Below are 452,212 nucleotides of genomic sequence, written 5' to 3' on the forward strand. Positions count from 1 at the left end.
CGTTGGGACATCGATGATCAGATGAGTGAGCGTTTCCCGGCTCGCGTCAGCGTATCGGCCATCAATTCGCCCGGCTCTCTGGCGGAGATCGCGCAGATCGTGGCTGCCAACGACGCGAATATTCACAATCTCTCCATGGTACGCACCGCACCGGATTTCACCGAGATGATTATCGATGTCGAGGTTTGGGACCTCAAGCATCTCAACCGTATCATTTCCCAATTGAAAGAAAGCGCGAGCGTCAGCGGCGCGAAACGCGTGAACGGATAGGACTAAGATGAACACCGAAGATGTGCTTGCCGTCTTCCGCGAAGCGGGAGCGATCCTTGAAGGCCACTTTATTCTTACGTCAGGCCTGCGCAGTCCTGTTTTCCTTCAGAAGGCGCGTGTTTTCATGCATGCCGACAAGACGGAAAAGCTATGCAAAGCGCTTGCAGAGAAAATCCAGGCGGCAGATCTTGGACCTATCGATTATGTGGTTGGTCCGGCAATTGGTGGCTTGATTCCCTCCTACGAAACTTCACGCCATCTGCGTGTTCCGTCCGTCTGGGTAGAGCGCGAGAACGGTGTGTTCCGCCTGCGTCGTTTCGATGTGCCGAAGGGCGCGCGAGTCGTTATCGTGGAAGATATCGTCACGACCGGACTTTCCATCCGCGAAACGATCGACTGCATGAAGGACCTCGGCATTGAAGTTGTGGCTGCGGCCTGCATCGTCGACCGCTCGGCGGGCAAGGCGGATGTTGGCACGAGGCTGATTGCTCTCGCCGAATATGAAGTTCCGGCCTATCCTGCGGATAAATTGCCGCCGGAGCTTGCTGCAATTCCGGCTGTGAAGCCCGGTAGCCGCAACATTTAAACAAGTACACCGACGGCTTTTGAAACGCTGCGGGGGACGATACACCCCTGCGGCGAAATTCCGCTTTGCGGGACGCGTTCTAGTTACCTATTTAAGGGGTAACTGCAAAAACGTTCTTCCAGCTTCCACAAACAGGGTTCCATCGTGAGTGTAGCGCCTATCAGATTCGACCCCAGATCGCCTTACCGTGCGCCATGTGGGGTATGCGTGGATTGCGATGTCCGACGAACGGCGGTTTGTGCGGCACTTGACGACGGCGATCTCGGTGCTCTCGAAGCAATCATGACGTCTAAGCGTCTCGATGCCAATGAGCAGTTGGTGGAAGAGGGGGAGCCGAAGCGCCGTGTCTTCAGCCTGAGCTCCGGCATGCTGCGAATCTACACGTCGCTTCCGGATGGACGTCGGCAGATTGCAGGTTTCCTGTTCCCTGGCGACTATCTCGGTCTGGCTGACGACGAGACGTACTCCCAGTCTGCTGAAGCGGTCGTACCGTCGGTTTTGTGCGCCTTCTCCACCAGAGAGATGGATGATCTGATGGAGCGTTTCCCGAAATTGAAGGAGCGTCTGCACCAGATGACGCGGGCAGCTCTTCGCACGGCGCGCGACAATCAGCTGGTTCTCGGGCGCCTTGCACCGGTGGAAAAGCTTGCGAGCTTTCTTCTGGTGCTGTCCGCGCGGGCTGAAAAGCGCGGCGAGAAGCCGAACCCGGTGCATCTCTCGATGAACCGTACCGATATTGCCGATTATCTCGGCCTGACCATTGAAACTGTCAGCCGGAGCTTCACAAAGCTGAAGACTCAGGGGCTGATCCAGTTGCTTGACGCCAATACGGTTGAGATCCTGTCCCGCCGGTCTTTGGCGGCCGTTGCCGGAATGGACCCGGAAAACCTCTGAATTCAAGCTGCCATCCCTAAAAGCCGGGTGTATTTCCGTTGATTCAAATCAATGCAGCACCCGGCAGAACAGCCTATTCCTGATCATAGAGATTGATGCGATCCGTTGCAGGATTGCACGTTCAAAATGGGGAAAACAGGTGCTGTTGTGGCTGGGAATTGCAATATCGGCTGTCATGCATGCGGGCTTCCTTGCCGCATCATGCCGTCTTGCCCCGCGGAATGTCGCCCCGGTTCTGGTGCGCGCATATCCGGCAGGGCCTCGCCGGAGCGCCCGACGCTTAAGGTGGACGCGCTATGCATGAAGAAGCGATAAGACGCTACGCCGCGTTGGCGGTTCCCAGATACACGTCCTTTCCGACAGCTGCTGATTTCATGCCTGTGGGGGTCGATACGACTCATCGTTGGTTGCGCCAGATCGGACCGGAAGAAAGCGTCTCCCTTTACATCCATGTGCCTTATTGCCGGCAGCTCTGCCATTATTGCGGTTGTCATGCCAAGATGGCGGTCCGCAACGACGTGGTCGAAAACTTCTGCACTTCTTTGCTCAGCGAAATCGAAACTGTCAGCAAGAGCCTGACAGCACGGCCCAGTGTCGTCCATCTTCATTGGGGCGGTGGTACGCCCTCAATTTTGAACCCGCGTCAGTTTACGAGCATTCTGGCCGCTCTGCGCGTTGCGTTCGATTTTGCGCCTGAGATGGAACACGCCATCGAGCTTGACCCGCGCACGGTTACCCCACAGCTGGTGCAAACGCTTGCGCTCATGGGAGTCAACCGCGCCAGCCTCGGCGTACAGGATGTCGATGCCGAGGTTCAGAAAGCCATCGGTCGCATTCAGCCGATAGAAACGGTTGCTAAGGCTGCAACTCTGCTGCGGGAAGTCGGCATTGATCGCCTCAACTTCGATCTTATCTACGGCCTGCCGTTGCAGACCGTCGAGACATTGCGTGAGACTTGTGAAAAGGTTGCGGTGCTCAAGCCTGACCGTGTTGCCTGCTATGGCTATGCGCATCTTCCGCAGCGGCGCGCCAATCAGCGCCTGATCGATGCAAGCCTTCTGCCCGATGCTGACGAGCGGTTCGCTCAGGCACGTGTGGTGGCGGACAGCTTCATCGGTTTCGGCTACGAGCCGGTGGGGATCGATCACTACGCGTTGCCGGATGACAATCTGGCCGTCGCTGCGCGCAATGGAAAGCTGCACCGGAATTTCCAGGGCTATACGGATGATCGCTGCCAGACATTGATCGGTCTCGGACCGTCATCGATTTCGCAATTCCCCGGTGGCTATGCCCAGAATATCTCGGACGTGAAGCAATATTCCAAGCGGGTTGAAGCGGGCGACCTTGCAACGGTTCGCGGTTATGCCATGCGCGAAAGTGACCGTATCCGTGCCGGAATCATCACAGCCCTGATGTGCAATTTCCGGGTCGATCTGAATACCACGGCGCCGGGCGTGGAGTTTTCCGACGAGCTGGCCTTGTTGCGGCCTCTGGTGGCTGATGGTCTGGTGGAAGTCCGCAGTGGTGTCATCAGCGCAACAAGCGACGGCAAGCCGCTGATCCGTCTGGTTGCGGCTGCTTTCGATGAATTTCGCAGGGAGACGATGCACGGCTTCAGTTTCGCCGTCTGAACTTGCGTTGGAACAAAGAGATAGAGCGGAAGATGCTCTATCAAGAGAATGCTGCTGCACCGGGCCGTCAAAAGGTCAGTAGCATGGGAGCACCGCCGTTGGGGGACGTGCGGTGCTCCACTATTTTGAGCACAGCCCGAGGAGCGTGAATTGCTTCTCGGGCTGTGCGTTTTCATATGGGTCAGGCCTTGCGGTTCTTTTCCAGCTTGGGCAGGAAAATCGTCAGCAAGCCGAGCAGCGGCAGATACGAGCAGATGGTGTAAACATACTCGATGCCCTTGTGATCGGCCACGATACCGAGGACGGCGGCTGCGATACCGGCCATGCCGAAAGCAAAGCCGAAGAACAGGCCCGACACCATGCCGACGCGTCCTGGCAGCAATTCCTGTGCGAACACCACGATTGCCGGGAAGGCCGAGGCGAGGATCAGGCCGATGATAACCGTCAGGATCGCCGTCATTTCCAGGTTCGCATAGGGCAGGGCCAGCGTGAACGGCAGGACGCCGAGGATCGATGCCCAGATCACCTTGCGCGCACCGATCTTGTCGCCGATCGGGCCACCTATGATCGTTCCCGCAGCTACCGCACCGAGGAACAGGAACAAGAGCAGCTGCGATGCCTGCACCGTCACGCCGAAATGGCTAATGGTGTAGAAGGTGTAGTAGCTCGTCAGGCTGGCCATGTAGATGTACTTGGTGAAGACCAGCATTGCCAGAACGCCAACGGACACCAGAACCTTGTTGCGTGGAAGCGGAAGGGTCTTGTCGGGCTTCGCCTTGCTGGCATTGGCAATCCGGTAGCGATTATACCAGTTGCTGACATACCAGAGCAGCATCATGCCGATCAGTGCGGCGACGGAGAACCACGACACGCTGATCTGGCCGAAAGGCAGAACGATGAACGCTGCCAGAAGCGGGCCAATCGACGAGCCGAAATTGCCGCCCACCTGAAACAGGGATTGCGCAAAGCCATGACGCCCGCCCGAGGCCAGACGCGCCACGCGAGCTGCTTCCGGATGGAAGACGGACGAGCCGAAACCAACAAAAGCCGCCCCCAGAAGCAAGATCGAATAGTGATGTGCCGTTGCCAGAAAGATCAGCCCGACAAGCGTACAGCCCATTCCGAAAGGCAGGGAATAAGGCATCGGCTTGCGGTCGGTATAGATACCCACGAGCGGCTGCAGGATCGATGCCGTCATCTGGAAAGTGAATGTCAGGAGGCCGATCTGCCAGAATGACAGGCTGTAGTTATCCTTCAGCATCGGATAGATGGCAGGAAGGAGCGACTGCATCATGTCGTTCAGGAAATGGCCCATGCTTGTGGCCAGAATAATAGCGAGGACAGTATTATCCGCGCCGCTGTTTGATGGCTGCTGTGCAGCACTCATGCTCATACTACTTCTCCGAAGATGAAAGCCGGTCTTCAGAGCCTGTTCCGAAAGTCGCCCTGTGTGGCTGCAAATGGCAATTTGTCTGCGTTCCGGTGCTCATGTAGCTTTCTCTGGTGCGTAGTCTTACCCGAAAAGTCTGCAACTTTTCGGGACCATGCTTAGAAGTACATTGCGCTCCGGTACTCGAAAATCACCATTTTCGCACACACATGACGCTTTTTGATCCAGGCTCTCAGGCATATTTCCTGCAGATACCATCCGAAAACAGGAAACAAGACCCTCAAGAAAATTACGGGGTGTTGATGAGGAACCAACGAAAATTCACGAATTTGACGTCTGAACCGGTACTTGTCCGATTCAAACGTCAAATTCATTCCGCCAGCGAATGTCGCGACCCATTCTCAGCAAGCCATTAATAGGACTATTGCCTCTCGCCCGCTTTCGTGATTTGGTCCAGTAGTTTCGAGAGTGGGCCAAACGCAGGGCAGAACTGCAATGAAACCAAAGTCTCCGCCGGGGCTTTTACTGCCGGGAAGCGAGGAGCTGCAGAAGTTCCACGAGCAGCGTATTGCCATGCTGGAGGGCATGAGCGGGCCAGTGATTGCCTTGCCGACACGCTATCCCGACGGCTATTTTGTGCCGCGCCACCGTCATAGCCGGGCACAACTTCTCTGCGCCTCACAAGGAGTGGTGCTGGTGACGACGGATGCTGGACGCTGGATGATTCCCAGTGATCACGCCATGTGGATACCGGCAGGTGTGGAGCATTCGGTTGAAATCCTCGGCGAAGTCTTCATGCGCTCGATTTACATCTGCGTCGATGCCGTCTCGGGTGTACCGGATTATCTCCACGTGGTCGGACTTACCGATCTCATGCGGTGCCTCATAACGGATGCAACGACGCAGGACAGCACGCCGGAGCCGGATAGTCGTGATGCTCTGGTGATCGAACTGATCCTGCGGGACCTTCACACATTGCCGCAACGCTCGCTGGGCCTGCCTTTTCCATCGGATCCGCGCTTGCAGAAACTGTGTCGTGAATTCGTGAAAAAGCCTTCTTCGCGCGCCACAATTGATGACTGGGCGGACAGGATGGCGATGAGCCGGCGCTCGTTCACCCGGCATTTCCAACGGGAGACTGGCGTAAGCCTTTCAGTCTGGCGCCAGCAGGCCTGTCTTTTTGCGGCAGTTCCCCGCCTAGCAGAAGGGGAGGCGGTGACGAGCGTGGCACTGGATCTGGGTTATGACAGCGTTTCCGCTTTCACGACGATGTTCCGCAGGATGCTCGGTGTTTCGCCGCGGTTTTATTTGCCTCGACTGGACACTGTTCCGTTTGAGCGCAGCGACAACGCCGCAGTTTTGGCCGAATAATAACAATTGTCTCCGCGATGGGAGAGCATTAATAGAAGCGCATGCTGTTTCAACGCCGTAATCCTCCGACCAGAAAAGAGCGCTTAAGGCTTCTGGTCTGGCCGCGCCGCTCCTTCTCCCGTTCCTTCCGGTACGGTGGCAAGCGGATTCTGCGCATCACTGCCTCGCCTCACGCTGTCGCAGCCGGTCTGGCCGTGGGCGTGTTTTCGGCGTTCACGCCTTTCTTTGGCTTCCATCTCATCATCGCAATCGTGCTGGCCTATTTCCTTGCCGGAAATATTGCCGCCGCGGCACTTGGCACGACGCTTGCCAATCCGCTGACCCTGCCATTCATCTGGGGCAGCACATTCGAGCTGGGCCGCTTCATCATGAATGGAAGCATCGACGATGCTCCGCCAGTTCATCTCGGGCGGGCGCTGGAAACCATGCATTTCGATGAAATCTGGACGCCGCTTTTAAAGCCGATGCTATTCGGCTCAACGATTCTGGGCGCAGCATTCGCTGTCGTGGTCTATTTCGTTACCCGGTTTGCCGTCTCGGCCTTCCGCCGTCGCCGTATCGAACGCCTTGCCGAAAAGCATCGCCTGCACCGCGAACAGGAGCTTCAGAAAGTATGATCGTCGGTATAGGCAGCGATCTCATCGATATTCGTCGTGTCGAAAGCGCGCTGGAACGACACGGCGATCGTTTTCGCAACAGGGTTTTTACCGAGGTCGAGCAGAAAAAATCGGACGGGCGCAAACAGCGTGCTGCATCTTATGCAAAGCGCTTTGCGGCGAAGGAAGCCTGTGCGAAGGCGCTTGGAACTGGCATAGCTCAGGGCGTTTTCTGGCGGGACATGGGCGTGGTCAATGCCCCTTCCGGAAAGCCCACCATGCATTTGACCGGTGGTGCCGCAAAGCAGCTGCAGAAACTCTTGCCCGCCGGAACACGCGCCGCCATACATCTGACAATTACCGATGATTTTCCTCTCGCGCAGGCGTTCGTTATCATCGAAGCCCTGCCTGAGTGTCTGAATCAAAATGCGTCAGGCCGTAGCGAAAATGGTGATTTTCGAGAACCGGAGCGCAGTGTACTTAAAAGTACATGAGCACCGGAAGCGCAGAAAAATGCCATTTGCAGCAAGGCATGGCGACTTTTGGATCAGGCACAGAGACGAAATAGTTGTGGTTGTGACAGGTAAACTCCTGCTCATAATCGTGCGATAAACCGGCGTTCTGCCGGTGGCCTGATTGCGTCATGCATTCATAGTCGTTATTAGAACGCGTTATCGGAAGCGGAGATACAATGAGCGTGTCCAGCAAGAGTGAGACAAAAAAATCCGGCGGCCTTGGCGAAACCATCAGCGTTATCGTGCAGGCGCTGCTGCTGGCACTGGTCATCCGCACCCTTCTTTTCCAGCCTTTCAGCATACCGTCGGGCTCCATGCGCCCCACGCTTCTCGAAGGCGATTATCTGTTCGTTTCAAAATATGCCTATGGTTATTCGCGCTATTCGCTGCCGTTCGGACTGGATTTGTTTTCAGGTCGCATCTGGAGTGCCGAACCGAAGCGCGGTGACGTGGTGGTGTTCAAACTGCCGAGCGATCCTTCCGTCGACTACATCAAGCGTGTAATCGGCCTGCCGGGTGATCGTGTGCAGATGCGCGGTGGTGTGCTTTATATCAATGATCAGGCGGTCAAGCGCGATCGCATCGGCACGATCAACAATCCCGATGTCACCGAACAGAACCGTCCCGTCGAAGTCTATCGTGAAACCTTGCCGGACGGCGTGACCTACGACACGCTTGATCTGTCGCCAAACTCCATCGGTGACGATACGCGTGTTTTCGAGGTTCCAGCCGGCCATTACTTCATGATGGGGGACAATCGTGACAACTCGCTCGATAGCCGTTTCGGCGTTGGCTATGTTCCGTTTGAGAATCTTGTCGGGCGCGCAAACATCATCTTCTTCTCGATCGCCGACAAGGCGAGCCCGCTGGAAATCTGGAAATGGCCGACTGATGTGCGCTTTGGCCGACTGTTCAGTTCAGTCAATGCCGCGCCGCATACAGCTGTAACCGGAAATTGAAATGGCTTCGGCAAATCAGGCAGCAGCAATCCTGGAGGAGCGCACCGGACACCGTTTTCTCAATTTGAAACGGCTGGATCGTGCGCTCACCCACTCAAGTGTGCAGGCGCCATCGCGCGCAAATTATGAACGTCTCGAATTTCTCGGTGACCGCGTTCTGGGACTGACCGTCGCGGAGATGCTGTTCGATGAGTTTCCGGACGCATCCGAAGGTGAACTGTCGGTTCGCCTCAATGCGCTGGTGAACGCAGAAACCTGTGCGGCGATTGCCGATGAGATCGGTCTCGCTAACCTCATCCATACCGGTTCCGATATCAAGTCGCTGAATGACAAGCGTCTTTTGAATGTCCGCGCCGATGTTGTCGAAGCACTGATCGCCACGATCTATCTCGATGGCGGACTGGAGGCCGTGCGGCCTTTCGTCAAGCGCTACTGGGAGAAGCGGTCTCTGCAAACGGGCGCTGCCCGCCGTGACGCCAAGACGGAATTGCAGGAATGGGCACACCAGCAGGGCAACGTCCATCCTTCATACGCCATCATAAGCCGCACCGGTCCGGACCATGATCCGCTGTTTGCGGTGGAGGTTACGGTCAAGGGCTTTGCTACGGAAACGGGTGAGGGGCGTTCCAAAAGAATAGCCGAACAGAATGCGGCGGAAGCGATGCTTTATCGCGAAGGCGTCTGGAAGCGTGACGATTCCGCTTGATGCAAGAGTTGGCGTTTTTTAAGTCGAGATCGGTTATAATCAGTCAATTACGATGTGTCGCTTTCGTCGGCGGTTTTGTCGTATCCGGAATGCCGTACGCAGGGGACGGCGGCGTTCTGCAAGGAAATATCGTCTGGAAGGATAAAAAATGAACAATCGGACGACGCCGGCTGACGGCGAAAACGAGGCAGGCCAGACCCGGTCCGGCTTCGTGGCGTTTCTCGGGGCGCCGAATGCGGGGAAATCCACGCTGGTCAACCAGCTTGTGGGAACGAAGGTTTCTATCGTCACGCACAAGGTGCAGACGACGCGCGCTCTTGTGCGCGGCATATTCATCGAAGATCAGGCGCAGATCGTCCTGGTGGACACACCTGGTATTTTCCGGCCGAAGCGCAGGCTCGACCGTGCCATGGTCACCACGGCCTGGGGCGGTGCGAAGGATGCCGACATCATTCTCGTTCTTCTCGATTCGCAAGGCGGTTTGAACGAGAACGCCGAAGCGCTGCTTTCGAGCATGAAGGATGTGCGCCGGAAGAAGGTTCTGGTGCTCAACAAGGTTGATCGTGTCGATCCGCCGGTTTTGTTGGAGCTTGCCCGCAAGGCCAACGAGCTGGTCGCGTTCGACCAGACCTTCATGATCTCGGCGCTGAACGGATCGGGCTGCAAGGATCTTGCGAAATATCTCGCAGAGAACGTGCCGAACGGTCCTTGGTATTATCCGGAAGATCAGATTTCCGACATGCCGATGCGGCAGCTTGCAGCCGAAATCACACGCGAAAAGCTCTATCTGCGCCTGCATGAAGAACTGCCTTACTCGTCGACGGTGGAAACCGAACGCTGGGAAGAGCGCAAGGATGGATCAGTCCGCATCGAGCAGGTGATCTATGTCGAGCGCGAAAGCCAGAAGAAGATCGTGCTTGGCCACAAGGGTGAGACGATCAAGGCAATCGGGCAATCCGCGCGCAAGGAAATCTCCGAGATACTGGAACAGACGGTTCATCTCTTCCTTTTCGTGAAAGTGCGTGAGAACTGGGGCAACGACCCGGAACGCTATCGTGAAATGGGTCTTGATTTTCCAACCTAAATTATAAGACTGGCGGCCATGGAATGGCGCGATGAAGGCATAATTCTCGGGACACGACGCCATGGCGAGACAAGCGCCATCGTGGAAGTGATGACCCGTGAGCATGGTCGCCATATGGGTATGGTGCGCGGCGGGCGTTCCCGCCGCATGCAGCCTTTGCTACAGCCGGGCAATCATGTGGACGTGACATGGTGGGCGCGGCTGGACGAGCATATGGGCAGTTTTACCATCGAACCGCTGGAATTTGCCGCCGCCCGCCTCATCGAAACGCCGGTGGCGTTATACGGTATCCAACTGGCGGCTTCCCATTTGCGTCTCCTGCCGGAACGCGATCCGCATCGCGGCCTCTATGAGACATTGCGGCTTATCATCGAACATTTTGACGATCCGCTGGCCTCCGGCGAACTGGTGCTGCGTTTCGAAGTGATGATGCTTGAAGAGCTGGGCTTCGGCCTTGATCTCAAGAAATGCGCGGCAACAGGCGTCAAGGAAGACCTGATCTATGTGTCGCCGAAATCCGGGCGCGCGGTCTGCCGTGATGCGGGTGCGCCATGGGCTGACAAACTTCTGCTGCTACCCGGCTTCGTCAACAACACGGCTGTTCGCGCGTCGTCCTATGATGACATCGATCATGCGTTCACGATGACAGGCTATTTTCTGATGCGGCATGTTTGGGAGCCGCGTGCTGTAACACCGCCTGATGCGCGGGGTGGGTTTTTGAATGCTCTCGGGCGGGCAATCAGCCCTTAGATGCATTTGATCCTGTTCTCACAGGCAGGCTGAAAACCTCACCTTCGAAGGCATCCGCTCCGCGTCCGATTGCGCGTATGGCCGCAGTCATTCGTCCGTTTCGCCCCAGAACTTCGTCTGCGAGCGATATGAGCCGGATATTCGGCGTCGCAGATGGTGACAGGCTGCGAACAAGCGCGGCAAGCTCGCTTTCATCCAGCGCCGGGTTTAAAGCCGAAGCGATGATATAAGCCGCGGCCGTAGAACGAGAAATGCCAGCATAACAATGGATGAGCAAAGGCGCATCCATGGACCAGCTCTTCGCGAAGTTCAGAAGTCCCCGCACATGGGTTTCATCGGGGGCGACCAACCCCTCGCGCAATTCGATAATATCGTTGAATGTCAGCGACAGACGGACGGCATCGTAGCCATCAGGCAGAGCCGCCGGGGCCTCGCTTCCAAGCGTCACGACATGGCTGGGCTGGTGCGATGCGAGTTGTGTTGCCAGTTGCGACAAGGGCGTCACGACGATCCGGCTCATCGGGGGTGTCGTGCCTTGTCCAATGCCGCAAATCGCGCCAGGAAATCCATCTGCACGTCTTGTGTGGGGCGCGGTGCGATATCCAGCCCTGCGGGGTCGAAGCCACGCGGGCGCCCGAAATATTTAACGGCCTCGGTCTCGGTGAAACCGGCAAGTCGCGTGGCTTCAAAGAAAGCGGCAACCTGATCCGCGCGCTTGATCAGCGTCCTGAGCTGCGCAGGCACAGTTACCGGCAGCGAGAAGCGCAGGTGAATTGCGTTTTCCAGCCGCGTTTCGATTATCTTGTAATTGCCACCCATCACCGCCTTGAAGGGCGAGATCATGTCACCGATCACATATTCCGGTGCGTCGTGCAGGAGTGACAATAGCTGCCATTCAACGCTGGCATCGGGCACCAGCCGGTTGAATATCTGATCCACGAGCAGCGAATGCTGTGCGACCGAAAAAGCATGTTCACCAACAGTCTGACCGTTCCAGCGCGCAACACGGGCAAGGCCGTGAGCAATATCTTCGATTTCAATATCGAGCGGCGAGGGGTCAAGCAGGTCGAGACGGCGTCCCGACAACATGCGTTGCCAGGCACGTGTCTTGCCGGAAGATCGGTCGGCGCTTGCCATCAGGCGTTACCCGCTTCAGCTTCCGGAAACCCGAACCGCACGTGAGGCGGCAAGGTGAGTGTTATGGGCGTTTCGCCAGCCAGAATCGGACTACCCGCATCTATCGCATCCTTGGCGCGATCGATGCGCACAAGCGCGATGCCGATAGTGTCAGCGGAGCTTCCTGTCGTGCCGATCTCGCGCCCATCAACGGTAATAGGCGTACCCATCGGAGGCAGATTTCCATCGGAGTGTGCCACCAGAACGCGCCGCCGAGCCGTACCGCGATGCTGCATGCGCGACACGACTTCCTGCCCGATGAAACAGCCTTTCGGGAAGGAAACGCCGCCGGTCTGGTCGAAATTGACGTCATGCGGGAATACGTCATTATAAGCGAAATCCGTTTCGCCTTCCGCTATGCCATACTCTGCGCGCAGCTTTGTCCATGCGCTTTCATCGGTCGTGCCATCGGCCGGACCGTAAATCCGGTGTACGTTCAGCTCGGTCGGAAAGCGGCTGTCCCGCTTGATTGAATCATTCTGTGAAGGATGTGATTCAGTTTGCCAGGAAACACTTACAAGCGATTCTGGTAGTTGCGTTATTTCGGCTTTCGCACGCAGCCTATAGAGGGTGATACGTTTGATGAAATCGGCGGCAATGCTTACCGGGAGATCGAAACGCAAGCCGCCATCAATGCGTGAAACGAGAAAATCGAACAGGATTTTCCCTTGCGGAGCGAGCAATGCTCCCGGTTTCAGGTTGTCCGGTCCAAGCTTGTCGAGGTCGGTGGTAATCACAGCCTGCAGAAATTTTTCCGCCTCTTCGCCAGTGATATGAACCAAAGCCCTGTTTGAAAGATTTACCACTTCAACTGCCGTCGTCATCGCTTCGTCCTTGCCTTTCGCGCCTTCGTTACGTAAGCCCCAATGGAAAGGCTCGCAAGTCCTATCAATCTGGCAGGAGACAACTATGGCCGAAACATTCGATACGATTTTGAAGGGTGCAACCATCGTCAATCACGACGGTATAGGCCAACGCGACGTCGGTATTCGCAATGGTCGCATCGCTGCCATAGGCTCTCTTTCCACACATACGGCAGGTGAGGTGATGGACTGCACCGGCCTGCATATTCTGCCCGGCGTGGTGGATAGCCAGGTCCATTTCCGCGAACCTGGCTTTGAACACAAGGAAGATCTCGAAACCGGTTCACTCGCAGCCGTGCTGGGTGGGGTGACCTCCGTGTTCGAGATGCCGAACACCAAGCCGCTCACCACTTCCGCCGAGACGCTGGAAGACAAGATTCGTCGTGGCCGCCATCGCATGCATTGCGATTTCGCTTTCTGGGTCGGTGGTACGCGCGACAATGCAAACGACGTTGCTGAACTGGAGCGCTTGCCGGGCGCTGCCGGGATCAAGGTTTTCATGGGATCGTCCACCGGCGATCTGCTTGTTGAAGACGATGATGGCGTTCGTTCGATCCTGAAGAATACGCGCCGTCGCGCGGCCTTCCACTCTGAAGACGAGTTCCGGTTGAAAGAACGCGAAGGCCTGCGCGTGCAGGGTGACCCGTCGAGCCATCCGGTCTGGCGCGATGAAGTTGCAGCACTTCAATGCACGGAACGGCTTGTGCGCATCGCACGCGATACCGGTGCCCGCATTCACGTACTGCATATCTCCACAGCCGAAGAAATCGACTTCCTGAAAGATCACAAGGATGTCGCGACGTGCGAAGCAACGCCGCATCATCTCACCTTGTCGGCAGACGATTACAAGACGCTCGGCAATCTCATCCAGATGAACCCGCCTGTCCGTGACAAGCGTCACCGCGATGGCGTATGGAAGGGCATCGATCAGGGTATTGTCGATGTGCTCGGTTCTGACCACGCTCCGCATACACTCGAAGAAAAGCAGAAGCCTTATCCGGCTTCCCCGTCCGGCATGACAGGCGTGCAGACACTGGTGCCGATCATGCTTGATCACATCAATGCGGGCAGGCTCACGCTGGAGCGCTTCGTCGATCTTTCCAGCCATGGCCCGAACCGTATTTTCGGTATGGCGCGCAAGGGTCGTATTGCAGTCGGCTACGATGCCGACCTGACCATCGTGGACATGAAGCGCCGCGAAACGATCACGCATGAGCAGGCCGGTTCTAAAGCCGGCTGGACACCCTATCATGGCAAGACTGTTACCGGATGGCCGATTGGCACTTTCGTGCGCGGCATAAAGGTGATGTGGGAAGCGGAGATCGTCAACGCCAACAAGGGCGAGCCGGTGGAATTCCTCGAGGCATTGCCGCATCGCTGAAGGTCGTCTCATGTTCGTTGTCAACCTGACCTACATCAAGCCTCTTGAGGAGATCGGGAGGCATCTCGAAGCGCATCGGGAATTTCTGGACCGGCAATATGCGGATGGCGTTTTCCTGGCTTCCGGGCCGAAAAACCCACGAGACGGCGGCGTGATCCTCGCAAGCGGTAAAGTCAGCAAGAACGAGCTGGACGCGATACTGAGGCTTGACCCTTTCAGGCAACACGGACTGGCAACTTATGACGTCGTCGAGTTTACGCCAGCAAAGTATGCGCCTCCTCTTGGTGATCTTCTTTGAGGTAAGGAGCTGGTAACCTATTGGCGTAATCTGTCCGCTCTTTGTCCGTCAGGTGGCTTTTGATCCAAGTTGCAAGGCGTATTCTCTCCCTATAGTCTTTTTACCAGGAGAACAAAAATGTCCGCTCAAGATACTGCTTTGCTGGTTATCGACGCTCAGGAGTCATTCCGCCACCGGCCTTACTACCGGGACGAAGAGGTTGGCGCCTATATTGAACGCCAGCAGGCGCTGATCGATGGCGCCAAGCGTGCCGGTATTCCGGTGGTGCAGATTTTCCATGTCGAGAATGAAGGCCCATTCTCGGAAGCATCGGGTCTGGTGAAGGCGATTTCGCCCCTGTCGATTGAACCCGACGCGGTTTTCCGCAAGCGTCGCCACAGCGCGCTGGTGGGAAGCGGGCTTGATGTGTGGCTGGTTGCCAATGGTATCCGCCGTGTGCTGGTTTCGGGTATCCGCACAGAGCAATGCTGCGAGACGACAACACGGCAGGCATCGGATTTTGGATATCACGTCGATTTCGTCAGTGAAGCGACATTGACCTTTCCCATGACTGACGCAAGCGGCCATGAGTGGAGCGCTGCGGACATCAAGGCTCGCACCGAGCTTGTTCTGGTCAATCGCTTTGCTCGTATCGTAACTGTGGAACAGGCGCTCGCCACGTCCGGAGAACGGAAGGCAGCATGAGTGACCAAGCGGACATTGTCCGGGTAGTTCCGGTTTATGTCGTAATCCCGCCGCGTGTGCTTCTGCTCGACGTGGCGGGACCGCTGGAGGTTTTGCGCAAGGCAAATCTTGAACAGCATAAGTTACGGTTCGACGTTTGTTATATCGGGCCAGCATCGACCGTGCTTAGTTCCATCGGTCTGCCAGTGGCGGGGGTGGAGCCTTTGCCAGAAGCCTTGCCAGATGACGCACTGGTCATTGTTTCGGGTGCTGCCGATATTCCGCTCGGAAACGCGGAGATCCACCGATCCGCTGATGCGGCACTGGAAAATGAAATCGTTCTATGGCTTCGCCGGGCAGTTCGCCCCGGTGTGCGGCTGGTGACGATCTGTTCCGGTGCGCTGCTCGCAGCGCGCGCGGGATTACTCGACGGCTATTCCTGCACCACGCACCATCTAACGCTTGGTGAACTCGAACGGCTGGCGCCTGCTGCACGCGTGCATGAGAACAGGCTGTTCGTTGAAGACGGCGAGCGGTTGACGAGCGCGGGCATCACCGCAGGCATCGATCTGATGCTGCACATCGTTGCAGGGCTGACCGATCACGCCACGGCGCTGGCGGTTGCGCGTTATCTGGTCGTTTATCTGCGGCGCAGTGGCAGTGATCCGCAACTATCGCCCTGGCTTGATGGGCGAAACCATATGAATCCGGTTGTGCATCGCGCACAGGATGCCATCGCGCACGATCCGGCGGCGGAATGGTCGGTGGAACGACTGGCGGATATTGGCGGTGCGAGTCCGCGCAACTTCTCGCGTCTGTTCAATGAATATGCCGGAATGACGGTGACCGACTATGTCAATCGTCTCAAGATCAGCCTTGCGCGCGAGATGCTTTTGAATTCCGAGCTCGATATCGAGAATGTAGCGGCGCAAGCGGGTTTTGCTTCCGCACGGCAGTTTCGCCGGGTCTGGCAACGCATCTACAACGAGCCGCCGAGCCGGGTACGTTTCGGGGTCTGACTATTCACCCGCAGTGAAAAAGCGCCAGCTACCGTCCGGCCCGATACCGATACTGTAGAAGATATAGCCGCCTGCTTTCTTCATATCCTCGAAATCACCGGCGGTGACGATTTCGAAAAGCTCCACGATCTGCGGCGGCGTCAGTCTGTCGAGGGGCATGGCGTAGAAATAGGGCCAGACATAAACCTCGTCGTCCTTGCCTGCATTCAGGTGCACATAGCCCGTATCCAGTAGATCGACGATGATTGCCAGAACTTCACGGCCTGCTTCGTCGCCCGACAGCGATTTGAGGAAATCGATAACGTCTTCCTCATGATCCTCAAGCGAGAGCTGGGTGGCCTTGTCCTCGACGCCGAGGAGCGGTCGCAATTGCTCAATGTCGCCGGAGCGGGCAGCTTCCAGCATGCGCTCACGCGTCAGCCTCACAGGCTCGGGCAGCTTGTCGAAATCGCGATGGATTTCTGGCATGGGCTTGGAGGATGCAGCCGGGGCAGGTGCGTTGTCCGGCGACATTCTTGGCACCGCGCGAGGAAGCGTGCCAGGCAGGGGAATAGGGGATGAGCTGTCGCTTTCATCCGTCACCGCACGGCCACCGGGGCGTTGCAGGAAGTCCGACTGGTCCGCCAGCGCGACGTCAAAAGAGCTTGCCGCAGCTGCGGGCAAGGCAATGCCACAGGCAAGGAATAACCCGGCCAATAAAGCTCGGGGCGAGGCGAAGTTCCTGATCGGAAATGACATTTGGCGCAAGAAGAGGGACGCCGGGAGGGAACTGCTACGCCGGTCTGGTCCCGCGACCGGCGTTCTATCGATGCTATTGAAGAATGCGCTGCGGCAGGAAGGTTCCCGCTACAATCTGTTCGCGCATTTTCTCAATCAGCTCCAGCGCACAATCGTCGCCCGCTTCACGGATCAGTTCAGTAAGCGCGGTCGTAAAGGCTGCTTCGGCAAGGATTTCCGGTTCGATACCTTCAGAGATACCGTCTGCCCAGGCCTCGTTGTGATATTCGATCGCGACGAGTTTCTTCTCGCGCGCAATCATTTCGTCCAGATCGGCCGGTGCATGTTCCATAGACTTCATCCTGGCTTTCGCCTTTCTGTTGCACTGTCGGTGTCTCACCGTTTCGCGGGAGCTCAACCATCTGGCAACGTGACTGCCTTCTTAAGACAGTGTTAACAGATTATCACGGATTTGAACGAACTAATCCTGTCAATCCGCACAAGAGTGAATGATTGGTTAATTTCCATAGCGCGAGATGATCTCGTTCGACAAGTCCTCGCCTTCTTTCATGTAGCGATCAATCGCCGCAAGCGCCGAAGGGGTGCAGCGGGTATAATTGTCGCTGAACACGCGATACCCGTGGTTGAAGCTCGAAATGAGCCGCACCCGTTCGGCTTCGGAAGGCTTTTCCGCCGTCACAATCGCATCCATCCGATCGCGCCATTCGCTGCCAGCTTCGCCACACAGATTGCGCAGATAGTGAAGCGAGCCGAGAATTTCGGCGAGCCGCAACATCTTCCCTTCATAGGGCGCGTCCTGAGCGGAAGCCGGACATGCCGCCCCGACCCATAAAGCGATCGAGAAGCAGATAGCCGGTCGAAAAAACGGAATGCTTTTCAATCGAAAACCTCTCACCTGAAAATGAGCTATTGCTATAAATCGGGGCCTCTTCAAGGCAGATCGCTAAACAGGATTAATATCCAAGCGCTCGTCTTCATTTTCCGCCACCGTGCGGGCGACATCGAGGGTACTGTCCGTCACCTTTGCGGACGCCATTTCTTCTATTGTCAGCCAGTGAATGGATGCGGCGTCGTCTCCGGCAATTTCCTGCCCCGAAACTTCGATGGCCCGGAACACAGACAGATAATAGCTCTTGTCATATGCCTTTCCCTCAAGCGCCAGATCTACAGTAATGACGTGAGATAGCGCCCTTGCATCAAGCGCCGTTTCTTCCTTGAGTTCGCGGATCGCGGCTTGTTCGGGTGTTTCGCCCGGTTCGATACTTCCTCCCGGAAAGGCAAGCCAGCCTTTCCACGGCTCCTTCCCGCGCTCGACCAGAAGGAAGCGCCCTTCGCGTCTGCAGATCAGCGAAACACCATGAATCTTCAGAGGTATCGGAACTACGGGAACTGTTTTCATCACGCTAGAGCTACACCGTTGGTAATGGAAAAGCACCCCTTGACCGGCGCAGAAAAACGCTAAACATGGCTACCATGTGTGGACGTTTTTCATTGACTGCAAGCCGGGAGGAGCTGGAAGCCTTCGCGGCCGCATTGATCGCAGAGGATTTTCCTCCACGATACAACATCGCGCCAACGCAACCCATATTGACTATTCTGGGCGGGGAAACGCTACCGCCGGGCAGCAACAGGCCGGATCGCGTCGGCTTGCTGGTGCGATGGGGCTTTGTCCCGTCATGGGTCAAAGACCCGAACGACTGGCCGCTCATGTTCAACATCCGCTCCGAGACGGCTGCAGAGAAGAATTCGTTCCGTGCGGCGCTGAACCATCGGCGAGCCCTGATCCCGGCATCGGGTTTCTATGAATGGCGCCGTGAGGGGAAGAACAAGGCTCAAGCCTACTGGGTGCGCCCGCGAAAGGGCGGAATTGTCGCTTTTGGCGGCTTGATCGAGACATGGAGCAGTGCGGACGGATCGCAGATCGATACCGGAGGCATATTGACGACGAGTGCCAACGGCCTGTTGCGGCCGATCCATGAACGGATGCCTGTTGTTGTGCAGCCGGAAGATTTTGCCCGCTGGCTGGACTGCAAACGTTTTCTGCCGCGCGAAGTAGCGGATATCATGCGTCCGGCTCAGGATGATTTCTTTGAAGCAATTCCGGTGTCGGACAAGGTCAACAAGGTGGCCAACACAACGCCCGATTTGCAGGAGCGTGTAGAGGAACAGGTTCCTTCGGAGCATGCAAAGCCAAAGCGAAAGAACAAGCCCGAATCCGATGACGGAAATGGCGGGCAGCTTTCGATGTTCTGACCGTGACCGCCAGTCTTGCTGAACTGGCGCTATTTGTTACGCATCCACCGACTCTGATTGCCGAGCCTGCGCGGCTCGGCGCTGAACGACATCAGCTTCTTCAGCCTGTCTTCTTGACGGCGAGAATGGAACGCCGGCGATTGTCGTTACGACCGTCGCTGCTGCGCCGCGTTGCGTTCAGCAATGCTGCAACAAGCACGGCAGGCCCGATTTCGCGGTATTTATCAACCAGTCGGTCTTGGCGGGGTTGCAGTTCACTCTTAGACATTGGTCCTTCCTTTCGATAATGCCTGCTCACCATTTTGTGATTGATTGAGACCGAATGAAGGCTGTTTGGAGCCGGTTTTGCGGTTTTCCGGTTAACGCGGGAAAGGGGGATATGCAGGTTGCAAAAATACAACATGCTTGGTGATCTCACTAAACTATCAGCCGCTTAGCGAAAGTTCTTGACGGAAGCACTCCTGCTGAGGATAAGTGCAGCCATGAAAACGCCGACCACGATCATTTGTATTTGTGCGATTATTATTGGCTAGCAGTTTGCTGGCCCGGCCGTTTTCGTCTCCCTTTCATAAAAATTGGATGATAACGCCCCGGCCAGTCGGCTGCGGTCAGTTGCGCACTGATTTCACAGGTCTATTTGGGGAATATTTACAATGGCTTATGCGCCACAACTGCGTCTGTACAACACGCTGACCCGCACGAAGGAGGAGTTTTCTCCTCTCGATGCTGACAATGTGCGCATGTATGTCTGCGGACCAACGGTTTATGACTTCGCGCATATAGGCAATGCCCGTCCGGTGATCGTTTTCGACGTGTTGTTTCGTCTGCTGCGTCATGTCTATGGCGCAGAACATGTCACCTATGCGCGCAACATTACCGACGTTGATGACAAGATTAACGCCCGTGCCGCGCGGGATTACCCTGATCTTGCCTTCAATGAAGCCATTCGTCGGGTGACGGAAAGCACCAATGCGCAGTTTCAGGCTGACGTGACGGCACTCGGCAATCTGCAGCCCAGTGTTCAGCCGCGTGCAACCGAGCATATGGACGAGATGCGCGCGATGATCGATCGTCTCGTGAAGCTTGGTGTGGCCTATGTGGCTGAGGACCATGTCCTCTTCTCGCCGTCCGCCATGAATGAACGGAAGGGGCCGCGCTATGGTGCGCTCGCCCGCCGTTCGCTGGATGAAATGCTGGCTGGCGCCCGCGTTGACGTCGCGTCTTACAAACGGGACGAAATGGATTTCGTCTTGTGGAAACCGTCGAAAGAGGGCGAGCCGGGCTGGTCGTCTCCTGCGGGGATTGCGGTGCTGGGCCGGCCGGGCTGGCACATCGAGTGCTCGGCCATGTCGATGGCCAAGCTGCTTGAGCCGTTTGGTGGCGGATTGAAGTGCGATGATCCGCTGAAGAACCAGTTCGACATTCATGGCGGCGGCATCGATCTCGTCTTCCCGCATCACGAGAACGAAATTGCGCAGTCATGCTGCGCATTCGGCACTGAGCGGATGGCAAACATCTGGATGCATAACGGCTTCTTGCAGGTCGAAGGGCAGAAGATGTCGAAATCGCTCGGCAATTTCATCACCATTCGCGATGTGCTGAACGAAGGCCTGCCGCAACTGGGCGTATGGGATGACGTGGATGCGCGTGATCGCTGGATCGGTCTGGCGGCACGCTTGTCGATGCTACAGACGCATTATCGTGAGCCGATCAACTGGACGGCGCAGCGTCTGGCAGAATCCGCCGACGAACTGCATCGCTGGTATGGCTTGCTGCGCGACAGGAAGTTCACTGTACCGGAAACGCTGACCGCAGTTGGTGAAGTCGTTGAGGCCTTGTCTGACGATTTGAACAGCTGGACGGCGATCACCGCATTGCGCAAGGCTTTCAAAGCACGCGATATCACCGGATTAGGCGAGGGCATGGCGCTGCTGGGCTTGTTGGATCCGCATTTCGTTATGGCTGAAGATATTCCTGTCTTTGCAAAGGCGGAAGTGGATCATCAAGCCATCGAAGCACGTATCGCGGAGCGTCTGCGCTTCATCAATGAGAAGAACTGGGCCGAGGCTGATCGCATTCGCGACGAACTGCTTCAGGAAGGTGTTCAGCTCAAGGATGGCAAGGACCCGGTAACGGGCGAACGCACAACCAGCTGGGATGTGGTAGGCTAACAAGCTTATGGAGCAGGGAGAATGACATGACGCTTGATAACAAACCGATCTATACCGGCGGATGCCAGTGCGGTGCGGTTCGCTTTCGCGTCGACGGCGCGATGGGCTCCGCATCGATCTGCCATTGCCGCATGTGCCAGAAAGCGTTCGGTAATTTCTATGCGCCGCTGGTTTCGGTGAGCGATGCGAAGCTGGAATGGACGCGCAACGAGCCGAAGCGCTTTCGTTCGTCCAATCATGTGCAGCGGGGCTTTTGTCCCGAATGCGGCACGCCGCTTACCTACGAAGCGCCCGACGGGATCGCGCTTGCCATAGGCGCTTTCGATACGCCGGAGGAAATCGAGCCGACGGTTCAGTGGGGCATCGAAAAGCAGCTGCCCTATGTGCCGGAACTTGCAAATCTTCCCGGCTACACAACGGAACGCGATCCGGAGAGCATCGAATTTGTACGAACGATGATTTCCTACCAGCATCCCGATTACGACACTGAAAGCTGGCCGCAACAGCAAGGTTGACCGGACCGCAGACCCACCGACAGGCAGGCACAATGGCACGCGAACGCATCTATATCTACGACACCACTTTGCGGGATGGGCAGCAGACACCCGGCATTGATTTTTCCGTGGAGGACAAGAAGTCGATCGTCGCGCTGCTGGAAGAGCTCGGCGTCGATTATGTGGAAGGCGGTTATCCGGGAGCCAATCCGACTGATACGGCTTTCTTCAAGCGTCGCCAGACCGCTCGCGCCAAGTTCGTGGCCTTTGGCATGACGAAGCGTGCAGGCGTTTCGGCATCCAATGATCCCGGCCTTTCCAGTCTGCTTCAGGCCTCTGCCGATGCCGTTTGTTTCGTTGCCAAGAGCTGGGACTACCATGTCCGCCTGGCGCTGGGCTGTACCAATGAGGAAAATCTGGAGTCGATCACGGCTTCCGTCACGGCTGCTCGCATGGCAGGACGGGAAGCGCTGGTCGATTGCGAGCATTTCTTCGACGGATACAAGGCCAATCCCGAATATGCGCTTGCCTGTGCCAAGGCCGCCTATTCAGCAGGTGCGCGCTGGGTTGTGCTTTGCGATACGAATGGCGGCACGCAGCCGTCGGAGATTGGCGAAATTGTTGCCGCCGTGGCGGCTGTAGTTCCAGGCGAGAGCCTTGGCATCCACGCCCATAACGACACCGAGCAGGCGGTCGCCGTCTCGCTTGCAGCTATCGATGCGGGTGTTCGCCATGTGCAGGGGACCCTCAACGGAATAGGCGAGCGTTGCGGCAATGCCAATCTCGTTTCGCTGATCCCTACACTGGCGCTGAAACCCTATTGGGCAGAGCGTTTCGAACTGGGGATCAAGCCTGCTGCGCTGAAGGGGATCACGCGGATCTCGCGCGCCTTCGATGATATCCTGAATCGTCCGCCGACGGAGCAGGCACCCTATACCGGCACTTCCGCATTTGCGACCAAGGCCGGAATTCATGCTTCCGCGCTTCTCAAGGAACCGCAGACCTATGAGCATGTGCCGCCGGAATCCGTCGGTAACAGCCGGCGTGTCATGGTGTCGGATCAGGGCGGAAAGTCCAATTTCATTGCTGAACTGGAACGTCGTGGTATCCGCGTTGCGAAGGACGATGTGCGTCTCGATACGTTGATTGCCGTGGTCAAGGAACGCGAAGCCGAAGGCTATGCCTATGAAGGCGCGGATGCGAGTTTCGAGCTGCTCGCGCGCAATATGCTGACGCCACAGCCGGAATTCTTCAAGGTCGAATCCTTCCGCTGCCTCGTCGAGCGTCGTTTCGATGCCAACGGCATGTTGAAGACCGTTTCCGAAGCCGTGGTCAAGGTTGAGGTCGATGGCGAGGTTCGCATGTCGGTCGCCGAAGGACATGGCCCGGTCAACGCGCTCGATATTGCATTGCGCAAGGACCTCGGGCGTTTTCAGGCCGAAATCGAGGATCTTGAACTGGTGGACTTCAAGGTGCGTATCCTCAATGGCGGTACGGCGGCTATCACGCGCGTTCTGATAGAATCCGGAGATGCGACCGGTGCCCGCTGGCGCACTGTCGGCGTGTCGGACAATATCATCGACGCGTCCTTTCAGGCACTGATGGATTCGGTCAACTACAAGCTGATGAAGAACCGCGCGATGGCCGGACTGGCTGCTGCTGAGTAAACCCATCTGTTCACGGCGATTGATGCTTCGATCAGTTTAATTGAATGGATTTTATGGGTTGTTGGGCGCATAGCAGGTGAAGTTCGATGCTTCGCCTGCCGCAATCGGTTTGCGACATCTTCAGTTTCGCCGAGGAGAGAGGCATGTCCGACCAGACCATCACCGATACGCGCCTTTCTGACGGGTCGCGCGGTTTTCTGATGGCTTTGGCAGCCTATGGGCTCTGGGGCGCTCTACCGTTCTATCTCAAGGCACTTGGCCACATCCCGGCAATGGAAGTCGTGTCGCATCGCGTGATCTGGTCGGTTCCGGTCGCGCTGTTGCTTTTGCTGGCTCTGGGGCAGTTCAAAGGCATTCTCAGCGCTGTGCGCCAGCCACGCATGCTGGCCATGGCGGCTCTGACAGCCGGGCTTATCACTATCAACTGGTCGATCTATGTGTGGGCTGTGGCTCATGATCAGGTGATGGGTGCAGCGCTCGGCTACTACATCAATCCACTGTTCAATGTCGTCCTCGGGGGTCTCTTCCTCGGCGAAAGGCTGACCAGGGTTCAATATGTTGCCGTGGGACTGGCTTTCGCTGCAGTGATACTGCTGACCGTCAATGCAGGCGGTTTGCCGTGGGTATCGCTGGCGCTGCCACTGACTTTCGGCCTCTATGGTTTCTTCCGCAAGTCACTGCCAATGCCGCCGCTGCAGGGCTTCACACTTGAAGTGCTCATCCTGTGCATTCCGGCGCTGGGCTATGTGCTGTGGCTGGCCGCAAACGGTCAGGACCATTTCTCGACCGGCCCAGCGTTTAACGTGACGATGCTGCTTCTGGCCGGGCCTTTCACTGCCATCCCGCTGATCCTTTATGCCGGTGGTGCCAAATTGCTGCGCTATACGACGCTTGGCCTCATGCAGTACATGACGCCGACGATGTTGTTTTTCTTTGCGATTTTCATCTTCCATGAGCCGTTCTCGACGGCTCAGCTCGGTGCATTCGCGCTGATCTGGGCCGGTCTTGCGCTCTATACATGGTCGATGCTGGTCGAACATCGCCGGGGGCGGGTGAAGGCCTGATCTTCACAATTCGCTGAATGTGATTCTCTTCTGGTGGATATCCCGCCAGAAGCCTTATTTTGGCCGCTGTCTTTGCCACTCTTCCGCCGATAATCCTTGGCGGAGAATTATTTAAGATGGTCTTCTGGTCAGCGCCAGCAAACGAAAGACTAGTTGCTGCGACGGCGGAGCCAGATTTTGCGTCCTTCGGAGCTGCCCTCAAGGGCGAGCCGCTTTCTTCCCGCAGTCTGAGACCATTCCGGCAGGTCCGGTTTTCCCTGCATACACATCTGCGGTTCTGTCTGGCACTAGCAGCCGCTACCGTCATTGCCGGGGGCGGATTTTTGTTTACGACAGGGCGGCTGGTGCGGCATGGGCGGCCCGCACAACCGGTTATGTTCAATACAATTACACTGAGAAGGAACCGCGCTGCACCGAAAGAAGCACGACTGGTGCCGGAAGGAAGTATTGCCCCCGGAAGTCGGGTATCAAGACGCATCGACATAGCTGAAGGCGTCGAGGACGGCGACGCGCGCCTTTACACCTACCAGCACGTGGTTCTTGACGTCAAAGGCTCGAAACGCGCCGTGATTGATGATGCGCTTCGCGGAGGAATTTCCTCGCTGAAATCTCGTTCGGAACCAGCCGAAGAAGCACTGGAGCGGGGTATTCCGGTCAATGTCAGTCTCGCCAGACCAGCCGTAGGAACAGAAGCCAGGGTTCATGAAATTATTGTCGCGCCGCAGTCACGCGAACGATTGGGCGCGTTGTTGCAGGCAGCGGGCATAGCAATCGAGGACAGCAAGCGGCTTGAGGAGGCTCTGGCTCGAACTGAACTGGTACCCGGTGACAGTCTGGAACTGCTGGTCGATAAATCGGGGCAAGACGCTGGCGCTGATGGCGAACAGCACATCGCGCTTGCGCGCTTCGAGCATGGCGATATCGATAAAGCTGTCTATGGACGTGCCGACGATGGCGTTTTTCGCGCTACCGGCAATGAACGCCTTTTTGCACGACTGTCGCGCGATGCGATGCTGACAGCCTACCACCCACAAAATGAGGTCAGCAGTAGCGGCTCCATTCCGTCCCGGCTGGCACAGGCGGGCGCACCGAAAGCAATCGTCGGTGAAGTCGAGAGGCTGGCTTCACAGAATGGTATTTCGCTGAATGGTGGTAAAAGGCCGGACTTGATCGACCTTCTTTTCCGCAAAAGTGCGGAGACGGAACCGGAACTGGTTTTTGTCGAGTTCACAACGGATGGGAAAAGCCGCCGCCTGTACCGTCACGAAGGCAATAACGGTGCCGACTATTTCAATGAAGATGGTTCGTCCATGACGAACTATCTCATGCAGAAGCCGCTGCCGAATGGCCGTCTCAATGATGGTTTCGGCTGGCGCATCCATCCCGTTCTGCATGTTCGCAAACACCATAATGGTGTCGATTACGATGCGCCGATCGGCTCGCCCATCGTTGCGGCGGGCGACGGTGTGGTGGAGTTGATCTCGTATCAGAAGGGATATGGCAAATACGTCCGCATACGCCATCAAGGCGGCTACAGTACGACCTACGCGCATCTTGCATCGACCAAGAAGGGCCTGAAGGTCGGTGATCGCGTGAAGCAGGGAGATGTGATCGCCTATGTCGGATCGACGGGCTACTCGACCGGCCCGCACCTCTATTACGAGCTCAAGGTCGGCGACCAATATGTCGATCCGTTGACGGCGCGTCTCAATGCAGGCGAAAAACTGACAGGCTCATCCCTGAATAGCTTCCGCGAAGAAATTGACCATGTGGGTCAGATCGTCAATGAAATGAAGCTGCCAGTCATGCCCGCCGCACCCGAAGTCACGAAGTCAACTTCGGGGAAGGGTGGGCGCCATCACTGATTACTTTATCGGGCGATAGGCGTTTGCCAGCGCGACGAACTCTTCGACGCTGAGCGTTTCTGCGCGACGCGTTCCGTCGATACCGGTTTTTTCGAGAAGCTCGGCTCCGCCCACCGGTTTCAGGCTCTGGCGTAACATCTTGCGACGCTGTCCAAAGGCGGCCTGCGTGATTTGTCCGAGCGCATTCGCATTGCAAGGCAGCGGGTCTTCACGCGGGATGATATGGACGACCGACGACATCACTTTCGGCGGTGGTGTAAATGCTTGCGGCGGCACATCGAAGCTGATCTTCGAAACAGTTCTCCACCCGGCAAGCACACCCAGACGTCCGTAATGATCACTGTCAGGCGTCGCGACGATACGCTCGGCGACCTCCCGCTGGAACATCAATGTCATCGACGAATAGAAAGGGGGCCATGGCTCGACCAGCAGCCAGTTGAGCAGAAGCTGCGTGCCAACATTGTAAGGCAGATTGGCAACGATGCGCGGCTTTGGCCCATCTGGAAATAATGCCGAAAAATCCTGCTCAAGAGCATCGCCTGAGATGATGCGCAGACGACCCGGATAATGGGCCTCAATTTCGGCAAGAGCATCAAGGCATCGTTCATCGCGCTCGATCGCCGTGACATAAGCGCCTTGGGCAAGAAGTGCGCGGGTCAGTCCGCCGGGACCTGGACCAACTTCGATGATGGGCTGGTCCTGCAGATTCCCTGCCTGGCGGGCGATCTTCGATGTCAGATTGAGGTCAAAAAGGAAGTTCTGGCCGAGCGATTTCTTCGGCATCAGATCGTGCCGTTCGATTACCTCGCGAAGCGGGGGAAGGCCATCAATACTCATGCCATTTGTACTCGTTAATGTGCGTTGGCTGCGTTTTCAGCCAGTTCCTGTGCAAGACGAATGGCCGCGACAAGGCTGTCCGGGCGGGCGATGCCTTTGCCCGCAATGTCGAAAGCCGTACCGTGATCCGGCGACGTGCGAATGAAGGGAAGCCCCAAGGTCACATTCACAGTCTCATCGAAAGCAAGTGCCTTGGCAGGGATAAGGGCCTGATCGTGATACATGCAGACCGCAGCATCATAGGTCGCGCGGGCTGGCGCGTGAAACATCGTATCGGCGGGCAAGGGACCACGAGCATCTATCCCTTCGCTGCGCAACGCCTCGACTGCTGGCAGGATGATAGCGTCATCCTCCCTACCCATGGCTCCGCCTTCACCGGCGTGCGGGTTAAGTCCGGATATGGCGAGACGCGGTGCGAGAATGCCGAACCGTTCTCGTAGTTCGGTGGCGGTGATCCGCGAAACTTCGATGATATCGGCAGTTCTTAAACGGACGGGCACTTCGGCAAGCGGAATGTGTATGGTGACCGGAACGGCGCGAAGCTGCGGCCCGGCCAGCATCATGACCGGCGTGACAGGTTTGCCCAGATATTTGCTGGCGAGTTCCGCTAGAAACTCCGTATGGCCCGGATGCTGGAACCCGGCTTCATAAAGCGGCTTCTTTGAAATCGGGCAGGTGACAACTGCCGAGGCCTCACCTTTCAATGTGAGTTCGACAGCGTGCTCGATGGCTTCGATGATGCCTGCGGCGTTTTCCGGCAAGGGCTTGCCGACACTATCCGTCAGCTTGTTGTCGAGAGGGAGAACCGGCAAAGCATCGGCAAATATACGGCTTGCGGCGGAAATGGTGGTGATGACCTCGATCTCGACGTCAAGTCCGAGATGCTTCGCGCGCGCAGTCAGTTGAACCGGATCTGCCAGCAAGGCGAAAGGCGGCAGCGCAAGCTCGTCGTGCCGGAGCCAGGCGACAAGCGCAACGTCGGGGCCAATGCCGGACGGATCACCAATGCTGATGGCGAGAGGAGGAACAGGTGATGCGGACATCGCGTCAATAGTCCAATGAATACGGATGAATCCGTCAGGTCGGTTTAGCGATTGACGATCGTCGCCTTTTCGCGCAGTTCCTTCAGATATTTCTCGCTGAGCTGTTCCGCCTTCTTTTCCTGGCCGGCAGCGGAATCCGCGCCTTCCATGGAGAAGACGAGCTGGGCGACGCGGTCATCTGACACTTGCCGGGTTGAGCAGACGGCCAGGAATTCAACGCCCTTTTCGGTTTCCTGCGGCGGGGTGGTGCCGCCAACCGATGTGGACTTGACCGCCTTGGACCATTCGCCAGGCAATTGCTGTTCGATAATGCGGCCAAGGTCGCGGACGGTTACGTCAAGAATGCCCTTGGCCTGCTGACGGGTTGCATCGCAATTCTGGAAGCGCGAGCGAAGTGCATTGGCTTCCTGCTTGCGCTTGGCGAGCAGGGCAGGAGAGCGCTTGGAAGCCGGCACTACGAAAATGACCTGCTGGAGACGATATTCGGTCGCCACAGGCTTCTTGCCGCCATCCTTCAACATGCGCTGAACGGCTTCCTGTTCGCTGACCATGCCGGTCGCACGGAAACGGGCGCTGACGAGACGACCCCAGCCCATCTGGACCATGATGTATTTCTTGAAATGATCCGGCGTAACGCCCGACTGATTCATCAACTGATTGAGCTGTGCCAGACTCATCTTGTTACGGCTGGCAAAACCGGCATAAGCCTCATCGACCTGCTGTTCGGAAATATTGATGCCGCGCGATTTCATCTCGACGCGCTTCAACATTTCATCAGTCAGCTCTTGCTTGGCAATCTGACTGAGATTGCCGCCCTTGCGCTGCAACTTCAAAAAGGCCATGCGGTGCTGAATATCGCTGTTGGTGATGGCGTTGCCGGAAACGATAACCTTGACCTCGGAACCTGCACCTGCAGCAAATGCTGGAACCGCAACCGTTCCAAGCGTCGTCAGGCAGACTGCGGCGCTCAGCATGGAGGCGAAGAGAGGTCTTGCAATCATCATCTTTCTTTCCCGATTCCTTCCGGTCGATGAACGACAATCCTTACCGGACGTATCCCTTTATGGTCATTATCGTCGGCAGCCAAACAATCAATCAATCATATCAGCGGCTGATCATAAGCTGCCTGTATAGATGACCCAGTGCGGCGAAACAATGACCCAAAAGCTATTTTGCAAAGGTTGTATCGTGTGAATACTACAGAAAGAAAGCCAAATCAGGCTTTGATGTGCAAATTTCTTTATCGAATGAAATGAAAAGACCGGAAGCATTTCTAGTGCTTCCGGTCTGTCAAGTTTAGAAAGTCTGATTGCCGCTACCGATGTCACCCAGGGTGCGCAGCGAAATATTGAAGCCTATGCTATGGGATGGCTTATCATCCACCCCATCACGAGTCGGGTTGCGCGTCTGTACATACGCCATCGAATAGGTGAAGCATTCGTCGTCATAGGCAAGTCCAGCCGAGGCTCGAACCAATGTCTCGGATACCATGTCGTAAGTTCCAGAGCCAAATACACGCCAATTCGTGTTGACACGTGCCGTGGCCGAACCTGTGACTTCCTGGCGGAGGTCGTTATATCCGTAAGCAGGTTGCGGAGCGATATAGGCGTACTGAGCGGAAACGGTTAGCTTCTGCCAGCTCTGCTGGGCTTCAAGTTCGCCACGCTGGACCGAGAAACTCTCCTTGTCGAAGCGTCCGCGAGCAGCCAGAGCAAGACCTGTCGAATTGGACGTGCCGATCATGGCCACATAATCGGAGCGCGCATCCTGCAGGCCGGAGTCTGCGCCGACATTCACGAAATCGCTGGTCCCGTAAGAGTTTACCCCACCCAACTGGAACGACTGGCCGCCGAGGGCATAAAGAGCCCAGTCGCTGTTATTGAAGTTGCCCGAATAGCGCAGACCGAGATTGGCGCGAGTACCGCCTTCGACACGGTCGTAACCGGAGAACTTGTCACGCGAGAACAGGTTCGTCGCGTCAAAGACAAAGCTCTGGGCGTCTTCATTTGGCAATTCGCCCGCATAGCGTTCATTGTTGCGAACATAAAGCTGCGCGATCGGCTCGATGATATGGGTCGAACTGGTGGTCGAGAACAGGATTGGCCAGCGCAGTTCAAGCCCAGCGGTCGCCATGGCGCGGAGCGCCTCCGAACGCACGAGTGCATCCGTATAGCCGGCATCTGCCAGATTGAAGTTCGTATTGGCGCCTATTGCATCACCGCGCAATGCCAGCAACGGCGTGATGACCAGACCGGCAGGCGTGATGAAAGTGCGCTTCCATTCTGCTTCAGTGGTCAGGCGCGCATTGGTTCCATCGAAGCCGGGAACGCGGGGGTATGGATTCGGTTTCTGAACCCAAACTCCGTTCTCCAAGACGTTAATAAACTTTCCAGTATAATTCGCATTCTGACGATAGAGAACCTGCAGATTGGCATTGAAATTGAGTTCGCCGCCGTAGACAGGGTCGGGCATCGTGTATGAATAGTCGAGACTTGGGAAAACCCAAGGCTGTTTCGAATGCATTTCGTTCGGGTCATTCGCCAGCAGTGATTCCTGCACATTGAAACGATAGAAATTCAGATCGAAATAATTACGGTTATTGATGCCGGTGAGGTATATCTTCGAAACCTGCGTTCCGCCGTTATATCCCTCGATATCATAGGTGCGGCTGAAATTCCGATCGGTCTGTGCCATCACATCCCAACCAAAACGCCAGCGCGAATTGAGATTGAAATCGCCTTTCGATGCGACCATGCCGCGGTTGTCTTCTTCGCGGTCAATGGTGTTCAGATCGAATTCTTCAGGCTTGTTCTGGTGAATGCCCGCAATACGAAGATTGTATGTGCCATTTTCCAGGCGATGACGCCATTCGGCTTCGGTCAGGAAGCCTTGCTTCGTGTAATAGGTCGATGAAAGGGTCACGTCGTAATTCGGCGCAAGTGCCCAGAAATACGAGTTCTTGATGCCGAAGCCGAGATCGTCCTTGTAGGAAAAACCCGGAAACAGGAAGCCGCTTTTGCGCTTCACCGTCGGGTCTGCCATCTCGAATGCCGGAAAATAGGCAAGCGGCATGCCGAAGAACTCGAAGCGGCCATGTTCGAAACGGACCGTCTTCGTCGTGCTGTTCCAGATGATCTTGCGCGCCTTGATCTGCCAGAGAACAGGCTTGTCCGGATTCTTCGCGCAGGGTTCGCAGGCCGTATAGACGCCATTGTTGAACGTCGTGATTTCGCCGTTGCTGCGTTCAGCGCTTTCGGCGGCGAAGCGGGTGTTATCCGTCGTCTCGACACGAAGGCCGTTCACGAAGCCGTCGCGGAAACTGTCGGTGACATCCATATGTTCGGAGTAGATCTTGTTGCCGTCGCGTTCGACGATTTCAACATTACCCGTCGCGGTCATACGCCGCGTCTGCTGGTTATAGGTTACCTTGTCGGCGACAAGATGGTTGCCGTCATACTCGATACGCACCTTGCCCTGAGCCGTGACGGTATTGATGTCGCGATCATAGACGAGCTCGTCTGCTTGCAGAAGCATGCGCGCATTCGGATCGCTCTCATAATTGGATGCGAGAGCGTCCTGTGCCGATGCAGGAGAGGGCAGGGCTGCGACAGAAATGAAAGGTAAAGCAAGGACGCACGCCAAGGCCGTCCCGCGCGCAAGACGCGAGAGCGAATGGGGCAATACCATGCGGGCGTTACTCAAACCCACTAACCATCCTCCTTATGCAACAGAAAGGAGACACCAAAGAATGTCGCGATAACAACCGGAACCCAGGCAGCCACGAACGGCGGAACGAATCCCGCATTCCCGAATGCCTTCACCAGCACCGAAACGACATAAAGCATGAAGCCTGCGATAACGCCACCCAGAATCATCGCTCCTGACTGACCAAATCGCACAAATTTCAACGACACTGTTGCAGCAATGAGAGTCATCGCCATCAGCAATGCCGGCAATGCCAGAAGTGACTGGTATTGCATGTCAAATGCGTTTGCCGAATAACCGAACGAACGCGCGACTTCGATCTTGTGACGCAACTGCGTGAAGGGGATCGTGTCGGGCGTCGCGAGCTTCTCTTCCACATATTCTGGGCGCAGCTGCGTCTCTATCTGGAAACTCGCCATTTTCTGGGGTTCTTCGCCGCGCGCGAATCGCGTCACGTCGGTAAGCTCCCAATGACCGTCCTTCAGCTGCGCAGTCCGCGCATCGTAACGGACCTTGATGTTCTTCTTTTCATCGAACTGAATGAATGTCGCGTCAGCAAGCGTAGCGCCCCGATCCAGAATGCTTTTTGCGCCGATGATGGTTTCGCCTTCATCCGTTTTCTGGCGAAGCCATGGATTGCGCAAGGCGGAAACGTCGGTAACCTTGCCGGTCTTCCACGTCGATGCAATCTCGTCGGCCTTGGCAAAGCCGTAGGCAGCAAACGGATTGAGGATGAAGATCGTGGCAAGGCCAAACAGGAAAGCGCCGAAACAGGCAGGAAGAAGGAACTGCCAGGCGGAAACGCCGACGGAGCGGGCGACAACGAGTTCGTATTTCCTGTTGAGCGAGATGAGCGTCGCCATTGCGGAAAACAAGGCAACGAACGGGATCATCTGCTGCATGATGAACGGAACGCGCATGGCGGAAAGGCCAAGCGCAGCCCATACCGAATAGTCCGGCAGGTTTGAAAGCTTGCTCGCATTCTCGGTGAAGTCGAGAAGCAGGGACAATGCAAAGATACCGAGCAGAAAATAGAGTGTGATCTGCACATAGCGGATGAAGAAATAGCGTCCAAGCGTCCAGCCGATCATGCCTGACCTCCGGCTTTATTGCGCGAACGTCCGGTGAGACGGGCATAGCGCTCCGAAACACGGTTTCTCAGATTGTCGAAATTGTCGAGAATACGGTCGTTCCATTTGTCCGGCAGGCCGATCCGTCGCCCGGTAGCGAGCGCAAAGCCCGTCACAAGAATGACGGCGGCAGGAACGAGATACATAACGACGATATAGCCTGCATCCTTGTCGGCCCGATCGGACGCGAAATAGCCTGCCCAATAGACGAGAAGGGCGGTGCTGATCGCCGAGAAGGACGCCGATACGCGGGCTTCGCGATGCGAGCGGGAATCGCCAGCAAAAGCCAGTGCGATCATTGCAAAGACAACCGGATAGAGCCATTGCGTCAGACGGCGATGCAATTCGGCCTTGTAGCGCAATGGACGGGTCTGAAGGATCGGATCGTTCGGGTCCGGATTCAACAGGTAGGAAAGCGGACGATCCTTCGCGTAGATAACGAAATCGTCGCCAGCCGAGGCGAACTGGCTGAGATCGAATGCGTAGGAATTGAACTTGATGATCGAAACGGTGCCATCCGACACATCACGCCGCTGCACTTCACCGTTCTGCATCAAAAGCATGTCGCCAGTCGGCGTCGACGCAATCGCGCCATCTGCGGCGTAATAGATGAGGTCGAGCGACGGATCGCGTGAATCGGCAATGAAAAGCCCGCCAATGCTGCCGTCGGCGCGTCGTTCCGCCACCTGAATATAGAGATTATCCGCCAGTTTCCGGAAGTTGCCTTCCTGAACGATGACATTCATCAGGTCGGCGCTGGCATTGGCAATCATCGCGCGCATGTTCATGCGCGCATAGGGATCGACATAATTGGCGACGAGAAACGAGACGACGGAAATGACGGCTGCAAGAATCAGGATTGGACGCATGACCGCGCTGCGCGGTGCGCCCGACGCATTGATGACGACAAGCTCGGAATCCTGGTTCATGGTCGAAAGCGTCTGAGTGATTGCAATAATCAGCGCAAACGGCATCACGAGGGGGATGGCTGACGGGATCAACAGCGAGCTGAACTGAATGATGGTCTGGAATGTCTGTCCGCTAGTGGTCAGAAAGTCGATGCGCTGGAGCACCTGCACAGTCCAGGTAATACCGACCGCCGCCCCGAGCACTGCTAGGAACATGATCGCCACCCGGCGCAAGATGTACAACTCAATCAATCGCATAGGTGGAGTCTACATCCCGGTTCCGTTGAAGAGTACGCACCTGAAAATGGCTGCGGCACTCGTGATAATCACTAAACTTAATGACGCTTGGCTAAGATTGGCCCAATAAACGCGGTTAACAGATTACTAAAAGCATCATGAAGATGCCAGCTCTGCTGTTTCCCTTAATGGGTGATGAGTGGGCTCAAGGCAACCGGTTTTTGCGGGAAGCCAGTTTTTTGGGGGAAGCATGTAAGACGGGTTTGCAATTGTGTCCTGCACGGTTTTCCTCGGGCTAAAACTGGACAATCTGGGATCTGCTCTTGCTGTTTCGCCATATTCGTCTCACATGAGTGGGGAAAAGTCGCGACACAATCGTGTCATTCTCAAATCGACACCAAGTTTGGAGTTGTCATGTCTAAACGTCCTTCGATCTCTTTCAGCGATTTTGCAGTACCGGAAAAAGGTGTGTCCATCGTCCTCGTCGCCAAGGGCGGCGGTTTTGCGGATGAAGCGGCTCAGGCCGTGGGTGGCGCGGAAAAGATCAAGCGTATTGCCGAAATTTCCGGATTTACCGGCGCATTGGGCAAGACGGCGGAAGCGATCGAGACAACTTCCAGCGGCATCGACAAGATCGTTCTGGTCGGCGTCGGCGAAACCGGCAAGCTTGGCAATGACGACTGGCTCAAGATTGGTGGCGCGGCGTTTTCACGAATCGGCAAAGCCGAGCGTGCGACCGTAACGCTTGCATTGCCTGAAACCACCATCGCAGGTGACGAAGCAGCAGATTTGGCGCTTGGCATGATTCTGCGCTCCTACAAGTTCGAACGCTACAAGACGCGCAAGAACAATGAGGAAAATGGCGATCCGAAACACGCTGCCAAGATCAGCATCTGCGTCGCTGATCCGCACACGGCGAAGCGGGCTTTTGAAGTTGCTGAGGCGGTTGCGGACGGCGTTATCCAGGCACGCAATCTCGTCAATGAGCCTGCGAACATTCTCGGCCCGGTCGAATTTGCACAGGAAGCTGAAAAGCTCGAAAAGCTTGGCGTGAAGATCGAGGTTCTCGGCGAGAAGGAAATGAAGAAGCTCGGCATGGGCGCGCTTCTCGGCGTGGCACAGGGTTCCGTTCGCCCGCCGCGACTGGTTGTCATGGAATGGCAGGGCGCGAAGAGCAAGGAAAAGCCGGTTGCCTTTGTCGGCAAGGGCGTGGTGTTCGATACGGGCGGTATTTCCATCAAGCCTGCCGCTGGCATGGAAGACATGAAGGGCGACATGGGTGGCGCGGCAGCCGTTACTGGCCTGATGCGCGCTCTGGCTGGACGCAAGGCAAAGGTCAATGCCATCGGCATTATCGGCCTTGTTGAAAACATGCCGGATGGCAATGCCCAGCGCCCGGGTGACATCGTTACATCCATGTCGGGACAGACGATTGAAGTCATCAACACCGATGCCGAAGGCCGTCTCGTTCTCGCCGATGCGCTGCACTACACGAATGACCGTTTCAAGCCGCGCTTCATCATCAATCTGGCCACCCTTACGGGCGCTGTCATGGTTGCTCTCGGCCAGTATCACGCCGGCCTCTTCTCCAATGACGACGAGCTTGCGGATCAGCTTTATGATGCAGGCCAGTTGACCGGCGAAAAGCTGTGGCGCCTACCGCTCGGCACCGAATACGACAAGATGATCGATTCGAAGTTTGCCGATATGAAGAACAGCGCTGGCCGTTACGGCGGATCGATCACGGCGGCACAGTTCCTGAAGCGCTTTGTCGGCGAAACCCCTTGGGCGCATCTCGACGTTGCCGGAACGGCTATGGGGTCGCCAGCAAACGAGTATAGCCAGACATGGGCTTCCGGCTATGGCGTCCGCCTGCTGGATCGCCTTGTCCGGGATCATTTCGAAAGCTAAAATCTTTTCCAAACAAAAGGATGGGTGGAGAAGCGGAATCAATTTCTTCACCCATTCCCGAAACGGATAGCGCATGGCGGAAATTCTCTTCTACCATCTGACGGAATCGACACTCGATGAGGCATTGCCCGGTCTGGTCGAGCGCTCGCTCGGGCGCGGCTGGCGCGTCACGATCCAGACTGTCAGCGAGGAAAGACGCGATGCGCTGGATGGTTTGCTCTGGACCTTCTCCGATACGTCCTTCGTGGCGCATGGCACCGATAAAGAGCCTCATCCCGAACACCAGCCGGTTCTGCTGACGACCGGTGAAGCCAATCCGAATGGAGCGACGGTGCGCTTTCTCGTTGAAGGCGCAGGACTGGAACGGGCGGATGCCTATGAACGTCTTGTCGTCATGTTCGACGGCCACGATCAGGATCAGCTCGATATTGCCCGAGGGCAGTGGAAAAATTTCAAGGCGGGGAGCCACGACTTGACCTACTGGCAGCAAACGCCTGATCGCCGTTGGGAGCGCAAAGCGTGACGCGATTGCTATTTATTTTGATGATCGTCGCCGGTTTCGGGCTCGCCATCGGTTATCCTTGGTATATGCGCCATTTCACCGGCAGCGAAATCGGGCGCTGGACCATGCTTGAAAACCGCCAAAGCGGCTTCAAAATACAGGAAGTCAGGCTGTCGGCGGACGATGGGCCGGTGCGTGTGTTCATTGATGCAACGCCTTTGCCGGGTTACGTACCTGCGGAAAGGCGATCGGCGGTGACCCTTGCGGTCAGCCGCGACGGCCAGCCGGTTCTCTCTCAGGGGCTCGATTTCGCCTCGACGAGCGGTTCCATCAATACGGACCGCCCGCAGGATGGCAGCGTTCTGCGCCAGAGTGCGGGGGATATCGATCCAGTCATTCCAGGGCTTTATGCGTTCCGTCTGGTGCAGGGAAACACGGATGGGCTTCAGCTTTCAAAAGCCGATCTCGTATTGCGTCGTGGAGCGGAAACGCCGGACGAGGTCTATACGACCATAGGTCTGATCCTCGGTGCATTCGGTCTTTATGCTTTGATGCGCACGCGTTTGCGTCCCCAGAGCTGACCAATGACGATGCTCTGCAAAATTTCCGACAGGTTGCTGCTGTTGCTGCTTTCGGCTCTTGCAGCGCTGGTTGCGCTGATACCGCTCGAAAAGCTTGGCGTCTTCGGCTCTTCTTTTGAAGGGCAGAGCGGTTACGCCGCCCTTTATTTCGGGTTTCCCGTTCTGACCGTCATTTTCGCGCTTCTCGCGGTGCGGTTCATGCCCCGTCCTCTGCCGGTTGCCATGCGTGTCATCGGCTGGATCGTGTTGGGGGTCGTGATCTTGCTTATGTTCACGTAGGACTCTGCTGAAAGACAGAAGGCCGATTTTTAATCGGCCATAGCTTCTTCATATTCGGTGGAAAGTTCCAGCCACTTGTCCTCTGCATCCGCAAGTGCAGAACGGGTATCGCTCATGTCCTTGTTGATCCGGACCGCCTTCTGGGGTTCCTTCTCGTAAAGCGCCGGGTCTTCCAGTTGCGACGAGAAGCCTTGAATCTGTTTCTGCAGTTTTTGAATCAAGGCTTCGGTTTCCTTGATCTTTTTCTGCAGCGGCGCCATGGCTTCGCGCTTCTGGGCGGCGAGCTTTCGCTGTTCAGCCTTGTTGACCTTGGCGTTATCGTCGCGGTCGGCAGCCGGTTCTCCCTTGGCATCAGCAAGAACGATCTGCCGGTATTCATCGAGATCGCCTTCAAACGCCTTCACACCGCCTTCGCGGACCAGCCAGAGTCGTTCCATCGTGGCTTCGATAAGATGGCGGTCGTGGGCAATCAGGATAACCGCGCCGTTGAAAGCGTTGAGCGCATGCACAAGCTCCTCGCGGCTGTCGATGTCGAGATGGTTGGTCGGTTCGTCGAGGATCAACAGGTTGGGACCATGAAAGGTCGCAAGTCCCATCAGGAGACGCGCTTTCTCGCCACCGGACAGGTCTTTGGCCGGCGTCAGCATCTTCTCGGTCGACAGGCCCATCTGCGCAACGCGCGCGCGCACCTTCGCTTCCGGTTCCATCGGCATCAGCTTGCGCACATGCTCGATGGCATTGTCTTCAGGAATCAGATCGTCCATCTGGTGCTGTGCGAAGAATGCGACTTTCAGGCTCGGCGAAAGCGTGAGCGTGCCTTTTTCCGGCGTCAGACGACCGGCAATCAGCTTTGCAAGCGTTGACTTACCGTTACCGTTCGAGCCGAGGAGGGCGATGCGGTCATCATTGTCGATGCGCAAGGTCACATTGCGAAGGACCGGCTTGCCGGGCACATAACCGACATCGGCATTATCAAGCGCGATGACAGGCGATGCCGTCTTTTTGTCAGCGTCTGGAAAACGAAACGGCTGCACATTGCTTTCAACATAAAGCTCGATTGGTTTGAGCTTTTCCAAAGCCTTCATGCGCGATTGTGCCTGACGGGCTTTGGTGGCCTTGGCACGGAACCGTTCCACGAAGGATTCCATGTGCTTGCGGTGGGCTTCCTGCTTGGCGTGGGCCTTCTGCTGCAATTCCAGCATTTCGTGACGCTGGCGCTCGAACTGATCGTAATTGCCGCGCCAGAAGCTGATCTTCTTCTGGTCGAGATGCATGATCGAACTGGTCGCCGAGTTCAGGAGATCACGGTCGTGGCTGATGATGATGACGGTGTGTGGATAGCGCTTTACATAGTCGACCAGCCACAGCACGCCTTCAAGGTCGAGATAGTTGGTCGGTTCGTCGAGCAGCAGCAGGTCCGGCTCGGCAAAAAGAACCGCTGCCAGAGCGACGCACATGCGCCAGCCGCCGGAAAACGCGGACGCAGGCTGGCGTTGTGCTTCGGCGTTGAAACCGAGACCGGACAGAATGGCGCCTGCGCGAGCTTCCGCCGAATGCGCATTGATATCGGCAAGGCGTGTATGAATTTCCGCAATGCGGTGCGGGTCGGTTGCCGTGTCGGCCTCTTCAAGAAGTGCTGTGCGCTCCTTGTCCGCCTTCATGACGATTTCAATCAGTGCGTCCTCGGTGCCGGGCGCTTCCTGCGCCACCTGACCGATACGAGTATTTTTCGGAAGCGAGATGCTACCTGTTTCCGGCGCAAGATCGCCCGTGATCACACGAAACAGCGTGGATTTGCCGGTGCCGTTGCGGCCGACGAAACCCGTCTTCGACCCCGCAGGCAGCGTTACGCTGGCGTGGTCGATCAAGAGGCGTCCGGCAATTCGTACGGAGATGTCGTCAAGGATAAGCATGGTGAAATCGCTTTTGCACGGCTTGAAGCGTTTCCGCAAGTATCAACATCAGTCAGGCGAAGCGGCGTCCGCCTTCGGTTCGCTGGAATTGTGAGAGGTCGAGCGACGGAGCGTCGGTACCGAGCCGCGTCAATGCCGCGTGGATCTGGCCGCGATGATGGGTCTGGTGATTGAACAGATGCGCCAGCGAAGGCGCAAGCCGCTGGCTCATCGTGCGCATGTCCGAAACGGTCGTATAGGTAAAACGTCCAGCAAGCTTGTCGGCGTTCAAGGAGTCGGTGTACCGGCAGATGCGTTCATCTTCGGCATGACGCAGATCGCGCAGCGTGATGAAATTGTCGGTGATGATGGCGTCGAGTTGCTTTGGATGGTCGCCTTCGCCGGTAAACCGCTTCATCCAGATGCGGTCGGTGACCAGAAGATGGTTGAGCGTGCGATGGATCGAACCGAAGAACAGCCCAAGATCGAGCCGGTATTCCTCGTCGCTCAGATCGGCGGCAGCGGCATAGAGCAGTTCGTTGGCCCAGCGATTGTACCACGCAAACATTTGAAAATGCTGTTCCATACAAGTTCCCCGCTACCCGATAGCCTGAATCAGAGTGGCATTATCTATGCCTTCAAATTTCCGTCGTCTCAAGCAGCTAGGCGGTATGCGATGTGTTCTAAATTGAACGGCCTCTTGGCAATTCGGCCTATCGACGGTATAGAGCCTCACTTTTCTAAAAATTCCAGCGAACAAGGTGTCATAATGGCAATCGAACGTACCTTCTCCATGATCAAGCCCGATGCGACCCGCCGCAACCTGACCGGCGCAATCACCGCCAAGCTCGAAGCAGCTGGCCTGCGCGTCGTCGCTTCGAAGCGCGTCTGGATGAGCCTGCGTGAAGCTGAAGGCTTCTATGCTGTTCACAAGGATCGTCCGTTCTTCGGCGAACTGACTGAATTCATGTCTTCCGGCCCAACGATCGTTCAGGTTCTGGAAGGCGAAAACGCCATCGCCAAGAACCGCGAAGTCATGGGTGCAACCAACCCGGCCAACGCTGACGAAGGCACCATCCGCAAGGAATTCGCTCTGTCGATCGGCGAAAATTCGGTTCACGGTTCCGACGCTCCGGAAACCGCTGCAGAAGAAATTGCTTACTGGTTCTCGGGCACCGAAATCGTCGGCTAATCCCAACGAGAATTCAAAGAAAAAGCCCGGCATTGCCGGGCTTTTTTTGTTGGGTGGGATGACGCGCAGAAGCAAATCTCAGAGGCTCTGTGCGAGCCTTGCCATCTCTTTCCCTTCGTCATCGAAGAGAACAAGCTTGCCCATGTCGATCTTGTAGGACTTGGTTTTGCCGAGCACATCGAGGAACTTGCGTTCCTGGTTCATGAGGGCAGGCGGGCACTGGACATAGGTCGATCCGATATCGGCAAAGGAAATGTTTTCCCCGGTCACGACCGCCTTGCTGAAATAACGGTTGCAGCCACCTGAGCCACTGACGGCACCGTCGCTCGAAACCGTCAGCGTCGTCTGGGCATTGTCGATCACGCCGCCGCCCTGAATGTCTTCCGCGAGCCAGTCCTTGCCCTCGATGCCGATGGCAACGCCTTCATCACCGCTCTTGCGAACCATCACAACCTTGATTTCTGCCGGTTCTCCGGGGTTCTCCGGATCGATGGTATAGCGCTCGTCATTGACGAACCATAGCGTATCGCCTGCCGAAATGCGCGCCTGCAGGGCATAGGTATGACCGGGCTGAATCTGGTCCGTATCAAAATTGATGGCAAACGGGATCGGCGATCCCTGAACGGATTCAATCCGCGTTTCGCCAATGACTTTGGAAGGAGCGTCGGCCAGCGAGACATCGGAAAGCTGAACCGTCAGGTTTGCCTCCGGTGGCAGCGCGATACGCTCACGATACATCACCTTGCCGCTGACGGTTTTTTCCGCGGCAATGCTGCTCGTCGGCATCGACGTGGTCAGGAATAAGGCAGCGCCACCAAGCGCGCCAATGCCGACCACGAGTGCCGCAGCAATTGAAAGGGTTTTTGCCAGTCCATTTCGCATCGTCAAAGCCCGAAACTTCCGTTCCCACACGCGTCATCTGTTGCAAGACAGATGGCGCTGATGCGGTTTCCAATCTGTCTTTCATTATCGCTTGTCAGCGTCTGATTCATCATGCCGACATTAGCGAAATCTTCATGTGAAAATTGTGGCAGCGCAAGAACACACCACCTAAATTAGTCATTATTCTAGGGGGTTAAATAGTTAATTCACGATTAAAATGAGAAATAGAGATCAACAGAATAGCTGGCAATCGAAAGATTACGACTGTTTCCAGCGTTCGCGGATCTTTTCGTCTTCCTCTTTGGACGACACCCAGCCACCAACCGAACCATCTGCGAGATGTTCCCGCTTCCAGAAGGGGGCGTCGGTTTTCATGTAGTCCATCAGGAATGAGGCGGCCTCGAAAGCCGCATGTCGATGCGACGACGCTGCTGCAACCAGAACGATGTTTTCGCCCGGTTTGATGAGTCCATAACGGTGAATGATCGTGAGGGCTGTTATCGGCCAGCGCTCGATGGCCTGTCGGGCGATGCGGGTGATTTCAGCTTCGGCCATGCCCGGATAATGCTCCAGTTCCAGAGCGGAAAGCGAGCCGCTTTCATCGCGACACAACCCGGTAAAGGTTACGATAGCGCCGATATCCGTGCGCCCATGCTCAAGCTTGCGCAGTTCCGCTGCCGTGTCGAAGTCTTCACTTCTTATGCCGACGAAAAGTGGGCATGTCATTAGGGCATTTCCAGTTTTGCTTGAATCATTGAAAATGGCCTATGTTTTTCTTTTACGCATTATCCTACGCAAAACCGCTCCGCACTTTTGCTGGAAATGCTCTTGCCCGCTCACTTCATCCTCCCGTCATGGGCGGAAAGAGCGCAACTTCATCGCCGTCATTCACGAGTTCAACGTGCTCGGCATGTTCCTGATTGATCGCGGCACGGATGACATGTTCGTGCTCGAAGGCGGCTTCATATTCATCACCGCGCGATTTCAGGTGGCTGATCAGGTCAGCCACTGTCGTTTTGGGTGAGGGAAGTTCGATTAACTCTTCACCCTTGCCGATTTTCTCGCGCACCCATGCAAAATAGACGAGTTTTACCGTCACTGGATCAATCCATTACGTGTTTGAGGCCCGCCTTGAAATAGTCCCAGCCCGTATAAAGCGTCAGAAGAGCCGATATCCAAAGCAGGACAATACCCATTTCGGTTACATAGGGCACGACTTTGTCACCAGCAGGGCCTGCGAGCAGAAAAGCGAGAGCAACCATTTGTGCTGTCGTCTTCCATTTGGCGAGACGGGAGACGGGAACGCTGACCTTCAGTTCGGCAAGATACTCACGCAACCCCGAAACAAGGATTTCGCGGCAAAGGATGATGATTGCGGCCCACAGCGTCCAGCCGGCGATCGTGCCATCAGCTGCCAGAAGCAGCAGGATGGCGGATACGAGCAGCTTGTCGGCAATCGGGTCCAACATGCGACCGATGGTCGATGTCTGCTTCCAGATGCGGGCGAGGTACCCGTCGAAAAAGTCTGTAATGCTGGCGACGATAAACAATCCCAGAGCTGTCCATCGGGCGAAATCGCTTGATTCCAGCCGCCCCTCGACAAAGAAGCACAATACCACAAGGGGAACGGCGATGATCCGGCCGTAAGTGAGGATATTGGGCAAGGAGAGGGTATGATTTTTCTGCATTGTTCCGCCACGTCGTTGTTAGCGCACATCAACAGGGATGACCGATAAAATCAACACCTGCGAATATGTTCTGCCGGGACCTAATGACGCTTGTGCATAAATCCCGGACAAAATTGCGTCATCTGTCACGAAAATGATCGTGAATCGTCTTGGCCATGGCTTCCGAGATACCTTCGATCTGCATCAGATCGGCAACCGCGGCTCTGGAAACCGCTTTTGCAGTCCCGAAATGGTGCAGCAGGGCACGCTTGCGCGATGGGCCGATTCCCGCAATTTCATCGAGCGGATTCTTGACCATTTCCTTCTTGCGACGGGCGCGGTGTGTGCCGATGGCAAACCGGTGCGCTTCGTCGCGCAGGCGCTGGATGAAATAAAGTACAGGATCGCGCGGCGGCAGCGTGAAGGCCTGTTTGCCTTCCACGAAGAAACGCTCGCGCCCCGCTTCACGGTCGACGCCCTTGGCAATACCGATTGCATTGACGAGATGGCTGATTCCAAGCTCCCCGAGAATTTGCCTGACCGCACCGACCTGGCCTTGACCGCCGTCGATCAAAATGACATCGGGCCATGCGGGAAATGTATCGGTTACTTCTGCGTCAGTGGGCTCTTCCGGCGTGCCATGCTCCTTGACCAGCCGTGAGAAGCGCCGCTCGATAACCTCGCGCATCATGCCGAAGTCGTCGCCCGGCGTGATGTCGGTCGAGCGGATATTAAACTTCCGGTACTGGTTTTTGACAAAGCCTTCCGGCCCGGCGACGATCATGCCTCCGACGGCATTCGTGCCCATGATATGCGAGTTATCGTAGACCTCGATGCGGCGCGGGGATTGGGACAGGCCGAAGGTCTCAGCCATGCCTTGCAACAGGCGCGCCTGTGACGATGTTTCTGCAAGCCGCCGTCCAAGCGCTTCTCGCGCATTGGTCAGGGCGTGATCGACAAGGTCTTTCTTCTCGCCGCGCTGTGGAACGTTGACCTGCACCTTATGGCCCGCGCGCGTCGAGAGCGCTTCGGCAATAAGCGATTGCTCCTCAACCGTTTCGGACAAGAGAACCAGCCGTGGACACGGCTTGTCGTCATAGAACTGGGACAGGAATGCCCCCAGAACCTCTGCCGGGCCGAGCGAACTGTCCGCTTTGGGGAAATAGGCGCGATTGCCCCAGTTCTGGCCGGTACGGAAGAAGAAAACCTGAATGCAGGTCATGCCGCCTTCCTGATGGATGGCGAAAACGTCAGCCTCTTCGACCGTCTGTGGATTGATACCCTGATGTGACTGGACGTGTGAAAGCGCAGCCAGGCGATCCCGGTAAACAGCTGCATGTTCGAAATCGAGATCAGCCGATGCGGCTTGCATTGCCGTTGCAAGGTGGTCTTTTACCGACTGGCTCTTGCCGGACAGAAACGCCTTGGCCTCGTTGACGAGTTCGGCATAGTCCTCATCGCTGATCTCGTGCGTGCAGGGGCCGGAACAACGCTTGATCTGAAAGAGAAGGCAGGGACGGGTGCGTGTCTCAAAAACCGAATCCGTGCATGTCCGCAACAGAAAGGCGCGCTGAAGCGCGTTGATCGTGCGACCGACAGCACCGGCAGAGGCGAATGGGCCGAAGTAGTCTCCCTTGCGGGACCGTGCACCGCGATGCTTGAAAATGCCGGGTGCCCGATGGTCGCCAGTCAGGAGAATATAGGGAAACGACTTGTCATCGCGCATCAGCACGTTGAAGCGCGGACGCAATCTCTTGATGAGATTTGCTTCCAGCAACAAGGCCTCGGTTTCTGTCCGGGTGACGACGAATTCCATCGTCACCGTTTCGCGGATCATCCGGGTGATGCGATTCGAATGGCCGATCCCGCGCGCATAATTGGAGACGCGCTTCTTGAGATTGCGTGCCTTGCCGACATAGAGCACGTCACCATCGCTGTTGAACATGCGATAGACGCCCGGATTGTTCGGCAGGCGCTTCACGAAAGCATTGATGATGTCCTGACCGCTCAGGCCTTCAATGTCCGGCAGGCCATCCGAAGAATCCCATTGAATGGAATCGGCAGCGGACGGCGAGGCAGGAGCGTCGACTATATCGTCCGTCTCGTCATCATCGTCGGTTTCCGCATCACCAATGATTATACCGGCCACATCCTGCTCGTCATCTGACGGCAGGTTTGCAACGGCATCCTCATTGTTCTTGCGGTTCCCGGTCATTCGGTGATTCCTGCAATATCCGGGGTTTCCCATGCCAGATGCTGTCCGCCATCAAGTGCGATCATCTGGCCGGTGACTGAGCGGCTTTCCCAGAAATAGCGAACAGTACGCCCAAATTCCGACAATTCCGGCGCACGCTGCAAAAGAAGTTTCTCGACCTGCCGTTCGAAATCGCCTGGCTTCTGCCGTTCGCTCGGCAATGTTGGACCAGGTGCGATTGCATTGACCCGAATCTGCGGAGCAAGCGCTTGTGCCATCGTTCGGGTGGCGTTCCAGAGGGCCGTCTTTGAAAGCGTATAGGAAAAGAAGTTCGGATTGAGCTTCCAGACGCGCTGGTCGATGACATTGACGACAAGCGCTTCTTCACCATCGGGCAGGGCTTTTGCCATTTCTTCAGCCAACAGGACAGGCGCCTTGAGGTGGATGGCAAAGTGCTTGTCCCACAGCGTCATGTCCAGTTGGCCGATACGGTCATCTTCAAAGAGCGATGCATTATTGACGAGGAGCTGGATCGGCCCGATCTGGCGCGACGCATCTTGCACAAGATTGCGAATATCAGATTCGGACGAAAGGTCCGCGCGCACGACACAGGCTTTGCCGCCTTGTTCATTTATGGACGCTGCAAGGGCGGCGCCTTCATCGATGGAGTGATTATAGTGTATGGCGACCGGGAAGCCATGGGCGGCGAGGTCTTCGACAATTGCCTTCCCAATGCGCCGTGCGCCGCCGGTGACCAGAACCGGGCATTTAGCAAGCAGGCGAGGCTCTTGATCGTTCAACACGGTAAACACTTTCTTATCGAGATTCTTCAATCGATTTCATGCCATTTCGGTCGGAAGATTGCAGCTAAAAACAGCGCCCGCAATGTTCACAACTGACAAATTTGTAGAGATTTCAGCGGCTTCGTGTCACTTCGCCGCGCGTTGCCGTCACTGCAATCGACGTTATCCCACTATATAGGTGGCTGAATTCGGCGTTGCGATAATGCAACATCGTATTTTTGCCATGTTCTCGTCAGGTTTTCTCCCCAGAAGCGGGCATTTCGTGCCGCAATTACCGCCGATATGTCGATCCTGTCAGCGCGGCATGGACGATTTGCTCCCAACATCGTCCGCCCGATAAGGGACCGCGCTAAAGGTAATTTGTGTAAGGAGAATGCTATGCGCACTCTTAAGTCTCTCGTAATCGCCTCGGCTGCGCTGCTGCCGTTCTCTGCGACTGCTTTCGCTGCTGATGCCATTCAGGAACAGCCTCCTGTTCCGGCTCCGGTCGAAATGGCTCCGCAGTACAGCTGGGCTGGTGGCTACACCGGTCTGTACCTCGGCTACGGCTGGAACAAGGTCAAGACCGACACCGTAGGCACCGTTAAGCCTGACGATATGAAGGCTGGCGCTTACGCTGGCTGGAACTTCCAGCAGGACCAGTTCGTATACGGTGTTGAAGGCGATGCCGGCTACTCCTGGGCCAAGAAGACCAAGGACGGTCTGGAAGTTAAGCAGGGCTTCGAAGGCTCGCTGCGTGCACGTCTCGGCTACGACCTGAACCCGGTTATGCCGTACATCACGGCTGGTGTTGCCGGTTCGCAGGTCAAGCTTGACAATGGCTTTGACGACGAAAGCAAGTTCCGCGTTGGTTGGACTGCTGGTGCCGGTCTGGAAGCTAAGCTCACGGACAACATCCTGGGCCGCGTTGAATACCGCTACACCCAGTTCGGTAACAAGACCTACGACCTCGGCAACGAATCGGTTCGTAACAAGCTCGACACCCACGACATCCGCGTCGGCGTTGGCTACAAGTTCTAATTATCTGATAATTGAACACGGAAAACCGGGCAGGCAACTGCCCGGTTTTTTGTTGCGCTGTTTAGCTCAGTTGTTCGCGGCATCTGTCAGCCAGTCGCGAAATGCGGCCATCGCTTGCGTTTCCGTCCGCGACTGTAGCCTTGTCAGCCAGTAGCTGCCCATCGTCACCGTCGTCTCGAACGGCTGGACAATGGTTTCCGACAGCAATTGCCGGGAGAACATCAGTGGCGGGGCGAGCGCAATGCCCGCTCCCTGCATGGCGGCTTCCATCATCGCGAGCGACGAATCGAACATGATGCTTCGCGGCAGGGGCATGTCGCCCGTGACGCCTGCTGCCTGAAACCACTGCGTCCATTCATCGGCACGATAGGAGCGCAGCAAAGTGTGTCGTGCGAGATCGGCCGGTGTTCGCAATTCGCGCGCCAGTTCCGGGATGCAAAGTGGCGACAGGGGCGCTTCCAGCAATCGGGTTGCGTCGATGCCGTGCCAGGCGCCGCTCCCGAAACGGATCGCGTAATCCAGTCCCTCCGCCGCAATATCCACCCGGTTGTTGTTGGTCGAAAGCCGCAGGTCGATGAACGGGTAGCGATTCTGAAAATCGCGCAAACGTGGCAGTAGCCAGCCGACGGCCAAGGTGCCGACAGCACCCACACGCAAGATTTCCCGATAATGCCCCGCTTCGAAACGCTCTAGCGTTCCGGCAATCCTGTCGAATGCGTCCTTTAATGTGGGAAGCAGCGTTTCTCCTTCGCTCGTCAGCATCAGCCCGCGGGGCAGGCGCTCGAACAATGTCACGTTCAGACGGGTTTCGAGGCTCTTGACCTGATGGCTGACAGCTGCCTGCGTGACGCAAAGTTCAATCGCGGCCTTCGTAAAGCTCAGATGGCGCGCCGATGCCTCGAAGGCGCGCAGCGAATTGAGCGGGAGATGCGGTCGAACCATGTTGCCCCAAATTTTTCTAATGCCAAATGCTAGATAACGTCGTTTGTCGCGCCAGCGCAAGCATCGTATATAAGCTGGGCCTGAAAGGCTTATATCCCGCAAAGCGGGCTTCAATATAATGGACCGCGCAATACCAGCTATGTCTTGAGAAAGATGCAGCGGAACGCATAATCATGAGGTTTATGTATCTGTCATGAGAAAATCTACGACACTTTTGATCGGTTTCCTCACCACTGCCGCTATTATCCCGAATAACGGCGCGCTGGCTGCGAGCAAGGCGAATGATGGCGACTTGCGCCGTATTGTCGATGAAACGGTGCGCCCGCTCATGGCCGAGCAGAAAATCCCCGGCATGGCCGTCGCTATAACCATCGACGGCAAGAGCCACTTCTTCGGTTATGGTGTGGCATCGAAGGAAAGCGGGCAAAAAGTCACCGAAGACACGATTTTCGAGATCGGCTCGGTCAGCAAGACCTTCACTGCAATGCTCGGCGGCTACGGGCTGGCGACAGGCGCGTTCACTCTGTCCGATCCCGCGACCAAATGGGCCCCCGAACTGGCAGACAGCAGCTTCGACAAGATCACCATGCTTGATCTTGGGACCTACACGCCGGGCGGATTGCCCCTCCAGTTTCCCGATGCTGTCACCGATGACAGTTCGATGCTGGCATATTTCAAGAAATGGAAGCCGGACTATCCGGCAGGCACGCAGCGTCGCTATTCGAATCCCAGCATCGGCCTGTTCGGCTATCTGGCGGCACGGAGCATGGACAAGCCGTTCGACGTTTTAATGGAACAAACGCTTCTGCCTGCATTCGGCCTGAAGAACACCTTCGTCAATGTGCCGGAAAGCCAGATGAAGAACTACGCCTACGGCTATTCCAAAGCCAACAAGCCGATCCGGGTATCGGGCGGGACGCTGGATGCACAAGCCTATGGCATCAAGACCACCGCGCTTGATCTTGCCCGCTTCGTCGAACTGAACATTGACAGCTCATCTCTGGAGCCTGATTTCCAGAAAGCCGTCGCCGCAACACACACGGGTTACTACCATGTCGATGCGAACAATCAGGGACTTGGCTGGGAGTTCTACAACTATCCGACTGCGCTCAAGACACTTCTTGCCGGCAATTCGTCGGACATGGCGCTGAAGTCGCACAAAATCGAGAAATTCGATACACCTCGCCAACCGTCAGCTGATGTGCTGATCAATAAGACAGGCTCAACCAACGGCTTTGGCGCTTATGCGGCCTTTATTCCTGCGAAGAAGATCGGAATTGTTCTGCTTGCCAACCGGAATTATCCGATCGATGAGCGCGTAAAGGCTGCCTATCGGATATTGCAGGCGCTCGACAACAAGCAATAGGCCGCAAAAAAGAACCCCGGAAAATCCGGGGTTTTTTCTTTCCAGACCGATCAGCCGCGCGGCAGCAGTTCAGTCAATTCCGGATGCACTTCCTGAAAGCGCTTCATCCAGCGCTTGAGCTTGGGACGGTTACGTTCCCATTTGCCCTCGAAGCGCAGCGCCAGATAGCCCAGCGTGGCGGCGACAGCGATATGACCGCCATGCAGCTTGCCCGCCAGACGTGGCGGTGCTTCGTTCAGAAGATCGAGCGCACGTTCAGCCTTGCGCCATTGCAGGTCGAGCCAGGGCTGATGAATCTTTTCTTCGGGACGCATACGGCGTTCATAGACATGTGCCAGAAGCACGTCGCAGAGACCGTCGGCGATGGCTTCATAGCGCTCTGCATCGGTGCGCTTTTCGGCATTACGCGGGAAGAGCTTGTTACCCGAAACCCGGTTCAGATATTGGATGATTGCACGGCTGTCGAAAACCGATTTGCCATCATCCGTCACCAGCGTCGGAATTTTTCCGAGCGGATTGGCATGGATGAGGTTCTCCGGTTCCGCCGAGGTGTTGACGACGACGCTTTCAAACGGAATGCCGGCATAGTGAGCGGCCATGCGCACCTTCGCGCTGTAGGGCGAAGCAGGCGAATAGAGTATCTGTGTCATCGTTCGTTCCTAAACCGGATATGTGAAGTTTATTGCGTGGCGGGCATCATGACGGAGCGGCTTCGGCAAGCATTGGCATCGACCTGACCGCAGGCGCGGTATTGCAGGTCTTTTGTCATGCAGATGCGAACTTCCTGAAGATAGTTCCGCTTGCAGCTTATCGAAATTCCGTCCGGCTTCATGCCGGGATTGGCTGCGATAAAGGCTTTTTCGACGAGAAGGGGATCAACACGCCGACCACTCGCCAGATTGCGCAGGCTGGGCGGAATGTTGACCTGATCGAAAGCGTTACGCAGCGTTGAGAAATATTCGTCCTGCGACAGGCCCGAACAACTGCCGTGTTTGCGCCATTGATAAGCGACAAGACCGGCAGAAGGCATGATATCCGACAGGCGGGAAATGATTGGACGAGGCACATAGCTGCCCCGACTGCGGGCATTGTCGAACTGGCAGTTCGCCGGATAGCCCCATTCGTTCTGTGGCCAGAGACCGTGCACCACGAAACCGAAAGGACGGTTGGTTCCACATTGCTGCTTGTTGGCGCGGGGGCCTTCGGAGGCACAATAGCTCGGCGACCAGGAGAGGGCGAGGACGTAGAAGTCGAACTCGCCCGCAACGTCATCAGCATGGCTTGGTGCGACTGCCAAAACACTCGCAACTGCCGCTGCGAGCAACGTAAACGCAGCTGCACCAAAATTCCGCAGCATATGCCCTCCACTCAATCGTTGGTCAAGGCTTCAGTGTCTGAATCAAAAAGCGACAGGCCGAGGCGAAAATGGTGATTTTCGAGTACCGGAGCGGAGCGTACTTAAAGGTACGTGAGCACCGGAACGCAGACAAATTGCCATTTGCAGACCGGCATGGCGACTTTTGGAGCAGACACTAGTGGATTGAATTTGACGTTTGATACCCGTCCGATATAAATCTCGTTTCAAACGTCAAATTCGAAAAATCCACTAGATTCATAAAGTTACTAGTGGTCTTTTGATTCCGACATTTGCTCAGTGCTCATATCCGAGGGATGCAAATGTCGGAATCAGACCACTAGCGAAGAACGCGGCAGCTCGCGTCGTAAACATACCAGCGGTCGAAACCATCGACGCAGAATTCGACGTTGCGGCCCATCGAGGCAAAGCCCTGACCTTCTTCGACCATATACCAGACCGAACGGTACTGACCGTCGGTCAGAACGGCGGTTGCCTTGCAATAGGTACGTTCGATCTGGGCCGGATTGGTCTTCGGCTCATAGCGTGTCAACTGGACATCGCTCATCGCCGAAATACCGACCTGCGGCAGGTTCGGGACATGACGTACCTGATAGCCAAAATCGGAAACCACCGAGCGCAAAACGCTCTGCTGGCTGCAAGCGCCTGCATCGGCAACGCCTGCTGGAGCAGGAGTGAGATAGTCTGCGGCACTGGCCGGCAGAGACACAAGCGTCAGGGGAAGGACAGACGCAGCAAACAGGGCTGCGCGTGAATACTGTCCGATACGTTCCAGGGTTCGTTGCATATCTCTGTCCTGTCCCAAATTGCGAGCTCGCACCCGCTCTAATCTGTGATAGCCGAAGCGTTGAGGCGCAGTTTCTGTCAGCAATTCGCGCGGGTCAAGTGCGATCCGTCTCGCTGCGCACCCACTTGATGCTGAAATTGCTCCCTTTTTCCTCCGCCAGAAGCTTGGTAAGGCAGGGAAGCAGGGTTTGCATCTCACTTTCGAGTGTATAGGGCGGATTAACGACAATCATGCCGGTGCCATCAAGGCGTGGTTCAGCGGACGGTGCACGAATCGCAAGCTCAATCTGCATGATCTTTGGAATGCCGGTTTCCCGCAGCTGCCGGGTGAACCGTTCTGTGTCCTTGCGATCTTTCACCGGATACCACAGTGCATAGATGCCGCCGCCGAAGCGCTTGTAGGCCTTGGCCAGACCGTCGACCAGACGATCGAATTCGCCATCCTTTTCAAAAGGCGGGTCGACCAGAACCATGCCGCGTTTTTCTTTGGGCGGAAGGTGGGCGCCCAGCGCAAGCCAGCCGTCGAGCTCCGTCACGCGGACCTGATAATCACCGTCAAAAAGTTTCGCCAGCTTGGTGGAGTCCTGCGGATGCAGTTCCAGTGCGGACAGGCGATCCTGCTTGCGCAGCAAATGCCGGACGACAAGCGGCGAACCCGGATAATGGCGAAGCTTTTCACCGTTGTTGACCGCACGGACAGCGGCGAGATAGGGCTCCAGAAGTTCAAGCGCGGGCTGCTCGATCTGCCCTTTCTTCACCGCGTCCATGATGCGGTCGATACCGCCCGTCCACTCGCCGGTTTTGCCTGCTTCGATACCCTTCAGGTCGTAGAGGCCAATGCCTGCATGGGTGTCGATGACGCGAAAGGCTTGATCCTTGCGTTTCAGATACTCGACAAGACGCGTCAGGATGACGTGCTTTACGACATCCGCAAAATTTCCGGCGTGATAGGCGTGACGATAATTCATGGTTGCGCTTGTTTCATGTCGGCCAGTTTTCGGCAAGAGGCAGTGATATCCAAAAAGACCCCGGTCTGCGTCGTTCCTGCAATATCTCTCCTGTCACAAATGTGACATACAACTTTCATCATCCGCTCTGTAGCTTTGAGTCGAGTCCCGAAATGTCTGGTGGCGTCCTTCTGATCGTCCTCTTTGGCGCGTTTCTCCACGCGAGCTGGAACGCAATTGTAAAGGGAAGCGGAGACAAGTTCTTCGGCGCAGCCAGTGTAACCGGTGCAGCCGGTTTGATTGCTCTTTTTATCCTGCCATTCTTGCCACTGCCGAACCCGGCAAGCTGGGGCTATATAGTTGCTTCAACCGTCACGCAGGTATTCTACATGTCGCTCGTGGCCGCGGCTTATAAATCGGGCGACATGAGCGAAGCCTATCCGATTATGCGCGGCACGCCGCCCTTGCTGGTGGCGCTGGTGAGTGCCCCCTTGGTCGGCGAGGTTATGGGCTGGCAAAGCTGGCTTGGGATCGTGCTGATCTGTTCCGGTGTTCTTGCGATGGCGCTGGATGCCCGCCGCAGAAATCGTGGCGCATCAAGTCGCACGGCGCTGCTTGCGCTCGCGAATGCGGGCTTCATCGCAAGCTATACGATCATTGATGGCCTCGGTGTTCGTGTCTCGGGCGCACCGATTTCCTATACGCTGTGGCTATTCCTGATGAACGCCATGCCGCTGGCAGGCTGGGCTCTTTATCGTGAACCGAACAGGTTTATCCAATATCTGCGCAATCACTGGCGACCGGCCATGATTGGCGGTGTCGGAACCCTCGGTTCTTACGGATTGGCACTTTGGGCGATGACCATGGCTCCGATTGCCGTCGTGGCGGCGCTTCGCGAAACGGCTATCCTCTTCGGCGTACTCATCTCGGCTGTGGTATTGAAGGAAAAGGTTGGCTTGCCGCGTTTCATCGCTGCCGGTCTTATTGTTCTTGGTGCGATTTCGCTCCGCCTGTCGTGAAAATTTATTTCGTCACAGTGACAATCTTCCGGCAGAAATTCGTTTCTGTGCGAAGTGGCTTGAGATAATAAAGTAACATGAACCAGCACGCTCCCATCTCGAACATCAAAACAGGTCATTCGGCTTGCCCGCACGACTGCCCGTCAACTTGCGCACTCGATGTCGAAATTCTCGATGAGCGCACGATTGGGCGCGTGCGCGGCGCAAAGGACAATAGCTACACGGCTGGCGTCATCTGCGCCAAGGTGGCGCGCTATGCCGAGCGGGTTCATCATCCTGACCGCCTCAAGCATCCGCTGGTTCGTGCCGGTGCGAAAGGCGCGGGGCAGTGGAAGGAAGCTTCATGGGAAGCAGCACTTGATCTCATTGCCGAGCGCTTCCTGAAAGCCGAGCATGAGTTTGGCAGCGAAAGCGTCTGGCCCTATTACTATGCTGGCACGATGGGGCTGGTGCAGCGCGACTCGATCAATCGTCTGCGTTTCGCCAAGCGCTATTCCAACCAGTTCGACAGTTTCTGTACCAATATGGCCTGGACTGGCTATTTTGCGGGAACAGGAAGCCTGACCGGTCCCGATCCGCGTGAAATGGCAAAGGCAGATGTGGTGGTGATCTGGGGCACCAATGCCGCCGCCACGCAGGTCAATGTGATGACCCACGCGGTTCGGGCGCGAAAGGAACGCGGCGCAAAGATCGTCGTCATCGATGTTTATGCCAATGCGACCGTCCGGCAGGCGGATATGGGCATTGTGCTGAAACCGGGTACGGATGGCGCCTTTGCCTGCGCGGTCATGCATGTGCTGTTCCGTGATGGCCTTGCAGACTGGGATTATCTGGAGCGCTACACCGATGATCCGAAAGGACTGGAAGCGCATCTTCAAACCCGGACACCGGAATGGGCGGCCGCCATCACCGGCCTGTCCGTCGAAGAGATCGAGGCATTTGCCCATCTCGTCGGCAAGACCAAGCGCACCTATTTCCGTCTCGGCTATGGTTTCACCCGCCAGCGCAACGGCGCGGTGAACATGCACGCAGCTTCTTCGATTGCCTGTGTGACAGGCGCTTTCCTTTATGAAGGCGGTGGTGCATTCCACTCGAACTCAGGCATCTTCAAGATGGACAAGCGCGAGATCGAAGGTCGCGCCATGCAGGATGTAGGTCTTCGTTTTCTCGATCAGTCGAAGATCGGTCGTATTCTCACCGGTGACAGTGAGGCTCTTTATGGCGGCCCACCCGTCATGGCGATGCTGATCCAGAACACCAACCCGATGAATGTGACGCCGGAACAGAGGCTGGTTCGCAAAGGTTTCGCGCGCGAGGATCTTTTCGTTGCAGTGCACGAACAGTTCATGACCGATACGGCGAAGATGGCCGATGTCGTCCTGCCTGCGACGACATTCCTTGAGCATGACGATATCTATCGCGGCGGTGGACAGCAGCATGTGGTTCTGGGACCGAAGCTGATCGAGCCTCTTGCCGATGCGCGCCCGAATATTTTCGTTATCAACGAATTGGCGAAACGTCTCGGCGTTGCGCATCTGCCGGGTTTTGATCTCGACGAGCGCACGCTGATCGACAACATGAATGCCAATAGCGACCTGCCGCAATTCGACGAATTGAAGGAAAAGCGCTTTGTCGATCTGCAGCCGCCCTTCGAAGAAGCGCATTATATCAATGGCTTCAAATGGCCGGATGGCAAGTTCCGCTTTCGTCCTGACTGGACCGGAAGCCCGTCGCCGAACAAGCCGCCGGAAGTCATGGGGCTGCAGGGACCCTTCCAGTCGATACCGGAATTTCCCGACCATTGGGAAGTGATCGAAACGGCGGATGCCGAGCATCCCTTCCGCATGACGACCTCACCGGCGCATAACTTCCTGAATTCGACCTTTGCCGAGACACCGACATCGCTCGCCAAGGAAATCCGGCCAGAATTGCTTATTCATCCTGATGACGCGGCTGAGCTTGGCATCGAGAATGGTGAGCGGATCGAGATCGGCAATCATCGTGGCGAGCTGGTGCTTCATGCCGTGCTGCGTGCCGGGCAAAAGCGTGGTGTCGCGGTGTCGGAGGGCATTTTCCCGAATTCGACATTCGAGCGCGGCGAGGGGATCAATATATTGATCGGCGCTGAACCTGCCGCACCCTATGGCGGGCTGGCGGTGCACGATACCAAGATCTGGATTCGAAAAATAAACTCATAAATATTTATCCAACAACGCCGGGGCGCATATATAAACTATATATGCGCCCCGGCGTTGTTGTTTATTCGCGCTGCTCGTTAGCCAGCGTAACGCAGTTTCAGCTTGGAAACACCCACAGCTGCATTCAGGCCACGCTGGCCCTGAAGCGAGATCGGCTGAAGCGAAATCGTCTTCCACGAACCGCCGGTCAGGATGTTGGTGCCGAAGCCGACGCCGATCGCGGCATTGGCAGATGCGCCGACATAACGGCCCTGAAGAGCGCCTTCGGGACGAACGGTCGGAGCCCACACAGCCCAGGCGACACGACCGCCATTGATGAAGCCGACATCGATACCGAGCTTGGTAATCGTCCCTGTATAACGCTCAGCCGGACCACGTCCACGGGCTGGGCTGAATACGCAGTCCACATCCTGCTGGCTGCCGATGATGACGCCGATGGCAGGGGAGATATCGCAGGACAGCGTGCCGACTTCCGAGCGCGGCTGGGTGCGACCCGAAGCGGGAGGAGCTACGTAGTCGGCAGCAATGGCTGGAGCCGTGACCGCAATGCCTGAAATGACGGCCATTGCCGAAAGGAAGGAAGTCGAAAAACGGAGAGACATGTCCTTGTCCTCTTCTAAAACACACATTGAAAGAGACGCTTACACGTCCCTTAACGAGATTTGCCGAAGCAAGTTCCGTTACGAAGGGGAATTAGAGCTTTTTGCGGGAAATTAAAGTTTTATTAACAAAAAACTTCGTCTGTGATTAATTTGCCGCGGTTGAACATGGAAAGAGCGCCATCAGGCGCTCAAAACCATCGTATCGGCCATATCCGGCTGGCCGTTTTGCTCATCGGCAAATTTGCGAAGAGCCAATGCATAAAGTTGATGCTCGGCTTTGAGAACGCGGGCTGCGAGCGCTTCGGCATCGTCGCCAACATGTACCGGCACCGCCGCCTGGGCCAGAATCGGACCTTCATCCATCTCTTCCGTGACCAGATGAACGGTACAGCCTGCGACTTTCATGCCCGCATCCAGCGCGCGTTGATGGGTATGCAGTCCAGGGAAAAGCGGGAGCAGGGAAGGATGAATGTTGAGGATGCGGCCTTCATAGGGAGCAATGAAGCGGCCCGACAAGAGGCGCATATAGCCAGCAAGGCAGATCATATCCGGTTTCAACGCGGCGAGCGCGTCCAGAATGGCATCTTCATGCTCATCCTTCGAGGCAAAGTCCTTGCGCTTGAAAACCTGTGTCGCAATACCGGCAGCCTTTGCTTTGGCAAGGCCACCAGCTTCTTCCTTGTCGGAAAAGACCGCCACCACTTCCGCCGGAAAATCGGCGGCTTGCGCAGCGCGGATCAGCGCCTCCATATTGGAGCCGCCGCCCGAAATGAAGATGACGACCCGCTTGCGGCTCATAGCGAAAGCGTGCCTTTGTAGACGACGCCGTCCTTTTCACGCTTCACCATCTGGCCGAGCGTGACAACCTTTTCGCCTTCAGCGGCAAGGGCAGCCACGACTTCCTCGACCTTTTCAGGCTTCACGACGGCAATCATGCCGATGCCGCAATTGAATGTGCGCAGCATTTCGTTCGGCTCGACGCCGCCCGTCTTGGCAAGCCAGGAGAAGACCGCCGGAACGGAAATCGACGTAAGATCGATTTCGGCAGCGAGACCGTCCGGCAGAACGCGCGGAATATTGTCGGGAAAACCGCCGCCAGTGATGTGGGCCAGCGCCTTGATACCGTCTGAAGCGCGGATCGCAGCGAGGAGGGGCTTCACATAAATACGTGTTGGGGTGAGCAGCGCTTCACCGAGTGTTGCGCCCGGCTGGAACGGGGCATCGGACTTCCAGCCGAGGCCGGAGAGTTCAACGATGCGGCGTACCAGTGAAAATCCGTTGGAATGAACACCGGACGAAGCAAGGCCGAGTATGACATCACCTTCGGCGATATCGCCACGCGGCAGCAGACGGTCGCGTTCAGCCGCACCAACAGCGAAACCGGCAAGATCATAATCGCCGTCGCGATACATGCCGGGCATTTCAGCGGTTTCACCGCCTATCAGTGCGCTACCGGCTTGTCGGCATCCTTCTGCGATACCCGCAACGATATCGACACCCTGATCCGGCGAAAGCTTGCCGGTCGCAAAATAGTCGAGGAAGAAAAGCGGTTCAGCACCCTGAACGACGAGATCGTTGACGCACATGGCAACAAGATCAATGCCCACCGTGTCGTGCTTGTCGGCATCGATGGCGATCTTCAGCTTGGTGCCGACACCATCATTGGCGGCAACGAGTACCGGATCCTTGAAGCCAGCAGCCTTGAGGTCGAACAGCCCGCCAAAACCGCCGATCTCGCCATCCGCACCGGGGCGGCGCGTGGAGCGCACGAGCGGCTTGATCTTCTCGACCATCAGGTTCCCGGCATCGATGTCGACACCAGCCTGCGCATAGGTCAGGCCGTTCTGGCCAACAGGCTTATCGGCGGGCTTATTTTCCATGGTCATGGCCTGCTCCTGAAATTGGGTGCTTATCCACGCAGCTGTTTAATGCATTTTCGGCAAAAGCGTGTAACGGTTTTGCTCAAGAAAAATGCGATAAACAGAGAATGTGCGCGCAATGGCACGAGACGGCGCTGCCTGCAAGGCCACAAGGCTCGAAAAGAGCGAAACAGTGCAGGATTCTGCCTGAAATCGTAAAGCACCGTCCATAACTCGATAGAAGGTTGTGTTTCGTCAGGCTTTTCGCACAGACATTGCAATCCTCAGTAACCGTTCTAACTTGTTCCCGTTCGCACTAAGATATCCGTAACGCCATTCTGCTATCAGGACTGGCTCTATCCAATTCGTTTCCTGGAAATAGATGCACATGGTCAAGAAACCGACACCCACGCGCACGAGCGCCAGCCGAACGATCCGTCAGTCGGAAGCGACAGTTCGGGATGGTGATATCCACGTCAATGTGGAAGTCGGCGCGCTGACCGGCTCTTCGGTGCGCCGTCAGGCGATGTTCTGGGTGGGGACCGTCGCGGTCTTCGTTCTGTTCCTGATCGTATTCAGTTCAGTGCTGTTGCCTTTTGTTGCGGGCATGGCGCTGGCCTATTTCCTCGACCCTGTCGCAGACAGGCTGGAACGTTTCGGCTTGTCCCGGCTTACGGCCACAATCGTCATCCTGCTCATCTTCCTGATGGCGCTGGTAGTCGGCCTGATGATTATTGTGCCGATCTTGGCAACCCAGCTAGCTGACTTCATTTCTAAAATTCCAGACTACATCACACAACTTCAGTCGCTTCTGGCAAACGAAGATTCGCAATGGCTGAAGAAATATATCGGTATTGACAGTTCGGTCATTCAGCAGAATCTGAGTTCTCTGCTCCAGCAGGGCGCCGGGTTCATGTCGACCTTGCTTCAATCCCTGTGGAATTCGGGGAAATCGCTGATCGATATTGCGGGGCTTTTCGTCGTCACTCCGGTGGTTGCATTCTACATGCTTCTGGATTGGGACCGCATGGTCAGCAGCATCGATTCATGGGTGCCGCGCCGTCAGCTTCATACCGTGCGCCGCATCGCCCGCGAGATGAATGCCGCCGTCGCCGGTTTCATTCGCGGGCAGGGAACGCTCTGTCTCATTCTGGGAACCTATTACGCCATCGGTCTCACGCTGACCGGACTTAATTTCGGCCTGTTGATCGGCTTTTTTGCCGGTCTCATCAGCTTTATTCCCTATATCGGTTCCTTTGTTGGTCTGGCGCTCGCCATCGGTGTGGCGCTGGTCCAGTTCTGGCCTGACTGGATCATGATCTGTGCCGTCGCGGGTGTGTTTTTCCTTGGTCAGTTTGTGGAAGGAAACATCCTCCAGCCGAAGCTCGTCGGCTCGTCCGTGGGGCTTCATCCGGTCTGGCTTATGTTCGCTCTTTTTGCCTTCGGCTCGCTGTTCGGCTTTACAGGAATGCTGGTGGCAGTGCCCGCAGCGGCTGCAGTCGGGGTGCTTGTGCGGTTCGCATTGAATAGCTATCTCCATTCACCGATGTATGATCCTGCCTACCATCAGCCAAACCCCGACGCCGGGCCGCTGATCGAGGCAGGCGAGAATGCAGGCAAAGAGAAATGAGATTGGGTCGTAACCGGACAAGGTTTGAAACGGGATTTGCAGGAGGCCGCGATGCGTGAGGCACCGCGCCAGATTCCGTTGAATCTTGAGCATCAGCCCGGTTATCATCGGGAAGACATGATCGTCACGGGTTCTAACCGTGCCGCTGTCGATCTTATCGATCGCTGGCCGAACTGGCTGTCGCCTGTCACGATCCTTGCCGGGCCGACGGGATCAGGCAAGACGCATCTGGCGGAAATCTGGCGCGCCGGAACAGGTGCACTTCTGGTAGACCCCACGAACATTACCGAGGAAGCTGTAAACGGCGCTGCCGAATATCCGGTGCTGATCGACGATATAGGTGCTGCGCCTTTCGATGAAACCGGACTTTTCCATCTCATCAACAGCGTTCGGCAGAATGCGGCTCAGGGGGTTGGGCCTTCCCTGCTCATGACCTCCCGTCTGTGGCCAGCCAACTGGAACGTAAAGCTTCCCGATCTTGCCTCGCGCCTCAAGGCTGCAACCGTCGTGGAAATTTCGGAACCGGACGATCTGCTGCTTTCCGGCGTTATTCACAAACTCTTCGCGGACCGGCAGGTAAGCGTCGAGCCGCATGTCGTCGCCTATCTGGTGAGCCGGATCGAGCGCTCGCTTCTGTCTGCGATCCAGATCGTCGACAAGCTTGACCGGGCGGCACTTGAGCAGAAAAGCCGCATCACGCGCACGCTTGCCGCTCAGGTTCTGGCGGGCAGCGAACAGCCGGAACGCTGAGGATGAAGATAGCGGTCACCGGAGCGGGTGGTTTTATCGGAAGCGCACTCACTCAAGTGCTAATCGGGGAAGGGCATGAAGTCCTGCCTCTGTCCCGGAATGAACTGTCTGATCCATATTTCTCAGGTGTTGAAACGGTTGTTCATTGTGCAGCACTTGCTCACCGCACTGGCGCAGAACGACCGGATGCCGATACATTCAATGCGGTCAATCATCGACTGGCCGTGGAACTCGCCACCAAGGCAAAAGCCGCCGGCGTAAAGCGCTTCGTGTTTGTATCCACGATCTATACGATTGTGGGAAACCCGTCGCCGCTGAGGCCGGACATGCCACTGAAGCCGCGTGATGATTACGGCCGTGCCAAGGCGAAGGCGGAAGCCGATCTGCGCGAAATCAACGGGATCGAGATCGTCATCGCGCGCCCGGTTCTCGTTTACGGTCCCGGAGCGCGGGCGAACCTGAAAGCCTTGATGAAGCTCTGCAACAGCGGATTGCCGTTGCCGTTCGGTCTGGCAGACAACAGGCGCAGTTTCGTGTCGCTTGAAAACGTCGCCCATGCGCTGACATTATTAAGCGTGGCGCCTGCCGAAAAGGTTGCCGGGCGGGTGTTTCATCTTGCTGAGCCGCAACCGCGCTCCACAAAAGAACTCGTGACGAAGCTGCGTGCTGCCTTGGGAAAGCCTTTGCGTCTTGTACCCGTTCCACCGGTCTTCATGCGGCTCCTGCTATCGGCAGCGGGCAAAAGCGGTCTCTACGACCAGCTTTATGGTGATCTGGTCGCAGACAGTTCATCACTGATTGAAGCAGGATTCGATTATCTGCCGGGCGATCGGCAGCTCGAAGCAATGGCGCGTGGTCTGGATTAGAGCATGTCTCCCAAAAGTGGGAACCGGTTTTTGGGATAAAGACAAGCGTAAAAACAAAGAGATAGAGCGGTTCCGTTTTAACCGGAGCAGCTCTAGTTTTTCTGGCCGACAGCTTTGGGCGGCTCCATGCGTGAATGCGCTGGATTTGGAGCCTGTTTTGGTGCGGCTGCCGTTGCAGTTTGCGTCTTCCTGGCAATCGAGCCGGTGATAAGGCTTGCACTGTCAGGCTTGTTGCGTCCACCGATAAGCTGATCTTCATGCACCCAGCCGATCATGTTCGTCTTCGGGACGATCACGCGATGCCAGCGTCCGGTCTTTCCATAGGAGCGCATCTCACGGCCTTTTTCCACGACGCCGATGGATGGCGACTTGTCCCACGCATTCTTATGGATGGTGAGTCGCGCCTTGGCATAAATCACCGAAGGCGAGCTTGCGGGAGTGTTGACGCCACGCGGCGGCATGGAGCGCAGTGCAGCGGCTGGTGGGGACACGACAACCTGATTTGTGGGGCGGGGCGGGGTGGCGGTCTGGATTGCTGCCTGCTGTACCGGCTTTTGCGGTGCGGGTGACATAACGGGCGCCGATGGACGCGGCACAGGGCCGACGGCAGCGCCATAATCCTTCGACCACGCCTTGTTCTCGGGGGCCTTGCTTTCGGGTGCTTTGCTGGTGACGGTCGCCTTTGGCTCGGCTCTCGCAGATGACTGTGTGTTCGGCTTGGAAGCGGGGCGCTGGAACAGGGCTGTGATCGCGGCTTGCGGGCTCTTGTGCTGCGAGGTTGCCCACAGGCTGAAAGCACCAAGGCCGAGGATTGCGGCAAGCGCGAGCATGGGAGTGGACGAGCCGGATGACTTGCCCGACGACCTGGCCGAGCGCTTTGTGGAGCGCTTGGGCGAGCGGGTGGTGCGTTTCCGTGCAGCCATCGTCTGTCTCCTCTTCGAATCGCGATGGGGAGACGCTACCAATTGTTCCTTCGCATTTGGTTACCGCAGCATCGGGCGCGAACGGCTGGAACGACGAAGCGGAAACAAAAAACGCCGCTTTCGCGGCGTTTCAAGGTGGATTGGTGAAGACTTACTGGTGCCCAGACGTCTTGTCATCGCAAGAGGTTTGGCCTGAAGCCTTCTTCTGCTGCCGTTGGTTGGCTTCGCTTGCTTCAACTGCGTTGCGCAACTCTGCCCATTCGCGTTCATGACGACGATAAAGCTCGTCGGAAACAGTCTGGATACCCATTTCGGTCCTCCGTTTTATCTGGTGCCCCAAATAACATGGCGAAGTCCGAAACGTTGCATCACAAAGCGTAAGCGTTTGAAATCTTAATCGGTTTATATGTTTATAACGTCTTGCTGATTTCAGTTTTCCTGAATGGAAACACCACCTTCTCCGATTTTCATCTCAATCCCGGCGGGTTTAGTCTCTTCACGATAGACATAAACCGCAAGACCCGCAGCCACGACAATCAGCGCGCCAATAATCAGATAAAGCCCGTTTCTATTCACATTCAGTCTCCAGCTGGTTGATGGTGAAGTGGGAACGTTCGCGCGCGTGATTTGGTTCCGCAGAACATGATGACCACAAAAATGCGTCATCCTTTTTTTATTGAATGGAAAAAACACAAACTGGCAAATTTGCCTCTTGCTTTATCTCTTTGGATTATCTAGTGAAGCCGCACCGCTTGAAAGCGACGGAGCGTAGCGCAGTCTGGTAGCGCACCTGATTTGGGATCAGGGGGTCGCAGGTTCGAATCCTGCCGCTCCGACCATCTTCCCCAAGATTTGAAATGGTCGATATATGAACGCCCCGGCACAGGCTGTGGCGTGCGTCTTTATCGCGTTGACATGCATTCCCGTGTAAACTATTGGCTTGGTGGATTTTCAGCTCCCCCAGCGGGGCAAGAGAGTAGTTCAGGGTTCTTCAAATGGTTGCACGTATTTACCGTCCAGCTAAGACGGCAATGCAGTCCGGTCAGGCTAAGACAGACCAATGGCTTCTGGAATATGAACCGGAAAGCCCGCGTATGGTCGAGCCTTTGATGGGCTACACTTCTTCAGGTGATATGAAGAGCCAGATTCGTCTGTTCTTCGCCACGCAGGAAGAAGCAGTCGATTATGCAAAGCGCAATGGCATCGCCTATCGCATTACGGAACCGAATGAGCCGAAGCGCCGCAAGGTTTCCTACTCGGACAATTTCCGCTTCGACCGGACGATGCCCTGGACGCATTGAGGTGCATTGATTGCCTGTTTAGCCTGACACTTGTTTCAGGCCGGGCAATGCGATAATTCGGCAGGGCTTTGCTGGCAAAGCCCTGTGCAAATTGAAATATCTTCGATCTTTTTCGAAAGGAGAGGTCCCGTAGCTCAGTTGGATAGAGCGTCAGCCTTCTAAGCTGAATGTCACAGGTTCGAATCCTGTCGGGATCACCACTCTTTCGTTCTTGTCGAATGACACGATATTTGGCCTTTTTTGGCCACTATGTTGCCCTTGGGTCAGCATCTCTGACCTTTCTCAACGATCATTCCCTCTGCGTCGGTCCGAAACTGCAACGCAAACTCAGCGTATAGATTTCGTCCACGGTCGACTTCCGATCCCGTTCCCTTCGCTCACCGGGTTGATCGAAGCATTACAAATCGAACATGTTACGATGGCAGAGCGTGTCGCAGGTTGTGGAAATTTTGCGACAGGAAAAGGATTCGGAATGGCCGCTTCTGGCCAGTTAAGGTTCGTTGATGGTTTGGCAAATTGATGGGTATGGTGGAGCAGGTCCTTTGCGGTTTGGAATGTCCCCGCCAAAGGTTGAGGGCATCATGGGAACGCATCCTGTGATCAAGCGCAGCCCCCCGAATGCGGCCCGCTACCTATTTGGACCCGATAGGCCTGTAGTCATCTTCGAGCAAAATTCATTGGTTGAAATCAGCTTTTCACCAGACGCCAGCGAGCCAGTAAAATACGGATCAGAAGATCTGTTTCTGTCCTCCGAGAAAGACGTACTTGAAATGCTATGGGCACACAGCGGCAGGGCCGATACATTTGAGGTGGCCGGCTTCATCGTCTTCCTCCCGCTAGGTATAACGCTCACTGGCTTTCACGATCACGATGCGGACCAAAAAGCGATCTCGTGCTTTGTCAGGGGTCGGTGGGATCGATTCGGAACGAGGATGAAACCAATAGAATTTTCGAGCTAATGACTTTGTCGGGCAATTCCTGAAACCTGCATCACGTTCGCAGCGGCCCGGATTCCGGGCCGCGACGTGTGCAAAAGTAAGTCCCGCAAGCCTGACTTTTGCACACGTCTTTTGCGACAGAATTTTCCCTGAAAAATTCGGTGCCGCCGATTTTGTCGCGAAACTTAGGATTTCCGCGACATGAACATGTTGTCGGGGCCGAAGGCCGGCCCCGATCATTGATGATCAGCTAAAATAGGTTTCTGCCATCACTTCTTGGATCACCTTCTAGGTGGTGAGGAGTGTAGAGATCGCTGCGAGCTTTTCTCCGCCACGGCCGCGCAAGACCCTCCGGGTTGGTTTTGATATCCGCGACAGCGATAGCGGGTAACCCGTTCATAGGGCACTGCGCTGCCCACTGACCATCCACCGAAGCAATGCCCGAAGGAGCAGCCGTGCTCTGGGGTGCGAGAGTTGAAAAGCTGACCCAAAAGGTATTGCTTGCAGCATGCCCCAATACCTCAGCAGCAAATGCCGGAGCACCAGAAGCGGTTTCTCCTGCTGTCGAGAACAGTACGCAATCGACATTAAGCTGCTCGTATTCGATGAATATTTCGGGATAGTGCGCTTCCATGCCGACCGCACAGCCGAAACGGAAACCGTCCACCTCAAAAGTCACGGGTGTCTTCCCCGGCGAGTACATAAACGAGATTTTCGTGTTGGATAGCAGGCGCTCATCGTAGCGCGTCACCAGTTCCCCACTGCTCTGCTCCCTTAAAACTGGACCGTTTATAATGAGAGTTTTCCGCGCTATTTTCCTGGCTGGGAGAAGGAGTGGAAGGCATGAAAGCATCGAAGTTTTCGGACGCTCAGAAGGTGTTTATTCTCAAGCAGGGAGATGACGGCGTTCCGGTAGCGGAAATCTGTCGCAAGAGCGGGATCAGCCAGGCAACTTATTTCAACTGGAAGAAAAAGTATGCAGGTCTGCTGCCTGATGAGATACGGCGGCTGCGCGCCTTGGAAGAGGAAAATACGCGGCTGAAGAGGATTGTTGCAGACCTCACGCTTGATCGGGAGATGTTGCAGGATGTGATCCGCCGAAAACTTTAAGGCCTGCGCGGAAACGTGATCTGGTGGCGGGAATGCTTGTTGATTGGGGAATATCGATCCGACGGGCCTGTGCAGCACTAAGCTTCGAAAGATCGACTATCAATTACAAGTCCCGCCGCACCGTGCAGGCCGCTGTTGAGAAGCGGATCAAAGAGATTTGTGAGACCCGTGTGCGATACGGTTACCGTCGCGTACACGTCCTGCTCGTCGCGAGGGCTGGACCATTAACATGAAGAAAACACGTCGAATATACAATGAGTTAGGACTTCAACTCAGGAATAAACATCCGAAACGTCGTGTCAAGGCCAAGCTGCGTGAGGATCGTCAACAAGCGATCGGGCCGAATGATGTTTGGGCGATGGACTTTGTGCATGATCAGTTGGCAACAGGAAAGAAACTCCGGATTCTGACTATTGTCGATACGCATTCACGCTACTCGCCGGCAACCGATCCGCGCTTCAGTTATCGTGGTGAGGATGTCGTTCAGACACTTGAGAAAGTGTGTCGTCGTGCTGGCTATCCGAAGACAATAAGGGTTGATAATGGAAGTGAGTTTATTTCGCGTGACCTCGAACTGTGGGCCTATGCCAACAAGGTCACGCTGGACTTCTCCCGACCCGGAAAGCCGACGGATAACGGGTTCATCGAAGCCTTCAACAGTAAGCTTCGCGCCGAGTGCCTGAACGCACACTGGTTCTTAACGCTTGAAGATGCGCGCGAAAAGTTGGAGAATTGGCGTCGACACTATAATGAGGATCGTCCTCACTCGGCAATCGGATATAACGTGCCGATTGCCTTGCATAATCCCGATGGCGTCATCAGCCCGCCATTGGCATAAGAGCCGGAAAATTCTAATTCCCGGCGGTCCAATCTTGGGGCTCAGTGCAAAACCCGGAAAATTCCAGCTCTCCGTGGCCCAAAATCGGGGTGCACCTCACCAAAACCGCTGGAGCGAACTCAAAACTGGATAAAACTTGGGGGCAAGGTCAGCGGAAACCCGCAAAAAATACAGCCTGCTATCGCCGCGTTCAATAGGCCAGCTTAACTAATACAGCAGGTTCTCGCTCAAGTTGTGGACTTATAATAAGGAACATATCAGCAAATGGTTCGTTTCGCTTTTCCAACCAGGAGGACGATCATGAAAACTTTGTCTGATATTTTCGAGCATACATTGCAGGACATTTATTACGCAGAGAATGCCATTACGAAGGCTCTCCCGAAAGTCGCCAAGGCGGCCAAAAGTGCCAAACTTAAGCAAGCCGCTGAGGAACATCTCGAAGAAACCAAGGGGCAGATCACGATCCTGAATGAGGTATTTAAGTCTCTCAAGCTAAAGCCTACTGCCGAGAAATGCGATGCTATCGAAGGGCTGATCAAGGAAGCCGACGGCTTGATTGAAGAGGCAAGCGGAACAGCTCTTGACGCAGGCTTGCTCGCAGCTTGCCAGGCAGTCGAGCATTATGAAATTTCCAGATACGGTTCGCTGCGCGAATGGGCAAAGGAGCTCGGACACACGGAAGCGCACACCTTACTGACCCAAATTTTGGATCAAGAGAAAGCTACAAATAACAAACTAACGAACTTGGCCATAAGCCAAATCAATAAGGCATAGTTTTCTGGCCGCACACGGGAGGGAGGCGGTACGTCCTCCCTCTCATTTTTGCGCACTTCTCGAAAACCCTAAAAGAAGTTCGCAAATGCACGCTGCTTTTGGTGCGTAAGAGTTCTTATATAGAAACTTACGCACAAAGCGCGCGGCGCAGTTCTCGTAATTTGAGAAGTGCGCACTTTTCCTGATTTTAGGATTTTCCAAAATACAACCTGATGTGAGGAAGGCAACAAGACGCCCCCGGTGAATGGTGTAACTGGAGGACCGCAAAGCGCCTTGCCCCATGGCAGGGTAACGTCTCGTTTTCTGCCTGTCCATTAACACCACATTTATTGAGACATTCCACACTCCTCTTGCCGCTACCAACGGCATACCGCAATCAACACGAGGAGCTCACATGGCACGCAGCCGCACACGCGCGCCTTTGTCTACGACGACAACCGTCACCAAAACCAAACCGTCCGCATCAACGGCGCCCGCGTCAAGATCAGCACCAAGTCTGGCAATGTGACGACAAAGCCAGCCCTGCCGCTCGAATGGGAATTACAGGCGGCACAGGTTTCCGCATTGCGCCGACTGCCACAGTACCAGCGCCAGTTCCTGTTGGCGGGAGACATGAACGCGAGCAAGAGAGGCCCGATGGCTCAGGCTCAGGCAATCGCAACGGGAATTACCAGCGGTGAACCTGACCTCCGCATCTATGGTGAATTCGGGCGTCTGCTGATGATCGAGACTAAGGTCGGGCAGGGAGGACTGTCACCAGCCCAGAAAGACCGCCACTCTGCCCTACAGCGGCTCGGCTATCCGGCGCAATTAATCGCGCACTGGTTACCAACATCAATCAACCGGTTCCTGCTAAGTATCTCATGCCAGGTATGGCTCTGCTTTGCATCGATACCGGCACCGAGTTGCGATTGCTGTCCTACGGCGATGCGGAAGCTATCCTTGCTGCTGCCGAAGACGCAGTTGCGCGGGCTGAAGCGGCGGTGGAAGGTCTCAACAGACAAAACATGCTCAAAGTTGATGACTACTTCTTGCCTGTTCTTATCTAGAAATTCGCCACGCATAACGCTCCCCATGTTCTCCAGCACAGCTTACTGATTTGGGCGTGGCAGGCAAGTCCTTGCAGTGGCAGGTTTAAGGCCCCAGTAAGGTTTCACTGAACTGGGGCCGAGCACCTTGGGAAATCACGCTGAAAGCAATAATAGGTGCCCAGTCGACGTTTATCTCGCATATTGTAAACAGTCTGTTTCGGGATGAACAAGAAAACCCCGGCACGTCTCCCAATACGCCGGGGCTACGCGCCTCCACGTGCGGCGAACACGATGGGCACGCTGATGAAGTATATCATAGACGCAGCGACTATAGCGTCCATCCATACACAGCGAGGGCTACACCTCCGACGGCACCAATAACCGACCATCCAATCATGCTGATACCCATGAAGCTGTGATACGTTTCGGAAGAGATCTTGTTGAAAGCTGCGGCCACAAAAAGGTTGGCAGCGGCACCGAGGATTAGACCGATACCGTTGGCGACGTAAGCGGCGGGATGAAGTGCTATGCTCTGCATGAAATATGGCCGCAGTAGGAAAGTTGCTCCAAGCATTCCTGCAATCAGCACAAAAACCGATACCATTCCGAAGCCGGACCATCTTACTAGCATTTGGTGAACTACCTTTGTCTTGGGGAGAGGTCAGGCGGTAATGGCCCTTGCTCGTTCGTCGGACAACCCTCCGACGACAAAATCCTCAAGAAAAACCCCGGAATGAGCCGGGGGTCTATGTTCATTGTTTTCGTCTGGTGTCCCAGAAAAGCATTGATATGACCCAGAGCAGCGCAACGAAGATTGTGCCCTCAATTAGAAAATACCAGTGCATGACACCACCTCACATCGGAATTCTACCGCCGCTCGAAGCTTTGTTCATCATCCATGGGATTGCCGCTTCCGGCTGTTCAAGCAGATTGCGCTTTCTCGCGAAGCCTTCGAATGCGTTACGCGCTACGTGAACCGGCTTAAGCCCATTCTGTGCATCGCAGCAGGTTTTCCACGTAACCTCAAATATGACGTCGCGTTGTTCGTCGGGCCAGTCATAAAGAAAATCAATAGCATCTTCGATGCTTGCAATCTCTTGGATTAAGTATTCGCCGTCCTTCACAAAAATTGGACTGTCAAACAAACGGTCGCTCATCGAAACCTCCATTTGATCGAACGAAGTGTGTTGGAATGACGGCTTCGATTTAGTGATCGCATCGACGGTTTCAAGAGCCTCTTATGTTAAATTTCAGGAAATCCCCATGAACAAAACAGCGTTCTTCGCGTATGCGAGGCGCGCGCCTTTTGGCGGGCGCTGAGCCAAGCGCAGGTCGACGGTACGTCGGCAATTCTGGCTATGGCCGAGCGCCGAGGCCTGCCAGACGAGCAGACGGCTTACGTGCTCGCGACGGCGTTCCATGAGACCGGCGGCAAGATGCAGCCGATCGAGAGAAACTTGAACTACACCAGTGCGGCTCGCATCCGGCAGGTCTGGCCGTCGCGGTTCTCCTCCGTGCAGAGCGCCCAACCTTATGTGCGCAATCCGCAGGCCTTGGCTAACAAGGTCTACGGCGGGCGCATAGGAAATACCGGCGCCAACGATGGCTGGCTATACCGCGGTCGCGGTTTGGCGATGATCACCGAGCGCGACAATTATGAAAAGTATGGCCTTGGCGTCGCGCCGGACAAAGCGCTTGAGGACGGCGTGGCTGTGCGCATCCTGTTCAACGGGATGATCAACGGCAAGTTCACGGGCAAGCGGCTGACTGATCACTTCGGTAGTGGCTGGGCTGCGCCGCAGGATGCCCGCGCAATCGTCAACGGCAGCGACAAGGCCAACAAAGCAAGGAAGATCGAAGATGAAACGAGCAAGCTTGGCGGCGGCGATGTTGACGCTGCTCTTTCTCGGTGGCTGCGCGACAGCCGGTAGCTACTGCGACGTGGCCCGGCCTGTCCGACCGAGCGTCGAGGACAGCCTGACTGATGGCACGAAACGTCAGATCCTCGCAGAGAACACAAAACTGGAAAAGCTTTGCGGAGTGAAACCGTGAAGGCGTGTCTTGCAAGGAGGTTCGCCCGCGCCCAATTGCTGATAAACTGCGTGACTTTTCAACTTTCAGGGAGTGGTTGAATGCCAAGCACGCTGGACAAGACGTTTGATGCGGTAATTCAGAAAAGCCAGAAAAAAGAGGTTGGACGTACATTGTCTGGCCCGATGCAGCGGCTTTCTTTGGAACAAGGGGCCTTGTCAAAGTGAAGGCAAGCGTCGACGGCGTGGACTTTGAAAGTTCCTTCATGGCGCTCGGAGACGGCACTCACAAACTTCCTATCAAAGCTGACCTTCTCAAGCGGATTGCAAAGTCTGCGGGAGACAGCGTCACGGTCACGCTGCGTGAACGTTTGCGCTAAGCGTTAAATTTATGAAACGGTAAATCATATGTCTAATCTTAGGAAGACGCCGAATGACCGGCGCTGAAATCATGGCCGCTGTCGGCTTTATCGTAATGATTATGGGCTTTCCGTTAGGTCTATGGAAGTACGTCGAAAGCCAAATCGCGAAAGCTGAGACGCGCAACGCGGCGAAAGCCGAAGCTGCGACCGCTCTTGCTAGCCTGACGCGGCAGGAGCTTTCCGATTACAAGCTGCGCGCAGCCGAGACGTTCGCCACGAAGGCAGGCATGCAGGAACAGGCGTCGCAGATCATGCGGGCCATTGAAAGCGTGGCGCATCGCATCGATGGACTCACCGAGCGGATTGACAATCTGATGCAGCCTAAGTCAGCTAGAAGTAGAATTTAATTCCTGAAAGGTTGGAACCAAAGATACTGCGCATGCATTATATGTTCGGAAATACCAAATATGAATGGAGAATATAATATGCGTCGTATTTTTCTAGCTGCTGTTGCAACTGCTGCAATCGTTTCTTTTGCAAATGCGCAGAACGCTACCGCAATGCAAGAAGAGGCATTTGTTACCGCAAAGCCGACCGACGTTATTACTAGTAGTATCCTGAATCTTGACGTTACGAATGCTAACGATGAGAGCATCGGCAAGATTCAGGATGTAGTGATGGGCGACGGTGACGTCGAAGGCTATATCGTATCGGTCGGCGGCTTCTTGGGCGTCGGCGAAAAGTATGTGGTCGTTGACCCTGATGCCATCGAGATTGTCTATTCTGAGAATGATAAGAAATGGTCGGCGAAAATGAACGCTACCAAGGAACAACTCGAAAAGGCCGCCGAGTTTAAGTACGAGGGCCGATGGGCTAAGTAACCAGTTTTTGAGAGAGCGGCTTTCGGGCCGCTCGTTTCATTTTTGGGCAGCTGGAGACGCGAGTAACTCACTACTGATTTTCAGGTTCAAGTGCTCTCCGGGTCATGTGAATGCAACGGCTTAATGAGATCAATCGCCCCGCTGCGCCGGAGTTCTTATTTATGCCAGCGAACAGAACCAAATAACGGGCGCCACGATCGGGATTGCAAGCGCGCACCACGCAACCCGCCACCCGACATTCTTTGTGCCTAGGAATGCCGTCATGACTATAGCCGCCGCTATCATCACGGTAATCGGCCAGTAGATTGACATATAGACGAGGGCGGCAACCCACCAAGGAAATGAAATCATGTGCGCTTGTAGCCGGTGGATAGTGCGGCGGCAATATCTCGTGGTGACGATGCTGGTCATATAAGAAAGGCGCCCCGAAGGGCGCCAATTTTTTATTTGTGCTTGGTTGGATCAACCAAGCGATAGCTTGAGCCAGGCTTAGGGGTTGGAGGTAAGGGCTTTCCTTGCACTCCAGTTATTTCTGGTCCAACACCGCCGCGCGGTCCAATAGTTGCATACTGGCCGGAGCGGGGAGTGATATTACCTGGCTTTAGAGGTGGCTTCGCCATTTGTTGTAGACTCTTTCGAGAGCATCTTGATTGAAAGTCCCTAGAGGCGTATCACTCGATTGCTAAGGCGAGAAAACGCCGAGTGCCGATTGGTGCTCCGTTTTTATCGACACAGGGGCAAGAAGTGAATCATTTCGCTTCTTGCCCTTTGTTTATCTCATTGCGCGCCGATCTCCGCAAATACTAAATCTAGTGTTAACATTCTTTGGGTGCGCCCGCTGGGGGCATATGTGGATAACGGGGAGGGATCACTTAACTGGTCCGAACCTGTGTTATGGCGCGCCGCCATCAAAAGCCGCCGCGATTTTTATTTGCCCATTAACACCACCTTTATCGAGACATTTCATTTTTCCTTTTGCGCCGCTCACCACGGCTACCAACCAAACACGAGGAGACTGTATGTCCCATGACAGACAGGGCGCGGGTGCGCGCCTTTCACACGAAGAACTCCTGCGGCGCGCCGAGGCCTACCGCGAGCACGGCACGCTGGTTAAGGCTGCCACTGCGCTCGGCATTAAAAAGTGGCATTCCACGAAAGCATCAAGCGGGCGGCGGAACTGGGGCTGTTGGGTCCGTCGCCGACGTTGCCGGGCAAGCCGCATCTATGGAAGACGCCCCTGGCTTTCCCCCTGCAGGCACCTCCGATGGCGGCAGCACGAGCTATTATGAGTTGCCAGCTGGCGCGACCGAGCTGAACGACCTAATCGAGCATAAAGGCATGTCCTTCGCACCCGGCAACATTTTCAAGGCCTGCTATCGGTTCGGGGAAAAAGATGCGGCCAACCGAATGTATGATCTGAATAAGATCTTATACTTCGTGTGGGGGCCTAAGGCTGTGGAAACGCGGAGGTAAACGTAGCCAGTCGTGCGCACCCTTTGAGCGCTTATCTACGAAAAGAACGCTTTCGCGATGAGCCACCGCATGACCGCCTAAGTATATTGGAAAGCTTTGTCCAATCTTCTGAGGGGGATGACATCTGTTTGTGCGCGTCTTCAATTTCGCGCGGCGTAGCAACAGCATGTTTCAATATGCTAAGATTGGTGGCGGGTACGGTAAGGCCGATATTCTCTTCATGGTTATTCATTTTAGAGCGTTTCCCTGCCTGATTGAATCAGCAGGCTTTGCAAATCAGTTACTTTCTGATTCAAGCTATCTGCCGATGGAGGTCGGCAGATATGTCGCGAGCCCTTTCCATTGATCTTCGAATACGTGTAGTTGCTGCCGTTGATGGCGGTGCATCGCATCGAGAGGCTGCTGAGCGTTTCGGTGTAAGCGCAGCCAGCGTTAGCCGTTGGCGTAACCTTCAACTCCAGCAGGGAAATGTTCGACCCGGTCCACTGGGCGGCGACCGCAATTCTCACAAGACAGAAGCTCATGCTGATCAGATCATGATCTGGCTCGCCGAACACAGGGACGGTACTCTCTTCGAACTTCGCAGTGATTTGGCCGCCCAAGGCATCATAATCAGCAAGTCGGCACTGCACCGCTTTCTTGTCCGGCACGAACAAACGCGTAAAAAAAGACTGGCCATGCTGTAGAGCAAAGCCGTCCAGACGTTCTGGAAAAGCGGCAATGCTGGTTCGAGGAGCAACTTGATCTCGATCCAGAGCGGCTCGTGTTCATCGATGAGACCTGGACAGCGACCAATATGGCCCGTAGTCATGGGCGGTGCCGCAAGGGTGAGCGGTTGCGAATGGGTTTTCCTCACGGCCATCGCAAAACGACCACGTTGGTTGCGGGGCTGCGCAATACGGGAATGGTCGCGCCACTTGTCATCGACGGCCCCATCAACGGTGATTGGTTCGAGGCGTATGTCGCTCAGGTGTTGGTTCCAACATTGAAACCAGGTGATATTGTCATCCTCGATAATCTGTCCAGCCACAAACGACCGGCAGCAAGAGAATTGATCGAGGCGGTCGGCGCGACAATGATGTTCCTTCCACCTTACAGTCCAGACTTCAACCCGATCGAAAAGGCCTTCTCCAAGCTGAAGGCGCTTTTACGAAAGGCTGCCGAGAGAACAGTCAATGGGCTTTGGGATCGCATCGGTCAGATGGTTGAACTCATCGAACCGCAAGAGGCTCAGAATTACTTCAACTCGTGCGGATATGATCCAACTTGAAAGGGAAACGCTCTAATCTCTCTTTCGTGTTGTTTCCCTTGCCGAGCAATTAAAATAAAAAAAGGCCAAGCAATGCTTGGCCCCAAAGCTAATTTCTTTCAACAGTGCCAGTACATCCGTGGTCACAAGAAAGAAAAAGCCTCATTTAGGCTGCTTGCAGATTACAAGCAGACATCTTGCCCGACTTGCGATCCTGTTCCAGATCATAAGTGAGCTTCTGGCCTTCGGTAAGCGAGTACATACCTGCGCGTTCAACCGCAGAGATATGAACAAACGCATCGCCGCCGCCATTCTCAGGCTGAATAAACCCAAAGCCTTTTGCTGTATTAAACCATTTAACTGTGCCGGTGTTCATTGGAACCCCTTTCATAGAAATATTGATAGCCGCGTTCGAAACAAACGCAGAGATGAAACGATTTTTTAAAGGGAGTTTTCGTCAACGCACGGCGCTAATCGTGCAGAAAGCTAATCTCAACAAGAAAATCTCGATGTCATGTTGTAGCAATTTTAATTATTTGTGTCAAATTTTTAATATGATTCGACTAATTTAACAGATAAAAATACTTAAATATCTTAATATTTCCGTTGTTTTTACAATGAAATAACGATTTCAAACTTATTGTTTGAGAGGCCCTGTTTGGGCGCCCTCAAAGGATAATTATTGAGCCGTGCCATAAGCAGAAGACACTTCCGTCTGTGAATCTGGGTCCGTTTGAATGTCGCCCATTACTCCAGCCATAAAACTCTTCAGAACTAACGCTGACTCATTATAATGGGGCCCTGGTAGGGGTTTCATCCTGGACGTGAGATAGCCAGCCTTAATAATCATCTGCTTCAGAATGCGATGGTTTGAGTGAAAATCGCCATTATGGATATTGGAAGACATGGCGTCCTCCTTTCAAATTGCGGGCAAGGGTAATTCAACCCACGTCAGCAGAGCCTGTATTAAATCAATTCACTGACACTTTAGGGTGGACTGTTTGTGATTTGATAGCAAGCGAACAATTAAGGTCACTTAGGGGCAAGATACTCACTATTCTGACGCAGCCCGAACGATCTTATGTTCGGAAATCCAGCTCCACATAAAAAATAACCCCGCGGCGTGATCGCGCGGGTTGAAGTCATGTCTCATCGGCACCCAAAATTTTATTCAGAACTTCGCGTTTGTAAAGTCCTAAGGATTGATTTGTGGGACATCAATATAAACGAAAGAAAGTGCTGACAGTTTTTTGACCGTACGATAAAAGGTCTCTCCAAAAAAGGGAGGGGAGAATGTACAGCAAAAGGACGGTCGAAGCGCCGCGTTTGTGGGTAGTTCGATGGATCGAACAATTGTCACTCACGAAGTTTCTGGCATTGGTTGTGGTTTGCAGCGCAAGTACTGGCGTAATTCTGAGCCGGTTAATTTGAAAGCGCTAAACGGATTGCACACGATAGGATCTTTAATAGTAAAGCCCCGACGCCTCTCCAAACGTCGGGGCTTCCTACCATTCCTGAGTGTTGTTATCGAGGCATGGTAATACAAAAACTAACGTGTTTGCGATCGCGGGCAAGGGCTTCATTTTAAAAGCCCCGACACGCTCTTCCCGGAGTCGTCGGGCCGCGCTCGGCAAATGAGGTGCATGTCCTTGCCGTCTGCTCTATCCGCTGAGCTTCGTACGGACCCAGCGAATAACTAGAAAAAGGCGCCTGCCCTAGGGACGAGCTAGGCAGGGCTGCGTCAGCGACGGTTCTAGTGGTGAATGAGCCGTACTGGCGCGGAGTGGTATCGATGCATTGCGTGAAACTACGTTGGCGAAATTTTGTTCCGTCATTTTAGCCCGTCTTTATTCGGCCCCCTCATTCTATCCTGGAATAGCCCCTTAATTGCCCGGACAGTTTCTGCCACTTAAATAAGTGATAGGACTACTGTTCACATTATGACTGGTAATAGCATTAAGATGGAAATTCTTTCCGGCCCTGAGCGGCGTCGACGCTGGAGTACAGCGGAGAAACTTGCGATTGTCCACGAAACCTACGAGGCGGACGCAACGGTCAGTCTGGTCGCCCGTCGTCATGGCATTGCGCCCAGCCAGCTGTTCGCGTGGTGCAAGCTTACGTCAGAGGTCGCGACGGCAGCCGAAGAGGAGGTTGTCCATTCCGGTGACCAAGCTCGGACTCCAGACAATGCCGCCGCTGACGCTGACCGCATTGCGGTTTGGCATAGCTGTTCCGCTTCTGCCGCTCTTCGTTCTGGGCAAACAAAGACTTCCACTCAAGGCTTTTCCCAGACTGGCAGGGTTGGGTGTTCTGGGCATCGGCATTGGTCAAGTTTCACAGACATTGGGTGTTGCCGGCACATCGGCATCAGCCGGAACGATTATTTCCGCTACCATTCCCCTGTTTGTCGTCGTTTTTGCAGCCCTTCGCCTGAAGCAGGCCGTTTCAGGCGTGCAGATGCTCGGACTGGTTACCGCCTTTGTGGGAATCGGTCTGGTCGCTCTGGAAAAGGGCGATCCGTCTGTGGTTGGAACGCAAAACAGTCTCGTCGGTGCAAGCTTCCTGCTGCTGTCGGCAGTCGCTATCGCCTTCTATTATGTGTGGAGCGTTCAGCTCACGGTTCAGTACGGGACAGCCACAGTTGTCGCATGGAGCACTTGGTTCGGCTTGCTGGCACTCTTGCCGTTTGCCGGATGGGAAATCTCGACCGTCGATTTTCAGCTCAATTATGTTGCAATCGTTTCAGCGATCTATCTTGGTTTCATTGTTAGCGTTGCTGGCTTTTTCCTCTGGCTTCATCTCCTGCGGACGGTTCCTGCCAGAACGGCTGCCAGTGTTCAGTATTTGCAGCCTGTGTTCGGGGTCATGGCTTCGTCGGTCATGTTTGGCGATACGATGGGGTGGTATTTCGCTGCGGGTGTCACACTTGTTTTGATCGGTCTGGCACTGACGATCTTCACGAAGCGACAAAGGCAATGAATATCGATATTGGGCCAATTTAAACTGCAAGAAGGCCAAAAGCACAGGCTCGATCTTGAGCATAGTGCAAAGGCCTGACAGAGGAGCGCCTTATTGCAACCGACATGGAGGCCATCTTGCACAAGCAAACCACGGCACAATTGGCCTTGGGGCTTCTGGATTGGAACCGAAAGCATCTGGTTCAAGGCGGAGCGCTTACAGAGGCAATCATAGCGGAGAAATTCGCGGACCAGTTCATAGTCAAGGCCAATGGACGCATCCATCCTGCCAATCATGCCAATTATTTGGCCTTTCTGAATGGTTTCCGCAGCACGATTCACACCATCGACTACGATGTGCAAGACGTTGTGGTGGAAGGAAATTCAGCCGTACTGGCAATGACTGCCACGGTCGTGCGTCTCGATGAGACGACGGATCAATTCGAAGCGATGCTGCTTTTGAAATTCGATGAAGCTGACCGTGTCACCCTCTGGCACGAAGTTTACCTGAAAACACAATAGGGCACGGTACGAGCCTTCCAACGAAGACAGAACGCCGCGAGCACTTCGCGGCGTTTTATGTCTGTTCGGTTGTCCGTTATTGTCCGTGTGGACCGTCGGGAACACGGTGCCTCATATAGACACGCGGCCGGTCATTCCCGTGCCAGCCTGGACGATCACGCCATCCACGGCGACCCCAATGCCTGTCGCGATAGTAGCGACGATCACGATACCAATAGTCATCCCGGTCATTGAGAGCAGAGCCTATGGCAACGCCAGCGATAAGCGGAATGCCGATGAGTGCAGCTGTTCGACCGAAATCATCGGAGTAACCACCTGATGTTCCCTCGCGAAATGCCAGATAGCGCGACGATGCCCAGCCATAAGTCGGGCCGTAGCTGACCTGACACCAGCCATAACCGGATGTGCAGCCACGCACAGTGACAGGCGCTCCGCTTGGGATGGAACCCAGTGTCGCATAGCGCGTGCCGGGGCCTGTTCGAATATTGAGGTTGGTGGTGGATATGGCGTTCGCGGCCTGCGCTGCGCCCGCCGCAAATACGCCCAAGGCAACAAGAGCGGCTTTGAGAGCAAGCTTCATCGGAGTTCTCCCTGAACTGTCTCTATTGTCTATAAAACGACATCGATGAGCGAAGGTTCCAATCAGGGCAGACAGGCCGTGCGTGCCGAATAACAAAAGCGCCGGAAAACCGGCGCTTTCGAGGATCTTTGCGGATTGCTGGAACTATCGTCTGCAGCGAGCCACATACATGCGGCCATGACGGTCGCGATATTGGCAATTGCCATTGCGCAGTTCACGCACCAGAAGGCCGCCCAATGCGCCCGCACCTGCGCCGATCAGTGCGCCACGTCCGCCGCCAGCAATGCCGCCAATGATGGCACCTGCGCCGGTGCCGATGGAAATATCCTTTTCGGTGGTCGTGCAGCCCGTTATTGCGAGCAAGGCCACCAAACCAAGCGCCACTTTCCGCATCCCTGTCTCCTCCTGAGAAATACCAGACTAAGCTTAAACGATTGATTTCATGATCGGTTGCGTTCGAACCTGCAGGCCCGGACGAAAAATATCGCAGATCGAAACCGCGTTAGTGGCGACGATGGCGAAGGATGACCGCAATCGCCAACCCAGCCAGTCCGAACGCGATAACGCCTTGCAGAATGAAAACCCAGTTCATCATGATGTAGTCCTTTGACACTTACCTCATTGAGAGGTGCGTACGAATTTGGGTTCTACCTAGCGCATTTTAGTCGGATGGGAAACGCAACATAATGGCTTTGAGCTGGAGTGCATCCCGAAAAGTGCGACGCGCCTACACAAGGAAATAAGTTCGCTGGACTGATCTCCGATCCTGTTTTGATTGGACATGGTGCGCTTTGATGAAAACTAATCGTATGAAATCATTAAATTTATTTAATGGGAGTATTCACTTGGCGTTCACGTTGGCGAGCGCATTTTCCTTACATCGAATAAACAAAGGAAGCCGATATGAAGCCGATCGTTATTGCTCTTACTGCCTTTTCCTTTCTTGCAGCTCCTGCTGCGATGGCCCAACCGTATCCGTCGCAACATGGCAAGCCGTCTCACAGCCAGATGCACAAGGGTGGTCCGAAATATGATGCGCGTAAATATGACAATCGCCGTCACCAGAGCTGGAAGAAGGGCAACCGCCTGCCGCCAAACTACCGCGGCCACGTCGTGAACAACTATTCTGGCTACAAGCTGCGCAAGCCGCCACGCGGCTATCACTGGGTCAAGGTCAACAACGATTATATGTTGATCAGCATCGCAACCGGAATCATTTCGTCCATCGTGGCGGGCCGGTAAATAATCTGCACAAGAAAGGCGGCTATTGGCCGCCTTTTCCATGTCTGCAATATCAGTTCTCGGGGCCAAAATATTTGGCTTTCAGCTTGGCGACCTCTTCACTCTCGTGAGCACTGATGATTGCTACGCTGGCGGGCTTGACGAGTTCGCTATGGCGCGGGAAGGCAAAGCCATATTTGTCCGGGCTGAATACATTCCCGACAAGATCGACAGGTTGGTCGGCGTGCTGGTGGGCGTAATATTCCAGAACCGGCCCGTCGCCGACGATTGCCGCAATTTCATCGCTGACCAGTGCGTTTACCGCTTCGGGCATGTGATCGAAAGGAACAGTCGCGATAGAGCGCGACTTCAGAAACCGTTCTGCGACACCGCCTGCACGAACGCCAACGGATTTCCCCTGCAGATCAGAAAGGCTGGAAATATTGTTGTCGATATGAGCGACGGTCATGACGCTAGTAATCGATGAAGTCATGTAGGCGATGATCGCTATGCCAAACACCATCCAGAATGTCTGCCAGATGCGTCCCACCCAACCGAACAGGTTTTTGCGTGAAGTTTTGCCAGACGTCGCAATGGAAACCACGTGATAGAAACTTTCTGCCAGTCCCTCGCGCCAGCGTTTCGGAAAGCCTTCATCAAAACGCCTGTCGAAGATCGTCAGCAATACCGTGGCCGCAACGAGAATGCCGAGGATCCAGGCATAAGTCGCCAGATGTCCCGCATCATCAAGGCGGCTGATGAGATCGTCCCAGCCACTTCCTGCCTGGGTATGCACCATGATGCGCAAGCCAGCATCGAACCATGGATGGGTGAAATCCACGATCTCGGCACGCTGTTCCGTGATTGTCAGATTGGTAACGGCGGCTTCGACTTTGCCTTCTGAAACCGCTTTCACCAGTTCGGTGTAATTCGGATACTCCACATATTGCGAAGCAAGGTTCATGCGTGTGGCAATGTCCTGCCAGATATCGATAGCCATGCCGGAGAACGCATTGCCCTGTTTGTTGACGAATGGCTCACTGACATAAACACCGACCTGCACGGGCTTGGGTGCCTGCTGCGCATACGATGCTGATGGAAATACCACCAAAAGTAGAATTAGAATATGTTTGTATAAATGGTGGTTTATGAAGCTATTCATTGGCATTAACGACAAAGCACGTCCCCAAAAATTCCAGTACTTGCTGTATTTTAGATAGTTTCGATATTTTAATTGTATTAATATTTACCTCAACAGTTATCATGATATTTCGAGAAATATGTTCGTTAGTTGTTGCTAATTTAATTTGTTCTCTGTTCCGACGGAATATGGAACCGAACGCCCTCCTATTCAGTTATTGCGGCTAACAAGCCGAAGGTCACAACACGGCTAAAGAGGGGTTTATGGAGATTATCGACAATCCGGATTCTGCGGTGCGTCCGATCACGTCGGCGCCGCCACGTCTGCCGACCCTGGCGGCAATGGCTGTCGCCGTTGCCATTCTCTATTTTGCAAAAGACGTTTTTCTGCCTCTTGCCATAGCGGTGCTGCTGACATTTGCGCTTGCGCCGATTGTCGCCTTTCTGCGCAGGGCCGGGCTTCCACGCCTGTTCGCGGTGATTACAAGTGTGGCCGGCGGCTTTCTGATCGTCGCAGTCTTCAGCGCGGTCGTTGCCTTTCAGGTTTCTGAGGTCGGGCAGAATATCTCAATCTATCAGTACAACATCATCGAGAAGATCAGGACACTCAAGGAAGCGAGCTCAGACAACAGTTTCTTTGACAGGCTCAACCGCTTTGCCGAGCGCATAGGCACGGAAATCAACAGGCCGGAACAGAAAACACAGGCGCTGCCTTCGGATCAGCCGGAGGAAAAGCCGCTGCTCGTCCAGATATTCGCGCCGCGCCATCCGGTTGAAACGCTCCGGAGCATAATCGAACCGCTCGTCGGTCCGCTGGCGACGACAGGTCTCGTCGTGGTTGTGGTGATTTTCATGCTGCTCGAACGGGAGGAGCTGCGGGATCGCTTCATAAGGCTGGTCGGCTATGGCGATCTTCATCGCACGACCGAAGCGTTGCAGGATGCGGGAAAGCGGGTTGGACAATATCTGCTGACGCAGCTTGTGGTGAATATTACCTATGGAGTGCCACTCGCTTTCGGGCTTTGGATTTTGGGTATTCCGAATGCAGCTCTATGGGGAATGCTGGCAATCGTTTTGCGGTTCGTTCCCTATATCGGCCCGGTTATCGCAGCGATCCTGCCGCTGTTCCTTGCCTTTGCAGTTGCACCCGGCTGGAGCCTGCTCCTTTGGACAATCGGGCTCTTCGTCATCATTGAGCTTCTTATAAACAATGTGATCGAGCCTTGGCTCTATGGCTCGCGCACCGGCCTTTCGCCGCTTGCAATCATCGTTTCGGCCATTTTCTGGACTTGGCTCTGGGGCCCGGTCGGGCTGGTCTTGTCGACGCCTCTGACGGTCTGTCTCGTGGTGCTGGGGCGTCATGTGCCGCAATTCGAGTTTCTGGAAATCCTGTTCGGCAACGAGCCTGTACTCGATCCGAAGGAACGTCTCTATCAACGCCTCCTGGCCGGAGACCCGGATGAGGCCACGGATAATGCCGAGGAAATGCTGGAACGGAAATATCTGGTCGAGTTTTACGGTTCGGTCGCGATCCCGGCGCTCCTGATGGCGGAGCGGGACCGTCTGCGCGGTGTTCTGACCGAGCCGCAATTGCAGATCGTTGACGAAAGCACGAAGACGCTGGTGGCCAATCTGGAGCAGATTGCGAGCGAGGAGGAGGGTGACGACGAAGAGATCGCGATTGAGAATCCCGATGGCGATGGCAGCGCATCCGATCTGGAACTTCCCTCCGGCGAAGGCCGGTCGCTGCTGACATTCGGGGGACGGAAGGGGCTCGACGACACGGCTGCGATCATGCTGGCGCAGGTGCTTGCCGTGCAGGGCGCGTCGGCAGAAGCCGTCGTGCATGATGCGCTCAAGCCCGCCAATCTCAGGGCGCTGGATCTTTCCGGCAGGGATACGCTGATAATCTGCTTTCTGGATCAGCAGGCGGCGCGTCACGCCCGCTTTGCCGTACGTCGTCTGCGACGTCTGCGGCCCTCTCTGCGCATTGGCGTGGTGCTGTGGCACGATCCGAGCGAAGCACGATCCGTTGACCGGGAGGCGTTGCGGGAAGAAATGCAGGCGGATTTGGTCGCCTGCACCATGATAGAGGCCGTCGTGGAAGGCCTCTCTGAAATCGAACCGAAGCCCTTGAAGGCGGCAAAGAAAACGATCCGCGCGCGGTCCCGCAAGATGGCCGCTGCAAAACCGGCTTAGATCGCCGCAAACCCCTTTTCGAGGTCTGCAATGAGGTCCGGCACGTCTTCCAGACCAATCTGCAGGCGGATCACCGGGCCCGGATAGTCGCCCTTGGCCACGGTGCGGTCATCGAGGCGGACATGAACTGCGAGGCTTTCATAGCCGCCCCAGGAATAACCGAGGCCGAAAATCTCAAGCGCATCGAGGAAAGCATGGGCTTCCTTCTGCCCGCCGCTGGCGAGCACGATGGAGAAAATACCGGCAGAACCGGAGAAGTCCCGCTTCCAGATTTCATGACCCGGATGGCTTTCCAGTGCCGGATGCAGAACCCGGTCGACGGCCGGGTGGCTTTCAAGCCAACGGGCGACGTCCAGTGCGCTCTTGCGGTGATGTTCCAGCCGCACGCCCATCGTGCGCATGCCGCGCAGGATCTGGTAGGTATCGTCAGCCGATGTGCACAGTCCAAGCGTTCCGTGCGTTTCCAGAAGCTGCGGCCAGCATTTTTCATTGGCCGAAATCGTGCCAAACAGAATATCGGAGTGGCCGGACGGATATTTGGTCGAGGCATGGATGGTAATGTCCACGCCGAAATCGAGCGCCTTGAAGTAAAGCGGGGTAGCCCAGGTATTGTCCATCATGACGATGGCGCCGCCCTTGTGCGCTTCTTCAGCGATGGCCGGAATATCCTGCATTTCAAACGTGTTCGACGCCGGTGATTCCGTGAACACGACCTTGGTGTTCGGGCGCATCAGCTTTGCAATGCCGGAACCGATCTCCGGATCGTAATATTCGACTTCCACGCCCATGCGCTTCAGGATCGTATCGGCAAAATGCCGGGTCGGATTGTAGATCGAATCGACAAACAGCACGTGATCGCCGGGCGACAGGAAGGCGAGAAGCGGAACGGTAACAGCGGCAAGACCGGACGGGACGCAGACCGTACCTGCCGAACCTTCCAGCGCATCAATGGCAGCGCAAAGCGCATCGCTGGTCGGCGTGCCACGCGTGCCATAAGTGTATTTCTGGCCACCGGTTGCCATCGTCTCTGCATCCGGGAAAAGCACGGTTGAGGCGCGGACAACGGGCGGATTGACGAAGCCATGATAATCGCGCGGCTGATAACCATCGTGAGCCAGCCGTGTGTTTATACCCAGCTTCTCTGTCTTGCCCTGCTGCTTAGTCACGAAAATGCCTCCAGACCATGTTGCATGCTATCCCACTGATTCTCGCCCACCGATTCTCGAACAAGAGGATTTTGCCGGGTCGCATCAAGGTCGGCTGCGGCAAAAAGATCTGCGATTCCGTTTGCGGCGGAAACTTTGAATACTTGGATAGGATGCGCGCGTTCCGGATGCAACCTCGCGTGCAATTTATTGCGTAAGAAGCTTTTGAAAGGGTATTTCTATTATGATGGCGTCAGGCACGGGAAGCATTTTTCTATATCCCTTTCGCGCGGCGCTGGAACTTCTTCGAGCTCTTTTGCGCCCGGCTTACAAGGGGGCGCCATCCTCATGGACGCTTGAAATGACCGCAATTGTGGTGCTTCTGCCGTTCATTATCCTCGTGCTGCATCTGTGGGATGCTGACATCGTTCGCGTCACGGCGCAGAGCACCAACTTTATCATGGAATTCCTGCGTGCGGTTACGGATGCGATTCGCACTATCGTCTGGCTGGCAATCGGCATTGTCGTCTGGCTCGTCACAGCGATACTGCTTTCGCCAAAACTGCGTGATAGTGCCAGACCATGGTTCGTGAAACTCCATAGCTGGGCAACGCTGGTGCTGACGTCGATTGTTGTGGGGAGCATCCCGACTGAAATCGGTAAACTCGCCATCGGTCGGGCGCGCCCGTTCCTGCTCGATGACGTGGGCGCAGCCTATTTCTCACCGTTCAAAGGCCAGTTTCTTTATGAAAGCTTCCCGTCAGGTCACTCTATGATGGCTGGCATCATGATGGTCTCGCTTTGGATATTCCTGCCGCGCTGGCGCGTCCTTACAGCCCCGGCATGTTTTCTCTTCGGGATCAGCAGGCTTGCCGCGGGCGCGCACTATCCGACCGACATCGTAGCCGGTCTGACGATCGGATTCGTGGCGACATGGTGGGTTGCCCGCTATATGGCGACGCGAAATATTATTTTTTCTTTGGATGGTGAAAGCGCGATGCCGCGCGTCTGATTTCTATCAGGAGTTGCTCTCGGCATTGCCCATCTAGGGTGGTAGTCAAATTTAACCAATTGTATTAATTGAGTTATAATGCCGTATTCCAACTGGTTGCGACATGATCTTCTCTGGAGAGGGTTTCTACCCAGAAATCGGGAAATCGTGTAAATTTTCAAATATTTCCCCCTCATCTTTTTTGGAGGCCAGCTCGCCGGGCTGCGTTATTGCCTTGACCAAAGGCAATTTTTCGCCTTCGATAAGACCCGTGAAGGCGGCAGGTTTGTCACTGCGCTCAAAAACAAGAATCGAAGACCGGAAAGCGGTCTCGGGCGAGGGGCAGCCTGCTGTATGGGCATGGGCTTGGGAGGTCACACGGCTTTTCCGACGGGTTTATGCAAAAATAAAGCAACAAGAGACGCTTGAGCCAAGGGTTCAGCGCTCTCCAGGGAACAAAAGGTTGCAGGCCAGATGAAAAAAACTCTTATGACGGGTGTATTGGGTGCGGCGGCGCTGTTTAGCGTAGCTTCGGGAGCATCCGCGGATACGCTTTCCGATGTGAAGGCGAAAGGTTTTCTGCAGTGCGGCGTTAATACGGGTCTTCTCGGCTTTGCTTCGCCCAACGACAAGGGCGAGTGGTCCGGCTTTGACGTAGACTATTGCCGCGCTGTGGCTTCTGCGATTTTCGGCGATCCAACCAAGGTGAAGTTCACGCCGCTGAACGCCAAGGAGCGTTTCACGGCCCTGCAGTCGGGTGAAGTGGACGTCCTGATCCGTAACACGACCTGGACGATCAGCCGCGACACTGCGCTTGGCCTTGATTTTGCTGGCATCAACTACTTTGACGGCCAGGGCTTCATGATCAATTCAAAGAAGCTGTCGGGCATCAATTCCGCATTGCAGCTTTCCGGCGCTTCCATCTGCGTTCAGGCCGGTACGACGACCGAGCTGAACATGGCCGACTATTTCCGCGCCAACAAGATGGAATATAACCCGGTTGTCTTCGAGAAGATCGAAGAAGCCAACGCCGCTTACGATTCCGGTCGTTGCGACGCCTATACGACCGATCAGTCCAGCCTCTACGGGGTTCGTCTGGCGCTTGCCAATCCGGATGATCACGTCATCTTGCCGGAAATCATCTCCAAGGAGCCATTCGGTCTGACCGTTCGTCAGGGCGATTCCAAGTGGGCGGATGTCGTTCGCTGGACCCATAATGCGCTGCTCAACGCCGAGGAATACGGCATTACGCAGGCCAATGTCGAAGAGATGAAGAAGTCCGACAATCCGGACATCAAGCGTCTTCTCGGTGTGGAAGCAGACACGAAGATCGGTACCGATCTCGGTCTCGACAATGACTGGGTGGTGAAGATCGTCAAGGGCGTCGGCAATTACGGTGAAATCTTCGAGCGCAATATCGGCGCCAGCAGCCCGCTCAAGATTGCACGTGGCATCAACGCCCAGTGGAACAAGGGCGGCCTGCAATACGGCGTCCCTGTGCGCTAACGGGCCCTTCTTTCCAGACTGATCATCGGCGGGTGCAGCAGCGCCCGCCGGATTTGTCGGCTCTGCAGTTTGTCCATTTGCTACTGGCCTCGCATCGTGAGGGCATCTGAACGCTGACAAGCTGCATTTTGGAATTCAACCGCGTCTTGCAGGCCCGCAAGCTCGAGATGAGCCTGAATTGGGGATGGCAAGACCGAACGGTTCGGCATTCGATGTCTCGATTTCAGGAATTGCTCCGCAGATGCGGTCAGCCTTTCCTGTTTGAGGTCGATGCAGCCAGCCGAGAGGCACAGGAAACATATGGCTTCCTATTCTGCAACTGAACGTCGCCAGGACAGCGGCGGAACTTCGCTCCTGTACGATCCGCGGATTCGCGGCATCTTCTATCAGGTCATTGTCTTTGGTGCGGTCATTGGCGCGATCTACTGGATTGTCGGCAACACGGTCACCAATCTGCAGCGCGCAAACATTGCATCCGGCTTCGCCTTCCTCAATGGGCGTGCCGGGTTTGATATCAGCCAGACGCTTATTCAGTACAACAGCGATTCGAACTATGGCCGGGCCTTTCTGGTTGGCCTCGTGAATACGCTTTACGTTGCCGCGCTGGGTGTCATTACGGCATCGATCATCGGGTTTCTGGTTGGTATCGGCCGTCTTTCGCGCAACTGGCTGATCCGCAAGATCTGCACGGTCTATGTGGAGATATTCCGCAATATTCCGCCGCTGCTCGTCATCTTCTTCTGGTATTTCGGCGTTCTGTCGGTCCTGCCGCAGGCCCGCGACAGCTTCGCGCTCCCGCTGGGCACGTACCTGAACAATCGCGGCTTCTTCATGCCATCTCCTATATGGGGTGAGGGGGCGTGGCTTCTGCCGGTGGCGCTTCTCATCGGCATCGTCGCTTCGGTCATCGTTGCACGTTGGGCAAAACGCCGCCAGATGGCAACCGGCCAGTCCTTTCACACGATACGCGTGTCCGCCGCCCTGATTATCGGCCTGCCGATACTGGCGCTGATCGCGACCGGATTTCCGGTTTCGTTCGACTTGCCGAAGCTCGGAACGTTCAATCTGACCGGCGGCGCACAGATCAAGCCGGAGTTTCTGGCTCTGTTTCTGGCGCTTTCCTTCTATACGGCGTCCTTTATCGCTGAAACGGTTCGCGCCGGCGTTCTGGGCGTCAACAAGGGGCAGACCGAAGCGGCTTATGCAGTCGGGCTCCGTCCCGGCCAGACGATGCGTCTCATCATCGTGCCGCAGGCGCTGCGCATCATCATTCCACCGCTCTCGAGCCAGTATCTCAATCTTATCAAGAACTCGTCCCTCGCCATTGCCATCGGCTATCCCGATCTTGTCGCCGTAGGTGGCACGATCCTCAACCAGACCGGTCAATCGGTCGAAGTCGTGGCGATCTGGATGGTGATCTACCTGGGCATCAGCCTGATTGTGTCCGGCCTGATGAACTGGTTCAATGCCAAGATGGCGCTGGTGGAGAGGTGACAATGGAAAACGCAGATCTCCAATATGTCCGCTCGCAGATGGTGGATGGCGAAGCGCCGCCACGCTCCGTGCAGGGCATTTCGCACTGGTTGCGCGTCAATCTGTTCGCAACGCCTGTCGATGCGGCGCTGACCATTCTCGGCCTGCTGGCCGTGGCGTGGTTCCTCCCGCCAATCATCGAGTGGCTGTTCTTCAAGGCCGTTTGGACGGGTGCGGATCGCACGGCCTGCCTGACTGTCGCGCAGGGCGGCACGCAACCGGAAGGCTGGTCGGGCGCCTGCTGGGCATTCGTGAACGCGAAATACGAGCAGTTCATCTATGGCCGTTATCCGATTTCGGAACGCTGGCGCGTCAATTTGACGGCGCTGATCTTCGTCGTCCTGCTGGTGCCGCTGCTGATTCCGAAGGCCCCGAAGAAGGCTCTCAATGCGATCCTGTTCTTCTTCGTGTTCCCGATTGTCGCCTTCTTCCTGCTGGTCGGCGGCTGGTTCGGCCTTCCTTATGTGGAAACGCCGCTCTGGGGTGGGCTTCTCGTCACGCTTGTGCTGTCCTTTGTCGGTATCGCCGTGTCGCTGCCGCTTGGTATCGTGCTGGCGCTCGGACGCCGTTCAAAGCTGCCGGTCATCAAGACCTTCTCGATCATCTTCATCGAAATGGTGCGCGGCGTTCCGCTGGTGACGGTGCTGTTCATGGCCAGCGTCATGCTGCCTTTGTTCCTGCCGCCGGGCGTGACTTTCGACAAGCTCCTGCGAGCGCTCATCGGCGTGGCGCTGTTCGCTTCGGCCTATATGGCGGAAGTGGTGCGCGGTGGTCTTCAGGCTATCCCGCGTGGGCAGTATGAAGGTGCGGATGCGCTGGGTCTCAGCTACTGGCAGAAAACGGGACTGATCGTTCTGCCGCAGGCGCTGAAGCTTGTCATTCCGGGTATAGTCAACACCTTCATCGGTCTGTTCAAGGATACGAGCCTAGTCTACATCATCGGCATGTTCGATCTGTTGGGCATCGTCCGTCAGAACTTTTCCGATGCCAATTGGGCTTCTCCACAGACGCCTGCCACCGGTCTCATCTTTGCGGGCTTCGTTTTCTGGATTTTCTGTTTCGCAATGTCGCGATACTCTATATTCATGGAACGACGGCTCGACACGGGTCATAAACGATAAGAATAAAGGGAATTATGGAAATGAGTGCACAAAACGCCCTCCCGCAATCCGAGCTGGGAATGGATGTTGACCGTTCGAAGATGCAGGTTTCCACAACCGATGTCGCCATCGAAATCACCAATATGCATAAGTGGTATGGTGAGTTTCACGTCCTGCGCGACATCAATCTGAAGGTCATGCGCGGGGAGCGCATCGTTGTTGCCGGACCGTCGGGCTCGGGCAAATCGACCATGATCCGCTGTATCAACCGTCTGGAAGAACACCAGAAGGGCAAGATCGTCGTCGACAATATCGAGCTGACCAACGATCTCAAGAAGATCGATGAAGTGCGCCGCGAAGTCGGCATGGTGTTCCAGCACTTCAATCTCTTCCCGCATCTGACCATTCTGGAAAACTGCACGCTCGCGCCGATCTGGGTGCGCAAGATGCCGAAGAAGCAGGCGGAAGAAATCGCCATGCACTATCTGGCCCGCGTGAAGATTCCGGAACAGGCCAACAAATATCCGGGCCAGCTTTCCGGTGGTCAGCAGCAGCGTGTGGCGATTGCTCGTGCACTGTGCATGAACCCGAAAGTCATGCTGTTCGACGAACCGACATCGGCTCTCGATCCGGAAATGGTGAAGGAAGTTCTGGACACGATGGTGAGCCTCGCTGCCGAAGGCATGACCATGATCTGCGTGACGCACGAAATGGGCTTTGCCCGTCAGGTTGCCAACCGCGTGATCTTCATGGATCAGGGCCAGATCGTCGAGCAGAACTCGCCGGACCAGTTCTTCGACAATCCGCAGCACGAACGCACCAAGCTGTTCCTGAGCCAGATTCTGCACTAATCAGATTAGTGACCTGAAATCGAAACACCCGCCGGTTCGCCGGCGGGTGTTTTTGTTTATTCGTCGTGCGGGCCTTCGCAGAACTGGATGCGATTGCCGAAGGGGTCGATGACCGCCATTACGCGGCCCCACGGCTCATTCTCAATTCCTGGTCGCATGAAGCGGTAACCGCGTGCGTTGACTTCTTTGTGCAGTTCCTCAACACCTTGCATGCGCACGAAAATATTGGCGCCCGGACTTCCGTCGCCGTGATGCTCGCTGAGATGCAGGACAAGCGCACCGCGGGAAACCTGCATATAAAGCGGCATTCCCTCGGCAAATCGATGCTCCCAATCCAGATTGAAGCCGAGAAAGCCGAGATAAAATTCACGGGCTTTCTCTATGTCGAAAATGCGAAAGATCGGACAGGTTTGCTCAAACTGGATTGCCATTCTGAAACGCCTTTGCGACTGATTATTCCGTGACACGGGAGAGGGAAGCAGTGACTGATTTTCAATGGGTGGAGAAACTCGCGCCTGAGCAATACAGCGAATTTCATGAGTTTTATAGTAAAGAATGGTGGACGAGCGAGCGGACGCTTGATGACGTCACTAACATGCTGGCCCATTGTGATTTGCTTCTGTTCTGCCTCGACGCAGAAAGCAGGATCGCAGGTTTCGCCCGCGTTCTCACGGACTTCACCTTCAAGGCGATGGTCTTCGATGTGATCGTGTCGGAGAAGCATCGTGGACGAGGGCTCGGACAAGCCCTTGTTGAACGCGTTCTCAACCATGAAAAGTTGAAGCGTGTGAAAAGTTTTGAACTCTACTGCCCGGAACAGCTTGTGCCCTTCTACGAGAAGCTTGGCTTCGTGAAGGGCACATCCTCGTTACTTTTCAACCAGCGTTAGAACACCGATCTGACTGAATCAGGTCGGTGTTCTAAGTATTTGTTTCGTCGCATTTGCCTCACGCAAAACCGCTGCGCACTTTTGCTGGAAATGCTCTAATCTTCGACAAACCGGCGCAGGCGCTGGAGTGCGTCGTCCCACTGGTTGGAAACGGTTGCGAGATAGGCGCGGGCGTCAATCAATGGCGCAGGATGCAGGCGAAACCTGCTCTCCCGTCCGACCTTTTCCCGTTCGACCAGATTTGCCTGTTCCAGCACGGACAGATGCTTGGTGACGGCCTGCCGGGTGATGCTGCCGTTTTGCGACAGCACCACAATCGAACGGCTTTCGCCATCACTCAGGGTTTCGATGAGCGCCAGCCGGGTCGGATCGGCGAGCGCTGCAAAAACCATGGACATGTCCATACCGGTCATCTCTGGCTTATCATACATTTTCGACGTGTCTTTTGATGTTGCCGACCTGTTCCTCCCAGCCGCCCTCGTTCATCCGCAACGCCAGCGGCCGGCGTTCGGCAGGCAACGCATCGAAACCACTTTCGACCACCGTCAGCCGCGTTCCGGTCTCGATCGGTTCCAGTTTGAATTCCACCAGCGTCGGCGGCTCCTTGGAATAGTCGATACTGCGGTCCACCGCATAGGGATGCCAGGTGAAGGCAAAGTAGCTTGGTGCCTTCATTTCCTTGATGAGTGATTCCCAAGGCTCGTGCTCGAAACCGGGATAGGTGATGTGGCCGGTCGAACGGGTGCCGACGATGAACGGCCCGTCGATCTTGACCTGAAACCAGCTCCCAAACTCTTCATGATCGGTGAGGGCGCGCCATACGCGGTCGATCCCTGCATGAATATCGACGGTTTTCGCGATGCGGTCAGTATTGCTTGCAATGGTCATGATATGCATCCTCCGTAATTGGCAACTTAATGGTTGCCAATATAGGGTGCTTGACGAAATATGCAACTAAAAAGTTGCATATTTTATTCGGGTGCGGTCGCCTTGTCGGGAAGCGGGAACAACGTCACGAATTTTTCTGCAAGGGTGCGGTCGCCTATCACCTTGAGAATATTGGCGCTTTCCAGCACTGAAAGGGGCTGTCCGCCATAGATGGCGGCAGCCAGCATACGCGGTGAACTTTCGAAATGGAGATCGTATTTCTGCGCTGTGCCGCGCTCTATCCGAATCCCTTCATCGTTCAGCTGTGCGGTAAAATCTTCTCCGTCCAGACGGAGACCGATCACGGCGCGCATACCGAGAGCCCTGTCATGATCCATCATGGTTCTGAGCGACAGCAGGAATGAAGCGGTCGAAATAGGCAGGTTGGGATCATGCTTTGGTGAACGCGCGGCCCAACGACCCAACGTCTGAAGGATGGGTTCGCTCTCATAGCCCCATTCAGTCAGTTCGTAGACCTGCACCGATGCGGGAGGTGGAAGTTTTGTCTTGCGAAGAATGCCTGCTTCTTCCAGCCCTTCAAGCCTCTGGGTGAGGACATTTGCACTCACACCCGGCAGATCAGCCCGCAGATCGCTGAAGCGTTTGGGACCGAACATCAATTCGCGCATAACCAGGAGCGACCAGCGTTCCCCAATCAAATCAAGGGCATGGGCAGCAGCGCAAGCATCGTCATAACTGCGTTTGGCGGCTGGTTTTTCCGGTTTGGTTATTTTTTCTAACTTCATGGTTGCTAATTATAACTTATATGCCATTATGTACAAGCGAACTTTGAGTTCTTCCGATGCCAATTGCGTGAATTGTTTTACGCCCGGAAGGCTCAAGCATCGATTGCATGTCGGGCCTCAGACTCATGGCTCGATCTTATCGCCGGGGGAGCCGGGCAGGCGATAGATAATCGTAAAATAAAATCAGGCCACTTGGCCTTCCAACGGAGGAAATCTTATGCCGAAAATGATATTCGTGAACCTGCCAGTGAAGAATGTTGCGCAGTCGACCAGCTTCTACGAAGCCATCGGGGCTACCAAGAATCCAATGTTCTCGGACGAAACGGCTTCCGGCATGGTCTTTTCGGATACGATCCACGTGATGATCCTTGACCACGAAAAGTTCAGCCAGTTTACGCCGAAAAAGATCGCAGATGCCAACACGGTCAGCGAAGTGCTGGTCTGTTTGTCCGCGGAAAACAAGGCTGAAGTCGATACCACCGTTGAGAAAGCGGTAAACGCTGGCGGTAAGGCGGATCCGGGTCCGAAACAGGACTATGGATTCATGTATGGACGCAGCTTTGAAGATCTTGACGGCCATATCTGGGAGATAATGTGGATGGATATGGAAGAAGCCAAGAAGGTTATGGGCTGAGGAGGAAACAATGTCAGGTCTGACAATCTGTCTCTGGTTCGACAAGCAGGCCGAAGAAGCGGCGAACCACTATGTCTCGATCTTCCGCGCTTGCGGAAGATCGGCTTCTGTCGATGGCTTCATTCGATTTGAGCATGCACACCAGCCCGAAGGCACGGATGTGGTTGTGGCGAACTTCACGCTCGACGGGCAGGCGATATCCGGCCTCAACGGCGGGCCGACCTTCAAGTTTTCCCCGGCAGTTTCGCTTTTCGTCCAATGCAAGGATCAGGTGGAACTGGATATGTTCTGGGAGAAACTGATGGAGGGCGGCGCGCCGATGGAATGCGGCTGGCTGACGGACAAGTATGGCTTCTCGTGGCAGGTCGTGCCGCAGATGTTGCTGGATGTCCTGCAGAACGGCACAGCCGAACAGCGCCAGCGCGTGGCCGATGCCGTGATGAAGATGGTCAAGCTCGACGTTGCGACGCTCGAAGCTGCGCGCGACGCAGCTTAATTCCGCACGGCCGCAATGGCATCATAGCCATAGAGCCAGTTCAGATCCTTCAGGAAACTATCCGGACTGCGCATGGCGAAGAGCGTGTTGCGGCCAAGCGCGAAAATGCCGGTGGCGTGATAGGCGAACCTGTTCAACTGGCCGCGCTTGGCAACCGCAGCGATCCGCTCCTTGCGGACGGTATCGAAGCGCTTCAGTCCTGCTTCATGTTCGCCACTGTCCAGCGTCTCGGCAAGGGCCGCTGCATCCTCGATCGCCATGGCGGCACCTTGCGCAGCAAAAGGTGTGACCGCATGCGAAGCGTCGCCGAGAAAAATCGTCCGGTCAGGCCCGACGAATTGAGCATCTGCCATTTCGAAAAGCGGCCAATAGGTCCACTCATCGGCAGCCGCCAGCACATCGCGAACGGGCGCGCCCCACTCCGCGTAGATGGAGCGCAAGCGCGCCGGATCGCCGGTTCTGGACCAGACTTCGCCGGGGTTTTCGCCCGTCGTGATGGCGACGAAATTGAAGAAACTGCCGCCCTTGACCGGATAGGCGATGAAATGCGCTTGCCTGCCGAGCCATGCTGAAACGGCGTTACTCGTTTTCATGGCGGATAAAAACGATGCGGGGAGGGCATCCGCCGCGAGCGTAGTGCGCCAGGCAATATGGCCGCTGAACCTTGCCTTGCTGAAACCTGCCTTCGAGCGCTCCGCCGACCAGACGCCATCGCAGGCGATCAGATATGCAGCGTCGACAGATTCTTCGGAATTGCCACGGCGGATAGTGGCTGCAACAGCGCCGTTTTCGACGCGATGATTTGTGATTTCAGCGCCGAGGCTGATGTCGATGCCGGGCTCTTCACGGCAGGCATCGAGCAAAGCGGATTGCAGATCGGCGCGATGGCAAACGACATAGGGATGGTGCCAGCGCTGAGAAGCCTTGTCGCCAAGCTTCATTTCCATCAGCGGACGCGCTTTGCGCCCATCCATGAGGTAGAGCGCTTCCGGCGTTACGGCTTGTGCAGAAAGACGGTCGGCAACGCCGAGCCGTTCCAGATGACGCATCGCATTGGGTGCAAGTTGCAGGCCAGCACCAACTTCCGAAAGGGTCTCGGCCTTTTCGACAAGGCGAACATTCCAGCCGCGCGCTGCCAGCTCCAATGCTGCCGACAGACCGGCAACTCCGGCCCCGGCAATCAATATGCGCCCTTTGCTCATGTCGATGAGATCATCCGGCATTCAGCCCCGTGAGGCTGCCCAGATCAGGCAGCTTTGTCGGCGGGTGCTTCGTAAACGCAGCCAGCCGGAACGGTTTCGTCGGCATGGAGCTTGGCGTTGTAGCGATAGAGGGTCGAGCAATACGGGCAAACGACTTCACTTTCATCACCCATGTCGAGAAACACGTGCGGATGATCGAAAGGTGGGTTTGCACCGACGCACATGAATTCCTTCACGCCGATTTCGATGGCCGCATGGCCGGCGTCGTTCTGAAAGTGAGGAATAATGTGATCGGACATAATATGCTCCGGTTCTGGTCGATGGGCGGTATGAGCATGATCCTGAACCGGGTCCCGGACAGGATCATGCATAGACATTGGCATGCGTGTACCGCGAAAGTCTTGTTTCCGGAAGCGTTTTCATCAATTCTGAGGACATTTCAAGCTAATTGCTATCAAACTGTCATATGACAGCCATAGGCTTAAGGCAGAGCCGGAATGTTCCGGTGGAAGTCGGGACAGGAAAAATGAGCGAAAACAGCGTTATGGCGAGCGAAACCCCCAACGCGATTGAAGGCGGGACACACGAAATGACAGCCGGACTAGCCCCCAACCCAACCGTCGTTCCCGATGCGGACGTAGCCCCTGACGTTCACAAAGCTTTGAACGGCGAATTGATGCAAAGTTCCGACCGCTTTGTGAATCGCGAGTTTTCCTGGCTGCAATTCAACCGGCGTGTTCTCGAAGAAGCCGCGAATATGCGGCAGCCTCTGCTTGAACGCCTGCGCTTCCTGTCTATCTCCGCCGCCAATCTCGATGAATTTTTCATGGTCCGCATTGCCGGTCTCGCCGCTCAGGTGCGCGCCGGTGTGGCGATGCGCAGCGCCGATGGACGCACGCCGCAGGAACAGCTCGACTTCGTTCTGGACGAAGTAGGGCGCTTGCAGGAAGAACAGCAGGAACGCCTGCGTATGCTGCGCGAGGAACTGGAACAGGACAGCATCGAGATTGTTCGCCCGTCGGCGCTTTCAAAGCCCGAAAAGGAATGGCTTGAAAACCACTTCCTCGAAACGATTTTCCCTGTCCTGACGCCACTCTCCATTGATCCGGCGCATCCGTTCCCGTTCATTCCGAACCTCGGCTTTTCCATCGCCCTGCAGCTTGCGCGCCGCGCCGATAATCATCCGATGACGGCCCTTCTGCGTATTCCGGTCGCGCTCAAGCGCTTCATTCAGCTGCCGACAGACCAGCAAAACACTTACCGCTTCATCACCATCGAGGACGCGGTGAGCCTGTTCATCGGGCGACTGTTCCCCGGTTACGAAGTGCGCGGCGCCGGTACGTTCCGCATCATCCGTGACAGCGATATCGAAGTGGAAGAAGAGGCGGAAGATCTCGTTCGTCTCTTCGAGACAGCACTGAAACGTCGCCGTCGCGGTCAGGTGATCCGCATCGAGTTTGACGGCGAAATGCCAGAAGCCCTGCGCGTCTTCGTGGCGACGGAACTTGGCGTTTCGGAAAACCGCATCAGCGTGCATGAAGGTCTTCTGGCGCTCAACATGATTTCGGAGATCGTTTCGATCCCGCGGGATGACCTCAAATTCGTATCCTACAATCCGCGTTTTCCGGAGCGTATTCGCGAGCATGGCGGCGATTGCTTTGCAGCGATTCGTGAAAAGGACATTGTGGTCCATCACCCCTATGAATCGTTCGACGTGGTGGTGCAGTTCCTCCGGCAGGCTGCAGCCGACCCGGATGTGCTGGCGATCAAGCAGACGCTCTATCGCACTTCCAATGACAGCCCGATCGTGCGCGCATTGGTAGATGCTGCAGAAGCGGGCAAGTCGGTAACGGCGCTGGTCGAGCTGAAGGCACGCTTCGATGAGGAAGCGAATATTCGTTGGGCACGCGATCTGGAGCGCGCGGGCGTTCAGGTTGTGTTCGGCTTCATCGAATTGAAAACCCACGCGAAAATGTCGCTCGTGGTACGCCGTGAAGATCAGAAGCTGCGCTCCTATGTGCATCTGGGCACGGGCAACTATCATCCGATCACGGCGCGTATCTATACCGACCTGTCGTTCTTTACGTCGGACGCGGATATTGCTCGCGACGTGGCACATATCTTTAATTTCATCACGGGCTATGCCCAGCCTGCCGAAGAGATGAAGATAGCGATTTCACCTTTCACGCTCCGCGCGCGAATCCTCAAGCACATCGAGGACGAGGTTGCGCATGTGAAGGCAGGGCGTCCGGCTGCGATCTGGATGAAGATGAACTCGCTGGTTGATCCACAGATTATTGACGCGCTCTACGTGGCGAGCCAGGCGGGCGTGCAGATTGATCTGGTCGTGCGTGGCATCTGCTGCCTGCGTCCGGGCGTTCCGGGGCTTTCCGACAATATTCGCGCCAAGTCGATTGTCGGACGTTTTCTCGAGCACAGCCGCATTTTCTGCTTCGGAAATGGCAATGACCTGCCTTCCGACAAGGCAATCGTCTATATCGGTTCCGCCGACATGATGCCGCGCAATCTTGATCGCCGCGTGGAGACGCTTGTTCCGATCACAAATGCAACAGTGCATCAGCAAATCCTGTCGCAAATCATGTTTGCCAACATAATTGATAACCAACAGAGCTATCAGCTACTTGCGGACGGCACCTCTCGCCGGATAGAAAAAGAAGCAGGAGAGGAAGCTTTCAACGCGCAGGAATATTTCATGACCAATCCTAGCCTGTCGGGTCGCGGAAAGTCGCTGAAGTCTTCGGCCCCCCGCCTTATCGCGCATCGCAAGCGCGCGCAGGCGGAAAGAAAAACGACTGCATGAGTCCAGCTGTAGCACAAGGCCGCCTCAAGGGACTCAAGCCCGTCGCGGTCATCGACATTGGCTCGAACTCGATCCGTGTCGTCATCTATGAAGGCATCGTCCGTTCGCCGACGGTGCTTTTCAATGAAAAGATACTTTGCGGCCTCGGAAAGGGCCTCGCGAAAACCGGCAAGCTCAACGAGAAATCCGTTGAAGCGGCCCTTCGTGCGCTGAAGCGTTTTCGCGCTCTGGCCGAACAGGCCGGCGCGGTTTCCATTCACGCGCTGGCGACTGCGGCTGCACGCGAAGCGAAAAACGGTCCGGATTTCATCGCACAGGCGGAAGCCATTCTCGGCCGGCACATCGAGGTGCTGTCCGGCAAGGAAGAAGCCTATTACTCGGCGCTCGGCATTATTTCCGGTTTCTTCCAGCCGAAGGGTGTCACGGGCGATCTCGGCGGCGGCAGCCTTGAGCTGATCGCGGTGGACGACCACGAGGTAGGCGAGGGGATCACCTTGCCGCTCGGTGGCCTGCGCTTGCAGGATATGTCCGATGGACGGCTGCCAGAGGCAACCAAGATTGCACGCACGGAACTCGCAAAGGCGACGCTTCTGCAAGCCCATCAGGGCCAGGTTTTCTATGCGGTCGGCGGCACCTGGCGTAACCTTGCCAAGCTGCATATGACGGCGAAGAACTATCCGCTGCACGTCATGCACGGCTACGAGATGAATCCGGTGGACGCGCAGAGCTTCCTCAAGCGCGTTGCCAAGGGCAATCTCGACACGATGCGCGGCATTGAAGCTGTTTCGAAAAATCGCCGTCAACTTTTGTCTTATGGCGCCACGGTGCTGCTCGAGACGATCCGTCTGATGAAGCCCTCCAAGATCGTTTTCTCGGCGCTCGGCGTGCGTGAAGGCTATCTTTATTCGCTTCTGCCGAAGAACGAGCAGCGGCTCGATCCGCTGCTGGCCTCGGCAGACGAACTGTCCATTCTGCGCTCGCGCTCTCCGCGTCATGCCCGCGAACTGGCAACCTGGACAACATTGTCCTTGCCGGTCCTCGGTTTCGACGAAACCGAGGACGAAGCGCGCTACAGACAGGCTGCCTGCCTCGTGGCCGACATAAGCTGGCGTGCGCATCCCGACTATCGCGGATCGCAGGCGCTGAACATCATCGCTCACGGCTCGTTCGGCGGTATCGACCACGCCGGACGTTCCTTCATGGCGCTTGCCAATTATTATCGCCATGAAGGGCTGATCGAAGACGAGATTGCGCCGGAGATCATGCAGCTCGCCACGCCGCGCCTGCGTGAACGGGCAAAGCTGCTTGGAGCCTTGCTGCGGGTGGTCTACCTTCTGTCGGCTTCGATGCCGGGCGTCATCCCGCGCCTTGTCTGGCGTGAGGAAGAAAACGGCATTGCACTTGTCGTACCGGGAGACCTGGCCGATCTGATTTCGGATCGTCCCGAAGGCCGCTTGCAGCAGCTCTCCAAGCTGACCGGAAAGAACATCTATTTCGCGGTTGGTGATGCAGCCATCGAGGGGACGCGGGAATGAGGCAGTAAGTGAGTAGGGCAGTAAGGCAATATGTTAATGCTCGCGTTAAACACACTGCCTTACTGCCCTATTGCCTTACTCCCCTAACTCAACTGCCCTGATCCGCCGGTTCTCGAACTTGATGACGATCTTGCCGTCGATAAGATCGAGGGCTTTCTGACCGAAAACCTCGCGACGCCAGCCATGCAGGGCAGGCACATTGGCCTTGTCGCCTTCCGAGGCGATCTTGTCGATGTCGTCGGAATTTGCCACGATCTTTGCCGCGACGCCGTGCTCTTCCGTCACAAGCTTGAGCAGAACCTTGAGGATATCTGCAGCGGCGGCGCTGCCTTCTGGCGAATGCGACGGCTTCGGCAATTTTGGTAAATCTTCCTTCGGGATTTCAAGCGCGGACTGGATCGCTGCGACAAGCCCTGCAGCCTGTGCCGAACGCTCCCAACCCTTCGGGATCGAGCGGAGACGGCCCAGTGCTTCCGCGTCACGCGGCTGCTGTTGTGCGATTTCAGCGATGGTGTCGTCCTTGATGATACGCCCACGCGGCACATTGCGCTCGCGCGCTTCGCGTTCGCGCCAGGCGGCTACAGCCTGCACAATCGCAAGTTCCAGCGGTTTGCGGACGCGTGCCTTGACCCGGCGCCACGCATCGTCAGGGTGCATGTCATAGGTTTCGCGGGAAGTCAGCACCGCCATTTCCTCGTTCACCCACTCGCTGCGACCTTCTTTCTCAAGTTCTTCCTTCAGATAGAGATAGATATCGCGCAGATAGGTAACGTCGGCCAGTGCATAGTCGAGTTGCTTGTCTGAAAGCGGGCGACGGCGCCAGTCGGTAAACCGGGACGACTTGTCGATCTGCTTGCCGGTGACCTTCTGCACAAGCTGGTCATAGGAAATGGCATCGCCAAACCCGCAAACCATTGCCGCTACCTGACTGTCGAAGACAGGCGACGGGATGAGATCGCCGAGGTGAAAGACGATTTCGATGTCCTGCCGTGCTGCGTGGAAAACCTTGACGATCGTCTCATCGGCCATCAGGCGGAAGAACGGCGCGAGGTCGAGCCCCGGCGCAAGCGCATCCACAAGCGCCGTATGGTCAGGCGAGGCCATCTGGATAAGGCACAATTCCGGCCAGAACGTCGTTTCACGGATGAACTCCGTGTCGACTGTAACGAAATCGGATTTGGCGAGGGCGGATACGGCCTCTTCGAGAGCCTGTGTTGTCGTAATCAGATGCATGTCTACCTTTTAGAGCATTTCCAGCAAAAGTGCGAAGCTGTTTTGCGTCGGATAATGCGACAAAACAAAGAGACAGAGCTTTGCCGCTTGTCGCGAAATAATCAGGAACTGGCGCTCCACTTAATACGCACATAGTGTTTTTTGTCGACACGTTACGTCAAGGTGGTTTAACACCAAAACCCGCAGGGAATGCAGACTTGACAAAACCCGGTCAAAATGCGCTTTTCCGCGAGAATTTAAAGCGTTTCCGTCAGCAAGGACTGACTTATTATTCCAAAGGCAGAAATCATGCACCGTTACCGCAGCCATACCTGCGCAGCCCTTCGCAAGACGGACGTTGGTTCGAACGTTCGCCTTTCCGGATGGGTTCACCGCGTCCGTGACCATGGCGGCATTCTCTTCATCGATCTTCGCGATCATTATGGCATTACCCAGATCGTGGCCGATCCCGATTCGCCCGCCTTCAAGGTTGCCGAAACCGTTCGCGGCGAATGGGTTATCCGTGTCGATGGTGAAGTGAAGGCCCGCGCAGGCGATGCGGTCAATACGAATCTGCCAACTGGCGAAGTCGAAATCTTCGCAACCGAAATCGAAGTGCTGGCGGCTGCCAAGGAACTGCCGCTACCAGTCTTCGGCGAGCCGGACTACCCGGAAGATATCCGCCTGAAGTACCGTTTCCTCGACCTTCGCCGTGAAACGCTGCACAAGAACATCATGAGCCGCACCAAGATCATTGCCGCGATGCGTCGCCGCATGACCGAAATCGGCTTCAATGAGTTCACCACGCCGATCCTGACGGCTTCCTCGCCGGAAGGCGCGCGAGACTTCCTCGTGCCGAGCCGTATTCATGAAGGCAAGTTCTACGCGCTGCCGCAGGCGCCGCAGCAGTACAAACAGCTTCTGATGGTTGCCGGTTTCGACCGCTACTTCCAGATCGCGCCGTGCTTCCGCGACGAAGACCCGCGGGCAGACCGTCTGCCGGGCGAGTTCTACCAGCTCGACCTCGAAATGAGCTTCGTGACCCAGGAAGAAGTATGGGAAACGATGGAACCAGTCATGCGCGGCATCTTCGAAGAGTTTGCCGAAGGCAAGCCGGTGACGCAGCAGTTCCGTCGCATTGCCTATGACGATGCGATCCGCACCTATGGTTCGGACAAGCCGGATTTGCGTAACCCGATTGAAATGCAGGCTGTGACCGAGCATTTCGCCGGTTCGGGCTTCAAAGTCTTCGCAAACATGATCGCCAACGATCCGAAGGTCGAAGTCTGGGCAATTCCGGCCAAGACAGGCGGTTCACGCGCATTCTGTGACCGCATGAATTCCTGGGCGCAGAGCGAAGGCCAGCCGGGTCTCGGCTATATCTTCTGGCGCAAGGAAGGCGACAAGCTTGAAGGCGCTGGTCCGATTGCCAAGAACATCGGTGAAGAGCGCACGGAAGCGATCCGCACGCAGATGGGCCTCGAAGACGGCGATGCCTGCTTCTTCGTTGCCGGTCTGCCGTCCAAGTTCTACAAGTTCGCTGGCGATGCCCGCACGCGCGCTGGTGAAGAACTGAACCTCGTCGATCGTGATCGTTTCGAACTGGCATGGATCATCGACTTCCCGTTCTACGAATGGGACGAAGACAACAAGAAGCTCGACTTCGCACACAATCCGTTCTCCATGCCGCAGGGCGGTATGGACGCTCTGGAAAACCAGGACCCGCTTGCGATCAAGGCTTACCAGTACGATCTCGTCTGTAACGGCTTCGAAATTGCCTCGGGTTCGATCCGTAACCAGCTGCCGGACGTCATGGTCAAGGCATTTGAAAAGGTTGGCTTGAGCCAGCAGGACGTGGAAGAGCGTTTCGGCGGTCTTTATCGTGCGTTCCAGTACGGTGCACCTCCGCATGGCGGCATGGCTGCCGGTATCGACCGCGTCATCATGCTTCTGGTCGGTGCAAAGAACCTGCGCGAAATCTCGCTGTTCCCGATGAACCAGCAGGCACTTGATCTTCTGATGAACGCGCCTTCGGATGTGTCGCCCGCGCAGCTGCGCGACCTGCATATCCGTCTGGCTCCGGTACAGAAGAGCTAAACGACCTCGATGAAAAGAAAAAACCCGGCCTTGAGCCGGGTTTTTGTTAGTTGAAGAAAAGCCCGGTGAGTCTTCTCACCGGCCTTTTTCATTTTAGTTGTTAGCGTCGACGCTGACTTTGAGAAGCTGGATGATCTTCGTCGGGTCCAGCGATGCGGTGGCAACGATGGAAGCGAAAGTCACCGGCTGGTCCGGCGATGCGCTGATGGTCAGTGACTTCGGATCGTCGAAGAACTTGTCGGATGCAGCCTTGAGCTGCTGGGCAAAATCCGGGTTCTTGAGCTGTGTCGCCATCAGCGGAACCATCATCTTCATCTGCTCGCCAAGCTGCTTGCCATCGGCGCCCTGCTGCTTGCCGTAATAGTCGAGAAGCTTCTGGGTCAGGGTTTCGTTGTCGAAGCGGATCGACAGGTTCTTCAGGTTCAGCTGTTCCGCCAGACCCAGAATTGCAAGTCCGGCAGCATCCTTGTCTGCGTCGGCCTTGCTCATGTTTTCCTGTGTCTTCTGGACGGCTTCGAGGAAGGCCAGATCATAGCCACCGAGGCTGCCGGTGATGTTGATCTTGCCAAGTTCCTCGGCCTGAAGTTCCAGCTGGTCCAGCGATGTGTCGCCCGAAGTCGGCGACCAGCTGCCCTTGGAGTTCAGCGAGCCGTTGAAGGTGTTCATGTCGAGCGGTGCAAGCGGGTTCTTGCCGCCCTTCTCAAAGGTCGCGTCGATATTGGCGATGGTCCAGACATAGCCGATCTTCTCGGCCTTGTTGGAGGTGTCGAGCGACAGGTCGAAACCCTTTACGGTGGCGCCATCCGTGCCGGGGGTGCCGAACTGGATTTCGTCAATCTTCAGCTTGTCATACATGACCATGCTGTCGAGCGGACCCTTGGCGGTTTCCGACGGAATATGCACGTTCTGCATGGCAAGGCCCTTGATCTCGGCCTTGTCGTTCTTGTCTTCCTCGCCAGCAAAGGCAAGATCGGACACGGTGACCTGTTCGATGCTGTAGCCGCCGTCCGGCGCATCCTGAACGTTCTGGAGCGTCACGTCGCCGAGGGCGGTTTCTTTTTCGCCCACCGTCGGCAGCTTGATCTTGGTGCCCTGGAGCACGATGTCGGAGCCGTTCGCCTGAACATTGGCGAAGCTCAGTTCGCCGCCCTGTTTCGCATAAAGTGCCTTGATACGCTCGGCGACTGCATTGGCGTCAGCTGCCATGGCCGCGCTGCCGAAAATCAGCGAAAGCGCTGTACCTGCAGCCAAAACACGTGCCGCTGGCTTGGTATTGACGAAAACCTGCATTCGAAGCTCCTGCCTAATCTCTAATATAGCGCGGCATTCATAGGCGGAAATCACTCGCAATAACAACATGATTTCCTCAGCCTGCGATTGCAGCGGGGGAAACTTGCCCCCAATAGCTCTATAGGACACAAATGGCGGCAGGATTGCGACTATTACACACTAATGTACTGGATTGGTTCTCCTGAACTCTTGCTGGCGAATCGCGCAGTTGGTACTGAGAGACATGGGAAAAAGTCTGATTCCGCCGGATGACGGCGAAGAACACATCGAACGGGTCGATCTCAAATCGGCTCTCGAGGAACGTTACCTCGCTTATGCGCTGTCGACGATCATGCATCGTGCGCTGCCGGACGTGCGCGACGGCTTGAAGCCGGTGCATCGTCGCATCATGCACGCCATGCGTCTGCTGCGTCTCAATCCCGATCAGGCCTATGCAAAATGCGCCCGTATCGTCGGCGACGTGATGGGTAAGTTCCATCCGCATGGCGATGCCTCGATCTACGATGCGCTGGTGCGTCTGGCGCAGGATTTCGCGGTGCGTTATCCACTCGTGGACGGTCAGGGCAACTTCGGCAATATCGACGGCGATAACGCGGCTGCCATGCGTTACACCGAAGCGCGTATGACGGAAGTGGCGACGTTGCTGCTGGAAGGCATCAACGAAAACGCCATCGATTTCCGCCCGACCTATAATGAAGAGGACGAAGAGCCGATCGTTCTGCCGGGCGCTTTCCCGAACCTGCTTGCAAACGGTTCGGCGGGCATTGCGGTCGGCATGGCGACCAATATTCCGCCGCATAACGTGGCGGAGCTTTGCTCGTCGGCGCTCTATATCATCAATCATCCTGACGCGCCGGTTGAGGAACTCGTTACCTCGCCGGAGCAATGGGAAGAACTGAAGCGCGAAGCCGAGACCGACCCGGCTGCTCTGTTGAAGTGCAAGGTGCGTGGCCCGGATTTCCCGACCGGCGGCATCCTTGTCGAAGAGCATGGCAATATCCTGGAAGCCTATCGCACGGGCCGCGGCGCATTTCGCGTCCGTGCGCGCTGGGAGAAGGAAGAGGGCAATCGCGGCACCTGGGTGATCGTCGTCACCGAAATTCCCTATCAGGTTCAGAAATCGCGCCTGATCGAAAAGATTGCCGAGCTGCTGCTGGCAAAGAAGCTGCCATTGCTCGACGACATTCGTGACGAGTCGGCGGAAGACATCCGTATCGTTCTGGAGCCGAAGAACAGGACGGTCGATCCTGAACTGCTGATGGAATCGCTTTTCAAGCTGACCGAGCTGGAAAGCCGCGTTTCGCTGAACATGAACGTGCTGTCACATGGCAAGGTGCCGAATGTTCTGTCGTTGGGCAGCGTTCTGCGCGAGTGGCTCGACCACCGCAAGGAAGTGCTTGTCCGGCGTTCGCAATTCCGTCTGGCGGAAATCGAAAGACGCCTGGAAATCCTTGGCGGCTTCCTGATCGCCTATCTTAATCTGGATGAAGTGATCCGCATCATCCGCGAGGAGGATGAGCCGAAGCAGGACCTGATGCGGACCTTCGAGCTGACCGACGTTCAGGCCGAGTCGATCCTCAATATGCGCCTGCGTTCGTTGCGCAAGCTCGAGGAATTCGAAATCCGCAAGGAGTTCGACGATCTCACCGTCGAGAAGACCGATCTCGAAGGGTTGCTCGCTTCGGGTACACGCCAGTGGAAGAAGATCAGCGCCGAAATCAAGTCGGTGCGCGAAAAGTTTGGTCCGAAGACCAAGCTCGGCGCGCGTCGCACGACCTTTGCCGATGCGCCGACCCATGATCTGGAAGATATTCATCAGGCGATGATCGAGCGTGAGCCGGTCACGATCGTGGTTTCGGAAAAGGGCTGGCTGCGCGCGATGAAGGGGCATCTGGCCGATTTCTCGACGCTCGCCTTCAAGGAAGGCGACAAGCTCAAGCTCGCTTTCCATGCCGAGACGACGGACAAGCTTCTGTTCTTCACGACGGGCGGCAAGTTCTTCACCATCGGCGCAAACACGCTGCCTGGCGGTCGCGGCCATGGCGAGCCGATCCGCATCCTTGTCGATATGGAAAACGATCAGGATATCTTGACGGCCTTCGTGCATGATCCATCCGCGAAACTGCTGCTCGTCAGCCATGAAGGTAACGGTTTCATCGTTCCGGAAAACGAAGCGGTCGCCAACACCCGCAAGGGTAAGCAGGTGATGAACGTCAAGGCGCCGGACGAGGCGAAGCTTTGCCAGCGCGTTTCCGGCGATCATATCGCTGTCGTTGGCGAGAACCGCAAGATGGTGGTCTTCCCGCTTTCCGACATTCCGGAAATGACACGCGGCAAGGGCGTGCGCCTGCAAAAATACAAGGATGGCGGTGTTTCCGACGTTCGCACCTTTGCACTTGCCGAGGGGCTTTCCTGGCAGGATTCGGCAGAGCGCACCTTCAATCGCAACAAGGAAGAGCTTGTCGAGTGGATCGGCGCACGCGCCTCTGCGGGCCGTCTGGTGCCGAAGGGGTTTCCGCGTTCAGGCAAGTTCTAAGTGTCTGATCTAAAAGTCGCCATGCCGGTCTAAAATGGCAATTTCTGTGCTTCCGGTGCTCACGTACCTTTATGTACGCTGCGCTCCGGTTCTCGAAATCACCATTTTCACCACGGCCTGCCGCTTTTTGATTCAGACACTGCGCAAACGGATCAATAAAAAAGCGGCTTTCGCCGCTTTTTATGTCTAACCCTCAAACCGTTGCCAGCCGCGGGGGCCCAGATGCTCCTGCGGGGTAAAGCGGATCTTGTATTGCATCTTGCGTGATCCCTCGACCCAATAGCCGAGATAGACATGCGGCAGACCGGCGGCGTGTGCGCGCTGGATATGATCGAGGATCATGTAGGTCCCAAGCGACCGGTCATGCATATGCGGTGAGAAGAACGAATAAACCATAGACAGGCCATCGGCCATTACATCGGTGAGTGCTACAGCGATCAGCTCACCGTCGCCCTTGGCGCTGATGAAGCTTTCCGGACCGCGCTTGCGATATTCGATGATCTGCGTGTTCACATGCGTATCCTCGATCATCATCGCATAGTCGAGGACGGTCATGTCCGACATGCCGCCTGAACGGTGACGCGCGTCGAGATAATCGCGAAAAAGTGCATATTGTTCGGTGCTGGGCTGTGCCTTGTGCACGCGCCCGATCAGGTCATTATTCTGCGTCCAGACGCGGCGCATGTTGCGCGTCATCTTGAACTTTCCGGCAAGGATGCGAACGGATATGCAGGCCCTGCACAGTTCGCAAGCCGGACGATAGGCAATGTTCTGGGAACGGCGGAAGCCGCCTTGGGTCAGAAGATCGTTGATCTCGTTCGCTTTGTCGCCGACCAGATGCGTAAAGACTTTTCGCTCCATCTGACCCTCAAGATAGGGACAAGGCGACGGAGCTGTCAGAAAGAACTGCGGAGACTGTTGCGGTTGATGGGTCATTCAATATCCACGAAATGGCTTAACTTATTCGCTTTGACGCGTTTTCCTACACAAAACCGCTTCGCACTTTTGCTGGAAATGCTCTGGCAAAACCATCACGATACTATCTCTAAAGATTGAGCCGACGGCACAAAACGTCAATAGGCATTTTGCGCAGCCGGCTCTGAATTTTCTTGATCTGAAGCATCGACCCGAAAATCCGAATAGACTTTGGGGTCGATGCGTTGATTCAACTCTATGCGTTTATCGATCTGAACGGATCACAGCCGTGCCGAGCAGAAGATCATGCACCGTGCGCTTGCGGTCGAGAACCAGCGAAGCGAGCAGGATCAGCGGTGTCAGCACCACGTTGAGACCCCAGAACAGAACCGTGTGCACGATTGCGAGCATCGGATCGACCGTGCCGCCTTCGAGCCGGACGAGCTTGATGTTCATCATCTGCATGCCTTTGGTGGCCTGCTGCGGTCCACCCAGAGTGCGTGCAATGTAAAACAACGCCACCATTGGAAACATGATGCCGTAGAGCATCCAGCCGAGGCTGAGCGTAATGATGCCGAGGATTGCAATGACGATTGCCGCCGGGATGCAAAGCAGAAAAACAATCAGGTAATCGATAAGAAAAGCCATGATGCGGCGCGTGCGCACGCCTTCAAAGAATGCGCGGCTTTCATAACGCGGGCCCATGACTTCGCCGTGCAGAATATGGTCGGACATTTTTCCTTCCAGTCGTTTCCAAGGAAGCGTCCGGGGGAGTGTGACAACCGGCGCTGTCCCGCTACCTCAGCGGAACAGTCATCAACATGGTAACCAAAACCGGCGGTTTCAAGGAAATTTGAAGATTTCCTGCCGAAAGGACTTGCCGTTTAACCCTGTTGCTTAAGCTTTTCAGCCACTTCGATTGCGAAGTAAGTAAGAATTCCGTCACAACCGGCGCGCTTGAACGCCATAAGGCTCTCCATCATCACCTTTTCTTCGTCGATCCAGCCATTGATCCCGGCGGCCTTGATCATCGCGTATTCGCCCGACACCTGATAGGCATAGGTGGGAAGGCGGAATTCGCTTTTCAGGCGATGGATGATGTCGAGATAGGGCAAGCCCGGCTTGACCATCAGCATATCTGCGCCTTCGGCAATATCCTGCTCGGCTTCGCGCACGGCTTCTTCCGGATTGGCCGGATCGAGATAATAGGTCTTCTTGTCGCCCTTCAGCAGCCCCTGCGTGCCGATGGCATCGCGATAAGGACCATAAAAGGCGGAAGCGAATTTGGTGGCATAAGACATGATCGGCAGATGGCAGAACCCATGTTCGTCCAGCGCCTGACGCACGGCGCCGACGCGACCGTCCATCATATCGGACGGGGCAATGATATCCGCACCGGCTTCAGCTTGCGAAAGCGCACCACGAACCACCATGGCGACCGATTCGTCGTTGACGATCTCGCCGTTCCGCAAAATGCCGTCATGGCCGTGCGTGGTGAAGGGATCGAGCGCCGCGTCGGTGATGATGCCGATTTCAGGCACTTCCTTCTTGATTGCGCGCACGGCGCGATTGATCAGATTGTCCGGGCTTGCGACGAAAGCGCCGTCCTCAGTCTTCACTTCCAGCTTTTCGCGCGGGAAGGGGGCAATGGCGGGAATGCCGAGCCTGGCGGCTTTTTCCGCCATGCGAACAGCCATATCGACCGAATAGCGTTCGACACCAGGCATTGCTTCCACAGGTTCTGCTACACCGGTTCCATAGGTCAGGAAGAACGGCAGGATGAGATCATCAACTGTCAGCCGGGTTTCCTGCACCAGCCTGCGCGACCAGTCGGCCTTGCGCATACGGCGCAGACGTCTGCTGCCGGTAACGTCATCGACATGCTGGCTGATATTGGTGGGCAGATATTTGGATTGGCGGTCGGTCATTTGAATAATCCCGAGAAGTGAAGCCTTAATTCCCAAATTTTGGAGGCTGATATCGGATGCGCACCGTTTATCATGGGAAAAGTGATGAAACCAAGAACATTGACCTGTGCAGGATTGACGCGGGGCGTCTCACTTTCTACCCATTTGATGGAACGGGAGACACGATATGCAGATTGACTTCGGCGGCGGCAGCGAAATCAGCTTTGAACGCAAGGGAAAAGCGGGGCTTGTGAAGCTTACGCGGACCGAGGCCCTCAATGCGCTCACGCATAAAATGATTCTGGCGCTGGATCGCGCATTGCAGGCCTGGGAAGACGATCCTGAAGTGGCCTGTGTGATTCTCGAAGGCGAAGGGCGCGCATTCTGCGCAGGCGGTGATGTGGTTGCCGCCTACAAGGCCGGTCAGGCCGGAACACCTGCTTACGAATTCTTCCGCGACGAATATCGGCTCAATGCGCGCATTGGCCGGTTTCCAAAACCTTATATCTCGCTGATCAACGGGATCGTCATGGGCGGTGGTGCGGGCATTTCCGTTCACGGTTCGCACCGCATCGTGACGGAAAACACCATGTTTGCCATGCCGGAAACCGGCATCGGCTTCTTCCCGGATGTGGGCGGCAGCGCTTTCCTGCCGCATCTGCACGACAATTTCGGATATTATCTTGCGCTGACCGGCAACCGAATCCGCTGGGGCGATTGCCTGCAGAGCGGGATTGCGACACATGCCGTCGCCGCAAGTGATCTGCAGGATGTGCGGGACGACATCATCGCAACCGCCGACATTGATGCGGCTCTGACGCGCAGCCAGTATCCCGATTTTGAAACCGCTGTTGAAACGCGCCAGATCATTGCGGAATGCTTTTCCGGCGCAACGCTTGCCGATTGCATGGCTTCGCTGGAAAAGGAAGCCGAAGCGGGTAGCAAGGCCGCAATGGACATCGTGAAGGTGATCGCCACGCGTTCACCAACCAGTGTCGCGGTTACTTTCCGCCAGATTGCCGATGGTCGTCCGCTCGATCTCGATGATTGCATGCGCATGGAATACCGCATTGCCAACCGGATGCTGGAAGCGCACGATTTCTATGAAGGCGTTCGCGCATTGCTCATAGACAAGGACGGTGCGCCGAACTGGAAACCCGCAACGCTCGACGAAGTGAAGCCCGAACAGGTCAATGTCTATTTTGCAAATCTGGGTGACAAGGAACTGACCTTGTGGTGAGGATCGGCTGATGCATATGAACGAGCTGCGCCAGCATACCCAGCCGAGCGGAACCGAATGGGCCTTCACATGGTTCGTTCGGATACTCGCCCTTGTGGCCCTGGCAAGTGGTGTTTTCTACTGGATCAGGCTGATCGGTATTCAACCGGGACTTCTATGGCGTTTCGATCTGATGCCGTGGCCCTGGCAGACTGCGGTTGTGGCTCTGGCCGTTCTGATGCCCGTTGCTGCGACAGGTCTGTGGATGCGCGCACCGTGGGGGCCTGTGCTCTGGTTCGTAGCAGCGCTCGGCGAAATCGCCATCTATTCCGTTTTTTCCCGGCATTTCGAATACAAGCCGCTGACAGTTGGGTTCAACGCGGCCTGCATCGTCATTTTTATCGCTTTTCGTATTCTGCTCTTCTTCGAAAAGAGACGGCAGGCCCGTGCGAGCCTGCCGATCTAGCTTCTAGAGCGCTTGCGTACCCTCATAGCGGGCAAAGGGCTTCGTCATCTGGCCTTTGAAAAGCAGAACATCATAGGTATCGGCTTTGCTGCCCGGCATTTCCATGCCCGGCGATCCCATCGGCATGCCGGGTGCAGTCAGCCCCGTTGCCTGCGGACGTTCTGCCAGCAGCCGCTTGACCGCACTGGCAGGAACATGCCCCTCGATGACATATCCATCGACGACTGCCGTGTGGCATGAGGCGAGATTGGCACCAACGCCATACTTTGCCTTTACGGTGTCCATCGTTTCCTCGACTTTAACCGTCACATTGAAGCCAGCAGCTTTCATATGTTCAGCCCAGCCCTCGCAGCAGCCGCAATAGGGATCTTTATACATGGTCATTTGCGGAGCCGCGGTAACCGGTTCAGCATGAGCGAGACTCACAAAGCCGGTAAAGCTTAACAGCCCGCCGACCACGAAATAATGTGCAAGACGAAGCGCCATGGTCCCTCCAATGGATTGTTGATGGCTCGTATTTAGCCACTATCCAGACACTTCTCAAATGACGAAAGTTTAATGTAGCAGGCCTTTCCAACGCCCGGAAAACCGGCATTCTTGCGCTGTAACAATGTATCCGGGCGCGGTCCCGCAAATGGCGCGGAGTAAGCAAACATTAAGCCTGAATGGTCAATCTGTCCGGTAAGTTACTGTTAAGGCTGACTTTTAAGTCGAATTTTATGCATCTCCCCTAAATTCCTCTCAAGACACGGTGAGAAACAATACACCGCATAAAACAGGACAGAGAGCTGCATCATGGTTTCATGGAATGCGGCTCCGACAGAGAGGCAAAAGAAATGATCAACGCACAGCGCAAGACGGACATATCCGCTCCGCTCACGACACCGGAAACCGCACTTCGTTCGCTTTATCTGGAAGCGCTCCAGCTGGTCGAGCGCCTGCATCGCCGCCTGCTCGATGTCGTCAAGGACGAGTTCGACCGCAATGGCCAGAGCGACATCAATGCGACGCAGGCGCTTCTGCTCTTCAACATCGGCAATTCGGAACTGACCGCCGGTGAACTGCGCTCGCGCGGTTACTATCTCGGCTCAAACGTTTCGTACAACCTGAAGAAGCTGGTCGAAATGGGCTTCATTCATCATCAGCGCTCGCGCGTTGACCGTCGTTCGGTGCGCGTCAGCTTGACGGACAAGGGCAATGCTATTGCCGATCAGGTGGCTTCGCTCTACGAACGCCATATCTCCTCGATCGAACAGGTTGGCGGTATTCAGGTCGAAGAATTCACGGCGATGAACAAGTCGCTGCAGCGTCTCGACCGCTTCTGGAATGACAGCATCGCTTACCGGCTCTAAAGAAAGCGGGTCGGTGTTAACTGACTGACTGCTTTGTTGCAGAACTGTCACAACAGGCTGCCATTGAGAAGAATAAGGCGCTGTGAAGCTCCCAATCGTAAGGCGCATGGCTTGAAATTCGGGCCATGCGACATGATTAAGCCATAAAAAACGACATAAGCGTTTTAGAGCGGCACGGGCAATATTGTGCCACCTTCAGTCAGGAATGGGCTCGAAATCGAATTTCGGATGAGCGAGCAGCTTTGCATCGCCTGCAGTCCGGATATCGTCTTGTTGACCTATTGCTGATATTCTCTGGGAAGATCCCGCGCGAGCGGTTAGCCTTTTGGGACTAAGCAAAATGACCAAGACCGACAGACCAGCCGATACTTTAAGAGTAGACCGCCGCAGTTTCCTGCGCGGCGCGGCAACCGCCGGCCTTTCCGTGGCAGCCTCCGCCATGGTTTCCTCGGCTTACGCTCAACAAGCTCTGACCGATGTTATCTCATCGTCGCGTCGCGGCAACTGGGCTGACCAGTTCGATGCCCGCGCGACGGGTGGCCAGCGGGTCGCAACCAACCAGCCGGTTTTGAGCCCGCAGACGGTTGGCAATCTCCAGACCGCTATCGCTCAATATACCGACATTGCCGGTCGCGGTGGCTGGCCGAGCGTTCCGGGTAATACAAAACTCCAGATCGGCGTCACGGATCCGTCCGTTCAGGCACTGCGCAAGCGCCTCATGATTTCTGGCGATCTGCCACAGGAAGCCGGGCTTTCCAGTTCTTTCGACACCTATGTCGATGCTGCCGTGAAGCGCTTCCAGTCCCGTCATGGTCTGCCGGCCGACGGCGTCATGGGACAGTTCACCTATGCGGCCATGAATGTGGACGCGAATACGCGCCTCGGCCAGCTCCAGACCAATCTGCAGCGTCTCTCGCCTCTCGCCAATCAGGGCCTGCAGGAACAGCGTTTCGTGATGGTCAACATCCCGGCTGCGCGTATCGAGGCCGTTGAAGGCGGCAGCGTCATGCAGCGCCATACGGCAGTTGTCGGTAAGATCGACCGCCAGACGCCGATCCTCAATTCGAAGATTCACGAAGTCATTCTCAATCCTTACTGGACTGCGCCGAAGTCGATCATCCAGAAGGACATTATTCCGCTGATGCGGAAGGACCCGCAATATCTGGCGAAGAACAAGATCCGCCTTTACGACCAGTCCGGTCAGGAAGTGGCGCCGGAAAGCATCGACTGGAATACGGACGATGCGGTAAAGCTGATGTTCCGTCAGGATCCGGGCAAGATCAACGCCATGTCCTCGACCAAGATCAACTTCCACAACCAGTACGCCGTTTACATGCACGACACGCCGCAGAAGAGCTATTTCAACAAGCTCATGCGTTTCGACTCGTCGGGCTGCGTCCGCGTCCAGAACGTGCGCGACCTCGATGTGTGGCTGCTGAAGAACACCGCAGGCTGGGATCGTCAGAACATCGAAAGCACGATCAAGTCGGGCACGAACACGCCGATCCAGCTCGCCGATCCGGTTCCGCTGCATTTTGTTTACATTACTGCATGGTCTACCGGCGACGGCGTGGTGCAGTTCCGCGACGACATCTACAAGATGGATGGCGCAACCGAACTCGCTCTTGGCACCGACACCTGATTCTCATCTTGAGTTTGATTTTCCAAAGCCGTCCGGACCCGTTCCGGGCGGCTTTTTAGTTGCAAGGCATTTATCAAATCGGTTTGCCGCATTTTGGAATAAGCTTTTCGCTTTGCGACCATTGGCCTTGTGCATTCAAGTGTGATAATGCGCCTCATCCATATAGCTTTTACCGGCTAACCCGGAGGGTGTGAAACATGTCTCAAGCCAACGCCGCCGCCAAGAACGCGTCGTCCGACGTTTTCTTCAATGCAAGCCTCGAGGACATCGATTCCGAGATTTTCGGAGCAATCCGCAACGAACTCGGTCGTCAGCGCCATGAAATCGAGCTGATTGCCTCGGAAAACATCGTTTCGCGCGCTGTTCTCGAAGCGCAGGGTTCCATCCTCACCAACAAATATGCCGAAGGCTATCCGGGCAAGCGCTATTATGGCGGCTGCCAGTATGTCGACGTCGTGGAAGAACTGGCCATTGAACGCGCCAAGAAGCTCTTTGGCTGCGAATTTGCCAACGTTCAGCCGAACTCGGGCAGCCAGATGAACCAGGCCGTGTTCCTTGCGCTTCTTCAGCCGGGCGACACGTTCATGGGCCTCGACCTCAATTCGGGTGGTCACCTGACCCACGGCTCGCCGGTCAACATGTCCGGCAAGTGGTTCAATGTCGTGTCCTATGGCGTTCGCAAGGATGACCATCTGCTCGATATGGATGAAGTTGCCCGCCTTGCACGCGAGAACAAGCCGAAGCTCATCCTCGCAGGCGGTACTGCTTACTCGCGCGTCTGGGACTGGAAGCGTTTCCGCGAGATCGCCGATGAAGTCGGTGCCTATCTCATGGTCGATATGGCGCATATTGCCGGTCTTGTTGCCGGTGGCGTCCATCCTTCGCCGGTTCCGCATGCGCATGTCTGCACCACGACGACGCACAAGTCGCTTCGCGGTCCACGCGGTGGCATGATCCTCACCAACGACGCCGACATCGCCAAGAAGATCAATTCGGCTGTGTTCCCGGGTCTTCAGGGCGGTCCGCTGATGCACGTCATCGCCGGTAAGGCTGTTGCTTTTGCCGAAGCGCTGAAGCCGGAGTTCAAGCTTTATGCCAAGAACGTCGTCGACAATGCGCGCGCGCTCGCCGAAGAACTGAAGTCCAATGGCCTCGACATCGTCTCGGGTGGCACCGATAACCATCTGATGCTGGTCGATCTGCGTCCGAAGAACGCAACCGGCAAGCGTGCAGAGGCTGCTCTTGGCCGCGCCAACATCACCTGCAACAAGAACGGCATTCCGTTCGACCCTGAAAAGCCGTTCGTCACCTCCGGCGTCCGTCTCGGCACGCCTGCAGGTACGACCCGCGGTTTCGGCGTTACGGAATTCAAGGAGATCGGTTCGCTGATCGCCGAAGTGCTGGATGGTCTGAAGGTTGCCAATTCCGATGAAGGCAATGCCGCTGTCGAACAGGCCGTGAAGGAAAAGGTCATGGCCTTGACCGACCGTTTCCCGATGTATGGCTATCAGGGTTAAGCCTGATTCCATGATTGAGATGAAGCCCCGTTCAACTCTGTTGAGCGGGGCTTTTTCATTGTCGCATCTGGTAGGTAGCTTACCGCTTATGGGCTATGATCGCCGGGAATCGGGTGACGATGGCAAAGCTCTTGAGTTTTTGGCGGGGGTGTCCCCACATATGAGCTGTTCGTCGCCAGTGCTAAAGCTGCCGATATTGAAATTGCCGATATTGAAATCGAAAGTGTTCCATGCGTTGTCCCTATTGCCAGTCTGAAGATACGCAAGTGAAGGATTCTCGCCCGGCGGAAGACGGTGCGGTCATTCGCAGGCGTCGTGTCTGTTCGGTGTGTGGAGGCCGTTTCACGACCTTTGAGCGCGTACAGTTGCGTGACCTGATGGTCGTGAAGAAAAGCGGGCGCCGAGTTCCTTTTGATCGCGACAAGCTTACGCGGTCTATCGAAGTGGCGCTGCGCAAGCGCGACGTCGATAATGACCGGGTGGAACGCGCCATTTCCGGCATTGTCCGCCAGCTTGAAAGTTCGGGTGAGGCGGAGGTGACGTCCGACGAAATCGGGCGGCTGGCCATGGATGCGCTGAAAGGCATCGATGATATCGCCTATATCCGCTTTGCTTCGGTCTATCGCAATTTCAGCAAGGCCGTCGATTTCCACAATGTCATTGATGAACTGACAGTTGCTGAAACCGAGGACGATCTGGACGTTTAGGCATGAGTGGCAGCAAATTTCCGCCTTCGAATGCAACTGCGGATGACGTCCGCTTCATGGAAGCGACGATCCGTTATGCACGGCGTCACGAGGGGCTGACGGGAACCAATCCGTCCGTCGGCACGATCATCGTCAAGGATGGCGTCATCGTCGGACGTGGCGTGACTGCAATTGGCGGCAGGCCTCATGCCGAGCCGCAGGCGCTTGCAGACGCGGGAGAAGCGGCGCGTGGCGCGACGGCTTATGTGACGCTGGAACCCTGTGCGCATCACGGACGCACACCGCCTTGCGCGGAAGCGCTGGTGCGGGCGGGTGTGGCGCGTGTCGTGGTTGCCGCGACCGATCCGGACGAACGGGTCAGCGGAAGAGGCTTTGCCATTCTGCGCGAGGCAGGGATTGAGGTTGTGCCAGGCATTCTTGCCGAACAGGCTGCCGATGATCTTGCGGGCTATCTGAATCGATCTGCGAAGAAGCGCCCGGAAGTGATTCTGAAACTTGCACTTTCTGCCGATGGCATGATCGGCCGTCGGGGCGAGGGACAGCTTGCAATAACGGGGTCGGTTGCGCGCGCCCAGTCGCATATCCTGCGGGCCCAGACCGATATTATCCTGATTGGCATCGAAACCGCCCTGGCCGACGATCCGGTGTTGAACTGCCGCCTGCCGGGGCTGGAACAGCGTTCGCCTGTTCGGGTGGTGCTCGATAGCGGATTGCGTTTGCCGCTTTCCTCGAAACTTGTACAGACCGCTGATGCCCAGCCCTTATGGATCGCCTGTGGTGAAGAAGCGTTGCCGGAGCGGCGCTACGAGTTGCAGGCGGCCGGTTGCCGGATTCTCGCGACCGAAGCTTATGATTGCCGCATCGCTCTGCCCGAACTGATGGACGATCTCGCTGCGCAGGGCATTTCCTCGGTTCTCGTTGAAGGCGGAGCAGGTGTTGCGAAGAGCTTTCTGGACGAGGGGCTGGTGGACCGGCTTGCCATCTTCCGTTCGCCGGTTGAAATCGGCTCAGAATTTGGGGTTGCCGTGGACGGGCTTGAAACCCATATCGCAGACAAGTTCAAAATCTTAAGGCAGGCTCGCTATGGCGACGATGCCTATGCGGAATATGTAAGTGCCAGAATGTAAAAGCCTCAGGTCGCAGCAAAAATGGTGGTTTTCGAGAACCGGAGCGCAGTGTACTTAAGTACATGAGCGCCGGAAGCGCAGGAAACCGCTATTTGCGAGCCAAGACATGGCGAATTTTGGATCAGGCACGAAGGAGACTTGATGTTTACAGGCATTATTACCGATATCGGCAAGGTTGACCGGATCAAGCCGCTGAATGAAGGCGTTCTTCTGCGCATTGAAACTGCCTATGATCCCGAAACGATTGAGCTTGGTGCATCGATTGCCTGTTCAGGCGTCTGCCTCACAGTGGTGGCGCTGCCAGAAAAAGGCACGAATGCCCGCTGGTTCGAGGTCGAGGCATGGGAAGAAGCGCTGCGCCTGACCACAATCTCCAAATGGCAGAGCGGACGGAACATCAATCTGGAACGTTCTCTGAAACTTGGCGACGAAATGGGCGGCCACCTCGTTTCCGGCCATGTCGATGGGCAGGCTGAAATCGTCGAGCGCAAGGAAGAAGGCGATGCAGTGCGCTTCACCCTGCGTGCGCCGGAAGAACTGGCCCCGTTTATCGCCCAGAAGGGTTCGGTCGCTCTCGATGGAACCTCGCTGACGGTTAATGGCGTCAATGGCAACGAGTTCGATGTGCTTCTGATCCGCCACTCGCTTGAAGTCACGACCTGGGGCGAGCGGAAAGCAGGCGACAAGGTGAATATCGAGATCGACCAGCTGGCACGTTACGCAGCAAGGCTTGCGCAATATCAGAAATAGGCTTACAGCCTAAATTCCCAGGCTGTAAAAGCATATCCCGATTTTAAGCGTTGACCGCAATCGTTGCGGTCCGCAAAATTTGTCATGGAGTCTCTCATGTCCAAGCACGAGGCGCATGCGCCGCATTTGCTTATTGTTGAAGCGCGTTTCTACGATGATCTCGCCGACGCGCTTCTGGATGGCGCAAAGGCAGCCTTGGATGAGGCAGGGGCCACCTACGACGTGGTGACGGTGCCTGGCGCGCTGGAAGTTCCGGCGGTCATTTCTTTCGCACTCGATGGTGAAGACAATGGCGGCAAGGAATATGATGGCTTTGTTGCGCTTGGTACGGTTATCCGTGGCGAAACCTATCATTTTGATATCGTGTCCAATGAATCCTGCCGCGCACTCACCGATCTTTCGGTCGAGGAAAGCATCGCCATCGGCAACGGCATTCTGACGGTCGAAAACGAAGAGCAGGCATGGGTACGCGCCCGCCGTGAAGACAAGGACAAGGGCGGTTTTGCCGCCCGCGCTGCGCTGACCATGATCGACCTGCGCAAGAAGTTCGGAGTCTGATCATTATGAATTCTTCTACCGAAGGCCGCCCAACCCCCAATCTCCCACGCACGGCGAACAAGCGCGGTGTTGCCCGTCTTGCTGCAGTCCAGGCGCTTTATCAGATGGATGTTGCCGGAACAGGTGTTCTGGAAGTGGTGGCTGAGTACGAAGCTTTCCGTCTCGGCAAGGAAGTGGATGGCACGCAGTATCTTGATGCCGATCCGCAATGGTTCCGCGCAATCGTGGCTGGTGTCGTCGATGAACAGCTGAAGCTCGATCCGATGATCCATCAGGCGCTGACGGAAGACTGGCCGCTGTCGCGTCTCGATTCGACCCTGCGCGCCATTCTCCGTGCTGGCGCCTGGGAATTGCAGACACGCAAAGACGTGCCGACGGCTGTTATCGTGTCGGAATATGTTGATATCGCCAAGGCTTTCTACACAGAAGACGAGCCGAAGCTGGTCAATGCCGTACTTGATCGCCTGGCATTCGTCATTCGTGGCGAGAGCCGCGGTGTGAAACCGCGCTGATCCGGCTTCCCTGACAATAATCATGAAAGAAGGGCTGTGAGAAATCGCAGCCCTTCTTTCATTGTACGCTGGCAAAGAACGACTTGACGTTTGTTAAACCGTTTCGCATGTTGGGTACGCGGCATTGAGAATGCTGAAATGCAAGGAATCGCGCCAATTGATTGATTTCTCAGGCATGTCGCGCAAAAGTGCGTAGCAGTTTTGCGAGAACGACAGGCCTGAAATCAGAGACATAAAGCGCTGAGAGGGAATCTGAAAGATCGCGATCCGCTTTAGGCGTAAGTTCCAGACGTGAATATACCGAAGAAGCCCGGTATCTTGCATTGGCTTCAGGCACTTCCATGCCGCTCAATCGGGTCCGGGGAGGGGTTTTCGGGCCTAACCTGCGCATGTGCCTGCCGACAATCGCGGCTCGCGGTCTGACGGTAGCCAGCGCGAGCTCAATGGGAGTTGGCCTTTATGCAAATGGGAGTGGCAGTCTTAGTTCTCGTCATTGCCTGCGGCGTGGTTTCCGTTCTTTTCGCCATATGGGCGATCCGTTCGGTTCTTGCAGCCGATCAGGGGACGCAGCGCATGCAGGAAATTGCTGAAGCCATCCGCGAGGGTGCCTCAGCCTATCTCACAAGACAATATTCGACGATTGCCATTGTCGGCGTCGTGGTCTTTCTGGCAGCCTGGTATTTGTTGTCGATCAGTGCCGCAATCGGTTTCCTGATTGGCGCGGTTCTGTCGGGCGTTACCGGCTTTATCGGAATGCACGTTTCGGTTCGCGCCAATGTGCGCACCGCCCAGGCAGCTTCACTCAGCCTCGCCGGAGGGCTTGAGCTGGCCTTCAAGTCAGGGGCCATTACCGGCCTTCTGGTGGCAGGGCTCGCGCTGCTCGGCGTATCCGTTTACTATTTCATTCTCACTGTCTGGCTTGGTTATTCGCCGTCCGACCGCACGGTTATCGATGCGCTGGTGTCGCTCGGCTTCGGTGCTTCGCTGATCTCGATCTTCGCGCGTCTTGGCGGTGGTATCTTCACCAAGGGCGCTGACGTCGGCGGCGATCTTGTCGGCAAGGTCGAGGCCGGTATTCCAGAGGATGATCCGCGCAACCCAGCGACCATTGCGGATAATGTCGGCGACAATGTCGGCGATTGCGCAGGCATGGCTGCCGACCTTTTCGAAACCTACGCGGTGACAGTCGTCGCAACCATGGTTCTCGGCGCAATCTTCTTCAACGGATCGGACATTCTTTCGAGCGTCATGCTCTATCCGCTGATGATCTGCGGCGCCTGTGTCATCACGTCAATCGTGGGCACATTTTTCGTCAAGCTCGGCGTCAATGGCTCCATCATGGGTGCCCTCTATAAGGGGCTGATAGCGACGGGCCTGCTTTCCATCGTTGGTCTTGCTATTGCCAATACGCTGACCGTTGGCTGGGGCGAAATCGGTACTGTGGCTGGTAAAAGCATTACCGGCACCAATCTCTTCATTTGCGGACTGATCGGTCTGATCGTTACCGGTCTGATCGTTGTGATCACAGAATACTATACCGGCACCAACAAACGTCCGGTCAACTCCATCGCGCAGGCCTCGGTAACAGGGCACGGCACGAATGTCATTCAGGGGCTGGCGGTTTCGCTTGAATCCACGGCTCTGCCAGCAATCGTGATTGTCGGCGGTATTATTTCGACCTACCAGCTGGCTGGTCTGTTCGGTACGGCAATCGCCGTCACTGCCATGCTTGGTATTGCCGGGATGATCGTTGCGCTCGATGCCTTCGGTCCGGTCACGGATAATGCGGGTGGCATTGCGGAAATGGCCGGTCTCGACCCGGAAGTCCGCAAGGCCACCGATGCGCTCGATGCCGTTGGCAACACTACCAAGGCCGTCACGAAGGGCTATGCTATCGGTTCGGCAGGGCTTGGCGCACTGGTGCTGTTCGCGGCCTATTCCAACGATCTGGCCTACTTTGCCGCCAACGGACAGACCTATCCTTATTTCGCCGATATGGGGCCGGTTTCCTTCGATCTCTCCAACCCTTATGTGGTTGCGGGGCTGATCTTTGGCGGCCTGATCCCTTATCTGTTCGGTGGCATGGCGATGACCGCCGTGGGCCGGGCCGGAGGCGCGGTCGTGCAGGAAGTGCGCCGCCAGTTCCGTGAAAAGCCAGGCATCATGACCGGCAAGGAGCGCCCGGACTATGCCCGCGCGGTCGATCTTCTGACCAGGGCGGCCATTCGCGAGATGATCATCCCGTCGCTCCTGCCTGTGCTGGCGCCGATTGTGGTCTATTTCGGCGTGCTGCTTATCTCAGGCTCGAAGGCTGCAGCCTTTGCAGCGCTCGGCGCATCGCTTCTGGGCGTTATTGTCAACGGCCTCTTCGTCGCGATTTCCATGACGTCCGGAGGTGGCGCATGGGACAATGCCAAGAAGAGCTTCGAGGACGGGTTTACCGATGCCGACGGCGTGAAGCACCTGAAAGGGTCGGAAGCGCATAAAGCATCGGTGACCGGCGATACGGTTGGTGATCCCTACAAGGATACAGCCGGTCCGGCTGTCAATCCGGCGATCAAGATCACCAACATCGTGGCCCTTCTTCTGTTGGCTGTGTTGGCGCATCTGTCCTGACGGACATGCATTGTGAAAAAAGAAAACCCGCCGTAAAGGCGGGTTTTCTTTTTGTCAGGATATGACCGGATCAGTTGCTGGCACCGCCTGCGGCTCCCGGCAACGATGTCGGGGCCTTGGAAACGCCCTGAATGATCTGACCGAGGAAGGTCTGGTCCTTGCCGCCTGTCGGCGTGGTGCGCGACACGAAGTCGAACAGCTTACCGTCTTTCAGGCCGTAATTGGCGATATGCTCGACCTTGCCGTCCTTGTTGAAATAGATGGCGAGGATCTGCCGCTCGATGATCTTCGGCTTCATGAACTGCGCGGCGCGATAACGCTTCTGCGAAATGTAGTAGAACACTTCATTGTCGAAGGTCGCGGTGGTGGACGGCGTACCGAGCGCCAGAAGCACCTGCTCGCGGCTGGAGCCGACAGGAACCGAATCAAGCGCACCCTGATCGAGTACGTAACCCTCTGTCAGCGTTTCGGACGGATTGAGCGTGGATGCAGTGTTACATCCGGCAAGAGCTACTGCGACGAGAATTGCCGTGCCTGCGAGAAGGGCACGCTGCTTGCGTACGCCAGAGGATGCACTTGGAAAAATTCGCTGCAACAAAGACCTCTCCATACATTCTAAATCAGCGCGGCACTTTCGCCGTCGGGAGAACTTCGGTAAACCACCTTGCTTATTTATGCAACTGGAACGGTCGTACGGACATGATTCTCCAACTATTCCGCCGCAAATCGAAAGCAAACGAGGCAATTATGCTTCGCGTTTACGAGGTGATCGTGGCGGCGGCGCGGCAAAAACGGTTTTATGCACAATTTCAGGTGCCTGATACGCCGCTTGGCCGCTATGAAATGCTTTCGCTGCATATTTTCCTCGCCCTGCATCGGATGAGGGGAGAAAACAAGGCGCTTGCCGATCTGGCACAGGAAATCGCCGACGAGTTTTTCAAGGATGTCGATCATTCGCTGCGCGAACTCGGTATCGGTGACCAGGGTGTCCCGAAGCGCATGAAGAAGCTTGCACGCATGTTCTATGGTCGGGTCGCAGCTTATGGGGAGGCGTTGGATGCAAATGATGCAGACGCGCTGGCTGCCGCACTCACGCGAAATATCCGCCCGGACCTCGAATTCTGGCCGCATGCCCACCATTTAAGTGAATATGTTCTGGGATGCCGTGACCGGCTGCAAAAAATTGCGGACGATGCTTTGGCGGCAGGCGACATTTCCTATATGGATGCGGATCAAATGGACTTTGCGCCAAAAAACAATGCTGAAAAGGCCAATGAGAATGACTGACAAACCGGCGCTCACCTATCCTGTTCCGGTTCTTCACCTGCCGCAAAAGGGCGTGACGGTGAAAATAGGCACGGATGAGAAAGAGCGCGCAGCACTCGCGGCAGCCCATGGGCTAGAGGCTGTAAATGCCTTTGCTGCGGAATTTCTGATTACACCCTGGAAAAAGGACGGCATCCGGGTGCGGGGTCGTATCGATGCGGAAATCGTTCAGTCCTGCATCGTGACGCTGGAGCCGCTGACCAACAGCATTGCCGAAGACGTCGACACGATCTTCGTGCCGGAAAATTCGAGGCTTGCACGGATTGAGCTTGATGAAAGCGGCGAAATGCTGCTCGATGCCGAAGGCGCGGACATTCCGGAAGTTTTTGTCGGCGACAGGATCGATGTCGGCGCAATTGCCGAGGAATTCTTCGATCTCGCCATCGATCCTTATCCTCGCAAGCCGGGTTTGCCGGACGAGAGTGAGTCAAAGGTTTTCGGGGACGACGACGGTGAAGAGAAGCCCGTTTCGCCGTTTGCGAAGCTTTCAGAATGGCAAAAGAAGCCGTAATTCAGAGTGGTTTGACAGAATTTGGTTGTGCGGAAACGCAAAAACACTATTTTCGCCGAAAACCTGTCTGCTGCAAAAAGCAGAGCAGGGGCAGGGATCGCACAGGAACAATCAAGAGTGATCAAAATTTCGATTGACGCGATGGGCGGTGATTTTGGCCCTGAAGTGGTCATCCCCGGCGCAGCGAAGGCGCTTGAGCGCCATCCTGACATCCGTTTCATATTCTTCGGTCTCCCCGCACAGGTGGAGCCCGTGCTGGCACGTTATCCGAAGCTGAAAGCCGCATCCGAGTTCCGCGCGAGCCAGGTTGCCATCAGCATGGATGACAAGCCGAGCCAGGCGCTGCGGGCCGGTCGCGGTAAATCTTCCATGTGGCAGGCCATCGAGGCAGTGAAGACCGGCGACGCCCAGGCGTGTATTTCCGCCGGTAATACCGGTGCATTGATGGCCATGTCCAAATTTTGCCTGCGTATGATGTCGGACGTCGAGCGCCCGGCGATTGCTGGCATCTGGCCGACGCTGCGCGGTGAAAGCATCGTGCTTGACGTTGGAGCCACCATTGGCGCCGATGCGCGCCAGCTCGTCGATTACGCAGTTATGGGGGCTGGTATGGCGCGGGCCCTGTTCGAGGTGCGCAAACCGACCGTCGGGCTCCTGAATGTCGGCACGGAAGAGGTAAAGGGTCTCGACGAGATCAAGGAAGCAGGTCAGATTCTGCGCGACACACCGCTCGACGGACTTGCCTATTCCGGTTTTGTTGAAGGCAATGATATCGGCAAGGGCACGGTGGACGTGGTCGTGACCGAAGGCTTTACCGGCAATATCGCGCTCAAGGCTGCGGAAGGTACGGCCCGCCAGATGGGTGAACTGCTGCGTCAGGCCATGCGCCGGACGCTGCTTGCCAAAATCGGTTATGTTTTCGCCAAGGGTGCGTTTGATCGCCTGCGCGAAAAGATGGATCCGAACAAGGTCAATGGTGGCGTCTTCCTCGGTCTCAGTGGAATCGTCATCAAAAGCCATGGCAGCGCCAATGCAGAAGGCTTCTGCTCGGCAGTGGAAGTCGGCTATGACATGGTGAGAAATCGTCTTCTGGAAAAGATCGAGGCTGATCTGGCGCATTTCCACCACAGTCATCCGCATGTATCGAATGATGGTGGCGAGGCTGCAAAGGCATAATTCCGGCAAAGCCATCCGGAAGACGGAATTGGATAAGATTTGCGGTTGCCGATTATTTTTCGGCGCCGAAGCGGTGAAGTAACTTTTACCGAGTATGTGTAGGGCCAGAATTTTCGACTGCGCGCGTGAATGTTCGTCGCGCCGGTCGCATGTAAGGACAGGAAATAAGAGATGATAAGGTCTGTCGTGCGGGGTATCGGTTCGGCTTTGCCGAAGCGGGTCATGAAGAATACCGATTTCGAAGGTATTATCGAAACCTCCGACGAGTGGATCGTGCAGCGCACGGGTATCCGTGAGCGCCACATTGCAGGCGATGACGAAACCACGGTTTCGCTTGGCACGGCTGCGGCCCGCGCAGCAATCGAGAATGCCGGCTTGCAGCCGACTGATATCGATCTTGTTCTGCTGGCAACCTCGACGCCTAACCATACCTTTCCGGCAAGTGCCGTGGAAATTCAGCGCGAACTGGGAATCACCAAGGGTTTTGCCTTCGATATGCAGGCCGTGTGCAGCGGCTTCATCTATGCCATCACGACGGCTGATCTCTATATTCGCGGCGGCATGGCGAAGCGCGTTCTGGTCATCGGCGCGGAAACCTTCTCGCGTATCCTCGACTGGAATGACCGCACGACCTGCGTTCTGTTTGGCGATGGTGCCGGCGCATTGGTTCTCGAAGCTGCCGAAGGCAACGGGCTGACCTCGGATCGTGGCGTTCTCGCCGCCAATCTGCGCTCGGACGGCAACCACAAGGAAAAACTTTTTGTGGATGGCGGCCCGTCAACGACCCAGACTGTTGGTCACCTGCGCATGGAAGGCCGCGAAGTCTTCAAACATGCAGTCGGCATGATTACGGACGTTATCGAGGCATCTTTCGAGGAAACCGGCCTTACAGCCGAGGATATCGACTGGTTCGTCCCGCATCAGGCCAACAAGCGCATTATCGATGCTTCCGCCAAGAAGCTGAATATCGCTGAAGGCAAGGTTGTCATCACAGTGGATCGCCACGGCAACACGTCTGCGGCGTCGGTTCCACTGGCGCTCGCGACCGCCGTTGCGGACGGCCGCATCAAGAAGGGCGACCTCGTTCTTCTGGAGGCAATGGGTGGCGGATTCACGTGGGGCGCGGTTCTGTTGCGCTGGTAAGCGAAAAATTTGATCTGCCGTGAGGAAACTCGCGGCTTGACCGTTGCGCTTTTATTTGTGTAACGTCCTGTCACGTAAGGATATTATCTGTTCAAACGCTAACCAGGCAGGTTCGGTCATGGGAGGTAAGACGGTCACGCGAGCTGATCTGGCAGAGGCTGTTTACCGGAAGGTAGGCCTTTCCAGAACGGAGTCGGCGGCTCTTGTCGAGATGATTCTCGATGAAGTCTGTGACGCTATCGTCAACGGTGAAACCGTGAAGTTGTCGTCTTTCGCGACATTTCAGGTTCGCGACAAGAACGAGCGCATTGGCCGTAATCCGAAAACAGGCGAGGAGGTTCCAATTCTTCCCCGTCGTGTGATGACTTTCAAAGCTTCCAACGTTCTCAAGCAGCGTATTCTGCAGGAACATCAGAAGCGTGAAACCAAAAGCCAGAAGTAATTGCTAGTGGATTGAATTTGACGTTTGATACTCGTCCGATATAGATCACGTTTCAAACGTCAAACTCGAAAAATCTACTAGATTCATAAAGTTACCAGTGGTCTTTTTGATCTCGACATTTGCTCAGTGCTCATATCCGAGGGATGCAAATGTCGGAATCAGACCATTAGCATGCTGCCCATCGGGCAGCATTTTGTTTCGGCACCATCCTTGTAAAACTGACATCGCTTTTGCGCCCGACTTATGGCCGCGTGCAGGACGGCTGTTTTTTTTGTTGGTTGCAACCGTCATAATAGTCCTTTGCCACGAACTGGCCATGCTGCTTTCGGCTTCGCATGAAGGGATGCTTATAAAGCTCTGATATTATATAATGGATTCAGTGGAGCGAATCGCTTCGCTGATATTGAAATCTGGAAAGCGGCTGGCTTTTCAGAGAGAGTTCGTGTTGCACACCGTCCGGTTTTGAATGACGTTTGCGCCGTGTCTTTCCGCACGCTGGAGTTTGTTAACTCCCGTCTTCTAAATTCCGATGGTAACAAGCGCCTTTCGTGTTACAGACGCGTTCGCGTTGGCAGCGAGTTGAACTATCTGGATCGGCGAGGTTGCGCCGCAACGGCGAAACCTGAACCACTGGAAAGGGCAAGTGGATGGACAAGAGCCCTGATGCATTCAGGACGATCAGTGAAGTAGCGGATGATCTTGATCTTCCGCAGCATGTGCTGCGTTTCTGGGAAACGCGCTTTACCCAGATCAAGCCTATGAAGCGGGGCGGCGGTCGCCGATATTACCGGCCGCTCGATGTCGAATTGCTCAAGGGCATTCGCCATCTGCTCTATGATCAGGGCTATACGATCAAGGGTGTGCAGCGTCTTCTTCGCGAAAACAATGCACAGTTTATCATCGCGCTTGGCAATGGCGACGTTCAGGCGATTGAGGCGATTACGCGCCAGAAGCAGGCTGCCGCCGATAAGCGCGCTGCCGAAGAGGCGGCTGACAATGAAATGGCTCTGCCGAGCGGCATCAAGGCGCCGCAACCGGCGCGCAAGCTCTTTGGTCTCTTGAAGGGCGAGGAGGATGGCCCCATCGGAGCTGATGGAAAGCGGCCTTCAAAGGACAACCGCTCGCTTCTGCAGGAGGCGTTGTTCGATCTTCTCGAATGCAAGCGTCTTCTCGATCAGGTGCGCTGATCGATTTCGGACCGCATGAAAAAGGGAGGCTTTCGCCTCCCTTTGCTTTTGTACGCGGATTGAATCAGCTGGACGAGAGTTTCAATCCGATGATGCCGGCGAGGATCAGTGTCACGCTTGCAACGCGGAAGAAGGTTGCAGCTTCACCGAGAATGAATATGCCCACCAGAAACGCACCAACTGCCCCGATGCCGGTCCAGATTGCATAGGCTGTTCCAAGCGGCAGGCTGCGCATGGCGATGGAAAGCAGAATGAAACTGCCGATCATCGTCACGATGGTGATGGCGCTCGGTGTCAGAAGGGAAAAGCCTTCCGACTTTTTCATGAAATATGCCCAGATGACCTCAAGAATTCCGGCCAGTCCCAGATAAATCCATGCCATTCTAATGCTCCCTCACAAGGGTTCTGAACGGGCCGTCCCGTTCGTTGAAGAAGCGGGAAGGCCGTCCTTCCCGCGAAGTCACTGCGCACGGCGCTCTAATCAGTGTGATGGATGCAGTGCATCATTGAGATACATGCAGGTCAGCATAGTAAATACGTAAGCCTGAATAACTGCCATCAGCAATTCGAGTGCGGTCAGCGCGACGGTCATTGCAAGCGGCAGTACAGCGGTTGGCATGCCAAGCGTTCCGAGACTGCCCAGCCCGATAACAAACCCCGCAAAGACTTTCAGCGTAATGTGCCCTGCAAGCATGACGGCGAACAGACGAACCGAATGACTGACCGGACGCGAGATATAGGACATGATCTCGATCGGCACGATGATCGGCGCCAGCACAGCCGGTACGCCCGCAGGCATGAACAGTCGGAAGAACCTGAACCCGTGTCGAACGAGACCGTAGATCGTGACCGTCAGGAAGACCAGCATCGCAAGCGCGAACGTTACGATGATGTGGCTTGTCACGGTGAAGGCATAGGGGAACATGCCGATCAAATTGGCAAACAGGATGAACAGAAACAACGAGAAGACGAGGGGGAAGAAAGCCATACCCTTTTCCCCGGCGTTCTCGCGCAATGTCTTCGACACGAATTCGTAGAGGATCTCGGCTAAGGACTGCCAGCGCCCCGGCACAACGGTGCCCCTGCGGGACGACAGGAACATGAACGCAGCCGCGCCCAGCACCGTCAGCACCATGAAGAGTGCCGAATTGGTGAAAGCAACCGGCTGGCCGCCGATTTCGCCAAGTTCAACGATGGGCTTGATTGCGAATTGTTCGATCGGCCCTGCCATAGGACACCCTCCTATGGGGCCGTCCCCGATGCGAACACTGGCGCGGGTCGTCCCGCGCGGCCCTGTAAATAGTGATTCTTGAACGGAGAGGCAAGAGGGTGTCGCCCATATCGCGCCAACAGAAACTTGATCGCGTATCCCATGGATCAGGGAGCTTTTTCGGGTATCCTGTCGTTCTTATCCATAGATTATGCCGGGAGATCGATTGATGACCATCTCAAGACGTAATTTCATTGTTACAGCATCTGCTGCCGGGGCCGGATTGGCTTTATCGCCTTTGGAGCTCAACAAGGCGGCAGCCGAAACAGGCAGTCCTAAAGTGCTAACCCCTTCACAGGTAGAAAATCCGGGCTTCCATCGCTTTCAGTTTGGTGATTTCGAGATCACCACGCTTTCCGATGGGCGCCGAGCAGGCGAAGCGCCCGAAAAGACATATGCGGTCGATCAGGACCCGAAAGTGGTTGCCGCACTTCTTGAGGAAAATCTTCTGCCCGCCGACCGCTTCGTCAACAGCTTCACGCCAGTGCTCATCAATACAGGTAAGGAGCTTGTCCTGTTTGACACCGGCATGGGAGCAGGTGCTCGCGGAGCGGGATTGGGCAAACTGGCCAGTGCTCTTGAAGCTTCGGGCTACAAGACGGACGATGTGTCTCTGGTCGTATTGAGCCATTTCCACCCTGATCATATTGGTGGACTGATGGAAGACGGCAAGCCAGCCTTCGCCAATGCGCGCTACGTCACCGGACAGAAAGAATTCGACTTCTGGACCGATCCCGCGCGGCTCGACAGCCCCGCCAAGACCGTTGCTGAAATGGTGGCCAAAAACGTCAAGCCTCTCGCGGAGAAGATGACGTTCCTGGGCGATGATAGCGAAGTCATTTCCGGTATTCATTCGGTGGCAGCTTATGGCCACACGCCGGGTCATCTGGCTTTCAGGGTCGAAACGGGCGGCAAGTCGTTGATGTTGGTCTCGGATACGGCGAACCATTTCGTCATTACGTTGCAGCGGCCCGAATGGCACGTTTCCTTCGATATCGATAAGGATGCTGCCGTCCAGACCCGCAAGCGCATGTTTGACATGATCGCCACCGACAGGCTTCCTTTCATCGGTTATCATATGCCGTTTCCGGCACTGGCCTATCTCAAGCGGGAAGGCGAGGGCTATCGCTACGTTGCGGAAACCTATCAGCTGCGTGAGAAATAGATTGAGGCGGTTTAGTACTAACGCCCACCGGCAACGTCGATGAATGTTCCGGTTACATAGGCGGGGGCGTCGTTGAGCAGCCAGAAAATGGCTTCCGCGACTTCCTCTGCCTTGCCGGCGCGTCCAATAGGTGTACCGGCGCCCAACCTCGCCGCGCGATCCGGATTGCCGCCACTGGCATGGATGTCGGTATCGATCAGGCCTGGACGCACGGCATTGACGCGAATGCCTTTCGGCGCCAGCTCTTTCGACAGGCCAGTGGTCAGCGTATCAAGTGCGCCTTTCGCTCCGGCATAATCTACATATTCAAACGGCGATCCAAGTCGCGATGCCATCGATGACACGATGACGATGGCACTGTCAGGCTGCAAGCGCCGGGCTGCTTCGCGGGCGCTTAGATAGGTGCCGTAAACATTCACGTCGAACATCATTTTCAGACGATCAGCACTCATATCCGCAAGCGGCATGGTCTGAGCAACGATACCGGCATTCAGGACAACGCCTTTCAGCGGACCAAGATCGGCCTCCGCCTTGTCGAACATGGCGATCACGTCTTGTTCTCTGGATATGTCGCCTTGGATCGCAAGCGCCTTCGCACCAAGCTTCGCTGCTTCGGCCACCGTTTGCTGCGCAGCCTGTTCGTTCCCCGCATAGTTCAGAGCCACAGACCAGCCTTGCGCTGCGCTGCGCAGAACGGTAGCGCGACCAATGCCGCGACTGCCACCAGTGATCAGGGCGTTCTTCATACTCTCCTCCATGCAATTCATGGCAGAGCTAATCCGATTTGCACGTTGTGTGCAAAGGAAAGATCGTATGAAAATAAAGGTTTGGGGAAGAAAAATGGTCGGAGCGGCGGGATTCGAACTTTATACGGAGTCGAACTGTATAAAGTGATTAGAAAGCTAAGCTTTCCTTATATCTGCGCTACGTTCAATCACCCTCTTTTCAGCATCGTCACAAGAGAATTGGAAATTCTAGGCGGCATCGCCGCTTGGAATTTTGAATTCTCGCGTGGCGATCAAAGTTTGCGCTGACTCTTACTTGAAAAGTGCTTCCTCTCGTGAAATCCGAATTTGCACTACGAGTTCATCTAACGATCTGCAGCAGTTATTTGGGAATTGGTATTGCCGTGCAAGCACTCGACTTATTGCAACCCCATTTTGTTCTGAGAAGTATAGTTTATTGTTAGTTTGTTAGATTAACAATTTGTTTTTCTGATAGTTTAACATATTGAAATAATTGTATATTTTTAATTTTATACTTGATTTATTTCTTTTCGCATTCATGATCCTGTTACTTATTCCGGTATCGCTGCAACAGGTAATTGCAGTGAGAAATGACAATTGCAGCTTGTATGCAGATATTGAATCCACTCGAATTGCTAGAAGAAGAGAGGAGCAACACATGTCAGAACCAATCTCTATTCACGTTTGTGATGTCCGTGTAGTTAAAGCACGTCGGGATGGTCACGATGTTGCTGGCCCTTTACCTCAGCCACAGACGATTACTCCAACTGGGCTTCAGATGCTTTTCACAAACGATTGGCATCCCATCATGCCTGCCAACCTTTTTTCAATGCAGAGAATCTATAAGCCGATGAAGAGTGCTCGTTGGCAAAACACTCAAAAAGCAATCGCTCACGATTTGGCACAATGGTGGCGTTTTGTTTTAGTCAATAATCTGGAATGGGACGCCATTAGTGCTGAAGATGTTTCAGAGTACGGGTATTTGATGGCAGAATCAGTTTCGCCATTCACCCATCGACAATACAGCACAAGTACAGTTAGTCGCCGATTAGCTAGTATCCAAAATTTTTACTCTTGGGCGTGGCAAACAGGAATGCTGTCGGAGAATCCTCAAGAGGGATGTCAAGATAGTATATCGAGATTTCCGATTGGCCCGAAATCAGCGCTTTTGCCACATCTTGGTACCGCCAGTATTGTTCAACGAAAACGGAGAGGTCCACGAGGGCGGGATCCTGAAGATAATCCTAGACCGCTTAAGGTAAATGAACTTCGTGGTGTTCTGAATAGGTTGGGTCCCCGAATATTCGGTTCTGATGGTGCAGTATTGCCATGGAAAGTCGGGGATCCATCCAAGAGAAATCGTTTAATGGCTGAAATCGCCTATCACACAGGGATGCGGGTAGATGAAATCGCCAGCATCTCTACATCGGACGTTCTTAATCAAGCAAGAAAACTGAGTTCGACCGACAAGTGGCAGCAATTTGTTCTTACGGTTCGAACAAAGGGGCGAGCAACGCGAAAAGTGGTTGTTTCCTCAGTCGTGCTAAGAGCGTTGGTGACGTACCACGACACGGAACGGTATGAGGCAATTCTTTGTGCAAAAAAGCATAACCTGGACCATCTCGCTTTTAAAGAGCCGACACAACTATTCGTCAACGGGGTTTGTGCAAATTTTCGAGATGTTGGTAAACCGGTAAGTGCCGAGACGCCGTCGAGAGCATTTACCAAAGCTGTGTTGGCTGAAGGGTTAATTATTAGAAGCTCAGGCTTTAAGTTGGACCCTGAAAGCGGAGACAAACTACTCGACTCAGACGGCAGGCCTGTCACATTCTTAATAAACCTTGCCGCACACACCTTTCACGACCTTCGGCATACGTTCGCCGTTATGTTTTACAAATCAGAAGTTTTGCGGGGCAACAGTGAGCCTTGGGAGAAGCTGAGGCAACTCTTAGGTCACTCGATCGCAGAAACGACACGCAAAATATACTTAAAGTATATCGATACGGAAGAAGCAGCAATCTCTGATATTACCGCTCACTATGCCAGGATGGGCTTGTATGGCGTTCGGTGATAAAAGAAAGACAAACGGTGTACCAAGGCATCTCACGCAGCGTCCTTCAAAGGTGTTCTCAAATGTTCACGCCCTTCAAACGAATGAAGAATTTGGCGTTATTTCAAGGGCTGGGATGCTCAAGGTACGTTTTCATAATGGACCAAATGACACGGTTGGGGAAATAGATCTCAGTGATTGGGTCTCTTTCGGGGATATTGGTTTAGGTATCGCTGACTACTTGGCCGATTGGGGGCGTGGTCAAGCACATACCACTCGTATTTCGTTCAAGAAGAGCCTTACAAAGTTTAGAATTTTCCTTAGTTCGCTTGATCTCGAAAGTACCGGGTCTCGGTTGAGCGTAGCCGAATTCCCCAACAACGTTCTGCTAATGTTTGGAAACTGGCTGAATGGCAATCGGGAAATAGAACATGATCCTTCAAAACAACTAACGAAGTCGGTGAAAGCGAAGCATTACAATAAGATTAGAAATATTTTTTTGTACTGGGCCAGATCTGAACGTTATAAAGCGCTCTTGCCTAGCTCAGTTCTAACAAGCAAAAATCTTTGGCCAGGTGCACATCATCAGATTATCGCGACCAATATACTAGACCCAATATCCTGTTCAAAAATCCGTGCGGCCGCGATAAATGAAATCGTTGCCGATATAGCGCTTCGCGAGACAACGCTCAACGTACTTAATGACAATACTATATCGTTACCAGATATCCGTTCGCGGAGTGTCGTTCCGTTCAAAGAAATGGGTATCAAGCTAAACTTGTTGGTTAAGATTTTTGATGCAAGTTATACCAAAATAGATCCGAAGGTTTATCCTGGATTTAGTCGGTCTCTAAGGCAACCTTACGGTACAATCCGTGAAGTAATGGACCGTTTACATTTTTCAGTCCGCCACCTCGTTCCATATATCGTTCTGTTAGGTTTTGAAACACTTTTCAACGCGGAGGGATTACTTGGTTTAACTTGGGCGCAGATCGGTGAACATCCTATTTTTGGTGAGGACCGACTACAGATACGGGTGCCAAAGAACAGGTCGAAATTAGGCGGTAAAGTGATCGGGCCGAACCGCCAGGTGAGATCTTATAGCACCAAGTTGACAGCTTTGGAATCCGTCCCAAATCTTTTAAAGCTTCTGGAACGCTTCACACGATTGACCCGTAATCTGGTGGAGCCGCGAGATGTGGACAAAGTATTCATTTTCTATGCTCATGGAAACAATAAGAAAGATATAAATAAGCATCGAGCGTTCAGGATTACAAATAATTCGACGTCATCAGCTGATTCTCTATGGAGAAATGCATTACAATCATTCATTGACGATAATGAATTGCCACATTTTACTCTAAGAACTTTACGTGCGAGTGGCGGTGACTTTGTTCATAAGGTTACGGGCGATATGAAGTCGCAGCAACTGGCTTTGGGTCACGCAAACCTTGATGTTACAGCTAAACATTATCGAGGAACAGCAGCAAAGAAGCGGGATGAGGAAGCGCTCTCCAATGCGATGGCTTGGCGGGACCGCTATATCTTTACATACGGTAAGTCAGATTCGAGAAACGGCTTGCTAATGGAAGGAGGACAGAGTGCGGCAACGCCTGGGTTTGGATGTGTTGATCCTTTTAATTCCCCGGTTAGGCACCAGCAATCGGGAAAACTGTGTACGGCTTTCGGTGCCTGCGCCTCGTGTCCACTCGCATACATCGATAGTGAAAGTCCCCGGGCCTATGCACGTTTGATTCAATTCAAAAATCGTCTTGACGAAGCTCGTATCGCACTTGAACCGGTCCGCTATCTCGAGAATTGGGCACACCAGTTAAATTCTCTTCAGAAGTATTGGCTGCCGAAATTTACTGAGGCAGTAAGAAATGGAGATAATCCAGCATTACCTCCTTTCCCAGAATTGGAGTGAACGGATGAAAATCTCACACGCAATAGTTGATGAAAAGAATAAATCACCTTTGAAATTGCCTTTCTTTAAAGATTTATTTGTCTCAAAGAAAAGTCGTTGGGTAGAAACTATATGGTATTTTGATGCTACTACAGCCGGATGTAGAGACGTTGCTCTACACTGGAAGTTGCCTCTTGCAGAAAGGGGATTTCTGACGGATCAAGAGAACAGAGAGCTATTGGAGCAAGCGAAATGCTTATTCTGGTCAATAATAAAATATAATCAGAGAGGTAAAAATCCTAAAGTTGCCACATATCCCAATCTTTTTAGCGCAATAAATTATCTGATAAGGTGGATGGCAGAAAATGGTATAAGTAAATTCTCGGAGCTTAATCCGACCGTATGCGCTGATTATTTGGATGATATTTCTGATGTTGAACAAAGAAAATGCAGATCAGCCAAAAGCAGCTTAGCGGGTTATGTGGATATACTTTGTCGAGTATATGAACAGTCTGTTCTTTTTTCGAAAACCCCAGATTTAGTAATGCTGCATCACCCTTTTGGCGGGAGAACTGCTAATGAAGCGGTGATGAATATTTCTGGGCGCTATGGTGATCGAGGGTTCATACCGCCGGTGCCAGATCCTATTTTTCTAGGTAGTATGAATGTAACTTTACAATGGTTAGATATTCGATCCGTTGATGTTATTGAATTGCAAGAGATCCATCTGAGAAAAAGAGCGGATGTTGCACATTTAGCATCCAACTCCTACAGTTTTCATATAAACAAGGAGCTATCGAAGTATGAGTTCGATTGGCCTTATGCTCCTCACGAAAGCTGGTCACGAACTCTCTCGAAAAATACAGCTATAGATGAGCTTCGAGATTTATTTGGAAAAGTCAGAGATGCGGCGATAATAGCCATTCAGGGAATGCTCGGGCTCAGAATTAGTGAGATTTGCGGAATTCTCGCTGGCGATATGAAAGAAGGGGCCCTTTGGCCGAGTTGTGTCAACACATCTCCTTCTATAAGTGGGCTGACCGAACTCTTCCATTTGCGCGGACGGGTATTTAAGCAGCAAGATGAGTTTGTAGATGCTACTTGGCTCGCTGGTTCTCGGCCTATGGGGTCGAAATATATCCCACCAGCAGTTAGAGCCATCACAGTATTATGGAGACTTTTCCAACCTTGGCGAGACTTGGCTAATCGTAAGGAGCTGCTTGTTTCATTAAAAAACGGTCGGGGTTTCCCACGAAATGCAGATTCGATTGATCGGGTCTTAGAGCGTTTCCCTTTCAAGTTGGATCATATCCGCACGAGTTGAAGTAATTCTGAGCCTCTTGCGGTTCGATGAGTTCAACCATCTGACCGATGCGATCCCAAAGCCCATTGACTGTTCTCTCGGCAGCCTTTCGTAAAAGCGCCTTCAGCTTGGAGAAGGCCTTTTCGATCGGGTTGAAGTCTGGACTGTAAGGTGGAAGGAACATCATTGTCGCGCCGACCGCCTCGATCAATTCTCTTGCTGCCGGTCGTTTGTGGCTGGACAGATTATCGAGGATGACAATATCACCTGGTTTCAATGTTGGAACCAACACCTGAGCGACATACGCCTCGAACCAATCACCGTTGATGGGGCCGTCGATGACAAGTGGCGCGACCATTCCCGTATTGCGCAGCCCCGCAACCAACGTGGTCGTTTTGCGATGGCCGTGAGGAAAACCCATTCGCAACCGCTCACCCTTGCGGCACCGCCCATGACTACGGGCCATATTGGTCGCTGTCCAGGTCTCATCGATGAACACGAGCCGCTCTGGATCGAGATCAAGTTGCTCCTCGAACCAGCATTGCCGCTTTTCCAGAACGTCTGGACGGCTTTGCTCTACAGCATGGCCAGTCTTTTTTTACGCGTTTGTTCGTGCCGGACAAGAAAGCGGTGCAGTGCCGACTTGCTGATTATGATGCCTTGGGCGGCCAAATCACTGCGAAGTTCGAAGAGAGTACCGTCCCTGTGTTCGGCGAGCCAGATCATGATCTGATCAGCATGAGCTTCTGTCTTGTGAGAATTGCGGTCGCCGCCCAGTGGACCGGGTCGAACATTTCCCTGCTGGAGTTGAAGGTTACGCCAACGGCTAACGCTGGCTGCGCTTACACCGAAACGCTCAGCAGCCTCTCGATGCGATGCACCGCCATCAACGGCAGCAACTACACGTATTCGAAGATCAATGGAAAGGGCTCGCGACATATCTGCCGACCTCCATCGGCAGATAGCTTGAATCAGAAAGTAACTGATTTGCAAAGCCTGCTGATTCAATCAGGCAGGGAAACGCTCTAAGTGGACATCTGCGTGCTTCTCAGAACCGGTGGATCAAAGAGAATGTAGAAATTCCTCCCGAATTACGGTCGTGGCGGGTATCGACGCATCAATGGCGTAAGAGTTTCGCTAATTATATGGTTCGCACAGACGCTCGTTTGATCCACGGTGTGCGCGACCATTTTAAGCATATGTCGATTGCAATGACAGAGCGGGGTTATTTGGGTACAGATCCTGAGATGCTCGGGCTTATTGATGATGAAGCCACCCATGCAGCCTCAAAGTTCATAATTGATGTCGTGAACGGTCGTCCAGCGGCCGGAAACATGACTGAAAAAATCTATGAAAGGCGGGATGTAATTGAACAATTAATTGGTACTGATGGTACCGAAGACGAGCGTATCTCAAGACTAGCGCGTTTGCTGAAGGAGGATGACGTCCGTGTCTGGCCGTCACCATGGGGAAATTGCTTATTTCTTTGTGAACGCGCCCGTTGCCACTACGCGGCAAAAGGGAGCTTCGACCTCAGTGCACGACATCCTCATTACGGCGAGAGACGGCCAGGAGTGTGTTGTGAGTGTGCAAATTTCCTGGTTTTCTCCGATAATCTCGATTTCTGGCACGCGAGATATAAAAGAAATTTGGTCGTGTACGAAGCGAATAGAAATGCCGGTGAGTTCGCAGCCTCCGCAGTGGCTGCGAAAGCGGTCCTCACTTCGATGGTAATCCTTCAAAGGTTCGGCGTCGAAGCGAACGGGACTTTCGATGAAGTCGGAATGGGGATCCACAATGAGAATCACTAAGAAAGTAAAGGAACAAAAGTCTGATGCCGAGATTGCATTAATGCAGGCTCTTAATCGGATAAAAAGTGGTAACCCGAGAGATGACCGAAATGTTGCGCTTGCAAACCGGGGCTGTTTGCGCGTTACTATTACTACAGTTGCGCGCGAAGCAGGTAGAAGCAGAACATTAATCGGCTCCGCAAATTGCCGGTTTCCCGAAGTTCGGGAAGCAGTATTGGCGGCAATGAACAAGGGTCTTTTGGACGAGCGTCCACCATCAGCTGCAGAACTCGTCAAACTTCTTCGTGAGGATAAGGTAATCCTTGAGCGTCATGTTAGCGTTCTGGCTACACGCTTGCACGATGCATCGTTACACGTTTGGGAGCTGGAAAAGCGCTGCGAACGGCTGGAACATGAGCTCGCCCAAGCATGTGTGAAGTTGGGTAAAAGGAACTCGTTGTCCGAAGTGAAACTCTAGATAAACCGTTCACGTGATTTCGTTAGAGTTCCTAAATCATTCCCCTTCTTAATAATCAATGATCATTCGCGCCCAGTTGCGAGAATGATCATGAGGCCCTTTGCTCGGCGCTAATAAGATTTGCTATTTTCATTTATCTGTTGCTTGGGTTGCGAACAGGAAGGCTCTTTGCGCCTTACTAAGCCCGAATAAATGATGGAAGATGGCGTCCAGTTTGCGTGATCGAATCGGAGGGGGCATGACCGGTTATTGGAAAAAAAAGACGGGTATGGCCGAGTATTTGCGTTTATACACGCGCGAAGACAGGTGGCTCGCTTGGGAAGACCTACCTGCGGATCCCAACCAACCAAGTAGCAGGACAATCCCTGGAGCGAAAAACAGGGTTGGAGAGACGCTTCGCAATGCCTTCAATTCTACAAATGTCGTATTTCTCTTGGGGTCGGGCGCATCTTTCTCCGCTGTGAATTCTAGCGGCGCTGAGGGGCAAGCCCCTGGCATGGCGACACTGTGGAGAGCTGTCCGCGATAAAATTGACAAAGAAAAACTTAAAAACGGCCAAAGCTTCGACGACATCGCCGAAGAATTACTCGGCATGCCGCCGCCTAAACCGGATGACACAAGTGCAGGCAATATCGAAAAGCTGCTCAGTCTCTGCAAAATGAAGCTGGAGTTGCTAAGCGTTAGGGCCACTGACGAACAATTTCAGCAGCCGGATTCTGAAGTCTCGATACTTACAGATTTCATTTCGAAAGCCGAAACCGCTATTCTGAACGAGGTTGGTTTCGTGGATGAGAAAACATCCCTGCCCGCTCATTCGAATTTGCTGAGAAAGTTTTCAAAGCGAAGTGCTGAGAAACCGCGCGTAAAGCTGTTTACAACCAACTATGATCTTTGTCTGGAAGAAGCTGGAGCGCGGCTAGGCATTGTTTTTATTGACGGATTTTCACATAGTGCCGAACAACGTTTCAATAGAGATTATTTTCAAACAGATATCGTACGAAGGTCATCGTCTGGGACAAAGTCCGATTACATCGACAGCGTTTTTCATTTGTACAAAATGCATGGCTCCGTCGACTGGAGGCGACGATCAGGTGGTGCAGTTATTCGGCAAGCTAAAGGCGAAGGAAATGACCTAACTCCGGTTCTGATCTATCCGAGGTCTACAAAGTATCAAGAGGCTTTCGAAACTCCTTATCTGGATATGTTTGCCGCGTTTCAATCTGCATTAAGAGAGCCAGATACTACTATCTTCATCGCAGGTTTTGGCTTCGCAGACGATCATATAAGCTCACCGATCTGGTCAGCCGTAGAATCCAACCTTTCGCTGAAGTTAATACTCGTTGACCCTGGGTTTGTCGCAGAGCAGCAGTTGGATGACATTCAACCAGAACACGCTTTGAAAGCAGTAGGTTCGCAGCTGAATAAATATCAAGCGCGATTGATGCGCTTGGTCCAGCAGGGAGACACCAGACTAACTATACTGAACGGTCGCTTCGAAGATATGATAGACGCGATTCCTTCCGTATCCGGTGAAACCGACCGCCAGAGGCTTCTAATGCGCTTGGAAGAACTGGGTGGCGTGTAATGATTGCAACAAACGATTATGCGTTGATCGATCCCAATAAACGTGTCGGAACCGTAACCCGGGTGGGGGCCGCGTCTGTTGAACTGACGGTTCCGCTTGGTTTGGCCATTAGCGGACAACGGGGACTCGCCAAAGGAACTACAGGTGACTTCCTTTTTATTGATTGCGATGCAGCCATAGTGTTCGGTCGTTTGACTGAAGTCATCGTTCCGGAGCGACAACGCTCAGCGTTAGAGCGTCAACTGGACCAGGAAATCGTTACCGATCCTCAAGGCCGCGCCCAGTTGTTGGCCACAATTGATAAAACGACGAAAGAGGTGTCTCGCGGCATTAATACCCAGCCGAGGATCGGAGACAGCGCTTATTTGGCCGAGGGGCAAGCGCTCGCGTCAGCAATCCAATGTGCTCTTTCAGGGGAGACAAAAGAAGGGAAAGGAGCAGAACGCCTCATCGAGTTGGGACGCCTTTCTGGACTAAATGACGCCCATATTATGATCCCGCCGGAAAAACTGTTTGGCAGGCATTGCGGCATATTTGGAGCAACAGGTGGTGGGAAAAGCTGGACAGTATCGCGGCTAGTCAACGAAGTGGTGCGCCTCAAAGGCAAATGTATATTGTTCGACCCAACTGGTGAGTTTGAGGGGAAAATTACTGGTGCAAAAGAATACCGTTTCTCGAAGGGCGATGCAGAACACCCGCTTGTAAGATTTCCTTACAAACATCTTTCGGAAACTGATTTGTATGGTCTCTTGACGCCATCAACACAAATGCAAGGTCCAAATTTACGAAGCGCCATTAAGAATCTCAGACTAGCGGCGCTATTACAGCGTAATCCGCTAAGGTTTAGTGCAAAAAAGCAGGATAATGGCAACACAATATACTTAGAAGAGAACAATCATTTCATAGAAATAAGGGAAAGTGGAACGATCAGAAAAATTGGGCGAAGTCGGAACGTCATCAGCAAGGCCCTGATCAATTATTCTTCCGAGCTGGACTCGCAATTCTGCGATTTCGATATTCACCTACTTTCTGCCCAAGTGCGAGAGGAATGCGTCAAGCACAGTTCTCAGGACGCTAACGCTAATGGATTCTACGGCAAGGTAGATGATGCGGCACTAGGGTTCTGTAACTCGTTGAATGTCAGAATCGAAAATTATCTTTCATCATCAGAAATGAAGTGCATCTTCTCCAACGAAGGAGAAGATGTGTGCGAAATTATTAAGAATTTCATTCAAGATCCAAAACAGAACGCGCTTTTGTTATCGTTTGAACACGTTAGTTTCAAATATAATACTCGCGAGATATTGCTCAATACCATCGGTAGATATCTCCTCAATTTGGCGCGAGAAGAAGCGTTTAAAGAGTGCCCGCTTATTTGTTTCCTGGACGAGGCTCATCAATTTGTGGGCCGTTCAATAGGCGATGAGACTAATCGTGTGTCACTGGATGCATTCGGCTTGATTGCGAAAGAAGGCAGAAAATATGGTCTAACGGCTGCGATTGCCACGCAACGACCGAGAGATGTTCCGACCGACGTTTTAAGCCAGTTAGGAACACTTTTTGTACATCGCCTCACCAATGATCGCGACCGGGAGACAATTGAAAGAGCATGCGGCGATCTAGATCGTGATGCGGCCGCGTTCATTCCATCGCTGGCTCAAGGTGAGGCAATCATTGTCGGCCCCGATCTTCCTGCACCTTTACCAGTAATTATAACTCACCCAGAAAAGGCTCAGCAGCCACAATCGAAAGGACCAGATTATCAGAAGCATTGGGGGAGCTAAATGGCGAACGGCTGATAACCCGGACCCCAATTTTTCAGCCCCATTTTATGTATGGCGTCAATTTTATGATGGCCGCTTTAGGCGACGGAACTGGTCTTTACATCCATGGTGTGGCTGAACCGTGCGTCGCAAAAAGATCCTGTTGTCTTCGCTATCCGCGTTCTATCTTATTCTCGTAGTGACGGCCTCAGCGTTACAACTTTAACGCAATATATAGTGGACAAGGGTCCTGCAAGGTGCTGCTGCTATAGAATAGGCCGATAGACTCACAATTAATGCTATTCGCCACTGGCGTCGATCACGGGGGGATTCATGGCGCGGACGCTTTTACTGACAAAATTCAAAAATTTATCGCTTAACGATCCATTCTTCGACAGTCTGAAGGCGGGCTACGACGAATTCCCGGTTTGGTTTAACGCCAAGGCAGAAGAAGACGTTTATGTCGTTGTAGATGAGCATGATCATCTTAGCGGCATGATCTATCTGAAGTCGGAACACGGCGCTGTTACCGACGTTGATCCGCATCTTTCCGATGGTCACTGGCTGAAAGTGGGTACGCTGAAAATTGAGGGCAAGGGGACTAAGCTCGGCGAACGAGTCATCAAGAAAATATTCGACACGGCTTTAGATGTCGGGGCAACCGGAATTTATGTGACAGTGTTCGATGTACACGAAAGCCTGATAAACTTGTTTACTCGTTATGGCTTTGAACAGACTGGTACTAAAACAACAAAAAACGGCGTCGAACTGGTTTTGTCTCGTTCGTTAACAGACCACTCACCGGATACGTTGAAATCCTACCCATTCATTAGAATTTCGGATGCAAAGCTATGGCTTCTAGCAGTTTATCCAGAATTTCATTCACGTTTCTTGCCAGATTCTATTCTTAACAATGAACCCAAAGAGATCGTTCAGGACGTTTCCTATACAAACACCATTCACAAAATCTATGTCGCAAAGTTGCCGCTAACTCGTATGAAAAAGGGAGATGCGGTTATTATGTACAGGACATCGGACAACAAGGGACCAGCATTTTACCGTTCGGTCGCGACTTCAATTTGCGTTGTGGAGGAAACCCATCGACGAAAAGATTTTGCTTCCCTCGATGATTTCCTTGAGTACACCAAACCGCACAGCGTCTTTACTGAGGACGAGCTTAAAGACATGTACGTCTCATGGAGCAGGCTCTATACAGTGAAGATGACCTATAATGTTGCATTTAATAAGCGGATCACACGCGGAGACCTCATGGAGCAGGCCGATGTACCAGAGCAGCCGCGTTGGGATTTAAAGCCTTTGAGTGAGGCTCAATTCCAAAAGATCATCGAATTGGGGAAAGTCCATGAAGGTATTGTTATCGATTAATCCAGAGCACGTTGAAAACATCTTCAAGGGCGTGAAAACATTCGAATTTAGAAGAAAAGTCTTCGCACGAAAAGATGTTACAACGGTGGTCGTTTATTGCACAATGCCCGTCGGGAGAATTGTCGGAGAATTTGATATTGATACAATATTGGAGGACGCACCCGATGAAATCTGGGAGAAAACTCATTCAGGTTCTGGCATCACAAAAGATTTTTTCGATCAGTATTTTTCTGAACGAAAGATTGCTTACGCTTTAAAAATAGGGGAAGTTCGTGAATATGAGGAGTACATTGATCCAAAAGAAGTTTTGGATAATTTCACGCCCCCTCAATCTTATATGTACATGAAGGACGAGCGGAGAAAAGCCGGATTTCATGATCAACTAGCGTTCTGGTAATGCTCAATACGAAACTTATAATTGTATTCGGTGTGTCCGGTATCGGAAAAACTACGGCGTGTGCAAACTATGCCAGCCGAAATAGCAACGTTGCACATTTCATGGCGAGCGCCCTCCTAAGTCTCCATCGCGAGACTGCGGGTACCCGAACCATAGACAAGGCGATGCAGGATCAGCGGCTTCTCGTGGATTTGGTCTGCACCCTCCGGTTGGAGACTCAGGCGTCAATACTGCTTCTGGACGCTCATAATCTTATTGTCGTGGCAGGATGCGAGATTGTTATACCTGTGAATATAATCGCCGCCATGAAGCCAACTGGTCTGATTTTTTTTAGAGCTAATGGCACGATAGTTTCTAGTCGTCGTGTCTCGAGGGGGGACACTAAAGACGTTAGCTCTGGAGAAATCGAAAGATTACAAATGAATGCATTAAAAGCAGTCAAATCATACGCCAACCAAATTCCGTGCCCACTCGCAATAGTCGATGCCGATCAGGGCATTGATTTGTCGGACGCGATAAGACGCCTATCGTGAATGGGGTCTAGAATTTTGCTTTGTCTATTATTTGCGAAAATCGCGTTATTGTAGCCTATTTCTTGCCTGCCCGGAACGTACAGGCCGTTTTCCACGCCCGTCAGCTTAAACCCGTACCAATCAAATATTCTCTCAAAAACGGGCAATTTTTCTGCACTGACCGTCAATCCTGGTCGGTCGTCATCGAGCCATCTCAATAGACCGTCGAATACCTTCAGACCCAAGCCTCGTCCGGCATGATGAGGTGCTACGCGAACGGTACAAATCTTTCGCTCGAATCCATCGTTCTTCGCAATCCCAACCGCGACCAACTTTCCGTCGCGGTAAAAGGGGAGCAAAAACCTTGTTCCTGTCCGAAGTCCCGGAACCACCTTTTGGAGATACCAATTTTGAATGTCCGGATAGTCTTCTGACAAAATACCTATGAACTGCAGCGCCTCCTGTTCACCAGAAGAAAGGGGAAGGCTGCGTATGGTTTGGGTATCAAGTGGCAGCGGAATCGAGGAGGTTCTATTTTCATTGAAGACCATAATCGGGATGTTCCTCATTCTTTGTTTAGATAACCGACGTCAGAACCGCCCTCTACAGCAGCCGCAACTCCGCCTGAAAACCACGGTGTAACGCAAGAAGCTGCCAAGTTACCGAGCAAACCGAAGAAAAATGCAACGGCCAAATAAGTCAACAAAATCTTACGGCCGCTCCTGCGAGTGTGTAGTTTTACGAAAGATGAGAAATCTGCAACGCCGGTTCCGTCTTTGCTCTCCTTCTTCCAATGATAAACGACCATTCCGCCAGGAATCCCGCTGGGCACGTATTCGTTCCAGGGATCGTGTTCAAGAAGTCGGTTCTTATGCCATTGTATGCTGCTGGCTGACAGCTCGGAATGAACCGGGAAAGCTGTAAGAAATGCCACGAGATTGATATTGATCTTGCCTTGCTTCTCGTCAGCGCGAATCTTATTCTCAACCTGTGGCGGCAGTGTACGAAGCTCATTGAAACGAAAGTCAATATACTCGATTTCCTCGAACCCACTTTGAAATTTACGGTCGAGCGGCGTTATGACGTGGATGAAAGGGCTGGATTTCCCACTGGGCAGATAGATTCTCAGCCTGAAGTAAATACTTTCATCGGCCTTGATTTGATCGCTAACAGAATCGATAGCGGCCCTCTCGATTGAGAGGAGGGTTCCGTCAGAAAATTTTTCCAAGGAAAGGTGGGATGCGTCTAAATAGCCGCCCTGCTCGATAAATTTGTGAACCCGGCAAAACAGGTTGTCGCCATTTTTTAGCTCAATCCGCGCAGGAGCCGGTGTAACAACGCATTGGAGCTTTTCGTTGAAAATGCCTTGCGCAACTGACGTTTGGGCCAGCTGGACGCCCGCGTCTTGTATCGACTTTCTCTCGACATCAACTGGCAAGTAAATATTTATGCGCTCTATAGATGCGGGATTCTTGATTAGTAGACCAATCTCAAGGAAGTCTCTCGCGGGGCATTGAGGACGCCCTTTGAAATCCTTATCTCCAGCGATGCGCCAGAAATTAAAGTGCGTTTCCATATTGGTGCTCGCGACGTCTCCGTTGGCGAGACACCAAACCGCCATGCTGCCCGCTTTTTCCTGCTGCTTATTTTTACTTGTTTCCACCGCAATCCCCCGCGCGATTCGAATCTGTTGAGTGTATTTCTAACTCAAACGCTACCGTTCGGGCATGAAAATCGATCACTCTTAGACAAGTTGCACTCAGGCGGAATAAGATTCGGCCCTCCAAGGCGGCTGCATAATGAGCAAAATTGACGAGCATTGCTCTTCAGTTGGATTCCGGTTGTTGGCGATGCTCTGACTATAGTTGCAGCCTTAATGCGTGAACTCGGTTATTGACCTTTTCCATATATCCGGTATTATAGATATATGGAAAACGAAGACGCAATTGCAGCACTGGCTGCCCTCGCTCAGTCAACACGGCTCGACACATTCCGCCTGCTGGTGAAGCATGAACCTGACGGTATTCCGGCAGGGGAACTGGCACGCATTCTGGATGTTCCGCAGAACACAATGTCGGCGCACCTTGCGACGTTGTCGCGTGCAGGCCTCGTAAGGGGCGAACGTCAGAGCCGCTCGATCATCTATCGCGCTGATCTCGACCGATTTCGAGAACTGACCCTTTTCATGATCAAGGACTGCTGTGGCGGCAGTGCCAAGCTCTGCGCACCTCTTATAAAAAGCCTGACACCCTGTTGCGAACCAAAAACGGCCACCCAGTAACACAAGGCCGCTGAATTCGGCCTTACACAAACGGACTGATAAAATGACGGATCGGGTCTACAACGTGCTCTTCTTGTGCACGGGCAATTCCGCACGCTCAATTTTGGGCGAGGCAATTCTGAACAAAGACGGCGAAGGACGTTTTCACGCCTATTCGGCTGGTAGTCGGCCAAAAGGCGACGTTCATCCTCTCGCAATCAAGGAACTGGACGCTCTCGGCTATTCCATCGAGAACCTGAGCTCAAAAAGCTGGGACGTGTTTTCAGGTACCGACGCCCCTCAGATGGATTTCATTTTCACGGTCTGTGATAACGCTGCCGGAGAAGCCTGTCCTGTCTGGATTGGCCATCCGATGACAGCCCACTGGGGCATTGAGGATCCTGCCGCTGTCGAAGGTAATGAAGCAGAAAAACAGCGCGCCTTTGCACAGGCGGCCCGTTTTCTGAAGAACCGAATATCAGCATTCCTGAGCCTTCCCCACGCCATGATAGACCGCATGGCGCTTCAAAATCATCTGAAAGAAATCGGCACCATGGAAGGTAGCACACAGACAAATGTGGAGAATAACTGATGTCCACATTCGAACGTTATCTGACTATCTGGGTGGCTCTTTGCATTGTTGCAGGCGTAGCTCTTGGACATTTCTTTCCGACACTATTTCATGCAATCGGCTCTGCTGAAGTCGCCAAAGTCAACATTCCAGTCGCCATTCTCATCTGGCTCATGATCATTCCCATGTTGCTGAAGATCGATTTCAGCGCATTGAGACAGGTCACTGAGCACTGGCGTGGCATCGGCGTCACGCTCTTTATCAATTGGGCCGTCAAACCGTTCTCTATGGCACTTCTCGGTTGGCTATTTATCGGCTGGCTGTTTCGCCCTTATCTTCCTGCAGACCAGATCGATTCCTACATTGCTGGACTGATTATTCTGGCAGCCGCCCCTTGCACGGCAATGGTGTTCGTCTGGTCCAACCTGACCAAGGGCGAGCCGCATTTCACGCTGTCGCAGGTCGCACTGAACGATGCGATCATGGTTGTGGCATTTGCCCCTATCGTCGGACTACTGCTCGGACTGTCGGCAATTACTGTCCCGTGGAATACGCTCGTTCTGTCGGTTGTCCTCTATATCGTCATTCCGGTGATTATCGCGCAAATCCTGCGCAGAAGTATTCTCGCCAGCGGTGGAGAACGAGCTTTCGATGTAATGCTCAGAACACTACAGCCTCTGTCCCTGATTGCGCTTTTGGCGACACTTGTTCTGCTATTCGCATTTCAAGGAGAGCAGATCATCGCACAGCCCATGATCATTGCGATGCTGGCCGTCCCGATCCTCATCCAGGTCTATTTCAACTCTGGCCTCGCTTATCTGTTGAATCGCATTTCAGGCGAGCAACATTGCGTCGCCGGTCCCTCAGCTTTGATTGGTGCATCCAACTTCTTCGAGCTGGCAGTAGCAGCAGCAATCAGCCTTTTCGGCTTCTCATCTGGCGCGGCGCTCGCAACAGTGGTTGGCGTTCTTGTTGAAGTGCCCGTCATGCTCTCGGTCGTCTGGATCGTGAACCGCTCAAAGGGTTGGTACGAACGCGGTTCCAATCAAAAGCCAGTCACCGAAACAGGAAAACTCTGATGTCAGTTACGATCTATCACAATCCGAACTGTGGCACGTCACGCAACACATTGGCGTTGATCCGTGCCAGCGGCGAAGAGCCTGTCGTCATCGAATATGTGCAAAATCCGCCGTCGCGAGAACGACTGGTTGAATTGCTTCGAGCAATGCAGATGACGCCTCGCCAACTCCTTCGCGAGAAAGGCACACCATATGCCGAACTGGGATTGTCCGATCCCAAATGGACCGATGATGAACTGGTCGACTTCATGATGGCGCATCCTATCCTGATCAATCGCCCAATCGTGGAAACACCGCTTGGCATCAAACTGTGCCGTCCGTCAGAACTGGTTCTCGACATTCTGGAAAACCCGGTGTCGTCATTCACCAAAGAGGACGGAGAAGTCATCACCTATGAAAGAAAGTCCCGCTGACATGGACCTGCCGAACCTCGATCAGAATTCCTTCGCATTGCCAGACCTCGATGCTCTACGTGCCGACTTTCCAAAGCATAAGCCTCGTATCCTTTTGCTCTATGGCTCACTTCGTGATCGTTCCTATAGTCGGTTTCTGACCCTGGAAGCGCAGCGCCTTCTCGATGCGATGGGTGCTGAAACGCGTGTCTTTCATGCCAATGGTCTTCCTTTGCCAGACGATGGTTCGGCAGAGCATCCGAAGGTTCAGGAATTGCGTGAGGCAATGCTTTGGTCAGAAGGGCAAGTCTGGACCAGTCCAGAACGTCATGGAGCCATGAGCGCTGTCATGAAATCGCAGATCGACTGGATTCCTTTGCCAGGTGGAGCAATTCGTCCGACGCAGGGCCGAACTCTGGCCGTGATGCAGGTTTCAGGGGGATCGCAGAGCTTCAACGCTGTCAATCAGATGCGCATTCTGGGGCGCTGGATGCGAATGATCACCATTCCAAACCAGTCATCCGTCGCAAAGGCGTGGCAGGAATTCGACGACGCTGGACGGATGAAATCCTCATCCTTCTATGATCGCGTAGTGGACGTAATGGAAGAACTGATGAAGTTTACACTTCTGACGCGTGGCATCTCGGATCATCTCACAGACCGTTATAGCGAGCGTAAGGAAGAAGCGGCCAAACTCGAAAAGCGTGTTTCGTTGAAATCAATATGAATTCAGAAAAAGATTGAGCGTCTCGCAAGACATCCTGTTGCGCGAGCGCTCAATATGCCAGCCATTTTGAAACAAATGGGTCTGCTTCAGCGAAGTGACCCAGCTTCCGTTTCCTGCCCAGAAGTACAGCAGCCATCTGGTTCCTCCACAGTCGCCTTAATGATCTGATCGCCCGCGCAACAGTCCTCCATCAGAAATTTGATGAGATCGGCCATGGATTGATAATTGGCGACATAGATGAGCGAGCGTGACTCACGCCGTTGCGATATCAATCCCGCCCTTTCCAGTTCTTTCAAATGAAAACTGACATTTGACGGAGATACGCCCATGCGTTCCGCAATTGCTCCTGCGGCCAGTCCCTCTCGTCCAGCAACGACCAATGTCCTGATAATGCCAAGACGCGTTTCCTGTGAGAGTGCTGCAAATGATAAAAGAGCTTGACGGTCATCCATATTTCAACAATCCTTGAATTATTGAATCGAGGATACCGAACATGAACGTAATCGACAAGAGCGTATCGCCTGAAATCAGCCTCGACGATCTCCTCAATGGATTGCAAGAAGCACCAGAGGCACCTTTGGTGTTCTTCTATGAAGGACATCCAACGAAACCCGGCTATCATGTTACCGAAGTCAAGGCAGGTCAGTTCTCTGCTCTGGATTGTGGCGCTAATCCGGAAGCATGGTCAGAGATGTTTGTTCAGCTCTGGGACATAGACGAAGACGACCGAAGCCATATGCCAGCGGCGAAATTCGCAGCAATCATTCACAAAGTATCGAAGCACGTCCAGTTGGAACCCGGTGCCAGGCTCACATTTGAAGTCAGCGATGGAAAGCAGCCCATGGCACTTTATTACGCAACTGCACCGCTTCTGACCGACGGTACCTTTGAAGTGGCTTTAACGGCACGTCCTTCCAGCTGCAAACCCAGAGATCGGTGGCTGGCAGAGCAAATAAAAGGAGCCAGTTCCTGCTGTGGCCCAACTAACTCACAATGTTGCGCATGATGCGGGTTTAGTTCTTTGACGCCGTTAAACTGTAAAACTATGGCGATAAAATCATCATGAGCGTCCAACGGCTTCCTATCGCCGCCATTGTCGGTCTAGGACTGACCCAGAATATTGGCTACGGCACATTATATTATTCCTTCAGCATTCTTGCGCCCTCTATGGCGCAAGATTTCTCTGTTTCGAACGAATGGATATTCGGAGCGTTGTCGGTCGCTCTCCTGACGGGGGGCTTCCTAGCACCCTGGATGGGACGTCTCATTGATCGCCTCGGTGCAGGTCGCGTGATGACCGTTGGCTCAATAATAGCGGCCACTGCGTTGGTCGCCAGTGCCTTTTCACCCAATGCGGTCACATTCGCAGCAACCCTGACGCTTATCGAAGTGGCCGCGAACCTCGTGCAGTACGGCGCGGCCTTTGTTCTTCTGGTGCAACTTGCACCAACGGTTGCACAGCGCAGCATCACTTACCTGACTTTGATTGCAGGATTTGCCTCGACAATCTTTTGGCCGATCACCACCTCTCTTCAGCAATGGCTGACATGGCAGCAAATTTATCTGCTGTTCGCATGTCTTCATTTCGCTCTTTGTATGCCAGTTCACTTTTGGCTAGCGCGAAATCTCGCGTCGAAAGCTCGTACAAGTTCGGCGAATGGATCGCGCACGATAACTGAAGGGACGCTGCCAAGGCTTTTTCGTCGGCGAGGTCTGATGTACCTGCTAATCGGTCTTTCGTTTCAATCGTTGATCGCAGCAGCTATCCTCGTTCATATGATTCCGATGTTGAAAGGCCTTGGTCTTGCAGGATCGGCAGCCTTGATAGGGGCGATGTTTGGTCCATCCCAGGTGACCAGCCGTCTGATAAACATGATCGGCGGCAAGAACCTTGCTCCGATCAAACTCGCGATCATTTCTTCCTCACTAATGGCGCTTGCAGTCACCTGCCTGATGCTCGGCGCTCCATTCATAGCTGCGGCGTTAATATTTGCCTGTCTGTTCGGCTTTGGTAACGGCCTCTTCAGTATAGTGTCAGGGACGCTGCCTCTTTCGCTGTTCGGAAGCGAAGGATATGGCGCATTGCAAGGTAAAATAATGTCGGCACGGCTTATTGTATCAGCAATGGCTCCATTTGCGATGGCATTCGCAATGGGGCATTTGGGTGTAAAGGCGGCGCTCGCAATCGTTATTGTTTGTAGCGTATCCTCGCTCATTGCCTTCGGGTTATTGGTCCGACTGGAAAATGAGGCTGAAAAAGCCCGATTAGCCAAGGTGGCATCATAAGCCGTTTTGCAATTGATTGTCTTTGTAATGGTACATTGGCGGGGATAGGTAGCGTGACATTAAATCTGAATACTCCGGTACCCATGGTTAGCCCGAAAATCGATCACGATGTGATCATAATCGGTGGAGGTCAAACCGGGCTTGCGGCTGCGTACTATCTCCGCCGTGCTGAGGTAGAATTCACTATCCTGGATGACGGCAACGAACCAGGCGGGGCATGGGTGCATGGATGGGATTCTCTGCGCCTTTTTTCACCTGCCAGTTTCAGTTCGCTCCCTGGCTGGCTGATGCCTCCCAGTCGGGAATCAGATGGTTATCCTACGCGCGATGAAGTGATCAGCTACCTTCAGCGTTATGAGGAACGCTATAAGCTTCCTGTCGAACGCCCACACAAGGTAGAATCTGTCACCCGTGAAAATGATATTCTTCGGGTTACATTGGCGGATGGATCGAGCCGAACCTGCCATGCGGTTATCAGTGCCACTGGGACATGGTCGAAACCGTTTGTCCCCGACTACCCCGGCAAGGACCTGTTCTCAGGCGTTCAGATTCATTCTGCACATTATGAAACTGCCGATGATTTTGCTGGCCAGCGTGTGCTTGTTGTTGGCGGAGGCAATTCAGGGGCACAAATTCTCGCTGATTTAAGTACCGTCGCAGAAACAATTTGGGTGACACTGACGCCGCCAGTGTTTCTGCCTGACGAAATTGACGGCCGAGTGCTTTTTGAAAACGCCAGTGCACGCGTACGGGGAGATGTCGACGCCAATACAACAATTGGGGACATTATTATGGTCTCTCCGGTAAAAGCCGCGCGCGACCGAGGCGTATTGAACGCCGTACGCCCCTTTAAGCAATTTACAGAAGATGGTGTCGTTTGGGCTGACCAAACAGAGACCAAAATCGACGCGGTAATCTGGTGCACAGGATTTCGCCCTGCAACGGATCACCTGAAAGCCCTCGGCGTTGTTGAACCGAACGGACGGGTTCAAGTCATTGAACAACGATCCATCAAAGAGCCTCGGCTATGGCTTGCTGGTTATGGCAACTGGACGGGTGCGGCTTCTGCGACATTAATCGGTGCAGGTCGGACAGCTCGCGAATTTGTACCGCGATTGGTCGCAGATCTAATTGGTTCGTCGAAATAGTCCTTTATCGGTGTTCGTGTTTTGTTCTATACCTAGGGCATGACAAGCACGATTAAAACACTTGGACAGGCTTCACGGCATCGATTGTTCGTAATGGCCGAGTGCCGTACCTGCAAACGGAGTGCCCGGTTTCTGGCCAGCGATCTCGCATCGATCTTTGGCCACGGAAGCAACCCCTATACCCTCAAGTTTAAATGCACGACCTGCGACTCCTCCAATTGCAATTCGACATTGGAATGGCCAGATTTTGAACGTACTCACGAGCATTATGTTTGGCGGCCCATAAAAGTTAAGGGCGGCGATCTTTTATGAAAAAGCTAAAATAAATTAAAATTTATGTAGGCCAGTTTTTCGGCATTATTAAACCGAAGCCCTTGGATTTATCTCTATAAATAAAGGTTACACCTTTTCGTTCTAAGGCTGATTGGATTTTTCGCTGAGTTTCAATTTTTACGCCTGCATTTCTTTCAAAGCTTCCGATAGTCCGCACGCTTACCCCCGCTTCTGCGGCGAGCTCTTCTCGACTTAAATCGAGTGCGAGTCTTGCGGCTCGCAAAAGTGCAATCGGTATATCCATCCTTTTCTTTTAATTCAGGGAGTATGCAACTGCTACACCCCCTAATTTGCCTTAAATCGGTATTTATTTGCCATATTTAGGAATTTAATTGCCTATTTCTGGCAATTCTGACATAAGCCAGATTATTGCTCACACAGACACCGAATCAGTGAGTTAAAGATTTGATGATTAGGCGGATTGCCCCTTTTTGTCCGTCGATGACGTCATCGTTTAAACTGGTTTCACATCGAATTTGGCGCATGTAGCCCATGTGCCGGACAGGAGAACTTATGCCTGAAAACTCCCCAATCGGTCATGTTATTCTTATGAAAAATGAAGTTCCACGACGGCATCCAGGACGTGGATTGAATGCGGCATTGCAGCTAAGTGAACTTCACAATCGCATTAACAAGCAAGAACGCGATCATCAGAGTACGGAGCGTGTCGACGAATATTTTCGTTACGCAATCTGGAGCGAAGGAGAAAAAATCATTGGTTACCTTGAGAGTATAATTTCGGTAGCTGATGAAAGAACTTCCACGACAACGTCAGGAATTCCAATATCATCCAGTAGCATGAGAAAATTGGTGGGCGCTCTTTCGGAAGAAGCCGAGGGCATTATGCACTATCAGCCTACTCTGACGCCGACTTATTTATCAGGCGGCTTTGCATTCGATCTCATCGTTTACGATAAGCAACAAAAATGCTTGCGTTATATTCATATCGCCTACGGTATTGGCGCTGAACGAATTGCGCTAATTCAGTACGAAGAAGACAAGGCGAGGCTCGCAGGCTTTTTGCCTCGCTTGGCGGCACAGTACTTTGGCGTTGAGATAGAACGAACAGAGTTCGTCATTATAGATCCGTTACTCAGCGAGACAAAATATCTGGAAGGCGTTTGGGCGCTTCACGATTTAGACCAGCTAACCGGTAGATCGGGTACTGCACAACACGTGCTGGAAATACAGAGACAGCAAAGACACATGCTGAGCTTTTGGTTTAGTAACAGCCTTTCCGGCAGTGAGATGGAAAAGCATCGACAGCTCAATTCGATCTTTCATCGCTTGGCGCACGAAGAACTGACACGAGCGAAACAATTGCACTTCCACACACTCGTTCCAGATCAAACCCAGTAAGCGGGGCTCCTGAGCCATTCTCCGACTGTTGCATGTTCCACGCTGAACGGTTCAGCGTTTGCTCGCAACATTAATCAAACACGTTGAACAAGAAACGCCATTTCACGGGCGCGTTGTAGCGCGCCCGAATGGCCCCTCATTTCTTCATTCTTCAGGATCTTATTATTATTGCTGTCATAATCAAAAACGGAAAATACAATCGCGAACAACTGGAAATCGAAATCGATATGCTGAAGGCCTTGGTCACGGATCTTGAACGCATATTCAACGGTGAACATCCAGATGAGCGCCAACTTTCAAATTCTCCAGCCATAACATGCTGGAAGCTCAGCGCACGCCGCGCAACTTGCTTAGAGGGTGTATTATTCGAACATCCTCGGCTCGGACAAATCGTGCCTAATGGCATCACTTCAGAACTTTGGCTTCTCGATCTCGACAGAAACTACGCTCGCACATTCAGCCGCTTTTACCGACTGGGCCAAAAAGACATCGGTAATTGAGAAAAACGTACATCGTGCTGCACGTCGCCGACTGACATCGCAGTTTGAGTTTCGCTGCGTACAAGCTGAAAGACGTCAGCGCCTGCCAGAGGAAATCTGGCATGAGAACTGTCGGCAATTGCGGACAACAAAGGGATAAGGGAATGAAACTTTGGATCTGGTCTGACGTCCACCATGAACTGCAAGAAGTCGACTATCCGTCGCGTGAGAACGCGCCAGAATGCGATATGATCATCATTGCGGGCGATCTCAATGCAGCGCCTGACCTTCACATCACGCTGGAATTCTTGATCAGGCACTATGAGAAGCCCATCATCTATGTCCCCGGCAACCACGAATTCTATCAGAACAAATGGCTCATGAATGATCGAGAACGGTCTTTGGAGAGTGACAGGCAAACGATCAAGACAATCGAAGCCCTCTCTTTGGAGTGGCCGCAGCGGTTTTACTGCCTTGATCAGGACGAGGTGATTATCGACGACATCAGATTCGTTGGGGCTAGCTTATGGGTAGATTTTCAGATGAATCTCTCCCTAAAGTCTGATCTAGCGCGGCGAATGCAAGAAGCGCGAGCAATACTGAATGACTTCCGTGCGATCCGCATGAAAAACGGGAAGTCATTCACGCCCGAAAATATGCTCGATCTACACCTGTCAGATGCCGCTTACATTCGGCAAAAACTAACAGAACATTTTACTGGTCCCACGGTTGTTCTCACACATCACATGCCACACTCTGATTGCACACCACCAGTCTATGCACACTCAATCGGCAACTATTTGTTTGCGTGCGGATCAGATGCCTTCGATGACATCCTCCACTCTGAACTAGCACCCGCTCTATGGATCTGCGGGCACACGCATCATGCTTTCGACATTCAAATTGGACGAAGCCGAATTATCTGCAATCCATTTGGTTATAAGTGGGAACAAGGATTGAACGGATTTCGATGGGATCTAATAGTAGAAATAGCATAGACCATCAAAACGGAACTGCATCAGAGCCTGCGCAATGCCCAATTGTTGGTTGTAGCCCGTCCAATAACGCAATAAAGTGTTCAACAGAGAACAAGTCACTGTTTTTGGGCGACGAAGAATAAAAATTATCTCTTTTTATCAATAAGTTATCCGCGAGTGTACAGTCCAACCGGATTCCGGATATTCCGTTCAGTCGGACACGTGCAGATAGTCGTTCGACAGTCGAGCATTCTTTTTAGGGTAACGTAAAGATGAGCATCAACGAATTGGGTAAATAATTGATATCACTGAGCTTCTTTCCGTCGGGCAGGCGGGATTCGAACCCACGACCCCTTGACCCCCAGTCAAGTGCGCTACCGGGCTGCGCTACTGCCCGAAGGAAAAAAGCTCAGTGATGAACACTTTCGTTGACTCCGTATAACGAACCCACGACCCCTTGACCCCCAGTCAAGTGCGCTACCGGGCTGCGCTACGCTCCGAGCCGGGGAAAGCCGTAGATTATAACGACTTGGCACGCAAGGGATAATTTCTCGAAACTGGCAAATTGCACATAACATTCATGCATGGTTCTGAGCATCAGGATCGCGGTGCGAAAAGAATGATGCATGTGCCTGCGAAAGCCGTGCATGCGCCGACCACATCCCAGCGATCGGGGCGCGCTCCTTCGGCAAACCAGATCCACAAAATCGACGCGATGATATAGATGCCACCATAGGCTGCGTAAGCGCGACCGGCCACGTTGCTTTCAATCAGGGTGAGCAGATAGGCGAACAATGCGAGGCACACCATGCCGGGTGCCAGCCAAAGCGGCGACTTGTCGAGCTTCAGCCATGCCCAGAAGGCGAAGCATCCGGCAATTTCAAAGAGGGCTGCTGCGGCGTATATAGCGAATTGCAAGTTTCTGCTCTCCTGAGCGTTCTCCAAGTTTGAGCGAAAACTGATACTTGTATTCCAGCCCTGCACAACCCCAGATGATCCCGAATAGCAGATAAAAGTGGCGCCAGTGATCGGTGTCGATGACATTGCCGATCAGGACATGCCCGAGATAGGTTGCGTAGGCAACCAGAAGATACGGCTGCCAGGGGCGATTGCGAAACAGAAGCTTGAAACCGATCCCGAGTGTCAGGAATGTCAGCGTCAGAAAGGCGATGAAGCCGATCCAGCCATAGTCGAGGACGGCTTTGAGCCAGACATTGTGTGTATCCTCACCGAACATCGGCCCGAACTCGAGCGGCCCGATGCCAAGCGGATGCTGTGTTGCAAGGATCATTCCAAGCCAGTGCCGCGCAAAGCGCCCAAGCCTTGCACTGTCATAGCTCTGTTCGAGACGCGCGCGCTCACGGAAGAAATCGCCGACGCCGGGGATTTGCAGAATAATCAGGATCGCGAGAGTAATTGTTACAACTGCAAGCAGACCAATCACTATCAGGCGTAACCGAAAACGATTGCTGTTGCTTTGCAGGAAGAGCACGCCAAACAGAACGGCAAAGGAGAGGGGAACCATCGCCCAAGCCGCGCGCGAGAAGGATACCAGAACGCCGAGCGTCAGCAGGCAGCAGAAAGGCAGATAGACGGCCATATCGCGAAAGCCCCCGCGCATGATGCGGTAAAGCGTCCAGGTCAGCGGCAATATAAGGAAAGGTCCGTAGACATTGGGGTCCTGAAATGCGCCCTGCGCACGTCCGTAGCGCGTGAAGATTTCTGCGCCCGGAAAGAGGCTGAGATAACCGGCAATGCCAAGGACGGCAGAAAGCACGCCGACAAGAAGATAGGCGTTGAAGATGGTCTTCAGACGCCGGTGGTCACCTTCGATGACAGCGGCGAAGAATACCGATGTGAAAGCCAGAAACAGCGAGACGGCGATATAAAGCGGTGCTTTCTTGACGTCAGCCATCTGCATGACCGAAATCATGCCGCCGAAATTGAAGACAGCAAGCAGGGCGAGCAGCACAAGACTTGTGCGGGTCAGCCGCAATCCGAACAATAGTGCCAGCGCAATCAGGCCGACCATATAGAGTTCATAGGGCGCAGGCTCGCTCATCACGAAGCCGAGCAGAAAAACGCCGAAGCCGATTGCGATATTGGCGATGAGGCGGTTGAGCGCGCGTTTGCGCGCCAAATCTGCCGACAGCATCAGGGCTGGACGCGAACTGCCGTCAAACCGTTGCGCCATGCTGGTCAATAGGCGTTTTCCGTATTGAGAAGTCGCATCGGTGTCAGGAACAGGATTTTCAGATCGAGCCAGAGCGACCAGTTTTCGATATAGTAAAGGTCGAACTCTGTGCGCATGCGGATCTTGTTCTCATTGTCGATTTCGCCGCGCCAGCCATTGATCTGCGCCCAGCCGGTGACACCCGGCTTCACGCGGTGACGCGCGAAATAGCCATCGACCACCTCATTATAGAGCACATTGTGCGAATGGGCGGCGACTGCATGCGGGCGCGGGCCGACGAGCGACAGGGAACCGGCGAGAACATTGAAGAACTGCGGCAGCTCATCGATCGAGGTTTTGCGAATGAAGCGTCCGACGCGGGTGACGCGAGGATCGTTCTTGGTAACGGCCTGCTTGGCGGTGGGGTCGCACATCTCGGTGTACATGGACCGGAACTTCCAGACATTGATAACTTCATTATTGAAGCCATGCCGCTTCTGTTTGAAGATCACAGGGCCCTTGCTGTCCAGCTTAATGGCAATCGCCGTGCCGATCATGATCGGCGACAGAAGAACGATGCCAACAATGCTGAAGGCAACGTCGAAGATGCGCTTGGCAACAGAATCCCAATCGTTTATAGGCTTGTCGAAAATATCCAGCATCGGCACCGCGCCGACATAGGAATAGGAGCGCGGGCGGAAGCGCAGGTGGTTGTTGAGCGCTGACAGCCGGATATCGACCGGGAGAACCCATAGCTTCTTGAGTAGTGCCAGCACGCGGGCTTCGGCGCTGATCGGTAGCGATACGATCAGCATGTCGATGTGGGCGATACGGGCAAATTCGATCAGTTCGTTGATATTGCCGAGCTTGGGATAGCCAGCAACGATGGGGGGAGAGCGCTTGTCGTCGCGGTCATCGAAGATGCCGCAGATACGGATATCGTTGTCGGGCTGCTGTTCGAGCGAGCGGATAAGCGCTTCTGCATTGGGGCCGCCGCCGACGATGACAGCGCGGCGCTCCATTGTGCCATTGCGTGCCCAGCGCTTGATTTTCCAGGCGACGAAGATACGGGCAATTAAAAGCAGGACACAGGCGCTGAGCGCCCAATAAAGGAACCAGCCGCGCGAGAAATCGGACGATGCTTTGAGCAGAAAACCGGCAATGGCAAGGGTACCAAGCACGGCTGCCCAACTAATGAAAAGCCGCCGCAGATAGCGACCGGGACTACGCAATATATTGATCTGGTAACCGTCGTTGATTTCCATCAGCAGGACAAAAAGCGCGCCGCCCACAACCATGATAAGGGGATAGTAGAAAACCAGATGTGTGCGGATGCCGACATAAAGCAGAAAGCTCAGAATGCCGGAGCAAAAGACAAGCCCGAACTCCACCATGCGCATGACGCCGCTCAGCATCAGCGGCGAAAACGTATCGTGCTGATATTGTTCAGCCATCTGGCGCGCCAGTGGGCTAAGCTTCACCGGGCCTTTCGGCTTGGAATCTTGTCCGGTCTCCTGCTTGCTGCTGGCTTCTATGGCTTTGCGGCCAAAAGGAGAAAGCGCATCATTATCTCGCACAACATTGCCCCTGATCGTAAAAATGACAGCGTAGTAATTAGACCGAGAATCCTAAGCAGAATATAAATGTCGCGTGACAAGCTTTTGACTTAGGTAAACACTCAATTAAATACTCGGTTGAAAGCTGTTACTGTTAGTAACGGCTAAAATAGCATGATCTCCGTCCGTATTGATACAGCATTGGCTGCAGGAACCGATACGCGCCAGTTGTCGCAAGCCAAGCCAGTGCAAGGCTTGCCTTGTCTCATTATATTGCCTAGGACGGTGATATGAAACCGTTGGAAGATAAAGCTGCGGGCGGCATTTTGCCGTCAAACTGTTCGGCACATGTTGCCGCCAACTGACCAGCTTTGTTTCCGCTCCTGATCGGCACCAGATCAGACGATGTCATGGGGTTGCTGCGCGCCTGACCGCTCAGCGACCCAAAAAATCCTGATGACAGCAATTCACGCTGCGATCTTTCAAGGTCGCATTAACTGTTTGTTTTAAAGCGCTTTATCTAAACCGTTCTAGTGTTTTGGAGGGCGCTCTAGGGTTGATCATGACTATCTGGGCCGAACTGGCTAGAGCGGGCAATCATGCCGGCGATGAAATTTTGTTGCGAAAACGCGATCACATCTATGGAATTCGCTATAACGGCCTGGAATTGATGTCCAACGTCAATTTCCAGTCCGAGACCGTGCTGGCTGAAAGGTCGCTTCGCCTGCACGGACGGAAAGTGTCGCATATGCTTATTGGCGGACTTGGCATGGGCTTCACACTTCGGGCAGCACTCGATCTGCTTGGACCCGATGCCAGAGCCACGGTATGCGAGCTCGTCCCCGAGATCGTGGAGTGGAACCGGACCCATATCGGTCATCTGGCCAACCATCCATTGAACGATCCGCGTGTCGATGTTCGGGTCGCCGACGTGATGGATGTTCTTCGCGCAGAGCCTGGTCGATATGATGCCATATTGATGGACACGGATAATGGACCGGATTTTACCGTCCGCGATGCCAATGGCGCAATCTATGAAGATGACGGTCTGAGGCTGGTGAAAAGGGCACTGAAGCCTAATGGCATTGCTGCTTTCTGGTCGGCAACCATATCAGACCCATTCGAAGACAAGCTCGACATGCTACCCTGGGAATGGCAACGCGAGGATATTTCGCTCATCGGCGGGCGTGCCGACGCATTCCACTATATCTATTTTGCGGCGCGTGGCGGGTTTCGGTCACAGTTCGAGCGGTCGGTATCTGCGTCCGAACCCTTCGCTGCGATGGTGGGCTGAGGGAAGTATCCGTCAGTCTTCCGGGATGGCTCGATCCGGATGCGCCTCGTAATAGATTGTCTCGATCGAGTGCGCCATGGATTGCTGGCTGAAGCGCTCGTGCAGCCGGGTCACCTCCGGCATCGCGGCTCGAAACGTTGTGAGATCATCTGCAGCGTCCAGCATCCTGTTCGCAAGTGCCTCCTCCTCGGGCTCCACCAGCGCCGAGGAACGAGGTCCGAACACCTCGGGAATGCCGCCGACATTGCTGGCGATGACAGGCTTTCCAGCGGCGAGCGCTTCCAGCACGATATAGGGAAATGCTTCGGCACGCGATGGAACCACCATTATTCGCCCCAAAGCAAAAGCTTCTCGCGCAGCCATTCCGGGCAGAAAGCGAATTTGTCCGGAAATTCCCAGTTCGTCGGTCAGGTTGATGAAATCGGGCTTTTCCGCACCATCTCCCACCATCGTTGCAGTGAAAATGCGCTGGTGCTGGTCGCGCAGGCGTGCAAGGGCACGGATCAGAAGGTCTGGTCCCTTCAGTTCACGCATCGTGCCGACAAAGAGAAAATCGCTGGCATCGGGCGCATCGGCAACCGGGATGAACTCGTCCTCGGCCAGGCCGTTATAAACGACGGCGTGGAGGCCATAGGGCCGCCCTACCTTTTCTTCGTAGATACGCTTTTCGAAGTTGGAAACGAACATCACTGCATCGGTCATAGGAGCCAGCATTCTCTCAACCAGAAAGACAGCGCCGCCGCGGCGCGTCTTCCGGTCGAAATGCAGACTACCGCCATGCGGTGAATAGATACGGGCTACGCGAGACCTAAAAACCCGTAAGACTGAGCCGAACAAACGTGCATAGACGCCACCTTTGGCGCCATGTCCGTGCAATATGTCTGGCTGCAATTTCTTGATGATGCGATATGCTTTGTACGCTGCCGCTGCATCGCCCAGTCCGACATGGCGCTGCATGGCAATGCGATGAAGGCCGAGCATGAGCTTTGGCCGTAATTCTTCCAGAAGCGCGTCTTCGCGCGGGCCGCCTGTCGTGGCATCGCAGACGATGCCGACCGCGTGGCCTTTTTCCGCCTGCAGGCCCACGAGATCGCGAACATGACGGAAGAGCCCGCCGGTCGGTTCGCGGAAACAGTGGATGATACGCAGTGGGGAGGCATTGGTGTCATCAGCCATCAATCGCCATCAAAACAGACGTTCGCGCACATAGATCGTGTCGCCCGGCAGGATTGGATCGGAAATCAGCACGCGACCAGTCAGAACCTTGCCGTTGAACTGGCGCGTGATGTCGACATTCTCCTGATTGGCGCGTGGGCTGAAACCACCAGCAGCGGCGATTGCCTTTTGCGCGGTCATGCCCGGAACATAGGAATACTGGCCAGCGGCGCCGACTTCACCCATCACAAATATCGGGCGATAGCGGTCGATTTCCGCGCTGACGTCGGGGTCACGCAGATAACCGCCACGTAACTTTGATGCGATGATGCCTTCAAGCTGCTTGGACGTCTTGCCGCGTGCCGGAATGCTGCCGACGAGCGGGAAGGCGATATAGCCAGCCTGATCGACGCTATAGGTATTTGTGAGGCTCGGCTGCTCGAACACCGTAATACGTATGCGATCACCAGCATCCAGCATGTAAGGCTGGTTCAACGCCTCGTGGAACGCAGGCGGGGCAGGGCGATAGCTGGAGCATGCGGAAAGCGTCATGGCGGCAAGGCCTAGCGCCACGAGCAGAGCGTGGCCTTTGCGCTTGTTATGAATTGTCTTCGCCGTCATCTTCCGCCTCGGTTCTTCCGAAAAGCAATATTTCTTACGAACGCAATCGACGCGGTACTGACAGCGCGATTACGAATATCGGTTGCAAGCGTTATCCATTGATTAGGGTTAATGGCTGGTAAAGAAGACGGGGTTCGGCGCAAAATCTTTGTAGCTCGCCAACTGTTGGGAACTTATCCTGCTTAACCCTCTGGTTACCTTGTTCCTTTACCTTCCGGCCAGATTCGGGGGTGCATTACCCCACGCGGGCGAGAGCGATCACGCGCGCAAGCGCACTCGCGAAGTCCATGGAGAATGGGGAATGGCAGAAGTCGATCCGTTATCAAGGGACGCAGATATTGATATCGGCGCGCTGTTCTCCAGCTTGCGCCGTCACTGGCTGTTCATTGTCGTTGGTGCGCTTCTCATGGCGGCAGCAGCGTGGGCCATCTGCCTTCTCCTGACGCCGGATTATCGCGCTGAAGCGCGCATCATGATCGAGGCCCGCGAATCCATCTATACCCGCCCCAATGGCGAAACAGCAGCCGAGCGACCTGTCTTCGACGCCGAAGGCGTGAAGAGCCAGGTTGAAGTGTTCTCTTCCGGCGATCTCCTAAAAAAAGTTTCCGACGAACTCAAGCTGACCAGCAACGAAGCCTTCACGACAACGGAAGTGAAGCCGTGGACCCGCGTTCTCATCATGCTCGGCATGCGGACCGATCCCGCACGGTTGACCCCGGAAGAGCGCGTTCTACAGAAGCTTCGCAAGAATATGCAGGTTTTTGCCGTCTCCGCTTCGCGCGTCATCGTGGTGCAATATAATTCGGCAAGTCCTGAGACGGCGAAGACCATCGCCAATGCGCTTGCCAATCAATACATCCTGTTTCAGCAGGCCGCGAAGCTGGAGTCGAATGACGATGCCACCGGCTGGCTCGCACCCGAGATTGACGATCTGCGCAACCGCGTTCGCGATGCGGAAAAGAAGGTTGCGGATTATCGTGCTTCGCGCGGGCTTTTGACCGGGCAGAGCAACAGTACGATTGCGACACAACAGCTCTCGGAAGTCTCGACCGAACTGACACGGGTCCGCACCAGCCGCGCTTCCGCAGAAGCAAAGGCGGAAAGCATTCGTAAATCGCTGGCCTCCGGTGCTCCCATCGATACGCTGCCGGATGTAGTTGCTTCCGGCATGATGCAGCGCCTTGCGGAAAGACGCATTCAGCTCAACGCCCAGATCGCCGACCTTTCGACGACACTTCTGGAAGGGCATCCCCGCATCAAGGCACTACGCTCGCAGCTTGCCGATCTCGACCAGCAGATCAGGATTGAAGGCCGCAAGCTCGTTGCGAGTCTTGATAATGAAGTTTCAACGGCAAAGCTGCGCGAAGAAGAACTCAATCGTGAACTCAACCGCGTGAAGGCACAGGCGGCGCAAGCGGGCGATCAGGAAGTTGAGTTGCGCGCATTGGAGCGCGAGGCGACGGCACAGCGCCAGCTTCTGGAAACCTATCTGACGCGCTATCGCGAAGCTGCGTCGCGTACCGACCGCAATTATGTGCCGGTTGATGCTCGGGTTTTCTCTTCCGCCGAAGCGCCAGCAGTTCCCTATTATCCAATGGTATTGCCGATTGTCGGTTCAACCTTTGCGGCTGGCCTGCTTTTGCTGTCGATTTTCGTTCTCTTGCGTGAATTGTTCAGCGGACGTGCGTTCGTAACGACGGATGGCCAAAGGGTTGCAGCGGTCGAGGAAATCGAAATGCCGGTTATTGCTGCCGCTGCTGAAGCCGCTGCCGTGCCGCCGTCGAGATTCGAACGGCCTGATAGCGTTTCCGAGGAAACAATTCTGGCGCGACGCCGTTCATGGACTATGCCGTTTGCGGCGAAGCCGCCGGTTTCCGAAACGAGGAAATCCGTGGAGGAGTTTCCCATGATAAAGCAAGGTGAGACCAAGCAACGCGAGATGAGACCACGCAATCCCAATGGTGTGGAGGCTGTTGCCGATCTGCTGTCCGGCGGAAAGCTGAAACGTATCGTGGTCGTGTCTCCAGAAGGCGATAAAGCATCAGCGGGAGCGGTGCGTCTGCTGCGTGAATTTGCCGACCGTGGCAAACGTGCAATTCTCGTGGATATGACCGCGCAAGGGACTGTTGGGCTTGCCATGCTGGACGGTACTCATCTGCCGGGCATTACCGATCTTCTGTCCGGCGAGCGCCGCTTCAATGAGGTCATCCACAGTGACCGGTTCTCGCAGGCTCATGTCGTTCCGCTGGGCGAGGCCGATCCTGAAACCGCCATGCGTTCTGCTGATCGCCTGCCGCTCATTCTGGATGCGCTGGAAACGGTCTATGATTTCGTTGTGGTGGAATGCGGTCCGTCATCTTCGGAGCAGATTCGACGCATTGCCGATGGACCTGCGTCCGTCGTGATGAGTATCGTCGATCCGGATGACAAGGGCGTTGCGCTGGCTGCTCTCGATCTCGATCAGGGTGGTTATGAAGACGTCGTCATTCTGATGGACGAAACCGTCTGATTGCCAAATACGATTCTGGAACAGCGTCTTAGACCTTGTTTCTGAATCAGATTGCTAAGCACCTCTACCTTCTTGCGAACCTGCTGCGCAGTGTCTTGGCAAGGCCCCAAAGACGCGGATTGCGCTTGAGACTTCCGGCAATGGCATTGCGGACTGATTGCAGCGCCGTGAAAAGCTTTCCTTTGGTGGAAAGCGGTACCAGCGTGTCATAGATCGTGAGCTCGATGTCGCACCATTCGCGCTTGTACGGCTCATCACCGATACCGAAACTGTAGATCGAACGGCCTTCGTCGCAACTGCGGCTGATATCCTCGAAGAAGAGAAATTCACCCGGACTGGCGGAAGTCAGTTCGTCTTCTGCGATCGCGGCGAACTCGACGGTAGGGCCTGTATCGCCAAACAGCTTTCCGATGATCGAACGCAGGGTTCCGCCAACTTCAAGAAAGCGCAGCTCATGCAGATTCCGCCCCTTCGCCAATCCTTCGCCGAAGAAAGCTTTGAAGAAATTGCGCACATTCTCATCGGCGAAAGGATCACGGATTCCCATCTTCCGGAAGCGCTGGGCCTTCATCGCAAAATAAAGATCGAGAACCGTGTTTGCTTCCGCTTGGTTCTGAGGCTCAGCAATTCTCCAGCCACCGCTTTCTTCGTAGCGACGACTGTGCTGGCGATGCTTTTTCAGCTTTCGCTTGCGATTGGCGCGATCAAGCACGGCATCGAAGCCACCACCAAGCGAGGCGGCGAGAACCGGATTTGGGTTGGGCGCTTTTCTAAGAGTGAGCAGCGGGTTGGTCACGGCTTGCAGTTCCGATAGCTGGCGTGTCAGTGACAGTGCGTCGATGTCGGGCCGCGCTTTGCGGATTTTCTCGATCAGTTGCCGGACCATCTCGGGTCCGAGGACACCGTCATATTCCTTTCGCAGCCACGGGAAATTGCAATTGGCGTGGCTCCCGCCGGGATAGCGCGCAATTTTCGCGCCGCTCTGGCTTACGACTTCCAGCGGCACGAGCAGGATTGGACCATCGCCGTCAAAGAGCCCGATGACGAAACTGTCGGCATTGACGATTGCGCGCCAACTATCGATCCATGCGAACGATTGTGGCGCACCGTGAATAGCCGCGGGATCGCTCCAGAGCCGACTAATATCGCTGAAATCTGTAAGAATGTGCGCTGCAACTTCACCCGCCATCGTCTGCAGCATCCTCAAATGGGATTAATGTTGCTTCTTGCGTGGCGGTTGCGCCATCCACCAGATGATGCCCATGGCTGGCAGAACCCAGAGAATGCCGGTCACGAAGAAATAAAGGAGGTGCACCCATGCGCTCGATTCAGCGAGATGCGCCACGGCGATGATGGTCGCGAACACCGCATAGATGATGACCAGTGAAACCAGCAAAAAAGTACCGATCAGTTTCTTCAGCCGAACGGGCATGGCGCAGTTCTCCTTTTCCCGGCACATCACTAGCGCGTGAGAAGGGGTAGCGAAAGGGCAAAAACGCGGCGGCATGTCGCGTGGTGGCAACTTGTAACGGGTTCGCCTATGCGGCATGTATCCTTCGGCTCAATATTGAAGGGTGAATGGCATGACGGCAGCAACGGCGCAGCGTGTAGGGCAGGGTTCCAGGTCATCGAAAGAGGACCACGACCGTCGCCTTGTGCGTTATTGGCTTTATGCGGTGTTCGTCGTGCTGATTGCCATCGTGATGGTCGGCGGGGCTACCCGCATGACGGGATCAGGTCTGTCGATCACCGAATGGAAGCCCATTCATGGTGTCATTCCGCCGCTTAACCACGCCGAATGGCTGGAGGAGTTCGACAAGTACCGCCAGATTCCGCAATACCAGCAGATCAACAAGGGCATGTCCCTTGAAGCCTTTCAGTCGATCTTCTGGTGGGAGTGGGCGCACCGTATGCTGGCGCGCTTTGTCGGCTTTCTGGTTGCTGTTCCGCTGGCTTTCTTCTGGGTGACAGGGCGTCTCAAGGGCGGCCTCAAATACCGCATGCTGGGCCTGCTTGCACTCGGCGGCCTGCAAGGCGCTATCGGCTGGTGGATGGTCGCTTCCGGTCTCAGTGAGCTGACAAGTGTCAGCCAGTATCGTCTGGCGATCCATCTGACGACAGCCTGTATCATCATCACAGCGGTGTTCTATATTGCGCGCGGGCTTGTCACCTACAGTGAGCGACCGGCAGAAAGGTCGGTCCAGCGCTTTGCCGGATGGATCGTGTTTGCCGTGCTAGTGCAGATTTATCTGGGTGGTCTGGTGGCCGGGCTTCATGCCGGCCTGACCTATAATACCTGGCCGCTGATGGATGGCGCCGTCATCCCGTCCGACCTGTTCATCCAGTCGCCATGGTGGCGCAACCTGTTCGAAAACCCGAAGACGGTGCAGTTCGTGCACCGCATGTTCGCCTACACGGTTCTGGTTCTGACGGTCCTGCATTCCTTGCAGGTTTGGAAGCAGGCCCCGGGTACGACCCATGCGCGCCGCACTATCGTTCTCGTCGGACTGGTTCTCATGCAGGCTGTCATCGGCATTGCCACGCTTCTGATGAGCGTTCCACTGCATCTGGGCCTGACGCACCAGTTCTTTGCGCTGATCGTGCTGGCTTTCGCGGTTGCGCACTGGCGTGCAACCAAAGGTGCCTATGAAGGATAAACCGTCTGGCGCAGGTGCCTGAGCGCGGAAGCGATCTTCAGTTCCCGCGCTTCGTCTGCGTCATTGCCGTCTTCGCGGTGCCACACGGCTGAGAGACAGCCATAGGCGAAGGCATAATCCAGAATGTAGGCGGGTTCGCGCCCGATGATCGGCGCGAAATGCTCTGCCATGTGCCGGGCGCGCTCAAGGTCGAGGCAGAGATCATCCCGGTCGAGCGGATTGTAGAATATATTTGCTGCATCGAAGGCGGCATCGCCGACAAGTCCGTGCGGGTCGATGGCGAGCCAGCCGCGTGGTCCCCTGATGATGTTCTCATGGTGAATATCGCCATGTAGCGGAATGGCCTCGTGCGGCGTTGCTAGCAGGTGTTTCGCGACCGCCGTGCCTTCCGCATAGATCGGACTTTCATTCGTCACGGCGAAGAGACCGGAAAAATGCCTGTCCAATGGTTGTAAGTCAGCCGGTATCGGAGCAGGAGAGGGCGTATGCAGCGCGTTCAGAACCTCGCCGAATATCAGCAGACATTCGGCATCCTTGCCGCGTTTCAGGTGCTCATCAAGATGATAGTCGCCCGCATGTTCGAGCAACATCGATGTACCATTGAGGTCGTATAATCGCGCCGCACCATGGCCGTCCTGCCAGTCGAGATAATGCGCGCCGCGCAGCTCTTCCATTCCGGCCGGTTTCAATTGCTTGACGACAAAAATCTCGCCAGGATGATCGGTGCGTTTGACCTTCCAGACGAGGCTTGAATGCGTATCCGCCAGAGGCTCGAATGAGCCGATACTCCATTCGATAGGAAATACCGGCTTCTTCGTCATCAGGCTTTGCCGAGCATGAGATTCATGTTCTGAACGGCTGCGCCCGATGCGCCCTTGCCGAGATTGTCGAGCAGTGCCACCAGATTGACCTCTCCATCGCCTTCAGTGCCGAAGACGAAAAGCTTCATACCGTCCTTGCCGGCAAGCTCTTCCGCATCGACACGCGCCAGACTGGTGCTTTCTTCAAGTGGCACGACTTCGACGATGTCCTGACCGGCATAATGCTCTGTCAGTGCGGCATGAACCTTTGCAAGCGACAGCGTTCCCTCTAGTCCGGTCAGGAACAGAGGAACCTGCACGATCATGCCCTGCGGGAAGCGTCCGACGCTGGGGCTGAAGATCGGGCGGCGATCCAGGCGACCGTGCAATTGCAGTTCCGGCACGTGCTTGTGCTTGAGCGGCAGGCCGTAGAGGAAATTGTTTGCAGCGAGATGCTCCGGATGGTTCTTGTCTTCCATCTGCGCGATCATCTGTTTGCCGCCGCCCGTATAGCCCGAAACGGCGTTGACGCTGACGGTATAGTCGGCAGGCAGCAGGCCCGCATCGCGCAGCGGGCGGACAAGCGCAATTGCACCCGTCGGATAGCAACCCGGATTGGCGACCAGGCGGGCGCCGGCGATACGTTCACGCTGGCCCTTGGCCAGTTCGGCGAAACCATAGGCCCAGTCCGGGTGCACGCGATGAGCAGTCGAAGTATCAATGATACGGGTCGAGTTATGGCCTTCGAGCAGGGAAACCGCTTCCTTGGAAGCATCATCCGGCAGGCACAGGATCGCAATATCGGCTGCGCGCAGATAGTCGGCGCGCAAGTCCTTGTTGCGCCGCTCGGCTTCCGGAATGGAGATCACTTCAAGATCGTCGCGTTCGGCCAGACGGGTGCGGATCTGCAAGCCGGTGGTGCCGTGTTCGCCATCGATGAAGATTTTAGGTTTCATGCATTTTGCCTTTGAATTCAGAAAGTTACGACCATATTCGGAATCAGTTTTCGAGCTGCTTGAATCAATTTATGAACAAGCGGCTCATCGTCGTTCTTTCTTCTCAGCCAGAAGGCCCAGATAATACATTGCGATCGTCGCTCCCGCGATTGCTGTTATATCGGCATGGTCATAGGCCGGTGCAACCTCGACCACATCTGCGCCCACAAAGTCAAGAGCCGTCAGCTTGCGCAGGACAGACAGCATTTTTGCAGACGACGGTCCGCCTGCGACCGGTGTACCGGTTCCCGGTGCGAAGGCCGGATCAAGGCAGTCGATGTCGAAGGTCAGATATGTCTTCCTGCCATCGGTGCGTTTCAGGATTTCATCGGCAATCGCTGCGGCCGGAATGTCCTCGACCTCATGGCCATAAATGATCTTGATGCCGCAATCTTCTGGCGCGTGCGTGCGGATACCGATCTGGATCGAGTGAGCGGGATCGATAATGCCATCGCGCACCGCGCGGGCCACGAAAGAGCCGTGATCGATGCGCTTGCCATCGTCGAACCACGTATCCTGATGCGCGTCGAACTGAACGAGTGCCAGTGGACCATATTTCGCGGCATGGGCCTTGAGCAGCGGCCATGTGATGAAATGATCGCCGCCAAGCGTTAGCAGAAACGCATCCGATTTCAGGATTTTTGTCGCTTCGCGTTCAATAGTGGCAGGGGTCTTGGTGTGATTGCCATAGTCGAGCAGGCAGTCGCCATAGTCGATGACGGCTAGATTCTCGAAAAGGTCGCGCTCGAACGGGTATTGCGGATCATTGTCGAAGATCGCCGACGCCCGCCGGATCGCCTGCGGACCGAAACGTGCGCCGGGCCTATTAGATACGGCTGCATCGAACGGAATACCCCAGACAACGGCGTCTGCGCCCTTCAACGACTTCGTGTACATACGCCGCATGAACGACAATACACCGGCGTGGGTCGGGTCCGTTGCTGCGCTTGTCAGGTTGCGGGCAGTAATCGCGTGGTCGATAGTCTTTGAAGGCATGGCTGTTACCTGGATAAGGTTAGATTTCTATAGCGGTTTCATTCGCTTTTGGCATCAAATCCATAAGCACGCTCTACGCGACCGATACGCACGCGATAGGTTTCATACCACTTCTGGCGCCCGAGCTTCTGCGCCACCAGATGATCCACTTCGCGCTTCCATGCATGGATGCTGGCTTCGTCTGCCCAAAAAGAATTAGTGATGCCGAAGCCTTCCGCGTCGCGTGCGCTTTCAATGCCGAGATAGCCCGGCTGCTTCGCTGCAAGTTCTCCCATCTGAACCGCCATCTCGCCATAGCCATCATCCTCGCCGATGATACGCTGCGAAGCGAAGGTGACGATCAGATAAGGAGGCTCCGGTGTGACCGCAAAGCGGCTTGGTGCTGCAGACGAGGACATGGGCTTATCCGTTCGTGAAAGTGGTCGGAGAGGCTTCAGCTTTTTTATACTCATGACGACTATCGAACCGGCTTGCAACTGTGATGAAGCCGCACTGTCGCCCACAATGTTGAGGGCACATATCGGCGATTGAGGCGCGGGAATTCATCGGCGCTAATAGCCCTCTTTCAAAGAGGGACATTATGCGAAGAACTTTACTTACTATTTCGGTCATTGTTGCTTGTTCTGCTTCCCTTGCGGGTTGTGCAACGGATCAGCGTACGGCCAGATTTCAGCTGGAGCAGCAGAATGTAAGCGCAATCAACTGGATGCAGCAGTCAGGCGAGTATGATGCGCTGGCCTATCAGACGTTCAACGGTGCGCGTCAGGCTTTCGATGCAGCAAAACCGACAAAGGGAAGGCGGAAAGCTGTGATCGTCGATCTCGATGAGACCATGATCGATAATACCGCCTATGCCGGATGGCGTGTCAAACAAAGCGTGCCCTACACGGAGAAGACATGGGCGCGCTGGATGGCTGCCGAACAGGCAGGTCCAATTGCAGGTGCCGTGGAGTTTGCCAGACATGTCAACGCGAATGGCGGCACGATGTTTTATGTCACGAACCGCGATGCGAAGTCATTTGAGTCAACGGCAGCAAACATAAGAAAACTGGGGTTCCCCGGCGTATCTGCGAAAACACTTTTGTTGAATGGCGGTCAGTCCAACAAGCAGAGCCGTTTCGATGCTGTCAAAGCAGATGGCTTTGATGTTGTCGTTTACGTCGGTGACAATCTCAACGACTTTGGAGCTGCGACCTATCACAAGAACAATCAGCAGCGACGCACATTCGTAGAAGCCAATCGCGAAGCCTTCGGGACGAAGTTCTTCATGCTACCCAATCCGAGCTATGGCGACTGGGTTTCCGGGCTGGCACCCGATTATTACAAACAATCGCCTGAAAAACAGCTTGAGATCAACCGCAAGTCCATCCGCAGTTGGGGCGGCTGAAATCCGGCATTGAATGAAACAAAAAAGCGGACCCGAAGGTCCGCTTTTCCGTAAGCTCTGAAGCGATAGATACTAGCGCTTGGAGAACTGGCCCTAAGCGCGTTAGCGCTTGGAGAACTGGAACGAACGGCGAGCCTTGGCCTTACCGTACTTCTTACGTTCAACAACGCGGCTATCGCGGGTCAGGAAGCCACCCTTCTTGAGAACCGTGCGCAGGCCCGGCTCGTAGTAGGTGAGGGCCTTGGAGATGCCGTGACGAACAGCACCGGCCTGACCGGAGAGACCGCCACCGGCAACGGTGGCAACGATGTCGAACTGACCAGCGCGATTCGAAGCAACGATCGGCTGCTGCAGGATCATCTGCAGGACCGGACGTGCGAAATACTTTTCGAATTCCTTGTCGTTGATGGTGATCTTGCCGGTGCCCGGCTTGACCCATACGCGTGCAACGGCGTCCTTACGCTTGCCGGTGGCATAAGCGCGGCCCTGTGCGTCCAGCTTCTGGACATGAACCGGAGCGGCAGCTTCGGTCTTGGCAACAGTGCCGAGTTCTTCGAGCGAGTTGAGCTGCTCAGCCATGATTATGCATTCCCTTTGTTCTTGCGGTTCAGCGCGGCGACGTCGAGGACTTCCGGCTGCTGAGCTTCCTGCTGATGGTTCGGGCCTGCATAGACGCGCAGGTTCTTCATCTGGCGACGGCCGAGCGGACCGCGCGGGATCATACGCTCAATGGCCTTTTCGACGACGCGTTCCGGGAAACGGCCTTCGAGAATCTGGCGAGCAGTGCGCTCCTTGATGCCGCCCGGATGACCGGTGTGCCAGTAATAGACCTTGTCGGTGTACTTCTTGCCGGTCAGAACAACCTTGTCGGCATTGATGATTACGACATTGTCGCCATCGTCAACGTGCGGGGTGAAGGTTGCTTTGTGCTTGCCGCGAAGGCGATTGGCGACGATGGTGGCGAGACGGCCGAGCACGAGGCCTTCGGCGTCGATCAGCACCCACTTCTTCACCACTTCAGCCGGCTTCTGAGAGAAAGTTGCCATTGAAGTCTTCCTTGACTTTATCCCCGATCTTGAAAATCAGGGCTTTTTTTGTTGCTTGTGTTGGATCGTGTCCAACCCGAACGAGCGGGCAAAAGATAACTTCTGCTCAACTCACTGGCGGGTCGATACACAATGTCCGAGTGGGCGTCAAGTCCTATATTCAGAGCGTTGTTTTAAAAACACAGTAAAATCAATATGTTAAACGTTTGGTATTATAATACCGTATCTTTTTTTGGATGCTTTATCGCGGCGGGATCGAGTAAGTTGCCGTTGCATGGGCCACCAGCTCGCCACTTGTACCATCGGTCAGGCTGATATCGAGTACAGCAAGCCGTTTGCCGAGTTTCAGGAGGTGTGCGACGGCCTCGACCGTGCCGGGAGAGGGTTTACGCAGAAAGTTGATGTTCAGGTTCGTTGTCACGGCCAGTGCCACCGGGCCAATATGGGCCAGTATGGCTGCATAGGCCGTCACATCGGCCAGTGCAAAAAGCGAAGGGCCGGACACAGTACCGCCGGGGCGCAGATGTTGTTCATCGGCATTAAGCTGCATGGTTGCCGAACCGTCACCAATTGCCGTGATCTCGAAAGCGTTGCCAAGTTGCGGAAACTCGCGCTTCATGAATGCGCGCAGCTCTTCAATGTTCATGACAGGGCTCAACGACCGGCTTGCCACCATGGCGGCATTCCGCTCCTGCGCGGTATTGATATTCATGCGCTCCTCCCAAATTTATTTATCAATAAAGGGAGCGCCACCCTTCATGCAAGCGCTCGCTCCAGCGACCGAAGAGGATAAAATGCAAAACCCTTCCGACGATCAGATCCGCGAGATCCTCCGTTCCGTCAAAACGATTGCGCTTCTTGGCGCATCACCGAAGCCGGAGCGCCCGAGCAATGGCGTGATGGAATTCCTGCTTTCCAAGGGATACCGCGTGATTCCGGTCAATCCGGGGCAGGTGGGAAAACACATTCATGGCCAGCGTGCCGTGGCGCGTCTGGCTGATATCGAAGAGCCGGTCGATATGGTGGATGTCTTCCGTGAGCCTTATTCGCTGCCAGGTATCGTGGAGGAAGTCCTTGCAATGAAGCACCGCCCGAAGATCTTTTGGACGCAGCTGGGTGTCGTGCACCAAGAGGCTGGAAATCGTGCCAGCGAAGCAGGTTTGACCGTCATCATGGACCGCTGTCCGGCAATCGAATATCCCCGCCTGATCGGTTGATGAGAGCTTTCGGATTTAATTTCTGCAAATCCAGTATTTGGCGGAAAATCCTCCTTTGCTTTCCTCGCTGTACAGCCTAGGTTCCAGACCTGTTTGGGGTTTGGGACACAGGAGGAAATGATGTCGAAACGCTCTCCCGGAATTGAAACACTTGCCGTTCACGCAGGGGCAAAGCCCGATCCAACGACAGGTGCCCGCGCAACGCCGATCTATCAGACGACCTCATTCGTGTTTGAAGATGCGGACCACGCAGCTTCATTGTTCGGCCTGCAGGCGTTCGGCAATATCTATACGCGCATCACAAACCCGACGACCGCAGTTCTGGAAGAGCGCATTGCCGCACTCGAAGGCGGCACGGCGGCTGTAGCAACTGCATCCGGTCACTCAGCGCAGTTGCTTGTTTTCCATACGCTGCTTCAACCGGGTGACAATTTCGTCGCCGCGCGCCAGCTTTACGGCGGATCGATCAATCAGTTCGGTCAGTCGTTCAAGTCCTTCGGCTGGCAGGTCCGCTGGGCCGATGCCACCAACCCGACCGATTTTGCAAAGCAGATCGACAGCAAGACACGTGCCATCTTTATCGAAAGCTTCGCCAATCCGGGCGGTATCGTGGTGGACATCGAGGCTATCGCCGAAATTGCGCACAGAAACGGCCTGCCGCTGATCGTGGACAACACGCTTGCATCGCCTTATCTGGTGCGCCCGATCGAACATGGTGCGGATATCGTCGTTCACTCGCTGACCAAGTTTATCGGTGGTCATGGCAATTCCATGGGCGGCATTCTGGTCGATGGCGGTACATTCGACTGGGCGAAGTCCGGCAATTATCCGCTTCTGACCGAACCGCGTCCGGATTATGCGGGTCTGGAACTGCACAAGACCTTTGGCAATATTTCCTTTGCAATCGCTGCCCGAGTGCTGGGTCTGCGCGATTTCGGCCCGGCGATTTCGCCGTTCAACGCCTTCCAGATTCTCACCGGCGCGGAAACCCTGCCGCTGCGCATGCAGCGTCACAGCGACAATGCTCTGAAGGTCGCATCCTGGCTGCATGGCCACGAGAAAGTGTCGTGGGTAAATTATGCCGGGCTGCCGCATGATAAATTTCATGCGCTCCAGCAGAAATATGCGCCGAAGGGTGCCGGTTCGGTGTTTACCTTCGGTCTCAAGGGCGGTTACGACGCGGGCGTAAAGTTCGTCGACAGCCTCGACCTGTTCTCGCTGCTCGCCAATATTGGAGACACGCGTTCGCTGGTCATTCATCCGGCCTCTACCACTCACCGTCAGCTCAGCGACGAGCAGAAGGTGGCGGCAGGTGCCGGGCCGGACGTGGTGCGCCTGTCTATCGGTATCGAGGATGCGGACGATATCATTGCCGATATTGAGCAGGCGCTGGCAAAGGTCTGATCCATGAGCCGGTTTCTCGATTTCGACCTGACCGGCATCGAACCGGAGGAAGGCGCGCCGCTACCGGAGCGCATTATTTCCGGTGCCCCGAAATTCCGCACATGGAATTTGGAGGAGAATACCGAGAGCACGCTCTTTGCTGGCATATGGGAGAGCACGCCAGGAAAGTGGCGCATCGAATATGATGAATGGGAGTTCTGTCACATCCTGTCCGGCCGGTCGGTCATCTGCGAAGAGGGTGGCGAAAGCCGCGAAGTCGTTGCAGGCGACAGTTTTGTCATCCGACCGGGGTTCAAGGGAAGCTGGGAAGTCATCGAGACCACCCGCAAGGAATATGTCATCAAGCTCTGACATTGGTTCCTTCTATGCAAAACACCCGCCGGATTTCGGCGGGTGTTTTTGTTTTAGTTATGCGGACCACGCCTGATCGGCTGGATAACTGGCAGATTGCCCGGATTCGGACGACCTGCACCATCGTTGCCTGATGGCGGACGGTCCGGCCGCGGTGGACGCGGGCGATCTGGTCTGTTGGTGTCAGGACGACGTGGACGGTCCCGGTCGCGATAGCGGTAGTAATCACGGTCACGATAGTAGCGTGAATCTCTATAGTAGCGCGGATAACGTGGGTAGTTCCGATAATAGCCGCCACTATTGTAAACGACCCCCGTGCCGACATATCCGCCGCGAACATAGTACGGATCATTATAACCTGAGCCGTAATAGCCCTCGGAAACACAACCGCTGAGCGTCAGACTGGCGGCGCCGATGCCGAGCGCCAGTAAAATGGATTTCAATGACATGTTCGCTACTCCCGAAAAGCCGGGGCCAGCGCTGGAATACGCAATAACCACGCGGCGAACCACTATTTAGAGGGATTATGCGCGTTTCTATCTGAAGCCCATAATCAATAAAGATTGCAGAGCGTTAGCTTGGTTAGCTGTGATCAAACCTCCGCATAAGGCCGTGAAATATGTTCCACACATACTTAGTAAACGCGTGGGGATTTCAAAAGTTGCTGTTGAGAAGACAGAACGTCTCCGCAAAAAGCAAAACCGCCCCGAAGGGCGGTGGCATTATTGTCGCGTTTGCAGAGCCTATTAGTTGCCGCCAGCACCACCAATAGCGGTCGCAATGGCAGTGAACTGGGTGCGGATGGTGGTGCCGAGAGACGTCGTTGCGCCGATGATGACGACAGCAATCAAAGCCGCGATGAGGCCGTATTCGATGGCGGTAGCGCCGGATTCGCTTTTACGAAAGCGTGCAATAAGCTTGGTCATGTGTTGCTCCTGAGATCATTCTTGCTTGTTTAGTGGTCTCTGTGACCTGAGAGCAAACTACCCAGCAAATATGTGCACCCTCTTAAGTTGCATGGTAAACGGAAGGTGAGTACCGCATATGATTAATAAAGTGCTGAATTAAAAACGAAAACTTCAATAGCGTCGTACGTTGTATTTAAGCGATATCGAATATAAATCTTCAGGCAAGGAAAAGCCCCGCTTACGCGAGGCTCTCTTTTTCTTGGAAGCTGCGATCTGCCTTACTGCGGCAGCTGGGCGCCAGCCTGCTTAACGGCATCAGCCATGGTCTGGCAGAGCTTCTCCTCGGAGACATTCTGCGCTTTTGCGCTGGTGGCAATATCCTGTTCCATGCCCATCGCAGAGACCTTACCCTGCTTACCGGTTGCTTCGGCAGCGTCGGCCTTGGTGGTGTCGGATGGGGCGGGGATCAGCGCAATCATTTTTGTCTGGATTTCGATGGCGCCGCCATCGGTATAACCCTTTTCCTGGCAGTACTGGAGTACGCCAAGCTGGTTGCGAGCTGCGTTATAGGCCATCTCCATCTGTTCAGGCGTTGCCTGTGCAAAAGCCATCGTAAGATTTGCACCGAGGAAAAGACCGGTCAAAGAAACACGTACCAGATTGCGCATGATAATTCATCTCCATGAGTCAAATACACGCTGAGATAGAGCGAATTTTCCGGCGAAGGGAACTCAAGAAAAACTAATTAGTGAAATGAAATATAACGAAAATAGTTTCTGTCCGGAGCGACATAAACGTCATAAATATTTCAACATAACGATATGCACGAAATTATCTCACAGGTTGTACCAGATTGGCGATGAGCCGGAATGCACCGGGCACAAGCTTGTCGAGCTGATGATGCAGGACGAGGCTCGTATGCGTATGGCGGCCTTTACCGATACTGGCTGAAACAAGCGCGCCGAAGAGCGGCTGTTCTCCCTCATCATGCATGGAAAGCAGCGGCTGATAGTCGTCATCCCATGCGGAAGCGAAATAAAGCCCACGTTCCTTGTACCATCCATTCCAATCACGTTCGCTGATAATATTGGGGCTGACGAGCAGGGGATGCTCAGGATCGAGAACTGTAACTGCGGCATGGGGATTCGTAACGCGCCAGCGCAATGACGGGGAACCGATGGCTAATCTTCGCGGTGGTGTCCGATCCGGATGCCAGCCATCGGATGGACGATGATAGAGCGTCACCAGATGTCCGCCATTCTCGACGAATCGATGCAGATTGTCCGTTGCTGCGGCGAGATCAGCGTGCAGGCCGAAGGCGAATATACCGACCACGATGGTGGTGAATTGCGAAAGATCACCGGAAAGATGGCGTGCTTCGACATCGGTGACATCAAATCCCATGCGTTTCAGCCAAAGACCAACATTGTCTGCCCCAGCGCCGATATAGCCGATACGCGCATCAGGCAATTTCACGTCGAGTGCCAATACAGGCAGCACGGCAGGCTCACGCCAGACGGTTTTACCGATATGCGGGTAGCTGGCTACCTGCGTCTGCCATGCAAGACGTCCGTTGATCGTGGCCTGTAGCGCAGTCAAGCCGGGCTCTGGATCGAAAGGCCCGTGTAGAATAGCATCCTGCCCGATTACGCCGACGCTCCAACCGTTGTGCGCTGTGAATGTGACTTGGCCGGTCTCGCCATCGACCACAAGCCGGATCGGCGAGGGATACTGCTTGCCCGATATGATGACTGCTGGCGGATCAATCCTTAACGAGGCAGATGGAACAATGGCAAGCGGCTCTTCGAGATCGAAGCTGCACGCAGCCAGGTGATCGTCAAACTGCGCCTTTAATCGGATATAGGCCTGTCCGTTGCCGCCGAGTGACCGCCAAGCCGGTTCAAAAAGCGGGGAAAGTGCTGCCTCCTTTGCCAGTGACACAGCCAGAATTTCCCTCTCGGGCGTCACGTACTCGCAAGCGGTCGAACAGCTTTCTGGCAATATGGGGTCGGCTGTTATTGCGACGGCCATCGCTCCGGGGCCGTATTCGACAACAAGGCGGGTTTCTCCACCTGTAGGCAATATGGCTTCTTCCAGATAAGCCCGCTCGAACAAAGACGCTGCTTCGATCAAGGCGGCGTCGATTTCCCACTGCTTGCGTTCCAGCCTGTGCCCGTGCTGCACGAGGAAACCTTGCGGTGCGCCGGTCAGTACAGTTTTCAGGCTTTTTGCAGCACCGAGAAGATTATTGACAATGGTTTCGCGCTCAGGAAAAGCCGCAATAGTCCGCTCGACAGACAAATGAGCGTCAAGAAGCTGCTTCCGGGTTTCAAGTGTCAGCCCATCGACCTCAGCCAGTGTTGCGAGAGATTCCGGAATACCTTCAAGAATTGTTGTTTCAGCACAGCTTTCCGGCAGTTTCAGATGCAGCGGCCATTCGCTCTTGGGCGTTTCCGGCCAGCGCCCCATGCCCTGCGTGGCGTGACAGGCACGCGACCATTCACCGATACGGTCGTAATCGGCACCGGTCGCAGCGTCGCGACCCGCCGCGTGAACGGTCAATGTGGTGTCGGGCGGAGGAAGCTCGTCATCATAGGTGTCGCCGCCGCCTGACCAGGCAGGGAGATAGAATTTTGCCACCTGCCACGGCATCAATCCCTCGGCAAAATGTTCGGGAAAGGCATCGGGATCGGCGGCGACACCTATGGCCGTTTCCGCAGCCCGTGTCATCGCGCGGTGGTGGCCATGCTGGCCGGGAACATCGAGAAAGGTCGGCAGCACGATATCCGGACGCTCGGTGCGATAGGCGCGTACGAGCCGCTCGACGGTTTTCTTCTCACCCCAGTGGGCAAAGGTACCGTCACCATCCTTGGAGAAACCGAAGTCGTGGACGGAATCGTCTGGACCATGGCCGAGCCAATGCACGTCGCAATCGAGAATGCGCGCTGCTTCTTCCATCTCACGGCTGCGGATCACGCCGAGCGCACCACCGCGTTCCGGGCCAAGCGCATTTTGCCCGCCTTCGCCGCGTGTCGAACAGGCGATCACCACCCGTATACCAAGTCCGAACCGCAAATAGGCCATCAGGCCGCTCTGCTCATCGTCAGGGTGCGCACCCGTATGCATCAGCGTGACGGTCGAGCGCAGCCTGCTTAGAGCGCGATGCAGACGGACGAGGGCAGGAGACGACTTCTGGCGCTCGATGCGCTGAAGGGCGGTGAGCATGGTCAGATTTCCGAATTGGTATCAAGCTTCGGCGTCATGGCCTCGAACATCGGCAGTGATGCAGCGCCCAGGGCGGCGGTGAACTGTCCCGTCTGCCCTCGAATGACCCGTGGCAACGCACGGGCGCGGCGGCTAGCAACCGAAATCGGCAGACCACCCATATGCCAGATCAGGTCATCGATGATCGCATCGGGCAACATGCCGCCCAGAATGATCGTCTCGGGATCGAGAATGTTTTCGATCATGGCAATCATCGGAGCCAGATGGTCGGCGGCCTCCTGTACCCAGCCCATCAGAACTGGGTTGCGGCCTTCATGCAGCTTTTCCAGCGCGTCGAAATTGGTGTCCTCAATCCCTGCCGCGTGAAGCTTCTCGCGCAAGGTATGAAGGGAGGCATAGGTTTCGAGGCAACCCTTCTGGCCGCAGGCGCAGCTGCGCCCATTAGGCGTGTTGACGATATGACCGATTTCACCGGCATTGCCGAAAGCGCCTCGAAACGGTGCGCCGTCCTGAATCATGCCAAGCCCGATACCGGCACCGAAATAGATCATGGCGAAATTGGAAATCGCGTGTCCCGCGCCGAACAGGCGTTCGCCGACAGCGGCGGCATTCGCGTCGTTTTCGACCAGAACGGATTCGCCGCAGGCTTCGCTCAGAACCGCCGCTGCATCGATCCCGGACCAGCCGGGCAGGGTGGTCGGACCGACAGAACTCATGCCTTCAATGTCAAACGGACCCGGCATCACGACGCCTATGCCGAGCAGGCGCGCGGGAAACGAAGTCTTCACCGCATCGACTTCTTTTCGCAATTGTGTGGAGAGCCTGTCGGGGCTGACATCCTGAATGGGGCGCACGTGCTGCGTGCGCGGCTTGCCGGAAAGATCAAGCACCGTCGTCACCATATGCGTCGAACCCATTTCCACACCGATGGTCATCGCGCCTTCGGGATTGACGGCAAACTGGATCGGCGGCTGGCCGCGCCCCGTTTTCAGTCGCCCCAGCTGCATGAGCAGATTCTCTGAAACCAGCTCATCGACGATATTGGCGATGGCCTGTGCGGTCAGATGCGTAAGGCGGGCGATATGCATCCGGCCGAGAGGACCGTGGCGGCGCACGACATCAAGCACTACACGTCGGTTATGGTCACGAATTCGCTCGGGATTCTTGCCGAGAGTGACCGCAAGCGACCCACCTTGTACGGCGGCAGGCGTATTGGCCCGCCCGTCTTCGGATTGCCCATCTGATTTCGATGTCATGGTCCCTCCTGTCTCCCGTCAAAAGAGATAACGCGAGCCGCTTTTAACAGCAATATATTAATTCAACTAAATTATCTTATTGACAAAACGCTCGCAACATTGAACCGTAAGGGCAGGGTGGTGAAGAACCGCCTTGGCTCATGTCGGGGAAGTGGGTTCCTGCATGGGAAAAAATGGGCGCTGCGCATCATCTGCGCGGCATGTGGTGGAATATGCGGATTGTGCGAAGCACTGCCGCAGCCGTGCCTGGCGACCGCATTCGAACCGGTGGGCGGGGCATTAGGGAGGCTTAAATGCGTAAGCTGTTATTGGCAGGTTTGGTTGCGGGGCTCAGCACCTTTGCGATCAATGCCGCTCAGGCTGTCGAAATCGAATATTGGCAGTATGTCTTCGAGACACGCGTCAAGGCGATGGACAAGCTGATCGAGAATTTCGAGAAGGCCAATCCGGACATCAAGGTCAAGCAGGTCACGTTCCCGTACGACGACTATCAGACGCGCGTAATCGCAGCGAAGATGGCGGGCAAGAGCCCGGACGTGATGCAGCTTTTCTACGGCTGGCTGGACAAGTTCGTGGCTGGCGGCATTCTGCAGCCGCTGCCGCAGGACACGTTCCCGCATGACAAGATTGAGAGCGAATTCTTCCCGATTGTTTCGGCGATGAAGCGCGGCGATGAGTATTACGGTCTGCCGACTGCTGTGCGCTCGCTGGCCCTGTTCTACAACAAGAAGCTCTTCACCGACGCTGGCCTCGACCCGAACAATCCGCCCAAGACGCTAGATGAAATGGTCGAAGCTGCCAAGAAGACGACGAAGCGCGACGCTTCCGGCAATCTTCTGGCCGAAGGCATCACACTCGATATGCCGGGACAGGACCAGCATTGGTGGCGTGAAGTTCTGGTGCGCCAGTTCGGCGGCCAGCCTTATACCGACAATGACCGCAAGGTTGCTTACAACGACGCCGCCGGTGAAAAGGCGCTTGCCTTCTATACTGGCCTCCAGACCGAACATAAGGTCGGCGAAGTCAAGTTCATGGATGAAGGGCAGGCTGCTTTCCGCGCTGGCATGGCGGCCATGACCATCGACGGCACCTTCCGTCTCGGTTCGTTCCGCACCATCAAGGACTTCGAATGGGGCGTGACCGAGCTTCCGGCCAATGCCGAAGGCGTGCGTTCCAACTATGCGAGCTACTTCGCCAACGGCATTAGCGCCAAGGCAAGCGGCGAGAAACTTGAAGCTGCCAAGAAGTTCCTGAACTACATCTCCTCGCCGGAAGCCATGGAAATCTGGTTGAAGGATGTTGGCGAACTGCCTGCGCGCCGTTCGGCAGCCTTGACGGAAACGAACCTTGCCGATCCGATCTACGGCCCGTTCCTGAAGGGTCTGGAATATGCACACACGACCATGTTCGTGGACGAGCTGAAGCAGCGCCAGATCGCTGTCGATATGGCCAATCGCGTTATTCTCGAAAAGCAGCCGGTCAAGGAATCTCTCGATCAGGCAGCCAAGGCAGAGCAGGATGTGCTCGACGCAGCCAAGTAAGGCAAACGCGAAAGATGAAGCGGCTCCCGCTGCTTCATCTTCTCTTGCCTGTTGACGGCACGGCTAGAGCGCATCCCGAAAAGTGTGAAACGGTTTTCGGATAAGATGCGCGCCAAAATAAACAGTTAGAGCGCCGATCTGCTTCATTCAGATCGAACCGCGCTCTAATCTGTAGCCGAAGGATACTAAAACATGACAATCACTGTAGAAGCCGGGACGGCTGAAACAGGCGGCGCGGGGAAGGGGCCTTCGGGCAACCGCCTGACGGACCGTCTTTCCATGCGCACAAGACGGTTGATCTGGGTGTGGAGCTTTCTGGCTCTCCCGATCCTGTTCTATTCGGTCATCCGCTTTTACCCGACGATAGAGGCTTTCTGGCTCTCTCTCACCGACTGGGACCTGATGAACCCACCGAAGTTCATCGGCTTCGCCAATTACCAGAAGCTCTTCGCTGATCCGGAATTCTGGAAAGTGTTCAAGAACACTTTCACCTATCTGCTGGTCGGCACGCCGATAAGCCTCGTGGTGGCGTTTACAATCGCCTATTTTCTGGATCGCGTGCGCATCATGCACGGCTTTATCCGTGCACTCTATTTCCTGCCTTATCTCACCACGGCAGCGGCCATGGCATGGGTCTGGCGCTGGTTCTATCAGCCCGCGCCCATCGGCTTCATCAACAATATTCTGAGTGCAGTGGGGCTCCCGCAGCAGGGGTTCCTGCGCTCGGTCGATCAGGGTCTCTATGCCATCATGGCGACGTCCATCTGGGCGGGTCTTGGCTTCCAGATCATTATCTTCATGGCTGGCCTGCGCGCTGTTCCCAACACTTTCTATGAAGCCGCACGCATTGACGGCCTCGGTGAATGGGCGATCCTGCGCAAGATCACGATCCCGCTTCTGAAGCCCACCACGGTGTTCCTCGTCGTTTTCTCGTCTATTGGTTTCCTGCGCATCTTCGATCAGGTCTACAACATGACCACGAACGATCCCGGCGGACCGCTCGGCTCCACCAAGCCGCTGGTGCTGATGATCTATCAGACGGCCTTCTCCTCCTATGCGATGGGTTATGCGGCTGCGCAAACCGTCGTTCTGTTCACCATCCTGCTTTGCGTCTCGCTGTTGCAGCTCTGGATCCTGAGGGAAAAGAAATGACAGCGTTCGCTCAAAACAAACCGCTCCCGTTTCAGAATCTGCGGCCCGGCCGCATCCTGACTTGGACGTTGCTGCTCATCGGCGGCCTCATCATGGTCACACCACTGGCCTTTATGTTCTCCACCTCGCTCAAGACGGCAGGTCAGGTCTACGATCTGCGCCTGATCCCGGCAGAGCCGACATTGCAGAACTATGTCACTATCCTTGCCGATGGGCGCTTCCTGCGCTGGTTCCTGAATTCCATGATCGTTGCCGTTGTCGTCACGCTGTCGAACGTCTTCTTCGACAGTCTCGTCGGCTATACGCTGGCGAAATTCCAGTTCCGCGGTCGTTATTTCATCTTCCTCGCTATCCTGTCCACGCTGATGATCCCCACCGAAATGCTGGTGATCCCGTGGTACCTGATGTCGAGCAAGCTCGGCTGGCTGGACAGCTATTGGGGCATCATGTTCCCCGGCATGATGACGGCCTTCGGCACGTTCCTCATGAAGCAATTCTTCGAAGGCGTTCCCAACGATTTTCTGGAAGCTGCCCGCGTCGACGGCCTCAACGAATTCCAGATCTGGTGGAAAGTTGCCATGCCGCTGGTGACACCAGCACTCTCGGCGCTCGCGATCTTCACCTTCCTCGGCAACTGGACCGCATTCTTCTGGCCGCTGATTGTTGCGACCAGCCCGGAGCTTTACACGCTGCCGGTCGGGCTTTCGAGCTTCGCCGTCGAGCAATCCATCCAGTGGGAAATGATCATGACCGGAGCGGCAATCGCCACGCTTCCCACGCTCGTCGTCTTTGTTCTTCTCCAGCGTTACATCGTGCGCGGTGTCATGCTTGCTGGCCTCAAGGGTTGAACCATGTCCGATCTCGATCCACAGCTGTCCGATAAAAGCGTCTTCCCCGATCCGGTTTACAAGGAAACCGTGCTTCGCCCGCTTTTTGACGGCGCCAAGACCCATCATGTCGGCGGCTTCCGCCGCATCGACCGCGCCCATCTCGTCATGCTGACCGAAACCGGCATACTCGATCGCGCACAGGCCGCAGCCATTGCGGGTGCGCTGGAAGCTATCGACAAGGAAATCGATCCTTCGAAGCTCACCTATACGGGTGAGGTGGAAGATTTCTTTTTCCTCATCGAGAAGGAGCTGAAGGCGCGTATCGGGGCCGACACCGCCGGTCGCCTTCACACGGCGCGCTCACGCAACGATATTGACCACACGCTGTTCAAGCTTGGTCTGAAGGCTCGTATCGATACGCTGATGACGCAGGCCCGCAATCTGCTTGATGCGATGATTGCTGCTGCCGAGCGTGAAAAGGAGACACTGATCGTCGCCTATACACATGGTCAGCCTGCGCAGCCATCGACGTTCGGTCACTATCTTTCGGCGGCAGTCGAGGTTCTCATCCGGGATATGGAACGGATGGAAGCCGCGCGCGCCATCGTCAACCTATCACCCATGGGGGCGGCGGCCATCACCACCTCAGGCTTCCCGATCGATCGCGCACGAGTGGCGAGCCTGTTGGGCTTTGCTGCCCCCTTGCCGAATTCCTATAGCTGCATTGCAGCGGTGGATTACATCACCTCGACCTATTCGGCGTTGGAGCTGATGTTCGTGCATCTGGGACGCCTCATCCAGGACTTCCAGTTCTGGACCAGTTTCGAGGTCGGCCAGATTTACGTGCCGAATGCCTTCGTGCAGATTTCATCAATCATGCCGCAAAAGCGCAATCCGGTTCCGATCGAACATATGCGCCATCTGGCGAGCCAGACCATGGGTCGCGCCCGCACTGTTCTGGACGTGATGCACAATACGCCGTTCACCGACATGAATGACAGTGAGGGCGAAACTCAAGCGATGGGTTATGAGGCATTCGCATCCGCTGGTCGCGTGCTCGATCTTTTGGCCGCATTCATCGGCGCGATCCGTATCGATCCGGCCCGTGTGGCGGAAAATATCCGCCGCTCCTGCATCACGATCACGGAACTGGCGGATTCGCTGGTGCGCATCGAAGGTCTTTCGTTCCGGCAGGCGCATGAAATCGCAGCCAGGGTTGCGCGCGCTGTCGTCGCCATGGGCGGCGGTCTGGAGAAGGATGGGTTTGAACCTTTCCTTGACGCTTTCCGCGAGTCCGCCGGGCGCGAGCCATCCTTCGGGCGCGAAAAGTTTGAGGAACTGGTCTCCCCGCAACATTTCGTGGCTGTGCGTGATCGTCTCGGCGGTCCGGCACCGACAGCGATGAATGCAGCACTTGCGCGGCATAAGGCGGAAGCTGATCGCTTCAAGGCAGTCGCTTTCGACCATGCAGCCGCCGAAGCAAAGGCTGCCCGCGAACTCAATGAAAAATTCAGTGCACTTGTGGAGGCACGCTGATGGCAACCATCGAACTTGAAAAGCTGGTCAAGCGTTACGGCAAGGTCGAGGCGGTCCGGGCAATCGATCTCCAGATCAAGGACGGCGAGTTCGTCGTTTTTGTCGGCCCCTCCGGCTGTGGCAAGTCCACGACTTTGCGCATGATCGCAGGGCTTGAGGACATTTCCGGCGGTCATCTGAAGATCGGCGGCGAGGTCGTCAACGAACGTGATCCGAAGCAGCGCAACATCGCCATGGTGTTCCAGAACTATGCGATTTATCCGCATATGACCGTGCGCCAGAATATCGGCTTTGGGCTTTACACGTCGAAACTGTCGAAGGCCGAGAAGGACAAGCGTATCGAGGAAACCGGCAAGGCGCTCGGGCTGGAACCTTATCTCGACCGTCGCCCGGCAGCATTGTCCGGTGGTCAGCGCCAGCGCGTCGCTATCGGTCGCGCCATGGTGCGCAATCCGTCTGCTTTTCTTTTCGATGAGCCGCTGTCGAACCTCGACGCCCAACTTCGCGCGCAGATGCGTATTGAAATCAAACGCTTGCATCAGCGTCTCAAGACGACGACCGTTTACGTGACACATGACCAGGTTGAAGCCATGACCATGGCCGACCGCATCGTCGTCATGCGTGACGGTCGCATTCTCCAGACCGGAACGCCGACCGAGCTTTATGAAAATCCGACCGATGTGTTTACGGCGCGCTTCATCGGTAGCCCGTCGATGAACCTGATTGCGGGTCGCCGCAATGGATCAGGCGTGGAACTTGCACCTGATGGCGACATTCTGGTCGGCGTCCGCCCGCATGATCTGAAAGTTGAGGAAGGCAGACCCGATGCCCTTTCGCTCACGGGCACTGTGACGGCCGTTGAGCCACTCGGCGCCGAAACGCTGGTTCATTTGGACGTTAACGGCGTCTCGGTGATTGCAACTGCTCCGGGCAAGATCATTCCCGCAACGGGCGGTACGCTTTCCGTGTCCGCGCCTGCGGGAAGCCTGTATCTCTTCGATGCCAAGACCGAGAAAAGTCTGGGCCGCCTATGATGCCGCAACAATTCAAAAGGCATTTCAAGTCTCCGGCTGTCCTCAGTATCGGGCGGATTTACTGCGACCTTATCTTCACCGGGCTGCAATCACTGCCGCAGCCCGGACGAGAGGTTTTTGCCGAAAACATGAAGATGGTGGCAGGTGGAGGGGCCTTCATTTCGGCTGCCCATCTTGCCCACGCGGGTAGGGCGGTGGCGCTGGTCGCACGTCTCGGCTTTGACGGCCTGTCACGCGGGCTTGAACCGGACCTGAAGATCGACGGTGTCGATCTGCGCTTTCTGGAACGGGCTGACGATGCCGGGCCGCAGGTGACGGTGGCAAGCGTGATCGACAACGACCGCGCATTCCTCTCGCGCCGTGCCGGTTCGGCGTTGCCTTCGACGCTCGAAGCCGCGTTGCAATGGAAGGATGCGGGGCATCTGCACATTGCTGAATTCGCAACGCTGCACGAAATCCCTGAGCTCGTGCAGCAGGCAAAGGCGGCAGGCCTTTCAGTCTCGCTCGACCCCAGCTGGGATGAAGCGCTGATTTACGATCCGGGTTTGCTCGCGGCCTGTGAGGGCGTCGATATATTCCTTCCCAATCGCGAGGAGGCGCAGGCCATCACTGGCCACGATGATCCGGCGAAGGCGCTCAATGCGCTTGCGAAGCACTTTCCAATCGTGGCTCTCAAGGGCGGTGGAGAAGGGGCGTGGTTGCGCACAGCCGATGCGGACCTTCATATGGCGGCAAAGGACGTGCCGGTTATCGATACGACCGGGGCAGGCGATGCTTTTAATGCCGGCTTCATCGATGCGTGGCTCGAAGGGCATGATTCTCACCGAGCACTTGCTGCCGGTATCGAATACGGAAGCCTTGCCGTGCAGGCAGCCGGCGGAGCATCCATTCTGCGCTCGCCCGAACGACTGGCTGGATAATATCCAAGGCGGCGGCTGAATGTTCGCCGCTCCCACAACTTGCTTCTCCGGCAAATGTCGGCGTCAGACGTGTACGCTTCGCCGATATTGTAGCGCCTTTCGGGTGGCCGAGCTTCACTTTGGCTTCTCTATCGAGGGAAGCATGGAAGGGACAATAGAAAAACACAAGAAAGACGTCGAAGGCTGATTTTTGCACTTGCGCTTGTCGCGCGAATTGCCTAAACGGCTCTCACAGCGACTGGCCAGACACTTGGCGAAACAGTCGGGCGATTAGCTCAGTTGGTAGAGCGCTTCGTTTACACCGAAGATGTCGGGAGTTCGAGTCTCTCATCGCCCACCACTTACCCCCTTGAAATTGCTTGCAAATTTTGACTGAATAGATTGCGCGGTTGTTTGCGTTTTTCGCCTAGCAACAGCCTAGCAACTGTGTTGCTGTTGCTAGGGCAAACCTATTGCGCGACGGCGCGAGCTTTATTCCTCAAAACCCCCTAAAGTTCCTGCGGCATCATTCAATGAAATTTGGAATGATATCGGATATGCGCTCGAATATTGACACATGACGTCCTGGAAAATCCCGGTTCGCTCTAGTTGCCACGAAACAATGGATGAAGCGTCTTGGAGAACCGACCCTACGTTCGGGTCAGCATTTCGGGGAGCAACCTAAGCAGGTTTTCGAGCGCTGAAGGACCCGAGACCTGTCGAATGACGAGCAGCACAATGAAGAGTTCGTGATTTTCACGCGAAGCGAAGCAGAGGTGCGGAGAGGGGCGGGAATGTTTAGACAGTTTTGTTTTTCACAGACCACATGTCGACGTCGATCTGGACATTCGTCAACAGTTCGGCTGCGAATCTCGCACATGGCGGCGCATTTCGTCGGTCGGCACACCGGAATGGGCGTCGGCTCATAAGTGACCCTCATCATAGATCTCTACAACGCAATAAGAGATCTGACCGTCCTGGCCCCAGCGAGGCGTTGCTACCCTCTTCTAGATCAAGGAGCGACAGACTATTCGTCACCGTCGCATATTGAGCTGGATGTTGGGAAAATTGGCTTACGACATGGGAAACAGCCCTGTTAGCTAAGTCCTGAGCCTAGACACCAGCCTCATGCCAGACAGAATGTCCATCGCCAAGCGCCACATGTTCAAGATGCGGCGCCACATAATCTAGCGACTTCACCGGGCTTGGAAGCTCGCCCTCATTGGCGACAAACAATCGACGCTCACGATCTGGATCAGCTACAGGAACCGCTGACATCAGCCGGCGCGTATAGTCATGGGCAGGATGTTCAAACACCTGCGAACGTGTCCCGGTTTCCACAAAGCGTCCTGCATACATCACCGCTACACGGTGGCTGATCTGCTCGACCACCGCCATGTCGTGGCTGATGAAGAGATACGACACGCCTGTCTCGTTCTGGATGTCCTGCAAAAGATCCAGAACCTGAGCCTGAATCGAAACGTCCAAAGCCGCAACGCTTTCGTCCGCTACAATCAGCTTCGGCGACAATGACAAAGCACGCGCAATGCAAATGCGTTGGCGCTGGCCGCCGGAGAATTCGTGCGGATAGCGCTTCATCTGATCCGCAGACATGCCGACCCGGCGGAAGAGGTATTCAACACGGTCTTTCAGTTCACTGCCCGATGCCAGGCCATGGATCGTCAGCGGTTCGCCCACAAGGTCGCCAACCCGCATGCGCGGATCGAGCGACGCATAGGGATCCTGAAAGATCATCTGAATGTCACGAAGCACCGGTCGCATGGCTGTGCGGCTCAGACCCTTCGTGCTCTTGCCATCGATGCGGATATCGCCGCTCCACGGAACCAGATTGAGCAGAGCTTTGCCCGTCGTGGACTTGCCGCAGCCGGATTCGCCTACCAGTGACAGTGTCTCACCGCGATTGACAGTAAAGAATACGCCCTCCACAGCATGAACGCGCCGAACGGGGCGCTGCAAGATACCGCCCTTTATGTCGAAACGAACAACCAGATTCTCGACTTCGAGAATAGGGCTGGATGGAGCAGGCGCTGACTCGGCCTTTGGTTCCGCTGGCGCGCGCTTCGGCTTATCGGTGCCAGTCATTTCGCCCAACCGCGGTACGGCTGCGAGCAATCGTTGCGTATATTCGTCACGAGGATGATGGAAGACATCGCGAACCGGGCCTTGCTCGACTTGCCTGCCCTTGTTCATCACGAGCACGTGGTCTGCCATTTCGGCGACAACGCCCATATCATGGGTGATAAGAATGACCGAGATGCCGTTCTCTGCCTGCAGTTTGCGAATGAGCGCAAGTATCTGCGACTGGACTGTCACGTCGAGCGCGGTCGTCGGCTCGTCGGCGATGAGGATTTCTGGCTTCTGGGCAAGCGCCATGGCGATCATGACACGCTGGCGCATGCCGCCGGAGAGTTCGTATGGGTATTGCAGCAGACGGCGGCTGGAATCGGAGATCTGAACCTGATCGAGCAAGTCCTTGCAGCGCTGTTTCAGCGCCGCACCGGACAGGCCGTCATTCGGGCTAGCTTCATTGGCAACGGCTTCCGCCAGTTGTCGCCCCACGGTCAGAACCGGGTTCAGCGAGGTCATGGGTTCCTGAAAGATCATCCCGATATGACGCCCGCGCACACTGCGCATCTGGTTTTCGTTGAGCTTGAGAATGTCGCGACCGTTCATCACGGCGGTGCCGCCGGTCACGCGTGCCAAGGACTTTGGCAAAAGCTGCATCAGCGAGAGCACGGTCATGGATTTGCCGGAACCGCTTTCGCCGGCGATGCATAAGGTCTCCCCGGATTGCAGATCAAAGGAAAGTCGCTCGACGACAGTGCGTGCACCATCGGGTGTCGCAACCTGCGTCACCAGATCTCTTACCTGCAGAAGCGGAGAAGACGTGTTCATGTTTGTGCTCGCTGAGTGATGGAAGAGGGCGACGGGAGCCGCCCCCTTATGCCTTATTCGAAAACGGAACGCGGGAAGTAGAACGATACGACCCAGTTCGGCTGATCGACGATTTCGCTGATGCGCAGATCACCGCAGGCCGAGCAGAGCATATAGGCATCCACCGGGTTGAGGTTCTGCGTCTGGCAAAGAAGGTCGATCATGTTGGAGAGGGCGGCTTTCGCGCCTTCCCACAGATCGGACCCGATACCGGTGGTGACTTCGTAACCCTTGGTATCGAGGTGCCGCGTCACTGGCCCAGACGTGGTGAACCGGGGCATCTTCAGTGGCGTATCTTTGATGAGATCCAGCGTCAGAGCCACATTCATCGCGCTTTCGATGGCGGTGCCGCAGACTTCGCCGTCGCCCTGTGCCGCATGGGTATCACCAATGGAGAACAGAGCGCCTTCGACTTCGATTGGCAGATAAAGCGTGGTTCCTGCTGCAAGATCGCGAATGTCGAGATTGCCGCCGACACGACGCGGCGGCACAACCGAATGCAGGCCCTTTTCCGCCGGTGCGACGCCGATGGTTCCGGCGAACGGCTTCAGCGGTACGCGGGCATGCTCTCCGAAAAGTGCTGGTTCCAGCGTTGTGGGATTATAGTTCCACAAGGCCAGCGCCGGTTCCTTGAAGTCGTCGGCGAGAAGACCGAAGCCCGGAATATTTGCCGTCCAGCCGAAACCTGAAGGCTCGAACTGGTGGATGGTGATTTTCAGCACATCGCCCGGCTTGGCACCATCGACGAAAATGGGGCCAGTAACCGGATTGACCTTGGAAAAGTCCATCGTCGACACATCGGCGACAGTGCTGCCGCGATGATAATGGCCTGCGCCGCTGTCCAGACATTCGAATTTCAGGGTCGAGGCGGGCGCAACCGTTTCAGCCGGCTGGAACGAGTTGTCCCAGCCGAAATGATGATGCCGACCATGAATAGTGTAATGGCAATTATTGCACATCTTTTGCATAAACCTCGTCGTAATTGACCGGGATGTGGACAGGATCGACGAAGATCGCGTCGGGACCGCCCAGACGTTCGGAGCGAACCGAGAAGCGCTCCTCGTTGAAGATCGGCGCCCATGGCGCGTCGTCCATGATCTTCAGATAGATATCGCGCCACATGGCTTCGCGTTCTTCCTTGCGGGCCGGGTCGACAATGGCGTCAGCTTCCTGCGCCTTCTTGTCCAGCTCTGCATTGCAGTACCACGACCAGTTCCAGCCGCCCTGTACCGCGCCGCTGCAACCCAGGATCGGGCCATAGAAGTTGGACGGATCCGGGAAGTCGGCAATCCAGCCCATGCCGCCGGACCAGACCATCGGCGCGCCGTCTGGCTCGCCGCCTGCTGCGATGACATTGGCCTGCGCCAGCGACTTGATGGAAGCCTTGATGCCAATGGCGGCCAGATCCTGCTGGATGGCCTGTGCGATGCGCGGCTGCGGATCGGTATTGGCGACGAACAGCTCGGTTTCGAAACCATCGGCCACACCGGCTTCGGCAAGCAGCGCCTTTGCCTTTTCAGGATCGTAAGGATAGCCCTTATAGTCCTTGGCATAGCCCGGCATTGACGGCGGCAGCGGCTGATTGGCCGGAACGGCGCGACCGTTGATGATGCGGACGATACGGTCCTTGTTGATGGCCATGTTGACGGCCTGACGCACCTTCACATTGTCGAAAGGCTTGATCTTGACGTTCATGGTGACGTAGCCGGTGTGCAGCTGGCCGCCCTGAATGATCAGGTCCTTGAACTTCGGATCCTTGGTAACTTCGATGAACTTCGCAGGCGGAATGCCGTCACCCGGAATGTCGACTTCGCCGTTCTGCAAACGCAGGAGGGCAACAACCGGTTCCTGACCGACCTCAAAGGTGATCTGGTCGAGCTTCGGCAGCGACGGATTGTAGTAATCTTTGAAACGCTCGAAAACGATGCGCTGGCCGAGCGTCCATTCGGTCATCTTGAAAGCGCCGGAACCGACCGGATGCTTGCCGAAATCCGCGCCGTATTTTTCGACTTCTTCCTTGGGCACGATATGGGCGAAATTCAGCGCCAGCACATGCAGGAAGGTCGCGTCCGGACGGCTCAGTTCGAACTTGATGGTGTAGGGATCAACCACGGTGATGCCGGAAAGTGCCTCGGCCTTGCCGGCGGATGCATCCTCAAAGCCGACGATGGAGCCGAAGAAGCCAGCGCCGGGGCTCTGGGTCTTTGGATTGACGACGCGTTCGATGGAATATTTGACGTCGTCGGCGTTCAGTTCGCGACCGTTGTGGAACTTCACGCCCTTGCGCAGTTTGAAGGTGAAGGTCTTGCCGTCGTCGGAGATCGTGTAATCTTCCGCAATTTCATTGCGCAGATTAGTGGTGCCCGGCTCGTAGTCCATCAGACCGTCAAACAGCGACTTGATCATCGACCAGTTCTGCCAGTCGTAGCCGATGGCAGGATCGAGTGTCGAGACGTCATCCTTATAGGTGACGATCATCGAGCCACCCTGCTTGATGTCGGCGGCCTGCGCGCCGAACGAGATGGCGAGGCCGAGCGCCAGCGCCGATATGCCGGATAGAAAAGTCTTTTTCATTGGTGTCCCTTTCTCTGGAGTCTTTTGGTTTCACCGCAGCTTGATGCGCGGATCGATCAGTGGAGTGATGAGGTCGGCGATGAGATTGCCGAGAACGATGGCGAAAGCGGAGACAATTGTGACGCCCATGATGATGGGAATGTCGACGCGCTGGATGGCCTGCCAGGCAAGCTGACCGATGCCGGGCCAGCCGAACACGCTTTCAACGACGACGATGCCCGACATGAACAGGCCGATGTCGATGCCGATCATGGCGATGATTGGCAGGATGGCGTTGGGCATGGCGTGACGCAGCAGGATTTTCCAGCGTGCCAGCCCCTTGGCGCGGGCGGTACGAATATAATCCTGACGAAGAACGTCGAGCAGCGAGGAACGCATCATGCGCGAATACCAGCCTGCGCCCAGAAGACCCAGCGTCAGGGAAGGCAGAACGAGATGCATGAACGTCCCGTAACCGCCAATCGGGAACCAGCCGAGCTTAACCGCAAACACGTAGAGCATCAGAATGCCGATGACGAATTGCGGGGCCGAAACGCCGACAAATGAAAAGATCATCAAGGCATTGTCGGTGCGGCTGCCGCGCCGGGTGGCCGCGATGACGCCCATGGTGAGACCGATGGCGAGTTCCGAGAAGATAGCTCCGGCCATCAGCAGCAGGCTTGCGGGCAGGCGTGACCAGATCAGCGACGCCACTTCGGTTTTCTGAAGATAGGAGCGTCCGAGATCGCCCTGAACGAGCCCCTTCAGATAGCGCAGATATTGCTCATAGAATGGCAGGTTGAGGCCAAGCTGTTCGCGAATATTCTCGACCGTCTGTGCTGTCGCGCTGCGCCCGGCAATCTGGCGCGCCGGATCGGCGGGCACTAGATAAAGCAGGATGAAGGTCACGAAGCTGATGCCGATCAGGATCATCACAGTCTGGATGAGGCGGCGGGCGATATAGGCGAGCATCAGTGGTGTCCCTGCTGGGTTGGGTCGAGCACATCGCGCAAGGCATCACCGACGAGGTTGAAGGCCAGCGCCAGCAACAGGATTGCCGCGCCCGGAATGAAGACGAGCCAGGGTGCGCTCGTGAAATAGGTCTGGTTTTCGAAGATGATATTGCCCCAGGAGGCCGTCGGCGGTTGCACGCCAATGCCGAGGAAGGACAGCGTCGCCTCCAGAAGAACAGTGGTGGCGATGCCAAGCGTGGCCCAGACGATCATCGTGGAAAAGAGATGCGGCAGGATATGCTTGAGGATGATGCGAGGCGCACCCGCACCCATCGCGCGCTGGGCCTCGATGAAATCGCGTTCCGAGAGAGACCGGGTTTCCGTATAGAGCACGCGCGCAATCTGAACCCAGTTGACCATGGCGATCACCATCGCGACGATCCAGAGGCTCGGCTTGAAGATTGCGGCGAGCACAATGGCCAGCAGCAAAGCGGGGAAGGCCATCATCAGATCGGTGAACCGCATCAGCACGGTTTCCACCCAGCCACGGAAATATCCGGCGCAAATGCCGACAGTCGAACCGATGAGCACCGCAATGCCGTTGGCCACCACGCCGATGATCAGCGAGGTCTGTGCACCATAGATCAGGCGGGAGAACAGATCGCGCCCGACGAGATCGGTGCCGAACCAGAATTTCAGGTTGGGCGCGAGCGGCGCGCCTTCCAGCGTCAGGCCGTCGAAGAACTGTTCGTTCGGATCGAAGGGAACAATCCACGGCGCGAAGAGCGCGGCTGCGACAGTGACGACGATGACGACAAGGCCGAATGCGGCCAACGGTCGGCGGATGATGCGGCCAAGAACGCCGCGTTCGGCTTTTTTCTGGCCGACTGGAAGAGTGTCAAGCGCGCTCACGATCGTTCCCTGTCTGCTTTTCGTTCAGAAAGCGCCGGGCAAAGGCCTCGACACTGATTCGCTCCGCCATCGCGGCAAGGCGCAGTTTCTGATAGGCCTGTCTGGCGGAAATATTGTCTGCGAACATTACGATCGCGGTTGCCTGTGCAATGGCTTCTCGCCCCGCAAGGCTTTCGCGCAGTTCGCCGATTTCGGTTGCCAGCGCATGGCGGCGCTGGAAATTGTGCATGGCGATGACCAGAGCGCTATAAACGCCCGCATTGCCGATTGGCTTCAAAAGCTGCGCATCCGCGCCCTGATTGAGCGCCCAGCCGATCCGGCCCGGCGCTTCCGAGCCGATCAGGGCGACAGTGGGCACAGGAGCCTGCTGCGGCGGCCATGGAAACTGTTCGTCATATCCCATGTCGACATCGAAGAAGACGACATTGAACCGGGAGATGTCGGCGTGTTCAGGCAGGTCTGGCCAGCATTCCACGGCATTCACGCCGATGCGGCGTAACTGCTGCACAATCGCATCGACATTGGTGTGGCGGCGATGGACGATCAGCGCGGTCCAGTTTTCGAATGCGCCCCAACTGGCAACGGTGAAGGCCGGGTCTGTCATGGTCATTTGACGAGCCTCAGAAAGCCGGGCTGCTGGCCCGGATTGGCGGATGTTTGAAGATGCGTTCGCGCCATGAACGGGTCCGGCTCAATGGCAACCTCGGCCTCATGCACGATTTCAAAGCTGCAATCTCGTCTGGCCCGTCCGATATGGGCGGGGAGGGCGATATGGTTTGTCCGCGGTTCGACCAGCACATCGCCAAGCGGTGTGCTTGTGGCGTGCGTCTGGACTGCGGAAAGCACTTTTTCGACATCGTCGGTGCCTGCCCGTTCGATACCGGCGGCGATCATCAGAACACTGGAATAGGCTTGGGCGAATATGGCCGAAAGGCTGCCGTCGAAGCCATTATTTCTGACGGCTTCCAGAAAGGCGCGATTGGTTTCGCCCGGCAGCGTACGGAAATAGCAGCTTACGCTGTAATTGCCCTCGGCGGCATCGCCGACATGCTCCAGCTCGCTTTCATAGAGATTGCAGCTCAGAACAGGCCTGACATCGGTGCGGAAATCGCTGTTTCGGCGGCCCAGTTCCGCATAGGAGCGCAGGAACGTATAGGACGATTCACCGATCAGATTGTTGAGGATGAAGTCGGGCTTCTTGCTTTCGATTTCCCGGATGAGATGATCGATATCCGTGTCGCCGATGGCAATGGCGCGCTCACCGAGAACTTCGCCGCCAGCCGCATTCAGCATTTCGCGGGCGAGGCGATTGGTTTCCCAACCCCAGATATAGTTCGAACCGAGCAATATGGCGCGATTACCGAAGCGGGGAACGATGAAGTCGATCAGCGGCACAAGATGCTGATTGGCGCAGGCCGCCGCATAAACGACACGGTCGCTGGCCTCAAAGCCCTCATAGACGCAGGGATACCAGAGCAGCGTATCGCGCTTTTCGACAACGGGAATGACTTCCTTGCGGCTCCAGGATGTGGTGCAGCCGATGATGTGTTTAACGCCCTGTCGTGAAATCAGTTCTTCGCTCAGCGGCGCATAACGGTCAGGGTTACCACTTGGGTCGGCGATGCGCGGCACGAGATTGAAAGGAAGGTCCCGATCATTGACGGCCTTGATCGCAGCCATAGCTCCACAATAGCCCTCATAGCCCAGTTTTTGATAGGGACCGGAGTGCGAAAACAGGACGCCGACAGGAATGTCTTTTTTGTTGCTTTGAGACATGCGAAAAGCCAAACACAAAAACCCCTCCGGAATTTTCAGATTCCGAGAAGGGCCCAAATGCCAAATACGAATTTAGCCCAGAAATTACTGAATTCCGGGCATTTCCGTCAAGCTATTTCTTTTTGCTGTTATTTTAAGCAATATTATTAATCTTAAGGCAAAAACTCAATCCTCGCCACCAGCGCGGAGTACGTCCTTTTCGATCTGGACAAAAGCTCCCCGCGATTTAGAGAGACACATCACTTTATTTCGTACAGTTCCGACCAAAACCGGTTACGCTAGGAGATGACGACTTCATTGAGTGATTGTGTCTTGTGGTCATGAGGCTGCGATCTTTTGCTCCGACGCTCGCGGACGCGGCTTAAGCCGTATTCTTTTATGTATCGCGGATTAATTTGTCCGGCTGCAATGTTTCCATGACTGCGATACACTACTGTACCGTGAACAAGCCACGCGGTCTTTGTCGGCTCTGAAAACAATAGGTTGTTGAGGGAACGCTGGGCATCCAACGAAAATCCGCGGCACTTGCCTCCCGTTCTACGGCGGAGCCGCAGGCGTTTGAATGGAGTGTCCAGCTTGGAATATGTTCTCCAATTTATGCTCTAAAGCGTGTCGCATTTATTCGGCCTCATACCCAGCAGCCTTAAAGAAGTTCTGGCATTCATTGATGGAGAAGAGACTGATGATATCGCCAAGTGCTTTTGAGATGGCGTCGAAGCTGCGTGCTGCTCGCTTTCTCAGAAGTGCCTTGAGTTTTGAGAAAGCCATTTCGATTGGGTTCAGGTCCGGCGAATAGGGCGGCAGGAAGAGAAACCAAGCGCCCTTTGCCTTGACCAGTTGCTCAGCCTTCTGGCTTTTGTGGAAGCCGACATTGTCGAGGATGACTATATCACCGGCTGACAGTGTCGGCACAAGCTGTGTCTCGATCCAGGTTTCGAAGATGCGGCTGTTCATCGGTGCATCGACGATCCATGGCGCGGTCAGGCCATGGCAGCGCAGTCCGGCAATGAAGGTTTGTGTCTTCCATTTTCCGAATGGCGCATAGGCGGCAAAGCGCCTGCCTTTGGCAGACCATCCGGTGCGTTTTGTCAGGCGCGTATTCGTGGAAGTCTCATCGATAAAGATGAGACGCGACAAGGCCTTGTTGAAGAACCGCTTTCGGCGATTGATCCAAAGATCACGCGCCTTGGCGATCTCTGGTCTACGCTGCTCGCTTGCCTTGAGGCTTTTTTTTATTGCTCAGCCCAAGTCGGTGTAGAAATCGCCCGACCGTGGCGCGGTGGACTTCAATACCGCGCTCCGCGAGCGCAACGCACAGTTCGTCCAAAGTCGTTTCGCCACGGGCGGACATCTGCTCGCGGACCCAATCACCATGAGCCAAAAGCTTCACACTTCCAGGCGGGTGGCCCTGCCTGGCGGCGGCCAGACAGCCGGATGACCGATGCAGGATCATCATGTTGTTGACGAACCGAGGCGAAACACGGAAATGCCGAGCGGCTTCCCGGTGACTATTGCCCTCATTCACAAACGCAACGACACGCTCACGCAACTCAATCGGATGCGGCTTGCCCATGGTGCATCTCCTTCCATGAGACAAGTGAATCACAGATCAAGCCAAACGGGAATCCCGAATCCGGTTAACAGCGACATGCTTTAGTTTGGTGAGTTTTCACATATGGAAAAAGGGGAATTTTGCCATGGTTCGAAAGTGCATGGGTTCGACATGTTCCCCACCTTCTTCGAGGCAGTGTGTGGACGCCATTCCGATGCATGTCTGATAACAAGCTAAACATGCATCAATGCAGGCTTTCATTTCGCTATTGTTCATCGTTCCTCCTCCCTACTGTTCCTTCCTAAGGAACGCATCGAAACTATAACTGTTCCAAACGAAGATTTCTTGGTGCTGACCGCCCGGTGCGCGCTTGACTGGGGGACAAGGTTTGATCCTGATACTTGCAACGAATTAAAGAGCAATTGACTCTTGATCAACAGTGCGAAGGCACGCACGTCCAGACCAAACAGCCGCAGCACGGAAGCCGCAGTTTACCGCAAACTCTACGAGACATCCCGCAGGCAACGCTTACGTGCGCGACAACTGACCGCGGCATCCGTTGTGTGCCTATCGCTTGCAGCAAGAGGACGTCACGTCGTCACGTCAGCTACGGTATGTACCACGTGCGTAGATGGTCGACATGGATAAGACTTACAATAGACAAGAAAGTGTGTTCGAGGCGCTTTTGGAGGCGCTGATCGAAGTAATCGGGCATGTTGATAGGGCTGAACGCTTCAGGATTATTGTACTGGGTTGATGATCCCAGTGGCGCGCGAAAGCGTAGAGCCGCTGGCGGCGGTAACATCGCCGGGGCTGGTTTCTGCCAAGCATCAATCTCTGCTGCGTTTCCTAGATCAAGAGCCCTGGTCTGATGACGCCTTGATGTGGAGGGTCCTCAATTGTCATCGCCGACGCTCAATGAGGTCGGCATAGCAAATTAATTGTGGTGATTATCAAAAGCGTTAGAATGGCTATCAGCCCATTCGCTTCTGTCTGGAAATCCCAGAACTGAATTTGAAGAATGTCTATGGATTGCTTGAGCGCACCTTTCACCAAAAACAAAGGTGCTGCTTGCTGCGCAGTATGACTAAACCGCCTGACTATTCGTCGGCACGCACCTGTGCGTGCGAAATTAGTCCGAAGATGAACGTTCCTCCAACGACGTTCCCGAACAAAGTTGGGAGCCCGAACTTAAAGATGCTGTCAAACGGGGTGACTTCTCCAATCATAAGTAAAAACAGCACCTCAATTGAACCCACTACGATGTGCGTTAAATCGCCGATAGCTATGAGGTAGGTGATGAGAAATATTAATGCTATGTGCCCCTGCTTTGTACTGTGAAGCATCCAGACCAACGTGGCAATAAGCCAGCCTGACATTATTCCCTTACTGAATAGTTCATTGCTGCTGTTGGCTATAAGGTGCTTACCCATGTCAACAAACGTCTTGGTCACTTCGTCCGAGAAAATCGGCATACTAACCATAACGAAGGCTGCAATTGCACCGCCAATCAAGTTCCCGAAGAGAACAATGGTCCACAACCTGATCATTTTCACGAAATGAGACAGCGTCGGCTCTGTCATAAATGGCAAGACAGGAGTGATCGTATTCTCCGTGAATAGCTGCTGATTGGCGATGATGACGATGATGAACCCGACCGTGTATCCTGCGGAGCTCACAAGGAAGAAAAGATCGCTGTCTGGAAGGTAAGTCTCCAAAATTCCCCGAGCGATCATGGATGTGCTCATAGAAATTCCGCCTGCAATGGCTGACCAGAAAAGCGCCATTGCATCTCGGTTGATTTCCTTCTCACCATCACGTCGGATTAGCTCGTGGATGGCGGCTGACTTCGATGGAAGTCTTTCCTTCAGCCCGTCTGCCGTCGGCTCCGTCTCTTCCGAACTGGACATCCTGATCCCCTGACTATTTTTGCTTTCGGCAAATAGTGCGCTTCAGATGTTTGTCGAGAGGACGGAACCCGAATGGTGGCGGTTCGTTTAGTCTGTCTTGGACAGGAGAAATGAATGCGTAAGTCGATATTGTTCTTAATTTTAGCCATTGCTGTAATCTTGGGATTTATCTTCGCAACACCTTATTATTATGGGGTGTCTCCTCAGAACAGCGGCGAACAAGGCTCTTCTGAGGTTCAATAGGCCCTTCTTTCGTAAGATGCGGAGTGAAGATGTAAGGCAGTTCCATGATTTAAACTCGGAGTAGGAAAATGAAAAACTTACTCATTCTTGCACTACTACTGATTGCCCCGAATATAGCAGTTGCACAGGAATCAGGTATGCCGACACAGTCAGGCACGCAAGAACCAGAGGTGCCAGGCAATACGCCATCGTCTCCTAATCAGCCGCCGTCTGACCCAGAAGAAGTGGCTCGGTTTGTCTGAACAGTTTCGGGCGTTTCGCTAAGTGGATTTCCGCCCCGATTATGCCGCCGCCATCATTGGTGTCAGTGCATTGAAGTAAGCCTGATCCGGCGTCTGCCGGTCAGGCGATGAATGTGGGCATCGGCTATTGTAAAAGTTCAGATACCGGCCGATGTCAGCGCGAGCCTCGCACACGGTCTTGTAAGCATGCAGATATCCGCGCTCAAGTCAGACTTGATGGTGCTTCTCCCACCACCGAAGCTGAACTAGCCGTCATATCCGAAAGCATCGAAATCAAAGTACTTATCGTTGATTTCCTTATATTTTCCGTTGATCCGGATTTCCTTGATCGCTTCGTTGAACTTTGAAACCAGTTCCGGGCGTCCTTTTTTGATAGCAGCTCCAACACCGGCGCCATGATATTGTGCCACCGGCGGATAGGTGCCGATCATCTTGCAGCATGCGCCCTCGGGTGTTTTTAGCCACTCTGCCAGCGACACGCTGTCATCATTAATGGCATCAAGACGACCATTCACGAGGTCTAGCTTGAATTCCTGAGAGGTCGGATAGGCTTTTACTGTGCTGTCTGTAAAGTAAGCCTCTGCATAGTTCGCATGGGTCGTTGAGCCTTGCACACCGACAGTCTTGCCAGCAAGGTCGTCCTTGGTGACGCCCTTGATGTCAGAATCCTTCAATGCCACCATTCCCGGAGGAGGGTTGAAGTACTTATTGGAAAAATCAACCTGCTTCTTGCGTTCCTCGGTTATCGACATGGAAGCGATAAACGCATCAAACTTTCCGGATTGGATAGCAGGGATAGCACCATCCCAATCCTGAGCGACAATTTCACATTGCGCCTTCATCTGATCGCAGAGCGCCTTGGCGATTTCAACCTCGAAACCGGCAAGCGTTCCACCTGCCAATTGATAATTCATCGGTGGATTGGCACCTTCGGTGCCAATGATGAGCTTCAATGGCTCTTCGCCATGGGCAATGCCTGCTCCTAACGAGAGCGCCATCGCGATTATTGATGGTGTGAGCGCTGCTGTTTTCAAATATTTCATGGTTTCCTCCCATTTTGTTTGAAATTGAAATAGGTCTTCGAAAGAATACTATTTGTTGTTTTTTAAATTGCCCGGTTGAAAGTATTCGATAGAATATTGTGCATACAGGGCTGCGCCCCTGAAAAGAACATCTTCATCGATATTGAATTTCGGATGGTGGTGGGGATAGACAGCGTCGATCTCTTCGTTTCGTACGCCGATGAATGCAAAGACACCGGGATAGACTTTAAGGAAATCGGCAAAGTTTTCTGAGGCCATTACCGTGTTGAAACTCGTGCAGTCTTTTTCCAGACCGAGAGACTGAATGGCGCGACGGGCAATGTTGCTGCATGCTGGATCATTAGTGACTGCTGAAACACCGCCGCTGAATCTGATTTCTGCTCGGGTGCGATAGGCATCGGCCGTACTTGTTACTGTCCGCTTCAGCGCTTCTTCGAGATAGTTCATTGTCTCAGAGCGCGTCGCCCGCATCGTGCCAGAGACGCTGACCCTATCCGGAATGACGTTATCTGCATTGCCGCCGCTGATACTTCCAAAAGTCAGCGCGACGGGCTCCGTAGGATCGAATTCACGGCTGACGAGCGCAGCGCAATTCATAATGATCGCTGCAGTTGCGATGATGGGGTCGATACCTCTGTTGGGGTAAGCGCCGTGCGTGCCCACACCATGGATCGTGAGATCGATTGATTGTCCGGCAGCCATTCGAGGGCCTGATTCAATGGAGATTTTGCCGGTCTCCAGCTCCGACCAGAGATGAATGCCCAATACGCTTTCAACGGGGTGCCTTGCGAGTTCTTTCAGAATGTCTTCTGTTCCCTCGCCAACTTCTTCGGCTTGTTGAAAGCATAGCTTGACTGTTCCATGGAGCTGGTCGCGAGATTTCACGAGAATACGCGCCGCGCCCAGCAGCATGGCGACATGTCCATCATGGCCGCAGGCATGCATGACGCGAGCCGTGCCGGACCTGTACTCCAGGTGAGGATTGTCTTCTTCGATTGGCAAAGCATCCATGTCGGCGCGCAAGACGATAACCCGTTCGCTTTGCGATCCGGCAATTGTTGCCACAATCCCAAATTCGCCGACTAAAATATAAGGGACGCCTATTGCATCAAGTTCTTCCCTGATACGTGCAGAAGTGCGTCGCTCATTCAGGGAAAGCTCAGGGTATTTATGAAATTCCCTGCGCAATTCGCGCATATAGTTTTGCTCACTTCGAGCCAGTTCCAACGTTTTCAGTTCCGCCCCCGCATTACTTGTCGTCCCGTCACCTTTCGATGATCCTGCCTACGAACAGCCAGTACAGGTCCAGAACCTCCGTGAGGGATCAGGTGCAATCAGTCGAACATCCGATTGCGACTTGCCCACTTTCTTTTCCGTCCTGCGTCTTGCTCTGTTCCCGCTTGACCGTCGAGGCTGTCATATCTCCCGCCGCACTTCATCCGGTAAAATGCCGTCTTGGCAGGCACCATGCCTAAATCTGCCGTCATATTGTCGGCGGCGGCTATCCATGAATGAGCCGAAGGTTTTGTGTGGGTCAGGTCTGTTGATACTGGCTAATATTGATCGATTGACAAAACTGCTGGCGCCACAGCAATCTGGTGTGGGGAATCGCTCGGGGGACACGTGACTATGCTCAATAACGGGTCTGTATCAGTCGGGCGGCTGCATTCATCATGACGTTCGATCCAGTATTTCACCTGCGCCCAAAGAATACTGGTGCTGCACCTCTTTGTGTCGTGGAGCGAAATTCCTGTTTCCAGGGCGCTGTACATATTTCCGGATTTGTCATCGCGGCAAACAGCAAAGTGCTTGGTTTGAATCTCAAACTGCCGGACGGGCGTGAACTGGTAATCTCACAGCACAGCCTGCCAAGCCCGGACCTGAGCCGTGTCTATGGGCGCTCGGCGGCCGCATGTCGTTTCAATGAGCGCATCTTTACCGGCCTCGAAACAGCTCAAATGCTGGATGCAACGATAGAAGTTTGCTTGGCTGATGGGTCCAGATTGGAACAGCCGCTTTCCGCAGCGGATCCGCATGACCCTGTTCTGGTGCTGGTCAACCGTTTCTTCGATGAGATTCATCAGTGCTCAAACGGGCATATGCTCGAAATTGGCTCTCGCAATCGAACTGGCGCCATGTGGCGTGAACGTCTGCCTGCCGCCTGGCAATATACCGGTTTTGATATTCTGGAAGGCGAGAATGTCGACGTCGTCGGCGATGCTCACGAAGCGAGCAGTTTTCTGCCCAGAAATCAATTCGACGCCGTCATGTCATTTGCGGTGTTTGAACACCTGCTGATGCCGTGGAAAGCAGTCATCGAAATGAACCGGGTGATGAAGCCGGGAGCGATTGGCATCATACTCGCACCACAGACCTGGCCGCTGCATGAGGAGCCTTGCGATTACTTCCGCTTCTCGCGCCATTCATGGAAAGCGCTGCTCAATCGCGCAACGGGCTTTGAAATAATCAAAGCCGTTGATGGTTGTGACGCCTATATCGTGGCGAAAGTCCACAATCTGGCGACAAGCTTCGGCGAGTTCTATACCGGGGCCTTGATGTCAGCGGTCTTTTTCAGGAAGACAGGCGAAACGAACCTTGACTGGCCTGTTTCACTTTCCTCTCTCGGCGATGATCTTTACCCGATGTGATGCGATTTTCAGACAAAGATGCGTGTTAAAAAAAGTGTTAGAGCGCCGATCTGATCCAGTCAGATCGGCGCTCTAATGCAATGTTTTTTAGAGCTCAGTCTAAGCAGACGCTTTGGAGCGCGAAGCCAGGATGGACAGAGATGGTCCGTGTTCGGCATCGGGCTTATCGTGCGCGGTAATAATCTCGTCAAAGCCGAGCTGGGCCAGAAGCCAGAGCAAATCTTCCCGGTTGATCCAGCGTGGTTCCGCCTCCATGCCGCCGCAAAAGGTCTTTTCCTTTTGTTCCAGATAGGGCCGCTTGTGGAGCTTGATCAGTCGTCCATTCCAGTCGCGCAATTCCGGATCGCCGAGGGCATCCAGGCGCGGATCACCGGGACGCATGGCATCCGGATCGACAACATGCGTCCAGAGATATAGCCGATCAGTACGGCTGGAAAGAAGCTCGAGCGTACGGATCGGGTCCGACGTGTGATACAGCACGCCGCTGGCGACGATCAGCGGCCATTGCGTTTCCTCTCTTTCCAGATAGGGGAGGAAATTACCCAGCTGGAAAGATGCGCCGTGCAGTTGCAGAACTTCTTTCGTTACCAGACAGCGAAGATAAGAATCCCGTTTTGCCTCAATAGCCGTAACGGATGCAGCACCTTCTGAAAGCAAGGTTGCAGTATGGGCACCTTCCAGGGGCCCCAGCTCGAGGACGTCTTTTCCTTTGAACCAATCCTTCAACTGTGCGGTGAGCCAGAGGATTCTCGGGTCCGCAAACAGGGCATTGGTGCCCGCCCGCAGGCCTGTCTCTGAAGGAAAGGCCGATACCCAGCCACCCTTGAATATGTCCATGGCATTCTGTGCCGACGGTGCTGCGCTTTCATAGCCCGGCGCAATGCCAATTTGCGGGGGAGTTGCCGCGCGCACAGCGAGGTTATTCTGAAACTTCATGTCAGAAGTCGCAACGGAACCATGGTGCCCTTGCGAAGCGTGGTGTCACTGACCACGGTATTGGCGCCTTTCGTCATCACCCGCTACAACCTCTCGGTTTCGGCGCAGGTGAATGCTGTCCCGGCTCCCGGTTCCAGTAGCGGGCAGGCCATGGCGGCCATGGAGCAGGTCGCTTCGGAAGCTCTCCCGGATGGCTATGGTTACGAGTGGTCGGGACTGTCTTTCCAGGAAAGCAGAAGCAGCGGTCAGGAGGTAATCGTCTTCGCGCTTGCCTTTCTCTTCGCCTATCTCTTCCTTGTTGCCCAATATGAAAGCTGGGCATTGCCAGCGGTGGTTATCCTTTCGCTGGGTGCTGCGCTGCTCGGGGCTGTTGCCGCTCTTACATTCTTCGGACTGCAGAACAGCCTCTATGTCCAGATCGCGATGGTGTTGCTGATCGGGCTGGCGGCAAAGAATGCGATCCTGATCGTGGAGTTCGCCAAGGAAAAACGCGAGGCCGGCCTGACAGCCGCAGAAGCGGCCCGTACAGGAGCCGAGCAGCGTTTCCGCGCCGTCATGATGACGGCCGTATCGTTCATCCTTGGTATTCTTCCCCTTATCCTGTCTTCGGGCGCGGGCGCCGGTGCACGTCAGGCTGTAGGTGTGACGATCTTCGGCGGAATGCTTGCCGCGACTACGATTGGGTTGATTCTCACCCCCGGTCTCTACTTTGTCATCCAGCGTCTGAGCGAGCGTCTCGGACGGCAAACGGATGAGAAAAAGGATACCGCCTCTGAAACAGTACATGAGTGAAGCCTCACGGAGCCTTCGACCTATTGTCCGATACTGGGGAACTGAATGACCGAGACAAAATCACAGAGCATCGACCGGCGCGATTTCATGCTCGCATCCATTGCGGCAGCAGGGTCCGTTGCGCTCGCATCCGGGCAGGCACAGGCCCAGACGGGTGATGCAAAACCGGATACCGACGGCAAGGGTTCAGGCACGGTCTATACCGGTGATGTCATAGACGGTAAGCGCGTGATTTCCTTTCTCGATATTTCCGATCTGGAAGCGGCCAAGCGGCACAATTTCTATTTCCAGGGCGTGCAGATGCCGACGGGCCAGCATTGGCATGTTTCGGTCACGGTGATGAAGGGCAAGTCGCCCGGCAAACGGATCGGATTGATCAGTGGCGTGCACGGCGACGAAATGAGCCCGGTGCACACATTGCACACCATCGTGAATCAGCTCGACCCGCAAAAAATGTCCGGCTCTGTTGTCGCTGTCTTCGATCTGTCTCGCCCGGCGCTTGAAGCAATGGCAAGGCGATGGCCGAGTTCAGGACGCGGGATTGACCTTATCGATATCAACCGGCTGTTTCCGGGTAACGAAAACGCACCGGAAGCGGCGGCACGCCACGCTTGGCTGGTGTTCAATCACCTGCTGCGACCCAATCTCGACTACGGGATCGATTTTCATACCGCAGCCACCGGTATGGATATGGCCTCATTTCATCTGGCGCGAATGGACCTGCCGGAAGTTCGGGCGATGGCTGAGCTTTATCCGATAGAGCAGATTTTCGACAATTTCGGCGCCCACGGCCTTCTCGCAAATGCACTGATCGATGAGGGTATTCCAGCCTTCACGCCAGAAATAGGCCGACCGCGTATCTTCGATCATGCGATGATTGCCCTTTTTGTCGAAGGCACCATGAATGTTCTCAAACACCATAAGGTCATTGAAGGCAATATAGGCAAAACCAGCAAGGATTCCGGTCTCTTCGCTGCGGATGGAATGGCGCCGGTTCTGACGACACATGGCGGGTTTATCGAACATCACGTTGAACTCAATGAGCAGGTGCAAGCGGGACAAAAAGTGGCTAGTCAGAGAAATTCATTTGGGGAAGTCGTGGCTGAATATTCCGCGCCCGTGGCGGGCAAAGTCGGTGCCAGGCGTACCGATGCCTCATGCGAGCCGGGCACTCCGATCGTCTTCCTCTTATTTGATAGCGCAACCGCCACCGGAACCGGTGGTTTGGCTGAATAAGCGCAATAAAACCTGCAACAGATGAGAGCATGAACATGAAGGTCAGACATTTCTTACTGACAGCACTGGTCGCCGTCAGCTTCGGCGTTCCAAATGGCGCGAGCGCTCAGGACAAGACCGAATCTGAACGGAATCTCGAAGCTTTTCCGGCAGCACCGTCGGGCTCTTACCGTTATGTCATCCATCTTCCGCCACTGGAGAAAGAACAGGATGCCAAGGTTGAAATTATCGCGGGCCGCAACGCAACCGTGGACTGCAATATCAGCTGGTTTGGTGGAAGTTTAACGCCTAGCACCGTCGAGGGCTGGGGCTTTGATTATTTCACTCTGGCGGCAAGCGACCGCATGTCGGGTACGCTCATGGCTTGTCCGGAGGACAGCAAGCGAACCGACTTCGTGCCGGTTCGGGGTGAGAACTTCATGCTCCGCTACAACAGCCGGCTTCCGATCGTCATCTATGCGAAAGATGGCTTTGAAATCCGCTATAGAATCTGGAAGCCATCCGACGAAACGCTCAACGCGAAACGAGGATAGCAGACCCTTGATAAGTCCAGGTGGAGTGATGAAAAAATGCCCGGATGCTCAGCATCCGGGCATTGTTTGTATCCGACTTACTGGCTGAAATTCCGCCCATCGGCACGTTTTGAAAAACGCAACACGATGAACCCGGCGAGACCGGCAACGAGCGAGCCAATCAATATCCCGATTTTCGCTTCGTTCTGCAGCAACACGTCATCGAAAGCGAGAAGCGAGATGAAGAGGCTCATCGTGAAGCCGATACCGCACAGAAGCGTCGTTCCCAGCATTTGCGGCCAGCTTGCCCCGGCGGGCAGGCCGACGATTCCGGTTTTCACCAGCAGCAACACCGCGCCAAATATGCCGACAAGCTTGCCGATGGCCAGACCGGCGGCAACACCCATCGTCACCGGTGCGAAGAAGGCTTCCATGCCGAGACCGGAGAAGCTGACGCCTGCATTGGCGAAGCCGAATATGGGCACGATGATGAACGAAACCGGCTTGATGAGGCTATGCTCGAGCAGATGCAGCGGGCTTTCGGAGACGGTCGCTTCAGGCTTCGCGGGGGTGCGCTTGATCGGAATGGTCAGCGCAAGCAAAACGCCTGCAATGGTCGCGTGGACGCCCGAGCGATAGGTGAAGAACCACAGCACGAGGCCCAGCAGAAGATAAGGTGTCAGACGCTTCACGCCGCTCAGGTTCAAGGCTACCAGGGCAGCGACGACTGCTGCAGCCAAACCAAGGTCCATCAGTGAAACGCCGGTTGTATAAAACAATCCGATGACAATCACTGCGCCGAGGTCGTCAATGATTGCAAGAGCTGCAAGAAACACCTTCAGCGATGTCGGAACTCTTGGCCCCAGCAAGGAAATAACACCGAGCGCGAACGCGATATCGGTCGCAGCCGGGATCGCCCAACCATGGGCAGCACCGTTATTGAGATTGAAGGCAAGGTAGACGAGCGCCGGCACTGCCATACCTGCCGCTGCTGCTGCACCGGGCAGAATGCGGCGTGGCCATGACGAGAGATGGCCGTCAACCATCTCGCGCTTGATCTCCAGCCCGACCATGAGGAAGAACACTGCCATCAGTGCGTCATTGACCCAGTGCTGGACAGAAAGCGGTCCGAGATAGGCATGAAGGGCGCCAAAATAAGCTTCTGAAAACTGCGAGTTCGCCACCAGCAATGCCGCTGCCGCAGAAGCTATAAGCAGCAGGCCGCCTGACGACTCACTATCAAGAAAATTGCGTATAGTATTTTGAATGCGACCAGCCATGGCAGCTCCCTGACAGAAACGGTTAAAAACAGTCTCCGTATTCAGGGTAATCCCTGGGCGCACGCAGCACACGCCATGAAGCCAAGATAGCGACAAATTCTGCGCTTTCAAGTCGTTTATGGAGTTGGAATTCGATTTCTGACGGTATTTATGTGGTGTTACAAGTAAATATGTATAGTTTTTGATTTTTATTTAAATTACTCGATGATTTATCATATTGTAGTTTCATAAATCTTGTTATTTCTTGTTTATCGAGGTTTTAATTTTGATAGAATACCGCTTCGAGCTTTGAGGTTATATCAAAATTCAGCAGGTCTGGCCAATGGCGGACTGGACGCTTGACAAGCCGCGCCCAGCTTTCCATGCTCGGCGACACAATTTGAACAAAATTATTCTGGGAACGGAGAGCAGATATGACAATGGGAAAGTTCACCCGGCGCGGTGTGGTTGCTGCTTTTGCAGGAATTGTGGCTGTCGGAGCCAGCATCGCTCTTGCACAGGCTCCCGCCTTCTTTCGCATCGGCACCGGAGGAACAGCGGGCACCTATTATCCGATCGGTGGCTTGATCGCCAACGCGATTTCCGGGGCAGGGGATAAAGGCGTTCCCGGTCTGGTGGCGACGGCGGTTTCATCGAACGGTTCGGTCGCCAATATCAACGCTATTCAGTCCGGATCGCTGGAATCCGGCTTCACCCAGTCGGACGTGGCTTACTGGGCGCATACCGGCACCGGTCTTTATGACGGCAAGGGCAAGGTCGAAGATCTGCGCCTGATTGCTACGCTCTACCCCGAAACCATTCATCTGGTCGCCCGCAAGGATGCAGGAATCAAATCCGTTGCCGATCTCAAGGGAAAACGCGTTTCCATCGATGAGCCGGGATCGGGTACGATTGTTGATGCCCGCATCGTGTTGGAAGCGTATGGATTGAGCGAAAGCGACATCAAGGCTGAACATCTGAAGCCGGGACCTGCAGGAGAGCGTCTGAAGGACGGCGCGCTTGACGCTTATTTCTTCGTTGGCGGCTATCCGACCGGCGCAATCTCGGAGCTTGCCACATCGAACGGCATATCGCTGGTTCCGATTTCCGGTCCAGAAGCGCAGAAGATTCTTGAGAAATACTCGTTCTTCTCGAAGGATGCTGTTCCTGCCGATACCTACAAGGATGTCGGTCAGACCGAGACTCTGGCAGTCGCGGCGCAATGGGTGACGAGCGCCAAGCAACCGGATGAACTCGTCTACAACATCACCAAAACCCTGTTTAACGACGACAGCCGAAAAGCACTCGATGCCGGGCACGCAAAGGGCAAGCTCATCAAGCTTGATACGGCAACGACCAGCCTTGGCATTCCGCTACATCCCGGCGCAGAACGCTTCTACAAGGAAGCAGGCGTTCTGAAATAAGCCGACCATTCCGGTTCGGATGAACAAGTTGCACGGAGTTTCACCGGAACTCCGTGGATTTGCTTCCAGTCCGGTACAAAGCATCTTTCAGGTATATAAGCATTTCAAAACAAGCGATTAGAGTGTTTTTTGATTCAAGTGGATCAGCTGCGCTCTGGATGGAGAGGCCAGTATGGTGAGCGAGCAAGAGGCGAAACTGTCGCCCATGGAACTGGATGAAGCCAAGGCGCGCGAGCTTGAAGAGAAATTCGACTCCGAGATTCGTTTTCGCCCGCTGGGGCCGCTCGCAGCCCGCATCGTTGGCGCGCTGCTGATCGCACTTTCCATCTTCCACTATTACACTGCGGGTTTCGGCCTTCTGTCGGAAATGGTGCATCGCGGTATTCACCTTTCCTTCGTACTCGGTCTCGTCTTTCTTGTTTTCCCGTTTTCCCGCAAGGGATACGACAAGCCCACCACATCGTCGTGGCTGAGACCGCTTGGCATTTCCATTATCGATTGGGCGCTGGCAATCATCGCGGTCGTGTCCGTCGCCCACGTTCCAATGATACCGCTCGACGATCTGGCTTTCCGCGTCGGCAATCCGACGACCACGGATGTCGTTCTCGGCGGACTTCTCATTCTGGTTCTTCTGGAAGCGACGCGACGCTCCGTCGGCTGGCCACTGCCGATCATATCGGTCCTGTTCATGCTCTATGCGCTCTATGGGCAGCATATGCCGGGCATTCTCGTGCATCCCGGTGCAACGGTCAGCCAGCTTGTCGATCATCTTTATCTGACGACACAAGGTATCTACGGTATCGCGCTCGGTGTGGTCGCGACCTATGTTTTCCATTTCGTGCTGTTTGGGGTTTTTGCAACCCGCATCGGTCTCGGTCAGCTGTTTCTGGACTGCGCGGCCTGGGTAGCAGGCCGTTTCGCAGGCGGTCCGGCAAAGGTCTCCATTTTTGGCTCCGCCTTGTTCGGCATGATTTCGGGCTCATCGGTCGCCAATACGGTGACAGTCGGTTCGCTGACGATCCCGGCGATGATCCGGCTCGGTTATAAACGCCACTTTGCCGCTGCCGTGGAATCGGCATCATCGACAGGCGGGCAGATCACGCCGCCGATCATGGGCGCTGCGGCGTTCCTGATGATCGAATTTCTGAACCTGCCTTACACGACGATCATTCTGGCAGCCATCGTGCCAGCCTTCATGCATTTTTTCGGCGTTCTGATGCAGGTTCATTTCGAAGCCAAGCGCAACGGCTTGCGCGGCATGACGACGGAAGAACTGCCTGACCTGAAGGAAGCATTCAAGCGCGACTGGCCGACCGTTATTCCGCTGATCGTGCTGATCGGTGTTCTGCTGTCGGGTTATACGCCTTATCTGGCTGCGTTCTGGGGCATTACGCTCTGTATTGCGGTGGGATTGCTCAATCCGCGCAAGCGCATGTCGATAGGCGAGATTTTTGACGGACTTCGCGACGGCGCCAAATATGCACTCGCCGTTGGCGCTGCGGCGGCCACCGTCGGCATTATCGTCGGCGTGGTGACGCTTACCGGCGTTGGCTTCAAGATTTCCTATATCGTGACGTCGACTGCAGGCCAGCTTGCCACCTATTTCGGTACCATTCTGCCTGCCGCCTGGTTCGGTTCGCAGACACTGACGCTGCTTTTCACGCTCGTCATGACGGGGATTGTCTGCATTCTGATGGGCTGTGGAATTCCGACGACAGCCAATTATATCATCATGGCGACAATTGCCGCGCCCGCGCTGGGGCTGCTGGGTGTTGAGCCCATTGTGGCTCACTTCTTCGTCTTTTATTACGGGGTGCTGGCGGATATCACGCCGCCTGTTGCGCTTGCCGCCTATGCGGCGGCAGGTATGGCGGGCGCCGATCCGTTCAAGACAGGCAATACGGCCTTCCGGCTCGGTCTCGGCAAGGTGCTCGTGCCGTTTGTCTTCGTCTTCTCTCCGTCACTCCTGCTGGTTACATCGGACTTCAACTGGCCGGATTTCCTGGTGGCGTTCCTTGGTTGCGCCATAGGCATCACCGCTCTGGGTGCCGCATTGTCAGGTTTCTTCCTGGTGCGGACCAAGGCCTGGGAAAATGTCCTGATGATTTTTGCAGCCATTCTTCTGGTCGCGCCGGAGATTTACTCGTCGATCGTGGGGCTGCTGCTGCTGGTGCCGGTTGTGGTTCGCCATCTCTCTTCGGTGAGGCAGCCACAGGCTGTGTAGGGATTATCGGATCGATGACGCACGGTCGGCAACAAGCCATGCGTCATCGCCGAAACAGCGTTACTGGTTGATTTCAGGCTCGACGAGCTTCTTCAGCTTGTCCAGACATTCTTGCCAGCCGAGATAACAGGCTTCAGCCGGAATTATATCGGGGACGCCCTGCTGTTCGATGTTGATTTCCGTTCCGACCGAAACGGCTTTCAAGGTTATCGTGACCCTCATTTCGCCGGGCAGGTTCGGATCGTCGAAACTGTCCGTATAGACCAGCCGTTCTCCCGGAACGAGTTCCACATATGTGCCGCCAAAGGAATGGCTGTGACCGGTTGTGAAATTCCGGAACGACATTCTGTGTTTGCCGCCGACCTTTGCGTCCAGTTCATAGACGGTGCAAGTGAAGCCATATGGCGGCAACCAGCTGGCCACCGCATCCGGCTCGACGAATGCGCGATAAACCTTCTCCGGCTTGGTGGCAAATACACGGTGCAGGCGAATAGTGCTGGGCATGGTTTCCTCCCTTTGTCGGTTTTCTGTTCAATGGGTATTGGCGGGGTGTTTGAAGAGCAGGCTTATATACCGCTTGAGATGGTCGACACTTTCCACCGCACGCAGCGGATCACCGCTTGCCTTGGCGATGATGAAAGCGCCTTGAATGACCGCCTGCGTATGCAGAGCCAGGCTTTCAGCGGTGAACTCACCTGCAACCGGATAGCGTTCCATCGCGGCTGCGATATCCGGAACAAGCGTGTCTGCATGGCTTGAAATGCTGTCCCAGCAGGCATCGCGGATCACGGAATTGGTCTCGTAGACCTCCTGTGTCATGGTGCCGACGAGACAGGTGAAATCAGGCAACTCGCCTTGAATCAGCTGCTTACGCAACTCGACATAGGCCAGCACGCGCTCAAGCGGGTCTTCGGGAGCATGATAGGTGGCCTCCGCAAAGAACGCGCCGGTCATTTCCGACCAGTAATTCGCGGCAGCAACGGCCAGATCTTCCTTGCTGGAAAAATGATGAAAGAAAGCACCTTTGGATAAGGACGCTTTGTTGCAGATGTCATCGACCGTCGTTGCGGCATAACCCTTGGTGCGAATAACGCTTAATGCTGCATCAAGCAGGTTGGACCGGGTCATTGGATTTTGTTTGCGTGCCATAATCGTACTCCTTGATATACAATACCAACCGGTTGGTATGAAATCAAGTGGCCAACTGACGTATCACTATTTGCTGCGGGGAGGGCTGTCGGTGATTGCGATGCGGATGATTCTGAAAGCTGGTTTGGATTCGAGTGCATGGCCGGGTTTGTGGATAAGTTTGATGTCATTGAAAAAGCCCGGAAATCGGGTGTTCTGCAGCAAAATCGAAAATTCTTATTCTTTCTTCGTGACCCTTGCTTGACACTTGTTCGAGAACCCCTTAAACGACCGCTCACACCGGACGGAAACGCCGGTGCGACGTAACCGCAAGGTTGCTGAGAAATGCGCGGGTGTAGCTCAGTTGGTTAGAGTGCCGGCCTGTCACGCCGGAGGTCGCGGGTTCGAGCCCCGTCACTCGCGCCACTTTCCTCTCAACAAATCGATAGATTGAACGTTGACACGAAAGTGGCGCCCACCGCCGTTTTTGCTTCTTTCAAGCCAGAATTGCTGATCGTGAACGGGCATTGAAATGCCCTGTGAATGATTTTTGTAGTATCGCAATTCTTCTCCAAACACGCGCTTGACACTTGTTCGAGAACCCCTTAAACGACCGCTCACACCGGACGGAAACGCCGGTGCGACGCAGCCGCAAGGTTGCCGAGAAATGCGCGGGTGTAGCTCAGTTGGTTAGAGTGCCGGCCTGTCACGCCGGAGGTCGCGGGTTCGAGCCCCGTCACTCGCGCCACTTTCCTCTCAACAGATCGATAGATTGAACGTTGACACGAAAGTGGCGCCCACCGCCTTGTCTCTCGGATCGCCGCATCTTCAAAGAATCTTCATGGAATTGCCGGAGCGTAGCTGTTTCGCCGAACCGTACGCCTGCTATTTGGAGAACTGCTTCCAGGATAGATAGGCGACTGACAGGATGATCGCGGCAATGGCGAGAAGATCGCCGCTGGCGAGCAGATAATGGCTCATGCGTGACCTCCTTGCGATACTTTGGCCGACAATGTGCTTCATGATAGCCGGGGCGAACGCGATCTGAAGGCATGGCTTCGCAAAGCTTGCTGCATTTGGAACGCTTCCATTCCAACTTTCTCGATAAACGCGAACGGAATTTCTCAATGTCCGCGCCGCAGGCACTTCGCGACAATTTGAGTTGGCGAGAAGCGGCCCATTTGGTCCATGCATTGCCATGGAACGAATTTCCTGTTTTCAATCGCGTGAAATCGGATGACAGGAACGGATCGCTGCGACGATGACCCGACGCGCTTATCTTGGTGTGCTTGCAACGTTTTTGATTCTTGCCGGGTGTGGCACACCCCGCGCTGTGCTGTGGCATGGACCGAATTCAAGCCCGCAATCGGTGGCCGCAGCGCAAGCCGCTATCGTCAAGCCTGCAAAACCGGCGGCAGTGGTTCCTATTTATGTTGCGACGAGCCGCCAGCGCTCGGATAATTTCTCGCAGCCTTACAATTCAAAGCGCTCGGAAACGCTGAATTTTGCGCAGGTTGATGTCGGGATTCCGGCGGCTCACGTCAAAGGACAGGTTGAGTCTACCGGCTACAAGCCTGATCCCGCCAAAAATTTCGCCGCCACGGCATACCAGCCTTACGACAATGCCGAGCAGTTTCTCGCGCAATTGAATGCCGCCCTGGCGAAGCAGGGACCGAAGGACAAGGAAATCCTGATCTTTGTGCATGGCTACAACAATAATTTTGCCGACAGCACATTCCGCACTGCGCAATTTGTCCATGATTACAAAATGAAGTCGGTGGCGGTCGAATATGCCTGGCCGTCGGGCGGAGATCTGGGCCTTTATGTCTATGATCGCGACAGCGCGGACTTCGCACGTGACGGTCTGGCGCGATTGCTGGAACTCGTCGCTCGCAGCAAGGCGGAGCGTATTGTTCTCGTCGGGCACTCCATGGGCAGCTTCGTGACTATGGAGGCTCTGAGAACCCTGTCTCTGCGTGGCGAAAAGAATGTGTTGCGTCGCATCAATGCGCTGTTGCTCGCCGCACCGGACATCGATCTCGACGTCTTCGAAAAGCAGATCAAGGATATCGATCCCATGCCGCGCCCAACGGCGGTGATGACATCGCGCAGCGATCGCGCGCTCGGGGTCTCATCCTTTATTACGGGCGGCCATGCGCGAGTAGGGGACGGCACCAGTATTCCGACGCTCCAGAAATATGGAATCGCGGTGATCGACGCTACCGATTTGGATGGAGGCGAACATAATGTCTTTGCATCGTCGCCATCGCTCATGGCTCTGGTCAGTGATGGCAGTCTTTCGCTGGACGCTCTGAACGGGCGGGAGAAGCAGACAACGGGGCAGGCGGTGCTGGCAGACGGTGCCTCTGCAATCAAGGGAGCTGCATCGCTTGTGCTTTATCTGCCCGGTAGGCTGGTCGGGGCAACGACTTCTGCTGCTCCATGAGTTCATTTTAAAGCGAGAGCTGAAACCCCCAACTTTCATTCCCAAGTTGCAGGCAATTGATTCTCCTGGCGATTGCTAAGCCGACCAGTCCGTGCGACTTTTCCTCACGAAATTATGATCTTTTCATGTTATACGGGTTTTCAGTGGGATATGCGGGCTTGATGCCATGGCTTGTTAAGCATCTTGGCTCGTCTTTGCCCAATAGATCATGCCGGAGGGGTTGCGCTTGCGAACGCGCTGCGATAACCGTCCCGGCGAAAAGCGCTTAGTTCGCACGGCATGCCTTTTGAAGCTGCTTGGGCGACGAGGTAGCAACAGATGCAATGTGTCGCATGGTCGTCAGCTCCAAAAAGCTTATGACAGGCGGCGCAGCCTCGTATTGAAGCCGGATAAAGGACCATGAACGAGCTTTTAAGTTCCTACCTGCCGATCGTCATCTTTCTCGGCATTGCGATGGTAATTGGTGTAGCCCTCCTGGTTGCGCCGTTTCTTGTCGCCTATAGACAGCCCGACCCCGAAAAGCTTTCTGCTTACGAGTGCGGCTTCAATGCCTTCGATGACGCCCGTATGAAGTTCGACATCCGTTTCTATCTGGTGTCGATTCTTTTCATCATCTTCGATCTGGAAGTCGCCTTCCTTTTCCCATGGGCTGTGTCCTTTGGCGAAATTGGCTGGTTCGGCTTTGCATCGATGATGGTGTTCCTTGGCGTTCTGACCATCGGTTTCATTTATGAATGGAAGAAGGGAGCGCTGGAATGGGATTGACCACAGCCAACACAACGCTCGTGGCTCCGCAGCCGAAGGGCATCCTTGACCCGCGCACGGGCAAGCCTGTCGGTTCCGACGATGCATTCTTCAACGATCTGAACAGCGAACTGTCCGACAAGGGGTTCATTGTCACATCCGCTGACGCTCTGATTACCTGGGCGCGTACCGGTTCGCTGATGTGGATGACCTTCGGTCTGGCATGCTGCGCCGTGGAAATGATGCACATTTCCATGCCGCGCTACGACGCCGAACGCTTCGGTATCGCTCCGCGCGCATCACCGCGTCAGTCCGACGTGATGATCGTTGCCGGCACGCTGACCAACAAGATGGCACCCGCTCTCCGCAAGGTCTACGACCAGATGCCGGAGCCGCGTTACGTTATCTCGATGGGTTCCTGCGCCAATGGTGGCGGCTACTACCACTATTCCTATTCGGTGGTGCGTGGCTGCGATCGCGTGGTTCCGGTCGATATTTATGTTCCGGGTTGCCCTCCGACCGCTGAAGCACTGCTCTACGGCATTCTGATGCTTCAGAAAAAGATCCGTCGCACGGGTACGATTGAGCGCTGAGCCGGTTATCGACCGGTTTGCGCAAGACAAGTTTTGTTAGGGTTCGACTGCCTGCCATCCCCTGAAAAGGGCCTCCCAAAAGGCAAGTGCGGTGTGAGTTCTAAAGAAGGAAGTTAGGAAAATGAGCGAAGAAGCTCTCGGTGAACTTTCCGGCTATATCAAGGAACGCCTCGGCGACGCGATCGAAGAGGCGAAACTTGCCTATGGCGAGTTGACGCTTTCGGTTCCGGTCGTGAGCATCATCAGCGTTCTGACCTTCCTGCGTGACGACGTGCAGTGCCAGTTCGTCAACCTGACGGATATTTCAGGCGTCGACTATCCGCAGCGCGCCAAGCGTTTCGATGTCGTTTATCAGCTGATGTCTCCGCGCCAGAACCAGCGCATCCGCATCAAGGTTCAGGCTGACGAAGATACGCTGGTGCCTTCCGCAGTGCCGGTCTTCGTTGGTGCCGAATGGTTCGAGCGCGAAACCTACGACATGTACGGCGTTCTGTTCTCCGGCCATCCGGATTTGCGCCGCATCCTGACCGACTATGGTTTTGAAGGCCATCCGCTGCGCAAGGACTTCCCGCTCACCGGCTTCGTTGAAGTTCGTTATAACGACGAGCTGAAGCGTGTCGTGTACGAGCCTGTCCAGCTGCGTCAGGAATTCCGCAACTTCGACTTCCTCTCGCCTTGGGAAGGAACGGATTACGTTCTGCCGGGCGACGAGAAAGCCAAGGCGAACTGAGGGCATACTCATGGGCGCAGGCGAAAGATTGAACGGTCAATGTCTTTGCGGAGAGGTGAAATTCACTGCTTCTCCGGTGAAGATGGAAATGGATGTCTGCCATTGCAGCATGTGCCGGCGTTGGTCGGGTGGTGCTTTCATGGCCGTCAATTGCGGCACTTCGGTCGAAATCGAAAACGAAGCTGCCCTGGCGACTTACTCTTCTTCGGAATGGGGCGAACGACGCTTCTGCTCGAAGTGCGGTTCGTCGCTGTTCTGGCGCGGTATCCATGATGGAATGACGGTTGTTTCGATGCAGGCCTTTGCCGAGCCGGAACGTTTTCATTTCGCCGAAGAAATCTTCATCGATAACAAGCCTGCGAATTACGATTTTGCCAATGACACCCACCGGATGACCGGCGAGGAGTTCTTGGCGGCTCTTGCAGCCAAACAGGAAGCTGAACATGGCTGAGACTCAGGTCCGCAATTTCAATATCAACTTCGGTCCGCAGCACCCTGCCGCGCACGGCGTGCTGCGTCTGGTGCTTGAACTCGACGGTGAAGTCGTCGAGCGCGTCGATCCGCATATCGGTCTGCTGCATCGCGGCACCGAAAAGCTGATGGAAGCCAAGACCTATCTTCAGGCTCTGCCTTATCTCGACCGCCTCGATTACGTGGCGCCGATGAACCAGGAGCACGCCTATGCACTCGCCGTCGAACGCCTTCTGGGCATCGATGTGCCGAAGCGTGGCCAGCTGATCCGCGTTCTCTATTCGGAAATCGGCCGTATCCTGAACCATCTTCTGAACGTGACCACGCAGGCCATGGACGTCGGTGCGTTGACGCCGCCGCTCTGGGGCTTCGAAGAGCGCGAAAAGCTGATGGTGTTCTACGAACGCGCTTGTGGCGCACGTATGCACGCAGCCTATTTCCGTCCGGGTGGCGTCCATCAGGACCTGCCGGATCAGCTCGTTGAAGACATCGGCAAATGGATCGATCCGTTCTTCAATACGCTCAACAATCTTGATGATCTCATCACGCCGAACCGTATTTTCAAGCAGCGTAACGTCGATATCGGCGTCGTGAAGCTGGAAGATGCATGGGCATGGGGCTTCTCGGGCGTCATGGTGCGTGGTTCGGGCGCGGCATGGGATCTGCGCAAGTCGCAGCCTTACGAGTGCTACAACGAGATGGAATTCGACATTCCGATCGGCAAGAACGGCGACTGCTATGATCGCTACCTGATCCGTATGGAAGAAATGCGCCAGTCGGCACGCATCATGCGCCAGTGCGTTGATCTTCTGCTCGGCAAGGAGCGCGTCGGTCCGGTTTCCAACGCCGACAACAAGATCGTGCCGCCGAAGCGCGGCGAGATGAAGCGCTCGATGGAAGCGCTTATCCATCACTTCAAGCTTTACACGGAAGGCTATCACGTGCCTGCCGGTGAAGTTTACGCAGCAGTTGAAGCACCGAAGGGTGAATTTGGCGTCTTCCTCGTGTCGGACGGCTCCAACAAGCCTTATCGCTGCAAGCTGCGCGCTCCGGGCTTTGCCCATCTTCAAGCCATGGATTTCCTGTGCCGCGGCCATATGCTGGCTGACGTGTCGGCAATTCTTGGCTCGCTCGATATCGTGTTTGGTGAGGTTGACCGCTGATGTCCGTTCGCCGTCTCGCAGATGATGCCGTCCAGCCAGCCGCTTTCGCGTTCAACGCGGAAAATCAGGCGTGGGCGCACAAGACGATCGCAAAATTCCCCGAAGGCCGTCAGCAGTCGGCTGTCATTCCGTTGCTCATGCGTGCGCAGGAGCAGGACGGCTGGGTCACGAAAGCTGCTATCGAACATGTCGCAGGCATGCTCGAAATGCCGCTGATCCGCGTTCTGGAAGTCGCGACTTTCTATACGCAGTTCCAGCTGAAGCCGGTTGGCACACGCGCTCACATTCAGGTTTGCGGCACCACGCCATGCATGCTGCGTGGTTCGGAAGCGCTGATGGATGTCTGCCGTCACAAGATCAACCACGACCCGTTCGAGCTCAATGCCGACGGAACGCTGTCGTGGGAAGAAGTGGAATGCCAGGGCGCCTGCGCCAATGCACCGATGGTCATGATCTTCAAGGACGCCTATGAAGATCTGACGCCGGAGCGTCTTGCCGAAATCATCGATGCTTTTGAAGCTGGCAAGGGCGACACCGTGAAGCCGGGCCCGCAGGATGGACGTGTGACGTCCGAGCCGATCAATGGCCTGACTGCTCTCACCGAAGATCTCGACTACAAGAAGGTCGGTCTTGAGACCCGCAAGGCATCTGATGCCGCCGCAGCCAAGGCGAAGGCCGAAGCTGAAGAGAAGGCCAAGGCGGAAGCCGCTGCAAAAGCTGCCGACGAAGCGAAAAACGTGGCTCCGTCGAATGCTGCAAAGCCGGTAACCAATGCACCTGAAACCGATCCGGCGCTCAAGACGCCTTCGGATGTCAAGGTGTCGAAGGCTGCCGAAAAGGCCGCGTCGGTCGACAGCAAGCAGGCATTCAAGCTTGATGACAAGAACCGTCCGGTTGCCATGGAGCGTCCGGAAGCTGTTGACGATCTGAAGCTGATTTCCGGCGTCGGCCCGAAGATTGAGGAAACCCTGCATGAGCTGGGCATCTTCACCTTCAAGCAGGTCGCTTCCTGGAAGAAGGCCGAGCGCGAGTGGGTCGACGGCTATCTCAGCTTCCACGGTCGCATCGAGCGTGAAGACTGGGTAAAGCAGGCCAAGGCTTTGGCCAAGGGCGGCGTCGAGGAATACATCAAGGTATTCGGAAAGAAGCCGGTATGATGACTTCGATATTGGCAAACACGAACGGAAACAGGTGAGACATGCTGGCTGATAAAGATCGCATCTTCACCAATATTTACGGCTTCAAGGATCAGTCCCTGAAGGGTGCCATGGCGCGCGGCCATTGGGACAACACCAAGGGCCTGATCGAAAAGGGCCGTGACTGGATCATCGACGAGATGAAAGCGTCGGGCCTGCGTGGCCGCGGCGGCGCTGGCTTCCCGACGGGTCTCAAATGGTCGTTCATGCCCAAGCAGAGCGACGGTCGCCCGCATTATCTGGTCGTCAATGCCGACGAATCCGAACCGGGCACCTGCAAGGACCGCGAAATTCTGCGCCACGATCCGCATACGCTGATCGAAGGCTGCGTAATCGCCGGTTGCGCCATGGGCGCACACACCGCCTATATTTATATTCGCGGCGAGTTCATGCGTGAGCGTGAAGCGCTGCAGGCCGCTATCGACGAGTGCTACGAAGCCGGTCTGCTCGGCAAGGGCAACAAGTGCGGCTGGGATATGGATGTTCTCGTATCCCACGGCGCCGGTGCTTACATCTGTGGCGAAGAAACGGCTCTGCTCGAAAGCCTTGAAGGCAAGAAGGGCCAGCCGCGTCTGAAGCCTCCATTCCCGGCAAATATGGGCCTTTATGGCTGCCCGACGACCGTGAACAACGTGGAATCGATTGCCGTTGCGCCGACGATCCTGCGTCGTGGCGCGGCCTGGTTCTCGTCCATCGGACGCCCGAACAACGTCGGCACCAAGCTGTTCCAGATTTCCGGCCACGTGAACACGCCTTGCGTCATCGAAGAAGGCCTCGGCATTCCGTTCCGCGATCTGATTGAAAAGCACGGCGGCGGCATTCGTGGCGGCTGGGACAATCTGCTGGCGGTTATTCCCGGCGGTGCATCGTGCCCGGTCATCAAGGGCGAAGACATGATGGATGCCATCATGGACTTTGACGGCATGCGCGACAAGAAATCGTCGTTCGGCACCGGCGGCCTGATCGTCATGGACAAGTCCACCGACATCATCAAGGCGATTGCCCGTCTGGCAGCGTTCTTCAAGCACGAGAGCTGTGGCCAGTGCACGCCTTGCCGCGAAGGCACCGGCTGGATGTGGCGCGTGATGGAACGCATGGTCAAGGGTAACGCGCAGAAGCGTGAAATCGACATGCTGTTCGATGTGACCAAGCAGATTGAAGGTCACACGATCTGTGCGCTTGGTGATGCTGCTGCATGGCCTATTCAGGGCCTGATCCGCAATTTCCGTCCGGAAATTGAAAAGCGCATTGACGATTATACCCGCAACGCCGTTCAGAGCCGCAACATCCGTCTGGAAGCAGCGGAATAAGGCTTAACGAGTTGCATGCGGTTTGAAGAAGACCGCTCGAAAGTTTGAGATCTGGAAGATGCGGCATAAGCCGCAGGTTTGGATAAGCGATGGCAAATATTAAGGTTGACGGCACAGAGATCGAAGTACCCGATCACTATACGCTCCTTCAGGCTGCCGAAGCCGCGGGGGCTGAAGTCCCGCGTTTTTGTTTCCACGAACGGCTTTCCATCGCCGGAAACTGCCGCATGTGCCTTGTTGAAGTAAAGGGCGGACCGCCGAAGCCGGCGGCATCCTGCGCCATGGGCGTGCGCGATCTGCGTCCCGGCCCGAATGGCGAAGCGCCTGAAATCTTCACCAATACGCCGATGGTCAAGAAGGCCCGCGAAGGCGTGATGGAATTCCTGCTCATCAACCACCCGCTGGATTGCCCGATCTGCGATCAGGGCGGTGAGTGCGATCTGCAGGATCAGGCAATGGCTTTCGGCACCGACGGTTCGCGCTATCGCGAGAACAAGCGTGCCGTTGAAAACAAATATATCGGTCCGCTCGTCAAGACTGTGATGACGCGCTGCATTCACTGCACGCGCTGCGTCCGCTTCACGACGGAAGTTGCAGGCATTTCGGAACTCGGCCTCATCGGTCGTGGCGAAGACGCCGAGATCACCACCTATCTCGAACGCGCCATGACGTCGGAACTGCAGGGCAACGTTATCGATCTTTGCCCGGTTGGCGCTCTGACCTCGCGTCCTTACGCGTTCCAGGCCCGTCCGTGGGAACTGAACAAGACCGAAACCATCGATGTGATGGATGCGGTCGGTTCGAACATCCGCGTCGACACCCGTGGCCGCGAAGTGATGCGCGTCATGCCGCGTGTCAATGAAGCGGTGAACGAAGAGTGGATTTCCGACAAGACCCGCTTCATCTGGGATGGCCTGCGCACCCAGCGCCTCGACCGTCCTTATGTTCGCAAGGATGGCCGTCTGGTCGCCGCAAGCTGGCCGGAAGCTTTTGCCGCTATTGCTGCCAAGGTCTCCTCAACCTCCGCCGACAAGATTGGCGCAGTCGCTGGCGATCTGGCCTCGGTTGAAGAAATCTATGCGCTGAAGGGCCTGATGGCTTCGCTCGGCTCCGCCAATATCGATAGCCGCCAGGATGGCGCTGCTCTCGATCCGGCTCTGGGTCGTGCAAGCTATCTCTTTAACGCAACGATCGAAGGCATTGAAAACGCTGATGCTTTGCTCATCATCGGTTCCAATCCGCGCGTGGAGGCCGCAGTCCTGAACGCACGTATTCGCAAGCGTCAGCGCATGGGCCATTTCCCGGTCGCCCTGATCGGCGAACAGGCTGAACTGCGTTACGATTACGAATATCTGGGTGCTGGCGCTGAAACGCTAGCAGCAGTCGCTTCCGGCAAGAACGCATTCCGCGACGTGCTGGCCAAGGCTGAGTGTCCGCTGATCATCGTCGGTCAGGGCGCGCTCACCGGCGAAAACGGTTCTGCAGTTCTGTCGACCGCAGCCAAGCTTGCTCAGGACGTCGGCGCCATCAAGGACGAGTGGAACGGCTTCTCCGTTCTGCACACTGCCGCTTCGCGCGTTGGTGCTCTGGATCTCGGCTTTGTGCCGGGTGAGGGCGGCAAGGTGGCTGGCGACATGCTGGGTAATCTTGATGTCGTGTTCCTGCTCGGTGCAGACGAACTCGACATGACCAGAAAGGGCTCGAGCTTCGTCGTTTACATCGGCACGCACGGCGATGCCGGCGCACACGCTGCCGACGTTATCCTGCCGGGTGCAGCCTACACGGAAAAGTCGGGCACCTGGCTCAACACCGAAGGTCGCGTGCAGCTCGGCAGCCGCGCCGGTTTCGCACCGGGCGAGGCAAAGGAAGACTGGGCAATCCTGCGCGCTCTTTCCGACAGCCTTGGCAAGCGCCTGCCGTTCGATTCGATGCAGCAGCTTCGCGCCAAGCTCTATGCGGACTATCCGCATATGCTGGCCATCGACACCATCACGCCTGCCTCGTCCGACGATCTCGTCGCGCTGGCAGCGAAAGCATCCAATCCGGGCGGCGGCGCTGCGTTCGTTTCCCCGGTCAAGGACTTCTACCTGACGAACCCAATTGCGCGCGCTTCCGCCGTCATGGCCGAATGCTCGGCGCTCGCGGCTGGCGGCTTCCAGCAGGCTGCCGAGTAAGCGAGAGAGAGACGGAACAATGGAAGGTATTTTTGCAGCTTACGTCTTGCCCGCGCTTATCATAGCGCTGAAGTCGGTCGTTCTGCTCGTCGTATTGCTGATCGTCGTCGCTTACCTGCTTTACGCAGATCGCAAGATCTGGGCAGCGGTACAGCTTCGCCGCGGCCCGAACGTTGTCGGTCCCTGGGGTCTGTTCCAGGCTTTCGCCGACTTGTTGAAGTTCGTCTTCAAGGAACCAATCATTCCGTCTGGCGCAAACAAGGGTGTCTTCCTCCTTGCGCCTTTCGTTTCTGCCGTTCTTGCAATGGCAACCTGGGCGGTCATTCCGGTCAATGAAGGCTGGGCCATCGCCAATATCAATGTCGGCATTCTCTATATCTTCGCCATTTCTTCGCTCGAAGTTTACGGCGTGATCATGGGTGGCTGGGCATCGAACTCGAAGTATCCGTTCCTCGGTGCGCTTCGTTCTGCCGCGCAGATGGTTTCTTATGAAGTCTCCATCGGTTTCGTGATCGTTACGGTTCTGCTGACGGTTGGCTCGCTCAATCTGACCGACATCGTGCTTTCGCAGAATACGGGCCTTGGCACCATGCTCGGTCTTCCGGCTTCGTTCCTCGACTGGAACTGGCTGGCTCTGTTCCCGATGTTCGTGATCTTCTTCATTTCGGCACTTGCCGAAACGAACCGTCCGCCATTCGACCTTGTCGAAGCTGAATCCGAACTCGTGGCCGGTCACATGATCGAATATTCGTCCACGCCGTTCCTTCTGTTCTTCCTCGGCGAGTATGTGGCGATCACGCTGATGTGCGCCCTGATGACGACGCTTTTCCTTGGCGGCTGGCTGCCTCCGGTTGACGTTTGGTTCCTCAACTGGGTTCCGGGCATCATCTGGTTCATGCTGAAGCTCTGCTTCTGCTTCTTCCTCTTCGCAATGGTGAAGGCTTTCGTTCCGCGTTACCGCTACGACCAGCTGATGCGCCTTGGCTGGAAAGTGTTCCTGCCGATCTCGCTCTTCATGGTTGTCGCAACCGCCACCTTCCTCAAAGTCTTCGGTCTGGCGTAAGGAGTAATAACTATGGCTTCATTCGCTCAAGCAGCCAAATCGCTCCTGCTCAAGGAATTCGTCGGCGCGTTCTTTCTTTCCATGCGCCAGTTCTTCGCGCCCAAGGCGACGTTGAACTACCCGCATGAAAAGGGCCCGGTCTCTCCGCGATTCCGTGGAGAGCACGCGCTGCGCCGTTATCCGAACGGTGAAGAACGCTGCATCGCCTGCAAGCTTTGCGAAGCGATCTGCCCGGCGCAGGCCATCACCATCGAGGCCGGTCCGCGCCGCAACGACGGCACCCGCCGCACGGTGCGTTACGACATCGATATGGTGAAGTGCATCTATTGCGGTTTCTGCCAGGAAGCATGCCCGGTGGATGCCATCGTGGAAGGTCCGAATTTCGAATTCGCGACCGAAACCCGCGAAGAACTCTACTATGACAAGGACAAGCTCCTTGCCAATGGCGACCGTTGGGAACGCGAAATCGCGCGGAATATCGCGATGGATGCGCCATATCGCTGATTGGTTTTGCTGAAACCTCGTTTCGGCATCCGGTTTGAAAAGCGGCAACAGGAAGGGGCGGCCCATCTTGTTGCTGGAATTTAAGTTTCGCGAATATTCGCGGCAAACAAAGACTAAAGCGAGCGAGGCAATAAGGCTTTGCTCACGGAAAGGTGTTGGGGGATCCCCATGCTGACAGGTATTGCGGCAGCGTTTTTCTATCTGTTCGCTTTCATCATGATCGCCAGTGCGTTCATGGTGATTGCGGCACGCAACCCCGTGCATTCGGTGCTGTTTCTGATCCTCACGTTCTTCAATGCGGCAGCTCTGTTCCTGCTGACCGGGGCCGAGTTCCTCGCCATGATCCTGCTCGTCGTTTACGTCGGTGCAGTGGCGGTTCTCTTCCTCTTCGTCGTCATGATGCTGGATGTGGACTTCTCCGAACTGAAGCGCGGCGCATTGCAATATGCACCGGTCGGCGCTCTGGTCGGTCTGATCTTGCTCGGCGAACTGATCTTCGTGTTCGCAAGCAACATGTTTGCGCCGAAGCTGGGGCAGGGTTCCGTGCCGATCCCGAATATCGCCGAGCGGAGCAATACCGCTGCTCTGGGCGACATTCTCTACACCGACTTCGTCTTCTACTTCCAGGTTGCTGGTCTCGTCCTTCTGGTCGCGATGATCGGCGCCATTGTTCTGACGCTGCGGCACAAGCCGAATGTCAAGCGCCAGTCCATCCCGACCCAGGTAGCTCGCACGCCCGAAACGGCGATCGAGATCAAGAAGGTCGAAACGGGCAAAGGCATCTGAGGATAAGCATATGGAAATCGGTATCGCCCACTATCTCACCGTTTCGGCCATCCTGTTTACGCTTGGCGTCTTCGGCATCTTCCTGAACCGCAAGAACGTCATCGTCATCCTGATGTCGATCGAATTGATCCTTTTGTCGGTCAATCTCAATTTCGTGGCGTTCTCCAGCCAGCTCGGCGACATGGTCGGGCAGGTCTTCGCCCTTTTCGTTCTGACTGTTGCGGCTGCCGAAGCAGCCATCGGTCTGGCAATTCTCGTTGTTTTCTTCCGTAATCGCGGCTCCATCGCGGTGGAAGACGTCAATGTTATGAAAGGTTGACGGGCAAATGCTCTATTACGCGATCGTCTTCCTTCCGCTTCTCGGCTTCCTGATTGCCGGTCTTTTCGGCAATCAGATCGGAGCCAAGGCGAGCGAATACATCACTTCCGGTTTCATGGTCATCGTCGCGATCCTGTCGTGGGTCGTCTTCTTCCAGATTCCGCTTGGCCACGATGCAGAAACCGTCCGCATCCCGGTTCTTCACTGGGTGACGTCGGGCGCGCTTTCCTTCGACTGGTCACTGCGCATCGATACGCTCACCGGCGTCATGCTGGCCGTGGTGAATTCGGTGTCGGCTCTCGTGCATATCTATTCCATTGGATATATGCACCACGATCCGCATCGTCCGCGCTTCTTCGCCTATCTGTCGCTCTTCACTTTCGCCATGCTCATGCTGGTCACGTCGGATAATCTGGTCCAGATGTTCTTCGGCTGGGAAGGCGTGGGTCTGGCTTCCTACCTCCTGATCGGTTTCTGGTTCCAGAAGCCTTCGGCCAATGCCGCCGCCATGAAGGCGTTCGTCGTCAACCGCGTCGGCGACTTCGGCTTCCTGCTCGGCATCTTCGGCGTCTTCGCGCTGTTCCAGTCGGTCGACTACAACACGATCTTCGCTGCCGCAGCCAATTATCTGCCGGCTGAAGGCGCTGCCGATGCCAATCAGGTCGTTCTGAACTTCCTCGGCTATCAGCTCGACAAGCAGGGCGCGATCACGATCACCTGTCTGCTGCTCTTCATGGGGGCGATGGGCAAGTCGGCGCAGTTCCTGCTGCACACCTGGCTTCCGGACGCCATGGAAGGCCCGACTCCGGTTTCGGCTCTCATTCACGCCGCTACCATGGTTACCGCGGGCGTGTTCATGGTCGCCCGCATGTCGCCGATCTTTGAACTGTCGCAGACCGCTCTTCTGGTCGTGACCATCATCGGCGCCACCACTGCTTTCTTTGCGGCAACGGTCGCTCTCGTACAGAACGACATCAAGCGCGTGATCGCCTATTCGACCTGTTCGCAGCTCGGCTATATGTTCGCAGCGCTCGGTGTAGGTGCCTATGGCGCCGCCGTGTTCCACCTGTTCACGCACGCTTTCTTCAAGGCGCTTTTGTTCCTTTGCGCCGGTTCGGTTATCCATGCCGTTTCGGAAGAGCAGGACATGCGTCGCATGGGCGGCCTGCGCAAGCTGATCCCCATCACCTACTGGATGATGGTCATCGGTACGGTTGCCATTACGGGCCTCGGTATTCCGGGCACGATCATCGGCACTGCCGGTTTCTTCTCCAAGGATGCGATCATCGAATCCGTCTTCGCTTCGCACAGTGCTGCCAGCGGCTACGCTTCGACGCTCCTCATCGTTGCAGCGCTCTTCACGAGCTTCTATTCATGGCGTCTGATTTTCATGACCTTCCACGGCAAGCCGCGCGCTTCGGCGGAAGTCATGCATCATGTCCATGAATCCCCAGCCGTCATGTTCGTTCCGCTGCTGATCCTCGGCGTCGGTGCACTCTTTGCCGGTGTTGTGTTCAAGGAACTCTTCTTCGGTCACGAATATGCCGAATTCTGGAAGGGCGCGCTGTTCACTTCGGCTGCCAACCAGATCCTTGAGGAATACCACCATGTTCCTCTGTGGGTTAAGCTGTCGCCGTTCATCTCGATGGTTCTCGGCTTTATCGTCGCCTGGATCTTCTACATCCGCTCGCCGGAAACGCCGAAGGCGCTGGCTGCCCGTCATCGTGGCCTCTACCAGTTCCTTCTCAACAAGTGGTACTTCGACGAACTGTACGATTTCCTCTTCGTACGTCCGGCTCGCTGGCTTGGCCGCTTGTTCTGGAAGGGTGGCGACGGCTGGCTTATTGACGGCTTCGGCCCGGATGGCATCTCGGCTCGCGTGCTCGATGTCACCAACCGCGTCGTCAAGATGCAGTCCGGATACCTTTATCACTACGCATTCGCGATGCTGATCGGCGTCGCCGCGCTCGTCACTTGGATGATGCTCGGGAGCTCTTTCTGATGACCGACTGGCCAATTCTCTCAACGGTCACGTTTCTGCCGCTTGTCGGCGCGTTACTGATCCTTCTGATCAAGGACGACAGCGAGGCTTCGCGTCGCAATATCCGCAATGTCGCGCTGCTGACGACGATATTCGTCTTCATCCTGTCGCTCGTCATCTGGGCAGGGTTCGATAACTCGAACCCCGGCTTCCAGATGGTCGAACAGATCGACTGGATGGGTGGCGGCATCAGCTACTACATGGGCGTGGACGGTATCTCCGTCCTGTTCGTGGTGCTGTCGGCTTTCCTCATGCCCTTCTGCATTCTCGCAAGCTGGATATCGGTGGAAAAGCGCGTCAAGGAATACATGATCGCGTTCCTCATTCTGGAAACGCTGATGATCGGCGTGTTCTGCGCGCTCGACCTGTTCCTGTTCTACGTGTTCTTCGAAGCAAGCCTTATCCCGATGTTCATCATCATCGGCGTGTGGGGCGGCAAGCGTCGCGTCTATGCGAGCTTGAAGTTCTTCCTCTACACGCTTCTGGGCTCGGTTCTGATGCTCATCGCCATCATGGCCATGTACTGGCAGGCTGGCACGATGAACATCGTGGAACTGCAGAAGTACAGCTTCCCTGCTGGGATGCAGACATGGTTATGGCTCGCCTTCTTCGCGTCCTTTGCCGTGAAGATGCCGATGTGGCCGGTCCATACCTGGTTGCCGGATGCGCACGTTGAAGCACCGACGGCAGGCTCGGTCATTCTGGCCGGTATCCTGCTGAAGCTCGGCGGTTACGGCTTCCTGCGCTTCTCGCTGCCGATGTTCCCGCTGGCGTCCGCCGATTTTGCTCCGCTGATCTTCACGCTGTCGGTCATAGCCATCATCTACACGTCTCTGGTCGCTCTGGTTCAGGAAGACATCAAGAAGCTGATCGCCTATTCGTCGGTTGCCCACATGGCCTATGTGACCATGGGTATTTTTGCCGCGAACGAGCAGGGCATTCAGGGCGCCATCTTCCAGATGCTGTCGCACGGTATCGTGTCGGGCGCGCTCTTCCTCTGCGTCGGCGTGATCTATGACCGCATGCATACCCGTGAAATTGCGGCGTTCGGCGGTCTGGTGAACAACATGCCGAAATATGCGGTGGCCTTCCTCATCTTCACGATGGCGAATGTGGGCCTGCCGGGTACTTCGGGCTTCATCGGTGAATTCCTGACGCTGTTCGGTGTGTTCCGGGTCAATACCTGGGTGGCACTGTTCGCAACCACGGGTGTCATCCTCTCGGCGGCTTATGCGCTCTGGCTCTACCGTCAGGTAGTCTTCGGCGCATTGACGAAGGAAAGCCTGAAGGCGCTCCTCGACTTGAGCCCGCGTGAGAAGATCATTCTCTACCCGCTTGTGGCGCTCACCATCTTCTTCGGTGTGTATCCGACCCCGGTCTTCGACGTGACCGCCGGTGCCGTGAACGCCCTGGTCCAACATTACGACGCAGCACTCGCGGGCACCGCGAGCGCCGTGCTGGCACAGTAAGAAATAAAGGCGTAGGTCATGCAGACTGATCTGATAGCTCATCTGACCCTTGCAGCACCGGAGGTTCTCCTTGCTGTAGGCGCCTTGGCACTGCTCTTGATTGGCGTGTTCTCCGGCGAACGGGCGACCACGCTCGTCAACGGATTATCCGTCGCGGTGCTTATTGCAGCGCTGGCTCTGGTGGTCCTTTTCCCAACGAACGGCGCCGCATTCGGCGGTGCCATCGTCAATGACAGCTTCAGCCGTTTCATGAAGGTGCTGACGCTGATCGGCTCCATCGTGACGCTGATCATGTCGGTCGGCTTCGCCAAGGCGGAGAAGTTCGACAAGTTCGAGTTCCCGGTCCTGATCGTAATCTCCACGCTCGGCATGCTGCTGATGGTTTCAGCATCCAACATGCTGTCGCTCTATCTCGGTCTGGAACTGCAATCCCTGGCGCTCTACGTTCTGGCAGCGTTCAACCGCGATAGCGTCCGTTCGACGGAAGCTGGTCTGAAATACTTCGTTCTCGGTTCGCTTTCCTCGGGCATGCTGCTTTACGGCATTTCGCTCGTCTACGGTTACACCGGCCACATCGGCTTTACCGAAATCGCCCAGGCCGTCTCCGGCGGTCAGCGTGAACTCGGTCTGGTTTTCGGTCTCGTCTTCATTCTGGCCGGTCTGGCATTCAAGATTTCTGCCGTTCCGTTCCACATGTGGACGCCGGATGTCTATGAAGGCGCGCCGACCCCGGTAACGGCGTTCTTTGCCGCCGCCCCGAAGATGGCTGCCATGGCGCTCATCATCCGCGTCGTCTCGGAAGCCTTTGCTCCGGTCACCCATGACTGGCAGCAGGTCGTGATTTTCATCGCGCTTGCCTCGATGGTCCTCGGTGCGTTTGCCGCCATCGGCCAGCGTAACATCAAGCGCCTGATGGCTTATTCCTCGATCAGCCATATGGGCTATGCGCTCGTTGGTCTGGCCGCCGGAACGGTGATCGGCGTGAAGGGCGTGATGATCTACATGGCAATCTACCTCGCCATGACGCTCGGCACCTTCGCGTTCATTCTTGCAATGCGCACCAAGGACGGCAATGTGGAGAGCATTGAGGATCTGGCCGGTCTGTCCCGCACCAATCCGGTGCTGGCAACGATCATGACCATCTTCCTGTTCTCACTCGCTGGCATCCCGCCGCTCGCTGGCTTCTTCGGCAAGTGGTACACCTTCCTTGCTGCCGTTGAAGCGGGTCTCTATCCGCTTGCCATCATCGGTATCGTGGCTTCGGTCGTGGGTGCGTTCTACTACCTGCGCATGATCAAGATCATGTGGTTCGATGAGCCGACGGGTGGTTTCGTTCCGGTCGCAGGCGAGCTTCGCCTCGTTCTCGGCGTAACGGGTGCCTTCGTGCTCTTCTACGTCTTCCTTGCTGGTCCGATTGGCGGATTTGCCGAAGCCGCAGCCAAGACGTTTTTCTGAAGCATGTCTCCAAAAGTGGGAACCGCCTTCGCGAGGAAATCAGTTCACTGGACTGATTTCTGGTCCCGCTACGATAGGATGAAGACATGCGTAGGAATATAATGAGAGAGCAAAAGGCAGAAGCATAAATGAGTTTTGCGCTTTCGCCTGTTGCGGCAAATGAGGGCTACCGTCTCGAAACTTTCGAGACGGTAGGTTCCACCAATGCGGTTGCTCTGGAACGGGCAGCCAGCGGTGATCCGGGCAAGCTCTGGCTTGTTACGAAGAAACAGGAAAGCGGTCGCGGAAGACGGGGCCGTGCCTGGTCTACGCCGGAAGGCAATCTTGCCTCCACGCTGCTTCTTGTTGAATCCTATGAAATGAAGACGGCTGCGACGCTCGGTTTTGTTGCCGGCTTGTCGCTTGCCGATGCACTTGATGCGGTATTCGCTGCAACAGGGCCTGCCGTGCCGCCGACAATCGGCCTGAAATGGCCGAATGACGTGCTGGTCGATGGCGCGAAACTCACCGGCATCCTGCTTGAATCGTCCATTCTGGCGAAGAATTTGTTCGCCGTTGCCATCGGTATCGGGACCAATGTGGTCGCCTTTCCCGATGACCTGCCTTATGCAGCAACGTCGTTGCAGGCTCTCGGCAGCAAATGCGATGCCGAGACTTTGTTCGCAGCCTTGTCGGATGCCTGGTCGGTCAACTATCGCGTCTGGAATGAAGGGCGCGGTCTCGACGATATTCGCAAGCGCTGGCTGCAGCGCGCGCATGGCCTTGGCCAGAATGTAACCATGCAGGTTGAAGGCCGTATCATCGAAGGTCGTTTTGAGACAATCGATGAGGCATGCCGTTTTGTTATTCGCGAGGACGAAGGTTCGCGAGTTGCGGTAACGGCTGGCGATGTCTATTTCGGAACTGCTGCTACAATACGCAAATAATTGTTTTGTTTTGTCTTGCTAGGGTTGCAACAGGACAACTTTAGGTCCAGTTGATGCCGCAAGGCGGGATTAATCACAGAGGAAATTTCATGGCCCGATCCAATACTACTGAACTCGTCTTTCTGCCGCTTGGCGGCGTAGGCGAAATCGGCATGAATTTGGCCATGTATGGCTTCGGTCCTGCGGATAACCGTGAATGGCTGGTCGTGGATATGGGGGTGAGCTTTGCGGGGCCTGAACAGCCGGGCGCTGATCTCATCCTGCCGGATATCCGCTATCTCGAGGCTGAAAAGCACAATCTGCGCGGCATCGTTATCACCCATGCGCATGAAGACCATTTCGGTGCTTTGCTCGATCTGTGGCCGCGCCTGAAGGTTCCGGTTTATGCGACGCCATTCACCGCCGGTCTGCTTGAAGCCAAGCGACAGTCGGAACACGGCGCGCCCGAGATTCCGATCACGATCTACAAGGCAGGCGAGAAATTCGAAGTCGGGCCTTTCAAGCTTGAAGCTGTCGCAGTAACCCACTCCATTCCCGAGCCGGTTTCGCTGGCTATTACGACACCGCTCGGCACGGTCGTGCATACGGGTGACTGGAAGATGGACCCGGAACCATCGCTCGGACCGGTTATCGACGAGGCGCGTTTCCGCGCTATCGGTGATGCAGGCGTTCTGGCGCTGATCTGCGATTCCACCAATGCTTTGCGCGAAGGCGAGTCTCCTTCGGAACGTCAGGTGGGCGAGAGCCTGCGCGAGTTGATTGAAAATGCGCGTGGTCGCGTGGCCATCACCACTTTCTCTTCCAATGTTGGTCGTATCCGGTCGATTACCGAAGCAGCACGCGATGCCGGCCGTCAGGTACTGGTGGTTGGGCGTTCGATGAAGCGCGCCATCTCCGTCGCCACAGAACTTGGCTATATGGAAGGCTTGCCGGAATATCTCAGCGAAGAGGATTACGGCTATATTCCACGCGAAAACGTGGTGATGATCCTTACCGGCAGTCAGGGCGAACCGCGCGCGGCACTCGCCAAACTGGCGCGTGACGAAATGCGCAGCCTCGCGCTGACGGCGGGCGATACGGTCATTTATTCATCGCGTGCCATCCCGGGCAATGAAAAATCCATTCTCGACATCAAGAACCGCCTGATTGATCGCGGTATCAAGATCATCGGTGATGAGGATGCATTGGTCCATGTGTCGGGCCATCCACGGCGCAGCGAATTGCGTCGCATGTATTCCTGGGTTCGTCCGCAAATTCTGGTGCCGGTGCATGGCGAAGCCGCTCATCTGGTCGCGCAAGGTTCTCTTGGCGCGATGGAGGGCATCGAGCAGGTCGCGCAGGTGCGTGACGGCGACATGCTGCGTCTGGCGCCCGGCAAGGCCGAGATTATCGACGAAGCGCCGGTTGGCCGCATCTACAAGGACGGCAAGCTGATCGGTGACGAGGAAGAAATCGGCATGGTCGAGCGTCGCAAGCTCGCTTATGTCGGTCATGTCGCCGTTTCGGTGTTGCTGGACCGTGAACACAAGATCATCGATGAGCCCGACCTTGTGACTTTCGGGGTGCCGGAGGAAAACGCACAGGGCGATCTGTTGGAAGACATCCTGCTGGATGCAGCCATCGAGGCCATCGACAGCATTCCGCGCGTTCGCCGCAAGGATATCGAGCTTGTCCGGGAGTCCGTGCGCCGTGCCGTTCGCGCTGCGGCAAATGAAGCATGGGGCAAAAAGCCGGTAGTGACCGTATTCGTGAATAGGATACGGTAGTCATACGGATTGCAAAATGACCGGCATGGGAGGTGCTGATGCTCGAACGCTTGAACCACGTGGCGATTGCCGTCCCGGATATCGATGCCGCGGCAGCGCTTTATCGCGGCAAGCTCGGTGCGAAAGTCACCGAGCCGCAGGCACTGCCTGAACATGGCGTAACCGTGGTTTTCATCGACGTCGGCAACACCAAGATCGAATTGCTGGAACCGTTGGGTGAGGGGTCGCCGATTGCGGCGTTTCTGGAAAAGAATCCTTCCGGCGGGATGCACCATCTGTGCTATGAGGTTGCGGACATAATTGCCGCTCGCGACCGCCTCAAGGCGGAGGGTGCGCGTATTCTTGGAGATGGCGAACCGAAGACCGGCGCCCACGGCAAGCCGGTTCTGTTCCTGCATCCCAAGGATTTCAACGGCACACTGATCGAACTGGAAGAGGTGTAATCATGTCTCTGGTTTCAGGAATCGCGATTTACTTCATCATCTGGTGGACGACGCTGTTCGCGCTGCTGCCGGTTGGCTTGCGCACGCAGGCTGAAGAAAACGAAGTGACTTTGGGCACTGTGGCCAGCGCTCCGGCAAAACCACGCATCGGTCGTGCCTTTCTGCGGACGACCATCGTCGCAACGCTCATCTTCCTGCTCTATTATTATGTGACGCAGATCAGCGGTTTCGGCCTCGATGATATCCCACATTTCTTCCCGGATCTGACCTGACCATTCGTTCGCGTTCCACCATGAATTTTTGAGGCTGCCTAAATTATAGGCAGCCTTTCTTTTGTATAAAGAAAAGTGGACGCGCCTACCATGGGTTGCGTCAGATATCGAGCTTATTGGCGTAACGTATTGAATTTACGACACAGCACAACCCGGCGTCATTTGTGACAGCGATAGCGCTCCCTGAGCAATGTTCTTCATATAAATCGATTTATACTTAAGTGAAATTTAATACTTGATTGCACGGAGGGCGCTGCGATAAATCCCACAAAATCAATGTGTTATTGCAAGCTATAAAATAGGGAAACTGCGGAAAGCGTGGAGGTGCTGCAAGTTCAAAAAAAAAGCAAGGCTTTCGCCTTGCTAATCAAATACGCGTTCGATCCGTTTCCATTTGACTGGCGGCTGCGAAAGTCGCGCCTGGATCCATCCTCCCAAGACTTTGACCGCGTGAAACCAACGGTTTTATTCCGTTGTTGCTCTTATGCTGAAAAAAATAGCGAACTGCACAGCTTTTGTCACGAAAAATCTTCTATGGCGTCATATTTCTTTCGCAAATTTTCCCGAATGAGAGTGATATATCTGTAATATATTGAATTTGAATGTGAATCCGGAGGCCGCATTTCGCGTCTCTGGTTCTTTCGACAGGCGATCATGGTTGTGGATGGGGAAATCCGCTATCGCGAAAGCTTTTTCAAGCGGGTTTCCAACCGGTGTATAACCCGGTAAGAAACCGACAAATATGCTTAATTTTTGCCTGATTCTTGAAGCACTCAGGCTGTCCCTCTTGATTGGTGGTTACGATGCGTCTGTCGCGGTATTTTTTGCCTATTCTGAAGGAAAACCCCAAGGAGGCGGAAATCGTCTCCCACAGGCTGATGCTGCGCTCAGGCATGATCCGTCAACAGTCGGCCGGCATCTATTCCTGGCTGCCGATCGGTCTGAAGGTTCTCAACAAGGTCTGCGATATCATTCGTGAAGAGCAGAACCGCGCGGGCGCCAATGAAATCCTGATGCCGACCATCCAGTCCGCAGACCTGTGGCGCGAAAGCGGTCGCTACGATGCCTATGGCAAGGAAATGCTGCGCATTCAGGACCGTCAGGAGCGCGATATGCTCTTCGGTCCGACCAATGAGGAAATGGTCACCGACATTTTCCGCTCCTATGTGCGCTCCTACAAGGATCTGCCGCTCAATCTCTACCACATCCAGTGGAAGTTCCGCGACGAAGTGCGCCCGCGTTTCGGCGTCATGCGTTCGCGCGAATTTCTAATGAAGGACGCCTATTCGTTCGACCTCGATTATGAGGGCGCGAAAATGGCTTACTACCGTATGTTCGTGTCCTATCTGCGCACTTTTGCACGTGTTGGCCTGCAGGCCATCCCGATGCGCGCCGATACGGGGCCGATTGGCGGCGACCTCAGCCACGAATTCATTATTCTGGCCGAAACCGGCGAAAGCCAGGTTTTCTGCGACAAGGCCTATCTCGATCTGGCCGTGCCGGGCGCGGACACCGATTTCCGCAACGATGCGCAGCTGACCGATATCGTCAATCGCTGGACGACGCCTTATGCGGCAACCGACGAAATGCACGACGAGGCCGACTGGTCCAAGGTGAAGCCGGAAGATCAGGTCTCTGCACGTGGCATCGAAGTGGGGCACATCTTCCATTTCGGCACGAAATATTCTGAACCGATGGGCGCGAAAGTGCAGGGCCCGGATGGCAAGGAACATCTGGTTTCCATGGGTTCCTACGGCATCGGTCCGTCGCGCCTCGTCGCGGCTGCCATTGAAGCCTTCCACGACGATGCGGGCATCATCTGGCCGAAAGCCATCGCGCCGTTCGGTGCCGGTATCGTCAACATGAAGCCGGGCGACGAAGGCTGCGACGCTGTAAGCGAGAAGATCTACGAAGCGCTGACCAATGCAGGCGTCGATCCTCTGCTGGACGACACGGATGACCGTCCGGGTGCAAAGTTCGCCACGATGGACCTGATCGGCCTGCCGACGCAGGTGATCGTTGGCCCGCGTGGCGTTGCCGCCGGTGAAGTCGAGATCAAGGATCGCAAGACCGGTGAACGCCAGAGCCTGAGCGTTGAAGCTGCGATCAATCTGTTGACGGCAGAAGCATGAGCAGCGCGGCGGCAGCAAAATCCGGGGATCAGGCAAAGGCAGCTCAAAAGGCTCCAAAGTCAGGTCCATTCTCGGCTTTCGAACGGATGATCGCTTGGCGATATCTGCGCGCGCGCCGCCGCGAGACTTTTATCTCGGTCATTGCCGGTTTTTCGTTCACCGGCATCATGCTGGGCGTGGCGACCCTCATCATCGTCATGGCGGTGATGAACGGTTTCCGTGCCGAGCTTCTTTCGCGAATTCTCGGCATCAATGGCCATCTCATCATGCAGCCAATTGATCGTCCGCTGGATGATTATGCCGATCTCATCAAGCGGATCGACGGTATTTCCGGCATCAGGTTCGCCATTCCCGTGGTGGAAGGGCAGGCGCTCGTCCAGGGGAATATCGGCGCAGGAACGGGTGCACTGGTGCGCGGTCTTCGCGAAGAGGATCTCGACAAGCTCAAGCTCGTCTCCGGCAATATTCGCCAGGGCACGCTTCAGGGCTTCGATCAGGGCGGCGGCGTCGCCATCGGAACCCGCATGGCCGAAAATCTCGGCCTTTCAATCGGCGATACGCTACGGGTGATTTCGCCGGATGGCGATGTGACCCCGTTCGGCGTCAATCCGCGCGTGAAGGCCTATCCGATTGTCGCGATCTTCGAGATCGGCATGTCGGAATACGACTCGTCGATTGTCATGATGCCGCTGTCCGAGGCGCAGCTTTTCTTCAATCAGGAAGGCAAGGTGCAATCGCTGGAAATCTTTGTCGATAATCCCGACAAGGTGGATGCGATGCGCGCGCCCGTAGAAGAGGCAGCGGGACGTCAGCTCTCGCTCGTCGACTGGCGCCAGCGCAACCAGACTTTCTTCTCGGCGCTGGAAGTCGAGCGCAATGTCATGTTCATGATCCTGACGCTGATCGTGCTCGTGGCGGCGCTGAACATCATTTCCGGCCTCATCATGCTGGTGAAGGACAAGGGGCACGATATCGCGATCCTGCGAACCATGGGCGCAACCCGTGGCGCGGTGATGCGCATATTCCTGATGACGGGCGCCGCCATCGGCGTCACCGGCACGATAGCCGGTGTCGTTCTGGGCGTTGTCGTCTGCCTCAATGTCGAGCGCCTGCGGGAGTTCTTCTCGTGGCTCTCGGGAACCACGCTCTTCAACCCGGAACTTTACTTCCTGAGCCAGTTGCCTGCGAAGATGGACCCCGGCGAAACGATTTCCGTTATCGTCATGGCTCTGGTGCTTTCATTCATTGCCACCATTTTCCCGGCCTGGCGCGCTGCCAAGCTCGATCCGGTCGAAGCATTGAGGTACGAATAAATGGCGGCTGAAATCATCATGCGGCTGGAGCGTGTCGGCCGCGCCTATAAGGAAGCCGACCGCGAACTGGTCATTCTGAAGGATGCCGATTTCACACTTCGTCGTGGGGAAATGGTTGCGCTTGTCGCGCCATCGGGAGCGGGCAAGTCGACATTGCTGCACACGGCAGGCCTGCTGGAGCGTCCCGACAACGGAGACGTTTTCTTGGACGGGCGTTCCTGCAGCAAATTGTCCGATGATGAGCGCACGGCTGTGCGCCGCAACGACGTCGGTTTCGTTTATCAGTTCCACCATCTCCTGCCGGAATTTTCCGCGCTGGAGAATGTGATGATGCCGCAGATGATCCGCGGTCTGTCCAGGAAAGCCGCAGCAGAGCGTGCGCAGCAGCTTCTTGAATATATGAAGATCGGCAAGCGCGCTTCGCATCGCCCGTCGGAACTTTCCGGCGGCGAGCAACAGCGCGTCGCTATTGCCCGCGCCGTTGCCAACGCGCCGCTTGTTCTTCTGGCGGATGAACCGACCGGCAACCTCGACCCGACGACATCATCCTACGTCTTCGGAGCTCTTGAGGCCCTCGTGCGTCAGTCGGGGCTTGCGGCCCTGATCGCGACCCATAATCACGAACTTGCCCGCCGCATGGACCGGCGCGTCACGCTGAAGGACGGCAAGGTCGTCGATCTATAAGCCTTCCAGATCATAGTAGCACCTCATCCTGAAGAGCCGTCACAGGTGGCGTCTCGAAGGGCGAGGTGCGTCTCCGCCTGAATATGGCGCTTTCGTTCCCCGCTCACGCAGCCAGCGTCTGCGGTTGTATATTCACTATTCGTAAACCCTAAAATGAATGGCGGGCTAGAACGGGTGTTGACTTAGGAACAAAAATAGAACAAAAAATAAACATACGTGAACACAGAGGAGTTTCCAACATGACCGATCTCGTCCACGACGTTCTGTCTTTCATTTCGGTAAGCCTGTTCATTGCAACTTTCGCCATCTGGGTGAGTGCGATCTGAAGGAAATAGAGCATGTCTCCCAAAAGTGGGAACCGGTTTTGGGATATAGACATGCGTGAAAACGATAGGGCATTTCCGATGACCCCGGAAAAATTGGAGATGCTCTGGCTGGTTCTTGTGAACCCGCTGCAAGGTGGCGATAGTCTTACTGGACATCGCCATATCATTCCCCGAAACTGATGCTATCAGGCGACAGAGTCGCCAGCCGCGATGGGCCATGCGTGTGGCCCATCTTGCAAGCAATGTGCTATCAGGCGGCTACTGCATCGGCCCGAAAATCGGAATCGGTTTTCGGAAAGCGTGATGCTTGGATTTAGAGCGCCGGATGTATGTCCATCCGGGCGGCTCAGCAGATGATCGGGGTCGATGGAATGAGTGACGTAGCAGCAGGCAATGCAGCAAAAGACGGTGCTTTGACGCCACGTTTTGTGCACCTGCGGGTACACTCGGCCTATTCCTTGCTGGAAGGCGCATTGCCGCTCGGCAAGATCATCAAACAGGCGATTGCCGACGAGGCGCCGGCTATCGCAGTCACCGACACCAACAATCTGTTCGGTGCGCTTGAATTTGCGCAGAAGGCATCGAAAGATGGTCTGCAACCCATCATCGGTTGTCAGGTCGATATAGCCTTCGGCGATCACAATGATAATGGCCGCAGCGTCAATCGCCGTGTCGCGCTGGACCTCGCTCCAGTTGTGCTGCTGGCGGCAACGGAAGAGGGCTATGCGAATATCGTGCGGCTCGTCAGTCGCGCGTTTCTGGAAACACCGGCAGGTGATCCGGTGCATGTCGAAGCAAGCTGGCTGCCGTCATTATCGAAAGATGTCATTGTTCTTTCCGGTGGCGCATTGGGACCAATCGGTCGCGCTTTTGCCGCCGACCGTCCCGACAGGGCAGAGGCGCGGCTTGCTTTCCTGCGTGAAGCCTTTGGCGATCGGCTTTATGTCGAGTTGCAGCGCCAGGCAGGTTACGACCGCGCGCTGGAAGCAAAGACCGTCGCGCTTGCCTATGAGATGGATCTGCCTCTGGTGGCCACCAATGAGGCATTCTTTCTCAAGGCAGAAGACTTCGAGGCCCACGATGCGCTTCTTGCCATCGCGGAAGGCCAGATTCTTTCAAACGATGACCGCCGCCGTCTGACGCCGGACCATCACATGAAAAGCCGTGCGGAAATGGCTGCACTTTTTGCCGATCTGCCGGAAGCACTCGACAACACCGTCGAAATTGCAGAGCGTTGCAGCTGGTACACGCAGACCCGTGCACCGATCCTGCCGCGGTTTACCGGCGAATCCGATGACGCGGAGGCCGCCGTTCAGGAGGAAGCCGACGAGCTGGCGCGGCAGGCCCGCGAAGGCCTGAAGATGCGCCTGGAGACCGTCGGTCTCGCAGAAGGCTATACGACAGAGCAATATGCCGAACGTCTCGAATACGAGATCGGCATCATCACCCGCATGAAGTTCCCGGGCTACTTCCTGATCGTTGCGGACTTTATCAAATGGGCGAAAGCCCATGGCATTCCGGTCGGGCCGGGCCGTGGCTCGGGTGCCGGTTCGCTCGTCGCCTATGCGCTGACGATTACCGACGTCGATCCTTTGCGGTTCTCGCTGCTTTTCGAACGCTTCCTCAACCCGGATCGCGTTTCGATGCCCGACTTCGATATCGACTTCTGTCAGGACCGCCGTGAAGAGGTGATCCGCTATGTGCAGGGAAAGTACGGGCGCGATCAGGTAGCCCAGATCATCACATTCGGAACCCTGCAGGCACGCGCTGTGCTGCGCGATGTCGGTCGCGTTCTGGAAATGCCTTACGGTCAGGTCGATCGTCTCTGCAAGCTGGTGCCGCAAAACCCGGCCAATCCAGTGTCACTGGCACAAGCCATCGACACAGAACCGAAGATCAATGAGGAACGTGAGAAAGAGCCGGTGGTCGGACGGCTGCTGGATATGGCGCTCAAGCTTGAAGGGCTTTACCGCCACGCCTCGACCCACGCCGCCGGTATCGTGATCGGTGACCGTCCGCTGTCGGAACTGGTCCCCATGTATCGCGATCCGCGTTCCGACATGCCCGTCACCCAGTTCAACATGAAATGGGTCGAGCAGGCGGGACTGGTCAAGTTCGACTTTCTTGGTCTCAAGACGCTGACCGTCCTTGAAACGGCGGTCAAACTGGTGGCGCGCAAGGGCGTTGAGATTGACCTATCCCATGTGCCGCTCGACGACGAACTGACCTATGAGATGTTGTCGCGCGGCGAAACCGTCGGCGTGTTCCAGGTGGAAAGTGCGGGTATGCGCAAGGCGCTGCTCGGTATGCGCCCGGACCGGATCGAAGATATCATCGCGCTTGTGGCGCTTTATCGTCCTGGTCCGATGGAGAACATCCCGACTTATAATGCGCGCAAGAACGGTGAGGAGGAGATTGCCTCCATTCACCCGAAGATCGATCACCTGATCAAGGAAACGCAGGGCGTTATCGTCTATCAGGAACAGGTGATGCAGATCGCACAGGTGCTTTCCGGCTATTCGCTCGGGGAAGCTGACCTTTTGCGTCGCGCCATGGGCAAGAAAATCCGCGAGGAAATGGACAAGCAGCGCGTCCGTTTCGTGGATGGCGCGATTGAGGGCGGTGTCGACAAGGCGCAGGCCAACATGATCTTCGATCTGCTGGCCAAGTTCGCTGACTACGGCTTCAACAAGTCGCACGCCGCCGCTTATGCCATCGTGTCCTACCAGACGGCCTATATGAAGGCCCACTATCCAGTCGAGTTCATCGCGGCGTCGATGACCTACGATATGTCGAACACCGACAAGCTCAACGATTTCCGCCGCGAGGCGAACCGTTTGGGCATTGAGGTCGTGCCGCCTTCGGTGATGACGTCCTTTCGTCCGTTTGAAGTCGGCGAAAAGCAGATTTTTTATTCGCTTGCCGCCATCAAGGGCGTCGGCGAGGCCGCCGTAGATCATATTGTCGATGTGCGCGCAGAGAAACCTTTTGAAAGCCTTGAGGATTTCTGCGAGCGGGTCGATCCGCGCATCGTCAACCGGCGCGTGCTGGAAAGCCTCATCAATGCCGGTGCGATGGATTGTTTCGGTCGTGAGCGCCCGGCCATGAGTGCGGGCATGGACCGCATCATGGGCTTTGCCCAGCGCACGCAGGAAAATGCCGCAAGCGGTCAGTCCGATATTTTTGGTCTGTCAGGCGCTCCGAAGGAAACGCTTATCCTGCCGCAGGCGGCTCCCTGGCTGCCATCGGAAATGCTGCATCGGGAGTTCCAGGCGGTCGGCTTCTATCTGTCGGCCCATCCGCTTGATGAATATCGCGATGTGCTGAACCGCATGCGTGTTCAAAGCTGGGCGGATTTTTCCGCAGCCGTGAAACGGGGCGCCAATGCCGGTCGTCTGGCTGGCACTGTGACGGCCCGTCAGGAACGCAAGACCCGCACCGGCAACAAGATGGGTATCGTGCAATTGTCCGATGCCAGCGGCCAGTTCGAAGCGGTGCTGTTTTCCGAAGGGCTTGCGCAATATCGCGATCTTCTGGAGAGCGGCAAGTCGGTGGTAATCACGGTTCAGGCGGAAAATCGCCCCGAAGGTATAGGCTTGCGCATCCAGACGGTGCAGTCGTTGGAAGACGAAGCCTGCCGTATGCAGAAGGCGTTGCGGCTTTACCTGCGCTCGGCCGATGCGGTTCGTCATATCGCTCCGCATTTCAACACGCGTGGCGACGGGCAGGTGAGCCTCATCGTCATCAAGGATAACGGTCAGCGTGAAGTCGAGATCGAGCTGCCGCATCGCTATCGCGTCAGTCCGCAGATCGCCAGCGCCATGAAAGCCATTCAGGGCGTCGTGGATGTGGAACTGGTGTGAGTGAGAGCGCCGATCTGATTGAAGCAAAACGAGGGCAAACCCGTTTTGCGGTCTTTTTGCGCGAAAACCGGTGGTGATGTGCGTATTTTACCACCGATTTTGCGGCGAACAACTGTCAAAAACATGGCGTTTTTGTGATTGGCATCAGTAAGCGGCTGTGAAACGCTTGCGAATATGCTGGCCTTTTTCTGCTTCATCCAGAATTGCGACTGCCAGATCAGCAACTGAAATCTTGCTTTCACCCTTGTCGTCGAAAACCGGTTCGTCGCCGCCAAGACGATATTTTCCGGTGCGCTCGCCGGGCTGAAGAATGATCGCCGGTGATACGAATGACCATTCCAGTTCTTTCTCACCACGTAGGTCTTCGAGCGCCTGACGGGCACCGAGCGCGCCTTCCTTCCATTCGGCAGGGAATTCCGGCGAGTCGACCAACTGGTTACCATTGATCGAAAGGCTACCTGCGCCGCCGACTGCTATAAGACGCTTGATGCCTGCTTTTTTGGTGGCTTCCGTGATGGAACGGCTGCCGTTGATGTGCTTTTCGCGGATGTCCTTGTCGCCCCAGCCCGGATTGTAGGCGGAAATCACGATGTCATGCCCTGCAAGCTGCTTTGCAAGCGCGTCGGTATCGAACACGTCGGCCTTTACCGCCGTCACATCGGGCAGTTTTTCGACTTTCTCCGGATGACGAACGAGTGCGGTAACCTCGCCGCCGCGTGCAGCAGCTTCCTTGAGGATTGCAGCGCCTACGAAACCCGTTGCGCCGATCAGTGCGATCTTGGTCATGGCATTCTCCTTTTCTCGACCTTCTCGTATCAAACGAATTAAGGTATGTTTCATAATCAGGTTATTTCTGATAACTACATATGTGATGCCATCATGTTTGTGAAGAACGCACTTTTACATGAGCAGGATACATGGAAGTAACCGCCACAAAGGCAAGTGTTCAGAGATGCTCCGGTCGAAACGGAACGATGAAGCTGCTATAACTAATTGTTTTTACGCATGTTATGACGCGTGGCTGACGCGTATTTCAGCGAAAACTCTCTAACTTAACCGATGGAGAAAACGCCGGTCTGCCAACCGGTTTTTGTGGAGAAAAAGATGACAATACCGACACGCCCTGACGGGAAAACACCTTTGCTTTCGTCGACACCTGCCTTCGAAAACGATGGTGACGGTTCTTGCCCGATCCGTGAAGTGCTGGATCGGGTTGGCGACACGTGGAGCATTCTCGTCATTTTCAATCTTCAGGAAGGCTCGATGCGTTTCAATGCGTTGCGACGGACCATTGAGGGTATTTCACAGCGCATGCTGACCGTTACGCTACGATCGCTGGAGCGGGACGGTCTTGTGTCCCGGCATGTTCGCCCGACTTCTCCGCCCGAAGTGGAGTATTCGCTGACTGAACTTGGACATTCTCTTGCTGTGCCTATCGACGTGCTGGGGCAATGGGCCGTCAGGAACCGCGATCTTCTTCGCGACGCCCGCTCACGTTTTGATGGAAGCATTGAATAAAAAGGAACCGGCCTTGGTCCGTTTGCGTTTGTCTTTCAAACAGGAGAAGTCTGATGCCCGCGAAATCCCAGGCCCAACAGAAAGCCGCTGGCGCCGCGCTTGCTGCCAAACGCGGTGAAATCAAGAAAAGCGAACTCTTCGGTGCGTCAAAGGAAATGTATGAATCGATGACCGAGAAGGAACTGGAGGAATTTGCCGAAACAAAGCGCAAAGGCTTGCCGGAACACGTAGATGACAAGAAAAAACACTGAATAGGATTGGCGAGCGCCGTCGGGCACTCGCCGCATTGGCCAGATGGTTACTTGCCAGATTTGTTCGGCGCCAGCTCGATTGCTTTCAACTTGCCATCGGTAATGCCGCAGCGCAGCGTGACGCTATCCCATTTTGTTGATGCGCCTTTGGTTCGTGCTTCACCGGGAACCGAGATGACAGCCGAAACCTTGCGTGGGTCGCTGGTGCTAAATTTCGCAGACTTATCATTGGTTTCTGCCGAAGAGATATCATCTTTGGTGAAGCCAAGACGATCATATTTTTTACTTTTCTTGACGTAATCATAAGCGCTGGCAACGCAATCTGCGACCTGCGGAGCCGCTTGCTGATCCTTCACGAGTGTCTGATAGTTGCCCGTAAAATCCTTCGATCTTTTCGGGACGGAATCTGCATTCGCTGCGGTGGTGAAGCCCAGTGCTAAAATTGCAGAAATTATAAACTTGGTCGATTTCATGCCCATGTCCTTCTGGAAACCCGTCGCTCGGTGGCGGGCGGCGGAATTGAATCGATAATGAAATAGAGATTACAGACGCGATTCTGATTTTTTTATGAATTTCCAACGGTTACGACGATATCTTATTGGCAGATGCGCGCAAGACAGGATTTGCCGTGGCAGCCTTGGTCGAGATGCATGTTGGTGCGATGTGCGGCATCACCGTCCGGGCCGATTACCGTCATGAAAAGCTTGCAGCTCGCGCTATGCACGGCCCGCCAGAAAGCCTTCTCCTTGTCGGTGCCGTTCCAGCCGCGTTCCAGTTCCGTCTTGCTGCCATCCGAAAACTTGAACGACATGATGTCGAGCGCGTTGGCAAAGGCGTGTTCGGAAACGCGTCCTGTGGATGCGCCGTTGACCTTCCGGCACTGGTAATCCGAGCCGGTGCCGATTTCAGCGATTTTCGAATCCGGTCCATAAACATCTTTGGCTGCCTTGGTCACCTCGCTGCTCCACTGCGCCAGCGTGACTGCCATTGCGCAATTTGTGGTGACGGCATTGGCAAATTTCAAAGGGTCGTCCTTGCCAATGGCGGTCAGGGACAACGGAGAGTGGGCGCCGCATTGCTCGCCATCCTTGATCGGAGGCAGCAGCTTGCCCTCTACTTCTCCGGCTATCAGCGCCGGGCAGGATACCTGATAGATGCGCTCGTCCTTTTCCGCCTTTGGCTGTTGATTGGGACCGGGTTTCGCTTCTTGCGGTTTTTCGTCCACCGGCTTCGGATTATCAGCTGGTTTTGGCGGGTCTGCGTGGGTCGGGGTTGTAGGGGCAGGCTTGGCCAACGGTTGATTGTCGGGTTCTGCCTCCGGCTTTTCCGTTGGAATGGGTGGAGTTTCCGGTTCTGCCTCCTTGGTTGCTGTATTTTCCGGGCGAGGGGCAGGCGTCGGAACGGGTATCATGGGAGCAGGTTTGGTTTCGGCTTTTGCCGGAGCGCTTTCCGATTGCGTTGCTGTTTGCTGTTTCGAAGCCGGTTTCTTTTGGCTGCGCTTTACCGCCGGGCGTTTGCGATGCTGTTTTGCCTTTTGGGCGTCCTGTTTCAGGATGCGTTCGATGAAAGTTTGCGCCTGTGCCTGATCGGAATCGAAGCCGGAAAAACACGGCATCGCAACAAGGCCCAAGGCAATCAGAGCGGTGAATGCACCCTTGCCGGGCAGGAAAAAAGACAAAGCCATTGATGCCTCATGAATTGCGGATCCGTCATGACTAATGATGAAACAGGCGATGGCGTTCCTTCACGCTTGATGGCAGGTCGTAGCAAATGGTAGGAAACACCCTCAGTGGTCCGGTTTTTCAGGCTTTTTCGACTGCTAGAGCTTGACAAGATAACAGCTGCATGACTAAAAGCCGCCCATCGCTGGCGCGTTTCGTGCCGGCGGTTCATTTGACGTGTCCCGTGGATGAAGATTGCGCTCGCGCGCTTCATCCTGTCAGTCCTCTAAAACGGAGGGCAGAGGAGGGCGCGTTTCCTCCAGCGCCTCCGGGCGCTATAACCTTTTGAAGGAAATGCGATGAGCAAGCGCGAATCCGCTAAGTACAAAATTGATCGCCGTCTTGGCGAAAACATCTGGGGCCGTCCGAAGTCCCCTGTAAACCGTCGTGAATATGGCCCGGGCCAGCACGGCCAGCGCCGCAAGGGCAAGCTGTCGGACTTCGGTGTACAGCTCCGCGCAAAGCAGAAGCTCAAGGGCTTCTACGGCGATATCTCCGAAAAGCAGTTCCGCAAGACCTACGAAGAAGCCGCTCGCCGCAAGGGCGACACCGGTGAAAACCTGATCGGTCTGCTGGAATCGCGTCTCGACGCAGTTGTGTACCGCGCCAAGTTCGTTCCGACGATCTTCGCTGCCCGCCAGTTCATCAACCACGGCCACGTGAATGTGAACGGCCGCCGCGTCAACGTTCAGTCCTACCGTCTCAAGACCGGTGATGTGGTTGAAGTTCGCGAAAAGTCGAAGCAGCTGGTTATCGTTCTCGAAGCTGTTCAGCTCGCAGAACGTGATGTTCCGGATTACATCGAAGTCGACCACAACAAGCTGGTTGCGACGTACTCCCGCGTTCCGACCCTGACGGATGTGCCTTACGCTGTCCAGATGGAACCGAACCTCGTCGTCGAATTCTATTCGCGTTAATTCCAGGCGCGCTCTGGCGCGCTGGATATATGCCGAAATCGAAAAGCCGCGCTGTACTGCAGCGCGGCTTTTTCGTTGCTTTTATCCCGGCACTTTGGCGATGGGGCCGGGAGGGCCGAGCGTATCGTCAATCTGCCGGTCGGAATGATATGTGGCGCAGGCCGACAACAATGCTCCAATGAAAAACAATAAGGACAGTTTTCGGAGCGCGATGATGTGCGGCTTTCGCCGAAGAACACTTATAGAGCCAACATACTGAGCCATAGATATCTCATCCGTGAATGCCTGCATGAGTTCTAGAGCAAAAGGCAGCTGCAAACACTCATACATTTTTGCTGGCAAACGGTGGTCGACGTGTGCTGATGCACGCAATCATAAAGAAATCTTGTTTGACGGTTTTCCCGACAGCCAGTTTTCGCTATTAAGCCTTCAACATCTTCAATCGTTTTTCCGGGAAGCACCATGAACGCTTTCGATCCAGATATTGCAGAAGACGCGGGCATCGACGGCTGTCACCCGCTATTCCGCGATGTGCCGACCACGGTCGAGTTCAACAAGCTGCGCAAACGTCTTTTGCGCCTGACGCGGCAGGCTATCGAGGATTTCTCGATGGTGAAGCCCGGCGAGCGCTGGATGGTCTGCCTTTCGGGTGGCAAGGATTCCTATGGCCTGCTTGCGCTGCTGCTCGATCTTAAATGGCGCGGCCTGCTGCCGGTTGAGCTGCTGGCGGTCAATCTGGATCAGGGGCAGCCGAACTTTCCCAAGCACATCCTGCCGGATTTCCTCAATCGTTATGAAATCGAACATCGTATCGAATATCAGGATACCTATTCGATTGTGACCGACAAGCTGCCTGAAACCAGCACCTATTGCTCGCTCTGCTCGCGTTTACGCCGGGGGAATCTCTATCGCATTGCGCGTGAAGAGGGCTGTTCGGCGATCGTTCTTGGCCATCACCGGGAAGATATTCTCGAAACCTTCTTCATGAACCTGTTCCACGGCGGGCGTCTGGCTGCGATGCCGCCGAAGCTGTTGAACGACGAAGGAGACCTGATGGTGTTCCGTCCGCTGGCTTATGCTGCGGAGGACGATCTGGAGAAATTTGCGACCGCAATGCAGTTTCCGATCATTCCATGCGACCTGTGCGGCAGTCAGGAAGGGCTGCAGCGCAATGCGATGAAAGCCATGCTGACCGACATCGAAAAGCGTATGCCGGGGCGCAAGGACACGATGATCCGCGCCATGACGAATGTGCGTCCGAGCCATTTGCTGGATCGCAAACTGTTCGATTTTGCAGGACTGATGCTGAATGGCGAGGGAGAGGGTGACCATGCGGTTTGACGAAGGACAGATGGACTGGCTGGCCGATTTGCTGGCAGATGCGGCGCGTCAGGAAATCATGCCCCGGTTTCGCAGGCTGGACGTCGGTGATATCCGGCAGAAGACGTCACCCGCCGATCTGGTGACGGAAGCGGATGTGAATGCTGAACGGTTCATCACTGCCAAGCTCAAGGAACGCTTTGCCGATGCGGTGATCGTCGGTGAGGAAGCCTGCTCAGACAATCCGGCTTTGTTGACCGGCCTCGATGATGCGGAGCTTGCCTTCACAATCGATCCGGTCGATGGCACTTTCAACTTTGCATCTGGTGTTCCGCTCTTTGGTGTCATGCTTGCGGTGGTGTCGAAAGGCGAAACCGTTGCCGGTATCATTCATGATCCCGTCGGTAATGACTGGATCATGGCTTCAAAGGGTGGCGGAAGCTACATCCGCCACGCCAATGGAGATGTGAGCAAGGTCGGCGTTGCCGAACCGACTTCTATCAACCAGATGACCGGTTCGATTTCCTGGCAGTACACGGCTGAGCCGACACGGTCGCGTCTGGCACGTAATCATACGAAATTTCTGTCCCAGATCGGCTATCGCTGTGCAGCGCACGAATATCGCATCCTCGCCACCGGCGGCGCGCATTTCGTGGTCTACAACAAGCTGATGCCGTGGGATCATCTGCCCGGTGCGCTGATCCATCAGGAAGCCGGTGGCTATCTCGCGCGCTGGGATGGAAGCGATTATCTGCCGTCACATACCGGCGGCGGCATTCTGGCCGCGCCCAGCAAGGACAGCTGGCAATCCATTCACGCCGCGCTGTGGGAGGATTAGCAACGCTTGGGCCCAGCTTGTGTTTTGGACACTTGAGCACTATATTGGCGGAGTGGGTTGGAAGCGCGAACTCCCAACCCGTTTCGCTTAGATAAAGAGTCTGACCCGCACGTAGCATTGCCAGCCCGTGCGGGTTTTCTTTATCGTCAGCGTGATACTCACGGGTATGAAACCCATTTGTGTCACTCCGGTTCGAGAGCAAAGCTCTTGCCAAAGTCGAGGTGGCTTATCCTCCCCGATGCGCCTGCTGGCCGGCGCGTTCTGCTTTTGCTCCCGAAACACCCACTGATAGCATGTGTATGGCATAAGAAAAGCCCGCTAACTATGAGCGGGCTTTGATTGTTTATGACTGATATTTGATCAGATCACATGTTCGGCAGGCGGGTTCTGCACCCTGAACAGTCGCCCGCGTTCGGCTATCAGTACGCAGCCGAGGGCGACAAATCCGAGCACGCAATAGCCGGTTGCAACCGGCGTTGTCGTACCGTCAAAGGCCTGACCGATAATCGCGCCCAATGCCGCGCCGATCACCGTTTGGGCAAAGCCCAGAACGGAAGAGGCTGTTCCGGCTACTTCGCCGAGCGGCTCCATCGCCAGTGCATTGAAGTTTGCGGTGACGAGGCTGAACGAGAACATGATGGTCATGTAGATCGCCATCAGGATCGGGAAGGGAACAGGGCCTTCCATCGTGACCGAAAGTACCATCCACAAAAGGCTGAAGCTGGTGAAGACCAGCAACATGGTCTGGGAAATTCGCCGCATACCGTAACGACCGACCAGGCGCGAGTTCATGAACGAGGCGAGCGCCAGCGTCATGGCGACGGCAGCGAAAGCCAGTGGGAACAAGGCGCCGAGCTTGTAGATGTCGACGAAAATCTGCTGAGCCGAGTTGATATAGCCGAACAGCGCGCCGAGAATGAACGAGGTGCCGAGCATATAAAACAGGGCGACGCGGTTCGAAAGAACGATGCCGAAACCACCAATCACGCTCTTGACCGTCAGCGGGCGCCGGTTGGTAGCAGGCAGAGTTTCGGGCAGGCGAAGAAACGCCCAGATACCGATGACAAATGCCATGAAGGCCATCGACAGAAAGATCAGGTGCCATTCGCCGAAAAGCATGATGAGCTGGCCGGTTGCGGGCGCAACGACGGGCAGGATCATGAAAACCATCATGACGAGTGACATGACCTCGGCCATCTGACGCCCGGCGAACTTGTCGCGAACGACGGATACGGCGATCACGCGCGTGGCAGCAGCGCCAAGCCCCTGCAAGACACGCAGGATGATAAGCGTCGTGAAATCGGTGACGATGGCCGCTCCCAGAGCTGCCAGAATGTAAATGACGAGCCCGGCGAACAGCGGCAGCCTGCGGCCGAAGCGGTCGCTCAAGGGGCCATAGAAGAGCTGCGAAACGCCAAACCCGAGCAGATAGGCAGTGATGACGAACTGGACGTGGTTTTCCGACTGAACGCCGAGGCTTGCACCGATCTGCGGCAGGCCGGGCAGCATGATGTCGACCGCCAGCGCATTGATGGCCATGATCGCCGCGATGAGCGCGATGAATTCGCCGCGTCCACGCATGGAAGTCTTCTGGTCCGACGAACCGTTCTTGATGTCGAGCGGCATGACTGGCATTCCTTGGCAAAGTGGCGCATCGCGTCGCGAGACACGATACGAAAGACAAAATTTAGAAAGCAGAAGCAGACAGATGAAAATCTGTCGTTGCAGCATCTAGAGCATTTCCAGCAAAAGTGCGAAGCGGTTTTGCGTAGGATAATGCGACGGAAAAATACTTAGAGCGGTTCCAGCGACTCCGTTTTAACTGGAACCGCTCTAGCAAATGCAAAAGGCGCCGTAGAACGGCGCCTTTGGAAAAAGGTGAGGCTGAAGCCGTATAACCGGCAATTAATCCTCAAGCTGCCTTTGTGGCAATACCCTTATCGGTAAAAAGTGTCTGCAACTCGCTCGATTGGAACATTTCGCGTATGATATCGCAGCCGCCGACGAATTCGCCCTTTACATAAAGCTGAGGAATGGTTGGCCAGCTCGAATATTCCTTGATGCCCTGACGCAGTTCATCCGAAGACAGAACGTTGACGCCCTTATACTCCACACCGAGATAGTCGAGGATCTGAACGACCTGACCGGAGAAACCGCACTGCGGGAAACCCGGCGTGCCCTTCATGAAAAGCACGACGTCGTTGGTCTTCACTTCATTCGCGATGAAATCGTTGATGCCGGTCATTTGCGGTCCTTTCCAAGCATAACCCCGAAAAGTCGCCTGACTTTTCGGACAGGATTATGCGCTAAACAAATACGTCGAGGCAAATTTCGACGCAAACAGGGAGGTCTTCCCCAATATAGTCATTTGAATGCTGGTAACCACCCCGTTGGGGCGAATGCAAGTCAAATGCTCAAGAAATCCATATCAAGGGGAGCTGCATCTTGCCGCAGCAGGATTTGCTCCTCGAAATGGGGCTCCCCCAGAACGGCCTTCCGTTATTCCGGTACGCTGGTCTGCAGGGCGAGTGCGTGCAGCACGCCGCCCATATTACCCTTCAGCGCATCATAGACCATCTGGTGCTGCTGCACGCGGGACTTGCCGCGGAAACTTTCCGCGACAACCTCGGCGGCATAATGGTCTCCGTCTCCGGCAAGGTCGCGGATCGTCACCTTTGCGTCGGGAATCCCCTCGCGTATCAGTTTTTCGATCTCATGTGCGTCCATAGCCATGCAAAATCTCCCGCCGTTTCCGGCTTCTTCTTCTCATTTTATCGAATCGTAACGCACCATCGTGGAACGTCAACTAACATCTGTCTAACGCTTAAATAGCCGACAAGCAAACCGCCCGGACAGGCTTTCCATCCGGGCGGTAAAAGAAATCAACGATGTGAAACCAGGTCAGTTATCGCTGACCGGTTCGCCACTCATGAAGCCCGGGAACCAGCCTTCAAAGGCGTCAGTGAGATCGGCAACGCTGACATCGACGACGTTGCCGATCTTCAGGCTGTCGCCGCCAACCGTGCCGAGCACGCGGAACGGAACGCCTGCGCCTTCAGCATTGAGGGCAATGAGCTTTGCCATTTCCGCCGTAGCCGCGACGACATAGCGCGCCTGATCTTCACCGAAAAGAACTGCGTGCGGCAGACCGTCACCGGCATCGAGCTCTGCACCCTTACCGGACTTGATCGCCATTTCCGCGACGGCGCTCGCCAGGCCGCCATCGGAGAGGTCATGACATGCCGTGACCTGACCGTTGCGGATGGCCGAGCGGACGAACTCGCCGTTACGCTTTTCAAGTGCCAGATCGACTGTCGGGGCGGGGCCATCGGCACGGTCGAACAGATCGCGCAGGTAAACCGATTGGCCAAGATGTGTGCCATCGCCACCAAGCAGAACCAGCGTGTCACCATCCTGCATGCCACCGATCTTGGCGGTTTGTGTCCAGTCCGGGATGAGGCCAACGCCGGCAATGGTCGGCGTTGGCAGAATGGCCTGACCGTTGGTTTCGTTATAGAGCGAGACATTGCCCGAAACGATCGGGAAATCGAGCGCACGGCAGGCTTCACCGATGCCTTCGATGGCCTTGACGAGCTGGCCCATGATTTCCGGCTTTTCAGGATTGCCGAAGTTCAGGTTGTCGGTCGATGCCAGCGGCTCAGCGCCAGTCGCTGTGATGTTGCGCCAGCATTCGGCCACGGCCTGCTTGCCACCCTCGAATGGATCGGCTTCGCAATAGCGCGGGGTCACGTCGGATGAGAAGGCGAGAGCCTTGGTGTCATGGCCCTCAACGCGGATCACACCGGCATCGCCGCCCGGAACCTGCAACGAGTTGCCCTGAATGAGTGTATCGTACTGTTCATAGACCCAGCGACGGGATGAAAGATCAGGCGAGCCAATCAGCTTGAGAAGGGCAGTGGAGTAATCTTCCACTTGCGGCACATTGCTCGCGGGAAGCGGCGCGTGCTTGCCTGGCTCCATCCACGGACGATCATATTCCGGCGCTTCGTCGCCCAGATCCTTGATCGGCAGGTTGGCGACTTCTTCGCCCTGATGAATGACGCGGAAACGAAGATCGTCAGTCGTCTTGCCAACGATGGCGAAGTCGAGACCCCATTTGCGGAAGATCGCCTGCGCTTCCGCTTCCTTTTCCGGCTTCAGAACCATGAGCATGCGCTCCTGGCTTTCCGACAGCATCATTTCATAGGCGGTCATGTTCTCTTCGCGCACCGGAACATGATCGAGAATGAGTTCGATACCGAGGTCACCCTTGGCGCCCATTTCGACAGCCGAACAGGTGAGGCCAGCCGCACCCATATCCTGAATGGCGATAACCGCGCCGGAGGCCATCAGCTCAAGGCAGGCTTCGAGCAGGCACTTTTCGGTAAATGGATCGCCGACCTGAACGGTAGGGCGCTTTTCTTCAATCGACTCGTCGAATTCAGCCGATGCCATGGTCGCGCCACCGACACCGTCGCGGCCCGTCTTGGCACCCAGATAGACAACTGGCAGGCCTACGCCCTTGGCTTCCGACAGGAAGATGCCATCATGCCTGGCAAGACCGGCAGCAAAGGCATTGACGAGGATATTGCCGTTATAGCGCTTGTCGAAGTTCACTTCGCCACCAACGGTCGGCACGCCGAAGGCATTGCCATAGCCGCCGACGCCCGACACGACGCCGGATACCAGGTGACGGGTCTTCGGATGATCGGGTTCGCCAAATCGGAGCGCATTCATTGCTGCAACGGGACGCGCGCCCATGGTGAACACGTCGCGCAAAATGCCGCCAACGCCGGTCGCTGCACCCTGATAGGGCTCGATGTAGGACGGATGGTTGTGGCTTTCCATCTTGAAGACGACGCAATCGCCATCGCCGATGTCCACCACGCCTGCGTTTTCGCCAGGGCCCTGAATAACGCGCGGTCCGGTTGTCGGAAGCGTGCGAAGCCATTTCTTGGAGGATTTGTAGGAGCAATGCTCGTTCCACATCGCCGAGAAAATCCCGAGCTCTGTGAAGGTGGGCTCGCGTCCGATCAGATCAAGAATGCGCTGATACTCGTCCGGCTTAAGACCATGCGCTTCGATCAATTCCGGCGTGATGTCTCGCGTATTGGAAATAGTCATGGAAATGGGGAACCCCGTCGCAGGCTGCGGCGTCCGACGCCCTGTGCCTAAGGGACGGTCGCCTAAGGTTTCAAGGCGCCTCTTTAACCTATGTTTTCACGAAGTGCGACAGGAAAATACCGCTTTTCCAACCCTTCATCGAATATCCATAATAATCGCACGCAAGCGCACGCGGTCAGACACTCCCTTCATATCCTGCCTGTTCGTTTTCAAGCAGGCGACGGAGTGTCAGAAAACTGTTTTCGACGACACTGCGATCAGCCGGAGACGAGAAGGCAACGCGGACCCTGTGATAAATCTGATCGACACGACCGGCCTTGAACTCATCTTCATCATCGATCAGGATTCCGCTTTCATAGGCGGCGGCCTTGAACGTGCCCGAAAGCCACGGCTCGGGCAGTCCCATCCAAAGAAATGGAACTGTCGGACGGGATACGAAATCGAAACCGTCGAAGATTTCTCGCGCCATCTTTTCGCGAATGCCCGTTTCTTCGCGGCATTTGCTGTGAATGGCGTCTGCCTCGCCGGACAACACAAGCTGAGCGCCGGTTTCAGCGAGCAGGAATGCTGCGCCGCCTGTGACCATCTTGTGCGTTACCTTCACGCGTTGGGCGCAATGCGCAGGGCAGGCGACCCATCCGCTGCGTATGCCTGCGGCAACGGCCTTTGACAGACCGGAGACGACGAATGTTCGTTCAGGCGCAAAGCTTGCCAAGGGTGGAATCTGGCTGTCGCACATGATGCCATAGATATCGTCTTCGATAAGCCAGACATTGTAACGCCTTGCGATGTCGGCGATTGCACGACGGCGTTCTTCCGGCATGACGGACAGGGTAGGATTGTGCAGCGTCGGCATCAAAAAGGCGAGGGTCGGATGCTGCTGGCGGCAGGCTCGTTCGAATTCTTCCGGGATCAGACCGTATTCATCCAGACCGGCCTGAATGGTACGGCGCCCGAGAAGGCGCACGGAGCGGCTGATCTGCGCATAGGTCAGATTTTCGAACAGGATGCGATCGCCCGGATTCGTGAAGGCCGTGATGATGGCGATGCTCGCAGCCTGCGCCCCATTGGTAACGACAATGCTGTCAAGATCTGGTCGCCAGTCGGCTCGCGAAAGCCATTTTCGTCCGGCTTCCAGCCAGTGCTGCGGAAAATAGCGCGAATAGCTCGCAATATCCTGCGGAAAATCCCGATGAATGTCGGCATTGATTTTGGCCAGAACTTCATGCTGGCCGACATCCGGCGCCGCAGTCGTGTCGAAACGTATTTTCCCAGAAGGGACATCGGCAGGCTTTGTACCGGCAATGCCAGAGGCGGTCAGCGCGTTGTCTGCCGGTTCTTCGCCCAGAACGTAAGTTCCTCGACCGACTTCGCCCGTCACGAGACCGCGTTCATGGGCCAGCGCATAGGCACGACCGATTGTGCCGATTGTCACCTTCAAGTCGAATGCGAGATTGCGCTGTGGCGGAAGTTTGATACCCGCTGGCAATCCACCATTCCCGATGGCTTCTTCGATGGCATCGGCAAGCTGCAGGTAAAATGGACCGGATTTACCGGCAAGGTCTGGAATCCAATTTGTCATGGTGACAACTTATAAATTGTACCTATTGCCAAGTCAATTGTAGAGTCAATTCGGCGCTACTTGGTGACAATGCAGACATCGAGCTAAACACAAGGTTTGTCTCGACTGCTTCCCAGCTCCCAACTGGCCCAACTGGCAATGAAATGGACCGAGCCAATGTTTTACTTTAGACCGCAGACCGAGACAATAGATACAATTCTTCCTGTGCCCGTGGCTGATGGCATTACGGATTTGCCAAAAGCTTTGCAGGTCAATCTAATGGCGGCGTCCCAACCGCAGATCGGATATGTACGGCGCGTTGTCTCTTTTTGTTCTTACGCATTGTCCGACGCATCGAAGCTGGAAAAGAAATCAGTCCAGCGGACTGATTTCCCTGCGCAGACGCTTCGCACTTTTGCTGGAAGGGCTCTGAATTGGATGTCTTATCGAATGATGCTGCGGCGCAGTCGGATCGCCCTCGGCGAACTGACCGACGATCAGTTGCGCGATATCGGACTACAGCGCGACGAAGCAGAGCGCGAAGCGCGTAAGGTGCGTTTTCACTTGCGTTGAAGTATGTCGCGGAAAGCAGCTTTCCGCGACACCTTGATTACTGGCAACCGCTCTGGCCTGAAGCCCAGCGGTTGACGTCGGCGGCGATCCTGCCGCCATGGCTTTCCTGCATCATGGGACCGAAAGCCTCGACGCGTGCAGGATTGCCTTGCGCCTGCACGACGAGCAGCGGACGTAATGCCGGATTACGGGCGGGCACGACCAGAATGCGCGGACGTCCGGTGAAGGAATTCAGTTCCGGCGCGAGTGAGTAACCGCGGAAATCCTTGTCCTTGGATTTGAACCAGCAGCTATTTGCTGCCAGCGCGATGCGCTCCATGGTTGGCAGTGCCGCCTTGCTGGCGTCGACGGCGATGGGCCCCGTGGGCTTGCTGGAAGTGCAGGCTGCAAGCAATGCAATGGCCGGGAGGGCCAGAAGAGCGAAAGTCTTGGTCTTCAAGGAGGGGCTCCGATGGTGCGTGCCTTCAAAAGGCACGCATGAGAGGTGGGGGTAAACAGTGTCAGGATAGTGGTCTGATTCCGACATTTGCGTCCCTCTGATACAGGCGCCGAGCAAATGTCGGAATCGCAAAGACCACTAGCAACTTTATGTATCTAGTGGATTTTTCGAGTTTGACGTTTGAAACAGCATCTCATTCAGTCGGCATTCAAACGTCAAATTCAATCCACTAGTTGCGGCATGAAAGCTTTCAGTCCGTCATCCATCTCGTTCCAGATGCGCTCAAAAACCGGATGCTGTTTTGCCTTGGCGGCATATGCATCAAACTTCGGGAACTCGTCCAGCAAATCCGCTCTGCCCGAGAGTTTCTTCAATGGTTCCATCAGAAAACGCACCGGCAACAGCCAGCAATCTGCAAGGGTCGGTTCGTCTCCGGTGGCATAGGCTTTGTCCGAGAGACGGCTTTCGACCACTTTCAGGCCGGTGTGCATCTTTTCGAACAGGCGTTCGATGCTTGCATTGTCGCGCTCGGGCTTGCTCAAAAGGATGAAAAGCTTCATCGCGGGTCCAAGCACGTCCAGTTCCGTCACGCGGGCAAGGAGGCGAATAAGTGCGCGCTCGCGCGGCGTTCCGGGCAGCACGGATATTTCGGGAAAATGATCCTCGAGATATTCGGCGATCACCGTCCCTTCGTACAGCGTTTCTCCGGAACTGGTAATCAGCACGGGAACGCGGCGGAGCGGTGTGATATTGCCGAAATCGGCTGGAAACGGGTAGGGCATGTTCATCGGCTTGAACGACAGGTCCTTCAGGTAAAGAACCCCGCGGACAAAGGCCGAGTAAGGGGAAAGAGGTCTGGAATAAAGCTGCATGAATGAAGTTCCCCTGATTCGTTATCGCTAAAATGTGCGAGGCATTTCCAGCAAAAGTGTGAACGCTCCTGCCTGGATAGCGCATGAAACAAATATGGGGCGATCCCGACGATTCCTCCTGATCAGGACCCTCCCGAAGTCAAGCTGCCACGAAAATAGACGCTTTGCCAGTGCAGTTTTGCAGCTGAGGCGTCAGAGCAGGCGCAATAAAAAAGGCGGCTTCAATCGAGCCGCCTTTTCCGTTTATCTGTGTGCCAGCTTATGCAGCGAGGCCCAGCGCGCCAGCGAAGAGCGCCCGACCGTCATCACCGCCATGCGCGGATTCGATCAGGTTTTCCGGATGCGGCATCATGCCGAGCACATTGCCGCGTACGTTGACGATACCGGCAATGTCGTTGACCGATCCGTTCGGATTGGTGCCTTCGGCATAGCGGAACACAACTTGGCCTTCGCCTTCGAGACGCTTCAGCGTTTCGGCATCGGCGAAATAATTGCCGTCATGATGCGCGACCGGGCAGCGGATGATCTGGCCCGGCTTATAGCCACGCGTGAACGACGTGTTGGCGTTGGTTACTTCGAGCTTTACTTCGCGGCAGACGAACTTCAGCGAAGCATTGCGCATCAATGCACCCGGCAGAAGCCCGGCTTCGACGAGGATCTGGAAACCGTTGCAGACACCCATGACCATGACGCCCTTATCGGCCTTCTCGCGAACGGCCTGCATCACCGGCATACGGGCTGCAATCGCACCGCAGCGCAGATAGTCACCGTAGGAAAAGCCGCCCGGAATCAGGATCAGGTCCACATCGTCGGGAATGCTCGTATCGGTCTGCCAGACGGTCACCGGTGCCTGTCCGGTGATCTTGGTGAGTGCTGCGATCATGTCGCGATCGCGATTGAGACCGGGAAGGAGAATGACTGCGGATTTCATGAGCGTCTCTGTCCTTTGCCTGGTCAGCCGATGGCGATGGAATAGTCTTCGATCACCGTGTTGGCGAGCAGCTTTTCGCACATGGCCTTCAGGTCGGCTTCGGCCTTGCTCTTGTCGGAGCCATTCAGTTCGAGGTCGAAAACCTTGCCCTGACGGGCCGAGTTGACGCCGTCAAAACCGAGGCTGCCGAGCGCGCCGACGATTGCCTTGCCCTGCGGGTCGAGAACGCCGTTTTTCAGTGTAACGGTGACGCGTGCCTTGATCACTCTGTAGTTCCTGCAATTTTAGAACGAATGAAACAGCCCGGAAGGCTTAACTTGGCATGATCCCGAAAACCGTGTCGACTTTCCGGGATCGTGCCCTTCCGGGCTGGGCGGATCATTTTACTTTACAAGCGTAGGGCCAGCCGGGCGCGGCGTGTCGTTCTCGTTCATGATGCCGAGACGGCGAGCCACTTCCTGATAGGCCTCAACCAGTCCGCCCATGTCGCGGCGGAAACGGTCCTTGTCGAGCTTGTCGTTGGTGGTGATATCCCAAAGACGCGCAGAGTCCGGAGAAATTTCGTCGGCGACGACGATGCGCATCATGTCGCCTTCCCACAGGCGACCGCATTCCATCTTGAAATCGACAAGCTGGATGCCGATGCCGAGGAACAGGCCGGTCAGGAAGTCGTTGACGCGAATGGCGAGCGCCATGATGTCGTCGATTTCCGGCGGGCTTGCCCAGCCGAAAGCCGTGATATGCTCTTCGGTGACCATTGGGTCGTCGAGTGCGTCGGCCTTGTAATAGAACTCGATGATCGAGCGCGGCAGCACGGTGCCTTCTTCAAGGCCAAGGCGCTTTGCCAGCGAACCGGCAGCGACATTGCGCACAACCACTTCAAGCGGAATGATTTCCACTTCCTTGATCAGCTGCTCACGCATGTTGAGGCGGCGGATGAAGTGCGTTGGAATGCCAATGCGGTTAAGCTGGGTGAAAATATGCTCGGAAATGCGGTTGTTCAGCACGCCTTTTCCGTCGATGACTTCATGCTTCTTTGCATTGAAAGCGGTTGCATCATCTTTGAAAAATTGGACGAGCGTACCGGGTTCAGGGCCTTCATAAAGAATCTTGGCCTTGCCCTCGTAAATACGGCGGCGACGGTTCATGGCTTTTCTCGGATTTCCATATTTATGGTGATCGGCTCTAAGCCGCTATTCTCGCGGGCTACCTATAGCAATTGTGGGCTTTTAACAATCCTGCTTTGTGCCCGTTCCCCCGTTTTCGCTGTTTCTGATGCAAGTTTATGCATGAGTCGCAAGAAAGTAGTCTTTAGCTCTTGTATAATCTTGCTCCCCTTGCCAGCTTTAGGCAAGAGAACGGATGACGATCTCTTCTAACTTGTAAGTCTGGGAGCTTTATGAATGACCACTGGCATGGATGATCGCCGCGACGCTTTTGAAAAGAAATTCGCGCTTGATGCGGAACTGCGCTTCAAGGCGGAGGCACGCCGCAACAAGCTTCTGGGACTCTGGGCCGCAGACCAGCTTGGTAAGAAAGATGCGGATGCCGAAGCCTATGCCAAGGAAGTCGTTGCCGCCGACTTTGAAGAAGCTGGCGATGAGGATGTTTTCCGCAAGGTGCGCGCCGACTTCGATGCCGCAAGTGTAAGCGTTGCAGACGAAGTTATTCGTGAGAAGATGTTTGCTTTCCTTGAAGAGGCAATCCGCCAGGTAAAGCAGGATTGATGGATGGTTCGGGGCGGAAGGATAGATAGCACTTCCGCCCTGATCCTTTTGAAATGAAGGAAATTCGAATGTCGTTGTCTTCGCGCCTTCGCGCCGGGGAAACAGTGCTTTCTGCATGGTCCTCCCTTCCCGAACCCCTGACGGTCGAAATTCTCGCCCATAGCGCCTTCGATGCCGTAACGCTGGACATGCAGCATGGCGGCCACGACGAGGCGAGTGTTCTTCGCTCTCTTGGCCTTATCCTGAACGCTGGCAAGCCGCCGGTCGTGCGCGTTCCTGTCGGACGCTTCGACATGGCAAGCCGTGCGCTGGATTTTGGTGCGCAGGCGGTCATCGCTCCGATGATCAATTCCGTCGAGGATGCCCGCAGGTTTGCAGCCGCCATGAAATATCCGCCGGTGGGCGAACGCTCATGGGGCGTATTCCGGGCCAATGCGGATTACGGCGCACCGGGTTCCAGCGATTATCTGACCACCGCCAATCACGATACGCTTGCCTTCGCGATGATTGAAACGCGCGATGCCTACGATGCGCTGGATGCCATTCTGGATGTTCGCGGCATCGACGGCGTTTTCGTCGGCCCTGCGGATTTCTCCATTGCGTGGAGCAACGGGCGTGAGGCCAATCCGAATTCGGATGCGATTGTGGAACCTATCGGCAATATTGCCCGCAAGGCCGCTGCGGCAGGAAAGATCGCCGGTATTTATTCACCTTCGCCGGAGTTTGCGCGTCGCTACATTCCGCTTGGTTTCCGCTTCCTGACACTCAGCAACGATGGCGGTTATATCCGGCTCGCAGCAGAAACGCTGACCAAAGCGGTTCGCGACTAATTCCATTGCAAGATATTGAACAAGAAAAGGCGGGCTAATGCCCTGCCTTTTTCATGCTGTATGAATAAACATCAGTGATGCTTGGGCGCCTGTAGTTGCGTCATGAACTCGGCGAACACCATCGAGCCTTCCGGCCACGGTCCATGCCCGGATTCCGAGTTGATATGCCCGGATTCGCCAGCATCGATCAGCATTGCACCCCAGTCCTTCACGACATCTTCGGCAGCTTCAAAGCTGGAGAAGGGATCGTTGCGGCTGACCACGGTGATCGTGGGGAATGGCAGACGTTCACGCGGGTAGGGGCCGAACGTCATCAGATGCTTGGGGCGGATCTTGTCGTTGGAAACATCCGGAGGCGCCACGAAAAAGGCTCCAGCCACCTTGTGCTGAAAATGCGGCAAGGCATGAACTGCAGTTGCAACGCCGAGCGAATGCGCGACGAGAACAATCGGCCTGGTCGCCGCATTGGCGGCCTTTACCACTTCACCAATCCAGTCTTCGCGAACAGGTTTGGTCCACTCGGCCTGCTCGACGCGCCGCGCCGTCGAGAGTTTGCTCTCCCAACGGGTCTGCCAGTGGTCGGGGCCGGAATTGGTATAGCCGGGGATGATGAGGATATCTGCTTCTTTGACTTTCATGGCTTCCCATTTAGAGAGGCTTTGTAACTTCTTCAAGCCGTGCTTGTTGTATGCTTGGTATAGAAGGCATGCGAATGATGAACAGCCTGTTCGCTGATCGTGATCTTGTGAAACATGTCCCAAATGGTGATGTTTAGGCAAGATTTGAAACACGACGGAGAGACTGGCATGACAATCAGCAGACGTAATATCCTCGGCGCTGCCGGGACTGCTGTCATGGCCAACATTCTTCCTGTTCGCGCAGAAATGCCGTCGAAGGAGGGCGACATGACACAGCATTTGAGAGCAACCGCAGTCGAAACCGAACGTACGGTTGCTCCGCTTCCATTCGCAATGACCACGCCAATGCGTGTGGCTCGCGTTGGCCTGAAGGCGCGCGATGCCGAAACACTGGCTGAATATTATCGCGATGTCGTCGGCTTGCGTGAGATGACGCGTCGCGGCGCGTCGATTGTACTCGGCGCCGGCGACCGCGAACTGATGGAAATTGAACAGTTTTCGGCGGCCAGGCCGGACGATCCGCGCAGCGCCGGTCTGTATCACACCGCGTTCCTGCTGCCGACACGTGGCGACCTTGCGCGCTGGTCGCGCCGCGCCATCGACAAGCAATTGCCGGTCAGCGGTGCATCGGATCACAAGGTAAGCGAAGCCATCTATCTGACCGATCCCGAGGGCAACGGTATCGAAATCTATTCAGATCGTCCGAATAATGAGTGGCAATGGAATGGCGACCGTGTTGCCATGAGCACCGATCCGCTCGATGTCAGCAATCTGCTCGATGTCATCAAGCGCGAGGGCGGAGAATGGGACGGCGCACCGCAAAACACCGTGGTTGGTCACGTTCATCTGCGCGTCGGCAATGCCCATGAAGCCGAAACCTTCTGGCATAACGAACTCGGCCTTGAAACCGTTCAAACCTATGGTGACCGGGCTGTGTTCATGTCCACCGGGCGCTACCATCACCATATCGCTGCCAATGCCTGGCAGAGTGCCGGTGCGGGCAAGCGTGACGAAGATCGGACCGGCCTCGGCTGGGTTGAGCTGGAAGACACGCGTGGCGGTAACAACAGCACCTTCGTGGATCCATGGGGCAACGTGGTCAATACGATCAAGACCAAGGCGTAACCAGCCCATCTCCAGAATGTAAAAAACCCCATGTTTTCATAAACATGGGGCTTTTTTCGGATTCAAATTATGAACCAATTAGAGCATAATCCGACCGGAGTGAAACGAGGATCGATAAGATTATGCTTGAAATATAATAACTTAGAGCGCCGATCTGATTCAATCAGATCGAAACGCGCTCTAAAGGGGGGCGCAGATTTTGGTTATGACGTGCCGAAAATCGTGGCTTGCGAGAACCGGAGCGCAGTGTGCTTCACGCATGGTCCCGAAAAGTTGCAGACTTTTCGGACAAGACCATGCGAATAGAATAACTACGTGAGCACCGGAAGCGCAGTAAGACGCGATTTGCAGGCCGTCAGAGCCGAAATCTCAACCGAAGACGCGCTTGAAAATCGTATCTACATGCTTGGTGTGGTAGCCGAGATCGAACTTTTCGCGGATCTGTTCTTCGGAAAGGGCCGCGCGTACTTCCGCGTCGGAGAGCAGTTCTTCGAGGAAGTCGGCACCCTGTTCCCAGACCTTCATGGCGTTGCGCTGCACGAGACGATAGGCGTCTTCGCGTGATACGCCAGCCTGTGTCAGCGCCAGCAGCACGCGCTGAGAATGCACCAGACCGCGGAACTTGTTCATTTTTTTCAGCATGTTATCCGGGTAGATGACCAGCTTTTCGATCACGCCAGCCAGACGGTTGAGCGCGAAGTCGAGCGTGATGGTGGTGTCCGGGCCAATGGCACGTTCGACGCTCGAATGCGAAATATCGCGTTCGTGCCAGAGAGCCACGTTTTCCATCGCAGGCGTTACCGACATGCGAACCAGACGGGCGAGGCCGGTCAGGTTTTCGGTCAGAACCGGGTTGCGCTTGTGCGGCATGGCCGACGAACCCTTCTGGCCCGGCGAGAAGAATTCTTCCGCTTCCAGAACTTCCGTGCGCTGCATATGGCGGATTTCGATGGCGATGTTTTCCATCGAAGAGGCGATGACGCCGAGCGTTGCAAAGAACATTGCATGGCGGTCACGCGGGATCACCTGCGTCGAAACCGGCTCTGCTTCGAGGCCGAGCTTGGCGCAGACATATTCTTCCACACGTGGGTCGATATTGGCGAACGTGCCAACAGCGCCGGAAATGGCACCGGTTGCGATTTCTTCGCGCGCCGCAACGAGGCGGGCACGGCCACGCGCCATTTCGGCATAGAAACGCGCAAAGGTAAGGCCCATGGTCGTCGGTTCGGCATGGATGCCGTGGCTGCGGCCGATGCGGACCGTATCCTTGTGTTCAAAAGCACGCTTCTTCAGGGCTTCCAGAACGCGGTCCATGTCGGCAAGCAGCAGATCGGCAGCGCGTACGAGCTGGACGTTGAGCGTGGTGTCGAGCACGTCCGAAGAGGTCATGCCCTGATGCACGAAGCGGCTGTCCGGGCCGATGAATTCCGCCAGATGGGTCAGGAAGGCGATGACGTCATGCTTGGTGACGGCTTCGATTTCGTCGATACGGGCGACGTCGAACTTCGCCACGCTACCCTTTTCCCAGATGGTCTTGGCCGCTTCCTTCGGGATGACGCCGAGTTGCGCCAGCGCCTCGCAGGCATAGGCTTCGATCTCGAACCAGATGCGGAACTTCGTTTCGGGCGACCAGATGGCGACCATTTCAGGCCGGGAATAGCGCGAGATCATGGGTGCATCCTGTAGAAAGTGGGAGTTTAACGATTGCGGGCAGCTTCAGCCGCAGCACGAATGGCGTCGATATTGGCGCGGTAGCTCTCGACGGAGTTGCCCTTGTAAACGGCAGAACCGGCCACGAGAATGTTGGCGCCTGCTGCAACGACCAAGCCTGCGGTTTCCGGTGTAATACCGCCGTCAACTTCGATATCGATAGGGCGGTCGCCAACCATTTCGCGGACGCGCTTGATCTTGTCGAGCATCGGCGTGATGAACTTCTGGCCGCCAAAACCGGGATTGACGGTCATGACGAGGACGAGATCGACATCATCGATGACGTTCGTCAGCGCTTCGGCGGGCGTTGCCGGGTTAAGCGCCAGACCGGCTTTCTTGCCCAGAGCGCGGATCGACTGCAGAGAACGGTGCGTGTGCGGACCGGCTTCGGCGTGAATTGTGATGAGATCGCAGCCAGCATCGGCAAACGGTGCCAGATACGGGTCGCAGGGCGCAATCATCAGATGCGCATCGAAGAATGCCTTGGTGCGCGGGCGGATCGCCTTCACCACCTGCGGGCCGAAAGTAATATTCGGCACAAAATGCCCGTCCATGACGTCGATATGCACCCAGTCGGCACCGGCTTCCAGCACGGCATCGACTTCTTCGCCAAGACGGGCGAAATCGGCGGAAAGAATGGACGGGGCGATGGCGATGGGGCGCATATGTGATCTCCGTAACTTTGGCCAGCCCCTAGCACATGAGGGGCAAGAATCCTATCCCCAGCGCTTGTGGAACCACATCCACTGGCCAGGATATTCGCGCACCCACGTCTCAACGGTATCGTTCAACAGCTGTGCGGTTGCGGCAACATCGATCTCGCCCTTGTCGTCGCGCGGCAATTCCATGCGCTCATAGAGTTCGAGACGATAGCGTCCACCGGGAAGGCGGATACAGCGTGCCGGATAGACGTCGCAATCATATTGCCGCGCAAGCTTGGCCAACAGTGGATTGGTCTTCACCGGGCGGTTGAAGAAGGTGGAAGGCACACCGCGGCGGAATTTCTGGTCCACCAGCATACCGACATTGCCGCCTTCATCGAGGATATGCGCAAGCGACCACGCGGCCCCGGCTTTCGACGGCACCAGATGGCCCATATTGGTGCGACGGGCTTTCAGAACCTTGTTGGCGATATAGGGATTGTTTGGCGGGCGGAAGAGCGCCGTAACGTTCAGACCGAAGGTGGCGGCGCAGATTGGTAGAAGTTCGAAATTGCCGGTATGGGCGGTAAAGAAGATATGCGGCTTCTTCTCGTCGCGCAGGCGTTCAAAAATCGGAATGCCTTCCACTTCGACCAGTCCCGGTTTCGTCGAATGGGGATCGAAATCGAAAACAGCATCGAGGAAGATATATTCCGCGAAGAGGCGCGCCATCGAATCCCACATTTCGCGGGCGATTTCCTCGATTTCCGCGTCGCTTTTCTCAGGATAAGCCTGACGCAGATTATCGGTGGCAACCTTGTGGCGCGGCGTCAGCGGCCCGATCAGACGGGCCACCTTGGCTGAAAAGCTGATTGCAGCCTTCGCCGGAAAAAGGCGCAACAGGCCAAGCAGCAGAAAGACGGCCTGCGCCCAGAGCCAGTAGTTGAACTGCTTCAGCTTGCGGGTCCAGCGGAAGAGCAGAAGTTTCAGCTTGAACATCATGGACGTGGGCGACTCAGTCGATCTCGAGAATGATCTTGCCGAAGACGTCGCGGCCTTCCATGCGCTTCAGCGCCGTATCGATATCGTTGAAGCCGACCACGGTGTCGATGACCGGATGCACGATGCCGCGCGCCATTTTCTGCATGGCGTCTGCCATGTTTTCCATGCGGCAGCCAAACGAACCCAGAATCTTGAGCTGCTGCTGGAAGAGCTGCATCAGGTTCATATTGGTCGAGACGCCGGAGGTCGAGCCGCAGGTGACGAGACGTGCACCGCGCTTCATGCAAAGCATCGAACCGGCCCAGGTATCCGCGCCGACATGCTCGAACACCACGTCCACACCCTTCTTCTTGGTGAGCTTGCGCACCACGCCCTCGAAGCGGTCTTCCCGGTAGTTGATGACGTGATCGGCGCCGAGTGCCTTGGCCTTCTCGATCTTGTCGTCGGAACCGACTGTCGTGATGACCGTGCAGCCCATCTTCTTGGCAAGCTGGATGGCGGCTGAACCGATGCCGGAACCGCCAGCCTGTACGAGTACGGTTTCGCCGGGCTCAAGCTTGGCATTGTCGAACAGCATATGCTCGACCGTACCGAAGGTTACAGGGGCGACGGCGGCGCCGATGGCATCCACACCGGGAGGTGCCGGAACGAGAAGACGGGCAGGCAGGTTCACTGCCTCGCACGCAAAGCCGTCGAGATGGAAACCATGCACGCCGCCGACATGTTCGCACAGATTGTCACGGCCTTCGCGGCAGGCGCGGCAAAGACCACAGGTGCGCGCACCATAGATCGAGACGAGCTGACCGGGCAGGAGATTGGAAACGCCGGGGCCGACAGCATCCACAACGCCTGAAGCTTCCGCACCGATAACCAGCGGCATCTTGCGCTTGGCAAACGCCATGCCGCGCCAGCCCCACACGTCGATGTGGTTGAGCGCAACGGCCTTGATCTTCACGGTTACCTCGCCAATGCCGGGGGCAGGCGGCGGTGCGATATCGGTGATTTCAAGGCGGCGATCGTCGAGAAGCTGCAAGGCGCGCATGAAGTAATCCTTTTCAAGACATAATCCCGGAAACGGCGAACCGTCCGGGATCATGGGAAAATTCGTATTTGTCGGACCGATTAATTCGGATTTGCCGCCAAAACAAGGCTCGTATTCTGTCCGCCGAAACCGAACGAGTTGGAAAGCACGGCAGAAACTTCCGCCTGACGCTTTACATTCGGCACGACATCAAGCGGAATAGCCGGGTCCGGATTGTCATAATTGATGGTCGGGGGCAGGGTACCCGTCTGGATCGTCAGCAGCGAGAAGACTGCCTCGATTGCACCCGCAGCGGTCAGCGTATGGCCGATCATCGACTTGTTGGAGGAAACCGGGATTGAGGCAAGCTTGTCGCCGAATACGGTCGAAAGCGCCAGATATTCCATCTTGTCGTTTTCCGGCGTCGAGGTGCCGTGGGCGTTGATATAGGAAATCTGCTCTTCGGTCAGACCGGCATCGGCCAATGCGGCGCGCACCGTGCCAATGGCAGGTGAAGCGTCCGGCTTGGAACGGGTGCGGTGGAAATCATCGGCCTTTTCGCCGCAACCGGCCAGAATGCCCAGAACCTTGGCGCCGCGTGCAACAGCGCTTTCGAGTGATTCCATCACCAGCGCGCCGGAACCTTCCGACATGGCAAAGCCGTCGCGGTCCTTGGAGAAGGGCTTGGAAGCCTTTTCCGGCTTGTCGTTCTGGGTGGAAAGGGCCGAAAGCAGCGAAAAGCGGATCAGGGCTTCGGCAGAGACGGAGCCGTCAGTTCCGATGGAAAGAACCCGATCACTTTCGCCACGACGGATGGCTTCGACACCAAGCTGGATCGCAGTCGCACCCGAGGCACATGCGGTCGAAAGCGTGATCGGCAGGCCGCGCGTGCCAAAAGCTTCCGACAGGCGTTCAGCGATATAGCCGAACTGGGTCGTATTGAAGAGTTCATTCTGACGGGCGCGGCGGCATGCTTCCAGCAGGAGCTGATAGCTTGCCGGACCTTCATTCTTCACGGTCGCATCAAGTGCGAACCGGCTTTTCCAGTCCAGTTCGACCGGAGGAGCCGCCAGAAAAAGCGGACCGCCGAAATCGGTAGACGAAAGACCGGACTGGGCAAGGGCTTCCTCACCTGCGAGCCGGGCCAGCGCTTCGGAGAGCGCCGATGCGCCCACATCGCTTTCGGCCAGGAAATCGACAGTTCCGGAGAAGCGTGTATTGAGGTTGTCGGTTGGAAAGCGGGTGATGGCATGGATACCCGATTTTCCGCCGGTCAATGCAGCCCAATTGTCTTCCTTGCCCTGACCGAGCGAGGAAACCACACCTGCGCCGGTGATGGCGACAATGGGACGGCCGAGATGGTCTGTATATTTCGTCATCTTATACTCTCACCAGCTTTGCTGCGCCTTCGGCACGAGTCGCTCCGACTGCGGTGACAATTGCTTCGCTGATTGGGCCACTGGCATCCTTTTCGGATGCATCCAGCGGTGCAAAAGCCTCGCCTTTCCAGACGGATATGGCCGCAAGTGCCAGCGCCAGCGGGAACTGCGCTTCGCGCAAATGACCGGTCAGGCCGGATATGCCGCGATAAGTGGCTGACAGAGCGTCCAATGCGGTTTTCTCCGCGCCGGTCGCTTCATGGGCGCCGGAAGCAGCGGAAACAACATAGGAGGGGTCCTTGCCGCCATTGGCTGCAAGGATGAGTTCACGGATGGTGTTCGTAAGATCGGCATTGTCGCGCCGGATCTGTGCACTTTCGATGCCGGCAACTTCCGCATAGGCGCGTGCGCCGCGCTTGGCTGCGTGGTCAGCGCTTTCCAGAACAAGGAACACGCCGCCGGAACCGGAAATCATGCCGCCGCCAGCCGAACCGTCACGCTGCCAGAGCGGCGCCCAACCATCATGCTTGAGCAGTCCGCCAAGCTCGTGACCGAGAATCATGTCGAAATGTTCGGCATTGTAGGAACCGCCAACCAGCGCATGGGTGCTCTGACCCGTGCGAATGCGCGCCGCTGCGGTTTCGATAGCCGAAAGGCCGGAACCTTCTTCGCCCATGAAGGTACGCGAAGAACCGGTCACCTTGTGGACGATCGAAATATTGCCTGCGAGCAGGTTGGAAAGCTGCGCCAGAAACAGGGTCGGGCGCAGTTCGGTCGAGAGTTTCTCGTTCAGCATGACGCCGCGATCGTTGCGGGTGCGGCCTTCATCCAGAATCTGCATATCGACGGTGATGTCGCGTTCGCCGCCACCGGCACCCACGACCATATCCATGGTCGCGCAAAGCGCTTCGTCGTCCTTCATGCCAGCATCCTGCAGAGCAAGCCCTGCGGCATAGGTGCCAAGGCGCTGCCAGGTTTCCATCTGGCGCTGATCGCCACGCTTTGGAATCTGCAGGCTCCAGTCCACTTCACCCAATGGATGAACAGTGTAAGGCGCAAAGGCTTCCTTTTCGAGGCGCGGCTCAGTGCCAGCCTTCGAGAAAGCGTTCCAATGCACATCGACCCCTTCCCCGAGCGAGGAGATGATGCCGATACCTGTGATGACGACTTTATTGTTCTGCATGGGTCCCGTTTGTCCGTCGATGCTGAGACTGCTCTGACACGCGAAAAATTCGCGCTACCAGAAACGGAATCAGGGCGAACATTTCTGTTCACCCCTCAATACCGCCATATTATGTGCCGGATCAGCCTTTTTTGGCTGCAACCAGCTCATCGATTTTTGCGCAGAGGTTCTTGAGAACGAAATATTCTTCGGTCGGAACCTTGCCTTCGTTCACTTCCTGGGTCCACTGCTCAAGCGGAATCTTAATGCCGAAAGCCTTGTCGATGGCGAAGACGATGTCGAGGAAGTCGAGGCTGTCGATGCCCAGATCGTCGATGGTGTGGCTATCTGGCGTGATGGTGTCACGGTCGATTTCACTGGTTTCGGCGATGATGTCGGCGACTTTGTCAAAAGTAGAGGACAAGTTTCGATTCCTTTATTCATGGCGGTGCCACAGTTGGCACGCATCTGACTGTTTGCGCGTGTCTAGCGTTTTTCCGGTGACAGGGAAAGTCATATTACTTTCATAGTCACCGAGCTTTCAAAACCGCATATAAGGCGCGTAACATGCGAAGCGCAACATAAAGACAAACTCTAATTTTGGAAATATTCTCAAAACTGAGTTATTACAACTGGGCTAGGGTTCGTTTCTGACGCGTCTCACAAAATACCAAAGACCAACCACAGCACAGGCGATCATCACAATTGCCAGTGCGTATTGCACCGGGCCATTCCCCGATGCAATTGCCACGAGGCCTGATGTCACGCTCCCCATTGCCCCCAAAGCTTCCGGGTGCTTCAAAACAGATGTGACGGCCATATCGCCCTGACGGGCCTTGGGTGAGATATCATTCGTCGGTCCTGCGGCATGGATGATGGGCGCGTTGGCAGCGAGCGCCAGAGCGCGAGAACGCACCCGTTCGACACGGGCGAGCCAGCCTTTCCCGAAGGTCGAGGCTGTAGACAACCTTTCCAGCCAGGATGCGCGTGCATCACACAAAGCATTGATGACCTCGTCGGTAGATCGCATATTGGCGGCCGCAACCGTCTGGGCTCCAATTATACCATCTTCGGGCAAGCCCAGAATACCTTGCAGCATCCTTGCCGCGCGTGCGGGACCTGAATTGACAGAAAAGTCGAACAGGGCGTAGTCGAGACCCGAAGGCAGGTTGTCTCCGTCGATCTTGTTCCAGAATTGCGCCTGATAGATTTGCGTGGCAGTTGCTGGCGTCATTTCCTTTACATCTTCGGGCGATACCTGATGTCCGTCCCACGCGGACAGGGTTGCGATGGTGATACCCATATTGGTTGCGCCGCCGGGATCAGCGGGATTGTCTGCATATCCGCCTTCTTCACTAAAAATATAAGGCATGACTTTCTGGAAATTCGACTTCATTGAAAAAGCCTCTAATTTAGTATTTATCGAAAAAAAACAGTAATTTATAGCTCAGGATATCATTGGTTCTTCAGAAGAAAATAGTGTGAAAACTACTTGTTCATGCATTCAATCAAGATTGGTTCAAAATCATTATTTGATCACGATGTGTCTTGCGTACCGCACGATGATGCGGCTTCATGAGCATCTCATCGCTGCATCATTGACAGGCGGGCAAAAGTGAATTCGGAAATCTTTGGATATGCACCGGACGGGCAGGCGGTTCACCGGCTCACGATCTCCAATGGCCCGCTGACGGCCAGGATCATCAATTGGGGCGCAGCCATTCAGGATCTGCGCATGGAGGGCCATGCGGCTCCGCTGGTGATCGGCTATCGCGACTTTGCCGATTATCCGGCCCATTCACCGCATCTGGGTGCGATTGCGGGTCGTTCGGCCAATCGCATCCGCAATGCCCGGTTTGATCTGGACGGAACGACTTACGAGGTAGAGCCGAATTTTCAGGGCCGCCACAATCTGCACGGCGGCAGCAAGGGGCTCGGCAATCGCGTCTGGAAGATAACCGGAAACGGTCCGGATTTCGTGACGCTTGCGACAGTGGCAACCGATGGCGAGATGGGGTTTCCCGGCAACCTGAATGTCAGCTGCACCTATATGCTCACCGGGGATGGGACGCTAATCGTGCGGCTGGAAGCGGTGACCGACAAGCCGACCGTCTGCAACCTGCTGCATCACAGCTACTTCAATCTCGATGATGGCGGCGAGGGCGATATTCTCGATCATCAGCTCAAGATCGACGCCGACGCCTATATGCCGGTCGATGATGCTCTCATTCCGGACGGACGCGTTCTGCCGGTCAAAGGAACGCCTTTCGATTTCCGGGAGTTCCGTCCGATTCGCTTTGAGGAGAATGGCAGTCAGGTCCAGTATGACAGTAATTTCTGCCTGACCGCAGCGCGGGGACCATTGCGCCCATGCGCGTCGGTCAAGGGCGCTCGTTCCGGTATTCGTCTCGATATCTCAACGACAGAACCGGGCGTTCAGTTCTATGCAGGCAACACCATGGCCAATGATTGCATCGGCCTGATGGGCAAGCCTTACGGAAAACACGCGGGTTTCTGTCTTGAGCCGCAGATATGGCCGGGATCGCTGGAATATCCGTATTTCCCGCAGGCAATATTGCGTCCGGGTGAGATTTACGCCCAGACCAGCCATTTCAGCTTTTCACGCGAAAAATAATCAATCAGCAAAAGCGGCGCGTGCGGTTTCCATCGGAGCGAGCGCGCCGCGTATCTCAACGACACGCGCTGCAACCAGATGCGCCTTGCGGGCTGCATCCACCGGAGCGAGCCCGTTTAATCGCGCAGCAAGATAGGCACCGTTGAAGCTGTCGCCAGCGCCGGTGGTGTCCACGGCTTGCGCCATAACGGATGGTACCGACACACTTTCATCGCCGGAGACGACCAGAGCCGGTTCGGTGCCGTCCTTGACGACGATCTCTTTCACGCCGAGTGCGGCAAGGCGATCTGCACAGGCGGCGGCATCCTTGTCGCCAAAGAGCGCTTGTTCATCGGGGAATGTGGGTAGGGCAATATCCGCAATGCGCATCGCTTCGCTGATGATCTCCTGCGCAACTTTCCGGTCAGGCCAGAGCTGGTGGCGGAAATTCGGATCGAATGCGATTCGTGAGCCGGCGGTGCGGCACTTCCGCAAGACATCGAAAAACGTGTCGCGATGCTCGGGCAGGATGATGGCGATTGAAATGCCCGAAAAATAGATGATGTCGCGGCCGGTCAGGCTTTTTTCCAGGGCTTCGCGGTCGCTGGCGAGACGCCGTGCCGCGGCGTCGCTCCGCCAATAGGTGAAGGAACGCTCGGCGCCGTTGAGCGTGATTGCGTAAAGACCGGGATGAAGTCCGTCAATAATGGGGCTATGGGCGATTCCGATTCCATTTGATGTCAGGAATACGCGCTGCTTCTGGGAGAAGCTGTCTTCGCCGAAAGCGGTCACATATTCGACAGGGTAGGATTTCTCCATCAGTGCCCGCATGTACCAGGCGGTGTTCAGCGTATCACCCGCAAAACCCATGCGCCATTGATCGCCTTCATTGCCTGAAAGCTCGATCATGCATTCGCCGATAGACGCAAATCCGCCCATGTCAGTCTCCTCACTTCCAATGGGGCTAACGCCTATACTAATTTGCCGTTATGTAAAATTGGTTTGTCGGTAGTCATCCAGCCTTTATCGACTTGCCACATTCATTGTGTAAGCATCCCCCGACTGCATCGCCCTCAAAATCGGGATAGCTTTTCAAAAGCACGATGCATTACCTGATATTTTGGAGTTCCGCTGACGTCGTGTAGCGAACCTCAGCCAAGGATTTGACATGCGTTATGCGATTTATTTCACGCCGCCATCCAATGATGCGCTTTTGAAGGTTGCCGCAAACTGGCTCGGGCGCAATGCGTTCAGCGGGGAACCGGTCAAGATGCCTGCGATTCGCTCGCTCGCGACCGCTGAAATCGCCCAGCTGACCGAAGAGCCGCGCCGTTATGGTTTTCATGCGACCATGAAAGCGCCGTTCCGTCTGGATGAAGAACATACTGAAAATGACCTGCTTTCCGCATTGATGCATTTCGCATCGTCGGCGTCACCGGTCGTCATTCCCCGTTTGAAGCTGCATGCAATTGGCCCGTTCTTCGCGCTCGTGCCGGAAGAGCCGGTTGCTGAGCTGAACCAGCTCGCCAATGATGTTGTCGTTGCCTTCGACCGGTTTCGCGCACCGCTCACTGAGGCGGAAATTGCAAAGCGGCGGCCGGAGCGTCTCAGCGAGACGCAGCGCCACAATATCGAACGCTGGGGCTATCCCTATGTTTTTGACGAGTTCCGCTTTCATATGACCCTGACCGGCCCGGTGGAGGAGAAGGACCGCGCTCGCGTGGAGCGGACGCTGGACGAATTTTTCACGCCGCTGCTGGATGACGCCGTAGAGGTTGCGAATCTCGCTCTGTTCGTGGAACCTGAGAAAGGGGCTCCTTTCGAGATTCATTCGCTGCATCCTCTGACCGGTGGCCAGGTTGCGTCTGCTCGGGCCTCACGAGCGGTTGGGAGGCCGTAAGCAATGGGAAATGAAACGGTTCTGCGCAACGCCCGTATCGTGCTCTCCGACGATGTCGTTCTCGGTTCTCTGAAGCTCGTCGGCGGCAAGATCGCCGATATCTCTACCGGCACCTCCAGTATTGGCGAAGATATGGAAGGCGACTTCCTGACGCCGGGACTGGTGGAACTGCACACAGATCATCTCGAAGGACACTATGCTCCGCGCCCCAAGGTGCGCTGGAACCCGATTGCCGCCGTACAGGCGCATGATGCCCAGATTGCCGCCTCCGGGATCACCACCGTTTTCGACGCATTGCGTATCGGTTTCGATGACGACGCCGAAACGGGTATCGACGATATGCGCAAGCTTTCGTCGGCGATTGCCGAAGGCCGCGATGCGGGCCGTCTGCGCGCCGACCATTTCCTGCATTTGCGTTGCGAGGTTTCCGCACCCGACTGCCTTCCTGCCTTCGAACAGTTCGGCAATCAGGCGCTGGTCAGGCTGGTATCGCTGATGGATCACGCGCCGGGGCAGCGGCAGTTCACGGATATCGAAACCTACAAGACATATTTTATTCGCAAGCTGAAATTCTCGGAAGAAGAGTTCCGGCTCTATTGCGAGCGGCGTATCGGGCAGTCCCAGCAATATTCCGCGCCGACACGCAAGGCGATTGCCGAATTGTGCCACCAGCGCGGGGTTATTCTGGCGAGCCACGATGACGCGACGACAGAGCATGTCGCGGAAGCACAGGCACAGGGAATACGCGTCGCGGAATTTCCCACGACACATACAGCTGCGAAAGCGTCAAAAGATTCCGGAATGTCGGTGCTTATGGGGGCGCCGAATGTCGTGCGCGGCGGTTCGCATTCGGGAAATGTGTCTGCGCGCGAGCTGGTCGAAGCCGGGCATCTCGATATCATATCGTCGGATTATATCCCGGCCAGCATGATGCAGTCGGCGTTTTTTCTCGCTGATGTCGTCGAGAATATCTCGCTTCCGCAAGCCATTCGTCTGGTTTCCGCCAACCCTGCCAAAGCGGTAGGGCTGGATGATCGCGGCGAGATTGTTGCCGGCAAGCGGGCTGATCTGGTTCGTGTGCAGATTGCCGATCACGTTCCGATCATCCGCACCGTTTGGCGAGAGGGACGGCGGGTTATTTAGAGCATCGATCTGATTGGATCAGACCGACGCTCTAAATATTTCTATTTCAAGCATAATCTTATCGATCCTCGTTTCACTCCGGTCGGATTATGCTCTAACCCACCGAGATGAGCGTGGTCGGTTCCAGCGCCAGTCTGCCATCATCCAGAATATCGAGCTGCAGAGAGCGGTAGCTTTCAATGCTCAGATGGGATGTCTTTGGGGAGTGCGGATGTGTTGCGGTGACCACGACAACGCTCGCACCGGCAGTTTCTCCGGCAACGATACCGGCTGGCGCATCCTCGAACACAAGGCAATTGTGCGGATCGAAACCAAGTCGTTTCGCGCCAAGCTGGAAACATTCGGGGCTTGGCTTGCCACGCTCTACATCTTCGGCGGAAACGATGGTCTTCGGCATCGGCAATCCTGCTGCGGCGACGCGGCGGGTTGCAAGTTCAAGTGGCGCCGAGGTGACGATTGCCCAACGGTCTTGCGGCAATGAACTGAGAAAGTCATACGCGCCGTCGATAGGTGCGATACCGTCCAGATCTGCCATTTCGGCCTGAAACAATATCTCCGCCTCGCGGATCGGGTCCACGCCCGGCAGAGCGAGGCGACGGACGGTTTCGACGGCCCGAACACCGTGGATCGTCGGCAGGAAAGTGACCGGATCGATGCCATGGCGTATCGCCCATTCGCTCCACACACGTTCGGTCGCTTCGATGGAACTCAATATCGTGCCGTCCATATCGAAAAGAAACGCATCGAATGATTTGCCGAAAGGGGAAAAGGAGGTCACGCTGAATGTCCTTTAACTACGCAGATGAGAATCGGGAGAATGCTTCTGTGATTGATCATAATGTTTATTGGGTGAGAAGACAGTCTTTGGAGCAGCCAGAGTCCCCACATCGGGTATGAAAATTCGCTTCGGCTCACTATATTGAGGAGCGACTGCAATATTGGTGAAACTTGATCATTTCGATCAATTGTGGCTTTTGGCACCTTTCCGAATTCAAATAAATGCCGAAAGCGTCGACTGCGACTGAATCGCATTCTCAGGATTGTTGTATAAATGACTGAAATGATATCAAAAAAACGCAACTATCCGGACGTGCGCTTTGCTGTTGCGCCCATGATTGACTGGTCGGACAGACATTGCCGCTACTTTCACAGGCTCTTTTCCAGGCACACATTGCTCTACACTGAAATGGTCGTGGCGGATGCTATCATTCACGGCCCGCGTGACCGATTGTTGGGTTTCGATGCCGCCGAACATCCTGTGGCACTGCAGCTGGGCGGTTCCGATCCGGTGAAGCTGAAAGAGGCTGCGAAGATCGGCGCCGATTACGGCTATGATGAAATCAATCTCAATGTCGGTTGCCCGTCGGATCGTGTGCAGTCAGGTACATTTGGCGCTTGTCTCATGCAAACCCCGGATGTGGTGGCGCGTTGCGTTTCAGCCATGAAAGAGGCCGTTTCCGTGCCCGTTACGGTCAAATGCCGTATTGGCGTTGATGATCAGGATGTGGAAGTTGCGCTCGACACTTTGACCGATCTGACGCTTGACGCGGGCGCTGATGCGCTTTGGGTCCATGCCCGCAAGGCCTGGCTGAAAGGATTATCGCCCAAGGAGAACCGCGAGATTCCACCACTTGACTATGATCGCGTCTATCGCCTCAAGGCGCGGCTTGGTGATGTTTTCGTCGGCATAAACGGCGGGATCAATACACTGGACGAAGCAGAGCAGCACTTGCAGACGGTCGATGCGGTGATGCTCGGTCGCGCCGCTTACCATAACCCCGAGATTCTGGCGGAGGTGGATGCGCGTCTTTATGGCGGCGATCAGGCAGATACCTCGATCGCTGATATCATCGATGACATGTGCGCTTACACTGATCGCCATATCGCGGCAGGCGGCAGGCTTTCGCATGTGAGCCGCCATATGGTCGGGCTTTTTACCGGACAGCCGGGCGCGCGGCGCTGGCGGCAAATCCTTTCGACAGACGCCACCAGGCCGGGCGCAAACAGCGACGTGCTGCGTCAGGCCTATGCCGTCGTGACTGAAGCGGCAGCAGAAGCTGCTTAGAATACGTTTCGATCTGATTGGATCAGATCGGCGCTCTCAGTATTTGTTTCGACGCGCATCTTATCCGAAAACCGTTTCACACTTTTCGGGATGCACTCTAATCAATCAGAATAAGCTGGTCGCCGCGGACAGTGAACCCGCCGAGGGTTTGCAGGAAGTTCATGCCGAGCAGGCTGCCGGTCATCAGGCCTTCCTTTGTCACCATGGCGCGCACATTCTGGCGTTCGATATCGCCAATCTGCAATGTAGCAATATTGATGACTGCTGCACTTGCCGTGCCATTGGCCGTCATGATCGGAACGGAATAGTTGAGCGAGGCGGTGTCTATGCCTGCGCGCTCTGCATCTTGCTGTGACAGGACGACCGAAGATGCGCCGGTATCGACCAGAAAGTGAACGCGTTCGCCGTTTACGCGCCCGTTGACCTCGAAATGACCGTTTGCAGCCTTTGCAAGCGTGACAGTCAGGGCACCATCGGCATTGCGGCCCGAAATAGGACTGCCGGGGATTAGCCCGGCCGTGACCCGGCTGGCGACGTCCTGCAGCTCATAACGATACTGGTAGCCTGCGACGAGACCGAGGATAATCACGGCCCACATGGCCATGTTGCGCGCAAAGTCGGTCAGCTTGATGCCGGAGCCGAGCAAGCCAGCGGCAAGCACGACGCCCCAAATGCCCAGATAGGCTGCGCGGGCAAACACGTCATTGTCCATGCCAAGCGTTGAGCCACTGTCATTGTTGGACATCAGCAGCAGGACAACAATCGCGACTGCCGCAATAATGAGCCAGAAAAAGCGCCCCATCAGCCAATTCTCTTTTCTACAATAATCTCATGCCTGTCGGCGAGAAGCGCCCAGACGGCCATTCGCTCTTCTGCACTCATGCTGGACCAGTGTGCGATTTCATCCAGCGTCCGGGCACAGCCGAGGCAGAAGCCGGTTTCCGTATCTATCGTGCAAACCAATATGCACGGGGATTCGATGGTTGTCGTGTCCATGAATGCAATGTGGTTGCATCAAAGGGCCATGACAAGCCCGGCGAGGACGGCAACCGAACCGATCTGCTGCGCCGCGCCTAGCGTGTCGCCCGTCTGTCCGCCGATTTTTGCGATACAAAGTCTGGCAAAGCCGAAAAGCAGACCTGTTGCCAGCACAAGCGCATTGATGAGCGAGAGAAATCCACCCACTGGAATGAGCGTGAAGACAAGAAAGACCAGCCCAATCCCGAAACCGCAAACAACGGTCTCCCATTGTGGCTGGCCAACACTGTCGGACAGTCCACCGGGACGCGCGGAAGGAAGGGCGTGCCAGAATGCCAGCATGCCTGATCGGCTTGCCGCCTCGCATCCGACCAGCGCAAGTGCTGCGTATCCCGCGCCTGCGCGGTCGATGATCGCCATCAGTAGAGCCGCTTTCAAACCGACGAAGACAATCAGCGTCAGCGCGGCGAAAGTTCCGATGCGGGAATCTTTCATGATATCCAGCCGACGATCAGGCGAAGAAGCACCGAAGAAACCGTCAGCAGTATCGCCCAGACCGTCTTCATGGAGCGCGCCGGTCATAGCCGCCAGGGCACCAATCGCGAGCAGCGCGCAGGCAAGGGGTGGCAGGTTCACTTTATAGGCCATGAAAAGCACAGCGCCTGCCAGCAGGCCCAGAACCGCTCCCGCGAGCGGAAAGGCACGGGCATTGCGCGGCAACGAATCATCGCCGTTCTCGAACCAGCTCTGTGGAAGCGGCAGGCGGCTTAGAAAGCCCAGACTCCGGATCGTGTCGCCAATGAGACTATTTCGCTGCAAGTGACTGTTCCACTTTGTTTCCCGAAATGGATTTCCGCGATAATTCGCCTCAATGTTGCTTCAACTCAAAGAGGTGATTTGAAAATTCGCGTCAGTGCTTATAGGACGAGCCCAACGAATTTACACCTCCCATCATTGATTGGACTGAACTTATGAGCGCCAGCGGCCTACCTTTTGACGATTTCCGAGAATTGATCCGAAATCTGCCGGGGCCTGATCTCGGGGCGGAAAGGGCCGTTCGCGAGCGTGAAGCTACACTGACCAAGCCTGCCGGCTCGCTCGGACGCATGGAAGACATCGTGGCATGGCTTGCCGCATGGACTGGCAAGCGCACACCGCAGATCAATCGCCCGCTGGTCGCGGTGTTTGCTGGCAATCACGGGGTTACGGCCAAGAACATCACGCCATTTCCGCCAAGTGTCACGGCACAGATGGTCGAGAATTTCGCCGCCGGTGGCGCAGCCATCAACCAGATCTGCATTGCCAACGATCTGGGGCTGAAGGTTTTCGATCTGGCGCTGGAGCATCCAACCGGCGACATTACCGAAGAACCGGCCATGGATGAGCGCACCTGCGCCGCGACCATGGCTTTCGGCATGGAAGCGATTGCCGGTGGAACCGATCTCCTATGCATCGGCGAAATGGGTATCGGTAATACCACGATTGCCGCAGCGATCGCGCTGGCGCTCTTCGGTGGTACGGCGGAAGACTGGGTAGGGCCGGGCACGGGCTCAACGGGTGAACTGCTGCAGCGCAAGCTCGCCGCCGTTCGTCAGGCCGTAGCCCTCCATCAGGCACACCTGCAGGACCCGCTGGAAGTGCTGAGCCGTCTCGGCGGTCGTGAAATTGCAGCCATGGCCGGTGCAATTCTGGCGGCGCGCATGGAGAAAATTCCGGTCATCGTCGACGGTTTTGTGGCAAGCGCTGCCGCAGCTATTCTCTATGCCGCCAATCCGGAAGCCATCGACCATTGCCTGTTCGGCCATGTTTCTGCCGAGCCGGGCCATCGCAAGCTTCTGGAGAAGATGGGCAAGCAGCCGCTTCTTGATATGGGAATGCGCCTTGGTGAAGGAACTGGTGCGGCGCTCGCAGCCAGTATCGTCAAGGCGGCAGCGCTGTGCCACAGCGGCATGGCCACGTTCGAACAGGCTGGAATATCCGGTTCGAAATAACGGTCACCGCATCGTCAAAAAAGCCCGCCATTTGGCGGGCTTATCATTTAAATCAAAGATTTAAGAGCGTCAGTTGTTGTCTTTGTCGAGTACCATGTAGTCGAGCGGCAATTCGGTGGTGTACTTGATCTGCTCCATGGCGAAGGACGAAGACACGTCGCGAATTTCGATCTTGCTGATGAGGCGCTTGTAGAAAGCGTCATAAGCGCCGATGTCCGGCACGGCTACACGAAGCAGATAATCCACATCACCGCTCATGCGGTAGAATTCGATGACTTCAGGGAATTCCTGAACCACTTCAGAAAAGCGCTTCAGCCATTCATGGCTGTGGGAGCTTGTGCGCACCGATACGAACACCGTCACCCGCGCATTGACGCGGATCGGATCGAGAATGGCGACACGGCGCTTGATGACGCCATCTTCTTCAAGTTTCTGGATGCGGCGCCAGCATGGCGTCGTGGAAAGGCCAACTTTCTTGGCAACGTCTGCCACCGCAAGTGTCGCGTCTTCCTGCAATAAGCGCAGTATCTTCCTGTCGAGCCTGTCCATGCGTTTCCGTTCCCGGTTTTAGAAATCGTTTCCCGAACTATGCGAATAGGTGAAACGTCATACCTTATGGTTCGCAATGATCCGAAGTTACAGGAAAAATATTCTGATGAAAACGAATGGAGTAAAAATTATTTATCGTCTTGGATGAGGTCTCGCACTTTTGCCTGAAGAACAGGCACAACTTCAGCATCGAACCATGGATTTCTTTTGAGCCATCCGCTGTTGCGCCAGGATGGGTGCGGCAAGGGCAGGGCGATTCGACCCGCCGGATTGGGTGTCTCTAAGAAATACCGCCAGTTCCTGACGGTTTCAGTCAGATTGCGGCCCCGATAGTCGGGCAGGTGATAGGCAAGAGCGTATTGTCCGACGACGAGAATGAATTCCAGCTGCGGCATTGCCGCGAAAACACGGTCATGCCAGGTCTGGCGGCATTCGCGGCGCGGCGGGAGATCACCGCCATGCTTGTCATAACCGGGAAAGCAGAAGCCCATCGGGACGATGGCAAAGCGTGACGGATCATAAAACTCCTCACGTGAGACGCCGAGCCATTGCCGCAGGCGATCGCCAGACGGGTCGTTGAACGGCAGGGAGGTGTTATGCACGCGAATGCCGGGAGCCTGACCGCAAATGGCAATTCTCGCTGTATCCGAGACGATGCAGACGGGATTGGGCTCGTGCGGTAGGGGCGGCGGAAACTGCGGTGTGTCGCGACAGATGCGGCAAGCCCGGATCGAGTGACTGAGTTCGTCCAGTTTTTCCATGAATACTATCAGTTTCGGGGCAGGATCATTTCGATGAAAATTCGAATATGTTCCCTAATATAGGTAAAGCCATCTCCGATTACAGCCAGCAACGGTTCGCGGCCGGACGGCTGTTCAATTTCAAGATCGCGATAGTCCTTGCGCCATAAGGACGGTTGCTCAAACTGACCGGCCCAGATGCCAAGCCGGTTGCGGCGGGCGTCGCGTTCCTCGCGCTGATAATCGCCGTAGGAGACGGCCCAGCCCTGTTCAACCATCCAGCGGTTGAGGTCGGTTTCCCCAAGATAACAGCGCGCCAGGTCGCGATTATACTGATCTCGTCCCTCTTTCTCGCACCGAATCGAGGACTTACCGATTCTGGCCCGCAAGATGTTGCGGGCTTCCTTGCCGCAATCGTAAGGGGTTCCTGCCCGAACACACTGCTGTTGCATCTCCGGTGCGTCGATACCCTTGAGACGTATATGTTTCTTGCTGAGAACGACAGTATCGCCATCAATCACATAGACCGGCCCGTTCAATGCCTCTTTAGGCGCCGATTGGATTGGCAGATAGGCGATAAGCACGGCTAAAAAAGAAAATAGTAATATAGTCAATAAGATACTGCGAAAGCTTATGCTGTTGCTTTTGCGAGCCGGACGATAGGGACGTCTGTAAGGGCGACGGTATTTGCTCATAGATAGCTTCGCGACTCCCCGGCATCCTTCATTTTGCGCAGACTGCGAGCTCCTGTCGCTGACGTCAACAAGAGCAGATTGTTGACCGGAACAACAGTCAGTTTGTTGTCAATTAGCAACAGTCTTTACCGTTGCTTTAGGTTAGAAAGAGCTCAGGCACATTTTGCCCATTTCCCGCCACAAACTGGCGTCACCGATCATGGAAAGGCAGAAGCCACCAAAGTATTGAGAGCTGTCAGGCTCCAGCAGGATAGGCAGGAATGACGAAGGGCGCGTTGTTGCACAGCAAACGGATTAGGAACAGGATCACCCCTGTTCGCGCACCCTTTATTCTTTCCAATGATGGTAAGGCTTTTTTCGGCCAAGATCGGGTCTCAGTCTTGACGAAAACAGCGTGCATTCTGTCCTCTATGAATGTTTCCTCTGAATGTGAAAGACCAGCGTTGTGATGCGTATCCGCAGTTTTTCATATAGCGCCCTTGCTATGGCTCTCGGCTTGGCCATTGCCTGTAACAGCGCCTTTGCTTTCGACCTTAATGACGATTCCGAAAAGTCGAGAAGCCCGTTTGAACTCTTCAAGTTCGGCTTTTCCGCATACAAGAATGGTCACAAGGACGAAGCGATCAAGGCACTGCGTTATGCTGCGGATCGCGGCCATCAGGGTGCGAAGTGGAAACTGGCCCGCATGTATGCCGATGGCGACGGCGTGCCGGAAAATGACTATGAAGCCTATAAGATTTTCGAAAAGATCGTTCGCGAAGGTTCTGAACCGGGTTCGGAAAACGACTCTTATGTGGCTGACGCTCTCGTGGCGCTTGCAGGCTATGTGAAGCGCGGTATTCCGGGCTCGCCGGTCAATGCCAATCCGGGTATGGCACGCAATCTCTATGTGCAGGCCGCCTCGAATTTCGGTGATTCCGCTGCCCAGTTCGAGCTTGGCAAAATGCTGCTCGACGGCGACGGCGGAGAACGCAATTCCATTCAGGCCGCACGTTGGTTCCAGCTTGCCGCCAAGAAGGGTAATGCCGGTGCGCAAGCCATGCTCGGCAACATGCTGTTTCAGGCAGGCAAGACCGTTCGTGGCCTCGCTATGATGACCGCAGCTTTCGAACGCTGCCCGACCGAAGATTGCCCATGGATACGCGATATGCAGGAGCAGGCATTCTCGATTGCCGGCGAAGCGGACCGTCGTAATGCGATTGCACTCTCCAGTGACTACGTCACCAAAGGCGACTTCTGATTTAACTGGAAACGCTATGGTCTTGATTTAGCGTCAGTTCTCAGACCGAAAGCGTTATCGTCACCGGCACATGGTCGGATGGCTTTTCCCACGCACGGACGTGCTTTTCCACATCACTCGATATGAAACGATTGGCCGCCTCCGGCGACAACATGAGATGGTCGATACGGATGCCGTTGTTCTTCTGCCAGGCACCAGCCTGATAATCCCAGAACGAGTAAATCCCGCTATCGTCGGTTGACGCACGGATTGCATCGGTAAAGCCCAGATTTTCAAGCCTGCGGAATGCCTGGCGCGATTGTGGCTTGAAGAGCGCGTCGCCCACCCACTGCTCGGGATTCTTGGCATCGTCCGGCTCGGGAATGACGTTATAGTCACCGGCAAGCACTAAAGGTTCTTCAAGAGCAAGGCGATCTTTCGCCCAGAGCTCAAGCCGCTGCATCCACGAAAGCTTGTATGGAAATTTCTCCGTATCCACGGGATTGCCGTTCGGCAGGTAAAGTGAAACGACGCGGACAACGCCCTTGTCCGTCGAGTAGACACCTTCGATAAAGCGCGCCTGCTCATCGCCATCGTCGCCGGGAAGACCGCGATTGACCTCATCCGGTGATTTCTTGGACAGAAGTGCGACACCGTTGAAGCCCTTCTGGCCGTGTGTTTCCACATGATAGCCAAGCGCTTCAATCTCCAGACGCGGAAACTGGTCATCGACCGACTTGATTTCCTGCAGGCAGGCAATATCGGGCGAGGACTCCTTCAGCCAGTGTTGGAGGTTCTCGATACGGGCTTTGACGCCGTTGATGTTCCAGGTCGCGATTTTCATATCGCTATGATTATGCGCTTGGGGAGGTGAGGGCAAGCAGGGCGCAATCGCGCGTCACAGCTTTTCATCGGCCACAATTTCGGTATCCGGGGAAAAATCGGCTCAAGACTATTTGTATTGGCGGTTTTGCATTCCTATTTGCTCTGGACAGGAGCCAAACAGGAGATATTCGAATGTTCGACGCCAAGAAACTTCTCGAGCAGTTTCTGGGATCACAAGTACCCGGTACGTCGGGAAGTGTCCGCGACAAGGCCGGGCAGGTGACAGACCTGGCAAAGAAGAACCCGCTTGCAACGGGAGCCATTGCCGCCGCCATTCTTGGCACGAAGACCGGGCGCAAGCTCGCAGGCAATGTGGCGACCGTCGGCGGCATCGCTGCCATCGCCGGATTGGGATATCTTGCCTACAAAAATTACAAGTCCGGTCAGGCACCGCAGACGGCCGAACAGCCGGTCGCGAAGGAGCCCGAGCTTCTTCCTCCGCCCCCGGCCGATTCTCCGTTTCACCCGCAATCTCCCGCTATGAGCAACAGTTTTGCGCTGACACTCGTGCAGGCGATGATTGCCGCCGCCAAAGCCGACGGTCATATTGATGATGCCGAGCGGGCCCGCATCATGGAGAAGGTGAAGATTTCCGGTCTTGATGACGAGGCGGAAGCCTTCCTTGAGAAGGAGCTTGCCGATCCCGTTGATCTCAATGTTCTGGTTTCAGCCGCGCAGACTGAGGAGCAGAAGGTCGAGCTTTATACGGCTTCGCGTCTTGCAATAGACCCCGATAACAGGGCTGAACGTGGATATCTGGATATGCTGGCTGGTCGTCTCGGCCTGCCGGATGCCCTGGTGGATCACATCGAAGCGACGGTCGCTTCGGTAAAGGTTTGAGGCCGGTTGTTTTCCGGCAGCCATGAAAAAAACCGGCCGCCACATGGCAGCCGGTTTTAAATCTTCTATTCGCGTATTCGCGCGCCCGTCAGATGGCGAAGCTGGTTCCGCAGCCGCAGGCCGAAGTGGCGTTCGGATTGCGAATCTGGAACGACTGTCCCATCAGATCATCGACGAAATCGATTTCTGAACCATCCATATAGGGAACCGAAATGGAATCGATCAGCACCTTGGCGCCGAGCTTCTCGATGACGATGTCGTCGTCGGTCTGCTCATCAACCAGATCGTATTTATAGGAGAAGCCGGAACACCCGCCGCCCTCGACAGAAACGCGAAGGGCAGTCTTTCCCGGTTCCGATCCGAGAATCTTGGCGATCCGCTTTGCTGCGGAATCTGAAACGGTAATGCCTGTCATCTGCCTTGTTCCGTTTGCAATTGCGAATATCGAACCGGGTGATTTCTCCAGATTTCCGATAGCCGCATACTTGCCTTCATGATTAGCTGATAGCTATGAACGCGAACTGCGGAAGTCAATATTCGCACCAGTTTTGTGTAATCATATTACAGTGAAGGATGCATCGCAATGTCGCTGGAAGGAATAGGCTTCGGTTATCGCGAACGCGCGCCCTATGCCTGTGATCCTGCACGGAGCCGTGGTCGTCTGGTGCCAGAGCCGGAAAGCCCGACCCGCACGCCATTCCAGCGCGATCGCGACCGTATCATCCATTCCACAGCATTTCGTCGTCTGAAACATAAAACGCAGGTTTTCATCGCTCATGAAGGCGATCATTACCGCACGCGGCTTACGCATACGATAGAGGTCGCCCAGATTGCGCGTGCGTTGGCGCGCGCATTGCGGCTCGATGAAGATCTGGCCGAGGCGGTAGCGCTTGTCCACGATTTTGGCCACACACCCTTTGGCCATACGGGCGAGGAAGCGCTCAACGATCGCATGAAGGCGTTCGGCGGGTTCGACCATAATGCACAGTCGCTCCGGATCGTGACCAAGCTCGAACATCGATATGCCGATTTCGACGGGCTTAATCTCTCGTGGGAAACGCTGGAAGGGCTGGTCAAGCACAACGGGCCGCTGTTGGGCGCTCATGCAGCACATCCGGATGCCGCTGTTCCGTTGCCGATCCTCGACTTCAATGAACGCTATGATCTGGAGCTCACGCGGTTCGCCAGTCTCGAAGCGCAATGCGCGGCCATTGCCGACGATATTGCCTATAACGCTCATGACATCGATGACGGCTTGCGGGCAGGGCTTTTGAGCCTTGATGCGCTTGACGAAGTGCCGTTGACGAAACGCCTGCTCGATCTCGTGCGGACGCGTTATCCCGACCTCGATCCCGTGCGAACCGGACATGAACTGGTTCGCAGGCAGATCACCATCATGGTGGAAGATGTGATCGAAGAGGCCCAGCGCCGTCTGGCAGCGGCAAAGCCGCAGAGCGTGGAAGATGTGCACGGCCAGTCGCATGCACTGGTGGCGTTTTCCGATACCATGCGCACCGACGAAAAAGTGCTGAAGCGATTTCTGTTCAAGAACCTCTATTTCCACGACAGCGTCGTGGTGCGCAGACATGCCGCCGACAAGATATTGCAGGACCTTTTTGATACCTGTTTCGCCAATCCGTCGATCATGCCGTCAGAGTGGCAATCGGGCTGCGAGACGCTGGATGAGGCGGCGCGGGCGCGGCGGGTCGCTGACTATCTTGCCGGGATGACTGACAATTATGCCGTGCGAGAACACCGACGATTGTTTGACCACACACCCGATTTAGCTTAATCGGGGGCCAAACGAAGCGGCATCTATCGGCAGTTTGACCGGATTCCGTACAGGATTAGAGCATTTCCAGCAAAAGTGCGAAGCGGTTTTGCGTCGGACAATGCGACAAAACAAAGCCCGGCGTAAGCCTGACAGGACAGACCATGAATATCTTTGCAGATTTCGACGCACGTATCAAAAAGACGTTGCAAGATATTGATCTGAAACCGAAAGACGGTGGCGATTTAGACCTTTCGCGCATCGGTGTCGAGCCGCCGCGAGATGCTTCCCATGGTGATATCGCAACCAATGCTGCGATGGTGCTCTCCAAGGCCGTCGGTCAGAATCCGCGTGAACTTGCCGGTCGCATCGCCGAGGCTCTTGCCTCGGATACCGACGTCGAAAAGGTTGATGTCGCCGGTCCGGGCTTCATCAATCTGCGTCTGAAGGCCACTTACTGGCAACGCGAACTCTCGGCGATGCTGAATGAAGGTAAGGATTTCGGTCGCTCCAAACTTGGTGCAGGATCGAAGGTCAATGTCGAATATGTTTCGGCAAACCCGACGGGCCCGATGCATGTGGGCCATTGCCGCGGCGCAGTTGTGGGCGATGTTCTGGCCAATCTGCTGAAATTTGCAGGCTATGATGTGGTCAAGGAATACTACATCAACGATGCCGGTGCGCAGATCGATGTGTTGGCGCGGTCCGTCATGCTGCGCTACCGTGAAGCGCTCGGTGAAAATATCGGTGAAATTCCGTCTGGTCTTTATCCCGGCGACTATCTCGTTCCGGTCGGGCAGGAGCTTGCCAAGGAATTTGGTTCGAAGCTTCTGGAAATGCCGGAAGCCGAAGCGCTTGCTCTCGTAAAGGATCGCACGATTGATGCCATGATGGCGATGATCCGCGCCGATCTTGATGCGCTCAACGTGCACCATGACGTGTTCTTCTCCGAGCGCAAGCTGCATGTTGATCACGCACGGGCGATTCGCAATGCAATCAACGATCTGACGCTCAAGGGCCATGTCTACAAGGGCAAGCTGCCGCCCCCGAAGGGTCAGCTTCCGGAAGACTGGGAAGATCGCGAGCAGACATTGTTCCGTTCGACGGAAGTGGGTGACGATATCGACCGTCCTCTGATGAAGTCCGATGGCGCTTTCACCTACTTTGCAGGCGACGTGGCCTATTTCAAGGACAAGTACGACCGCGGCTTCAACGAGATGATCTATGTGCTGGGTGCCGATCATGGCGGCTACGTCAAGCGTCTGGAAGCGGTCGCAAGGGCTGTTTCCGACGGCAAGGCGAAGCTGACGGTGCTGCTCTGCCAGCTGGTCAAGCTGTTCCGCGATGGCGAGCCTGTGCGCATGTCGAAGCGGTCAGGCGAATTCATCACGCTGCGCGATGTGGTGGATGAAGTCGGCCGCGATCCGGTTCGTTTCATGATGCTTTACCGGAAGAACGATGCGCCGCTGGATTTCGATTTTGCCAAGGTGACGGAGCAGTCGAAGGATAATCCGGTCTTCTACGTGCAATATGCTTCCGCGCGTTGCCATTCGGTTTTCCGTCAGGCTGCCGATCAGCTTGGTCTCGCCGATCTCGACCGAGTCGGTATGGCTGCGCATTTCGACAAGCTGACCGATGAGAGCGAAATTGCACTCGTTCGCAAGCTCGCCGAATATCCGCGTCTGATCGAGGCTGCGGCCATTCATCAGGAGCCGCATCGGCTTGCTTTTTACCTCTATGATCTCGCCAGCGCGTTCCATTCGCAGTGGAATAGAGGCACAGAGAACCCGGACTTACGTTTTATTAAGGTTAACGATCCAGACTTGTCATTAGCCAGGCTAGGGCTGGTACAGGTTGTTTCCGATGTGCTGACTTCCGGATTGACGATAATCGGTGCGGATGCTCCAACGGAAATGCGCTAGAGTATAGTTCGAAGGTGAAAGCCTTTTGAGATGGATTATACTCGAAGAATGGTCTCCGCAGCTCACGGGCCACACTATGTGGTTCGAGATGACTTCGGAGTTCAGGCGACTGTCACGAAGCTTTTCAGGTCGAAAGACTGATTGAAGGCAAAAGTTGGCAAGTCGAACAGGTGGAAGGCCATAATGAACGCAAGTCATTGGTCTTCCTTCTGGCGCAGGAAACTTCCGTCAACTTTTGCCCACATTGCCTCGCTACAAAGCAATGTATGGAGACGTCTTGCGACGTCCAGGGTTTGAGTTAGGAACACGCTATGACGGACAGCAGTGCAAATCCCCGTAATTACGGCGAGCGTCCGTTGCACGAAGACGATCCACTGATGGAACTGTCGCGGATCATGGACTTCGGCACGCCTGCTGATGACAACGTCGCTTGGAATGAGCGCCGACCTAGTTACTTTGAAGATAACCGGACAGAGCCGGGCTTCGATCCATCGCTGGATCTGGAGCGCGAATTGCTCGGTGACTTCAATGATTATTCTCAGCCTACGGACCAGTCCCAGTTCGCAGCGACCCCTGCACAAGATGATTCTCATCTGTTGGATGAGCCTCTGATTCATGAGGAAGAACTTGCTTCGGCTCTGGAAGACGAGCTTGATCTTCAAATGGATGAAGATGAGCAGGCGCCGGAATTGGAAACGCCCTCATTCGAAGCACTTGAGTTCGAAGAAACTGACCGAACTGAACCTGTGCCGCAATTCGACTACAGTGATTATTCGGCTGCACGCGATTCGAACGAAGAGACCTATGCCGCATCGTCGTCGGTCTACGCTCGCCGGGAAACTGTCGAGCCGCTTCATGTCGATCAGACCGATTACGATCCGACCATCTATCAGCCAGCCATAGAGCCGCATCAAGAGGCTTATCAGCCTGCGCGCGATCATGATTGGAGCGTTCAGGCTGTTGAGCCTGCCGAACAGTCCTATGCCGCCGCTGCGCCGGTTTCGCTTGAGGACGAGCTGGAAAATCTCCTTTTCGGCGATGAGCCGCAGCCAGTGTCTCACGACGAGACCCGGTTTTCTCATGTCGCGCCGGCAGAGGAGCCCTACGTCCACCACGACGTGGTGCCGGTGCAGAATGTTGGATATCAGGACGAGACCGAGCTTGCAGATTTGCATTTCGATGATCTGCAGCTCGATGAGCCGGCTTACGATGCTGCACCACAGACGGCTGCACCCGTTGAAACCTATGCGCCTCAGTCTCAGGTCGTGCCTGCAGGATATCCGTACTATACGCGAAGCAATTTCTCCTCGGGCATTGCAGGGCAGGACGCAGTGGCGACAGCCCCGCAGGCTGACTATGCGCCGGTTACAGAAACAGCGCCTTCTCTTGGCGACGACGATTTCTCTTTCGACGACGATTTTTCGTTTGATGTTGAGGAAACAGCAGCTGCAATCGCTGCTGAAGGAACCGAAGACGATCTTTCGGAGCTGGACGAAATCAGCCTTTCGGAAGATGATTTCGGTTTCGAAACGTCCGGCGATGTTTCCAGCATTCAGGATGAGAACGCTTTCAGCGAAGATGATTTCTTCATGGAAGATGATCTCGATCTGAGCTCGGAACCTGAAGAAGAAGCCACCGCCTACGCACATGCGGTGCGTTCGGACGACGATTACCGTTCTTCATCGACTTCGTTCCAGCAGTTCGGCAGTGCTCATACGGCTGCGGTCAGTGCCCCGGCGCCCGAAGTCGAAACCTTGAGCGTGGCCGAAGAAAAGGTCGAGCAGACGCATTCCCTCGATTTGCCGGAAATCAACTACGGCGAAGAAGAAGCCAACGCCGGTTTGACTGATCTCGAAGCCGAATTCGCCGAGGTCTTCAACACGGTTGGTGTGGATGAATCGGCAAAAACAGACGCACAGAGCGAAGCTGACAGGGCTTTTGAGGACATATTCCGCGAAAGCGCTTCGAGCTATCTGCCAAACACCGGCGCCAGCCTTGGTGCTGCCGTCGGTGCTGCAGCAGTGGGCGTCGGCGCTGCCGCAGCTGCGGGAGCGTATGGCCGCTCACAGGCAACAGCCCGAGCGCCAGCACAGCCAAAAGCCTCCAATCCGTTGGGCAATGAAGACGACTTCTATAACCATTGGGCAGCCCAGGGTGCACAGACCCTTGAAGGAGGCGACTTTGGCGAACGCGCTGCGATGCAGGCGGAGGATGATCTTGGCAGCGCTGCCGAAGCTTATCGTAATCGCCCGGTTCGTGGCCGTCGTGGTCTTATTCTGGCCAGCGTGGCCGGTGCGGCGGTGCTTCTTGGCGGGATCGGCTATCACTTCCTCGGAGGTAGCGGTTCCGGTGAGCCGGTCGTGATTCGTGCCGACAATCAGCCGATCAAAATGCAGCCGGAAAATCCGGGCGGTGCCACGGTACCGAACCAGGACAAGGCAGTTTATGACCGCGTTGCCGGTACGCTGCCGAACAATCCGGAACAAAAGTCTCTGATTACTTCCGGTGAAGAGCCAGTGGACATTTCCGGCACGGATGACAGCGAGAACATGGCGGACAATACGCCTGACGAGCCGCCAGTGACGAATAATGCTTCGGCCGAGAATCAGAACGCGAACCACAATGCGCCGTTGGTCCAGCCGCGCGAAGTGGAAACCATGATCGTTCGTCCAGACGGCTCTATTGTCCAGCCATCCCCGGCTCCGCAGGAAACAGCCTCGCAGCTGCCACCAGCAAACACTGCTCAGCCGGCGGCTCCCGCCGGTGGTGATGAAATTGCTGCGCTGGCCGCTGGCAATGCACCGGCAGAACCGGCTGCGCAAACACCTGCACCGGCTCCTGTGGCACAACAGCCTGAGCCGGCTGCGGAAGCGCCGCGTCTTCCTGTCCGTGCTCCGGTGGTGCCATCACGGCCTGCCGAACAACCGGTCAACATCGTCGGCAATGTTCCGCAGCGCACGCAGGCCCCCGCTGCAACCAATCCTGCTCCGGCAGCGCCGCAGGTTGCATCGGCAGCAGGTGCAGGCGGTTATTTCATCCAGATTGCTTCGCAGCCATCTGCCGAGCTGGCACAGAAGTCCTATGCCAATATGGCCCAAAAGTATGGCAGCGTAATCGGTGGCCGCAGCGTCGACATCAAGCGTGCCGACATTCCGGGCAAGGGCACCTACTATCGTGTCCGTGTTCAGGGTGGTTCCAAGGAAGATGCATCCGCACTTTGCGGACGCCTTAAGTCCGCTGGCGGCAGCTGCTTCGTAACGCAGTGATTTGTCGGACATTGAATATGAAAAAGGGCGGCCTCGGTCGCCCTTTTTCATGGTCCACTACCAAGCCCTGATTTTTTCGGTTAAACCGGGGCAGGGTTGTTTGAGTACAGCATTTCCAGACAATTTTGGGGAAGAGCGCATGAAAGAGTGCAAGGCATGGATTGCCGGTGTGTCGGGAACGAAACTGACCGAGGACGAAATCGCGTTTTTCCGCGATGAAAGACCTTGGGGCTTTATTCTTTTTGCGCGCAATGTCGAAAGTCTGGAACAGGTTTCCGAGCTGACGGCGCACATGCGCGACCTGACGGGCCGGCACCAGACGCCGGTTTTCATCGATCAGGAAGGTGGACGCGTGCAGCGCCTTCGCCCGCCGCTCGTTCCAAACTATCCTTCGGCCTCGGAAGTCGGTGCGATCTATGCGCGTGATCGGGAAGCAGGTCTGCGAGCTGCGTGGCTTCATGCCCGCCTGCATGCATTCGATTTGCTGAAGGTTGGTGTCAATGTGGACTGCCTGCCGGTTCTGGACGTACCCGTCGAAGGCGCACATGATGTTATCGGCGCGCGAGCCTATTCCAAGAACCCGCAGGCGGTTGCAGAAATGGGGCGAGCTGCTGCTGAAGGCTTGCTTGCCGGTGGTTTGCTGCCTGTGATCAAGCATATGCCGGGGCACGGCCGTGCGTTTGCCGACACCCACAAGGAGCTGGCGCGTGTCACGGTTCCGCTGAATGAGCTGGTTGCGCATGATTTCGTGCCGTTCAAGGCGCTCAATGACCTGCCAATGGCAATGACGGCGCATGTCGTATTCGATTGCATCGATCCGCAGCGCCCTTCGACATTGTCACCGACTGTCATCAACACGATCATTCGCGATGTCATCCAGTTCGATGGTCTTGTCATGAGCGACGACATTTCCATGAAGGCGCTTTCGGGCGGACTCGGTGACATTGCGGACGGCATCATCGGTGCCGGTTGCGATATGGTTCTCTATTGCGCAGGTGTGATGGAAGAACTGAAGCAGGTTGCAGCGCGTGTGCCGGTTCTTGAAGGCAAGGCGAAGCGTCGTGCCGATCTGGCGGAAGTCTATGCGGGCGATCCCGATCTTTCCGATGAGGACGAACTGCGCGCAGAATTCAACGCCATGTTCGAACTGATAGCGTAATCGTCAAAACTTGGTAAACTGACATCACCGGCGGGCTGATCCGCCGGTGGACCTTATCAGCAGGGAAACGGGTTTGGCGGCATCGGGAGCAGACACAGACGGCAAAGACGGCACGCTCGTGCCGATGGATGCGCTGTGGCAGGGCGATTCCGAACGTAGCGAAAGTGAACCGTCGCTTCTCATCGATGTGCAGGGGTTTGAAGGCCCGCTTGATTTGCTGCTCCATCTTGCGCGGAGCCAGCGCGTCGATCTCGCCCGTATTTCCGTTCTTGCGCTTGCAGAGCAGTATCTGGTGTTCGTGGAACAGGCACGCGCCTTGCGCCTCGAACTTGCGGCCGACTATCTCGTCATGGCGGCATGGCTTGCCTATCTCAAATCGAAGCTGCTGATCCCGAAGCAACAGGGCGATGATGGAGCGACCGGCGAAGAACTGGCTGCTTCGTTGCATTACCGTTTGAAGAGACTTGAAGCCATGCGCGATGCGGCGGCGAAACTCGTCAACCGCAACCGGCTGGGGCGGGATGTTTTTGCGCGCGGTATGCCGGAAATGGTCATGGTGGACAGGACCAGCCAGTTTTCTGGAACGCTGTACGATCTTCTTACCGCCTATGCTTCGCAGCGCCAGCGACAGGCCGTGTCGCAGGTGCAGATTGCCAAGCGCGCAGTCTGGTCATTGAAGGAAGCTCGTGTGGCACTCGTGCGTTTGATGGGATCGGTGGGCGACTGGATTTCTCTCGATCGCTTCCTGATCGATTATGCGCTTTCGCCCCGAGAAAGAGCTTCGGCGCTCGCGAGTTCCTTCGCCGCCAGTCTTGAGCTTGTGCGTGAAGGCAAACTGGAAGTCAGGCAAAACGCTCCTTTCGAGCCGATCTATATCCGGGCGACAGGAGATATCAGCGAATTGGATGAGGACGAGGATGTCTGAGGCGGAACGTCGAAATCTGGCTGAAATCGATAGTGACGACGATCAGATCGAAACGGAAGTTTCTGTCTTGACGCAGGGGCTTGCTGATCTTGCGCGCATTGTCGAAGCCATTGTTTTTGCGTCCTCTGAACCGGTTTCCGAACGCGCATTGGCTGAACGTTTGCCTGCCAATGTTGACGTCGCGCCAGTTTTGAAACATTTGCAGAAAATATATGAAACGCGCGGCGTGCACCTTGTTCAGGTTGGCAGTGCGTGGGCGTTCCGTACGGCACCCGATCTCGCCTTTCTTATGAGCCGCGAAGCTGTGCAGCAGCGCAAGCTGTCCCGCGCCGCGATGGAAGTGCTTGCCATCATCGCCTATCACCAGCCGGTCACGCGCGCCGAGCTGGAAGATATCCGTGGTGTGGAGACCTCAAAGGGCACACTGGATGTCCTCATGGAGACCGGCTGGATCAAATTGCGCGGACGCCGCCGTACGCCCGGCCGTCCGGTCACCTATGGCACGACCGACTCGTTTCTCGACCATTTCGGCCTTCCGGAAATCCGCGATTTGCCGGGACTGGAAGAGCTGCGCGGGGCAGGGCTGCTCTCGGCACGTATGCCATCGAGCTTTGCCGTTCCGGTGCCGAATATCGACCCGGATGAGCTGACAGAAGACGAAGAGCCGCTCGAAGATATCGATCTGGAAAGCCTTGGCTTGCTCGCCCCACGCGGTGAATAGTCTCAGTATGGCCTTTGGAGCCAATTTTATTTGTCGCAAAGCCGTTCACCGTCACACTTCTGTTTGAAAGATTTGTTGAAAGCGCTTAAATCGTAACTGGCATTGCAGGAACATGCCGCGCGTTCGCGGCAATGAGAGGAATAAAATGGGTAGCTTTTCCATCTGGCACTGGCTGATCGTCCTGGCGGTTGTCCTTCTTCTGTTTGGCCGCGGCAAGATTCCCGAGCTGATGGGTGATGTTGCCAAGGGCATCAAGAACTTCAAGCAGGGCATGTCCGACGAAGACGCCAAGGATGACGCGCGGGATTCGGGTCGTACGATCGACGCCAAGGCTGACGAAACCGTCAACGACGTCAAGAAAACCACCAAGTCCTGATCTAACGGATAAAGCATGCTGCGCACGTGCAAGCGCGCGCAGCATATTTTGCCATTTACAAGTGCGGTTTTCCGCCGAAAGACGGGACGCGCGCGCGAATTGCGCGGGGTATCAAGAATATGTTCGACATCGGTTGGTCTGAACTTCTGATTATTGCGATCGTGATGATCGTGGTGGTCGGTCCCAAGGATTTGCCGAAAATGCTGCGTGCATTCGGCAAGGCGACAGCGCGCATGCGTGCCACCGCCAATGAGTTCAAGCAGCAGTTCGACGAAGCCTTGAAAGAGGCTGAGCTTGACGACGTCAAGAACATCATCGACGAGACCCGCAAGCTAGACCCGCGCTCGAAGATCACGCAGGTATTCGATCCGATTCGAAGTGCGGGCGAGGATCTGCGCTCGGGCCTTCAGTCCACGTCTTCCATGTCTCCGGCGACACCTGAAAAAGTTGCTGAAGTGACGACGCCGGTTGATGCCGATGGCGCACCGGTTCCGCCTGCTGTGGAAAAAGCCGCAGCGCCCAAGAAGGCGACCCGAAAGACTGCACCGAAGGCAGAGAATAAAGCGGCCGAAGTCACTGTAGCCAAAACGAAGGCTGCGCCGAAGGCGGCTTCCGTTGCAAAGCCTGCTCCCCGAAAGCCCGCAGCGGCGAAAGCGGAAACGGCAAAGGCTGGAACGGTCAAGGCTGCTGCCGCCACAACTGCCAAGAAGACCACGAAGAAGACAGGAACCAAAGCGTGACACGCGACGAGGACGAAATCGAACAGAGCGCAGCGCCTCTGCTTGAGCACCTGATCGAGCTGCGCCGCCGCCTGATCTGGGCAATTCTGGCATTTTTCGTGGCATTTATTTTCTGTTTCGCTTTTGCCAAACAGCTCTTCAACCTGCTTGTCGTGCCTTATCAATGGGCGCTCGACTGGGCGGGCATGGATCGCTCGAAAGCGGAACTGATCTATACCGCGCCGCAGGAATTCTTCTTCACACAGGTGAAGGTGGCCATGTTCGGCGGCATCGTGCTGGCATTTCCGATCATTGCAGCACAGATTTACAAGTTTGTGGCGCCCGGCCTCTACAAGCATGAGCGCATGGCGTTCCTGCCGTTCCTGATTGCATCGCCGATCCTGTTTTTGACAGGCGGCGCGCTCGTCTACTTCTTCTTCACGCCGATGGTGATGTGGTTCTTCCTCGCAATGCAGCAGACTGGCGGCGCCGGTGAAGTGCAGATTTCTCTCCTGCCGAAGGTATCGGAATATCTGAGCCTTATCATGACGCTCATCTTTGCGTTCGGTCTGGTCTTCCAGCTGCCGGTGGTAACGAGCCTGATGGCCCGTGTCGGACTGGTGACGTCGGCTGGCCTGAAGGACAAGCGCAAATATGCAATTGTCATTGCTTTTGTCGTTGCAGCGGTCCTGACTCCGCCCGATCCGGCGAGCCAGATCGGCCTTGCCTTGCCAACAATCCTTCTCTACGAGATTTCAATCATCGTGGCTCGCATGATCGAGAAGAAGCGGGATGAGGCGCAGGAAGCTTCCGACGCTGAAAACAACGCTTCATCGTCCTGATTTGTCACTATGATTCTGTGAGGTCGCAGGTTGTGCGGACTCGCTTCTGTTCAATTTCACGAAACGGCTTTTCCCATGCTCGACATCAAATGGATTCGCGAAAACCCTGAAACCCTCGACAAAGCGCTCGCCAAGCGTGGGGCTCAGTCGCTGTCGTCCGAATTGATGGCGCTGGACGAAAAACGCCGCGAATATGTCGGCAAGGTTCAGGCTGCGCAGGAGCGCCGAAATGCCGCTTCGAAGGAAATCGGCAAGGCCATGGCTGCGAAGGACGCGGCGACGGCTGACAAGCTGAAGGCCGAAGTTGCGGAGTTGAAGGATTTTCTTGCGCAGGCTGAGGACGAAGAGCGTCGCCTGACCAAGGAACTGAACGACGCTCTGTCGACCATTCCCAATATTCCGCTCGAAGACGTGCCACTCGGCAAGGACGAAAGCGACAATGTCGAAGTTCGTCGCGTCGGCAACCAGCGAAACTTTGCCTTTCAGCCGAAAGAACATTTCGAGTTGGGTGAGGCGCTCGGTTACATGGATTTTGAACGCGCTGCAAAGCTCGCAGGTTCGCGCTTTACCGTGTTGAAGGGGCCGCTTGCGCGTCTCGAACGTGCGCTTGGCCAGTTCATGCTCGACCTGCACACGATGGAACACGGCTATACCGAAACGATGCCGCCGTTGATGGTGCGCGATGAAGCTGTCTATGGCACGGGCCAGCTGCCGAAATTTTCGGAAGATCTGTTCCGCACGACGGATGGTCGCTGGCTGATTCCAACCGCCGAAGTCCCGCTGACCAATCTGGTTGCAGATGAAATCGTCGATACCAAGTCGCTTCCCCAGCGCTATACGGCGCTGACCCCATGCTTCCGTTCGGAAGCAGGTTCTGCCGGTCGCGACACGCGTGGCATGCTGCGCCAGCACCAGTTCCTGAAAGTGGAAATGGTGTCGATCACCGATGCCGACAGCTCGGTTGAAGAGCATGAGCGCATGACCGCCTGTGCAGAAGAAGTGTTGAAGCGCCTTGGCCTGCCGTTCCGCACCGTCGTGCTCTGCACTGGCGACATGGGCTTCGGCGCACAGAAGACCTACGACATTGAAGTATGGCTGCCCGGCCAGAACACCTACCGCGAAATTTCCAGCTGCTCGGTCTGCGGTGATTTCCAGGGCCGTCGCATGAACGCCCGCTATCGTCCGGAAGGCGAGAAGTCGACCCGTTTCGTGCATACGCTGAACGGTTCGGGTGTCGCCGTCGGACGCGCGCTGATCGCCGTCATGGAAAATTATCAGGAAGAAGATGGCAGCATTCATATTCCTGAAGCATTGCAGCCATACATGGGCGGCCTCACGCGGATAGAGAAAGCTGCGTGAATCACATTTATTGATAAATGAAGGAGTGACGACGTGCGAATTCTGCTGACGAACGATGATGGTATCCACGCTGAAGGCCTCGCAGTTCTGGAGCGGATCGCACGCAAGCTCTCCGATGACGTCTGGGTTGTCGCTCCGGAAACCGACCAGAGCGGCCTCGCGCATTCGCTGACGCTGTCGGAACCGCTTCGCCTTCGCCAGATCGATGATCGTCATTTCGCATTGCGCGGCACGCCGACCGATTGCGTCATCATGGGTGTGCGCCACGTTCTGCCGGGTGCGCCTGATCTCATTCTTTCGGGCGTGAACTCCGGCGCGAATATTGCCGACGATGTCACCTATTCGGGTACGGTTGCCGGCGCCATGGAGGGCACGTTGCTCGGTGTGCGGTCTATCGCGCTGTCGCAGGAATATGAATATGAAGGCGACCGCCGCATCGTGCCGTGGGAAACGGCGGAAACGCACGCGCCTGAACTTATAAAAAAGCTGATGGAGGCAGGATGGCCGGAAGGCGTCCTGTTGAATCTCAACTTCCCGAACTGCGGTGCGGATGAAGTCAAGGGAACGCGCGTCACAGCTCAAGGCAAGCTCAGCCATGATGCCCGCCTCGATGAACGTCGCGACGGGCGTGGCTTCCCGTATTTCTGGTTGCATTTTGGTCGGGGCAAGGCGCCGGTTGCGGATGACAGCGACATTGCAGCCATTCGTTCCGATTGCATTTCTGTAACCCCGTTGCACCTCGATCTGACCGCGCATAAGGTTCGGGCAGAATTGAGCGCAGCACTTGGGGTTGCAGAGCTTGGGGGTTGAAGCATGAGGCAGGCAGCGTCTGAGCGCCCACGGCTTTCGGACAGAGAAGGATTCGCATCCTTCGTTATGCGAATGCGCGGGTACGGGATTGACGATCCGCGCCTTTTTGCAGCCATCGAGTCCACACCACGCCAGAGCTTTCTCGCGTCGTCATGGTCTCATCTTTCCTACAGCTCCCGTACTGCGCCGCTCGACTGCGGCGAGTACATGGAGGGCATTGATGATCAGGCTCGCGCCATCGCCGCGCTCAAGCTGGAACCCGGCCATCGTGTGCTGGAGATCGGAACCGGCTCCGGTTTCACGGCTGCTGTTATGTCTTCGCTCGCCGGTCGTGTCACAACGGTCGAACGTTATCGCAAGCTCTGCGACCACGCCTTGCAGCAATTCGTGTCGCTTAAGCGCGAAAACATCATGGTCAAACATGCCGATGGTCGCCATGGAATGCCGGGTGGCCCCTTTGACCGCATCCTGATCTGGCTTGCCTTCGACGAAGTGCCTCGTCATTTCGTTGATCTTCTGGCAACGCATGGCGTGCTGATCGCTCCGATCGGTCCGGGAGATGGTCGACAGATCATGACACGTATCGCCAAGGTCGGCAGCCGATTCGAGCAGGAGGACCTGATGGTGGTCCGCTATCAGTCTTTCATCGAGGGCGTTTCGTCCGTTCTGTGAACGGAGCGCGTATCGATTCGTCAAAATGATGGCTTTCAGGCTCTCTTTGGTAGTGCCAGGGAGGGCTTTCGGTCGCTTTGTGCGCTTATGGTATTTAATTGGTGAATCTTTTTTCGAAGATTTGCCGTTCTTAACCAGAGAGTAACATTAACGCGTTTTAATCACCTTACTGAGTTTCGAGTATGGGCGAGTTGAACATGCGTTTACAAATTTTGCAGCACACGTCTGAACGTCTCCTGCGGAATGTCGCGATCGTTCTGATTGCCGGTTTTGGTGCCGGGTGCAGTGCCGATACGATGCGCTTCACTGATGGTATCAGTACGGGCTCTACGTCCAGTCAGCGTGTCGCACAGCAGCCGGCTGGCGATCTTTATGCATCTGTGGCTCCCGTGGCTCCCGCATCGAGCGGTTCCGTTCAGCGCAATTCATTGCCTCCGGTTTCTTCGGCGCCGATGGCAGCACCGGTCGCGGCGGCACGGCAGTCGGTTCAGGCTCCGGTCGCAGCGGCATCCAATAACATTCAGAATCAGGTCGGGCAGGCGCAGGACATGGCCGCAAACCGTGTGAACAACACGGTCAATGCAGCAGAAGCCAAAGTCGCCAGCGCAGCAACATCTACGCGCAACACCGTAAATGGTGCGCAGGAAAAGGTTCTCGGGCAGCTTCCGACGAACCCAGCCATGCCCCGGCCAACGGATAATAATATCGCGGTTGTCCCGCAGGCGCCTGCCGTCAACGGCAAGAAGCCTTCGGCGAACGATATGGCTTCGGCAGGCGCAAATGCTACGACGCCGCCGGCGCCGAACGGCACCTACACGGTTAAGAGCGGTGATTCGCTCTTCTCCATCGCGCAGAAGCACAATGTTCCTGTCGAGCAGTTGAAGAAGGCAAACGGTCTGTCGAACGGCGCTATCCGCGTCGGACAGGCGCTCGTCATTCCTTCTGCTGCAGCGGGCAATGCAACGCAGGTCGCAGCGGTTTCACAGCCTCCGGAAAACCCGGCCAAGGCTGCCGCACCAGCCGCCAACGCCGATGTGAAGCCTTACACGCCGCCGCAGGCGAGCAACAAGGTGATCGAAGATGCCGAAAAGGATCAGGCGGCAGCGCCTTCTTCCACCGGTATTTCACAGATGCGCTGGCCGGTACGCGGCCGTATTCTCGCAAGCTTCGGCCAGCGTGACGGTACATCGGTAAGCGACGGTATCGACATCATGGTTCCGGAAGGCACATCGGTGAAAGCTGCTGAGAACGGCGTCGTCATCTATGCCGGTGACGGTCTCAAGGAGTTCGGACAGACCGTTCTGATCCGTCACGACAATGGCCTCGTCACCGTCTACGGTCACAACAGCCAGATACTGGTTCAGCGCGGACAGAAGGTTCGCCGTGGCGAAGAAGTTGCAAAATCGGGCATGAGTGGCAACGCGAAATCCCCGAAGCTGCATTTCGAAGTGCGCAAAAATTCGGCCCCGGTCAATCCTTCCAAGTATCTGGAATCGTGATCAAAATCTAATAATGAAAGAAGGCGGGCCAAAAGCCCGCCTTTCTTTTTTTGGTTGGTTCCGTCTTCTTTACATTGCAATTCCGAGGCGACCTGCCAGATCCTGGATATATTGCCAGGCAACGCGCCCCGAACGGTTTCCGCGCGTGGTGGACCATTCCAGCGCTTCGGCATGCATCTTGGCCGGATCGTAAGCCAGCTTAAAATGGGCCGCATAGCCATCGACCATCGCGAGATAATCGTCCTGGCTGCATTTGTGGAAGCCGAGCCAGAGGCCGAAACGGTCCGACAGGGATACCTTTTCCTCAATCGCTTCCGAAGGATTGATCGCCGTCGAGCGCTCGTTGTCGATCATGTCGCGCGGCATCAGATGGCGCCGGTTCGAGGTTGCATAAAAGATCACATTGCCGGGGCGACCTTCGACGCCGCCTTCAAGCGCAGCTTTGAGCGATTTATAGGATGTATCGTCATGATCGAAGGAAAGGTCGTCGCAAAACAGGATGAAGCGATAGTCCGTATCCTTGATGAGGTTCATCAATGTCGGAAGGCTATCGATATCCTCGCGATGAATTTCGATCAGCTTGAGCGGAGCGCGATCCGCCATTTCAGCGTTCACACTTGCCTGTGCAGCCTTGACGAGCGAGGATTTGCCCATGCCGCGCGCACCCCAGAGCAGAACATTGTTTGCCGGAAATCCTTTTGCGAAGCGCCGGGTATTGTCCACGAGCTGATCACGTACCAAATCTACGCCACGGATCAGTGCGATATCCACTCGGTTGACGCGCTTGACCGGATCCAGGGTCAGTCGTTCGGGAGCCCAGACAAAGCAGTCTGCGGCATCAAGATCGGGTGTTTTGGCTTCCGGCGGCGCAATGCGTTCCAGAGCGGCGATCAAACGGTCCAGTTTCTGGCTGAGTATGTCTTCGGTCGTCATTTCATGTCCCTGATGGTAGGGCTAAGGGCTAGGGTCTGTTGGGGATTAGTTTTGGAGCGTGGTATGAATGAAAATGGCACAGATTTAGGAGCAAAACCGAGGGTGGAGTGGTTCTCCATCAAGGTTTTGCGACGCAAAGCTGGACCATTTTCATCATATCGCGAAGCGACGTGGCAGATTTTCCTCCTGAATGCGTCGAACATCCCTTGTGGAGAATTACTCCACAGCGGTCTGTTCTCCTGTTCAGGAATAAAATCCGGCTCACGCCACGCCCGAAACCTAATCCCCAACAGAACCTAACATGTCACAGCGGAGGCGAAAAGTGTGCGACCTTGGCGCAGGCGGGATCATCGCCGGTTGCATTTGGCGCGCTAACCATTGTAATGCCGATAATAATTTGTCTTCGAGACTTCAGAGGAGTTCCTAATGTTCGTAACACCGGCTTTCGCTCAGGCATCCGGCGGCGCTGTTGGACCAGATATGCTCATGAGCATTCTGCCGTTCATCCTGATCTTCGTGATCATGTACTTCCTTATCATCCGCCCGCAGCGGACCCAGATGAAGAAGCGTCAGGAAATGCTGACCCAGGTTCGTCGTGGCGATACCGTCGTGACCGGCGGCGGCATTGTCGGCAAGGTTCAGAAGGTTGTTGACGACAACGAACTTGAAGTCGAAATCGCTGAAGGTGTGCGCATCCGCGTTATGCGCAGCACGCTGATGGATGTTCGCGTCAAGGGCGAGCCCGTCGCCGACAACAAGAACAAGTAATTCTTTTTACAACACGCAGACCCCGGTAAGATTTCCATAACCGGGGCCTGCGCATTATTCGGTAAGCGCTAACATACGATGCGCATGCCACGACGCCGGAGAGCGGTTCGCAACAAGTGAACTCCGGCATGCTCTATCCAAGCTGATACGGAATTGCTGCTCTATGCTCTATTTTTCACGCTGGAAATCTGCCCTGATCTGGCTCGCGGTTCTCGTGAGTTTCATCATCGCATCCCCTAACTTTTTCTCGCGTGAAACGCTGGCAAAACTGCCAAATTTCCTGCCGAAGCAGCAGATCGCTCTTGGGCTCGATCTCTCCGGCGGCTCACGTCTGGTCCTGCAGGTGCAGAATCCCGGACGAGGGGAGCTCGAGCGCACCGCAAATATCATGCGGCAGCGTCTGGAGGAGCTTGGTTATGGCAAACCTCTCGTCGAAGAGGAAAACCGCAATCAGATTCGGGTTGAAGTTCCCGGTGTCTATGACGCGCAGCTTCTGAAAGACATTCTCAGCGTTCGCGGAAATTTCTCTTTCCGTGCTGTCGACAGCACCATGTCACCGGATGATGCTATTCGCGGTACGCCGCCCGCTGACAGTGAAATCATCTATTCCTATGACGATCCGCCTGTCGGCTACCTCGTCAAGAAACAGCCGATCCTGACTGGCGCCAATGTGACGGATGCCAAGGCGACGCTGTCGGATGACGATAGTGAGCCTGTCATCACGCTGACATTGGACGATGCAGGCCGCAAAAATCTTGCCGAAGCAACATCGCACCTGGTTGGTGGTAGCTTTGCTATCGTCGTCGACAATCAGATCGTTTCCGCGCCCGCCGTTGATGAGAAGCTCGATACGAATGAGCTGCAGATTTCAGGCGCTTTCGATCTTCAGGCAGCCAACAATATGGCCGTTGTGCTGCGTTCCGGCGCGCTGCCGCAAGATGTAACGGTTCTGGAAGAACGCACGATTGCGTCGGCTCTGGGCGAGGACTATGCCAGCGCGGCCGCACTGGCAGCCTTGCTTGCGGCACTGCTCGTCGGCCTGTTCATGGTCTTGTCCTACGGTATCCTCGGTGTGATCGCCATGGTCGCACTGGCCGTCAACATCATCATTCTGACAGCCATACTCTCGCTGATCGGCGCCTCGATCAGTCTCGCCAGTATTGCCGGTCTGGTACTGACCATAGGTTTGGCCGTTGACGCCCACATCCTGATTTATGAACGTGTGCGCGAAGATCGCCGCAAGGGCTATTCCGTTGTCCAGGCGATGGAATCCGGCTTCTATCGCGCCCTCTCGACCATTATCGACGCAAACCTCACCACACTTATTGCAGCGCTTGTTCTGTTCCTGCTCGGGTCGGGAACGGTTCATGGCTTCGCGCTGACGGTCGCGGTCGGCATCGGCACCACGCTCTTCACGACGCTCACCTTCACCCGCTTGCTGATCGCGCAGTGGGTGCGCACAGCCAAACCGAAGGAAGTGCCGAAGCGTCGTCTGAAACTGGTTCCGACTGTAACGCACATTCCGTTCATGCGTCTGCAGTTCGTGACGCTCGGCATCTCGGTGCTGGCCTGCGCTATCGTGGTCGCGCTGTTCGTCAATATCGGCTTCAACTACGGCATTGATTTCCGTGGCGGTTCGATGGTTGAACTGCAGGCCCGCAGCGGTGACGCCAATATTGAAGACATCACCGAACGTCTTACCGAACTCAATATCGACAGCGCCCGCGTTTTGCCGGCAAAGTCTCCGCGCTCTGCTCTTGTCATTATCGGCAGTCAGGAAGTCGGCGACGATGCCGAACAAACCGTCGCGGTGAAATTGCGCGGAGAGTTCGAGCAGGACTACTCATTCCAGCGCGTTGAAGTCGTCGGGCCGACTGTTTCGGAACAGCTTTCGCGCGCCGGAGTTCTGGCGGTCATTCTGTCACTGATCGGTATCTTCATTTACGTATGGGTCCGGTTCCGCTGGCAGCTCGCGCTTGGTGCGGTGCTTTCAACCTTGCACGACGTCATCATCCTCGCGGGCATGTTCATTGTCTTCCGCATGGAGTTCAATCTGTGGAGCGTCGCGGCAATCCTGACGATCATCGGCTATTCGCTGAACGATACGGTGGTGATCTACGACCGCGTGCGTGAGAACCTGCGCGTCTATAAAAGCGCGCCACTGCCTGCCATCATTGATGCCTCAATCAACCAGACGCTGTCGCGTACCTTGCTGACGTCCTTTGTGACCTTTCTCGCGCATATTCCGCTCTATGCCTTCGGTGGCGCGGATATCCGCAGCTTTGCACTGGCACTGAGCGTCGGTATCATTGTTGCGAGCTATTCATCGATCTTCATCGCCGCTCCATTGTTGGTTCAGTTCGGCCTCAAGCCGCGTGGGCCGGATGAATCCAGCGATCAAATGGATGATGAACTGGCACAATCGCTGAATTTGGAAAGCTGAAAATGGCCAAAGGGATAGAGATACGCGAGGCCCATTTTCCGGGCCGTGCTCCCATTGACGCCTATGGCGACGGTGGATTCCGCTTTGCCGAAATGTCGCATCGCGGTTCCATTCTTTGCCTGCCTTCCGGCATTCATGGCTGGGAACCTGCGACGCCGCCGATACTGGCCAAAGCCGATCTTAAGATGATCCTTGAGCAGGCATCCGATATTGAAATTCTGCTGGTGGGGACGGGCATGGATCTGCGCCGTATTCCAGAAGACGTGCGCGCTATCCTGCGCGAACACCGCATTTCTTCTGATCCCATGAGTACAGGTGCCGCCGTTCGCACCTATAATGTGCTTCTGGCCGAAGATCGTGCGGTCGCAGCGGCGTTGATTGCTGTAGACTGACATCATGAACGAGAATGAGGCACATTGCCTGGCATTGCTTCGCCAAGCTGACCGGGACCGCTATCTGTCAGTGCTTTATGCGCCGGAGGATCGTCGTGGCGGTCTGGCTGCGTTGTATGCGTTTAATGCCGAAGTTGCGCGTATCCGTGATCTAGTCCACGAACCGCTGCCGGGCGAAGTCCGGCTGCAATGGTGGCGCGATCTCATCAATGGCGAGGCGAGGGGCAGTGCGGAAGCACATCCCGTTGCCGCAGCGCTGATCAACACCATTGAAAAATATGAGCTGCCGCGAACTGCTTTCGACAATTATTGCGAAGCGCGCATCTTCGATCTATATGACGATCCGATGCCCAGCCGTAATGATCTGGAAGGTTATTGCGGGGAAACCGCATCGGCAATCATCCAGTTAGCCGGCTTTATCTTGGACAGGGATGCCGCGCAGGCACAGACGGAAATAACCGGCCATGCTGGCGTGGCACAGGCCGTAACCGGCTTGCTTCGCCTTATGCCTATTCATCGGCGGCGTGGGCAGCTCTATGTGCCTGCCGATATGTTGCAGGCAGTCGGTGTGACCCGCGAGACTTTCATTGCTGGCGAAGACAAGGCTGCTGTCGAGCGCATGATCAGCATCATGCTGGCTTTCGCGCGTGAACATCTGGCGATTTTCGAGAAGAACAAGTCACAGCTGCCGAAGAGCCTTGTTCCAGCGTTTCTGCCTTTGGCGCTTGTTCCGGCCTATCTGCGAGCAATCGAGCGCCTGGGCGCACAGGCTGCGGAAAAGGTGGCGGACATTTCAGCCATCCGGAAGCAATGGCTCATGTTCAGAGCCAACTTCTGAGTAGCCGGAACCGATGGGCTTCAGTTCAATCGAACCGAAGCCCATCGCAATATCACTCAGCCGGTCCTTGCCTCGAGCCCAGCTCCAAGTCCAGCTCCAAGTCCAGCCCCAAGCCCAGCCATTGACGGCAGTCAGCCAGAGCACGTGCGGAAAGCGCGCGTTTCTTGGCAACAGTCTTTTCCTTGCCGCGCAGACGCTTGCCTTCCGGCTTCGGAACATCGACGGGCGGGAACAGGCCGAAATTCACATTCATCGGCTGGAACGAACGCTTGCCCGGTTCGTCGTCGGCAACGATGTGCCCACCCGTTATATGACCGAGCAGGGCACCGAACGCGGTTGTTCCGGGAGGTGGCGTCAACGTCTGCCCCAGCTTTTCTGCGGCAGTGAAACGACCTGCCAGCAATCCAATGGCTGACGATTCGACATAGCCTTCACAACCCGTCACCTGACCGGCAAAGCGCAGTGTTTCGCGTGATTTCAGGCGAAGCGTACCATCGAGCAGCACGGGAGAATTCAGATAGGTGTTGCGGTGAAGGCCGCCGAGGCGAGCGAATTCCGCATTTTCCAGACCCGGAATCATCTTGAATATGCCGGTCTGCGAGCCGTATTTCAGCTTCGTCTGGAAACCGACCATGTTGTAGAGCGTGCCGAGCGCATTGTCCTGACGGAGCTGCACGACGGCATAAGCCTTCACAGTCGGATTATGGGCATTGGTAAGGCCCATCGGCTTCATCGGCCCATGACGCAAGGTTTCCGGCCCGCGTTCAGCCATCACCTCGATCGGCAGGCAGCCGTCGAAATAGGGTGTTCCTTCCCATTCCTTGAAGTCGGTCTTGTCGCCTTCGACCAATGCGGCCACGAACGCCTCATACTGCTCCTTGTCCATGGGGCAGTTGATGTAGTCTTTTCCGGTGCCGCCGGGGCCAACCTTGTCATAGCGCGACTGGAACCAGCAGACATCCATATTGATCGAATCAAAATGGATAATTGGAGCAATGGCATCGAAGAAGGCCAAAGCATCCGCTCCTGTTTGCGCCTGAATGGCCTCAGCCAGTGAAGGCGCGGTCAGGGGCCCGGTGGCAACAATGCTCGTTCCCCACTCCTCTGGCGGCAGGCCGGTGACTTCTTCCCGAACGATTGTAATCAGCGGATGGGCTTCAAGCTTGGCAGTGACGGCCTGCGAAAAGCCTTCGCGGTCGACAGCCAGCGCGCCACCTGCGGGAACTTGATGTGCATCGGCGCACGCCATGATGAGCGATCCGGCAAGGCGCATTTCGGCATGAAGAACGCCGACGGCATTGGTTTCGGCATCATCCGAGCGGAAAGAGTTGGAACAGACAAGCTCGGCCAGTTGCTCGGTCTTGTGGGCGTCGGTGCCGCGTACGGGGCGCATTTCGTGCAGTATGACGGGCACGCCCGCCTGCGCGAGCTGCCATGCAGCTTCAGAACCGGCAAGACCGCCGCCGACGACGTGAACGGGAGAAAGATCGGATGTGTTTGACATGGGCCATTCCCTTATCGCCTTTGCTGAACGCCTTCAATGGAGAAGGCTCGCTAAGGATGGGAATCGAGCCGCAAAAAGAAATGGCATCCGTCGCGGGAGGAGGAACGACGGATGCCATTATGGTAAGACCGGCATTGGGAGGAGGAGAACCGGTCTTGTTATCGCAAAACCTGGGAGGAGGATGGTTCTGCGATGAACCAAGTCTGGTGGGAGGAGGATCCAGACTTGGAGAAAACCCTATCGGGAGAAACTGTGAGGCTCGTTAATTAGCGAGCCCTGGTTTTTAACGGGCCTTGGTCTGGCGAGCCACGAACGGAATGTCCGCGCGGGAGATGCCAAGATCGTTCAGCTCGCGGGTGGAGAGCTGGCTGAGTTCATTGACGGTGTCGCGGTAACGGCGCCAGTTGTTGTAAGAGCGGAGGAGGTTCATCGTGCTATTCCTTCATCGTTGAGGAACTGGAGTTCTGTTCAATTCATCTCGTTTGTTGCCCATGATATAAGCTATTGTTTTCGCAGGTTGCAGACCCGAGTTTGCATAGCTGCTCTGCGGGTTCTGCACGACACGTTAAATCGATTAGACTGGTGTGGCACAAAATTGCCGCAAAGCGATTTGATCCACTCTTTGCCGGCAGCGCAGTTTCCTATATGTTCTCAAACGCTTACGGTTGCGACAGCAACAACTGACAGAATGACCAGGAGCTAATTTGTCATTTTCCATTTCTGTTGAACGCCTGATCGAGAGATGGCAGCGGGACGGTCTGATTGATGCGGAAACAGCATCGAAACTGAATGCCGACCTTGAAAAGCGCGCTTCGGTCTTCAGCCTTGGTTCCGTTCTGGCCACGCTTGGCGGGCTGCTTCTCGGTGCAGCCGTTATCATGCTGGTTGCCGCGAACTGGCAGGAAATGCCGCGCCTCATGCGCATCGGCCTCATATTCGTTCTTATTTGGGTGAGTTATCTCGGTGGAGCCTGGCGGCAGTCTCGTGGTGACAAGCTGTTTCCGGCTACGCTCTATATTGTGGGTGCTGCATCGTTCGGGGCAGGGCTGGCGCTTGTGGGGCAAATGTATCATTTGTCCGGCGACATCCATTCCGCTGCAATCTATTGGTCCGTAGGCGTTCTGGTTTCGGCTTTTCTTCTACGCGCGCCGGTACTGGCGGCTTTCGGCGCTGGTGTCGCCTGCTTTTATCTTTCGACCTACGTTTTTGATACGTCGTCCTATGATGACGTGACCTATCGCTGGATCGGACCGCTGCTTTTGCTGTTCGGCGCTGCAGCGGCCTTGTTCACGCGCTCGCGACATGCAGCCCATCTGTGGGCAATGTTCTCCATTGGCTGGGCTTTGCTCGTCTATGCGGAGCATGAGAGCAATACGGTGCTGGTGCTTATGCTGGTCGTGGGAATCGGTCTGATACTGGCTGACGGTTTTGCCCATGATACGGTGCAGAGACTGACCCGCTTCGCTCATCCGCTCGCGGCATACGGGCTGGCTCTCGCGCTGTTGGCGCTTGTCACGCTTCAGATCAACCAGATGTTCTCCTATTCCAGCGTTACCGCAAATCTGGATAGGGACATATTATATAGCATCTTCATACTGGCGCTCGCGATCGGGGCGATTGCTGTTGCCGGTCGAAATAATGGCGGCCTGCGTTCCATCGCCTATGCCGCATTTTCGATCCAGGTTCTCTATCTGGCTTTCGAGACGGTTGGCACCATGATCGGAACATCCGGCTTCTTCCTGACTGCGGGCATTCTCGTGCTGCTGCTGGCTGCTTTTGTGCGACGCATGGAGAACCGGTTCGGAAGGAAAAGCAGCGTGGAGGCCCGCCTATGACTATTCGGCTCAAATGGCTCTATGTTGGGGCGACCATCACCGCCCTGCTGCAAACCGGCATTCTTTATGCAGGCATAGAAAAGCGCGCCTCTGTCCTGCGTTCGGGTGCGGAAGTGACGCTACAGACGGAGCCTTTCGACCCGCGCGATCTGATGCGCGGCGACTATGTCGTTCTGGGGTATGAGATTTCCAGTCTGTCCCGAAAGGATATTCAGGGCGAGCGTCCTGCCGGTTCACGAACTGTCTATGTGGCCGTGAAGCCCGATACAAACGGGATAGCGCGGTTTTCACGCGCGTCATTCGTTCCGCTTTCAGACCTTACCTCCGGTGAGGAGCAGATTCGGGGCGAGGCTGCTTATTCTATATCCGATGATGCGGAATCGAATATTCGTCTCAATTTTGGCATCGAACGGTATTATGTACCCGAGGGGCAGGGACGTGCGATTGAAGACAGCCAGCGCGAGCGGCGGATTACTGCCGTTGTGGCGGTCGATCCGAACGGAACGCCGGTCATCAAAGCCCTGCAGGAAGACGGCCGGCAGCTTTATCAGGAGCCTCTTTATTGATCCTGTCATCACGCCCTGTTTCAAAAGGGTTGGCTGATGCGACAGGATCGCTATATAGAGACGGAAAGGGTAGGAAGAGCTCAGCCTGATCGAACCTTGTAAATCTATGCAAGGAAGGCGGCTTTTTTCCTTTGAACCGGGAAAATTGGATGATATAGAGACGCGCGCTTTCGAGGGGCGGTTCAATATCTGAGACGAATAATGGTGCGTTCTGAGGAATGTGCTTCGGTTCAGAAGCGGATGTGGCGAAATTGGTAGACGCACCAGATTTAGGTTCTGGCGGGAGACCGTGGGGGTTCGAGTCCCTCCATCCGCACCAACTGCCATAAGGCAAAAGAATTTCTCTCCCGCGACAAGGCAAACAAGCCGGTGACGGCGGGACAATGACAAGAAGTGAAGGTTTGAACATGCAGGTTACCGAAACGCTCAATGAAGGGCTGAAGCGCGAGATCAAAGTCGTGGTTCCGGCCAAGGACCTCGAAGCCAAGCTCGCAGAGCGGCTGGAAACTGCGCGTGACCGCGCCAAGATCAACGGCTTCCGTCCGGGCAAGGTGCCTGCGGCTCACCTCCGCAAGATGTACGGCAAGTCCTTCATGGCGGAAATCGTCAACGAAATCCTCAACGACTCGTCGCGTTCGCTTCTCGCTGAACGCAACGAAAAGTCGGCTACTCAGCCTGAAGTCATCATGTCGGAAGACGAAAAAGAGGCCGAACAGGTTCTCGACGGCAAGGCCGATTTCGTTTTCTCGCTGAACTACGAAGTTCTGCCGGCAATTGAAGTCAAGGACTTCTCGAAGATCGCCGTTACCCGTGAAGTCGTCGATATTTCCGATGAGGAAGTTGACGATCAGGTCAAGCGCATCGCTTCGTCGACCCGCGCCTTCGAAACCAAGAAGGGCAAGGCCGAAAACGAAGATCGCGTCACGATCGACTATCTGGGCAAGCTCGACGGCGAGCCGTTCGAAGGCGGCGCGGACAACGATGCGCAGCTCGTTCTCGGTTCGGGCCAGTTCATTCCGGGCTTCGAAGAGCAGCTCGTTGGTGTCAAGGCTGGCGACGAGAAGGTCATCACTGTGACGTTCCCGGCTGAATACGGCGCTGCCCATCTGGCTGGCAAGGAAGCTACCTTCGACATTACCGTCAAGGAAGTTGCCAAGCCGAACGAACTCGTTCTCGATGATGAAACTGCAAAGAAGCTCGGCATCGAATCGCTTGAGCGTCTGCGTCAGGTTGTTCGCGAACAGATCGAAAGCCAGTACGGCCAGATCACCCGCCAGAAGGTAAAGCGTCAGATTCTCGATGCTCTGGACGGCGACTACCAGTTCGCAACGCCGCAGAAGCTTGTTGACGCTGAATTCAACAACATCTGGCAGCAGATCAACTTCGACCTGCAGCAGGCTGGCCGCACGTTCGAAGACGAAGAAACCACCGAAGAAGCTGCTCGCGAAGAATATCGCAAGCTCGCTGAGCGTCGCGTACGCCTCGGTCTGGTTCTGTCGGAAATCGGCGAAAAGGCTGGCGTTGAAGTTTCTGAAGAAGAACTGCAGCGCGCTGTTTACGATCAGGTTCGTCGCTATCCGGGCCAGGAAAAGGAAATCTACGAATTCCTGCGCAAGACGCCGGATGCCGTTGCCAACCTTCGCGCCCCGATCTTTGAAGAAAAGGTCGTTGACCATCTGCTCGCCAACATCAACGTGACCGACAAGAAGGTCTCGAAGGAAGAGCTGACGGCTGAAGACGAAGATGCAGCTTCGGAAGCAAAGCCTGCCAAGAAGGCTGCTCCCAAGAAGAAGGCCGCTCCTAAGAAGAAGGCCGACGAAGGCAAGTCCGAAGAGGCTTGATCTTCACTTCCAGCATGAATTCGGAGAGGCCGCGCATAGCGCGGCCTTTTCGTTTTGCGATCATGGAAATGGTGGCTGAAAAGCTTGCATCCGGTGGGGCTTTGCTCTAGCCAATACAACAATCAGTTTCAGCCCAATCACAGTATTGTCGAGCCAGTAATGTCCCTAATCGATACGCGTATACCTGAACCCAAACGCTTTATCTCCGGCGCGACCGGCGACTGGGAAGTCGTCATCGGCATGGAAGTCCATGCGCAGGTCACGTCAGAATCGAAGCTTTTCTCCGGCGCTTCCACTTCGTTTGGCGCGGAGCCGAATTCGAATGTTTCTCTGGTTGATGCAGCCATGCCGGGCATGCTGCCGGTCATCAATCTGGAATGCGTCAAGCAGGCGGTTCGCACGGGAATCGGGCTCAATGCTCAGATCAATCTAAAGTCGGTTTTCGACCGCAAGAACTATTTCTATCCCGATCTGCCGCAGGGCTACCAGATCTCGCAGTTCAAGCAGCCTATCGTTGGCGAAGGCAAGATCATGATTTCGGTCGGCCCGGACAATAAGGGCCAGTTCGAAGACGTGGAAATCGGCATCGAGCGCCTGCATCTGGAACAGGATGCGGGCAAGTCCATGCACGACCAACATCCGACCATGTCCTATGTGGACCTGAACCGTTCTGGTGTGGCGTTGATGGAAATCGTATCGAAGCCGGACCTGCGTTCCTCCGATGAAGCACGCGCTTATCTGACCAAGCTGCGCACGATTGTGCGTTATCTCGGCACTTGCGACGGCAATATGGACGAAGGCTCGATGCGCGCTGATGTAAACGTCTCCGTGCGCCGTCCGGGCGGTGAATTCGGCACGCGTTGCGAAATCAAGAACGTCAACTCGATCCGCTTCGTCGGTCAGGCGATTGAATATGAGGCTCGTCGCCAGATTGCTATTCTCGAGGACGGTGGCTCCATCGATCAGGAAACGCGTCTGTTCGATCCGGTAAAGGGTGAAACCCGGTCCATGCGCTCCAAGGAAGAAGCGCATGACTATCGCTATTTTCCTGATCCGGACCTTCTGCCGCTCGAGTTCGACCAGGCATTCGTGGATGCGCTGGCAGCAGATCTGCCGGAACTGCCGGACGTCAAGAAGCAGCGCCTCGTCGAGAAGCAGGGCATCTCGATCTACGATGCATCGATTCTCGTTACCGAGAAGGCCATTGCTGATTATTATGAATCCGTTGCTGCCGGTCGTGACGGCAAGGCCGCAGCGAACTGGGTCATCAACGATCTCCTCGGCGCGCTGAACAAGGCGGGCAAGGACATTGAGGAATCGCCGGTCAGCCCGGAACAGCTCGGTGCAGTCATCGATCTCATCAAGGAAGGCACGATTTCCGGCAAGATCGCCAAGGATCTTTTCGAGATCGTCTGGAATGAGGGCGGTGACCCGAAGAAGCTCGTTGAAGAACGTGGCATGAAGCAGGTTACGGACACCGGTGCCATCGAGAAGGCCGTGGACGATGTCATTGCCGCCAACCCGGAAAAGGTTGAGCAGGCGAAAGCCAAGCCGACGCTGGCTGGCTGGTTCGTTGGTCAGGTCATGAAGGCAACGGGCGGGAAGGCCAACCCGCAATCCGTGAATGAACTGGTCAAGGCCAAGCTCGGGATTGAAGAGTAATGTGGGTCAGAAGCGCGACAGAGGCTGATCTCAAGGCAGTGCATGAGCTGCTTGTATCGACCTGGCACGCGACCTTTGACGACATCCTCGGGCGGGAAACAGTGGATTCCGTTACCGCCCGGTGGCACGGCATCGCTGTTCTGAAGGCCAATCTGAAGAAGCCTTATTCGGAGTTCATTGTCGCCGATAACGGCAATGGTGGCATCGACGGAATGGCTTTTGCCAGCCAGTCCGAAGCAGGCAAGGCTTCGTTGCATCAGCTTTATGTTCGTCCCGACACGCAGGTTCAAGGCATTGGAACGATGCTTCTCGCCGAAATCGAGATGGCTTTTCCTGATGTTCGAACGATGAAGCTTGAAGTGATCGAACGAAACACCAAGGCGGTGAATTTCTACGAGCGCAAGGGCTATACCAAAGTCGGCCGGAACGAGGATTGGGGCGATCCCAATTGCAAGGAACCGGTACTGGTTATGGAAAAGTCGCTTGAAAGCTGGAATATGTAAAGCATGTCTTCCCAAAGTGGGATCCGGTTTGAGGATCAAGGCATGCTAGAATATAAAAGCCTGACGCGCGCGGCGTTTTGGGCCCATCATACTCTTGTGACAGCGGCAACTTGACCCTTGCCATGGCCGGTCGATAGGGCCATAAGCAAGAAAACCCGGTGGTTTCGGTCACCTGTGGCAATAATGGATCTGGAATAGGTCATGAAGAAATTTATTACGCAAGTTTTCACCTGGTGGAACGGCCAGACGCTCGGCACGCGGTTTCATACGTGGCGCAAGGGCGAGCGCGTCGGTGAAGACGAGTTCGGCAATATCTATTATCAGGGCGGCAAGGACTCCGAAGGTCGCACACGTCGCTGGGTAATCTTCAATGGCTATGCGGAAGCAAGTGCTATTCCTCCCGGCTGGCATGGCTGGATGCATCATCGCGTTGACACGCCGCCTACCAAGGAAGACTACAAGCCGCGCGACTGGCAGAAGCCGCATCTGCAGAACCTGACCGGTTCTCCGCTGGCATATCGTCCGAAAGGCGCCATTGCCCGTCCGGGCACGGAACCTGCGGAACGTCCACGCGTGACCGGCGAATACGATGCCTGGACACCGGGCAACTGATAATCGGTTTTGATTTTTGTCCGGCGCGTTCATCCGCGCCGGATTTATTATGTGTCCGCCTTTTGACGCTATAGCGGAAAAGGTTTGAGGATAGACGGCTCGCTTAAGACCAGCGGCAGCATTGCGGCTTGCGACTGGGCAACGAATCGTCACATTTCATGCTTAGGAATTGTTCCGGCTTAATTTAAACCCTTTGGATGCGGATCTCCGTTTTGACGAAGCAATCTCACGGCGCGGCTGGCAACGGAAAAAACCCGATAAAAAGGGCTGTTCAGGTTGCCTTGATTTCGCTCATTGCGACCACCAGCAGCTTTCAAGCAGCAATGGCCGAACGCATCACCAATCCAGTTGCTGAGTTCTCGGGTCTCGATAAAATCACCGGGCGTATTACGACGTTCGACGTCTATATCAATGAGACAGTTCAGTTCGGCGCCCTTCAGGTAACGCCGAAAGTTTGTTATTCGCGCACAGAGAACGAAGCACCACGCACCGATGGTTTCGTTGAAGTCGAAGAGATCACGCTTGACCGAAAGATTCGCCGTATTTTTACCGGCTGGATGTTTGCCGATAGTCCGGGTCTCAATGCTGTCGAGCATCCGATCTATGACGTCTGGCTGAAGGACTGCAAGCAGAAGTCGGAAGTGCCTCCGCCGGATCAGCGCAATTAACCGCAGCTACTTAGAAACGCGCGATACCATCCAGCGCGTTTTCCAGCAGCTTCTCGTATTTTTTCCTTGGAACTTCCACAGCGCCGAATCTTTCAAGATGCGGTGTGGTGAACTGCGTGTCGAGCAGCACGAAGCCTTGCTTCACCAGATGCTGGACCAGATAGGCAAGACAGACCTTTGACGCGTCCCGTTTGCGTGTGAACATGCTCTCGCCGAAAAAGGCACGCCCAAGCGTTACCCCATAAAGTCCACCGACGAGCTGTTCGTCATGCCAGGCTTCGACCGTGTGGCAATGTCCTATCTCGAACAGATTCTTATAGGCTTCGCGGATAGGTCCATTGATCCATGTGCGCGCGCGTTCACCGGTTCCGCTGGCACAACCTTCGATCACACCATCAAAATCGTTATCGAGCTTTATGTCAAAAAGGCCCTGGCGGATGGTCTTCTGGAGGCTTTTCGGCATGTGGAAGCCATCAAGGGGTATGACACCGCGCCTCTCGGGACGAACCCAAAAGACTTCGGGATCGTCGGCTTCTTCGGCCATGGGAAATATTCCCGTGGCATAGGCCCGCAGGAGTAACTCCGGTTCGATTGAATAGTCGTCCGGGGACACTCCTGCGGTCACTTTCGTCAGGCGCTTTCGCTCTTGGTTTTCTTGGCCAGATACTTTTCAAGCCAATGAATGTCGTAATCGCCGTTAGCGATATCCTGATTGGCAATCAAGTCCTGGAAAAGCGGGAGGGTGGTTTTCACACCATCCACCACGAACTCGTCCAGCGCACGGCGCAGACGCATCATGCATTCGACGCGATTGCGACCATGCACGATGAGCTTGCCGATAAGGCTGTCGTAGTAAGGCGGAATGCGATAGCCGGAATAGACGCCCGAATCCACGCGGATGCCGAGGCCACCCGGCGTATGATAATGCGTGATCAGGCCCGGCGAAGGCGCAAAAGTCAGCGGGTCTTCAGCGTTGATACGGCATTCGATGGCATGGCCGGAGAAGCGGATATCCTTCTGCTTTACCGACAGGCCGAGGCCAGCTGCAACGCGAATCTGCTCGTGAACGAGATCGATACCCGTGATGGCTTCCGTAATCGGATGTTCCACCTGAAGACGCGTATTCATTTCGATGAAATAGAATTCGCCGTCTTCATAAAGGAACTCGATCGTTCCCGCACCGCGATAGCCCAGTTCCGCACAGGCGTTGGCGCAGACCATGCCGATCTTGTCGCGTGCTTCTGCATTGAGCGCCGGTGAATTGGCTTCTTCCCAAACCTTCTGGTGGCGGCGCTGCACCGAGCAGTCGCGTTCGCCCAGATGGATGGCATTGCCGGCACCGTCGCCCATGACCTGAACTTCGATGTGGCGCGGCTTTTCGAGATATTTCTCGATATAGACCGCGTCGTCACCAAAGGCTGCACCAGCTTCGGTCCGCGCGGTTGCAAGTGCTACCGAAAGATCTTCTTCGGTGCGGGCAACCTTCATGCCGCGTCCGCCACCACCGGCCGAAGCCTTGATGATGACCGGATAACCGATTTCCTTCGCGATGCGAGCGGCTTCGACGTCATCCGTCACACCGCCGTCAGAACCAGGAACAACCGGAATGCCGAGGCGCTTTGCAGTGCGCTTGGCTTCGATCTTGTCGCCCATGATGCGGATATGCGAAGCGGTGGGGCCAATGAAGGTGATGCCGTGCGCTTCAAGAATTTCCGCGAACTTGGCGTTCTCCGACAGGAAGCCATAACCCGGATGGATTGCGTCAGCGCCCGTGATCTCGCAAGCAGCAACGATCTGATGGATGTTCAGATAGCTGTCGCGCGATGGCGGCGGCCCGATGCAGACACTTTCGTCTGCCAGACGCACATGCATCGCGTCGGCGTCTGCCGTGGAGTGAACGGCGACGGTCTTGATGCCCAGTTCCTTACAAGCCCTGAGCACGCGAAGAGCGATTTCGCCACGATTGGCTATGAGTATCTTTTGAAACATTGCGCTTTGCTGCCCGTTCATTGAATAAGCCGTAATCTGTTGTCTTATTCGATTACGACGAGCGGCTCACCGAATTCAACCGGCTGAGCGTCTTCGATGAGGATGGCCTTGACCGTACCAGCCCGCGGGGCCGGAATCTGGTTCATGGTCTTCATGGCTTCGATGATGAGAAGCGTCTGACCTTCCTTCACCTGTGCGCCGACTTCGATGAAGTTGCGAGCACCCGGAGCCGGAGCGAGATAGGCAGTGCCAACCATCGGCGATGGAACGGCGTTCTTCGACAGATCGGCCTTGGTCGGTTCGGCGGCTGCAGCAGCTGGCGCGGCAGCAACAGCAACAGGGGCTGCGGCTGGCATAACGGTTGCTGCGGCCTGAACCGTGACCTTGCGCGAAACGCGGATACGCAGATCGCCATGTTCGACTTCGATATCGGTCAGGTCGGTTTCATTGAGAATGTCCGCCAGGTCGCGGATCGTTTCCTTGTCGATGACGGAATTTTTGCTGGACATATCAGGCCCCTTTAACGCTTTGCCCGTTGTTTTCTTCTTCTTTGGCAATTGCCGCAAGCGCGCGCAGACCGAGCAGATATCCTTCCGCGCCAAAGCCGCAAATAACGCCTTTGGCGACTGCGGATACATAGGAGTGATGCCGGAAAGCCTCACGCGCATGAATGTTCGAAAGATGCACTTCCACGACCGTTACCTTGGCCGAGCGGATTGCATCATGAATAGCAACCGAAGTGTGGCTGTAAGCGGCTGGATTGATGAGGACATAGGCGTTTCTATCGCCAGCCTCCTGAATCCAGGTCACCAGATCGCCTTCGTAATTGGACTGACGGAAATCGACATCAAGTCCGAGTTGTTCAGCCTCACGCTTGCAGTCCGCCTCGATATTCTCGAGCGTTGCAACACCGTATATCCCCGGTTCTCGTTTACCGAGAAGGTTGAGATTGGGGCCGTTCAAAACAAAAACCGTTTTTGCCATATCCGTCCGCGACTGATAACGCGTTACCGCGAAATTTCGGTACACTTCGCATTTCATATAGAGGGCTTGGAAGCAAGCCGAAACCCTCTAAATCATTGCAGATGTTTTGCCGAACCGGTTTTTCCCGCTATTCTTTGCAAAATAAGCAGCCGATAAGGCAATTTCTCTTCACGCAACATAAACATTGGATGCCACGGCATAAACTGTTTCACAAAAGTGATCAGTCAAGCCATGGCCGATCAGCTTATTTTTTCGCTGTAGCGCGCGCTGCTGCGATTCTCTCAACCAGACCATCGACGCCGATTGCACCTGGAACCAGTTCATCGCCGATGATGTAGGATGGTGTGCCGGTAATGTTGAGCTGTTGCGCCAGCTGATAGGTCTGCTGGAATGCGCCGGTGATGGCCGGATCTTTCATCTTTTCGCGCAGCTGTGTTTCATCAGCGCCTAGCTTTACGGCATCGGCGATGGCGGAATCTTCCGTTGCACGCTCCTGCGCGCCGAGCAGTACTTGGTGGAATTCAGCATATTTTTCCGGCATCAGCGCTCTGAATGCCTGTGCCACGATATGCGCCTTGGCCGAATCCGGGCCAAGAATCGGGAATTCCTTCATGACAAAACGGACATTCTTGTCGGTTTTCAGGATCGCTTCCATGTCGGGCAGTGCCCGCTTGCAATACCCGCAATTGTAATCAAAGAACTCGTAGACCGTCACGTCGCCGTCCGGATTGCCGAAGACTGCATCATGCTTGGGGTCATAAAGGGCAGCGCGATTGGCAGTCAGCACCTGCTTGATCTGTTCCTGCGCCGCGTGTGCCTGCTTGGTTTCCAGCGCGCTTTGCACTTCCAGCATCAGTTCGGGATTCTGGATGAGATAGTTGCGCACGACGTTTTCAATGGCCTGCTGGTTCATCGCTGCCGGGGCTGCGGAAGCAGCAGGGCTTTCCACGGCAGCTGGAGCCTGCCGGGCAGTGCCTGCATAATAACCCGCTGCAAGAGCTGCGATGCCCACAATGCCGCTGGCAACTGTTATGGAAACTATGTTCTTCATTCCAAATTCCAATCTGTCTTTAATATCGCTATCAGGCGCAAACGGCCTTACTTGCTTTTCTTGGCATTAATGATGTCCTGCGCGCGAAGCCAATCGGGCGAACGGGGCTTCATCTGCTTTTGCGCGCGGATGGCGAAGATCTGGGCCTGCTGAAGCTTGCCAGAATAGTAGTTCATATCGGCAGTGGCGAGGTCGGCCAGCGCCATATCGCCTTGCTGGCCATATGCTTGCGCCAGATAACCATATCCGCCCGGAAACTCCGGATCGGAAGCTATACCTGCCTTGATCTCCTTGATCGCCGTCGGCATGTTTGCCTTGGCACCGGTGAGCATGAGCGCACGCCCATAGCTCATGCGCAGCAACGGCGATTTGCGCGGATCGAGCGAAACCGCCTTCTGGAAAGCCTTTGCCGCTCCCGCGGCATCATTGGCTTTCAGCAAGACTTCGCCACGCATTTCCTGGAAATACGGGTTTTTTGGCTGTTCCTTGATCAAGGCATCAAATTTCGGCAGCGCAGAGCGGGCAGAGCCGTTCAGGAATGTTGTGATGGCATTGCCATAGCGGGCAGGTAGTCCGCCGGGATTGCTGCGGAACATGCGCTGCAGCGCGCCCATATTGCCCGAATAAGCAGCAATCTTCGCGCGCGCCATATCGTGCCGCATTTGCAAGGCCGGAGAATCGGTTTTGTTGAAGTACGGGCTCTTTCGTGCAAGCTCTTCCAGATTGGCAATTCGCTCACGCGGGAGAGGGTGGCTGATACGATATTGGTCGATCTGGGTGCCCGTAAGCGACAGAGCCGATGCGAAACGCTCGAACGTATCGAGCATGCCCTTGGTCGACTGACCGGTGGCATTGAGATAGTTCACGGCAAGACGATCGGCGGTCATTTCTTCCGTGCGCTGATAGTTGAGTACGCTGCGCATGGCTATTTCGCTTGAGCCCATAGCAATACCAGCGCCAGCGCCCGCGGCGTTGCCGCTGCCGCTCGCAGCGCCTGCAACGCCGGCGCCAACGCCAAGCAGCATACCAATGATCGCCATGTTGCGGGCGCGGCTGAGCTGTTCACGCAAACGCTCCTGATGCCCGCCTGCAAGGTGTCCCGATTCGTGTGCGATCACGCCAATGATTTCATTGGGCGTTTCTGCCTGCATGATTGCGCCTGTATTTATGAAAATACGCCGTCCATCAACGAAGGCATTGAAGCTTTGCGAATTGACCAGAATAACGCGAACGCCGCGACCACCCAAACCTGCAGCCTTGAGGATCGGCGCAGCGTAATCGGCAACAAGTGCCTCGATTTCCGCGTCCCGGACGATAGGCACACCACCGCCACGCGACTGCGCGAATGCAGGGAGGGCACTGGTAACGGCTATGGACATTGCGGCCACTACCGCGACCGAACGGCGAACCAAACTATGGAAAGAAAATCTCCCAGCTGGGAAAGGTGCAGTCATCGTCCCCATCGTGTTGTTCTTCCTTCTTCAAACCGGCGCGAATCTTATAACCTTTGCATTCAATCATCGATAGGCAGGCGAGACATAATCTCCATCTCGGGATTTGGTCGTATTTTCTCGTAAAGTGCTGTTGCTTTACCAATCCGGCGATTATACGGCGGATGTAGAATGCGAAACTCGCAAGTTTCTGGAGGTAAAGTTGGTCACTCTTTCCAGCCGCAGTGCGGTCGAGCCCTTTCACGCTATGGACGTTTTGGCTGAGGCAAACCGTCGTCGCGCAGCCGGGCACCCGATTATTTCCATGGCGGTAGGCCAGCCTGCGGATCCGGCACCGGTGGTCGTTCGAGAAGCCGCTGAACGTGCCTTGAAGGACGGTCGCATCGGTTATACCGACGCTCTGGGGCTGATTGAACTGAGAGAGGCCATTGCTGCGCATTATGCCGATCATTACGGTGTTTCGGTCTCACCGGAACGTGTTGCCGTCACGACTGGCTCGTCTGCTGCATTCAATCTGGCCTTTGTGGTCTATTTCGATCCGGGCGACAGGGTTGCTATTACCCGTCCCGGCTACCCCGCCTATCGCAATATATTGACGGCGCTAGGCCTTGAGGTTGTGGAAATACCGACCGGCAATGGAACATCGACGTCACTGACTGCTGAAGCGCTTGCTGCGGCACATGCCGAGAAGCCCCTGAAAGGGGTATTGTTTGCAAGCCCGGCCAATCCGACCGGCGCGATCATCGACAAGCCGGAACTGAAAACGATCATCGAAACGGCGAATGAACTTGGCATTCGGGTCATTTCAGACGAAATCTATCATCGGCTTTCCTATGAAACGGACGATGTCACGGCGTTGGAGATTTCCGATGATGTGACGGTCATCAACTCGTTCTCCAAATACTACTGCATGACCGGCTGGCGTATTGGCTGGATGGTTCTGCCCGAAGACGATATCCGTGCAATCGAGCGACTGAGCCAGAGCCTTTATATCTCCGCACCGGAGCTTTCGCAGCGCGCTGCCATCGAAGCCTTCCATGCAACGGCGGAACTTGAGCGGGTAAAGGATCGCTATCGTCAGAACCGGCTGATCCTGCGGGATCATCTTCCACGCATGGGTCTCAGCCTGGCTGCACCGATGGATGGCGCATTCTATGCCTATTGCGACGTTTCGCGTTTCACCAATGACAGTATGGAATTTGCTCGCCGCATGATTGCCGAAATCAATATAGCAGCAACACCGGGACGCGATTTCGACCCGCTGGATGGACATCGCACTATGCGATTTTCCTATGCTGGCAAGATCGAAGAAATGGAAGAGGCTGTTCGTCGCCTTGAAGGCTGGCTGCCACAACAGAAAGCCTGAGCCGGTTCCGGTTTCGTCCAACCATTTACCAATATCGAAAGATAAAGAAAAACCGGCGTTTCCGCCGGTTTTTTCATTTCAATCATGAAACAGATCTCAGAAGAAACCCTTCTTCTGCCACCAGCCAGCACGCTTGGGCTTCTGGTCTTCGCTCTCGCTTGAAGTCACAACGGGCTCAGCGCTTTTCTGCGGTTCGGCAATCGTTGCTACTTCTGCTTCGACGGCTACCGTCTCTTCGACTTCGACAGCTGGTTTCGCAGCAGCTCTGCGGGTACGCCGCTTTGGCTTCTCCGCTTCTGCTTCTGGCCCCTCAGTGACCGCTACCGGTTCAGCAGGAGCTTCTTCGGCAACCTTCTTGCGGCTACGGGTCTTGCGGGCAGTCTTGGCAGGCTTTTCCTCCGCCTCCGCGGCTACCACGTCCTCAGCCGCTTCTTCAGTCTTCGCAGACTTGCGAGCGCGGGGCTTGCGGGCAGTCTTGGCAGGCTTTTCCTCGGCTGTTGCTTCAATAGCCGGAACAGCAACTTCAGCTGCTTGTTCCACCGCTACCGATGCAACTGCTTCGACGACAGCTTCCTCAGCTTTAACCGGCAGAACCGGCGTGTAACCGACGAACTCCGGATCTGGAACCTTGCGTGCACGCGGTTCGTCGTCGCGACGATTCTTGCGTCCGCCCCGGCGACCGCGGCGACGCTTCTTGCGGCGATCTTCTTCGCTCAGCGAAGCATTCGAAGATGATTCCTGCGCGTCATCGGCGTCATCGTCTTCGTCGGAGGCATCTTCCGAAACGGAATCGGTCTTTGCAGCCTGTTCCGGGTTCTCGCGATCACGACCGCCGCGACGACGGCGACGGCGGCGACGCTTGCGATCACCTTCGTCACCACGATCTTCGCGAGCCTGAACATCAGCCGTCGCTTCTTCTTCGGCTTCGTCCTCATCGACCGGGATTTCCGGGTCTTCGATATCGTCTTCGATATAGGCCATCGGCTGAACCGGAGGCTGAGTGATAGGCCGTGTCGACGCCGCGCCCTTGTCGATAACGAAATGCTGATGGCCGACGCTTTCGTCGGCGTCGATGCTGATGGCAACGCCGAAGCGGCCTTCCAGATCCGCCAGCAACTGACGCTTGTGGTTCAGCACATAAAGCGCCGAAGCCGCTGGCGTGCGAACATTGATGTCAAAGCCCGAATGACGCAGCAGATAATCTTCGATGCCGCGAATGATATGCAGCGCCATCGACGAATCCGAGCGGACATGGCCAGTGCCGCCGCAATGCTGGCACACCTGCATCGTGCTTTCCAGCACCGATGCGCGAATACGCTGGCGCGACATTTCCAGTAGGCCGAAATGCGAGATGCGGCCAACCTGAATGCGGGCGCGGTCGTCCTTCAGGCAATCCTTCATCTTCTTTTCGACAGCGCGATTGTTGCGCTTTTCTTCCATGTCGATGAAGTCGACGACGATCAGCCCGGCCAGGTCGCGCAGGCGCAGCTGGCGCGCCACTTCCTCGGCTGCTTCCAGATTGGTCTGGAGCGCGGTGTCTTCGATGGAATGTTCGCGCGTCGAGCGACCGGAGTTGACATCGATGGCAACCAGCGCTTCGGTCTGGTTGATTATCAGATAGCCGCCCGATTTCAGCGTCACCTGCGGCAGCAGCATGCGGTCGAGCTGGGCTTCGACGCCGTTGCGTGTGAAAATCGGCACTTGTTCACGATAAGGCTGGACCACCTTGGCATGGCTCGGCATGAGCATGCGCATGAAGTCCTTGGCCTCGCGATAGCCGTTCTCGCCGGAAACGAGGATTTCCGTGATGTCCTTGTTATAAAGGTCGCGGATCGAGCGCTTGATCAGGCTGCCTTCTTCATAGACGAGGGAAGGTGCTGTCGACTGCAAGGTCAGCGTGCGGACATTTTCCCAAAGGCGCATCAGATATTCGTAGTCGCGCTTGACTTCCGCCTTGGTGCGATTGGCGCCAGCGGTACGCAGGATCACGCCCATGCCCTGCGGCACTTCGAGTTCCTTGACGATTTCCTTCAGGCGCTTGCGATCCTGCGGTTGGGTGATCTTGCGCGAAATACCGCCGCCACGCGCGGTGTTCGGCATCAAAACAGAATAGCGTCCGGCAAGCGAAAGATAGGTCGTAAGAGCAGCGCCCTTGTTGCCGCGCTCTTCCTTGACCACCTGCACCAGAAGAATCTGGCGACGCTTGATCACTTCCTGAATGTTGTACTGGCGGCGATTGGTACGGGCAGGCGTCGGAAGCTCCTCAAGTGCATCTTCCGAACCAACAGATTCGACCATGTCCTCTTCATGTTCGATGTCGTCCTCGTCGCCGTTATCGAGGGCTTCGGAGATCACATCGCTTTTCTGCGAAAGAGCCATGGCCGGTGTGCCGGGCACGTAATTCTCAAAAGCCGGGCCAACGGGCTCGGCTGCAGGCAATCCCTTGTCGGCTGCGTTGGCCTGCGCGTCGCCATTCTGGCCGTCACGACGACCGCGACGACGGTTGCGGCGCGAACGATCGTTCCGGTCGCTGCGCTCGCTTCGTTCACTCTTGGCGCGCGGTTCGTCCTCATCGTCTTCGGCGCGTGCGGCCTTAGCTTCCGCTTCGAGCAGCGCAAGACGATCTGCTACCGGGATCTGGTAGTAGTCAGGGTGGATTTCCGAGAATGCGAGGAAGCCATGGCGATTGCCACCATATTCCACGAACGCAGCCTGAAGCGAAGGTTCGACGCGGGTAACGCGTGCGAGGTAGATATTGCCTTTCAGCTGCTTCTTGTGTTCCGACTCAAAGTCGAATTCTTCAATCTTGTTGCCCCGAGTGACGATAACCCGGGTCTCCTCCGGGTGGGAGGCATCTATAAGCATTTTGTTGGACATTATTGTCTTTCCTGCCGGCGCCAAGACGCAAAACGCGTGCGCCGGACGAAACCCTGAGGGCTGTCGTGCTCACTGCGTTGCATCTGCCGGATGGTTCTGGGTTCGTCGGAAAAAAAGCTGCTGCCTCCGCGCGCGACGGCCTCGTGGCGATCACGGTCTTCAGGCTTGCAGTGGTCAGTCTTGCTTGACCCATAGCTGTTCCGAACGAAACGACCTCATATATGACCCGGAAAAGCCGGGCCGACCTCTGTGCTCTTTTCGAGCGTTGGCGACAGCGCGTAAAGATGCGCAGTCGGCCGATAGAAACGGAGGGCGGGGGAGCCACATCTCCGCTGAATTCTGTACTGGTTATCGGGGGCGACGAATGAATATGCCGCTGTTTTCACTATCATTCCTTGCGGTTCATTTTGAGAACCGGCAAACGATTCTGATAGTTCACCCAAAACCTTTCATAGCTTTTATGGCGTCGTTTGAACGATGACAAGTGCGAATATCATTTGACATTCGCATCGCAATTTCGCCGAAAGCTGAGTATAGGCCCTGTTCAAGGTCGAAATACGGCTGGAAATCCTTCCTTAACTGTAGTTTTGTACGAGTGTTTTAATGGGTATTCGGGCGAGATGGTGCAGGGGCAAGCGTGCCGGTATCGCAATTATTGATACCAGTCATTCAATGATGTTCTTGATTGTGGCAGCCGATGCATTTTCGATACGCTGAAAACGCTATGACACGATTGGCGAGTTTGCGATGCCTTCTGGCGTTGTTCGCTCTCTTGTCGATTTTGCTGTTGCAGGCTGTATCTGTTTCCGCTGCTGATCGCGTGACGTCTCCATTATCAGCACTGACTTTCCGGATGGCTGGCGACGATCTGCGAACGCGCATTGTTGTCATGTTCGATCAGGAGCCAAAGCTGTCGACCCTGCTTCTGGATAATCCACATCGTCTGGTTGTCGACCTGCCTGAGACGCGGTTTGGTTTTGATGAAAAAAGTCTCGAAGCCCGAGGACTGGTATCCCGAGTTCGTTACGGGCTGGTGGGCAAGGGTCGTTCACGCCTCATCCTGACATTACGCGGTCCGTTCAAGGTCGAGGATCTCCGTGTTCTGAAAAATGACAGCGCATCGGGCTATCGCCTTGTGGCCGATATCGTTGCGACTTCGGATCGCGAATTTGCAGATCAGCTCAAGGGGCGCGAGGAAATAACAAGTTCCACGGATCGCAGTGAAAAGCCTGTTCAGGCCGCATCCCAGAGCACGCCTGCCACGCGTCCGTTTACCGTTATGATCGATCCCGGTCACGGTGGTATCGATAGCGGTGCGGAAAGCCTGAGCGGCATCAAGGAAAAAGACCTGACCCTCGCTTTCGGACAGGAGCTCAGAGATCGTCTGGCGCAGGACAAGAATATCAAAGTTCTCATGACGCGTGATGACGACACCTTCTTGCGACTTTCAGAACGGGTGCGGATTGCGCGTCAGCACGAAGCGGATTTGTTCATTTCCATCCACGCCGATACGATCAATCAGCATGATATTCGCGGTGCGACGGTCTACACAATTTCCGACAAGGCATCGGACTCCGTTGCGCGCGCCATGGCTGAGCGTGAAAACAAGTCTGACACCCTTGCAGGTGCGGCGCCTGAGGAGCAGCCCGAGGTCACCGACATTCTTCTCGATCTGACGAGACGCGAAACGCATACATTCTCGCTGAGCTTTGCCGAGAAGGTGATTCATTCGCTGCAAGGACAAGTGAATCTCATCAATAATCCGCATCGCTTTGCCGGTTTTCAGGTGCTGCGTGCGCCGGATGTGCCGTCCGTCTTGATCGAAATTGGATATTTGTCCAATGCCGAGGACGAAAAGCTGATCAGCAATCCTGAATGGCGCAAGAAGCTTGCAGACCGGCTGGCGATTGCGATCAGGGCTTTTGAAGCCTTGAAGCATCCCGCAAGCGTGAGCAAAGGGTAGGGACCTGAAAAGTGGAGATGTCCCACTTGGTGTTACATGCACTTCAGCTTATAAGATGCATGCTTGCAACAGTTTTGTGGATTTTCGTCGTGCAGACGAAAGTGACCGCGTTAAATTGGTAAAAACACGTAAACCATCTTGCCTTTGACTCATTTGCTGGTCACTAAGCCAGTAGTTGCCATACGGCATAATTGGGTTAAAGGGTTGGCTGTTCGTGCTTTGACCCTTATCATGTGAATAATCTGAAGGCAGGATTCCGCATTTATGGTAAGGCTTATCGGATATTTCTTCGGGATCGGAACGGTGCTGATGCTCCTCGTGGCAGGTGGCGTCGCCCTTTACGTCGGAAGTCTCACGAAGGATTTGCCAGATTACGAGGTGCTCGCAAAATACGAGCCGCCCGTCATGACGCGTGTTCACGCCTCGGACGGTAGTCTGATGTCGGAATTCGCGCGCGAGCGCCGTCTTTATATTCCTATTCAGGCCGTGCCGAACCGTGTGAAAGCCGCTTTCGTTTCGGCTGAAGACAAGACCTTCTACGAACATCATGGTCTCGATTTTGCGGGTCTCGCCCGCGCCATGATAACGAACGTCAAGAATATGGGCTCTGGTCGTCGCCCGGTTGGCGCATCCACGATCACGCAGCAGGTTGCGAAGAACTTTCTTCTGACGTCCAAGCAGACCTATGATCGCAAGATCAAGGAAGCCATCCTGGCGATGCGCATCGAGCAGACCTACTCGAAGGACCGCATTCTCGAGCTCTATCTCAACGAAATCTTCTTCGGTCTTGGTTCCTACGGTATTGCCAGCGCTGCTTTGACCTATTTCGACAAATCGGTCGGTGAACTTTCCATCGCAGAGAGCGCTTATCTCGCAGCCCTGCCGAAAGGTCCGAACAACTACCATCCTTTCCGCCAGCCCGAGCGCGCTATCGAGCGCCGCAACTGGGTGATCGACCGGATGAGCGAAAACGGCTACATCACCGCCGAAGAAGCGACGGAAGCCAAGAAGCAGCCGCTCGGTGTGAAGGAACGTTCAGACGCCCATTATGTGTTCGCGTCGGAATATTTCACCGAGGAAGTGCGCCGCCAGATCATCCAGAAATACGGTGTCGATGCGCTTTACGAAGGCGGTCTTTCTGTTCGCACCACGCTGAACCCGACCTTGCAGGTCGAGGCTCGCAAGTCCCTGCAGGCGGCATTGCTTCGTTATGATGAGGCGCGTGGCTGGCGCGGTCCCATGAAGAATGTCGAGCTTGGCAATGACTGGGGTACGGCCTTCGGTGACATGCAGTCCTACGCGGACGTGCCGGAATGGCAGCTTGCGATCGTGCTCAATGTTTCTGCCGCTGGCGCAGATATTGGTCTGCAGCCGCCGCTTGAGGCATCAGGCTCGCGCAGCAAGGAGCGCAAGCGCGCATTCATCGCCGCTGACGATATGAAGTGGGCCATGCGTGTCGTGAATATTGGTGGCAAGCGCACTAGCGCCAAGTCGCCGGAAGGCGTTCTGAAGGCGGGAGACATTGTCTATGTCTCCAAGGAAGGTGATTCCCGTTTCCGTCTCCAGCAGCCGCCGAAGCTTGAAGGTGCGCTCGTTGCCATGGACCCGCATACTGGCCGTGTTCTGGCCATGGTTGGCGGTTTCTCCTATGCGGAATCGGAATTCAACCGCGCAACACAGGCCTATCGTCAGCCCGGTTCTTCGTTCAAGCCGTTTGTTTATGCTGCGGCTCTCGACAATGGCTATACGCCTGCTTCCGTTGTTCTGGACGGCCCGCTGGAAGTCAATCAGGGTGGTACGCTCGGCGTCTGGGCGCCGAAGAATTATTCCGGCAAGTTCTCCGGTCCTTCTACGCTGCGCTACGGTATCGAACAGTCGCGTAACGTCATGACTGTGCGTCTTGCACAGGACATGGGCATGAAACTTGTAGCCGAATATGCCGAACGCTTCGGTATCTACGACAAGATGCTGCCGGTTCTTTCGATGGCGCTTGGTGCCGGCGAAACGACTGTTCTGCGCATGGTGACCGCATATTCCATCATTGCGAATGGCGGCCAGAGCATAACGCCGTCGATGATCGACCGCATTCAGGACCGCTACGGCAAGACGGTCTTCAAGCACGATGCCCGCCAGTGCGAGGGCTGCAATGCACAGGATTGGGCAAATCAGGATGAGCCGACGCTGATCGACAATCGCGATCAGGTACTTGATCCGATGACCGCCTATCAGATCACCTCGATGATGGAAGGCGTCGTTCAGCGCGGTACAGCGCAGATCTTGAAGAGCCTCGACCGTCCGATGGCTGGCAAGACCGGTACGACAAACGACGAAAAGGATGCTTGGTTTGTCGGCTTCACGCCCGATCTCGTAGTCGGCGTCTTCATGGGTTACGATACGCCGACGCCGCTCGGTCGCGGCAATACCGGTGGTGGTCTGGCAGCGCCTGTGTTCAAGTCGTTCATGGAACAGGCTCTGGTCGGGACGCCGAAAGTCGATTTCCGCGTACCGGAAGGCATGACGGTCATCGCTATCAACCGCAAAACCGGCATGCGCGCCAATCAGGGCGATCCGAATGTGATCATGGAAGCGTTCAAACCGGGGACGGGTCCATCGGACAGCTATTCGGTTATCGGTATGGATTCCTTCCGCGAAGGTTCTCCGGTTGCACCACAGTCGCCGCAGGCAACACGTGCGATCAACTCGGGATCTGGCGGACTTTACTGACCGGGAAAGCAGGGCTTTGCCCTTTACACCGCGCCGCGTGCTGACTATGGTCCGCGGCGCTTGGGCTATTCGTCCATGCCCGAAAGTCTGGGCCTCGTAACGACCGGTTCAGCTTCTCAAATAAATAGAATGATAATGAAGGAACGATTTGCCCATGCGCGCGGAAATCGAGACGCTGGTTGACGAAATCCAGCAGGCCATAAGCCTGCTGAGGAGGCATCTTTGACTGGGATCAGGCGATAAAACGTCTCGGCTATCTCAATCAGAGAGCCGAAGATCCCACGCTTTGGAATGATGCCCAGGAAGCCCAAAAGCTGATGCGCGAGCGCCAGCAACTGGAAGATAGCATCAATGGCATCAACCATCTGAAGCAGACGCTGAACGACAGCATCGAACTTATCGCCATGGGCGAAGAAGAGGACGACAAGTCGATCATTCAGGATGCGGAAAACACCATCCGCGAACTGAAGCAAGAGATCGACCGTCGCCAGATCGATATGCTGTTGTCGGGCGAAGCCGACGCGAACGACACCTATGTCGAAGTGCATGCCGGTGCTGGTGGTACGGAAAGCCAGGACTGGGCGTCGATGCTCCTGCGCATGTATACGCGCTGGGCCGAGCGTAACGGCCGCAAGGTCGAAGTGATGGAAGTGCACGAAGGCGAAGAAGCGGGCATCAAGTCCGCGACCATTCTCGTCAAGGGGCACAATTCATACGGCATGATGAAGACCGAATCGGGCGTCCATCGCCTGGTGCGAATTTCGCCCTATGATTCCAACGCCCGCCGTCATACGTCCTTTGCCAGCATCTGGGTTTATCCTGTCATCGATGACAATATCGATGTGCAGGTTACGGAAGCGGATGTTCGCATCGATACCTACCGCGCTTCGGGCGCGGGCGGCCAGCACGTCAACACCACCGATTCGGCAGTGCGTATCACACATATTGCGACCGGAATCGTGGTGCAGTGTCAGGCGGAACGCTCACAGCACAAGAACCGCGAAAAGGCTTGGTCGATGCTGCGCGCTCGCCTCTATGAAGAGGAACTGAAAAAGCGCGAAGCAGCGACGGATGCGGCGAATGCCACCAAGACCGAAATCGGTTGGGGACACCAGATTCGCTCCTACGTCCTGCAGCCTTATCAGCTCGTCAAGGATCTGCGTACCGGCGTTGAAAGCACCAACCCCCAGGAAGTGCTGGATGGCTCTGTTACGCCGTTCATGGAAGCCGCACTTGCCCACCGAATTCAGGGTGGCGGCGAAATGATCGACGATATCGACTGATCATTCGCAAACATGCGTACAGAAAGCGAAACCCGGCCTTTGGCCGGGTTTTCTCGTTTCAGAGGCTCAGAGCAATGGTTCTATCTGTTTGCCTGCCTTGAGGAAATTGACCGGATTGATCGCCCGGCCGTTTTCGCGGACTTCATAGTGCAGATGACTGCCGGTGGAACGTCCGGAACTTCCTGCCTCGCCGACAATGACTCCCGCGGCAGCCTGTTGACCGTCGCGTACCAGAACGCGGCTCAGATGGGCAAAACGGGTCGAGAATCCATTACCATGATCAATTTCGACCATATTGCCATATCCGCCAAAGCGACCTGCCTTTACAACCTTGCCCGCTGCGGTGGACTTCACCGTCTGACCGTATGCCGCACGAAAGTCGATACCGGAATGAAACGCAGCCGTACCTAGAAATGGATCACGGCGCACGCCGAACAGGCTGGTAACGGGTTTGCCCGGAGCCGGATTGGCCAGGGGCAGGGCGCTTACGCGTTTGCGTACCTGATCAAGCCGATCAAGCGCGCTGTCGAGATTGCGCAATTGCATGTCGAAATCATTGACCACCATACCGGGCGACGAAACCGGGATAAGCGGCCCGCCCATTGCAACAGCCGCATCGGCAGGCGTTTCGATACGCAGCCCGGCGGCGTTCAAAGTATCGAGGATGCTGTCGGCCTTTTCATAGGCGGCGTCAGCCAGAACACGCACCTTGCCATTCTGCTCGCTTTCGATGCGATGAAGGTTCTGGGTGATCGTGGCCAATATCTTGTCGGAAGTCTCAAGTGTCGATTCACCCGAAAGTCCGCCAGAAAGACGCAGCCCTATGGAGCCGGCATCGGCGCGGCGATCAGGCTTTCCTGCAGGTGTCTTTCCGGGTACGGGACCGGTAATGATCGGGTCTACACCTGGATATTCACGTCCTGCCAGCGCGTCATCGGGGATAAGCTGGCTATGCTGCTCCTGATCAGGCACGCCTTCCGCCGGCATTTCCGGCATTGGCTGCAATTGCGAAGCTCGTTCCAGCAGAGGTGCGAGTTTTCCGTCGCGCGCATTCAGCGTTTGCTGGCGCTGCATCAGTTCGGCGACCTTGTTCTCCATCACCTGCTGATCGAGCATTTGACGGCTGGTGATGCGATCAACCTCGGTGCGAAGGGCTGAAACGCGGTCCTCATAGAGCTGCTGGTTGCGGGCATGGCGCGCAATACCGGCGCTCATCAGGTCGTCGCGAAGCACCAGATAGGCAGTTGCTCCCAGATACCCGGCCGAAAGCGCCAGAAACGCAGCACCCCCAAGAGCGGCCATCCATGGACGAAATGTGAAATGGCTGATCTTTTCGCCGCGCGCAATAATCAGGACAGGCAGTTCCTTGCGCTCTCCGAACACCTTTTTCGTCGATGTCTTTGCCTGATTCCCAGTCATGCCAGCCGCATGCCCCTTCTCGATTCCCTTGTTTGATTACAACTTATTAGGGTTAACAGACCTTTACATTCGAGGCTTGCGCGGGCCATGCGAGCAGTTTTGTTTTTACTGAAGAGTTTAAAGAAACGACTAGATGGATACCGGTGATAAAGAGCGGTAGAAAGACGGCGTCAGCCCAGCTTCGGCACGTGCCAGTTCATTGAACGGTGGTTTGAGTTCGCCACGGAAATTGGCGCGAACCAGTTCGCGAAATCGCGCTGCCGGATCGATTTTGTTTCGGGCGCAGAAGAAACGAAACCATTTAGCGCCAACAGCGACATGGGTTTTCTCGTCATTGTAGATGACGTCAAGAATTGCTGCAGTCTCGTGGTCGCCGGTTTCGATCATCTTCTCAAGCAGAGATGGCGTGACATCGAGCCCGCGCGCCTCGAGTATGAGCGGCACGACAGCGAGACGGGCCTCTAGATCGTTGCGGGTCTGGTGAGCAGACTGCCAAAGCCCATCGTGGGCAGGCATATCGCCATAGTCTGCGCCAAGTGATTTGAGACGATCACGCAGCAGCGTGAAATGCCGCGCTTCGTCGTCGGCGACTTTCATCCAGCCATCGAAGAAACTGCGCGGTATTGGTTTGGCCGCAAAACGGGCAACGATGTCGAGCGCAAGATCGATGGCGTTCAGTTCGATATGGGCGAGCGCGTGCATCAGCGCAATGCGCCCGTGTTCCGTGTTGAGCGACCGCTTTTTCAACATGCGGGGAGGCACGAGTTCCGGCTTTTCAGGGCGTCCGGGACGCTCAGGCAAAGGCGGATCGAGAGGGCTGCGAACCGACAACGTGCGACCGAACCAGCGAGCAGCGGTATCTCGCGTCAGCCTGACCTTTTCGTCGAGATCGCTGGCGGATATGGCGCGGATGGCATTACCGCGCAGTGTCTGGTCGTATGATGGCTTGCGTGTCATCGCTCAAAGCGCGCGTGCGGCGTCCAGAACCGCCCCGGCATGGCCGTCGACTTTGACCTTGTTCCAGACTTGAGCGATGCGTCCTTCTGCATCGATCAGGAATGTCGTGCGTTCCACGCCCATATATTTGCGGCCATACATGCTTTTTTCAACCCACACGCCATAGGCTTCGAGCGCTACACGATCTTCATCGGCAGCAAGGTCGACGGTCAGATCGTGCTTCTTGCGAAATTTTGCATGTTTCGTCGCGCTATCGGGAGAAAGACCGATGACGCGAACGCCGACCTTGTCGAACTCCGGCTTCAGCAGCGAGAAAGCAATCGCTTCCTTGGTGCAGCCGGACGTGTCGTCTTTCGGATAGAAGTAGATGACAACCGGCTTGCCTTTGAGAGACGACAGGGAGATTTCGCCATTATCCGAAGGCAGAGTGAAATCGGGTGCCGGATCGCCAACTTGGGGATGAGCCATATCTGCGCCTTTCTTTTATGGATTAGGATGGAAACCACCTGTTACAGTCTGAGCTATCGCATTCAGGCAGGGCTTGTGCAACCATTGATGCTGGCGTCACCGCGATGTCGGTTGAAAGGCGCAAGGCTGCCTATGCATGTATGCGATGCGGACAGGAAGCAATTATAAAACAGATAATTACGATCACTTAATGAAGTAAACTCTGAAGGGTCGTATGGAATGGCACTCTTTTTCTGGCTGGGTTGTTGACAGAGAAACCGCAGAAGATCCGCTTCAGCAAGCGGGACATGAAAAGAATCGAGCGTCTCGCCGCTGACGGCGAGGGTGGCTTTTTGCCCGGCCCGGCCCGTCCGAGCCGTTCTTTTTTATCGCGCTGTTCCCATGCGATTTTGTCGATCTGTATCCTTCTGGTTCTCATAGTAGGTGCCGGTTTTGTCATCCTTCGCAGCGGTGTCGATAGCAATCTTCTGCGTGACGAAGCACAGAAAAGCCTGACGCATATTCTCGGTGAAGGTGCGTCCGCCTCCATCGGGAGTGCGGCGCTATCGCTGGATCAGGATAGTCACGTTGCGCTCGAAGCCCGTGATGTATCGATCGCTGATCCGAAACAGGGCGTCGAAATCAGCGGAATCAAATCTGTGCGCCTGGGGCTGGCGCCGTTGCCGCTTTTGACCGGCAAGGTACGTGTTGCTCAGCTCGAGGTGGATGGCGTTTCCTTTGAAATGCCAGAAACGAAAGGTCCGGGATTCTGGAAGTCCTTGCCTTACGACGAACATGGCATTGTCGATTTCGATGCGGTTTCGGGTGAGCTTTTCGCTGCCATGCGCCGCAGTCTGGAGCTTTTGCGTGCGCAGGACACGCATGTCATAGGCATTTTCAACAGCACCGTTGCATTCAAGGTTGGCGATGAACAGCAGGTTCTGGATATCGAACAGGCCCGCCTCATCGAAAATGGTGGGAAGATCGACATCACCGGCAGCGTCATCTGGAAAGGCAAGAAAATTGCACTGGATGGCAAGATCGACCGGCATGCGGGTGACAACAGTCTGGCCGGCTTCGAGCTGAATGTCCGCGATATTCCCGTTGCATTGGGTTCCCCGCCAGAAGTTTCTCCCGTCATAAATGGCAATCGTGTCAATCCGGCCCATTTCGAACTGGAAGCATCGGCACGCTTGTCCTTGACAGGATCGGCTGCCGATGGCGATCAGCCGGAACGTCTTGCAACAGAACTCGCTGTCGACGGCATAGATATGCAGCTCGGCAAGGTTGAAGACGTGCGTGGTGGTATTCGCCTTAATCTTGAACATACGGTAGGAAGCCGCAAGATCGAGATCAAGTCGTCCCGGCTGCAGCTTGGCGGAATGCAGGCACAGTTCAACGGAGCATTTGGTCCAGAACCCGAAGCTGAAAACAATACGGGCGGTCCGACATATCGCTTCGAGGTTCTGACCACTTCGGCGACGAGTATGCCATCGGAATCGACCGATCCGCCGCTATCCTTCGCAACACGGATAGCTGGGCGCTATATGGCCGACCAGCAACGCATCCAGTTTGCCAATCTCGATGTGCAGACGGAAACCGGTCAGCTCTTTGGTCAGGGAAGCATGGGCTTCGGTGCCGGTTCGCCGGAGATGATCTTCCTGCTGCGCATTCCTCAAATGCCGGTTGCAGACGCCAAGCACCTATGGCCCATCGATGTTGCGGATGGCGCACGCGAATGGGTGCTTAAAAACCTCTTTGGCGGAACTCTTAAAGACAGCCGCATCGATATTTCGCTCGCAGGCGGTCGTTTCAACGGACCCGGTCTGCCACCACCGCTGACTGGTGACGAAATCAAGGCTGATTTCAAGGTTTTCGATACACGTTTTGATGTCGTTGGAGAACTGCCGCCCGTGCGCGATGCCGATGGTGAGATATCGGTTCGTGGCGCCTATACGACCATCAAACTTTTGAAAGGCGTGGCCTACACGCCAAACAACCGTAAAGTTGATGTGTCTGACGGCACGCTCATCATTCCATGGGGGCCACAACGGCCGGTTATCGCAGAACTGGATCTCGGTGTTTCCGGTGAGGCATCGGCAATCGCTGAAATTGCCGGGAACAAGCCTATCGACGTTTTGAAGAATGTGCCGTTTCTGCCCGGCGACGTGACCGGTGATGTGAAGTCGCGCGTTAAGGTAAACTTTGCCGTTTCCAAGGATCCGCCGCCCGGCACGCTTCGCTGGAACGCTGACATTGGCTTCACCGGTCTCGACATTTCGAAGCCGATAGCCGGATCGTCCATCAATGATGCGACAGGCAGTATCAAAGTAGATCAGTCGGCGGCCATTATTACTGCCGATGCAAAACTGGATGGTGTTCCTGCAAAAATCAGCATGGTCGAGCCCGTCAATCGTTCGGGTCCGGTCAAGCGCGAGCAGAAGGTCAAGCTGGATATCGACGACAAGACCCGTGATGCAGTCTTTCCCGGTTTGAATTCCATCTTCTCCGGCCCCATGTCTGTTGATCTTGGGATGGATGATGGCGGCAAGCGCCATGTTTCAGCCGATCTCGGCAAGACGCAGATCGATCTGCCATGGCTCGGATGGCGCAAAGGGGCAGGCATACCGGCGAAGGCAACCTTCGATCTGGTCCAGAGCGCGGACGACAAGAGCAAGATGGACATCAATAATCTTGTCTTCTCTGGCGATGCCTTTGGAGCGAAGGGCGATCTTTCCATTGCGAAAGGCGATTTTCAATCGGCGAGTTTCAGCGAGATACGCCTGAACCGAAACGATAATCTTGCAGTCAAAGCGACCAAGAGCGGCGGCGGCTATCGGGTTAATGTGCGTGGTTCGCAGTTCGATGCGCGGGCTCTGATCAAGCAGGTTTCCGACCTTGGCGAGAAGGGCAGCGGCGGCGGTAAAAGCAATAATCCGCGCGTGGTCGTGAGCGCTCAGATCGATGCAGTCAGCGGCTTTAACGGTGAAGCTTTAAGCAATGTCGCTGTCTCCTACGAGAGCGCGGGCAGCAAAGTATCGGGCGTATCGGTCAATGCTGTAACGTCGTCTGGCGAATCCTTTGTGGCAACGAACAATGACCAGGGCGATGCGCGCTCCATTTCGCTGCAATCGAATGATGCAGGAGCGGTTCTTCGGTTCTTCGATTTCTACGACAAAATGCGCGGTGGCAAGATCACGGTTGGTCTCGCCGCACAGGGCAACGGCCCATTGCGTGGTCAGATCGATGCGCGCAATTTTGCGATCATCAACGAACCGCGTCTTGCGAAAATCGTTTCCAGTTCGCCATCAAGCGGCGGCACAAGTCTCAATCAGGCCGTAAAAAGGGATATCGATGTTTCGCGCGTTGATATCGAGCGCGGTTTTTCGTTGATTGAGAAGGGCAACGGTTATCTGAACCTGTCCAAGGGTGTCGTTCGCGGTCCGACCGTCGGCACGACCTTCCAGGGAACGCTCTATGACAAGCAGGGCAATATGTCGATCACCGGCACATTCATGCCCGCCTATGGTGTCAATCGGCTGTTCGGCGAACTACCCATCTTTGGCGCGCTGCTCGGAAATGGTCGCGATCGCGGCTTGATCGGAATCACTTACAAGCTTACTGGCAGCGCCAAGCAGCCGCAGGTGGTCGTCAATCCGATCTCCGTCATCGCGCCGGGCATATTCCGCTCAATCTTTGAGTTTTGATAACAAAAAAACCGGGCGCGAGGCCCGGCTTTTTTTGGTTCAGTTGTCGCCCGTTTTATGCCGGGCGGATCAGTACATGGCGTTTCTTGCCAAGAGACAGCTTGATAACGCCCTGATCGTTCAGTGCACCAGCATCTACGGTCATGCGAGGATCGCTGACTGGTTCGTCATTGATACGTACGGCGCCACCTTCAACGTGACGGCGCGCTTCGCCATTAGTCGTGCAGAGTTCGGCCAGAACCATCAGCGCCAAAACCCCGATGCCGCTGTTCAGCGTTGCCTTGTGAACGCCGACTGTCGGAAGATTTTCCGACAGTTCGCCATCCTCAAAAGTCTTGCGCGCTGTTTCTGCGGATTCCTCGGCCGCATCGCGACCGTGGAGCATGGCCGTTACTTCCGTCGCGAGGATTTTCTTCGCTTCGTTGATTTCGACGCCTTCGAGCGCCGCCAGCTTGGCAATTTCGTCCAGCGGAAGCGTCGTGTAGAGCTTCAGGAAGCGCTCGACATCGGCGTCCTCCGTGTTGCGCCAGTACTGCCAGAAATCATAGGCGCTCAGCATTTCAGCGTTCAGCCAGATTGCGCCGCCAAGCGACTTGCCCATCTTCTGGCCCGATGCTGTCGTTAGCAGCGGCGAGGTGAGGGCATAAAGCTGCGGGGTTCCCATGCGGTGACCGAGATCGATACCGTTGATGATATTGCCCCACTGATCCGAACCGCCCATCTGCAGACGCAGATCGTAGCGTTTGCTCAGTTCCACAAAATCGTAGGCCTGAAGGATCATGTAGTTGAATTCGAGGAATGACAGCGACTGCTCACGATCGAGGCGCGTCTTCACCGAATCGAACGAAAGCATGCGATTGACCGAGAAATGACGGCCCACATCGCGCAGGAATTCCAGGTAATTGATGTTGCGCAGCCAGTCGGCATTATTGACCATCAGGGCATCGGTGGCGCTGTCACCAAAGGTGAGGTAGTTGGCGAAGACGCGCTTGATGCCGGCAATGTTCTCGGCAATCGTATCTTCGGTCATCAGCTTGCGGGCTTCGTCCTTGAAGGACGGATCGCCGACCATGCCGGTGCCGCCGCCCATCAGCGCAACAGGCTTGTGCCCCGTCTGCTGGAGCCAGTGCAGCATCATGATCTGGATCAGACCGCCCGCATGAAGGCTTGGAGCCGTAGGATCGAAGCCGATATAGGCCGTCACGGTTTCCTTGGCCAACAATTCGTCGAGGCCACTTTCATCGGATATTTGATGAATGAAGCCACGCTCGGAAAGCGTGCGAAGAAAATCGGATTTGAAACCGGACATTCCTTTTCCCTGACTGATAAGGCGAAGTTGAAACTGGTCGCAAGCGGCTGCTTGCACCCCTGTGATATGTCCGCCTTTAGCACCAATCAACCGCCAATAACAAGGAAACTCCCGAATTGATGGGTTGCGAACCAGTAATTTGGCTTCATTGCTCGTTGAGCGCATCCCCGAAAAGTGTGAAACGGTTTTCGGATAAGATGCGCGTCAGAAAACAGTTGGAGCACAGATCTGATTCAATCAGACCGAAACGCGCTCTAGTGTTGCGCCGTGTTCGAAAACAGATTGAGCACAATAACACCGGCAATGATCAATCCCATGCCGAGCACTGCCGCGAGGTCGAGCTTCTGGCCGAACACCAGCCAGCCGATCAGGGCCACGAGCGTGACGCCGATCCCGGACCAGACCGCATAGGCGATCCCGACAGGAATGCTCTTCAAGGTCATGGAAAGAAAATAGAAAGCCAGACCGTAAGCGATGACAACGATCAAGGACGGCCCAAGCCGTGTGAAGCCTTCTGATGCCTTGAGGCTAAGCGTTCCGATGACTTCGGACACTATGGCGATAGCAAGAATGGCATAAACCGGCATGTCACGCTCATGAGATGGATTTGAGAAAACGAATCATTGGATCGCGATGGTAGCATCGCATAAAAAATCCGGCGGGAGACCCGCCGGATGAGACGCTGAAAATCTGGAAAACGACAGCTGAATTTCTTGTAAGCTTAACGCAGGCGCTTCGGACGCGCTTCGACCAGTTCGCCTGCAAGGCGGCGATCCAGATACTCTGCGCAATCCTCGATGAGCTCATCGCCCTGACCGGTGAAGAAGTGGTTCGCGCCCGGAATCGTCGTCTGGGTGATCGTGATACCCTTCTGGGTTTTCAGTTTGTCGACCAGAGCCTGCACATCCTTTGGCGGCGCCACCTTGTCCTGATCGCCATGGATGATGAGACCGGACGAAGGGCAGGGTGCGAGGAAGGCGAAATCATATGTATTCGGCTGCGGCGCAACCGAAATAAAGCCTTCGATTTCCGGGCGGCGCATCAGGAGCTGCATGCCGATCCATGAACCGAACGAGTAACCGGCGACCCAGCACGTCTTGGAATCCGGATGCAGCGCCTGCACCCAGTCGAGTGCGCTTGCAGCGTCCGAAAGCTCGCCCGCACCATGATCGAATTCGCCCTGACTGCGGCCAATGCCACGGAAATTGAAGCGCAACGTGGTGAAGCCGCGCTGCTGGAACATGTAGAAGAGGTCGTAGACGATCTTGTTGTTCATCGTTCCGCCGAACTGCGGATGTGGATGAAGGATAAGCGCGATTGGAGCATTCTTTTCTTTGGAAGGCTGATAGCGACCTTCGAGGCGTCCGGCAGGGCCGTTGAAAATGACTTCTGGCATGTGTACTCCGCTCGTAACGGGAAGACCGGACTGGGGCGGCGAAACTTGACGTCGTTGGACGCCGCTTCTAGAACCGGTTGGAAATTTCGACAGACTGAAAGCGAGTTTCAGTTCCTATGGGGGCTTAATAGGCTTTTCTTGATTGAAAATTCAAGAAAATTGCGCTTCCAGAATTTTGTTTAGGAGATAGGTACGGTGAACGGGAGCGGCAAGAGGCTCTATCTGGATTATAATGCCAGTGCTCCGTTGCTTGATGAAGCACGCGAAGCGGTTATCAATGCGCTCGGCATTACCGGCAATCCATCTTCCGTGCATCGTGAAGGCCGCGCCGCGCGTGCGCTCGTCGAAGCAGCGCGCCGCAGCGTTGCAGCGCTCGTCAATGCCAGGCCAGACCATGTTTTCTTTACGTCGGGAGCAACGGAAGCCGCGTCGACGCTGCTGACACCCAATTATATGATGGGACGTTCGCCGGTCCGCCTGTCACATCTTTACGTGAGTGATACGGAACACCCTTGCATGCTGTCTGGAGGGCAGTTTGCAGCGCAGGACGTCACCGTTCTACCGGTTGATGGAAATGGCATTGTACAACTCGATGCCCTGAAAACTGCGCTTGCCGGTCATGACAAAAGCCAGGGGCTGCCACTCGTGGCCATACAGGCCGCCAACAATGAGACCGGCATCATCCAGCCGATTGCGGAAATTGCCACTATCGTGAAGGCTGCGGGCGGCATTTATATCGTCGACGCAGTCCAGGCGGCAGGACGCATTAAATTAGATATTTCAGATAATTGTGGTGATTATCTCATAATTTCTTCGCACAAGATTGGCGGCCCGAAAGGCGTCGGTACAATTATCGCCATTTCCGACCTCATGATGCCGCGCGCGCTTGTTCGCGGCGGCGGTCAGGAAAAGGGGCATAGAGCGGGAACGGAAGCTCTGCCGCTGATCGCAGGTTTCGGTGCTGCGGCAGATACCGCTAAGACACGACTGGACGGCGAGGGCTGGTCCCCGGCGATGCGGGACAGGCTGGAGGTCGGGTTGGAGGCGATCGCCCCGGATGCGGTGATCTATGGCAAATCGGTCGGCAGATTGCCGAACACGACCTTCTTTTCCCTTGAGGAGCAAAAGGCGGAAACCGTACAGATCGCCTTTGATCTCGGCGGGATTGCGCTTTCGGCAGGCTCGGCCTGCTCGTCGGGGAAAGTAGGTCCCAGCCATGTGCTGTCGGCCATGGGACATGGAGACAGCCTCGGGGCGATCCGCGTGTCACTCGAACCAACGGCCACACCCGATCAGGTCGATGCGTTTCTCGACGTGTTCCGCAAAATTATCGAGCGTCGCGCCAAGAAGGCGTGATTGCGATTCAAAAATCGAGGCCGAGCTTCTGCTTTGCAGCGGCGATATAGCCCTCGTAGCGCGTTTTAAATTCTTCCCGCTTGGCGATATCAGCGGCGATATCGTCGGAAGCGCTGGCATTTGAAATGTTGAACTTGTCGTGGGCGTCCTGAAAAAACTTCAGCTGATTGATGGTGCGGCCTTCGTCGTTCACCTGTTGTTCGAGAAACTTTACATAGTCCTGCAGATTTTGGGTGTTCATTATGGTCTCCCTTTCCTTTGGCTATCTATGTTCCTACATGCACAAGGCAAGGGCGGGCATGATTCTGATAGGCTGCCCGGAAATTCCAATTCTTCAAAGAAAATCAAGGCGTCAAAGCCGGGATGTGTCGTCTGCGATCGCCGTTTCATCGGACTGTTTCATTAAGTTGATCGTTTTAATCGGCATTTTTAGGGGCAAATTTGAACCCGGTGCTTGAAATTCAGTTTAGAGAGGTTTTAAAGAAGGGCCAAGCACACTATATTGAGGCGGTATTGTTCAAGACATATCACCTTGACGTTTGCAACTGTCGGGCCTTGACCCCGACGAGGATGGAGAACGCCAATGCCTGCAGTGCAGGAGACCATTGACCAGGTCCGCGGCCTTGACGTGGACCAGTACAAGTATGGCTTCGAGACGACGATCGAAGCCGAGAAGGCCCCCAAGGGCCTGAACGAAGATATCATTCGCTTCATTTCCGCCAAGAAGAACGAGCCGGAATGGATGCTGGAATGGCGTCTGAAAGCCTATGAACGCTGGCTTACCATGGAAGAGCCGACATGGGCTCGCGTCGATTATCCGAAGATCGATTTCCAGGACGCATATTATTATGCGGCGCCGAAAAACCAGTCCGGCCCGAAGTCGCTCGATGAAGTTGACCCGGAGCTGTTGAAGACCTACGAAAAGCTTGGCATTCCGCTGCGCGAGCAGGAAATCCTTGCTGGCGTTCGCAAGCAGGGCGAGCCGAGCGAAATCGATGGCAATCCTTCCGACAATGTCTATGCGTCCGGCCGCGTTGCTGTTGATGCCGTGTTCGACAGTGTGTCGGTGGTTACGACCTTCAAGGAAGAACTCGCCAAAGCGGGCGTAATCTTCTGTTCGATTTCGGAAGCGATCCGCGAACATCCCGAACTGGTGCAGAAGTATCTGGCTTCTGTGGTTCCTGTTTCGGACAACTATTACGCGACGCTGAATTCGGCTGTCTTCACGGATGGTTCGTTTGTTTACGTTCCGAAGGGCGTTCGCTGCCCGATGGAACTTTCGACCTATTTCCGCATCAACGAAAAGAACACCGGCCAGTTCGAACGTACGCTCATCATCGCTGATGAAGGCGCGTATGTTTCCTATCTGGAAGGTTGCACCGCACCGCAGCGCGATGAAAATCAGCTGCACGCAGCTGTCGTTGAGCTGATTGCGATGGAAAACGCCGAAATCAAATATTCGACGGTCCAGAACTGGTTCCCTGGCGACAAGGACGGCAAGGGCGGCATCTACAACTTCGTTACGAAGCGTGGCGATTGCCGTGGCGATAATTCCAAGATTTCGTGGACGCAGGTTGAAACCGGCTCTGCGATCACGTGGAAATACCCGTCCTGCATTCTGCGTGGCGATAATTCGCGCGGCGAGTTCTATTCAATCGCTGTTTCGAATGGCCATCAGCAGATTGACTCGGGCACCAAGATGCTGCACCTCGGCAAGAACACGTCGAGCCGCATCATTTCAAAGGGTATTTCGGCCGGTAAGTCGAACAACACCTATCGCGGACAGGTTTCCGCCCATCGCAAGGCTGAAAACGCCCGCAACTTCACCCAGTGCGACTCGCTCCTGATCGGTAACGATTGTGGCGCGCATACGGTGCCGTATATCGAGGCGAAGAACGCCACGGCGCAGTTCGAACACGAGGCAACCACCTCCAAGATTTCGGAAGACCAGCTGTTCTATGTGATGCAGCGCGGCATTCCGGAAGAGGAGGCAATCGCTCTCATCGTCAATGGCTTCGTGAAGGAAGTCATTCAGGAACTGCCGATGGAATTCGCCGTCGAAGCCCAGAAGCTTATCGGCATCTCGCTTGAAGGTAGTGTCGGCTAACCGATCGCCTCTTTCCCAGTGATTTTTCTGGCCAGCCTTTTCCTGGCATTAGAACAAGGTTTACATTCATGCTTGAGATCAAGAACCTCCATGCAAAGATCGCCGACACGGATACCGAGATCATCCGTGGCCTGAACCTCACCGTGAACAAGGGTGAAGTTGCTGCGATCATGGGTCCGAACGGTTCGGGCAAGTCCACGCTTTCCTATATCCTCGCCGGTCGCGAAGACTATGAAGTGACGGAAGGCGACATTCTCTACAACGGCGAGTCGATCCTCGAACTCGATCCCGCTGAACGCGCCGCCAAGGGCATCTTCCTCGCATTCCAGTATCCGATGGAAATTCCGGGCGTTGCCACGATGGAATTCCTGAAGGTTGCGATGAACAGCCAGCGCAAGGCGCGTGGCGAACCGGAACTGAAGATCCCGGAATTCATCAAGCGCGTGAAGGACGCTGCTGGCAAGCTCAGCATCGACATGGACATGCTGAAGCGTCCGCTTAATGTCGGCTTTTCTGGCGGCGAGAAGAAGCGTGCTGAAATTCTTCAGATGCAGCTTCTGGAGCCGAGCCTCTGCGTCCTCGACGAAACCGACTCCGGCCTCGACATCGACGCGCTGAAGATCGTTTCGGAAGGCGTGAATGCCCTGCGTTCGCCGGACCGCGCCGTGATCGTCATCACGCACTATCAGCGTCTGCTCGAACATATCATTCCGGATAGCGTGCACGTGCTTTACAAGGGCCAGGTCATCAAGTCTGGTGACAAGAACCTTGCGCTGCACCTTGAAGAAAATGGTTATGCCGACGTAATCGGCGAAGCTGCCTGAGGAGGGATGGATCATGAATATCCAGACCGCCCCGGCTACCAAACCGCGAACGCCCGCTGAAAGCGCGCTGATCGACAGTTTTGCCGACCGCATGGGCGACCTGCCGGGCAATGGCGATGTTGTCGTTGCACGTGATGCGGCGCTTGAAACTCTCAAGGAGAACGGCATTCCGTCCCGCCGCGTCGAAAGCTGGCATTACACGGATTTCCGTACGCTTCTGAAGGGCGTGGCGCCATTCGATGCCGCTGCCGGAACACAGGCATTGCCTGCGCTCATCGCCGGTTCGTCCATCGCTGCCACAAGCAATGGCGTGGCTCTTGCCGCGAAAGCGCCTGAAGGTGTGTCGCTGACCCCGGTTCGCGAGGCGTTGGCCGACGGCTCGCTCGTCACCCAGCTTCGGTCGCGCGGCTTCGACGATACGATCGGCCAGATCAACGCTGCCTATGTCAGCGATGGCTGGATGGTTTCCATCGCCGATGACACCGAACTGGAAGCGCCATTGGAGCTTCAGAACATCCAGAAGGCCGGACAGGGACACACTCGTTTTCCTGTCCGCATCGGTGCAAATGTCAAGGGCACCATCGTGGAACGCCAGAACGGCGGCGAAGGCGATGCCTTCTCCACCTCTGTCAACCATGTGACCGTTGGCGACGGCGCTGAAATTCTCTGGATCATCCTGCGTGATTTCGGTCAGGCAACGCAGCTTTCGCAGTTCAATGCGACGATTGGCAAGGGCTCCAAGCTCACGCTCTATATCGTCAATGCGGGCGGCAAGCTGGTTCGTCAGGAAGTGCACGTCAATGTGACGGGTGAGGATTCCGACTTCGAGCTTCGCGGTCTCAATCTTCTGGCTGACGACACGCACACCGATGTCACCATGACGGTCGGCCATCTGGTGGAAAACACGCGTTCGACCCAGATCATTCGCAACGTGGTCAAGGACCGTGCGCGTGGCGTTTTCCAGGGCATGATCCGCGTGGCACAGATCGCCCAGAAGACCGATGCCCGCATGGCCTGCAACACGCTGCTGCTTTCGGATGAAGGCGAGTTCGATGCCAAGCCTGAACTCGAAATCTTTGCCGATGACGTGGCGTGTGGCCATGGTGCGACGGTTGCCGAATTGTCGAGGGACTATCTGTTTTATCTGATGGCACGCGGCATACCCGAAAACGAGGCACGTGGCCTGCTGATCAATGCGTTCATCGCCGAGATTATCGAAGAGCTGGAAGACGAAACGCTGGTTGAGGCACTGGAAGAAGTGCTGTCCAACTGGCTCGCCACCCACGCCTGATTGATTGAGGCAGAGTGTGCAGATGCACGCTCTGCCTTTTCCTGCCGAAACGGCAAGAGGAACGATCATGGACCAGAAGAATCCGCTTGTAGCGCGCTATGACGTCGAGGCGATCCGTCGCGACTTTCCGATCCTTTCGAGAGAAGTGCACGGCAAGCCGCTGATCTATCTCGACAATGGCGCATCGGCGCAAAAGCCTCAGAGCGTCATCGACGCTGTAACGCACGCCTATTCCAACGAATATGCCAATGTTCATCGCGGCCTGCATTTTTTGTCAAATGCGGCAACGGATGCCTATGAAAAGTCGCGTGAGACGGTACGGCGCTTTCTGAACGCCGGTTCTGTGGACGAAATTGTCTTTACGAAGAACGCGACCGAAGCGATCAACACGGTCGCCTATGGTTATGGCATGCCGAATATCGGCGAAGGCGATGAAATCCTTCTGTCGATCATGGAGCATCACTCCAATATTGTGCCATGGCATTTCATTCGTGAAAGACAGGGCGCAAAGCTGGTCATCACGCCGGTGGACGATGAAGGCATCTTCCATATCGAGGAATTCGAAAAGCGTCTGACGGAGCGAACCAAGCTTGTCGCAATCACGCATATGTCGAATGCGCTTGGAACGGTGACGCCGATCAAGAAGATCGTCGAGCTTGCCCATGCGCGTGGTATTCCGGTTCTGGTCGATGGCAGCCAGGGCGCTGTGCACCTGCCTGTCGACGTGCAGGATCTCGGCTGCGACTGGTATGTCTTTACCGGCCACAAGGTTTACGGACCATCTGGCATAGGCGTCCTTTATGGCCGTTCGGAAATGCTTGAGAAGATGCGTCCTTTCCAGGGCGGCGGCGAAATGATTGAGGAAGTGACGGAAGAAAACGTCACCTATAACCATCCGCCCCATCGTTTTGAAGCGGGTACGCCGCCTATCGTTCAGGCCATCGGTCTTGGCGCCGCGCTTGAATATATGGAGAAGATCGGTCGTCATGCGATCCTCGCCCATGAGGAAGACCTGCGCGATTATGCTCACGAGCAGCTCGGCCGGATCAACTCATTGCGCATTTTCGGCAATGCGCCGGACAAGGGAGCCATCATCTCGTTTGCGCTGGAGGGAATTCATGCGCACGACGTTTCGATGGTGATCGATCGGGCAGGGGTTGCGGTCCGTGCCGGAACACATTGCGCGCAGCCGCTCTTGAAACGCTTCGGCGTTACGTCTACATGCCGTGCATCCTTCGCCCTGTATAATACCCGTGCTGAAGTGGATGCATTGGCGGAAGCCTTGGAAAAGGCAAGGAAGTTTTTCGGATGACCGATATGGAACAGAAAGTTCAGGACAAAGCCGATACCGCGCCTGTCGAGGGTGGAGAAAAAGCCGAAGGCAATTCGGTGTTTTCCGCTTCTGCCATCCCGCAGGAAGACCTCCTGCGTATGACGGACGACATCATCGCGGCCTTGAAGACGGTTTATGATCCCGAGATTCCAGCCGACATCTACGAACTCGGTCTCGTCTACAAGATCGATATCGAAGATGATCGCACCGTGAAAATCGAAATGACTCTAACTGCTCCCGGCTGCCCTGTGGCAGGCGAGATGCCGGGCTGGGTTGAGAACGCAGTCAGCGCCGTTGAGGGTGTTTCCATGGTGGAAGTCACGATGACATTCGATCCACCTTGGACGCCGGACCGTATGTCCGAAGAGGCCCAGGTGGCTGTCGGCTGGTACTGAAATCTGATCGAAGCAAACAAAATGCGGCTCTTGAGCCGCATTTTTATTTCGTGGACACCTAAAGCATGTCGCTGTTAACCGGATTCGGGATTCCCGTTTGGCTTGATCTGTGATTCACTTGTCTCATGGAAGGAGATGCACCATGGGCAAGCCGCATCCGATTGAGTTGCGTGAGCGTGTCGTTGCGTTTGTGAATGAGGGCAATAGTCACCGGGAAGCCGCTCGGCATTTCCGTGTTTCGCCTCGGTTCGTCAACAACATGATGATCCTGCATCGGTCATCCGGCTGTCTGGCCGCCGCCAGGCAGGGCCACCCGCCTGGAAGTGTGAAGCTTTTGGCTCATGGTGATTGGGTCCGCGAGCAGATGTCCGCCCGTGGCGAAACGACTTTGGACGAACTGTGCGTTGCGCTCGCGGAGCGCGGTATTGAAGTCCACCGCGCCACGGTCGGGCGATTTCTACACCGACTTGGGCTGAGCAATAAAAAAAAGCCTCAAGGCAAGCGAGCAGCGTAGACCAGAGATCGCCAAGGCGCGTGATCTTTGGATCAATCGCCGAAAGCGGTTCTTCAACAAGGCCTTGTCGCGTCTCATCTTTATCGATGAGACTTCCACGAATACGCGCCTGACAAAACGCACCGGATGGTCTGCCAAAGGCAGGCGCTTTGCCGCCTATGCGCCATTCGGAAAATGGAAGACACAAACCTTCATTGCCGGACTGCGCTGCCATGGCCTGACCGCGCCATGGATCGTCGATGCACCGATGAACAGCCGCATCTTCGAAACCTGGATCGAGACACAGCTTGTGCCGACACTGTCAGCCGGTGATATAGTCATCCTCGACAATGTCGGCTTCCACAAAAGCCAGAAGGCTGAGCAACTGGTCAAGGCAAAGGGCGCTTGGTTTCTCTTCCTGCCGCCCTATTCGCCGGACCTGAACCCAATCGAAATGGCTTTCTCAAAACTCAAGGCACTTCTGAGAAAGCGAGCAGCACGCAGCTTCGACGCCATCTCAAAAGCACTTGGCGATATCATCAGTCTCTTCTCCATCAATGAATGCCAGAACTTCTTTAAGGCTGCTGGGTATGAGGCCGAATAAATGCGACACGCTTTAGACGAAAATTTTATCATTCATCTTCCATTCAATCGCCAGCGCCTATTTTCAATGAGGCGGGAGTGCTGACTATGGAGGATGTAACGATGTCAGTCAGAAGCAGCCTAACTGCTCTTCTTGTTTTCGGTGGTATCATGTCTTTTTCGGCGCCGTCATTCGCTTTGCCAATGCCACAACCCACGAATACGCATGATGCCGGTAGTCTTGCGGAGCAGGTCGGGTGGCGGTGTGGGCCTGGCTGGCACATGAATCGCTATGGACGCTGTGTTCCCAATCGGGCCAGAGCACGTTGCGCCCGTGGCTGGCACTTGAACAGAAATGGCGTTTGTGTGCGAAACCGCCCTGTCCATAAGGTCTGCGCTCGCGGATATCATCTGACACCGCGTGGCTATTGCGTACGCAACTGGTAGTGTGCGTTTTCCTCCCGAAATCGCGACACGACTTCGGGAGGAGAGCCCGGTGGATCAAGACGGATCAAATTGCGCCCGACAGCACGGTAACGTTGGACTAGCGCACTTCAAGCACTTCTCCGGTGCGACGATCAATAACTACACGCATATCGTTGTCTCGACGGTCTATTCCTCGGACAATATACGCGCCTCTGCGTCGTGAAACGCTTTCGACTTCATCCATTCCCTCGCTACGTGCAATCCTCGCAGCCCGGCGTTCACTGATTTCATCCCGTTCTGAACGACGATCAGGAATAACCCGGCGGTCGCTGTCCGGGTTGACTTGAATACCATTAGGACCGATCTCAATACTTTGGGCCTGTGCGGGAACGGCTGAAACAAAAGCCGACATAATCACCATCGCCGCTGCCATTGCCGAAAATTTGTACATGGCACCTATCCATTGTTAGTTTTGCACCCGCCGTCGAAATGAACGAATTGGATCGATGCCGGTTCCCGTTCCGGCGGTCAACTCTCCTAACACGCTGAACATCCTGTGATTATGCCCATGTCGATCCGACCGACGGTCAAAACGATCTAGTATTTATAGGAAGACATTATCGTGATGCGGGCGCTGATCCCAATTGGCCAACAAACAGATTGTCGGGCCAAATCTGTGTGATTCCTTGGCCCGTTATGCTTGGGAGGCTTTTAGTCCTGTGGCTTTCACAGCCAAGGGGGTAGGCACCGCGCACGGTTTCGAAATTTGATGAAAGACGATTGCGGGTCTATAACCCGATTGCTGCTAATGTTGCTCCAACGCAAGAACCGTTAGTTATGGAGGTTCTGTCCATTACTCTCCGGGGGCAGAGGCCGAGGCTGATCACGATCAGGTCAACGCGGCAATGACAGAGTAGTCTTTCCGCACGCGATAAATCTGCCCGGACGCCAATAACCCTCTTCCGATCACGAACTCTGGTCTGGTTCAGGTGGGAACTGATCTATTTGGTGAATATCGAGCCTACTATTTGTTAGTCGCGAAGTAGGTTTGAAAAAAACCCCGCAAAGAACGATGATGTGGATACTCACCCGTGATAGTTATGGTTGTGATTTCTCTAAAAGTGTCACTGCATCAATTCGTGGTTGTGTTACCGCGGTCGGGGGCCAAGGGGTAATTTGGGTATCAATCAGCCTAAATCCTGCACGGTTTGCAAAGTGTCGCATCAACTTTTCAGAGAAAAAATTGCGCCAATGCGGTTCATCTTCATATGTCCCTTCGGGAAAATCTTCACAATTCGAGTAGTGCAAAAGAGCCCGTCCTCCAGGGCGCATAATGCGTGCAATTTCACTTAAGTATCCAATCACGTCGCTGGCTTCAAAGTGAACCATAGCGTCGTAACAAAATAGGGCGGTGACGGTTTCTGTTTTCATTTCGCGAAGGTCTACACCGTTGTTTACAGAGTAAAAGACATTAGAGTTCTGGGAAAACCGTTTGCGGCAAACATCAATGTTTTCCTTATTAATATCAATGACAGTAATGCGTCCGGCCCTGTTCACTATCTGTGCGGTATGGCGCCCGTGTCCGCAAGCCAACTCGACCACGTTTGTCAAGTCTAGTTGATCAAACATTCTCCTAAACAGACTGTCGGTGTTCCAAAAAATGCCGAGGTGATTTGGGTTGTCCACGCCTGCATAATATGGGGTGTCTATATGAACTTTTCCAAGTTTCTCTACGAATTGACTGTACAATCATTCGGATAACTGCAACCACAAGTAGATAAATTCTTGAATTTGCTGCTGTTCTTCATGTGAGACGCTTATCGCCGAGTTAACAGAGGCTACTATTCCAGCCTCGTGTATATCTGTGGCCGGCAGCCATGCATGCAATTGCGATTTGATTCGACAGGAACTGCGACCTTCCAGCAATGGCTTTTATCGCAGCTCGCGTGTCGCCCTGGTAGTACGAGAGTGCCAGGGCGATTTCGTTTTGCAGGTCATGCGCAACTGCATTCATTGCTCGGCTCCAGCGAAGCAGACACATAAGCCACCAAGCATGCCTGTGAGTTTATCGGGTTGCCCTCAGATGTTCCTATTACGTTCACGGTGAGAATGGAGAGTCAACAGACTTTCGAAATGGTGTTGAATCGCTCACGTCTAGATGTGCAAGTTCAGGCTGAAAAGGTGAGGGAAAAGAAATGGGATTGTTAAATGGAATCAATGCCCCATTTGGGCCTACAGATGAGGGGATTATGTAAGTGAAACGACGCAATAAGCGATTGTTATAACTCATAAATTATCCCCAAAATGTGAGGATATTTGGTGCCCCCAGAGAGACTCGAACTCCCGACCCCCTGATTACAAATCAGGTGCTCTACCAACTGAGCTATAAGGGCACTTGCGCCCGATTAGCACAAATGCAGCGCGTGTAAAACGAAAATTCATCGCTAGCAGGTCATGGCAACCGGGTTTTTCATGTGATAGCCAATAGCGGGTTGGGGAAACAGTGGCAAACTTGTCAGAGTTGGCCAGATTCGGGACTGTAAATATGGAAGATAAATCGCTCGCGCTGCATTTTCTGTCGTCGGGAACCGAAGAATCACTTGTCGCCCAAAAAGAACTCGTTGCCCGCTACGGTCATGTGGCTGCTGAAGATGCCGATATCATCGTTGCACTTGGCGGCGATGGAACCATGCTTCAGGCGCTTCGCGATTTCATGAACAGCGGTACGCCGATCTATGGCATGAATCGCGGCTCTGTCGGCTTCCTGATGAACGAGTTCAGCGTGGATGACCTGCCGGAGCGCATTCTGGCCGCGCAGATGGAAACCATTCGCCCGCTTGTCATGGTCGCCGAAACAGAATCCGGCCAATCATTCGAGGCTTTGGCGATCAACGAAGTTTCCCTTTTTCGTCAGTCCTATCAGGCTGCGAAGGTTCGGATAACGATTGACGGCAAGGTGCGTCTGGACGAACTCGTCTGCGATGGTGTGATGGTCGCGACGCCTGCAGGTTCCACCGCCTACAATCTTTCAGCACAAGGCCCCATTCTTCCGCTTGAAGCGCCGCTTCTGGCGCTCACCCCGGTGAGTCCCTTCCGTCCGCGCCGTTGGGGTGGGGCGCTATTGCCGAAGCACGTAACCGTTCGCATGGATTTGTTGGAAACCGAAAAACGCCCGGTCAATGCGGTCGCGGACAATAATGAGGTCAAATCGGTCAGGGCTGTTACCGTGCGGGAAGCACCGAACAGCCAGGTGGCCATCCTCTTTGATCGAAATCATTCCTGGGACGAGCGCATCCTGACAGAACAGTTCAGGCATTAGTTTCAGCGTATAAGTGGCGCGTAATTCAGCTACGCAAATGCTCTTTGGCTTTTGATAATTTGAGTAAATTTGTTCAAGTTCCGCATTGATTTCGATTGTCGCAACACAATTGAAGCAATTTGATATCTTTCGATGGTATTTTGGTTGACTTTTGCACGCTGTGGACGTACGCGATGCTGCAAGAAAACGCATATTGCGTTGCAGACGCCTTATTCTGCCTTCGTTCCTGCGCCCGATGACGCGGCTGCAATGACAGGATGGGTGGAAATCATTTCCAAACCAAGAGAGCTGCGCCTCCATTGACGACATTTGCCGAACTCGGTCTTTCCCCGAAAGTGCTCGCTGCTGTAGAAGCGGCGGGATATTCTGCGCCCACACCCATTCAGGCAGGAGCCATTCCTCCAGCCCTTGAACGCAAGGACGTTCTCGGTATCGCGCAGACGGGAACCGGAAAGACCGCGTCTTTCGTGCTTCCGATGCTCACGCTTCTGGAAAAGGGTCGGGCGCGGGCGCGCATGCCGCGTACGCTCATTCTGGAGCCGACCCGCGAACTCGCAGCGCAGGTCGAGGAGAACTTCACCAAATACGGCGTCAATCATCGGCTGAACGTGGCCCTTCTGATTGGCGGCGTGTCGTTCGATGAACAGGAGCGCAAGCTGGAACGCGGTGCCGATGTTCTCATCGCGACACCCGGTCGCCTGCTCGATCATTTCGAGCGTGGCAAGCTGCTCCTGACCGGTGTTGAAATTCTCGTCATCGACGAAGCAGACCGTATGCTCGATATGGGCTTCATCCCGGACATCGAACGCATCTGCAAGCTCATTCCGTTTACGCGTCAGACCCTGTTCTTCTCGGCCACCATGCCGCCGGAAATCACCAAGCTGACCGAACAGTTCCTGCATTCGCCAACGCGCGTTGAAGTTGCAAAGGCTTCGTCTACGGCCAAAACCGTGACCCAACGCCTAGTGAAATCCAGCAAGAAGGATTGGGACAAGCGCGCGGTTCTGCGCGATCTCGTCCGTGCGGAAGGCGATACGCTCAAGAACGCGATCATCTTCTGTAATCGCAAGAAAGACGTATCCGAACTGTTCCGCTCGCTGACACGACATGAGTTCAACGCTGGTGCCTTGCATGGCGATATGGATCAGCGCGCGCGCATGACCATGTTGGCGAACTTCAAGGAAGGCAAACTGCAGCTGCTGGTGGCTTCCGATGTTGCCGCGCGCGGTCTCGACATTCCCGATGTGAGCCACGTTTTCAATTTCGACGTTCCGATTCACTCGGAAGACTATGTTCACCGCATCGGCCGCACCGGTCGCGCGGGGCGTTCTGGCAAGGCATTCACCATTGTGACGCCTTCCGATACAAAATATCTTGCAGCCATCGAAAACATGATCGGCGAGAAGATCGAATGGCTCGATGGTGATCTGTCCACCCTGCCAGCCTCTGATGAGGCAGACGATCCGCGCAAGAGCAAGAATGCACGCGGCAAAGGCAAGGATGCCAAGGGCAAGGACAAGCCGAAAGACAAGGCAAAGGCGAAGCCTGCCGAAGTTCTCGATCTTGCCGAACAGCCGCAACCAGTCATCGAAGCCAGTGAGCGCCGTGATGCGATCCGCGCTTCCAATGACGAACGCCGCGGCAAGCCGCAGCACGAACAGAAACGCCGTCGCGATCGTGACGATGACGGCCCGACGCCTGTTGGTTTCGGCAGCGACATTCCGGCCTTCATGCTGATTCCGACCGGAATCTGACCGAAGCAGTAAAGAAATGAATCAATCGGCTGCGAGGCTAGCGCTTCGCAGCCGATTTCTTTTTGGGCCTGGTTTTTTCGCTTCGTAGCGCTGCATCATAGGCAAGGCGCGCCCAATGCGTCATCACTTCCGGATCGTCGAAAGCTTCACTTGGCACGCTCCAGTAAGGCATGGCGATTGGATCACCGCCCTTGCGACCTTCATAGGTCCATTGGGTGGCGCCTGCGTCAATGAAATCCGGGATGGTTACTTCGTCAGCCTTGAAGAGCAACTCGTCGCGAACGACGAGTGCAAAGATCAGGCCCTGATGATAGATGCCCTTGCCGCCAAACATGCGGCGGATGCTGATGGGGCCGAAGTCCTGCAACAGATCGCGAAGAGCTTCGTCATCCATTAGCTGACGGACCTTGTCTTGAGTTAGGCTGCGCCCTGCATCTGGCGGAGGCTTTCCGGGGAAGCCGCTTTGATTTCGACGGATTCGCCGCAGCCGCAAGCTGATGTCTGGTTCGGGTTGTTGAAGACAAAACCCGTCCGCAGCGTCGTTACTTCAAAATCCATCTGGGTGCCGAGCAGGAAAAGAACGGCTTCAGGCGCGATGAAGACTCTCGCGTCATCTTTCTCGATCACATCGTCGCCTGCCTTGGCTTCCGTGACGAGATCGATGGTGTATTCCATTCCGGCACAGCCGCCTTTTTTCACACCCACCCGGATACCAAGAGCGCCGTCCCGCGATGCGATGATCTCGCGAACGCGATCAGCTGCCTTGTCAGTTAGCGTCATGACTGCGAAACGGCCCATTTTCTCTCTTCCGGTATCGTGCTGGCATATGGACGGAGAATCGTCCAATCATGTCGCAACAGGCTGAGTTTCCTCTGCGCCTGCCACGTTTTCACTATAGTTAGTGTTGTAACATCATTACTGCAATACACCAAATCGGGAGCGCCCTCGACGCGTTCCGCAAAAACTTTGCTAGAAAGAGGAGAAGCGAATGTCGAATGACCGGATGAAACCTCTGATGCTGGCTGCTGTAATCGGCCTTCTGGGCACGGGGCTTGCAGGTATTTCGGCTGACAGCGCTTTTGCGCAAAATCCGCCGAAGGCTGCGCCCGAAGAAACGCCGAGAAACGTTCAGGAAAAGCATGACAACGCTTCCAAGCCTGTGGAGGAAACCAAGCCTTCCGAGCAGACGCAGGATGCTGCCGGAGGCGTGACAGTTCCGGATTATCGCGACGATCGCTCGACGCCACAGGCCCTGATCGAATCCTATTACAATGCGATCAATCGCAAGGAATATACCCGAGCCTACGGTTATTATTCCGAGGAAGGGCGTGAGCCGGATTTCAAGACCTTTGTAAAAGGCTATGAGAATACCAAGAGCGTGAAAGTCGCGCTGCGCAAGACTGATCCCGATCCAGGCGCCGGACAGATCTACTGGAGCCAGCCACTGGCCATCGAAGCCGAAACGGCGGATGGCAAGAAGGAAGTCTTTACAGGCTGCTACACGATTCACCTCACAAATCCGGCCATGCAGGAAGAGCCGCCGTTCAAGCCGATGCAGATCATGACAGGGTCTTTGACCAAGTCACCCCTTGAACTGGAAAAGAGCGTGCCGGAGACCTGCGAAGCGCCATAAGAAGAATGGCAGTATAGCCCTTGACCTTACCACGATGGGAAGCCCCATCTTATGTTCAGTCCTGAAAGGAGTGACTGAGTTGATGAAGTTTTCCATTCCCAAGATGAAGTGCGGCGGTTGCGCCGATAGCGTTACCGTCGCACTGCGCAAGCTCGATGCAATCGCACCAATTGAAATCGATCTCGACAAGAAAGAGGTCGAATTCGGCGGCAAGGTTTCGCAGGATGCCGTTCTTTCCGCACTGGCTGAGGCCGGTTATCCGGCATCGAACGCTCAATAATGTGATTTGAGGGGCGCTTGTTTCAAAGTGCTGCGAACGGTAGAGCCCATCCCGAAAAGCGTAAAACGGTTTCGGGCAGGCTGTGTGTCAAAACGGGCGCCGAGATGCCGGGGCGCGGAAAGCTTTCCGGCATCTTCATATCCAGATGCCGACAACTGTAGTGGGTATCAGTGAGCATAAATGCCGCAAATGCTGTGTTTCATTGACTGGACCCCCGATTTTTGCCACATCAACGGCAAATCTCGTTTATGGTGCTCTTTGTGCGTCCAAAAGGATGCACGGCGCTCCAATGGCATGAAACATCGCATTCCGCGACAAGGAAGGGTTTAGGGCTATGGCAGCCGATTTCCAGGATCTTCGCACAAAGATGGTTGACAACCAGATCCGTACGACGGACGTAACCGATCTGGCGGTTATCGATGCTTTCCTGACCGTTCCGCGCGAGGCTTTTGTTCCCGCAGCCCGTCAGGTTCTCGCCTATATCGATGAAGACCAGCTTCTGGAAAGCGAAGGCAAGCAGCCTCGCTACCTTATGGAACCTTCGCCATTCGCCAAGCTCGTGCAGCTCGCCCGTATCAAGAACACCGACGTGGTTCTCGATGTCGGCTGCGGCACCGGATATTCGGCAGCCATCCTATCCAAGCTTGCTGGCTCGGTGATCGGTCTGGAAAGTGATTCCGTATTGTCGGCTGCTGCGACTGCCCGTCTCGCTGAATTCGGCTATGACAATGTTGTGATCGTTTCAGGCGAACTGCAGGCAGGCTATCCGTCGGAAGCGCCTTACGATGTGATCGTCATTGAAGGCGCTGTCGATTTCGTTCCGGACGCACTTCTCAGCCAGTTGAAAGACGGCGGACGCCTCGTTGCCGTTGAAGGCCGGGGGAACGCCGGAGTTGCGCGGATTTACGTTAAAGAAAATGGTGTTGCATCGGGACGCGGTGTGTTCAACACTGCGGTTCGTCCACTGCCGGGATTCGAGCGCGTTCCGCAGTTCGAATTTTAATTTTAGTGGATGATACAATTCTGCAACGCTGCGGAATTTGTTTGTGCAAGCTCTGGCGGGGGCAATGGAAATAACCGAATTTAGAGGTTATTAGGATTTGCCCGAACCGATCGGTTCGATAGTTGGATTCGTTTGTTCTTAATATGAGGTACCCGGTGTTCAAAACGTGCAAAGGACTGGTAGCGGCCGCAGCATTGTTGTCTGGCACCATTTTAACGGGGCAGGCGGCGTTCTCGGAGACGTTAACCGGCGCTCTCGTGAAGGCCTACAAGAACAATGCTAACCTGAACTACTCCCGCGCAGGTGTCCGCGTCACGGATGAAGGCGTGGCCATTGCCAAGTCCGGTTATCGTCCGCAGATTACCGGTTCTTATAACGTAGGGCGTGGCAAGACACCTTCAAGTCAGGGTTATCGCACGACAGGCACGTTCGGCATCGAGCTGAACCAGATGCTGTTCGATGGGTTTCAAACCAAGAACAATGTCGCCGCCGCAGAAACACAGGTCTTCGCCCAGCGCGAAAATCTCCGCAACGAAGAGCAGAACAGACTCTATGAGGCGGTAACAGCCTATATGGATGTCTATCAGGCTCGCCAGATCGCTGTTCTGCGTGAACGCAACCTTGCAGCCCTGAACGAACAGGTTCGTGCGGCTCGCGCCCGTCTCGATGTGGGCGAAGGTACGCGTACCGACGTTGCGCAGGCAGATGCCAGCCGTTCGACTGCCGTAGCGGCGTTGAATTCCGCACGTGCGGATGTCAAGTCGGCAGAAGCAACCTATGTGCAGGTTATCGGCGTTCAGCCGGACAAGCTTGCGACCGCAGCCGCAGCCAAGAACCTGCCGAGCTCGCCAAATCAGGCTTTCTCCATTGCGACTGCCGGACACCCGGGCATTCTTGCGACCCAATATGCCGTTAATGCCGCTGGATATAACGTGAAGGCCAAGGAGGGCGCTCTGCTTCCGTCCGTCGGCCTTACGGCAAGCGCCAGCCACCTTGATACTTATTCCGGCGAGGGCGGCTCGCAGACCGATGGCAACTCGGCGTCCATCGGCGTCGGCGTCAGTATCCCAATCTATACCGGTGGCCGTAGTTCGGCTCAGGTTCGCCAGTCCAAGGAACAGCTCGGTCAGGCACGTATCGAAGTCGACGTCGTTCGCGATCAGGTTCGTCAGGCTATCGGCTCCGCATGGTCGCAGCTTGAAGCTGCCCGCGCATCGGTCAAGGCAAATCGTGACGGCATTTCCGCCGCACAGCTTGCTCTTGATGGCGTCATTGAAGAGCGCAAGGTTGGACAGCGCACGACGTTGGACGTCTTGAATTCGCAAAACGATCTGATCAATGCTCAGATCGCTCTGGTCGAATCCGAGCGTAACGTTATTGTCGCCAGCTATGCTCTTCTCAATGCGACCGGTCGCATGACTGCCAGCCAGATGGGCTTGCAGGTCGCTCAGTACAAGCCGGAAGAGCATTACGAAGCCGTCAAGGACAAGTGGTTTGGTCTGCGCACGCCGGACGGTCGGTGATTGCTTGCAAGCATAGTGAGAATTGAAAAGGCACCTTCGGGTGCCTTTTTGTTTGCTGCGATTCGATTTTGCAGCGCCCGCAATTCTTAACAAATCCATAAAGCTGTGAGTTTGATCCAGCTTGCCTTGGCCGGGGATTCTCAAACAGAGGATCGTCCGCTACCTTTAATCCATTGATTCTCTGTCTTTTGCAGACAATGTCGCAATACAGGAAAGCGGATAGTAGCCATGGCACAGACATCCAGCGCAGCACGTGAACCGTCGATGGAGGAGATTCTCGCTTCCATCCGCAGGATCATTGAAGATAGTGATGTCACTCGCCAGCCAGCGCCGGTGGCAACGGCCTCTCCGGCTCGTGGAGAGGTTGCGGAGTTCCGTCGTCCAGTCACCGAGCAGCCCGTTGCACAGCCGGAAAAGCCTGCAATGATGCGCAACGTATTCCAGGACGAACCGACATTGCGCGGCCCGATTGGCGAACCGGCGCAGGCAGCGCCAGAGCCTGAAATCGAAGCCGATGACGAGGATGAAGTTGTTCTCAATGCCGAGAATGACGATCATTCTCACGCCAAGGCCACGCAGTCTTTGGAACTGCCTGCAGAGGCGGACATATCTCTGGAAGAAATCGACCTTTCCGTTGAGGCGGAAATTGCCGAAGCAGTCGACGCCTTGCTCGAACCGGAACTCGATGCGGACATGGAGCAGGAACCTGCAGCTCTTGCCGAGCAGGAAACCTCGGTTCGGCCCGAGGCGGTAGCGCCAGTTACTGAGCCCGCTGCAAAGATGCAGCCTGCTGCTCATATGCTGTCGCAGATTGCCGAACGTCAGGTAGCTGCCGCATTTCAGGATTTGAACCATGTGGTTCAGGCCGAGCCACGCCGTTCGTTCGACGAAATCGCTACGGAACTGTTACGTCCGATGCTGCAGGACTGGCTCGACAATAATCTGCCGACGCTTGTTGAGCGGCTTGTCCGGGAAGAAATCGAACGTGTGGTGCGTGGCGAGCGATAAACGGTATCAAGCCGATCCATTGAAATATTACCCGCCTGTGCAGCAGGCGGGTTTTCACTTTTAAAGTGACCGAAAGTGGCGCTGTCACTTTTAAAGTGATTTGTCTGCTGTTAGTTGCTATTGAGCCTTCAATCCATTCATCGCGCATAAAGACCGGATAATTCCATGCTTGAGAAGACCTATGACGCCGCGGCGATAGAGCCGAAAATTGCTGAACGCTGGGAAGAAGCGGGTGCATTCAAGGCGGGTGCAGGCGCGAAGCCGGGAGCCGATCCGTTCGCAGTGGTCATTCCTCCGCCGAACGTTACCGGATCGCTGCATATGGGCCACGCGCTCAACAACACGATCCAGGACATTATGGTTCGCTTCGAGCGTATGCGCGGCAAGAACGTGCTGTGGCAGCCCGGCATGGACCATGCGGGCATTGCAACGCAGATGGTTGTCGAACGGCAGCTGGCCGAACGGCAGGAGCCAAACCGCCATACCATGGGCCGCGAGAAGTTCATTGAGCGCGTCTGGCAGTGGAAGGCCGAATCCGGCGGCATGATTTCCAACCAGCTGCGCCGTCTTGGTGCCTCCTGCGACTGGTCACGCGAGCGCTTCACCATGGATGAAGGACTGTCGCGCGCGGTTCTGGAAGTTTTTGTCTCGCTCTACAAGCAAGGTCTCATCTATCGCGACAAGCGTCTGGTCAACTGGGACCCGAAGTTGCTGACGGCAATTTCCGACATCGAAGTCGAGTCGCGCGAAATGAAAGGTAATCTCTGGCATTTCCGTTACCCGCTTGAGAACGTTCCATTCGATCCAGAGAACCCGCATACCTACATCGTCGTTGCGACGACGCGCCCGGAAACCATGCTGGGCGATACCGGCGTTGCGGTTAATCCGAAGGACGAGCGTTACCACGCCCTGGTTGGCAACGATGTCGTGCTGCCGCTTGTCGGTCGCCATATCCCGATTGTTGCAGACGATTACGCTGATCCGGAAGCCGGTTCCGGCGCTGTCAAGATCACGCCCGCGCACGATTTCAACGATTTCGAAGTGGGCAAGCGGAATGAGCTGCGCGCTATCAACATTCTGACGACGAATGCGTCGATCACGATCAAGGACAATGTTGATTTCCTCGAAGGGCTGCAGCTGACACCGGAATTGAAGGCGCTGATCCACGAACTCGAAGGGCAGGACCGCTTCGCAGCCCGCAAGCGCATCGTCGAGCTGATGGACGAGCGCGGCTATCTGGAAAAGATCGAGGATCACACGCACGCCGTCCCACATGGTGATCGCGGCGGCGTTCCGATCGAGCCTTATCTGACTGACCAGTGGTATGTAAACGCTGGCGAACTGGCCAAGCCAGCAATGGCGGCGGTGCGCGAGGGCAAGACAAAGATCGTCCCGACGAATTGGGAAAAGACCTATTTTGACTGGATGGAAAACATTCAGCCATGGGCGGTTTCACGCCAGCTCTGGTGGGGACATCAGATACCGGCCTGGTACGGTCCGGATGGTCAGTATTTTGTCGAAAAGAGCGAAGAGGAAGCGAAAGCCGCCGCACGCGCTCACTATGGCGAAGACGTTGCACTTGAGCGCGATACTGACGTTCTCGATACGTGGTTCTCGTCGGCGCTTTGGCCGTTTTCGACGCTCGGCTGGCCGGACAAGACGCCGGAACTCGCAACCTATTATCCAACCAGTGTTCTGGTTACGGGTTTCGACATTCTGTTCTTCTGGGTTGCCCGCATGATGATGATGGGCCTCCATTTCATGGACGAAATCCCGTTCCATACGGTTTATCTGCATGCTCTCGTTCGTGACAAGCACGGCGCGAAGATGTCGAAGTCGAAAGGCAATGTCATCGATCCGCTCGAGCTGATGGATGAATACGGTGCTGATGCGCTGCGGTTCACTCTTGCCATCATGGCCGCTCAGGGCCGTGACGTTAAGCTCGACCCGGCGCGTATTGCCGGCTATCGCAATTTCGGCACCAAGCTCTGGAACGCAACGCGCTTTGCCCAGATGAATGGCGTGAAGCTTGATGCCGGTTTCAAGCCGGAAAACGCCAAGCTTGCCGTCAATCGCTGGATTCTGACGGAACTGACCAAGGCAACGCAAGCCGTGACGGAAGGCATCGACACCTACCGCTTCAATGAAGCTGCGGGTGCTGCCTATCGTTTCGTGTGGAACCAGTTCTGCGATTGGTATCTGGAGCTGCTGAAGCCGATTTTCATGGGTGACGATGAAGCTGCGAAGGCAGAAGCACAAGCCACGGCAGCCTATTGTCTGGATCAGGTTTATAAGCTTCTGCATCCGTTCATGCCTTTCATGACCGAAGAGCTTTGGACCCTGACTGCAGGTGAGGGACAGAAACGCGATACGGTACTGGCGCTTGCTGCCTGGCCGGAACTGTCGTTTGAGGACGAGGAAGCCGCGGCTGACATCAACTGGCTCGTTGATCTCGTCACCGGCATTCGTTCTGTCCGTGCGGAAATGAATGTGCCCGCCGGTGCGATTGCCCCGGTTGTCGTGCTGGATGCCAACGCGACAAGCGTAGAACGTTTCGCCCGTCACGATGCTGCCATCAAGCGCCTTGCCCGCGTGGAGAGTGTCTCGTTCGAGGCACAGGCCCCCAAGGGCTCAGCCCAGATGCTGCTTGGTGAGGCGACAATCTGCATCCCGCTAGGCAATCTGATTGACCTCAAGGCTGAAGCAGCACGTCTCGCCAAGGAAGCCGGCAAGATTGCCGCTGAAATGGATCGTATCGAGAAGAAGCTCTCCAACGAAAAATTCGTTGCGAACGCGCGTGAGGAAGTCGTTGAGGCAGAGCGTGAGCGGTTGGCTGAGCTGAAGGAATCGGCGCAGCGTGTAGCAACTGCTGAATCACGCATCCGTGATGCGGGCTGATTTGACCTGACGTCAGAAAACGATTCCCTATCGAATCAAACGCCCGGCAGTGCATTTCACTGTCGGGCGTTTTTTATGCGGCTGGACAGAGTTTGGACCCGTTTCAAGGGTTGGACCGGTAGATCGAACTCTGGTTTCGATTGTTTTCGACCAATGTTGCGCTTTCGCAACAAGGCAAAAAAGAGGCGGAAAATTGGCAGATTTGGGCCTGTTTTGTCATGTGTCGGGCGATTTTTGCTAATGAAGTGGCACGATATTTGATGTTTTAGCCATTTTTGACGAATGCTCCGAAAGTACGATGATGCTAATCCAAATTAATGCGACTTGCGGCCTGAATCCTTCCTGATTTACGTTTCCGTCAACGTTAATACCGTTGCTGTTTGGGAGGACATTATGAGTGTACAGCGCGTGAAAATGGCAGGAATGGTCGCAGCTCTCCTCGGAAGCGCGGTTGCTGCCAATGCAGGCGGCTTTGAGCGTAGCTCGCAGGATTTCGATATTCTCTTCGAAAAGGGCAATGCCGTCGAAGCTGGCGGAACCTATGTGGCGCCACAGCGTAAGCTGAAGAATATCCGTGGCTCGCGGGTAGGTGCGGCCACCGGCGGTATCAATCCGATCACGCGACAGCCTTATGAAACCAGCGTCGATGAAGCAAAGAGTTATTGGGTTCCCAAGGCTTCGGCAAAGTTCGACCTGACCGACGACCTTGCCTGTGCGGCGCAGTATCGTCAGCCTTGGGGAATTCACACCGACGTTGGCGTTGATACGGTTCGTATGTTCACTGCCATCGATCAGAAGATTTCTTCGAACGATTACGGCGTAAACTGCTCGTATCGTTTTGCAGCTGGCGAGAAAAGCTATTTCCGTATCCTCGGCGGTGTGAGCTATCAGGAGCTCAAAGGCGAGCAGACCAAGATGATACCTCCTGGCTCTGCATTCGGTGGCACCTTCCGTATCGGTTCCCTGGATGTTGAGGATGAGGCAGTGGGCTGGCGTCTCGGTGCTGCCTATGAAATTCCAGAATATGCGATGCGCGCGACGTTGGTTTATCAGTCCAAGCTCAAGTATAATCTTGAAGGCACGATTGACAATCTGGCGATTGTCGGCGGTCGTGGTATTCCGATCAATGTTGAAAGCGATGTTGATACACCACAGTCGGTTGAATTCAAGTTCCAGACCGGTATCGCTCCGGACTGGCTTGCTTTTGGCTCGGTCAAGTGGACAGATTGGTCATCCATAACACAGGTGGATTTCAACGCATCTGACAACAATGTCACTCGCAAAGGCACCACGATCACCAGTCTGAACCTGTATTATCAGGACGGCTGGACGGTTAGCGGCGGCGTCGGCCACAAGTTTAATGATCAATGGTCGGTGGCCGGTACTGTTACCTGGGATCGCGGAACCAGAACAGGCTTGACCTCGCAGACCGACGTCTGGCTGTTTGGCCTTGGTACCAACTACAAGCCTAATGAACAGTTTGAAGTTCGTCTGGCGGGTGCCGCCGGTTGGCTGTCTTCGGGTGAACTCGACGATACGGTTGTCAACGGTAAGCCAAACCTAACTGGTTCCAAGGGCGAGTTCGGTAACGACTTCGTCGGTGGTCTTTCGCTCACTGCAAAGGTCAAGTTCTAAGCTTGATGCGTGACAAACGAAAAGCCCGGCAATGCCGGGCTTTTTTGTTGAGGATCGTTTGTCTCAGGGCTGTTCCAGCCGCGCAAGCAATGAAGATGTGTCCCAGCGGCTGCCACCGATCTTCTGCACTTCCTTATAGAACTGGTCCACGAGGGCGGTCACAGGCAGAAGTGCTCCATTGCGGTCAGCTTCCTCAAGGCAGATGCCAAGGTCTTTGCGCATCCAGTCGACGGCAAAGCCGAAATCATATTTGCCCTGGTTCATGGTGCCGGACCGGTTTTCCATCTGCCAGGAGCCAGCCGCGCCTTTCGAGATCACCGAGATCAGTTTTTCGATATCGAGACCAGCTTTCTTGCCGAAATGGATACCTTCGGCCAGTCCCTGAACGAGACCAGCAATGCAGATCTGGTTGACCATCTTGGCAAGCTGGCCCGAGCCGACCGGTCCCATGAGGCCGACCATACGCGCATAAGCATCGATAACTGGCCGGGCACGCTCGAAAACGGCTTCCGGCGCGCCGACCATTACCGTGAGAACGCCGTTCTCGGCACCGGCCTGACCACCGGAGACGGGGGCGTCGATGAAATGAAAGCCGCGCTTCTGTGCTTCGATATCCAATTCACGAGCAACCTCCGCAGAGGCTGTTGTGTTGTCGATGAAGATCGCGTCCTTCTTCATGGTTGAGAAGGCGCCATCCGGGCCGATGGTCACGGAACGAAGGTCATCATCGTTACCGACACAGGCAAAAACAAAATCTGCATCGCGCACGGCTTCGGCAGGTGTCGCGGCAAAGTTACCCCCGAATTCCTTGGCCCATTTTTCGGCTTTTGCCGTCGTGCGGTTATAAACCGTGACGTCGTGACCGCCCTTGTTCTTGAGGTGAGCTGCCATGGGATAACCCATGACACCCAGGCCCAGAAAGGCGACTTTAGCGGATGTCGTCATTCGTTCATTCCTCTGGATATTTCTAGAAATCAGGTGAGAGGCGTCATAACGGCCGCCTGATAGGCCAGACGCTGTTTGAGGCGGCCATACCAGTCTTCAAGATGCGGAAGAGATGGGCGCTCAATCGGAAACTCAAACCAGGCATAGGCGTAGCATCCGGTGGGAATATCACCGATACCGAAGTTCTCGCCCGAGAACCAGGGAGCTTCCTTCAAGCCCTCGTTGGCAATCTGCATTGATTGCGCAAGGCCCTGAAGACCTTGTTCCAGAATGGCTGGATCGCGTTCAGCTTCCGGCAGCCGGATCAGATGCTTCATGACGTTGCTGAAATTGGTGTAGAAGGATGCGGAAGCCCAATCCATCCATTTTTCGGCCTGCGCGCGCTTGGCTGGATCTTCGATCCACAGTGTGCCTTTGCCGTAAGCTGCCGCGAGATACCGCGTGATGGTATTGGATTCCCACAGCACTGTGTCGCCGTCTTCCAGCAAGGGGATCAGCCCATTCGGATTGCGTGCGAGGTAAGCCGGATCTTTCAATCCACCGAACTGGCCACCGACATTGATCTGTTCATAGTCGAGATTGAGTTCGCGCGCTGTCCAGAGCGCCTTCTTCACATTCGTGGAATTGATACGACCCCAGATTTTCAGCATGACTCAACCTGTTACCTTACTGTTGGAAGCTGTATTCTAGAGCGCATCCCGAAAAGTGTGAAACGGTTTTCGGAAAAGATGCGCGTTAAAACAAATATTTAGAGCGCCGATCTGATCCAATCAGATCGAAATGCGCTCTAAACAGATCGCCCCCGGAAGCTGCAAGGCTGCCGGGGGCGATATTTTGGCTTTATGCCGGTTTAGTGATCTCTAACGAATGAGATGGCGGGTCAGCCTTCGTTCGAGGAAATCCCAAACGTGCCGCAGGCATTCGACGATAAGCAGATAAATGACTGCAGCCCAGAGATAAGTCTGGAAATCGAATGTCCGCGAATAGGCGCGGCGCGTTTCACCCATCAGGTCAAGTACGGTGATGATAGCTACAATGGCCGAGCCCTTGATCATCAGGATGATTTCGTTGCCGTAAGGACGCAACGCCACGATGAGCGCCTGCGGAAGAATGACCTTCCAGAACGTCACACGCTTCGAAATGCCAAGCGCCGCAGCGCCTTCCCATTGGCCCAGCGCCACACTCTGGATAGCGCCGCGCAGGATTTCAGCCTGGTAGGCTGCCGTGTTGAGCGAAAACGCCAGAATGGCGCAATTCCACGCATCGCGGAAAAACACCCAGAGCCCGATGCTTTCCAGAAAAGGACGGAAGGTGCCGAAGCCATAATAGATAAGGAATGTCTGCGCCAGCAGCGGCGTGCCGCGGAAGAAATAGACATAGCCGAAAGCAATTCCGCGCAGCCAGCGATTGTTGGACATGCGCGCGGCCGTGATCGGTAGCGAGAGCAGGGCGCCTATGACAATCGATACGGCAACCAGTTTCAGCGTTATCAGAAGCCCGGACCAGTAGCGTGGCCCATAGGTTTCAAACAGATCGATACGCCATGCATTGTAGAGATAGATCGCAAGACCAGCGAAAAGAAGGAACCAGAAGGCAACGATGATATGGCCGGCAATGCGCATCCGCGTCCATTGCTTGACCACGGGTGGCGGAGCCATCGCGGGAATTGTCGTAGTGGAAACAGTCTGGCTCATATCATGCACCTCGCGACCGGTTGGCGCCCGCATCAGCCCAGCGGGCAATGCGATTGATGAAGTAGGACGAGATGATTGCGAGAACCAGATAGAGCAGGCAGGCTATGCCGAAGAACAGAAATGGTTCCTTGGTCACGCGTGCCGCGATGGAGGTTTGCCGCAGAATATCGGACAATGTGATAACCGAAACCAGCGACGTATCCTTGAGCAGCACCAGCCAAAGATTGGCAAGGCCGGGCAGGGCGATGCGGATCAACTGCGGCAGGATGACCTTGCGCATGGTCTGCCAGTGCGACAGGCCAACTGCATAACCGCCTTCATACTGCCCGCGCGGAATTGCGCGAAACGCCGAAAGGAAGACTTCGCTCGAATAGGAAGAGAAGACGAAGCCCAGCGCAACCATACCGGCGCCGAACGCATTGATTTCCACATTCGCTTCGATGCCGAACAGACTGAGAAGCCGTTGCAACCCGAGAGAGGCGCCGAAATAAACGAGAAAGAGGGTTAGAAGCTCAGGCAAACCACGAAAGATCGTCGTGTAAATGTTTGAAGCGAGCCGGATCGATGGTTCGGTGGACTGCTTGCCGATAGCAACTAGAAATCCGAGTGCGAGACCAACGGGGAGTGTTGCGAGAGCCAGCGAGACGGTTACCAGAAGCCCCCAGGCAATACTGGCACCCCATCCGTCGGGGCCGAAACTCAACAAAGTGGCGTAGTGTTCCATGCGCCTATTCTTTTTCCTAAAGGCATTTGCCTATGTTTTTATCGCCTGCGAGGCTTTGCCCGGCAAGGCTTGTACGGCATGCCCATACAAATGTTTTGCGCCGATTTGCGGAAAGCAAACCGGCGCATAGGTGTCAGTTTTGATTAATTTTCGGCGCCATAAGCATCGAAGTCAAAGTACTTGTCGTTGACTTCCTTGTATTTGCCGTTTGCGCGGATCGCCTTGATGGCTGCGTTGAATTTTTCAACCAGCTCCGGACGGCCCTTCTTGAAGGCAACGCCAGCGCCCGGACCGTGGATCTCGATAACCGGCGGGAAAGTGCCGACCATCTTGCAGCAGGCGCCATCCGGCGACTTCAGCCATTCGGCCAGTGTCACGCTATCGTCGTTGACGGCGTCGAGACGGCCATTGGCGAGATCAAGACGGTATTCCTCAGCAGTCGGATAGGCCTTGATCGTGCTGTCGGTAAAAGTCTTTTCCGAGTAATTGGAGTGTGTGGTGGAAACCTGAACGCCAATGGTCTTGCCAGCGAGGTCTTCCTTGGTCACACCCTTGATGTCGGTATCCTTGGGAGCTGCGATGCCGGGAGGCGTGTTGTAATATTTGTTGGAGAAGTCGACCTGCTTCTTGCGCTCGTCCGTGATGGACATGGAGGCGATGAAGGCGTCGAACTTGCCAGCCTGAAGGGCAGGAATAGCGCCGTCCCATTCCTGGGTGACGAATTCGCACTGCGCTTTCATTTCTTCGCAGAGCGCCTTGGCGATATCGACGTCGAAGCCCGAGAGGGTGCCGTCTGGCTTGATGAAGTTGAATGGAGGATAGGCGCCTTCGGTGCCGATCTTGAGCTTGAGTGGCTCTTCTGCATTTGCAACACCGGCAGTCATGCTACCGATCGTAATTGCCAGCGCAGCAACAGATGCCGCAGCGGCGATACGCTTCAATACGCGCATTTTCAGTCCTCTCGTTTTGTTCTGGCTGGTTCCCTGATTATTTCTTCTGGTTCAGCCGCTTAAGGGGTAGTCACGACCGTGAAACTTTAAATTGCACGTTTGGTAGCGGATTCCCCCCGGCCACTACCAATAGATGGTTGAGTCGATCATGCGCAATATTTTTTCGCGCTTCCGTCCCCACCATCAGATCTGCAAACGATATTCCCACCATTTTGAGACGATTGGCAAGATGGTCTGCGTAATTAAATTGTGTGTCCAAGGGGGGAATCCCTCGGCGTTTTCTGCATGCCTTCACCGGAAAGCGGTGAATTGTGTTGTCAAAGAGGGGAATTATAGAGAGTCTCTCAGAGACCCATAACGCCTTCGATGAAATCGGCTATTTGCTCTATTTCATCGATGCCGAACACCGGCACTTTTTCGCCGGGTTGCTGCTGGTCGCTGGCAATGGCGACGATGGCGGGATCGTCAACGGAGAGAGCTGGCCCGGCATGGCCGCCTTCGCGACGCAGTTCGATTTTCTTGTGCGTTTCCCGCTTGTAGCCCTCGACCAGAATCAGATCGCAAGGCGCCAGCTTGGCCGCAATCTCCCATAGAGAAGGTTCTTCTTCGCCGAGACCTTCATGCATGATTGCGTAGCGCTGCGACGAGACGATAGCCACTTCCGCTGCTCCGGCCTTTCGATGACGCCAGGAATCGGTGCCTTCATGGTCGATATCGAAATTATGATGGGCGTGTTTGATGGTGGCGATACGGTATCCACGTGCCGTAAGGCATGCGACCAGACGTTCGGTCATTGTCGTCTTGCCGGAGTTTTTCCAGCCGGTAATGCCGAAAAGCTTCTGGTTCATTCCATTGCCTCAACCAGTTTTCGGGCGGCGACAAGATCGTCGGGCCGATTGATATTGAAGAACGGATCATATGTTTCCGGGCTATCACCAGCGAAGGCAAGCGGAAAATCAACCGTTTCAAATCCGATATGTTCGGCGAATGCGAAGACGCTGGCCCTGCTGGTATTGGTAAGCCAGACGGTGAGTTCGTCAGCCAGTCCGGTTTCCCAAAGTCCGAAAATCGGATGGACCCGGTTAAGGGAACTGGCGAGAACGATCCGCGCCCCGGTTTGCTTCCGACGTGCAAGAAGGTGGTCCGCGAGGTCGCGAGGCAGGAATGGCGTATCGGCTGCTGTCGTTAGCAGTAATGAGGGCTCTTGTGCCTGCGTCAGCGCGGTCAGAATGCCGATCAGCGGGCCGCCATGTTCTGCCGGCAGGTCCTTGATCACCGGCACGCCGAGATCAGTCAGGCGGGGATCATCGCTATTCGCATTGATGACAAGCGCTTCGACCTGCGGTTTGATCCTTCTGACGACATGGGAAATGATAGTGCCGGTGCTGCCGAGCGGCTGAAGGAATTTGTCACCCGCAACGCCGCCCTGCTGCATGCGGCTGGAGAGCCCGCCAGCGATGATTGCGCCTGCAATCATGAGGGTTCCACGCCGGTCGGGATCGTCGCCAATGTGCTTTTGTTGCGCTCCCGCTTCTTCAACACGTTTTCACGATAGACCATATAGACGCCACTTCCGACCACCAGAACCGATCCCATGATCGTATATATGTCGGGCGCTTCGCCAAAAATCAAAGTGCTGAGGCCGATTGCCCAAAGCAGGCTGGAATAGCGGAACGGCGAAACGAAGGACACTTCACCTTCACGCATGGCCAGAATGATGAAGTGATATCCGACAAGGAGAAGGACAGCGGCAATGGCCATGGCGCCGACTGCTGTAATTCCAACGGGCTGCCATCCGCCCATTGGAACGGTCAGTGCGCCGCCGGTCAATGTTATCGCGCCTGCGGTCAATGTCGAGAGATAGAGGGTCGGCACGTGAGCGGGCACACGGCGTGTGGCGATATCCCGCGTGGCGGCAAAGCCTACGCTGGCAAGAAGTACAGCGACGGCAGCAAGGCTTGCAGCACCATCCGTTCCGGGCCGGATGATGATGAGGACCCCGACAAGACCGACAAGAATACAGGACCAGCGACGCCAGCCCACTTTTTCCTTCAGGAAGAGTGCCGCTCCAAGCGTCACGACAAGCGGCGTTGCCTGAAAGACAGCCGAACAGAATGCCTGCGAGAGATGGCCGAGCGAATAAATATAGGTGATGGTGGCGACAACTTCGCCTACGACGCGCAGGATCGTCATCTTTTCAAGCGACAGATTGCGCAATGCACCGTGGCGCCAGGCGAGCAAACCGATCAGCACCGTGGCGAATATGCCTCGGATCAGCATGTACTGTCCGCTGTTCATCTCGGTCAGGAGGTATTTTGTGATCGTATCGCCGATGGTGAAGGTGCCCATGGCGAGAAGCATGAAAATACTTGCGCGAAAATTTGCTGACTGCGGCACGATACAGAACCCAGTTTAAGATTGCATACCGTTTTAAAGTCGATCTCGCGACAATTATTTCGGGTTGTGTGCTTTTTTAAGTATAAATCGCTCAGCCGCCGGTAAGACTCATGTGGCGAGCAACCGCCGGTCGATTATGATCGCGGTCGATGATGAAATCATGGCCTTTCGGCTTGCGCGAAATAGCTTCATCAATGGCCTGGCTGAGCAGCAGGTCGCTTTCGCTTTCCCGCAAGGCCTTGCGCAGATCGGCGTCATCATTCTGGCCTAGGCACATATAAAGCATACCGGTGCAAGTAAGCCGGACGCGGTTGCAGCTTTCGCAGAAATTATGCGTCATCGGCGTGATGAATCCGAGCCGCCCGCCGGTTTCCTCAATCGTAACATAGCGGGCAGGGCCGCCTGTACGGTAAGGAATATCTGAAAGCGTGAATTGCTGCGACAGGTCCTCGCGCAGCTGCGAGAGCGGCAGATACTGGTCCGTACGGTCGAACTCGATCTCGCCCATCGGCATTGTTTCGATGAGCGTCATGTCCATACCGCGGCCATGGGCCCAGCGGATCAGTTCGGGAATTTCGTGATCGTTGAAATCCTTCAACGCGACCGCATTGATCTTGACGCGGATACCGGCGCGTTGTGCGGCTTCAATACCCTCAAGAACCCGGGGAAGATCGCCCCAGCGGGTGATCTGGTGGAACTTTTCAGGATCGAGCGTATCCAGCGAGACATTGATACGGCGTATGCCGCATTCCGCCAGCTCGTCGGCAAAGCGTGAAAGCTGCGATCCGTTCGTGGTCAGCGTCAATTCATCCAGCGCACCTGATTTCAGATGGCGCGACAGCTGCCGGATCAGGTGCATGATGTTTTTGCGCACCAAAGGCTCGCCACCGGTCAGGCGCAGTTTCCTGACACCCTTGTCGATAAAGGCGGTGCAAAGCCGGTCCAGTTCCTCAAGCGTCAGCAAATCCTTCTTGGGCAGGAACGTCATGTGTTCCGCCATGCAATAGGTGCAGCGGAAATCACAACGATCCGTCACTGAAACGCGAAGATAGGTGATGGCACGCCCGAAAGGATCAATCATGGGTCCAGTCGGGGAAACAAGTGGCTGGGCTTGGTTTGTGTACATCATTAAGCCGTTGTTTCCACAGGATGCGGAGGAATATCCGCATCGTCTACCTAGAAATAGGATCTGCGAGCCTCAATGTCCAGTTTCACGCACGCGAAGCTCTTTCAATAATGACCGCGACTATTGCGATATTTTAACGCGGGGCCTATCAAAAGCTGGCGAAGAACCAAGCTGGAGAATGGTAATGAGTGAGGTCTGGCCGACTGAATTGCGTGTCTCACACGACCGCAAACTGCTGACTGTGGCGTTCGATGATGGCCAGAAATTCGAGCTGACCGCCGAGTTGCTGCGTGTCCTGTCGCCTTCGGCAGAAGTGCAGGGTCATTCGCCGGCACAGCGCATCACAGTTGGTGGCAAGCGGACCATCGAAATCATGAAGATGGAGCCGGTCGGCAATTACGCCGTCCGCATAACGTTTGACGACATGCACAATACCGGCCTGTTTTCGTGGACCTATCTCCACAAGCTCGGCACCGAGAAGGACACATTATGGCAAACTTATCTCGATGAACTTGCCGAAAAAGGCCTGAAGCGGGATCGTTGATCCCGCCTGCCGGTCATTCTTTCTCCAGCATTTCGGATATGCGCCGCATCACATCGCCCATCGCGTTGCATTGCGCATTTGTCGATTGCGCCATGACGCGGTCAATCAGGTCGGTATAGATCGTCAGCGCATGTCCCAGAAGCTTTTCGCCCTTGGCGGTTAGCGTCAGTCGCATCACGCGCTTGTCTGCCGGGTCCCCCTCACGCACCAGCAGTCCGCGCTTTTCAAGCTTCGGCAGCAACATGGTAATGTTCGAACGCCCGACGAGAATGCGCCGCGCCAGATCGTGTTGGGATTCACCGGGATGACGATAAATATTCATTAGCACATCGAGATCGGCGATCTTGAGATCGAAGGTCGCTAGCCCCTGGGCGAGGGCGCGTTCCACCGCTTTGCCGGCACGTGCAACGGCAATCCAGTTCTTGAAGCGCGGATTGTCCCACGGCAGTTTTTGAGTCTTGTCTTGCATTTTGTTCATTCTTGTACAATTATTTGTTCAGGATTGAACATAATTGAGGCCCTGTCATGACATCGATTTCTTTGCAGGTTACGCGATTCGGTCTGGGTGTGCTTGGCCGCATTGATGCCGACAAGGCAGGTCGCGCCGCGTTCAGGATTTTCTGTCGAACGCCGAGCCGCAAGCCGAAGACCAAGGCCTATGCCGCACGGCTTGAACAGGCGAGCAACGAACTCAGTCAGGCAAAGCGGCTCGATCTGATTATCGATCGCGGACTTATCGCAACCTATTTGTTCGAACCCGATGTTTATGTGGGAAGAACGTCGCTTGTCGTTCATGGCTGGGGATCGCGCACAGCGGATATGATAGCGATCATTCGCGAGCTTGTTGCGCGTGGGGAACGAGTTGTCTCCATCGACCTGCCGGGGCATGGCGCATCGGCAGGCCGCACCCTCAACATGATACAGGCAATCGCCGCCGTTGATGTTGCGTGGCGCCAGTATGGTCCGTTCGATGCGATGATCGGTCACTCATTCGGCGGTGCGGTCATCGTCAATGCCGCAGCGGGTTCTCTCGGGTGCTACCAGTCACATCGCCCGGCAAAGCTGGTGACAATTGCTTCCCCGCACTCCATGGCAGGCGTCTTTGACGGTTTCGGCAAAGTGCTTGGGCTTGGTCGTGACGTGCGCAACGCAATGAAGGAGCAAGTCCGTCATCTCGCAGCGCGCCCGATCACGGATTTCGATACCGACGTTCATCTGCGCCGCATGACAATTCCGACGCTGGTCATCCACGCGCATGACGATAAGGAAGTTCCCGCCATCTGCGCGGAAATGGCCGGCAAGGCAGGCTCTCATGTCAGGGTGCACTGGGCGGATGGCCTTGGGCATCGCCGCATCATTGCGAGTGCTGAAGTGGCGTCCCTGGTAGCGGATTATCTTGATGACGGTCCGCGATTAAGGCTGGTTGCCTGATGATGTTTCGGTGAGAACAAGTTTCTCCCAACCTGCCATGGCGCCCAGTGCCGTTGCGGTGAGATCTTGCCGCGTTCCGCCATCGCGTGCGAGAATGGACATGCCGTTCTGGACTGTCGCGTAAAAGGTCGCAACCGCTTCGCAATTGACGGATGCGGGAATATTGCCGTCACGAATGCCGCGTTCGAGCCGCTTTTTCAGGATTTCGATATTGGTCTGGCGGTGATTGCGCAGCACGTCGCAGACTTTGTCGCTTGAATGCGTCCGATGAAGCGCATCCAGAGCAATCATGCAGCCCCGCGGCACGGATTCCTCGCAATAGGCATCTATCGTGGCAAGCAGAAAACGCTCGAAAGCCGCGCGAACATCCGGCGTTTCATCCAGTGTCGACCAGATTTCAATGCCCACTTCACCGGCATAAAGGGTGAGGGCTTCGAGATAGAGTTCTTCCTTGCTTCCGAATGCCGCATAGAGGCTTGGCGCATTGATGCCCATAGCCGTCGTCAGATCGGCCAGCGACGATCCGTCGAAGCCTTTTTCCCAAAATATCAACATTGCAGCACGAAGCGCTGTTTCGCGGTCGAAGCTACGGGGCCGTCCTTTTTCTGCCACGTGTGAACCTTTCTGTATCGATCATTAAATAAATCGCTTGACGGTTCTGTGCAAGCCTGTCAGCAATTATATATCAATCGATACAGAAAGGAAATGGTATGTCAGCCGAAGCTTTGAACGGAAAGGTTGCCTTCATCACCGGCGGAAGTCGCGGCATCGGTGCAGCGATTGCACGACGGCTCGCGAAAGATGGCGCGACAGTTGTCGTCACTTATGTGAACGGCAAGGAAAAAGCTGAAGCTGTGGTTTCCGAAATCGTAGCCAATGGTGGCAAGGCTCTGGCGCTGAAGGCCGACAATCGCGACGCGAGCCAGATTGCGGCGGCAATCGAGAAAGCGGTCAAGGATTTCGGTCGTCTGGATATACTGGTCAACAGTGCTGGCATCTGGCATGCGGCCCCGCTGGAAGAGGTCACACTTGCCGACTTCGATGAGGTTATGGCTGTGAACTTCCGGGCTGTTTTTGCCGCCGTTTCAGCGGCCACACCACACCTTGGTGCTGGCGGACGCGTCATAACCATCGGCTCAAACCTCGCCGAAAGCGTGCCGTGGCCGGGCATCAGCCTTTATGCGGCAAGCAAGGCGGCGCTGATCGGTTTGACGAAAGGTCTGGCGCGCGACCTTGGTCCAAAGGGCGTCACGGTCAACGTCGTTCAGCCTGGCTCCACCGATACGGATATGAATCCGGCGGCTGGAGAACATGCCGAACAGCAGCGGGAGCTTATCGCAACCGGCAGTTTCGGTTCGCCTGACGATATTGCAAGTCTGGTGGCATGGCTTGCCAGCCCCGAAGGGCGTTTCGTGTCTGGAGCTACGCTCACGATCGATGGCGGCACAAATGCCTGAAACAAAAAGGGCGGCTTGCGCCGCCCTTTTTTTGCTTAGAGCTCTGATATGATTGAATCAGATTTGTGTTCTAAGCGTTTGTTTCGTCGCATTATCCTACGCAAAACCGCTTCGCACTTTTGCTGGAAATGCTTTAACCCAGATTGAGTTCCTTGAAGAAGTCATTGCCCTTGTCATCGATGACGATGAAGGCCGGGAAATCTTCCACTTCGATACGCCAGATCGCTTCCATGCCGAGTTCCGGATATTCGACAACCTCGACCTTCTTGATGCAATCCTGGGCCAGACGGGCAGCCGGGCCACCGATGGAGCCCAGATAGAACCCACGGTGCTGGCCGCAGGCTTCGCGCACCTGACGCGAACGGTTGCCCTTGGCGAGCATCACCATCGAGCCGCCAAAGGACTGGAACTGGTCCACATAGGAATCCATACGGCCTGCCGTGGTTGGCCCGAACGAGCCGGAAGCATAACCGGCAGGCGTCTTGGCCGGGCCAGCATAATAGATCGGGTGGTTCTTGAAATAATCCGGCATGGCTTCGCCGTTTTCAAGCCGCTCGCGAATTTTGGCATGGGCCAGATCGCGCGCCACGATGATTGGACCGGAGAGCGACAGGCGCGTCTTGACCGGATGTTTCGACAATTCCTTGAGAATGTCCTGCATCGGCTGGTTGAGGTCAATCTTGACCACATGCGACGACAGTTTTTCCTCGTCGATATCCGGCATGTACTTGGCCGGGTTGGTTTCCAGCTTTTCCAGAAAGATGCCGTCCTTGGTGATCTTGCCCTTGGCCTGACGGTCGGCGGAGCAGGAAACACCGATGCCGATTGGCAACGAAGCGCCGTGGCGCGGCAGGCGAATGACACGGACGTCATGGCAGAAATATTTGCCGCCGAACTGAGCGCCGACGCCGAGAGACTGCGTCAGCTTATGGATTTCAGCTTCCATTTCGAGGTCGCGGAAAGCATGTCCGGTTTCGGAACCTTCGGTCGGCAAGCTGTCCAGATAGCGCGTTGAGGCAAGCTTGACTGTCTTGAGGTTCATCTCAGCCGAAGTGCCGCCGATGACAATTGCCAGATGGTAAGGCGGGCAGGCGGCTGTTCCCAGGCTCAGGATCTTGTCCTTGAGGAAGTCGATCATGCGGTCATGCGTCAGGAGCGACGGCGTTCCCTGATAGAGGAATGTCTTGTTCGCCGAACCGCCGCCCTTGGCAACGAAAAGGAATTTGTAGGCGTCTTCGCCTTCTTCATAGATATCGATCTGGGCAGGCAGATTGTTCTTGGTGTTCTTTTCCTCGAACATCGAAAGAGGCGCCAGCTGCGAATAACGCAGGTTCTTCTTGTTGTAGGCGTCGAGCACACCAGCGCCGAGCGCATCGGCATCACCGCCTTCGGTCCAGACGCGACGGCCCTTCTTGCCCATGATGATGGCCGTGCCGGTATCCTGACACATGGGAAGCACGCCGCCTGCTGCGATATTGGCGTTCTTCAGAAGATCGTAGGCGACAAAACGGTCGTTATCCGTTGCTTCCGGGTCTTCAAGAATATGGGCAAGCTGCTGCAGATGGCCGGGGCGCAGCAGATGGTTGATATCGGCAAAGGCCGCTTCCGAAAGTAGGCGAAGCCCTTCCGGATCGACAGTCAGGACTTCCTGTCCCTTGAACGTATCGACAGAGACATGATCGGAAGTCAGCTTGCGGTAAGGGGTGTCGTCTTCACCAAGAGGAAAAAGATCGGCGGCGCTTGCTTCTGCCATCGCGGTACCTCGCTTGCTTGCCAGCTGCGCCAGCCGGAGGTCGTCATCGTTTCCGGCTCGCGCGATATGTGTTGATCGAAGTTCCGAAGAAATGCTTCAGAACCATAGTCTGTGGGGCTTTTAGCGCGATGCGGAGTGGATGCCACTGCGTCACTTTGTTCATTAAGGCATTCCGGGTTTGTCTCCCGAGAAGAAGCCTCAAACAATTGTGATGAACGCAAAACAGAAAATTGCTTCAGGAAACAATAGCGTTAAAAGTTTCTATACGAGATTGGTAAATTCTACGGGTGAGATTCGGACGGATTCGCTTTTGAGCGAACGCATTAACTTTGGCGGTTTGAAATGCAGTTTTCCAGACACTCGCAGATGGATGAAAAGAGCAGCGCCGCACGCGGACAAAATATCCGCCGCGCAGCCGCGATAGCTCTGGCAGCTTCGGTGTTTCTCCCTACGGCACAGGCTCAAGCCGCAAATTCGCTGATGGAACTTTTCCAACAACGTCGCCAGCAGCAGGTGCAGCCAGCCCAGCCTGTTCAGCCGCAAGTCACTCCTCGCGCACCTGTAGCACCGAAGGCCGTTTCCGCTCCTCGTGCCGCTGTGCGCAGCCTTCCGCCAATCCAGCGCGTGACTGTCAAAGGGCCGCAGATTTACGACTACAAGCCGGATACTCTGGTCAATATCGATTTCAGCGCGCTCGATATGCAGGTAACTGCAGCAACCGAACCAGTGACCGTCGATCCGCTGACATCGGGCATGTCGCCGATCCGTCCGCAGATTCGCGAAGAAACGCCGGGGCAGCGTGCCTTCGATGCAGTGACGAATTATCTGAAATCCGTGAATGTCAAAGCCGAGAAAGAGATCGCTCAGGCGATCGTCGACTATTATTCAAGTCAGCGCTCTTTCATGTGGTCGGCCGACGATAAAGTGCTCGACCGCGCCAAGAATGTTGCGGCTTTCTTTGCCCGTGCGGACGAAGATGGGCTCAACCCGGATGAATATGCAGTCACGATCCCCGCTGACAATTTCGATGGCGCTGCTGAATCTGAGCGCCAACAGAAACTTGCAGAATTTGAAATTCGCATGTCTGCCCGCGCGCTGCGCTATGCCATCGATGCGGGTGAGGGACGTGTAATCGCGGACCGCCTCAGTGGTTTCCACGATCTACCGCGCAACCGCGTCGATCCGAAAGCCGTTCTCGAAAAGCTGGCATCGGAAAGCGATCCGGCTGCCTATCTGCATGGTTTCCAACCGAGCAATGAGCAATATGCGGCGTTGAAGCGCGAGCTTGCGAATACCGAGCCGCCATCTGCCGAGCCAATCCGCATCTCGCTGAATGGCATCATCAAGCCGGGCGATACCAATGACCAGCTCAGCAAGGTGGTTGCGCTGATTTCGAGACATGCGCCTGCTGGCTATCTGGCACAGCACAAGCAAGTGCTGGACACGCATGCGAGCGGCGACGTCTATGATCCGGAACTGGTTTCTGCAATCAAGGATTATCAAAAGCTTTCGGGCAGTACGCCGGACGGCGTCATCGGTCGCAATACGCTTTCAGCCCTTCAGGGCGAGCAATCTTCCATCAAACGCGACCGGATCCTTTATTCCATGGAGCGCCTGCGCTGGCTGCCGCATGATTTCGGCACGCGTTACGTGATGGTCAATCAGCCGGCTTACCGTGCCGAATATTTCGAGGACGGAAAAGAGAAGCTGGCCATGAATGTGGTTATCGGCTCTCCAACCCATCAGACCTACTTCTTCTACAACAAGGTCCAGACGGTCGTTTTCAATCCGTCATGGGGCGTGCCGCGCTCGATCATCCTGAACGAGATGCTGCCCAAGGTCATGCGTGATACGAGCTATCTCGACCGCAATGGTTACGAGGTCTATGCAGGCGGCAAGAAGGTTTCCGCCAGTGCCGTCAACTGGAGTGCAGTTGCCGCGGGTAAAGCCCATGTCGGTATTCGCCAGAAGCCGAGCCTCGACAATGCGCTGGGCGAACTCAAAATTCTGTTCCCGAATGCGCATGATATCTACATGCACGACACTCCGGCCAAATCCTATTTCAGCCGCGATATGCGTGCCCTGAGCCATGGCTGCATTCGTCTGGAACGCCCACGTGACATGGCGGCGGCGGTTCTGGGGACATCGGTGACGGATCTGGAAAAATATTTCGGCAAGAATGAGCGCGGCATCAAGGTCAAGGAACCTGTGCCTGTCTTCATTTCCTATTTCACCGCATGGCCGGAAGCGGATGGAAAAATCCATTATTACGGCGATGTTTACGACCGTGATTCCGGATTGCAGAAAGCATTCGACAAGACGGCAGGTTCGCGCCTCGCAGCGCTCTGAAATCCCTCCCGTATCAAAACAGAACGGTAATCATCGATGGGTGATTGCCGTTTTTCTTTGCGATCAGAAGCTGTTGGGGAGAAGATCGAAATCTCTTTGGAAACAGGCTTGCGAGACGCTTGACTTATGCAGCCGCTGGCCAGTATATCCGCACCACCTTGATCGAGCTTGGCTCATCGGGCGTGTAGCTCAGCGGGAGAGCACTCCCTTCACACGGGAGGGGTCACAGGTTCAATCCCTGTCACGCCCACCATTCACTTCATTGAAATTAAAGAAAAATCCCGATCCATCAAATTTTCCAACTCGGCAATGGTTGGAAATCGATGCCGCCTGATTTTATCAAAGTACCAATGGCACAAAAAAGAAGATGCCGAGGCAGCGGTTCTGAGGTAATGCTCCTCGCGATTGATAGCTGTATGGAAATATTCAGAAGATGGAATGGATTCCGATATTCTTCGTGGTGTTCAAGGTTCTCGTGTTAGGCGTGGCCATGTTCTTCGCCATCAAGTGGCATTACGACGAAGATAAAAAGAAAAAGAATAACGAAATGAGCGGGTCGTAAGAGCCCGCCTCATCACGTACAGCCACCGCACTTATTGCCTAAACAAAAACCCGCCGAAGCGGGGTAGTGACTGCTGACCCTGCGTCAGCAGTATTGGATCGGTTTTCTTCGGCGCCTCGATAACGACGTGTCTACGCCAAAACCAGTTGTGAAGGCGAATATCAGTTCCAGAACAGATAACGATCCTGCCAGACAACTCGGCACTGAGTTTCTATTTCGGCAGTGGATCGATGTGGGAATTCGTCGTGTAGTCGTTCGGCAATCGGATTTAGCGAAAGGGTCTTGGGTATAATCAATTCGGCCCGGTCGGCCTGGGCGCTAATAGCATTCAGCAACAGAGCGTCTTCTGATCTCATCATAGAGTATCCTTATGGTGATGGGCATAAGCCAGTCTTGAAAAATGCAAAGCAGGAAATGTTCGCAAAGGAATTGGCTGAAGGTCTGACAGCAGACGGGCATATCAGCGAGCCGGATTTGAGCCTAATCTTGGCAATAAAATGCGTCTGAAAGCAAATGAAAACATTTTGAATCGAATTGATGAAATACGCGCCAGGGTGACTGAAAAAGCCGAGTGGAAGGCCGTGGCAGGCTGCGCATGCTCGCTGACATTGCCGAAAAAGCGAAGACGGAAGCTCCACGCATCACCGTATCTGCAATCGCGGAAGCGAACAAAATGCAGGGCAATCAACCGAAGTAGGTCAGGCTGTTATTGGATTCGACTGTCGAAGTGGGCCAGTCGCCACGCCCACTCTTTCTGTGGGAAATTTCAGGGACGTTCATATCTCCAAAGCATGATGCACGCCGCAATTACCACCGCAGACGTCAGCACGCCTATGACAATAGAGAATAGAACCATTGCATTACCCCTGCTGCCTTCGTTTTCTTTATTGGGTCAGAGAATGACCGAGGAAATTCACTTCGTCAGGTCGACAATGACGAATCAACATTCCATGCTGTTGATTTGCACTGAGAAGTGACCCGGCATTGCCGGATATTGTCATCGAGAATTGACCCATGTTTTGAACCTTGCTCCGCGTGTTTTTAACGGGAGCTATGGAGTGATCGACATGGCGTTACTGAGCGAGATCCGACGCTGGCATTTTAGAGAGCATTTATCGATACGGGAGATTTGCCGCAGGACCGGCCTATCCCGGAATACTATCCGCAAATACCTGCGTCTGAACGGTGTGGAGCCGAAGTTCAAGGTTCCGGAGCGGCCGAGTAAACTCGATCCATTCGCAGATCGGCTGTCGGCCTGGTTAAAAACGGAGTCCAAGAAGGGTCGCAAGCAAAAGCGTACCCTGAAGCAACTCTATGCTGATCTGGTGAGCCTCGGTTATGACGGTTCCTATTGCCGTGTTGCAGCTTTCGCGCGGGAATGGAAGGCGGACCGGCAGAGAGAACTCCAGACGACGGGGCGCGGCACATTTGTGCCTCTAGCATTCGAGCCCGGAGAAGCTTTCCAGTTCGACTGGTCGGAGGACTGGGCGATCATCGGTAATGAGCGCACCAAGCTGCAGGTCGCGCATACGAAACTGAGCTACAGCCGCGCTTTCATCGTCCGGGCCTATCTGTTGCAGACGCACGAGATGCTGTTCGATGCTCACAATCATGCATTCCGTGTGTTTGGCGGTATTCCCGGCCGCGGCATCTACGACAACATGCGCACGGCAATCGACAAGGTTGGCCGTGGCAAGGAGCGAGATGTCAACGTGCGCTTCCTGGCGATGGCCAGCCACTATGTCTTCGAGCCGGAGTTCTGCAATCCTGCGTCCGGCTGGGAGAAGGGACAGGTCGAGAAGAACGTTCAGGATGCACGTCATCGCTTCTTTCAACCGATCCCGCGCTTTCCATCACTGGAAGCCTTGAACGACTGGCTTGAGCTTCAGTGCAAGGAGTTCTGGGCAAAGACCCCACACGGCCAGATGCGTGGCACCATTGCCGATATCTGGGCTGAGGAGGCTTTGGCATTAATGCCGGTCTCCCGACCGTTCGATGGGTTTGTCGAGTATACAAAGCGTGTCACGCCAACCTGCCTCGTTCATCTGGAACGCAATCGCTACAGCGTGCCGGCATCCTTCGCCAATCGCCCTGTAAGCCTCCGGGTCTATCCAGATCGTGTCGTTGTCGCTGTGGAAGGTCAGGTCGTCTGCGAGCATCACCGTGTTATCGATCGCTCCCACGACCGACCGGGGCAGACGATTTACGACTGGCGGCACTATCTGGCGGTGGTGCAACGCAAGCCCGGCGCTCTTCGTAATGGTGCACCGTTCGTTGAGCTACCGGACGCGTTCCGGACCTTGCAGCAATACCTGCTCAAGAAGCCCGGCGGAGACCGTGAGATGGTCGACATCCTGGCGCTCGTCCTGCAGCACGATGAACAGGCCGTCTTGTCAGCCGTCGACATGGCGCTGAAGTCGGGCGTTCCAACCAAGACGCATGTTTTGAACCTGCTGCATCGCCTCGTCGATGGCAATACCTTCCCGCCGCCGATAGACACTCCTCAGGCATTGACACTCACCAATGAACCAAAGGCCAACGTCGAACGCTACGACAGCCTGAGGAAGACGGAGGTTCGCCATGCGTCATAACCCGGCGAGCGGCGCAATCGTGATCATGCTGCGTCAATTGAAGATGCACGGCATGGCCCAGGCCGTCGATGAGCTGACCGAACAGGGAGCCCCGGCGTTCGAGGCCGCCATTCCGGTCCTGTCACAGCTCCTCAAAGCGGAGACAGCAGAAAGGGAGGTCAGATCGACAGCCTATCAGCTCAAGACGGCACGCTTTCCCGCTTACCGTGATCTGAGCGGTTTCGACTTCGCAAGCAGCGAGATCAACGAGGCGCTCGTGCGCCAGCTCTATCGCTGCGACTTTCTGGATGATGCCAACAACATCGTGTTGGTCGGTGGACCAGGCACAGGTAAAACGCATGTCGCCACGGCGATCGGCGTTCAAGCCATCGAGCATCATCATAAGCGGGTTCGCTTCTTCTCGACCGTCGAACTGGTCAACGCTCTCGAGCAGGAGAAAGCTCAAGGACGGTCCGGTCAGATCGCCAACCGGCTTATGTACTCCGATCTCGTTATCCTTGACGAACTTGGATACCTGCCATTCAGCGCGTCAGGCGGTGCACTGCTCTTCCATCTGCTGAGCAAACTCTACGAGCGGACCAGCATCATTATCACCACTAATCTGAGCTTCAGCGAATGGGCTAGCGTCTTCGGCGACGCCAAGATGACCACCGCGCTGCTCGATCGCCTAACGCATCATTGCCACATCCTGGAAACCGGAAACGACAGCTTCCGATTCAAGAACAGCTCAGCGCATGAACGCAAAACCGCAAAGGAGAAAAGTAGGAACTTGACCACCACTATCGACCCGAAACATAACTAACAGGCGGGTCAATTCTCGGCGCAAATGCCGGGTCACTTCTCAGTGCAAATCAACAGCCTGACAAAAAACTGTTCGAACTCTGTCTGTCCGGACAAGCTTGGCTTGCTGTCGAGGTTCTCATCACTATCTATATCCCAAAAGGGAGCATAGATTACGGTGAGAATGATGAGCATGGATGCCTATAGTTCGATGACGGAAAAGAAGCCTTTTTCGGTTCCTGCCAATGAAGTCGAGCGACTTGAAAGCGTCCGTAGCCTTGTTTCCGTGTCCAGCCTTGGACTGCCTGAACTGGATACCCTTGTATCGCTTGTGAAAGACGTTTTTGACGTCAGCACGTCTGCTCTCAACATCATCGACGAGGACTGGCAGCGTGTTGCTGCCAATGCTGGCGAAAAGGTCAGCAGTTGTCCCCGCGAGTTGACTGCCTGCACCTTCGTGGTGGAAAGCGGTGAGCTATTCGTGATTGAGGATATGGTCGAGAACGACCTCTTTTGCAGCATGCCTTATGTGACCGGCGAACCGCGTTTCCGCTTTTATGCTGGTGCACCGGTGTCTGTCGATGCCGGATTGACGGTCGGCTCCCTGTGCATTGTCGATAGCAGGCCGCGAAAGATTTCCGATACGGAACGTGCCAAGCTTGAGGATTTTGCCCGCATTGCGAGTGGATTGCTGCGGTTGCAAAAGACCAACAAATTCCTCACTGACGATTCCACCGCTCTCAAGCGCCTCGCACTGACCGACCGCCTGACCAAACTTTATAATCGCGGGGCTCTCACCGAACTTGCCATTCCGATGATCGAAAAAGCCTTGCAGCAGGGCAAGCCGATTGGTGCGCTGCTAATTGATCTCGATCGGTTCAAGGCGGTCAACGACACCTACGGTCACCTGATGGGCGACGCGCTTCTGATCGAAGCGGCTCAACGTTTGCGTTCCGCCTTAAGGGAAACAGATATTCCGGTGCGTGTGGGAGGTGACGAATTCGCCGTCATTCTTCCTGATGAAGATTGCATGGAAATCATCGAGACGGTGGCTGGAAGGGTGGTTGAGGCTTTTCGAGAACCTTTCCTCATCCACGGCGTCAATCTGGATGTTTCGGCAAGCGTCGGGGCAGTTCTCGCACCGCGCGACGGCACAACGCCGGACACGCTCGCCCGCAATGCGGACATTGCGCTCTATGAGGCAAAGGGCAAAGGTCGTAACTGCTATAGTATTTTCGGTGAAACTGGAAACAAAGTATAATAAAAACAGTGTGATATGTATATTTTCGAGATTCTGCATTAACTAGATAGAAAAAGCCCGAACTGATCAGTCCGGGCTTCTATATTCTTACGTCCGGCTCTTAATCGAGTACGTAGCAGGCTTTAGCCTTACCGCGTGCGGGATCGCCGAAGGCGCGATTGTCACATTGGACGCCATTGCGGAAGACGCCTTCCGTGAACCGGCCATTTGCGCCGTAGCGGACGCGCTTGCGACCGTAAAAATCGCAGAACCCGCCTTCCTTCGCACAACGGCTCCAGTCGCGGTCGCGGTCATCATAGCGGTCATACGGATCATACCGATCCGGGCGTCCGGGGCGATCAGGGCGACCCGGACGGCCAGGCCTGTCTTCCCAGCGATCCTGAACCACGAAGGAGCAGCTTTTCTTTTTGCCCGGCGCCGGGTCACCGAAGACGCGGTTCGAACAGGTGACCTGTGGCCGATCAATGAAGCGCGACGTATTTTGTCCGCCGGTGCCATAGACCACTTCTGCCGGGTAGGGCAGCTGGCAGACTCCGTTCTCACTTGCGCAGCGCTGCAACTTGGCTGCGGACGCCGGCGTTACAAGGGGGGAGAGGACGGCCACCAGGCCGCCAAGGCATAGTGAAGCAACAGTCGTCTTGAGTGCAGGTGTCATGATGAGTCCCTCTGATATCGATGAAATATGCTTTAGTTCCGATATCTTGAACAGAGGATGAATGCGCAGTTCACAAAGAGCTGCAAGCTTGCAACGCCTGACAGGAATTTTGCGGGTGTCGAAGAGCTGGAACGAATGTGGGGTCGACAATCATTTCCTGCTCTGGTTTGCTTGGAGCTGGAGTGAGGACCAGAAATGCACCATCTGCCTTTCAGTTTCAAATCGATTGTCGTTATTCTGGCGGCCATGATTGCCACTGGCTTCTATGTCGGCCACAAGACCAAGGAAGTGCGCCAGACCTCGCTTGTTCAGCACGTTGCGCCTTCTGAAGCTGGAATATAATCCGGCGACCACTCCTGAACCGCTTCCTTTCCCGCAGCTTTCATGAAATGAGAGTGAAACACTCACGTTCACTCTTTGGAAGGCTGCCCATATGCACGGCGAATACAAAGTCCACGGCGGAAAACTTGTCGTTGTCGATCTGGATGTTCGTGACGGGCGTCTGAGCAATGTGCAGGTGGCGGGCGACTTCTTCCTGGAGCCGGACGAGGCTCTGGAGGATATCCGCAACGCTGTCGAAGGTCTCTCTGCCGACGCGTCGTCGGAGCAGATTGCCGACGCTGTGAGGGCAGGTCTGCGGCCCGAGGCCATGATGCTCGGCTTCAGCCCGGAAGCGGTTGCGATTGCCGTCCGGCGGGCTTTGGGTGTTGCCCGCACATGGCGGGATTTCGAATGGCAGATCGTTGAAATGCCTGCGGTTTCCCCTGCCATGCATCTTGCGCTTGACGAGGTTCTGGCGCAGGAGGTTGCCACCGGACGCCGCGCGCCAACATTACGCTTCTGGGAATGGGAACGCCCCGCCATCATCATCGGCGCATTTCAGTCACTGCGCAATGAAGTCGATATGGACGCAACGCGGGAATTCGGCGTCGAAACTGTCCGTCGCGTTACCGGTGGCGGCGCGATGTTTGTGGAACCCGGCAGTACCATCACCTATTCGCTTTATGCGCCGGGCGAACTCGTAGGGGATATGAGCTTCGCCGATTCCTACGCATTTCTGGATGATTGGGTGTTGAAAGCGCTCAACTCCCTCGGCATCGATGCTTTCTATAAACCGCTGAACGATATTTCGAGCTCCAAGGGCAAGATCGGCGGCGCGGCGCAGAAACGCTTTTCCAAGGGGACAGTTCTCCACCATGTCACCATGGCTTATGACATGGATGCCGAGAAGATGGTGAAGGTCCTGCGTATCGGGCGCGAGAAGTTGAGTGACAAGGGCACAGCCAGTGCAGTCAAGCGTGTCGACCCGGTGCGCAGCCAGACAGGACTGCCGCGCGAAGAAGTCATCAAGCGCATGAAGGATATGTTCGTGTCGCTGAATGGCGGCGTGAGCAGCAAGATTACGCGGGAAGAATATGCAGCTGCGGAAAAGCTTGCGGTCGAGAAATTCTCGACCCAGCAATGGTTACGTAATATTCCCTGAGCCTTCCGTCCAACACTTGATCGCGAAGCGGGGTGACTTGCCCGTGCTGTCATGGCATAGGGAGGCCGCAACGCGACAACCTTACGCTCCATTCCACTCAACAAAGTCCTCCCGTTCCATGATCCGCATCGACAATATCAGCAAGTCCAACAGCCATCGCATTCTCTATATCGAGGCTTCCGCCGCTTTGAACCGTGGCGAAAAGATCGGCCTTGTCGGTCCAAACGGTGCGGGCAAGACAACCCTGTTTCGCATGATCACCGGCGATGAACTGCCGGACGAAGGGCAGGTTTCCGTCGAAAAAGGCGTGACGGTCGGCTATTTCGACCAGAATGTCGGCGAAATGGGCGGTCGATCTGCCGTTGCGGAAGTGATGGAAGGTGCGGGTCCCGTCAGCGTGGTTGCGGCTGAACTTCGCGAGCTGGAAGCCGCGATGGTCGATCCGGACCGTATGGACGAGATGGATGTGATCATCGAGCGCTACGGTGAAGTGCAGGCGCGCTACGAGGAGCTGGATGGCTACGGTCTCGATGGCCGTGCGCGCGAAGTTTTGGCCGGTCTCAGCTTCACGCAGGAAATGATGGATGGCGATGTCGGCAAGCTCTCCGGCGGTTGGAAAATGCGTGTTGCGCTGGCGCGCATTCTGCTGATGCGCCCGGATGTGATGCTGCTCGACGAACCGAGCAACCATCTTGATCTCGAAAGCCTCATCTGGCTAGAAGCATTCCTCAAGAACTACGACGGCGCGTTGCTGATGACTTCGCACGACCGTGAATTCATGAACCGCATCGTGACCAAGATCATTGAAATCGATGGTGGTTCGCTCACGACCTATTCCGGCGACTATGGCTTCTATGAGGGCCAGCGGGCGCTGAACGAAAAGCAGCAGCAGGCGCAGTTTGAGCGCCAGCAGGCCATGCTTGCCAAAGAAATCAAGTTTATCGAGCGCTTCAAGGCGCGCGCGTCCCACGCTTCGCAGGTTCAAAGCCGCGTAAAGAAGCTGGAGAAGATCGACCGCGTGGAGCCGCCACGCCGCCGCCAGACGGTCGCTTTCGACTTTGCCCCGGCCCCGCGCTCGGGTGAGGACGTTGTGAGCCTGAAGGGTGTGCACAAGACCTATGGCAGCCGCACAATTTATGACGGTTTTGATTTCATGGTTCGCCGCCGCGAACGGTGGTGCATCATGGGCATCAATGGTGCAGGAAAATCGACGCTGCTAAAACTGGTTGCAGGCGCTGCCGAACCGGACAAGGGCAACGTCAATGTTGGCGCTAGCGTCAAGCTCGGCTATTTCGCGCAGCATGCGATGGATGTGCTCGACGGCGATGCAACGATACTGGAATGGCTGGAAGAGCGCTTCCCGAAGGCAGGGCAGGCCCCACTTCGCGCACTGGCTGGCTGCTTCGGATTCTCCGGTGACGATATCGAAAAGAAGTGCCGGGTGCTTTCGGGCGGTGAAAAGGCGCGTCTGGTCATGGCGGCCATGCTGTTCGATCCGCCGAATTTCCTGGTCCTGGACGAGCCGACCAACCACCTTGATCTCGATACGAAGGAAATGCTCATCAAGGCACTTGCTGCCTATGAGGGAACGATGCTGTTCGTATCGCACGACCGGCATTTCCTCGGCGCTTTGTCGAACCGGGTTCTGGAACTGACACCGGATGGCATCCAGCAATATGGCGGCGGCTATACGGAATATGTGGAACGCACGGGGCAGGAGGCTCCCGGGTTGCGTTCATAGGGCGCTTCAACTGTCTGTTCCGGCGCGCATCTCATCCGAAAACCGTTTGACACTTTTCGGGATGCGCTCTAACGGCAAAATTTGCGCCGCTTAATCAAAATAAGCCATTGATGCATATGCGCGGTTCAGTTAGAAACGCGCATGTAAAGGCTTCGAGCCTTCCGGCAATGCACCCGTAGCTCAGCTGGATAGAGTGCTGCCCTCCGAAGGCAGAGGTCACAGGTTCGAATCCTGTCGGGTGCGCCATTTTTCTCCAAGAATCCTTTAAATATCAATGGTGTCTATGATTTTTCGACCTTTCCGGTCCATAAACGGGTCTACGGAAGGTGCGCAATGGGCTTGCATTGAAGCACATCGTCATTACCCAAGCAGGGACATATCACTATCGCCGCCGATTCCTGCGAGACGTTGCACAGGTATGCGCCCGAAGGGTCGTCATACGACTGTCGCTCCTCCTGGCGCTAATTGGATTGATTGGGTCGCTGGCCCCTGTGTTTCAAGCATCTGAAATTCACTGTGGAATTTCTGCGGGACAAGCTCCATTCTTGTGGCGACTGGCTATCTCGCCGGCATGAAGGTCGTCAACTGCGCGACCGAATGAAGAAAACGAACAAGCCTCTCGATCGGGTACGGGCAGAATCACGTTCTTAAAGAGTTTTTTCCGTCCTGGCCAAGCTGCCTGCGAACAAACTCAACAACATTTCGAAGCGGAGCTGTGAGCTTCCAACAAGTTGAATTGCGGAGTTGGTCTATTTCATTCGTATATTTTACTACATCTTGTTGGGATTTTGAAAGCGCTTCCAAATGGACGTTGCTTTCCGCCTTTTGATTGGCAAGCTGCTCGGAAAGTACGTTATTGCGTTCAGTTAGTGTGCGTAATTCTTCAGATAGTACCTCGATCCTCCTGGCATCGTCGTGTAAAAATCTAATGTTGTCCCAGGCAATCCTATTAATTAAATCGGTTGCGGCACGACGTATTTTTGCCGGCCACAAGACTGGCTCTTCAAACAGCATTGATGCGAATACACTCTGCTCGTTCATTGAAGCTGGTACGTTGGGCCTGAGAGCGGTGGGCCACCAATCAGCGCTGTCGGCGATATCAAGAAAATTGGCAAATTGAGGCATGCCTGAACTTCGTGACTGTTTCCAGTGTGCCGAAAAATGAAGTACTGTCGGCAAGCGCCGATAAGTCAATGGATCGTCAGAGTTCTTTTGGATAATTTCGTGCCATAGCCGCCAGTCGCCGGCGGAAGAAACATCTTCTGGCCAAACATCCCTTTGCGACAGCGCGTCTGCCCGGTAAGCGAAGCAACTGGCTGGTATCGAGTTTTGATGCAGCATAAAGAATTCAAGTTCATCTTCGAACTCAAGATTTGTCAAAAATGGTGCCGCAATTCCATCTGTCGAAATCCAAATTGCCTGAGTATACGCGAGCGCGCTTCCTCCGCTTAATGCCTCCTCCAATACCTCCAGATGATCTGGCAATATTAGGTCATCGTCCGCCATGAAGGCCATGAATTTACCGCGCGATTCTTTCAATGCAATATTACGATATGCATAGCCAAAATGCGGCGCCTTAGGCAGGTCAAAAAAGCGAATCCGAGGGTCGTTGAAGCCTTGCAAAATTGTACGCGTTTCGGGCGGGCATCCGTCCCCGACAACGAGTAGTTCAAAATCCTTAACTGTCTGATTTAATACTGATTGCACCGCATAGCTGATTACATCGACCCGGCTATGGGTAGGAAGCAATATCGAGAACAGAGGGTCGTCTACCATCCCTTTGCTGCTCCGAAGTCATAAGGTATCAAATCTGTATCGAGAGGCAGGCGATATTTATCTGGTTTTGAATGATCATATTGTATTGTTGGGAAATTTAGCACTACCAGTTCGGAGTTACCTATGTTGTGATCTGCATGCCAAACAAACTTCGGTACATTTACAAGCCTTGGCTGGTTTCCGGATAAATATACTTTACAAACTTTATTGTAAGTGCTCGATTCCGGCCTTGGATCAAATAAGACAAGCTCCAATTCGCCGCTGATCACAAAGTATCTATCTTCGTGCTCCTTATGTAGTCCCCAGCCTTTTACCATGCCGGGGCGTATCGTGAACATATAGGAGAACACCAGCGGATCTGGATGCCAGTTCCAGCGCGGGTCATATATTTCCGTTACGCTGCCACGGTCATCATTATGACGGATACTTTCATAGAAAGACATCCCGTCCAGCAGAGGAGCAACGCTGCGGCGATTATCGTCAACTGTTCTCTGGTCTTGTCTTGCTGCGTCAAGAGTCACACCAAGTAGGCTATTCATTGCACACCTTTGGCAATATTTGCGTGTTATGTTTAATATATTCTACTATACCCCATAATTTCGCGCCAATGTTTGGAACGATTTATGTTTATTTTAGTTAGCCCTCCCGCTGGGAACATCAACTCGTTAGCTTTATCCTAATCGCTTATGATGATTACTTTTTTATCGTTGAAAAGGTCTATTTTGTATCGATCTTATCTATTGTCGGCGGTAGCTGTACGGTAGTTTGCAAAATAGGTTTTAGTGCTTGCCTAATTGATGAAGACACCGAAGGCAGAGGGCACAGGTTCGCATCTCGTATCAGGTGCGCCATCTACTTGATGAGCTTGATGAACAGCGTTTGTGCGTGCAATCGGGACAGAATCGAGAACTATTTCCGTATTCAAAAAGACATTGTGCAAGCTCCATCGAACCATCTATTGATAGCGGCGGGGGAGAAATCATGACGAGTCGGCGATTTGCATTGCCTGCTTGAGCCTCCCCTTGTCAGGGGCTTAACCAGAAGATCAATTCTGGAAAAGCCAAAATGAAATGGGAGGGATCTGAATGCGCGTATTAAAGCGTATCGCTGTGGCAGCTTCGATTGTGGGGATCGCGGCAACGGCAAGTGGTTTGGTGATCGGCGCGGCAACTGCCGAAGAGCCATTGAAACTTGTAATCGGAACGGAAGGCGCCTATCCGCCGTTCAATTTCACCAATCCGGATGGCTCGCTGTCGGGCTTTGATGTCGATATCGCAAGGGCACTCTGCGAGGAAATGAAAGCCGAGTGCACATTCATCACGCAGGAGTGGGATGGCACTATTCCGGCACTTCAGGCCGGAAAGTTTGACGCTTATGTATCCTCCATGTCGATCACGGATGAGCGCAAGAAGCAGGTCGACTTCTCCAATAAGTATTACAACACGCCTCCCGGCATCGCGGTCCCCAAGGACAGCGACATCAAGGGTGTGACCAAGGAAGACCTTGCCGGCAAGACAATTGGCGTTCAGGTGTCAACGACGCACGCCAACTATGCCGAACACGCCTTCACCGACAGCACGATCAAGGCTTATCCGACTGCCGAAGAATACCGGCTCGATATGGCCAATGGTCGCCTTGATGCCGTCAACGACGACAGTGTAACGCTGAGCGAATGGCTGAAGACGCCGGATGGTGCCTGCTGCAAGATGGTCGGCACTTATCCGTCCGACGACAACATCCATGGTGTTGGCGTCGGCGTTGCCTTGAAGAAGGGCCGTCCTGAACTGGTCGCAAAGTTCAACAATGCCATCAAGGCGATCCGCGCGAACGGCAAGTACAAGGAAGTCAACGACAAGTACTTTGATTTCGACGCTTACGGCGCTGAAAACTGATCGCGCAGAACCAATGGGTCGTTCGGCATACTGAATTTTGCAACACCGCCCAATTTGGGCGGTGTTGCTGTGTCAGAAGGGCTACTCGCGCACGCGCAATAGCTAATCCATATAATTACGAGGTGAACTGCCCCCCATTTCGACCGGACAGTCGGCATAAGCAGAAAGGCTCAAGCACAGGCTTGGGTATAGGCTTATGTCTAACGAGTATCGACACGTTGAATTGCTGACGGGTGATGTTCGCCGCAGGCGGTGGACAACCGAGCAAAAGCTGACGATCATTGAGCAGAGCTTCGAACCAGGCGAGACGGTATCGTCCACCGCTCGCCGCCATGGCGTCGCGCCCAATTTACTTTATCGGTGGCGCAGGCTCTTGAGCGAGGGAGGTGCTGCAGCTGTGGATTCTGACGAGCCGGTGGTCGGCAATTCGGAAGTGAAGAAGCTGGAAGATCGCGTCCGCGAGCTGGAGCGCATGCTCGGCCGCAAGACGATGGAGGTCGAAATCCTTCGGGAAGCCTTGTCCAAAGCAGACTCAAAAAAACGGATATCGCGGCCGATCTTGTTGCCGAAGGACGGTTCGCGATGAAGGCCGTCGCAGATACGCTGGGCGTATCCCGTTCCAACCTCATCGAGCGGCTGAAAGGCAGATCGAAGCCGCGCGGCTCCTATCACAAGGCCGAGGATGCAGAGCTTTTGCCCATCATTCGCAGGCTGGTAGATCAAAGGCCAACCTATGGCTATCGGCGTATCGCCGCGCTCCTCAATCGCGAGAGGCGAGCCGCCGATAAGCCTGTCGTCAACGCCAAACGGGTCCATCGCATCATGGGCAACCACGCCATGCTGCTGGAGAAGCATACCGCCGTTCGCAAGGGCCGCATCCATGACGGCAAGGTCATGGTTATGCGATCCAACCTGCGCTGGTGCTCGGACGGTCTGGAGTTCACCTGCTGGAATGGCGAGGTCATTCGTCTCGCTTTCATCATCGATGCCTTCGACCGGGAGATCATTGCCTGGACGGCAGTTGCCAATGCGGGCATCTCCGGCTCGGACGTGCGCGATATGATGCTGGAGGCGGTCGAGAAACGCTTCCAGGCAACACGAGCCCCGCATGCTATCGAGCATCTCTCTGACAACGGCTCGGCTTATACCGCGCGGGACACGAGGCTGTTTGCTCAAGCCCTCAATCTGACGCCCTGCTTCACGCCGGTGGCCAGCCCGCAGTCGAACGGAATGTCCGAGGCATTCGTTAAAACCCTGAAGCGGGATTACATCCGCATCGCAGCACTACCGGACGCACAAACAGCGCTCCCGCTCATCGACGGATGGATCGAGGACTATAATGAAATCCATCCACATTCCGCGCTCAAGATGGCTTCCCCTCGGCAGTTCATCAGGGCTAAATCAAACTAGCCGACTTGTCCGGCGAAACGGGGAGCACTCCACGAGGCATTTGTTGGCGTTGAGAAATTCTCTGCCAGCAAGGATAATGTTGATCTTCCGGCGCAAGGGAGGTCAAAATGTATCAAATATTGTGCCTGACGATTTCAGGCTTCGTACTTGTTGCAATTTATTCATTTTACGACCGGGAAAAGCCCGGACTATCCTATTCCGCGTCAAACGGTTGTATCTGCGATAAGAACCGCGAACCGGTCTCAGCATGTCTGGATGTTTGCCAGCCTGCGAACTGAAGATTGCCGGAACACTGAAATCAGGAGTCCAAATGCGACCTGAAAATCTCGTCATTCGCGCAGTAAAAGCTACGGATGCTGAAGGTCTCACCCGCCTGCAGAACATGCCGGGATTTCGGTTCGGCACTTTGCGCACGCCGTTCCAGCGCCTTGAGACCACGAAGAAATGGCTGGATTCGCTCGGACCGGAATCGACGGTGATTGTTGCGACGATCAATGAAGAGATCGTCGCAAACGTTGGCTTGCTGCGGCGCACCGGAAGACGGAGCCATACCGCAGGTATTATAATGGGAATAGACGACCAGTATGTCGGCAAGGGGATAGGCACGGCACTTATGACCGAGCTGATCGAGATCGCCGATAACTGGCTCGGTCTGAAGCGGCTTGAACTGACCGTGTATGTCGACAATGTCGCCGCGATCCATCTCTATGAGAAGTTCGGTTTCGTCCCGGAGGGCATTCACGTGAAGGATGCTTTCCGAGCCGGAGAGTTTGTCGATTCACTTGCAATGGCCAGACTCAATTTCTGATGCATTGCGCCAAAAATTGAGCGCCGAATGTTGTCTCCATTGGGTTGACTGACGAGTATCCGCATGGCCGCTGAACGAGAGTTACCCTTCGTCAACAACTGAGTGCGAAACAAACGTTGCATTTTCGCCACAATGCGTTGCATAGATGCAACGCTATTGGGTAACATGGTTAACATGAGCACGGCGAATCTGACGACGGACATGAACGGCGAGAAACAATCATCGCAAGGCGGCGAGGGGCGCAGGCTTCTGGCGCTGCCGGGTATCATCACTGTTGTTTCAGCGCTGATTACGGCATCGATATCCTTCGCCATTCTGATTGGCATTACCCCGATCACGCCTGACCGGACGGTAACGCTGGCATTGGTCATCATCAATGTCGCGTTGATTCTGTTCCTCATTCTGCTGATTTGCCGCGAAGTCTATCGCATCGTCATGGCCCGCCGGCTTGGAAAGGCCGCTTCGCGCCTGCATGTCCGCATCGTCGCGCTGTTTTCGTTGATTGCGGCGGTTCCTGCCATCGTGGTGGCCATCGTTGCTTCCGTAACGCTCAATCTGGGTCTTGATCGCTGGTTCGATACCAATACCCGCGACATTGTCAGTTCATCGCAGAGCCTGACCACCGCCTATATCCGCGAAACTGCGCTTAACCTGCAAAGCACGTCCTATTCGATGCTGCAGGATCTCGATGCGCAGCGCACCATCTACAGTCTTGATCGTGGTGGCTTCGTCCAGTTGATGACGTTGCAGACGCGCGGTCGCGGTCTGCTCGGTGCGTTCCTGGTGCGTGAAAATGGTGAAGTGGTCGTCAAAAGCGATACCGGCGTCGAAGATCGCTTGCCGCCGCCGACTGAAGATGCACTGAAGACGGCACCGGACGGCAAGCCGGTCATCATCCCGCCGGGAAACAGTAATTTCGTCGGCGCAATTATCAAGATGCGCGAAATACCGGACGTCTATCTCTATACGGTTCGCGCCGTGGATTCGCAGATTCTCGACGCCATGCGCCTGATGGAAGCCAACACCCAGCGCTATCAGGAAATGGATGCGAACCGCATTCCAACGCAGATCGCGTTCGCGCTGCTCTATTTCGGTCTGACTCTGATCGTTCTGCTTTCGGCGATCTGGACCGGTATTGCTGTTGCTGACCGGCTGGTGCGCCCGATCCGTCTGCTGATCGGTGCGTCGGACGACGTGGCGGCTGGTAACCTCGATATCTCGGTTCCGGTGCGCGCTTCGGACGGTGATGTCGGCGCATTGTCCGGTACTTTCAACAACATGGTCGCGGAACTTAAGAGCCAGCGTAACGAGTTGATTTCCGCCAAGGATCAGATCGATGAGCGCCGTCGCTTCTCTGAAGCCGTGCTTTCCGGTGTGACGGCAGGCGTCATCGGCATCGAAACGGATGGCTGTATCTCCATTCTGAACCGTTCCGCAGAGCATATGTTCGGTGTCACATCGGATGATGCTGTTGGCAAAAGCCTTACCAGCATTGCGCCAGAGATTGGGCAGGCTTTCGAGGTCGCCCGTTCAACGGGACGTGCCGTACACCGCGAGCAGGTCAGCATGACCCGCGGCGGCGTGGCGCGCACGTTCAACGTGCAGGTGACCGTCGAGGATACGGAATCCGAAGATCATTCCTATGTGGTGACCGTGGATGACATCACCGATCTGGTGCAGGCACAGCGTTCGTCGGCCTGGGCGGATGTCGCCCGCCGCATTGCGCATGAGATCAAGAATCCGCTCACGCCGATCCAGCTTTCAGCCGAACGCATTCGCCGCCGTTACGGCAAGGTGATCACCGAGGATCGCGAGGTTTTCGACCAGTGCACGGATACGATCATCCGCCAGGTGGGCGATATCGGGCGCATGGTCGATGAATTCTCCGCCTTTGCCCGCATGCCGAAGCCGGAAATGCGGCTTATGGACATGCGCGAGGCATTGCGCGAAGCCTCCTTCCTGATCGAAGTCAGCCGCAGCGATATTCGCTTCCAGAACGATTTCGGGGCGGAAAAGCTGGTCGGTTCCTTCGACAGCCGCCTGATCGGGCAGGCGTTCGGCAATGTCATCAAGAATGCCAGCGAAGCCATTGACGGACTGCCGAAGGAAGATCGCGCCAAGGAAGGCGAAGGCGGGCATATCCTCATCCGTTCCTATCAGGCGGATGGGCAACTGGTTGTCGATGTTATCGACAATGGCAAGGGCCTGCCGGGCGACGACCGCCAGAAGCTGCTCGAACCCTATATGACGACGCGCGAGAAGGGCACTGGCCTTGGTCTCGCGATTGTCCGCAAGATCGTCGAGGATCATGGCGGGCATCTGGAATTGCATGACGCGCCTTCGGATTTCCACGGAGGCCGAGGCGCGATGATACGCATGGTCTTCCCGCAAGCGCCTGCCAACGAAGCTGGTGCGAATGCGGGACCTGCCGGCGAGGCTGGCACCAATGCGGGAAATAACGAAAAGAACATAGCTGGACAGGTGATTTGATATGGCTGCCGATATTCTTGTAGTTGATGACGAAGCGGATATCCGGGAACTTGTTGCAGGCATTCTGAGCGATGAAGGCCATGAAACCCGCACGGCTTTCGATGCGGACAGCGCGCTCGCGGCGATCAACGATCGCGTTCCCCGGCTGGTTTTCCTGGATATCTGGCTGCAGGGCAGCCGTCTGGACGGTCTGGCGCTGCTCGATGAAATCAAGAAGCAGCACCCCGAACTGCCGGTGGTGATGATTTCCGGTCACGGCAACATCGAAACGGCGGTGTCTGCCATCCGGCGCGGCGCTTACGATTTCATCGAAAAGCCGTTCAAGGCTGATCGTCTGATCCTCGTTGCGGAACGGGCGCTTGAAACCTCAAAGCTGAAGCGCGAAGTCTCGAACTTGCGCAAACGTACTGGCGACCATCTGGAATTGATCGGTGCATCACTGGCGTTGAACCAGTTGCGCCAGACCATTGAACGCGTAGCGCCAACCAACAGCCGCATCATGATCACTGGCCCGTCGGGTGCGGGCAAGGAACTTGCCGCGCGTGCCATCCATGCGCAGTCGAGCCGCGCCAGCGGTCCGTTCGTGACGGTTAATGCCGCGACCATCACGCCAGAGCGGATGGAGATCGAGCTTTTCGGCACCGAGATGGACGGCGGCGAACGCAAGGTCGGCGCTCTGGAAGAAGCCCATGGCGGTATTCTCTATCTCGATGAAGTTGCGGATATGCCGCGCGAGACGCAAAACAAGATACTGCGTGTGCTTGTCGACCAGCAGTTTGAGCGCGTTGGCGGCACCAAGCGCGTGAAGGTGGATGTGCGCATCATCTCCTCGACGGCACAGAACCTCGAAGGCATGATTGCGGAAGGCACGTTCCGCGAAGACCTGTTCCACCGTCTGTCGGTTGTCCCTGTGCAGGTGCCGCCGCTTGCATCCCGGCGCGAGGATATTCCGTCTCTGGTCGATTACTTCATGAAGCAGATTGCCGAACAGGCTGGCATCAAGCCGCGCAAGATCGGGCCGGACGCGATGGCGGTTCTGCAGGCGCATAGCTGGCCGGGCAATCTTCGCCAACTGCGCAACAATGTCGAACGCCTGATGATTCTGGCACGTGGCGACGATCCAGAAGAGCCAGTGACAGCCGATCTTTTGCCGGCTGAAATCGGCGACACCCTGCCACGCGCACCAACGGAATCCGACCAGCACATCATGGCGCTTCCGTTGCGCGAGGCGCGCGAGCGTTTCGAGAAGGAATATCTGATCGCCCAGATCAACCGGTTCGGCGGCAATATTTCACGCACGGCGGAGTTCGTTGGCATGGAGCGTTCGGCGCTGCATCGCAAACTGAAGTCTCTGGGCGTATAAGCATTTAGAGCGCTCCAGCCAAAGAGGAGAGGCTGGAGACGCTCTAGATATCTGTTTTGTTGCATTATCCTACGCAAAACCGCTTCGCACTTTTGCTGGAAATGCTCTCATTGTCTCGGACGGAGCAGTCATGCGGGTAATCGTTTGCGGAGCAGGGCAAGTCGGATACGGCATCGCCGAGCGGCTTGCCGCCGAAGAGAACGACGTCTCTGTCATCGACACATCCGCACGCCATGTCGAGATCGTGCGCGACACACTTGATGTGCGAGGATTTGTCGGTCACGGATCGCAGCCCGATGTGCTTGCGGCTGCGGGCGCAGACGAAGCGGATATGATCATTGCGGTCACATTGTCCGACGAGGTCAATATGGTGGCCTGTCAGGTGGCGCACTCGGTCTTCAACGTGCCGACCAAGATTGCCCGCATCCGTGCGCAGTCCTATCTCAAGGCCGAGTATCAGGACCTGTTCCTGCGCGAAAACCTGCCAATCGATGTTATCATTTCGCCTGAGCTGGAAGTGGGCGAGGTGGTTCTGCGGCGCATCGCGTTGCAGGGCGCGACAGACGTGTTGCGCTTCGCGGACGACAAGATCATCGGCCTCGCGATCGAATGTCTTGATGAATGTCCGGTCATCAATACACCGCTGAAACAGCTGACTGATCTGTTTCCCGATCTTGCAGCGACTGTCGTTGGCGTGGTGCGCAATGATAGCCTGTTTATCCCGCGCTCATCCGACGAGCTGAATGCGGGCGATCTGGCCTATGTCGTGACAACGCGCGAGCAGGTTCGCCGCACGCTTGCCTTGTTCGGGCACGAGAAACCGGAAGCCAGCCGCATCGTTATTGCAGGCGGCGGCAATATTGGTCTCTACGTGGCCAAGGCCATCGAGGACCGCAAGTGGAACACGCGCGTCAAGATGATCGAGAGCGAGCATGATCGTGCGTTCGCGATTGCCGATCAACTGAAGCGCACCATGGTCCTGCACGGCAGCGCACTGGACCAGAATCTCCTGCAGGAAGCCGATATTCAGGATGCCGACCTGATGGTGGCACTGACCAATCAGGATCAGGTCAATATCCTGTCGAGCATCATGGCCAAACGCCTGGGCTGCAAGTCCAACATGGCCCTGCTCAATACGGTCGCCTATCAGGATTTCACCCACATGGTGGGGATCGATGCCTACATCAATCCGAAAGCGGTCACGATCTCGAAAATCCTGCAGCATGTGCGCCGGGGCCGCATTCGCGCGGTCTATAGTGTTTATCGCGACATGGCCGAATTGATCGAAGCCGAGGCGCTGGAAACGTCATCGCTCGTCGGTGCGCCGCTGCGCGATCTCGACTTGCCTGAAGGCTTGCGAATCGGGGCAATCTATCGCGACGGGCAGGTGATCCGCCCCAATGGCGATGTGCGGATCAAGCCTAAGGATCGTGTCGTCATTTTCGCAACGTCTGACGCCGTAAAGCATGTGGAGCAGATGTTCCGCGTAAGTCTGGAGTTCTTCTGACGCATTGGGGCATCAAACTCCTGTCGGATTGGAACGCTCGTTTCGCTCCGGCCCGGAAGTTTTTGGATCGCACGATAGATTTCACGCAGCCACTGCTTGAATCTCTATAAAATGAAGAGCTTGTCGTGGCCGATTGAGATAACGAAACCATCTCGCCTGACGGAATTTGCCGGGCGACTAATGAAATTGACGGTTGCGCAAAGATTCCCATCCTGTTAACCGAAGCTAAATAGCGAAGCAGTTGTCTTTCCACAGCAATTGCAGTCGAGCCCCGGTTTTGCACGCTCCGGTGCTTGATTTATGTGCATGCGCGTGTTCGTTTAACACATCGCGAGCTGGCTGCTGATCGATTAAAGGAATAAAAACAATGGCTGAACGATCGCAAAATCTACAAGACCTTTTTCTGAATTCTGTACGTAAGCAGAAAATTTCCCTGACGATTTTTCTTATCAATGGCGTGAAACTGACCGGCATTGTAACGTCGTTTGATAATTTCTGCGTGCTTCTGCGCCGTGACGGTCATTCGCAGCTTGTCTACAAGCATGCGATTTCGACGATCATGCCAAGCCAGCCTGTGCAGATGTTCGAAGGCGAAGAAGCCTGACGCTTTGCGAATTCCACTGTAGCGCGATGACTTAGAGCTTTTCCTGTTTTGATTGAATCATTCGAAATGCTCTATAATTTTTTTACGCATGTCTTTGTCCCGAAACCGGTTCCCACTTTCGGGAGACATGCTCCAAGTCGTTTCGCTCCAGTTTTGTTTCTGCTGATGATAACCGGACACGCTCTGCCTGTCCGGTTCGTCATGTTTAAACAATCCGGGGCGTCTTTCATTTGAAACAGCTTTAGCGGCGACTTATCTGCATTGGCAGATAGTGCATTGACCTGATTTTTTCAGCCAAATGCATCCACAATAGGTTCCGCGTCCCGGAGTGAATATATTTGTCCAAGTTCAAGGATAAAAAGCCGACATCTGCCGATGCAGACAAGGCTTTCGAGCTTTCAGAACCAGAGCCCACAAGGGCAGCCGTCATCGTTCCCGTCCTGCCGGAGCGATATAATACGGGCACGTCGGCGGAAGATGGGGCTCGCCCCGAATTTCAGCGCTCGAACGAGGCGCGCCTGGAGGAAGCCGTCGGGCTTGCCCGGGCAATCAATCTCGACATCGAACATGCCGAAATTGCGATTGTCGCCAATCCACGGCCTGCGACCTTGCTTGGCGCGGGAAAGGTGGAATCCATCGCCGAAACCGTCAAGGAAAAGGCTATCGGGCTGGTCATCGTCGATCACGCACTGACACCGGTACAGCAGCGCAATCTCGAAAAGGAATGGAACGTCAAGGTCATCGACCGCACCGGGCTCATTCTCGAAATTTTCGGTGAACGCGCGCGCACCAAGGAAGGTGCCTTGCAGGTCGAGCTGGCGCATCTGAATTATCAGAAGGGCCGTCTGGTCAGAAGCTGGACCCACCTTGAGCGTCAGCGCGGTGGTGGCGGCTTCCTCGGAGGTCCGGGTGAAACCCAGATCGAAGCCGACCGCCGCTTGCTGCAGGACAAGATTCTGAAGATCAAGCGCGAGCTTGAAACGGTGGTGCGCACACGCACACTGCATCGTCAGAAGCGGCGCAAGGTGCCGCATCCGATCGTGGCACTTGTCGGTTATACCAACGCCGGAAAATCTACGCTTTTCAACCGCATGACGGGTGCGGAAGTGTTGGCCGAAGACATGCTCTTCGCCACGCTCGATCCGACATTGCGGCGTATTCGCCTTCCGCATGGTGAAACGGTTATCCTGTCGGATACGGTCGGGTTCATTTCGAACCTGCCGCACCATCTCGTCGCTGCCTTCCGTGCCACCCTTGAAGAAGTGGTGGAGGCGGATCTGATCCTGCATGTCCGCGACATTTCCGATCCGGACAATGCCGCGCAGGCGGAAGACGTGGAAAGCATTCTTTCTGGGCTGGGCATCGAGCCGCAGGACCGTAAGCGTGTCGTCGAAATCTGGAACAAGATCGACAACCTTGACGAAAGCGGGCGCGAAGCCGCCCTGCGTCTGGCCGCCGCCGGTAGTGAGGAGGGGCGCCCGATCCCTCTGTCAGCCATTACCGGTGAAGGTGTTGACAGGTTGCTTTCACTTATCGAAACCCGGATAGCGGGCTCGCTCGGCCCGGTCGATGTTGTGCTGTCACCATTCGAGCTCCATCTTCTCGACTGGATTTACCAGCATGGCAGCAGCGTCGAACGCGAGAATCTGGAAGATGGCTCCGTTCGCATCAAGGCGCGACTGACCGAAGTGGCCCGCAAAACGCTGGACGAGAAGCGCGGCATTCGCCCCGAAAAGCCGGAGTCGGATTGGGAGTGAGGCAGGTAGCGCTACGCCACTTGCGGAACAGGGGCGCAACGCCCTATGTATGGAACACTTACGATTCAGAACTATTCACTTCGCCATAAATATATCCAGAGGCCCATAATGAGAGATCCGATCGAAACCGTCATGAACCTCGTCCCGATGGTGGTTGAGCAGACCAACCGTGGCGAACGGGCCTATGATATTTTCTCGCGCCTTCTCAAGGAGCGCATCATCTTCGTGAACGGACCGGTTGAAGACGGAATGTCGATGCTGGTTTGCGCACAGCTTCTCTTTCTCGAGGCAGAAAACCCGAAGAAAGAGATCAACATGTACATCAATTCGCCTGGCGGCGTCGTAACCTCCGGCATGGCGATCTATGACACGATGCAGTTCATCCGTCCGCCGGTTTCCACGCTTTGCATGGGGCAGGCTGCTTCGATGGGCTCGCTGCTCTTGACCGCCGGTGCGACAGGCCAGCGTTATGCGCTGCCGAATGCCCGCATCATGGTTCACCAGCCATCGGGCGGTTTCCAGGGACAGGCTTCGGACATCGAACGTCATGCGCAGGACATCATCAAGATGAAGCGCCGCCTGAACGAGATCTACGTCAAGCACACGGGCCGCGATTACGAGACGATCGAACGCACGCTCGACCGCGACCATTTCATGACCGCGCAGGAAGCGCTCGAATTCGGCCTTATCGACAAGGTGGTTGAATCGCGTGACGTGGGCGCGGACGAATCGAAGTAAGAGCCGGAATCTCCGGCTCGCACCCGTTTTTAGCGCCCTTTGCCACAAAAGGGGCCCAATTCTTGCAACTACGTGATGGTTAACGCGCCACGTTAAGCATCTGTTGGGGTTCGGGGCGCTAAACTTGGTCAGATTATGCCGAATCTTTGCCGGGAACTTATTTTTCATTTGTTCGACGGTGCAGCTTCTGCAAAAGTCGCCAAATGGCTCCTTCGGTCGGGGAGCCATACGGTGACAGGAATCCTGAGACTACAGGCCCTACATGACAGGCAGCGCGTATCTGCTGCCGTTGTGACCGGCGGGAGGCGCGTTTCTCCTCCAGCACTGGGTCCGAACCGGAAGAAACGATCGATATGAACGCCCAAGGTTCATTTCGGTCAATTGAAAGGAAACTGCGATGAGCAAAGTCAGCAACAGCGGCGGCGATTCCAAGAATACGCTTTATTGCTCGTTCTGCGGCAAAAGCCAGCATGAAGTGCGCAAGCTGATTGCAGGCCCGACCGTTTTCATCTGCGACGAGTGCGTCGAACTCTGCATGGACATCATCCGCGAGGAAAACAAATCCTCGATGGTGAAGTCGCGCGAGGGCGTGCCTACGCCGCAGGAAATCATGGCCGTCCTTGACGATTACGTCATCGGTCAGAAGGATGCCAAGCGCGTTCTGTCGGTTGCGGTACACAATCATTACAAGCGTCTCGCCCATCAGTCCAAGAGCAGCGATATCGAGCTTGCGAAGTCGAACATTCTTCTCGTCGGTCCGACGGGTTGCGGCAAGACCTATCTTGCCCAGACGCTCGCACGCATCATCGATGTGCCATTCACCATGGCCGATGCGACGACACTGACGGAAGCAGGCTATGTCGGTGAAGATGTCGAGAACATCATCCTGAAGCTGCTTCAGGCCGCCGATTACAATGTGGAACGTGCGCAGCGCGGCATCGTCTATATCGACGAAGTCGACAAGATCAGCCGCAAGTCGGATAACCCGTCCATCACGCGCGACGTGTCGGGCGAGGGCGTCCAGCAGGCGCTTCTGAAGATCATGGAAGGCACCGTCGCTTCCGTGCCACCGCAGGGTGGCCGCAAGCATCCGCAGCAGGAATTCCTGCAGGTGGACACGACGAACATCCTCTTCATCTGCGGCGGCGCATTTGCCGGTCTCGACAAGATCATCTCCGCACGCGGCGAGAAGACGTCCATCGGCTTCGGCGCTACCGTTCGTTCGGTCGATGAGCGCCGTATCGGTGATGTCTTCAGGGAACTGGAGCCGGAAGATCTTCTGAAGTTCGGCCTCATTCCGGAATTCGTCGGTCGTCTGCCGGTGATCGCGACGCTCGAAGACCTCGATGTCGATGCTCTGGTGCAGATCCTGACCGAGCCGAAGAATGCGCTCGTGAAGCAGTATCAGCGCCTGTTCGACATGGAAAGTGTCGAGCTGAGCTTCCACGACGACGCCCTGCGGGCGATTGCCAACAAGGCGGTCGAGCGCAAGACGGGTGCACGCGGTCTGCGTTCGATCATGGAAAAGATCCTGCTCGACACGATGTTCGAGCTTCCGACGCTGGAAGGCGTGCAGGAAGTTGTCATTTCCGGCGATGTGGTGGATGGCAGCGCCCGTCCGCTCTATATCTATGCCGAGCGCCAGGATGAAAAGGGTAATGTTTCCGCTTAAGCGGGGGCACCTAATCCATAAAAAGGCCGCGTAAGCGGCCTTTTTCATGTGCAAACTTGCGCCGGGCTGATCCTGTCACTATTGCAGGCGCAGCAATCGGGGTACAGCCTAAGCTAGATATTGTACTTAATGACGGTACAGCGCAGGATAGATGACGATTCTATGAAAGCCGTCCCGATCGAGGCTATTGAATTGCCGGGTTCGGCTCTCCAAGTATGGAACGAAGCACATTCGTGACCTGCCTCATGATGAAAGGGGGCGCGGACGTGGCAGTCAGGTTGAAAGACCTGAGAAAGGACTTGAGTTATGACGGGTACTGAACAGAAGACCCCATTGGGTGGTTCTGAAGCGGGCGGTTCGGACGGGCTCTATGCCGTTTTGCCGTTGCGTGACATCGTCGTTTTCCCGCATATGATCGTTCCGCTTTTTGTCGGCCGCGAAAAGTCCATTCGCGCGCTGGAGGAAGTGATGGGCGTGGACAAGCAGATTCTGCTTGCCACCCAGAAAAACGCTGCCGATGACGATCCGGCACCGGACGCGATTTATGAAATCGGCACGATTGCCAACGTATTGCAGCTCCTGAAGCTGCCGGACGGCACCGTCAAGGTGCTGGTCGAAGGCACGGCGCGCGCCAAGGTTTCCAAGTTTACCGACCGCGAAGATTATCACGAGGCCTATGCTGCGGCTTTGCCGGAGCCTGAAGAAGATGCCGTCGAGATTGAGGCGCTTGCCCGCTCGGTGGTTTCCGACTTCGAAAACTACGTCAAGCTGAACAAGAAGATTTCGCCGGAAGTGGTTGGCGCTGCCAGCCAGATCGACGACTACTCGAAGCTTGCCGACACGGTTGCCTCGCATCTCGCGATCAAGATTCCCGAGAAGCAGGAAATGCTGTCGATCCTCTCGGTGCGCGAGCGCCTCGAGAAGGCACTTTCCTTCATGGAAGCCGAAATTTCGGTTCTTCAGGTTGAGAAGCGTATCCGCAGCCGCGTCAAGCGCCAGATGGAGAAGACGCAGCGCGAATACTATCTCAACGAGCAGATGAAGGCGATCCAGAAGGAGCTTGGCGATGGCGAGGATGGTCGCGATGAAGCGGCTGAACTCGAAGAACGCATCAGCAAGACCAAGCTCTCCAAGGAAGCCCGCGAAAAGGCTCAGGCTGAGCTGAAGAAGCTGCGTAGCATGAGCCCGATGTCTGCCGAAGCAACGGTCGTCCGCAACTATCTCGACTGGCTGCTGTCCATTCCGTGGGGCAAGAAGTCGAAGATCAAGCAGGACCTGAACTTTGCCGAAGGCGTACTTGGCGACGATCACTTTGGTCTTGAAAAGGTCAAGGAGCGCATTGTCGAGTATCTCGCGGTGCAGGCTCGCTCGACCAAGATCAAGGGCCCGATCCTCTGCCTCGTCGGACCTCCCGGCGTCGGCAAGACCTCGCTTGCACGTTCGATTGCCAAGGCTACCGGCCGTGAATATGTCCGTATGTCGCTCGGCGGCGTGCGTGACGAGGCTGAAATCCGCGGTCACCGCCGTACCTATATCGGTTCGATGCCCGGCAAGGTCATCCAGTCGATGAAGAAGGCGAAGAAGTCCAACCCGCTCTTCCTGCTCGATGAAATCGACAAGATGGGCCAGGATTTCCGCGGCGATCCGTCATCGGCCATGCTTGAGGTGCTGGATCCGGAACAGAACTCGACCTTCATGGATCACTACCTTGAGGTGGAATATGATCTGTCGAACGTCATGTTCGTGACGACGGCAAATACGCTGAATATTCCCGGTCCATTGCTGGATCGTATGGAAGTCATCCGTATCGCCGGCTACACCGAGGATGAAAAGCTCGAGATCGCCAAGCGGCACCTGCTGCCGAAGGCAATCAAGGATCATGCCCTGCAGCCGAAGGAGTTTTCGGTCACGGACGATGCGCTGCGCAATGTTATCCGCCTCTACACGCGGGAAGCAGGTGTGCGTAGCCTCGAACGCGAATTGATGACTCTGGCACGTAAGGCCGTGACCGAAATCCTGAAGTCGAAGAAGAAGTCGGTGAAAGTCACCGAAAAGAACCTCTCCGACTATCTGGGTGTCGAGCGGTTCCGCTTCGGTCAGATCGACGGCGAAGATCAGGTTGGCGTTGTGACAGGTCTTGCCTGGACGGAAGTTGGCGGTGAATTGCTGACCATCGAAGGTGTCATGATGCCCGGTAAGGGCCGCATGACCGTCACGGGTAACCTCCGCGACGTGATGAAGGAATCGATCTCCGCAGCGGCTTCCTATGTCCGCTCGCGTGCCATCGATTTCGGCATCGAACCTCCGTTGTTCGACAAGCGCGACATCCACGTGCACGTGCCGGAGGGTGCAACGCCGAAGGACGGTCCGTCCGCCGGTATCGCCATGGTCACGGCGATCGTATCCGTGCTGACCGGCATTCCGGTTCGCAAGGACATCGCAATGACGGGTGAGGTTACCTTGCGCGGTCGTGTCCTACCAATCGGCGGCCTGAAGGAAAAGCTCCTCGCAGCTCTGCGCGGCGGCATCAAGAAGGTTCTGATCCCGGAAGAAAACGCCAAGGATCTGGCGGATATTCCGGACAATGTGAAGAACAGTCTTGAGATCGTTCCGGTGTCTCGCGTGGGTGAAGTCCTCAAGCATGCTCTGGTTCGCGAACCTGAGCCGATTGAATGGACCGAGCCGGCAACCCCGGCGACCGTGCCTTCGGTCGAGGAAGAAGCAGGGGCCACGACCGCTCATTAAGGCATTTCCGGCAAACGTGCGAAGCGGTTTGCTTACAGGTAATGCACCGAAATGAACGTCCAGCGGGCGATTCTGTTTCAGTCAGATTGCCCCGCTGGAAGGCGTCTATCAGGACCAACAATTGAAATGCCGGGCAATTTGCCCGGCATTTCTGTGTTTAACCCCGGTTTTCCGGGGTTTTTTCACGTTGACAGGCTTGGTTTGTGAAACGATTTGAATAAACTCCGATCAATCCGGTCACGTTATCCGTTCCGGTAGATAAAGAAAGGAAATGCCAATGAACAAGAACGAATTGGTTGCCGCAGTTGCGGAAAAGGGCGGTTTGACGAAGGCTGATGCCGGTACTGCAGTTGACGCCGTACTCGCCGCTGTTACCGGCGCCCTGAAGGCTGGTGAAGAAGTCCGTCTGCCTGGCTTCGGCGTTTTCTCCGTTTCGCATCGCGCTGCCTCGACCGGCCGTAACCCATCGACCGGCAAGGAAGTTGCTATTCCGGCTCGCAATGTGCCGAAGTTCTCGGCTGGCAAGGGCCTGAAGGACGCCGTAAACGGCTAATCATGATCTGGAGAGTGAAAGCTCTTCGAACGGATCGTGACGTTAAATTTCCAGCCATCGCGGCATGATCGCGAATGGCTGTCGAGAAGGCCCGGCATTGCCGGGCTTTTTTCGTAAGTGTAGTAAGCGTGAATGAGTGCTTGCAACTGGATGTTGGCTTCTAAGAACCAAAAATATCCGTCAGGATTCTGGCCAGTGCGAAAACGGCTGCCAATGGTAGCAGCCAGTCGAAAAATATATCCAGGTTTTTCATGAGTGAAAGAATGCTCGGCTGATCTTGCGAGATTGCACCGCCAAATGACACCATTTGGCGGCTCAATGGACTAGCGGACGATCTTCAGCAGGGAAGTGCGCTTCCCGAAGATCATATCGGTGCACAATGTGCCTTTACGAGAAAGTCTGTAGGTAGCAGCAGGCCGCGTATCACAAATGGACTTCACAAAACGCAGTGCTGATACGCGATCTGTGAAAAGTCCCCCGACAAGTCCCAGCCGGTCATAGACGACCCAGCGCCGTGCGGCTTCCTTGTCGACGATAAAGCGCGGCAGTGGAACGGCGGCGTTTCTCTGGTTTTTTGTGGTCATAGCGAGTGCTCCATCCAGAGACGCAACCGCATTCACTGTGTAAGTTGCATGATGAGGAACGTCACCAGAACGCCGACTCCAATCACGGTCATCAAGCGGAGCAGTATGCTGATGTCCTGGCGCAATTCTTCCTCGGTAATGGCTGAACTGATGTTCCGGGAACCTGCATGCGTACGCTTTGCTTTGCTTAGGTGTAAAAACAGGCCCAATTTTCCGTACATGATCAAAACCTCACTTCTGATGGTTGCACGAATGTTTCAATTGCTGGGGGGGCTAGGCTGGCGGCGTTTCAGCGCGCCGCCAGTGTTATGGAAAGTACCGCTTGCTGATGCTGCGCTATGAGCACCGAGGGTGTTTCTTCCACATGGTCAATGGCAGCACAGGCCCGACGAATGGCGCTGGCGGTTTCTTCGCTGCCGCCAACCAACGGCAGCCGTACATCTGGTGACAGACCGCGCCGATGGTGCAAGGCGTATTTCACCGGAACGGGATTGGTATCCTGTTCCATGGCAGTCAGAAGAGGCTTCAATTTGAAGCCGAGTGTTCTGGCAGCGCAGGCATCGGCTCGCTTACAGGCTTCGTAAAGTTCGACAGTGGTTGCTGGAAGCACATTCGATATGACTGAAATCATTCCGTCTCCCCCCTCAAGATTGAAGGAAACGGCGGTCGCGTCATGTCCTGATAGTTGTATCAGCCGATCGCCTATACGACGAATGATGCGTTTGGGCCGGTCGAGTTCACCAGTCGCGTCCTTGATACCAATGACGGTCGGGAGTTCACTCAGCCGTTCGATAGTTTCCAGAGAAAGATCGACGCCGGTTCGCTTCGGGACATTATAAAGGATGATTGGTATCTGAACATTGCGAGCCACGGCTTCGAAGTGGCGATACAAGCCTTCCTGAGACGGACAGTTATAGTATGGCGTCACAATCAGGGCGGCGTCAGCACCGCAGGCAGCTGCAGCGCTCGTCAATGCAATTGTCGATACAGTATCGTTGGTGCCTGTTCCTGCAACAATGGGTACACGTCCTGCAGAGACGTCAACACAGGTTTTGATGAGGCTGATCTTTTCCGCCGTATTGAGAGTTGGGGCCTCCCCGGTCGTGCCACAGGGAGAAAGAGCATGGATGCCTTCTCCAATCTGCCACTCCACCAACTCGGCGAAAGCCTTGTGCGCCACTTCTCCGTTTTCAAATGGGGTAACAAGAGCGGTTGTTACTCCGCGCAATCTGGTTCTGAGTTCGTCATAAGCCATTGTTCTGGATCTCCGTTACCCGAACCTTCGACCGCAAACGAACCTCGCATATGTCGCAGAAGCCATTCAGAACGCAGTCTTGCCGGGCGTGAACAAGCTATGAGTCCCGGCGTATTAATTCGAGATCGGGAACAGACCCGGAGTATTAGAAAGTCGTATATTGCCTCAGGGCATGATGTGACCGCGCTGGCCGTTATAGCGACCAACGTTTTTATTCTCAGGTCCTTGCCCGCTCAGACAGAGGAGTATCCGCAAAAAAGCCGGGCACTGGGCCCGGCTTCCAATAACTCTCTTTGCCTGCCGCTTATTCAGCAGCCTCTGAACTGCGCTTGGGGCGGCGTTCCAGCAGTTCCTTGAGGAAGTGGCCGGTGTAGGAGCGTTTCTCCTGCACGATGTCTTCCGGACGGCCCACGGCAACAATCTCGCCGCCGCCATCGCCACCTTCCGGTCCAAGGTCGATCACCCAGTCGGCAGTCTTGATGACTTCAAGATTATGCTCGATCACAACGACTGTGTTGCCCTGTTCCACCAACTCGTGCAGCACTTCGAGCAGCTTCGCCACATCGTGGAAGTGCAGGCCGGTTGTCGGTTCGTCCAGAATATAGAGCGTGCGGCCCGTTGCGCGGCGTGACAGTTCCTTGGCAAGCTTCACGCGCTGCGCTTCACCACCCGAAAGCGTCGTCGCCTGCTGGCCGACCTTGATATAGCCGAGACCCACCTTAACGAGCGTTTCCATCTTGTCGCGCACCGCAGGCACGGCTGAGAAAAACTCCGCGCCTTCCTCGACTGTCATATCCAGCACATCGGCGATGGACTTGCCCTTGAACAGGACTTCCAGCGTTTCGCGGTTGTAGCGTTTGCCGTGACAGACATCACAAGTCACATAGACATCCGGCAGGAAGTGCATCTCGATCTTGATGACGCCGTCGCCCTGACAGGCCTCGCAGCGTCCGCCCTTCACATTGAACGAGAAGCGCCCCGCCTGATAACCGCGCGCCTTGGCTTCCGGCAGACCCGCAAACCAGTCGCGGATCGGCGTGAAGGCGCCGGTATAGGTTGCCGGGTTGGAACGAGGCGTACGACCAATCGGCGACTGGTCGATATCGATCACCTTGTCGAGGAACTCCAGTCCCTCAATACGGTCATGCTCAGCCGGATGCTCACGTGAACCCATGATGCGGCGCGAGGCGGCCTTAAACAGGGTTTCGATCAGGAAGGTGGATTTGCCACCGCCTGAAACGCCAGTGACGGCGGTGAAGGTTCCAAGCGGAATATCCGCCGAGACATTTTTCAGGTTATTGCCGCGCGCGCCCACCACACGAATGCGCTTGGATTTCGAAATCTTGCGGCGTTCCGCCGGAACGGCAACTTCCATCGCGCCTGACAGATATTTGCCGGTCAACGAGTTCGCATTGGACATCACGTCCTGCGGCGACCCTTGAGCGATGATCTTGCCGCCATGGACACCTGCCGCAGGGCCGATATCGACCACATAGTCGGCAGTCAGGATCGCATCCTCGTCATGTTCGACCACGATGACCGTGTTGCCGAGATCGCGCAGATGACGCAGCGTGTCGAGGAGACGCGCATTATCACGCTGATGCAGGCCGATGGATGGTTCATCCAGTACGTAAAGCACGCCGGTCAGGCCAGAGCCGATCTGCGAGGCAAGACGGATACGCTGGCTTTCACCGCCCGACAGCGTGCCGGAATTGCGCGCCAGCGTCAGATAGTCGAGGCCGACATCGTTGAGGAACTGCAGGCGCTCCCGGATTTCCTTGAGGATGCGGGCGGCAATCTCGCGCTGCTTGTCGTTAAAGCTGCTATCGATGTCGCGGAACCAGGCGTCGGCCTTGCGGATCGACATTTCCGTGATCTCGCCGACATGCTTCATGCCCACCTTGACCGCAAGCGCTTCCGGCTTCAGGCGGTAGCCGTTACAGGAAGGGCAGGGAGTCGAGGCCATGAAGCGCTCGATATCTTCGCGCGACCAGGCGGAATCGGTTTCCTTCCAGCGGCGTTCCAGATTGGGGATCACGCCCTCAAAAGGCTTCGTCGTCTGGTAGGAACGCAGGCCGTCATCATACTGGAAGGTGATTTCCTTGCCCTTGGTGCCATAGAGAATGGCCTGCTGGGCTTCTTCCGAAAGATCAACCCAGCGCGCACCGATCTTGAAGCCATAGGCTTTGCCAAGCGCTTCCAGCGTCTGATTGTAATAGGGCGACGAAGACCGCGCCCATGGGGCAATCGCGCCGTCCTTCAACACTGCCGTTTCGTCGGGAACGATCAGGTTCGGATCAATGGCCTGCTGCGTGCCGAGACCATCACAGGTCGGGCAGGCGCCGAACGGGTTGTTGAACGAGAACAGGCGCGGTTCGATTTCTGGAATGGTGAAACCGGAAACCGGGCAGGCAAACTTTTCCGAAAACAGAATGCGCTCATGCGTTTCGTTGGCCGACTTGTTTGCAGCACCACCTTCAGCCGTTTCTTTCGGCGGCAGCGGCTTGTCAGCAAACTCAGCGACGGCCAGACCTTCGGCAAGCTTGAGGCAGGTTTCAAGACTGTCGGCGAGGCGGGTTGACAGGTCAGGGCGCACCACAACGCGGTCCACCACAACATCGATGTCGTGCTTGTACTTCTTGTCCAGCGCCGGAACGTCGGAGATTTCATAGAAGGTGCCGTCCACCTTGACGCGCTGAAAGCCCTTCTTCTGAAGCTCTGCCAGCTCCTTCTTGTACTCGCCCTTGCGGCCACGAACGATGGGCGCGAGGATATAAAGGCGCGTGCCTTCTTCCAGCGCCATGACCCGATCAACCATCTGGCTGACGGTCTGGCTCTCAATGGGAAGGCCGGTTGCAGGCGAATAGGGCACGCCCACGCGCGCAAAGAGCAGGCGCATATAGTCGTAGATTTCGGTGACGGTGCCGACCGTCGAACGCGGATTGCGGCTCGTCGTCTTCTGTTCAATGGAAATGGCAGGAGATAGGCCGTCGATCTGGTCGACATCCGGCTTCTGCATCATTTCGAGGAACTGGCGCGCATAGGCCGAAAGACTTTCGACATAACGGCGCTGGCCTTCCGCATAGATCGTGTCGAAGGCAAGCGAGGATTTGCCCGAGCCGGAAAGCCCCGTCATCACGATCAGCTTGTCGCGAGGCAGATCGAGATCGACATTTTTCAGATTGTGTTCGCGCGCGCCACGTATGGAAATGAATTTCTGATCGCTCATTCCGCGTCCTGCCTGCTCATGATGCCATGGATAACGGGCGCCGAATGGTAAAACACGTCGCGCCGGTGTCTAATATGGGGTGAAACCCTCCAATAAGAAGGGGGCTCCGGTCATTCATCGGTGCACTCTTATCATTAGAACAAATATCGAACAACCAGCCTTCTGATAGGCGATACGAAATGTGAACGCAAGAGCGTTGACTGTCACTCCTGACAGGAGCAGACTACCCTTACTCGCTGATAGCGGAGAGGTGCCGCGGTGGGATGACACGGCATCGGCAAGAGGTCCGCAGGAGGCGGGGAGACCCAGTAGGGAGGTAAAGGAGCATGAGTCCACCTGACTACAGTGCCTAGCTTTCACAGAGATGAAAGCACAATCCGTTTCGGTTGCGGCAGCATCTTTTCGCAAGGAATGATGCCTCGTTGATCGAAAGTGTGATTGCCGACAATTTGAATTTGCGCGGAATGCAAATGGCCGTGCGCCTTTGCGATCCGAAAAGACCTGCCGACGAATTAATGTCGACACATGAGCATTGCTCAAACCCCAAGCCCTGCGCGCCAAAGATACAGTGAGCGGCAGGGCTTTTCCTTGGAAGTTGATCCCGTTTGCCAAGCGCAGGCAGCTATTGCTTTATGAAGGTTGTCGGCAAGGCTGTTTTGAAATTAAGGCAGATGCCGTTTCAGCCCCTGAAATGAGGCAAACTGCATTATCAGCGCGGTAAACGGTGCAAAAACCCACTGAAATTTATGGCGTACGCAAGGCTTTTTAATGTCGGAAGGTTGCATTTTGAACAAAACAAGAACATAAACTCTGTGGACATTGAAGAATTCACCGGCCCGGATTGAGCGCGCTTTGAGCCAGTCCTGTAAGGTGAACATATGAGTTTCTGGTGATGGCGCATTGTTGCGCCTGATCTTTCATTTGAAAAGTGCCTCTTGTCCGCGCGAAGCAGTGCGGAAAGATTGTGCATGCAAGACCCGGAGTAATTTTCGATGGCTGGTAGCGTCAATAAAGTCATTCTGGTCGGCAATCTTGGTGCCGATCCGGAAATTCGTCGTCTGAATTCCGGCGACGTGGTTGCCAATCTGCGCATTGCAACGTCGGAAAGCTGGCGCGATCGCCAGAGCGGCGAACGCAAGGACCGCACCGAATGGCACAGCGTTGTCATCTTCAATGAAAACCTCGCCAAGGTTGCGGAACAATATCTGAAGAAGGGCGCCAAGGTTTACATCGAAGGCGCGCTCCAGACCCGCAAATGGCAGGATCAGAACGGCAATGACCGTTATTCGACGGAAGTCGTGCTGCAGAAGTTCCGTGGTGAGCTGCAGATGCTCGATAGCCGTGGTGAAGGCGGCGGTGAAGGCCGTTCGTTCGGCGGCGGTGGCGGCAACCGTAACCAGATGTCTGATTATTCCGGTGGCGGCGGTGATTTCGGCTCGTCTGGCCCATCCAATCAGGGTGGCAGCAGCGGTGGCTTCTCGCGCGATCTGGACGACGAAATTCCTTTCTGAGAACGAATATAATCCAGTTTATAAGTGAATTACGATAAGGCGCTGTTTTACAGCGCCTTTTCTATTGGATCATACTTCCGATTTTCTAGGAAAAATGATATCTGATCGCGAGCTCGTCAGCGTGATTTGCCCTCAGATTTAACCTGCTCGCCGTCCTCTTTGGTGAATGATGCGACGGGGTTTTCCAGAAGCGGCAGAACCAGCTCAGACGGACGGCAAAGCCTGGTGCCGCGCGGCGTTTCGACGATGGGCCGGTTAATCAGAATCGGATGGGCCATCATGAAATCGATCAGCTCGTCGTCTGTCCATTTCGGATCGGACAGCCCGAGTTCAGCATAGGGCGTGCCTTTCTCGCGCAGCAGTCCGCGCGGTGTCATGTTCATTGCCGCCAGCAGACCGAGCAGACGTTCCCGCGTGGGTGGATTCTGCACATATTCGATGATGATGGGCTCTTCGCCACTCGCACGGATCATTGCCAGCGTGTTGCGCGAGGTGCCGCATTTCGGATTATGAAAAATGGTCACGGTCATTGGAGATGTCCTGTCTGGATTGAGCGCGTTCATAACAGCTTCGAGAGCAGTTCAGCGCTAGCATGCTTCAGTTCATGTCGTTCATCTGCGGGTCACCGGGATACGTGTCGATAGAAAACTCCATATTATCGGCTGAAAACCGTGTCAGCGAATACTGGATTGGCACTCCATCGGTGTTCACATTGATCGCCTTGGCCGTCAGTACAATGGCGCCGGGCGAAAGCTTCAAATGTTTCAGATCATCCGAATCCGCATGGCGGGCGGATATGATTGTCGATTTACGGAAGTAATCGGCAATACCTGCTTTTCGGAAAGCCACGGTGATGGAACCGCTTTCCGCATAATCCTCGGCAATTTCCGGAAATTGTTCGGCACTGATCCAGAGCGTTGCGCGCGACACAGGGCGTCCGTCAGCGCTGTGCAAGGTTTCCAGCCGCAGGACCGGTGAACCAGGCTCGATCTCTAGCGCCTCGGCTATATCCGGAGAGGCAGGCGCTGTGCCGGAAGCGAGCAGCGCGCCCTTCATGTCGCGCACCTGCGAAGCCAGCGATTGCGAAATGCGGGTGCGACGTCCGATCTGGTAGGTGAGGCGCTTTGCATTGGCAACGAAGGTGCCGCGCCCTTGCTCGGCACGCAGCACGCCTTCCTGCGTCAGCGCGGCAATGGCGCTGCGCACCGTATGGCGATTGACTCCAAACCTGTCGGCAAGTTCCATCTCGGCGGGCATACGCGCACCCGACTGAAGCCTGCCAGCCCTGATCTCACCGCGTATCTCGTCGGCAATCTGCCGCCAGATGGCCACGCCGCTGTTTCTCTCAATTCGTCTGGTCTTTGTCATCAACTGTCATCGTCCTGTCATTGGCAGGGTGTAATCATTCTGGTATTGTATAGTTGTCTATATAACTAGACAATTTGAGAGAGCAAGTCAACGGGAGTGCATCCCGAAAAACATGAAACGGTTTTCGGACAAGATGCGCCTCAAAACAAACTCCAGAGCGACGATCTGATGCAATCAGGTCAAAGCGCGCTCTGGAACTAACAGGGCAGGGAAGCTCATGTACGGTACGGAGCAAAGTGCGAAGGGAGGCGGAGCCGGTTCCGCCACTGAAAGCGGAACGGTGCCGGATGCAGTGCCAGATTCAGTTCAAGCCGCACGGCAGGCAAGCATGGCAGTTCTTGCACGTGCAAGCGGCGAAGAGCTGCAAGCTTTCTGGCAGGCATGGTCCAACAAGCCGGAATTTGAAGTTCTGCGCGGACCGGAAACCGGTCTCGTAATGCTGCGTGGCCGCATTGGCGGCGGCGGCGCACCCTTCAATGTCGGCGAGGCAACGGTGACGCGCGCTACGGTGCGGCTCTCCGACGGTTCTGTCGGTCACTCTTATGCGCTCGGTCGCGATCAGGAAAAGGCGCGGCTTGCCGCTGTCTTCGATGCATTGTGGCTCGATGAAGGCCATCGCGATGCCGTGGAGGCACAAGTGCTGAATGTCTTGCGCAAGCGGCTGGACGATGCCGACGTCAAGCTGCGCGGCGAAGCCGCCGCTACCAAGGTCGATTTCTTCACAATGGTCCGGGGAGACAATTGATGCTTCCTTTTTCTCTCGAAAACAGCGCTTCCTCTGCGTTTGAAGGTGGCTTTGACGATCCGGTGACGGATGCGCAGTCGGCTTTTCATGCCGTCATGCACGCCATGGCTAATCCCGGTCGCATCTATCTTCTGGCTCGCACAGCCACACCACCGCAGCCGCTGACGCCTGAACTGGGCGTTATTGCAGCAACCCTGCTCGATCACGATGCGACTGTCTGGTGCGATGCAGCGATAGCAGCTGATGAAAGCGCAACCGCCTGGCTTACTTTCCACACGGGCGCGCCGCGTGTCGAAAGTGCGGATGCCGCACAATTCGCTCTGGCCAGCAATGTTTCGCTGCTGCCGTCTCTGGCAGGGTTTTCGCAGGGTGATGCCGAATTTCCCGACCGTTCGACAACCGTCGTTCTCGCTGTTGCGTCGCTGACAAGCGGACAGGGCTTTGAGCTGAAAGGCCCCGGTATCGATGGCGAACGTGCACTTCAGGTTGAAGGCCTGCCGCAGGATTTCATCCAGCAATGGCGTGAGAACGGCGCACAATACCCGCTCGGCGTTGATCTTGTTCTGGTCAGCGACGGCGCTGTTGCAGCGCTTCCCCGCACAACTCGCGTTTCCGCTCTGGAGGGCTGAAAATGTATGTTGCCGTAAAGGGTGGCGAAACGGCCATCCATAATGCACACCGTCTTCTCGATGATCGTCGTCGCGGCGATCGTTCGGTTCCGGCTTTGCGTCTCGACCAGATTGCCGAACAGCTGGCGCTGGCGGTTGATCGCGTCATGGCCGAAGGTTCGCTCTATGATCGCGAACTGGCAGCACTTGCTGTGCGCCAGTCGCGTGGCGATCTGATCGAAGCAATCTTTCTGGTGCGCGCCTACCGCACCACCTTGCCGCGCTTTGGCTATTCGCGGCCGATGGAAACCGCTGAAATGCTGATCGAACGCCGCATTTCTGCGACCTACAAGGATTTGCCGGGCGGTCAGCTTTTGGGACCGACCTTCGATTACACGCACCGTCTGCTCGACCCAGATCTGGCCGGTGATGTTGCCGTTCCGGAACCCGAAATGCGGGAAGCCGTGAAGGAAGAGACGCCGCGTGTAACCGATATTCTTGGCGCGGTCGGCATGATTGAGGATGATGGTTCCCTGCCGGAAGGTCACGAACCGGGCGACCTGACCCGCGAACCGTGGACATTCCCGATGGAGCGCGATCTGCGCCTTCAGGCATTGGCACGCGGTGATGAAGGTTTCCTGCTGGCGCTCGGCTATTCCACCCAGCGCGGCTATGGCAATAACCATCCTTTCGTCGGCGAAATCCGCATTGGCGAAGTGGATGTCGAGTTCGACGTGCCCGAACTTGGTTTTGCCGTCTCGCTCGGTCGCGTGCAGCTGACCGAATGCCAGATGGTCAATCAGTTCAAAGGTTCGGCCAAGCAGCCGCCGCAATTCACGCGCGGTTACGGTCTGGTGTTCGGCCAGAGCGAACGCAAGGCCATGTCCATGTCGCTCTGCGACCGTGCACTGCGCGTGCGGGAATTCGATGCGGATGTGACGGCACCTGCCGAGGACGAGGAATTCGTCATCTCGCATTCCGACAATGTGCAGGCGACGGGTTTCGTCGAGCATCTGAAACTGCCGCATTACGTGGATTTCCAGGCAGAACTCGATCTCATCCGCCGCATGCGTGCGGAATATGACCAAGCGCACAATGAGACTGAAGGCGTAACGAAGGAGGCCGCAGAATGAGCGATCTGGCCAATTATAACTTCGCCTATCTGGACGAACAGACCAAGCGGATGATCCGCCGCGCCATCCTGAAGGCCATCGCAATACCGGGCTATCAGGTGCCTTTTGCCAGCCGTGAAATGCCGATGCCTTATGGCTGGGGCACCGGCGGCGTGCAGGTGACGGCTGCCATTCTGGGGCCGGATGACGTGCTGAAGGTCATCGATCAGGGTGCCGATGACACGACCAATGCCGTTTCCATCCGCGCCTTCTTCCAGAAGACTGCCGATGTCGCTGTAACAACCCATACGGGCGAGGCGACCATCATCCAGACCCGCCACCGCATCCCGGAATATCCGCTGACCGAGGGGCAGGTGATTGTCTATCAGGTGCCGATCCCGGAACCGCTGCGTTTTCTGGAGCCACGCGAAACCGAAACCCGCAAGATGCACGCGCTCGCCGAATATGGCCTCATGCATGTGAAGCTTTACGAGGACATTGCGCGTCACGGTCATATCGCCAAGACCTACGATTATCCGGTGATGATCGAAGGCCGCTATGTGATGGCGCCTTCGCCGACGCCGAAATTCGACAATCCGAAAATGCATATGTCTCCGGCATTGCAGCTGTTCGGCGCCGGTCGCGAAAAGCGCATCTATGCCGTCCCACCTTATACGCAGGTGGTCAGCCTCGACTTTGAGGATCATCCGTTCGAAGTGCAGAAGTTCAAGGAACCCTGTGCGCTGTGCGGCGCGAAGGGCGTCTATCTGGATGAAGTCGTGCTCGATGATCGCGGCGGCTCGATGTTCGTCTGCTCCGACACTGATTTTTGCGAAGACCGTCAGGCCAACGGCCATTTCGGTCATCTGGCTGCAAACAAGGAGGCCGCGGCCAAGGAGACCGTAAAATGAACAGCGAACCCCTGCTGAGAGTAAACAGCCTGTCGAAGTTTTACGGCAATCGCCGTGGCTGTGCAGACATTTCCTTCAATCTGTGGCCAGGCGAAGTGCTGGCCATCGTCGGCGAATCCGGTTCGGGCAAGACGACGCTCCTGAACAGTCTGGCAACCCGTCTGGAGCCGACTTCCGGCACCGTCGAATACCGGATGCGTGACGGTGAATTCCGCGATCTCTACAAGATTGGCGAAGCGGAACGCCGTTTCCTGATGCGGACCGACTGGGGTTTTGTGCACCAGAACCCTGCAGACGGATTGCGTATGACGGTTTCGGCTGGCGCCAATGTCGGCGAACGCCTGATGGCTGTTGGTGAGCGACACTATGGCAATATCCGCTCGACGGCCACGGAATGGCTGGGACGTGTCGAAATCGCTTCCGACCGTATCGACGATCAGCCGCGTGCCTTCTCTGGCGGCATGCGTCAGCGCTTGCAGATTGCCCGCAATCTGGTGACGGCTCCGCGACTTGTTTTCATGGATGAACCGACCGGCGGTCTCGATGTGTCTGTGCAGGCACGTCTTCTCGACCTGTTGCGCGGCCTCGTCAGCGATCTTGGTCTGTCGGTGATCATCGTTACTCACGATCTTGCCGTAGCCCGGCTTCTGTCCCATCGCATCATGGTCATGAAAGACGGCCATATTGTCGAACAGGGCCTGACTGACCGCGTGCTGGATGACCCGCAGGCGCCATATACGCAACTGCTCGTGTCGTCTATTCTGCAGGTTTAGTAAATTAAAACAGATGTTTGCAGCGTGTTGTTCGTAAATTAGCGAAACTTCATGCGTGAGGTGAGAAATGACACAAGTTAGAACATCCTCTCCGCTGGCGGTGTCGGGTCTGGCGAAGACGTTCACGATGCACTTGCAGGGTGGCATTCAGTTGCCAGTCGTAAGTAACGTGGACTTCAATCTGGAAGCAGGTGAATGCGCGGTGCTTGGCGGACCTTCCGGTGCCGGTAAAAGCTCCATTCTCAAGATGGTCTATGGCAATTATGCCGTGAATGCAGGTTCGATCCTCATTCGTCACGAAGACCGTATGGTGGATCTGGCAACAGCCGATCCACGTGAAGTGCTGGCGGTGCGGCGCGATACGATTGGCTATGTCAGCCAGTTTCTGCGCACATTGCCGCGCGTCGCGGCAATTGATGTAGTTGCCGAGCCTCTGGTTGCGCGTGGCGTCGATCGCGAAGTGGCGCTGAACCGCGCTCGCGAGCTTCTGTCACAGCTCAATCTGCCAGAAAGGCTTTGGGCCTTGCCGCCTGCGACTTTCTCGGGTGGCGAACAGCAGCGCGTGAACATCGCGCGCGGTTTCATCACGGATCATCCGGTGTTGCTGCTTGATGAGCCGACCGCCTCACTCGATGCGAAGAACCGTGCGGTCGTGGTTGATCTCATCAAGACCAAGAAGGAGCAGGGCGTCGCCATGCTAGGCATCTTCCACGATGAAGATGTGCGTACGGAGGTTGCGGACCGGATTATCGACGTGACAGCTTTCTCTCCGAGGGCCGCCGCATGACCAAGCTATCGGTAGAACCGCTGGTGCATGAAACCGCCATCGTCAGCGGTTGCACAATCGGTCGCTACACAGAGATAGGCGAGCGCAGCCGCGTTTCGGAGACTGTGCTCGATGACTATTCCTATCTCGGTGTCGATTGTGAAATCTGGTGTGCGGAAATCGGCAAGTTTTCCAATATCGCCAGCCATGTGCGCATCAACGCCACCAACCATCCGACATGGCGTCCGACGCTGCATCATTTCACCTACCGTGCCGGTGATTACTGGCCGGAAGAAAAGGATGAGACGGAGTTTTTCGAGTGGCGTCGCGGCAATGCCGTGAAAATCGGTCACGACACATGGCTCGGCCATGGCTCCACCATTTTGCCGGGTGTGACGGTTGGCAATGGTGCGGTTGTCGGGGCCGGAGCAGTGGTGAGCAAGGACGTGGCACCCTATATGATTGTGGGCGGTGTGCCTGCGCGTCTCATTCGCGAACGTTTCGATGCCGCGACCGGCAATCGTCTGGATCGGCTGGCCTGGTGGCACTGGAGCCATGATCGTCTGCATGAGGCGCTCGATGATTTCCGTGCGCTCGATATCGAAGCTTTCCTCTCAAAATATGAAACGGCCGCCAACACAAATGCGGTCATGAAAGAGCTATCCAATGGCTAATGAAATCGTTCTGAAAAATGCGCAGATCGTGCTCGCTGACGAGATTGTTTCCGGTTCTATCCTGATCCGTGACGGCAAAATTGCAGCCATCGATCAGGGCTATGCCAATGGCGGCGATGACATGGATGGCGATTATGTCATTCCGGGCCTCATCGAGCTGCACACCGACCAGCTCGAAAGCCATTACGCGCCGCGTCCGAAAGTGCGCTGGAATGTCGACGCTGCGGTTCAGGCCCATGATGCGCAGGTTGCAGCATCGGCCATCACGACGGTTTTCGATGCGATGCGCGTCGGCTCCGACTATGACCGCGACTTCGTCGGCAAGGATATGCGCATGCTTGCGGATGCCATTGAAAGCGGTGTTCGCGAAAATCGCCTGCGTGCAGACCACTTTCTGCATCTGCGCTGCGAAGTGTCATCTGCAGATTGCCTTGAAACATTCGAGCTTTTTGCGGGCGATGACCGCGTAAAACTCGCTTCGCTGATGGATCATGCGCCGGGACAGCGTCAATTCGTTGATCTTGAGACCTATCGCACTTATTACATGCGCAAGATGAAGCTCACGGATGAGGAGTTCCGGGTGCATTGTGAGAAGCGCATGGCGGATTCGGACGCCTATTCGGCCAATCATCGCCGCGCCATTGCCGAAATGGCTGCGACACGTGGCATCGTTCTGGCCAGCCATGACGATGCGACCAGTGCGCATGTCGATGAATCGCTCGACCATGGCGTGCGGATTGCCGAGTTTCCGACCACGATGGAAGCGGCCAATGCTTCGAAAGGCGCAGGCCTCTCGATCCTGATGGGCGCGCCGAACATCGTTCGCGGTGGCTCGCATTCCGGCAATATCGCCGCGCGTGATCTCGTGGACAATGGCAGCCTCGACATCCTGTCTTCGGACTATATTCCGTTCAGCCTCATTCAGTCGGCTTTCGGTCTTGCTTCGGGCGAACGTCCGATTGCGCTGCCACAGGCTGTCCGCCTCGTGACCAAGAATCCTGCCGACGCTATGGCCATGGATGATCGCGGCGAAATCGCCATCGGCAAGCGCGCCGATCTCGTTCGCGTGCGCCCGAAAGGTGCAATCCCGGTTGTGCGCACTGTCTGGCGTGAAGGCGAACGGGTGCTTTGATGCAGATGCAATCCGATATGCCGAAAGGCTGTTTCGTCGCCGTCGTCGGCCCCAGCGGGGCCGGCAAGGATACGATCATGGATGCAGCGCGTGTGGCTCTTGCGGGCGACACGCGTTTTCATTTTGTGCGCCGCATCATCACCCGCCCGCAAATGCCGGGCACGGAAGATCATGACAGTCTGGATGAAGCATCTTTTGCAACAGCTGCAGGCGAGGGAGCCTTCGCACTGCACTGGCAGGCACATGGCCTGAGCTATGGATTGCCAAAATCACTGGAGGATGAAATCGCCGACGGTACGGTGGTGATCGCCAACGTTTCACGGCGAGTGCTTGGCGATATTCGCAGGCTCTACAAATCACGTTCTGTGGTCGTGATAACAGCCCGACCGGACGTTCTGGCAGAACGGCTTGCGTCGCGTGGTCGTGAAAGCCGGGAAGAAATCACCGCGCGGCTTGCGCGTGAAGTGAGCTTCGATGACGATGCCGGAGATGTTGTCACAATAGACAATTCAGGTGATGTCAATGCATCCACAGAGACCTTCCTTCATCATTTGAAGGAAATAACTGTTAAAACAATTGCTTAGGTGAAATCTCTATAGCGGCGTGTAAATTTACACAAACGTCATTATGCTTTCATTGCAGTGTCATGGAAGCAATTCAAAGTGAGCATGAATGGAGACGAATTCATGCTTCAACTGAACAACATAACGCGCCGCTATAATGACAAGGTGGCGGTTTCGGGCGTGGACCTCGAAATCGAGCCGGGCACGTTTGTGGGAATTATCGGGCGCTCGGGCGCGGGAAAGTCGACGCTTCTGCGTATGATCAATCGCCTTGTCGAGCCGTCCGAGGGAACAATTCACTGGGATGGTCGTGATGTTACGGGCCTTAAAGGCTCGGGACTGCGCGACTGGCGCGCGCAATGTGCGATGATTTTCCAGCATTTCAATCTGGTCGATCGTCTTGATGTTCTGACCAACGTTCTGATGGGCCGCCTGAACTATGTTTCGACGCCCAAGTCGCTCCTGCGTATCTGGAGCGACGAAGAACGCCTGATCGCGCTTTCCGCTCTGCAGCAGTTCGATATTGCGCATCTTGCGGCGCACCGCGCCGATGAACTTTCGGGTGGCCAGCAACAGCGCGTGGCGATTGCCCGCGCGCTCGTGCAGCAGCCACGCATTATTCTTGCCGACGAGCCGATTGCATCGCTCGATCCGCGCAACACCCGCAGCGTCATGGACGCCCTGCGCCGCATCAATCGCGAATATGGCATCACGGTCCTCTGCAATCTGCACTCGCTCGATATTGCGCGCAGCTATTGCGACCGCCTCGTCGGCATGTCTGCCGGCAAGATCGTATTCCGTGGCACACCGTCGATGCTGACAGATATGGCATCACGCGACCTTTACGGCATGGAAGCCGCTGACGTCATCGACGCCGATGAACAGGCTGAAACAATGCCAATGCCAGTTCCGCAGTCGGCTGAAGCCGTTCTGCGCCAGCTTTCCGCCTGAGCGCATAAAGCTCCGGAAAAAAACACGCTCCAAACTCAGGATTAACAGGAGATACCTATGCTTAACCGTAGAAACTTTCTGGCGGCTGCTGCGCTTACCGCAACGCTGACCATGCCAATGATGGCCTCCACCGCTCAGGCTGCTGACTGGAGCAAGGATTATCCGGAAATCGTTCTGGGCGTTATCCCGGCTGAAAACGCCTCGACCACTTCCGACCGTTATGCGCCTCTGGCCGCCTATCTCGGCAAGGAACTTGGCACCAAGGTCACGCTGCGCGTCGCCAACGACTATGCCGCTGTCATTGAAGGCCAGCGCGCCGGCAACATCCAGATCGCATTCTATGGCCCGGCTTCTTATGCCCGTGCCGTCATGACCGGCGTTGAAACCACACCGCTCGTCAACCAGCGTCATGACACCGGCGTCAACGGCTACTACTCGGTCGTTTATGTTCGCGCCGACAGCCCGTACCAGAAAATGGATGACCTGAAGGGCAAGACCATTGCTCTCGTTGATCCGAACTCCACGTCGGGCAACAATGCTCCGCGCTTCTTCCTCAACCGCGAAGGCTATAGCGTCGATACGTTCTTCGGTAAGAACTTCTTTGCTGGCAGCCATGAAAATGCAGTTCTTGCTCTTGCGCAGGGCACCGCTGATGCCGCTGCCAACTCCTGGAACTCGGAAAACGATTCCAACCTGACCCGCATGGTCAGCCGCGGCGTGCTGAAGGATGCTGACGGCAAGGCAATGACGAAGGACGATTTCCGCGTCATCTTCAAGTCGGACTTCCTTCCAGAAGGTCCGTTCGCTGTTCTCAACACTCTGCCAGACCAGCTGAAGGCCGACATCAAGCAGGCTTTCCTCGATATGCCGAAGAAGGACAAGGCAGGTTTTGATGCCCTTTCCGACGGCAAGGATCAGGAATTCGTAGCGACTGAAGCTAAGGATTTCGAACCAATCATCGAGATGCTCAAGTTCAACGACAAGGCTCGCAAGTCCTAATCCGTAGAACAATTGAAGTGCCCGAAGCCGCAAAAGCTTCGGGCATTTTTTTAGAGCATGATCCCGAAAAGTGGGAACCGGTTTTCGGACAAGATCATGCTTGATTAAAGGAATCTCGCATGACGGTATCCTCAATCGACGGCAACGGTGCAAAAACTCTGCTTGCCGATTATCGGAGAGAAGTCGGCAAACGGCGTCTCTACGGTATCGCGCTGCTCCTCGCGCTTGTCGTTGTCGCCATTGCTGCCTCCGTCGTTGCCGATGTTCGGCCGGGCACACTGGTCGAAAATCTCTTTCGCTTTACAAGCTATCTCGGTCGCATTCTGCCGGATCTGACCATCGCCAATTTCTGGGGCGACCTCGCTGCCTGGTACTGGAACCTCGGCGGCTGGCTCAAGATGCTGTTTGAGACGCTGTTGATCGCCTATCTGGCGACGTTGATCGGTGCTGTGGTCGCTTTTGCGGCTTCCTTCGCAGCATCATCCAACATGGCTCCGAATTCGACGGTTCGCTTCATCGTTCGTCGCGGGCTGGAGCTGTTGCGTACGGTTCCTGAAATCGTCTTCGCGCTGCTGTTCGTTATCGCCTTCGGTCTTGGACCGATGGCCGGTGTGCTGGCACTGATGCTTCATACGACCGGGGCACTGGGCAAGCTGTTCTCCGAAGTCGTCGAGAATATCGATATGCGCCCGGTCGAAGGTATTCGCGCATCGGGCGGCTCCGGCCTGCAGGTCATCCGCTTTGCCGTGCTGCCACAAGTGGCCGCAAATTTTGCTTCCTATGGCCTGCTGCGTTTTGAAGTCAACGTGCGCGGTGCTTCCGTCATGGGTTTTGTAGGGGCGGGCGGCATCGGGCAGGAACTGCTCACCTCCATCCGCCAGTTCTATTACAGCGATGTCAGCGCCATTCTGCTTCTGATCATCATGACGATCGTCGTGATCGATCTTGTCACCCAGCGCGTGCGTCACGCACTGCTTGGCCGTATTGGTTGAGGAGAGAATTATGACCGACATTGCACAAAGTCTCTCCCGCGAAGCACATGCGCACGAAAAGGAATTGAGGACCGAATATGCCGATCTGTTCGGCAATGGGCGCACATGGCGTAATCTGGTGATTTTAACCGTAGCGCTTATCGCTTCAGTTTGGTTCGCTTTCTATTGGCTCGATTTTTCACTGCTGCGCATTCTAAACGGCCTCGGTCGCCTCGGTGATTTCGCCTTGATGATGATGCCGCCATCGTCCGGCGGTCGTTTCAGTCTTTATCTGTGGTCGATGATGGAAACGCTGGCGATTGCCTATCTCGGCACATTGCTGGCAGCGATCCTTGCCTTCCCATTCGGCTTTCTGGCTGCGAAGAACATCATTCCGAATGTATTCCTGCATTTTGGCATTCGCCGCTTCCTCGATACCATCCGCGGCGTCGATACGCTGATATGGGCACTGATCTGGGTGTCGGTTGTGGGGCTTGGACCTTTCGCCGGTATTCTCGCCATCGCCTGCTCGGATTTCGGCGCATTTGGCAAGCTGTTCTCGGAAGCCATTGAAGGGGCGGACAAGAAGCCGGTCGAAGGCGTGGTCTCATCAGGAGGCGGCAAGCTGCACGGCTATCGCTTCGGCGTGCTGCCACAGGTTCTGCCTCTGATCGGCAGTCAGGTGCTTTATTTCTTCGAGTCAAATACCCGTTCGGCGACGATCATTGGTATTGTCGGGGCAGGCGGTATCGGCGCGCATCTGGCGGAACAGATCAAGGTTCTGAACCTTCAGGACGTTTCCTTCCTGATCATCATGATCCTGATCGCTGTTGCCGTGATCGACTGGTTCTCGTCCAAGCTTCGTCACGCCATGATTGGCAAGAAGGCACAGAAATCGGCTTAACCACTGATGAGTGTCTTGATGCCATCGGCAACGAACTGAACCGCAAGCGCGGCTAGAATGACGCCGAGAAGGCGTGTCAGGATGGAACGGCCGGTTTCGCCGAGAAACCGGTCGACCCGCTCTGCCAGCAACAGCACGAGATAGGTAATCAGCAGGCAGACGAAAATTACGCCAAGAAGGGCCAAACGCGGCCCGACGCCATGGAATGAGTCCGAGGTCAGAACGATAGCCGAAATTGCGCCCGGACCGGCAATCAGCGGAATGGCGAGCGGGAAGGCGGCTATATTGCGGATATGGTCCTTGGTGATGGCCACCTCGGCGCTCTTTTCCTTGCGCTCCGTCCGCTTCTCGAAAATCATCTCAAATGCGATCCAGAACAGCAGCAGGCCACCGGCGACGCGGAACGCGCCGATAGTAATGCCGAACATGCCGAGTATCTGTGCGCCTGCAATGGCAAAGAGCGCCATCACGATAAAACCGATGATGGAGGCGCGAAGCGCCACCTGTCCGCGGTGGTGCCGCTCCATGCCAGGCGTCAGTGCCAGAAACAATGGCGCCAGTCCGGGCGGATCGATTGTAACAAGCAGGGTGACGAACGCGCTGAAAACCGTATCGTAGAACCCCATACTGCACGCGCCCTTCTTGTTGGCATGTTATGCTCAATCGGATACATGGATTGTAGACGATCAGTGGCACATGGTCGACGCAAAGCGCCAGTACGGGCAACATCGTTGCTCAATCTTTATGTGAATATCTTTTAAGTCATTGAATTAACAGACGGAAATAGCCCGCCGAAACGGTCGTGAAATTGGCGTTTTTTGCTGGTTTCCGTTATAAAGTGACTTTATCGATTCTGTTGAGAAAGAAATCTGAATAGTGTCAGATCAAACGCCTCCACCCGGTTCCGACGATATGAATGGTGGCCCAAACGGCGGCCCTAGCGGTATCGAACCGATTTCCATTATCGAGGAGATGCAGCGCTCCTATCTCGATTACGCGATGAGCGTTATCGTGAGCCGTGCGCTGCCCGATGTGCGCGACGGCCTGAAGCCCGTACATCGCCGCATTCTCCACGCCATGAACGAGATGAACCTCGCCTATAACCGCCCGTACCGTAAGTCGGCGGGTGTGGTCGGTGAGGTCATGGGTAAGTATCACCCGCATGGCGACGCTTCTATTTATGACGCTCTCGTGCGTATGGCGCAGGATTTCTCCATGCGCGATCCGCTTGTCGACGGGCAGGGCAATTTCGGCTCCATCGACGGCGATCCGCCGGCAGCGATGCGTTACACCGAATGCCGTCTGGAAAAGCTTACCGAATCCATCCTGTCGGACATCGACAAGGACACGGTCGACTTCCAGGACAATTATGACGGCCGCGAGCAGGAACCTGTGGTTATGCCTGCACGCTTCCCGAACCTGCTCGTCAACGGTTCGGGCGGTATCGCTGTCGGCATGGCGACCAACATTCCGCCACACAATCTCGGTGAAGTCATTGACGGCTGCGTAGCGCTCATTGAGAATCCGGCTATTCAGCTGGAAGAAATGATTGAGATCATCCCTGGTCCGGATTTCCCGACCGGTGGCATCATCCTCGGACGCGCAGGCATCAATTCCGCCTACACGACCGGGCGCGGTTCGGTGATCATGCGCGGACGCGCCACCATTGAGCCGATGCGCGGTGACCGCGAAGCCATTATCATCACCGAGATCCCGTATCAGGTGAACAAGGCTTCGATGATCGAGAAAATGGCCGAACTGGTGCGCGACAAGCGCATCGAAGGCATTTCCGATCTGCGTGACGAATCCGACCGCGAAGGCTATCGCGTTGTGGTCGAACTCAAGCGCGACGCTGTTGCCGATGTCGTTCTGAACCAGCTCTATCGTTACACGCCGCTGCAGACCTCGTTCGGTTGCAACATGGTGGCGCTGAACGGCGGCAAGCCGGAACAGCTCAATCTGCTCGACATGCTGCGCGCTTTTGTTGCCTTCCGCGAGGAAGTCGTGACGCGCCGCACAAAGTTCTTGCTCAACAAGGCGCGCGACCGCGCGCATGTGTTGGTCGGCCTTGCAATTGCGGTCGCCAATATCGATGAGGTGATTGCACTCATCCGTCGTGCGCCCGATCCAACGACGGCCCGCGAGCAGTTGATGGAACGTCGTTGGCCTGCAGCCGATGTGGCTCCGCTGATCCGTCTCATCGACGATCCGCGCCATCGTATCAATGAAGACGACACCTATAACCTCTCCGAAGAACAGGCTCGTGCCATTCTCGATCTGCGTCTGCAGCGCCTGACCGCGCTCGGTCGCGACGAAGTGGCGGACGAACTGAACAAGATCGGTGAGGAAATCCGCGATTATCTCGACATTCTCTCGTCGCGCCTACGCGTGATGACGATCGTCAAGGATGAGATGATTGCGGTTCGTGACGAGTTCGCCACGCCACGCCGCACCGAAATCGGTTTCGGTGGCGCCGAAATGGATGACGAAGACCTGATCGCCCGTGAGGATATGGTCGTCACCGTCAGTCATGCAGGCTATATCAAGCGCGTTCCGCTGACGACCTATCGTGCGCAGCGCCGTGGCGGCAAGGGCCGCTCCGGCATGGCCACGAAGGACGAGGATTTCGTCACCCGCCTGTTCGTCGCCAATACGCATACGCCGGTTCTGTTCTTCTCCTCGCGTGGCATTGTCTACAAGGAGAAGGTCTGGCGTCTGCCCGTCGGCACGCCGCAGTCCCGTGGCAAGGCGCTCATCAACATGCTGCCGTTGCAGCAGGGCGAGCGCATCACCACAATCATGCCGTTGCCGGAGGATGAAGAATCCTGGGCAAATCTCGACGTCATGTTCTCGACTACGCGCGGTACGGTTCGCCGTAACAAGTTGTCCGACTTCGTTCAGGTCAACCGCAACGGCAAGATCGCGATGAAGTTGGAAGACGAGGGCGATGAAATCCTCTCCGTCGATACCTGTACGGAATTCGACGATGTGCTTCTGACCTGTGCCGGTGGCCAGTGCATTCGCTTCCCGGTTACCGATGTGCGCGTCTTTGCAGGCCGTAATTCCATCGGCGTGCGCGGCATCAATCTGGCCGATGGCGACAAGGTCATCTCCATGGCGATCCTGCATCACGTCGATGCCGATGCATCAACCCGTTCTGCCTATCTCAAGCGTTCGATTGCCGAGCGCCGGGCGCAGGGTGCGGACGACGCAGACGACATCGTGGTTGTCGGCGAGGAAGTCGGAACCGATGCGGAACTGACCGAAGAGCTCTATCAGGAGCTGAAGGCCCGCGAAGAAACCGTGCTGACTGTCAGCGAATACGGTTACGGCAAGCGTTCCTCATCCTACGAGTTCCGCGTTTCAGGCCGTGGCGGCAAGGGCATCCGCGCTACCGACACGTCAAAGACCGACGAAATCGGCAAGCTCGTTGCCCTGTTCCCGGTCGAGGCGAGCGACCAGATTCTGCTTGTTTCCGATGGCGGACAGCTCATTCGCGTACCGGTTGACGGTATCCGTATTGCCGGACGTTCCACCAAGGGCGTCACGATCTTCAACACGGCGGATGGCGAAAAGGTCGTCTCGGTCGAACGCATATCCGAAGCGGATAGCGATGAAGAAAACGGCAGTGAGGGCGAGGCAGCTTCTGAAGGCGAAGCACCAATCGCGGACACCGAAGAATAATAGAGAAGCCCGGGTTAGAGCATTTTCGAGCCAAAAGTGTGAAACAGTTTTGCATCGGATAATGCGACAAACCAACGGACCCGGGCTTTTTATATAGATCAATGAAAAAGGCCGATGGCGGGAACCATCGGCCTTTTTCAGATGCCAAGACTGGAGGAATTGGCGATCACAGAAACTCTTTCACAGCAAGCTCCAACGCTATTGCGTGAACTCGGCTGCTAATACTTAGCGCGAACGCATGTTGCGCAAGCTGTTGATGTCAAATGTCACCTGACGCACGCGCTGACGCTTGGACTCGTTCTCTTCGAGAAGCAGTATGATTGCCGATGCAGCCATCGCGACCATCATGGATAATGCCAGAAGAAAGATCATCATCGTGTTATCCTTTCGACATACATACGCTTCAGAAGCGAAAAGGTTGCACCAAACTTGCACCTATCTTGGTAAATCGGTTGTGAACTTGTCGTGAAATCGCTGTTCATATCGCGTTCATCTGGTTTCTTGGTTTCTGTTTTCTTATCGCAGTGGTTCTTGTTGAAAATCCCGTCAGAAAAGGCTAGCTGGAAGAAATGACGATCGCGATTTATGCGGGCTCCTTCGACCCGGTGACAAACGGCCATATGGATGTCCTCAAAGGTGCCTTGCGCCTTGCCGACGAGGTTATTGTCGCGATCGGCGTTCATCCCGGCAAAAAACCTCTCTTCACCTTCGAGGAACGTGTGGCGCTCATCGGTGAAAGCTCCAAGGCCATATTGGGCAAGGATGCAGGCCGGGTTTCGGTCATTTCCTTCGACAGACTGGTCATCGATGCAGCACGCAAACATGCCGCACAATTGATGGTGCGTGGTTTGCGCGATGGCACCGATCTCGACTATGAAATGCAGATGGCGGGCATGAACGGCACTATGGCGCCGGAATTGCAGACCGTGTTCCTGCCGGCAGACCCGGCAGTACGCACAATTACCGCCACATTGGTCCGCCAGATTGCCTCCATGGGCGGCGATATAAAGCCCTTCGTTCCTGCGGCTGTTGCTGCCGCCTTGAACACCAAATTCAAATCCTGACTGCAGGGAGTTTTTCGATCATGTCTTTCATCCGTTCGGCGCTTGCCGCTGTTGCCTTTTTCGCGCTGTCGCAAGGAGCGGTCCAGACGGCTTCCGCCGCCAATGCCGAAAACACCCTCGTTCTCAAGCTGAAGGACGGCGACGTTGCCATCCAGCTTCGTCCCGACCTCGCGCCGAAGCATGTCGCCCAGATTGAAAAGCTGGTCGGGGAAGGCGCTTATAATGGCGTTGCATTTCACCGCGTCATTCCAGGCTTCATGGCCCAGACCGGCGATGTAAAGTTCGGTAACGTGGACAAGGGTTTCGATGCTTCGCGCGTCGGCACCGGCGGTTCCGACTATCCCGATATCCCAGCAGAGTTCTCAAAAGAACCCTTCGTGCGCGGCACGGTCGGCATGGCCCGCAGTCAGAACCCGAACTCAGCCAATTCGCAATTCTTCATCATGTTTGCGGACGGCGCATTCCTCAACGGCCAGTACACCGTGGTCGGCAAGGTTGTCAGCGGCATGGATATCGTCGACAAGATAAAGAAGGGTAGCGAAGCCGATAATGGCGCCGTGGAAAACCCCGACAAGATCATCAAGGCCACGCTTCAGGCCGATAAAAAGTAAAATACGATAAGAAGTAAATACAAGGAGAGGCCCAATGGCTTACAAAGACCCTGAAAACACGCTCGTTCTGGAAACCACCAAGGGCAACGTCGTTCTTGAACTCTATCCAGACCTCGCGCCGGATCATGTTGCGCGCGTCAAGGAACTGGCTCGCGAAGGCGCTTATGACGGCGTTGTGTTCCACCGCGTAATCGACGGATTCATGGCACAGACCGGCGACGTGAAGTTCGGCAAGACCGGCGGCGCGCATTTCAATGGCTCGCGTGCGGGCATGGGCGGTTCGGACAAGCCAGACCTGAAGGCTGAATTCTCCAACACGCCGCACAAGCGTGGCACTGCTTCGATGGCCCGTTCGGCCAACCCGAATTCGGCCAATTCGCAGTTCTTCATCTGCTTTGCCGACGCTCCGTGGCTCGACCGCCAGTACAGCGTCTGGGGCCAGGTCATTGAAGGCATGGACAATGTCGACAAGATCAAGCGCGGTGAGCCTGTTGCCGATCCGGACACGATCGTGACGGCGCGCATCGCTGCCGACATCTGATCCTACCGATTTCATTGAGAAATTACGGCTCCGGTTCATACCGGGGCCGTAATTTGTTTACCGCATTTCCGAACGCAAAACCGCTTCGCACTTTTGCTGGAAATGCTTTAGAGGTTCATAATGCGTGTTGATCTTTTCGATTTCGATTTGCCGGAAGAGAGCATTGCTCTGCGTCCAGCGGAGCCGCGTGATCACGCCAGATTGTTGCGTGTCCGTCCCGGCCAGCCATTCGAAGATCGACAGGTGTTCGAGCTGCCCGATCTGTTGCAACCCGGCGATGCGCTTGTTTTCAATGATACCAAGGTGATACCCGCGCAGCTTGAAGGCATGCGCGAGCGCGATGGCAATATTTCGCAGGTCAGCGCCACGTTGCATATGCGCACCGGTCCGGATCGCTGGAAAGCGTTTCTGCGTCCGGGCAAGCGCGTAAAGGAGGGCGACCGCATCCGTTTCGGCCATTCCGGTTCAAGCTGCTTCCTTGGTACACTTGATGCCACCGTGGCGGAAAAGGGCGATGCGGGCGAAGCGCTTCTCGTGTTCGACCTTTCCGGCGCCATGCTGGATGAGGCCATCGCATCGGTCGGGCATATTCCACTGCCACCCTATATCGCGTCGAAGCGCGCCGAAGACGAGCGCGACCGCAAGGACTATCAGACGGTCTATGCCCGCGAAGAGGGCGCTGTTGCCGCTCCCACTGCCGGATTGCATTTCACGCCCGATCTTCTGGAAAAGATCAAGGCCAAAGGCGTTGAAGAACATTTCGTAACGCTGCATGTGGGGGCGGGAACGTTCTTGCCGGTCAAGGCCGACGATACGACCGACCACAAGATGCATTCTGAAATCGGTTATGTGTCGCAGCGGACCGCCGATGCGCTCAATGCTGTGCACGAGCGGGGCGGCAAGATCATCTGCGTTGGTACGACGTCGCTGCGCCTGATCGAAAGTGCTGCGGGCGAAGATGGCATCATCCGTCCGTGGGCCGGTGCGACCGATATCTTCATCACGCCGGGCTACAAGTTCCGTGCAGTCGATCTGCTGATGACCAACTTCCATCTGCCGCGCTCGACGCTGTTCATGCTGGTATCGGCCTTCAGTGGCTTTGAGACGATGCACGCCGCCTATGAACACGCCATCAGCAATGGCTATCGCTTTTATTCCTATGGTGACGGCAGCTTGCTTGAGCGAGCCGACAAAGCTAAAGACACCGCATGACTCTGGAAAATCTAAAGACAAGCGAAAATTTCGAATTCAAAGTGCTGGCAACCGACGGCGCTGCTCGTCAGGGCGAGATTTCCATGCCGCGCGGCGTGGTGCGCACACCTGCCTTCATGCCGGTCGGTACGGCTGGCACGGTCAAGGCCATGTATATGGACCAAGTGAAAGAACTTGGCGCCGATATCATCCTTGGCAATACCTATCACCTGATGCTGCGGCCGGGTGCCGAGCGCGTGGCGCGGCTGGGTGGCCTGCATGAGTTCGGCGGCTGGAAAGGCCCGATCCTGACCGATTCCGGTGGTTTTCAGGTCATGTCGCTCGCGCAATTGCGCAAGCTCGACGAGAACGGCGTGACATTCCGCTCGCATATCGACGGCAAGCCTTATGAAATGACGCCGGAGCGATCCATCGAGATTCAGGGGCTGCTGGATAGCGATATCCAGATGCAGCTCGATGAATGCGTGGCGCTGCCTTCACCGGAAAAGAACACCGAGCGCGCAATGGAATTGTCGCTGCGCTGGGCCGAGCGCTGCAAGGTCGCTTTCGGCATTCAGCCGGGCAAGGCGATGTTCGGCATCGTGCAGGGCGGCGATGTAGCGCGTCTGCGTGAGAAATCGGCGGAAGCGCTGAAGGCCATGGATCTCAAGGGCTATTCGGTCGGTGGACTTGCGGTCGGCGAGCCGCAGCAGGTCATGCTCGACATGCTGGAAGTGGTCTGCCCGATCCTGCCATCGGAAAAGCCCCGCTACCTGATGGGCGTCGGCACGCCGGACGATATTCTGAAGTCGGTGGCGCGCGGGATCGACATGTTCGATTGCGTGATGCCGACGCGCGCAGGCCGTCACGGCCTCGCATTTACGCGCTTTGGCAAAGTGAACTTGCGCAATGCGCGCCATGCAGACGATCATCGCCCGCTCGATCCGGAATCGGATTGTCCGGCATCGCGCGACTATAGCCGCGCCTATCTGCATCATCTGGTAAAATCCGGTGAAGCGCTCGGCGCCATGCTCCTGACCTGGAATAACCTGGCCTATTATCAGTATCTGATGAAGGGCATCCGCGCATCGATTGCCGACGGGCGCTTCGGCGATTTTTCCGCCGAAACCTCGGAAGGATGGGCGAGGGGTGATATTCCCGCGCTCTGATTCGAAACTTGCTAAAATTAAGGGCGCCCGGCGCCCTTTTTCTTTATAGCTGTCAGTTTTCTGTCAGCATGTTTTCCAAACGGACGAGAACGGCGCGCTGTTCCTCATCGTTCAGAATTTCACATTCCATCAGTTTGGAGCATTCGAGACCCGCGACGGCCAGGTAGACAATCAGCGCGGTATCGGAATCGGTCGTGTCCTTGATCATGCGGTCGAGAAATGCCCTGTGATATTGGCGAACCGGCACCATGAAACCCGGATCTTCAGCAAGCGCGGCAAGGACACCACAAGCTGGCGGCTCATCATCGGCCTGAACCCGGTAAACATCGAGAAAAGCCCGTGCCACGCGGTTTTTGTCGCCCTTCTGAAGTGTTTCCTGAACCTCCATGGCGTGTTCGTGCTCTTTCATATATTCTTCGACCACCGCTTCGAGCAGTTTGGCCTTTGTCGGAAAAGAATAAAGTAATCCGCCTTTTGAAAGGCCCGCACGGGCTGCTACAGCATCGAGAGACAGGTGAGCGGGTCCGATCTCACGGGCAAGCTCAGTAGCAGCGCGCAAAATACGCTCGCGCGACGAGACCTTCTTTTTTGTTAGCAATTTACTGGTGTCTCCTGACAGTTCGTATGTTGACAATACCGTCCAGACGGTACAGTTATTCGCCACTTTCATTCAAGTAAAATACGCGCGACCTTTGCGTGACTGCGAAAGAAGGCGCCGCGGCCAATCCCCCAACCCTGATCGATCAGGGAGCCATCTGGAGTGCATCCGCAATGATCAAGCGCCTTATTCTGGCAATAATATTCCTCGTGATCGTCGTTGGAGGCCTCGTTGGCTTTAACCTGTTCCGATCACAGGCCATCAAAGACTTCTTCGCCAACATGCAGCAGCCCGCCCAGACGGTTTCGACCGTGACAGTGGAGCCGGGCGTATGGAAGCCTGGTGTGGAAGCCATCGGCACGGCCAATGCGCTCAATGGCGTCGATCTGACCGTACAGCTTGACGGCCTCGTGCAGAAGATCAACTTCAAGGCCAATCAGGAAGTCAAGGAAGGCGACCTGCTGCTTCAGCTGGAAGACAGCATTCAGAAGGCGGACCTCGCAGCCGCCGAAGCTGAAGCCGTTCTTGCCCAGCAGAACCTGAAACGCGCCGATACGCTGCGCACGCGCGGTGTCGGTGCTGTATCGAATGTCGATACGACCGCATCGGTCGCCAATGCCGCCGGTGCGGTGGTGGAAAAGATGCGTGCAACGCTGGCGCAGAAGTCGGTCAAGGCTCCGTTCTCAGGCGTTATCGGCATTTCCAAGGTCGATCTCGGCCAGTATCTGACGCCTGGCACGGTCATTGCCACGCTGCAGAACACCGACGTGATGCGCATCGACTTCACTGTCCCGGAACAGTCGCTTGCCTCCATCAAGCTTGGACAAACCGTCAAGGTCGGTTCGACAGCAGAAGCACTCAACTTCACCGGCACGATTATCGGTATCGATCCGAAAATCGACCCGACGACCCGTCTCGTTTCGGTGCGCGCGGAAGTACAGAATCCGGATCATGAACTGACACCGGGTCAGTTTGTGCAGGTTCGCGTCGAATTGCCGGAAGAAGACAATGTCATTGCCCTGCCACAGACCACGATCATCTCCAGCCTGTACGGCGACTATGTCTATGCGGTCCGTCCGGAACAGAAGCAGGAAGGCGCGAAGGCTGCCGAAGGCGACAACACCGCCAAGGCTCCTGTTGCCGATGCCAAGCCGGAAGATGGCGAGAAGCAGGTCGCACAGCAGGTCTTCATCAAGCTTGGACGCCGCTATTCCGGCATTGTCGAAGTGACGAGCGGCCTCAAGGCTGGCGACATCATCATCACGGCAGGCCAGAACCGGCTCTCGCCCGGCGTACCGGTGAACATCGACAACACCGTCAATCCGATTCCGGCCGGCCAACCGGCTGACAAGCAATAGGCGATCCCGATGAGCTTTTCCGATATTTTCATCCGGCGACCCGTGCTTGCCACGGTAGTTGCCCTCATGATCATTCTGTTGGGCCTTCAGGGTATCGCGCAGCTGACGGTGCGCGAATATCCGAAGGTCGATGAAACCGTTATCACGGTCACAACAAACTATGCCGGCGCGAGCGCCGATCTCATTCAGGGTTTCATCACCGCGCCGATCGCCGAAGCGGTCGCTACGACTGAAAACATCGACTATGTGACGTCTTCGAGCCGTCCGTCGTCGAGCACGGTGACCGTGCAGATGAAGCTCGGCGCAAACCCCGACGCGGCGCTGACGGAAGTAATCGCCAAGGTCAATCAGGTTCGCGGCGACCTGCCGGACGAATCCGATGATCCCGTCATCGTCAAGGGAACGGGTCAAAACTTCGCTACCATGTATCTGGCAGCGCAGAACCCGAATATGACGAGCGAACAGATCACGGAATATCTGGAACGCGTTATCCAGCCGCGCATGTCCACCATTCAGGGTGTTGCAAAGGCTGAAATTCTGGGCGGTCAGGTCTATTCGATGCGTGTCTGGCTCGACCCGATCCAGCTTGCGGCACGTCAGATCACGGCACCGGAAGTTCTGGCGGCAATCAACGCTTCCAACTTCCTGTCGGCGCCCGGCACGACCAAGAACGAATATGTGTCGTCGTCGATCACATTGAAGTCGACCTTACAGACACCGGAAGCCTTTGGCGCCATGCCGATCAAGGCTTCGGGTGACGACGTCGTTCGTCTGCGTGATGTTGCGCGGGTCGAACTGGCTGCGAAAAGTACGGACACCATCGTTTCGTTCAACGGCTCAGCGGGTACCTTCCTCGGCGTCTTCCCGACACCGGCGGCAAACCCCATCGACATGGCCGCTGCCGTCCGCAAGGAACTGCCATCTATCCAGGCGTCGCTGCCGGAAGGCATGTCGCTTGTTCTCGTCTATGACGCGACCGAGCAGATCAGCTCTTCGATCAAGGAAGTCTTCACCACCATCGGCGAAGCCGTGGCCATCGTCATTCTGGTCATCATCGTCTTCCTCGGGTCGTTCCGCTCGGTGCTGATTCCGATTGTCACGATCCCAATCTCGTTGATCGGCGTGTGCTTTTTCCTTTATGCGCTCGGCTTCTCGATCAACCTGTTGTCACTGCTCGCGATGGTTCTCGCCATCGGCCTTGTGGTCGATGATGCCATCGTGGTTCTGGAGAACATACACCGGCATATCGAAGAGGGTCTCCGGCCCATGGACGCTGCCTTCAAGGGCATGAAGGAAATCACCGGCTCGATCATCGCCATGACGATCACGCTGGCGGCGGTGTTCGCACCACTCGGCTTCACGGGCGGTCTGACGGGTGCCCTGTTCCGCGAATTCGCCTTCACGCTGGCTGGCGCCGTTATCATTTCGGGCGTTGCCGCCTTGACGGTTTCGCCAATGATGTGCGCGCGTATGCTCAAGCATGGCGACCAGACCCGGTTCCAGAAGTTCATCGACCGGACCTTCTCGCGTTTCGAAAAATGGTATCACCGTCGTGTCTCCAACTCGCTCAACTATCGCGGCATTACGCTCGCAATTGTCGTAGCGCTGATGGGATTGACGGGCTTCCTTTTCATGAACACGTCGAGCGAACTGGCACCGGAAGAAGATTCCGGCGCGCTGTTCTCGATGTTCCAGGCTCCGCAATATGCAACCTCGGCCTATACCAATCTCTATGCCGAACAGATCGACGAACTGACCAAGGATCTTCCGGAACTGAAGACCCGTTTCCAGATCGTCGGCATGGACGGTGGCACGACATCCGGTATCGCGCTGTGGGTTTTGAAGGACTGGAACGAGCGTACCCGTTCGCAGAAGCAGATTCAGGAAGACCTGACCGCACGTATTTCCAAGGTCGCAGGTGTTGAAGCATTCATCTTCGCGCCTCCGTCCCTGCCGGGAACGGGTGGCGGCCTGCCGATCTCGATTGCTATCCAATCGACTGGCCCAGCCGATCAGGTTTTCGCACTGGCTGAGGAAATCAAGAACGAAGCACAGGCTTCCGGCCAGTATATCATCGTGCAGAACTCGCTTTCCTTCAACGCACCGCAGGTCACGATCACCATCGATCGCGACCGCGCAGCAACGCTGGGTGTGCAGATCAGCGATATCGGTTCGACACTGGGTCTCCTGACCGGTGGCGCATCGGTCGCGAAGTTCGACCGCGATTCGAATAGCTATGACATCATCACGCAGGTACCCGATGCATACCGTTCGAACCCGGAAAAGCTCGGCGACTTCTATGTGCGCAGTGTTTCCGGCTCGATGATCCCGCTGTCGTCGGTCATCACGATCAGCCAGAACGCATCGCCTGCAGCAATCGAGCAGTTCAACCAGCTGAATTCGGCCACGATTTCAGCTCTGCCGCTGCCTGGCGTTACAACCGGGCAGGGCCTGCAAACTCTGGTTGATCTGGCCAAATCCAAGATGCCGGAAGGCTTCTTCCTGGATTATTCCGGTCAGTCGCGTCTGGAAGTGGAGCAGGGCAACACGATCCTGATCGCCTTCGGCCTCGCCGTCATCGTGATCTATCTCGTGCTTGCGGCGCAGTTCGAAAGCTTCCGCGATCCGTTCATCATCATGATGTCGGTTCCGCTGTCGATCTTCGGTGCCATCGTGCCGCTGAACATCGGTCTCGGCACTCTCAACATCTACACGCAGGTCGGTCTCATCACCCTTGTCGGGCTGATTACCAAGCACGGTATTCTGATGGTGGAATTCGCCAACCAGCAACGCCGTCTGCATGGTCTTTCACGCCGGGATGCGATCATCGTCGCGGCTGAAACCCGCCTGCGTCCGATCCTGATGACCACTGCCGCCATGGCGCTTGGCGTTGTACCACTCATCATCGCGACCGGTGCCGGTGCAGCCGCACGTTACTCGATGGGTCTGGTGATCTTCACTGGTATCGTGATCGGCACGATCTTCACGTTGTTCGTGGTGCCGATGTTCTACACCTTCATCGCCAAGAAGGATGTTGAAGGCGAATATGTTGCGTCCTCGGATGAAGGCGGCGAACCGGCTCCAGCGCAACATCACTGAAACTTGCGTTGAACCAATGACAAAGGGCGGCCTAGAAATAGGTCGCCCTTTTGATTTTTGCTAACGTTGCAAACGCTGCGTTCCAACCCATATGAGCCAGTATGATACCCTTATCCGTTCTCGATCTTTCGCCCGTTCCCGAAGGTAGCGATGCAGCAAAATCGCTGCATAATACGCTGGAGCTTGCGCAACATGCCGAACGGCTCGGCTTTCACCGTTACTGGCTTGCCGAACACCACAATATGCCGGGCATCGCTAGTGCCGCCACATCTGTGGTCATCGGTTACGTCGCCAACGGCACCTCAACCATTCGCGTCGGTGCTGGCGGCGTCATGCTGCCCAACCACGCACCTCTGGTGATTGCAGAACAGTTCGGCACGCTGGCTTCCCTGTTTCCCGGGCGTATCGATCTCGGTCTTGGACGCGCTCCGGGCACTGACCAGATCACCGCTCATGCGCTTCGTCGCAATCTCGACAGTGACGCCAATGCGTTTCCACAGGATGTGGTCGAGTTGCTCAACTATTTCAAACCTGCCGAACCGGGCCAGCGCGTGCGCGCCGTGCCGGGCGAGGGGTTGAATGTGCCTGTCTGGATTCTCGGTTCCAGCCTGTTCGGCGCGCAGCTTGCCGCAATGCTGGGGCTGCCTTACGCATTTGCCTCGCACTTCGCGCCTGCCGAAATGGAGCGCGCCATCGCTCTATATCGCGAGCGGTTCGAGCCATCGGAATATATGCAGAAGCCTTATGTGATGCTGGGCCTAAACGTGATCGCAGCCGACACGGACGAAGAGGCGAACCATCTTTTCACGTCGCAACTGCAGGCTTTCGTCAACCTGCGCAGCGGTCGCCCCGGCAAGCTTCCTGCACCGGTCGAAGGCTATGCGGAGCGGCTTGATCCGGCAGCGCAGGCGCTTGTTCGCCAGATGCTGTCATGCCGTGTGGTCGGTGGACCGGACACGGTAGCGAAAGGCATCAAGGCCTTTGCAGAAAGCACCGGCGCCGATGAACTGATGTTGACCGGCATGATACATGATCACAAGAAGCGTCTGCATTCATACGAGATCGCCAGCCGTTCAATCGGCCAATCAATCGCCTGAGCGGCTGTTTTCGCTTTTGACTTCCGCCAACAGCCAATCCCGGAAAGCCGACACCGCCGGAGTGCTCGAACGAGCCTTCGGCGTCACAAAATAATAGCTGCTCGGGCTTTTGACCGTATGCGGACAGGCAACCACAAGCTGGCCACTATCGATTTCGGCGCGAATGAGGAACAGCGGCATCAGCGCAACGCCAAGGCCTGCAATGCAAGCCTGCGAGACGTTCGAAAACTGTTCAAAGCGCATTCCCGGTGAAACCGGAGCCGCGATATCGAGGCTCTTGAACCAGTGGTCCCATGCACCGGGGCGTGAAGCCATATTGAACAGGGGGAGCGGCAACAGATCGGCAGGCGCATGAACCGGATTCTGCTGTAGAAATGCAGGGCTGCACACAGGCGCAACCGTTTCATCCATCAGGAAGACACTATCGGCGTTGGGCCAGTCCGGCTGGCCAATATGGATCGCTGCATCCAGTCCTTCGCGATCAAAATCGAACTGCCCGATACGCGTCGCAAAATTGAGGATGATATCCGGATACTTTGCCACGAAACGCGGTATGCGCGGGATCAGCCAACGTGTGCCGAATGTCGGCAGAAAAGCGAGATTGAGCGTGGTGCCACGCATATGCGACATGACTTGCAGCGAAGCGGCACGGATGGATGCCAGCGCTGGCCCCACCGCCTTCAGATAGACGCGCCCGGCATCGGATAGAACCACATTGCGGCTGGTGCGGTCGAAAAGCGCTGTTCCAAGCTGCTCTTCGAGTGTTGCAATCTGTCGGCTCACCGCGCCTTGAGTGAGCGACAGTTCCTCGGCTGCAGCCGAAAAGCTTTCATGCCGCGCAACCGCATCGAAGGCGGCAAGCGCACTGGTGGAGGGGAGCAAGCGGCGTGATATCGAAGTCATGATCCATTACTAAATGGAATAGATCGATGAGTAAACGTCGATTGCACCAGACCTCGGCACAGTTCATATTTCCTGTAAATTTTCATTGAGGAGAATACACTGATGTCACGTGCGGCTTTTAGCTGGGAAGACCCGTTTCTGCTGGATGACCAGCTGACCGAAGACGAGCGCATGATCCGCGACTCGGCCAAGGCTTTTGCGACGGACGTTCTGCTGCCCCGCGTTGAAAAGGCCTATCTGGATGAGACGACCGATCCGGAACTGTTCCGTCTGATGGGGCAGGCTGGTCTTCTGGGCGTGACGCTTCCTGAAGAATATGGCGCAGCCAATGCCGGCTATGTTGCCTACGGCCTGGTGGCGCGCGAAGTCGAGCGTGTCGATTCCGGTTATCGTTCGATGATGAGCGTGCAGTCGTCGCTCGTGATGTATCCGATCTATGCCTATGGCTCGGACGAGCAGCGCAAGAAATATCTTCCGGGCCTCGTCTCCGGCGAGCTGATCGGCTGCTTCGGCCTGACCGAGCCCGATGCAGGCTCCGATCCGGCAGGCATGAAGACCCGCGCCGAAAAGATCGACGGTGGCTATCGCCTCAGCGGCTCCAAGATGTGGATTTCGAACTCACCGATCGCCGATGTGTTCGTCGTCTGGGCAAAGTCCGCTGCGCATGACAACGCCATTCGTGGCTTCATCCTCGAAAAGGGCATGAAGGGGCTTTCCGCACCGAAGATCGGCGGCAAGCTCTCGCTGCGCGCATCGATCACCGGCGAAATCGTCATGGATGGTGTCGAGGTTTCGGAAGACGCACTTCTGCCGAATGTCTCCGGTCTCAAGGGTCCGTTCGGCTGCCTCAATCGCGCCCGCTACGGCATTTCCTGGGGCGTCCTCGGCGCTGCAGAGGATTGCTGGTTCCGTGCCCGTCAGTATGGTCTTGATCGCAAGCAATTCGACAAGCCGCTGGCTGGTACGCAGCTTTACCAGAAGAAGCTGGCTGACATGCAGACCGAAATTGCTCTTGGCCTTCAGGCAAGCTTGCGCGTCGGTCGTCTGTTCGACGACGGCAGGATGGCCCCGGAAATGATCTCCATCGTGAAGCGCAACAATTGCGGCAAGGCGCTCGATATTGCCCGTCAGGCCCGCGATATGCACGGCGGTAATGGTATCCAGATCGAATATCACGTCATGCGCCATGCGCAGAATCTGGAAACAGTGAACACCTATGAAGGCACGCATGACGTTCATGCGCTGATCCTGGGCCGCGCCCAGACCGGCATTCAGGCTTTCTTCTGATCGCTGTATCGCCAAGCCTTCCATTCGGGCCCGTTCGCAGTTCGCGGGCGGGCCTCTTTATTTTTGTACGGGATTGCTGAAAATGCAGAACACGCCGCTTGACGGTCTCAAGGTGGTAGAACTGGCGCGCATTCTTGCCGGACCATGGGTAGGGCAGACGCTCTCCGATCTTGGCGCCGACGTCATCAAGGTGGAAAGCCCTGAAGGTGACGATACGCGCAAATGGGGCCCGCCATTCATCGATGTGGAAGGCGAAAGGTCCGCCGCCTATTTCCATGCTTGCAATCGCGGCAAGCGTTCGATCACTGCAGATTTCCGCACTGATGAGGGCAGGGAACTGGTGCGCCAGCTCGTGGCTGACGCCGATGTTGTCATCGAGAACTTCAAGCTGGGTGGGCTGGATAAGTACGGCCTCGACTATGAGAGCCTGAAGGCCATCAATCCACGCCTGATCTATTGCTCGATCACCGGTTTCGGCCATACCGGCCCATACGCCGAGCGTGCAGGCTATGATTTCATGATCCAGGGCATGGGCGGCATCATGGATCTGACTGGCGAACCTGACGGTGAGCCGCAGAAAATTGGCGTGGCTTTCGCCGACATTTTCACCGGGCTTTACAGCGTGATTGCGATCCAGTCCGCACTCATTATGCGCGAGCGCACCGGCATCGGCCAGCATATCGATATGGCGCTATTCGACTGTATGTCGGCGGTTTTGGCCAATCAGGCGATGAATTTTCTGGCGTCCGGTGTTTCACCAAAGCGCATGGGCAATGCCCATCCGAATATTGCGCCCTATCAGACGCTGCCTGTTTCCGACGGCTACTTCATCATCGCCTGCGGCAATGACGGACAGTTCGGAAAACTGACCTCATTGCTTGGCATTGGTGACATCGTAGGAGACGAGCGTTTCGTCAGCAATTCGGCGCGTGTAGCCAATCGGGCGGCTCTCACGGCACTTCTGGAAGACAAGACTCAGGCATGGAAGCGTGACGATCTTCTGGCTGAGCTTGCCAGAATTGGCGTGCCTGCCGGTCCGATCAACACGGTGGCCGATGTATTCGCAGACCCGCAATTCGGGGCGAGGGCGATGAAGATCGACCCGCAAGGCGTTCCCGGTCTGCGGACGCCTATTCGCTTCTCCGATGCCGAATTAAAGCTCGACAAGCGTTCGCCGAAGCTGGGAGAACACAGCAACATCATTCTTTCGGAAATCGGCAAAAGCTGAACGAGAATAGTGTCATCAACCAGACGCGCTCTTCATCGAAGGGCGCGTTTTTGTTTGTATTGCATCGATGAAAAGTGAAAGCCTCTAATCAAGAAACAACTTTAACCCCTTCCGGGGAAAGCATTTTAAATTGTTCTTGAGAGAAGATGGTGCGGTCGAGAAGACTCGAACTTCCACGGGTTGCCCCACAGCGACCTCAACGCTGCGCGTCTACCAATTCCGCCACGACCGCCCGTGGTAGGGGCCGAACTCCGTCGGCGAGTGGGCATTTAGCAAATCACTTTGGGGTGCACAAGCCCCATCTGCACCTTCCGGCAATCTTTTTGAAAAAGAATGTGAAAAAGCCGGCACGCAATCATCGAAGACATCGTTGAAACCCCGAATTTCCGGGCTTTTTCAAAGGCTTCCGTAAATCAAAAAAAATTCCGAAAAACGTCACCGAACGAGAGTGTAGCGGTGGAACAAAGGGCTGCCAGGGGCAACAAGAGCGAATCCGACGAATCCGATTCATTCGGATTCGCCTCAATCGCCAAAAAATTATCCGGCGATGCCCTGCAAGCGCTTGATATCCTCAAGACGCTTCAGCGTTTCCGTGTATCCGGCGTCGATTGCCTCGGATGCGCGATGGAAATCGGCAAGCCCGATCTGTCCCACAATCGGCATAAGCGTGACATCCGGTGGATCGCCCGCCATGCGGGCTCGCGAGATGCGGTCCTGAATGATGTTGAAAGCTTCCATCATCACGCCTGTAATGCCAAGGCGCGCTTCCTTCTCACCATGAATTGCCTCGGCCAGACCTTCCTGGCGTGATTGCGCATGTTTGATGACTGCAGCGCGACCATACTGGTCGTAATGCAGGTTCACCGCAAGGACGAGGCGCTGCTCGTAAGCACGGCACACAGATACGGGAACAGGGTTGACCAATGCGCCATCGACCAGAACACGCTCCTGCCAGCGCACGGGCTCGAAAACACCGGGCAGGGCATAGGAAGCACGCATGGCATCAATAAGCGGGCCAGATGACAGCCAGATTTCGTGACCGGTGCGTAATTCGGTGCAGATGGCAACGAAGGGACGGTCCAGTTCCTCGATGCGCAGCCCGTCCAGATGCTCGCGCAGGCGACCATCGAGTTTCATCCCGCCAAACAGCCCGCTACCGCGAAAGGTGATGTCGAGAAGATTGAACATGCGCCGCCGTGTGAGGCTGCGGGCGAAATCTTCCAGTTCATCGAGCTTTCCGGCCAGATAACAGCCACCGACAAGCGCGCCGATGGAAGTTCCGGCAATCATCTCGATATCGATATTGGCTTCGTCCAGCGCGCGCAGAACGCCGATATGCGCCCAGCCACGCGCAGCTCCGCCGCCCAGCGCCAAGGCTATCCGGCGCGGCTCACGCTTGATTTCAGGTTTTTCAACGATTTCTTCTGTCGGCGGTGCAAGGTCGTTATTCGCAGCCTTCCGCCTCTGCCCCCATGCAAGCATCACGATGGATACCTCTTCGTCTCGATTTGGAGCATTTCCGACAAAAGACTCAAGCGGTTTGCGTCAGGAAATGCACAGACAAATGGCTAAAACGATTCCGACAACTCCGTTTGAATGGAACCGCTTCAGATTAGCGAAACATAGTATCCAAAGAATAAATGCTGCGAATTGATGGCGCGACTCATATTCGCGCCATCACATCCTTTTGACCAAGATTAATGCTCGTGATCGCAAGCGCCTTCAATAGCCAGCGATATATCGCCGTTCTCGGCAACAACCTGCCGATAGAAGCAGGAGCGGCGGCCTGTATGGCAGGTCGGCCCGTCACCGGCGACGCGCACTTTCAGCCAAAGCGCATCCTGGTCGCAATCCGTTCGCAACTCGACAACGCTTTGCAGATTGCCCGACGTCTCGCCCTTCTTCCAGAGCTTGCCGCGCGAACGGGACCAGTAATGCGCAATTCCCGTTTCGAGGGTAAGGCGCAAGGCTTCCTCATTCATATGGGCGACCATCAGTAACTCGCCGTCACGCGCATCGGTTACAACGGCTGTGATGAGACCCGATGCATCAAAGCGCGGCATGAATGCCGCACCTTCTTCGATGGCCTTCTTGTCGGAAGGCTGGACAGGAAAGAAGCTCATAGTCTGCCGCTTATCTGCGGGTCAGGGTCATGAAGCGAACCTGTTCCTCCGCATTCACCTGCATTTCGCCGGTAAAAGTGGTGGTGATGGTCGTCGAACCCTGCTTGCGGATGCCGCGCATGGCCATGCACATGTGCTCGGCCTCGATCATGACGGCGACGCCACGCGGCTTCAAAATGCGCTGGATGCTATCGGCGATTTGTGCGGTGATGCTTTCCTGTGTCTGCAGGCGGCGCGCGAAAATATCCACGACGCGGGCAATCTTGGAAAGGCCAACCACCTTGTGATCAGGCAGATAGGCGACGTGCGCCTTGCCAATGATCGGCACCATATGGTGCTCGCAATGCGAATGGAACGAAATGTCCTTCACGAGGACAAGATCGTTATAGCCGCCGACTTCCTCGAACACCGTGCCGAGGACTTCTTCCGGGCTTTCCGTATAGCCTGCGAACAGTTCCTTATAGGCCTTGGCAACGCGCTTCGGCGTTTCCAGAAGACCTTCACGCTCCGGGTCGTCTCCGGCCCAAAGCAAAAGCGTGCGTACGGCTGCTTCTGCATCGGCCTGCGTCGGCTTGCCATGCAAAAGAGTTACATCTGCCTGCTTGTTCGGCAGGCCGGATTCGTCATCTTCTTTGAGGATGCGAGCGTCCATCAGTATTCTCCAGTAGTCTCCTTCAAGGAGGAGACGAGTTAAACGGACAATACAACGATGCGCTTTGCGAGCGGGCGATGTATTGATCCGGCGCTTGAGGCCACCGGACAGGTTTTCGTGCGACTGCCCCCGGGTCTGTGCTAATGTTACCCATAGCGCAGACGCTACCTGCCTATTATATAGACATTAAATTGCAACTTCAAACCGCAGTCGGACGACAAAATTATGTTTTTCTCCGGCACTGCGGAAGGTTCGCCTCCATGATCGATGATATTTATAACAAACGTATTCTGGAATTCGCTGGAAACATGGAGCGTCTGGGGCGCCTTCCTGAGCCCGATGCCGTTGCCAAAGTGCATTCCAAACTGTGCGGATCGACCGTTACCGTCTACCTGAAAATGGTCGATGGCGTGGTGACGGATTTCGCGCATGAGGTGAAAGCCTGTGCACTTGGGCAGGCTTCTTCGTCCGTGATGGCGCGCAATATTATCGGCGCTTCCGCAGAGGAACTGAAAGCCGTCCGCGATGAAATGTACAAGATGCTGAAGGAAGAAGGTCCGGCGCCGGAAGGGCGTTTTGCCGACCTGAAATATTTCGAACCTGTCCGCGAATACAGGGCTCGCCACGCCTCCACGCTGCTTACATTCGATGCGGTTGTCGATTGCATCCGGCAAATCGAGGAAAAGGCCAAAGCTGCCTGATGTGCTCTTGCGGCAAGAATCACGCAGGCGAGGGCGCACCAAAGCGCTATAGCCGGAATTTTACAGATCCGTGGCGCAAGACACCCGGAAGAGTGATCGGCACTTCGTTCGTGCGCTTCTATCAGGTGACATTGTCGTCTCTCATCGGCAATTCCTGCCGCCATCTGCCGACCTGTTCCGAATATGCCTATGAAGCCATTGCTCGCCACGGCCTGTGGAGCGGCGGATGGATGGGGCTTTTTCGCGTCGTGCGTTGCGGGCCGTTCGGAACCCACGGTTTCGATCCGGTGCCGCGTGCACTCTCCAGCGATCTCAAATGGTATCTGCCCTGGCGGTATTGGCGCTGCTCGGCATCTTAGATGCCTGAATCAAAAAGCGGCCTGTGTGTGCGAAAATGGTGATTTTCGAGTACCGGAGCGGAGTGTATTTTTGGGTACATGAGCACCAGCACGCAGATAATCGTCATTTGCAGCCACACAGGACGACTTTTGGAACAGGCATCTTAGGGCGCGATGCGCTTTATCAGAGCCGTCTCCCAGTTTCCCCGAATTACCCCCAGCTGTGAATTCTGACAGTTTTTTGTTAGCTGATTATAATTCATTAAGGATATCAACGTTTCATTGAGAATTGGAATTTAAGGCAGTGCTGTGGTCTTTTTCGGGCCGCAATTTGCCTGCATGTCCCCCCGGCGTCCCTATTCCTGCGAGCTATTATGCTGAAATCATCGTCCCGTCTTTCACGTCTCATTGCATCCTTAGCGCTCGGTGCGAGTGTGCTTTGTACGTCTGCGGCGATGGCGAATACGTCCTGGGTTGTTTTCGACGCCGATAGCGGGCGAATCCTTGGGCAGGACGATGCGAATGTGCAGCGCGCACCAGCTTCACTGGCCAAGATGATGACGCTCTATCTCGCCTTTGAAGGTCTCAAGACCGGCACGCTGCATTGGGACGATGCAATGCCTGTATCGAAAAATGCGGCTGCAAAGGTTCGCATGAAGCTCTGGCTGAAGCCGGGTGAGACGATTACCGTCCGCGATGCGATCAATGGCATGATTATCGTGTCGGCCAATGATGCGGCGACGGTCATGGGCGAATATATCGCCGGATCGGAAGCGGCTTTTGGCCGGTTGATGACGCAGCGTGCGCGCCAGATC

434 protein-coding genes, 11 tRNA genes and 9 pseudogenes (2 of these 454 cut by a window edge) are annotated in these 452,212 nt (G+C 55.5%); 269 read left to right on the forward strand and 185 right to left on the reverse strand.

What is annotated here, in order from left to right; genetic code table 11:
* From ABDF71_RS05420 to hemN, 4 genes are all read left to right on the forward strand, one after another.
* Positions 1–270: the final stretch of a RelA/SpoT family protein gene (locus tag ABDF71_RS05420; RefSeq protein ID WP_012092417.1), read on the forward strand. It extends 1,977 nt beyond the left edge of the window; 270 of the gene's 2,247 nt are visible here — the last part of the coding sequence; its start codon lies beyond the left edge, outside the window; it ends in the stop codon at positions 268–270.
* A gap of 7 nt (positions 271–277) precedes the next feature.
* Positions 278–856: an orotate phosphoribosyltransferase gene (pyrE, locus tag ABDF71_RS05425; protein ID WP_036585798.1), complete on the forward strand. Its 579-nt coding sequence runs from the start codon at positions 278–280 to the stop codon at positions 854–856.
* 144 nt (positions 857–1,000) lie between these two features.
* Positions 1,001–1,750 carry a helix-turn-helix domain-containing protein gene (locus ABDF71_RS05430; RefSeq protein WP_151610276.1) on the forward strand — a complete coding sequence of 250 codons (750 nt, stop codon included), beginning with the start codon at positions 1,001–1,003 and terminating at the stop codon, positions 1,748–1,750.
* A gap of 296 nt (positions 1,751–2,046) precedes the next feature.
* Complete coding sequence (hemN, locus tag ABDF71_RS05435; RefSeq protein ID WP_226622282.1) at positions 2,047–3,381, forward strand: oxygen-independent coproporphyrinogen III oxidase; 1,335 nt, start codon at positions 2,047–2,049, stop codon at positions 3,379–3,381.
* 181 nt (positions 3,382–3,562) lie between these two features.
* Here the strand turns inward: hemN and ABDF71_RS05440 are convergent, their stop codons facing one another.
* Positions 3,563–4,774 (reverse strand): MFS transporter, encoded by a 1,212-nt coding sequence (locus ABDF71_RS05440; protein WP_010661635.1) that lies wholly within the window; start codon positions 4,772–4,774, stop codon positions 3,563–3,565.
* Between the two features lie 522 nt (positions 4,775–5,296).
* Here ABDF71_RS05440 and ABDF71_RS05445 point away from each other — a divergent pair.
* The 7 genes and pseudogenes from ABDF71_RS05445 (at position 5,297) to recO (ending at position 10,752) form a co-directional block, all read left to right on the forward strand.
* Positions 5,297–6,142 (forward strand): AraC family transcriptional regulator, encoded by an 846-nt coding sequence (locus tag ABDF71_RS05445; RefSeq protein ID WP_029376309.1) that lies wholly within the window; start codon positions 5,297–5,299, stop codon positions 6,140–6,142.
* Positions 6,143–6,183: 41 nt separating this feature from the next.
* On the forward strand, positions 6,184–6,759 hold the full coding sequence (bspA, locus tag ABDF71_RS05450) for a type IV secretion system effector BspA (protein ID WP_029925252.1): 576 nt from the start codon (positions 6,184–6,186) through the stop codon (positions 6,757–6,759).
* A pseudogene (acpS, locus tag ABDF71_RS05455) lies at positions 6,756–7,148 on the forward strand (holo-ACP synthase); the annotation flags it as partial. The gene bspA and the pseudogene acpS, both read left to right, overlap by 4 nt.
* A 281-nt stretch (positions 7,149–7,429) precedes the next feature.
* The gene (gene lepB / locus ABDF71_RS05460) at positions 7,430–8,212 is read left to right on the forward strand and encodes a signal peptidase I (protein ID WP_010661640.1); all 783 of its coding nucleotides are present in this window, start codon (positions 7,430–7,432) and stop codon (positions 8,210–8,212) included.
* 1 nt (position 8,213) lies between these two features.
* Positions 8,214–8,918 carry a ribonuclease III gene (rnc, locus tag ABDF71_RS05465; protein WP_010661641.1) on the forward strand — a complete coding sequence of 235 codons (705 nt, stop codon included), beginning with the start codon at positions 8,214–8,216 and terminating at the stop codon, positions 8,916–8,918.
* Between the two features lie 148 nt (positions 8,919–9,066).
* Complete coding sequence (era, locus tag ABDF71_RS05470; RefSeq protein ID WP_500061265.1) at positions 9,067–10,002, forward strand: GTPase Era; 936 nt, start codon at positions 9,067–9,069, stop codon at positions 10,000–10,002.
* Between the two features lie 18 nt (positions 10,003–10,020).
* A complete protein-coding gene (gene recO, locus ABDF71_RS05475; RefSeq protein WP_012092412.1) occupies positions 10,021–10,752 on the forward strand; it encodes a DNA repair protein RecO in 732 nt (243 codons plus the stop codon).
* On the opposite strand, the gene ABDF71_RS05480 is transcribed toward recO, so the two are convergent.
* Genes ABDF71_RS05480 through ygfZ form a run of 3 tightly spaced genes read right to left on the reverse strand, consistent with a single transcriptional unit; the run spans position 10,742 to position 12,752 of the window.
* The gene (locus ABDF71_RS05480) at positions 10,742–11,272 is read right to left on the reverse strand and encodes a tyrosine phosphatase family protein (RefSeq protein ID WP_094514892.1); all 531 of its coding nucleotides are present in this window, start codon (positions 11,270–11,272) and stop codon (positions 10,742–10,744) included. The genes recO and ABDF71_RS05480 overlap by 11 nt on opposite strands.
* Positions 11,269–11,889 (reverse strand): YfbR-like 5'-deoxynucleotidase, encoded by a 621-nt coding sequence (locus ABDF71_RS05485; RefSeq protein WP_151607459.1) that lies wholly within the window; start codon positions 11,887–11,889, stop codon positions 11,269–11,271. The genes ABDF71_RS05480 and ABDF71_RS05485 overlap by 4 nt, the downstream gene beginning before the upstream one ends.
* Complete coding sequence (gene ygfZ / locus ABDF71_RS05490; RefSeq protein ID WP_010661646.1) at positions 11,889–12,752, reverse strand: CAF17-like 4Fe-4S cluster assembly/insertion protein YgfZ; 864 nt, start codon at positions 12,750–12,752, stop codon at positions 11,889–11,891. Before ygfZ ends, ABDF71_RS05485 begins: the two co-directional genes overlap by 1 nt.
* 85 nt (positions 12,753–12,837) lie before the next feature.
* Between ygfZ and ABDF71_RS05495 the strand changes: the two genes are divergently transcribed.
* The 4 genes from ABDF71_RS05495 to ABDF71_RS05510 all read left to right on the forward strand — a co-directional run bounded on the left by ABDF71_RS05495 (position 12,838) and on the right by ABDF71_RS05510 (position 16,152).
* Complete coding sequence (locus ABDF71_RS05495; RefSeq protein ID WP_500061269.1) at positions 12,838–14,172, forward strand: dihydroorotase; 1,335 nt, start codon at positions 12,838–12,840, stop codon at positions 14,170–14,172.
* 10 nt (positions 14,173–14,182) lie between these two features.
* Entirely contained in the window at positions 14,183–14,470 is a 288-nt protein-coding gene (locus ABDF71_RS05500) for a YciI family protein (protein WP_259030392.1), read from the forward strand.
* Between the two features lie 117 nt (positions 14,471–14,587).
* Positions 14,588–15,154, forward strand: coding sequence for an isochorismatase family protein (locus ABDF71_RS05505; RefSeq protein ID WP_151663449.1), 567 nt, complete (start codon positions 14,588–14,590; stop codon positions 15,152–15,154).
* Positions 15,151–16,152 (forward strand): GlxA family transcriptional regulator, encoded by a 1,002-nt coding sequence (locus ABDF71_RS05510; protein WP_036585787.1) that lies wholly within the window; start codon positions 15,151–15,153, stop codon positions 16,150–16,152. Before ABDF71_RS05505 ends, ABDF71_RS05510 begins: the two co-directional genes overlap by 4 nt.
* Here the strand turns inward: ABDF71_RS05510 and ABDF71_RS05515 are convergent, their stop codons facing one another.
* The 4 genes from ABDF71_RS05515 to ABDF71_RS05530 form a co-directional block, all read right to left on the reverse strand.
* Positions 16,153–16,890, reverse strand: coding sequence for a hypothetical protein (locus tag ABDF71_RS05515; RefSeq protein ID WP_313533226.1), 738 nt, complete (start codon positions 16,888–16,890; stop codon positions 16,153–16,155).
* A 73-nt stretch (positions 16,891–16,963) separates the two neighbouring features.
* Entirely contained in the window at positions 16,964–17,230 is a 267-nt protein-coding gene (locus tag ABDF71_RS05520; protein ID WP_010661652.1) for a hypothetical protein, read from the reverse strand.
* A 156-nt stretch (positions 17,231–17,386) separates the two neighbouring features.
* Entirely contained in the window at positions 17,387–17,761 is a 375-nt protein-coding gene (locus ABDF71_RS05525) for a TIGR02301 family protein (protein WP_373418758.1), read from the reverse strand.
* 72 nt (positions 17,762–17,833) lie between these two features.
* Positions 17,834–18,289 (reverse strand): NUDIX hydrolase, encoded by a 456-nt coding sequence (locus tag ABDF71_RS05530; protein ID WP_029376312.1) that lies wholly within the window; start codon positions 18,287–18,289, stop codon positions 17,834–17,836.
* Positions 18,290–18,363: 74 nt separating this feature from the next.
* On the opposite strand from ABDF71_RS05530, the gene ABDF71_RS05535 reads away from it, so the two are divergent.
* A complete protein-coding gene (locus ABDF71_RS05535; RefSeq protein ID WP_029925239.1) occupies positions 18,364–19,143 on the forward strand; it encodes an SOS response-associated peptidase in 780 nt (259 codons plus the stop codon).
* 100 nt (positions 19,144–19,243) lie between these two features.
* On the opposite strand, the gene ABDF71_RS05540 is transcribed toward ABDF71_RS05535, so the two are convergent.
* Positions 19,244–19,411, reverse strand: coding sequence for a hypothetical protein (locus tag ABDF71_RS05540; RefSeq protein WP_010661656.1), 168 nt, complete (start codon positions 19,409–19,411; stop codon positions 19,244–19,246).
* Between the two features lie 385 nt (positions 19,412–19,796).
* Between ABDF71_RS05540 and cysS the strand changes: the two genes are divergently transcribed.
* From cysS to ABDF71_RS05565, 5 genes are all read left to right on the forward strand, one after another.
* A complete protein-coding gene (cysS, locus tag ABDF71_RS05545) occupies positions 19,797–21,314 on the forward strand; it encodes a cysteine--tRNA ligase (protein ID WP_123218616.1) in 1,518 nt (505 codons plus the stop codon).
* A gap of 26 nt (positions 21,315–21,340) precedes the next feature.
* On the forward strand, positions 21,341–21,829 hold the full coding sequence (locus ABDF71_RS05550) for a GFA family protein (RefSeq protein WP_278514048.1): 489 nt from the start codon (positions 21,341–21,343) through the stop codon (positions 21,827–21,829).
* Between the two features lie 32 nt (positions 21,830–21,861).
* Complete coding sequence (gene cimA / locus ABDF71_RS05555; RefSeq protein WP_012092397.1) at positions 21,862–23,475, forward strand: citramalate synthase; 1,614 nt, start codon at positions 21,862–21,864, stop codon at positions 23,473–23,475.
* Between the two features lie 143 nt (positions 23,476–23,618).
* Positions 23,619–24,539: an EamA family transporter RarD gene (gene rarD / locus ABDF71_RS05560; protein ID WP_029925235.1), complete on the forward strand. Its 921-nt coding sequence runs from the start codon at positions 23,619–23,621 to the stop codon at positions 24,537–24,539.
* Positions 24,540–24,655: 116 nt separating this feature from the next.
* Entirely contained in the window at positions 24,656–26,404 is a 1,749-nt protein-coding gene (locus tag ABDF71_RS05565; protein WP_500061275.1) for a peptidoglycan DD-metalloendopeptidase family protein, read from the forward strand.
* On the opposite strand, the gene rsmA is transcribed toward ABDF71_RS05565, so the two are convergent.
* From rsmA to lptF, 6 genes are all read right to left on the reverse strand, one after another.
* Positions 26,405–27,241: a 16S rRNA (adenine(1518)-N(6)/adenine(1519)-N(6))-dimethyltransferase RsmA gene (gene rsmA / locus ABDF71_RS05570; protein ID WP_010661662.1), complete on the reverse strand. Its 837-nt coding sequence runs from the start codon at positions 27,239–27,241 to the stop codon at positions 26,405–26,407.
* A gap of 14 nt (positions 27,242–27,255) precedes the next feature.
* A complete protein-coding gene (gene pdxA / locus ABDF71_RS05575; protein WP_500061277.1) occupies positions 27,256–28,284 on the reverse strand; it encodes a 4-hydroxythreonine-4-phosphate dehydrogenase PdxA in 1,029 nt (342 codons plus the stop codon).
* Positions 28,285–28,328: 44 nt separating this feature from the next.
* A complete protein-coding gene (locus ABDF71_RS05580; RefSeq protein WP_061347310.1) occupies positions 28,329–29,288 on the reverse strand; it encodes a peptidylprolyl isomerase in 960 nt (319 codons plus the stop codon).
* 292 nt (positions 29,289–29,580) lie between these two features.
* Positions 29,581–31,971, reverse strand: a complete 2,391-nt coding sequence (locus tag ABDF71_RS05585; protein ID WP_500061656.1) for an LPS-assembly protein LptD — start codon at positions 31,969–31,971, stop codon at positions 29,581–29,583.
* Positions 31,972–31,991: 20 nt separating this feature from the next.
* Positions 31,992–33,080, reverse strand: a complete 1,089-nt coding sequence (gene lptG / locus ABDF71_RS05590) for an LPS export ABC transporter permease LptG (protein ID WP_279676319.1) — start codon at positions 33,078–33,080, stop codon at positions 31,992–31,994.
* Positions 33,077–34,285, reverse strand: coding sequence for an LPS export ABC transporter permease LptF (gene lptF, locus ABDF71_RS05595; RefSeq protein WP_010661667.1), 1,209 nt, complete (start codon positions 34,283–34,285; stop codon positions 33,077–33,079). Before lptF ends, lptG begins: the two co-directional genes overlap by 4 nt.
* A 393-nt stretch (positions 34,286–34,678) precedes the next feature.
* Between lptF and ABDF71_RS05600 the strand changes: the two genes are divergently transcribed.
* The 4 genes from ABDF71_RS05600 to ABDF71_RS05615 all read left to right on the forward strand — a co-directional run bounded on the left by ABDF71_RS05600 (position 34,679) and on the right by ABDF71_RS05615 (position 37,537).
* Positions 34,679–36,175: a leucyl aminopeptidase gene (locus ABDF71_RS05600; protein ID WP_279676318.1), complete on the forward strand. Its 1,497-nt coding sequence runs from the start codon at positions 34,679–34,681 to the stop codon at positions 36,173–36,175.
* Between the two features lie 73 nt (positions 36,176–36,248).
* Entirely contained in the window at positions 36,249–36,698 is a 450-nt protein-coding gene (locus tag ABDF71_RS05605) for a DNA polymerase III subunit chi (RefSeq protein WP_036580669.1), read from the forward strand.
* A complete protein-coding gene (gene bspB / locus ABDF71_RS05610) occupies positions 36,695–37,258 on the forward strand; it encodes a type IV secretion system effector BspB (RefSeq protein WP_424945398.1) in 564 nt (187 codons plus the stop codon). Before ABDF71_RS05605 ends, bspB begins: the two co-directional genes overlap by 4 nt.
* Before the next feature lie 3 nt (positions 37,259–37,261).
* Positions 37,262–37,537, forward strand: a complete 276-nt coding sequence (locus tag ABDF71_RS05615; protein ID WP_012092387.1) for a hypothetical protein — start codon at positions 37,262–37,264, stop codon at positions 37,535–37,537.
* 29 nt (positions 37,538–37,566) lie between these two features.
* On the opposite strand, the gene ABDF71_RS05620 is transcribed toward ABDF71_RS05615, so the two are convergent.
* Positions 37,567–39,450 carry an ABC-F family ATP-binding cassette domain-containing protein gene (locus ABDF71_RS05620; protein WP_500061282.1) on the reverse strand — a complete coding sequence of 628 codons (1,884 nt, stop codon included), beginning with the start codon at positions 39,448–39,450 and terminating at the stop codon, positions 37,567–37,569.
* Between the two features lie 52 nt (positions 39,451–39,502).
* The gene (locus ABDF71_RS05625; RefSeq protein WP_010661673.1) at positions 39,503–40,015 is read right to left on the reverse strand and encodes a DinB family protein; all 513 of its coding nucleotides are present in this window, start codon (positions 40,013–40,015) and stop codon (positions 39,503–39,505) included.
* A 183-nt stretch (positions 40,016–40,198) separates the two neighbouring features.
* Here ABDF71_RS05625 and ndk point away from each other — a divergent pair, with 183 nt between their 5' ends.
* Positions 40,199–40,621 carry a nucleoside-diphosphate kinase gene (ndk, locus tag ABDF71_RS05630; protein WP_010661674.1) on the forward strand — a complete coding sequence of 141 codons (423 nt, stop codon included), beginning with the start codon at positions 40,199–40,201 and terminating at the stop codon, positions 40,619–40,621.
* A gap of 78 nt (positions 40,622–40,699) precedes the next feature.
* On the opposite strand, the gene ABDF71_RS05635 is transcribed toward ndk, so the two are convergent.
* The 6 genes from ABDF71_RS05635 to ABDF71_RS05660 all read right to left on the reverse strand — a co-directional run bounded on the left by ABDF71_RS05635 (position 40,700) and on the right by ABDF71_RS05660 (position 46,197).
* Entirely contained in the window at positions 40,700–41,503 is an 804-nt protein-coding gene (locus ABDF71_RS05635) for a YbaY family lipoprotein (protein ID WP_010661675.1), read from the reverse strand.
* Between the two features lie 258 nt (positions 41,504–41,761).
* Positions 41,762–42,229 (reverse strand): molybdenum cofactor biosynthesis protein MoaE, encoded by a 468-nt coding sequence (locus ABDF71_RS05640; RefSeq protein WP_029925213.1) that lies wholly within the window; start codon positions 42,227–42,229, stop codon positions 41,762–41,764.
* 115 nt (positions 42,230–42,344) lie between these two features.
* Complete coding sequence (gene moaD / locus ABDF71_RS05645) at positions 42,345–42,602, reverse strand: molybdopterin converting factor subunit 1 (RefSeq protein WP_010661677.1); 258 nt, start codon at positions 42,600–42,602, stop codon at positions 42,345–42,347.
* A gap of 4 nt (positions 42,603–42,606) precedes the next feature.
* Positions 42,607–43,191 (reverse strand): CDP-diacylglycerol--glycerol-3-phosphate 3-phosphatidyltransferase, encoded by a 585-nt coding sequence (gene pgsA / locus ABDF71_RS05650; RefSeq protein WP_010661678.1) that lies wholly within the window; start codon positions 43,189–43,191, stop codon positions 42,607–42,609.
* 118 nt (positions 43,192–43,309) lie between these two features.
* Positions 43,310–45,385, reverse strand: coding sequence for an excinuclease ABC subunit UvrC (uvrC, locus tag ABDF71_RS05655; RefSeq protein ID WP_258124765.1), 2,076 nt, complete (start codon positions 45,383–45,385; stop codon positions 43,310–43,312).
* The gene (locus ABDF71_RS05660) at positions 45,382–46,197 is read right to left on the reverse strand and encodes an SDR family oxidoreductase (RefSeq protein WP_036580704.1); all 816 of its coding nucleotides are present in this window, start codon (positions 46,195–46,197) and stop codon (positions 45,382–45,384) included. The genes uvrC and ABDF71_RS05660 overlap by 4 nt, the downstream gene beginning before the upstream one ends.
* A 348-nt stretch (positions 46,198–46,545) precedes the next feature.
* Here ABDF71_RS05660 and omp25 point away from each other — a divergent pair, with 348 nt between their 5' ends.
* Positions 46,546–47,187, forward strand: coding sequence for an outer membrane protein Omp25 (omp25, locus tag ABDF71_RS05665; RefSeq protein WP_040129487.1), 642 nt, complete (start codon positions 46,546–46,548; stop codon positions 47,185–47,187).
* A gap of 66 nt (positions 47,188–47,253) precedes the next feature.
* Here omp25 and ABDF71_RS05670 read toward each other — a convergent pair whose 3' ends face one another.
* The gene (locus ABDF71_RS05670) at positions 47,254–48,129 is read right to left on the reverse strand and encodes a LysR family transcriptional regulator (protein ID WP_012092382.1); all 876 of its coding nucleotides are present in this window, start codon (positions 48,127–48,129) and stop codon (positions 47,254–47,256) included.
* A 193-nt stretch (positions 48,130–48,322) separates the two neighbouring features.
* Here ABDF71_RS05670 and blaOCH point away from each other — a divergent pair, with 193 nt between their 5' ends.
* Positions 48,323–49,495, forward strand: coding sequence for an OCH family extended-spectrum class C beta-lactamase (gene blaOCH / locus ABDF71_RS05675; protein ID WP_500061287.1), 1,173 nt, complete (start codon positions 48,323–48,325; stop codon positions 49,493–49,495).
* 50 nt (positions 49,496–49,545) lie between these two features.
* Here the strand turns inward: blaOCH and ABDF71_RS05680 are convergent, their stop codons facing one another.
* The 4 genes from ABDF71_RS05680 to ABDF71_RS05695 form a co-directional block, all read right to left on the reverse strand.
* Complete coding sequence (locus tag ABDF71_RS05680; protein WP_010661684.1) at positions 49,546–50,145, reverse strand: glutathione S-transferase; 600 nt, start codon at positions 50,143–50,145, stop codon at positions 49,546–49,548.
* 29 nt (positions 50,146–50,174) lie between these two features.
* A complete protein-coding gene (locus ABDF71_RS05685) occupies positions 50,175–50,852 on the reverse strand; it encodes a ribonuclease T2 family protein (RefSeq protein WP_012092380.1) in 678 nt (225 codons plus the stop codon).
* Positions 50,853–51,189: 337 nt separating this feature from the next.
* Positions 51,190–51,657: a phage portal protein gene (locus ABDF71_RS05690; RefSeq protein ID WP_010661686.1), complete on the reverse strand. Its 468-nt coding sequence runs from the start codon at positions 51,655–51,657 to the stop codon at positions 51,190–51,192.
* Positions 51,658–51,751: 94 nt separating this feature from the next.
* Complete coding sequence (locus ABDF71_RS05695) at positions 51,752–52,624, reverse strand: 23S rRNA (adenine(2030)-N(6))-methyltransferase RlmJ (RefSeq protein WP_125301253.1); 873 nt, start codon at positions 52,622–52,624, stop codon at positions 51,752–51,754.
* Positions 52,625–52,776: 152 nt separating this feature from the next.
* Between ABDF71_RS05695 and ABDF71_RS05700 the strand changes: the two genes are divergently transcribed.
* Positions 52,777–53,622: a DMT family transporter gene (locus ABDF71_RS05700; protein WP_010661688.1), complete on the forward strand. Its 846-nt coding sequence runs from the start codon at positions 52,777–52,779 to the stop codon at positions 53,620–53,622.
* Between the two features lie 77 nt (positions 53,623–53,699).
* A complete protein-coding gene (locus ABDF71_RS05705; protein ID WP_029925199.1) occupies positions 53,700–55,820 on the forward strand; it encodes a molybdopterin oxidoreductase family protein in 2,121 nt (706 codons plus the stop codon).
* A gap of 77 nt (positions 55,821–55,897) precedes the next feature.
* Here ABDF71_RS05705 and ABDF71_RS05710 read toward each other — a convergent pair whose 3' ends face one another.
* The 3 genes from ABDF71_RS05710 to purM all read right to left on the reverse strand — a co-directional run bounded on the left by ABDF71_RS05710 (position 55,898) and on the right by purM (position 58,308).
* A complete protein-coding gene (locus tag ABDF71_RS05710; RefSeq protein WP_010661690.1) occupies positions 55,898–56,422 on the reverse strand; it encodes a DUF992 domain-containing protein in 525 nt (174 codons plus the stop codon).
* Positions 56,423–56,602: 180 nt separating this feature from the next.
* Positions 56,603–57,220: a phosphoribosylglycinamide formyltransferase gene (purN, locus tag ABDF71_RS05715; protein ID WP_500061291.1), complete on the reverse strand. Its 618-nt coding sequence runs from the start codon at positions 57,218–57,220 to the stop codon at positions 56,603–56,605.
* A complete protein-coding gene (gene purM / locus ABDF71_RS05720; RefSeq protein ID WP_029925191.1) occupies positions 57,217–58,308 on the reverse strand; it encodes a phosphoribosylformylglycinamidine cyclo-ligase in 1,092 nt (363 codons plus the stop codon). Before purM ends, purN begins: the two co-directional genes overlap by 4 nt.
* A gap of 361 nt (positions 58,309–58,669) precedes the next feature.
* Here purM and ABDF71_RS05725 point away from each other — a divergent pair, with 361 nt between their 5' ends.
* The 3 genes from ABDF71_RS05725 to ABDF71_RS05735 are packed head-to-tail and all read left to right on the forward strand — an operon-like array spanning position 58,670 to position 61,527.
* A complete protein-coding gene (locus ABDF71_RS05725) occupies positions 58,670–59,911 on the forward strand; it encodes an AI-2E family transporter (protein ID WP_029376318.1) in 1,242 nt (413 codons plus the stop codon).
* 51 nt (positions 59,912–59,962) lie between these two features.
* The gene (hdaA, locus tag ABDF71_RS05730) at positions 59,963–60,661 is read left to right on the forward strand and encodes a DnaA regulatory inactivator HdaA (protein WP_010661694.1); all 699 of its coding nucleotides are present in this window, start codon (positions 59,963–59,965) and stop codon (positions 60,659–60,661) included.
* A 2-nt stretch (positions 60,662–60,663) separates the two neighbouring features.
* Positions 60,664–61,527, forward strand: a complete 864-nt coding sequence (locus ABDF71_RS05735; RefSeq protein WP_500061294.1) for an NAD-dependent epimerase/dehydratase family protein — start codon at positions 60,664–60,666, stop codon at positions 61,525–61,527.
* A 92-nt stretch (positions 61,528–61,619) separates the two neighbouring features.
* Here ABDF71_RS05735 and ABDF71_RS05740 read toward each other — a convergent pair whose 3' ends face one another.
* From ABDF71_RS05740 to ABDF71_RS05750, 3 genes are all read right to left on the reverse strand, one after another.
* Positions 61,620–62,450: a hypothetical protein gene (locus ABDF71_RS05740; protein ID WP_500061296.1), complete on the reverse strand. Its 831-nt coding sequence runs from the start codon at positions 62,448–62,450 to the stop codon at positions 61,620–61,622.
* A 151-nt stretch (positions 62,451–62,601) separates the two neighbouring features.
* Positions 62,602–62,760 (reverse strand): hypothetical protein, encoded by a 159-nt coding sequence (locus ABDF71_RS05745; RefSeq protein WP_167387083.1) that lies wholly within the window; start codon positions 62,758–62,760, stop codon positions 62,602–62,604.
* Between the two features lie 119 nt (positions 62,761–62,879).
* Positions 62,880–63,026 carry a hypothetical protein gene (locus ABDF71_RS05750; protein ID WP_010661698.1) on the reverse strand — a complete coding sequence of 49 codons (147 nt, stop codon included), beginning with the start codon at positions 63,024–63,026 and terminating at the stop codon, positions 62,880–62,882.
* A gap of 186 nt (positions 63,027–63,212) precedes the next feature.
* Here ABDF71_RS05750 and ABDF71_RS05755 point away from each other — a divergent pair.
* The 3 genes from ABDF71_RS05755 to ABDF71_RS05765 all read left to right on the forward strand — a co-directional run bounded on the left by ABDF71_RS05755 (position 63,213) and on the right by ABDF71_RS05765 (position 63,951).
* A tRNA-Pro gene (locus ABDF71_RS05755) sits at positions 63,213–63,289 on the forward strand.
* A 156-nt stretch (positions 63,290–63,445) separates the two neighbouring features.
* The gene (locus tag ABDF71_RS05760; protein ID WP_010661699.1) at positions 63,446–63,751 is read left to right on the forward strand and encodes an ETC complex I subunit; all 306 of its coding nucleotides are present in this window, start codon (positions 63,446–63,448) and stop codon (positions 63,749–63,751) included.
* Positions 63,752–63,874: 123 nt separating this feature from the next.
* Positions 63,875–63,951: transfer RNA gene (locus tag ABDF71_RS05765), tRNA-Arg, on the forward strand.
* A 988-nt stretch (positions 63,952–64,939) separates the two neighbouring features.
* Here the strand turns inward: ABDF71_RS05765 and ABDF71_RS05770 are convergent.
* Positions 64,940–65,449 (reverse strand): annotated as a pseudogene (locus ABDF71_RS05770) (carbon-nitrogen hydrolase family protein); the annotation flags it as partial.
* A gap of 83 nt (positions 65,450–65,532) precedes the next feature.
* On the opposite strand from ABDF71_RS05770, the pseudogene ABDF71_RS05775 reads away from it, so the two are divergent.
* From ABDF71_RS05775 to ABDF71_RS05785, 3 genes and pseudogenes are all read left to right on the forward strand, one after another.
* Positions 65,533–66,637, forward strand: a pseudogene (locus ABDF71_RS05775) (IS3 family transposase).
* 300 nt (positions 66,638–66,937) lie between these two features.
* Positions 66,938–67,411 (forward strand): YciE/YciF ferroxidase family protein, encoded by a 474-nt coding sequence (locus ABDF71_RS05780; protein ID WP_010661706.1) that lies wholly within the window; start codon positions 66,938–66,940, stop codon positions 67,409–67,411.
* 809 nt (positions 67,412–68,220) lie between these two features.
* Positions 68,221–68,433, forward strand: a pseudogene (locus ABDF71_RS05785) (hypothetical protein); the annotation flags it as partial.
* Between the two features lie 337 nt (positions 68,434–68,770).
* Here ABDF71_RS05785 and ABDF71_RS05790 read toward each other — a convergent pair.
* Both ABDF71_RS05790 and ABDF71_RS05795 read right to left on the reverse strand, forming a co-directional pair.
* Positions 68,771–69,046, reverse strand: a complete 276-nt coding sequence (locus ABDF71_RS05790; protein ID WP_040129468.1) for a hypothetical protein — start codon at positions 69,044–69,046, stop codon at positions 68,771–68,773.
* 250 nt (positions 69,047–69,296) lie between these two features.
* Positions 69,297–69,599, reverse strand: coding sequence for a DUF982 domain-containing protein (locus ABDF71_RS05795; RefSeq protein ID WP_500061300.1), 303 nt, complete (start codon positions 69,597–69,599; stop codon positions 69,297–69,299).
* Positions 69,600–69,800: 201 nt separating this feature from the next.
* Between ABDF71_RS05795 and ABDF71_RS05800 the strand changes: the two genes are divergently transcribed.
* From ABDF71_RS05800 to ABDF71_RS05825, 6 genes are all read left to right on the forward strand, one after another.
* Entirely contained in the window at positions 69,801–70,373 is a 573-nt protein-coding gene (locus ABDF71_RS05800; protein WP_235909156.1) for a hypothetical protein, read from the forward strand.
* Between the two features lie 201 nt (positions 70,374–70,574).
* Positions 70,575–70,700: a hypothetical protein gene (locus tag ABDF71_RS05805; protein ID WP_255487980.1), complete on the forward strand. Its 126-nt coding sequence runs from the start codon at positions 70,575–70,577 to the stop codon at positions 70,698–70,700.
* Complete coding sequence (locus tag ABDF71_RS05810) at positions 70,646–70,852, forward strand: DUF1905 domain-containing protein (RefSeq protein WP_235819933.1); 207 nt, start codon at positions 70,646–70,648, stop codon at positions 70,850–70,852. Before ABDF71_RS05805 ends, ABDF71_RS05810 begins: the two co-directional genes overlap by 55 nt.
* A 53-nt stretch (positions 70,853–70,905) precedes the next feature.
* The gene (locus ABDF71_RS05815; protein ID WP_010661712.1) at positions 70,906–71,241 is read left to right on the forward strand and encodes a hypothetical protein; all 336 of its coding nucleotides are present in this window, start codon (positions 70,906–70,908) and stop codon (positions 71,239–71,241) included.
* Positions 71,242–71,319: 78 nt separating this feature from the next.
* Complete coding sequence (locus tag ABDF71_RS05820) at positions 71,320–71,715, forward strand: PRC-barrel domain-containing protein (protein ID WP_010661713.1); 396 nt, start codon at positions 71,320–71,322, stop codon at positions 71,713–71,715.
* A gap of 1,796 nt (positions 71,716–73,511) precedes the next feature.
* A protein-coding gene (locus ABDF71_RS05825) for an IS630 family transposase (protein WP_011982578.1) occupies positions 73,512–74,458 on the forward strand; the annotation gives its coding sequence in 2 pieces (ribosomal slippage) (positions 73,512–73,851 and positions 73,851–74,458; 948 coding nt in all).
* 145 nt (positions 74,459–74,603) lie between these two features.
* Here ABDF71_RS05825 and ABDF71_RS05830 read toward each other — a convergent pair.
* Together ABDF71_RS05830 and ABDF71_RS05835 are read right to left on the reverse strand one after the other, a co-directional pair.
* Complete coding sequence (locus ABDF71_RS05830; protein WP_010661715.1) at positions 74,604–74,813, reverse strand: cold-shock protein; 210 nt, start codon at positions 74,811–74,813, stop codon at positions 74,604–74,606.
* Positions 74,814–75,116: 303 nt separating this feature from the next.
* Complete coding sequence (locus ABDF71_RS05835) at positions 75,117–75,344, reverse strand: hypothetical protein (protein ID WP_010661716.1); 228 nt, start codon at positions 75,342–75,344, stop codon at positions 75,117–75,119.
* 1,033 nt (positions 75,345–76,377) lie between these two features.
* On the opposite strand from ABDF71_RS05835, the pseudogene ABDF71_RS05840 reads away from it, so the two are divergent.
* The 3 genes and pseudogenes from ABDF71_RS05840 to ABDF71_RS05850 form a co-directional block, all read left to right on the forward strand.
* Positions 76,378–76,605, forward strand: a pseudogene (locus tag ABDF71_RS05840) (transposase); the annotation flags it as partial.
* Positions 76,601–77,416 (forward strand): DMT family transporter, encoded by an 816-nt coding sequence (locus ABDF71_RS05845; RefSeq protein WP_328589814.1) that lies wholly within the window; start codon positions 76,601–76,603, stop codon positions 77,414–77,416. The pseudogene ABDF71_RS05840 and the gene ABDF71_RS05845, both read left to right, overlap by 5 nt.
* A gap of 116 nt (positions 77,417–77,532) precedes the next feature.
* A complete protein-coding gene (locus ABDF71_RS05850; protein WP_235691865.1) occupies positions 77,533–77,916 on the forward strand; it encodes a hypothetical protein in 384 nt (127 codons plus the stop codon).
* 76 nt (positions 77,917–77,992) lie between these two features.
* On the opposite strand, the gene ABDF71_RS05855 is transcribed toward ABDF71_RS05850, so the two are convergent.
* Positions 77,993–78,496, reverse strand: coding sequence for an SH3 domain-containing protein (locus tag ABDF71_RS05855; RefSeq protein WP_010661054.1), 504 nt, complete (start codon positions 78,494–78,496; stop codon positions 77,993–77,995).
* A gap of 144 nt (positions 78,497–78,640) precedes the next feature.
* Positions 78,641–78,889 (reverse strand): YMGG-like glycine zipper-containing protein, encoded by a 249-nt coding sequence (locus ABDF71_RS05860; RefSeq protein ID WP_012092366.1) that lies wholly within the window; start codon positions 78,887–78,889, stop codon positions 78,641–78,643.
* 510 nt (positions 78,890–79,399) lie between these two features.
* Between ABDF71_RS05860 and ABDF71_RS05865 the strand changes: the two genes are divergently transcribed.
* A complete protein-coding gene (locus ABDF71_RS05865) occupies positions 79,400–79,738 on the forward strand; it encodes an RcnB family protein (protein ID WP_010661056.1) in 339 nt (112 codons plus the stop codon).
* 52 nt (positions 79,739–79,790) lie between these two features.
* Here ABDF71_RS05865 and ABDF71_RS05870 read toward each other — a convergent pair whose 3' ends face one another.
* A complete protein-coding gene (locus tag ABDF71_RS05870; RefSeq protein WP_029925157.1) occupies positions 79,791–80,894 on the reverse strand; it encodes a transporter substrate-binding domain-containing protein in 1,104 nt (367 codons plus the stop codon).
* Positions 80,895–81,121: 227 nt separating this feature from the next.
* Here ABDF71_RS05870 and ABDF71_RS05875 point away from each other — a divergent pair, with 227 nt between their 5' ends.
* Positions 81,122–83,056 (forward strand): AI-2E family transporter, encoded by a 1,935-nt coding sequence (locus ABDF71_RS05875; RefSeq protein WP_500061306.1) that lies wholly within the window; start codon positions 81,122–81,124, stop codon positions 83,054–83,056.
* Here the strand turns inward: ABDF71_RS05875 and ABDF71_RS05880 are convergent.
* A complete protein-coding gene (locus tag ABDF71_RS05880) occupies positions 83,053–84,222 on the reverse strand; it encodes a cystathionine beta-lyase (protein WP_094514919.1) in 1,170 nt (389 codons plus the stop codon). The genes ABDF71_RS05875 and ABDF71_RS05880 overlap by 4 nt on opposite strands.
* A gap of 223 nt (positions 84,223–84,445) precedes the next feature.
* Here ABDF71_RS05880 and lpxE point away from each other — a divergent pair, with 223 nt between their 5' ends.
* Positions 84,446–85,213, forward strand: a complete 768-nt coding sequence (lpxE, locus tag ABDF71_RS05885; protein ID WP_029925152.1) for a lipid A 1-phosphatase LpxE — start codon at positions 84,446–84,448, stop codon at positions 85,211–85,213.
* Positions 85,214–85,339: 126 nt separating this feature from the next.
* Here the strand turns inward: lpxE and ABDF71_RS05890 are convergent, their stop codons facing one another.
* The gene (locus ABDF71_RS05890) at positions 85,340–85,570 is read right to left on the reverse strand and encodes a hypothetical protein (protein WP_010661061.1); all 231 of its coding nucleotides are present in this window, start codon (positions 85,568–85,570) and stop codon (positions 85,340–85,342) included.
* A gap of 96 nt (positions 85,571–85,666) precedes the next feature.
* On the opposite strand from ABDF71_RS05890, the gene ABDF71_RS05895 reads away from it, so the two are divergent.
* The 4 genes from ABDF71_RS05895 (at position 85,667) to ABDF71_RS05910 (ending at position 90,182) form a co-directional block, all read left to right on the forward strand.
* Positions 85,667–86,698, forward strand: a complete 1,032-nt coding sequence (locus ABDF71_RS05895; protein WP_010661062.1) for an amino acid ABC transporter substrate-binding protein — start codon at positions 85,667–85,669, stop codon at positions 86,696–86,698.
* 300 nt (positions 86,699–86,998) lie between these two features.
* Positions 86,999–88,192 (forward strand): amino acid ABC transporter permease, encoded by a 1,194-nt coding sequence (locus ABDF71_RS05900; protein WP_094514920.1) that lies wholly within the window; start codon positions 86,999–87,001, stop codon positions 88,190–88,192.
* Positions 88,193–88,194: 2 nt separating this feature from the next.
* Positions 88,195–89,352 (forward strand): amino acid ABC transporter permease, encoded by a 1,158-nt coding sequence (locus tag ABDF71_RS05905; protein ID WP_012092358.1) that lies wholly within the window; start codon positions 88,195–88,197, stop codon positions 89,350–89,352.
* A gap of 20 nt (positions 89,353–89,372) precedes the next feature.
* Positions 89,373–90,182, forward strand: coding sequence for an amino acid ABC transporter ATP-binding protein (locus ABDF71_RS05910; protein ID WP_012092357.1), 810 nt, complete (start codon positions 89,373–89,375; stop codon positions 90,180–90,182).
* 56 nt (positions 90,183–90,238) lie between these two features.
* Here the strand turns inward: ABDF71_RS05910 and ABDF71_RS05915 are convergent, their stop codons facing one another.
* On the reverse strand, positions 90,239–90,613 hold the full coding sequence (locus ABDF71_RS05915; protein WP_029925143.1) for a glyoxalase superfamily protein: 375 nt from the start codon (positions 90,611–90,613) through the stop codon (positions 90,239–90,241).
* Between the two features lie 50 nt (positions 90,614–90,663).
* Here ABDF71_RS05915 and ABDF71_RS05920 point away from each other — a divergent pair, with 50 nt between their 5' ends.
* Positions 90,664–91,071 carry a GNAT family N-acetyltransferase gene (locus tag ABDF71_RS05920; RefSeq protein WP_029925142.1) on the forward strand — a complete coding sequence of 136 codons (408 nt, stop codon included), beginning with the start codon at positions 90,664–90,666 and terminating at the stop codon, positions 91,069–91,071.
* 95 nt (positions 91,072–91,166) lie between these two features.
* Here the strand turns inward: ABDF71_RS05920 and ABDF71_RS05925 are convergent, their stop codons facing one another.
* From ABDF71_RS05925 to ABDF71_RS05935, 3 genes are all read right to left on the reverse strand, one after another.
* Positions 91,167–91,484, reverse strand: a complete 318-nt coding sequence (locus tag ABDF71_RS05925; RefSeq protein WP_029376230.1) for an ArsR/SmtB family transcription factor — start codon at positions 91,482–91,484, stop codon at positions 91,167–91,169.
* 10 nt (positions 91,485–91,494) lie between these two features.
* On the reverse strand, positions 91,495–91,959 hold the full coding sequence (locus ABDF71_RS05930; RefSeq protein WP_010661069.1) for an SRPBCC family protein: 465 nt from the start codon (positions 91,957–91,959) through the stop codon (positions 91,495–91,497).
* An 83-nt stretch (positions 91,960–92,042) separates the two neighbouring features.
* The gene (locus tag ABDF71_RS05935; RefSeq protein ID WP_010661070.1) at positions 92,043–92,744 is read right to left on the reverse strand and encodes a winged helix-turn-helix transcriptional regulator; all 702 of its coding nucleotides are present in this window, start codon (positions 92,742–92,744) and stop codon (positions 92,043–92,045) included.
* A 217-nt stretch (positions 92,745–92,961) separates the two neighbouring features.
* On the opposite strand from ABDF71_RS05935, the gene ABDF71_RS05940 reads away from it, so the two are divergent.
* Both ABDF71_RS05940 and ABDF71_RS05945 read left to right on the forward strand, forming a co-directional pair.
* Positions 92,962–93,378, forward strand: coding sequence for a VOC family protein (locus tag ABDF71_RS05940; protein WP_010661071.1), 417 nt, complete (start codon positions 92,962–92,964; stop codon positions 93,376–93,378).
* A gap of 10 nt (positions 93,379–93,388) precedes the next feature.
* Entirely contained in the window at positions 93,389–93,874 is a 486-nt protein-coding gene (locus tag ABDF71_RS05945; protein WP_010661072.1) for a VOC family protein, read from the forward strand.
* On the opposite strand, the gene ABDF71_RS05950 is transcribed toward ABDF71_RS05945, so the two are convergent.
* Entirely contained in the window at positions 93,871–95,076 is a 1,206-nt protein-coding gene (locus ABDF71_RS05950) for an FAD-binding protein (protein WP_500061657.1), read from the reverse strand. The two genes, ABDF71_RS05945 and ABDF71_RS05950, sit on opposite strands and share 4 nt — an antisense overlap.
* 44 nt (positions 95,077–95,120) lie before the next feature.
* Positions 95,121–95,375, reverse strand: coding sequence for a zinc-finger domain-containing protein (locus tag ABDF71_RS05955; protein WP_010661074.1), 255 nt, complete (start codon positions 95,373–95,375; stop codon positions 95,121–95,123).
* 290 nt (positions 95,376–95,665) lie between these two features.
* On the opposite strand from ABDF71_RS05955, the gene ABDF71_RS05960 reads away from it, so the two are divergent.
* Together ABDF71_RS05960 and ppx are read left to right on the forward strand one after the other, a co-directional pair.
* Positions 95,666–97,897 (forward strand): RNA degradosome polyphosphate kinase, encoded by a 2,232-nt coding sequence (locus tag ABDF71_RS05960; RefSeq protein ID WP_040130164.1) that lies wholly within the window; start codon positions 95,666–95,668, stop codon positions 97,895–97,897.
* The gene (gene ppx / locus ABDF71_RS05965) at positions 97,894–99,432 is read left to right on the forward strand and encodes an exopolyphosphatase (protein WP_010661076.1); all 1,539 of its coding nucleotides are present in this window, start codon (positions 97,894–97,896) and stop codon (positions 99,430–99,432) included. Before ABDF71_RS05960 ends, ppx begins: the two co-directional genes overlap by 4 nt.
* Before the next feature lie 75 nt (positions 99,433–99,507).
* Here the strand turns inward: ppx and rnd are convergent, their stop codons facing one another.
* Positions 99,508–100,665, reverse strand: coding sequence for a ribonuclease D (gene rnd / locus ABDF71_RS05970; protein WP_010661077.1), 1,158 nt, complete (start codon positions 100,663–100,665; stop codon positions 99,508–99,510).
* Between the two features lie 288 nt (positions 100,666–100,953).
* On the opposite strand from rnd, the gene aspS reads away from it, so the two are divergent.
* A complete protein-coding gene (gene aspS / locus ABDF71_RS05975; RefSeq protein ID WP_010661078.1) occupies positions 100,954–102,741 on the forward strand; it encodes an aspartate--tRNA ligase in 1,788 nt (595 codons plus the stop codon).
* 93 nt (positions 102,742–102,834) lie between these two features.
* Here aspS and ABDF71_RS05980 read toward each other — a convergent pair whose 3' ends face one another.
* Positions 102,835–104,031: an aq_1923 C-terminal domain gene (locus tag ABDF71_RS05980; RefSeq protein ID WP_279676291.1), complete on the reverse strand. Its 1,197-nt coding sequence runs from the start codon at positions 104,029–104,031 to the stop codon at positions 102,835–102,837.
* A gap of 223 nt (positions 104,032–104,254) precedes the next feature.
* Between ABDF71_RS05980 and ABDF71_RS05985 the strand changes: the two genes are divergently transcribed.
* Positions 104,255–106,567 carry a DNA topoisomerase IV subunit A gene (locus ABDF71_RS05985; protein ID WP_010661080.1) on the forward strand — a complete coding sequence of 771 codons (2,313 nt, stop codon included), beginning with the start codon at positions 104,255–104,257 and terminating at the stop codon, positions 106,565–106,567.
* 186 nt (positions 106,568–106,753) lie between these two features.
* On the opposite strand, the gene ABDF71_RS05990 is transcribed toward ABDF71_RS05985, so the two are convergent.
* The 3 genes from ABDF71_RS05990 to hemB all read right to left on the reverse strand — a co-directional run bounded on the left by ABDF71_RS05990 (position 106,754) and on the right by hemB (position 109,410).
* Entirely contained in the window at positions 106,754–107,503 is a 750-nt protein-coding gene (locus tag ABDF71_RS05990) for an arginyltransferase (RefSeq protein WP_279676289.1), read from the reverse strand.
* 243 nt (positions 107,504–107,746) lie between these two features.
* The gene (locus ABDF71_RS05995) at positions 107,747–108,217 is read right to left on the reverse strand and encodes an RDD family protein (protein WP_010661082.1); all 471 of its coding nucleotides are present in this window, start codon (positions 108,215–108,217) and stop codon (positions 107,747–107,749) included.
* Positions 108,218–108,366: 149 nt separating this feature from the next.
* Positions 108,367–109,410 (reverse strand): porphobilinogen synthase, encoded by a 1,044-nt coding sequence (gene hemB / locus ABDF71_RS06000; RefSeq protein WP_012092345.1) that lies wholly within the window; start codon positions 109,408–109,410, stop codon positions 108,367–108,369.
* Between the two features lie 166 nt (positions 109,411–109,576).
* Here hemB and ABDF71_RS06005 point away from each other — a divergent pair, with 166 nt between their 5' ends.
* Both ABDF71_RS06005 and ABDF71_RS06010 read left to right on the forward strand, forming a co-directional pair.
* Positions 109,577–110,629: an enoyl-CoA hydratase/isomerase family protein gene (locus ABDF71_RS06005; protein WP_010661084.1), complete on the forward strand. Its 1,053-nt coding sequence runs from the start codon at positions 109,577–109,579 to the stop codon at positions 110,627–110,629.
* A 10-nt stretch (positions 110,630–110,639) separates the two neighbouring features.
* The gene (locus tag ABDF71_RS06010) at positions 110,640–111,074 is read left to right on the forward strand and encodes a DUF6163 family protein (RefSeq protein ID WP_012092343.1); all 435 of its coding nucleotides are present in this window, start codon (positions 110,640–110,642) and stop codon (positions 111,072–111,074) included.
* A 3-nt stretch (positions 111,075–111,077) separates the two neighbouring features.
* On the opposite strand, the gene ABDF71_RS06015 is transcribed toward ABDF71_RS06010, so the two are convergent.
* A complete protein-coding gene (locus ABDF71_RS06015; RefSeq protein WP_043062579.1) occupies positions 111,078–111,560 on the reverse strand; it encodes a DUF411 domain-containing protein in 483 nt (160 codons plus the stop codon).
* Positions 111,561–111,910: 350 nt separating this feature from the next.
* Between ABDF71_RS06015 and ldtR the strand changes: the two genes are divergently transcribed.
* The 9 genes from ldtR (at position 111,911) to ABDF71_RS06060 (ending at position 121,855) form a co-directional block, all read left to right on the forward strand.
* The gene (gene ldtR, locus ABDF71_RS06020) at positions 111,911–112,426 is read left to right on the forward strand and encodes a transcriptional regulator LdtR (protein WP_010661087.1); all 516 of its coding nucleotides are present in this window, start codon (positions 111,911–111,913) and stop codon (positions 112,424–112,426) included.
* Positions 112,427–112,766: 340 nt separating this feature from the next.
* The gene (locus ABDF71_RS06025) at positions 112,767–114,068 is read left to right on the forward strand and encodes a L,D-transpeptidase family protein (RefSeq protein WP_010661088.1); all 1,302 of its coding nucleotides are present in this window, start codon (positions 112,767–112,769) and stop codon (positions 114,066–114,068) included.
* 197 nt (positions 114,069–114,265) lie between these two features.
* Positions 114,266–115,585, forward strand: coding sequence for a serine hydroxymethyltransferase (glyA, locus tag ABDF71_RS06030; RefSeq protein ID WP_012092341.1), 1,320 nt, complete (start codon positions 114,266–114,268; stop codon positions 115,583–115,585).
* Positions 115,586–115,815: 230 nt separating this feature from the next.
* Positions 115,816–116,292: a transcriptional regulator NrdR gene (gene nrdR / locus ABDF71_RS06035; protein ID WP_010661090.1), complete on the forward strand. Its 477-nt coding sequence runs from the start codon at positions 115,816–115,818 to the stop codon at positions 116,290–116,292.
* 2 nt (positions 116,293–116,294) lie between these two features.
* Positions 116,295–117,419, forward strand: a complete 1,125-nt coding sequence (ribD, locus tag ABDF71_RS06040) for a bifunctional diaminohydroxyphosphoribosylaminopyrimidine deaminase/5-amino-6-(5-phosphoribosylamino)uracil reductase RibD (protein WP_500061318.1) — start codon at positions 116,295–116,297, stop codon at positions 117,417–117,419.
* A gap of 141 nt (positions 117,420–117,560) precedes the next feature.
* The gene (locus tag ABDF71_RS06045; RefSeq protein WP_010661092.1) at positions 117,561–118,169 is read left to right on the forward strand and encodes a riboflavin synthase; all 609 of its coding nucleotides are present in this window, start codon (positions 117,561–117,563) and stop codon (positions 118,167–118,169) included.
* A gap of 96 nt (positions 118,170–118,265) precedes the next feature.
* Positions 118,266–118,727 (forward strand): 6,7-dimethyl-8-ribityllumazine synthase, encoded by a 462-nt coding sequence (locus ABDF71_RS06050; protein WP_010661093.1) that lies wholly within the window; start codon positions 118,266–118,268, stop codon positions 118,725–118,727.
* Between the two features lie 5 nt (positions 118,728–118,732).
* Complete coding sequence (gene nusB, locus ABDF71_RS06055) at positions 118,733–119,239, forward strand: transcription antitermination factor NusB (RefSeq protein ID WP_010661094.1); 507 nt, start codon at positions 118,733–118,735, stop codon at positions 119,237–119,239.
* Between the two features lie 459 nt (positions 119,240–119,698).
* Positions 119,699–121,855, forward strand: a complete 2,157-nt coding sequence (locus tag ABDF71_RS06060) for a sodium-translocating pyrophosphatase (RefSeq protein ID WP_500061321.1) — start codon at positions 119,699–119,701, stop codon at positions 121,853–121,855.
* Positions 121,856–121,925: 70 nt separating this feature from the next.
* Here the strand turns inward: ABDF71_RS06060 and ABDF71_RS06065 are convergent, their stop codons facing one another.
* Positions 121,926–122,453 (reverse strand): outer membrane protein assembly factor BamE, encoded by a 528-nt coding sequence (locus tag ABDF71_RS06065; RefSeq protein ID WP_500061323.1) that lies wholly within the window; start codon positions 122,451–122,453, stop codon positions 121,926–121,928.
* A gap of 101 nt (positions 122,454–122,554) precedes the next feature.
* Between ABDF71_RS06065 and ABDF71_RS06070 the strand changes: the two genes are divergently transcribed.
* From ABDF71_RS06070 to ABDF71_RS06095, 6 genes are all read left to right on the forward strand, one after another.
* The gene (locus ABDF71_RS06070; protein ID WP_010661098.1) at positions 122,555–123,142 is read left to right on the forward strand and encodes a ubiquinol-cytochrome C chaperone family protein; all 588 of its coding nucleotides are present in this window, start codon (positions 122,555–122,557) and stop codon (positions 123,140–123,142) included.
* Positions 123,135–123,692 carry a YceD family protein gene (locus ABDF71_RS06075; protein WP_043062573.1) on the forward strand — a complete coding sequence of 186 codons (558 nt, stop codon included), beginning with the start codon at positions 123,135–123,137 and terminating at the stop codon, positions 123,690–123,692. Before ABDF71_RS06070 ends, ABDF71_RS06075 begins: the two co-directional genes overlap by 8 nt.
* Before the next feature lie 117 nt (positions 123,693–123,809).
* On the forward strand, positions 123,810–124,868 hold the full coding sequence (gene plsX / locus ABDF71_RS06080; protein ID WP_010661100.1) for a phosphate acyltransferase PlsX: 1,059 nt from the start codon (positions 123,810–123,812) through the stop codon (positions 124,866–124,868).
* Positions 124,869–125,039: 171 nt separating this feature from the next.
* Positions 125,040–126,011 (forward strand): beta-ketoacyl-ACP synthase III, encoded by a 972-nt coding sequence (locus tag ABDF71_RS06085; RefSeq protein ID WP_010661101.1) that lies wholly within the window; start codon positions 125,040–125,042, stop codon positions 126,009–126,011.
* A 118-nt stretch (positions 126,012–126,129) separates the two neighbouring features.
* The gene (locus ABDF71_RS06090; RefSeq protein ID WP_010661102.1) at positions 126,130–126,453 is read left to right on the forward strand and encodes an integration host factor subunit alpha; all 324 of its coding nucleotides are present in this window, start codon (positions 126,130–126,132) and stop codon (positions 126,451–126,453) included.
* Between the two features lie 647 nt (positions 126,454–127,100).
* Positions 127,101–127,640, forward strand: coding sequence for a MerR family transcriptional regulator (locus ABDF71_RS06095; protein ID WP_010661103.1), 540 nt, complete (start codon positions 127,101–127,103; stop codon positions 127,638–127,640).
* 64 nt (positions 127,641–127,704) lie between these two features.
* Here ABDF71_RS06095 and sugE read toward each other — a convergent pair whose 3' ends face one another.
* Complete coding sequence (gene sugE, locus ABDF71_RS06100; RefSeq protein ID WP_010661104.1) at positions 127,705–128,022, reverse strand: quaternary ammonium compound efflux SMR transporter SugE; 318 nt, start codon at positions 128,020–128,022, stop codon at positions 127,705–127,707.
* Positions 128,023–128,121: 99 nt separating this feature from the next.
* The gene (locus ABDF71_RS06105) at positions 128,122–128,871 is read right to left on the reverse strand and encodes a F0F1 ATP synthase subunit A (protein WP_500061328.1); all 750 of its coding nucleotides are present in this window, start codon (positions 128,869–128,871) and stop codon (positions 128,122–128,124) included.
* A gap of 208 nt (positions 128,872–129,079) precedes the next feature.
* Here ABDF71_RS06105 and ABDF71_RS06110 point away from each other — a divergent pair, with 208 nt between their 5' ends.
* Positions 129,080–130,075 (forward strand): MBL fold metallo-hydrolase, encoded by a 996-nt coding sequence (locus ABDF71_RS06110; protein WP_010661106.1) that lies wholly within the window; start codon positions 129,080–129,082, stop codon positions 130,073–130,075.
* 17 nt (positions 130,076–130,092) lie between these two features.
* On the opposite strand, the gene ABDF71_RS06115 is transcribed toward ABDF71_RS06110, so the two are convergent.
* Entirely contained in the window at positions 130,093–130,821 is a 729-nt protein-coding gene (locus tag ABDF71_RS06115) for an SDR family oxidoreductase (RefSeq protein WP_036588479.1), read from the reverse strand.
* Between the two features lie 658 nt (positions 130,822–131,479).
* Here ABDF71_RS06115 and ABDF71_RS06120 point away from each other — a divergent pair.
* From ABDF71_RS06120 to ABDF71_RS06130, 3 genes are read left to right on the forward strand one after another with little or no spacing between them, the layout of a single operon-like run.
* Positions 131,480–132,892, forward strand: a complete 1,413-nt coding sequence (locus ABDF71_RS06120; protein ID WP_182520224.1) for a tyrosine-type recombinase/integrase — start codon at positions 131,480–131,482, stop codon at positions 132,890–132,892.
* Complete coding sequence (locus ABDF71_RS06125) at positions 132,879–134,798, forward strand: hypothetical protein (protein WP_182520225.1); 1,920 nt, start codon at positions 132,879–132,881, stop codon at positions 134,796–134,798. Before ABDF71_RS06120 ends, ABDF71_RS06125 begins: the two co-directional genes overlap by 14 nt.
* A 4-nt stretch (positions 134,799–134,802) precedes the next feature.
* Entirely contained in the window at positions 134,803–136,101 is a 1,299-nt protein-coding gene (locus ABDF71_RS06130) for a hypothetical protein (protein WP_500061331.1), read from the forward strand.
* Here ABDF71_RS06130 and ABDF71_RS06135 read toward each other — a convergent pair.
* Positions 136,073–137,019 (reverse strand): IS630 family transposase gene (locus ABDF71_RS06135; RefSeq protein ID WP_011982578.1). Its coding sequence is split into 2 segments (ribosomal slippage): positions 136,073–136,680 and positions 136,680–137,019, totalling 948 coding nucleotides; the frame shifts between segments, so codons are not numbered across the junction. The two genes, ABDF71_RS06130 and ABDF71_RS06135, sit on opposite strands and share 29 nt — an antisense overlap.
* A gap of 206 nt (positions 137,020–137,225) precedes the next feature.
* On the opposite strand from ABDF71_RS06135, the gene ABDF71_RS06140 reads away from it, so the two are divergent.
* From ABDF71_RS06140 to ABDF71_RS06170, 7 genes are all read left to right on the forward strand, one after another.
* The gene (locus tag ABDF71_RS06140) at positions 137,226–137,891 is read left to right on the forward strand and encodes a hypothetical protein (RefSeq protein WP_500061333.1); all 666 of its coding nucleotides are present in this window, start codon (positions 137,226–137,228) and stop codon (positions 137,889–137,891) included.
* Positions 137,878–138,348 carry a hypothetical protein gene (locus ABDF71_RS06145; RefSeq protein ID WP_182520227.1) on the forward strand — a complete coding sequence of 157 codons (471 nt, stop codon included), beginning with the start codon at positions 137,878–137,880 and terminating at the stop codon, positions 138,346–138,348. Before ABDF71_RS06140 ends, ABDF71_RS06145 begins: the two co-directional genes overlap by 14 nt.
* Before the next feature lie 238 nt (positions 138,349–138,586).
* Positions 138,587–139,933 (forward strand): SIR2 family protein, encoded by a 1,347-nt coding sequence (locus ABDF71_RS06150; protein WP_182520228.1) that lies wholly within the window; start codon positions 138,587–138,589, stop codon positions 139,931–139,933.
* On the forward strand, positions 139,933–141,717 hold the full coding sequence (locus ABDF71_RS06155) for an ATP-binding protein (protein ID WP_182520229.1): 1,785 nt from the start codon (positions 139,933–139,935) through the stop codon (positions 141,715–141,717). The genes ABDF71_RS06150 and ABDF71_RS06155 overlap by 1 nt, the downstream gene beginning before the upstream one ends.
* A 312-nt stretch (positions 141,718–142,029) precedes the next feature.
* Entirely contained in the window at positions 142,030–143,082 is a 1,053-nt protein-coding gene (locus ABDF71_RS06160) for an N-acetyltransferase (RefSeq protein ID WP_182520230.1), read from the forward strand.
* The gene (locus tag ABDF71_RS06165) at positions 143,060–143,479 is read left to right on the forward strand and encodes an ASCH domain-containing protein (RefSeq protein ID WP_182520231.1); all 420 of its coding nucleotides are present in this window, start codon (positions 143,060–143,062) and stop codon (positions 143,477–143,479) included. Before ABDF71_RS06160 ends, ABDF71_RS06165 begins: the two co-directional genes overlap by 23 nt.
* A complete protein-coding gene (locus ABDF71_RS06170; protein WP_182520232.1) occupies positions 143,479–144,012 on the forward strand; it encodes an AAA family ATPase in 534 nt (177 codons plus the stop codon). Before ABDF71_RS06165 ends, ABDF71_RS06170 begins: the two co-directional genes overlap by 1 nt.
* Here ABDF71_RS06170 and ABDF71_RS06175 read toward each other — a convergent pair.
* A complete protein-coding gene (locus tag ABDF71_RS06175; RefSeq protein WP_182520233.1) occupies positions 143,970–144,542 on the reverse strand; it encodes a GNAT family N-acetyltransferase in 573 nt (190 codons plus the stop codon). The genes ABDF71_RS06170 and ABDF71_RS06175 overlap by 43 nt on opposite strands.
* 14 nt (positions 144,543–144,556) lie before the next feature.
* Positions 144,557–145,654 (reverse strand): hypothetical protein, encoded by a 1,098-nt coding sequence (locus tag ABDF71_RS06180; RefSeq protein ID WP_182520234.1) that lies wholly within the window; start codon positions 145,652–145,654, stop codon positions 144,557–144,559.
* Between the two features lie 264 nt (positions 145,655–145,918).
* Between ABDF71_RS06180 and ABDF71_RS06185 the strand changes: the two genes are divergently transcribed.
* From ABDF71_RS06185 to arsH, 5 genes are read left to right on the forward strand one after another with little or no spacing between them, the layout of a single operon-like run.
* Positions 145,919–146,272 carry an ArsR/SmtB family transcription factor gene (locus tag ABDF71_RS06185; protein WP_182520235.1) on the forward strand — a complete coding sequence of 118 codons (354 nt, stop codon included), beginning with the start codon at positions 145,919–145,921 and terminating at the stop codon, positions 146,270–146,272.
* A 43-nt stretch (positions 146,273–146,315) separates the two neighbouring features.
* A complete protein-coding gene (locus ABDF71_RS06190; RefSeq protein WP_182520236.1) occupies positions 146,316–146,843 on the forward strand; it encodes an arsenate reductase ArsC in 528 nt (175 codons plus the stop codon).
* On the forward strand, positions 146,843–147,901 hold the full coding sequence (gene arsB / locus ABDF71_RS06195; RefSeq protein WP_256886524.1) for an ACR3 family arsenite efflux transporter: 1,059 nt from the start codon (positions 146,843–146,845) through the stop codon (positions 147,899–147,901). The genes ABDF71_RS06190 and arsB overlap by 1 nt, the downstream gene beginning before the upstream one ends.
* Positions 147,901–148,314 (forward strand): arsenate reductase (glutaredoxin), encoded by a 414-nt coding sequence (gene arsC / locus ABDF71_RS06200; protein ID WP_182520238.1) that lies wholly within the window; start codon positions 147,901–147,903, stop codon positions 148,312–148,314. The genes arsB and arsC (ABDF71_RS06200) overlap by 1 nt, the downstream gene beginning before the upstream one ends.
* On the forward strand, positions 148,295–149,020 hold the full coding sequence (arsH, locus tag ABDF71_RS06205) for an arsenical resistance protein ArsH (protein ID WP_182520239.1): 726 nt from the start codon (positions 148,295–148,297) through the stop codon (positions 149,018–149,020). Before arsC (ABDF71_RS06200) ends, arsH begins: the two co-directional genes overlap by 20 nt.
* Positions 149,021–149,106: 86 nt before the next feature.
* On the opposite strand, the gene ABDF71_RS06210 is transcribed toward arsH, so the two are convergent.
* Entirely contained in the window at positions 149,107–149,472 is a 366-nt protein-coding gene (locus ABDF71_RS06210) for an ArsR/SmtB family transcription factor (RefSeq protein WP_024897570.1), read from the reverse strand.
* Positions 149,473–149,513: 41 nt separating this feature from the next.
* Here ABDF71_RS06210 and ABDF71_RS06215 point away from each other — a divergent pair, with 41 nt between their 5' ends.
* The 3 genes from ABDF71_RS06215 to ABDF71_RS06225 are packed head-to-tail and all read left to right on the forward strand — an operon-like array spanning position 149,514 to position 152,454.
* Positions 149,514–150,026, forward strand: coding sequence for a DUF6428 family protein (locus ABDF71_RS06215; protein ID WP_182520240.1), 513 nt, complete (start codon positions 149,514–149,516; stop codon positions 150,024–150,026).
* 56 nt (positions 150,027–150,082) lie between these two features.
* Positions 150,083–151,306, forward strand: coding sequence for an arsenite efflux MFS transporter ArsK (arsK, locus tag ABDF71_RS06220; RefSeq protein WP_182520241.1), 1,224 nt, complete (start codon positions 150,083–150,085; stop codon positions 151,304–151,306).
* A 53-nt stretch (positions 151,307–151,359) separates the two neighbouring features.
* Positions 151,360–152,454 carry an ArsO family NAD(P)H-dependent flavin-containing monooxygenase gene (locus ABDF71_RS06225; RefSeq protein WP_353391534.1) on the forward strand — a complete coding sequence of 365 codons (1,095 nt, stop codon included), beginning with the start codon at positions 151,360–151,362 and terminating at the stop codon, positions 152,452–152,454.
* Positions 152,455–152,788: 334 nt separating this feature from the next.
* Here the strand turns inward: ABDF71_RS06225 and ABDF71_RS06230 are convergent, their stop codons facing one another.
* Entirely contained in the window at positions 152,789–153,031 is a 243-nt protein-coding gene (locus ABDF71_RS06230; protein WP_500061342.1) for a helix-turn-helix domain-containing protein, read from the reverse strand.
* A 269-nt stretch (positions 153,032–153,300) separates the two neighbouring features.
* On the opposite strand from ABDF71_RS06230, the gene ABDF71_RS06235 reads away from it, so the two are divergent.
* From ABDF71_RS06235 to ABDF71_RS06245, 3 genes are all read left to right on the forward strand, one after another.
* A complete protein-coding gene (locus tag ABDF71_RS06235; RefSeq protein ID WP_500061344.1) occupies positions 153,301–154,146 on the forward strand; it encodes a hypothetical protein in 846 nt (281 codons plus the stop codon).
* 128 nt (positions 154,147–154,274) lie between these two features.
* Positions 154,275–154,646, forward strand: coding sequence for a hypothetical protein (locus ABDF71_RS06240; RefSeq protein ID WP_500061346.1), 372 nt, complete (start codon positions 154,275–154,277; stop codon positions 154,644–154,646).
* Positions 154,647–154,747: 101 nt separating this feature from the next.
* On the forward strand, positions 154,748–155,623 hold the full coding sequence (locus ABDF71_RS06245) for a metallophosphoesterase (protein ID WP_353391538.1): 876 nt from the start codon (positions 154,748–154,750) through the stop codon (positions 155,621–155,623).
* 302 nt (positions 155,624–155,925) lie between these two features.
* Here ABDF71_RS06245 and ABDF71_RS06250 read toward each other — a convergent pair.
* The 4 genes from ABDF71_RS06250 to ABDF71_RS06265 all read right to left on the reverse strand — a co-directional run bounded on the left by ABDF71_RS06250 (position 155,926) and on the right by ABDF71_RS06265 (position 159,352).
* A tRNA-Pro gene (locus tag ABDF71_RS06250) sits at positions 155,926–155,999 on the reverse strand.
* Between the two features lie 200 nt (positions 156,000–156,199).
* Positions 156,200–156,520, reverse strand: a complete 321-nt coding sequence (locus ABDF71_RS06255) for a YnfA family protein (RefSeq protein WP_006466505.1) — start codon at positions 156,518–156,520, stop codon at positions 156,200–156,202.
* Positions 156,483–157,805, reverse strand: a complete 1,323-nt coding sequence (locus ABDF71_RS06260; protein ID WP_500061349.1) for an O-antigen ligase family protein — start codon at positions 157,803–157,805, stop codon at positions 156,483–156,485. Before ABDF71_RS06260 ends, ABDF71_RS06255 begins: the two co-directional genes overlap by 38 nt.
* Positions 157,802–159,352, reverse strand: coding sequence for an undecaprenyl-phosphate glucose phosphotransferase (locus ABDF71_RS06265; protein WP_500061351.1), 1,551 nt, complete (start codon positions 159,350–159,352; stop codon positions 157,802–157,804). Before ABDF71_RS06265 ends, ABDF71_RS06260 begins: the two co-directional genes overlap by 4 nt.
* A 541-nt stretch (positions 159,353–159,893) precedes the next feature.
* Here ABDF71_RS06265 and ABDF71_RS06270 point away from each other — a divergent pair.
* Positions 159,894–160,625, forward strand: coding sequence for a spermidine synthase (locus ABDF71_RS06270; protein WP_500061353.1), 732 nt, complete (start codon positions 159,894–159,896; stop codon positions 160,623–160,625).
* Between the two features lie 12 nt (positions 160,626–160,637).
* On the opposite strand, the gene ABDF71_RS06275 is transcribed toward ABDF71_RS06270, so the two are convergent.
* Both ABDF71_RS06275 and ABDF71_RS06280 read right to left on the reverse strand, forming a co-directional pair.
* On the reverse strand, positions 160,638–161,801 hold the full coding sequence (locus ABDF71_RS06275; RefSeq protein WP_036588470.1) for a glycosyltransferase family 4 protein: 1,164 nt from the start codon (positions 161,799–161,801) through the stop codon (positions 160,638–160,640).
* 9 nt (positions 161,802–161,810) lie between these two features.
* Positions 161,811–162,401 (reverse strand): polysaccharide biosynthesis/export family protein, encoded by a 591-nt coding sequence (locus ABDF71_RS06280; RefSeq protein ID WP_010661112.1) that lies wholly within the window; start codon positions 162,399–162,401, stop codon positions 161,811–161,813.
* Positions 162,402–162,702: 301 nt separating this feature from the next.
* On the opposite strand from ABDF71_RS06280, the gene ABDF71_RS06285 reads away from it, so the two are divergent.
* A complete protein-coding gene (locus ABDF71_RS06285) occupies positions 162,703–164,910 on the forward strand; it encodes a GumC family protein (RefSeq protein WP_500061356.1) in 2,208 nt (735 codons plus the stop codon).
* Between the two features lie 64 nt (positions 164,911–164,974).
* On the opposite strand, the gene ABDF71_RS06290 is transcribed toward ABDF71_RS06285, so the two are convergent.
* Positions 164,975–166,099 carry a GNAT family N-acetyltransferase gene (locus ABDF71_RS06290; RefSeq protein WP_500061358.1) on the reverse strand — a complete coding sequence of 375 codons (1,125 nt, stop codon included), beginning with the start codon at positions 166,097–166,099 and terminating at the stop codon, positions 164,975–164,977.
* Positions 166,100–166,123: 24 nt separating this feature from the next.
* Positions 166,124–166,342, reverse strand: a complete 219-nt coding sequence (locus ABDF71_RS06295) for a DUF2842 domain-containing protein (protein ID WP_010661115.1) — start codon at positions 166,340–166,342, stop codon at positions 166,124–166,126.
* Positions 166,343–166,493: 151 nt separating this feature from the next.
* Between ABDF71_RS06295 and ABDF71_RS06300 the strand changes: the two genes are divergently transcribed.
* Positions 166,494–167,567 carry a COX15/CtaA family protein gene (locus ABDF71_RS06300; protein ID WP_029925097.1) on the forward strand — a complete coding sequence of 358 codons (1,074 nt, stop codon included), beginning with the start codon at positions 166,494–166,496 and terminating at the stop codon, positions 167,565–167,567.
* On the opposite strand, the gene ABDF71_RS06305 is transcribed toward ABDF71_RS06300, so the two are convergent.
* From ABDF71_RS06305 to ABDF71_RS06320, 4 genes are all read right to left on the reverse strand, one after another.
* Positions 167,555–168,388 carry an aminoglycoside phosphotransferase family protein gene (locus ABDF71_RS06305; RefSeq protein WP_500061361.1) on the reverse strand — a complete coding sequence of 278 codons (834 nt, stop codon included), beginning with the start codon at positions 168,386–168,388 and terminating at the stop codon, positions 167,555–167,557. The genes ABDF71_RS06300 and ABDF71_RS06305 overlap by 13 nt on opposite strands.
* The gene (gene argC, locus ABDF71_RS06310; protein WP_029925092.1) at positions 168,388–169,323 is read right to left on the reverse strand and encodes an N-acetyl-gamma-glutamyl-phosphate reductase; all 936 of its coding nucleotides are present in this window, start codon (positions 169,321–169,323) and stop codon (positions 168,388–168,390) included. Before argC ends, ABDF71_RS06305 begins: the two co-directional genes overlap by 1 nt.
* An 84-nt stretch (positions 169,324–169,407) precedes the next feature.
* Positions 169,408–170,358, reverse strand: coding sequence for an agmatinase (gene speB / locus ABDF71_RS06315; RefSeq protein WP_500061363.1), 951 nt, complete (start codon positions 170,356–170,358; stop codon positions 169,408–169,410).
* Positions 170,359–170,396: 38 nt separating this feature from the next.
* Positions 170,397–170,756 (reverse strand): antibiotic biosynthesis monooxygenase family protein, encoded by a 360-nt coding sequence (locus ABDF71_RS06320; RefSeq protein WP_029925081.1) that lies wholly within the window; start codon positions 170,754–170,756, stop codon positions 170,397–170,399.
* Between the two features lie 182 nt (positions 170,757–170,938).
* Between ABDF71_RS06320 and ABDF71_RS06325 the strand changes: the two genes are divergently transcribed.
* On the forward strand, positions 170,939–171,745 hold the full coding sequence (locus tag ABDF71_RS06325) for a 5'-nucleotidase, lipoprotein e(P4) family (RefSeq protein ID WP_500061365.1): 807 nt from the start codon (positions 170,939–170,941) through the stop codon (positions 171,743–171,745).
* A gap of 102 nt (positions 171,746–171,847) precedes the next feature.
* Here ABDF71_RS06325 and rpsI read toward each other — a convergent pair whose 3' ends face one another.
* From rpsI to ABDF71_RS06340, 3 genes are all read right to left on the reverse strand, one after another.
* Positions 171,848–172,324 carry a 30S ribosomal protein S9 gene (gene rpsI, locus ABDF71_RS06330; protein ID WP_040129422.1) on the reverse strand — a complete coding sequence of 159 codons (477 nt, stop codon included), beginning with the start codon at positions 172,322–172,324 and terminating at the stop codon, positions 171,848–171,850.
* Between the two features lie 2 nt (positions 172,325–172,326).
* Entirely contained in the window at positions 172,327–172,791 is a 465-nt protein-coding gene (gene rplM, locus ABDF71_RS06335) for a 50S ribosomal protein L13 (protein ID WP_010661122.1), read from the reverse strand.
* A 241-nt stretch (positions 172,792–173,032) separates the two neighbouring features.
* On the reverse strand, positions 173,033–173,503 hold the full coding sequence (locus ABDF71_RS06340; RefSeq protein WP_012092319.1) for a PaaI family thioesterase: 471 nt from the start codon (positions 173,501–173,503) through the stop codon (positions 173,033–173,035).
* Between the two features lie 46 nt (positions 173,504–173,549).
* On the opposite strand from ABDF71_RS06340, the gene ABDF71_RS06345 reads away from it, so the two are divergent.
* The 3 genes from ABDF71_RS06345 (at position 173,550) to ABDF71_RS06355 (ending at position 175,763) form a co-directional block, all read left to right on the forward strand.
* Positions 173,550–174,008, forward strand: coding sequence for a CoA-binding protein (locus ABDF71_RS06345; protein WP_151662671.1), 459 nt, complete (start codon positions 173,550–173,552; stop codon positions 174,006–174,008).
* A 120-nt stretch (positions 174,009–174,128) separates the two neighbouring features.
* On the forward strand, positions 174,129–175,412 hold the full coding sequence (locus ABDF71_RS06350; RefSeq protein ID WP_010661125.1) for an O-acetylhomoserine aminocarboxypropyltransferase: 1,284 nt from the start codon (positions 174,129–174,131) through the stop codon (positions 175,410–175,412).
* Positions 175,413–175,415: 3 nt separating this feature from the next.
* The gene (locus ABDF71_RS06355; RefSeq protein ID WP_500061369.1) at positions 175,416–175,763 is read left to right on the forward strand and encodes a cupin domain-containing protein; all 348 of its coding nucleotides are present in this window, start codon (positions 175,416–175,418) and stop codon (positions 175,761–175,763) included.
* A gap of 53 nt (positions 175,764–175,816) precedes the next feature.
* On the opposite strand, the gene ABDF71_RS06360 is transcribed toward ABDF71_RS06355, so the two are convergent.
* The 5 genes from ABDF71_RS06360 to ABDF71_RS06380 form a co-directional block, all read right to left on the reverse strand.
* A complete protein-coding gene (locus ABDF71_RS06360; RefSeq protein ID WP_012092315.1) occupies positions 175,817–176,212 on the reverse strand; it encodes a hypothetical protein in 396 nt (131 codons plus the stop codon).
* Positions 176,213–176,509: 297 nt separating this feature from the next.
* Complete coding sequence (locus ABDF71_RS06365) at positions 176,510–176,689, reverse strand: Flp family type IVb pilin (protein ID WP_012092314.1); 180 nt, start codon at positions 176,687–176,689, stop codon at positions 176,510–176,512.
* A 260-nt stretch (positions 176,690–176,949) separates the two neighbouring features.
* Positions 176,950–177,339, reverse strand: coding sequence for a pore-forming ESAT-6 family protein (locus ABDF71_RS06370; protein WP_010661129.1), 390 nt, complete (start codon positions 177,337–177,339; stop codon positions 176,950–176,952).
* 163 nt (positions 177,340–177,502) lie between these two features.
* On the reverse strand, positions 177,503–179,896 hold the full coding sequence (locus ABDF71_RS06375) for a PIG-L family deacetylase (RefSeq protein WP_500061372.1): 2,394 nt from the start codon (positions 179,894–179,896) through the stop codon (positions 177,503–177,505).
* Positions 179,897–179,898: 2 nt separating this feature from the next.
* Positions 179,899–181,152 carry an ROK family protein gene (locus ABDF71_RS06380; RefSeq protein ID WP_500061374.1) on the reverse strand — a complete coding sequence of 418 codons (1,254 nt, stop codon included), beginning with the start codon at positions 181,150–181,152 and terminating at the stop codon, positions 179,899–179,901.
* A 293-nt stretch (positions 181,153–181,445) separates the two neighbouring features.
* On the opposite strand from ABDF71_RS06380, the gene ABDF71_RS06385 reads away from it, so the two are divergent.
* The 7 genes from ABDF71_RS06385 to ABDF71_RS06415 all read left to right on the forward strand — a co-directional run bounded on the left by ABDF71_RS06385 (position 181,446) and on the right by ABDF71_RS06415 (position 188,505).
* The gene (locus ABDF71_RS06385; RefSeq protein ID WP_010661132.1) at positions 181,446–182,693 is read left to right on the forward strand and encodes a sugar ABC transporter substrate-binding protein; all 1,248 of its coding nucleotides are present in this window, start codon (positions 181,446–181,448) and stop codon (positions 182,691–182,693) included.
* 279 nt (positions 182,694–182,972) lie between these two features.
* Complete coding sequence (locus ABDF71_RS06390; RefSeq protein WP_036564035.1) at positions 182,973–183,845, forward strand: carbohydrate ABC transporter permease; 873 nt, start codon at positions 182,973–182,975, stop codon at positions 183,843–183,845.
* Positions 183,842–184,693 (forward strand): carbohydrate ABC transporter permease, encoded by an 852-nt coding sequence (locus tag ABDF71_RS06395; RefSeq protein WP_151616406.1) that lies wholly within the window; start codon positions 183,842–183,844, stop codon positions 184,691–184,693. The genes ABDF71_RS06390 and ABDF71_RS06395 overlap by 4 nt, the downstream gene beginning before the upstream one ends.
* 3 nt (positions 184,694–184,696) lie before the next feature.
* The gene (argH, locus tag ABDF71_RS06400) at positions 184,697–186,211 is read left to right on the forward strand and encodes an argininosuccinate lyase (protein ID WP_500061377.1); all 1,515 of its coding nucleotides are present in this window, start codon (positions 184,697–184,699) and stop codon (positions 186,209–186,211) included.
* Positions 186,211–187,245, forward strand: a complete 1,035-nt coding sequence (locus tag ABDF71_RS06405; protein ID WP_040129408.1) for an ABC transporter ATP-binding protein — start codon at positions 186,211–186,213, stop codon at positions 187,243–187,245. The genes argH and ABDF71_RS06405 overlap by 1 nt, the downstream gene beginning before the upstream one ends.
* Positions 187,242–188,165: a carbohydrate kinase family protein gene (locus ABDF71_RS06410; protein WP_040129406.1), complete on the forward strand. Its 924-nt coding sequence runs from the start codon at positions 187,242–187,244 to the stop codon at positions 188,163–188,165. Before ABDF71_RS06405 ends, ABDF71_RS06410 begins: the two co-directional genes overlap by 4 nt.
* 264 nt (positions 188,166–188,429) lie before the next feature.
* Positions 188,430–188,505, forward strand: a tRNA-Val gene (locus ABDF71_RS06415).
* A gap of 752 nt (positions 188,506–189,257) precedes the next feature.
* Here ABDF71_RS06415 and ABDF71_RS06420 read toward each other — a convergent pair.
* The 9 genes from ABDF71_RS06420 to ABDF71_RS06460 all read right to left on the reverse strand — a co-directional run bounded on the left by ABDF71_RS06420 (position 189,258) and on the right by ABDF71_RS06460 (position 198,866).
* The gene (locus ABDF71_RS06420) at positions 189,258–191,060 is read right to left on the reverse strand and encodes an ABC transporter ATP-binding protein (RefSeq protein WP_151662667.1); all 1,803 of its coding nucleotides are present in this window, start codon (positions 191,058–191,060) and stop codon (positions 189,258–189,260) included.
* 53 nt (positions 191,061–191,113) lie between these two features.
* Complete coding sequence (locus ABDF71_RS06425) at positions 191,114–192,058, reverse strand: acetamidase/formamidase family protein (protein ID WP_500061658.1); 945 nt, start codon at positions 192,056–192,058, stop codon at positions 191,114–191,116.
* A complete protein-coding gene (locus tag ABDF71_RS06430; protein WP_500061380.1) occupies positions 192,048–193,673 on the reverse strand; it encodes an ABC transporter substrate-binding protein in 1,626 nt (541 codons plus the stop codon). The genes ABDF71_RS06425 and ABDF71_RS06430 overlap by 11 nt, the downstream gene beginning before the upstream one ends.
* 30 nt (positions 193,674–193,703) lie before the next feature.
* Positions 193,704–194,624, reverse strand: a complete 921-nt coding sequence (locus ABDF71_RS06435; protein WP_040129398.1) for an ABC transporter permease — start codon at positions 194,622–194,624, stop codon at positions 193,704–193,706.
* Positions 194,624–195,454: an ABC transporter permease gene (locus tag ABDF71_RS06440; RefSeq protein ID WP_040130156.1), complete on the reverse strand. Its 831-nt coding sequence runs from the start codon at positions 195,452–195,454 to the stop codon at positions 194,624–194,626. The genes ABDF71_RS06435 and ABDF71_RS06440 overlap by 1 nt, the downstream gene beginning before the upstream one ends.
* A gap of 49 nt (positions 195,455–195,503) precedes the next feature.
* Positions 195,504–196,121 carry an ANTAR domain-containing response regulator gene (locus ABDF71_RS06445; RefSeq protein WP_051917519.1) on the reverse strand — a complete coding sequence of 206 codons (618 nt, stop codon included), beginning with the start codon at positions 196,119–196,121 and terminating at the stop codon, positions 195,504–195,506.
* Positions 196,122–196,123: 2 nt separating this feature from the next.
* Positions 196,124–197,293 (reverse strand): transporter substrate-binding domain-containing protein, encoded by a 1,170-nt coding sequence (locus tag ABDF71_RS06450; protein WP_500061382.1) that lies wholly within the window; start codon positions 197,291–197,293, stop codon positions 196,124–196,126.
* 618 nt (positions 197,294–197,911) lie between these two features.
* Positions 197,912–198,430 carry an IS630 family transposase gene (locus ABDF71_RS06455; RefSeq protein WP_040128162.1) on the reverse strand — a complete coding sequence of 173 codons (519 nt, stop codon included), beginning with the start codon at positions 198,428–198,430 and terminating at the stop codon, positions 197,912–197,914.
* A gap of 64 nt (positions 198,431–198,494) precedes the next feature.
* Positions 198,495–198,866 carry a winged helix-turn-helix domain-containing protein gene (locus ABDF71_RS06460; protein WP_011982874.1) on the reverse strand — a complete coding sequence of 124 codons (372 nt, stop codon included), beginning with the start codon at positions 198,864–198,866 and terminating at the stop codon, positions 198,495–198,497.
* A gap of 723 nt (positions 198,867–199,589) precedes the next feature.
* On the opposite strand from ABDF71_RS06460, the pseudogene ABDF71_RS06465 reads away from it, so the two are divergent.
* Positions 199,590–199,778 (forward strand): annotated as a pseudogene (locus ABDF71_RS06465) (transposase); the annotation flags it as partial.
* Between the two features lie 167 nt (positions 199,779–199,945).
* On the opposite strand, the gene ABDF71_RS06470 reads toward ABDF71_RS06465, so the two are convergent.
* Positions 199,946–200,755 (reverse strand): formate/nitrite transporter family protein, encoded by an 810-nt coding sequence (locus tag ABDF71_RS06470; RefSeq protein ID WP_500061385.1) that lies wholly within the window; start codon positions 200,753–200,755, stop codon positions 199,946–199,948.
* Between the two features lie 114 nt (positions 200,756–200,869).
* Between ABDF71_RS06470 and ABDF71_RS06475 the strand changes: the two genes are divergently transcribed.
* Positions 200,870–200,998, forward strand: a complete 129-nt coding sequence (locus tag ABDF71_RS06475; RefSeq protein ID WP_500061387.1) for a hypothetical protein — start codon at positions 200,870–200,872, stop codon at positions 200,996–200,998.
* 281 nt (positions 200,999–201,279) lie between these two features.
* Here the strand turns inward: ABDF71_RS06475 and ABDF71_RS06480 are convergent.
* The 3 genes and pseudogenes from ABDF71_RS06480 to ABDF71_RS06490 all read right to left on the reverse strand — a co-directional run.
* Positions 201,280–201,444: pseudogene (locus ABDF71_RS06480) on the reverse strand (IS3 family transposase); the annotation flags it as partial.
* A 41-nt stretch (positions 201,445–201,485) separates the two neighbouring features.
* A complete protein-coding gene (locus ABDF71_RS06485; RefSeq protein ID WP_040129394.1) occupies positions 201,486–202,283 on the reverse strand; it encodes a transporter substrate-binding domain-containing protein in 798 nt (265 codons plus the stop codon).
* A gap of 48 nt (positions 202,284–202,331) precedes the next feature.
* On the reverse strand, positions 202,332–203,480 hold the full coding sequence (locus tag ABDF71_RS06490) for a M20 metallopeptidase family protein (protein WP_051917480.1): 1,149 nt from the start codon (positions 203,478–203,480) through the stop codon (positions 202,332–202,334).
* Between the two features lie 476 nt (positions 203,481–203,956).
* On the opposite strand from ABDF71_RS06490, the gene ABDF71_RS06495 reads away from it, so the two are divergent.
* Positions 203,957–204,931, forward strand: coding sequence for a methyltransferase domain-containing protein (locus tag ABDF71_RS06495; RefSeq protein ID WP_040129391.1), 975 nt, complete (start codon positions 203,957–203,959; stop codon positions 204,929–204,931).
* Between the two features lie 99 nt (positions 204,932–205,030).
* Here the strand turns inward: ABDF71_RS06495 and ABDF71_RS06500 are convergent, their stop codons facing one another.
* A complete protein-coding gene (locus ABDF71_RS06500; protein ID WP_500061390.1) occupies positions 205,031–205,867 on the reverse strand; it encodes a class I SAM-dependent methyltransferase in 837 nt (278 codons plus the stop codon).
* Between ABDF71_RS06500 and ABDF71_RS06505 the strand changes: the two are divergent.
* From ABDF71_RS06505 to eco, 3 genes and pseudogenes are all read left to right on the forward strand, one after another.
* Positions 205,835–206,659 (forward strand): annotated as a pseudogene (locus ABDF71_RS06505) (efflux RND transporter permease subunit); the annotation flags it as partial. The gene ABDF71_RS06500 and the pseudogene ABDF71_RS06505 sit on opposite strands and share 33 nt — an antisense overlap.
* A 45-nt stretch (positions 206,660–206,704) precedes the next feature.
* Positions 206,705–207,895 carry a succinylglutamate desuccinylase/aspartoacylase family protein gene (locus tag ABDF71_RS06510; protein WP_500061392.1) on the forward strand — a complete coding sequence of 397 codons (1,191 nt, stop codon included), beginning with the start codon at positions 206,705–206,707 and terminating at the stop codon, positions 207,893–207,895.
* Between the two features lie 35 nt (positions 207,896–207,930).
* Entirely contained in the window at positions 207,931–208,428 is a 498-nt protein-coding gene (gene eco, locus ABDF71_RS06515; protein WP_231771373.1) for a serine protease inhibitor ecotin, read from the forward strand.
* 77 nt (positions 208,429–208,505) lie between these two features.
* On the opposite strand, the gene nhaA is transcribed toward eco, so the two are convergent.
* Complete coding sequence (gene nhaA, locus ABDF71_RS06520; RefSeq protein WP_010661165.1) at positions 208,506–209,687, reverse strand: Na+/H+ antiporter NhaA; 1,182 nt, start codon at positions 209,685–209,687, stop codon at positions 208,506–208,508.
* A 413-nt stretch (positions 209,688–210,100) separates the two neighbouring features.
* Between nhaA and ABDF71_RS06525 the strand changes: the two genes are divergently transcribed.
* Complete coding sequence (locus ABDF71_RS06525) at positions 210,101–211,090, forward strand: TAXI family TRAP transporter solute-binding subunit (RefSeq protein ID WP_010661166.1); 990 nt, start codon at positions 210,101–210,103, stop codon at positions 211,088–211,090.
* 172 nt (positions 211,091–211,262) lie between these two features.
* Positions 211,263–213,314, forward strand: a complete 2,052-nt coding sequence (locus ABDF71_RS06530) for a TRAP transporter permease (RefSeq protein WP_500061395.1) — start codon at positions 211,263–211,265, stop codon at positions 213,312–213,314.
* Between the two features lie 60 nt (positions 213,315–213,374).
* Here ABDF71_RS06530 and ABDF71_RS06535 read toward each other — a convergent pair whose 3' ends face one another.
* Positions 213,375–213,818, reverse strand: coding sequence for an SRPBCC family protein (locus ABDF71_RS06535; RefSeq protein WP_043062182.1), 444 nt, complete (start codon positions 213,816–213,818; stop codon positions 213,375–213,377).
* Between the two features lie 27 nt (positions 213,819–213,845).
* Positions 213,846–214,463, reverse strand: coding sequence for a TetR/AcrR family transcriptional regulator (locus tag ABDF71_RS06540; protein WP_012092263.1), 618 nt, complete (start codon positions 214,461–214,463; stop codon positions 213,846–213,848).
* A 328-nt stretch (positions 214,464–214,791) separates the two neighbouring features.
* Here ABDF71_RS06540 and ABDF71_RS06545 point away from each other — a divergent pair.
* The 27 genes from ABDF71_RS06545 (at position 214,792) to dnaE (ending at position 244,631) form a co-directional block, all read left to right on the forward strand.
* Positions 214,792–214,868 (forward strand) — tRNA-Asp (locus ABDF71_RS06545).
* A gap of 245 nt (positions 214,869–215,113) precedes the next feature.
* A tRNA-Asp gene (locus ABDF71_RS06550) sits at positions 215,114–215,190 on the forward strand.
* Positions 215,191–215,703: 513 nt separating this feature from the next.
* Complete coding sequence (locus ABDF71_RS06555; RefSeq protein ID WP_500061397.1) at positions 215,704–216,888, forward strand: alpha/beta hydrolase; 1,185 nt, start codon at positions 215,704–215,706, stop codon at positions 216,886–216,888.
* A gap of 399 nt (positions 216,889–217,287) precedes the next feature.
* Complete coding sequence (locus tag ABDF71_RS06560) at positions 217,288–217,653, forward strand: NADH-quinone oxidoreductase subunit A (RefSeq protein ID WP_006466588.1); 366 nt, start codon at positions 217,288–217,290, stop codon at positions 217,651–217,653.
* Positions 217,644–218,225, forward strand: a complete 582-nt coding sequence (locus ABDF71_RS06565; RefSeq protein ID WP_010661172.1) for a NuoB/complex I 20 kDa subunit family protein — start codon at positions 217,644–217,646, stop codon at positions 218,223–218,225. The genes ABDF71_RS06560 and ABDF71_RS06565 overlap by 10 nt, the downstream gene beginning before the upstream one ends.
* Before the next feature lie 121 nt (positions 218,226–218,346).
* The gene (locus tag ABDF71_RS06570) at positions 218,347–218,955 is read left to right on the forward strand and encodes an NADH-quinone oxidoreductase subunit C (protein WP_151662653.1); all 609 of its coding nucleotides are present in this window, start codon (positions 218,347–218,349) and stop codon (positions 218,953–218,955) included.
* Between the two features lie 10 nt (positions 218,956–218,965).
* Positions 218,966–219,406: a GFA family protein gene (locus ABDF71_RS06575; RefSeq protein ID WP_012092261.1), complete on the forward strand. Its 441-nt coding sequence runs from the start codon at positions 218,966–218,968 to the stop codon at positions 219,404–219,406.
* Positions 219,399–220,589, forward strand: coding sequence for an NADH-quinone oxidoreductase subunit D (locus ABDF71_RS06580; protein WP_010661175.1), 1,191 nt, complete (start codon positions 219,399–219,401; stop codon positions 220,587–220,589). Before ABDF71_RS06575 ends, ABDF71_RS06580 begins: the two co-directional genes overlap by 8 nt.
* Positions 220,589–221,746: an NADH-quinone oxidoreductase subunit E gene (locus ABDF71_RS06585; protein WP_010661176.1), complete on the forward strand. Its 1,158-nt coding sequence runs from the start codon at positions 220,589–220,591 to the stop codon at positions 221,744–221,746. The genes ABDF71_RS06580 and ABDF71_RS06585 overlap by 1 nt, the downstream gene beginning before the upstream one ends.
* Before the next feature lie 41 nt (positions 221,747–221,787).
* Entirely contained in the window at positions 221,788–223,095 is a 1,308-nt protein-coding gene (nuoF, locus tag ABDF71_RS06590; RefSeq protein WP_010661177.1) for an NADH-quinone oxidoreductase subunit NuoF, read from the forward strand.
* Positions 223,096–223,184: 89 nt separating this feature from the next.
* Complete coding sequence (nuoG, locus tag ABDF71_RS06595) at positions 223,185–225,269, forward strand: NADH-quinone oxidoreductase subunit NuoG (RefSeq protein ID WP_151662652.1); 2,085 nt, start codon at positions 223,185–223,187, stop codon at positions 225,267–225,269.
* A gap of 19 nt (positions 225,270–225,288) precedes the next feature.
* A complete protein-coding gene (gene nuoH, locus ABDF71_RS06600; protein WP_010661179.1) occupies positions 225,289–226,332 on the forward strand; it encodes an NADH-quinone oxidoreductase subunit NuoH in 1,044 nt (347 codons plus the stop codon).
* A 12-nt stretch (positions 226,333–226,344) separates the two neighbouring features.
* Positions 226,345–226,836 (forward strand): NADH-quinone oxidoreductase subunit NuoI, encoded by a 492-nt coding sequence (nuoI, locus tag ABDF71_RS06605; RefSeq protein ID WP_007874549.1) that lies wholly within the window; start codon positions 226,345–226,347, stop codon positions 226,834–226,836.
* Positions 226,837–227,004: 168 nt separating this feature from the next.
* Complete coding sequence (locus tag ABDF71_RS06610) at positions 227,005–227,622, forward strand: NADH-quinone oxidoreductase subunit J (RefSeq protein ID WP_010661180.1); 618 nt, start codon at positions 227,005–227,007, stop codon at positions 227,620–227,622.
* A gap of 10 nt (positions 227,623–227,632) precedes the next feature.
* Positions 227,633–227,941, forward strand: coding sequence for an NADH-quinone oxidoreductase subunit NuoK (gene nuoK, locus ABDF71_RS06615; RefSeq protein WP_006466598.1), 309 nt, complete (start codon positions 227,633–227,635; stop codon positions 227,939–227,941).
* 7 nt (positions 227,942–227,948) lie between these two features.
* Positions 227,949–229,943 (forward strand): NADH-quinone oxidoreductase subunit L, encoded by a 1,995-nt coding sequence (gene nuoL / locus ABDF71_RS06620; protein ID WP_500061404.1) that lies wholly within the window; start codon positions 227,949–227,951, stop codon positions 229,941–229,943.
* The gene (locus ABDF71_RS06625) at positions 229,943–231,451 is read left to right on the forward strand and encodes an NADH-quinone oxidoreductase subunit M (protein ID WP_500061406.1); all 1,509 of its coding nucleotides are present in this window, start codon (positions 229,943–229,945) and stop codon (positions 231,449–231,451) included. The genes nuoL and ABDF71_RS06625 overlap by 1 nt, the downstream gene beginning before the upstream one ends.
* An 18-nt stretch (positions 231,452–231,469) precedes the next feature.
* Entirely contained in the window at positions 231,470–232,906 is a 1,437-nt protein-coding gene (gene nuoN / locus ABDF71_RS06630; protein WP_500061408.1) for an NADH-quinone oxidoreductase subunit NuoN, read from the forward strand.
* 128 nt (positions 232,907–233,034) lie between these two features.
* Positions 233,035–233,832: a biotin--[acetyl-CoA-carboxylase] ligase gene (locus ABDF71_RS06635; RefSeq protein WP_500061410.1), complete on the forward strand. Its 798-nt coding sequence runs from the start codon at positions 233,035–233,037 to the stop codon at positions 233,830–233,832.
* Positions 233,833–233,921: 89 nt separating this feature from the next.
* Complete coding sequence (locus ABDF71_RS06640; protein ID WP_010661185.1) at positions 233,922–235,598, forward strand: ribonuclease J; 1,677 nt, start codon at positions 233,922–233,924, stop codon at positions 235,596–235,598.
* Positions 235,599–235,636: 38 nt separating this feature from the next.
* Positions 235,637–236,041 carry a methylmalonyl-CoA epimerase gene (gene mce / locus ABDF71_RS06645; protein WP_006471802.1) on the forward strand — a complete coding sequence of 135 codons (405 nt, stop codon included), beginning with the start codon at positions 235,637–235,639 and terminating at the stop codon, positions 236,039–236,041.
* 2 nt (positions 236,042–236,043) lie between these two features.
* On the forward strand, positions 236,044–236,313 hold the full coding sequence (locus ABDF71_RS06650) for a DUF1467 family protein (protein ID WP_012092254.1): 270 nt from the start codon (positions 236,044–236,046) through the stop codon (positions 236,311–236,313).
* A gap of 803 nt (positions 236,314–237,116) precedes the next feature.
* On the forward strand, positions 237,117–238,445 hold the full coding sequence (gene proS, locus ABDF71_RS06655) for a proline--tRNA ligase (RefSeq protein ID WP_012092253.1): 1,329 nt from the start codon (positions 237,117–237,119) through the stop codon (positions 238,443–238,445).
* Positions 238,442–239,758 carry a lipoprotein-releasing ABC transporter permease subunit gene (locus tag ABDF71_RS06660; protein ID WP_010661188.1) on the forward strand — a complete coding sequence of 439 codons (1,317 nt, stop codon included), beginning with the start codon at positions 238,442–238,444 and terminating at the stop codon, positions 239,756–239,758. Before proS ends, ABDF71_RS06660 begins: the two co-directional genes overlap by 4 nt.
* Positions 239,759–240,442 (forward strand): ABC transporter ATP-binding protein, encoded by a 684-nt coding sequence (locus ABDF71_RS06665; RefSeq protein ID WP_010661189.1) that lies wholly within the window; start codon positions 239,759–239,761, stop codon positions 240,440–240,442. It abuts the gene before it with no gap.
* A gap of 377 nt (positions 240,443–240,819) precedes the next feature.
* A complete protein-coding gene (locus ABDF71_RS06670) occupies positions 240,820–240,948 on the forward strand; it encodes a hypothetical protein (protein WP_255411949.1) in 129 nt (42 codons plus the stop codon).
* 191 nt (positions 240,949–241,139) lie between these two features.
* Positions 241,140–244,631 (forward strand): DNA polymerase III subunit alpha, encoded by a 3,492-nt coding sequence (gene dnaE / locus ABDF71_RS06675; protein WP_151609805.1) that lies wholly within the window; start codon positions 241,140–241,142, stop codon positions 244,629–244,631.
* A gap of 144 nt (positions 244,632–244,775) precedes the next feature.
* Here dnaE and ABDF71_RS06680 read toward each other — a convergent pair whose 3' ends face one another.
* Positions 244,776–245,417: an NAD(P)-dependent oxidoreductase gene (locus ABDF71_RS06680; protein WP_151662645.1), complete on the reverse strand. Its 642-nt coding sequence runs from the start codon at positions 245,415–245,417 to the stop codon at positions 244,776–244,778.
* A 318-nt stretch (positions 245,418–245,735) separates the two neighbouring features.
* Here ABDF71_RS06680 and ABDF71_RS06685 point away from each other — a divergent pair, with 318 nt between their 5' ends.
* Complete coding sequence (locus tag ABDF71_RS06685) at positions 245,736–246,149, forward strand: winged helix-turn-helix transcriptional regulator (protein ID WP_040129348.1); 414 nt, start codon at positions 245,736–245,738, stop codon at positions 246,147–246,149.
* Positions 246,150–246,202: 53 nt separating this feature from the next.
* Positions 246,203–246,400 (forward strand): DUF3008 family protein, encoded by a 198-nt coding sequence (locus tag ABDF71_RS06690; RefSeq protein ID WP_029925012.1) that lies wholly within the window; start codon positions 246,203–246,205, stop codon positions 246,398–246,400.
* A gap of 47 nt (positions 246,401–246,447) precedes the next feature.
* Here the strand turns inward: ABDF71_RS06690 and bspC are convergent, their stop codons facing one another.
* Together bspC and ABDF71_RS06700 are read right to left on the reverse strand one after the other, a co-directional pair.
* Positions 246,448–246,873, reverse strand: coding sequence for a type IV secretion system effector BspC (gene bspC, locus ABDF71_RS06695; protein WP_010661194.1), 426 nt, complete (start codon positions 246,871–246,873; stop codon positions 246,448–246,450).
* 122 nt (positions 246,874–246,995) lie between these two features.
* The gene (locus ABDF71_RS06700; protein WP_500061414.1) at positions 246,996–248,084 is read right to left on the reverse strand and encodes an extensin-like domain-containing protein; all 1,089 of its coding nucleotides are present in this window, start codon (positions 248,082–248,084) and stop codon (positions 246,996–246,998) included.
* Positions 248,085–248,420: 336 nt separating this feature from the next.
* Here ABDF71_RS06700 and rpsD point away from each other — a divergent pair, with 336 nt between their 5' ends.
* The 3 genes from rpsD (at position 248,421) to ABDF71_RS06715 (ending at position 251,196) form a co-directional block, all read left to right on the forward strand.
* Positions 248,421–249,038 (forward strand): 30S ribosomal protein S4, encoded by a 618-nt coding sequence (gene rpsD, locus ABDF71_RS06705; protein ID WP_010661196.1) that lies wholly within the window; start codon positions 248,421–248,423, stop codon positions 249,036–249,038.
* 462 nt (positions 249,039–249,500) lie between these two features.
* Positions 249,501–250,379 (forward strand): tRNA 2-thiocytidine(32) synthetase TtcA, encoded by an 879-nt coding sequence (gene ttcA / locus ABDF71_RS06710; RefSeq protein ID WP_151616350.1) that lies wholly within the window; start codon positions 249,501–249,503, stop codon positions 250,377–250,379.
* A complete protein-coding gene (locus tag ABDF71_RS06715; RefSeq protein WP_151616351.1) occupies positions 250,369–251,196 on the forward strand; it encodes an inositol monophosphatase family protein in 828 nt (275 codons plus the stop codon). Before ttcA ends, ABDF71_RS06715 begins: the two co-directional genes overlap by 11 nt.
* A 360-nt stretch (positions 251,197–251,556) precedes the next feature.
* Here the strand turns inward: ABDF71_RS06715 and ABDF71_RS06720 are convergent, their stop codons facing one another.
* From ABDF71_RS06720 to ABDF71_RS06740, 5 genes are all read right to left on the reverse strand, one after another.
* The gene (locus tag ABDF71_RS06720; protein ID WP_010661200.1) at positions 251,557–252,822 is read right to left on the reverse strand and encodes a multidrug effflux MFS transporter; all 1,266 of its coding nucleotides are present in this window, start codon (positions 252,820–252,822) and stop codon (positions 251,557–251,559) included.
* Between the two features lie 286 nt (positions 252,823–253,108).
* Positions 253,109–253,441 carry a Grx4 family monothiol glutaredoxin gene (grxD, locus tag ABDF71_RS06725; RefSeq protein ID WP_125334296.1) on the reverse strand — a complete coding sequence of 111 codons (333 nt, stop codon included), beginning with the start codon at positions 253,439–253,441 and terminating at the stop codon, positions 253,109–253,111.
* Between the two features lie 254 nt (positions 253,442–253,695).
* Positions 253,696–253,929 (reverse strand): BolA/IbaG family iron-sulfur metabolism protein, encoded by a 234-nt coding sequence (locus tag ABDF71_RS06730; protein ID WP_006466620.1) that lies wholly within the window; start codon positions 253,927–253,929, stop codon positions 253,696–253,698.
* Positions 253,930–254,097: 168 nt separating this feature from the next.
* The gene (gene purL / locus ABDF71_RS06735; protein WP_151616352.1) at positions 254,098–256,320 is read right to left on the reverse strand and encodes a phosphoribosylformylglycinamidine synthase subunit PurL; all 2,223 of its coding nucleotides are present in this window, start codon (positions 256,318–256,320) and stop codon (positions 254,098–254,100) included.
* 175 nt (positions 256,321–256,495) lie between these two features.
* Positions 256,496–257,902 carry an aminotransferase-like domain-containing protein gene (locus ABDF71_RS06740; RefSeq protein WP_151616353.1) on the reverse strand — a complete coding sequence of 469 codons (1,407 nt, stop codon included), beginning with the start codon at positions 257,900–257,902 and terminating at the stop codon, positions 256,496–256,498.
* A 138-nt stretch (positions 257,903–258,040) separates the two neighbouring features.
* On the opposite strand from ABDF71_RS06740, the gene ABDF71_RS06745 reads away from it, so the two are divergent.
* Positions 258,041–258,454, forward strand: coding sequence for a DUF1127 domain-containing protein (locus ABDF71_RS06745; protein ID WP_012092241.1), 414 nt, complete (start codon positions 258,041–258,043; stop codon positions 258,452–258,454).
* A 37-nt stretch (positions 258,455–258,491) separates the two neighbouring features.
* On the opposite strand, the gene ABDF71_RS06750 is transcribed toward ABDF71_RS06745, so the two are convergent.
* From ABDF71_RS06750 to purC, 5 genes are all read right to left on the reverse strand, one after another.
* Positions 258,492–258,893, reverse strand: a complete 402-nt coding sequence (locus ABDF71_RS06750) for a hypothetical protein (protein ID WP_012092240.1) — start codon at positions 258,891–258,893, stop codon at positions 258,492–258,494.
* Between the two features lie 221 nt (positions 258,894–259,114).
* Positions 259,115–259,765, reverse strand: coding sequence for a glutathione S-transferase family protein (locus tag ABDF71_RS06755; RefSeq protein ID WP_012092239.1), 651 nt, complete (start codon positions 259,763–259,765; stop codon positions 259,115–259,117).
* Between the two features lie 259 nt (positions 259,766–260,024).
* On the reverse strand, positions 260,025–260,696 hold the full coding sequence (gene purQ, locus ABDF71_RS06760) for a phosphoribosylformylglycinamidine synthase subunit PurQ (protein WP_012092238.1): 672 nt from the start codon (positions 260,694–260,696) through the stop codon (positions 260,025–260,027).
* A gap of 23 nt (positions 260,697–260,719) precedes the next feature.
* Positions 260,720–260,962, reverse strand: a complete 243-nt coding sequence (gene purS, locus ABDF71_RS06765) for a phosphoribosylformylglycinamidine synthase subunit PurS (protein ID WP_010661208.1) — start codon at positions 260,960–260,962, stop codon at positions 260,720–260,722.
* Positions 260,963–261,079: 117 nt separating this feature from the next.
* Complete coding sequence (purC, locus tag ABDF71_RS06770) at positions 261,080–261,844, reverse strand: phosphoribosylaminoimidazolesuccinocarboxamide synthase (RefSeq protein ID WP_010661209.1); 765 nt, start codon at positions 261,842–261,844, stop codon at positions 261,080–261,082.
* Positions 261,845–262,099: 255 nt separating this feature from the next.
* Here purC and ABDF71_RS06775 point away from each other — a divergent pair, with 255 nt between their 5' ends.
* Both ABDF71_RS06775 and ABDF71_RS06780 read left to right on the forward strand, forming a co-directional pair.
* Positions 262,100–262,423, forward strand: coding sequence for a DUF1476 domain-containing protein (locus ABDF71_RS06775; protein ID WP_010661210.1), 324 nt, complete (start codon positions 262,100–262,102; stop codon positions 262,421–262,423).
* A gap of 62 nt (positions 262,424–262,485) precedes the next feature.
* Positions 262,486–263,253, forward strand: a complete 768-nt coding sequence (locus ABDF71_RS06780; protein WP_500061659.1) for an HpcH/HpaI aldolase family protein — start codon at positions 262,486–262,488, stop codon at positions 263,251–263,253.
* Positions 263,254–263,324: 71 nt separating this feature from the next.
* Here the strand turns inward: ABDF71_RS06780 and ABDF71_RS06785 are convergent, their stop codons facing one another.
* Positions 263,325–263,891: an alpha/beta hydrolase gene (locus ABDF71_RS06785; protein WP_151616354.1), complete on the reverse strand. Its 567-nt coding sequence runs from the start codon at positions 263,889–263,891 to the stop codon at positions 263,325–263,327.
* Between the two features lie 168 nt (positions 263,892–264,059).
* On the opposite strand from ABDF71_RS06785, the gene ABDF71_RS06790 reads away from it, so the two are divergent.
* Positions 264,060–265,016: a VOC family protein gene (locus ABDF71_RS06790; protein ID WP_012092236.1), complete on the forward strand. Its 957-nt coding sequence runs from the start codon at positions 264,060–264,062 to the stop codon at positions 265,014–265,016.
* Between the two features lie 369 nt (positions 265,017–265,385).
* On the opposite strand, the gene purB is transcribed toward ABDF71_RS06790, so the two are convergent.
* The 8 genes from purB to ABDF71_RS06830 form a co-directional block, all read right to left on the reverse strand.
* Positions 265,386–266,687, reverse strand: coding sequence for an adenylosuccinate lyase (gene purB / locus ABDF71_RS06795; RefSeq protein ID WP_500061415.1), 1,302 nt, complete (start codon positions 266,685–266,687; stop codon positions 265,386–265,388).
* Between the two features lie 26 nt (positions 266,688–266,713).
* Entirely contained in the window at positions 266,714–267,391 is a 678-nt protein-coding gene (gene rpe, locus ABDF71_RS06800) for a ribulose-phosphate 3-epimerase (RefSeq protein ID WP_500061416.1), read from the reverse strand.
* Between the two features lie 51 nt (positions 267,392–267,442).
* Positions 267,443–268,369, reverse strand: a complete 927-nt coding sequence (locus tag ABDF71_RS06805) for a lipid A biosynthesis lauroyl acyltransferase (protein ID WP_029924994.1) — start codon at positions 268,367–268,369, stop codon at positions 267,443–267,445.
* 13 nt (positions 268,370–268,382) lie between these two features.
* Positions 268,383–269,411: a zinc-binding dehydrogenase gene (locus ABDF71_RS06810; protein ID WP_010661217.1), complete on the reverse strand. Its 1,029-nt coding sequence runs from the start codon at positions 269,409–269,411 to the stop codon at positions 268,383–268,385.
* 80 nt (positions 269,412–269,491) lie between these two features.
* Positions 269,492–270,769: a beta-ketoacyl-ACP synthase gene (locus tag ABDF71_RS06815; protein WP_151616357.1), complete on the reverse strand. Its 1,278-nt coding sequence runs from the start codon at positions 270,767–270,769 to the stop codon at positions 269,492–269,494.
* A 1-nt stretch (position 270,770) separates the two neighbouring features.
* Positions 270,771–271,952, reverse strand: a complete 1,182-nt coding sequence (locus ABDF71_RS06820) for a beta-ketoacyl-ACP synthase (protein WP_433762006.1) — start codon at positions 271,950–271,952, stop codon at positions 270,771–270,773.
* A 121-nt stretch (positions 271,953–272,073) separates the two neighbouring features.
* Positions 272,074–272,355: an acyl carrier protein gene (locus ABDF71_RS06825; RefSeq protein ID WP_006466638.1), complete on the reverse strand. Its 282-nt coding sequence runs from the start codon at positions 272,353–272,355 to the stop codon at positions 272,074–272,076.
* A 213-nt stretch (positions 272,356–272,568) separates the two neighbouring features.
* On the reverse strand, positions 272,569–273,327 hold the full coding sequence (locus tag ABDF71_RS06830) for a glycoside hydrolase family 108 protein (RefSeq protein ID WP_029924989.1): 759 nt from the start codon (positions 273,325–273,327) through the stop codon (positions 272,569–272,571).
* A gap of 219 nt (positions 273,328–273,546) precedes the next feature.
* Here ABDF71_RS06830 and ABDF71_RS06835 point away from each other — a divergent pair, with 219 nt between their 5' ends.
* Positions 273,547–274,566: an aldose epimerase family protein gene (locus ABDF71_RS06835; RefSeq protein ID WP_010661221.1), complete on the forward strand. Its 1,020-nt coding sequence runs from the start codon at positions 273,547–273,549 to the stop codon at positions 274,564–274,566.
* Here the strand turns inward: ABDF71_RS06835 and ABDF71_RS06840 are convergent, their stop codons facing one another.
* Complete coding sequence (locus tag ABDF71_RS06840) at positions 274,567–275,484, reverse strand: sugar kinase (protein ID WP_500061417.1); 918 nt, start codon at positions 275,482–275,484, stop codon at positions 274,567–274,569. It lies immediately after the preceding gene.
* Positions 275,485–275,713: 229 nt separating this feature from the next.
* Here ABDF71_RS06840 and ABDF71_RS06845 point away from each other — a divergent pair, with 229 nt between their 5' ends.
* Together ABDF71_RS06845 and ABDF71_RS06850 are read left to right on the forward strand one after the other, a co-directional pair.
* The gene (locus ABDF71_RS06845) at positions 275,714–276,445 is read left to right on the forward strand and encodes a DUF1045 domain-containing protein (RefSeq protein ID WP_029924986.1); all 732 of its coding nucleotides are present in this window, start codon (positions 275,714–275,716) and stop codon (positions 276,443–276,445) included.
* A gap of 3 nt (positions 276,446–276,448) precedes the next feature.
* Positions 276,449–277,588 carry an alpha-D-ribose 1-methylphosphonate 5-triphosphate diphosphatase gene (locus ABDF71_RS06850; RefSeq protein ID WP_029924984.1) on the forward strand — a complete coding sequence of 380 codons (1,140 nt, stop codon included), beginning with the start codon at positions 276,449–276,451 and terminating at the stop codon, positions 277,586–277,588.
* A gap of 94 nt (positions 277,589–277,682) precedes the next feature.
* Here ABDF71_RS06850 and ABDF71_RS06855 read toward each other — a convergent pair whose 3' ends face one another.
* Positions 277,683–278,366, reverse strand: coding sequence for an HAD family hydrolase (locus ABDF71_RS06855; protein ID WP_029924982.1), 684 nt, complete (start codon positions 278,364–278,366; stop codon positions 277,683–277,685).
* A 273-nt stretch (positions 278,367–278,639) separates the two neighbouring features.
* On the opposite strand from ABDF71_RS06855, the gene dusA reads away from it, so the two are divergent.
* Positions 278,640–279,653, forward strand: a complete 1,014-nt coding sequence (gene dusA / locus ABDF71_RS06860) for a tRNA dihydrouridine(20/20a) synthase DusA (protein ID WP_029924980.1) — start codon at positions 278,640–278,642, stop codon at positions 279,651–279,653.
* 97 nt (positions 279,654–279,750) lie between these two features.
* Here dusA and ABDF71_RS06865 read toward each other — a convergent pair whose 3' ends face one another.
* From ABDF71_RS06865 to ABDF71_RS06875, 3 genes are read right to left on the reverse strand one after another with little or no spacing between them, the layout of a single operon-like run.
* Positions 279,751–280,455, reverse strand: coding sequence for a TIGR02281 family clan AA aspartic protease (locus tag ABDF71_RS06865; RefSeq protein WP_010661227.1), 705 nt, complete (start codon positions 280,453–280,455; stop codon positions 279,751–279,753).
* Complete coding sequence (locus ABDF71_RS06870) at positions 280,455–280,649, reverse strand: DUF1289 domain-containing protein (RefSeq protein ID WP_029924978.1); 195 nt, start codon at positions 280,647–280,649, stop codon at positions 280,455–280,457. The genes ABDF71_RS06865 and ABDF71_RS06870 overlap by 1 nt, the downstream gene beginning before the upstream one ends.
* A gap of 18 nt (positions 280,650–280,667) precedes the next feature.
* Positions 280,668–281,450, reverse strand: a complete 783-nt coding sequence (locus tag ABDF71_RS06875) for an adenosylcobinamide-GDP ribazoletransferase (protein ID WP_029924975.1) — start codon at positions 281,448–281,450, stop codon at positions 280,668–280,670.
* Between the two features lie 152 nt (positions 281,451–281,602).
* Here ABDF71_RS06875 and cobT point away from each other — a divergent pair, with 152 nt between their 5' ends.
* The gene (gene cobT / locus ABDF71_RS06880) at positions 281,603–282,622 is read left to right on the forward strand and encodes a nicotinate-nucleotide--dimethylbenzimidazole phosphoribosyltransferase (protein WP_029924973.1); all 1,020 of its coding nucleotides are present in this window, start codon (positions 281,603–281,605) and stop codon (positions 282,620–282,622) included.
* A gap of 69 nt (positions 282,623–282,691) precedes the next feature.
* Here the strand turns inward: cobT and ABDF71_RS06885 are convergent, their stop codons facing one another.
* From ABDF71_RS06885 to ABDF71_RS06895, 3 genes are all read right to left on the reverse strand, one after another.
* Positions 282,692–283,171, reverse strand: coding sequence for an Lrp/AsnC family transcriptional regulator (locus tag ABDF71_RS06885; RefSeq protein ID WP_010661230.1), 480 nt, complete (start codon positions 283,169–283,171; stop codon positions 282,692–282,694).
* 128 nt (positions 283,172–283,299) lie between these two features.
* Positions 283,300–283,941, reverse strand: coding sequence for a uracil-DNA glycosylase family protein (locus ABDF71_RS06890; RefSeq protein WP_029376248.1), 642 nt, complete (start codon positions 283,939–283,941; stop codon positions 283,300–283,302).
* Positions 283,941–284,606: a thermonuclease family protein gene (locus ABDF71_RS06895; RefSeq protein WP_500061418.1), complete on the reverse strand. Its 666-nt coding sequence runs from the start codon at positions 284,604–284,606 to the stop codon at positions 283,941–283,943. Before ABDF71_RS06895 ends, ABDF71_RS06890 begins: the two co-directional genes overlap by 1 nt.
* Before the next feature lie 448 nt (positions 284,607–285,054).
* Between ABDF71_RS06895 and ABDF71_RS06900 the strand changes: the two genes are divergently transcribed.
* Complete coding sequence (locus tag ABDF71_RS06900; RefSeq protein WP_010661233.1) at positions 285,055–285,846, forward strand: tetratricopeptide repeat protein; 792 nt, start codon at positions 285,055–285,057, stop codon at positions 285,844–285,846.
* A gap of 40 nt (positions 285,847–285,886) precedes the next feature.
* On the opposite strand, the gene xth is transcribed toward ABDF71_RS06900, so the two are convergent.
* Positions 285,887–286,669: an exodeoxyribonuclease III gene (xth, locus tag ABDF71_RS06905; RefSeq protein WP_010661234.1), complete on the reverse strand. Its 783-nt coding sequence runs from the start codon at positions 286,667–286,669 to the stop codon at positions 285,887–285,889.
* 173 nt (positions 286,670–286,842) lie between these two features.
* Between xth and ABDF71_RS06910 the strand changes: the two genes are divergently transcribed.
* Positions 286,843–287,550: a tellurite resistance TerB family protein gene (locus ABDF71_RS06910; RefSeq protein WP_010661235.1), complete on the forward strand. Its 708-nt coding sequence runs from the start codon at positions 286,843–286,845 to the stop codon at positions 287,548–287,550.
* 88 nt (positions 287,551–287,638) lie between these two features.
* On the opposite strand, the gene erpA is transcribed toward ABDF71_RS06910, so the two are convergent.
* Positions 287,639–287,965, reverse strand: coding sequence for an iron-sulfur cluster insertion protein ErpA (gene erpA, locus ABDF71_RS06915; protein WP_006471759.1), 327 nt, complete (start codon positions 287,963–287,965; stop codon positions 287,639–287,641).
* 168 nt (positions 287,966–288,133) lie between these two features.
* Here erpA and ABDF71_RS06920 point away from each other — a divergent pair, with 168 nt between their 5' ends.
* The 13 genes from ABDF71_RS06920 to dipM all read left to right on the forward strand — a co-directional run bounded on the left by ABDF71_RS06920 (position 288,134) and on the right by dipM (position 303,591).
* Positions 288,134–289,342: a deoxyguanosinetriphosphate triphosphohydrolase gene (locus ABDF71_RS06920; RefSeq protein WP_012092219.1), complete on the forward strand. Its 1,209-nt coding sequence runs from the start codon at positions 288,134–288,136 to the stop codon at positions 289,340–289,342.
* A 143-nt stretch (positions 289,343–289,485) separates the two neighbouring features.
* A complete protein-coding gene (argS, locus tag ABDF71_RS06925) occupies positions 289,486–291,243 on the forward strand; it encodes an arginine--tRNA ligase (RefSeq protein WP_500061419.1) in 1,758 nt (585 codons plus the stop codon).
* 311 nt (positions 291,244–291,554) lie between these two features.
* Positions 291,555–294,509 carry an SPOR domain-containing protein gene (locus tag ABDF71_RS06930; RefSeq protein WP_500061420.1) on the forward strand — a complete coding sequence of 985 codons (2,955 nt, stop codon included), beginning with the start codon at positions 291,555–291,557 and terminating at the stop codon, positions 294,507–294,509.
* A 139-nt stretch (positions 294,510–294,648) separates the two neighbouring features.
* The gene (gene nagZ, locus ABDF71_RS06935) at positions 294,649–295,668 is read left to right on the forward strand and encodes a beta-N-acetylhexosaminidase (RefSeq protein WP_010661239.1); all 1,020 of its coding nucleotides are present in this window, start codon (positions 294,649–294,651) and stop codon (positions 295,666–295,668) included.
* Between the two features lie 73 nt (positions 295,669–295,741).
* Complete coding sequence (locus ABDF71_RS06940) at positions 295,742–296,593, forward strand: segregation and condensation protein A (RefSeq protein WP_010661240.1); 852 nt, start codon at positions 295,742–295,744, stop codon at positions 296,591–296,593.
* The gene (scpB, locus tag ABDF71_RS06945; RefSeq protein WP_012092214.1) at positions 296,586–297,314 is read left to right on the forward strand and encodes an SMC-Scp complex subunit ScpB; all 729 of its coding nucleotides are present in this window, start codon (positions 296,586–296,588) and stop codon (positions 297,312–297,314) included. Before ABDF71_RS06940 ends, scpB begins: the two co-directional genes overlap by 8 nt.
* A 145-nt stretch (positions 297,315–297,459) precedes the next feature.
* A complete protein-coding gene (locus ABDF71_RS06950; RefSeq protein WP_010661242.1) occupies positions 297,460–297,690 on the forward strand; it encodes a twin-arginine translocase TatA/TatE family subunit in 231 nt (76 codons plus the stop codon).
* 119 nt (positions 297,691–297,809) lie between these two features.
* Positions 297,810–298,430: a Sec-independent protein translocase protein TatB gene (tatB, locus tag ABDF71_RS06955; RefSeq protein WP_500061421.1), complete on the forward strand. Its 621-nt coding sequence runs from the start codon at positions 297,810–297,812 to the stop codon at positions 298,428–298,430.
* Positions 298,427–299,251 carry a twin-arginine translocase subunit TatC gene (tatC, locus tag ABDF71_RS06960; protein ID WP_012092212.1) on the forward strand — a complete coding sequence of 275 codons (825 nt, stop codon included), beginning with the start codon at positions 298,427–298,429 and terminating at the stop codon, positions 299,249–299,251. Before tatB ends, tatC begins: the two co-directional genes overlap by 4 nt.
* A 75-nt stretch (positions 299,252–299,326) precedes the next feature.
* Entirely contained in the window at positions 299,327–300,610 is a 1,284-nt protein-coding gene (gene serS / locus ABDF71_RS06965; protein ID WP_010661245.1) for a serine--tRNA ligase, read from the forward strand.
* A gap of 33 nt (positions 300,611–300,643) precedes the next feature.
* Positions 300,644–301,420, forward strand: coding sequence for a 5'/3'-nucleotidase SurE (gene surE, locus ABDF71_RS06970; RefSeq protein ID WP_105529015.1), 777 nt, complete (start codon positions 300,644–300,646; stop codon positions 301,418–301,420).
* Positions 301,421–301,423: 3 nt separating this feature from the next.
* A complete protein-coding gene (locus ABDF71_RS06975) occupies positions 301,424–302,092 on the forward strand; it encodes a protein-L-isoaspartate(D-aspartate) O-methyltransferase (protein ID WP_010661247.1) in 669 nt (222 codons plus the stop codon).
* Positions 302,093–302,274: 182 nt separating this feature from the next.
* Positions 302,275–303,591, forward strand: coding sequence for a cell division endopeptidase DipM (gene dipM, locus ABDF71_RS06980; RefSeq protein ID WP_500061422.1), 1,317 nt, complete (start codon positions 302,275–302,277; stop codon positions 303,589–303,591).
* 69 nt (positions 303,592–303,660) lie between these two features.
* On the opposite strand, the gene ABDF71_RS06985 is transcribed toward dipM, so the two are convergent.
* Positions 303,661–304,524: an ATP-binding protein gene (locus ABDF71_RS06985; RefSeq protein WP_010661249.1), complete on the reverse strand. Its 864-nt coding sequence runs from the start codon at positions 304,522–304,524 to the stop codon at positions 303,661–303,663.
* 426 nt (positions 304,525–304,950) lie between these two features.
* On the opposite strand from ABDF71_RS06985, the gene yajC reads away from it, so the two are divergent.
* The 4 genes from yajC to ABDF71_RS07005 all read left to right on the forward strand — a co-directional run bounded on the left by yajC (position 304,951) and on the right by ABDF71_RS07005 (position 308,965).
* Positions 304,951–305,292 (forward strand): preprotein translocase subunit YajC, encoded by a 342-nt coding sequence (gene yajC / locus ABDF71_RS06990; RefSeq protein WP_010661250.1) that lies wholly within the window; start codon positions 304,951–304,953, stop codon positions 305,290–305,292.
* A 163-nt stretch (positions 305,293–305,455) separates the two neighbouring features.
* Entirely contained in the window at positions 305,456–307,735 is a 2,280-nt protein-coding gene (gene secDF, locus ABDF71_RS06995) for a protein translocase subunit SecDF (protein ID WP_010661251.1), read from the forward strand.
* A 2-nt stretch (positions 307,736–307,737) separates the two neighbouring features.
* Positions 307,738–308,127 (forward strand): Mth938-like domain-containing protein, encoded by a 390-nt coding sequence (locus ABDF71_RS07000; protein ID WP_010661252.1) that lies wholly within the window; start codon positions 307,738–307,740, stop codon positions 308,125–308,127.
* Between the two features lie 4 nt (positions 308,128–308,131).
* Positions 308,132–308,965, forward strand: coding sequence for a phytoene/squalene synthase family protein (locus ABDF71_RS07005; RefSeq protein ID WP_010661253.1), 834 nt, complete (start codon positions 308,132–308,134; stop codon positions 308,963–308,965).
* Between the two features lie 52 nt (positions 308,966–309,017).
* Here the strand turns inward: ABDF71_RS07005 and trmFO are convergent, their stop codons facing one another.
* Positions 309,018–310,469, reverse strand: a complete 1,452-nt coding sequence (trmFO, locus tag ABDF71_RS07010; RefSeq protein WP_500061423.1) for a methylenetetrahydrofolate--tRNA-(uracil(54)-C(5))-methyltransferase (FADH(2)-oxidizing) TrmFO — start codon at positions 310,467–310,469, stop codon at positions 309,018–309,020.
* Positions 310,470–310,752: 283 nt separating this feature from the next.
* The gene (locus ABDF71_RS07015) at positions 310,753–310,899 is read right to left on the reverse strand and encodes a DUF1127 domain-containing protein (protein WP_006466676.1); all 147 of its coding nucleotides are present in this window, start codon (positions 310,897–310,899) and stop codon (positions 310,753–310,755) included.
* Positions 310,900–311,173: 274 nt separating this feature from the next.
* Between ABDF71_RS07015 and ABDF71_RS07020 the strand changes: the two genes are divergently transcribed.
* The 8 genes from ABDF71_RS07020 (at position 311,174) to ABDF71_RS07055 (ending at position 318,156) form a co-directional block, all read left to right on the forward strand.
* On the forward strand, positions 311,174–312,304 hold the full coding sequence (locus tag ABDF71_RS07020) for a DUF2157 domain-containing protein (protein ID WP_010661255.1): 1,131 nt from the start codon (positions 311,174–311,176) through the stop codon (positions 312,302–312,304).
* A complete protein-coding gene (locus ABDF71_RS07025; protein ID WP_010661256.1) occupies positions 312,301–312,870 on the forward strand; it encodes a GDYXXLXY domain-containing protein in 570 nt (189 codons plus the stop codon). Before ABDF71_RS07020 ends, ABDF71_RS07025 begins: the two co-directional genes overlap by 4 nt.
* Positions 312,871–313,106: 236 nt before the next feature.
* A tRNA-Leu gene (locus ABDF71_RS07030) sits at positions 313,107–313,189 on the forward strand.
* Positions 313,190–313,277: 88 nt separating this feature from the next.
* Positions 313,278–314,711: a trigger factor gene (tig, locus tag ABDF71_RS07035; RefSeq protein WP_029376252.1), complete on the forward strand. Its 1,434-nt coding sequence runs from the start codon at positions 313,278–313,280 to the stop codon at positions 314,709–314,711.
* 159 nt (positions 314,712–314,870) lie between these two features.
* Entirely contained in the window at positions 314,871–316,373 is a 1,503-nt protein-coding gene (gene gatB / locus ABDF71_RS07040) for an Asp-tRNA(Asn)/Glu-tRNA(Gln) amidotransferase subunit GatB (protein WP_010661258.1), read from the forward strand.
* A complete protein-coding gene (locus ABDF71_RS07045; RefSeq protein WP_105529020.1) occupies positions 316,373–316,876 on the forward strand; it encodes a GNAT family N-acetyltransferase in 504 nt (167 codons plus the stop codon). Before gatB ends, ABDF71_RS07045 begins: the two co-directional genes overlap by 1 nt.
* A gap of 201 nt (positions 316,877–317,077) precedes the next feature.
* The gene (locus ABDF71_RS07050) at positions 317,078–317,488 is read left to right on the forward strand and encodes an NADH:ubiquinone oxidoreductase subunit NDUFA12 (RefSeq protein WP_010661260.1); all 411 of its coding nucleotides are present in this window, start codon (positions 317,078–317,080) and stop codon (positions 317,486–317,488) included.
* Between the two features lie 197 nt (positions 317,489–317,685).
* Positions 317,686–318,156, forward strand: coding sequence for a DUF2155 domain-containing protein (locus ABDF71_RS07055; RefSeq protein ID WP_010661261.1), 471 nt, complete (start codon positions 317,686–317,688; stop codon positions 318,154–318,156).
* A gap of 10 nt (positions 318,157–318,166) precedes the next feature.
* Here ABDF71_RS07055 and aat read toward each other — a convergent pair whose 3' ends face one another.
* The 6 genes from aat to ABDF71_RS07085 form a co-directional block, all read right to left on the reverse strand.
* Positions 318,167–318,781, reverse strand: a complete 615-nt coding sequence (gene aat / locus ABDF71_RS07060; protein WP_162998209.1) for a leucyl/phenylalanyl-tRNA--protein transferase — start codon at positions 318,779–318,781, stop codon at positions 318,167–318,169.
* A gap of 5 nt (positions 318,782–318,786) precedes the next feature.
* The gene (accC, locus tag ABDF71_RS07065) at positions 318,787–320,145 is read right to left on the reverse strand and encodes an acetyl-CoA carboxylase biotin carboxylase subunit (RefSeq protein ID WP_500061424.1); all 1,359 of its coding nucleotides are present in this window, start codon (positions 320,143–320,145) and stop codon (positions 318,787–318,789) included.
* 44 nt (positions 320,146–320,189) lie between these two features.
* On the reverse strand, positions 320,190–320,654 hold the full coding sequence (gene accB / locus ABDF71_RS07070) for an acetyl-CoA carboxylase biotin carboxyl carrier protein (RefSeq protein WP_010661264.1): 465 nt from the start codon (positions 320,652–320,654) through the stop codon (positions 320,190–320,192).
* 1 nt (position 320,655) lies between these two features.
* Positions 320,656–321,129 (reverse strand): type II 3-dehydroquinate dehydratase, encoded by a 474-nt coding sequence (gene aroQ, locus ABDF71_RS07075; protein WP_105529147.1) that lies wholly within the window; start codon positions 321,127–321,129, stop codon positions 320,656–320,658.
* Between the two features lie 244 nt (positions 321,130–321,373).
* Positions 321,374–322,180, reverse strand: coding sequence for a DsbA family protein (locus tag ABDF71_RS07080; protein WP_256886157.1), 807 nt, complete (start codon positions 322,178–322,180; stop codon positions 321,374–321,376).
* Positions 322,181–322,227: 47 nt separating this feature from the next.
* Complete coding sequence (locus tag ABDF71_RS07085; RefSeq protein WP_105529021.1) at positions 322,228–323,643, reverse strand: M48 family metalloprotease; 1,416 nt, start codon at positions 323,641–323,643, stop codon at positions 322,228–322,230.
* Positions 323,644–323,833: 190 nt separating this feature from the next.
* On the opposite strand from ABDF71_RS07085, the gene ABDF71_RS07090 reads away from it, so the two are divergent.
* Positions 323,834–324,997, forward strand: coding sequence for a pyridoxal phosphate-dependent aminotransferase (locus tag ABDF71_RS07090; protein ID WP_500061425.1), 1,164 nt, complete (start codon positions 323,834–323,836; stop codon positions 324,995–324,997).
* 96 nt (positions 324,998–325,093) lie between these two features.
* Here ABDF71_RS07090 and ABDF71_RS07095 read toward each other — a convergent pair whose 3' ends face one another.
* Entirely contained in the window at positions 325,094–327,874 is a 2,781-nt protein-coding gene (locus tag ABDF71_RS07095; RefSeq protein WP_500061426.1) for an Rne/Rng family ribonuclease, read from the reverse strand.
* A gap of 2 nt (positions 327,875–327,876) precedes the next feature.
* On the opposite strand from ABDF71_RS07095, the gene ABDF71_RS07100 reads away from it, so the two are divergent.
* The 4 genes from ABDF71_RS07100 (at position 327,877) to prfB (ending at position 333,844) form a co-directional block, all read left to right on the forward strand.
* Positions 327,877–328,062, forward strand: a complete 186-nt coding sequence (locus ABDF71_RS07100; protein WP_010661270.1) for a hypothetical protein — start codon at positions 327,877–327,879, stop codon at positions 328,060–328,062.
* 536 nt (positions 328,063–328,598) lie between these two features.
* Positions 328,599–329,837, forward strand: a complete 1,239-nt coding sequence (locus ABDF71_RS07105) for an N-acetylmuramoyl-L-alanine amidase (RefSeq protein ID WP_105529023.1) — start codon at positions 328,599–328,601, stop codon at positions 329,835–329,837.
* Between the two features lie 264 nt (positions 329,838–330,101).
* Positions 330,102–332,561: a penicillin-binding protein 1A gene (locus ABDF71_RS07110; protein ID WP_500061427.1), complete on the forward strand. Its 2,460-nt coding sequence runs from the start codon at positions 330,102–330,104 to the stop codon at positions 332,559–332,561.
* Positions 332,562–332,715: 154 nt separating this feature from the next.
* Positions 332,716–333,844, forward strand: a protein-coding gene (gene prfB, locus ABDF71_RS07115) for a peptide chain release factor 2 (protein ID WP_105529024.1) whose coding sequence is annotated in 2 segments (ribosomal slippage) — positions 332,716–332,784 and positions 332,786–333,844 — 1,128 coding nt in all. Because the reading frame shifts where the segments join, the coding sequence is not laid out codon by codon here.
* Between the two features lie 66 nt (positions 333,845–333,910).
* Here prfB and ABDF71_RS07120 read toward each other — a convergent pair.
* The 3 genes from ABDF71_RS07120 to ABDF71_RS07130 form a co-directional block, all read right to left on the reverse strand.
* A complete protein-coding gene (locus tag ABDF71_RS07120; RefSeq protein ID WP_500061428.1) occupies positions 333,911–335,263 on the reverse strand; it encodes a M23 family metallopeptidase in 1,353 nt (450 codons plus the stop codon).
* A gap of 129 nt (positions 335,264–335,392) precedes the next feature.
* The gene (locus ABDF71_RS07125; RefSeq protein WP_105529026.1) at positions 335,393–336,220 is read right to left on the reverse strand and encodes a ferritin-like domain-containing protein; all 828 of its coding nucleotides are present in this window, start codon (positions 336,218–336,220) and stop codon (positions 335,393–335,395) included.
* A gap of 3 nt (positions 336,221–336,223) precedes the next feature.
* Positions 336,224–336,688: a peroxiredoxin gene (locus tag ABDF71_RS07130; protein ID WP_105529027.1), complete on the reverse strand. Its 465-nt coding sequence runs from the start codon at positions 336,686–336,688 to the stop codon at positions 336,224–336,226.
* A 287-nt stretch (positions 336,689–336,975) separates the two neighbouring features.
* On the opposite strand from ABDF71_RS07130, the gene ABDF71_RS07135 reads away from it, so the two are divergent.
* Complete coding sequence (locus ABDF71_RS07135) at positions 336,976–340,374, forward strand: RNA-binding protein (RefSeq protein WP_500061429.1); 3,399 nt, start codon at positions 336,976–336,978, stop codon at positions 340,372–340,374.
* Positions 340,375–340,429: 55 nt separating this feature from the next.
* Here the strand turns inward: ABDF71_RS07135 and tyrS are convergent, their stop codons facing one another.
* The 3 genes from tyrS to ABDF71_RS07150 all read right to left on the reverse strand — a co-directional run bounded on the left by tyrS (position 340,430) and on the right by ABDF71_RS07150 (position 343,079).
* The gene (tyrS, locus tag ABDF71_RS07140) at positions 340,430–341,683 is read right to left on the reverse strand and encodes a tyrosine--tRNA ligase (protein ID WP_010661278.1); all 1,254 of its coding nucleotides are present in this window, start codon (positions 341,681–341,683) and stop codon (positions 340,430–340,432) included.
* 254 nt (positions 341,684–341,937) lie between these two features.
* Positions 341,938–342,270 (reverse strand): DMT family transporter, encoded by a 333-nt coding sequence (locus ABDF71_RS07145; protein ID WP_105529028.1) that lies wholly within the window; start codon positions 342,268–342,270, stop codon positions 341,938–341,940.
* Positions 342,271–342,404: 134 nt separating this feature from the next.
* A complete protein-coding gene (locus ABDF71_RS07150) occupies positions 342,405–343,079 on the reverse strand; it encodes an alpha/beta hydrolase (RefSeq protein ID WP_010661280.1) in 675 nt (224 codons plus the stop codon).
* Between the two features lie 195 nt (positions 343,080–343,274).
* On the opposite strand from ABDF71_RS07150, the gene ABDF71_RS07155 reads away from it, so the two are divergent.
* Positions 343,275–344,435, forward strand: a complete 1,161-nt coding sequence (locus ABDF71_RS07155; protein WP_500061430.1) for a cysteine desulfurase family protein — start codon at positions 343,275–343,277, stop codon at positions 344,433–344,435.
* Positions 344,436–344,442: 7 nt separating this feature from the next.
* Here ABDF71_RS07155 and ABDF71_RS07160 read toward each other — a convergent pair whose 3' ends face one another.
* On the reverse strand, positions 344,443–344,676 hold the full coding sequence (locus ABDF71_RS07160; protein ID WP_029924926.1) for a hypothetical protein: 234 nt from the start codon (positions 344,674–344,676) through the stop codon (positions 344,443–344,445).
* A 342-nt stretch (positions 344,677–345,018) separates the two neighbouring features.
* Between ABDF71_RS07160 and sufB the strand changes: the two genes are divergently transcribed.
* From sufB to ABDF71_RS07200, 8 genes are all read left to right on the forward strand, one after another.
* Positions 345,019–346,542 (forward strand): Fe-S cluster assembly protein SufB, encoded by a 1,524-nt coding sequence (gene sufB, locus ABDF71_RS07165; protein WP_012092133.1) that lies wholly within the window; start codon positions 345,019–345,021, stop codon positions 346,540–346,542.
* Positions 346,543–346,610: 68 nt separating this feature from the next.
* The gene (sufC, locus tag ABDF71_RS07170) at positions 346,611–347,366 is read left to right on the forward strand and encodes a Fe-S cluster assembly ATPase SufC (protein WP_105529031.1); all 756 of its coding nucleotides are present in this window, start codon (positions 346,611–346,613) and stop codon (positions 347,364–347,366) included.
* Between the two features lie 13 nt (positions 347,367–347,379).
* Entirely contained in the window at positions 347,380–348,657 is a 1,278-nt protein-coding gene (gene sufD / locus ABDF71_RS07175) for a Fe-S cluster assembly protein SufD (RefSeq protein ID WP_500061431.1), read from the forward strand.
* Between the two features lie 67 nt (positions 348,658–348,724).
* Positions 348,725–349,969 (forward strand): cysteine desulfurase, encoded by a 1,245-nt coding sequence (locus ABDF71_RS07180; protein ID WP_500061432.1) that lies wholly within the window; start codon positions 348,725–348,727, stop codon positions 349,967–349,969.
* The gene (locus tag ABDF71_RS07185; RefSeq protein WP_010661287.1) at positions 349,966–350,385 is read left to right on the forward strand and encodes an SUF system Fe-S cluster assembly protein; all 420 of its coding nucleotides are present in this window, start codon (positions 349,966–349,968) and stop codon (positions 350,383–350,385) included. Before ABDF71_RS07180 ends, ABDF71_RS07185 begins: the two co-directional genes overlap by 4 nt.
* Before the next feature lie 142 nt (positions 350,386–350,527).
* A complete protein-coding gene (locus ABDF71_RS07190) occupies positions 350,528–350,899 on the forward strand; it encodes a winged helix-turn-helix domain-containing protein (protein ID WP_011982874.1) in 372 nt (123 codons plus the stop codon).
* Positions 350,900–350,963: 64 nt separating this feature from the next.
* The gene (locus tag ABDF71_RS07195; RefSeq protein ID WP_040128162.1) at positions 350,964–351,482 is read left to right on the forward strand and encodes an IS630 family transposase; all 519 of its coding nucleotides are present in this window, start codon (positions 350,964–350,966) and stop codon (positions 351,480–351,482) included.
* 182 nt (positions 351,483–351,664) lie between these two features.
* Positions 351,665–351,907 carry a GCG_CRPN prefix-to-repeats domain-containing protein gene (locus ABDF71_RS07200; protein WP_376752910.1) on the forward strand — a complete coding sequence of 81 codons (243 nt, stop codon included), beginning with the start codon at positions 351,665–351,667 and terminating at the stop codon, positions 351,905–351,907.
* 97 nt (positions 351,908–352,004) lie between these two features.
* Here the strand turns inward: ABDF71_RS07200 and ABDF71_RS07205 are convergent, their stop codons facing one another.
* From ABDF71_RS07205 to ABDF71_RS07215, 3 genes are all read right to left on the reverse strand, one after another.
* The gene (locus tag ABDF71_RS07205) at positions 352,005–352,337 is read right to left on the reverse strand and encodes a PepSY domain-containing protein (RefSeq protein ID WP_010661288.1); all 333 of its coding nucleotides are present in this window, start codon (positions 352,335–352,337) and stop codon (positions 352,005–352,007) included.
* A 647-nt stretch (positions 352,338–352,984) separates the two neighbouring features.
* A complete protein-coding gene (locus ABDF71_RS07210) occupies positions 352,985–353,515 on the reverse strand; it encodes a class I SAM-dependent methyltransferase (RefSeq protein ID WP_500061433.1) in 531 nt (176 codons plus the stop codon).
* A 688-nt stretch (positions 353,516–354,203) separates the two neighbouring features.
* Positions 354,204–354,279 (reverse strand) — tRNA-Thr (locus ABDF71_RS07215).
* A gap of 152 nt (positions 354,280–354,431) precedes the next feature.
* Between ABDF71_RS07215 and ABDF71_RS07220 the strand changes: the two genes are divergently transcribed.
* Both ABDF71_RS07220 and ABDF71_RS07225 read left to right on the forward strand, forming a co-directional pair.
* Positions 354,432–355,205 carry an NAD kinase gene (locus tag ABDF71_RS07220; protein WP_036583970.1) on the forward strand — a complete coding sequence of 258 codons (774 nt, stop codon included), beginning with the start codon at positions 354,432–354,434 and terminating at the stop codon, positions 355,203–355,205.
* A gap of 299 nt (positions 355,206–355,504) precedes the next feature.
* A complete protein-coding gene (locus ABDF71_RS07225; RefSeq protein WP_010661290.1) occupies positions 355,505–356,959 on the forward strand; it encodes a DEAD/DEAH box helicase in 1,455 nt (484 codons plus the stop codon).
* 37 nt (positions 356,960–356,996) lie between these two features.
* Here ABDF71_RS07225 and ABDF71_RS07230 read toward each other — a convergent pair whose 3' ends face one another.
* Both ABDF71_RS07230 and sufA read right to left on the reverse strand, forming a co-directional pair.
* Positions 356,997–357,353 (reverse strand): TfoX/Sxy family protein, encoded by a 357-nt coding sequence (locus tag ABDF71_RS07230; protein ID WP_500061434.1) that lies wholly within the window; start codon positions 357,351–357,353, stop codon positions 356,997–356,999.
* Positions 357,354–357,376: 23 nt separating this feature from the next.
* Positions 357,377–357,757, reverse strand: coding sequence for a Fe-S cluster assembly scaffold SufA (gene sufA / locus ABDF71_RS07235; RefSeq protein WP_010661292.1), 381 nt, complete (start codon positions 357,755–357,757; stop codon positions 357,377–357,379).
* 190 nt (positions 357,758–357,947) lie between these two features.
* On the opposite strand from sufA, the gene ABDF71_RS07240 reads away from it, so the two are divergent.
* From ABDF71_RS07240 to ABDF71_RS07270, 7 genes are all read left to right on the forward strand, one after another.
* Positions 357,948–358,592, forward strand: coding sequence for a hypothetical protein (locus ABDF71_RS07240; protein WP_010661293.1), 645 nt, complete (start codon positions 357,948–357,950; stop codon positions 358,590–358,592).
* Positions 358,593–358,671: 79 nt separating this feature from the next.
* Positions 358,672–358,872 carry a heavy-metal-associated domain-containing protein gene (locus ABDF71_RS07245; protein ID WP_105529034.1) on the forward strand — a complete coding sequence of 67 codons (201 nt, stop codon included), beginning with the start codon at positions 358,672–358,674 and terminating at the stop codon, positions 358,870–358,872.
* A gap of 334 nt (positions 358,873–359,206) precedes the next feature.
* Entirely contained in the window at positions 359,207–359,875 is a 669-nt protein-coding gene (locus ABDF71_RS07250; RefSeq protein WP_010661295.1) for a protein-L-isoaspartate O-methyltransferase family protein, read from the forward strand.
* Positions 359,876–360,018: 143 nt separating this feature from the next.
* The gene (locus ABDF71_RS07255; RefSeq protein WP_010661296.1) at positions 360,019–361,398 is read left to right on the forward strand and encodes a TolC family outer membrane protein; all 1,380 of its coding nucleotides are present in this window, start codon (positions 360,019–360,021) and stop codon (positions 361,396–361,398) included.
* A 228-nt stretch (positions 361,399–361,626) separates the two neighbouring features.
* A complete protein-coding gene (locus ABDF71_RS07260; protein WP_500061435.1) occupies positions 361,627–362,406 on the forward strand; it encodes a PopZ family protein in 780 nt (259 codons plus the stop codon).
* Positions 362,407–362,571: 165 nt separating this feature from the next.
* Complete coding sequence (locus ABDF71_RS07265; RefSeq protein WP_105529036.1) at positions 362,572–365,304, forward strand: valine--tRNA ligase; 2,733 nt, start codon at positions 362,572–362,574, stop codon at positions 365,302–365,304.
* Between the two features lie 393 nt (positions 365,305–365,697).
* On the forward strand, positions 365,698–366,939 hold the full coding sequence (locus ABDF71_RS07270; RefSeq protein ID WP_500061436.1) for an OmpP1/FadL family transporter: 1,242 nt from the start codon (positions 365,698–365,700) through the stop codon (positions 366,937–366,939).
* Positions 366,940–367,002: 63 nt separating this feature from the next.
* On the opposite strand, the gene ABDF71_RS07275 is transcribed toward ABDF71_RS07270, so the two are convergent.
* The 9 genes from ABDF71_RS07275 to moaA form a co-directional block, all read right to left on the reverse strand.
* Entirely contained in the window at positions 367,003–367,884 is an 882-nt protein-coding gene (locus ABDF71_RS07275; protein WP_105529038.1) for an NAD(P)-dependent oxidoreductase, read from the reverse strand.
* A gap of 29 nt (positions 367,885–367,913) precedes the next feature.
* The gene (locus ABDF71_RS07280; RefSeq protein WP_500061437.1) at positions 367,914–368,534 is read right to left on the reverse strand and encodes a glutathione S-transferase family protein; all 621 of its coding nucleotides are present in this window, start codon (positions 368,532–368,534) and stop codon (positions 367,914–367,916) included.
* A gap of 210 nt (positions 368,535–368,744) precedes the next feature.
* On the reverse strand, positions 368,745–369,578 hold the full coding sequence (locus tag ABDF71_RS07285; RefSeq protein WP_036586794.1) for an ABC transporter permease: 834 nt from the start codon (positions 369,576–369,578) through the stop codon (positions 368,745–368,747).
* A gap of 1 nt (position 369,579) precedes the next feature.
* Complete coding sequence (locus tag ABDF71_RS07290) at positions 369,580–370,302, reverse strand: ABC transporter permease (RefSeq protein ID WP_010661303.1); 723 nt, start codon at positions 370,300–370,302, stop codon at positions 369,580–369,582.
* 143 nt (positions 370,303–370,445) lie between these two features.
* Positions 370,446–371,252 (reverse strand): ABC transporter substrate-binding protein, encoded by an 807-nt coding sequence (locus ABDF71_RS07295; protein WP_010661304.1) that lies wholly within the window; start codon positions 371,250–371,252, stop codon positions 370,446–370,448.
* Between the two features lie 344 nt (positions 371,253–371,596).
* Positions 371,597–372,100 (reverse strand): molybdopterin-guanine dinucleotide biosynthesis protein B, encoded by a 504-nt coding sequence (gene mobB / locus ABDF71_RS07300; protein ID WP_043062073.1) that lies wholly within the window; start codon positions 372,098–372,100, stop codon positions 371,597–371,599.
* Complete coding sequence (gene mobA, locus ABDF71_RS07305; RefSeq protein WP_500061438.1) at positions 372,097–372,729, reverse strand: molybdenum cofactor guanylyltransferase; 633 nt, start codon at positions 372,727–372,729, stop codon at positions 372,097–372,099. The genes mobB and mobA overlap by 4 nt, the downstream gene beginning before the upstream one ends.
* Positions 372,726–373,613, reverse strand: coding sequence for a DMT family transporter (locus ABDF71_RS07310; protein WP_012092113.1), 888 nt, complete (start codon positions 373,611–373,613; stop codon positions 372,726–372,728). Before ABDF71_RS07310 ends, mobA begins: the two co-directional genes overlap by 4 nt.
* Before the next feature lie 127 nt (positions 373,614–373,740).
* Positions 373,741–374,730: a GTP 3',8-cyclase MoaA gene (moaA, locus tag ABDF71_RS07315; protein WP_029924909.1), complete on the reverse strand. Its 990-nt coding sequence runs from the start codon at positions 374,728–374,730 to the stop codon at positions 373,741–373,743.
* Between the two features lie 229 nt (positions 374,731–374,959).
* Here moaA and ABDF71_RS07320 point away from each other — a divergent pair, with 229 nt between their 5' ends.
* Positions 374,960–375,319: a gamma-butyrobetaine hydroxylase family protein gene (locus ABDF71_RS07320; protein ID WP_125334264.1), complete on the forward strand. Its 360-nt coding sequence runs from the start codon at positions 374,960–374,962 to the stop codon at positions 375,317–375,319.
* A gap of 13 nt (positions 375,320–375,332) precedes the next feature.
* On the opposite strand, the gene ABDF71_RS07325 is transcribed toward ABDF71_RS07320, so the two are convergent.
* On the reverse strand, positions 375,333–375,797 hold the full coding sequence (locus ABDF71_RS07325) for a MarR family winged helix-turn-helix transcriptional regulator (RefSeq protein ID WP_125334263.1): 465 nt from the start codon (positions 375,795–375,797) through the stop codon (positions 375,333–375,335).
* Positions 375,798–375,844: 47 nt separating this feature from the next.
* Here ABDF71_RS07325 and ABDF71_RS07330 point away from each other — a divergent pair, with 47 nt between their 5' ends.
* The gene (locus ABDF71_RS07330; protein ID WP_010661311.1) at positions 375,845–376,750 is read left to right on the forward strand and encodes an alpha/beta fold hydrolase; all 906 of its coding nucleotides are present in this window, start codon (positions 375,845–375,847) and stop codon (positions 376,748–376,750) included.
* Here ABDF71_RS07330 and ABDF71_RS07335 read toward each other — a convergent pair.
* The gene (locus ABDF71_RS07335; protein ID WP_043062078.1) at positions 376,733–377,362 is read right to left on the reverse strand and encodes a TetR/AcrR family transcriptional regulator; all 630 of its coding nucleotides are present in this window, start codon (positions 377,360–377,362) and stop codon (positions 376,733–376,735) included. The genes ABDF71_RS07330 and ABDF71_RS07335 overlap by 18 nt on opposite strands.
* A 98-nt stretch (positions 377,363–377,460) precedes the next feature.
* On the opposite strand from ABDF71_RS07335, the gene ABDF71_RS07340 reads away from it, so the two are divergent.
* Positions 377,461–378,207: an SDR family NAD(P)-dependent oxidoreductase gene (locus ABDF71_RS07340; protein WP_012092107.1), complete on the forward strand. Its 747-nt coding sequence runs from the start codon at positions 377,461–377,463 to the stop codon at positions 378,205–378,207.
* A 133-nt stretch (positions 378,208–378,340) separates the two neighbouring features.
* On the opposite strand, the gene ABDF71_RS07345 is transcribed toward ABDF71_RS07340, so the two are convergent.
* Positions 378,341–379,960 (reverse strand): fumarate hydratase, encoded by a 1,620-nt coding sequence (locus tag ABDF71_RS07345; protein ID WP_012092106.1) that lies wholly within the window; start codon positions 379,958–379,960, stop codon positions 378,341–378,343.
* A gap of 366 nt (positions 379,961–380,326) precedes the next feature.
* Between ABDF71_RS07345 and ABDF71_RS07350 the strand changes: the two genes are divergently transcribed.
* The 6 genes from ABDF71_RS07350 (at position 380,327) to ABDF71_RS07375 (ending at position 387,503) form a co-directional block, all read left to right on the forward strand.
* Positions 380,327–382,309 (forward strand): L,D-transpeptidase family protein, encoded by a 1,983-nt coding sequence (locus tag ABDF71_RS07350; RefSeq protein ID WP_500061660.1) that lies wholly within the window; start codon positions 380,327–380,329, stop codon positions 382,307–382,309.
* A gap of 178 nt (positions 382,310–382,487) precedes the next feature.
* Positions 382,488–382,562, forward strand: a tRNA-Val gene (locus ABDF71_RS07355).
* Between the two features lie 180 nt (positions 382,563–382,742).
* Positions 382,743–382,871: a hypothetical protein gene (locus ABDF71_RS07360; protein WP_010660176.1), complete on the forward strand. Its 129-nt coding sequence runs from the start codon at positions 382,743–382,745 to the stop codon at positions 382,869–382,871.
* Positions 382,872–383,938: 1,067 nt separating this feature from the next.
* Positions 383,939–385,462 carry an IS21 family transposase gene (gene istA / locus ABDF71_RS07365; RefSeq protein ID WP_500061439.1) on the forward strand — a complete coding sequence of 508 codons (1,524 nt, stop codon included), beginning with the start codon at positions 383,939–383,941 and terminating at the stop codon, positions 385,460–385,462.
* Positions 385,452–386,264: an IS21-like element helper ATPase IstB gene (istB, locus tag ABDF71_RS07370; protein WP_061346884.1), complete on the forward strand. Its 813-nt coding sequence runs from the start codon at positions 385,452–385,454 to the stop codon at positions 386,262–386,264. The genes istA and istB overlap by 11 nt, the downstream gene beginning before the upstream one ends.
* A gap of 162 nt (positions 386,265–386,426) precedes the next feature.
* Complete coding sequence (locus tag ABDF71_RS07375; protein WP_500061440.1) at positions 386,427–387,503, forward strand: GAF domain-containing protein; 1,077 nt, start codon at positions 386,427–386,429, stop codon at positions 387,501–387,503.
* Positions 387,504–387,603: 100 nt separating this feature from the next.
* Here the strand turns inward: ABDF71_RS07375 and ABDF71_RS07380 are convergent, their stop codons facing one another.
* Positions 387,604–388,158: a hypothetical protein gene (locus tag ABDF71_RS07380; protein ID WP_029376114.1), complete on the reverse strand. Its 555-nt coding sequence runs from the start codon at positions 388,156–388,158 to the stop codon at positions 387,604–387,606.
* A gap of 195 nt (positions 388,159–388,353) precedes the next feature.
* On the opposite strand from ABDF71_RS07380, the gene ABDF71_RS07385 reads away from it, so the two are divergent.
* The 4 genes from ABDF71_RS07385 (at position 388,354) to ABDF71_RS07400 (ending at position 391,628) form a co-directional block, all read left to right on the forward strand.
* Positions 388,354–388,500, forward strand: coding sequence for a hypothetical protein (locus ABDF71_RS07385; protein WP_155269231.1), 147 nt, complete (start codon positions 388,354–388,356; stop codon positions 388,498–388,500).
* A gap of 91 nt (positions 388,501–388,591) precedes the next feature.
* Positions 388,592–389,641 (forward strand): lipoate-protein ligase LplAB, encoded by a 1,050-nt coding sequence (gene lplAB / locus ABDF71_RS07390; protein WP_500061441.1) that lies wholly within the window; start codon positions 388,592–388,594, stop codon positions 389,639–389,641.
* A 118-nt stretch (positions 389,642–389,759) separates the two neighbouring features.
* Positions 389,760–391,382 (forward strand): ribosomal protection-like ABC-F family protein, encoded by a 1,623-nt coding sequence (gene abc-f / locus ABDF71_RS07395; protein ID WP_040129321.1) that lies wholly within the window; start codon positions 389,760–389,762, stop codon positions 391,380–391,382.
* Positions 391,383–391,551: 169 nt separating this feature from the next.
* A tRNA-Arg gene (locus tag ABDF71_RS07400) sits at positions 391,552–391,628 on the forward strand.
* A 393-nt stretch (positions 391,629–392,021) separates the two neighbouring features.
* On the opposite strand, the gene ABDF71_RS07405 is transcribed toward ABDF71_RS07400, so the two are convergent.
* Entirely contained in the window at positions 392,022–393,158 is a 1,137-nt protein-coding gene (locus ABDF71_RS07405; protein WP_500061442.1) for a glycosyltransferase family 2 protein, read from the reverse strand.
* Positions 393,152–393,697, reverse strand: a complete 546-nt coding sequence (locus ABDF71_RS07410) for a polysaccharide biosynthesis C-terminal domain-containing protein (protein ID WP_500061443.1) — start codon at positions 393,695–393,697, stop codon at positions 393,152–393,154. The genes ABDF71_RS07405 and ABDF71_RS07410 overlap by 7 nt, the downstream gene beginning before the upstream one ends.
* A gap of 546 nt (positions 393,698–394,243) precedes the next feature.
* On the opposite strand from ABDF71_RS07410, the gene ABDF71_RS07415 reads away from it, so the two are divergent.
* The 13 genes and pseudogenes from ABDF71_RS07415 (at position 394,244) to ABDF71_RS07475 (ending at position 410,697) form a co-directional block, all read left to right on the forward strand.
* Positions 394,244–395,050: an ABC transporter substrate-binding protein gene (locus ABDF71_RS07415; protein ID WP_036586775.1), complete on the forward strand. Its 807-nt coding sequence runs from the start codon at positions 394,244–394,246 to the stop codon at positions 395,048–395,050.
* Between the two features lie 196 nt (positions 395,051–395,246).
* Positions 395,247–396,460, forward strand: a protein-coding gene (locus ABDF71_RS07420; protein ID WP_500061444.1) for an IS3 family transposase whose coding sequence is annotated in 2 segments (ribosomal slippage) — positions 395,247–395,583 and positions 395,583–396,460 — 1,215 coding nt in all. Because the reading frame shifts where the segments join, the coding sequence is not laid out codon by codon here.
* Between the two features lie 310 nt (positions 396,461–396,770).
* Positions 396,771–397,268, forward strand: coding sequence for a GNAT family N-acetyltransferase (locus ABDF71_RS07425; RefSeq protein WP_500061445.1), 498 nt, complete (start codon positions 396,771–396,773; stop codon positions 397,266–397,268).
* A gap of 132 nt (positions 397,269–397,400) precedes the next feature.
* Positions 397,401–399,758 (forward strand): sensor histidine kinase NtrY-like, encoded by a 2,358-nt coding sequence (locus ABDF71_RS07430; RefSeq protein ID WP_043061714.1) that lies wholly within the window; start codon positions 397,401–397,403, stop codon positions 399,756–399,758.
* A 1-nt stretch (position 399,759) separates the two neighbouring features.
* Entirely contained in the window at positions 399,760–401,121 is a 1,362-nt protein-coding gene (gene ntrX / locus ABDF71_RS07435) for a nitrogen assimilation response regulator NtrX (RefSeq protein WP_010660147.1), read from the forward strand.
* Between the two features lie 130 nt (positions 401,122–401,251).
* The gene (gene trkA / locus ABDF71_RS07440) at positions 401,252–402,628 is read left to right on the forward strand and encodes a Trk system potassium transporter TrkA (RefSeq protein ID WP_010660146.1); all 1,377 of its coding nucleotides are present in this window, start codon (positions 401,252–401,254) and stop codon (positions 402,626–402,628) included.
* 149 nt (positions 402,629–402,777) lie between these two features.
* Positions 402,778–402,990 (forward strand): annotated as a pseudogene (locus ABDF71_RS07445) (hypothetical protein).
* A gap of 5 nt (positions 402,991–402,995) precedes the next feature.
* The gene (gene hfq, locus ABDF71_RS07450; protein WP_002964239.1) at positions 402,996–403,232 is read left to right on the forward strand and encodes an RNA chaperone Hfq; all 237 of its coding nucleotides are present in this window, start codon (positions 402,996–402,998) and stop codon (positions 403,230–403,232) included.
* A gap of 338 nt (positions 403,233–403,570) precedes the next feature.
* A complete protein-coding gene (gene hflX, locus ABDF71_RS07455) occupies positions 403,571–404,989 on the forward strand; it encodes a GTPase HflX (protein ID WP_012092092.1) in 1,419 nt (472 codons plus the stop codon).
* A 108-nt stretch (positions 404,990–405,097) separates the two neighbouring features.
* Positions 405,098–405,727: an ATP-dependent Clp endopeptidase proteolytic subunit ClpP gene (gene clpP, locus ABDF71_RS07460; RefSeq protein ID WP_010660144.1), complete on the forward strand. Its 630-nt coding sequence runs from the start codon at positions 405,098–405,100 to the stop codon at positions 405,725–405,727.
* Between the two features lie 397 nt (positions 405,728–406,124).
* Positions 406,125–407,399, forward strand: a complete 1,275-nt coding sequence (gene clpX, locus ABDF71_RS07465; RefSeq protein ID WP_010660143.1) for an ATP-dependent Clp protease ATP-binding subunit ClpX — start codon at positions 406,125–406,127, stop codon at positions 407,397–407,399.
* A gap of 306 nt (positions 407,400–407,705) precedes the next feature.
* Positions 407,706–410,144 (forward strand): endopeptidase La, encoded by a 2,439-nt coding sequence (gene lon, locus ABDF71_RS07470; RefSeq protein WP_010660142.1) that lies wholly within the window; start codon positions 407,706–407,708, stop codon positions 410,142–410,144.
* A 277-nt stretch (positions 410,145–410,421) separates the two neighbouring features.
* Positions 410,422–410,697 carry an HU family DNA-binding protein gene (locus ABDF71_RS07475; RefSeq protein WP_006470422.1) on the forward strand — a complete coding sequence of 92 codons (276 nt, stop codon included), beginning with the start codon at positions 410,422–410,424 and terminating at the stop codon, positions 410,695–410,697.
* A gap of 323 nt (positions 410,698–411,020) precedes the next feature.
* Here the strand turns inward: ABDF71_RS07475 and ABDF71_RS07480 are convergent, their stop codons facing one another.
* The 4 genes from ABDF71_RS07480 to uvrA all read right to left on the reverse strand — a co-directional run bounded on the left by ABDF71_RS07480 (position 411,021) and on the right by uvrA (position 415,765).
* The gene (locus ABDF71_RS07480; RefSeq protein WP_010660141.1) at positions 411,021–411,281 is read right to left on the reverse strand and encodes a hypothetical protein; all 261 of its coding nucleotides are present in this window, start codon (positions 411,279–411,281) and stop codon (positions 411,021–411,023) included.
* Positions 411,282–411,313: 32 nt separating this feature from the next.
* Entirely contained in the window at positions 411,314–411,502 is a 189-nt protein-coding gene (locus ABDF71_RS07485) for a hypothetical protein (protein ID WP_500061446.1), read from the reverse strand.
* Positions 411,503–411,570: 68 nt separating this feature from the next.
* Positions 411,571–412,536 carry a 4-hydroxy-tetrahydrodipicolinate synthase gene (gene dapA / locus ABDF71_RS07490; RefSeq protein ID WP_500061447.1) on the reverse strand — a complete coding sequence of 322 codons (966 nt, stop codon included), beginning with the start codon at positions 412,534–412,536 and terminating at the stop codon, positions 411,571–411,573.
* Between the two features lie 304 nt (positions 412,537–412,840).
* Positions 412,841–415,765 (reverse strand): excinuclease ABC subunit UvrA, encoded by a 2,925-nt coding sequence (gene uvrA / locus ABDF71_RS07495; RefSeq protein ID WP_500061448.1) that lies wholly within the window; start codon positions 415,763–415,765, stop codon positions 412,841–412,843.
* Positions 415,766–416,757: 992 nt separating this feature from the next.
* On the opposite strand from uvrA, the gene ssb reads away from it, so the two are divergent.
* Positions 416,758–417,276: a single-stranded DNA-binding protein gene (gene ssb / locus ABDF71_RS07500; protein ID WP_029924876.1), complete on the forward strand. Its 519-nt coding sequence runs from the start codon at positions 416,758–416,760 to the stop codon at positions 417,274–417,276.
* A 116-nt stretch (positions 417,277–417,392) separates the two neighbouring features.
* Here the strand turns inward: ssb and arsC (ABDF71_RS07505) are convergent, their stop codons facing one another.
* A complete protein-coding gene (gene arsC / locus ABDF71_RS07505) occupies positions 417,393–417,806 on the reverse strand; it encodes an arsenate reductase (glutaredoxin) (RefSeq protein ID WP_500061449.1) in 414 nt (137 codons plus the stop codon).
* A 67-nt stretch (positions 417,807–417,873) separates the two neighbouring features.
* A complete protein-coding gene (phnF, locus tag ABDF71_RS07510) occupies positions 417,874–418,647 on the reverse strand; it encodes a phosphonate metabolism transcriptional regulator PhnF (RefSeq protein WP_167387095.1) in 774 nt (257 codons plus the stop codon).
* A 214-nt stretch (positions 418,648–418,861) separates the two neighbouring features.
* Between phnF and phnG the strand changes: the two genes are divergently transcribed.
* From phnG to phnE (ABDF71_RS07575), 13 genes are all read left to right on the forward strand, one after another.
* Entirely contained in the window at positions 418,862–419,389 is a 528-nt protein-coding gene (phnG, locus tag ABDF71_RS07515) for a phosphonate C-P lyase system protein PhnG (protein ID WP_080641751.1), read from the forward strand.
* A complete protein-coding gene (gene phnH, locus ABDF71_RS07520; protein WP_500061450.1) occupies positions 419,389–420,018 on the forward strand; it encodes a phosphonate C-P lyase system protein PhnH in 630 nt (209 codons plus the stop codon). The genes phnG and phnH overlap by 1 nt, the downstream gene beginning before the upstream one ends.
* A gap of 2 nt (positions 420,019–420,020) precedes the next feature.
* Positions 420,021–421,130, forward strand: coding sequence for a carbon-phosphorus lyase complex subunit (locus ABDF71_RS07525; RefSeq protein WP_010660131.1), 1,110 nt, complete (start codon positions 420,021–420,023; stop codon positions 421,128–421,130).
* Entirely contained in the window at positions 421,127–422,020 is an 894-nt protein-coding gene (locus ABDF71_RS07530) for an alpha-D-ribose 1-methylphosphonate 5-phosphate C-P-lyase PhnJ (RefSeq protein WP_012092082.1), read from the forward strand. The genes ABDF71_RS07525 and ABDF71_RS07530 overlap by 4 nt, the downstream gene beginning before the upstream one ends.
* A complete protein-coding gene (phnK, locus tag ABDF71_RS07535; RefSeq protein ID WP_010660129.1) occupies positions 422,017–422,793 on the forward strand; it encodes a phosphonate C-P lyase system protein PhnK in 777 nt (258 codons plus the stop codon). Before ABDF71_RS07530 ends, phnK begins: the two co-directional genes overlap by 4 nt.
* Before the next feature lie 67 nt (positions 422,794–422,860).
* The gene (gene phnL, locus ABDF71_RS07540) at positions 422,861–423,580 is read left to right on the forward strand and encodes a phosphonate C-P lyase system protein PhnL (RefSeq protein ID WP_012092081.1); all 720 of its coding nucleotides are present in this window, start codon (positions 422,861–422,863) and stop codon (positions 423,578–423,580) included.
* Entirely contained in the window at positions 423,577–424,233 is a 657-nt protein-coding gene (locus ABDF71_RS07545; protein ID WP_500061451.1) for a DapH/DapD/GlmU-related protein, read from the forward strand. The genes phnL and ABDF71_RS07545 overlap by 4 nt, the downstream gene beginning before the upstream one ends.
* Positions 424,226–425,365 (forward strand): alpha-D-ribose 1-methylphosphonate 5-triphosphate diphosphatase, encoded by a 1,140-nt coding sequence (locus ABDF71_RS07550; protein ID WP_500061452.1) that lies wholly within the window; start codon positions 424,226–424,228, stop codon positions 425,363–425,365. Before ABDF71_RS07545 ends, ABDF71_RS07550 begins: the two co-directional genes overlap by 8 nt.
* Before the next feature lie 5 nt (positions 425,366–425,370).
* Positions 425,371–425,949 (forward strand): phosphonate metabolism protein/1,5-bisphosphokinase (PRPP-forming) PhnN, encoded by a 579-nt coding sequence (gene phnN, locus ABDF71_RS07555; RefSeq protein WP_036586893.1) that lies wholly within the window; start codon positions 425,371–425,373, stop codon positions 425,947–425,949.
* Positions 425,950–426,051: 102 nt separating this feature from the next.
* On the forward strand, positions 426,052–426,879 hold the full coding sequence (gene phnC / locus ABDF71_RS07560; protein ID WP_012092077.1) for a phosphonate ABC transporter ATP-binding protein: 828 nt from the start codon (positions 426,052–426,054) through the stop codon (positions 426,877–426,879).
* A 57-nt stretch (positions 426,880–426,936) separates the two neighbouring features.
* A complete protein-coding gene (phnD, locus tag ABDF71_RS07565) occupies positions 426,937–427,878 on the forward strand; it encodes a phosphonate ABC transporter substrate-binding protein (RefSeq protein WP_010660123.1) in 942 nt (313 codons plus the stop codon).
* 119 nt (positions 427,879–427,997) lie between these two features.
* Positions 427,998–428,870, forward strand: coding sequence for a phosphonate ABC transporter, permease protein PhnE (phnE, locus tag ABDF71_RS07570; protein WP_500061453.1), 873 nt, complete (start codon positions 427,998–428,000; stop codon positions 428,868–428,870).
* Between the two features lie 10 nt (positions 428,871–428,880).
* Positions 428,881–429,753 carry a phosphonate ABC transporter, permease protein PhnE gene (phnE, locus tag ABDF71_RS07575; RefSeq protein WP_500061454.1) on the forward strand — a complete coding sequence of 291 codons (873 nt, stop codon included), beginning with the start codon at positions 428,881–428,883 and terminating at the stop codon, positions 429,751–429,753.
* Here phnE (ABDF71_RS07575) and ABDF71_RS07580 read toward each other — a convergent pair.
* Positions 429,750–430,379, reverse strand: coding sequence for a MarC family protein (locus tag ABDF71_RS07580; RefSeq protein ID WP_071632830.1), 630 nt, complete (start codon positions 430,377–430,379; stop codon positions 429,750–429,752). The genes phnE (ABDF71_RS07575) and ABDF71_RS07580 overlap by 4 nt on opposite strands.
* A gap of 286 nt (positions 430,380–430,665) precedes the next feature.
* Here ABDF71_RS07580 and gyrA point away from each other — a divergent pair, with 286 nt between their 5' ends.
* A complete protein-coding gene (gyrA, locus tag ABDF71_RS07585; RefSeq protein ID WP_029376107.1) occupies positions 430,666–433,437 on the forward strand; it encodes a DNA gyrase subunit A in 2,772 nt (923 codons plus the stop codon).
* 225 nt (positions 433,438–433,662) lie between these two features.
* Here the strand turns inward: gyrA and ABDF71_RS07590 are convergent, their stop codons facing one another.
* Positions 433,663–433,812, reverse strand: coding sequence for a hypothetical protein (locus ABDF71_RS07590; protein WP_010660118.1), 150 nt, complete (start codon positions 433,810–433,812; stop codon positions 433,663–433,665).
* Positions 433,813–434,006: 194 nt separating this feature from the next.
* Between ABDF71_RS07590 and coaD the strand changes: the two genes are divergently transcribed.
* The 5 genes from coaD to tgt all read left to right on the forward strand — a co-directional run bounded on the left by coaD (position 434,007) and on the right by tgt (position 438,013).
* Positions 434,007–434,501, forward strand: a complete 495-nt coding sequence (coaD, locus tag ABDF71_RS07595) for a pantetheine-phosphate adenylyltransferase (protein WP_500061455.1) — start codon at positions 434,007–434,009, stop codon at positions 434,499–434,501.
* A gap of 20 nt (positions 434,502–434,521) precedes the next feature.
* The gene (locus ABDF71_RS07600; RefSeq protein ID WP_500061456.1) at positions 434,522–435,112 is read left to right on the forward strand and encodes a peptidylprolyl isomerase; all 591 of its coding nucleotides are present in this window, start codon (positions 434,522–434,524) and stop codon (positions 435,110–435,112) included.
* Between the two features lie 34 nt (positions 435,113–435,146).
* Positions 435,147–435,653: a peptidylprolyl isomerase gene (locus ABDF71_RS07605; protein WP_012092069.1), complete on the forward strand. Its 507-nt coding sequence runs from the start codon at positions 435,147–435,149 to the stop codon at positions 435,651–435,653.
* 120 nt (positions 435,654–435,773) lie between these two features.
* A complete protein-coding gene (queA, locus tag ABDF71_RS07610; protein WP_029924850.1) occupies positions 435,774–436,865 on the forward strand; it encodes a tRNA preQ1(34) S-adenosylmethionine ribosyltransferase-isomerase QueA in 1,092 nt (363 codons plus the stop codon).
* On the forward strand, positions 436,862–438,013 hold the full coding sequence (gene tgt, locus ABDF71_RS07615; RefSeq protein ID WP_010660113.1) for a tRNA guanosine(34) transglycosylase Tgt: 1,152 nt from the start codon (positions 436,862–436,864) through the stop codon (positions 438,011–438,013). The genes queA and tgt overlap by 4 nt, the downstream gene beginning before the upstream one ends.
* Positions 438,014–438,065: 52 nt before the next feature.
* On the opposite strand, the gene ABDF71_RS07620 is transcribed toward tgt, so the two are convergent.
* Complete coding sequence (locus ABDF71_RS07620; RefSeq protein ID WP_373418770.1) at positions 438,066–438,683, reverse strand: TetR/AcrR family transcriptional regulator; 618 nt, start codon at positions 438,681–438,683, stop codon at positions 438,066–438,068.
* 101 nt (positions 438,684–438,784) lie between these two features.
* Here ABDF71_RS07620 and ABDF71_RS07625 point away from each other — a divergent pair, with 101 nt between their 5' ends.
* The 3 genes from ABDF71_RS07625 to ABDF71_RS07635 all read left to right on the forward strand — a co-directional run bounded on the left by ABDF71_RS07625 (position 438,785) and on the right by ABDF71_RS07635 (position 444,165).
* The gene (locus ABDF71_RS07625; RefSeq protein ID WP_043061728.1) at positions 438,785–439,969 is read left to right on the forward strand and encodes an efflux RND transporter periplasmic adaptor subunit; all 1,185 of its coding nucleotides are present in this window, start codon (positions 438,785–438,787) and stop codon (positions 439,967–439,969) included.
* Between the two features lie 9 nt (positions 439,970–439,978).
* Positions 439,979–443,068, forward strand: coding sequence for an efflux RND transporter permease subunit (locus ABDF71_RS07630; RefSeq protein WP_010660110.1), 3,090 nt, complete (start codon positions 439,979–439,981; stop codon positions 443,066–443,068).
* Positions 443,069–443,169: 101 nt separating this feature from the next.
* A complete protein-coding gene (locus ABDF71_RS07635) occupies positions 443,170–444,165 on the forward strand; it encodes an LLM class flavin-dependent oxidoreductase (protein WP_151576360.1) in 996 nt (331 codons plus the stop codon).
* On the opposite strand, the gene ABDF71_RS07640 is transcribed toward ABDF71_RS07635, so the two are convergent.
* Entirely contained in the window at positions 444,154–445,068 is a 915-nt protein-coding gene (locus ABDF71_RS07640) for a LysR family transcriptional regulator (RefSeq protein ID WP_010660108.1), read from the reverse strand. The two genes, ABDF71_RS07635 and ABDF71_RS07640, sit on opposite strands and share 12 nt — an antisense overlap.
* A gap of 102 nt (positions 445,069–445,170) precedes the next feature.
* Between ABDF71_RS07640 and ABDF71_RS07645 the strand changes: the two genes are divergently transcribed.
* Both ABDF71_RS07645 and ABDF71_RS07650 read left to right on the forward strand, forming a co-directional pair.
* The gene (locus ABDF71_RS07645; RefSeq protein WP_010660107.1) at positions 445,171–446,355 is read left to right on the forward strand and encodes an acyl-CoA dehydrogenase; all 1,185 of its coding nucleotides are present in this window, start codon (positions 445,171–445,173) and stop codon (positions 446,353–446,355) included.
* Between the two features lie 82 nt (positions 446,356–446,437).
* On the forward strand, positions 446,438–447,583 hold the full coding sequence (locus ABDF71_RS07650; protein ID WP_500061457.1) for a CaiB/BaiF CoA transferase family protein: 1,146 nt from the start codon (positions 446,438–446,440) through the stop codon (positions 447,581–447,583).
* 147 nt (positions 447,584–447,730) lie between these two features.
* Here ABDF71_RS07650 and ABDF71_RS07655 read toward each other — a convergent pair.
* The 4 genes from ABDF71_RS07655 to folE form a co-directional block, all read right to left on the reverse strand.
* Positions 447,731–447,815 (reverse strand) — tRNA-Leu (locus tag ABDF71_RS07655).
* A 305-nt stretch (positions 447,816–448,120) separates the two neighbouring features.
* On the reverse strand, positions 448,121–449,068 hold the full coding sequence (locus ABDF71_RS07660; RefSeq protein WP_010660105.1) for a patatin family protein: 948 nt from the start codon (positions 449,066–449,068) through the stop codon (positions 448,121–448,123).
* Between the two features lie 212 nt (positions 449,069–449,280).
* On the reverse strand, positions 449,281–449,706 hold the full coding sequence (hisI, locus tag ABDF71_RS07665) for a phosphoribosyl-AMP cyclohydrolase (RefSeq protein ID WP_010660104.1): 426 nt from the start codon (positions 449,704–449,706) through the stop codon (positions 449,281–449,283).
* Positions 449,707–449,716: 10 nt separating this feature from the next.
* Positions 449,717–450,358, reverse strand: a complete 642-nt coding sequence (gene folE / locus ABDF71_RS07670; protein ID WP_006466810.1) for a GTP cyclohydrolase I FolE — start codon at positions 450,356–450,358, stop codon at positions 449,717–449,719.
* A gap of 260 nt (positions 450,359–450,618) precedes the next feature.
* On the opposite strand from folE, the gene ABDF71_RS07675 reads away from it, so the two are divergent.
* The 3 genes from ABDF71_RS07675 to ABDF71_RS07685 all read left to right on the forward strand — a co-directional run.
* Positions 450,619–451,059, forward strand: coding sequence for an iron-sulfur cluster assembly scaffold protein (locus ABDF71_RS07675; RefSeq protein ID WP_029924835.1), 441 nt, complete (start codon positions 450,619–450,621; stop codon positions 451,057–451,059).
* Positions 451,059–451,418 carry a membrane protein insertion efficiency factor YidD gene (gene yidD, locus ABDF71_RS07680; protein ID WP_010660102.1) on the forward strand — a complete coding sequence of 120 codons (360 nt, stop codon included), beginning with the start codon at positions 451,059–451,061 and terminating at the stop codon, positions 451,416–451,418. The genes ABDF71_RS07675 and yidD overlap by 1 nt, the downstream gene beginning before the upstream one ends.
* A 353-nt stretch (positions 451,419–451,771) precedes the next feature.
* On the forward strand, positions 451,772–452,212 hold the 5' end (the start) of the coding sequence (locus ABDF71_RS07685; RefSeq protein ID WP_029376106.1) for a D-alanyl-D-alanine carboxypeptidase. 774 nt of this gene lie beyond the right edge of the window; the window shows 441 of its 1,215 coding nt (coding positions 1–441); its start codon is at positions 451,772–451,774; its stop codon lies off the right edge, out of view.

This window comes from Ochrobactrum sp. WV_118_8 (assembly GCF_039631535.1).
GTDB lineage: Bacteria > Pseudomonadota > Alphaproteobacteria > Rhizobiales > Rhizobiaceae > Brucella > Brucella anthropi.

Excerpts from the sequence above, each read along its gene's own strand:
- pyrE (WP_036585798.1), top strand. The coding sequence starts at position 278 with ATGAACACCGAAGATGTGCTTGCCGTCTTCCGCGAAGCGGGAGCGATC.
- hemN (WP_226622282.1), top strand. The coding sequence starts at position 2,047 with ATGCATGAAGAAGCGATAAGACGCTACGCCGCGTTGGCGGTTCCCAGA.
- ABDF71_RS05440 (WP_010661635.1), bottom strand. The coding sequence starts at position 4,774 with ATGAGCATGAGTGCTGCACAGCAGCCATCAAACAGCGGCGCGGATAAT.
- bspA (WP_029925252.1), top strand. The coding sequence starts at position 6,184 with ATGCTGTTTCAACGCCGTAATCCTCCGACCAGAAAAGAGCGCTTAAGG.
- lepB (WP_010661640.1), top strand. The coding sequence starts at position 7,430 with ATGAGCGTGTCCAGCAAGAGTGAGACAAAAAAATCCGGCGGCCTTGGC.
- rnc (WP_010661641.1), top strand. The coding sequence starts at position 8,214 with ATGGCTTCGGCAAATCAGGCAGCAGCAATCCTGGAGGAGCGCACCGGA.
- era (WP_500061265.1), top strand. The coding sequence starts at position 9,067 with ATGAACAATCGGACGACGCCGGCTGACGGCGAAAACGAGGCAGGCCAG.
- recO (WP_012092412.1), top strand. The coding sequence starts at position 10,021 with ATGGAATGGCGCGATGAAGGCATAATTCTCGGGACACGACGCCATGGC.
- ABDF71_RS05480 (WP_094514892.1), bottom strand. The coding sequence starts at position 11,272 with ATGAGCCGGATCGTCGTGACGCCCTTGTCGCAACTGGCAACACAACTC.
- ABDF71_RS05485 (WP_151607459.1), bottom strand. The coding sequence starts at position 11,889 with ATGGCAAGCGCCGACCGATCTTCCGGCAAGACACGTGCCTGGCAACGC.
- ygfZ (WP_010661646.1), bottom strand. The coding sequence starts at position 12,752 with ATGACGACGGCAGTTGAAGTGGTAAATCTTTCAAACAGGGCTTTGGTT.
- ABDF71_RS05495 (WP_500061269.1), top strand. The coding sequence starts at position 12,838 with ATGGCCGAAACATTCGATACGATTTTGAAGGGTGCAACCATCGTCAAT.
- ABDF71_RS05500 (WP_259030392.1), top strand. The coding sequence starts at position 14,183 with ATGTTCGTTGTCAACCTGACCTACATCAAGCCTCTTGAGGAGATCGGG.
- ABDF71_RS05505 (WP_151663449.1), top strand. The coding sequence starts at position 14,588 with ATGTCCGCTCAAGATACTGCTTTGCTGGTTATCGACGCTCAGGAGTCA.
- ABDF71_RS05510 (WP_036585787.1), top strand. The coding sequence starts at position 15,151 with ATGAGTGACCAAGCGGACATTGTCCGGGTAGTTCCGGTTTATGTCGTA.
- ABDF71_RS05515 (WP_313533226.1), bottom strand. The coding sequence starts at position 16,890 with ATGTCATTTCCGATCAGGAACTTCGCCTCGCCCCGAGCTTTATTGGCC.
- ABDF71_RS05520 (WP_010661652.1), bottom strand. The coding sequence starts at position 17,230 with ATGAAGTCTATGGAACATGCACCGGCCGATCTGGACGAAATGATTGCG.
- ABDF71_RS05530 (WP_029376312.1), bottom strand. The coding sequence starts at position 18,289 with ATGAAAACAGTTCCCGTAGTTCCGATACCTCTGAAGATTCATGGTGTT.
- ABDF71_RS05535 (WP_029925239.1), top strand. The coding sequence starts at position 18,364 with ATGTGTGGACGTTTTTCATTGACTGCAAGCCGGGAGGAGCTGGAAGCC.
- ABDF71_RS05540 (WP_010661656.1), bottom strand. The coding sequence starts at position 19,411 with ATGTCTAAGAGTGAACTGCAACCCCGCCAAGACCGACTGGTTGATAAA.
- cysS (WP_123218616.1), top strand. The coding sequence starts at position 19,797 with ATGGCTTATGCGCCACAACTGCGTCTGTACAACACGCTGACCCGCACG.
- ABDF71_RS05550 (WP_278514048.1), top strand. The coding sequence starts at position 21,341 with ATGACGCTTGATAACAAACCGATCTATACCGGCGGATGCCAGTGCGGT.
- cimA (WP_012092397.1), top strand. The coding sequence starts at position 21,862 with ATGGCACGCGAACGCATCTATATCTACGACACCACTTTGCGGGATGGG.
- rarD (WP_029925235.1), top strand. The coding sequence starts at position 23,619 with ATGTCCGACCAGACCATCACCGATACGCGCCTTTCTGACGGGTCGCGC.
- ABDF71_RS05565 (WP_500061275.1), top strand. The coding sequence starts at position 24,656 with ATGGTCTTCTGGTCAGCGCCAGCAAACGAAAGACTAGTTGCTGCGACG.
- rsmA (WP_010661662.1), bottom strand. The coding sequence starts at position 27,241 with ATGAGTATTGATGGCCTTCCCCCGCTTCGCGAGGTAATCGAACGGCAC.
- pdxA (WP_500061277.1), bottom strand. The coding sequence starts at position 28,284 with ATGTCCGCATCACCTGTTCCTCCTCTCGCCATCAGCATTGGTGATCCG.
- ABDF71_RS05580 (WP_061347310.1), bottom strand. The coding sequence starts at position 29,288 with ATGATGATTGCAAGACCTCTCTTCGCCTCCATGCTGAGCGCCGCAGTC.
- ABDF71_RS05585 (WP_500061656.1), bottom strand. The coding sequence starts at position 31,971 with ATGGTATTGCCCCATTCGCTCTCGCGTCTTGCGCGCGGGACGGCCTTG.
- lptG (WP_279676319.1), bottom strand. The coding sequence starts at position 33,080 with ATGATCGGCTGGACGCTTGGACGCTATTTCTTCATCCGCTATGTGCAG.
- lptF (WP_010661667.1), bottom strand. The coding sequence starts at position 34,285 with ATGCGATTGATTGAGTTGTACATCTTGCGCCGGGTGGCGATCATGTTC.
- ABDF71_RS05600 (WP_279676318.1), top strand. The coding sequence starts at position 34,679 with ATGTCTAAACGTCCTTCGATCTCTTTCAGCGATTTTGCAGTACCGGAA.
- ABDF71_RS05605 (WP_036580669.1), top strand. The coding sequence starts at position 36,249 with ATGGCGGAAATTCTCTTCTACCATCTGACGGAATCGACACTCGATGAG.
- ABDF71_RS05615 (WP_012092387.1), top strand. The coding sequence starts at position 37,262 with ATGACGATGCTCTGCAAAATTTCCGACAGGTTGCTGCTGTTGCTGCTT.
- ABDF71_RS05620 (WP_500061282.1), bottom strand. The coding sequence starts at position 39,450 with ATGCTTATCCTTGACGACATCTCCGTACGAATTGCCGGACGCCTCTTG.
- ABDF71_RS05625 (WP_010661673.1), bottom strand. The coding sequence starts at position 40,015 with ATGGAACAGCATTTTCAAATGTTTGCGTGGTACAATCGCTGGGCCAAC.
- ndk (WP_010661674.1), top strand. The coding sequence starts at position 40,199 with ATGGCAATCGAACGTACCTTCTCCATGATCAAGCCCGATGCGACCCGC.
- ABDF71_RS05635 (WP_010661675.1), bottom strand. The coding sequence starts at position 41,503 with ATGCGAAATGGACTGGCAAAAACCCTTTCAATTGCTGCGGCACTCGTG.
- ABDF71_RS05640 (WP_029925213.1), bottom strand. The coding sequence starts at position 42,229 with ATGACATGCCCACTTTTCGTCGGCATAAGAAGTGAAGACTTCGACACG.
- pgsA (WP_010661678.1), bottom strand. The coding sequence starts at position 43,191 with ATGCAGAAAAATCATACCCTCTCCTTGCCCAATATCCTCACTTACGGC.
- uvrC (WP_258124765.1), bottom strand. The coding sequence starts at position 45,385 with ATGACCGGGAACCGCAAGAACAATGAGGATGCCGTTGCAAACCTGCCG.
- omp25 (WP_040129487.1), top strand. The coding sequence starts at position 46,546 with ATGCGCACTCTTAAGTCTCTCGTAATCGCCTCGGCTGCGCTGCTGCCG.
- ABDF71_RS05670 (WP_012092382.1), bottom strand. The coding sequence starts at position 48,129 with ATGGTTCGACCGCATCTCCCGCTCAATTCGCTGCGCGCCTTCGAGGCA.
- blaOCH (WP_500061287.1), top strand. The coding sequence starts at position 48,323 with ATGAGAAAATCTACGACACTTTTGATCGGTTTCCTCACCACTGCCGCT.
- ABDF71_RS05680 (WP_010661684.1), bottom strand. The coding sequence starts at position 50,145 with ATGACACAGATACTCTATTCGCCTGCTTCGCCCTACAGCGCGAAGGTG.
- ABDF71_RS05685 (WP_012092380.1), bottom strand. The coding sequence starts at position 50,852 with ATGCTGCGGAATTTTGGTGCAGCTGCGTTTACGTTGCTCGCAGCGGCA.
- ABDF71_RS05690 (WP_010661686.1), bottom strand. The coding sequence starts at position 51,657 with ATGCAACGAACCCTGGAACGTATCGGACAGTATTCACGCGCAGCCCTG.
- ABDF71_RS05695 (WP_125301253.1), bottom strand. The coding sequence starts at position 52,624 with ATGAATTATCGTCACGCCTATCACGCCGGAAATTTTGCGGATGTCGTA.
- ABDF71_RS05700 (WP_010661688.1), top strand. The coding sequence starts at position 52,777 with ATGTCTGGTGGCGTCCTTCTGATCGTCCTCTTTGGCGCGTTTCTCCAC.
- ABDF71_RS05705 (WP_029925199.1), top strand. The coding sequence starts at position 53,700 with ATGAACCAGCACGCTCCCATCTCGAACATCAAAACAGGTCATTCGGCT.
- ABDF71_RS05710 (WP_010661690.1), bottom strand. The coding sequence starts at position 56,422 with ATGTCTCTCCGTTTTTCGACTTCCTTCCTTTCGGCAATGGCCGTCATT.
- purN (WP_500061291.1), bottom strand. The coding sequence starts at position 57,220 with ATGAGCCGCAAGCGGGTCGTCATCTTCATTTCGGGCGGCGGCTCCAAT.
- purM (WP_029925191.1), bottom strand. The coding sequence starts at position 58,308 with ATGACCATGGAAAATAAGCCCGCCGATAAGCCTGTTGGCCAGAACGGC.
- ABDF71_RS05725 (WP_029376318.1), top strand. The coding sequence starts at position 58,670 with ATGGTCAAGAAACCGACACCCACGCGCACGAGCGCCAGCCGAACGATC.
- hdaA (WP_010661694.1), top strand. The coding sequence starts at position 59,963 with ATGCGTGAGGCACCGCGCCAGATTCCGTTGAATCTTGAGCATCAGCCC.
- ABDF71_RS05735 (WP_500061294.1), top strand. The coding sequence starts at position 60,664 with ATGAAGATAGCGGTCACCGGAGCGGGTGGTTTTATCGGAAGCGCACTC.
- ABDF71_RS05740 (WP_500061296.1), bottom strand. The coding sequence starts at position 62,450 with ATGGCTGCACGGAAACGCACCACCCGCTCGCCCAAGCGCTCCACAAAG.
- ABDF71_RS05745 (WP_167387083.1), bottom strand. The coding sequence starts at position 62,760 with ATGGGTATCCAGACTGTTTCCGACGAGCTTTATCGTCGTCATGAACGC.
- ABDF71_RS05760 (WP_010661699.1), top strand. The coding sequence starts at position 63,446 with ATGGTTGCACGTATTTACCGTCCAGCTAAGACGGCAATGCAGTCCGGT.
- ABDF71_RS05780 (WP_010661706.1), top strand. The coding sequence starts at position 66,938 with ATGAAAACTTTGTCTGATATTTTCGAGCATACATTGCAGGACATTTAT.
- ABDF71_RS05790 (WP_040129468.1), bottom strand. The coding sequence starts at position 69,046 with ATGGTATCGGTTTTTGTGCTGATTGCAGGAATGCTTGGAGCAACTTTC.
- ABDF71_RS05795 (WP_500061300.1), bottom strand. The coding sequence starts at position 69,599 with ATGAGCGACCGTTTGTTTGACAGTCCAATTTTTGTGAAGGACGGCGAA.
- ABDF71_RS05800 (WP_235909156.1), top strand. The coding sequence starts at position 69,801 with ATGGCCGAGCGCCGAGGCCTGCCAGACGAGCAGACGGCTTACGTGCTC.
- ABDF71_RS05805 (WP_255487980.1), top strand. The coding sequence starts at position 70,575 with ATGCCAAGCACGCTGGACAAGACGTTTGATGCGGTAATTCAGAAAAGC.
- ABDF71_RS05815 (WP_010661712.1), top strand. The coding sequence starts at position 70,906 with ATGACCGGCGCTGAAATCATGGCCGCTGTCGGCTTTATCGTAATGATT.
- ABDF71_RS05820 (WP_010661713.1), top strand. The coding sequence starts at position 71,320 with ATGCGTCGTATTTTTCTAGCTGCTGTTGCAACTGCTGCAATCGTTTCT.
- ABDF71_RS05830 (WP_010661715.1), bottom strand. The coding sequence starts at position 74,813 with ATGAACACCGGCACAGTTAAATGGTTTAATACAGCAAAAGGCTTTGGG.
- ABDF71_RS05835 (WP_010661716.1), bottom strand. The coding sequence starts at position 75,344 with ATGTCTTCCAATATCCATAATGGCGATTTTCACTCAAACCATCGCATT.
- ABDF71_RS05855 (WP_010661054.1), bottom strand. The coding sequence starts at position 78,496 with ATGAAGCTTGCTCTCAAAGCCGCTCTTGTTGCCTTGGGCGTATTTGCG.
- ABDF71_RS05860 (WP_012092366.1), bottom strand. The coding sequence starts at position 78,889 with ATGCGGAAAGTGGCGCTTGGTTTGGTGGCCTTGCTCGCAATAACGGGC.
- ABDF71_RS05865 (WP_010661056.1), top strand. The coding sequence starts at position 79,400 with ATGAAGCCGATCGTTATTGCTCTTACTGCCTTTTCCTTTCTTGCAGCT.
- ABDF71_RS05875 (WP_500061306.1), top strand. The coding sequence starts at position 81,122 with ATGGAGATTATCGACAATCCGGATTCTGCGGTGCGTCCGATCACGTCG.
- lpxE (WP_029925152.1), top strand. The coding sequence starts at position 84,446 with ATGATGGCGTCAGGCACGGGAAGCATTTTTCTATATCCCTTTCGCGCG.
- ABDF71_RS05895 (WP_010661062.1), top strand. The coding sequence starts at position 85,667 with ATGAAAAAAACTCTTATGACGGGTGTATTGGGTGCGGCGGCGCTGTTT.
- ABDF71_RS05900 (WP_094514920.1), top strand. The coding sequence starts at position 86,999 with ATGGCTTCCTATTCTGCAACTGAACGTCGCCAGGACAGCGGCGGAACT.
- ABDF71_RS05905 (WP_012092358.1), top strand. The coding sequence starts at position 88,195 with ATGGAAAACGCAGATCTCCAATATGTCCGCTCGCAGATGGTGGATGGC.
- ABDF71_RS05910 (WP_012092357.1), top strand. The coding sequence starts at position 89,373 with ATGAGTGCACAAAACGCCCTCCCGCAATCCGAGCTGGGAATGGATGTT.
- ABDF71_RS05915 (WP_029925143.1), bottom strand. The coding sequence starts at position 90,613 with ATGGCAATCCAGTTTGAGCAAACCTGTCCGATCTTTCGCATTTTCGAC.
- ABDF71_RS05925 (WP_029376230.1), bottom strand. The coding sequence starts at position 91,484 with ATGACCGGTATGGACATGTCCATGGTTTTTGCAGCGCTCGCCGATCCG.
- ABDF71_RS05930 (WP_010661069.1), bottom strand. The coding sequence starts at position 91,959 with ATGACCATTGCAAGCAATACTGACCGCATCGCGAAAACCGTCGATATT.
- ABDF71_RS05935 (WP_010661070.1), bottom strand. The coding sequence starts at position 92,744 with ATGAAGTTAGAAAAAATAACCAAACCGGAAAAACCAGCCGCCAAACGC.
- ABDF71_RS05940 (WP_010661071.1), top strand. The coding sequence starts at position 92,962 with ATGCCGAAAATGATATTCGTGAACCTGCCAGTGAAGAATGTTGCGCAG.
- ABDF71_RS05945 (WP_010661072.1), top strand. The coding sequence starts at position 93,389 with ATGTCAGGTCTGACAATCTGTCTCTGGTTCGACAAGCAGGCCGAAGAA.
- ABDF71_RS05950 (WP_500061657.1), bottom strand. The coding sequence starts at position 95,076 with ATGAGCAAAGGGCGCATATTGATTGCCGGGGCCGGAGTTGCCGGTCTG.
- ABDF71_RS05955 (WP_010661074.1), bottom strand. The coding sequence starts at position 95,375 with ATGTCCGATCACATTATTCCTCACTTTCAGAACGACGCCGGCCATGCG.
- ABDF71_RS05960 (WP_040130164.1), top strand. The coding sequence starts at position 95,666 with ATGACAGCCGGACTAGCCCCCAACCCAACCGTCGTTCCCGATGCGGAC.
- ppx (WP_010661076.1), top strand. The coding sequence starts at position 97,894 with ATGAGTCCAGCTGTAGCACAAGGCCGCCTCAAGGGACTCAAGCCCGTC.
- rnd (WP_010661077.1), bottom strand. The coding sequence starts at position 100,665 with ATGCATCTGATTACGACAACACAGGCTCTCGAAGAGGCCGTATCCGCC.
- aspS (WP_010661078.1), top strand. The coding sequence starts at position 100,954 with ATGCACCGTTACCGCAGCCATACCTGCGCAGCCCTTCGCAAGACGGAC.
- ABDF71_RS05980 (WP_279676291.1), bottom strand. The coding sequence starts at position 104,031 with ATGCAGGTTTTCGTCAATACCAAGCCAGCGGCACGTGTTTTGGCTGCA.
- ABDF71_RS05985 (WP_010661080.1), top strand. The coding sequence starts at position 104,255 with ATGGGAAAAAGTCTGATTCCGCCGGATGACGGCGAAGAACACATCGAA.
- ABDF71_RS05990 (WP_279676289.1), bottom strand. The coding sequence starts at position 107,503 with ATGACCCATCAACCGCAACAGTCTCCGCAGTTCTTTCTGACAGCTCCG.
- ABDF71_RS05995 (WP_010661082.1), bottom strand. The coding sequence starts at position 108,217 with ATGTCCGACCATATTCTGCACGGCGAAGTCATGGGCCCGCGTTATGAA.
- hemB (WP_012092345.1), bottom strand. The coding sequence starts at position 109,410 with ATGACCGACCGCCAATCCAAATATCTGCCCACCAATATCAGCCAGCAT.
- ABDF71_RS06005 (WP_010661084.1), top strand. The coding sequence starts at position 109,577 with ATGCAGATTGACTTCGGCGGCGGCAGCGAAATCAGCTTTGAACGCAAG.
- ABDF71_RS06010 (WP_012092343.1), top strand. The coding sequence starts at position 110,640 with ATGCATATGAACGAGCTGCGCCAGCATACCCAGCCGAGCGGAACCGAA.
- ABDF71_RS06015 (WP_043062579.1), bottom strand. The coding sequence starts at position 111,560 with ATGGCGCTTCGTCTTGCACATTATTTCGTGGTCGGCGGGCTGTTAAGC.
- ldtR (WP_010661087.1), top strand. The coding sequence starts at position 111,911 with ATGATCAACGCACAGCGCAAGACGGACATATCCGCTCCGCTCACGACA.
- ABDF71_RS06025 (WP_010661088.1), top strand. The coding sequence starts at position 112,767 with ATGACCAAGACCGACAGACCAGCCGATACTTTAAGAGTAGACCGCCGC.
- glyA (WP_012092341.1), top strand. The coding sequence starts at position 114,266 with ATGTCTCAAGCCAACGCCGCCGCCAAGAACGCGTCGTCCGACGTTTTC.
- nrdR (WP_010661090.1), top strand. The coding sequence starts at position 115,816 with ATGCGTTGTCCCTATTGCCAGTCTGAAGATACGCAAGTGAAGGATTCT.
- ribD (WP_500061318.1), top strand. The coding sequence starts at position 116,295 with ATGAGTGGCAGCAAATTTCCGCCTTCGAATGCAACTGCGGATGACGTC.
- ABDF71_RS06045 (WP_010661092.1), top strand. The coding sequence starts at position 117,561 with ATGTTTACAGGCATTATTACCGATATCGGCAAGGTTGACCGGATCAAG.
- ABDF71_RS06050 (WP_010661093.1), top strand. The coding sequence starts at position 118,266 with ATGTCCAAGCACGAGGCGCATGCGCCGCATTTGCTTATTGTTGAAGCG.
- nusB (WP_010661094.1), top strand. The coding sequence starts at position 118,733 with ATGAATTCTTCTACCGAAGGCCGCCCAACCCCCAATCTCCCACGCACG.
- ABDF71_RS06060 (WP_500061321.1), top strand. The coding sequence starts at position 119,699 with ATGCAAATGGGAGTGGCAGTCTTAGTTCTCGTCATTGCCTGCGGCGTG.
- ABDF71_RS06070 (WP_010661098.1), top strand. The coding sequence starts at position 122,555 with ATGATTCTCCAACTATTCCGCCGCAAATCGAAAGCAAACGAGGCAATT.
- ABDF71_RS06075 (WP_043062573.1), top strand. The coding sequence starts at position 123,135 with ATGACTGACAAACCGGCGCTCACCTATCCTGTTCCGGTTCTTCACCTG.
- ABDF71_RS06085 (WP_010661101.1), top strand. The coding sequence starts at position 125,040 with ATGATAAGGTCTGTCGTGCGGGGTATCGGTTCGGCTTTGCCGAAGCGG.
- ABDF71_RS06090 (WP_010661102.1), top strand. The coding sequence starts at position 126,130 with ATGGGAGGTAAGACGGTCACGCGAGCTGATCTGGCAGAGGCTGTTTAC.
- ABDF71_RS06095 (WP_010661103.1), top strand. The coding sequence starts at position 127,101 with ATGGACAAGAGCCCTGATGCATTCAGGACGATCAGTGAAGTAGCGGAT.
- sugE (WP_010661104.1), bottom strand. The coding sequence starts at position 128,022 with ATGGCATGGATTTATCTGGGACTGGCCGGAATTCTTGAGGTCATCTGG.
- ABDF71_RS06105 (WP_500061328.1), bottom strand. The coding sequence starts at position 128,871 with ATGGCAGGGCCGATCGAACAATTCGCAATCAAGCCCATCGTTGAACTT.
- ABDF71_RS06110 (WP_010661106.1), top strand. The coding sequence starts at position 129,080 with ATGACCATCTCAAGACGTAATTTCATTGTTACAGCATCTGCTGCCGGG.
- ABDF71_RS06115 (WP_036588479.1), bottom strand. The coding sequence starts at position 130,821 with ATGAAGAACGCCCTGATCACTGGTGGCAGTCGCGGCATTGGTCGCGCT.
- ABDF71_RS06120 (WP_182520224.1), top strand. The coding sequence starts at position 131,480 with ATGTCAGAACCAATCTCTATTCACGTTTGTGATGTCCGTGTAGTTAAA.
- ABDF71_RS06125 (WP_182520225.1), top strand. The coding sequence starts at position 132,879 with ATGGCGTTCGGTGATAAAAGAAAGACAAACGGTGTACCAAGGCATCTC.
- ABDF71_RS06130 (WP_500061331.1), top strand. The coding sequence starts at position 134,803 with ATGAAAATCTCACACGCAATAGTTGATGAAAAGAATAAATCACCTTTG.
- ABDF71_RS06140 (WP_500061333.1), top strand. The coding sequence starts at position 137,226 with ATGGTTCGCACAGACGCTCGTTTGATCCACGGTGTGCGCGACCATTTT.
- ABDF71_RS06145 (WP_182520227.1), top strand. The coding sequence starts at position 137,878 with ATGAGAATCACTAAGAAAGTAAAGGAACAAAAGTCTGATGCCGAGATT.
- ABDF71_RS06150 (WP_182520228.1), top strand. The coding sequence starts at position 138,587 with ATGACCGGTTATTGGAAAAAAAAGACGGGTATGGCCGAGTATTTGCGT.
- ABDF71_RS06155 (WP_182520229.1), top strand. The coding sequence starts at position 139,933 with ATGATTGCAACAAACGATTATGCGTTGATCGATCCCAATAAACGTGTC.
- ABDF71_RS06160 (WP_182520230.1), top strand. The coding sequence starts at position 142,030 with ATGGCGCGGACGCTTTTACTGACAAAATTCAAAAATTTATCGCTTAAC.
- ABDF71_RS06165 (WP_182520231.1), top strand. The coding sequence starts at position 143,060 with ATGAAGGTATTGTTATCGATTAATCCAGAGCACGTTGAAAACATCTTC.
- ABDF71_RS06170 (WP_182520232.1), top strand. The coding sequence starts at position 143,479 with ATGCTCAATACGAAACTTATAATTGTATTCGGTGTGTCCGGTATCGGA.
- ABDF71_RS06175 (WP_182520233.1), bottom strand. The coding sequence starts at position 144,542 with ATGGTCTTCAATGAAAATAGAACCTCCTCGATTCCGCTGCCACTTGAT.
- ABDF71_RS06185 (WP_182520235.1), top strand. The coding sequence starts at position 145,919 with ATGGAAAACGAAGACGCAATTGCAGCACTGGCTGCCCTCGCTCAGTCA.
- ABDF71_RS06190 (WP_182520236.1), top strand. The coding sequence starts at position 146,316 with ATGACGGATCGGGTCTACAACGTGCTCTTCTTGTGCACGGGCAATTCC.
- arsB (WP_256886524.1), top strand. The coding sequence starts at position 146,843 with ATGTCCACATTCGAACGTTATCTGACTATCTGGGTGGCTCTTTGCATT.
- arsC (WP_182520238.1), top strand. The coding sequence starts at position 147,901 with ATGTCAGTTACGATCTATCACAATCCGAACTGTGGCACGTCACGCAAC.
- arsH (WP_182520239.1), top strand. The coding sequence starts at position 148,295 with ATGAAAGAAAGTCCCGCTGACATGGACCTGCCGAACCTCGATCAGAAT.
- ABDF71_RS06210 (WP_024897570.1), bottom strand. The coding sequence starts at position 149,472 with ATGGATGACCGTCAAGCTCTTTTATCATTTGCAGCACTCTCACAGGAA.
- ABDF71_RS06215 (WP_182520240.1), top strand. The coding sequence starts at position 149,514 with ATGAACGTAATCGACAAGAGCGTATCGCCTGAAATCAGCCTCGACGAT.
- arsK (WP_182520241.1), top strand. The coding sequence starts at position 150,083 with ATGAGCGTCCAACGGCTTCCTATCGCCGCCATTGTCGGTCTAGGACTG.
- ABDF71_RS06230 (WP_500061342.1), bottom strand. The coding sequence starts at position 153,031 with ATGGATATACCGATTGCACTTTTGCGAGCCGCAAGACTCGCACTCGAT.
- ABDF71_RS06235 (WP_500061344.1), top strand. The coding sequence starts at position 153,301 with ATGCCTGAAAACTCCCCAATCGGTCATGTTATTCTTATGAAAAATGAA.
- ABDF71_RS06240 (WP_500061346.1), top strand. The coding sequence starts at position 154,275 with ATGGCCCCTCATTTCTTCATTCTTCAGGATCTTATTATTATTGCTGTC.
- ABDF71_RS06245 (WP_353391538.1), top strand. The coding sequence starts at position 154,748 with ATGAGAACTGTCGGCAATTGCGGACAACAAAGGGATAAGGGAATGAAA.
- ABDF71_RS06270 (WP_500061353.1), top strand. The coding sequence starts at position 159,894 with ATGACTATCTGGGCCGAACTGGCTAGAGCGGGCAATCATGCCGGCGAT.
- ABDF71_RS06275 (WP_036588470.1), bottom strand. The coding sequence starts at position 161,801 with ATGGCTGATGACACCAATGCCTCCCCACTGCGTATCATCCACTGTTTC.
- ABDF71_RS06280 (WP_010661112.1), bottom strand. The coding sequence starts at position 162,401 with ATGACGGCGAAGACAATTCATAACAAGCGCAAAGGCCACGCTCTGCTC.
- ABDF71_RS06285 (WP_500061356.1), top strand. The coding sequence starts at position 162,703 with ATGGCAGAAGTCGATCCGTTATCAAGGGACGCAGATATTGATATCGGC.
- ABDF71_RS06290 (WP_500061358.1), bottom strand. The coding sequence starts at position 166,099 with ATGGCGGGTGAAGTTGCAGCGCACATTCTTACAGATTTCAGCGATATT.
- ABDF71_RS06295 (WP_010661115.1), bottom strand. The coding sequence starts at position 166,342 with ATGCCCGTTCGGCTGAAGAAACTGATCGGTACTTTTTTGCTGGTTTCA.
- ABDF71_RS06300 (WP_029925097.1), top strand. The coding sequence starts at position 166,494 with ATGACGGCAGCAACGGCGCAGCGTGTAGGGCAGGGTTCCAGGTCATCG.
- ABDF71_RS06305 (WP_500061361.1), bottom strand. The coding sequence starts at position 168,388 with ATGACGAAGAAGCCGGTATTTCCTATCGAATGGAGTATCGGCTCATTC.
- argC (WP_029925092.1), bottom strand. The coding sequence starts at position 169,323 with ATGAAACCTAAAATCTTCATCGATGGCGAACACGGCACCACCGGCTTG.
- speB (WP_500061363.1), bottom strand. The coding sequence starts at position 170,358 with ATGCCTTCAAAGACTATCGACCACGCGATTACTGCCCGCAACCTGACA.
- ABDF71_RS06320 (WP_029925081.1), bottom strand. The coding sequence starts at position 170,756 with ATGTCCTCGTCTGCAGCACCAAGCCGCTTTGCGGTCACACCGGAGCCT.
- ABDF71_RS06325 (WP_500061365.1), top strand. The coding sequence starts at position 170,939 with ATGCGAAGAACTTTACTTACTATTTCGGTCATTGTTGCTTGTTCTGCT.
- rpsI (WP_040129422.1), bottom strand. The coding sequence starts at position 172,324 with ATGGCTGAGCAGCTCAACTCGCTCGAAGAACTCGGCACTGTTGCCAAG.
- rplM (WP_010661122.1), bottom strand. The coding sequence starts at position 172,791 with ATGGCAACTTTCTCTCAGAAGCCGGCTGAAGTGGTGAAGAAGTGGGTG.
- ABDF71_RS06340 (WP_012092319.1), bottom strand. The coding sequence starts at position 173,503 with ATGAATATCAATACCGCGCAGGAGCGGAATGCCGCCATGGTGGCAAGC.
- ABDF71_RS06345 (WP_151662671.1), top strand. The coding sequence starts at position 173,550 with ATGCAAGCGCTCGCTCCAGCGACCGAAGAGGATAAAATGCAAAACCCT.
- ABDF71_RS06350 (WP_010661125.1), top strand. The coding sequence starts at position 174,129 with ATGTCGAAACGCTCTCCCGGAATTGAAACACTTGCCGTTCACGCAGGG.
- ABDF71_RS06355 (WP_500061369.1), top strand. The coding sequence starts at position 175,416 with ATGAGCCGGTTTCTCGATTTCGACCTGACCGGCATCGAACCGGAGGAA.
- ABDF71_RS06360 (WP_012092315.1), bottom strand. The coding sequence starts at position 176,212 with ATGTCATTGAAATCCATTTTACTGGCGCTCGGCATCGGCGCCGCCAGT.
- ABDF71_RS06365 (WP_012092314.1), bottom strand. The coding sequence starts at position 176,689 with ATGACCAAGCTTATTGCACGCTTTCGTAAAAGCGAATCCGGCGCTACC.
- ABDF71_RS06370 (WP_010661129.1), bottom strand. The coding sequence starts at position 177,339 with ATGCGCAATCTGGTACGTGTTTCTTTGACCGGTCTTTTCCTCGGTGCA.
- ABDF71_RS06375 (WP_500061372.1), bottom strand. The coding sequence starts at position 179,896 with ATGCTCACCGCCCTTCAGCGCATCGAGCGCCAGAAGTCGTCTCCTGCC.
- ABDF71_RS06380 (WP_500061374.1), bottom strand. The coding sequence starts at position 181,152 with ATGACATCGAAATCAGATGGGCAATCCGAAGACGGGCGGGCCAATACG.
- ABDF71_RS06385 (WP_010661132.1), top strand. The coding sequence starts at position 181,446 with ATGCGTAAGCTGTTATTGGCAGGTTTGGTTGCGGGGCTCAGCACCTTT.
- ABDF71_RS06390 (WP_036564035.1), top strand. The coding sequence starts at position 182,973 with ATGCGCACAAGACGGTTGATCTGGGTGTGGAGCTTTCTGGCTCTCCCG.
- ABDF71_RS06395 (WP_151616406.1), top strand. The coding sequence starts at position 183,842 with ATGACAGCGTTCGCTCAAAACAAACCGCTCCCGTTTCAGAATCTGCGG.
- argH (WP_500061377.1), top strand. The coding sequence starts at position 184,697 with ATGTCCGATCTCGATCCACAGCTGTCCGATAAAAGCGTCTTCCCCGAT.
- ABDF71_RS06405 (WP_040129408.1), top strand. The coding sequence starts at position 186,211 with ATGGCAACCATCGAACTTGAAAAGCTGGTCAAGCGTTACGGCAAGGTC.
- ABDF71_RS06410 (WP_040129406.1), top strand. The coding sequence starts at position 187,242 with ATGATGCCGCAACAATTCAAAAGGCATTTCAAGTCTCCGGCTGTCCTC.
- ABDF71_RS06420 (WP_151662667.1), bottom strand. The coding sequence starts at position 191,060 with ATGAACACGTCTTCTCCGCTTCTGCAGGTAAGAGATCTGGTGACGCAG.
- ABDF71_RS06425 (WP_500061658.1), bottom strand. The coding sequence starts at position 192,058 with ATGTGCAATAATTGCCATTACACTATTCATGGTCGGCATCATCATTTC.
- ABDF71_RS06430 (WP_500061380.1), bottom strand. The coding sequence starts at position 193,673 with ATGAAAAAGACTTTTCTATCCGGCATATCGGCGCTGGCGCTCGGCCTC.
- ABDF71_RS06435 (WP_040129398.1), bottom strand. The coding sequence starts at position 194,624 with ATGCTCGCCTATATCGCCCGCCGCCTCATCCAGACTGTGATGATCCTG.
- ABDF71_RS06445 (WP_051917519.1), bottom strand. The coding sequence starts at position 196,121 with ATGACAGACCCGGCCTTCACCGTTGCCAGTTGGGGCGCATTCGAAAAC.
- ABDF71_RS06450 (WP_500061382.1), bottom strand. The coding sequence starts at position 197,293 with ATGTCTCAAAGCAACAAAAAAGACATTCCTGTCGGCGTCCTGTTTTCG.
- ABDF71_RS06460 (WP_011982874.1), bottom strand. The coding sequence starts at position 198,866 with ATGGGCAAGCCGCATCCGATTGAGTTGCGTGAGCGTGTCGTTGCGTTT.
- ABDF71_RS06470 (WP_500061385.1), bottom strand. The coding sequence starts at position 200,755 with ATGTCCAGTTCGGAAGAGACGGAGCCGACGGCAGACGGGCTGAAGGAA.
- ABDF71_RS06475 (WP_500061387.1), top strand. The coding sequence starts at position 200,870 with ATGCGTAAGTCGATATTGTTCTTAATTTTAGCCATTGCTGTAATCTTG.
- ABDF71_RS06485 (WP_040129394.1), bottom strand. The coding sequence starts at position 202,283 with ATGAAATATTTGAAAACAGCAGCGCTCACACCATCAATAATCGCGATG.
- ABDF71_RS06490 (WP_051917480.1), bottom strand. The coding sequence starts at position 203,480 with ATGCGCGAATTGCGCAGGGAATTTCATAAATACCCTGAGCTTTCCCTG.
- ABDF71_RS06495 (WP_040129391.1), top strand. The coding sequence starts at position 203,957 with ATGACGTTCGATCCAGTATTTCACCTGCGCCCAAAGAATACTGGTGCT.
- ABDF71_RS06500 (WP_500061390.1), bottom strand. The coding sequence starts at position 205,867 with ATGAAGTTTCAGAATAACCTCGCTGTGCGCGCGGCAACTCCCCCGCAA.
- ABDF71_RS06510 (WP_500061392.1), top strand. The coding sequence starts at position 206,705 with ATGACCGAGACAAAATCACAGAGCATCGACCGGCGCGATTTCATGCTC.
- eco (WP_231771373.1), top strand. The coding sequence starts at position 207,931 with ATGAAGGTCAGACATTTCTTACTGACAGCACTGGTCGCCGTCAGCTTC.
- nhaA (WP_010661165.1), bottom strand. The coding sequence starts at position 209,687 with ATGGCTGGTCGCATTCAAAATACTATACGCAATTTTCTTGATAGTGAG.
- ABDF71_RS06525 (WP_010661166.1), top strand. The coding sequence starts at position 210,101 with ATGACAATGGGAAAGTTCACCCGGCGCGGTGTGGTTGCTGCTTTTGCA.
- ABDF71_RS06530 (WP_500061395.1), top strand. The coding sequence starts at position 211,263 with ATGGTGAGCGAGCAAGAGGCGAAACTGTCGCCCATGGAACTGGATGAA.
- ABDF71_RS06535 (WP_043062182.1), bottom strand. The coding sequence starts at position 213,818 with ATGCCCAGCACTATTCGCCTGCACCGTGTATTTGCCACCAAGCCGGAG.
- ABDF71_RS06540 (WP_012092263.1), bottom strand. The coding sequence starts at position 214,463 with ATGGCACGCAAACAAAATCCAATGACCCGGTCCAACCTGCTTGATGCA.
- ABDF71_RS06555 (WP_500061397.1), top strand. The coding sequence starts at position 215,704 with ATGACCCGACGCGCTTATCTTGGTGTGCTTGCAACGTTTTTGATTCTT.
- ABDF71_RS06560 (WP_006466588.1), top strand. The coding sequence starts at position 217,288 with ATGAACGAGCTTTTAAGTTCCTACCTGCCGATCGTCATCTTTCTCGGC.
- ABDF71_RS06565 (WP_010661172.1), top strand. The coding sequence starts at position 217,644 with ATGGGATTGACCACAGCCAACACAACGCTCGTGGCTCCGCAGCCGAAG.
- ABDF71_RS06570 (WP_151662653.1), top strand. The coding sequence starts at position 218,347 with ATGAGCGAAGAAGCTCTCGGTGAACTTTCCGGCTATATCAAGGAACGC.
- ABDF71_RS06575 (WP_012092261.1), top strand. The coding sequence starts at position 218,966 with ATGGGCGCAGGCGAAAGATTGAACGGTCAATGTCTTTGCGGAGAGGTG.
- ABDF71_RS06580 (WP_010661175.1), top strand. The coding sequence starts at position 219,399 with ATGGCTGAGACTCAGGTCCGCAATTTCAATATCAACTTCGGTCCGCAG.
- ABDF71_RS06585 (WP_010661176.1), top strand. The coding sequence starts at position 220,589 with ATGTCCGTTCGCCGTCTCGCAGATGATGCCGTCCAGCCAGCCGCTTTC.
- nuoF (WP_010661177.1), top strand. The coding sequence starts at position 221,788 with ATGCTGGCTGATAAAGATCGCATCTTCACCAATATTTACGGCTTCAAG.
- nuoG (WP_151662652.1), top strand. The coding sequence starts at position 223,185 with ATGGCAAATATTAAGGTTGACGGCACAGAGATCGAAGTACCCGATCAC.
- nuoH (WP_010661179.1), top strand. The coding sequence starts at position 225,289 with ATGGAAGGTATTTTTGCAGCTTACGTCTTGCCCGCGCTTATCATAGCG.
- nuoI (WP_007874549.1), top strand. The coding sequence starts at position 226,345 with ATGGCTTCATTCGCTCAAGCAGCCAAATCGCTCCTGCTCAAGGAATTC.
- ABDF71_RS06610 (WP_010661180.1), top strand. The coding sequence starts at position 227,005 with ATGCTGACAGGTATTGCGGCAGCGTTTTTCTATCTGTTCGCTTTCATC.
- nuoK (WP_006466598.1), top strand. The coding sequence starts at position 227,633 with ATGGAAATCGGTATCGCCCACTATCTCACCGTTTCGGCCATCCTGTTT.
- nuoL (WP_500061404.1), top strand. The coding sequence starts at position 227,949 with ATGCTCTATTACGCGATCGTCTTCCTTCCGCTTCTCGGCTTCCTGATT.
- ABDF71_RS06625 (WP_500061406.1), top strand. The coding sequence starts at position 229,943 with ATGACCGACTGGCCAATTCTCTCAACGGTCACGTTTCTGCCGCTTGTC.
- nuoN (WP_500061408.1), top strand. The coding sequence starts at position 231,470 with ATGCAGACTGATCTGATAGCTCATCTGACCCTTGCAGCACCGGAGGTT.
- ABDF71_RS06635 (WP_500061410.1), top strand. The coding sequence starts at position 233,035 with ATGAGTTTTGCGCTTTCGCCTGTTGCGGCAAATGAGGGCTACCGTCTC.
- ABDF71_RS06640 (WP_010661185.1), top strand. The coding sequence starts at position 233,922 with ATGGCCCGATCCAATACTACTGAACTCGTCTTTCTGCCGCTTGGCGGC.
- mce (WP_006471802.1), top strand. The coding sequence starts at position 235,637 with ATGCTCGAACGCTTGAACCACGTGGCGATTGCCGTCCCGGATATCGAT.
- ABDF71_RS06650 (WP_012092254.1), top strand. The coding sequence starts at position 236,044 with ATGTCTCTGGTTTCAGGAATCGCGATTTACTTCATCATCTGGTGGACG.
- proS (WP_012092253.1), top strand. The coding sequence starts at position 237,117 with ATGCGTCTGTCGCGGTATTTTTTGCCTATTCTGAAGGAAAACCCCAAG.
- ABDF71_RS06660 (WP_010661188.1), top strand. The coding sequence starts at position 238,442 with ATGAGCAGCGCGGCGGCAGCAAAATCCGGGGATCAGGCAAAGGCAGCT.
- ABDF71_RS06665 (WP_010661189.1), top strand. The coding sequence starts at position 239,759 with ATGGCGGCTGAAATCATCATGCGGCTGGAGCGTGTCGGCCGCGCCTAT.
- ABDF71_RS06670 (WP_255411949.1), top strand. The coding sequence starts at position 240,820 with ATGCGTGAAAACGATAGGGCATTTCCGATGACCCCGGAAAAATTGGAG.
- dnaE (WP_151609805.1), top strand. The coding sequence starts at position 241,140 with ATGAGTGACGTAGCAGCAGGCAATGCAGCAAAAGACGGTGCTTTGACG.
- ABDF71_RS06680 (WP_151662645.1), bottom strand. The coding sequence starts at position 245,417 with ATGACCAAGATCGCACTGATCGGCGCAACGGGTTTCGTAGGCGCTGCA.
- ABDF71_RS06685 (WP_040129348.1), top strand. The coding sequence starts at position 245,736 with ATGACAATACCGACACGCCCTGACGGGAAAACACCTTTGCTTTCGTCG.
- ABDF71_RS06690 (WP_029925012.1), top strand. The coding sequence starts at position 246,203 with ATGCCCGCGAAATCCCAGGCCCAACAGAAAGCCGCTGGCGCCGCGCTT.
- bspC (WP_010661194.1), bottom strand. The coding sequence starts at position 246,873 with ATGAAATCGACCAAGTTTATAATTTCTGCAATTTTAGCACTGGGCTTC.
- ABDF71_RS06700 (WP_500061414.1), bottom strand. The coding sequence starts at position 248,084 with ATGGCTTTGTCTTTTTTCCTGCCCGGCAAGGGTGCATTCACCGCTCTG.
- rpsD (WP_010661196.1), top strand. The coding sequence starts at position 248,421 with ATGAGCAAGCGCGAATCCGCTAAGTACAAAATTGATCGCCGTCTTGGC.
- ttcA (WP_151616350.1), top strand. The coding sequence starts at position 249,501 with ATGAACGCTTTCGATCCAGATATTGCAGAAGACGCGGGCATCGACGGC.
- ABDF71_RS06715 (WP_151616351.1), top strand. The coding sequence starts at position 250,369 with ATGCGGTTTGACGAAGGACAGATGGACTGGCTGGCCGATTTGCTGGCA.
- ABDF71_RS06720 (WP_010661200.1), bottom strand. The coding sequence starts at position 252,822 with ATGCCGCTCGACATCAAGAACGGTTCGTCGGACCAGAAGACTTCCATG.
- grxD (WP_125334296.1), bottom strand. The coding sequence starts at position 253,441 with ATGACCGGCATCAACGATTTCATCGCGAATGAAGTGAAGACCAACGAC.
- ABDF71_RS06730 (WP_006466620.1), bottom strand. The coding sequence starts at position 253,929 with ATGGCTATGGACGCACATGAGATCGAAAAACTGATACGCGAGGGGATT.
- purL (WP_151616352.1), bottom strand. The coding sequence starts at position 256,320 with ATGACTATTTCCAATACGCGAGACATCACGCCGGAATTGATCGAAGCG.
- ABDF71_RS06740 (WP_151616353.1), bottom strand. The coding sequence starts at position 257,902 with ATGACAAATTGGATTCCAGACCTTGCCGGTAAATCCGGTCCATTTTAC.
- ABDF71_RS06745 (WP_012092241.1), top strand. The coding sequence starts at position 258,041 with ATGAAATGGACCGAGCCAATGTTTTACTTTAGACCGCAGACCGAGACA.
- ABDF71_RS06755 (WP_012092239.1), bottom strand. The coding sequence starts at position 259,765 with ATGCAGCTTTATTCCAGACCTCTTTCCCCTTACTCGGCCTTTGTCCGC.
- purQ (WP_012092238.1), bottom strand. The coding sequence starts at position 260,696 with ATGAAATCCGCAGTCATTCTCCTTCCCGGTCTCAATCGCGATCGCGAC.
- purC (WP_010661209.1), bottom strand. The coding sequence starts at position 261,844 with ATGAACCGTCGCCGCCGTATTTACGAGGGCAAGGCCAAGATTCTTTAT.
- ABDF71_RS06775 (WP_010661210.1), top strand. The coding sequence starts at position 262,100 with ATGACCACTGGCATGGATGATCGCCGCGACGCTTTTGAAAAGAAATTC.
- ABDF71_RS06785 (WP_151616354.1), bottom strand. The coding sequence starts at position 263,891 with ATGAAAGTCAAAGAAGCAGATATCCTCATCATCCCCGGCTATACCAAT.
- ABDF71_RS06790 (WP_012092236.1), top strand. The coding sequence starts at position 264,060 with ATGACAATCAGCAGACGTAATATCCTCGGCGCTGCCGGGACTGCTGTC.
- purB (WP_500061415.1), bottom strand. The coding sequence starts at position 266,687 with ATGATCTCGCGCTATTCCCGGCCTGAAATGGTCGCCATCTGGTCGCCC.
- rpe (WP_500061416.1), bottom strand. The coding sequence starts at position 267,391 with ATGCGCCCCATCGCCATCGCCCCGTCCATTCTTTCCGCCGATTTCGCC.
- ABDF71_RS06805 (WP_029924994.1), bottom strand. The coding sequence starts at position 268,369 with ATGATGTTCAAGCTGAAACTTCTGCTCTTCCGCTGGACCCGCAAGCTG.
- ABDF71_RS06810 (WP_010661217.1), bottom strand. The coding sequence starts at position 269,411 with ATGCGCGCCTTGCAGCTTCTCGACGATCGCCGCCTTGAAATCACCGAT.
- ABDF71_RS06815 (WP_151616357.1), bottom strand. The coding sequence starts at position 270,769 with ATGACGAAATATACAGACCATCTCGGCCGTCCCATTGTCGCCATCACC.
- ABDF71_RS06820 (WP_433762006.1), bottom strand. The coding sequence starts at position 271,952 with ATGCAGAACAATAAAGTCGTCATCACAGGTATCGGCATCATCTCCTCG.
- ABDF71_RS06830 (WP_029924989.1), bottom strand. The coding sequence starts at position 273,327 with ATGAAGTCGAATTTCCAGAAAGTCATGCCTTATATTTTTAGTGAAGAA.
- ABDF71_RS06840 (WP_500061417.1), bottom strand. The coding sequence starts at position 275,484 with ATGGGCGGATTTGCGTCTATCGGCGAATGCATGATCGAGCTTTCAGGC.
- ABDF71_RS06845 (WP_029924986.1), top strand. The coding sequence starts at position 275,714 with ATGCGTTATGCGATTTATTTCACGCCGCCATCCAATGATGCGCTTTTG.
- ABDF71_RS06850 (WP_029924984.1), top strand. The coding sequence starts at position 276,449 with ATGGGAAATGAAACGGTTCTGCGCAACGCCCGTATCGTGCTCTCCGAC.
- dusA (WP_029924980.1), top strand. The coding sequence starts at position 278,640 with ATGACTGAAATGATATCAAAAAAACGCAACTATCCGGACGTGCGCTTT.
- ABDF71_RS06865 (WP_010661227.1), bottom strand. The coding sequence starts at position 280,455 with ATGGGGCGCTTTTTCTGGCTCATTATTGCGGCAGTCGCGATTGTTGTC.
- ABDF71_RS06870 (WP_029924978.1), bottom strand. The coding sequence starts at position 280,649 with ATGGACACGACAACCATCGAATCCCCGTGCATATTGGTTTGCACGATA.
- cobT (WP_029924973.1), top strand. The coding sequence starts at position 281,603 with ATGAGCGCCAGCGGCCTACCTTTTGACGATTTCCGAGAATTGATCCGA.
- ABDF71_RS06885 (WP_010661230.1), bottom strand. The coding sequence starts at position 283,171 with ATGGACAGGCTCGACAGGAAGATACTGCGCTTATTGCAGGAAGACGCG.
- ABDF71_RS06895 (WP_500061418.1), bottom strand. The coding sequence starts at position 284,606 with ATGAGCAAATACCGTCGCCCTTACAGACGTCCCTATCGTCCGGCTCGC.
- ABDF71_RS06900 (WP_010661233.1), top strand. The coding sequence starts at position 285,055 with ATGCGTATCCGCAGTTTTTCATATAGCGCCCTTGCTATGGCTCTCGGC.
- xth (WP_010661234.1), bottom strand. The coding sequence starts at position 286,669 with ATGAAAATCGCGACCTGGAACATCAACGGCGTCAAAGCCCGTATCGAG.
- ABDF71_RS06910 (WP_010661235.1), top strand. The coding sequence starts at position 286,843 with ATGTTCGACGCCAAGAAACTTCTCGAGCAGTTTCTGGGATCACAAGTA.
- erpA (WP_006471759.1), bottom strand. The coding sequence starts at position 287,965 with ATGACAGGCATTACCGTTTCAGATTCCGCAGCAAAGCGGATCGCCAAG.
- ABDF71_RS06920 (WP_012092219.1), top strand. The coding sequence starts at position 288,134 with ATGTCGCTGGAAGGAATAGGCTTCGGTTATCGCGAACGCGCGCCCTAT.
- argS (WP_500061419.1), top strand. The coding sequence starts at position 289,486 with ATGAATATCTTTGCAGATTTCGACGCACGTATCAAAAAGACGTTGCAA.
- ABDF71_RS06930 (WP_500061420.1), top strand. The coding sequence starts at position 291,555 with ATGACGGACAGCAGTGCAAATCCCCGTAATTACGGCGAGCGTCCGTTG.
- nagZ (WP_010661239.1), top strand. The coding sequence starts at position 294,649 with ATGAAAGAGTGCAAGGCATGGATTGCCGGTGTGTCGGGAACGAAACTG.
- scpB (WP_012092214.1), top strand. The coding sequence starts at position 296,586 with ATGTCTGAGGCGGAACGTCGAAATCTGGCTGAAATCGATAGTGACGAC.
- ABDF71_RS06950 (WP_010661242.1), top strand. The coding sequence starts at position 297,460 with ATGGGTAGCTTTTCCATCTGGCACTGGCTGATCGTCCTGGCGGTTGTC.
- tatB (WP_500061421.1), top strand. The coding sequence starts at position 297,810 with ATGTTCGACATCGGTTGGTCTGAACTTCTGATTATTGCGATCGTGATG.
- serS (WP_010661245.1), top strand. The coding sequence starts at position 299,327 with ATGCTCGACATCAAATGGATTCGCGAAAACCCTGAAACCCTCGACAAA.
- ABDF71_RS06975 (WP_010661247.1), top strand. The coding sequence starts at position 301,424 with ATGAGGCAGGCAGCGTCTGAGCGCCCACGGCTTTCGGACAGAGAAGGA.
- dipM (WP_500061422.1), top strand. The coding sequence starts at position 302,275 with ATGGGCGAGTTGAACATGCGTTTACAAATTTTGCAGCACACGTCTGAA.
- ABDF71_RS06985 (WP_010661249.1), bottom strand. The coding sequence starts at position 304,524 with ATGACGACCGAAGACATACTCAGCCAGAAACTGGACCGTTTGATCGCC.
- yajC (WP_010661250.1), top strand. The coding sequence starts at position 304,951 with ATGTTCGTAACACCGGCTTTCGCTCAGGCATCCGGCGGCGCTGTTGGA.
- secDF (WP_010661251.1), top strand. The coding sequence starts at position 305,456 with ATGCTCTATTTTTCACGCTGGAAATCTGCCCTGATCTGGCTCGCGGTT.
- ABDF71_RS07000 (WP_010661252.1), top strand. The coding sequence starts at position 307,738 with ATGGCCAAAGGGATAGAGATACGCGAGGCCCATTTTCCGGGCCGTGCT.
- ABDF71_RS07005 (WP_010661253.1), top strand. The coding sequence starts at position 308,132 with ATGAACGAGAATGAGGCACATTGCCTGGCATTGCTTCGCCAAGCTGAC.
- trmFO (WP_500061423.1), bottom strand. The coding sequence starts at position 310,469 with ATGTCAAACACATCCGATCTTTCTCCCGTTCACGTCGTCGGCGGCGGT.
- ABDF71_RS07015 (WP_006466676.1), bottom strand. The coding sequence starts at position 310,899 with ATGAACCTCCTCCGCTCTTACAACAACTGGCGCCGTTACCGCGACACC.
- ABDF71_RS07025 (WP_010661256.1), top strand. The coding sequence starts at position 312,301 with ATGACTATTCGGCTCAAATGGCTCTATGTTGGGGCGACCATCACCGCC.
- tig (WP_029376252.1), top strand. The coding sequence starts at position 313,278 with ATGCAGGTTACCGAAACGCTCAATGAAGGGCTGAAGCGCGAGATCAAA.
- gatB (WP_010661258.1), top strand. The coding sequence starts at position 314,871 with ATGTCCCTAATCGATACGCGTATACCTGAACCCAAACGCTTTATCTCC.
- ABDF71_RS07045 (WP_105529020.1), top strand. The coding sequence starts at position 316,373 with ATGTGGGTCAGAAGCGCGACAGAGGCTGATCTCAAGGCAGTGCATGAG.
- ABDF71_RS07050 (WP_010661260.1), top strand. The coding sequence starts at position 317,078 with ATGAAGAAATTTATTACGCAAGTTTTCACCTGGTGGAACGGCCAGACG.
- ABDF71_RS07055 (WP_010661261.1), top strand. The coding sequence starts at position 317,686 with ATGCGGATCTCCGTTTTGACGAAGCAATCTCACGGCGCGGCTGGCAAC.
- accC (WP_500061424.1), bottom strand. The coding sequence starts at position 320,145 with ATGTTTCAAAAGATACTCATAGCCAATCGTGGCGAAATCGCTCTTCGC.
- accB (WP_010661264.1), bottom strand. The coding sequence starts at position 320,654 with ATGTCCAGCAAAAATTCCGTCATCGACAAGGAAACGATCCGCGACCTG.
- aroQ (WP_105529147.1), bottom strand. The coding sequence starts at position 321,129 with ATGGCAAAAACGGTTTTTGTTTTGAACGGCCCCAATCTCAACCTTCTC.
- ABDF71_RS07080 (WP_256886157.1), bottom strand. The coding sequence starts at position 322,180 with ATGAAGAACATAGTTTCCATAACAGTTGCCAGCGGCATTGTGGGCATC.
- ABDF71_RS07085 (WP_105529021.1), bottom strand. The coding sequence starts at position 323,643 with ATGGGGACGATGACTGCACCTTTCCCAGCTGGGAGATTTTCTTTCCAT.
- ABDF71_RS07095 (WP_500061426.1), bottom strand. The coding sequence starts at position 327,874 with ATGTCCAACAAAATGCTTATAGATGCCTCCCACCCGGAGGAGACCCGG.
- ABDF71_RS07105 (WP_105529023.1), top strand. The coding sequence starts at position 328,599 with ATGACACGATTGGCGAGTTTGCGATGCCTTCTGGCGTTGTTCGCTCTC.
- ABDF71_RS07110 (WP_500061427.1), top strand. The coding sequence starts at position 330,102 with ATGGTAAGGCTTATCGGATATTTCTTCGGGATCGGAACGGTGCTGATG.
- ABDF71_RS07120 (WP_500061428.1), bottom strand. The coding sequence starts at position 335,263 with ATGACTGGGAATCAGGCAAAGACATCGACGAAAAAGGTGTTCGGAGAG.
- ABDF71_RS07125 (WP_105529026.1), bottom strand. The coding sequence starts at position 336,220 with ATGACACGCAAGCCATCATACGACCAGACACTGCGCGGTAATGCCATC.
- ABDF71_RS07130 (WP_105529027.1), bottom strand. The coding sequence starts at position 336,688 with ATGGCTCATCCCCAAGTTGGCGATCCGGCACCCGATTTCACTCTGCCT.
- ABDF71_RS07135 (WP_500061429.1), top strand. The coding sequence starts at position 336,976 with ATGAAAAGAATCGAGCGTCTCGCCGCTGACGGCGAGGGTGGCTTTTTG.
- tyrS (WP_010661278.1), bottom strand. The coding sequence starts at position 341,683 with ATGTCCGGTTTCAAATCCGATTTTCTTCGCACGCTTTCCGAGCGTGGC.
- ABDF71_RS07145 (WP_105529028.1), bottom strand. The coding sequence starts at position 342,270 with ATGCCGGTTTATGCCATTCTTGCTATCGCCATAGTGTCCGAAGTCATC.
- ABDF71_RS07150 (WP_010661280.1), bottom strand. The coding sequence starts at position 343,079 with ATGCCAGAAGTCATTTTCAACGGCCCTGCCGGACGCCTCGAAGGTCGC.
- ABDF71_RS07160 (WP_029924926.1), bottom strand. The coding sequence starts at position 344,676 with ATGAACACCCAAAATCTGCAGGACTATGTAAAGTTTCTCGAACAACAG.
- sufB (WP_012092133.1), top strand. The coding sequence starts at position 345,019 with ATGCCTGCAGTGCAGGAGACCATTGACCAGGTCCGCGGCCTTGACGTG.
- sufC (WP_105529031.1), top strand. The coding sequence starts at position 346,611 with ATGCTTGAGATCAAGAACCTCCATGCAAAGATCGCCGACACGGATACC.
- sufD (WP_500061431.1), top strand. The coding sequence starts at position 347,380 with ATGAATATCCAGACCGCCCCGGCTACCAAACCGCGAACGCCCGCTGAA.
- ABDF71_RS07180 (WP_500061432.1), top strand. The coding sequence starts at position 348,725 with ATGGACCAGAAGAATCCGCTTGTAGCGCGCTATGACGTCGAGGCGATC.
- ABDF71_RS07185 (WP_010661287.1), top strand. The coding sequence starts at position 349,966 with ATGACCGATATGGAACAGAAAGTTCAGGACAAAGCCGATACCGCGCCT.
- ABDF71_RS07190 (WP_011982874.1), top strand. The coding sequence starts at position 350,528 with ATGGGCAAGCCGCATCCGATTGAGTTGCGTGAGCGTGTCGTTGCGTTT.
- ABDF71_RS07200 (WP_376752910.1), top strand. The coding sequence starts at position 351,665 with ATGCCACAACCCACGAATACGCATGATGCCGGTAGTCTTGCGGAGCAG.
- ABDF71_RS07205 (WP_010661288.1), bottom strand. The coding sequence starts at position 352,337 with ATGTACAAATTTTCGGCAATGGCAGCGGCGATGGTGATTATGTCGGCT.
- ABDF71_RS07210 (WP_500061433.1), bottom strand. The coding sequence starts at position 353,515 with ATGTTTGATCAACTAGACTTGACAAACGTGGTCGAGTTGGCTTGCGGA.
- ABDF71_RS07220 (WP_036583970.1), top strand. The coding sequence starts at position 354,432 with ATGGAAGATAAATCGCTCGCGCTGCATTTTCTGTCGTCGGGAACCGAA.
- ABDF71_RS07230 (WP_500061434.1), bottom strand. The coding sequence starts at position 357,353 with ATGGATGACGAAGCTCTTCGCGATCTGTTGCAGGACTTCGGCCCCATC.
- sufA (WP_010661292.1), bottom strand. The coding sequence starts at position 357,757 with ATGGGCCGTTTCGCAGTCATGACGCTAACTGACAAGGCAGCTGATCGC.
- ABDF71_RS07240 (WP_010661293.1), top strand. The coding sequence starts at position 357,948 with ATGTCGAATGACCGGATGAAACCTCTGATGCTGGCTGCTGTAATCGGC.
- ABDF71_RS07250 (WP_010661295.1), top strand. The coding sequence starts at position 359,207 with ATGGCAGCCGATTTCCAGGATCTTCGCACAAAGATGGTTGACAACCAG.
- ABDF71_RS07255 (WP_010661296.1), top strand. The coding sequence starts at position 360,019 with ATGAGGTACCCGGTGTTCAAAACGTGCAAAGGACTGGTAGCGGCCGCA.
- ABDF71_RS07260 (WP_500061435.1), top strand. The coding sequence starts at position 361,627 with ATGGCACAGACATCCAGCGCAGCACGTGAACCGTCGATGGAGGAGATT.
- ABDF71_RS07265 (WP_105529036.1), top strand. The coding sequence starts at position 362,572 with ATGCTTGAGAAGACCTATGACGCCGCGGCGATAGAGCCGAAAATTGCT.
- ABDF71_RS07270 (WP_500061436.1), top strand. The coding sequence starts at position 365,698 with ATGAGTGTACAGCGCGTGAAAATGGCAGGAATGGTCGCAGCTCTCCTC.
- ABDF71_RS07275 (WP_105529038.1), bottom strand. The coding sequence starts at position 367,884 with ATGACGACATCCGCTAAAGTCGCCTTTCTGGGCCTGGGTGTCATGGGT.
- ABDF71_RS07280 (WP_500061437.1), bottom strand. The coding sequence starts at position 368,534 with ATGCTGAAAATCTGGGGTCGTATCAATTCCACGAATGTGAAGAAGGCG.
- ABDF71_RS07285 (WP_036586794.1), bottom strand. The coding sequence starts at position 369,578 with ATGAGCCAGACTGTTTCCACTACGACAATTCCCGCGATGGCTCCGCCA.
- ABDF71_RS07290 (WP_010661303.1), bottom strand. The coding sequence starts at position 370,302 with ATGGAACACTACGCCACTTTGTTGAGTTTCGGCCCCGACGGATGGGGT.
- ABDF71_RS07295 (WP_010661304.1), bottom strand. The coding sequence starts at position 371,252 with ATGCGCGTATTGAAGCGTATCGCCGCTGCGGCATCTGTTGCTGCGCTG.
- mobB (WP_043062073.1), bottom strand. The coding sequence starts at position 372,100 with ATGAACCAGAAGCTTTTCGGCATTACCGGCTGGAAAAACTCCGGCAAG.
- mobA (WP_500061438.1), bottom strand. The coding sequence starts at position 372,729 with ATGATTGCAGGCGCAATCATCGCTGGCGGGCTCTCCAGCCGCATGCAG.
- ABDF71_RS07310 (WP_012092113.1), bottom strand. The coding sequence starts at position 373,613 with ATGCTTCTCGCCATGGGCACCTTCACCATCGGCGATACGATCACAAAA.
- moaA (WP_029924909.1), bottom strand. The coding sequence starts at position 374,730 with ATGATTGATCCTTTCGGGCGTGCCATCACCTATCTTCGCGTTTCAGTG.
- ABDF71_RS07320 (WP_125334264.1), top strand. The coding sequence starts at position 374,960 with ATGAGTGAGGTCTGGCCGACTGAATTGCGTGTCTCACACGACCGCAAA.
- ABDF71_RS07325 (WP_125334263.1), bottom strand. The coding sequence starts at position 375,797 with ATGAACAAAATGCAAGACAAGACTCAAAAACTGCCGTGGGACAATCCG.
- ABDF71_RS07330 (WP_010661311.1), top strand. The coding sequence starts at position 375,845 with ATGACATCGATTTCTTTGCAGGTTACGCGATTCGGTCTGGGTGTGCTT.
- ABDF71_RS07340 (WP_012092107.1), top strand. The coding sequence starts at position 377,461 with ATGTCAGCCGAAGCTTTGAACGGAAAGGTTGCCTTCATCACCGGCGGA.
- ABDF71_RS07345 (WP_012092106.1), bottom strand. The coding sequence starts at position 379,960 with ATGGCAGAAGCAAGCGCCGCCGATCTTTTTCCTCTTGGTGAAGACGAC.
- ABDF71_RS07350 (WP_500061660.1), top strand. The coding sequence starts at position 380,327 with ATGGATGAAAAGAGCAGCGCCGCACGCGGACAAAATATCCGCCGCGCA.
- ABDF71_RS07360 (WP_010660176.1), top strand. The coding sequence starts at position 382,743 with ATGGAATGGATTCCGATATTCTTCGTGGTGTTCAAGGTTCTCGTGTTA.
- istA (WP_500061439.1), top strand. The coding sequence starts at position 383,939 with ATGGCGTTACTGAGCGAGATCCGACGCTGGCATTTTAGAGAGCATTTA.
- istB (WP_061346884.1), top strand. The coding sequence starts at position 385,452 with ATGCGTCATAACCCGGCGAGCGGCGCAATCGTGATCATGCTGCGTCAA.
- ABDF71_RS07375 (WP_500061440.1), top strand. The coding sequence starts at position 386,427 with ATGATGAGCATGGATGCCTATAGTTCGATGACGGAAAAGAAGCCTTTT.
- ABDF71_RS07380 (WP_029376114.1), bottom strand. The coding sequence starts at position 388,158 with ATGACACCTGCACTCAAGACGACTGTTGCTTCACTATGCCTTGGCGGC.
- ABDF71_RS07385 (WP_155269231.1), top strand. The coding sequence starts at position 388,354 with ATGCACCATCTGCCTTTCAGTTTCAAATCGATTGTCGTTATTCTGGCG.
- lplAB (WP_500061441.1), top strand. The coding sequence starts at position 388,592 with ATGCACGGCGAATACAAAGTCCACGGCGGAAAACTTGTCGTTGTCGAT.
- abc-f (WP_040129321.1), top strand. The coding sequence starts at position 389,760 with ATGATCCGCATCGACAATATCAGCAAGTCCAACAGCCATCGCATTCTC.
- ABDF71_RS07405 (WP_500061442.1), bottom strand. The coding sequence starts at position 393,158 with ATGGTAGACGACCCTCTGTTCTCGATATTGCTTCCTACCCATAGCCGG.
- ABDF71_RS07410 (WP_500061443.1), bottom strand. The coding sequence starts at position 393,697 with ATGAATAGCCTACTTGGTGTGACTCTTGACGCAGCAAGACAAGACCAG.
- ABDF71_RS07415 (WP_036586775.1), top strand. The coding sequence starts at position 394,244 with ATGCGCGTATTAAAGCGTATCGCTGTGGCAGCTTCGATTGTGGGGATC.
- ABDF71_RS07425 (WP_500061445.1), top strand. The coding sequence starts at position 396,771 with ATGCGACCTGAAAATCTCGTCATTCGCGCAGTAAAAGCTACGGATGCT.
- ABDF71_RS07430 (WP_043061714.1), top strand. The coding sequence starts at position 397,401 with ATGCGTTGCATAGATGCAACGCTATTGGGTAACATGGTTAACATGAGC.
- ntrX (WP_010660147.1), top strand. The coding sequence starts at position 399,760 with ATGGCTGCCGATATTCTTGTAGTTGATGACGAAGCGGATATCCGGGAA.
- trkA (WP_010660146.1), top strand. The coding sequence starts at position 401,252 with ATGCGGGTAATCGTTTGCGGAGCAGGGCAAGTCGGATACGGCATCGCC.
- hfq (WP_002964239.1), top strand. The coding sequence starts at position 402,996 with ATGGCTGAACGATCGCAAAATCTACAAGACCTTTTTCTGAATTCTGTA.
- clpP (WP_010660144.1), top strand. The coding sequence starts at position 405,098 with ATGAGAGATCCGATCGAAACCGTCATGAACCTCGTCCCGATGGTGGTT.
- clpX (WP_010660143.1), top strand. The coding sequence starts at position 406,125 with ATGAGCAAAGTCAGCAACAGCGGCGGCGATTCCAAGAATACGCTTTAT.
- lon (WP_010660142.1), top strand. The coding sequence starts at position 407,706 with ATGACGGGTACTGAACAGAAGACCCCATTGGGTGGTTCTGAAGCGGGC.
- ABDF71_RS07475 (WP_006470422.1), top strand. The coding sequence starts at position 410,422 with ATGAACAAGAACGAATTGGTTGCCGCAGTTGCGGAAAAGGGCGGTTTG.
- ABDF71_RS07480 (WP_010660141.1), bottom strand. The coding sequence starts at position 411,281 with ATGACCACAAAAAACCAGAGAAACGCCGCCGTTCCACTGCCGCGCTTT.
- ABDF71_RS07485 (WP_500061446.1), bottom strand. The coding sequence starts at position 411,502 with ATGTACGGAAAATTGGGCCTGTTTTTACACCTAAGCAAAGCAAAGCGT.
- dapA (WP_500061447.1), bottom strand. The coding sequence starts at position 412,536 with ATGGCTTATGACGAACTCAGAACCAGATTGCGCGGAGTAACAACCGCT.
- uvrA (WP_500061448.1), bottom strand. The coding sequence starts at position 415,765 with ATGAGCGATCAGAAATTCATTTCCATACGTGGCGCGCGCGAACACAAT.
- ssb (WP_029924876.1), top strand. The coding sequence starts at position 416,758 with ATGGCTGGTAGCGTCAATAAAGTCATTCTGGTCGGCAATCTTGGTGCC.
- arsC (WP_500061449.1), bottom strand. The coding sequence starts at position 417,806 with ATGACCGTGACCATTTTTCATAATCCGAAATGCGGCACCTCGCGCAAC.
- phnG (WP_080641751.1), top strand. The coding sequence starts at position 418,862 with ATGTACGGTACGGAGCAAAGTGCGAAGGGAGGCGGAGCCGGTTCCGCC.
- phnH (WP_500061450.1), top strand. The coding sequence starts at position 419,389 with ATGCTTCCTTTTTCTCTCGAAAACAGCGCTTCCTCTGCGTTTGAAGGT.
- ABDF71_RS07525 (WP_010660131.1), top strand. The coding sequence starts at position 420,021 with ATGTATGTTGCCGTAAAGGGTGGCGAAACGGCCATCCATAATGCACAC.
- ABDF71_RS07530 (WP_012092082.1), top strand. The coding sequence starts at position 421,127 with ATGAGCGATCTGGCCAATTATAACTTCGCCTATCTGGACGAACAGACC.
- phnK (WP_010660129.1), top strand. The coding sequence starts at position 422,017 with ATGAACAGCGAACCCCTGCTGAGAGTAAACAGCCTGTCGAAGTTTTAC.
- phnL (WP_012092081.1), top strand. The coding sequence starts at position 422,861 with ATGACACAAGTTAGAACATCCTCTCCGCTGGCGGTGTCGGGTCTGGCG.
- ABDF71_RS07545 (WP_500061451.1), top strand. The coding sequence starts at position 423,577 with ATGACCAAGCTATCGGTAGAACCGCTGGTGCATGAAACCGCCATCGTC.
- ABDF71_RS07550 (WP_500061452.1), top strand. The coding sequence starts at position 424,226 with ATGGCTAATGAAATCGTTCTGAAAAATGCGCAGATCGTGCTCGCTGAC.
- phnN (WP_036586893.1), top strand. The coding sequence starts at position 425,371 with ATGCAATCCGATATGCCGAAAGGCTGTTTCGTCGCCGTCGTCGGCCCC.
- phnC (WP_012092077.1), top strand. The coding sequence starts at position 426,052 with ATGCTTCAACTGAACAACATAACGCGCCGCTATAATGACAAGGTGGCG.
- phnD (WP_010660123.1), top strand. The coding sequence starts at position 426,937 with ATGCTTAACCGTAGAAACTTTCTGGCGGCTGCTGCGCTTACCGCAACG.
- phnE (WP_500061453.1), top strand. The coding sequence starts at position 427,998 with ATGACGGTATCCTCAATCGACGGCAACGGTGCAAAAACTCTGCTTGCC.
- phnE (WP_500061454.1), top strand. The coding sequence starts at position 428,881 with ATGACCGACATTGCACAAAGTCTCTCCCGCGAAGCACATGCGCACGAA.
- ABDF71_RS07580 (WP_071632830.1), bottom strand. The coding sequence starts at position 430,379 with ATGGGGTTCTACGATACGGTTTTCAGCGCGTTCGTCACCCTGCTTGTT.
- gyrA (WP_029376107.1), top strand. The coding sequence starts at position 430,666 with ATGAATGGTGGCCCAAACGGCGGCCCTAGCGGTATCGAACCGATTTCC.
- ABDF71_RS07590 (WP_010660118.1), bottom strand. The coding sequence starts at position 433,812 with ATGATGATCTTTCTTCTGGCATTATCCATGATGGTCGCGATGGCTGCA.
- coaD (WP_500061455.1), top strand. The coding sequence starts at position 434,007 with ATGACGATCGCGATTTATGCGGGCTCCTTCGACCCGGTGACAAACGGC.
- ABDF71_RS07600 (WP_500061456.1), top strand. The coding sequence starts at position 434,522 with ATGTCTTTCATCCGTTCGGCGCTTGCCGCTGTTGCCTTTTTCGCGCTG.
- ABDF71_RS07605 (WP_012092069.1), top strand. The coding sequence starts at position 435,147 with ATGGCTTACAAAGACCCTGAAAACACGCTCGTTCTGGAAACCACCAAG.
- queA (WP_029924850.1), top strand. The coding sequence starts at position 435,774 with ATGCGTGTTGATCTTTTCGATTTCGATTTGCCGGAAGAGAGCATTGCT.
- tgt (WP_010660113.1), top strand. The coding sequence starts at position 436,862 with ATGACTCTGGAAAATCTAAAGACAAGCGAAAATTTCGAATTCAAAGTG.
- ABDF71_RS07620 (WP_373418770.1), bottom strand. The coding sequence starts at position 438,683 with ATGAAAGTGGCGAATAACTGTACCGTCTGGACGGTATTGTCAACATAC.
- ABDF71_RS07625 (WP_043061728.1), top strand. The coding sequence starts at position 438,785 with ATGATCAAGCGCCTTATTCTGGCAATAATATTCCTCGTGATCGTCGTT.
- ABDF71_RS07630 (WP_010660110.1), top strand. The coding sequence starts at position 439,979 with ATGAGCTTTTCCGATATTTTCATCCGGCGACCCGTGCTTGCCACGGTA.
- ABDF71_RS07635 (WP_151576360.1), top strand. The coding sequence starts at position 443,170 with ATGATACCCTTATCCGTTCTCGATCTTTCGCCCGTTCCCGAAGGTAGC.
- ABDF71_RS07640 (WP_010660108.1), bottom strand. The coding sequence starts at position 445,068 with ATGACTTCGATATCACGCCGCTTGCTCCCCTCCACCAGTGCGCTTGCC.
- ABDF71_RS07645 (WP_010660107.1), top strand. The coding sequence starts at position 445,171 with ATGTCACGTGCGGCTTTTAGCTGGGAAGACCCGTTTCTGCTGGATGAC.
- ABDF71_RS07650 (WP_500061457.1), top strand. The coding sequence starts at position 446,438 with ATGCAGAACACGCCGCTTGACGGTCTCAAGGTGGTAGAACTGGCGCGC.
- hisI (WP_010660104.1), bottom strand. The coding sequence starts at position 449,706 with ATGAGCTTCTTTCCTGTCCAGCCTTCCGACAAGAAGGCCATCGAAGAA.
- folE (WP_006466810.1), bottom strand. The coding sequence starts at position 450,358 with ATGGACGCTCGCATCCTCAAAGAAGATGACGAATCCGGCCTGCCGAAC.
- ABDF71_RS07675 (WP_029924835.1), top strand. The coding sequence starts at position 450,619 with ATGATCGATGATATTTATAACAAACGTATTCTGGAATTCGCTGGAAAC.
- yidD (WP_010660102.1), top strand. The coding sequence starts at position 451,059 with ATGTGCTCTTGCGGCAAGAATCACGCAGGCGAGGGCGCACCAAAGCGC.